The organism is Frigoribacterium sp. 2355 (assembly GCF_054060695.1).
This window is the reverse complement of record NZ_JBSSDL010000002.1, coordinates 1-355,298: the sequence shown is the minus strand read 5'-3', so window position 1 is coordinate 355,298 and position 355,298 is coordinate 1. Positions and strand designations below refer to the sequence as shown.

The 355,298-nt window shown below is 72.7% G+C and carries 347 protein-coding genes, 4 tRNA genes, 2 pseudogenes and 1 riboswitch; of the genes and pseudogenes, 157 read left to right on the top strand and 196 right to left on the bottom strand.

The features are described from left to right. Positions 1 to 90 precede the first annotated feature (90 nt). Both ACVJ1F_RS04560 and ACVJ1F_RS04555 read right to left on the bottom strand, forming a co-directional pair. Positions 91 to 1,239, bottom strand: a complete 1,149-nt coding sequence (locus tag ACVJ1F_RS04560; protein ID WP_056046529.1) for a Gfo/Idh/MocA family protein — start codon at positions 1,237 to 1,239, stop codon at positions 91 to 93. Then, on the bottom strand, positions 1,236 to 1,979 hold the full coding sequence (locus ACVJ1F_RS04555) for a sugar phosphate isomerase/epimerase family protein (RefSeq protein ID WP_456884931.1): 744 nt from the start codon (positions 1,977 to 1,979) through the stop codon (positions 1,236 to 1,238). Before ACVJ1F_RS04555 ends, ACVJ1F_RS04560 begins: the two co-directional genes overlap by 4 nt. A gap of 217 nt (positions 1,980 to 2,196) precedes the next feature. On the opposite strand from ACVJ1F_RS04555, the gene ACVJ1F_RS04550 reads away from it, so the two are divergent. Together ACVJ1F_RS04550 and ACVJ1F_RS04545 are read left to right on the top strand one after the other, a co-directional pair. Continuing rightward, positions 2,197 to 3,387 carry an ROK family transcriptional regulator gene (locus ACVJ1F_RS04550; RefSeq protein WP_056046530.1) on the top strand — a complete coding sequence of 397 codons (1,191 nt, stop codon included), beginning with the start codon at positions 2,197 to 2,199 and terminating at the stop codon, positions 3,385 to 3,387. A gap of 88 nt (positions 3,388 to 3,475) precedes the next feature. After that, positions 3,476 to 4,210 carry a YqaJ viral recombinase family protein gene (locus ACVJ1F_RS04545; RefSeq protein WP_285062999.1) on the top strand — a complete coding sequence of 245 codons (735 nt, stop codon included), beginning with the start codon at positions 3,476 to 3,478 and terminating at the stop codon, positions 4,208 to 4,210. Here the strand turns inward: ACVJ1F_RS04545 and ACVJ1F_RS04540 are convergent. Next, positions 4,192 to 4,833, bottom strand: coding sequence for a Pr6Pr family membrane protein (locus ACVJ1F_RS04540; RefSeq protein WP_456884928.1), 642 nt, complete (start codon positions 4,831 to 4,833; stop codon positions 4,192 to 4,194). The genes ACVJ1F_RS04545 and ACVJ1F_RS04540 overlap by 19 nt on opposite strands. A gap of 129 nt (positions 4,834 to 4,962) precedes the next feature. Here ACVJ1F_RS04540 and ACVJ1F_RS04535 point away from each other — a divergent pair, with 129 nt between their 5' ends. After that, on the top strand, positions 4,963 to 5,949 hold the full coding sequence (locus tag ACVJ1F_RS04535; protein WP_456884926.1) for an NADP-dependent oxidoreductase: 987 nt from the start codon (positions 4,963 to 4,965) through the stop codon (positions 5,947 to 5,949). 55 nt (positions 5,950 to 6,004) lie between these two features. On the opposite strand, the gene ACVJ1F_RS04530 is transcribed toward ACVJ1F_RS04535, so the two are convergent. The 6 genes from ACVJ1F_RS04530 to ACVJ1F_RS04505 all read right to left on the bottom strand — a co-directional run bounded on the left by ACVJ1F_RS04530 (position 6,005) and on the right by ACVJ1F_RS04505 (position 9,624). Beyond that, complete coding sequence (locus tag ACVJ1F_RS04530; RefSeq protein ID WP_056046534.1) at positions 6,005 to 6,541, bottom strand: GNAT family N-acetyltransferase; 537 nt, start codon at positions 6,539 to 6,541, stop codon at positions 6,005 to 6,007. 122 nt (positions 6,542 to 6,663) lie between these two features. Continuing rightward, complete coding sequence (gene rplA / locus ACVJ1F_RS04525) at positions 6,664 to 7,353, bottom strand: 50S ribosomal protein L1 (RefSeq protein WP_043592944.1); 690 nt, start codon at positions 7,351 to 7,353, stop codon at positions 6,664 to 6,666. Positions 7,354 to 7,453: 100 nt separating this feature from the next. Next, positions 7,454 to 7,885 carry a 50S ribosomal protein L11 gene (rplK, locus tag ACVJ1F_RS04520; protein ID WP_043592945.1) on the bottom strand — a complete coding sequence of 144 codons (432 nt, stop codon included), beginning with the start codon at positions 7,883 to 7,885 and terminating at the stop codon, positions 7,454 to 7,456. A gap of 110 nt (positions 7,886 to 7,995) precedes the next feature. Then, the gene (nusG, locus tag ACVJ1F_RS04515; RefSeq protein WP_456884924.1) at positions 7,996 to 9,090 is read right to left on the bottom strand and encodes a transcription termination/antitermination protein NusG; all 1,095 of its coding nucleotides are present in this window, start codon (positions 9,088 to 9,090) and stop codon (positions 7,996 to 7,998) included. Between the two features lie 95 nt (positions 9,091 to 9,185). Beyond that, complete coding sequence (secE, locus tag ACVJ1F_RS04510) at positions 9,186 to 9,467, bottom strand: preprotein translocase subunit SecE (protein WP_043592949.1); 282 nt, start codon at positions 9,465 to 9,467, stop codon at positions 9,186 to 9,188. Positions 9,468 to 9,551: 84 nt separating this feature from the next. After that, positions 9,552 to 9,624: transfer RNA gene (locus ACVJ1F_RS04505), tRNA-Trp, on the bottom strand. A 233-nt stretch (positions 9,625 to 9,857) separates the two neighbouring features. Between ACVJ1F_RS04505 and ACVJ1F_RS04500 the strand changes: the two genes are divergently transcribed. From ACVJ1F_RS04500 to ACVJ1F_RS04480, 5 genes are all read left to right on the top strand, one after another. Beyond that, on the top strand, positions 9,858 to 11,060 hold the full coding sequence (locus ACVJ1F_RS04500) for a pyridoxal phosphate-dependent aminotransferase (protein ID WP_056046539.1): 1,203 nt from the start codon (positions 9,858 to 9,860) through the stop codon (positions 11,058 to 11,060). Between the two features lie 100 nt (positions 11,061 to 11,160). After that, the gene (locus tag ACVJ1F_RS04495; protein WP_456884921.1) at positions 11,161 to 12,081 is read left to right on the top strand and encodes an ABC transporter ATP-binding protein; all 921 of its coding nucleotides are present in this window, start codon (positions 11,161 to 11,163) and stop codon (positions 12,079 to 12,081) included. Then, positions 12,078 to 12,887 (top strand): ABC transporter permease, encoded by an 810-nt coding sequence (locus ACVJ1F_RS04490; protein ID WP_056046543.1) that lies wholly within the window; start codon positions 12,078 to 12,080, stop codon positions 12,885 to 12,887. Before ACVJ1F_RS04495 ends, ACVJ1F_RS04490 begins: the two co-directional genes overlap by 4 nt. 84 nt (positions 12,888 to 12,971) lie before the next feature. Next, a complete protein-coding gene (locus ACVJ1F_RS04485; protein WP_456884919.1) occupies positions 12,972 to 14,189 on the top strand; it encodes a sensor histidine kinase in 1,218 nt (405 codons plus the stop codon). Between the two features lie 65 nt (positions 14,190 to 14,254). Further along, positions 14,255 to 14,896 (top strand): response regulator, encoded by a 642-nt coding sequence (locus tag ACVJ1F_RS04480; protein WP_159826098.1) that lies wholly within the window; start codon positions 14,255 to 14,257, stop codon positions 14,894 to 14,896. Positions 14,897 to 14,991: 95 nt separating this feature from the next. Here the strand turns inward: ACVJ1F_RS04480 and ACVJ1F_RS04475 are convergent, their stop codons facing one another. Genes ACVJ1F_RS04475 through ACVJ1F_RS04465 form a run of 3 tightly spaced genes read right to left on the bottom strand, consistent with a single transcriptional unit; the run spans position 14,992 to position 16,966 of the window. Next, a complete protein-coding gene (locus tag ACVJ1F_RS04475; protein ID WP_456884917.1) occupies positions 14,992 to 16,083 on the bottom strand; it encodes a UDP-N-acetylmuramate dehydrogenase in 1,092 nt (363 codons plus the stop codon). Beyond that, positions 16,080 to 16,511 (bottom strand): MaoC family dehydratase, encoded by a 432-nt coding sequence (locus tag ACVJ1F_RS04470; RefSeq protein WP_056046546.1) that lies wholly within the window; start codon positions 16,509 to 16,511, stop codon positions 16,080 to 16,082. The genes ACVJ1F_RS04475 and ACVJ1F_RS04470 overlap by 4 nt, the downstream gene beginning before the upstream one ends. Then, positions 16,508 to 16,966, bottom strand: coding sequence for an FAS1-like dehydratase domain-containing protein (locus tag ACVJ1F_RS04465; protein WP_173151341.1), 459 nt, complete (start codon positions 16,964 to 16,966; stop codon positions 16,508 to 16,510). Before ACVJ1F_RS04465 ends, ACVJ1F_RS04470 begins: the two co-directional genes overlap by 4 nt. 215 nt (positions 16,967 to 17,181) lie before the next feature. Here ACVJ1F_RS04465 and ACVJ1F_RS04460 point away from each other — a divergent pair. Further along, positions 17,182 to 17,400: pseudogene (locus ACVJ1F_RS04460) on the top strand (DUF3072 domain-containing protein); the annotation flags it as partial. Between the two features lie 298 nt (positions 17,401 to 17,698). Continuing rightward, positions 17,699 to 18,601 (top strand): UbiA family prenyltransferase, encoded by a 903-nt coding sequence (locus tag ACVJ1F_RS04455; protein WP_456884915.1) that lies wholly within the window; start codon positions 17,699 to 17,701, stop codon positions 18,599 to 18,601. 54 nt (positions 18,602 to 18,655) lie between these two features. Here ACVJ1F_RS04455 and ACVJ1F_RS04450 read toward each other — a convergent pair whose 3' ends face one another. The 5 genes from ACVJ1F_RS04450 to ACVJ1F_RS04430 form a co-directional block, all read right to left on the bottom strand. After that, entirely contained in the window at positions 18,656 to 19,819 is a 1,164-nt protein-coding gene (locus ACVJ1F_RS04450; RefSeq protein ID WP_456884913.1) for an FAD-dependent oxidoreductase, read from the bottom strand. After that, positions 19,806 to 20,588, bottom strand: a complete 783-nt coding sequence (locus ACVJ1F_RS04445) for a class I SAM-dependent methyltransferase (RefSeq protein WP_456884911.1) — start codon at positions 20,586 to 20,588, stop codon at positions 19,806 to 19,808. Before ACVJ1F_RS04445 ends, ACVJ1F_RS04450 begins: the two co-directional genes overlap by 14 nt. After that, positions 20,585 to 21,703: a type III polyketide synthase gene (locus tag ACVJ1F_RS04440; RefSeq protein ID WP_456884909.1), complete on the bottom strand. Its 1,119-nt coding sequence runs from the start codon at positions 21,701 to 21,703 to the stop codon at positions 20,585 to 20,587. Before ACVJ1F_RS04440 ends, ACVJ1F_RS04445 begins: the two co-directional genes overlap by 4 nt. A gap of 129 nt (positions 21,704 to 21,832) precedes the next feature. Continuing rightward, positions 21,833 to 21,906: transfer RNA gene (locus tag ACVJ1F_RS04435), tRNA-Met, on the bottom strand. A gap of 52 nt (positions 21,907 to 21,958) precedes the next feature. Next, positions 21,959 to 22,030 (bottom strand) — tRNA-Thr (locus ACVJ1F_RS04430). 126 nt (positions 22,031 to 22,156) lie between these two features. Here ACVJ1F_RS04430 and ACVJ1F_RS04425 point away from each other — a divergent pair. Continuing rightward, positions 22,157 to 22,729, top strand: coding sequence for a 2'-5' RNA ligase family protein (locus ACVJ1F_RS04425; RefSeq protein WP_456884907.1), 573 nt, complete (start codon positions 22,157 to 22,159; stop codon positions 22,727 to 22,729). A gap of 9 nt (positions 22,730 to 22,738) precedes the next feature. Here ACVJ1F_RS04425 and ACVJ1F_RS04420 read toward each other — a convergent pair whose 3' ends face one another. Further along, the gene (locus ACVJ1F_RS04420) at positions 22,739 to 23,683 is read right to left on the bottom strand and encodes an aldo/keto reductase (protein ID WP_456884906.1); all 945 of its coding nucleotides are present in this window, start codon (positions 23,681 to 23,683) and stop codon (positions 22,739 to 22,741) included. Positions 23,684 to 23,812: 129 nt separating this feature from the next. Between ACVJ1F_RS04420 and ACVJ1F_RS04415 the strand changes: the two genes are divergently transcribed. Then, a complete protein-coding gene (locus ACVJ1F_RS04415) occupies positions 23,813 to 25,537 on the top strand; it encodes a glycoside hydrolase family 13 protein (protein WP_456884904.1) in 1,725 nt (574 codons plus the stop codon). 80 nt (positions 25,538 to 25,617) lie between these two features. Here the strand turns inward: ACVJ1F_RS04415 and ACVJ1F_RS04410 are convergent, their stop codons facing one another. From ACVJ1F_RS04410 to ubiE, 8 genes are all read right to left on the bottom strand, one after another. Beyond that, a complete protein-coding gene (locus tag ACVJ1F_RS04410) occupies positions 25,618 to 26,784 on the bottom strand; it encodes a M23 family metallopeptidase (RefSeq protein WP_456884902.1) in 1,167 nt (388 codons plus the stop codon). Between the two features lie 280 nt (positions 26,785 to 27,064). Further along, positions 27,065 to 27,877, bottom strand: a complete 813-nt coding sequence (locus tag ACVJ1F_RS04405) for an inositol monophosphatase (protein ID WP_192124576.1) — start codon at positions 27,875 to 27,877, stop codon at positions 27,065 to 27,067. A 77-nt stretch (positions 27,878 to 27,954) separates the two neighbouring features. Continuing rightward, positions 27,955 to 28,036 (bottom strand) — tRNA-Tyr (locus ACVJ1F_RS04400). 138 nt (positions 28,037 to 28,174) lie between these two features. After that, the gene (gene cls / locus ACVJ1F_RS04395; RefSeq protein ID WP_456884900.1) at positions 28,175 to 29,641 is read right to left on the bottom strand and encodes a cardiolipin synthase; all 1,467 of its coding nucleotides are present in this window, start codon (positions 29,639 to 29,641) and stop codon (positions 28,175 to 28,177) included. Between the two features lie 33 nt (positions 29,642 to 29,674). Then, a complete protein-coding gene (locus ACVJ1F_RS04390; protein ID WP_056047782.1) occupies positions 29,675 to 30,163 on the bottom strand; it encodes a YajQ family cyclic di-GMP-binding protein in 489 nt (162 codons plus the stop codon). A gap of 105 nt (positions 30,164 to 30,268) precedes the next feature. Beyond that, the gene (locus ACVJ1F_RS04385; protein WP_123570526.1) at positions 30,269 to 31,651 is read right to left on the bottom strand and encodes an FAD-dependent oxidoreductase; all 1,383 of its coding nucleotides are present in this window, start codon (positions 31,649 to 31,651) and stop codon (positions 30,269 to 30,271) included. 91 nt (positions 31,652 to 31,742) lie between these two features. Further along, positions 31,743 to 32,882, bottom strand: coding sequence for a polyprenyl synthetase family protein (locus tag ACVJ1F_RS04380; RefSeq protein WP_402751947.1), 1,140 nt, complete (start codon positions 32,880 to 32,882; stop codon positions 31,743 to 31,745). Next, positions 32,879 to 33,619 carry a bifunctional demethylmenaquinone methyltransferase/2-methoxy-6-polyprenyl-1,4-benzoquinol methylase UbiE gene (ubiE, locus tag ACVJ1F_RS04375; RefSeq protein ID WP_233568365.1) on the bottom strand — a complete coding sequence of 247 codons (741 nt, stop codon included), beginning with the start codon at positions 33,617 to 33,619 and terminating at the stop codon, positions 32,879 to 32,881. Before ubiE ends, ACVJ1F_RS04380 begins: the two co-directional genes overlap by 4 nt. A gap of 52 nt (positions 33,620 to 33,671) precedes the next feature. On the opposite strand from ubiE, the gene ACVJ1F_RS04370 reads away from it, so the two are divergent. Together ACVJ1F_RS04370 and ACVJ1F_RS04365 are read left to right on the top strand one after the other, a co-directional pair. Further along, complete coding sequence (locus tag ACVJ1F_RS04370; RefSeq protein ID WP_402751948.1) at positions 33,672 to 34,904, top strand: isochorismate synthase; 1,233 nt, start codon at positions 33,672 to 33,674, stop codon at positions 34,902 to 34,904. After that, positions 34,901 to 36,310 carry an MFS transporter gene (locus ACVJ1F_RS04365; RefSeq protein ID WP_456884896.1) on the top strand — a complete coding sequence of 470 codons (1,410 nt, stop codon included), beginning with the start codon at positions 34,901 to 34,903 and terminating at the stop codon, positions 36,308 to 36,310. The genes ACVJ1F_RS04370 and ACVJ1F_RS04365 overlap by 4 nt, the downstream gene beginning before the upstream one ends. 7 nt (positions 36,311 to 36,317) lie before the next feature. Here ACVJ1F_RS04365 and ACVJ1F_RS04360 read toward each other — a convergent pair whose 3' ends face one another. From ACVJ1F_RS04360 to ACVJ1F_RS04345, 4 genes are all read right to left on the bottom strand, one after another. Beyond that, on the bottom strand, positions 36,318 to 38,015 hold the full coding sequence (locus ACVJ1F_RS04360; protein WP_456884894.1) for a cell wall-binding repeat-containing protein: 1,698 nt from the start codon (positions 38,013 to 38,015) through the stop codon (positions 36,318 to 36,320). Between the two features lie 124 nt (positions 38,016 to 38,139). Beyond that, entirely contained in the window at positions 38,140 to 38,991 is an 852-nt protein-coding gene (locus ACVJ1F_RS04355; RefSeq protein ID WP_056046567.1) for a PPK2 family polyphosphate kinase, read from the bottom strand. 53 nt (positions 38,992 to 39,044) lie between these two features. Next, the gene (gene menD, locus ACVJ1F_RS04350; RefSeq protein ID WP_456884892.1) at positions 39,045 to 40,793 is read right to left on the bottom strand and encodes a 2-succinyl-5-enolpyruvyl-6-hydroxy-3-cyclohexene-1-carboxylic-acid synthase; all 1,749 of its coding nucleotides are present in this window, start codon (positions 40,791 to 40,793) and stop codon (positions 39,045 to 39,047) included. Beyond that, the gene (locus tag ACVJ1F_RS04345) at positions 40,794 to 41,153 is read right to left on the bottom strand and encodes a PLD nuclease N-terminal domain-containing protein (RefSeq protein WP_056046571.1); all 360 of its coding nucleotides are present in this window, start codon (positions 41,151 to 41,153) and stop codon (positions 40,794 to 40,796) included. Positions 41,154 to 41,330: 177 nt separating this feature from the next. Between ACVJ1F_RS04345 and ACVJ1F_RS04340 the strand changes: the two genes are divergently transcribed. Then, positions 41,331 to 41,618 (top strand): DUF4229 domain-containing protein, encoded by a 288-nt coding sequence (locus ACVJ1F_RS04340; protein WP_402751951.1) that lies wholly within the window; start codon positions 41,331 to 41,333, stop codon positions 41,616 to 41,618. Between the two features lie 31 nt (positions 41,619 to 41,649). Here ACVJ1F_RS04340 and ACVJ1F_RS04335 read toward each other — a convergent pair whose 3' ends face one another. The 4 genes from ACVJ1F_RS04335 to ACVJ1F_RS04320 are packed head-to-tail and all read right to left on the bottom strand — an operon-like array spanning position 41,650 to position 45,179. Beyond that, the gene (locus tag ACVJ1F_RS04335; RefSeq protein WP_192124566.1) at positions 41,650 to 42,606 is read right to left on the bottom strand and encodes a 1,4-dihydroxy-2-naphthoate polyprenyltransferase; all 957 of its coding nucleotides are present in this window, start codon (positions 42,604 to 42,606) and stop codon (positions 41,650 to 41,652) included. Between the two features lie 28 nt (positions 42,607 to 42,634). After that, the gene (locus tag ACVJ1F_RS04330; protein WP_456884889.1) at positions 42,635 to 43,795 is read right to left on the bottom strand and encodes an AMP-binding protein; all 1,161 of its coding nucleotides are present in this window, start codon (positions 43,793 to 43,795) and stop codon (positions 42,635 to 42,637) included. Beyond that, positions 43,795 to 44,703: a 1,4-dihydroxy-2-naphthoyl-CoA synthase gene (locus ACVJ1F_RS04325; RefSeq protein WP_056046577.1), complete on the bottom strand. Its 909-nt coding sequence runs from the start codon at positions 44,701 to 44,703 to the stop codon at positions 43,795 to 43,797. The genes ACVJ1F_RS04330 and ACVJ1F_RS04325 overlap by 1 nt, the downstream gene beginning before the upstream one ends. A gap of 44 nt (positions 44,704 to 44,747) precedes the next feature. Next, complete coding sequence (locus tag ACVJ1F_RS04320) at positions 44,748 to 45,179, bottom strand: hypothetical protein (RefSeq protein ID WP_456884887.1); 432 nt, start codon at positions 45,177 to 45,179, stop codon at positions 44,748 to 44,750. Between the two features lie 42 nt (positions 45,180 to 45,221). Between ACVJ1F_RS04320 and ACVJ1F_RS04315 the strand changes: the two genes are divergently transcribed. Continuing rightward, entirely contained in the window at positions 45,222 to 46,238 is a 1,017-nt protein-coding gene (locus tag ACVJ1F_RS04315; protein WP_456884885.1) for an o-succinylbenzoate synthase, read from the top strand. 45 nt (positions 46,239 to 46,283) lie between these two features. Here the strand turns inward: ACVJ1F_RS04315 and ccsB are convergent, their stop codons facing one another. Genes ccsB through ACVJ1F_RS04290 form a run of 5 tightly spaced genes read right to left on the bottom strand, consistent with a single transcriptional unit; the run spans position 46,284 to position 51,154 of the window. Further along, positions 46,284 to 47,294, bottom strand: coding sequence for a c-type cytochrome biogenesis protein CcsB (ccsB, locus tag ACVJ1F_RS04310; protein WP_159826062.1), 1,011 nt, complete (start codon positions 47,292 to 47,294; stop codon positions 46,284 to 46,286). Further along, a complete protein-coding gene (gene resB / locus ACVJ1F_RS04305; RefSeq protein WP_456884883.1) occupies positions 47,294 to 49,132 on the bottom strand; it encodes a cytochrome c biogenesis protein ResB in 1,839 nt (612 codons plus the stop codon). The genes ccsB and resB overlap by 1 nt, the downstream gene beginning before the upstream one ends. Further along, positions 49,116 to 49,880 (bottom strand): cytochrome c biogenesis CcdA family protein, encoded by a 765-nt coding sequence (locus tag ACVJ1F_RS04300; RefSeq protein ID WP_056046586.1) that lies wholly within the window; start codon positions 49,878 to 49,880, stop codon positions 49,116 to 49,118. The genes resB and ACVJ1F_RS04300 overlap by 17 nt, the downstream gene beginning before the upstream one ends. Beyond that, positions 49,881 to 50,510, bottom strand: coding sequence for a TlpA disulfide reductase family protein (locus ACVJ1F_RS04295; RefSeq protein ID WP_456884880.1), 630 nt, complete (start codon positions 50,508 to 50,510; stop codon positions 49,881 to 49,883). Continuing rightward, positions 50,507 to 51,154, bottom strand: a complete 648-nt coding sequence (locus ACVJ1F_RS04290; protein WP_056046592.1) for a histidine phosphatase family protein — start codon at positions 51,152 to 51,154, stop codon at positions 50,507 to 50,509. Before ACVJ1F_RS04290 ends, ACVJ1F_RS04295 begins: the two co-directional genes overlap by 4 nt. Positions 51,155 to 51,274: 120 nt before the next feature. Between ACVJ1F_RS04290 and aspS the strand changes: the two genes are divergently transcribed. Beyond that, entirely contained in the window at positions 51,275 to 52,609 is a 1,335-nt protein-coding gene (gene aspS / locus ACVJ1F_RS04285; RefSeq protein WP_056046595.1) for an aspartate--tRNA(Asn) ligase, read from the top strand. Between the two features lie 78 nt (positions 52,610 to 52,687). Here aspS and ACVJ1F_RS04280 read toward each other — a convergent pair whose 3' ends face one another. From ACVJ1F_RS04280 to ACVJ1F_RS04265, 4 genes are all read right to left on the bottom strand, one after another. Next, positions 52,688 to 52,954, bottom strand: a complete 267-nt coding sequence (locus ACVJ1F_RS04280) for a glutaredoxin family protein (RefSeq protein ID WP_456884879.1) — start codon at positions 52,952 to 52,954, stop codon at positions 52,688 to 52,690. A 90-nt stretch (positions 52,955 to 53,044) separates the two neighbouring features. Further along, on the bottom strand, positions 53,045 to 53,143 hold the full coding sequence (locus ACVJ1F_RS04275) for a 30S ribosomal protein bS22 (RefSeq protein ID WP_003792170.1): 99 nt from the start codon (positions 53,141 to 53,143) through the stop codon (positions 53,045 to 53,047). 107 nt (positions 53,144 to 53,250) lie between these two features. Then, a complete protein-coding gene (locus tag ACVJ1F_RS04270) occupies positions 53,251 to 53,445 on the bottom strand; it encodes a helix-turn-helix domain-containing protein (RefSeq protein ID WP_043593002.1) in 195 nt (64 codons plus the stop codon). A 113-nt stretch (positions 53,446 to 53,558) separates the two neighbouring features. Then, positions 53,559 to 54,095: an ArsR/SmtB family transcription factor gene (locus ACVJ1F_RS04265; RefSeq protein WP_082460318.1), complete on the bottom strand. Its 537-nt coding sequence runs from the start codon at positions 54,093 to 54,095 to the stop codon at positions 53,559 to 53,561. Between the two features lie 36 nt (positions 54,096 to 54,131). Between ACVJ1F_RS04265 and ACVJ1F_RS04260 the strand changes: the two genes are divergently transcribed. Next, the gene (locus tag ACVJ1F_RS04260; RefSeq protein ID WP_370516184.1) at positions 54,132 to 55,580 is read left to right on the top strand and encodes a TrkH family potassium uptake protein; all 1,449 of its coding nucleotides are present in this window, start codon (positions 54,132 to 54,134) and stop codon (positions 55,578 to 55,580) included. Further along, complete coding sequence (locus tag ACVJ1F_RS04255; protein WP_043593005.1) at positions 55,573 to 56,244, top strand: potassium channel family protein; 672 nt, start codon at positions 55,573 to 55,575, stop codon at positions 56,242 to 56,244. The genes ACVJ1F_RS04260 and ACVJ1F_RS04255 overlap by 8 nt, the downstream gene beginning before the upstream one ends. A gap of 4 nt (positions 56,245 to 56,248) precedes the next feature. Here ACVJ1F_RS04255 and proC read toward each other — a convergent pair whose 3' ends face one another. Continuing rightward, positions 56,249 to 57,100 carry a pyrroline-5-carboxylate reductase gene (gene proC, locus ACVJ1F_RS04250; RefSeq protein ID WP_056046601.1) on the bottom strand — a complete coding sequence of 284 codons (852 nt, stop codon included), beginning with the start codon at positions 57,098 to 57,100 and terminating at the stop codon, positions 56,249 to 56,251. Between the two features lie 46 nt (positions 57,101 to 57,146). Here proC and ACVJ1F_RS04245 point away from each other — a divergent pair, with 46 nt between their 5' ends. Then, positions 57,147 to 58,109 carry a cation diffusion facilitator family transporter gene (locus tag ACVJ1F_RS04245; RefSeq protein ID WP_159826054.1) on the top strand — a complete coding sequence of 321 codons (963 nt, stop codon included), beginning with the start codon at positions 57,147 to 57,149 and terminating at the stop codon, positions 58,107 to 58,109. Between the two features lie 39 nt (positions 58,110 to 58,148). Here ACVJ1F_RS04245 and ACVJ1F_RS04240 read toward each other — a convergent pair whose 3' ends face one another. Beyond that, on the bottom strand, positions 58,149 to 58,595 hold the full coding sequence (locus ACVJ1F_RS04240; RefSeq protein WP_456884937.1) for a nucleoside deaminase: 447 nt from the start codon (positions 58,593 to 58,595) through the stop codon (positions 58,149 to 58,151). A gap of 93 nt (positions 58,596 to 58,688) precedes the next feature. Between ACVJ1F_RS04240 and upp the strand changes: the two genes are divergently transcribed. From upp to ACVJ1F_RS04215, 5 genes are all read left to right on the top strand, one after another. Continuing rightward, positions 58,689 to 59,321 carry a uracil phosphoribosyltransferase gene (upp, locus tag ACVJ1F_RS04235; protein WP_043593011.1) on the top strand — a complete coding sequence of 211 codons (633 nt, stop codon included), beginning with the start codon at positions 58,689 to 58,691 and terminating at the stop codon, positions 59,319 to 59,321. A 499-nt stretch (positions 59,322 to 59,820) separates the two neighbouring features. Further along, the gene (locus ACVJ1F_RS04230; protein ID WP_456884874.1) at positions 59,821 to 60,597 is read left to right on the top strand and encodes a winged helix-turn-helix domain-containing protein; all 777 of its coding nucleotides are present in this window, start codon (positions 59,821 to 59,823) and stop codon (positions 60,595 to 60,597) included. A gap of 312 nt (positions 60,598 to 60,909) precedes the next feature. Then, complete coding sequence (locus tag ACVJ1F_RS04225; RefSeq protein ID WP_056046607.1) at positions 60,910 to 61,362, top strand: MarR family winged helix-turn-helix transcriptional regulator; 453 nt, start codon at positions 60,910 to 60,912, stop codon at positions 61,360 to 61,362. Further along, complete coding sequence (locus ACVJ1F_RS04220; RefSeq protein WP_456884873.1) at positions 61,359 to 62,732, top strand: cryptochrome/photolyase family protein; 1,374 nt, start codon at positions 61,359 to 61,361, stop codon at positions 62,730 to 62,732. Before ACVJ1F_RS04225 ends, ACVJ1F_RS04220 begins: the two co-directional genes overlap by 4 nt. A gap of 26 nt (positions 62,733 to 62,758) precedes the next feature. Then, on the top strand, positions 62,759 to 64,183 hold the full coding sequence (locus ACVJ1F_RS04215) for a serine hydrolase domain-containing protein (protein WP_456884871.1): 1,425 nt from the start codon (positions 62,759 to 62,761) through the stop codon (positions 64,181 to 64,183). 83 nt (positions 64,184 to 64,266) lie between these two features. Here ACVJ1F_RS04215 and ACVJ1F_RS04210 read toward each other — a convergent pair whose 3' ends face one another. Together ACVJ1F_RS04210 and ACVJ1F_RS04205 are read right to left on the bottom strand one after the other, a co-directional pair. Next, the gene (locus tag ACVJ1F_RS04210) at positions 64,267 to 65,199 is read right to left on the bottom strand and encodes a carbohydrate kinase family protein (protein WP_456884869.1); all 933 of its coding nucleotides are present in this window, start codon (positions 65,197 to 65,199) and stop codon (positions 64,267 to 64,269) included. A 117-nt stretch (positions 65,200 to 65,316) separates the two neighbouring features. Continuing rightward, entirely contained in the window at positions 65,317 to 65,766 is a 450-nt protein-coding gene (locus ACVJ1F_RS04205) for a DoxX family protein (RefSeq protein WP_456884867.1), read from the bottom strand. Between the two features lie 278 nt (positions 65,767 to 66,044). Here ACVJ1F_RS04205 and ACVJ1F_RS04200 point away from each other — a divergent pair, with 278 nt between their 5' ends. Together ACVJ1F_RS04200 and ACVJ1F_RS04195 are read left to right on the top strand one after the other, a co-directional pair. Next, positions 66,045 to 66,830 carry an NAD-dependent epimerase/dehydratase family protein gene (locus tag ACVJ1F_RS04200; RefSeq protein WP_456884866.1) on the top strand — a complete coding sequence of 262 codons (786 nt, stop codon included), beginning with the start codon at positions 66,045 to 66,047 and terminating at the stop codon, positions 66,828 to 66,830. A 52-nt stretch (positions 66,831 to 66,882) separates the two neighbouring features. After that, positions 66,883 to 67,326, top strand: a complete 444-nt coding sequence (locus ACVJ1F_RS04195; RefSeq protein ID WP_192124541.1) for a GNAT family N-acetyltransferase — start codon at positions 66,883 to 66,885, stop codon at positions 67,324 to 67,326. A 42-nt stretch (positions 67,327 to 67,368) separates the two neighbouring features. On the opposite strand, the gene ACVJ1F_RS04190 is transcribed toward ACVJ1F_RS04195, so the two are convergent. Beyond that, the gene (locus tag ACVJ1F_RS04190) at positions 67,369 to 67,839 is read right to left on the bottom strand and encodes an Lrp/AsnC family transcriptional regulator (protein WP_056046623.1); all 471 of its coding nucleotides are present in this window, start codon (positions 67,837 to 67,839) and stop codon (positions 67,369 to 67,371) included. Between the two features lie 170 nt (positions 67,840 to 68,009). On the opposite strand from ACVJ1F_RS04190, the gene ald reads away from it, so the two are divergent. From ald to ACVJ1F_RS04175, 3 genes are all read left to right on the top strand, one after another. Then, a complete protein-coding gene (gene ald / locus ACVJ1F_RS04185) occupies positions 68,010 to 69,119 on the top strand; it encodes an alanine dehydrogenase (RefSeq protein ID WP_123570549.1) in 1,110 nt (369 codons plus the stop codon). 133 nt (positions 69,120 to 69,252) lie between these two features. Beyond that, complete coding sequence (locus tag ACVJ1F_RS04180; RefSeq protein WP_056046627.1) at positions 69,253 to 69,816, top strand: TetR family transcriptional regulator; 564 nt, start codon at positions 69,253 to 69,255, stop codon at positions 69,814 to 69,816. A gap of 44 nt (positions 69,817 to 69,860) precedes the next feature. Continuing rightward, positions 69,861 to 70,658, top strand: a complete 798-nt coding sequence (locus ACVJ1F_RS04175; RefSeq protein ID WP_123570551.1) for a dienelactone hydrolase family protein — start codon at positions 69,861 to 69,863, stop codon at positions 70,656 to 70,658. A gap of 102 nt (positions 70,659 to 70,760) precedes the next feature. Here the strand turns inward: ACVJ1F_RS04175 and ribH are convergent, their stop codons facing one another. The 6 genes and pseudogenes from ribH to ACVJ1F_RS04145 form a co-directional block, all read right to left on the bottom strand. Further along, positions 70,761 to 71,261: a 6,7-dimethyl-8-ribityllumazine synthase gene (ribH, locus tag ACVJ1F_RS04170; protein ID WP_456884865.1), complete on the bottom strand. Its 501-nt coding sequence runs from the start codon at positions 71,259 to 71,261 to the stop codon at positions 70,761 to 70,763. 65 nt (positions 71,262 to 71,326) lie between these two features. Next, positions 71,327 to 71,932, bottom strand: a pseudogene (ribB, locus tag ACVJ1F_RS04165) (3,4-dihydroxy-2-butanone-4-phosphate synthase); the annotation flags it as partial. Between the two features lie 50 nt (positions 71,933 to 71,982). Continuing rightward, the gene (locus ACVJ1F_RS04160) at positions 71,983 to 72,672 is read right to left on the bottom strand and encodes a riboflavin synthase (RefSeq protein WP_456884863.1); all 690 of its coding nucleotides are present in this window, start codon (positions 72,670 to 72,672) and stop codon (positions 71,983 to 71,985) included. A gap of 179 nt (positions 72,673 to 72,851) precedes the next feature. Beyond that, positions 72,852 to 72,988: riboswitch (FMN riboswitch) on the bottom strand. Positions 72,989 to 73,099: 111 nt separating this feature from the next. After that, complete coding sequence (locus ACVJ1F_RS04155; protein WP_456884862.1) at positions 73,100 to 73,792, bottom strand: pentapeptide repeat-containing protein; 693 nt, start codon at positions 73,790 to 73,792, stop codon at positions 73,100 to 73,102. Between the two features lie 70 nt (positions 73,793 to 73,862). Next, positions 73,863 to 75,287, bottom strand: coding sequence for an L-serine ammonia-lyase (locus ACVJ1F_RS04150; RefSeq protein WP_456884861.1), 1,425 nt, complete (start codon positions 75,285 to 75,287; stop codon positions 73,863 to 73,865). A gap of 97 nt (positions 75,288 to 75,384) precedes the next feature. Continuing rightward, complete coding sequence (locus ACVJ1F_RS04145; protein WP_456884860.1) at positions 75,385 to 75,900, bottom strand: MarR family winged helix-turn-helix transcriptional regulator; 516 nt, start codon at positions 75,898 to 75,900, stop codon at positions 75,385 to 75,387. 88 nt (positions 75,901 to 75,988) lie between these two features. On the opposite strand from ACVJ1F_RS04145, the gene ACVJ1F_RS04140 reads away from it, so the two are divergent. After that, positions 75,989 to 78,184: an MMPL family transporter gene (locus tag ACVJ1F_RS04140; RefSeq protein WP_456884859.1), complete on the top strand. Its 2,196-nt coding sequence runs from the start codon at positions 75,989 to 75,991 to the stop codon at positions 78,182 to 78,184. On the opposite strand, the gene ACVJ1F_RS04135 is transcribed toward ACVJ1F_RS04140, so the two are convergent. Together ACVJ1F_RS04135 and ACVJ1F_RS04130 are read right to left on the bottom strand one after the other, a co-directional pair. Then, positions 78,109 to 78,705 (bottom strand): thermonuclease family protein, encoded by a 597-nt coding sequence (locus ACVJ1F_RS04135; RefSeq protein WP_456884857.1) that lies wholly within the window; start codon positions 78,703 to 78,705, stop codon positions 78,109 to 78,111. The genes ACVJ1F_RS04140 and ACVJ1F_RS04135 overlap by 76 nt on opposite strands. Beyond that, entirely contained in the window at positions 78,702 to 80,060 is a 1,359-nt protein-coding gene (locus ACVJ1F_RS04130; RefSeq protein WP_456884856.1) for an MFS transporter, read from the bottom strand. Before ACVJ1F_RS04130 ends, ACVJ1F_RS04135 begins: the two co-directional genes overlap by 4 nt. Before the next feature lie 521 nt (positions 80,061 to 80,581). Here ACVJ1F_RS04130 and ACVJ1F_RS04125 point away from each other — a divergent pair. The 10 genes from ACVJ1F_RS04125 (at position 80,582) to ACVJ1F_RS04080 (ending at position 89,683) form a co-directional block, all read left to right on the top strand. Then, on the top strand, positions 80,582 to 82,600 hold the full coding sequence (locus tag ACVJ1F_RS04125; protein WP_456884855.1) for a hypothetical protein: 2,019 nt from the start codon (positions 80,582 to 80,584) through the stop codon (positions 82,598 to 82,600). Between the two features lie 140 nt (positions 82,601 to 82,740). After that, entirely contained in the window at positions 82,741 to 83,727 is a 987-nt protein-coding gene (locus ACVJ1F_RS04120) for an aldo/keto reductase (protein ID WP_456884854.1), read from the top strand. A gap of 192 nt (positions 83,728 to 83,919) precedes the next feature. Continuing rightward, positions 83,920 to 84,198, top strand: a complete 279-nt coding sequence (locus tag ACVJ1F_RS04115) for an acylphosphatase (protein ID WP_402751967.1) — start codon at positions 83,920 to 83,922, stop codon at positions 84,196 to 84,198. 265 nt (positions 84,199 to 84,463) lie between these two features. Continuing rightward, positions 84,464 to 84,982, top strand: coding sequence for a methylated-DNA--[protein]-cysteine S-methyltransferase (locus ACVJ1F_RS04110; protein ID WP_056046652.1), 519 nt, complete (start codon positions 84,464 to 84,466; stop codon positions 84,980 to 84,982). A 1-nt stretch (position 84,983) separates the two neighbouring features. Continuing rightward, on the top strand, positions 84,984 to 85,544 hold the full coding sequence (locus ACVJ1F_RS04105) for an RNA polymerase sigma factor (protein ID WP_456884853.1): 561 nt from the start codon (positions 84,984 to 84,986) through the stop codon (positions 85,542 to 85,544). Next, complete coding sequence (locus ACVJ1F_RS04100) at positions 85,541 to 86,167, top strand: methylated-DNA--[protein]-cysteine S-methyltransferase (protein ID WP_456884852.1); 627 nt, start codon at positions 85,541 to 85,543, stop codon at positions 86,165 to 86,167. The genes ACVJ1F_RS04105 and ACVJ1F_RS04100 overlap by 4 nt, the downstream gene beginning before the upstream one ends. A 44-nt stretch (positions 86,168 to 86,211) precedes the next feature. Continuing rightward, complete coding sequence (locus ACVJ1F_RS04095; protein ID WP_456884935.1) at positions 86,212 to 86,868, top strand: DNA-3-methyladenine glycosylase I; 657 nt, start codon at positions 86,212 to 86,214, stop codon at positions 86,866 to 86,868. Further along, a complete protein-coding gene (locus tag ACVJ1F_RS04090; protein ID WP_456884851.1) occupies positions 86,865 to 87,827 on the top strand; it encodes a DNA-3-methyladenine glycosylase family protein in 963 nt (320 codons plus the stop codon). The genes ACVJ1F_RS04095 and ACVJ1F_RS04090 overlap by 4 nt, the downstream gene beginning before the upstream one ends. Positions 87,828 to 87,916: 89 nt before the next feature. Further along, positions 87,917 to 88,291: a hypothetical protein gene (locus tag ACVJ1F_RS04085; protein ID WP_456884850.1), complete on the top strand. Its 375-nt coding sequence runs from the start codon at positions 87,917 to 87,919 to the stop codon at positions 88,289 to 88,291. A gap of 105 nt (positions 88,292 to 88,396) precedes the next feature. Next, positions 88,397 to 89,683: a M18 family aminopeptidase gene (locus ACVJ1F_RS04080; RefSeq protein ID WP_056047805.1), complete on the top strand. Its 1,287-nt coding sequence runs from the start codon at positions 88,397 to 88,399 to the stop codon at positions 89,681 to 89,683. Between the two features lie 109 nt (positions 89,684 to 89,792). Here the strand turns inward: ACVJ1F_RS04080 and ACVJ1F_RS04075 are convergent, their stop codons facing one another. Beyond that, a complete protein-coding gene (locus tag ACVJ1F_RS04075; protein ID WP_456884849.1) occupies positions 89,793 to 90,410 on the bottom strand; it encodes an RBBP9/YdeN family alpha/beta hydrolase in 618 nt (205 codons plus the stop codon). Positions 90,411 to 90,458: 48 nt separating this feature from the next. Here ACVJ1F_RS04075 and ACVJ1F_RS04070 point away from each other — a divergent pair, with 48 nt between their 5' ends. Continuing rightward, on the top strand, positions 90,459 to 90,995 hold the full coding sequence (locus ACVJ1F_RS04070; protein ID WP_456884848.1) for a DUF1990 family protein: 537 nt from the start codon (positions 90,459 to 90,461) through the stop codon (positions 90,993 to 90,995). A 60-nt stretch (positions 90,996 to 91,055) separates the two neighbouring features. Here the strand turns inward: ACVJ1F_RS04070 and ACVJ1F_RS04065 are convergent, their stop codons facing one another. Beyond that, on the bottom strand, positions 91,056 to 91,766 hold the full coding sequence (locus ACVJ1F_RS04065; RefSeq protein ID WP_456884847.1) for an SRPBCC family protein: 711 nt from the start codon (positions 91,764 to 91,766) through the stop codon (positions 91,056 to 91,058). A 150-nt stretch (positions 91,767 to 91,916) separates the two neighbouring features. Here ACVJ1F_RS04065 and ACVJ1F_RS04060 point away from each other — a divergent pair, with 150 nt between their 5' ends. Next, the gene (locus ACVJ1F_RS04060; protein ID WP_456884845.1) at positions 91,917 to 93,026 is read left to right on the top strand and encodes an alpha/beta fold hydrolase; all 1,110 of its coding nucleotides are present in this window, start codon (positions 91,917 to 91,919) and stop codon (positions 93,024 to 93,026) included. 93 nt (positions 93,027 to 93,119) lie between these two features. Here ACVJ1F_RS04060 and ACVJ1F_RS04055 read toward each other — a convergent pair whose 3' ends face one another. From ACVJ1F_RS04055 to ACVJ1F_RS04045, 3 genes are all read right to left on the bottom strand, one after another. Then, entirely contained in the window at positions 93,120 to 94,400 is a 1,281-nt protein-coding gene (locus tag ACVJ1F_RS04055; RefSeq protein WP_056046670.1) for an Nramp family divalent metal transporter, read from the bottom strand. A 255-nt stretch (positions 94,401 to 94,655) separates the two neighbouring features. Continuing rightward, positions 94,656 to 95,375: a hypothetical protein gene (locus tag ACVJ1F_RS04050; RefSeq protein ID WP_456884843.1), complete on the bottom strand. Its 720-nt coding sequence runs from the start codon at positions 95,373 to 95,375 to the stop codon at positions 94,656 to 94,658. Between the two features lie 107 nt (positions 95,376 to 95,482). After that, a complete protein-coding gene (locus ACVJ1F_RS04045; protein ID WP_456884842.1) occupies positions 95,483 to 96,979 on the bottom strand; it encodes a hypothetical protein in 1,497 nt (498 codons plus the stop codon). A gap of 167 nt (positions 96,980 to 97,146) precedes the next feature. On the opposite strand from ACVJ1F_RS04045, the gene ACVJ1F_RS04040 reads away from it, so the two are divergent. The 4 genes from ACVJ1F_RS04040 (at position 97,147) to ACVJ1F_RS04025 (ending at position 100,972) form a co-directional block, all read left to right on the top strand. Continuing rightward, positions 97,147 to 98,070, top strand: a complete 924-nt coding sequence (locus ACVJ1F_RS04040; RefSeq protein ID WP_082460322.1) for an HpcH/HpaI aldolase/citrate lyase family protein — start codon at positions 97,147 to 97,149, stop codon at positions 98,068 to 98,070. Positions 98,071 to 98,236: 166 nt separating this feature from the next. Further along, on the top strand, positions 98,237 to 98,911 hold the full coding sequence (locus tag ACVJ1F_RS04035) for a PadR family transcriptional regulator (RefSeq protein ID WP_456884841.1): 675 nt from the start codon (positions 98,237 to 98,239) through the stop codon (positions 98,909 to 98,911). 125 nt (positions 98,912 to 99,036) lie between these two features. Beyond that, on the top strand, positions 99,037 to 99,918 hold the full coding sequence (locus ACVJ1F_RS04030; protein ID WP_456884839.1) for a DNA/RNA non-specific endonuclease: 882 nt from the start codon (positions 99,037 to 99,039) through the stop codon (positions 99,916 to 99,918). A gap of 67 nt (positions 99,919 to 99,985) precedes the next feature. After that, positions 99,986 to 100,972: a hypothetical protein gene (locus ACVJ1F_RS04025; protein ID WP_456884838.1), complete on the top strand. Its 987-nt coding sequence runs from the start codon at positions 99,986 to 99,988 to the stop codon at positions 100,970 to 100,972. A gap of 36 nt (positions 100,973 to 101,008) precedes the next feature. Here ACVJ1F_RS04025 and ACVJ1F_RS04020 read toward each other — a convergent pair whose 3' ends face one another. Then, on the bottom strand, positions 101,009 to 101,368 hold the full coding sequence (locus ACVJ1F_RS04020; RefSeq protein ID WP_056046678.1) for a hypothetical protein: 360 nt from the start codon (positions 101,366 to 101,368) through the stop codon (positions 101,009 to 101,011). 221 nt (positions 101,369 to 101,589) lie between these two features. On the opposite strand from ACVJ1F_RS04020, the gene ACVJ1F_RS04015 reads away from it, so the two are divergent. Next, positions 101,590 to 102,327 carry a S1 family peptidase gene (locus ACVJ1F_RS04015; protein ID WP_456884837.1) on the top strand — a complete coding sequence of 246 codons (738 nt, stop codon included), beginning with the start codon at positions 101,590 to 101,592 and terminating at the stop codon, positions 102,325 to 102,327. Between the two features lie 167 nt (positions 102,328 to 102,494). On the opposite strand, the gene ACVJ1F_RS04010 is transcribed toward ACVJ1F_RS04015, so the two are convergent. The 3 genes from ACVJ1F_RS04010 to ACVJ1F_RS04000 all read right to left on the bottom strand — a co-directional run bounded on the left by ACVJ1F_RS04010 (position 102,495) and on the right by ACVJ1F_RS04000 (position 105,196). Beyond that, positions 102,495 to 103,019 (bottom strand): GNAT family N-acetyltransferase, encoded by a 525-nt coding sequence (locus ACVJ1F_RS04010; RefSeq protein ID WP_456884836.1) that lies wholly within the window; start codon positions 103,017 to 103,019, stop codon positions 102,495 to 102,497. A 28-nt stretch (positions 103,020 to 103,047) separates the two neighbouring features. Continuing rightward, positions 103,048 to 104,412, bottom strand: a complete 1,365-nt coding sequence (locus ACVJ1F_RS04005; RefSeq protein ID WP_148053639.1) for a peptidoglycan DD-metalloendopeptidase family protein — start codon at positions 104,410 to 104,412, stop codon at positions 103,048 to 103,050. Positions 104,413 to 104,755: 343 nt separating this feature from the next. Beyond that, positions 104,756 to 105,196, bottom strand: a complete 441-nt coding sequence (locus ACVJ1F_RS04000) for a MarR family winged helix-turn-helix transcriptional regulator (RefSeq protein WP_123570572.1) — start codon at positions 105,194 to 105,196, stop codon at positions 104,756 to 104,758. 107 nt (positions 105,197 to 105,303) lie between these two features. Here ACVJ1F_RS04000 and ACVJ1F_RS03995 point away from each other — a divergent pair, with 107 nt between their 5' ends. Then, a complete protein-coding gene (locus ACVJ1F_RS03995; RefSeq protein WP_285063059.1) occupies positions 105,304 to 106,479 on the top strand; it encodes an ABC transporter permease in 1,176 nt (391 codons plus the stop codon). Positions 106,480 to 106,568: 89 nt separating this feature from the next. Next, a complete protein-coding gene (locus tag ACVJ1F_RS03990; RefSeq protein ID WP_456884835.1) occupies positions 106,569 to 107,846 on the top strand; it encodes an FAD-binding protein in 1,278 nt (425 codons plus the stop codon). Between the two features lie 107 nt (positions 107,847 to 107,953). On the opposite strand, the gene ACVJ1F_RS03985 is transcribed toward ACVJ1F_RS03990, so the two are convergent. The 3 genes from ACVJ1F_RS03985 to ACVJ1F_RS03975 are packed head-to-tail and all read right to left on the bottom strand — an operon-like array spanning position 107,954 to position 110,114. Beyond that, the gene (locus ACVJ1F_RS03985) at positions 107,954 to 108,622 is read right to left on the bottom strand and encodes a histidine phosphatase family protein (RefSeq protein ID WP_456884834.1); all 669 of its coding nucleotides are present in this window, start codon (positions 108,620 to 108,622) and stop codon (positions 107,954 to 107,956) included. A gap of 41 nt (positions 108,623 to 108,663) precedes the next feature. After that, the gene (locus ACVJ1F_RS03980; protein ID WP_456884833.1) at positions 108,664 to 109,383 is read right to left on the bottom strand and encodes a nucleoside/nucleotide kinase family protein; all 720 of its coding nucleotides are present in this window, start codon (positions 109,381 to 109,383) and stop codon (positions 108,664 to 108,666) included. After that, positions 109,380 to 110,114 carry a DedA family protein gene (locus ACVJ1F_RS03975; protein ID WP_236556936.1) on the bottom strand — a complete coding sequence of 245 codons (735 nt, stop codon included), beginning with the start codon at positions 110,112 to 110,114 and terminating at the stop codon, positions 109,380 to 109,382. Before ACVJ1F_RS03975 ends, ACVJ1F_RS03980 begins: the two co-directional genes overlap by 4 nt. 164 nt (positions 110,115 to 110,278) lie before the next feature. Here ACVJ1F_RS03975 and ACVJ1F_RS03970 point away from each other — a divergent pair, with 164 nt between their 5' ends. The 4 genes from ACVJ1F_RS03970 (at position 110,279) to ACVJ1F_RS03955 (ending at position 115,911) form a co-directional block, all read left to right on the top strand. Further along, positions 110,279 to 111,241, top strand: a complete 963-nt coding sequence (locus ACVJ1F_RS03970) for an ABC transporter ATP-binding protein (protein ID WP_043593111.1) — start codon at positions 110,279 to 110,281, stop codon at positions 111,239 to 111,241. Then, positions 111,238 to 112,116, top strand: coding sequence for an ABC transporter permease subunit (locus ACVJ1F_RS03965; RefSeq protein ID WP_456884830.1), 879 nt, complete (start codon positions 111,238 to 111,240; stop codon positions 112,114 to 112,116). Before ACVJ1F_RS03970 ends, ACVJ1F_RS03965 begins: the two co-directional genes overlap by 4 nt. Before the next feature lie 120 nt (positions 112,117 to 112,236). Then, positions 112,237 to 113,760: a DHA2 family efflux MFS transporter permease subunit gene (locus ACVJ1F_RS03960; RefSeq protein ID WP_207114414.1), complete on the top strand. Its 1,524-nt coding sequence runs from the start codon at positions 112,237 to 112,239 to the stop codon at positions 113,758 to 113,760. Positions 113,761 to 114,498: 738 nt separating this feature from the next. Continuing rightward, the gene (locus ACVJ1F_RS03955; RefSeq protein WP_456884828.1) at positions 114,499 to 115,911 is read left to right on the top strand and encodes an MFS transporter; all 1,413 of its coding nucleotides are present in this window, start codon (positions 114,499 to 114,501) and stop codon (positions 115,909 to 115,911) included. A gap of 211 nt (positions 115,912 to 116,122) precedes the next feature. On the opposite strand, the gene ACVJ1F_RS03950 is transcribed toward ACVJ1F_RS03955, so the two are convergent. Beyond that, on the bottom strand, positions 116,123 to 117,094 hold the full coding sequence (locus tag ACVJ1F_RS03950; protein WP_456884827.1) for a hypothetical protein: 972 nt from the start codon (positions 117,092 to 117,094) through the stop codon (positions 116,123 to 116,125). Positions 117,095 to 117,602: 508 nt separating this feature from the next. Further along, a complete protein-coding gene (locus ACVJ1F_RS03945) occupies positions 117,603 to 118,448 on the bottom strand; it encodes an NAD(P)H-hydrate epimerase (RefSeq protein WP_456884825.1) in 846 nt (281 codons plus the stop codon). 693 nt (positions 118,449 to 119,141) lie between these two features. On the opposite strand from ACVJ1F_RS03945, the gene ACVJ1F_RS03940 reads away from it, so the two are divergent. Beyond that, positions 119,142 to 119,939 (top strand): alpha/beta fold hydrolase, encoded by a 798-nt coding sequence (locus ACVJ1F_RS03940; RefSeq protein ID WP_456884823.1) that lies wholly within the window; start codon positions 119,142 to 119,144, stop codon positions 119,937 to 119,939. Positions 119,940 to 120,114: 175 nt separating this feature from the next. Beyond that, the gene (locus ACVJ1F_RS03935; RefSeq protein ID WP_456884822.1) at positions 120,115 to 121,629 is read left to right on the top strand and encodes an FAD-dependent oxidoreductase; all 1,515 of its coding nucleotides are present in this window, start codon (positions 120,115 to 120,117) and stop codon (positions 121,627 to 121,629) included. Here ACVJ1F_RS03935 and ACVJ1F_RS03930 read toward each other — a convergent pair. Both ACVJ1F_RS03930 and ACVJ1F_RS03925 read right to left on the bottom strand, forming a co-directional pair. Next, on the bottom strand, positions 121,560 to 122,324 hold the full coding sequence (locus tag ACVJ1F_RS03930) for a Pr6Pr family membrane protein (protein WP_056046700.1): 765 nt from the start codon (positions 122,322 to 122,324) through the stop codon (positions 121,560 to 121,562). The two genes, ACVJ1F_RS03935 and ACVJ1F_RS03930, sit on opposite strands and share 70 nt — an antisense overlap. A gap of 174 nt (positions 122,325 to 122,498) precedes the next feature. Further along, positions 122,499 to 123,338 carry an aldo/keto reductase gene (locus tag ACVJ1F_RS03925; RefSeq protein ID WP_159825978.1) on the bottom strand — a complete coding sequence of 280 codons (840 nt, stop codon included), beginning with the start codon at positions 123,336 to 123,338 and terminating at the stop codon, positions 122,499 to 122,501. A 332-nt stretch (positions 123,339 to 123,670) separates the two neighbouring features. On the opposite strand from ACVJ1F_RS03925, the gene ACVJ1F_RS03920 reads away from it, so the two are divergent. Next, positions 123,671 to 123,949 (top strand): hypothetical protein, encoded by a 279-nt coding sequence (locus ACVJ1F_RS03920; RefSeq protein ID WP_056046704.1) that lies wholly within the window; start codon positions 123,671 to 123,673, stop codon positions 123,947 to 123,949. A 205-nt stretch (positions 123,950 to 124,154) separates the two neighbouring features. Here ACVJ1F_RS03920 and ACVJ1F_RS03915 read toward each other — a convergent pair whose 3' ends face one another. The 5 genes from ACVJ1F_RS03915 to ACVJ1F_RS03895 all read right to left on the bottom strand — a co-directional run bounded on the left by ACVJ1F_RS03915 (position 124,155) and on the right by ACVJ1F_RS03895 (position 133,417). Next, a complete protein-coding gene (locus tag ACVJ1F_RS03915) occupies positions 124,155 to 124,847 on the bottom strand; it encodes an endonuclease/exonuclease/phosphatase family protein (RefSeq protein ID WP_456884819.1) in 693 nt (230 codons plus the stop codon). Between the two features lie 113 nt (positions 124,848 to 124,960). Beyond that, positions 124,961 to 126,667 (bottom strand): Ig-like domain-containing protein, encoded by a 1,707-nt coding sequence (locus ACVJ1F_RS03910; RefSeq protein ID WP_456884818.1) that lies wholly within the window; start codon positions 126,665 to 126,667, stop codon positions 124,961 to 124,963. A gap of 802 nt (positions 126,668 to 127,469) precedes the next feature. After that, a complete protein-coding gene (locus ACVJ1F_RS03905; RefSeq protein ID WP_456884816.1) occupies positions 127,470 to 130,667 on the bottom strand; it encodes a S8 family serine peptidase in 3,198 nt (1,065 codons plus the stop codon). A gap of 229 nt (positions 130,668 to 130,896) precedes the next feature. Beyond that, positions 130,897 to 132,204, bottom strand: a complete 1,308-nt coding sequence (locus ACVJ1F_RS03900; RefSeq protein WP_456884814.1) for an alpha/beta hydrolase — start codon at positions 132,202 to 132,204, stop codon at positions 130,897 to 130,899. 109 nt (positions 132,205 to 132,313) lie between these two features. Then, positions 132,314 to 133,417, bottom strand: coding sequence for a helix-turn-helix transcriptional regulator (locus ACVJ1F_RS03895; protein ID WP_402751994.1), 1,104 nt, complete (start codon positions 133,415 to 133,417; stop codon positions 132,314 to 132,316). A gap of 70 nt (positions 133,418 to 133,487) precedes the next feature. Between ACVJ1F_RS03895 and ACVJ1F_RS03890 the strand changes: the two genes are divergently transcribed. Then, entirely contained in the window at positions 133,488 to 134,972 is a 1,485-nt protein-coding gene (locus tag ACVJ1F_RS03890; protein WP_456884812.1) for a mannosyltransferase family protein, read from the top strand. Positions 134,973 to 135,089: 117 nt separating this feature from the next. Here the strand turns inward: ACVJ1F_RS03890 and ACVJ1F_RS03885 are convergent, their stop codons facing one another. The 8 genes from ACVJ1F_RS03885 to chvE form a co-directional block, all read right to left on the bottom strand. After that, on the bottom strand, positions 135,090 to 136,103 hold the full coding sequence (locus ACVJ1F_RS03885; RefSeq protein ID WP_056047824.1) for an LLM class flavin-dependent oxidoreductase: 1,014 nt from the start codon (positions 136,101 to 136,103) through the stop codon (positions 135,090 to 135,092). A gap of 152 nt (positions 136,104 to 136,255) precedes the next feature. Then, complete coding sequence (gene araA, locus ACVJ1F_RS03880) at positions 136,256 to 137,785, bottom strand: L-arabinose isomerase (RefSeq protein WP_056046727.1); 1,530 nt, start codon at positions 137,783 to 137,785, stop codon at positions 136,256 to 136,258. Continuing rightward, on the bottom strand, positions 137,782 to 138,495 hold the full coding sequence (locus tag ACVJ1F_RS03875; RefSeq protein ID WP_043595113.1) for an L-ribulose-5-phosphate 4-epimerase: 714 nt from the start codon (positions 138,493 to 138,495) through the stop codon (positions 137,782 to 137,784). Before ACVJ1F_RS03875 ends, araA begins: the two co-directional genes overlap by 4 nt. Continuing rightward, complete coding sequence (gene araB / locus ACVJ1F_RS03870; protein ID WP_456884809.1) at positions 138,492 to 140,309, bottom strand: ribulokinase; 1,818 nt, start codon at positions 140,307 to 140,309, stop codon at positions 138,492 to 138,494. Before araB ends, ACVJ1F_RS03875 begins: the two co-directional genes overlap by 4 nt. 92 nt (positions 140,310 to 140,401) lie before the next feature. Further along, positions 140,402 to 141,391: a LacI family DNA-binding transcriptional regulator gene (locus tag ACVJ1F_RS03865; protein WP_056046729.1), complete on the bottom strand. Its 990-nt coding sequence runs from the start codon at positions 141,389 to 141,391 to the stop codon at positions 140,402 to 140,404. A gap of 158 nt (positions 141,392 to 141,549) precedes the next feature. Then, positions 141,550 to 142,818, bottom strand: coding sequence for a multiple monosaccharide ABC transporter permease (mmsB, locus tag ACVJ1F_RS03860; RefSeq protein WP_082460334.1), 1,269 nt, complete (start codon positions 142,816 to 142,818; stop codon positions 141,550 to 141,552). Then, positions 142,805 to 144,355 (bottom strand): multiple monosaccharide ABC transporter ATP-binding protein, encoded by a 1,551-nt coding sequence (gene mmsA, locus ACVJ1F_RS03855; protein ID WP_056046732.1) that lies wholly within the window; start codon positions 144,353 to 144,355, stop codon positions 142,805 to 142,807. Before mmsA ends, mmsB begins: the two co-directional genes overlap by 14 nt. A 103-nt stretch (positions 144,356 to 144,458) precedes the next feature. After that, entirely contained in the window at positions 144,459 to 145,613 is a 1,155-nt protein-coding gene (chvE, locus tag ACVJ1F_RS03850; RefSeq protein WP_056046734.1) for a multiple monosaccharide ABC transporter substrate-binding protein, read from the bottom strand. A 468-nt stretch (positions 145,614 to 146,081) separates the two neighbouring features. Here chvE and ACVJ1F_RS03845 point away from each other — a divergent pair, with 468 nt between their 5' ends. Then, on the top strand, positions 146,082 to 146,384 hold the full coding sequence (locus tag ACVJ1F_RS03845) for a hypothetical protein (protein WP_456884806.1): 303 nt from the start codon (positions 146,082 to 146,084) through the stop codon (positions 146,382 to 146,384). An 84-nt stretch (positions 146,385 to 146,468) separates the two neighbouring features. Here the strand turns inward: ACVJ1F_RS03845 and ACVJ1F_RS03840 are convergent, their stop codons facing one another. From ACVJ1F_RS03840 to ACVJ1F_RS03830, 3 genes are all read right to left on the bottom strand, one after another. Then, positions 146,469 to 147,521 (bottom strand): aldose 1-epimerase family protein, encoded by a 1,053-nt coding sequence (locus tag ACVJ1F_RS03840; RefSeq protein WP_456884805.1) that lies wholly within the window; start codon positions 147,519 to 147,521, stop codon positions 146,469 to 146,471. After that, entirely contained in the window at positions 147,514 to 148,770 is a 1,257-nt protein-coding gene (locus tag ACVJ1F_RS03835) for an FAD-binding protein (protein WP_456884803.1), read from the bottom strand. The genes ACVJ1F_RS03840 and ACVJ1F_RS03835 overlap by 8 nt, the downstream gene beginning before the upstream one ends. 65 nt (positions 148,771 to 148,835) lie before the next feature. Next, positions 148,836 to 149,906 (bottom strand): LLM class flavin-dependent oxidoreductase, encoded by a 1,071-nt coding sequence (locus ACVJ1F_RS03830; protein WP_456884801.1) that lies wholly within the window; start codon positions 149,904 to 149,906, stop codon positions 148,836 to 148,838. 252 nt (positions 149,907 to 150,158) lie between these two features. Between ACVJ1F_RS03830 and ACVJ1F_RS03825 the strand changes: the two genes are divergently transcribed. After that, positions 150,159 to 150,638: a hypothetical protein gene (locus tag ACVJ1F_RS03825; RefSeq protein ID WP_159827480.1), complete on the top strand. Its 480-nt coding sequence runs from the start codon at positions 150,159 to 150,161 to the stop codon at positions 150,636 to 150,638. 83 nt (positions 150,639 to 150,721) lie between these two features. On the opposite strand, the gene ACVJ1F_RS03820 is transcribed toward ACVJ1F_RS03825, so the two are convergent. The 4 genes from ACVJ1F_RS03820 to ACVJ1F_RS03805 form a co-directional block, all read right to left on the bottom strand. Continuing rightward, entirely contained in the window at positions 150,722 to 152,167 is a 1,446-nt protein-coding gene (locus tag ACVJ1F_RS03820) for an NtaA/DmoA family FMN-dependent monooxygenase (RefSeq protein WP_456884799.1), read from the bottom strand. 177 nt (positions 152,168 to 152,344) lie between these two features. Next, a complete protein-coding gene (locus ACVJ1F_RS03815) occupies positions 152,345 to 152,980 on the bottom strand; it encodes a hypothetical protein (protein ID WP_456884797.1) in 636 nt (211 codons plus the stop codon). A gap of 114 nt (positions 152,981 to 153,094) precedes the next feature. Continuing rightward, complete coding sequence (locus tag ACVJ1F_RS03810; protein ID WP_456884795.1) at positions 153,095 to 154,042, bottom strand: aldo/keto reductase; 948 nt, start codon at positions 154,040 to 154,042, stop codon at positions 153,095 to 153,097. Between the two features lie 159 nt (positions 154,043 to 154,201). Further along, positions 154,202 to 155,176, bottom strand: a complete 975-nt coding sequence (locus ACVJ1F_RS03805; RefSeq protein ID WP_456884793.1) for a D-isomer specific 2-hydroxyacid dehydrogenase family protein — start codon at positions 155,174 to 155,176, stop codon at positions 154,202 to 154,204. A 580-nt stretch (positions 155,177 to 155,756) separates the two neighbouring features. Between ACVJ1F_RS03805 and ACVJ1F_RS03800 the strand changes: the two genes are divergently transcribed. Beyond that, positions 155,757 to 156,815 (top strand): magnesium and cobalt transport protein CorA, encoded by a 1,059-nt coding sequence (locus tag ACVJ1F_RS03800; RefSeq protein WP_056046751.1) that lies wholly within the window; start codon positions 155,757 to 155,759, stop codon positions 156,813 to 156,815. A 113-nt stretch (positions 156,816 to 156,928) separates the two neighbouring features. On the opposite strand, the gene ACVJ1F_RS03795 is transcribed toward ACVJ1F_RS03800, so the two are convergent. The 3 genes from ACVJ1F_RS03795 to ACVJ1F_RS03785 form a co-directional block, all read right to left on the bottom strand. Next, positions 156,929 to 157,369, bottom strand: a complete 441-nt coding sequence (locus tag ACVJ1F_RS03795; protein WP_056046752.1) for an OsmC family peroxiredoxin — start codon at positions 157,367 to 157,369, stop codon at positions 156,929 to 156,931. A gap of 87 nt (positions 157,370 to 157,456) precedes the next feature. Further along, positions 157,457 to 157,942 (bottom strand): MarR family winged helix-turn-helix transcriptional regulator, encoded by a 486-nt coding sequence (locus ACVJ1F_RS03790; RefSeq protein ID WP_285063091.1) that lies wholly within the window; start codon positions 157,940 to 157,942, stop codon positions 157,457 to 157,459. A gap of 90 nt (positions 157,943 to 158,032) precedes the next feature. Further along, entirely contained in the window at positions 158,033 to 158,608 is a 576-nt protein-coding gene (locus ACVJ1F_RS03785) for a CGNR zinc finger domain-containing protein (protein ID WP_456884791.1), read from the bottom strand. A 92-nt stretch (positions 158,609 to 158,700) separates the two neighbouring features. Here ACVJ1F_RS03785 and ACVJ1F_RS03780 point away from each other — a divergent pair, with 92 nt between their 5' ends. Beyond that, on the top strand, positions 158,701 to 159,750 hold the full coding sequence (locus tag ACVJ1F_RS03780) for an EamA family transporter (RefSeq protein WP_456884789.1): 1,050 nt from the start codon (positions 158,701 to 158,703) through the stop codon (positions 159,748 to 159,750). 48 nt (positions 159,751 to 159,798) lie between these two features. Beyond that, positions 159,799 to 161,304 carry a serine hydrolase domain-containing protein gene (locus ACVJ1F_RS03775; RefSeq protein ID WP_456884787.1) on the top strand — a complete coding sequence of 502 codons (1,506 nt, stop codon included), beginning with the start codon at positions 159,799 to 159,801 and terminating at the stop codon, positions 161,302 to 161,304. 108 nt (positions 161,305 to 161,412) lie between these two features. Here ACVJ1F_RS03775 and ACVJ1F_RS03770 read toward each other — a convergent pair whose 3' ends face one another. Next, positions 161,413 to 161,982, bottom strand: coding sequence for a manganese efflux pump MntP (locus ACVJ1F_RS03770; protein WP_056046758.1), 570 nt, complete (start codon positions 161,980 to 161,982; stop codon positions 161,413 to 161,415). A gap of 206 nt (positions 161,983 to 162,188) precedes the next feature. Continuing rightward, positions 162,189 to 163,118, bottom strand: coding sequence for an acetamidase/formamidase family protein (locus ACVJ1F_RS03765; protein ID WP_056047845.1), 930 nt, complete (start codon positions 163,116 to 163,118; stop codon positions 162,189 to 162,191). Positions 163,119 to 163,466: 348 nt separating this feature from the next. Here ACVJ1F_RS03765 and ACVJ1F_RS03760 point away from each other — a divergent pair, with 348 nt between their 5' ends. Together ACVJ1F_RS03760 and ACVJ1F_RS03755 are read left to right on the top strand one after the other, a co-directional pair. Continuing rightward, positions 163,467 to 164,000 (top strand): ArsR/SmtB family transcription factor, encoded by a 534-nt coding sequence (locus tag ACVJ1F_RS03760; RefSeq protein WP_056047848.1) that lies wholly within the window; start codon positions 163,467 to 163,469, stop codon positions 163,998 to 164,000. Then, positions 163,997 to 165,352, top strand: a complete 1,356-nt coding sequence (locus ACVJ1F_RS03755) for an MFS transporter (protein ID WP_456884784.1) — start codon at positions 163,997 to 163,999, stop codon at positions 165,350 to 165,352. The genes ACVJ1F_RS03760 and ACVJ1F_RS03755 overlap by 4 nt, the downstream gene beginning before the upstream one ends. Here the strand turns inward: ACVJ1F_RS03755 and ACVJ1F_RS03750 are convergent. From ACVJ1F_RS03750 to ACVJ1F_RS03735, 4 genes are all read right to left on the bottom strand, one after another. Then, positions 165,339 to 166,658: a Y-family DNA polymerase gene (locus ACVJ1F_RS03750; RefSeq protein ID WP_056046762.1), complete on the bottom strand. Its 1,320-nt coding sequence runs from the start codon at positions 166,656 to 166,658 to the stop codon at positions 165,339 to 165,341. The genes ACVJ1F_RS03755 and ACVJ1F_RS03750 overlap by 14 nt on opposite strands. Next, positions 166,651 to 167,082, bottom strand: coding sequence for a LexA family protein (locus tag ACVJ1F_RS03745; RefSeq protein WP_148076764.1), 432 nt, complete (start codon positions 167,080 to 167,082; stop codon positions 166,651 to 166,653). The genes ACVJ1F_RS03750 and ACVJ1F_RS03745 overlap by 8 nt, the downstream gene beginning before the upstream one ends. Positions 167,083 to 167,857: 775 nt before the next feature. After that, positions 167,858 to 169,090, bottom strand: a complete 1,233-nt coding sequence (locus tag ACVJ1F_RS03740; RefSeq protein ID WP_456884783.1) for a DUF2254 domain-containing protein — start codon at positions 169,088 to 169,090, stop codon at positions 167,858 to 167,860. Positions 169,091 to 169,165: 75 nt separating this feature from the next. Beyond that, a complete protein-coding gene (locus tag ACVJ1F_RS03735; protein WP_456884781.1) occupies positions 169,166 to 169,768 on the bottom strand; it encodes a TetR/AcrR family transcriptional regulator in 603 nt (200 codons plus the stop codon). 62 nt (positions 169,769 to 169,830) lie between these two features. On the opposite strand from ACVJ1F_RS03735, the gene ACVJ1F_RS03730 reads away from it, so the two are divergent. After that, entirely contained in the window at positions 169,831 to 170,481 is a 651-nt protein-coding gene (locus tag ACVJ1F_RS03730) for an NAD(P)-dependent oxidoreductase (protein WP_456884779.1), read from the top strand. Between the two features lie 24 nt (positions 170,482 to 170,505). Here ACVJ1F_RS03730 and ACVJ1F_RS03725 read toward each other — a convergent pair whose 3' ends face one another. After that, positions 170,506 to 171,102 (bottom strand): TetR/AcrR family transcriptional regulator, encoded by a 597-nt coding sequence (locus tag ACVJ1F_RS03725; protein WP_456884778.1) that lies wholly within the window; start codon positions 171,100 to 171,102, stop codon positions 170,506 to 170,508. A 51-nt stretch (positions 171,103 to 171,153) separates the two neighbouring features. Here ACVJ1F_RS03725 and ACVJ1F_RS03720 point away from each other — a divergent pair, with 51 nt between their 5' ends. From ACVJ1F_RS03720 to ACVJ1F_RS03705, 4 genes are all read left to right on the top strand, one after another. After that, the gene (locus ACVJ1F_RS03720; protein ID WP_456884776.1) at positions 171,154 to 171,624 is read left to right on the top strand and encodes a GNAT family N-acetyltransferase; all 471 of its coding nucleotides are present in this window, start codon (positions 171,154 to 171,156) and stop codon (positions 171,622 to 171,624) included. 253 nt (positions 171,625 to 171,877) lie between these two features. Beyond that, positions 171,878 to 172,888: a helix-turn-helix domain-containing protein gene (locus tag ACVJ1F_RS03715; protein WP_456884773.1), complete on the top strand. Its 1,011-nt coding sequence runs from the start codon at positions 171,878 to 171,880 to the stop codon at positions 172,886 to 172,888. Between the two features lie 142 nt (positions 172,889 to 173,030). Then, entirely contained in the window at positions 173,031 to 174,608 is a 1,578-nt protein-coding gene (locus ACVJ1F_RS03710) for an MFS transporter (protein WP_456884771.1), read from the top strand. After that, positions 174,601 to 175,584, top strand: coding sequence for an alpha/beta hydrolase (locus ACVJ1F_RS03705; RefSeq protein WP_456884769.1), 984 nt, complete (start codon positions 174,601 to 174,603; stop codon positions 175,582 to 175,584). Before ACVJ1F_RS03710 ends, ACVJ1F_RS03705 begins: the two co-directional genes overlap by 8 nt. A 60-nt stretch (positions 175,585 to 175,644) precedes the next feature. Here the strand turns inward: ACVJ1F_RS03705 and ACVJ1F_RS03700 are convergent, their stop codons facing one another. From ACVJ1F_RS03700 to ACVJ1F_RS03690, 3 genes are all read right to left on the bottom strand, one after another. After that, positions 175,645 to 179,109 carry an SdrD B-like domain-containing protein gene (locus tag ACVJ1F_RS03700; RefSeq protein ID WP_456884767.1) on the bottom strand — a complete coding sequence of 1,155 codons (3,465 nt, stop codon included), beginning with the start codon at positions 179,107 to 179,109 and terminating at the stop codon, positions 175,645 to 175,647. A gap of 130 nt (positions 179,110 to 179,239) precedes the next feature. Continuing rightward, positions 179,240 to 180,622 carry an LCP family protein gene (locus tag ACVJ1F_RS03695; protein WP_456884765.1) on the bottom strand — a complete coding sequence of 461 codons (1,383 nt, stop codon included), beginning with the start codon at positions 180,620 to 180,622 and terminating at the stop codon, positions 179,240 to 179,242. 112 nt (positions 180,623 to 180,734) lie between these two features. Next, a complete protein-coding gene (locus ACVJ1F_RS03690) occupies positions 180,735 to 181,070 on the bottom strand; it encodes a hypothetical protein (RefSeq protein ID WP_123570612.1) in 336 nt (111 codons plus the stop codon). Between the two features lie 155 nt (positions 181,071 to 181,225). Between ACVJ1F_RS03690 and ACVJ1F_RS03685 the strand changes: the two genes are divergently transcribed. Continuing rightward, positions 181,226 to 181,510 carry a hypothetical protein gene (locus ACVJ1F_RS03685; protein WP_043595140.1) on the top strand — a complete coding sequence of 95 codons (285 nt, stop codon included), beginning with the start codon at positions 181,226 to 181,228 and terminating at the stop codon, positions 181,508 to 181,510. A gap of 160 nt (positions 181,511 to 181,670) precedes the next feature. Here ACVJ1F_RS03685 and ACVJ1F_RS03680 read toward each other — a convergent pair whose 3' ends face one another. The 4 genes from ACVJ1F_RS03680 to ACVJ1F_RS03665 are packed head-to-tail and all read right to left on the bottom strand — an operon-like array spanning position 181,671 to position 186,128. After that, positions 181,671 to 182,507 (bottom strand): glycosyltransferase family 2 protein, encoded by an 837-nt coding sequence (locus ACVJ1F_RS03680; protein ID WP_456884763.1) that lies wholly within the window; start codon positions 182,505 to 182,507, stop codon positions 181,671 to 181,673. Further along, entirely contained in the window at positions 182,504 to 183,670 is a 1,167-nt protein-coding gene (locus ACVJ1F_RS03675; RefSeq protein ID WP_456884761.1) for a glycosyltransferase, read from the bottom strand. The genes ACVJ1F_RS03680 and ACVJ1F_RS03675 overlap by 4 nt, the downstream gene beginning before the upstream one ends. Next, on the bottom strand, positions 183,667 to 184,914 hold the full coding sequence (locus ACVJ1F_RS03670; protein ID WP_456884759.1) for a glycosyltransferase: 1,248 nt from the start codon (positions 184,912 to 184,914) through the stop codon (positions 183,667 to 183,669). The genes ACVJ1F_RS03675 and ACVJ1F_RS03670 overlap by 4 nt, the downstream gene beginning before the upstream one ends. Next, positions 184,911 to 186,128 (bottom strand): glycosyltransferase, encoded by a 1,218-nt coding sequence (locus ACVJ1F_RS03665; RefSeq protein WP_456884757.1) that lies wholly within the window; start codon positions 186,126 to 186,128, stop codon positions 184,911 to 184,913. Before ACVJ1F_RS03665 ends, ACVJ1F_RS03670 begins: the two co-directional genes overlap by 4 nt. 208 nt (positions 186,129 to 186,336) lie before the next feature. On the opposite strand from ACVJ1F_RS03665, the gene ACVJ1F_RS03660 reads away from it, so the two are divergent. From ACVJ1F_RS03660 to ACVJ1F_RS03650, 3 genes are read left to right on the top strand one after another with little or no spacing between them, the layout of a single operon-like run. Next, positions 186,337 to 187,284: a WcbI family polysaccharide biosynthesis putative acetyltransferase gene (locus ACVJ1F_RS03660; protein WP_456884755.1), complete on the top strand. Its 948-nt coding sequence runs from the start codon at positions 186,337 to 186,339 to the stop codon at positions 187,282 to 187,284. Beyond that, complete coding sequence (locus ACVJ1F_RS03655) at positions 187,281 to 188,519, top strand: hypothetical protein (RefSeq protein WP_456884753.1); 1,239 nt, start codon at positions 187,281 to 187,283, stop codon at positions 188,517 to 188,519. The genes ACVJ1F_RS03660 and ACVJ1F_RS03655 overlap by 4 nt, the downstream gene beginning before the upstream one ends. Next, positions 188,516 to 190,081, top strand: a complete 1,566-nt coding sequence (locus ACVJ1F_RS03650) for a glycosyltransferase family 2 protein (RefSeq protein ID WP_456884751.1) — start codon at positions 188,516 to 188,518, stop codon at positions 190,079 to 190,081. Before ACVJ1F_RS03655 ends, ACVJ1F_RS03650 begins: the two co-directional genes overlap by 4 nt. Before the next feature lie 130 nt (positions 190,082 to 190,211). Here the strand turns inward: ACVJ1F_RS03650 and ACVJ1F_RS03645 are convergent, their stop codons facing one another. Continuing rightward, positions 190,212 to 190,799, bottom strand: a complete 588-nt coding sequence (locus tag ACVJ1F_RS03645) for a GNAT family N-acetyltransferase (RefSeq protein ID WP_456884750.1) — start codon at positions 190,797 to 190,799, stop codon at positions 190,212 to 190,214. A gap of 73 nt (positions 190,800 to 190,872) precedes the next feature. On the opposite strand from ACVJ1F_RS03645, the gene ACVJ1F_RS03640 reads away from it, so the two are divergent. From ACVJ1F_RS03640 to ACVJ1F_RS03630, 3 genes are all read left to right on the top strand, one after another. Then, complete coding sequence (locus tag ACVJ1F_RS03640; RefSeq protein WP_456884748.1) at positions 190,873 to 191,571, top strand: DUF805 domain-containing protein; 699 nt, start codon at positions 190,873 to 190,875, stop codon at positions 191,569 to 191,571. 58 nt (positions 191,572 to 191,629) lie between these two features. Further along, on the top strand, positions 191,630 to 192,226 hold the full coding sequence (locus ACVJ1F_RS03635) for a hypothetical protein (protein WP_056225147.1): 597 nt from the start codon (positions 191,630 to 191,632) through the stop codon (positions 192,224 to 192,226). Positions 192,227 to 192,463: 237 nt separating this feature from the next. Beyond that, on the top strand, positions 192,464 to 192,985 hold the full coding sequence (locus ACVJ1F_RS03630; RefSeq protein ID WP_456884746.1) for a GNAT family N-acetyltransferase: 522 nt from the start codon (positions 192,464 to 192,466) through the stop codon (positions 192,983 to 192,985). A gap of 11 nt (positions 192,986 to 192,996) precedes the next feature. Here the strand turns inward: ACVJ1F_RS03630 and ACVJ1F_RS03625 are convergent, their stop codons facing one another. From ACVJ1F_RS03625 to ACVJ1F_RS03615, 3 genes are all read right to left on the bottom strand, one after another. Beyond that, positions 192,997 to 193,716 (bottom strand): acyl-CoA thioester hydrolase/BAAT C-terminal domain-containing protein, encoded by a 720-nt coding sequence (locus ACVJ1F_RS03625; protein ID WP_456884744.1) that lies wholly within the window; start codon positions 193,714 to 193,716, stop codon positions 192,997 to 192,999. A gap of 131 nt (positions 193,717 to 193,847) precedes the next feature. Further along, on the bottom strand, positions 193,848 to 194,798 hold the full coding sequence (locus tag ACVJ1F_RS03620) for an alpha/beta fold hydrolase (protein ID WP_456884742.1): 951 nt from the start codon (positions 194,796 to 194,798) through the stop codon (positions 193,848 to 193,850). Positions 194,799 to 195,026: 228 nt separating this feature from the next. Beyond that, positions 195,027 to 195,329 carry a hypothetical protein gene (locus tag ACVJ1F_RS03615; RefSeq protein ID WP_456884741.1) on the bottom strand — a complete coding sequence of 101 codons (303 nt, stop codon included), beginning with the start codon at positions 195,327 to 195,329 and terminating at the stop codon, positions 195,027 to 195,029. A gap of 31 nt (positions 195,330 to 195,360) precedes the next feature. Between ACVJ1F_RS03615 and ACVJ1F_RS03610 the strand changes: the two genes are divergently transcribed. Further along, positions 195,361 to 195,996 carry an SRPBCC family protein gene (locus ACVJ1F_RS03610; RefSeq protein ID WP_456884739.1) on the top strand — a complete coding sequence of 212 codons (636 nt, stop codon included), beginning with the start codon at positions 195,361 to 195,363 and terminating at the stop codon, positions 195,994 to 195,996. Further along, positions 195,993 to 196,676 carry a DUF4166 domain-containing protein gene (locus ACVJ1F_RS03605; RefSeq protein ID WP_456884737.1) on the top strand — a complete coding sequence of 228 codons (684 nt, stop codon included), beginning with the start codon at positions 195,993 to 195,995 and terminating at the stop codon, positions 196,674 to 196,676. Before ACVJ1F_RS03610 ends, ACVJ1F_RS03605 begins: the two co-directional genes overlap by 4 nt. A gap of 686 nt (positions 196,677 to 197,362) precedes the next feature. Here ACVJ1F_RS03605 and ACVJ1F_RS03600 read toward each other — a convergent pair. The 3 genes from ACVJ1F_RS03600 to ACVJ1F_RS03590 form a co-directional block, all read right to left on the bottom strand. After that, on the bottom strand, positions 197,363 to 198,049 hold the full coding sequence (locus tag ACVJ1F_RS03600) for a DUF6518 family protein (protein ID WP_456884735.1): 687 nt from the start codon (positions 198,047 to 198,049) through the stop codon (positions 197,363 to 197,365). Positions 198,050 to 198,260: 211 nt separating this feature from the next. Beyond that, the gene (locus ACVJ1F_RS03595; RefSeq protein WP_456884734.1) at positions 198,261 to 198,950 is read right to left on the bottom strand and encodes a DUF4232 domain-containing protein; all 690 of its coding nucleotides are present in this window, start codon (positions 198,948 to 198,950) and stop codon (positions 198,261 to 198,263) included. Between the two features lie 144 nt (positions 198,951 to 199,094). Then, complete coding sequence (locus tag ACVJ1F_RS03590) at positions 199,095 to 199,271, bottom strand: CsbD family protein (protein WP_157485369.1); 177 nt, start codon at positions 199,269 to 199,271, stop codon at positions 199,095 to 199,097. A 179-nt stretch (positions 199,272 to 199,450) separates the two neighbouring features. Here ACVJ1F_RS03590 and ACVJ1F_RS03585 point away from each other — a divergent pair, with 179 nt between their 5' ends. Together ACVJ1F_RS03585 and ACVJ1F_RS03580 are read left to right on the top strand one after the other, a co-directional pair. After that, on the top strand, positions 199,451 to 200,626 hold the full coding sequence (locus ACVJ1F_RS03585; RefSeq protein ID WP_456884732.1) for a LysM peptidoglycan-binding domain-containing protein: 1,176 nt from the start codon (positions 199,451 to 199,453) through the stop codon (positions 200,624 to 200,626). Between the two features lie 39 nt (positions 200,627 to 200,665). Then, positions 200,666 to 201,370 carry an alpha/beta fold hydrolase gene (locus ACVJ1F_RS03580; protein WP_456884730.1) on the top strand — a complete coding sequence of 235 codons (705 nt, stop codon included), beginning with the start codon at positions 200,666 to 200,668 and terminating at the stop codon, positions 201,368 to 201,370. Here the strand turns inward: ACVJ1F_RS03580 and ACVJ1F_RS03575 are convergent. Further along, the gene (locus ACVJ1F_RS03575; protein ID WP_456884728.1) at positions 201,357 to 203,075 is read right to left on the bottom strand and encodes a RecQ family ATP-dependent DNA helicase; all 1,719 of its coding nucleotides are present in this window, start codon (positions 203,073 to 203,075) and stop codon (positions 201,357 to 201,359) included. The genes ACVJ1F_RS03580 and ACVJ1F_RS03575 overlap by 14 nt on opposite strands. A gap of 262 nt (positions 203,076 to 203,337) precedes the next feature. On the opposite strand from ACVJ1F_RS03575, the gene ACVJ1F_RS03570 reads away from it, so the two are divergent. Then, the gene (locus ACVJ1F_RS03570) at positions 203,338 to 203,535 is read left to right on the top strand and encodes a hypothetical protein (protein ID WP_054146271.1); all 198 of its coding nucleotides are present in this window, start codon (positions 203,338 to 203,340) and stop codon (positions 203,533 to 203,535) included. 61 nt (positions 203,536 to 203,596) lie between these two features. After that, the gene (locus ACVJ1F_RS03565; protein ID WP_159828029.1) at positions 203,597 to 203,821 is read left to right on the top strand and encodes a hypothetical protein; all 225 of its coding nucleotides are present in this window, start codon (positions 203,597 to 203,599) and stop codon (positions 203,819 to 203,821) included. A gap of 18 nt (positions 203,822 to 203,839) precedes the next feature. Here ACVJ1F_RS03565 and ACVJ1F_RS03560 read toward each other — a convergent pair whose 3' ends face one another. From ACVJ1F_RS03560 to ACVJ1F_RS03520, 9 genes are all read right to left on the bottom strand, one after another. After that, positions 203,840 to 204,691, bottom strand: coding sequence for an alpha/beta fold hydrolase (locus tag ACVJ1F_RS03560; RefSeq protein ID WP_456884726.1), 852 nt, complete (start codon positions 204,689 to 204,691; stop codon positions 203,840 to 203,842). A gap of 95 nt (positions 204,692 to 204,786) precedes the next feature. Then, the gene (locus ACVJ1F_RS03555) at positions 204,787 to 205,911 is read right to left on the bottom strand and encodes an AI-2E family transporter (RefSeq protein WP_123570632.1); all 1,125 of its coding nucleotides are present in this window, start codon (positions 205,909 to 205,911) and stop codon (positions 204,787 to 204,789) included. A gap of 179 nt (positions 205,912 to 206,090) precedes the next feature. After that, on the bottom strand, positions 206,091 to 206,690 hold the full coding sequence (locus tag ACVJ1F_RS03550; protein ID WP_123570633.1) for a DUF3618 domain-containing protein: 600 nt from the start codon (positions 206,688 to 206,690) through the stop codon (positions 206,091 to 206,093). Next, positions 206,687 to 207,121 (bottom strand): phage holin family protein, encoded by a 435-nt coding sequence (locus ACVJ1F_RS03545; protein WP_456884724.1) that lies wholly within the window; start codon positions 207,119 to 207,121, stop codon positions 206,687 to 206,689. Before ACVJ1F_RS03545 ends, ACVJ1F_RS03550 begins: the two co-directional genes overlap by 4 nt. Continuing rightward, positions 207,118 to 208,080 carry a hypothetical protein gene (locus ACVJ1F_RS03540; RefSeq protein ID WP_456884723.1) on the bottom strand — a complete coding sequence of 321 codons (963 nt, stop codon included), beginning with the start codon at positions 208,078 to 208,080 and terminating at the stop codon, positions 207,118 to 207,120. The genes ACVJ1F_RS03545 and ACVJ1F_RS03540 overlap by 4 nt, the downstream gene beginning before the upstream one ends. Before the next feature lie 240 nt (positions 208,081 to 208,320). Continuing rightward, positions 208,321 to 208,476: a hypothetical protein gene (locus tag ACVJ1F_RS03535; RefSeq protein WP_157485374.1), complete on the bottom strand. Its 156-nt coding sequence runs from the start codon at positions 208,474 to 208,476 to the stop codon at positions 208,321 to 208,323. Between the two features lie 36 nt (positions 208,477 to 208,512). Beyond that, complete coding sequence (locus tag ACVJ1F_RS03530) at positions 208,513 to 208,785, bottom strand: hypothetical protein (protein WP_123570635.1); 273 nt, start codon at positions 208,783 to 208,785, stop codon at positions 208,513 to 208,515. A gap of 2 nt (positions 208,786 to 208,787) precedes the next feature. Next, complete coding sequence (locus tag ACVJ1F_RS03525; protein WP_456884721.1) at positions 208,788 to 209,948, bottom strand: anion permease; 1,161 nt, start codon at positions 209,946 to 209,948, stop codon at positions 208,788 to 208,790. A 436-nt stretch (positions 209,949 to 210,384) separates the two neighbouring features. Then, a complete protein-coding gene (locus tag ACVJ1F_RS03520; protein ID WP_456884720.1) occupies positions 210,385 to 211,974 on the bottom strand; it encodes an exonuclease domain-containing protein in 1,590 nt (529 codons plus the stop codon). A 154-nt stretch (positions 211,975 to 212,128) separates the two neighbouring features. Here ACVJ1F_RS03520 and ACVJ1F_RS03515 point away from each other — a divergent pair, with 154 nt between their 5' ends. The 4 genes from ACVJ1F_RS03515 to ACVJ1F_RS03500 all read left to right on the top strand — a co-directional run bounded on the left by ACVJ1F_RS03515 (position 212,129) and on the right by ACVJ1F_RS03500 (position 216,312). Further along, positions 212,129 to 212,836 (top strand): MOSC domain-containing protein, encoded by a 708-nt coding sequence (locus tag ACVJ1F_RS03515; RefSeq protein WP_173151598.1) that lies wholly within the window; start codon positions 212,129 to 212,131, stop codon positions 212,834 to 212,836. Between the two features lie 71 nt (positions 212,837 to 212,907). Continuing rightward, positions 212,908 to 213,264 (top strand): PRC-barrel domain-containing protein, encoded by a 357-nt coding sequence (locus ACVJ1F_RS03510; protein WP_043596802.1) that lies wholly within the window; start codon positions 212,908 to 212,910, stop codon positions 213,262 to 213,264. A 274-nt stretch (positions 213,265 to 213,538) separates the two neighbouring features. Beyond that, on the top strand, positions 213,539 to 215,047 hold the full coding sequence (locus ACVJ1F_RS03505) for an MFS transporter (protein ID WP_123570639.1): 1,509 nt from the start codon (positions 213,539 to 213,541) through the stop codon (positions 215,045 to 215,047). Positions 215,048 to 215,142: 95 nt separating this feature from the next. Then, positions 215,143 to 216,312, top strand: coding sequence for an acyltransferase family protein (locus tag ACVJ1F_RS03500; RefSeq protein ID WP_456884718.1), 1,170 nt, complete (start codon positions 215,143 to 215,145; stop codon positions 216,310 to 216,312). A gap of 66 nt (positions 216,313 to 216,378) precedes the next feature. On the opposite strand, the gene ACVJ1F_RS03495 is transcribed toward ACVJ1F_RS03500, so the two are convergent. Together ACVJ1F_RS03495 and ACVJ1F_RS03490 are read right to left on the bottom strand one after the other, a co-directional pair. Next, on the bottom strand, positions 216,379 to 216,981 hold the full coding sequence (locus tag ACVJ1F_RS03495) for a response regulator transcription factor (RefSeq protein ID WP_173151602.1): 603 nt from the start codon (positions 216,979 to 216,981) through the stop codon (positions 216,379 to 216,381). Further along, positions 216,978 to 218,192, bottom strand: a complete 1,215-nt coding sequence (locus ACVJ1F_RS03490) for a sensor histidine kinase (protein WP_456884717.1) — start codon at positions 218,190 to 218,192, stop codon at positions 216,978 to 216,980. Before ACVJ1F_RS03490 ends, ACVJ1F_RS03495 begins: the two co-directional genes overlap by 4 nt. A 131-nt stretch (positions 218,193 to 218,323) precedes the next feature. Here ACVJ1F_RS03490 and ACVJ1F_RS03485 point away from each other — a divergent pair, with 131 nt between their 5' ends. Then, entirely contained in the window at positions 218,324 to 219,265 is a 942-nt protein-coding gene (locus tag ACVJ1F_RS03485) for an ABC transporter ATP-binding protein (protein WP_456884716.1), read from the top strand. A gap of 54 nt (positions 219,266 to 219,319) precedes the next feature. Beyond that, positions 219,320 to 220,081, top strand: coding sequence for an ABC transporter permease (locus ACVJ1F_RS03480; protein ID WP_456884714.1), 762 nt, complete (start codon positions 219,320 to 219,322; stop codon positions 220,079 to 220,081). 64 nt (positions 220,082 to 220,145) lie between these two features. Here ACVJ1F_RS03480 and epsC read toward each other — a convergent pair whose 3' ends face one another. The 6 genes from epsC to ACVJ1F_RS03450 form a co-directional block, all read right to left on the bottom strand. After that, on the bottom strand, positions 220,146 to 220,697 hold the full coding sequence (epsC, locus tag ACVJ1F_RS03475; RefSeq protein WP_456884713.1) for a serine O-acetyltransferase EpsC: 552 nt from the start codon (positions 220,695 to 220,697) through the stop codon (positions 220,146 to 220,148). A gap of 1 nt (position 220,698) precedes the next feature. Next, a complete protein-coding gene (gene cysK, locus ACVJ1F_RS03470) occupies positions 220,699 to 221,637 on the bottom strand; it encodes a cysteine synthase A (protein ID WP_056046838.1) in 939 nt (312 codons plus the stop codon). Between the two features lie 303 nt (positions 221,638 to 221,940). Beyond that, complete coding sequence (locus tag ACVJ1F_RS03465) at positions 221,941 to 222,963, bottom strand: hypothetical protein (protein ID WP_456884711.1); 1,023 nt, start codon at positions 222,961 to 222,963, stop codon at positions 221,941 to 221,943. Between the two features lie 233 nt (positions 222,964 to 223,196). Beyond that, positions 223,197 to 224,894: an FAD-binding oxidoreductase gene (locus ACVJ1F_RS03460; protein WP_324289756.1), complete on the bottom strand. Its 1,698-nt coding sequence runs from the start codon at positions 224,892 to 224,894 to the stop codon at positions 223,197 to 223,199. Beyond that, the gene (locus ACVJ1F_RS03455) at positions 224,891 to 225,865 is read right to left on the bottom strand and encodes a lysophospholipid acyltransferase family protein (protein ID WP_192124373.1); all 975 of its coding nucleotides are present in this window, start codon (positions 225,863 to 225,865) and stop codon (positions 224,891 to 224,893) included. Before ACVJ1F_RS03455 ends, ACVJ1F_RS03460 begins: the two co-directional genes overlap by 4 nt. Before the next feature lie 2 nt (positions 225,866 to 225,867). Continuing rightward, complete coding sequence (locus ACVJ1F_RS03450; protein ID WP_056046842.1) at positions 225,868 to 226,647, bottom strand: SDR family NAD(P)-dependent oxidoreductase; 780 nt, start codon at positions 226,645 to 226,647, stop codon at positions 225,868 to 225,870. 98 nt (positions 226,648 to 226,745) lie between these two features. Between ACVJ1F_RS03450 and ACVJ1F_RS03445 the strand changes: the two genes are divergently transcribed. From ACVJ1F_RS03445 to ACVJ1F_RS03430, 4 genes are read left to right on the top strand one after another with little or no spacing between them, the layout of a single operon-like run. Next, complete coding sequence (locus tag ACVJ1F_RS03445; protein ID WP_173151616.1) at positions 226,746 to 227,567, top strand: hypothetical protein; 822 nt, start codon at positions 226,746 to 226,748, stop codon at positions 227,565 to 227,567. Beyond that, the gene (locus ACVJ1F_RS03440; protein WP_456884709.1) at positions 227,564 to 229,915 is read left to right on the top strand and encodes an SDR family oxidoreductase; all 2,352 of its coding nucleotides are present in this window, start codon (positions 227,564 to 227,566) and stop codon (positions 229,913 to 229,915) included. The genes ACVJ1F_RS03445 and ACVJ1F_RS03440 overlap by 4 nt, the downstream gene beginning before the upstream one ends. A 21-nt stretch (positions 229,916 to 229,936) precedes the next feature. After that, entirely contained in the window at positions 229,937 to 230,773 is an 837-nt protein-coding gene (locus ACVJ1F_RS03435) for a ferritin family protein (protein ID WP_055970915.1), read from the top strand. Next, a complete protein-coding gene (locus ACVJ1F_RS03430; protein WP_043595703.1) occupies positions 230,770 to 231,117 on the top strand; it encodes a helix-turn-helix domain-containing protein in 348 nt (115 codons plus the stop codon). The genes ACVJ1F_RS03435 and ACVJ1F_RS03430 overlap by 4 nt, the downstream gene beginning before the upstream one ends. A gap of 124 nt (positions 231,118 to 231,241) precedes the next feature. Here ACVJ1F_RS03430 and ACVJ1F_RS03425 read toward each other — a convergent pair whose 3' ends face one another. The 5 genes from ACVJ1F_RS03425 to ACVJ1F_RS03405 form a co-directional block, all read right to left on the bottom strand. After that, complete coding sequence (locus tag ACVJ1F_RS03425) at positions 231,242 to 231,580, bottom strand: biopolymer transporter Tol (RefSeq protein ID WP_456884707.1); 339 nt, start codon at positions 231,578 to 231,580, stop codon at positions 231,242 to 231,244. 91 nt (positions 231,581 to 231,671) lie between these two features. Continuing rightward, positions 231,672 to 232,880 carry a GAF domain-containing protein gene (locus ACVJ1F_RS03420; RefSeq protein WP_456884705.1) on the bottom strand — a complete coding sequence of 403 codons (1,209 nt, stop codon included), beginning with the start codon at positions 232,878 to 232,880 and terminating at the stop codon, positions 231,672 to 231,674. Positions 232,881 to 233,015: 135 nt separating this feature from the next. Continuing rightward, entirely contained in the window at positions 233,016 to 233,618 is a 603-nt protein-coding gene (locus tag ACVJ1F_RS03415) for a hypothetical protein (protein WP_456884703.1), read from the bottom strand. Between the two features lie 139 nt (positions 233,619 to 233,757). Further along, a complete protein-coding gene (locus ACVJ1F_RS03410) occupies positions 233,758 to 234,324 on the bottom strand; it encodes a type 1 glutamine amidotransferase domain-containing protein (RefSeq protein WP_456884701.1) in 567 nt (188 codons plus the stop codon). 123 nt (positions 234,325 to 234,447) lie between these two features. Further along, entirely contained in the window at positions 234,448 to 235,347 is a 900-nt protein-coding gene (locus tag ACVJ1F_RS03405; protein ID WP_233568409.1) for a sugar-binding transcriptional regulator, read from the bottom strand. Between the two features lie 192 nt (positions 235,348 to 235,539). On the opposite strand from ACVJ1F_RS03405, the gene ACVJ1F_RS03400 reads away from it, so the two are divergent. Both ACVJ1F_RS03400 and ACVJ1F_RS03395 read left to right on the top strand, forming a co-directional pair. Beyond that, positions 235,540 to 237,285, top strand: a complete 1,746-nt coding sequence (locus tag ACVJ1F_RS03400; protein ID WP_456884699.1) for an FAD-dependent oxidoreductase — start codon at positions 235,540 to 235,542, stop codon at positions 237,283 to 237,285. 180 nt (positions 237,286 to 237,465) lie between these two features. Then, the gene (locus ACVJ1F_RS03395) at positions 237,466 to 238,125 is read left to right on the top strand and encodes a GntR family transcriptional regulator (RefSeq protein ID WP_456884697.1); all 660 of its coding nucleotides are present in this window, start codon (positions 237,466 to 237,468) and stop codon (positions 238,123 to 238,125) included. A 51-nt stretch (positions 238,126 to 238,176) separates the two neighbouring features. On the opposite strand, the gene ACVJ1F_RS03390 is transcribed toward ACVJ1F_RS03395, so the two are convergent. The 10 genes from ACVJ1F_RS03390 to hxlB all read right to left on the bottom strand — a co-directional run bounded on the left by ACVJ1F_RS03390 (position 238,177) and on the right by hxlB (position 250,656). Continuing rightward, entirely contained in the window at positions 238,177 to 239,217 is a 1,041-nt protein-coding gene (locus ACVJ1F_RS03390; protein WP_456884696.1) for a hemolysin family protein, read from the bottom strand. After that, the gene (locus ACVJ1F_RS03385; protein WP_456884695.1) at positions 239,214 to 240,593 is read right to left on the bottom strand and encodes a hemolysin family protein; all 1,380 of its coding nucleotides are present in this window, start codon (positions 240,591 to 240,593) and stop codon (positions 239,214 to 239,216) included. Before ACVJ1F_RS03385 ends, ACVJ1F_RS03390 begins: the two co-directional genes overlap by 4 nt. Before the next feature lie 171 nt (positions 240,594 to 240,764). Beyond that, complete coding sequence (locus ACVJ1F_RS03380; protein WP_456884693.1) at positions 240,765 to 241,574, bottom strand: GntR family transcriptional regulator; 810 nt, start codon at positions 241,572 to 241,574, stop codon at positions 240,765 to 240,767. Beyond that, a complete protein-coding gene (locus ACVJ1F_RS03375; protein WP_456884692.1) occupies positions 241,555 to 243,219 on the bottom strand; it encodes a dipeptide ABC transporter ATP-binding protein in 1,665 nt (554 codons plus the stop codon). Before ACVJ1F_RS03375 ends, ACVJ1F_RS03380 begins: the two co-directional genes overlap by 20 nt. Further along, positions 243,203 to 245,146: a gamma-glutamyltransferase family protein gene (locus ACVJ1F_RS03370; RefSeq protein ID WP_456884691.1), complete on the bottom strand. Its 1,944-nt coding sequence runs from the start codon at positions 245,144 to 245,146 to the stop codon at positions 243,203 to 243,205. The genes ACVJ1F_RS03375 and ACVJ1F_RS03370 overlap by 17 nt, the downstream gene beginning before the upstream one ends. A gap of 7 nt (positions 245,147 to 245,153) precedes the next feature. Then, positions 245,154 to 246,041 (bottom strand): ABC transporter permease, encoded by an 888-nt coding sequence (locus ACVJ1F_RS03365; protein ID WP_236556928.1) that lies wholly within the window; start codon positions 246,039 to 246,041, stop codon positions 245,154 to 245,156. Continuing rightward, positions 246,038 to 246,991: an ABC transporter permease gene (locus tag ACVJ1F_RS03360; protein ID WP_056046871.1), complete on the bottom strand. Its 954-nt coding sequence runs from the start codon at positions 246,989 to 246,991 to the stop codon at positions 246,038 to 246,040. Before ACVJ1F_RS03360 ends, ACVJ1F_RS03365 begins: the two co-directional genes overlap by 4 nt. Positions 246,992 to 246,995: 4 nt before the next feature. Next, on the bottom strand, positions 246,996 to 248,759 hold the full coding sequence (locus ACVJ1F_RS03355) for an ABC transporter substrate-binding protein (RefSeq protein ID WP_456884690.1): 1,764 nt from the start codon (positions 248,757 to 248,759) through the stop codon (positions 246,996 to 246,998). A 182-nt stretch (positions 248,760 to 248,941) separates the two neighbouring features. Beyond that, on the bottom strand, positions 248,942 to 249,880 hold the full coding sequence (locus ACVJ1F_RS03350) for a hypothetical protein (protein WP_456884688.1): 939 nt from the start codon (positions 249,878 to 249,880) through the stop codon (positions 248,942 to 248,944). A gap of 146 nt (positions 249,881 to 250,026) precedes the next feature. Further along, the gene (gene hxlB, locus ACVJ1F_RS03345; protein ID WP_056046874.1) at positions 250,027 to 250,656 is read right to left on the bottom strand and encodes a 6-phospho-3-hexuloisomerase; all 630 of its coding nucleotides are present in this window, start codon (positions 250,654 to 250,656) and stop codon (positions 250,027 to 250,029) included. 192 nt (positions 250,657 to 250,848) lie between these two features. On the opposite strand from hxlB, the gene ACVJ1F_RS03340 reads away from it, so the two are divergent. Continuing rightward, on the top strand, positions 250,849 to 252,726 hold the full coding sequence (locus ACVJ1F_RS03340; RefSeq protein ID WP_456884687.1) for a GAF domain-containing protein: 1,878 nt from the start codon (positions 250,849 to 250,851) through the stop codon (positions 252,724 to 252,726). Positions 252,727 to 252,852: 126 nt separating this feature from the next. Here the strand turns inward: ACVJ1F_RS03340 and ACVJ1F_RS03335 are convergent, their stop codons facing one another. Both ACVJ1F_RS03335 and ACVJ1F_RS03330 read right to left on the bottom strand, forming a co-directional pair. Then, positions 252,853 to 253,677 carry a DUF817 domain-containing protein gene (locus tag ACVJ1F_RS03335; RefSeq protein ID WP_456884685.1) on the bottom strand — a complete coding sequence of 275 codons (825 nt, stop codon included), beginning with the start codon at positions 253,675 to 253,677 and terminating at the stop codon, positions 252,853 to 252,855. Positions 253,678 to 254,196: 519 nt separating this feature from the next. Next, on the bottom strand, positions 254,197 to 254,511 hold the full coding sequence (locus ACVJ1F_RS03330; RefSeq protein ID WP_043596001.1) for a hypothetical protein: 315 nt from the start codon (positions 254,509 to 254,511) through the stop codon (positions 254,197 to 254,199). A gap of 396 nt (positions 254,512 to 254,907) precedes the next feature. Here ACVJ1F_RS03330 and ACVJ1F_RS03325 point away from each other — a divergent pair, with 396 nt between their 5' ends. From ACVJ1F_RS03325 to ACVJ1F_RS03305, 5 genes are all read left to right on the top strand, one after another. Further along, positions 254,908 to 255,696 carry a DeoR/GlpR family DNA-binding transcription regulator gene (locus ACVJ1F_RS03325; RefSeq protein WP_056046880.1) on the top strand — a complete coding sequence of 263 codons (789 nt, stop codon included), beginning with the start codon at positions 254,908 to 254,910 and terminating at the stop codon, positions 255,694 to 255,696. A gap of 71 nt (positions 255,697 to 255,767) precedes the next feature. Then, the gene (locus tag ACVJ1F_RS03320) at positions 255,768 to 256,736 is read left to right on the top strand and encodes a 1-phosphofructokinase family hexose kinase (RefSeq protein ID WP_159825498.1); all 969 of its coding nucleotides are present in this window, start codon (positions 255,768 to 255,770) and stop codon (positions 256,734 to 256,736) included. Positions 256,737 to 256,769: 33 nt separating this feature from the next. Then, positions 256,770 to 258,857 carry a PTS fructose transporter subunit IIABC gene (locus ACVJ1F_RS03315; protein WP_173151645.1) on the top strand — a complete coding sequence of 696 codons (2,088 nt, stop codon included), beginning with the start codon at positions 256,770 to 256,772 and terminating at the stop codon, positions 258,855 to 258,857. Between the two features lie 154 nt (positions 258,858 to 259,011). Further along, positions 259,012 to 259,788, top strand: coding sequence for a hypothetical protein (locus ACVJ1F_RS03310; RefSeq protein ID WP_056046885.1), 777 nt, complete (start codon positions 259,012 to 259,014; stop codon positions 259,786 to 259,788). Positions 259,789 to 259,924: 136 nt separating this feature from the next. Next, positions 259,925 to 260,692 carry a gamma-glutamyl-gamma-aminobutyrate hydrolase family protein gene (locus tag ACVJ1F_RS03305; RefSeq protein ID WP_456884682.1) on the top strand — a complete coding sequence of 256 codons (768 nt, stop codon included), beginning with the start codon at positions 259,925 to 259,927 and terminating at the stop codon, positions 260,690 to 260,692. Positions 260,693 to 260,837: 145 nt separating this feature from the next. Here ACVJ1F_RS03305 and ACVJ1F_RS03300 read toward each other — a convergent pair whose 3' ends face one another. After that, positions 260,838 to 261,617 (bottom strand): SDR family NAD(P)-dependent oxidoreductase, encoded by a 780-nt coding sequence (locus ACVJ1F_RS03300; RefSeq protein ID WP_456884680.1) that lies wholly within the window; start codon positions 261,615 to 261,617, stop codon positions 260,838 to 260,840. Positions 261,618 to 261,923: 306 nt separating this feature from the next. Here ACVJ1F_RS03300 and ACVJ1F_RS03295 point away from each other — a divergent pair, with 306 nt between their 5' ends. From ACVJ1F_RS03295 to ACVJ1F_RS03285, 3 genes are all read left to right on the top strand, one after another. Continuing rightward, positions 261,924 to 262,961 (top strand): methionine ABC transporter ATP-binding protein, encoded by a 1,038-nt coding sequence (locus ACVJ1F_RS03295; protein ID WP_456884678.1) that lies wholly within the window; start codon positions 261,924 to 261,926, stop codon positions 262,959 to 262,961. Beyond that, a complete protein-coding gene (locus ACVJ1F_RS03290; RefSeq protein ID WP_456884677.1) occupies positions 262,958 to 263,764 on the top strand; it encodes a methionine ABC transporter permease in 807 nt (268 codons plus the stop codon). The genes ACVJ1F_RS03295 and ACVJ1F_RS03290 overlap by 4 nt, the downstream gene beginning before the upstream one ends. 124 nt (positions 263,765 to 263,888) lie before the next feature. Further along, the gene (locus ACVJ1F_RS03285) at positions 263,889 to 264,818 is read left to right on the top strand and encodes a MetQ/NlpA family ABC transporter substrate-binding protein (RefSeq protein WP_456884676.1); all 930 of its coding nucleotides are present in this window, start codon (positions 263,889 to 263,891) and stop codon (positions 264,816 to 264,818) included. Positions 264,819 to 264,971: 153 nt separating this feature from the next. On the opposite strand, the gene ACVJ1F_RS03280 is transcribed toward ACVJ1F_RS03285, so the two are convergent. From ACVJ1F_RS03280 to ACVJ1F_RS03270, 3 genes are read right to left on the bottom strand one after another with little or no spacing between them, the layout of a single operon-like run. Beyond that, positions 264,972 to 265,748, bottom strand: a complete 777-nt coding sequence (locus ACVJ1F_RS03280; RefSeq protein ID WP_456884674.1) for a DeoR/GlpR family DNA-binding transcription regulator — start codon at positions 265,746 to 265,748, stop codon at positions 264,972 to 264,974. Between the two features lie 48 nt (positions 265,749 to 265,796). Further along, complete coding sequence (gene pdxA / locus ACVJ1F_RS03275; protein WP_056046908.1) at positions 265,797 to 266,840, bottom strand: 4-hydroxythreonine-4-phosphate dehydrogenase PdxA; 1,044 nt, start codon at positions 266,838 to 266,840, stop codon at positions 265,797 to 265,799. Then, positions 266,837 to 268,168: a four-carbon acid sugar kinase family protein gene (locus ACVJ1F_RS03270; protein WP_456884673.1), complete on the bottom strand. Its 1,332-nt coding sequence runs from the start codon at positions 268,166 to 268,168 to the stop codon at positions 266,837 to 266,839. The genes pdxA and ACVJ1F_RS03270 overlap by 4 nt, the downstream gene beginning before the upstream one ends. Before the next feature lie 71 nt (positions 268,169 to 268,239). Between ACVJ1F_RS03270 and ACVJ1F_RS03265 the strand changes: the two genes are divergently transcribed. The 10 genes from ACVJ1F_RS03265 (at position 268,240) to ACVJ1F_RS03220 (ending at position 278,169) form a co-directional block, all read left to right on the top strand. Then, positions 268,240 to 269,901: an ABC transporter substrate-binding protein gene (locus ACVJ1F_RS03265; protein ID WP_236557111.1), complete on the top strand. Its 1,662-nt coding sequence runs from the start codon at positions 268,240 to 268,242 to the stop codon at positions 269,899 to 269,901. A 2-nt stretch (positions 269,902 to 269,903) separates the two neighbouring features. Next, positions 269,904 to 270,839: an ABC transporter permease gene (locus ACVJ1F_RS03260; protein WP_043594466.1), complete on the top strand. Its 936-nt coding sequence runs from the start codon at positions 269,904 to 269,906 to the stop codon at positions 270,837 to 270,839. Beyond that, entirely contained in the window at positions 270,836 to 271,888 is a 1,053-nt protein-coding gene (locus tag ACVJ1F_RS03255; protein ID WP_456884672.1) for an ABC transporter permease, read from the top strand. Before ACVJ1F_RS03260 ends, ACVJ1F_RS03255 begins: the two co-directional genes overlap by 4 nt. Next, positions 271,885 to 272,769 (top strand): ABC transporter ATP-binding protein, encoded by an 885-nt coding sequence (locus ACVJ1F_RS03250; RefSeq protein ID WP_456884670.1) that lies wholly within the window; start codon positions 271,885 to 271,887, stop codon positions 272,767 to 272,769. The genes ACVJ1F_RS03255 and ACVJ1F_RS03250 overlap by 4 nt, the downstream gene beginning before the upstream one ends. Next, the gene (locus ACVJ1F_RS03245; RefSeq protein ID WP_056046914.1) at positions 272,762 to 273,592 is read left to right on the top strand and encodes an ABC transporter ATP-binding protein; all 831 of its coding nucleotides are present in this window, start codon (positions 272,762 to 272,764) and stop codon (positions 273,590 to 273,592) included. Before ACVJ1F_RS03250 ends, ACVJ1F_RS03245 begins: the two co-directional genes overlap by 8 nt. Then, positions 273,589 to 274,644 (top strand): aldo/keto reductase, encoded by a 1,056-nt coding sequence (locus ACVJ1F_RS03240; protein WP_456884669.1) that lies wholly within the window; start codon positions 273,589 to 273,591, stop codon positions 274,642 to 274,644. Before ACVJ1F_RS03245 ends, ACVJ1F_RS03240 begins: the two co-directional genes overlap by 4 nt. A gap of 94 nt (positions 274,645 to 274,738) precedes the next feature. Then, a complete protein-coding gene (locus tag ACVJ1F_RS03235) occupies positions 274,739 to 275,539 on the top strand; it encodes an HpcH/HpaI aldolase family protein (RefSeq protein WP_456884667.1) in 801 nt (266 codons plus the stop codon). Further along, positions 275,536 to 276,837 (top strand): sialidase family protein, encoded by a 1,302-nt coding sequence (locus ACVJ1F_RS03230; protein ID WP_456884665.1) that lies wholly within the window; start codon positions 275,536 to 275,538, stop codon positions 276,835 to 276,837. Before ACVJ1F_RS03235 ends, ACVJ1F_RS03230 begins: the two co-directional genes overlap by 4 nt. A 3-nt stretch (positions 276,838 to 276,840) precedes the next feature. Continuing rightward, positions 276,841 to 277,566, top strand: coding sequence for an SDR family NAD(P)-dependent oxidoreductase (locus tag ACVJ1F_RS03225; RefSeq protein ID WP_456884663.1), 726 nt, complete (start codon positions 276,841 to 276,843; stop codon positions 277,564 to 277,566). Positions 277,567 to 277,896: 330 nt separating this feature from the next. Further along, on the top strand, positions 277,897 to 278,169 hold the full coding sequence (locus ACVJ1F_RS03220; RefSeq protein ID WP_267658831.1) for a hypothetical protein: 273 nt from the start codon (positions 277,897 to 277,899) through the stop codon (positions 278,167 to 278,169). Positions 278,170 to 278,398: 229 nt separating this feature from the next. Here ACVJ1F_RS03220 and ACVJ1F_RS03215 read toward each other — a convergent pair whose 3' ends face one another. Both ACVJ1F_RS03215 and ACVJ1F_RS03210 read right to left on the bottom strand, forming a co-directional pair. Beyond that, positions 278,399 to 279,526 (bottom strand): Gfo/Idh/MocA family protein, encoded by a 1,128-nt coding sequence (locus ACVJ1F_RS03215; RefSeq protein WP_056046921.1) that lies wholly within the window; start codon positions 279,524 to 279,526, stop codon positions 278,399 to 278,401. After that, the gene (locus tag ACVJ1F_RS03210; protein WP_456884661.1) at positions 279,523 to 280,326 is read right to left on the bottom strand and encodes a sugar phosphate isomerase/epimerase family protein; all 804 of its coding nucleotides are present in this window, start codon (positions 280,324 to 280,326) and stop codon (positions 279,523 to 279,525) included. The genes ACVJ1F_RS03215 and ACVJ1F_RS03210 overlap by 4 nt, the downstream gene beginning before the upstream one ends. Before the next feature lie 171 nt (positions 280,327 to 280,497). Here ACVJ1F_RS03210 and ACVJ1F_RS03205 point away from each other — a divergent pair, with 171 nt between their 5' ends. Then, a complete protein-coding gene (locus ACVJ1F_RS03205; protein WP_123570675.1) occupies positions 280,498 to 281,778 on the top strand; it encodes an MFS transporter in 1,281 nt (426 codons plus the stop codon). Positions 281,779 to 281,847: 69 nt separating this feature from the next. On the opposite strand, the gene ACVJ1F_RS03200 is transcribed toward ACVJ1F_RS03205, so the two are convergent. The 5 genes from ACVJ1F_RS03200 to tcuA form a co-directional block, all read right to left on the bottom strand. Then, complete coding sequence (locus ACVJ1F_RS03200) at positions 281,848 to 283,404, bottom strand: tripartite tricarboxylate transporter permease (protein ID WP_173151671.1); 1,557 nt, start codon at positions 283,402 to 283,404, stop codon at positions 281,848 to 281,850. A 3-nt stretch (positions 283,405 to 283,407) separates the two neighbouring features. Beyond that, the gene (locus ACVJ1F_RS03195) at positions 283,408 to 283,998 is read right to left on the bottom strand and encodes a tripartite tricarboxylate transporter TctB family protein (protein WP_456884658.1); all 591 of its coding nucleotides are present in this window, start codon (positions 283,996 to 283,998) and stop codon (positions 283,408 to 283,410) included. Next, the gene (locus tag ACVJ1F_RS03190; RefSeq protein WP_456884656.1) at positions 283,995 to 285,038 is read right to left on the bottom strand and encodes a Bug family tripartite tricarboxylate transporter substrate binding protein; all 1,044 of its coding nucleotides are present in this window, start codon (positions 285,036 to 285,038) and stop codon (positions 283,995 to 283,997) included. The genes ACVJ1F_RS03195 and ACVJ1F_RS03190 overlap by 4 nt, the downstream gene beginning before the upstream one ends. Before the next feature lie 92 nt (positions 285,039 to 285,130). Further along, positions 285,131 to 285,826, bottom strand: a complete 696-nt coding sequence (locus tag ACVJ1F_RS03185; protein WP_173151677.1) for a GntR family transcriptional regulator — start codon at positions 285,824 to 285,826, stop codon at positions 285,131 to 285,133. 3 nt (positions 285,827 to 285,829) lie between these two features. Continuing rightward, a complete protein-coding gene (gene tcuA, locus ACVJ1F_RS03180; protein WP_456884654.1) occupies positions 285,830 to 287,365 on the bottom strand; it encodes an FAD-dependent tricarballylate dehydrogenase TcuA in 1,536 nt (511 codons plus the stop codon). A gap of 132 nt (positions 287,366 to 287,497) precedes the next feature. Here tcuA and ACVJ1F_RS03175 point away from each other — a divergent pair, with 132 nt between their 5' ends. After that, positions 287,498 to 288,460 (top strand): endonuclease/exonuclease/phosphatase family protein, encoded by a 963-nt coding sequence (locus ACVJ1F_RS03175; protein ID WP_456884652.1) that lies wholly within the window; start codon positions 287,498 to 287,500, stop codon positions 288,458 to 288,460. A 409-nt stretch (positions 288,461 to 288,869) separates the two neighbouring features. Here the strand turns inward: ACVJ1F_RS03175 and ACVJ1F_RS03170 are convergent, their stop codons facing one another. Further along, a complete protein-coding gene (locus ACVJ1F_RS03170) occupies positions 288,870 to 289,982 on the bottom strand; it encodes a glycosyltransferase family A protein (RefSeq protein WP_456884650.1) in 1,113 nt (370 codons plus the stop codon). A gap of 141 nt (positions 289,983 to 290,123) precedes the next feature. On the opposite strand from ACVJ1F_RS03170, the gene ACVJ1F_RS03165 reads away from it, so the two are divergent. Then, entirely contained in the window at positions 290,124 to 291,263 is a 1,140-nt protein-coding gene (locus tag ACVJ1F_RS03165) for an ATP-dependent DNA ligase (RefSeq protein WP_456884648.1), read from the top strand. Positions 291,264 to 291,357: 94 nt separating this feature from the next. On the opposite strand, the gene ligD is transcribed toward ACVJ1F_RS03165, so the two are convergent. Further along, entirely contained in the window at positions 291,358 to 292,374 is a 1,017-nt protein-coding gene (gene ligD / locus ACVJ1F_RS03160; RefSeq protein ID WP_456884646.1) for a non-homologous end-joining DNA ligase, read from the bottom strand. Positions 292,375 to 292,496: 122 nt separating this feature from the next. Between ligD and ACVJ1F_RS03155 the strand changes: the two genes are divergently transcribed. Beyond that, positions 292,497 to 295,076 (top strand): lamin tail domain-containing protein, encoded by a 2,580-nt coding sequence (locus ACVJ1F_RS03155; RefSeq protein WP_456884644.1) that lies wholly within the window; start codon positions 292,497 to 292,499, stop codon positions 295,074 to 295,076. A 125-nt stretch (positions 295,077 to 295,201) separates the two neighbouring features. Here ACVJ1F_RS03155 and ACVJ1F_RS03150 read toward each other — a convergent pair whose 3' ends face one another. Continuing rightward, on the bottom strand, positions 295,202 to 296,143 hold the full coding sequence (locus ACVJ1F_RS03150; protein ID WP_456884642.1) for a PhzF family phenazine biosynthesis protein: 942 nt from the start codon (positions 296,141 to 296,143) through the stop codon (positions 295,202 to 295,204). A gap of 107 nt (positions 296,144 to 296,250) precedes the next feature. Continuing rightward, positions 296,251 to 296,898 carry a zinc ABC transporter ATP-binding protein AztA gene (gene aztA, locus ACVJ1F_RS03145; RefSeq protein WP_285063181.1) on the bottom strand — a complete coding sequence of 216 codons (648 nt, stop codon included), beginning with the start codon at positions 296,896 to 296,898 and terminating at the stop codon, positions 296,251 to 296,253. Positions 296,899 to 296,949: 51 nt separating this feature from the next. Here aztA and aztB point away from each other — a divergent pair, with 51 nt between their 5' ends. The 5 genes from aztB (at position 296,950) to ACVJ1F_RS03120 (ending at position 302,784) form a co-directional block, all read left to right on the top strand. Then, complete coding sequence (gene aztB / locus ACVJ1F_RS03140) at positions 296,950 to 297,849, top strand: zinc ABC transporter permease AztB (RefSeq protein ID WP_456884640.1); 900 nt, start codon at positions 296,950 to 296,952, stop codon at positions 297,847 to 297,849. A 76-nt stretch (positions 297,850 to 297,925) separates the two neighbouring features. Further along, positions 297,926 to 299,191 (top strand): ABC transporter, encoded by a 1,266-nt coding sequence (locus tag ACVJ1F_RS03135; protein ID WP_456884639.1) that lies wholly within the window; start codon positions 297,926 to 297,928, stop codon positions 299,189 to 299,191. Beyond that, entirely contained in the window at positions 299,188 to 300,150 is a 963-nt protein-coding gene (gene aztC / locus ACVJ1F_RS03130; RefSeq protein WP_456884637.1) for a zinc ABC transporter substrate-binding protein AztC, read from the top strand. Before ACVJ1F_RS03135 ends, aztC begins: the two co-directional genes overlap by 4 nt. Positions 300,151 to 300,179: 29 nt before the next feature. Next, positions 300,180 to 301,409 (top strand): zinc metallochaperone AztD, encoded by a 1,230-nt coding sequence (aztD, locus tag ACVJ1F_RS03125; RefSeq protein ID WP_456884635.1) that lies wholly within the window; start codon positions 300,180 to 300,182, stop codon positions 301,407 to 301,409. A gap of 307 nt (positions 301,410 to 301,716) precedes the next feature. Further along, entirely contained in the window at positions 301,717 to 302,784 is a 1,068-nt protein-coding gene (locus ACVJ1F_RS03120) for a helix-turn-helix transcriptional regulator (RefSeq protein ID WP_456884633.1), read from the top strand. 123 nt (positions 302,785 to 302,907) lie between these two features. Here the strand turns inward: ACVJ1F_RS03120 and ACVJ1F_RS03115 are convergent, their stop codons facing one another. The 3 genes from ACVJ1F_RS03115 to ACVJ1F_RS03105 all read right to left on the bottom strand — a co-directional run bounded on the left by ACVJ1F_RS03115 (position 302,908) and on the right by ACVJ1F_RS03105 (position 304,814). Then, positions 302,908 to 303,345 carry a VOC family protein gene (locus ACVJ1F_RS03115; protein ID WP_456884631.1) on the bottom strand — a complete coding sequence of 146 codons (438 nt, stop codon included), beginning with the start codon at positions 303,343 to 303,345 and terminating at the stop codon, positions 302,908 to 302,910. An 82-nt stretch (positions 303,346 to 303,427) separates the two neighbouring features. Continuing rightward, the gene (locus tag ACVJ1F_RS03110; protein WP_123570686.1) at positions 303,428 to 303,727 is read right to left on the bottom strand and encodes a DUF1905 domain-containing protein; all 300 of its coding nucleotides are present in this window, start codon (positions 303,725 to 303,727) and stop codon (positions 303,428 to 303,430) included. 37 nt (positions 303,728 to 303,764) lie between these two features. After that, entirely contained in the window at positions 303,765 to 304,814 is a 1,050-nt protein-coding gene (locus tag ACVJ1F_RS03105; RefSeq protein ID WP_456884628.1) for a GTP-binding protein, read from the bottom strand. A 69-nt stretch (positions 304,815 to 304,883) separates the two neighbouring features. Here ACVJ1F_RS03105 and ykgO point away from each other — a divergent pair, with 69 nt between their 5' ends. Beyond that, positions 304,884 to 305,006 carry a type B 50S ribosomal protein L36 gene (ykgO, locus tag ACVJ1F_RS03100; protein WP_056224971.1) on the top strand — a complete coding sequence of 41 codons (123 nt, stop codon included), beginning with the start codon at positions 304,884 to 304,886 and terminating at the stop codon, positions 305,004 to 305,006. A gap of 22 nt (positions 305,007 to 305,028) precedes the next feature. Beyond that, positions 305,029 to 305,625, top strand: a complete 597-nt coding sequence (locus tag ACVJ1F_RS03095) for a GrpB family protein (RefSeq protein WP_456884626.1) — start codon at positions 305,029 to 305,031, stop codon at positions 305,623 to 305,625. Positions 305,626 to 305,642: 17 nt separating this feature from the next. Here ACVJ1F_RS03095 and ACVJ1F_RS03090 read toward each other — a convergent pair whose 3' ends face one another. Then, the gene (locus tag ACVJ1F_RS03090) at positions 305,643 to 306,485 is read right to left on the bottom strand and encodes a helix-turn-helix transcriptional regulator (RefSeq protein ID WP_056046959.1); all 843 of its coding nucleotides are present in this window, start codon (positions 306,483 to 306,485) and stop codon (positions 305,643 to 305,645) included. A 102-nt stretch (positions 306,486 to 306,587) separates the two neighbouring features. On the opposite strand from ACVJ1F_RS03090, the gene ACVJ1F_RS03085 reads away from it, so the two are divergent. The 4 genes from ACVJ1F_RS03085 to ACVJ1F_RS03070 all read left to right on the top strand — a co-directional run bounded on the left by ACVJ1F_RS03085 (position 306,588) and on the right by ACVJ1F_RS03070 (position 309,821). Continuing rightward, the gene (locus ACVJ1F_RS03085) at positions 306,588 to 307,268 is read left to right on the top strand and encodes an SDR family NAD(P)-dependent oxidoreductase (protein ID WP_285063192.1); all 681 of its coding nucleotides are present in this window, start codon (positions 306,588 to 306,590) and stop codon (positions 307,266 to 307,268) included. An 81-nt stretch (positions 307,269 to 307,349) separates the two neighbouring features. Beyond that, entirely contained in the window at positions 307,350 to 308,090 is a 741-nt protein-coding gene (locus ACVJ1F_RS03080; RefSeq protein WP_123570692.1) for a ZIP family metal transporter, read from the top strand. Positions 308,091 to 308,185: 95 nt separating this feature from the next. Continuing rightward, positions 308,186 to 308,656: a MarR family transcriptional regulator gene (locus tag ACVJ1F_RS03075; RefSeq protein ID WP_285063194.1), complete on the top strand. Its 471-nt coding sequence runs from the start codon at positions 308,186 to 308,188 to the stop codon at positions 308,654 to 308,656. Positions 308,657 to 309,215: 559 nt separating this feature from the next. Then, positions 309,216 to 309,821, top strand: coding sequence for a class I SAM-dependent methyltransferase (locus tag ACVJ1F_RS03070; RefSeq protein ID WP_456884623.1), 606 nt, complete (start codon positions 309,216 to 309,218; stop codon positions 309,819 to 309,821). A 305-nt stretch (positions 309,822 to 310,126) separates the two neighbouring features. Here ACVJ1F_RS03070 and ACVJ1F_RS03065 read toward each other — a convergent pair whose 3' ends face one another. After that, positions 310,127 to 310,867 (bottom strand): helix-turn-helix transcriptional regulator, encoded by a 741-nt coding sequence (locus tag ACVJ1F_RS03065; protein ID WP_456884621.1) that lies wholly within the window; start codon positions 310,865 to 310,867, stop codon positions 310,127 to 310,129. A 113-nt stretch (positions 310,868 to 310,980) separates the two neighbouring features. Here ACVJ1F_RS03065 and ACVJ1F_RS03060 point away from each other — a divergent pair, with 113 nt between their 5' ends. The 6 genes from ACVJ1F_RS03060 to ACVJ1F_RS03035 are packed head-to-tail and all read left to right on the top strand — an operon-like array spanning position 310,981 to position 316,182. Further along, positions 310,981 to 311,961, top strand: coding sequence for an ABC transporter substrate-binding protein (locus ACVJ1F_RS03060; protein WP_456884619.1), 981 nt, complete (start codon positions 310,981 to 310,983; stop codon positions 311,959 to 311,961). Beyond that, complete coding sequence (locus ACVJ1F_RS03055; protein WP_456884617.1) at positions 311,962 to 312,960, top strand: amino acid ABC transporter permease; 999 nt, start codon at positions 311,962 to 311,964, stop codon at positions 312,958 to 312,960. It abuts the gene before it with no gap. Continuing rightward, entirely contained in the window at positions 312,957 to 313,772 is an 816-nt protein-coding gene (locus ACVJ1F_RS03050) for an amino acid ABC transporter ATP-binding protein (protein ID WP_456884615.1), read from the top strand. Before ACVJ1F_RS03055 ends, ACVJ1F_RS03050 begins: the two co-directional genes overlap by 4 nt. Beyond that, positions 313,769 to 314,959: an aminotransferase class V-fold PLP-dependent enzyme gene (locus tag ACVJ1F_RS03045; RefSeq protein ID WP_456884613.1), complete on the top strand. Its 1,191-nt coding sequence runs from the start codon at positions 313,769 to 313,771 to the stop codon at positions 314,957 to 314,959. Before ACVJ1F_RS03050 ends, ACVJ1F_RS03045 begins: the two co-directional genes overlap by 4 nt. Continuing rightward, on the top strand, positions 314,956 to 315,372 hold the full coding sequence (locus ACVJ1F_RS03040; RefSeq protein WP_123570699.1) for a Rid family detoxifying hydrolase: 417 nt from the start codon (positions 314,956 to 314,958) through the stop codon (positions 315,370 to 315,372). The genes ACVJ1F_RS03045 and ACVJ1F_RS03040 overlap by 4 nt, the downstream gene beginning before the upstream one ends. 9 nt (positions 315,373 to 315,381) lie before the next feature. Continuing rightward, a complete protein-coding gene (locus tag ACVJ1F_RS03035; protein WP_456884612.1) occupies positions 315,382 to 316,182 on the top strand; it encodes an Fpg/Nei family DNA glycosylase in 801 nt (266 codons plus the stop codon). A 49-nt stretch (positions 316,183 to 316,231) separates the two neighbouring features. On the opposite strand, the gene ACVJ1F_RS03030 is transcribed toward ACVJ1F_RS03035, so the two are convergent. Next, on the bottom strand, positions 316,232 to 317,926 hold the full coding sequence (locus ACVJ1F_RS03030) for a PHP domain-containing protein (RefSeq protein ID WP_456884610.1): 1,695 nt from the start codon (positions 317,924 to 317,926) through the stop codon (positions 316,232 to 316,234). A gap of 177 nt (positions 317,927 to 318,103) precedes the next feature. Here ACVJ1F_RS03030 and ACVJ1F_RS03025 point away from each other — a divergent pair, with 177 nt between their 5' ends. Then, positions 318,104 to 318,907, top strand: a complete 804-nt coding sequence (locus tag ACVJ1F_RS03025) for a hypothetical protein (RefSeq protein ID WP_456884609.1) — start codon at positions 318,104 to 318,106, stop codon at positions 318,905 to 318,907. A gap of 2 nt (positions 318,908 to 318,909) precedes the next feature. On the opposite strand, the gene ACVJ1F_RS03020 is transcribed toward ACVJ1F_RS03025, so the two are convergent. The 3 genes from ACVJ1F_RS03020 to ACVJ1F_RS03010 all read right to left on the bottom strand — a co-directional run bounded on the left by ACVJ1F_RS03020 (position 318,910) and on the right by ACVJ1F_RS03010 (position 322,615). After that, the gene (locus ACVJ1F_RS03020; protein WP_402752092.1) at positions 318,910 to 320,811 is read right to left on the bottom strand and encodes an ABC transporter ATP-binding protein; all 1,902 of its coding nucleotides are present in this window, start codon (positions 320,809 to 320,811) and stop codon (positions 318,910 to 318,912) included. Positions 320,812 to 320,923: 112 nt separating this feature from the next. After that, positions 320,924 to 321,976, bottom strand: coding sequence for a zinc-binding dehydrogenase (locus ACVJ1F_RS03015; protein WP_456884607.1), 1,053 nt, complete (start codon positions 321,974 to 321,976; stop codon positions 320,924 to 320,926). Between the two features lie 75 nt (positions 321,977 to 322,051). Further along, positions 322,052 to 322,615 carry a TetR/AcrR family transcriptional regulator gene (locus tag ACVJ1F_RS03010; RefSeq protein WP_456884605.1) on the bottom strand — a complete coding sequence of 188 codons (564 nt, stop codon included), beginning with the start codon at positions 322,613 to 322,615 and terminating at the stop codon, positions 322,052 to 322,054. Between the two features lie 97 nt (positions 322,616 to 322,712). Between ACVJ1F_RS03010 and ACVJ1F_RS03005 the strand changes: the two genes are divergently transcribed. The 5 genes from ACVJ1F_RS03005 (at position 322,713) to ACVJ1F_RS02985 (ending at position 325,505) form a co-directional block, all read left to right on the top strand. After that, positions 322,713 to 323,258: a GNAT family N-acetyltransferase gene (locus ACVJ1F_RS03005; RefSeq protein WP_456884603.1), complete on the top strand. Its 546-nt coding sequence runs from the start codon at positions 322,713 to 322,715 to the stop codon at positions 323,256 to 323,258. A gap of 73 nt (positions 323,259 to 323,331) precedes the next feature. Continuing rightward, positions 323,332 to 323,553, top strand: coding sequence for a hypothetical protein (locus ACVJ1F_RS03000; protein WP_456884602.1), 222 nt, complete (start codon positions 323,332 to 323,334; stop codon positions 323,551 to 323,553). A gap of 111 nt (positions 323,554 to 323,664) precedes the next feature. Beyond that, positions 323,665 to 324,576, top strand: coding sequence for a MerR family transcriptional regulator (locus ACVJ1F_RS02995; RefSeq protein WP_456884600.1), 912 nt, complete (start codon positions 323,665 to 323,667; stop codon positions 324,574 to 324,576). Positions 324,577 to 324,628: 52 nt separating this feature from the next. Continuing rightward, positions 324,629 to 324,964 (top strand): PadR family transcriptional regulator, encoded by a 336-nt coding sequence (locus ACVJ1F_RS02990; protein WP_056047026.1) that lies wholly within the window; start codon positions 324,629 to 324,631, stop codon positions 324,962 to 324,964. Beyond that, positions 324,957 to 325,505: an HAAS signaling domain-containing protein gene (locus ACVJ1F_RS02985; RefSeq protein ID WP_456884598.1), complete on the top strand. Its 549-nt coding sequence runs from the start codon at positions 324,957 to 324,959 to the stop codon at positions 325,503 to 325,505. The genes ACVJ1F_RS02990 and ACVJ1F_RS02985 overlap by 8 nt, the downstream gene beginning before the upstream one ends. Before the next feature lie 58 nt (positions 325,506 to 325,563). Here ACVJ1F_RS02985 and ACVJ1F_RS02980 read toward each other — a convergent pair whose 3' ends face one another. Next, positions 325,564 to 325,977: an SRPBCC family protein gene (locus tag ACVJ1F_RS02980; RefSeq protein WP_200413257.1), complete on the bottom strand. Its 414-nt coding sequence runs from the start codon at positions 325,975 to 325,977 to the stop codon at positions 325,564 to 325,566. Between the two features lie 51 nt (positions 325,978 to 326,028). Next, positions 326,029 to 326,301 carry a hypothetical protein gene (locus tag ACVJ1F_RS02975; RefSeq protein ID WP_456884596.1) on the bottom strand — a complete coding sequence of 91 codons (273 nt, stop codon included), beginning with the start codon at positions 326,299 to 326,301 and terminating at the stop codon, positions 326,029 to 326,031. Between the two features lie 64 nt (positions 326,302 to 326,365). Here ACVJ1F_RS02975 and ACVJ1F_RS02970 point away from each other — a divergent pair, with 64 nt between their 5' ends. Beyond that, a complete protein-coding gene (locus tag ACVJ1F_RS02970) occupies positions 326,366 to 326,797 on the top strand; it encodes a VOC family protein (RefSeq protein ID WP_456884594.1) in 432 nt (143 codons plus the stop codon). Between the two features lie 78 nt (positions 326,798 to 326,875). Here ACVJ1F_RS02970 and ACVJ1F_RS02965 read toward each other — a convergent pair whose 3' ends face one another. Beyond that, positions 326,876 to 327,283 (bottom strand): DUF7882 family protein, encoded by a 408-nt coding sequence (locus ACVJ1F_RS02965; protein WP_192124281.1) that lies wholly within the window; start codon positions 327,281 to 327,283, stop codon positions 326,876 to 326,878. A 544-nt stretch (positions 327,284 to 327,827) separates the two neighbouring features. On the opposite strand from ACVJ1F_RS02965, the gene ACVJ1F_RS02960 reads away from it, so the two are divergent. Together ACVJ1F_RS02960 and ACVJ1F_RS02955 are read left to right on the top strand one after the other, a co-directional pair. Continuing rightward, positions 327,828 to 328,637 carry a formate/nitrite transporter family protein gene (locus ACVJ1F_RS02960; RefSeq protein ID WP_056047038.1) on the top strand — a complete coding sequence of 270 codons (810 nt, stop codon included), beginning with the start codon at positions 327,828 to 327,830 and terminating at the stop codon, positions 328,635 to 328,637. Positions 328,638 to 328,780: 143 nt separating this feature from the next. Next, complete coding sequence (locus ACVJ1F_RS02955; RefSeq protein WP_200413255.1) at positions 328,781 to 329,047, top strand: hypothetical protein; 267 nt, start codon at positions 328,781 to 328,783, stop codon at positions 329,045 to 329,047. A 154-nt stretch (positions 329,048 to 329,201) separates the two neighbouring features. Here ACVJ1F_RS02955 and ACVJ1F_RS02950 read toward each other — a convergent pair whose 3' ends face one another. Genes ACVJ1F_RS02950 through ACVJ1F_RS02940 form a run of 3 tightly spaced genes read right to left on the bottom strand, consistent with a single transcriptional unit; the run spans position 329,202 to position 332,002 of the window. Next, a complete protein-coding gene (locus ACVJ1F_RS02950; RefSeq protein ID WP_456884591.1) occupies positions 329,202 to 330,599 on the bottom strand; it encodes an FtsX-like permease family protein in 1,398 nt (465 codons plus the stop codon). Further along, positions 330,596 to 331,402 (bottom strand): ABC transporter ATP-binding protein, encoded by an 807-nt coding sequence (locus ACVJ1F_RS02945; RefSeq protein ID WP_456884590.1) that lies wholly within the window; start codon positions 331,400 to 331,402, stop codon positions 330,596 to 330,598. The genes ACVJ1F_RS02950 and ACVJ1F_RS02945 overlap by 4 nt, the downstream gene beginning before the upstream one ends. 54 nt (positions 331,403 to 331,456) lie before the next feature. Continuing rightward, on the bottom strand, positions 331,457 to 332,002 hold the full coding sequence (locus ACVJ1F_RS02940) for a hypothetical protein (RefSeq protein WP_456884588.1): 546 nt from the start codon (positions 332,000 to 332,002) through the stop codon (positions 331,457 to 331,459). Positions 332,003 to 332,210: 208 nt separating this feature from the next. Here ACVJ1F_RS02940 and ACVJ1F_RS02935 point away from each other — a divergent pair, with 208 nt between their 5' ends. Together ACVJ1F_RS02935 and ACVJ1F_RS02930 are read left to right on the top strand one after the other, a co-directional pair. Next, positions 332,211 to 332,690: a hypothetical protein gene (locus ACVJ1F_RS02935; protein ID WP_456884586.1), complete on the top strand. Its 480-nt coding sequence runs from the start codon at positions 332,211 to 332,213 to the stop codon at positions 332,688 to 332,690. After that, on the top strand, positions 332,687 to 332,923 hold the full coding sequence (locus tag ACVJ1F_RS02930; protein WP_456884585.1) for a hypothetical protein: 237 nt from the start codon (positions 332,687 to 332,689) through the stop codon (positions 332,921 to 332,923). The genes ACVJ1F_RS02935 and ACVJ1F_RS02930 overlap by 4 nt, the downstream gene beginning before the upstream one ends. 259 nt (positions 332,924 to 333,182) lie before the next feature. Here ACVJ1F_RS02930 and ACVJ1F_RS02925 read toward each other — a convergent pair whose 3' ends face one another. From ACVJ1F_RS02925 to solA, 6 genes are all read right to left on the bottom strand, one after another. Further along, positions 333,183 to 334,052, bottom strand: a complete 870-nt coding sequence (locus tag ACVJ1F_RS02925; protein WP_456884583.1) for a glycoside hydrolase family 16 protein — start codon at positions 334,050 to 334,052, stop codon at positions 333,183 to 333,185. Between the two features lie 86 nt (positions 334,053 to 334,138). Further along, positions 334,139 to 335,914, bottom strand: coding sequence for a hypothetical protein (locus ACVJ1F_RS02920; RefSeq protein WP_456884581.1), 1,776 nt, complete (start codon positions 335,912 to 335,914; stop codon positions 334,139 to 334,141). 185 nt (positions 335,915 to 336,099) lie between these two features. Continuing rightward, positions 336,100 to 336,867: an amino acid ABC transporter ATP-binding protein gene (locus tag ACVJ1F_RS02915; protein WP_456884579.1), complete on the bottom strand. Its 768-nt coding sequence runs from the start codon at positions 336,865 to 336,867 to the stop codon at positions 336,100 to 336,102. Further along, the gene (locus ACVJ1F_RS02910; RefSeq protein ID WP_456884933.1) at positions 336,864 to 337,667 is read right to left on the bottom strand and encodes an amino acid ABC transporter permease; all 804 of its coding nucleotides are present in this window, start codon (positions 337,665 to 337,667) and stop codon (positions 336,864 to 336,866) included. Before ACVJ1F_RS02910 ends, ACVJ1F_RS02915 begins: the two co-directional genes overlap by 4 nt. A 70-nt stretch (positions 337,668 to 337,737) precedes the next feature. Continuing rightward, positions 337,738 to 338,568 carry an ABC transporter substrate-binding protein gene (locus ACVJ1F_RS02905; RefSeq protein ID WP_456884578.1) on the bottom strand — a complete coding sequence of 277 codons (831 nt, stop codon included), beginning with the start codon at positions 338,566 to 338,568 and terminating at the stop codon, positions 337,738 to 337,740. A gap of 43 nt (positions 338,569 to 338,611) precedes the next feature. Continuing rightward, entirely contained in the window at positions 338,612 to 339,901 is a 1,290-nt protein-coding gene (solA, locus tag ACVJ1F_RS02900) for an N-methyl-L-tryptophan oxidase (protein ID WP_456884576.1), read from the bottom strand. Positions 339,902 to 339,997: 96 nt separating this feature from the next. On the opposite strand from solA, the gene ACVJ1F_RS02895 reads away from it, so the two are divergent. Both ACVJ1F_RS02895 and ACVJ1F_RS02890 read left to right on the top strand, forming a co-directional pair. Continuing rightward, positions 339,998 to 340,936 carry a LysR family transcriptional regulator gene (locus ACVJ1F_RS02895; RefSeq protein WP_456884575.1) on the top strand — a complete coding sequence of 313 codons (939 nt, stop codon included), beginning with the start codon at positions 339,998 to 340,000 and terminating at the stop codon, positions 340,934 to 340,936. A gap of 322 nt (positions 340,937 to 341,258) precedes the next feature. Beyond that, on the top strand, positions 341,259 to 341,528 hold the full coding sequence (locus ACVJ1F_RS02890; RefSeq protein ID WP_402752106.1) for a hypothetical protein: 270 nt from the start codon (positions 341,259 to 341,261) through the stop codon (positions 341,526 to 341,528). Here ACVJ1F_RS02890 and ACVJ1F_RS02885 read toward each other — a convergent pair. Together ACVJ1F_RS02885 and ACVJ1F_RS02880 are read right to left on the bottom strand one after the other, a co-directional pair. Then, a complete protein-coding gene (locus ACVJ1F_RS02885) occupies positions 341,507 to 341,743 on the bottom strand; it encodes a hypothetical protein (protein ID WP_456884573.1) in 237 nt (78 codons plus the stop codon). The genes ACVJ1F_RS02890 and ACVJ1F_RS02885 overlap by 22 nt on opposite strands. After that, a complete protein-coding gene (locus tag ACVJ1F_RS02880) occupies positions 341,743 to 342,060 on the bottom strand; it encodes a DUF7882 family protein (protein ID WP_173151765.1) in 318 nt (105 codons plus the stop codon). Before ACVJ1F_RS02880 ends, ACVJ1F_RS02885 begins: the two co-directional genes overlap by 1 nt. 250 nt (positions 342,061 to 342,310) lie before the next feature. Here ACVJ1F_RS02880 and ACVJ1F_RS02875 point away from each other — a divergent pair, with 250 nt between their 5' ends. From ACVJ1F_RS02875 to ACVJ1F_RS02860, 4 genes are all read left to right on the top strand, one after another. Then, complete coding sequence (locus tag ACVJ1F_RS02875; protein ID WP_402752108.1) at positions 342,311 to 342,517, top strand: hypothetical protein; 207 nt, start codon at positions 342,311 to 342,313, stop codon at positions 342,515 to 342,517. Then, a complete protein-coding gene (locus ACVJ1F_RS02870) occupies positions 342,514 to 342,864 on the top strand; it encodes a hypothetical protein (RefSeq protein ID WP_456884571.1) in 351 nt (116 codons plus the stop codon). The genes ACVJ1F_RS02875 and ACVJ1F_RS02870 overlap by 4 nt, the downstream gene beginning before the upstream one ends. Positions 342,865 to 342,959: 95 nt before the next feature. Then, the gene (locus tag ACVJ1F_RS02865; RefSeq protein WP_456884569.1) at positions 342,960 to 343,676 is read left to right on the top strand and encodes a GAF and ANTAR domain-containing protein; all 717 of its coding nucleotides are present in this window, start codon (positions 342,960 to 342,962) and stop codon (positions 343,674 to 343,676) included. Continuing rightward, positions 343,669 to 344,382 carry a GAF and ANTAR domain-containing protein gene (locus ACVJ1F_RS02860; protein WP_402752110.1) on the top strand — a complete coding sequence of 238 codons (714 nt, stop codon included), beginning with the start codon at positions 343,669 to 343,671 and terminating at the stop codon, positions 344,380 to 344,382. The genes ACVJ1F_RS02865 and ACVJ1F_RS02860 overlap by 8 nt, the downstream gene beginning before the upstream one ends. Positions 344,383 to 344,604: 222 nt before the next feature. On the opposite strand, the gene ACVJ1F_RS02855 is transcribed toward ACVJ1F_RS02860, so the two are convergent. Then, entirely contained in the window at positions 344,605 to 345,708 is a 1,104-nt protein-coding gene (locus ACVJ1F_RS02855; RefSeq protein ID WP_456884567.1) for a hypothetical protein, read from the bottom strand. Between the two features lie 209 nt (positions 345,709 to 345,917). Here ACVJ1F_RS02855 and ACVJ1F_RS02850 point away from each other — a divergent pair, with 209 nt between their 5' ends. Beyond that, on the top strand, positions 345,918 to 347,273 hold the full coding sequence (locus ACVJ1F_RS02850; RefSeq protein WP_456884565.1) for a hypothetical protein: 1,356 nt from the start codon (positions 345,918 to 345,920) through the stop codon (positions 347,271 to 347,273). 124 nt (positions 347,274 to 347,397) lie between these two features. Here the strand turns inward: ACVJ1F_RS02850 and ACVJ1F_RS02845 are convergent, their stop codons facing one another. Further along, positions 347,398 to 348,000 (bottom strand): hypothetical protein, encoded by a 603-nt coding sequence (locus ACVJ1F_RS02845; RefSeq protein ID WP_456884563.1) that lies wholly within the window; start codon positions 347,998 to 348,000, stop codon positions 347,398 to 347,400. Between the two features lie 75 nt (positions 348,001 to 348,075). On the opposite strand from ACVJ1F_RS02845, the gene ACVJ1F_RS02840 reads away from it, so the two are divergent. Continuing rightward, entirely contained in the window at positions 348,076 to 348,672 is a 597-nt protein-coding gene (locus tag ACVJ1F_RS02840; protein ID WP_456884561.1) for a hypothetical protein, read from the top strand. Here ACVJ1F_RS02840 and ACVJ1F_RS02835 read toward each other — a convergent pair. Further along, positions 348,669 to 349,238 carry a GNAT family N-acetyltransferase gene (locus ACVJ1F_RS02835; protein ID WP_456884559.1) on the bottom strand — a complete coding sequence of 190 codons (570 nt, stop codon included), beginning with the start codon at positions 349,236 to 349,238 and terminating at the stop codon, positions 348,669 to 348,671. The genes ACVJ1F_RS02840 and ACVJ1F_RS02835 overlap by 4 nt on opposite strands. Before the next feature lie 210 nt (positions 349,239 to 349,448). Between ACVJ1F_RS02835 and ACVJ1F_RS02830 the strand changes: the two genes are divergently transcribed. Beyond that, positions 349,449 to 349,601, top strand: coding sequence for a hypothetical protein (locus tag ACVJ1F_RS02830; RefSeq protein WP_157485397.1), 153 nt, complete (start codon positions 349,449 to 349,451; stop codon positions 349,599 to 349,601). Between the two features lie 25 nt (positions 349,602 to 349,626). Here the strand turns inward: ACVJ1F_RS02830 and ACVJ1F_RS02825 are convergent, their stop codons facing one another. Both ACVJ1F_RS02825 and ACVJ1F_RS02820 read right to left on the bottom strand, forming a co-directional pair. Next, positions 349,627 to 351,414 (bottom strand): MDR family MFS transporter, encoded by a 1,788-nt coding sequence (locus ACVJ1F_RS02825; protein WP_456884557.1) that lies wholly within the window; start codon positions 351,412 to 351,414, stop codon positions 349,627 to 349,629. 7 nt (positions 351,415 to 351,421) lie between these two features. Next, positions 351,422 to 352,108: a TetR/AcrR family transcriptional regulator gene (locus ACVJ1F_RS02820; protein ID WP_456884555.1), complete on the bottom strand. Its 687-nt coding sequence runs from the start codon at positions 352,106 to 352,108 to the stop codon at positions 351,422 to 351,424. Between the two features lie 212 nt (positions 352,109 to 352,320). Here ACVJ1F_RS02820 and ACVJ1F_RS02815 point away from each other — a divergent pair, with 212 nt between their 5' ends. After that, the gene (locus ACVJ1F_RS02815) at positions 352,321 to 352,584 is read left to right on the top strand and encodes a hypothetical protein (protein ID WP_173151788.1); all 264 of its coding nucleotides are present in this window, start codon (positions 352,321 to 352,323) and stop codon (positions 352,582 to 352,584) included. A 9-nt stretch (positions 352,585 to 352,593) separates the two neighbouring features. Here the strand turns inward: ACVJ1F_RS02815 and ACVJ1F_RS02810 are convergent, their stop codons facing one another. Beyond that, on the bottom strand, positions 352,594 to 352,863 hold the full coding sequence (locus tag ACVJ1F_RS02810; protein ID WP_456884553.1) for a hypothetical protein: 270 nt from the start codon (positions 352,861 to 352,863) through the stop codon (positions 352,594 to 352,596). A 97-nt stretch (positions 352,864 to 352,960) separates the two neighbouring features. Further along, complete coding sequence (locus tag ACVJ1F_RS02805; protein WP_173151792.1) at positions 352,961 to 353,461, bottom strand: MarR family winged helix-turn-helix transcriptional regulator; 501 nt, start codon at positions 353,459 to 353,461, stop codon at positions 352,961 to 352,963. A gap of 304 nt (positions 353,462 to 353,765) precedes the next feature. On the opposite strand from ACVJ1F_RS02805, the gene ACVJ1F_RS02800 reads away from it, so the two are divergent. Then, positions 353,766 to 355,064, top strand: coding sequence for an NAD(P)/FAD-dependent oxidoreductase (locus ACVJ1F_RS02800; protein ID WP_456884551.1), 1,299 nt, complete (start codon positions 353,766 to 353,768; stop codon positions 355,062 to 355,064). The last annotated feature ends 234 nt before the right edge of the window (positions 355,065 to 355,298 follow it).

Genomic DNA, 355,298 nt, shown 5'->3' with positions numbered 1-355,298 from the left:
GGGGGGGGGGGGGGGGGGGGGGGGGGGGGGGGGGGGCCGGCCCCCCCGGGGGGGGGCCGGGGGGGGGGGCGCCCCCGCCACCGCACCGGATCAGCCGAGGGTCGGGACGGAGGGGTCCCAGCTCTCGGGCAGCTCGGGCGTCGGCTCGAGGGTCGAGTCGACGCGGACGCTCTCGTCGCGTTCGGCGGACTCGGCCAGCGAGACCATGACGTCGAGGACGTGAAAGGCGAGTTCGCCGGGCACGCGCTCACGGCGACCCTCGCGGATGGCCTGGGCGAGCTCGGCGACGCCGGTGCCGCGGGTGAAGGTCGAACCCGTGGCCGCGACGACCGCCGGCTCGTCGGTGCCCGTGTGGACCGTCGTGTCGCCCTCGAACTCGTTCGGGTCGGGGAACACGGCCGTGCCCTCGGTCCCGGCGATCTCGACGAAGCCGGCACGGGCCAGCTTCGAGTCGAAGCTGAAGACGGCCTGCGCGCTGGCGCCGCTCTCGAACTGCAGCAGGGCGCTCACGTGCGTCGGCACCTCGACGGGGAAGACCGTTCCGGCCTTCGGCCCCGAGCCGATGACCCGGCTGTCCCGGGCCTTCGACGCCGTGGCCGTGACCTTCGCGACGGGTCCGAAGACCTGCACGAGCGTGGTCAGGTAGTACGGGCCGACGTCGAACATCGGTCCCGCGCCGTAGGCGAAGAGGAACTCGGGGCTGGGGTGCCACGACTCGGGGCCGGGCACCTGGAAGAGCGCGAGGCCGGTCAGGGGCGTGCCGATGTCGCCTCGCTTCACGACCCGCAGTCCGGTCTGCAGACCGGCGCCGAGGAACGTGTCCGGGGCGACGGCCACGCGGACGCCCGCCTCCTTCGCGGCGGCCAGCAGCCGGGCACCGCTCTCGCGGTCGAGGGCGTAGGGCTTCTCACCCCAGACGTGCTTGCCCGCGGCGACGGCCTGCAGCGCCACGTCGACGTGGGCCGCCGGGATCGTCAGGTTGACCACGATCTCGACGTCGTCGAGGGCGAGCAACTCGTCGACCGTGCCGCTGGCAGGCACGCCCCACTTCTCGGCCTGGGCCGCCGCGCGGGCCTGGTCGATGTCGGCGATGAAGAGCACCTCGAGGTCGGGGAACTGCGTGAGGTTGCCGAGGTACTGGTCGCTGATCACGCCGGCGCCGATGACCCCGACGCCCACCGGGCCGGTCTTGCCGTCGGAGGCGACGGCGGGCCGCGAGGCAGTCGTCACGTCGGTCATGCGCGGACCCCCTGCAGGAACTCGAGGCTGTCGGCGAGCGCGGTGAACACGTCACCGGCGTGGTCGTCGAGTTCGACGACGGGGGTGGCCTGACGGGCCGCCTGCAGGATGTCGCGGACGGGCATCGACCCGCGCCCGACGGCGACCTGCTCGACGTCGTTCTTGTTCTTCGGGCCGTCCTTCACGTGGAGGAACTGAACCTTGTCGCCCAGGCGGGCGAGCAGCTCGGCGGCGTCGACGCCGCCGACCTCGACCCAGTAGGTGTCGATCTCGAGCACGACGTTCGCGGGCAGGGCCGCGGCGAACACCTCGAGGGCGGGGGTGCCGTCGATCAGGTTCTCCAGCTCGAAGGCGTGGTTGTGGTAGCCGATGGTGAGGTCGTGGGCGGCGGCCGCGTCGGCGATCTCGCCCAGCTCCTTCGCGATCGCCTCGACGTCCTCACGGGTGACCCAGCGGGTCTCGTCGATGTGCGGGTCGATGATCGTGCCGACGCCGAGACGGGTGGCGGCGGCGAAGATCGGCTCGAGGTCCTTGCCGATCAGGCCGACGTGCGCGCTGGGCGCGGTGAGTCCGGCGGCGGGCAGGGCCTCGGCGTACTCGTCGACGCGGTCGACGAAGGCGTACGGCTCGACCTGGGTGTAGCCGAGGTCGGCGATGCGCTGCAGGGTGCCGGGCAGGTCGGCGGCGATGGCGTCTCTGACCGTGTAGAGCTGGACCGAGATCGGGCTTGCGGTGGTCACCAGGGGTGTCTCCTCTTCCGAGTGGATGTGCGACGGCGACGGGCACCGTCGGGGACTCTCAGCGGTCGAGCCGTCGACCGGTCACCCCCGGAAGAGTGGCGGTCGGCGTCGACCGAGACTCACCATAGGACCGCTTCTGTCGACCCGCAAGCAAAAGTCGACCTTTTCTCGGCGGGGTTCTCTCGGGCGTCGCCGAGGGCTGTGGTTTACTGCTGCCATGTCCGACACGACGAGGTCGTCTGCCCTCGGCAGCACCGGAGCCAGCGAGATCTTCCAGCTGCTCCGCGACGGCGTGCCGCGCACCCGGGCCGAACTCGCGGCGATGACGGGCCTCGCCCGGTCGACGATCGGCCTGCGCCTGGACGTCCTGGCCGAGCTCGGTCTGGTCGGCCCCTCCGCCGACGCCGTCTCGACGGGTGGCCGCCCTCCCTCGCGCGTGGCGCTCATCCCCTCGGCCCGCGTCGTCCTGGCCGCGGACTTCGGAGCGGGCCACGTCAACCTCGCCCTGACCGACCTGATGGGCGTCGAGCTGATCAGCGACCGTCGCCTGATCGACATCGCCGACGGTCCCGAGACGACCCTCGCCGGCATGGTGACCGGAGCGGACGCCCTGCTCGACCGCCTCGGTCGCACCCGGGACGACCTCATCGGGGTCGGGATCGGCCTGCCGGGCCCCGTGCAGTTCAGCACGGGTCGACCGGTGAACCCGCCGATCATGCCCGGCTGGGACGGCGTCGACGTGCCGGGCTGGGTGAGGCGCCACCTCGACGTGCCCGTCCTCGTCGACAACGACGTCAACATCATGGCCCTCGGCGAGCGCAGCCACGCCTGGCCGGGCACCGACCACTTCCTGTTCGTCAAGGTCGCCACCGGCATCGGCTCGGGCATCATCTCGGGCGGTCGCCTGCAGCGCGGCGCCCAGGGCATCGCGGGCGACATCGGCCACGTGCAGATCCCCCGCGGCGCCGGCGTCGTCTGCCACTGCGGCAACGTCGGGTGCCTCGAGGCCGTCGCCTCCGGGCCGGCCCTCGCCCGCTCGCTGCGGGCCCTCGGCCACGACTGCGAGGGTGGCCGCCAGGTCGTCGAGCTCGTCCGGGCCGGCAACGTCGACGCGGTGCAGGCCGTCCGCCAGGCGGGTCGCGACCTCGGCGAGGTGCTGACCGCCTGCGTCAACATGATCAACCCCTCGGTCATCGCGATCGGCGGCTCGATGGCGCAGGCCGGCGAGCACCTGCTGGCCGGCGTGCGCGAGGTCGTCTACCAGCGCTCGATGCCGCTCGCGACCGAGCACCTGAGCATCGTGCCGTCCCGGGCGGGCGACCGGGCGGGGCTGATGGGGGCGAGCATGCTCGCGATCCACCACGCCCTCTCCCCCGCGGCGATCGACGAGCTCGCCGCCGCCGTCTGACCGCGGGCTCCCGGTGCCCGCCGCTCCGCCGCGACACGAGGAGGCGCGGGTGTCGTCCTCGTGCCCCCGGCGAGGGAGAATGGTCACCATGACCGTCGTCCAGCCCATGCTCGCCCTGTGGGACGACGACGAGCCGACGACCCCCGCCGCGCCTCCTGCGCACCTGACGCGCGTGCTGGCCGACTCGTCGGACCGCATCGCGTGGCTGCGGGCTCGCAGCCAGGGCATCACGGCCACCGACGTCGCCCGACTCTCGAGCCCGCGCGCCGTGCAGGCCGTCGTGCTCGACAAGTTGTACGGCAACGGTTTCGGCGGCAACGCCTACACCGACCACGGGCGGGCGCGTGAGCCCGAGATCGCCCGGTGGGTGCTGCAGCGGCACGGCATCGAGTCCAGCCAGAAGCTCTTCCACGCCGCGGGTCAGCGGCGACACCTGGCCACCCCGGACGGCGTGACCGTCCGCACCGACGGCACCGTCGAGCTGTGCGAGATCAAGACGACGAAGAAGGCCTGGTCGTCGATCCCCCGTTCGTACCTGCGTCAGGTGGCCTGGCAGCAGTACGTGCTCGGCGCCGAGCGCACCCTCGTGGTGTGGGAGCAGCACACCGACTTCGTGCCCCTGCACGGTGACCCGCAGTGCCGCTGGGTCGAGCGCGACGAGGACGAGATCCACCGTCTCGTGGCCCTCGCCGACCAGGTGCTCGACACCCTCGCACGACAGGCGCCGGTCGACCCGTTCGCGCCGGGCGGCCGGGCGTCGGCGCCCCCACCGCCCGACGACTACGAGGCCTACGAACCCCCGCCCTACGATCCGTTGCGCTGAGGCACGCGCCGATCCGGGTCGACGAGGCGCAGGCGCGACGCCGCCACGACGAGTGCCCCGATCAGGGCGACCGCGACGGCGATGCCCACGCACCAGAGCGCCACGACGCCCCCGCCGATGGTCGCCACGTCGAGGAAGGGGTACGGCACGAAGTCGGCGCCCCGGGCCAGGACGACGACCACCCAGACCAACGGGAAGGCCAGGAACTGCCACAACCGCCGCCAGGGCTGACGGTCGCGGTCGGCGAAGAGCACCCAGTCGAGCACGACGTAGAGGGGGATCACCCGGTGGAACACGTTGCTCGCCCACCCCACGGTGTACGGGTCGTTCGAGGGCAGTCCCGCCAGCAGCAGGTTGAAGACCAGCCCGGTCAGCGCGATGTACGTGGTCGCCGCCGCCCGCACCGCGACCGTCCACCGGGGCGGCGTCGTCCGGCGCAGCACCGTGAGCGCGCCGATCGCCAGGGCCAGCAGCACGATCAGGTTGCTCTGGATGGTGAAGTACCCGAAGAAGTCCACGAACCGGTACCCCGGGTCGCGCAGGCTGTTCTCCCACTGGGCCACGACGGCGACGAGGACCGCGACCGCAGCCGCGACGCGCAGGACGGCGACCGATGCTCTCATGTCCACACCGTACCCATCATCGTTTCCCTCTCGGTGACACCCGCGAAACACGGGTGACTCATCCGTCCCGTTGACTGACCTGACCACCGCGCCGGAGCCACGGCGCACACGAGCCGACAGGGGCCGCCGATGGACACGACGATGCAGACGACGATGCGGGCGATGGTGATCGAGCGGACCGGCGGGCCCGAACAGCTCGTCGCCGCCGACGTGCCCTACCCGCGACGGGTCAACGCCGAGGTGCTCGTGCGCGTCGTCGCCGCCGGCGTCAACCGCTTCGACCTGGAGACCCGAGCCGGTCGCGGCGACAGCGACGCCATCCCGGCGTTCCCGGCCGTGCTGGGCCACGACTTCAGCGGCGTCGTCGTCGAGACGCCCTACGCGGCGCATCCGCTGAGTCCGGGCGACGCCGTCTACGGCATGGCCCCGTGCCCGCGCTCCGGTGGCAGCTACGCCGAGTACATCAGCGTCCCGTCGCTGTCGGTGGCCCGGAAGCCCACCACCCTGTCGCACCTCGAAGCCGCCGCGGTGCCCCTCGCGGCGCTCACGGCCTGGGGGATGGTCGTCGACGTCGCCAAGGCCCACGAGGGCCAGCGCCTCCTCATCAACGCCGGCGCGGGCGGGGTGGGGCACTTCGCGGTGCAGTTCGCCTCGTACTTCGGCGCCCACGTCGTCGCGACCGGCTCGCAGGCCGACTCGGCCTGGCTGCGGGAGCTCGGTGCCGCCGAGGTCGTCGACTACGGCGCGGCCGACGTCGACCGCAGCGTCCGTCAGGTCGACGTCGTGCTCAACCTGGTCGACGACGACGTCGAGGCCGACCGGTCGCTGAGGTTGCTGCGACCCGGAGGGCTCGCCGTCCACGCACCGCTCGCCTCGGGGGCCGCCTTCGCCGAGAAGGCCGCGCAGGCAGGCGTCCGGTCGACCGGGTTCGCCGTCTCCCCCGACGGCGCCACGCTGGCGGTCATCTCGCGACTGCTCGACTCGGGAGACGTCCGGGTCTACGTCGACGAGGTCTACGACCTGGTCGACGCCCGTGACGCCCATGCCCGCCTCGAGCGGTCGCACACCCGCGGCAAGCTCGTGCTGCGCGTCACCGACGACACCGAGGCCGCCTGACCCGGCCTCCCGACCCGGCCTCCGGACCGGCCGCCGTGGCCCGAAGCGACCCCGCCTAGATCCGACGCTCGAGGACGAAGTCCTGCTGCAGGTCGTCGCCGAGGGCGAAGGTCTTCGTCCCGACCTTCACGAGTCCGTGCTTGGCGTAGAAGCGAAGCGCCCGTTCGTTCTGCTGGTTGACCCCGAGCCACACCGAGGAGGCGCCGGTCGCGCGGGCTGCCTCGAGGGTCGCGGCCATCAGGGTCGAGGCCGCCCCCGTGCCGTGCCCCTGCGGCATGACGTAGAACTTGCTCAGCTCGACGGTCGGCCGGGACGAGACGGCTGCGGCGACGTCCGCGTCCTCGGGATCTCCCGCGATCATCATGCTGTAGCCGAGGGCCCCCCGGGCCGTGGGGTCGACGGCCAGCAGGACGGTCCGGGTGTCGTCGGCGAGGTAGCGCGAGAAGGCCTCCTCGGACAGCACCGTGGTGACGACCCGGGCGATGTCCGCGAGGTCCGACCCGGGCGGGCAGGCGAGCGGGAAGGTCACCGCGGCGACCTCGGCGAGCAGGGGGGCGTCGGTCGGGAGGGCGGGGCGCACGGTGACGGTCATCTGCCCATGGTGCCCCACCCACGCCTCCCCGCCCGACCACGGACGGGCGCCGACGACGAAGGCCGCCCCACTCGAGAGTGGGACGGCCTTCGGGCGACGCAGTGCCTGGGAGGTCGGAGGACCTAGAAGACGTTGATGTCGAGGGGGATGCCGGGACCGAAGGTCGTCGACAGCGTGCCCTTGGTGATGTAGCGGCCCTTGGACGAGGACGGCTTGAGGCGGACGACCTCTTCGAGGGCGGCGTCGAGGTTGGTGTTCAGCTGCTCTTCCGAGAAGCCGGCCTTACCGATGACGAAGTGCACGTTGCTGTGCTTGTCGACACGGAACTCGATCTTTCCGCCCTTGATGTCGTTGACGGCCTGCGCGACGTTGGGGGTCACGGTGCCGGTCTTCGGGTTGGGCATGAGGCCGCGGGGGCCGAGCACCTTTCCGAGACGACCGACCTTGCCCATGAGCTCGGGGGTCGAGACGGCCGAGTCGAACGACGTGTAGCCGCCCGCGACCTTCTCGATGAGCTCGTCGCCACCGACCTCGTCGGCACCGGCGGCGATGGCCGCCTCGGCGGCGGCACCCGTCGCGAACACGATGACGCGGGCGGTCTTGCCCGTGCCGTGCGGCAGGATGACGGTGCCGCGCACCATCTGGTCGGCCTTGCGGGGGTCGACGCCGAGCTTGAGCGCGACCTCGACGGTCGAGTCGAACTTCTTCGAGCCGGTCTCGCGAGCGACGGCCACGGCCTCGCTGGTGCTGTAGAACTTGCCTGCCTCGATCTTCTCGGCAGCGGCGCGGTACGCCTTGGACTTCTGAGCCATGTTGGACCTCTTCGTACTGGGGACGTGGTTGCGAGCCTGGCCGGCTCTCCCACTGATGTCAGGGTCGTGCAGGCGGGTCGCCTGCACGGAGGGGTGCTGCTTAGGCGTCGACCGTGATGCCCATGGAACGGGCGGTGCCGGCGATGATCTTCGCCGCGGCGTCGATGTCGTTGGCGTTCAGGTCGGCCTGCTTGGTCGTCGCGATCTCGCGCACCTGGTCCATGGTCAGCTTGCCGACCTTGGTGGTGTGCGGGGTTCCCGAACCCTTGGCGACGCCGGCGGCCTTCTTGATGAGCTCGGCGGCGGGCGGGGTCTTGAGGATGAACGTGAACGAGCGGTCTTCGTAGACCGTGATCTCGACGGGGACGACGTTGCCGCGCTGCGACTCGGTCGCCGCGTTGTACGCCTTGCAGAACTCCATGATGTTCACGCCGTGCTGACCCAGGGCCGGGCCGATGGGCGGGGCGGGGTTCGCGGCGCCGGCGTTGATCTGAAGCTTGATCAGACCCGTGACCTTCTTTTTCGGTGCCATTGTTCTTTTCCTTCTTGTGGGGTTCGAACCGATCGCGGTCGCGACCTGCTCTCCCGGTGGCCCGCGGCGCGGACTCCGGTGATCTGTAGACCTGGGGGGGTGGGTGCCTGCTAGAGCTTCGTGACCTGGTCGAAGCTGAGCTCGACCGGCGTCTCGCGCTCGAACAGCGAGACCAGCACGGTGAGCTTGCCGCTCTCGGGCTTGATCTCGTTGATCGTACCGGGAAGTCCGGCGAACGACCCCTCTTTGATCGTGATCGTCTCGCCGATCTCGAAGTCGACCTCGGCGGGGATGACCCGCTGGGCCTGCTTGCCACCCTTGGCGCCGCCCTTGGCGGGCGCCGGGGTCGTGTCGACCTGGACGAGGCTCTTCAACATGTTGAAGGCCTCTTCGAAACGCAGCGGCGTCGGGTTGTGGGCGTTGCCCACGAAGCCCGTGACGCCGGGGGTGTGGCGGACGACGGACCAGCTGTCCTCGTTGAGGTCGAGACGCACGAGCACGTAGCCGGGGATGCGGACGCGGGTGACGAGCTTGCGCTGCCCGTTCTTGATCTCGACCACGTCCTCCATGGGGACCTCTACCTGGTAGATGTAGTCCTCCATGGTCATCGAGACCATGCGGTTCTCGATGTTCTGCTTCACGCGGCGCTCGAAGCCGGCGTACGAGTGGATGACGTACCACTTGCCGGGCTTGCCCCGCAGCTCGTAACGGAAGGCCTCGTAGGGGTCGACCTCGGCGGGCTCGTCGTCCTCGACCTCGGTGGCGGACACGTCGACGTCGACGTCGTCGTGCGCGATCTCGGCGTCGGCGTCCTGGACGGACTGCTCGGCCTCGGCGACGACGGCGTTCGCGGCGGGGGCGTCGCCCTCGTCGGCCGCCTGCTCGGCCTCGGAGTCGGCCTCGTCGTCGGTGGCCTCGACCGCGGCCTCGGCCTCGAACTCGTCGTCGATGTCGAGGGCGTCGTCGACGATCGCGTCGGCCTCGGGGTCGCGTGCCTCGGCCAGCGTGTCGAGCAGGCCGTCGAGGTCGCTCGTGTCGGTCGAACCGGAGTCGCCTTCGTCGACGACCGAGAGGGCCTCGGACTCGGCGGGCTCGACGGCGTCCTCGTCGGCGGCCAGCGTGCCGCCCTCTTGGGCCTCTTCGACCTCGGAGGACTGCTCGGCAGCGGTGGCGAGGTCGATGTCGTCGCGCTCGTTGTCAGGCAAGGGTTCTTCTTTCGATCGGGGTTGTCGGGTGCTCGTGCTTGGTGGCACGGGACCCGCTCACGTGGTGCTCGGGGAGTCGGCCGGTGGGTGACGCGTCAGCTGCCGGTCGGGCCGTTGCCGAAGACGTAGCCGACGCCGGTGCCGAACACCAGGTCGAGCAGGGAGACGAGGGCCATCATGATGACCACGAAGACCAGGACGACGCCGGTGTAGCTGAGCAGCTCTTTGCGGGTCGGCGTGACGACCTTCTTGAGCTCGGCGATCACCTGGCGGATGAACAACGCGATGCGGGCGAAGGGACTGCGGCGCGTCGCACCGTCGCTCTTCGCCTTCTCGACGACGTCTTCACTGGGGACGTCAACGTCTTTTCTCGCCACTGTTCCGACCTTCCGAGCTCGGCCCGTGGGCCTGTGTCCGTATCTGTGTGTGATCACCGTGTCATGAAGAACACAGCCGGGCTGCAGGGCGGACAGGACTCGAACCTGCAACCTGCGGTTTTGGAGACCGCTGCTCTACCAATTGAGCCACCGCCCTATGGGATCGACGCCCTTCAGATGACCTCTCGGTCGGACCCGGAGGCCCTGCCTCTCTCAGTCGGCTGTTGGTAAACCGGACTGCAGAGGCGCGCTGAAGCTTGGCGCATTCGATCGCCTCGTCAAGTGTAGGCGAAGCGGCGGGCGCGTGCAAAGCCGGGCGCCACGGGGTCCGACGGACCGCCGGCGGGCGCACCCGTCCGGGCCGGTCACACCCCCGCTAGGCTGACCCGCGTGACCCCGACCGCGCGCCGTCTCTCGTCCCGTATCTCGTCGATCGCCGAATCGGCCACGCTGGCCGTCGACGCGAAGGCCAAGGCCCTGCTGGCACAGGGCCGACCGATCATCAGCTACGGCCCGGGCGAGCCCAACTTCCCCACGCCCGACCACATCGTCGACGCGGCCGTCGTCGCCGCCCGCGACCCGCGCAACCACCGCTACTCGGCCGCGGCCGGCCTGCTCGAACTGCGCGAGGCGATCGTCGAGAAGACCCTGCGCGACAGCGGCACCACGGTGTCGACGTCGCAGGTGATCGTCACGAACGGTGGCAAGCAGGCCGTCTACCAGGCCTTCCAGGCGCTGCTCGACGACGGCGACGAAGCCCTCCTGCCGTCGCCCTACTGGACGACCTACCCCGAGGCCATCGCCCTCGCCGGCGGAGTCACCGTCGAGGTCTTCGCCGGTGCCGACCAGGGCTACAAGGTCACGGTCGACCAGCTCGAGGCCGCCCGCACCGAGCGCACGAAGGTTTTGCTGTTCTGCTCGCCGTCGAACCCGACGGGCGCGGTCTACTCACCCGACGAGGTCGAGGCGATCGGTCGTTGGGCCCTCGAGGCCGGCGTCTGGGTGATCACCGACGAGATCTACCAGAACCTCACCTACGACGGGGTGACGGCCGTCTCGATCACCGAGGCCGTGCCCGAGCTGGCCGACCAGGCGATCCTGGTCAACGGCGTGGCCAAGACCTACGCGATGACCGGGTGGCGGGTCGGCTGGATGATCGGCCCGACCGACGTGGTCAAGGGTGCCGCGAACCTCCAGTCGCACCTCACCTCGAACGTCTCGAACGTGTCGCAGCGGGCGGCCCTCGCGGCCCTCACCGGGCCGCAGGACGAGGTCGAGGCCATGCGGGTCGCCTTCGACGCCCGACGCAGCACCATCGTCCGCGAGCTCAACCGGATCGACGGCGTCGTCACCCCCACCCCCGAGGGTGCCTTCTACGTCTACCCCGACGTGCAGGGCCTGCTCGGTCGCGAGTGGGGAGGCGTCACGCCCACCACGTCGCTCGAACTCGCCGACCTCATCCTCGAACAGGCCGACGTCGCCACCGTGCCCGGTGAGGCCTTCGGGCCCAGCGGGTACCTCCGGCTGTCCTACGCCCTCGGCGACGACGAGCTGCTCGAGGGTGTCCGCCGCCTCCAGCGCCTGTTCGCCTGAGGCCGCGACCCCCGTCCCGAGGCCGGGTCCACCGATCGGTGGACCCGGCCTCGGCCGGTCGGGCCTGGTGCGCGGAGCCGCCACGGCGCACGCTGGAGCCATGACCCCCGAACCCGTCGTGCGAGTGCACGACCTCACCAAGACCTACGGCACCGCCACGGCTCTGCACGGCCTCTCGTTCGAGGTGGCCGCGGGCGAGACCCTCGGCCTGCTCGGCCCCAACGGCGCCGGCAAGTCGACCACCATCGAGATCCTCGAGGGCTACCGGGACCGGTCGGGCGGCGACGTGTCGGTGCTCGGCGCCGACCCGCAGCACGCCGGACTCGACTGGAAGGCGCGCCTCGGCATCGTCCTGCAGACCTCCGGCGAACAGGGGACGGCCACGGTGCGCGAGCAGATCGCCCACTTCGCCGGCTTCTACCCGAACCCGCGCGACGTCGACCAGGTGATCGCCGCGGTCGGCCTCGAGGCGAAGGCCGGGGCACGCATCCGGTCGCTGTCCGGCGGGCAGCGACGACGCGTCGACGTCGCGCTCGGTGTGGTCGGCGGCCCCGAGCTGTTGTTCCTCGACGAACCGACCACGGGCTTCGACCCCGAGGCCCGCCGACAGTTCTGGCAGTTGATCCGGTCGCTGTCGGACGACGGGACGAGCATCGTCCTCACCACGCACTACCTCGACGAGGCGGCGCAGCTGAGCGACCGCGTCGCGGTGATCGCGCAGGGCCGGCTCGTCGCCCAGGGGCGACCCGACGAGCTCGGGGACGAGGAGGCGCGCACCCCTCGCGTGACCTGGCTCGACGAGCACGGACGGCACGACGTCCGCACCTCCGCACCGGGCGCCCTGGTCGCCGACCTGCACGCCCGCGGCGGCGAACCGCGCTCGCTCGAGGTGATCCGGCCGTCGCTGGAGGACGTGTACCTCGGGTTGGTCGCGACCGCCGAGCACGTCGCGGACGGAACACGGGGCGCGACGGACGCCGGGGACGCGCCGCGCGCCTCCTCGTCCGGGGTGACCTCGTGAGGACGCTCTCGCTCGGCCTGAGCCGCACCCGGTACGAGGTGCGGGGGTACTTCCGGGCCGGCGACACCGTCTTCTTCACGTTCCTGTTCCCGGTCGTGATGCTCGCGATCTTCTCCACGGCTTTCAGCGCCTCGGGCTCGTTCGGCACGCGGCCGGACGGTTCCGAGGTGGGGGCCGCCGCGTTCTACCTGCCGGGCATGATCGCGGCCGGCATCCTGCTCTCGGGCGTGCAGAACCTCGCCGTCGACATCGCCCTCGAGCGTGGCGACGGCACCCTCAAGCGACTCTCGGGGACGCCCCTGCCGGTCGGGTCGTACTTCGTCGGCAAGTTCGGCCAGGTGCTCGTCACGAGCCTGCTGCAGGTGGCGCTGCTCGTGCTGGTGGCCCGGGTGCTCTTCGGCGTGCCCTTGCCGACCGACGCCGGGTCGTGGCTGACGCTCGCCTGGGTCTACCTGCTCGGCATCGCGACGTCGGCACTGGTCGGCATCGCCCTCTCGCGCGTGCCCCGCAGCGGGAAGAGCGCCACGGCCGTGATCGTCCCGATCACGCTCGTGCTGCAGTTCATCTCGGGGGTCTACCTGCCGTTCACCCAGCTGCCCGACTGGCTGCAGTCGGTGGCCTCGGTGTTCCCGTTGAAGTGGCTGGCGCAGGGCATGCGCAGCGTGTTCCTGCCCGACACGTTCTCGGCCGCCGAGGCCGGCGGATCGTGGGACCTGCCCGGCGTCGCGCTCTGGCTGGCGGTCTGGCTCGTCGCCGGCGCCGTCGCCTCGCTGCTGACCTTCCGGTGGATCAGGAAGGACACCTGACCGGTGGACGGCCACCGTCCCCCGCCCGATCGACGACGACCTCGTCGGCCTCGACGGCCCGCGGCTGCCACTAGCGTGATCGACATGGACGACACCGGCGACCGGGCGGAGGCCGCGGCCTCCGCCCGGTCGGGCACCGCCATCTCGATGCGCTGGTGGGACGCCGGCCTCGCGATCACGGTCGTGGTGATGGTCGTCCTGGCCACGACCTCGTCGAGCGGCCGGGTCACGGCCTCGTTCGTCGCCGTCGGGCTGCTGCTGCTCGCGTGGTTCGCCCTCGCACGGCCCGTGGTGCGTCGCGCCGACGCGCTGCTGTCGCTGCCGACCGTGACGGCCGTCGCCGCGCTCGTGGTGGTGGGCGGCGTCGCCGTGGCCGCCACTCCCGAACTCGCGGTCGTGCAGGCCTTCCTCATGCCGCTGATCTGGACGCTGCTGCCCGGCACCCGGTCCGCGATCGTCGCCAACGTCTGCCTGTGCGTCGCCATCTCGATCGGGTTCGTCGTCAGCCTCGGCTGGTCGGCCGAGGCCCTCGCGACGGCCGCCACCAGCGAAGGCCTCTCGCTCGTCTTCAGCATCGCGCTGGGGATGTGGATCACCACGATCGCCCGGGTCGGGGTCGAACGCGGCCGGCTGCTCGACGAGCTGCGCGAGGCCCAGGCCGAACTGGCCGCCCGCCACCGCGACGCGGGCACGAGCACCGAACGCGAGCGGCTGGCCCGGGAGATCCACGATACGATCGCCCAGAGCCTGACCGGAGTCGTCATGCTCGCCCAGCAGACCCGCGGAGCCCTCGCGGCCGGCGACCTGACGACGACCCGTGAACGGCTCGACGTCATCGAGGCCGCCGCCCGCGAGGCCCTCACCGAGGCGCGCACCCTCGTCGCGGCGACCGCGTCCACCGGACCGGCGGGCACCGACGTGGCGGCCGCCCTCCACCGCCTCGGCGAGCGCTTCGAGCGGGAGAGCGGCATCGGGGTCACGGTCGACGCCGTCGAGGTCGACCTGCCCCGCGACCTGCAGGTCGTGCTGGTGCGGTGCACCCAGGAGGCGCTGGCCAACGTCCGCAAGCACAGTGCGTCGACGTCGGCGCGGGTCACGCTCACGGCGACGGACGGGACGGCCGTGCTCGTCGTGTCCGACGACGGCACCGGGTTCGACACGGCGGTCGCATCGACCGGGTTCGGCCTCGACGGTCTCCGCGAGCGGCTCGAACTGTCGGGCGGCCGCCTCGACGTCTCGTCGGATCGTGACGGGACGGTCGTCACCGCGCAGGTCCCCCGCGCCGCGGTGGTGACCCCGTGACCGCGGGGCCCGCGCACGAGGGTGCGACGTCGACCGGGCCCGGAGCCTCGTCGGCGGGATCGCCCGTGCACCGCACCCTCGTGGCCGACGACCATCCGATCGTGCGGCAGGGCATCGCCGCCCTGCTCGCGACGACGGACGACTTCGTCGTGGTGGGGCAGGCGAGCGACGGCTCCGAGGCCGTCGCCCTGGCGGACTCGCTCGAGCCCGACCTGATCGTGATGGACCTCCGCATGCCCGGCCTCGACGGTGTCGAGGCGACCGAGGCCGTCCTGGCACGTCACCCGACGACCAAGGTCGTCGTGCTCACCACCTACGAGTCCGACGACAGCATCCTGCGGGCGATCGAGGTGGGGGCGAGCGGCTACCTCCTGAAGGCCTCCCCGGAGGACGAGCTCGTGGCGGGCCTCCGAGCCGTGGTCGCGGGACAGGTGGCCCTCGCCCCCGCCATGGCGGCCCGTCTCGTCGGCCGCGCACGCAGCGGCGCCGAGCCCGTGCCGCGCCCGACCCCGTTGAGTCCTCGCGAGACCGACGTGCTCGCCCTCGTGGCGGAGGGTTGCTCGAACCGCGAGATCGGACGCCGGCTGTTCGTCGGCGAGGCGACGGTCAAGACGCACCTGCTGCACGTCTTCGAGAAACTCGGCGTCAACGACCGGACGCGCGCCGTCACGCTGGCGCTCGAACTCGGCCACCTGCCGCGCCGCTGAGGATCTCTGCACCGCGGCGTCGGACGGCCACCGCCGCGTCGGACGGCCATCGCCGCGTCGGACGGCCGCCGCGTGGGACGCACGCGGCCGCGTCCCTACAGCGCGAGGCCGAGGAGGACGGGCTCGGGGTGCAGCAGCACGCCGAACTCGGACTGGACCCGCTGCTGGACGTAGCGCGCGAGCTCGGCGACCTCGCCGCCCGTGGCACCGCCACGGTTGGTCAGGGCCAGGGTGTGCTTGGACGAGACGGCGGCCTGCGAGCCCGGCAGGCGGAAACCCCTCGCGATGCCGGCGTGCTCGATCAGCCAGGCGGCGCTGAGCTTGACCTCGGCGGGCGCACGGGGCGCCGGGGCGGCCGGCTCCTCACCGAGTGGCACGACCTGGCGCTCGGGCTCGGGGCCGGTCGGCCACCGTGGCGCGTCGGCCGGCAGGGTCGACGCATCGGCCCGCGACACGATCGGGTTGGTGAAGAACGACCCGCTCGACGCCGTGTCACGGTCGGCCGGGTCGAGCACCATGCCCTTCGCGGCCCGCAGGGCGAGCACGCTGGAGCGCACGTCGGCGACCGAGACCCGGGCCCCGAGCTCGACGCCGAGGGCCTTCGCGAGCTGCGGGTACGCGACCTGCTCGCTCGCGCCTCCGTGGTCCGTGAGGGCGAACTCCACGGCCGTGACGACGCCCCGACGGCCCTGCTTGAAGACGCTCGTGCGGTACCCGAGGTCGAGGTTGGCCGCGGGGATGCGGACGAACTCGCCCGAGTCGTCGTCGAGGAAGTCGACGGCCACGAGCGTCGAGGCGACCTCCTGGCCGTAGGCACCGATGTTCTGGATCGGCGACGCGCCCGTCGAGCCGGGGATGCCGCTGAGCGCCTCGAGCCCCGACCAGCCCTGCTCGACCGTCGAGGCGACGAGGTCGTCCCAGGGCTCACCGGCGGCGACGCGGAGGTGGACGCGGTGGTCGTCGGAGTCGACGCGCTCGACACCCCGGGTGGCCACGTGGACGACCGTGCCGTCGAACGGCTCGTCGGAGGCGACCGTGTTCGACCCGCCGCCCAGGACGTACCAGGGGTCGTCACCGACCGACGCCTCACGGACCGCGGCCAGCAGCTCGTCGGTCGTCGTCGCCTCGACCAGGCGGGCGGGCTCGCCGCCCACCTGCATCGTCGTGAGCTCGGCGAAGGTCGTCACGCCAGCGTCACCACGACCTGGGCCTTGCCCAGCACGGTCTGGCCGCCGGCGGTCACGGTCAGGTCGATGCGCGCCGTGCCGGCCTCGGCGTCGAGCTTGCCCACCTTCGCGACGACGGCGATCTCGGCCCCGGCGGTGGGGTCGACCACGACGGGACGCGTGAAGCGCACCTGGTAGTCCGACACCCGACCGAGCACGCCGGCGTCGTCGCCCGCCCCCTCGAGCCATTCGACGACCGGCTGGACGGCGGTGCCCATCGTGAGCATGCCGTGGGCCAGGACACCGGGGAGACCGACCGCGGCCGCCACGTCGTCGCGGTAGTGGATGGGGTTGAAGTCGCCCGAGGCACCGGCGTAGCGCACCAACGAGTCGCGTGTCAGGGGGTAGGTCTTCTCGGCGACGACCTGGCCGACCTCGAGGGCGCTCACGCGGCGGCCTCGTCGTCGGCGCGGACGACGAGCGTCGACACGGCGGTGACCACGTGCCGCCCGTCGACGTCGCGCATGTCGGAGGACGCCGTGACCATGGCGTTGCCGCCCAGCGTCTTGACGCTCGTCACGGTCAGGGTGGCCGTGAGCTCGTCCCCCGCGACGATCGGACGCGAGAGCGAGAAGCGCTGCTCGCCGTGGACGACGCGGGAGAAGTCGATGCCCGCGTCGGGTTCGGCGAGCAACTGGGCGAGGGTGGCCTCTTGGACGACGACGGCGAAGGTCGGCGGGGCGACGAGGTCGCCGTGCCCGGCCGCGTGGGCCGCCTCGACGTCGAACGAGAGCGGGCTCGTCGAGCCGGTCGCGCGGGCGAACTCGCGCACCTTCTCGCGGCCCACGAGGTAGGGCGGGGCCGGCGGGAAGACCCGCCCTTGCAGATCAGGGTTCACGGACACGCGGTCGAGTCTAACCAGCGGGGTACGTCGCCCGGCCCGGTGTCGGGGGCACGGCGTACGTTCACGTCATGAGCGACGCGAACATCGACCCCGACATCACCCCCGTCGACCCGGCAGCGGCCGAGTCCGACGAGACGACGACCACCGACACGACGACCACCGACGAGACCGACCAGGCCGCCACGGCCCGCGAGGAGAACGCGGCTCCCGCACACGGCGAGACGCTCGGCGGCGCCCGCCCCGACGGCGGCAGCACGGCGTCGAAGGACCCCGACGACTGGGTCACCGGCGACGAGCCCATCACCGGCCCGCAGAAGAGCTACCTCGACACCCTCGCCCGCGAGGCCGGCGAAGAGCTGCCCGCCGACATGACGAAGGCCGAGGCGAGCGAGCACATCGACCGCCTCCAGCAGAAGACCGGCCGCGGGGCCTGACCCCTCGTACCCCGGGGCCCGGGCCGATCCGCGAAAGACGGCCCGGTGCCCCTTCCGATACACCCGTGGCAGTCGTACACTCCAGTCACGTCTGGGATGGTAACTCGACGTGGGCACCCTCCTCTGGCGCGTGCCGGTACTGATCCACCTGCACCTCGAGCGCCGAGGGTGCGACGGGGTGCATCCGAGTCCTCCCCCGACTCGGGTGCACCTCTTCACGTCGCCCACCGCATCGCGTCCCGTCGTCCGGGGCCGACCGACCCGGGGCCGTGCGGCTCCGTCCGTCTAGGGTGAACGGATGACCTCCCCCGAGCCCCCGGTCTCCACCGCCGGCTCAGGTCGCCGCGACGGCCCCGCCTCGTGGACCGCCGCCCTGCTGGGTTCGACGCACCCGGGGCCGACGGTGGTGGTGACCGTCCTCGCCGTCGTGCTGGGCGCCTCCTCGGGGTTGCCCCTCGGCCGACTCGTGCTGCTCGCCCTCGCGGTGCTGCTCGGACAGGCCTCCATCGGGTTCGCGAACGATTGGCTCGACGCCGGGCGCGACCGCGCCGTGGGCCGGACCGACAAGCCGGTGGCCCAGGGCCTCGTGAGCGTGTCGGCCGTTCGCCGTGCCGCGGTGGTCTGCGGCGTGCTGATGCTCGTGCCTTCCTACGCGCTCGGGCCTGCTGCCGGGACGGCCCACCTCGTGCTCGTGGCCTCGGGGTGGGCGTACGACCTCGGGCTCAAGCGGACCCCGGTCTCGGTGGCGCCCTTCGTCGTCAGCTTCGGCCTGCTGCCCGCCGTCGCCACCCTCGCCGCGGCACCACCGTCGCCTCCGGCCGGCTGGGCCGTGGCGGTCGGAGCCGTGTTCGGCATCGCGATCCACTTCACGAACGTCCTGCCCGACCTCGACGACGACGCGCGCACCGGCATCGTCGGGCTCCCCCACCGCCTCGGGCGGACCGTCTCGGGAGTCGTCGCGTTCGCGGCGCTGGCCGTCGCGGCCGTCCTGCTGTTCTCGGGCCGGCTGGGCGGCGACTCGTCGGCTCCGGGCCTCGTCGCTGCCGCCGTCGGCACCGCCGTGACCCTCGGCATCGCCGTCGTCGGCGTGCGCCTCGTGCTCGCGGGACGCGTCGACCGGACCCTCTTCCGGTTGATCATGGTGGCGGCCGTGCTGCTCGTGGTGCAGCTCGCCCTCAGCGGCGGCACCGTCGTCGCCTGAGCACGCGGGTCGGCGGAGGGAGCCGAGCCGGCGCGGCCGCGGGGACCGGACCGCTCAGGCCCAACGCATGGCGTAGACCGACGCGAGCAGGTGCCTGCTCGGAGCCCTCAGCACGGCTCCGAGCGCCAGGTCCCGGGCCCGAGCCGCTCCCCCGCCGACGGGCCGACCGAGGGCGGTGTTCCACTCGGCCTGCCGGGCGGCGCGCAGGGCGGCGCGGGCACGGTCGGCGTCGAAACGGCCGAACGTCGTCGGATCGAGCACCCGGCCACCCCTCCGCTTCACCGCCGCAGCGATGACGGCCTCGAGCGCGTGCCCGTCGAGCCAGCCGAGGTTCATGCCCTGGCCGCCGATGGGACTGATCTCGTGGGCGGCGTCGCCGATCAGCGTGACCCGGCCGACGACCCTCCGGACGGCCAGCCGGCGCCGGACGCCGAACCCGCTCGTCATGGTCGAGGTCGTCGGGTCGACGGGCGACCCGGTGCGGTCCGACACGAGCCGCGCGACGTCGTCCGGTGCGACCGACGCGGTCGCTCCGTGAGCCGACCCGACGTGCACCACGAACCGTCGTCGACCCGCGGGCAACGGGAACGACTCGACCACCCCGGAGCGCTCGAGATGGATCACGGCGTCGGGGCCGTGGCCGGTGGCGTCGGCGAAGTCGCCCATCACGTAGCGGTCGGGCAGGTCCCGGGCCCTGGTGTCGACGCCCAGCGCGGCGCGGACGGCGCTGCGCGTGCCGTCGGCCCCGACGACGAAGCGGGCGGCGACGACCACCGGCCCCTCGTCGTCGACCCCCTCGACGACCACGTCCTCGTCGCGTTGTGCGAGCCCGACGAACCGCACGCCCCGACGGAGCGCGTCGTCCCGCCGCGCGGCCAACCCCGTCCGCAGCACCGCCTCGGTGCGGTCCTGCGGCACCGCCGCGACGAACGGCCACCGCGACGACGCCCGGTCGAACGGCACCACGCCGACCGTCCGCTCGCCGCTCCGGGCGATCCCCCGCCGGATGCGGACGGCGTCGGCGAGCAGGTCGTCCGCGAGGCCGAGCCGGTCGAAGAGGTCGATCGAGGGCGGATGCACGCCGAGGGCGCGCGAGTGCGCCGGATCGTCGACCCGCGCCTCCCAGACGACGGCATCGAGGCCGCGATCCGCCAGGGCGGCGGCGAGCATCACCCCGACGGGCCCCCCACCGACGATCAGGACGTCATGCGTCCGCACGGCCGGCACCCCCGGGGGCGTCGACGCCGATCTCGCGGACGAGCAGCAGACGGAAGGGCCACTGCCGGACGACGCGCCACCCCGGCGGAGCCACGTCGACCAGCTCGTCGGCGGTGAAGCTGCGGCGGATCGACAGGAGCCCGTCGACGTGGACGAACGAGCGGGTCCGCCACGGCCAGGTCGCGGCCCGGTAGGCGAGGTACGCCCCGCGGGCCCGCTCGATGTCGGCGTGCAGCACGAGACGGGACGCCAGGCGGGCGCTGTCGTCCAGCACGGCCGCCCGGGCCTCGTCGTCGAGGTGGTGCAGGACGTGGTTCGACACGACCACGTCGAAGGTCTCGCCCGCCGCCACGAGGTCGGCGCTCGAGGCCCGCCGGAACTCGACGCCGGGCGGGACGGGGCGGGACGCCGCGAAGGCGTGGGCCCGTTCGTCGGGATCGACGGCCACGACCTCGAGGGCGAGCCCGTCGCGACGGGCCCAGCCGGCCAGGGCGCGCGCGAGGTCGCCGCCGCCGGACCCGAGGTCGAGCAGCCTGGTCGTCACGTCGGCCGACAACAGCGGGTGGAGGCGGCGGAGGTACGCCCGGCGCCACCCCGCCACGAGACCGTTCACGACCGGGAAGGCCCGGTAGGTGGCGTTCAGCAGGCCGAGGTCGCAGCCCGGGTCGTCCATCAGCTCGACGAGTCCGACGCCTCGTCGCGACAGGTCCGGCCACCAGGGCGGCCGCACCGCGACCGACGGAGCCGAGGAGGTGCGGGTCGCGCTCACGAGACCGCGCGACGCGTCATCAGCGCGGTCTCGACGGTCAGCCCGGGGCCGAAGGCCATGGCACCCACGCGCTGCGACGGGGCGGGGGGCCCGGCCAGGAGGTCGGCGAGGATGAACAGGACGGTCGCGCTCGACATGTTGCCGTAGTCGCGCAGGACGTCGCGTGAGGGCGCCAGGTGGGCGTCGGTGAGCCCGAGCTGCTGTTGCACGCGGTCGAGGATGCTGCGCCCGCCCGGATGGACGGCCCACAGGTCGACGTCGCCGACGCCGACGCCGCCGGCCTCGAAGAGCGGTGCCAGGGCCGAGTCGATGTGCAGCTCGATGATCTGCGGGACGTAGCTGCTCAGCACCATGTCGAAGCCCAGGTCGCCGATCGTCCACGCCATGTCGGTCTCGCCGACCGGCGTGAGCACCGTCTCGAGGACGTCGAGGTCGAGCACGACGGAGCCCGACAGCGCCGGGCGGGCGGTCACCACGGCGGCGGCCGCCCCGTCGGCGAACACGGACGAGGCGACGATCGAGTCGGGGTCGTCGGAGCTCCGCAGGTGCAGCGTGCAGAGCTCGGCGCAGACGACGAGCACGACCGCCTCCGGATCGGCGAGGCAGAAGTCGCGTGCGGCGGCGAGGGCGGGGAAGGCCCCGTAGCAGCCCATGAAGCCCAGGTGGTGGCGACGGGTCGACGGCGACAACCCGAGGCCCCGGACGAGCAGGTAGTCGGGCCCGGGGGCGAAGAAGCCGGTGCACGACACGCTGATCACGTGCGTGACGTCGTCGGGCCCGAGGTCGGGCGCCGCCGCGAGCGCGGCACGAGCGGCGTCGAGGAACAGCTGGGGCGACCGGTCCGTGTAGACCTGGTTGCGCGCACCCGTGCCGGGTCGGAGGATCTCGTTCGACGCGGCGTCGTAGAACGTGGGCTCGCCCTCGCGCGGTCGCCGGTCGAGCTCGTCGACGACGGTGTGCCGGGTCTCGATGGCCGAGGCACCGAACGCGGCGCCGACGATGCGCTGACCGAGGCGGCCGAGGCCGGCCTGGGTCGCGAAGATCTCTCGGACGTCGTCCTGTCGGATGATGGTCGGGGGCACCGCGGTGCCGATGCTGCGGATGCTCACGGCCATGCTTCATCGTATGCCCGACGCCCGGGCACGGCGCACCGGTCACGTCTCGGTGCACGGAGACGACCCGGCGGTGACCACCGAGCGTACGGACGACGAAGGCCCGAACTCGTGAGAGATCCGGGCCTGCGGTAGCGAGGGCGGGACTTGAACCCGCGACACCACGATTATGAGCCGTGTGCTCTAACCAACTGAGCTACCCCGCCGCAGGCTGCAGGCCCTGCCGGCATCACACCGGGACGGGACCGAGACAGCCAGAGCCCCGAGTCAGGATTGAACTGACGACCCCTTCCTTACCATGGAAGTGCTCTACCACTGAGCTATCGGGGCGTGACCACCAGGCGAGCGACCGGGGCCGCTGCCGATTGGCACCAGACAAGGGTAGCAGAGCGAACGGGCTGCTGACGCCACGTGCCGACCCGGGCCGCCGAAGGCCCCGCGGGGCAGGATCGACGGGTGCACAGCCTCGAACTCCTGCTCGACCCGGCCTCCGACGGAGCCGTCCGTGACGAATGGCGCGTGCTGTCCGCGGCGGGCCTCCCGTCGCAGGGCGACCACGCCGGGGCGTCGAACGCGCCGCACGTCACCCTGGTGGCACGACCCGACCTCGACCCGGCCGCCGACCCGCGCCTCCTGCCCCTCTCGGAGGCGCTGCCGATGCCCGCCGAGCTCGGCGGGCTGCTGCTCTTCGGGTCGCCCCCGCGCGGGCTCGTGCTCGTGCGACCCGTGGTCGTGACGGGAGAACTGCTGGACCTCCATGCCCGGGTGCACGAGAGCCTGGGAGGCGCGGGGGACGTCCCGCACACCACGCCCGGTCGGTGGACCCCCCACGTCACCCTCGCGTCACGCCTGACACCCGACCAGGTGGCCCGGGCCCTCGACGCCCTCTCCGAGGCCGGCGTCCCGTCGACCCGGCCGGTCGTGCTGTCCCGGCTGCGGCGCTGGGACCCGGGCGCACGGACGATCGTCCCGCTGGGTCCCGTCGCCGCGGACACGGAGGCGGATGAGAGGGGCGGCGCCGGGCGCTGACCCCGGACGTCAGGCGAGCGGACGCGAGGCCGCCTCGAGCGACGCCAGGTCGCCCTCGGTCAACTCGACCCGGGCGGCGTCGAGCAGACCCTCGAGCTGGCGGGGGGTCCGGGCGCTGCCGAGTGCGCCGATGACGTTGTCGCGCGAGGCGAGCCACGCGACGGCCACGGCGCCCGGCTCGACGTCGAGACGCTCGGCGATCTCGACGACGACCTCGAGGGTGCCCTGGTTCTGCGGCGTGACGTAGCTGAGGGCCCGGCTGCCCCGGGGAGAGTCCCCGCGGCCGGCCTCGTGACGGTACTTGCCCGTCAGGAACCCGCTCGCCAGGGACGAGTGCGGCAACACGGCGAGGTCGTAGTGGTCCACGATGGCGGCGACGTCGTGCTCGTACTCGCCCCGTCGCACCAGGTTGTACGCGACCTGGACCAACCGGAACGGGTGGAGTCCGTCGCGGTCCGCGATCGCGAGGGCCTGCCGGAGGCGCGCGCCGGTGTAGTTGGACGCCCCGGCGCAGAGGATCTTGCCCTCGTCGACGAGCTCGCTGAGCGCGCCCACCGTCTCGTCCAGCGGTGTCTCGTCGTCGTCGAAGTGCGTGAAGTAGAAGTCGACGTGGTCGGTGCGCAGACGGCGCAGCGACGCCTCGACCGCCGCACGGATGCTGGCACGCGACAGGCCGGGGGCGTCGGGGTGCTGCCCGCACTTGGTGCTCAGCAGCACCCGGTCGCGGTTGCCCGGTCGGGCGAGCCACCGGCCGATGATCGCCTCGGACTCGCCCCCGGAGTTGCCGGGCAGCCACGCCGAGTAGACGTCGGCCGTGTCGACGACGCGGCCGCCGTCGTCTGCGAAGAGGTCGAGCACCTCGAGGGCGGTGGGGGCGCCGACCGTCCAGCCGAAGACGTTGGTTCCGAGCGCGAGCGGGAACGGCCGGGTGCCGGCGGGCAGGTCGGCCGTCACGAGATCGGTCGCAGGGTTCAGGATCGTGCCAATCGTGTCGCGGGTGTTCGTCCCGGAGGTCCCCCTCCGGGCTGTCCTGACCACGACCGTAGCCGATGCCGCGTCGGGGGCCTGCCGTATCGTGGCCTCATGTCCACACGAGATCCGGCCGAGACCGACACGCTGACCCCGACCGCCCCCCTCGAGGGCACCGCGACGACCGCCGACCAGGGCCACGAGTGGTGGCGCACCGCCGTCATCTACCAGGTCTACCCGCGGTCGTTCGCCGACGGCGACGGCGACGGCGTCGGCGATCTCCCCGGCATCACGACGCGACTCGACGCCCTCGGCGAGCTCGGCGTCGACGCCGTCTGGCTGTCGCCCTTCTACACCTCGCCCCAGCGCGACGCGGGCTACGACGTGGCCGACTACCGGGACGTCGACCCGCTGTTCGGCACCTTGGACGACTTCGACGCCCTCCGCGCCCGGGCCACCGAGCTGGGCCTGCGGGTCATCGTCGACGTCGTGCCGAACCACACCTCGAGCGACCACGCGTGGTTCCGCGAGGCCCTCGCCTCGCCGGCCGGTTCGGCCGCCCGCGGTCGCTACCTGTTCCGTGACGGCCGCGGCCCCGACGGCGACCTGCCGCCGAACAACTGGCAGTCGGTCTTCGGCGGCCCGGCGTGGTCCCGCGTGACCGAGGCCGACGGCCGACCGGGTCAGTGGTACCTGCACCTGTTCGACTCGTCGCAACCCGACCTCGACTGGACGAACCGCCGCGTGCGCGACGAGTTCGTCGACGTGCTGCGCTTCTGGCTCGACCGCGGCGTCGACGGGTTCCGGGTCGACGTCGCACACGGCATGGTCAAGGCCGAGGGCCTGCCCGACTACACGCCCCCCGCCGAGTCCGGCAGCATGGGCGGTGGCCAGGGCGAGTCCGCTCCCCCGCCCTACTGGGGCCAGGAGGGCGTCCACGAGATCTACCGCGAGTGGCACACCGTCCTCGCCGAGTACCCGGGCGACCGGGTGCTCGTCGCCGAGGCCTGGGTCGAACCGCTCTCGCGTCTGGCCGACTGGGTGCGCCCCGACGAGATGCACCAGGCGTTCAACTTCGCCTACCTCGAGACCGGGTGGTCCGCCCCGGCCGTCCGCGAGGTCGTCGACGCGTCCCTCCAGACCTTCTCGAGCGTCGGAGCCCCCAGCACCTGGGTCATGAGCAACCACGACGTCGTCCGGCACGCCAGTCGGCTCGCCCTGACGGCCGAGAACCCGCAGGGGTACGGCATCGGGCCGAAGAGCGAGGGGCTGCCCGTCCCCGAGCTCGGGTTGGCCAGGGCGCGAGCCGCATCGGCGCTCATGTTGGCCCTCCCCGGCAGCGCGTACCTCTACCAGGGCGAAGAACTCGGCCTGCCCGAGGCCATCGACCTGCCCGACGACTCCCGGCAGGACCCCACGTGGTTCCGCACGGACGGGGAGCGCTACGGCCGGGACGGCTGCCGTGTGCCGTTGCCGTGGTCCGCGACCGAGCCGGCCTTCGGGTTCAACGCGACGGGCGCCTCCTGGTTGCCCCAACCCGCGGACTGGTCGACGTACGCCCGGGACGAGCAGCGGGGCGTCGCCGGGTCGACGCTCGAGCTCTACACGCGGGCGCTGCGCCTCCGTGCGGAGCACGAACTGGGTGCGGGAACGCTGACCTGGCTCGACGGCTTCGGGCCCGAGGTGGTCGCGTTCCGCAGCCAGGGGGTCACCGTCGTGGCCAACATGGGCGACGTCCCCGTCGAGCTCCCCGTGGGCGACGTCCTGCTGGCCACCATGGTCGTCGACGGGCCGGCCCTGCCGGCGAACGCGACGGTCTGGCTCGCCACCACGTCGTAGGCGCGGCGACGACGGAAGAGCCCCACCTGGCGACAGGTGGGGCTCTTCTCGTGCGTGCCGCGCGGACGCGGGACCACGGCTCAGTTCGTGTTGGCCTGGAGCCAGGGATACGGGTCGACGGGCACGCCGCCGATCACGATCTCGAAGTGCAGGTGCGCCCCGGTGCTGTTGCCCGTGCTGCCGACCTTGCCGATGATGGTACCGACCGTGACGGTGTCGCCCTCGCGGACCTCGACCGAACCGGTCTGCATGTGCGCGTAGACGCTGGTGACCTTCTGGCCGTTGACGACGTGGTCGATCCAGACGTTGTTGCCCAGGGCACCGGAGGGGCCGTCGACCTTGCTGACGACGCCGTCGGCGATCGCCTGGATCGGCGAGCCGGCACCGGGGACGAAGTCGAGACCCTGGTGGAACGTCGAGCAGAAGCCGCAGTTGGCGACCTGGCGGGCGCCGAAGCCGCTGCTGATCGGCACGCCCGTCTGGAACGGCCACTGGACCGTGCCGTCGACGTCGTTCGAGAACGTGCTGGCACTCGTCGAGGCGTACTCGGAGACGGCCTTCATCTCGGTGACCGAGTAGCCGTCGCGGGAGACGCCGGCCGTGCCGTCGGCCGAGGGTGCGGTCGCCGTGTAGCTCTGGGAGTCGGCGGCCTTCTTGGCGGCCGTCTGCGTGGGGGTGTCGACGAAGAAGGCGTTGGCGGGCACCGAGGTGGCCACGAGCATGGACGCGGCGAAGAGCATGGCTCCGACGACCGTGACGCGCTTGGTGGTGCGCCGGAAGGTCGCCCCGGCGGTGCGGGGCGCGCGAACGGGCGCCTCGAGGCGAGCCGCGGGGCGCTGTGCGCGGGCCTTCGCTGTGCGTCCGGCAGCTGCGGGACGGGTGCCGGAGTCCGCACCGAGACGAGCGGCTCGTCGCGGCGAGACGTGCTCGGTCGCCGCGGACGGGCCAGTCGCGGGCCGGGCCTCGGCGGCGGGCTCGGCGACCACGCGGGCCGCAGTGCTCGTAGCGGCGGCAGCCGTCGTGGGGGCGGAGGTCGTGGTGGCGGCGGAGGCCGTCGCGGTCACGGGCCGGGCCGCGCGGCGTTCGGCCTCACGGGCTTCGCGACGGGTGAGGTAGACGGGCGCGTCGGCCACGACGGGGACGGTCGGAGCGACACTCGGCGAACCGGTGCCCGTGAGGTCGTCGGTGGCGCGACGCGACGGGGTTCCGTCGCCGTCGGGCTCGGCGATCTGCTGGTACTTCGTCACGTGTGATGGGTCCTCGGGGTGATCGGGATCGGACGGTGGGCGCACCGTCGTCTTCACGGCCGTCACTGGTGATCGTGGCGCGAGCTGCGCAGGACCTTCGGAAAGAGCCCTGGCGGAGTGCGTCACGCGATGATCACGGATCAATAACGACCTCACCAGGGTAGCCGGTCGATGAACGAATGGCTACCCGCATTCGGGTGTCGTCGCCGATATTCACCGTTGATCTACGATATGACAACGCACAACGACGCATGTTGACGTCTTGCTCTGGGTGCTCCGGTCAGATCCCTGCCTCGACGACCAGGGCGGCGAGGTCCTGGGCGATGGCAGGGGCCGCGACGAAGGTCAGCGACTCGCTGGGGGCCTGACCGAGCTCCCCGCGGACGACGGCGCCTGCTTCGGCGGCCACGAGTGCGCCCGCCGCGTGGTCCCACGGCTTGAGTCCTCGCTCGACGTAGGCGTCGACCCGTCCCGCGGCGACGGCGCAGAGGTCGAGCGAGGCCGCCCCCAGGCGCCTCAGGTCGCGAACGCGCCCCACCACCCGGACCAGCGCCTCCGCGTGCTCGACCCGACGTGCGGCGTCGTACGAGAACCCGGTGGCCAGCAGGGACGTCTCGAGGGAGGCCGGAGCGTTCACCTCGAGGCGACGCCCGTCCAGCCACGCGCCGCCGCCGACCGACGCGGTGAAGGTCTCGCCCGACGTCGGGTTGACGACCGCTGCGGCGAGGGTGCGCCAGGTGAGCGGGTCGGGACCGCCCTCGACGACGGCGATGCTCACGGCCCACTGCGGGATGCCGTAGAGGAAGTTGACGGTCCCGTCGATGGGGTCCACGACCCAGGTGAGTCCCGTGGTCGAGTCGTCGGGTTCGCCCTCTTCTCCGAAGAAGCCGTCCCCAGGACGCAGCTCGGCCAGACGGCCTCGGACGTACGTCTCGACCTCTCGGTCGGTGTGCGTCACGACGTCGACGGCGCTGCTCTTGGTGTCGGCGACGACGACCCCCTCGGAGCGGCGGAGGGCCGCGAGCTCGGCGGCCTCACCCGCGACGGCGACGGCGATCTCGAGCAGCTCGGCGGGGGTCGGGGTGACGGACACGGGTCCTCCTGGGGGGTGGGTGGCCCGGTAACGCAAGAACGGACTCGACGAGCGAGTCCGTTCTTGAGGGGCAACCGTGGCAAGTGAGGGATTCGAACCCCCGAAGGCTACGCCGGCTGATTTACAGTCAGATCCCTTTGGCCGCTTGGGTAACTTGCCATGCACGCCCAGCCCGTGTGATCACCGACCGGAGGCGCCAGACAAATATACAGCCTCGGGAGCCCCCTCACGACCACTCGCCCTCAGCGCCCCGCCGCGCGGACCGCCGGCCGGCGATGGACCTCGCGGACAGGTGGACTACTGGACGGCGGAGGTGAGGCGGGCGACGTTGTCGAGGACCTTCGAGCGGAAGGGCCGCACGAGCCAGTCGTCGAGGAACAGTTCGCGGCTCGAGGCGCGGTAGGTCTGCTCGACCTCGCGCAGCCGTTCGACGAACTCGCGTCCGCGCACCATGACCGAGATCTCGAGGTTGAGGCTGAACGACCGCATGTCCATGTTGCTGGAGCCGATGACCGCGACCTCGTCGTCGATCGAGAAGTGCTTGGCGTGCAAGACGGTCGGCGAGCGGTACAGGAAGATGCGGACCCCCGACCGCAGCAGGGCCTCGTAGTACGAGCGCTGCGCGTGGTAGACCACCGGCTGGTCGCCGATCTCGCTGACGAAGAGCTGCACCTCGAGCCCGCGCTGGGCCGCGGTCGTCACGGCGTAGAGCATCGACTCGTCGGGCACGAAGTAGGGGCTCGTGATGATGATGCGCTCCTGCGCGCTGTAGAGCAGCGAGTTGAACAACCGCAGGTTGTTCTCACCGTCGAAGCCCGGCCCGCTCGGCACCACCTGACAGTCGATCGTCTCGAGCCGGTCGGCCGTGTGCACGGGGTCGGTCTCGCGGAGCAGCAACTCGTCGGTCTCGCTGTACCAGTCGGTGACGAACAGGGCGTTGATGCCGGCCACGATGGGGCCCTCGAAGCGGACCATGAAGTCTTTCCACTCGAGGCCGCGGCGCTTGTTCTTGCGTTTCTGGTAGCTCTTGTCGACCATGTTCTGCGAGCCCGTGAAGGCCACCCGGCCGTCGATCACGAGGAGCTTGCGGTGGTTGCGCAGATCGGGCCGCTGGTACCTGCCCCGCAGCGGCAGCACGGGCAGCATGAGCTGCCACTCCACGCCCATGGCGTCCAACCGCCGTCGGGCCTTGCGGTACCCCGGGTATCCGCGGCTGGCGATGTGGTCCATGAGCAGACGGACCGTGACGCCCCGTCGACGGGCGTTCTCGAGCGCCAGGAAGAACGGCTCGGTCGTGCGGTCGAGGCTCGTGATGTAGAACTCGGCGTGGACGTAGCGGTGGGCCCCGTCGACCGCCTCGACCATCGCCGCCATGGATTCGTCGTAGTCGGTGTGCATCTCACCGGTGTTGCCTCCGACGAGCGGCATCGCACCGAGCGTGCGGTTGAGTTCGACCACCGAGTCGAGCCAGGCCGGCCACGGGTGGTCGCGCTTGACGCGCTCCATGCCCTCGGTCGTCTCGATGATGTACTTGTTGATCTCGGTCTGCTTCTCACGACGACGCGCGGGCAGCTTGGTGCTGCCGATCAACAAGAAGAGGACGAACCCGACGTAGGGGATCAAGAAGATCGCGAGCAACCACGCGGTGGCCGTCTGGGGCCGCCGGTTGATCGGGACGTAGACGATCGCGAACACCCGGATGGCGATGTCGAGCACGATGCCGAGAACGGCGATCGTCGGCGCCACCCAGGCGGGTTCGACCATGGACGGGACCTCGGAGCCGTGAGCCGCGGGTGACTAGCGGAAGTTGACGAACTGCAGGTCGACGTCGAGGTCGGCCTTCTTCAACAGCGCCATGGTCGCCTGCAGATCGTCACGACTCTTGGACTGCACGCGCAGTTCGTCGCCCTGGATCTGGCTCTTCACGCTCTTCGGGCCCTCGTCGCGGATGATCTTGCCGATCTTCTTCGCCGCGTCCTGCTCGATGCCCTGCTTGAGGGACGCCTCGATGCGGTACTCCTTGCCGCTGGCGAAGGGCTCGCCGACGTCGAGGTGCTTGAGGCTGATGCTGCGCTTGATGAACTTCGACTCGAGCACGTCGAGCACGGCCTTGACGCGTTCTTCGGTGGCGGCCTTGAGCAGCAGCTTCTCGCCGCTCCAGTCGACCGAGGCACCGACACCCTTGAAGTCGTAGCGCTGCTCGATCTCTTTCTGCGCCTGGTGGAGGGCGTTGTCGGCCTCCATCTTGTCGACCTTGCTGACCACGTCGAAGGAACTGTCTGCCATGGGGACCACCATACCGACGACCGACGAGGTCGGTGACGACCGCGCGCCTCCTCGGTTCCGCCGTCGAGGGGAGCCGAGGAGGCGCGCTACGGGCGACCGAGGACGTCAGGCGGGCGTCGACTCCGTCTCGACGGCGCGCGAGACGCGCACCATCTCGTCACGCTCCACGACCTTGACCCGGGCACGCTCGTGCTCGTGGGCCCCGCCGAGGGCGATCTCGTGCCCGTCGAGACGGTGCCAGCCCTCGAGGTCGGTGTACTCGACGCCGCGCTGCTCGAGCAGGGCCGGGATGGCCTCGTCGGACGGGTCCACTGGCTGCCACCAGCTGGCCTGGTCGTTGATGAGGTGCTTGACGGTCTCCATCGCGTCGCTCTTGGTGTGCCCGATGAGGCCGACGGGGCCGCGCTTGATCCAGCCGGTGGCGTAGACGCCGGGGACGATCTGGTTGTCGTCGTCCATCACCTGGCCCTCGTGGTTCGGGATCACGCCACGACGCTCGTCGAACGGGATGCCGTCGAGCGGAGAGCCGAAGTAGCCGACCGCGCGGTAGATGGCCTGGATCGGCACGTCGCGGAGCTCGCCCGTGCCCTCGACGCCGCCCTGCCCGTCGGGCCGGGTGCGCTCGTACCGGAAGGCCGCGACGCGACCGTCGGCGTCGCCGACGACCTCGACGGGCTTGGCGTAGAAGTGCAGGTGCAGGCGACGCGACGCCGTCCCGACCTCGCGCTGGCGCCACTGGTTCAGCACCTTGTCGATGACGAACACCTGCTTGTTGGTGGCGATGGCCGTCTTGGACGCCTCGTCGTGATCGAAGTCCTCGTCGTAGACGATCATGTCGACGTCACGCACCTCGCCCAGCTCGCGCAGCTCGAGCGGCGTGAACTTGACCTGCGCCGGGCCCCGGCGTCCGAAGACGTGCACGTCGGTGATCGAGGACTGCTTGAGGCCCGCGTAGACGTTGTCGGGGATCTCGGTGGGCAGCAGGTCGTCGGCGTGCTTGGCCAGGATGCGGGACACGTCGAGGGCGACGTTGCCGACGCCGACGACGGCGACCGACGTCGCGTCGAGCGGCCAGGTGCGGGGGAAGTCGGGGTGACCGTCGAACCAGCTGACGAAGTCGGCCGCGCCGTAGCTGCCCTCGAGGTCGATGCCGGGGATGTCGAGGTCGGCGTCCTTGATGGCACCGGTCGAGAAGATGACGGCGTTGTAGTGCTTTCGCAGGTCGTCGAGCCCGATGTCGACGCCGTAGCGGACGTTGCCGAAGACCCTGATGTCGCCGCTGTCGAGCACGTCGCGCAGCGCGTTGACGATGCCCTTGATGCGGGGGTGGTCGGGGGCGACGCCGTAGCGCACGAGACCGTAGGGGGCCGGCAGCTGCTCGAAGAGGTCGATCGAGACGTCGAAGGCCTTCTCGGCCTTCGCGAGGATGTCGGCGGCGTAGATGCCGGCCGGTCCGGCGCCGACGATGGCCAGTCGCAAGGTGGTCACGGGTTCTCCCTAGATCTGGGGTGGCTCGGCGGGGCCGGCCGGTTGGACGATGGTGCTCGAGGACGAGACGGACGAGGAGGCGCGGCGCCGGTCAGGCGGACCGCTCGACCACGCGGTCGGCGAAGCGGGTGAGCGCCTTCTTCACGGGCCCGTCGGGCAGCGGGGACAGGGCGTCGAGGGCTTCGCGGGCCCACCGGTGAGCCTCGACCCGGGTGCGTTCGGTGACCTCGTGCTCACGGACGCGTCGGACCAGGTCGGCGAACTCGTCGTCGAGGTGGGCCGTCGCGTCGGCGAGCGACGCCGACGTGCCGCCCTCGAGGGTCGGTTCACCGCTCGACCCGTGGGCCGCGGCACGCGTGGCGTCGACGATGCGGTCGATCTCGGACAACAGCGACGACGCCTCGAGGTCGGCCTGCGCCAGCTGCCGCAGGTACAGCACCGGGAGCGTGACGACGCCGGCCCGCAGGTCGGTGCCGGCCTTCTTGCCGGTCTCGGCGGGCTGGTCGGACAGGTCGATGACGTCGTCGATCAGCTGGAAGGCGATGCCGATCTTCTCACCGAACTCGGCGACGGGGGCGAGGTACTCACGCGGTGCCCCGCTGAACATGACGCCGGCGCGGGCGGCGGTCGAGATGAGCGACCCCGTCTTGTCGGCGAGCACGTCAATGTAGTGGGCGATCGGGTCGTCGCCCTCTCGTGGGCCGACCGTCTCGTGGAGCTGACCGAGGCAGAGCCGTTCGAAGGTCTCGGCCTGGAGCAGGATGGCCTCTTGGCCGAGCCCCGACACGATGGTGCTGGCCCGGGCGAACAGCAGGTCGCCGGCGAGGATCGCGACGTTGTTGCCCCATACCGTCTGGGCGCTGGGGACGCCGCGACGCATCTGCGCCTCGTCCATGACGTCGTCGTGGTAGAGCGAGGCGAGGTGGGTGATCTCGGTGGCCTGCGCCGAGGCGACGATCCCGGGGGTCGCGCCGTCACCCAGCTGGGCGATGAGCAGCGTCAGCGTCGGCCGGACGCGCTTGCCGCCGGCCGCGAGGAGGTAGCGCGTCGTGGCGTCGGCGATGTCGTCGGCGAAGGCGATCTCGCGCAGCAACCCCTCTTCGACGAGTTCGAGCCCGTCGTCGACCGCGGCCACGAAACGACGCTCGGTCGGCGTGGCGAACAGCTTCTCGCCGAGGCCGAGCGAACGACCCAGCGAGTTCCGCTGCGCAGGAGGGGCGCCGGCGTTCACGACGTGGCCCGCTTCGACCGCGAGGAGGAGCGCGCGGCACCCGACGCCGGCTTGCGACCCCGGTGCAGGGCGACGATGCCGAAGCTGAGGTCGCGGTGGGCGACGCGGGTGAACCCGGCGCCGCGGATCCACTGGCTGAGGACCTGCTGCTCCGGCCACTGCTCGATGGACTCGGCCAGGTACGAGTAGGCCGGGCCGTTGCTGCTGGTGACCTTGGCGACGAGGGGCATGCCGTACTTGAGGTAGGCCCGGTAGGCGGCGCGCAGGAGACCGAACGGCGGAGTGGAGAACTCGCAGACGACGAGGCGGCCACCGGGCTTGAGCACGCGGTTCATCTCGGCCAGCGCGACCTTGGGCCGGTTCACGTTGCGCAGCCCGAACGAGATGGTGACGGCGTCGAACGTGTCGTCGTCGAAGGGCAGCGACTCGGCGTTGCCCTCGACGAACTCGAGCTCGGGGTGGCGTTCGCGGCCGACCTCGACCATGCCCTTCGAGAAGTCGAGGGCGACGACCTCGGCACCCCGCTGCGCGATGGCCGCCGAGCTGGTGCCCGTGCCGGCTGCGATGTCGAGGACCTTGTCGGCCGGACCGGCACCGATCGCCTTCACGGTGGCGATGCGCCACAGGACGGCGTTGCCCGCCGAGAGCACGTCGTTCGTGCGGTCGTAATGGCGCGCGACGCCGTCGAACATCGAGGCGACCTCGTCGGGTTGCTTGTTCATGTCGGCCTTGGTCACGATGGTGGATACTACCGTCAAGCACTGGGGGTGTCCCGAGTAGGGTCGACGAGTGAAGTCCCCCGCGTCCCGCGCTCCGTCACTCGCCGTCCGCACCACGCGAATCGACCACGTCAGCCCGTTGCTCGACGTCGTCGACCGGGCGCGTCCGCTGGTCTTCGTCCGCGGCGGGGCGGGCATGGCGGGCGTCGGCGAGGCCCTCCGTCTCGAGTTCTCCGGGCCCGACCGCATGACCGAGGCCGCCGACGCCTGGCGTGCCGTGGCGGCCGCCGCCACGGTGCACGACGAGGTCGGCGTGCCCGGTACCGGGTTGGTCGCGTTCGGCTCGTTCGCGTTCGACGACGAGTCCGCCGAGACGAGCGTGCTGATCGTCCCGAGCATCGTCATCGGACGGCGCGACGGGGTCGCCTGGATCACGAGGGTGGACGACGCCGAGCTGCCCGCGGGGAAGCCGGTCGGCGCCTCCGTCCGCCTCTCGCTGGCCGACGGCGCCCTCGACGCCGACGGCTACGCGACGGCCGTGGCCCGGGCCGTCGACGCCATCGGCGCCGGTCGGGTCAGCAAGGTCGTGCTCGCACGCGACCTCGTGGGCACGTTGCCCCCCGAGGCCGACCTGCGCCTCGTCGCCGCCACCCTGCTCACCGCGTACCCCGACTGCTACGCCTTCGCCGTCGACGGACTGATCGGGGCCAGCCCCGAGACGCTCGTCAAGTCCGAACGGGGAGAGGTGTCGGCCCGGGTGCTCGCCGGCAGCGCGGCCCGTGGCGTCGACGCGGCCACCGACGAGCAGGCCGCCCTCGCCCTGGCGACGTCTCCGAAGGACCTCGACGAACACGCCTTCGCCCTGCGCAGCCTGTTGCTGTCGCTCGGACCGCACGCCCGAGACGTCGTGACGGGCGAGCAGCCCTTCACCCTGCGCCTCCCCAACCTCTGGCACCTGGCCAGCGACGTGCGGGGCCGCCTGACCGACGGGTCGAGCTCGCTCGACCTCATCGCCTCGCTGCACCCGACGGCGGCCGTCGCCGGCACCCCGACGCAGGAGGCGCTGGCCCTGATCCGAGAACTCGAACCGTTCGACCGTGGTCGCTACGCGGGGCCCGTCGGCTGGGTCGGCGCCGACGGCGACGGCGAGTGGGCCATCGCCCTCCGGTGTGCCCAGGTCGACCGGGACGGCTCGGTGCGGGCGTTCGCGGGGGCCGGCGTCGTCGCCGAGTCCGTGCCCGAGAGGGAGGTGGCCGAGACGGCCATGAAGTTCCGCCCCGTGGTCGACGCCTTCAGCCGATGACCGCGCCCGCCCCCGCGACGACGTGGTCGCGTCCGGTCGCCCTCGTCGTGGCGGCCGCGTTCTTCATGGAGAACCTCGACGCCACCATCCTGTCGACGGCGACCGCCACGATCGCGACCGACTTCGGCGTCCAGCCCGCGCAACTCGGACTCGCCGTGACCGGCTACCTCGTCGCCGTGGCGGCGTTCATCCCGCTGGGCGCCTGGCTCGCCGAACGCTGGGGCGCCCGCCGCGTGTTCCTCGCGGCCGTCGTGCTCTTCGTCCTCGCCTCGGTCGCCTGTGCCGCGAGCACCGACCTGGTCGCCCTCACGACCTCCCGGGTCGTGCAGGGCTTCGCGGGCAGCATGATGGTGCCGATCGGCCGACTGATCGTCCTCCGCAGCACCGAGAAGTCCGAGCTGATCCGAGCGATCGCCTACCTCACCTGGCCCGCACTCGTGGCTCCGGTCGTCGCGCCGCTGCTCGGAGGACTGCTCACCGAGCACCTCGGCTGGCAGTGGGTGTTCCTGGTCAACGTCCCGGTCGGCCTCGCGCTGCTCGCGGTCGCCTGGAGGGTCGTCCCCTCCCCCGAGGTCGGTGACCGTCAGCCTCTCGACCTGGTCGGTCTGGTGCTCGTGGCGGGATCGATCGTGGCACTGGTGCTGGCGTTCGAACTGCTCGGCGAGCCCACGACGCTCGTGCCGGGCGTGCTGCTGGCCGTCCTGGCGGTGGTGCTCGGCCTCGTGGCCGTGCGGTGGTTCCGTCGGGCGGCGCACCCGTTGCTCGACCTCACGGCCTTCCGCATCGGGTCGTTCCGCGTGACGAACCTCAGTGGATCGCTCTACCGGGCCGTCGTGAACGGCATCCCCTTCGTCGTCCCGCTGCTGCTGCAGGACGGTTTCGGCTGGTCGCCGGTCGAGGCGGGACTCATGCTCATGTGGGTGTTCGTCGGCAACCTGGCCGTCAAACCGTTCACGACGCCGCTGCTGAAGCGCTTCCGCGTGGTGCCGATCATCGTCGTCGCGACGGTGGCCCTCGCGGCGACCTTCGTCGGGGCCGCGCTGGTCGGCCCCGACACCTCGCCGGTCGTCGTGGCGGGGGTGCTGCTGCTCAGCGGCGTCTTCCGGTCCGTCGGCTTCACGGCCTACAACACGCTGCAGTTCGCCGACGTCCCGGCCGAGATGATCGGGCCCGCCAACGCCATCGCGTCCATCACGAGCCAACTCGCCGTGGGGCTCGGCGTCGCCGCGACGGCGCTGGCCGTCCGCGTGGCCGACCTCGCGATCTCGACCGACGGCCCGGCATCCGCGGCGTCCGGGTACCAGGCCGCGTTGATCGTGCTGGCCGTGCTGGCCCTGCTCAGCCTGATCGAGGGGCTGCGGCTGCCCAAGGGGACCGGCGACGCGTTGCGGAGCCGCGCCTCCTGACGTCCGGTCAGCGACCGCAGACGGCCAGCGGGACCTCGTTGGCGGCCCCCAGCACCGCCGGTCCCCCGACGAGGACGACCTCGAAGACGCGGGCGTCGAGCACGGCTCGCTCCGTCGCCGGCGGGACACAGTCTCGCTCGCTCAGGACGAGCGAGGCACCTTCGCGGGCGGCGACCGCACCCGCGACCAGCGCATCGGCGAATCCCCGACCGCTCGCCACGAAGATCGTCTCGGAGTCACCACCGACGAGTGCGGCGGCCGTCTCGTAGCGATCGGCTCCGGCGCGACGCTCGGTGACGAGAGACGGCTCCTGTTCGACGAGACTGGCTTCGTACGCCCGGGAGATGCTCGCCGTCCCGCCGACGAGGATGGCCCGGGCCTTGCCCAGCTCGACCATCAAGGCCCTCGTCGGAGCGTCGGCGGCCGACTGAGCACCTCGGACGAGGACGACCGGGGCGTCGTCCCGATGAGCGGCAGGACCTGCGGCCAGGGCATCCGGGAACGCCTCACCCGTGGCGAGGTAGATCCTCTCGCCGGTCGACGAGCCGAGGAACGAGTGACGCGCCACCAGGCGCGAGGTCTCGTAGCGGTCCGCTCCACCGAGCCTCGTGATCGCCGGTTGCCACGAGGCCAGCTGCTCGTAGACCTGGGCGGAGACCGCGGCCGGCCCACCCACGACCACGATGCGCTCGGGGGCGAGGCGCTCGATGACCGCCACGGTGGCTGCGGGGAGGGCATCCCGGTCGGTCATCGCGAGGGCCCCGCCCTCGTGGGCTGCCGCAGGGCCCGCGCTGAGCGCGTCCGGGAAGTTCAGCCCGTTCGCGACGTAGAGGACGGGGACCCGAGGCGTGGCACCGTTCGTGGAAGGAAAGCCCCAGGGCGACGACAGGACCGCCGCTCCGGTGCCGAACCGGTCGTCCCCGGCCACTCGTGTCGACGTGAAGGTCCGTTCGGTGAGGACGACGTCGAGACCGGTGATCTTTTGTCCGGGGCCGATGACGATGTCCTCGGCGTCGGCGAACCGCCGACCCGCCGGCCAGTACAGGTCGTCGTGGACCCTCGATGACTGCGAGGACCCGTCTCCGAAGCTCAGGCGATAGGTGCCCGGGCGCAGGAGGGGGAACTCCCAGCGACCGTCCTCGCTCGCCGTGGACTCGTAGCCCTCGTCCGCGTACGCGCCGGTGGCCGGGTTCTTCCACCAGATCGTCACGTCGGCGTACGGCAGCGGCACCGTCCTCCCGTCGACGACCGCCGACACCTGGCCCGACAGGAGCTGGGACAGGAGAAGCGGGAGATCGCCGACCGAGGCCGCCGACCCGTCGGCGGGAACGTCCACCCAGAATCGCGGGGACCCATAACGGTACGGACCGGGATACGGCGCTTCGAGCGTGACGTACCACCGACCCGGCGTGACTCCGGTGAACGTGAAGGTCCCGTCGGGCCGACGCTCGAGCGAGGGGACCGGGACCTCTTCCGGGGCGGTCCCGGGTGAGACGGCCGTCAACCGACCGGCGGACGACGGCACCATCGAACCGTCGGCCGTCTGGGCCGTGACCCGACCGGTGATGCTCCCGATCGGCGTCGTGCCGAGCGGGGCGGCGCCGGCCGGGGCGACGACGAGCCAGGACGCGACGACGGCGACGACGAGAGCGAGGGAGAAGACCACCGCGGTAGGACCGCCACGGAGGGGCGAGATGACGAGCATGAGGCATTGTCAGGGACCGGGGGACCCGTGAGCAACACGCGTACCCCGAACAGTACCGTTCGACGACCGGCGATCGCCGGAGGCACCTGAGCGGACGCGTCCGACCCGAGCGGACTGTCCCCCGCTACGACGTCGCGAGCTTCGTCTTCTCGAGCTCGACGTCGAACTGCGCGACGGGCCAGTCGAGCCCTCGCGACGCGAGGGCGTCGATCAGCAGCTTCTGGACGGCGACCCGGGCGTACCACTTGCGATCGGCCGGCACGACGAACCACGGGGCGGTCCCGGTCGACGTGCGACGGATCGCCGTCTCGTAGGCGTCTTGGTAGTCGTTCCAGACGAGACGCTCCTCGAGGTCGCCGGGGTTGTACTTCCAGTGCTTGTCGGGGCGGTCGAGTCGGTCCGCGAGGCGTTCCTTCTGCTCGTCGGACGAGATGTGCAGCATCACCTTGACCAGCGTGGTGCCGTTCGCGACGAGCTCGTCCTCGAACTCGACGATGTCGGCGTACCGCTGTTCGATGTCCTCGGGCGGCGCGAGGCGGCGCACCTTGCCGATCAGCACGTCCTCGTAGTGCGAGCGGTCGAAGACCCCGATCATGCCGGGGCCGGGCAGCTCGCGCCGCACCCGCCACAGGAAGTCGTGCGCGAGCTCGTCGGGCGTCGGCGACTTGAAGGCATGGTGCGCGACGCCCTGGGGGTCGACGGCGCCCACGACGTGCCGGACGATGCCGCCCTTGCCGGCGGTGTCCATCGCCTGCAGGACCAACAGCACGTTGCCGGTGCTGCCCCCGCTCCGGCTCTGCGCGAACATCTTCTCCTGGAGCTCGCTCAGGGTCTCGCGACCCGACTCGAGCGCCTGCTGTGCATACGCCTTGTCACCCGCGAAGCCCGGGGTGGACGAGGTGTCGACGTCGGCGAGCACGAAGCCCTCACCGGCTCGGAGGGACTGGGAGGGCGGGGTCGTCCACGTCTTGGCCATGCCCTCGACCCTACGACCGAGCGACCCGATCCGCCCTGGCGTGGCGCGGACGCTCAGCGGGAGAGGGGCACCTCGATCAGAACCGGCCCGTCGTACCGGGCGACGAGGGCCTGGTCGAGCTCCGCCCGCGTGGCGGCCTCGACGTACTGCCAGCCGTAGGCCACGGCGAGTGCCGAGAGGTCGACCTCGTGAGGGGTGAACTGCACACGGGTCATCGCCTCGGGCGACGCGGTGGCCGCGACCTCGAGCCCGTCGAAGATGGTGCCGCCGCCGTCGTTGCCGACGACCACCTGCAACCGGGGCCTGGTCTCGCCGAGGCCGAGGAGCATCGAACCGACGTCGTGCAACAAGGTCAGGTCGCCGACGAGCACCCGGGTGGTGCCGGCTGCGGGGTCGTCACGCTGGCTGGCGAGGGCGATGCCGGTGGCCGTGGCGATCGTGCCGTCGATGCCGGCCAGCCCACGGTTGGCGTGCACGGGGATCTTCTTGCCCGGCACGATCTGGTCGAGTTCGCGGATGAGCCTCGACGCACCCAACACGAGGCGGTCGTGTGGCCAGCTGACGCGCCACAGGGCCTCGGCGAGGGCGCGGCGCGTCACCGGCCGCCGCAGCAGCTGCACCTCGCGACGCAGGAACTCGGCCTGTTCGGCCGCCTCGGTGCGACCGGCCGAGCCCTCGGCCGTCCCGTCGGCCCCGGGACCGTCGGTCGCGTCCTCGGCCTCGGCCTCGACCTCGAGCAGGCGACGACCCGTGTGGACCCAACGCCCGACCCACGCGCGATGGGCGGCGTCGTCGGTCGAACCGACCCCCGAGGAGGCGCGGTCCACCTCGACGGCCTCGACCACGCGCGCGGAGCGACCCGGGTCGTAGGCCTCGGCCCCCGCCGCGCGGACGACCACGACCTCGACCCCGTCACGGGTGAGCAGCGAGGGGATCTGACGGCTGAGGGTCGGGTGCCCGAAGACCACCACCCGACGGACGTGGCCGCCGAAGTCGGCGTCGTCGAGCAGGGCACGGTACGACGAGACGAGGTGCGGCCCGAAACGGGCCCCGCTCGAGACCTCGGCCACGAGCGGGGCACCCAGTGCCCGGGCAGCGGCCTCGGCCTCGGGGCCGGCGGCGTGCCCGGCGACGACGAGGGTCGCGGGGTCGACGTCGACCCCGAGCGCGGATGGTGCCACGGGCGGCGCGACCTCGACCGGCGCGGGGTGGGCGGCGGGCAGCGATTGCTCGCCCGACGACAGGGGCTCGCGGAACGCGACGTTGAGCTGGACCGGGCCGCGCGAACGCCCGAGGGCACCGTGGGAGTCGCCGCCGAGGGCCTCGGCGACGGCCTCGCGCGCGAGCGTGCGGACGGCCTCGTGGTCGACCGGACCGGAGCGGGGAGCCTCGACGTCGCGCACCCACCCGACGGCGCTCGCGAAGAGACCTGGTTGCACCGTCGTCTGGTTCGAGCCGATCCCGCGCATCTCGGAGGGACGGTCGGCGCTCACGACGATCATGGGCACACCCGAGTGGTGCGCCTCGAGCACGGCGGGGTGGAGGTTCGCCACGGCGGTGCCCGACGTGGTGATCACGACGCTCGGGACGCCCGTCTCGGCGGCGAGACCCAACGCCAGGAATCCGCCCGAACGCTCGTCGATGCGCACGTGGACCGACAACCGACCGGCGGTCTCGAACTCGGCGGCCGCGAGGGCCAGGGCCTGGCTTCGGGACCCGGGGCTGAGCACCACGTCGCGGACACCCGCGTCGGCGAGGGACGCGAGCAGCGACAGGGCGTACTCGGTCGACGGACTGGACACCTACTGCTTGCCGGTCTTGTCGTCGTTGTCGAGGTCGAGCAGCTCTTGCTCGAGGCGACGGATGCGCTCGTCGGTCGTCTCGCGGTCGAGGTCGCTCGTCGTGCGCCAGGACGTCCCCGAGAACTCGGGGTCGTCGTCGGGTGCGATGGTGCGCGTCGCGGCGGGGCGGCCGCTCTTGCGCGCCCGCCCGAGCACGAACCACAGCACCGCGCCGATGACGGGGAGGAGGACGATGATGACGGCCCAGAGGGGCTTGTTGAGGGCTCGGAACCGTGAGGCGTCGGCGAACAGGCAGTCGATGAGCGCGAAGATGACGAATGCCGCCGCGGCGACGATGCCCACGATGAAGAGCCTGACCATGGACCGAGCCTAGTTCTCGATCCGGTGCAACGCCTGATGGTCGGTCGGCCGTTGCGGAGCTGTGACGTACGGCGCGAGGCGGTGCCGCACCGCGCCTCCTCGGCCCGTCGGATCGCGGCCGCACGGCCCGTCCGCCGCGGGGCGGGCGCACACCTCACGGACCGTAGACTCCTCGTCGTGAAACCCTGGCTCAAGTACTCGATCGTCCGCCTCGGCCTGTTCGCGGTCGTGCTGGGCCTGCTGCTGGTGCTGAGGTTCGACCCCTTCTGGGCCACGCTGATCGCGGCGGTCGTCGGCTTCTGCGTCTCGTACCTGTTCTTCGCGCCGCTGCGCCGGAAGGTCGCGCTCGACCTCGCCGACCGCCGGTCGCGCCCGGCCAAGCTCGACGACGACTCCGTCGCCGAGGACGAGGCCATCGCCGACGACGACGGCGAGCGCGCACGCCGCAGCGACGGCCAGGCCTGACCTCCCCCGGGCCGCGAGCCCGGGCCGGACCCTAGAAGAAGAGCGCGGCCGACAAGGCGAGAGCCCAGACCAGGGCCGTCAACGACGACAGCTGCAGGGCGAGGATCAGCTCACGGGGCGTCTTGCCCGTGACGCCGATCACCGCGGCGGGCACCGCGACGATGAGCGTGAAGTAGACGTAGGGCGCGTGCAGGTACAGGAACGCGAAGTACACGAGGATGAAGAACGGCAACAGCAGGAACAGCGCGTAGAGCGCGCGCGCCACCGGGTCGCCGACGACGACCGCGAGGGTGCGTTTGCCGGCGGCGGTGTCTTGCGGGATGTCGCGCACGTTGTTGATCATCAGGACCGCGCAGGCGAACAGCCCGGCGGCGACCCCCGCCACCCAGGCGTCGAACGGGAACTCCCGCAGCTGTACGAAGGTCGTGCCCACGGTCGCGACGAGCCCGAAGAACACGAAGACGAAGAGCTCGCCCAGGGCGTTGTAGCCGTAGGGCCGTTTGCCGCCGGTGTAGAACCAGGCGGCCACGACCGCGGCGGCGCCGACCGCGAGCAGCCACCAGATCTGGGTGATGACGACGACGACGACACCGGCGACGGCCGCGAGGGCGAAGAACGCCAGCGCCACCTTCAGCACGGTCTTCGGACGGACGCTGCCCGAGCCGGTCAGTCGCGAGGGCCCCACCCGGAAGTCGTCGGTGCCGCGGATGCCGTCCGAGTAGTCGTTCGAGTAGTTGACGCCGATCTGCAGGAACACCGCGACGGCGAGGCAGAGAAGCGCCAGGGTGAGGTCCCAGCCACCGTTCGCCCGGGCGACGCCCGTGCCCAGGGCGACCGGGGCGATGCCCAGCGGCAGGGTGCGCAGGCGGGCACCGCCGATCCAGTCGCCGGCCGTCACGCGACGGACCGGCTGCTTGCCGGGCCGCCCGCCCGGTCGGCCACCGGGGCGGCCGCTGCGCTTGGGGGTCGAGGTCTTCGTCTTCGCCACGTGGTCGAGTCTAGTTCGCAGCCGGCCATCAGCTTGCCGCGAGGCCGGCGACCAGGCGGGTCAGCGCCACCCGGTCCGGCTTGCCGCTCGCGAGCACCGGCACCGCGTCGACCCTGACGATGCGATCGGGTGCCGCGGCTCGACCGGCGGCGGCGGCCACCGCGGATCGCAGGGCCGCCAGGTCGTCGGCGGCCGACGGCGCAGGAGGCGCGGTGTCGGTGACCACGACGGGCACCTCGCCCCACCGGGCGTGCGCCGCGCGGACGACCACGGCGTCGGCGAGCCCCGGCTGCTCGCGCACGACCCGCTCGACGACGCCGAGCGACACCTTCTCGCCACCCGAGACGATCACGTCGTCGAGCCTGCCGCTCACGGTCAGCACCCCGCCGGGCGACGCCGTTCCCGCGTCGCCCGTGCGGTACCAGCGCAGGCCGTCGCGCGTGACGAAGGCCGCAGCCGTGCGCTCGGGGTCGTCGAGGTACCCCTCGGCCAGCGACGGCCCGCTCAGCTCGACCTGGCCGTCGACGACCTCGACGCGGGTGCGGCCCACGGGCACGCCGTCGTACACGCACCCGCCACTGGTCTCGCTCGACCCGTAGGTGCGCACGACGGTCACCCCGAGCCGACGGGCCCGTTCGACGAGGGGGCCGGGAGTCGCCTGCCCGCCCACCAGGAGGGCGTCGAAGCGGCGCAGCACGTCGGCCACGTCGGCGTCCTCGTCGGCGGCGTCGAGCGCCGTCGAGAGCTGTGCGGGGACGAGCGACGAGTACCGCACAGGGTGCTCGAGCCGACCGGCGGCGGCGACGAAGTCGGCGACGTCGAAGTGGCCGGGCGTCAGCAGGGCCGGCTCGGTGCCCGAGGCGATCGAGCGGACGAGCACGTTCAGCCCCGCGACGTAGTGCGCCGGCAGGGCGAGCACCCACTGCCCGGGCCCGGCCAGGGCACCGTCGGCCGCGGCGGCACCGGCGAGCACCGCGTCGGAGGACAGGGCCACGCGCTTCGGGCGTCCGCTCGAGCCGCTGGTCTCGACGACCAGCGACACCGCCTGCGGCACGAGCCCCGGGAGGCCGGCGGGCACACGGTCGTCCGTCCGGGGCGCCACCGCGGGACCCCCCTCGAGCGCGACCCGGAGGGCGTCGAGCACCGCACCGGGCTCACGTGCGTCGACCGCCCGCAGGGTGCGCGTCATCAGTACTGCCAGGGGAAGGGCGACCAGTCGGGAGCACGCTTCTCGAGGAACGAGTCGCGTCCTTCGACGGCCTCGTCGGTGCCGTAGGCGAGGCGGGTCGCCTCGCCCGCGAAGACCTGCTGACCGACGATGCCGTCGTCGGTCGCGTTGAAGGCGAACTTGAGCATGCGGATGGCGGTCGGCGACTTCGTCAGGATGGTGCGCGCCATGGCGAGCGCCTCGCGTTCGAGGTCGACGTGTGGCACGACCCGGTTGACGGCACCCATCTCGTGGGCACGGTCGGCGCTGTACTCCTCTGCCAGGAAGAACACCTCGCGAGCGAACTTCTGCCCGATCTGCTTGGCGAAGTAGGCGCTGCCGTAGCCCGCGTCGAACGACCCCACGTCGGCGTCCGTCTGCTTGAACCGACCGTGTTCGCGACTGGCGATCGTCAGGTCGCAGACGACGTGCAACGAATGGCCGCCACCGGCCGCCCAACCGGGCACCACGGCGATGACGACCTTGGGCATGAACCGGATGAGCCGTTGCACCTCGAGGATGTGCAGCCGCCCCGCGGACGCCGGGTCGGGCACGTTCGCCTGGTCGCCCTCTGCTTTGTAGCCGTCACGACCGCGGATGCGCTGGTCGCCACCGCTGCAGAACGCCCAGCCCCCGTCCTTCGCGCTGGGACCGTTGCCGGTCAGCAGGACGACCCCGATGCGGCTGTTCATGCGGGCGTCGTCGAGCACCCGGTAGAGCTCGTCGACCGTGTGCGGCCGGAACGCGTTGCGCACCTCGGGGCGGTCGAAGGCCACGCGGGCCACCCGCCCGTCGAGGCTGTGGTGGTAGGTGACGTCGGTCAGGGCGTCGAACCCCTCGACCCCCCGCCACTCGGTCGGATCGAACAGGTCGGACACCTCGGAAGCCATGTCGCCAGCCTAGCGACGGGGTCCGACCTCGCCGCCTGGCGGGGTCAGACCGTCGAGACGAACCTCGAGATCAGCCAGACGAGGACGAACGGGTTCGACAACGAGCTGAGGACGACCGCGGCCACCCCCCACCACCGGCCGCGGCGCAGGACGGCGGCCATCAGACCGATCACCCCGACGACGACGGAGGCCAACAGGGTGACCAACGCGAGGACGGCGGCCGGGCTCACGGCGTCCACGGCCAGGAGTCCCAGGGCCACACCGTCGAGCGCGAGCAGCACGACGGCCAGGACGAACGTGACGACGCCGAGGCGTCGGCTGCGCGGAGGGTCGGCCACGTCGTGACCGGGACCGTCGAAGACCCGGAGGCCGTCGGCCTCGGACGAGGCGCGGCCGAGGCCGTCGCGCCCCGGGTCGGAGGGATCGTCGGGTGAGGGCTCCGGTCGTCGGACGGGTTCGGGTTCGCGGTCGACCATGACGCACGACCTTACCGGGGTCCCCGGTGCGACACTGGGCGGATGCCGACCGTCGACCGCGCACCGTCCACGACTCCCCCGCTGCCTCCCCTGGCCGACCTGGTCGAGGGTGCCCACGTCGTCCGTCTCCCCCTCCGCACCCGGTTCCGGGGACTCGACGCACGCGAGGCCCTGCTGGTCGAGGGCCCGTCGGGCTGGACCGAGTTCAGCCCCTTCGTCGAGTACGGACCGGCCGAGGCGGCCGCCTGGCTCGCGGCCACGATCGACTTCGGCTGGGGTCGGCTCCCCGAGGGGGGCGCCCGCCGGGTGGCGGTCAACGCGACCCTGCCGGCCGTCGCCGCCGACCGGGTGCCCGACGTGCTCGCCCGCTACCGCGGCTGCCGGACGGTTAAGGTCAAGGTCGCCGAGCGCGGTCAGACCCTCGCAGACGACATCTCCCGCGTCGCCGCGGCCCGCGACTGGGTCGGCCCCGAGGGGCGCGTGCGCGTCGACGCCAACGGAGGGTGGTCCGTCGAGTCGGCCGAGGAGGCGCTGGTCGGGATGGCACCGTACGCCCTGGAGTACGCCGAACAGCCCTGCGCCACGGTGCCCGAGCTCGTCGAGCTGCGGCGCCGCGTCTCGGGGACGGGCGCGCTCGTCGCCGCCGACGAGAGCGTCCGCAAGGCCGACGACCCGCTGGCCGTGGCCCGGGCCGGAGCCGCGGACCTGCTCGTGGTCAAGGCCCAACCGCTCGGCGGCGTCACCGCCGCACTGCGCATCGTCGCGGCGGCCGGGCTGCCCGTCGTCGTCTCGAGCGCCCTCGACACGTCGGTCGGGCTCAGCATGGGTGCGTACCTCGCCGCCGCCGTGCCCGGGCTCCGCCACGACTGCGGGCTCGGCACGGCCGCCCTGCTCGGCGCCGACGTGACGCGTGATCCCCTGCTGCCCGTCGACGGCGAGATCGACGTGCGACGGGTCGAGGTCGACGTCGACCTGCTCCGCCGCCACGCGGTGGACGACGACCGACGCGAGGTGTGGCTGGAGCGGCTGCGCGCCTCCTACGCCGTGCTCGCGGGCTGACGGCCCGTCGCACGCGGCGCCGGGCGACGCCACGGCGTCGGTGCGTCAGAGACCCGAGTACGCGTGCAGGCCCTTGAAGAAGACGTTGACGACCGAGAAGTTGAACATGACCGCGGCGAAGCCGATGATCGACAACCACGACGACCGGGCCCCGCGCCACCCGCGGGTCGCCCGCGCGTGGATGTACCCGGCGTAGAGCACCCAGATGATGAAGGTCCAGACCTCTTTGGTGTCCCAGCCCCAGTAGCGACCCCACGCCCGCTCGGCCCAGATGGCGCCGGCGATGAGGGTGAAGGTCCAGAGGACGAAGCCGACGAGGGCGATGCGGTAGGCCAGGTCTTCGAGGCGCTCGGCGCCCGGGAGGGTGTCGAGGAAGCGCAGGCCGGCGAGCTTGGACTGCTCACGCTTCGTCTGCACGAGCTGGGCGGCCGAGAGCCCGGCGGCGATGGCGAAGAACGCCGTGCCGAGGATGGCCACGAAGACGTGGATCACCAGCCAGGCGGACTGGAGCGCCGGCGGCAGCGGCGAGACCGCCACGTAGTAGTTGACGGTGCCGATCGCGAGCAGCACCAGGTTGAGGCCCATGACGTACGCGCCGAGGAACCGCAGGTTGACCACCAGCTGGACGGCCAGGTAGACCCCGACGATGATCGCGGTGCCGGTCAGCGAGAACTCGAACATGTTCGCCCACGGCACGCGACCGGCGGCCAGTCCACGCAGGACGACCGAGGAGACGTGGACGACGAACCCCAGGAGCATCATGGCGATGGCGACGCGCTCGAAGCTCGAGGCCTTGGCGGACCCACCGGCGGCGGGGACCGCCCCGCCCGCTCCGCCCGACGGCCGGTCGAGGACGACGGTGCTGCCGCCCGACGACGAGCGCGAGACGGTGGTGGTCGCGAGGGCCTCGGCCTTGGCCGCACGGGCCGCCGCCTGCTGGGCGTCACCGGACCGCTTCGCCAGGTCGAGGGCGAAGGCCACGAACGAGATCGTGTAGATGGCCATCGCCGAGTACACGGCGACGAGCGAGTAGTAGGCGAGGTCGGCGGTCACCATCAGATCTTACGTCCGCGTCCCCCGGCGGCGGGGCCGGGTTTCTCGACGTCGTGACGGGCCGGGTCGTCGGCGACCTCGCGCGCGACGTCGGCCGGGACGCCCAGGCCGCCCAGGTGCGCCTTGGCGATGTCGCCGACGGCGCGTCCGAGCGTGGGGTCCTCGCCGCGGGCGAGCCCGGCGTACTCGAGCCGGACGCCGTCGCCGGTCTCGGTGGCCTTGACCCAGACCCGACGGCGCGGCACGAACAACGCGGTCAGCAGACCGGCGAACGAGAGCCCCGCGAACAACAGCACCCAGACCTGCGAGGGGTCGTGGTGGATGTCGAACGAGGCGAACCGCTTCACCCCGTCGAAGGTGATCGTGCCGAGACCGTCGGGGATCGTCGCCGTCTCGCCCGGGGTCAGCTGGACAGCTTTCTCTTGCGCGTCGTCGTCGGTGCCGGCCAGCGGGGTCAGACCATCCGTGTCGAGCGTGTAGACGGACGTCGGCACCCCGGCGTCCAGCCCGAGGTCGCCCGAGTAGACGTTCAGGCTGAGCACGGGGTTCGTGGTGTCCGGGTCGGTGGACGTCAGGGCCCCCGTGCCGTTGTCCGCCGCCGTGGGGTAGAAGAACCCGATCATGCCGAGCTGCCGGGGCAGGGCGTCGGGCACCTTGACGACGCCGAGCGAGGTGAGGTTGGTGTCCTGCGGCAGGAACGGGACCGTGTCCCGGAACGCGACGTTGCCCTCGCCGTCGCGCACCGTCACGTCGACCGCGTAGCCGTTGCCCAGCAGGTAGACGTTCGAACCGCCGATCGACAGGGGCGAGTTGACCTTGATCTGCGTCTTCTCGGCGTCGCCACCCCGCGCCTGCGCGGTGACGTCGGCGGTGAAGTCGGTGGCCATGCCGGCCGCGCCCGCGGTGTCGGGCGCGTACTCGGTCGAGAACCGGTCGAGCGCGATCGAGAAGGGCGACAGCTGTGCCTCGTCGAACCAGCGGCCCGGGTTGAACGAGTCGTACGAGCCGAGCACGTTCGAGAAGGTCTGACCCTCGACGACCACGCGCTGGCCCGAGTAACCGAAGCCGCCGCCGACGCCGACGGTCAGGAGCACCCCGACGAGCGCCGAGTGGAACACCAGGTTGCCGGTCTCGCGCAGGTAGCCGCGTTCGGCGCTGACCGAGTCGCCGAAGGCCTGTGTGCGGTAGCCGGAGCGCTTCAGCTGGGCCCGGGCCGCGTCGACGGCACGGGCGGCCGTGATCGAGGCCTCACCCGCGCCTCCTGCGGTCTCGAGCGTGATCGACCGGTACCCGGCCAGGCGCGACAACCGCGCGGGGGTCTTCGGGGGTCGAGCTCGCAACGCCTCGAAGTGGTGCCGGGTGCGCGGGATGATGCAGCCGATCAGCGAGATGAAGAGCAGCAGGTAGACGGCCGAGAACCAGGGCGACGAGTAGGTGTCGAAGACGCCGAGCTTGTCGAGCACCGGGAACAGGTCGGGATGGTCGGTGCGGTACTGGACCACGCCGTTGGGGTCGGAGGTGCGCTGCGGCACGAGCGAACCGGGGATCGCCGCGACGGCGAGCAGCATGAGCAGGAAGAGCGCGGTCTTCATGCTGGTCAGCTGTCGCCAGAAGAAGCGCAGGTAGCCGACGGGGCCGAGCTTCGGCTGCGTGATGCCCGCACCGTCGGAGGCCGCCGGTCGGACCGAGTCGATGTGGTCGCTCGGGCGCAACGGGTCGCCGCCGACGTCGGTGGCGTCCGCGTCGGTCAACCCGGTGTCGCTCCGCCCGGTGTCGGTCCCGGCGGCCACCGAGGAGGCGCGGGTCGCGTCGCCCCCGTCGCGGTCAGACGATCGTGCCATAGGTCGCGATCACCGCCCCGACGTGTGACATGAGGCTGGACCAGAGGCCCGTGACCATGAGCAGACCGATGAGCACGAGCAGTGACCCTCCGACGATGTTGACGACGCGGATGTGCCGCTTGACGAACGAGATGGATCGTGACGCCCAGCCGAAGCCGAGCGCGACGAGCAGGAACGGGACCCCGAGGCCGATGCAGTAGAAGGCCCCGAGCAGGACTCCCTGCCAGGCCGAGCCCGAGCCCAGGGCGAGCACCTGCACGGCGGCCAGGGTGGGTCCGATGCAGGGGGTCCACCCGATGCCGAAGACGATGCCGAGCAGGGGCGCCCCGGCGAGACCCGTCTTCGGGAGGAACCCGGGCTTGAGGGTGCGTTGCAAGAACGTGAACTGCCCGATGAAGACGAGACCGAGCAGGATCACCACGACGCCCATGACCCGGGTGACGACGTCGCGCCACTGGATCAACCAGAACCCCGCCGAGGCGAAGGCGAGCGAGGTGCCGACGAAGACGACCGAGAAGCCGAGGATGAACAGGACGACGCCGAGGACGAGCCGGCGGCGGTCGCGGCGCCGGGCCCTCGCCTCGGTCGCCCCCGTCGTCAGACCGCCGACGTAACCGAGGTACCCCGGCACGAGCGGCAGCACGCACGGCGACAGGAACGAGATGAGCCCCGCCAGCAGGGCCACCGGCAGGCCGACCGCGAGCTGACCGCCCACGACCGCGTCGAAGAAGGGATTGCCCTGGTACACCTAGGACGTCTCGGCGAGGGTGTCGGAGATCAGGGTGTCGAGGATGCCGGGCCCGTCGAGACCGCCCAGGATGCGCGCCGCGATGCGGCCCTGCTTGTCGAGGACGATCGTGGTCGGCACGGCGTTGGGCGCGATCGTGCCGGCGAGGGCGAGCTGGACCGCCCCGTCGTTGGCGTCGACGACCGACGGGTAGGTGACGTCGAAGGTGCGGGCGAAGGCCAGGGAGGTGTCGGCCTGGTCGCGCACGTTGACGCCCAGGAACTCGACGCCCTTGTCGGCGTAGGACTGGTTGAGCTTCTCCAGCTCCGGTGCTTCGAGACGGCAGGGCGGGCACGCCGCGTACCAGAAGTTGAGGACGACGACCTCGCCCTCGTGGTCGCTCATCGAGACGGTCTCGCCGGCGTCCGTCTCGGCCGTGAACGCGACCGGGTCGGTGCGGTCCTCGGGCGCGATCTCGGTCACGGTGCCGTTGCCCGAGATGTAGTTCTCGGTGGTGCCGTTGCCGTACTGCTTCGCGAGGTCGTCGGCGGTGGACGAGCACCCCGTGGCGACGACGCCCAGGACGGCGGCGAGCGCGAGGCCCCGGACCACGAGTCGGGCTCGGGTCGGGCGGATGGTCTTCTGGCTCACACTGCTCCCAGGTCGACGGCGGACTGGTTCAAGTGTGCAGCGGGTTCCTGGTAGCCGACCTCGACGAAGCCCCCCTCGCGGCGTTCGAGCGTCGTGATGCTCGAGAGGGTGCAGCGGCGGCGGCGCGGGTCGTGGAACAGGCGGGCGCCCGTCACGCTCCGGTGGACCATCCAGATGGGCAGCTGGTGGCTGACGAGCACGACGTCGCCCTCGTCGACGCTCGACCAGGCCTCGTCGACCGCCGAGAGCATGCGGGCGGCGATGCTCACGTAGGCCTCGCCCCAGCTCGGCTTCAGGGGGTTGACGATCCAGGGCCACTCGGCCGGCACCTTGAGCTGCTTGGCGATGGTGAAGTCGCTGCGACGACCCTCGTACTTGTTGCTCGGCTCGATCAGCCGCTCGTCGACCTGCGTCTCGAGGCCGAAGGCCGACGACCACGGCGCCGCGCTCTCGCGGGTGCGCTGGAGCGGTGAGGCCACGACGGCACGGACCGGGACGCCCTGCTCGTGGAAGGCGTCGGCCGAGGCGGCCGCCATCCGGTGGCCGAGGTCACTCAGGCCGAACCCGTCGAGGCGGCCGTAGAGCACGTGCTCGGGGTTGTGCACCTCACCGTGCCGGACGAGGTGGATCTGCTGCGCGGGCATGCGGACGAGTCTAGGTCGGGACCGCCTGCACACCTCCCACACGGGAAGCCCCAAGCTCGCCGCGGTCCGCCGGGGCCGTCCGGCGGGTCGCGCGAGGCGGTGACTGTAAACTCGGGCCTCGTGATCGAACGCACCCTCATCAAAGACCTGTCCGCGCTGCCCGACGGACCCGTGACCGTGACCGGCTGGGTCGAGACGGTGCGCGACCAGAAGAAGGTGCAGTTCGTCGTCCTCCGCGACGAGACGGGCGCCCTTCAGCTGGTCCGCCCCCGTACCGCGGCCGACGTGCTCGAGGCCGCTGGCGAGACCGACGACGTCGCCGACGCGATCTCGTCGCTGTCGCAGGGCAGCTTCGTCACCGTCACGGGCGAGCTCAAGCACGACGAGCGCGTCAAGCTCGGCGGCATCGAGGTCAAGGTCGAGACGCTCGTCATCGACTCGCTGGCCGACCCCGAGACCCCCATCGCCGCCGACAGCGGCATCGACAAGCGCCTCGACTGGCGCTTCCTCGACCTGCGCGTCCCCCGCAACGCCCTGATCTTCCGCGTGCAGACGACCTTCGAGCACGCCCTGCGCACCTGGTGGATCGAGCGTGACTACGTCGAGATCCACACCCCGAAGCTCATGGCGACCCCGAGCGAGTCGAACGCCGAGCTGTTCAAGGTCGACTACTTCGACGGTGTCGCCTACCTGGCGCAGAGCCCCCAGTTCTTCAAGCAGATGGCCCAGTCGGCCGGCTTCGGCAAGATCTTCGAGATCGCTCCGGTGTTCCGGGCCGACCCGTCGTTCACGTCGCGTCACGCGACCGAGTTCACGGGGGTCGACGCCGAGATCAGCTACGTCGAGAGCCACGAGGACGTCATGCAGATGCAGGAGCAGCTGCTGGCCTTCGCGTTCCAGGCCGTGGCCGACAAGCACGGCGCCGAGATCAAGGAGCTCTTCGACGTCGACGTCGTGGTGCCGACCGTGCCGTTCCCCCGCATCCCCTTGGCCGAGGCCAAGCGCATCGTGGCCGAGCGCGGCTACGAGGTGCCCCGGGCGGACGCCGACATGGACCCCGAGGGCGAGCGCCGCATCGCCGAGTACGTCGCGGAGGAGTTCGGACACGACTTCGTGTACCTGACGGACTACGACGCCTCGATCCGCCCGTTCTATCACATGCGTCATGACGACGACCCGCAGCTCACCAAGAGCTACGACCTCATCTACCGCGGCACCGAGATCACCACGGGTGCGCAGCGCGAGCACCGCATCGAGGTGCTCGAGCAGCAGATCCGCGAGAAGGGCATGAAGCCCGAAGAGCTCTCGAGCTACCTCGACTTCTTCCGCTACGGCGCCCCGTCGCACGGCGGCTTCGGCATGGGCCTCGCCCGGGTGCTGATGCTCATGCTGAACCAGGCCAACCTGCGTGAGGTGACCTTCCTCTTCCGCGGCCCCACGCGCCTCCAGCCGTAGCTCCTCGCCACGGATCACAGAAGCCCCGACGCGAGTGTCTCGTCGGGGCTTCTCGTCGTCGTGCGCCGTCGGCCGTCCTCAGAGGACGGCCGCGCGGAGCGCCGTCCGGAGCCGCTCGGGCTCGACCCGCCAGATGGTGTGTACGCGGCCGTCGATCAGGACGACCGGGATCTCTTCGGCGTACTCGGCGGTGAGCTCGGCGTCGTCGAGGATGTTCTTCTCGTCGACGACCATGCCGGCATCGACGAACTCGGCTTCGGCCAGCACGCCGTGCACCGCGGAACGGGCGTCGTCGCACAGGTGGCAGCCCGGCTTGGTCAGGAGGGTGATTCGCGGTTCGGCCATGCCCTCAAGGGTAGCGAGGGCCGGATGGCGCCCGGGCACGACGAAGGCCCCCGGCGACCGGTGGTCGGCGGGGGCCTTCGCGTCGAGCGACTACTTCTTGTTGCGACGCTGGTGACGAGTCTTGCGAAGCAGCTTGCGGTGCTTCTTCTTCGCCATGCGCTTGCGACGCTTCTTGATGACAGAACCCATAGAGGACCTCACTGATTTCTGGATTGGACCGACCGGGTCCGAAACAGAACCGCGGAAAAATGCCTCGGGTCAGTCTACTAGGACGGCCCGAGAAAGTCGAAGTGGGCCTACCCGACGTCGGCGATGCCGATTCGCAGCACGGCCGCGACGGCCGATTCCGGCACGCGGAAGGACCGCCCGAAGCGGATCGCCGGCAGCTCGCCCGAGTGGACCATGCGGTAGACCGTCATCTTCGACACGCGCATCATGTCGGCCACCTCGGCGACCGTGAGGAACCGCACATCCGACAGATCCTGCGACATGACCCTGCCTCGTCTCGGGCCCCGGGCGGGGCTGTGGAGCAGACGGGTGTTCCCCATGTGCCTGGGGGCAACTCTAGGGGCGCGTGTGACTCGGTGTAAAGGCGCCCGGGCCGCTACTGGCCGGTGCGTCCCCACCGCTTGCGGACGGGGTCGATGACGCGCTCGTCCAGGGCCCCGAGCGCGCTCTGGGCGTCGTGCAGGGCCGAGGAGGCGCGGTGCTGGGCCCCGGCCGCGTAGCGACCCAGCGTGCTCCCGACGTCCTCGGCGTCGGGCAGGTTCTCGGCCGCCCGCCGGAGCGGGGCGGGGACCGAGGCCCCGGCCCAGGCGGCGAAGGGCGTGCTGGCCAACGCCTCGGAGGTCAGCGAGTCGGCACTGACGAACGGGATCAACCAGTCCTCGACGACCTCGAGCGGCCCCGACTCGAGCGAGTAGTACCGGTGCTGCCCTTCTTCGCGGACGCGCACCAGACCGGCCTCGCGCAGCACCCGGAGGTGCTTCGAGACGGTCGGCTGGCTGACGCCGAGGGACGTGACCATCTCACCCACGCTGATGTCGGCATTGGCGGAGTCGGTCGACAGCGAGGCGTCGAGCAGCACCTTCAAGAGGTCTCGGCGGGTGGCGTCGGCGATCACGGCGAAGATGTCCGGCATGCGACCAGCGTAGTGACCCGGGATAGCATGACCGTCGTGACTCGCGCCCCCGTCGCCGGTCGACGCCGCCCCTCGGACCCCGGCCGCTCGCCCTGGCGCAGACTCAGCGACGCGATCGACGACATCGGTCGCAAGTCGCCCGCGCGCTTCGCCATCCTGATCTTCACCGGCCTCATCGTCGTCTTCACCCTGCTGTTCTCGCTGCCGATCGCCTCGGCCGACCGGACGATCACCCCGCTGGCCGACTCCGTGTTCACGGCCGTCTCGGTCATCTGCGTGACCGGCCTCGCGACGGTCGACATGGCCACCCACTGGTCCCTGTTCGGCCACGTCGTCATCTTCGTCGGCGTGCAGATCGGGGCGATCGGCGTGCTCACTCTCGCGTCGATCATGGGCCTCGTCGTCTCGCGCAAGCTCGGCCTCCGCGCCCGGCTCATGGCCGCCGGCGACCAGAACCCGCTGCGGGTGCACGCCGGCCCGGTGCCCGAGGGTCAGGCCGTGCGGCTCGGCGAGATCGGTGGCCTGCTGACGACGGTGGCCCTCAGCTCGTTCGTGATCCAGCTCGTCATCGCGGTGCTGATGATCCCCCGCATGCTGATCGACGGCATCCCCGTCGGCGACGCGGTGCTCGACAGCTTCTACTACTCGGCGATGGCCTTCACGAACACCGGGTTCACGCCCAACGCCGAAGGTCTGGCCGCGTTCGAGAACGACTACTGGTTCCTCAGCCTGATCATGGTCGGGGTCTTCCTCGGCAGCATCGGGTTCCCGGTCATCTACGCCCTGGCCCGGAACCCCCGCAACCCCCGGCGCTGGTCCGTCCACGTCAAGCTGACCCTGCTGACGACGGCGATCCTCATCGTGTTCGGCATGGTGCTCTACATCGTCCTCGAGTTCGACAACCCGAAGACGTTCGGCGGCATCGAGGCCGGCCCGACGGTGTTCCAGTCCCTGTTCCTCAGCATGATGACGAGGTCGGGCGGTTTCTCGACCATCCAGATCTCCGACCTGAACGGATCGTCGCTCCTCGTCACCGACATGCTCATGTTCATCGGCGGCGGCTCGGCGTCGACCGCCGGAGGCATCAAGGTCACGACGCTCGCGGTGCTGTTCCTGGCGGCCTTCGCGGAGGCGCGCGGCCAGCGGTCGATGGAGGCGTTCGGCCGCCGCATCCCCAGCGACGTCCTGCGCCTGGCCGTCAGCGTCGTCCTCTGGGGCGCCACGATCGTCGCCGTGTCGAGCATCCTGATCATGCACATCACGAAGGAGCCCCTCGACCACGTGCTGTTCGAGTCCATCTCGGCGTTCGCCACCTCGGGGCTCAGCACCGGCCTGACCGACCGCCTGCCGGACTCGGCGAAGTACATCCTGGCGGTCACGATGTGGATGGGCCGCGTTGGTACAGTGACACTCTCCGTCGCCCTGGCCGCCAGCCAACGACGCCAGCTGTTCACCCGAGCCGAGGAGCGACCGATCGTTGGTTGACAAGATCAAGCACGACGCCCCGGTGCTCGTCATCGGCCTCGGACGCTTCGGCGCCGCGACCGCCGGACAGCTCGAACGGCAGGACCGTGACGTGCTCGCGGTCGACACCGACGCCGGGCTCGTGCAGAAGTGGGCCGACCGCGTGACGCACGCGGTGCAGGCCGACGCCCGGAGCATCGACGCCCTCAAGCAGATCGGCGCGCAGGACTTCTCGATCGCGGTCGTCGCCGTCGGCTCGTCCATCGAGGCCAGCGTGCTCATCACGGCCAACCTGGTCGACCTGAAGGTGCCCCAGATCTGGGCGAAGGCGATCAGCCAGTCGCACGGCAAGATCCTCGCCCGCATCGGTGCCAACCACGTCATCTACCCCGAGCGCGAGGCCGGCGAGCGCGTCGCGCACCTCGTCTCGGGCCGGATGCTCGACTACATCGAGTTCGACGACGCCTTCGCGATCGTCAAGATGTATCCGCCGAAGCCCGTCCGCGGTGCCTCGTTGGCCGCGTCGAACATCCGCAAGAAGTACGGCATCACGATCGTCGGCGTCAAGAGCCCCGGTGGCGCGTTCGTCGAGGCGACCCCCGAGACGGTCATCAGCAACCACGACCTGATCATCGTGTCGGGCGACAGCCGCGCCATCGAGCGCTTCGCCGCCCTCGAGGGCTGATCGCCTAGCGCCCTTCGGCGATCTCGCGGTTGCGGGCCAGGGCGGCCTGGGTCGCCCGCTCGAACAGCTCGAGCAGACCACCGTCGGCGAGTTCGGCCACGGCGCGCTCGGTCGTTCCGCCAGGGCTCGTGACACGGCGACGGAGTTCGGCCGGTGCGGCGTCGGCCGGCAGGACGTCGCTCGTCGCGAGCAGCTCGCTCGCGCCACGGAACGTGCCCTGCACCAGGGTGGCGGCCTGCGCGCGGGTGAAGCCCAACGCGACCGCCGCCTCCTGCAGTTGCTCGACGAGGTAGAAGACGTACGCGGGGCCCGAACCCGAGATCGTGCTGAGCGCGTCGATCTGCGCCTCGGGGACGACCACGACGTCGCCGACGACGGCGAAGAGCGACCGGGCCAGGGCCAGGTCGGCATCGGTCGAGCGTGACCCGGCGCTCAGGCCGGTCACCCCCAGACCGACGTGCGACGGCGTGTTCGGCATGGAGCGCAGCACCGACACGGACTCGGGCAGCGCCGCCTCCATCGTGGCCGTCGTCACGCCGGCGGCCAGGCTCACGACGACGGCGCCCGCGTCGAGCACGGGACCGATCTCGTGCAGCAGGTCGACCACCATGTGCGGCTTCACGCCGATCAGCACCAGCCGCGCACCGACGACCGCGGAGGAGTTGGCACTCGGGTCGGTCTCGGTGGCGAAGGAGGTGACCCCGCCGTGCCGCAGCGCGCGGGCCTTGACCTCGGTGCGGTTCGTCACCCGCACGCCGCCGTCGACGGACACCTCGGGGCGCAGCAGGCCCTGCAGGATCGCGCCGCCCATCGAGCCGGCTCCGAGAATCGCTGTGGTGGGGAGGGTGGTGACCATCCGGCCATCCTAGGATCGACCAGGACCACACGAGGGGATCGAACCGATGAGCAGTCACGGCGGCAACAAGGCGATCATCGCCGCACTCAGCGCGAACCTGGGCATCGCGGTGACGAAGTTCATCGCCTGGGCGTTCTCGGGGTCGTCGTCCATGCTCGCCGAGGGCGTCCACTCCCTGGCGGACTCGGGCAACCAGCTCCTGCTGCTGCTCGGTGGCCGCAAGGCGAAGAAGGCCGCCGACGCCGACCACCCCTTCGGCCACGGGCGCGAACGCTACGTCTACGCGTTCGTCGTCTCGATCATCCTGTTCAGCGTCGGTGGCGTGTTCTCTCTGTACGAGGGCGTCGAGAAGCTGCGCGAGCCGCACCCCCTCGAGGTGCCCTGGCTGCCCGTCCTCGTGCTCGCCATCTCGCTCGCCCTCGAGGGGTTCTCGCTGCGCACCGCGATCCGCGAGTCCCGCCCGAGCAAGGGTCAGCAGAGCTGGGTCGCGTTCGTGCGCCGGGCCAAGGCCCCCGAGCTGCCGGTCGTGCTGCTCGAGGACGCCGCCGCGCTGCTCGGCCTGTCGTTCGCCATGATCGGCGTCGTGCTCACCTGGATCACCGGTGACGGCGTCTTCGACGCGATCGGCACCCTGGCGATCGGCGTGCTGCTCGTCGCGGTGGCCGTGATCCTCGGCATCGAGACGAAGAGCCTGCTCGTCGGCGAGGGCGCCTCGGCCGACGACGTCCAGAAGATCCGCGCCGCGATCACGGGCGGGCCCGAGGTCGAGTCGATCATCCACATGAAGACCCTCTACCTCGGTCCCGACGAGCTGCTCGTCGGCGTCAAGGTCGCGATGCCCGGCCGCACGGTGCTGGCCGACGTCGCGAGCGCCATCAACGCCGTCGAGTCGCGCATCCGCGAGGCCGTGCCGATCGCGCGCGTCATCTACGTCGAACCCGACGTCTGGGTCAAGCCGGGCCAGGTCGACCCGCCGACCGACGCGATCGTCATCCGCGCGGCCGACTGACCCGAGGAGGCGCGGATCGGCCCTCGGGGTCGGCCCGCCTCAGTGCCCCTCGACGACGCGCCGCGCGGCGAAGAAGGCGTCGAGTCGAGCCCGGCATTCGGCCTCGCGCACGCCGGCGTACACCTCGGCGCGGTGCGGGAGCCTGCGGTCGCGGACGATGTCGTAGACGCTGCCCGCGCCTCCTGCCTTGTCGTCCCAGGCCCCGTAGACGAGCCGCGGGACCCGGGCGGCGAGCAGGGCCCCGGCGCACATGGGGCACGGTTCGAGGGTGACCACGAGCGTCGTGCCGGTGAGGTGCCAGTCGCCGGTGTGCGCCGCGGCGGCCCGCAGCGCGATCACCTCGGCGTGGGCGGTCGGGTCCTGCCGCAGCTCGCGTTCGTTCCGACCCGTCGCGATGACCAGGCCGTCGGCGTCGACCACCACGGCACCGACCGGCACGTCGGCCGAGACGTGGCACGCGTCGGCCTCGGCGAGGGCGAGCGACATCCAGTCGTCGAACTCGGGCGGGACGGCGATCACGGGGCCTCTGCTGGGTCGGGACGGCTCACGGAACCGGTCGACTCCGCTACCGTTGAGCCTATGCGAGTGCACGTAGCGGACCACCCCCTGATCACCCACAAGCTGACCGTGCTCCGCGACAAGAGCACACCCTCCCCCACCTTCCGGGCGCTGACCGAAGAACTCGTCACGCTGCTGGCCTACGAGGCCACGCGCGACGTCCGCACCAGCCCCGTCGACATCGAGACCCCGGTCGGTCCGACCACGGGTCTCGAGATCAGCCAGCCGCGTCCGCTCGTCGTGCCGATCCTGCGCGCCGGCCTCGGCATGCTCGAGGGCATGACCAAGCTCGTCCCCACGGCCGAGGTCGGATTCCTCGGCATGGTGCGCGACGAAGAGACCCTCCAGCCCACGACCTACGCCGAGCGTCTGCCCGACGACCTCTCGAACCGTCAGTGCTTCGTGCTCGACCCGATGCTCGCCACCGGCGGTTCGCTCATCGCGGCGATCGACTACCTGCTCGACCGCGGCGCCGTCGACGTCACGGCGGTCTGCATCCTGGCCGCGCCCGAGGGCCTCGCCGCCGTCGAGAAGGCGATGGAGGGCCGCGACGTCCACGTGGTGCTGGGCGCCGTCGACGAGAAGCTCAACGAGCAGGGCTACATCGTGCCGGGCCTCGGCGACGCGGGCGACCGCCTCTACGGGCTCGCCTGAGCCCCGTCGCCCCGACGCCCCGGACCGCGCCTCCTCGACCGCAGGAGGCGCGGTCCGGCGTTTCCGGGCCGCTCGCGGTGCCGGAACGCGAACGTCGCTTGACATCGCGACGCGGGGTGTAACAAGATCGACCCCATGACTAACAGTGTGCTCACCCCGACCTCTCGTGAGGCCCTCGGGAGCACCGGCATGATGATGCCGATGCACGCTGTCATGTGTCGAATGTGTGCCTGATCCGGTCATACACCTCGCCGAGTCGAAGCTGCTGACACCGCCAGCTGAGCTCGTGACCCCACCCGGTCACTGAGCCACCGACTCCAGGATGCCCCGCGTCGCCACCCTCGACGCGCATCCCGAACGGTGCATCGCACCGACTGCTCGTGACGTACGGCACCATCGCCGGCGGGATCGAGCACCGACACACATCGAGCAGCCCCTCCGCACCCGGCGACCCGTCGGCCCGAGGGACCGCCGCCGTCACGCAAGGACCCCGCCTGTCATGTCCCTCATCCTCGACCGCCCCGTCACCGCCACCCGAACCGTCTCGCCCGCCCGTTCCGCCGCCCCGACGCCCCTCCGCGAGGTCGCGCCCGCCCTCTCGGCCGCCCCCAGCGACGCGTCCGTCATCGCGAGTCCCGCTGCTCCCGCGGCACCTCGACCCCGCGTCGTGCCCGAGGGCACCGAGGCCCGCGGCTTCGTCCTCTACGTCGGGCTCGACGAACTCAAGGCCGCCGCCGACGGCACCTCGCTCGGCGACGTCGTCTCGCAGATCAAGGAGCTCGTCGGACGGATCGCCCCGTCGGCCGAGACGCACGCCGCCGTCGCCCTCGCCCCCGAGGGGGCCGGCGGCCGTGACGTCGAGGTCGTCCGCCTGGCCCTTCAGGACCCGGCCGCCCTGGCGAAGCGCCGACAGGTCACCGAGGACGACGAGCCCGGTGCCCGTGGCGGCGTCGTCGTCGACATCTCGCGCAAGCGCCTGCTGCTGGACGGCGACGTGGCTCCCCTGACCTACAAGGAGTTCGAGCTGCTGCAGTACCTCGTCCTGCGCGAGGGCCGCACCATCGAACGAGCAGAGCTGATCTCGAGCCTCTGGGCCGACGGCGACGACGAGGTGCCGAACGAACGCACCATCGACGTGCACGTCCGTCGACTGCGGTCGAAACTCGGCGCCTTCGAGGACATCGTCCGCACCGTCCGCGGGGTCGGCTACCGCTTCGACCGACACGCGGACGTCTCGATCCGTCACGCGTCGACCCCGTCGCCCGACGTGTTCTGAACCCCGTCCGGCACACGCGCCGGCCGCGGCGTCGGCTCGGTGCGAGTTCCCAGGAATTCCTCGGGTCCACACCTGGACCACCGTTACCGATCCGTTATAGATTGTGTCTCGCCGACGTCGTTTGCTGTGGCGGCCGAGGCGGAATGTGATTGCAGGACACTCCTGGTGCAAGGGAAGAGGGCCGGTCGCCATCGGGCGACCGGCCCTCTGTCGTGTACCCCCGGGTACACGCTCGCTCGTCGCCGCCCCCGCGCGTCGGCCCGAGGTCGGTGGCCTTTCGTAGACTCGACCTCGACGAACGTGAGGGACGACATGAGCGAGACATCGATGGCCGTGGGGGCCTGGGAAGCCCTGTTCCGGGCCCAGGTCAGCGTCATGCGTGAACTGACCGAGTGCTTCCCGACCCACGAGATCTCGTTCAACGAGTACGACGTGTTGTTCAACCTGTCCAACCAGCCCGATCGGCGGGCCCGCATCCGCGACCTGACCCGCCACCTGTTGCTGACGCAGCCGAGCATCAGCCGTCTCGTCGACCGACTGGCGTCGAAGGGCATCGTCGAGAAGGCCTCCGACCCCGGCGACGGCCGGGGCATCATCGTGACCATGACGGACGAGGGCTACGACCTCTACCGGCGCACGGCGGTCAGCCACGCCGAGGCCATCCGTCGTCGCGTGGGCGGAGCACTCGACGACGACGAACTGGCCTCGCTCGCCGATCTGTGCACCAAGCTGCGGCTCGGCACGCCGGTCGGGACGAACGCATGACCTCCCCTTCCATCGTCTGGTTGCGCGACGACCTGCGCCTCGCCGACAACCCCGCCCTCGTGGCCGCCGTCGAGCGCGGCGAACCGGTCGTCGTCCTCTTCCTGCTCGACGACGAGACCGACGGCCTGCGCCCCCTCGGCGGGGCCTCACGCTGGTGGCTGCACCACAGCCTCGCCGCCCTCGCCGAATCGCTGCAGGCCGTCGGTGGGCGACTCACGCTGCGCCGGGGCCCCCAGGCACGCGAACTCCCCCGTCTCGTCGACGAGGTGGGCGCAGGCGCCGTCTTCTGGAACCGCCGGTACGGCCTGGCCGCCCGCGACGCCGACGCCGGGCTCAAGTCGTCGCTGCGCGAGCGTGGGCTCGACGTTCGCAGCTTCCAGGCGAACCTCATGTTCGAACCGTGGACCATCCAGACCGGGCAGGGCCAGCCGTTCAAGGTCTTCACGCCGTTCTGGCGCGCCTGCCTCGACCGGCCCGAACCCCGCCACCCCGAGGCGGCACCCGACGAGCTGCACGTCCCCCACGCGACGCCCGACAGCGACGACCTCGACTCGTGGGCGCTGCTGCCCACGACCCCCGACTGGTCGGCCGGCCTGCGCGACGCCTGGACCCCGGGCGAGGCGTCGGCCCTCGACACCCTCGAACGTTTCGCCACCGGCCACCTGGCCGACTACGGCCTGCGCGACGAGCCGGCCCAAGAGGCGACGAGCCACCTCTCGCCGCACCTCCGCTTCGGCGAGGTCAGCCCGTTCCAGGTCTGGCACCGCATGCGCGGCGACCTGGCACCCGACGCCCGAGAACAGGCCTCGGGCTTCCTGCGCGAACTCGTGTGGCGCGAGTTCAACCACACCGTCCTCTTCGCGAACCCGCACCTCGCCACGAAGAACTACCGGCCGGAGTTCGACGAGTTCCCGTGGCACGAACTCGAACCCGGCGAACTCGAGGCGTGGCAGCAGGGCACGACCGGCATCCCGCTGGTCGACGCGGGCATGCGAGAGCTGTGGACGACCGGGTACATGCACAACCGGGTTCGCATGGTCACGGCGAGCTTCCTGGTCAAGAACCTGCTGGCCGACTGGCGGGTGGGCGAGCAGTGGTTCTGGGACACCCTGGTCGACGCGGACGAGGCGAACAACCCCGCGAACTGGCAGTGGACGGCCGGCTCGGGCGCGGACGCGGCCCCGTACTTCCGCGTGTTCAACCCCGTCCTGCAGGCCGACAAGTTCGACAAGCACCGCGACTACGTGCGGCGCTGGGTCCCCGAGGTCGACACCGACTCGTACCCCGAGCCCATGGTCGACCTCAAGGCCTCCCGCCGGGCCGCGCTCGACGCCTACGAAGCCATGCGCCGCACCACGCGCACCGAATGACCCCGCCCCTCGAGAGGATCGCCTCCGTGACGACGTCATCACGACCCGACCACACCGAACCACCCACGGGGATCGACGCCGTGTTCGCCGCACGCGCTCCCGAGCGGCGCGGCCCGAGCGCCGTGTGGGCGACCTTCGACCGTTCGGGCGTCACGCACGACGGCTCCTACGGCCAGGTCGTCCCCGGCACCGCGCCCGGCGTCGACACGGCGTACCGCATCGCCTCGTGCACGAAGAGCTTCACCGCCACCGCCCTGCTCGCCCAGCGCGACGCCGGGCTCGTGTCCCTCGACGCACCGATCACCGACTTCGTGCCCGCCTTCGCCGACGTGGCCCTGCCCACCGCCGACTCCCCCGTGCCGACCCTGCGCATGCTCCTGACCATGTCGGCCGGCTTCCCCACGGACGATCCGTGGGGCGACCGGCAAGAATCCCTCACCGACGACGGACTCGACGCCCTGCTGCGGGCCGGGCTCAGTTTCGACAGCGTGCCGGGCACCACCTTCGCCTACTCCAACCTCGGCTTCGCCCTCGTGGGCCGGGCGATCGCGGCCGTCGCCGGCAAGCCCTACCGTGAGGTCGTCGAGTCGACGATCCTCGAACCGCTCGGCCTGACGGCCACCGGCTTCGAGGCGACCGTGCGGGCGACGGGCGGCGTCGCGATCGGCCATCGCCGCACCTCCGACGGGGGTGACCCCCTGCCGTTCTCAGGCCCGGGCGCGTTCTCACCGATCGGCGGCTTGTTCAGCACCGTGACCGACCTGGCGCGCTGGGCGCGCTGGCTGGGTTCCGCCTTCGACCCCGAGGGCCGCGGCGACCTCGACGGCATCCTCTCGCGCGCCTCCCGACGCGAGATGCAACAGGTGCAGCGTCTCGTCCCCGCCCGGGTCGGGCACCCCGGCGGCTACGGGTTCGGTCTGTTCGTCGAGCACTACCCCGACCACGGCCCCGTCGTGTCGCACAGCGGGGGCTACCCCGGGTTCTCGGCCCACATGCGCTGGCAGACCTCGACCGGCCTCGGCGCGATCGGGTTCGAGAACGCGACCTACTCGAAGGTCTCCGAGCCGATCGGGCTCGCGCTCGACGGCCTGATGGCCGAGCGCCCCGACGCCCGCGTCGTCGTGCAGCCGTGGCCCGAGACGTCGGCGGCACGCGAAGCGATCGAGGCCGTCGTCCTCGGCGGCGCCGTCCCCGACGGGTTGTTCAGCGAGAACGTCGAGGCGGACCTGCCGCTCGACCGACGCCGCGCCTCCTGGGCCGCCGCCGTCGAGTCCGTGGGCGGCTGGGACGACGACGGCGAGGCATCGCCGCCCGACGAGTCGTCCGCGCCCTCGCACCTGGTCTGGCGACGACGGGGAGTCCGGGGCGTCGTCCGGTTCGAGATCCGGCTCACCCCCGAGCGTCCGCCCCGGGTCCAGACCGTGCTGGTGAGCGCCGAGAGCGCACGGTAGCCGAGGGCTCGTCGAGCCAGGCGTCGTCAGCCGGGCCAGGCGTCGTCACGCGGTCCACGCGTCGTCAGGCGAGCCCGACGCGGTCAGGCGGGCGGCCGTCCTCCGGCGACCCCGGCGGCACGGGCGGCGGCACGGGCCCCACTCCGACCCGCGACCCCCAGGCTGCCCGTCGTCGCCCACGCGGCGATGAACCCGGCCGAGAACGCGTCCACGAGACCCACCGAGTCGACCCAGCGCGAGACGACCCCGTCGACCACGACCTGTTGCTGCCCCCGCGAGACCACGACGGCACCCCCGTCGTCGGCGACGATCGCGACCACGCCGACCTGCTCCGCGAGCGCCGTCGCCGACGCGACCGGGTCGTCCAGCCCGGTGAGCTCGCGAGCGGTCTCGTCCGACGGGAAGAACAGGTCGGCTCCGTGGACGGCCGCGAGGAACGCCGACGCCCCGAAGCGGCGGACGATCGAGGCGCTGCCCGGGGCGACCGAGACGAGCGCCCCCGCCTCCCGGGCCCGTCCCACGAGGCGTCGGAGGGCGACCGGGCTGCGGGACTGGGCGACGGTGTAGCCCGTGAAGTGCACGAGACCGGCCCCGGCGACCAGGTCGTCGGGGACGTCGTCGGGGCTCAGCGAGGCACCGGCCCCCCGATCGGTGAACATGATGCGCGACGAGCCGTCGACGGTGATGACGACCGTGCCCGTCGGGTCGTGGGCGTCGTACGACAGACGGGCCACGACCCCCGCGTTGGCTAGCAGTTGCGCGTGGCGTTGCAGGTCGGCCGTGCCGACCCGACCGACGAACGAGACCTCGACCCCCAACGACCCGAGCCACGCCGCCGTGTTCGCCGCCGAACCCCCGGCCCGGTGCCGGATGGTGGCGGCCGTCTCGGTCCCGGTGCCGTCCTCCGCCCGGGGGGTGACGATGATGTCGTCGAGGACGTCCCCGAAGACGAGGACGGGCGACCCGGTGCGGGGTCGGCCGCCGGAGCGGCGGAAGCGGTCGCTGGCGGGGATCATCGGCATCCAGCCGACCACGGATCGGGGGCCGGGACGGGACGAGGAGGCGCAAATCACCCTCGCGGGTGCGTCACGTTCACCCGTCCCGGCCTCGCGCCCGGCCCGCTCGGCCCCGACTCAGACGGTGGCGGGCAGCGCGGCCGAGGCCTCGCGACGGGCGCGCCGGCCCCGGACGACCAGGGCGTCGAGGGCGAAGCGGCCCGGCCCCGTGAGCACGACCGCGACGGAGACGACCGCCAGGACGAGGACGTACTCGAACCCACCCGTCGTCGAGTAGAAGCCGTTCGGCAGGTGGACGGCGACCAGGGCGACGACCGCCGTCACCGCCAGGAGCGCGGCGGCGACACGGGTGGCGACGCCGACCACGAGCGAGACGCCACCGGCGAGCTCGGTGACGGCCGCGACCGGGGCGGCGACCTCGGCGAGCGGGATGCCCATGCCCCCGAAGGCGCCCTGCGTCGCGGCGAGGCCGTCGACGGCGAGCTTCTGCCAGCCATGGGCGACGAACACGACCCCGAGGACGACGCGGACGAGGAGGAGGCCGAGGGACGAGAGAGCTGACGACACGAGGTGCCTTTCGGTCGGGGACGGGGTCGTGGCACGTCGTCGGGCCCCTCGCCACGGTAGGAGGTGACGCGTCACCGACCGGGGTCGTGGAGATCCCTGCCAGGCCTTCGCCAGAGCCTTGTCAGGCTCGGGTGGGGCATCCGGGGGACGCGGGGACGCGTCGCGAGGGCGCTTCGGCGGACGCGTGGCGTGCCCCGCGAGCGCTGTCGGTGGTCCGGGGCAGGATCGGGGCAGGACCACGGGCGGGCCGACGAGCCCCCGGACGAGAGGCGGCACGCATGGCGACCATCGCGATCACGGGAGGCTCGGGCCGCATCGCGACCTGGGTCCGCCCTCTTCTGATCGAGGCCGGCCACGACCTGCGGCTGCTCGACGTGGTCACGCCACCCGGCGACCTCCGACGACGAGAGACCTTCGAGCACGTCGGCGTGACCGATCTCGACTCCCTCACCGTGGCGTTCGCCGGGGCCGACCTGGTCGTCCACCTCGCGTCGCACGCCAGCGAGCGCACGTGGCACGAGATCCGCGACCTCAACGTCGAGAGCGCCTACGTGGCACACGAGGCCGCCCGTCGGGCCGGCGTGACCCGGCTGCTCGCGGCCAGCTCGGTGCACGCCGTCGGGTTCGAACCGGGCTCGAGCGCCGCCGACCACGACGTGGCGGCCCCCCGACCCGACACCTTCTACGGCGTCAGCAAGGTGCTGCTCGAGGCGGTGGGCAGCCTGTACGCCGACCGCTTCGGCTCGACCGTCGTGTCGGCGCGCATCATGACGGCCGAGGTCGAGCCGCACGACGTCCGCAGCCTCGGCACCTGGCTCTCCCCGGCCGACGCGACCCGGCTGATCCTGGCCACCCTGACGACGGCACCGGCCGGGCACCACGTCGTCTGGGGCGTCAGTCGCAACACCCGTCGCGTCGTGTCGCTCGCGGCGGGCGAGGCCATCGGCTACCACCCCGAGGACGACGCCGAGGCGTTCGCCGACCGCTTCGCCGGTCAGGTCCTGCCCCCCGGCGCACCCGTCGGCGGGGACTTCACGACCATGCCGTTGGGCGAGACCCGGTGACCCGCCCGAAGGCGGCATCCGGTCACGCGCGCGAGGCCGATAGCGTGGCCGTGTGACCCCCACCCAGCACTCGTCGTCCGTCGCCGAGATCGACCCCGTCGTCCTCTACGAGATCCTCCGCCTCCGGGTCGACGTCTTCGTCGTCGAACAGGAGTGCCCCTACCCCGAGCTCGACGGGCGCGACCTCGAGCCGACCGCGCGCCTCCTCTGGTTCGCCGACGACGACGCCCGGGTCCTGGCGACGCTCCGGGTGCTGCACGACGGCGACGACCGTCGCATCGGCCGGGTGGCGACGGCGTCGTCGGCTCGCGGTCGCGGGCTCGCGGCCGACCTCATGCGGTCGGCCGTCGACGAGTGCGACGGTCGACTGGTCCGGCTCGACGCCCAGGCCCACCTCTCGGGCTGGTACGCCCGGTTCGGCTTCGTGGTCGACGGCGACGAGTTCCTCGAGGACGGCATCCCCCACCTGCCGATGACGCTCGCCGCCACGCGCTGACGCCGGCCCCTGGCTCGGCACGGCACGGCACCGGCTGGTCGGTCAGACGGTCGGGCCGGGGTGGTGGTGCTCGAAGACCAGGCTGGTCCGGGTCGAGGCGACGGCCGGGTGCGCCGAGAGGTGGTCGAGGACGAACTCGCGGACGTCGTTCGTGTCGCGGACGGCCAGGTGGATGATGAAGTCCTCGGACCCGCCCAGGAAGAACAGCTGCACCACCTGCGGCAGGGCCCGGATCTCGGCCGAGAACGCGGCGATCCGCTGCCGGGCCGACGCGAGGATCGTCACGCTGATCAGCGCCTGCAGGTCGAGTCCGAGCGCCGACAGGTCGACGTCGGCTCCGAAGCCGGCGACGACCCCGCGCTCGACGAGGGACCGGAGGCGCGCGAGACAGGTCGACGGAGCGATCCCGACCTGCGCGGCCAACGTGGCGTTGGGGGTGCGACTGTTCGCGAGCAGCAGGCGCACGAGCTGCCGGTCGATCTCGTCGAGCCGAACGTCCTTCGTCGCAGCCATGCCTCGTCCCGTCCCTCACCGTCGATCGTGCGGCCAGACAGGGCCTGCACAGAATCTCGTGCGGAGAGCTTGGCACGCATCGGCACGAAACAGCACACTGACCTCAGTTCGGCGAACAGAGGCGTGCACCGGCCGCCCGTCGTCGAGGCCACTCCCCGAGAGGACGATCCATGCGCGTCGGCATCCCCACCGAGATCAAGAACAACGAGAACCGTGTCGCCGCGACCCCGGCCGGAGTCCACGAGTTCTCCCGCCGTGGACACGACGTCATCGTGCAGGCCGGCGCCGGACGGGGGTCGGGGTTCACGGACGCCGAGTTCGTCGCCGCTGGTGCGACGGTGGTGGACGACGCGGCCGACGTCTGGGGCGAGGCCGATCTGCTGATGAAGGTCAAGGAGCCGATCGCGGCCGAGTACCCGCTCATGCGGGCGGACCAGACCCTCTTCACCTACCTGCACCTCGCGGCCTCACCCGAGTGCACCGAGGCCGTCCTCGCGTCCGGCACGACCGCGATCGCCTACGAGACGGTCCAGCGGGACGATCGCAGCCTGCCGCTGCTCTCGCCCATGAGCGAGGTCGCCGGCCGCCTCTCCACGATGGTCGGCGCCTACCACCTCATGAAGCCGATCGGGGGCACGGGCGTGCTGCTCGGCGGCGTCCCCGGCACCCCGAAGGCGAAGGTGGTGGTGATCGGCGGCGGCGTCGCCGGTGAACACGCCGCGGCGAACGCCCTCGGCCTCGGCGCCGACGTGACCGTCATCGACGTGTCGCTTCCGCGCCTCCGCGCCCTCGAGGTGCAGTTCGGCGGCAGGGTGCAGACCCGCGCCTCGACGGCCTACGAGATCGGCGCCCAGGTCGCGGCCGCCGACCTGGTGATCGGTTCGGTGCTGATCCCCGGCGCACAGGCCCCCAAGCTCGTCACCGACGAGATGGTGGCGTCGATGCGTCCCGGGTCGGTGCTCGTCGACATCGCCATCGACCAGGGCGGCTGCTTCGAGGGCTCGCGCGCGACCACGCACGACGACCCGACCTTCGCCGTCCACGACAGCGTCTACTACTGCGTCGCCAACATGCCCGGCGCGGTCCCCCAGACCTCGACCCGGGCCCTGACCAACGCGACCATGCCCTACGCACTCGCCCTCGCCGACCGGGGGTGGCGTGACGCCATCGCGGCGGATGCGTCGTTGGCCCGCGGCGTCAACGCCGTCGCGGGGCAGATCACCAACGCGGGCGTCGCGGCGGCGGCCGGCGTCGACCTGGTGGACGCCCGCGCGCTCTGACCCGTCCGACGACGCGACGGTCCACCTCCGCGACGGCGCCCTCCCGGACGCGGGGCGAACCGGTCCGTCCGGTAAGCGAAGACCTCTCTCCGAACCAGGTGGTCCGGAGAGGTGCAGCCCCTATGCTCTGGGCATGGCACGACGACCCACCCCTCCGCGGGAGCGGCTGCTCGAGGCGGCGCGGACGGAGTTCGCGGCCCGCGGCCTCGCCGGAGCCCGCGTCGACACGATCGCGCGCGACGCCGAGGCGAGCAAAGAACGGCTCTACGCCCACTTCTCGACCAAGCGCGACCTGTTCGACGCCGCCCTCGGTGAGAGCATCGGCCGCTGGGTCGCGGTCGTCCCCTTCGACGCCCACGACCTGCCGGGCTGGGCCAGCGCGCTCTACGACCACCTGGCCTCGAACCCCGACGACGCGCGCCTCCTGCTCTGGGGCCAGATCGAGGGCGTCGCGTTGCCGAGCCCCGGCGTGCTCGACCACGGTCAGCTCGAGGCGCGCCGTGACTCGGTGCGTGCGGCCCAGGACGCGGGTGACATCTCGTCCGGCTGGGACGCCGACGAGTTGCTGACCATGGTCTTCGGCGTCGTGCTGGCCTGGTTCGTCACGCCCGAGGCCACCAACCTGCACACCGGCCCGCAGCAGCGTCGGTGCGACGTCGTCCGCCAGGCCGTCGCCCGCATCGTCGACCCCGGCTGAACCGCCCCAGGCACCGTCCGACCCGCCGGGAGTAGCGTCCCCGTGTGACCACGACCGAACCCACTCCCGCCCTCTCGCCCGACCTGCAGCGCGTCCTCGACAGCGTGCCCGACCCGGGCGGCGTCACGACGTCGGACGAGGTCTACGCGGCGACCGACGTCGATCTCGAGGGGTTCCTCGCGACGCCGGCCGGCGCCTCCTCGTCCGGGCTCGTGCCCGGCGTGCTCGTGCTGCACGACTGGTTCGGCGTCGTCGACCACGTCAAGGTGCGCGCGCAGATGCTCGCGCGGCTCGGCTACGTGGCGCTGGCCGGCGACGTCTACGGGCAGGGGGTCCGCCCGTCGCCCGAGGAGGCCGCCGGCGAGGCGGGCAAGTACTACGGCGACGTAGCGCTGTTCCGGTCGCGCCTGCTCGCGAACCTCGAGCGCCTGCGCGCCGAGCCGGGCGTCGACCCGTCGCGGATCGCGGTGATGGGCTACTGCTTCGGCGGCTCGGGTGCCCTCGAGCTGGCCCGCGCGGGTGCCGACGTCGCCGGCGTCGTGTCGTTCCACGGAGGGCTCGGGACGGGGATGCCCGCCGAGAAGGGCGCCGTGACGGCCCCGCTGCTCGTGATGACGGGTGCCGCCGACCCGGTGGTGCCCGACGAGGCGGTGGTCGGCTTCGAGGACGAGATGCGCGCCGCCGAGGCACCAGACTGGCAGGTGCTGAGCTACAGCGGCGTCATGCACGCCTTCGCCGTCCCCGGCACGGACGCACCCGATCACGGGGCCCAGTACGACGCCCGCGCGGATCGTCGCTCGTGGCAGCAGCTCGAGACGTTCCTGTCCGAGGTCTTCGCCTAGGCCCGACGGGCCCGACCGGCCCGAGGGGCCCGACGGGCAGGACGCCAGACCGTCAGGAGGCGCGGTGCCGGGACGCTCGTCGCCCCGGCACCGCCTCCGTCGTCAGAAGCCGGCCACGCGGGCCGTGCCGGCCCGGGCAAGGTCGCGCAGCTGGACGGCCGTCGCGACGGCGGCGTGGGCGGCCTCGGCACCTTTGTCCTCCTTCGAGCCGGGGAGGCCTGCCCGGTCGAGGCCCTGCTGCTCGTCGTCGAGGGTGAGCACGCCGAACCCGACGGGCTTGCCCGTGTCGAGCGTCACCCGCAGCAGGCCCGAGGTCGCGGCGTCGGACACGTACTCGAAGTGCGGCGTGCCGCCGCGGATGATGACACCGAGGGCCACGACCGCGTCGGCCCCGGCCTCGAGCGCGGCCTTCGCGACGACGGGCAGTTCGAAGCTGCCGGGCACGCGCACGACCGTGGCCGTGGCGCCGAGGCGCTCGGCCGTCGACAGCGCGCCGGCCAGCAGGCCGTCGGTGATCGTCTCGTGCCAGGTGCCGGCGACGATCGTGACACGGATTCCCGTGCCGTCGACGTCGAGTTCGGTGGGGGCGCCTTCTCCGCTCATGCGCGGTCTCCTTCGGTCGTGCGGGTGGTGGTGGTATCGGTGGCCCGGGAGTCGGACGCGAGGGATGGCGCGTCGAGGTCGCGGTCGCCCAGCCAGGAGACGAGATCGGCGATCGTCACGACCGGCACGCCCTCGCGGGCCCCGAAGTCGAGCAGGGCCCGCAGTCGCATCATCTCGCCGTCGTCGCCCACGATCTCGCTGATGACGGCCACGGGTCGCAGCCCCGCGGCCTTCATCAGGTCGACCGAGGCCTCGGTGTGGCCGTCGCGCTCACGCACTCCGCCGTCACGGGCGCGCAGCGGCAGGACGTGCCCGGGGCGGTGCAGGTCGTCGCGAACGCTGGTCGGCGACGCGAGCGTGCGGAGGGTCGTCGCCCGGTCGGAGGCGCTGATCCCCGTGGTCACGCCGGCCGCCGCGTCGACGCTGACCGTGTAGGCCGTGCCCCGGGCGTCCTCGTTGTGGGCGACCATGGGCGGCAGGTCGAGTCGGTCGGCGATCTCGTTCGTCATCGGTGCGCAGACGAAACCGGAGGACACCCGGACCGTCCAGGCGATCCACTCGGCCGAGGCCAACTCGGCCGACAGGACGACGTCGCCCTCGTTCTCGCGGGACTCGTCGTCGACCACCACGACCGGGCGACCACGGCGCAGGTGCTCGAGGGCGAGCTCGATCGGGGCGAGGCGCGAGTCGACCCGCCCCTCCTCCCGGGGCGTCGACACGGTCACGGGCGCCCCGTCACGGCGGCGTCCCGCGGGTCCGCCGCGTCGGCCGGGTCGGCCGCACCGCGCGGGCCGTCGGCGTCGAGCGCGTCCAGTCGCAGCATGCGGCGCACGTGACGGGCGAGCACGTCGGTCTCGACGTTGACGCGGTCGCCGACGGCCTTGCCGCCCAGGGTCGTCACGGCGAGCGTCTCGGGGATGAGGCTGACCTCGAACCAGCCCGGCAGCTCGCCGGGTTCGCTGATCGCGCTCACCGTGAGGCTGACGCCGTCGAGCGTCACCGACCCCTTGTCGACGAGCAGGGGCGCGAGGTCGTCGGCGAGGTCGAACCGGACCCGACGCCAGGCCTCGCCCTCTTCGATCTCGACGACCGTGGCCGTGCCGTCGACGTGGCCCTGGACGATGTGACCGCCCAGGCGGTCGCCGACGCGGGCGGCTCGTTCGAGGTTGACGGGCGTCCCGGGGCCGAACGTCCCCACGGTGCTCATGGCCAGTGTCTGCCGCATGACGTCGGCCGTGAAGGTGTCCCCCTGCTGCTCGACCACCGTCAGGCAGACGCCGCTGACCGAGATGGAGTCACCGTGCGCGGCATCGGTCAGCACGGCGGGGCCACGGACCGTCAGGCGGACGCTGTCCCCCTGGTCGGCGACGCGCTCGACGCGTCCGAGTTCTTCGACGAGGCCGGTGAACATCAGCGCACCACCGGGCCCGTCGGGTCGGTGGGTCGGTGCGTGCGTGCATCGGGCCCGGGCGTGGTCGCCTGCGTCGTCATGTCGTCCTCCGGTCTGCCTGGCTGTGTGCCGAGGGCTCTCCGGGGGTGCGCGACGCGAGGGTCGGCATCGGCCCGGGGGTCCGCTGACGGACGACCGGGCCCGCGCCACCTCTCATCCGGACTATGACCGTCGGTACCGGGGTTCCACCGGTTCAACCGGCCGCCACCTCTCGGGGACGACGCGGGTCGCGGACTGTGACCGCCGGCTCAGATTTTCACTGACCCCGGAGCGCGTTGCTCTGTCGGCGACGATAGCACCGCAGCCTCGTGCGGCCCCGACGTGTTCGGCCAGGGCGTAGCCGGGCGTCGCACGGGTGGCCCGGGCTCAGCCGACGACGAACACGGGCTCAGTCGACGACGAGCCCGAGGTGAGCCGCCATCGTCGGGGCGAAGGTCGCCAGCTGCAGGTCGTCGATGGTGGCGCCACGAAGCCCTTCGAAACCGTCGATGCGGGAGAAGTCGCTGGTGCGCAGATCGGTGTGCGACAAGGAGGCGCGGGTCACGTCGAGCGTGCCGATGCGGCAGTCGACCAGCGCGACCCGCAGGGCCTGCACACCCCCGAGGTCGAGTTCGCCGATCGTGCAGCCCTCGATCACGACGTCGGTGAGGCGCGCCCCGCGCAGGTTGAGGAAGTCGATCTTGCCGCCGACCAGGTGCACCGACCGCAGTTCGGCGTCGAACAGCTCTGCCGACCCCCACCGAGGCCGCTCGACGCGGACGTCACGCCAGGTGCTGCGCGAGGCGGCGAGCTCGGGGGCGAACGAGTCGGCCAGCACCGACTCGACCAGGCGGGCGCCCCGCAGTCGGGCCGATCCGAGCCGCGGCGACTCGAAGACGCACTCGGTGAACTCGGACCCCTCGAGGTCGCGACCGGTCAGGTCGGCGTCGACGTACCGTTCGAGCTCACGGCTGTCGCGCGGACCCAGCAGGTCGGTGCCGAGATCGACGAGCCCCCGGGGGTCGACGGGGTCGAGCCGCGGGGCGTCGGTGCCCCCCGGGGTCGCGGGGCGGGACGGCGTGGGGCGGCGCGACGGGGTCATGCGACGAGGCTAGCGGCGGGGTGCGACACGACCCGAGGAACGTCCGGGCGGGCCTCCGACGCGGACGTTCTCAGCACTCGATGACGTTGACCGCGAGCCCGGCGCGGCTGGTCTCCTTGTAGCTGTCCTTCATGTCGCGGCCGGTCTGGCGCATCGTCTCGATGACGGTGTCGAGGCTGACGACGTGGCTGCCGTCGCCGAGCAGGGCCATGCGGGTGGCGGCGACCGCCGTGCCCGCCGCGATCGCGTTGCGCTCGATGCAGGGCACCTGCACGAAGCCGCCCACGGGGTCGCAGGTGAGGCCGAGGTGGTGCTCCATGGCGATCTCGGCCGCGTTCTCGACCTGGCGGGGCGTCCCGCCGAGAAGGGCGGTCAGGGCGCCGGCGGCCATCGACGCGGCCGAGCCGACCTCGCCCTGACAGCCGGCCTCGGCCCCCGAGATCGACGCGTTGCGCTTGTAGAGCGACCCGATCGCCGCCGCCGTCAGCAGGAAGGTGCGGGACAGCTCGTGATCGGTCGCGCCGTGGAACCTCATGGCGTAGTAGGCGACCGCCGGGATGATGCCGGCCGCGCCGTTGGTCGGGGCGGTGACGACGCGCCCGCCTCCCGCGTTCTCTTCGTTGACGGCCATCGCGTAGGCCTGCAGCCACTGGGCCGGCAGGTCGGAGGCCAACAGCGAGGAGGCGCGGCCCTGGTCGATCGCCGAGCCGCCGAGGGCGAAGGCGGTCGCCCTCTCGTCCTGCTGGCGCAGCATGGTCGCGAACTGCCGGGCGCGCCGGGGCACCTTCATCCAGCCGGGCAGGACGCCCGTGGCCTCGAGACCCGCGTCGACGCAGGCCCGCATGGCCGCCCAGCGCGAGTCGAGCCCCGCCGCGGCATCGGCCTCGCCGTGCAGCGCGACCTCGTTGCGCCAGGCGAGGTCGGCGATCGACGCGCCTTCGGAGTCGCAGAGGCGCAGCAGGTCGTCCGCGTCGGTGAAGGCGAACGGCGCCTCGGCGGTGGGCACGGCCCGCTCGTCGTCACCGTCGCGCACGACGAAGCCCCCGCCGACCGAGAAGTAGACCTCGCGGGCGAGGCTCTCGCCGTGAGCGTCGAAGGCCTCGACGCTCATCGCGTTGGGGTGCCGGGGCATGCGCGTCAGCGGCGCCATGCGCAGGTCGTTGGGGGCGAAGGCGATCTGGTGCCGGCCGAGCAGCCGCAGGCCGCCGCCCTGCTCGACCGCCTGCTGCATGCCCGAGACGACCTCGGGGTCACAGGTCTCGGGTTGCATGCCCGCGAGGCCGGCGAGGACGGCCGACGGCGTGCCGTGGCCGAGGCCGGTGGCGGCGAGCGAGCCGTAGAGCACGGCCTCGACCCGCACGACGTCGGTCAGCCGGCCGTCGACGTCGAGACCGAGCAGGAACTCGCGGGCGGCCCTCATGGGGCCGACGGTGTGCGAACTCGAGGGACCGATGCCGATCGAGAAGAGATCGAGGGCCGAGACGTGGTCGGTCACGGAGAACCTGCCTTCCGGGGTCACCACGACGTTACCCGCTCCCGCCGACGCCCAGGAGGTCGGGGCAGTTCGCCACCCCGAGGAGGCGCGGGTCGCCTCAGGCGGGTCGCCCCACCTCGCGGGCCCGCTCCGCCATCGCGCCCGACATGCCCTCGAGGAACCGTCGGACGGTCTCGAGCTCGGCCTCGTCGAACTCGGCCATGACCCGGTCGCTCATCACGCCGAGCGGCCCGAAGAACGCGCCCGCGACCTCGCGGGCGCGATCCGAGTAGCGGACGAGCACCCGGCGCCGATCGGCGTCGTCGCGGCTGCGGTGCACGTGCCCGACCTTCTCGAGGCGGTCGATGACTCCGGTCGCCGCCCCCGACGTGACGCCCAGGAGCTCGCCGAGACCGCCGGCGGTGACGGGGTCGCCGTCACGCTCGGCCTGCATGACGTGCAGCAGCGCCTCGAGGTCGATGTGGCCGAGACCGTGTCGCGAGGCGAAGGCCTGGGCGACCTTCTGGGACTCGGTGGTCAGCCGTTGCATGTGGGTGACGATCTCGTCGGCCTGCGGCGAGCGCGACGGACGGGTCGTCGGGGCCTTGGGGCCCGGGTCTCTCGGGGTGGGCATGGAACCTCCTGCGTGACGAGTCTGGTCGATGCTCCTGTGATCTGCAATACTCTTAGCTCCTAAGACATTCAGCGACTGAAGGATAACCATGCGCACCCTCGCCCGCATCGTCAGCGGCCACCGCACCGCCTGGGCCGTGCTCGCCGCGACGGCCGTCGCCGTCGCCCTGCTCTTCACGGTCCTGCCGCAGAGCGAGGGCGACGCGGCCCCGCCGTCGGGCGTCCCCGACACGAGCCAGTCGGCCGAGGTGGCCGAGTTGCTGACGACCTTCCCGAGTGCCGAGACGACGGTGGGCATCCTGGTCTTCAGCCACGACGGCGACCGGCTCGACGCCGCCGACCTGACCGCCGTCGACGAGCGGGCCGCCGCCCTCGCCGAACTCGCCACGACCCCGCAGGCCGTCCGGCCGCAGATCAGCGACGACGGCACCGCGGCGATCGTGGCCGTCCCGCTCGACGCCACGACGGTCGACGCCGACGTCGCGGGCACGGCGACGAGCCTGCGGGACGCGGCCTCGGCCGACCTGCCCGCCGGGCTGGACGCCCTGCTCACCGGGCCGATCGGGTTCCAGGACGACATCGCGAACGCCTTCGCCGGGGCCGACTTCCGGCTCCTGCTGGTCACGGTGGTCGTCGTGGCCGTGTTGCTGATCGTCACCTACCGCAGCCCGGTGCTGTGGATCGTGCCGCTGGCCGTCGTCGGTGCCGCGGACGCCCTGGCCGGCCGGGTCGCGGCCGCCGCCGCCGAACCCCTGGGCATCCCGCTCGACGCCTCGATCTCGGGCATCCTCTCGGTGCTCGTCTTCGGCGCGGGCACCAACTACGCCCTGCTGCTCGTCGCGCGCTACCGCGAAGAACTGCTGCTCGAGCCCGACCGCCACCGCGCGATGCGCACGGCCGTGACGAGTGCCGGGCCCGCCATCGCGGCCAGCGGCGGCACGGTCGCCCTGAGCCTCCTCACGCTGCTCCTCGCGTCGCTCACGGGCAACCGGGCCCTCGGCCTCGCCTGTGCGATCGGCGTCGGCGTCGCGATCGTGTTCGCCCTCGTCGCCCTGCCGGCGGCCCTGGTGGTCTGCGGTCGCGGGCTGTTCTGGCCCTTCGTGCCCCGCGCCTCCTCGTCCGGGCGCGACAGCGTGTCCGACGGGGCCGACGCGGCGCGGACGGCCGACGCCACCGCAGGAGGCGCGGCGCACCACGCGGCACCGCGACGCGGCTTCTGGGACCGTCTCGGGCGCGGCGTCCGACGCCGTCCGGCCGTCGTGGCCGTGGCGTCCGTCGCGGGCATCGGCGTCCTCTGCCTCGGCCTGAGCGGCTACGCCGTCGGCCTCTCGCAGACCGACCAGCTGCTCGGCGACCCCGATTCGGTCACCGCGCAACAGGTGATCGACGACTCGTTCTCGGCGGGGCTGACCAGCCGCACCACCGTGATCGTCCCCTCGACGGTCGCCGACGAGGCCACCGCGCTCGCGTCCGGCACGGACGGCGTCGACACGGCCACGACCGGTGAGACCGAGGGCGGACTGACGCGCGTCGACCTGCAGCTGTCCGCCGAACCCGAGAGCGACGCCGCGTTCGCCACCGTCGAGCGTCTGCGTGCCGGGTACGCCGACGCCGGCGGCGGCCTCGCCGACGCGCTCGTCGGGGGCAGCGACGCCACCGCCTACGACACGAAGGTGGCGGCGCAGGCCGACATCGACCTGATCGCGCCGATCATCCTGGCCATCGTGTTCGCCGTCCTGGCCCTGTTGCTGCGCTCGCTCGTGGCCCCTGTCCTGCTCATCGCCTCGGTGCTCGCCACGTTCTTCGCGAGCCTCGGGGCCTCGACCTGGCTGTTCCAGAACGTGCTGGGGTTCCCCGCCCTCGACACGGCGGTGACGCTGTACGCGTTCCTGTTCCTCGTCGCCCTCGGGGTGGACTACAACATCTTCCTCACCACCCGGGCCCGCGAGGAGGGTCTCGTGCACGGCACCCGCGAGGGCATGGTGCGGGCCCTGGCCTCGACCGGCGCCGTCATCACGAGTGCGGGCATCCTGCTGGCGGCCGTGTTCGCCGTCCTCGGCGTGCTGCCGGTCGTCGCCCTGACCCAGGTCGGCGTGATCGTCTGCCTCGGCGTGCTGCTCGACACCCTGGTCGTGCGCACCGTGCTGGTGCCCGCGCTCGTGTTCCTCACCGGTGACGCGTTCTGGTGGCCGAGCCGGCGTCCGTCGGTTCAGCCGCAGGCGCCCCAGAGCCCGACCCGCGACGCCTCGGCCGACGCCTCGGCCGCGACGAACCGGTCGCGGTAGCGGTACGCGTCGTCGTAGGTGTCCTCGCGCCCGTAGCCCTCGGCGACGAGCCGCTCGTTGAGCATCGTGCCGTCCGGCGACCAGACGTAGCGCAGCAGCCGGTCGTAGCGGTCGGCGTCACCCTGCGAGGCGTCGTCCTCGAGCCAGACCGTGGCCCCCTCGGGCAGGGCGGCCGTCGTGAAGGCGCTCGCCTCGGGTCCGAAGCAGTCGACCGGCGCGTCGGGCTTCACGGTCTCGGGGGTGTCGACGCCGATCAGGCGGATGCGCTCGCGCTCCCCCGCCACGAGGACGACGACGGTGTCCCCGTCGACGACCCGGTCGACCACGGCCTCGACCGCCGCGGCCGGGACGCTCGTGGGCACGGGGACCGCACCCGCGCCTCCCGGGTCGCCACCCGCCGACCCGTCGCCGAGGAGGCGCGGGAAGGCCACGAGGACGGCCCCCGCCACGAGCACCACGAGGACTCCGAGCAGCCGGCGCGGCGTGAGGCGACGACGCGACGGACGGCGACGCGCGCTCACTCGGCGAGCCGCGTGCCGCGGAGCTCGGGCAGCCTCGTGGCGGCGACGGCCCCCACGACGAAGACCGCGCCGAAGACGACGAACAGGGTGGGCGGCCCCCCGAGGGCGATCAGCGGGGGCACCGACAGCGGCGCGGCGATCGAGGCGATGCGCCCGACGCCCGCGGCCCACCCCGCGCCCGTGCCCCGCAGCGGGGTCGGGTAGAGCTCGGGCGTCACGGCGTAGAGCGCCCCCCACGCGCCGAGGTTGAAGAACGACAGGGCCATGCCCGCGACGAGGATCTGCGCGACGCTGCCGCTGACCGCCCCGAAGCCGAAGAAGACGGCCGCGACGGCCGACCCGAGCAGGAAGGTCGCGAGCGCCCCCCGGCGCCCCCACTTCTCGATCAACCAGGCCGAGGCCGCGTAGCCCGGCAGCTGCGCCAGGGTGATGATCAGCACGTACCCGAACGAGCGCACGAGCGGGAACCCGGCCGCGACGAGCAACGACGGCAGCCAGACGAAGGCGCCGTAGTACGAGAAGTTGGTCATGAACCAGACCACCCAGATCGCGACCGTGCGGCGAGCCATGCCGGCACCGAAGAGCCGGCCGACGGAGGCGCGGGCCGGCTTCTCGACGACCCGCGCCTCCTCGGTGACCACGGTCGGGGCGGCGACGCCGGCCGCCTGCTCGAAGCCGCGGACGGTGCGCTCGGCCTCGTCGTGACGCCCCTTCGACTCGAGGAAGCGCACCGACTCGGGCATCCTGAGGCGGACGAACACGGCGTAGAGCGCGGGAGCGGCACCGATCAGCAGGGCCCAGCGCCAGCCGTCGTCGCTCGTCGGGATCACGAGGTAGCCGACGAGGGCGGCCCCGATCGATCCGACGGCCCAGAACGCCTCGAGCAGGACGACCACCCGGCCCCGGATGCGCCGGGGTGAGAACTCGCTGACGAGGGTCGACGCGACCGGCAGTTCGGAGCCCAGGCCGAGTCCGACGACGAAGCGCAGGACGAGCAGCACGCCGACCGACCAGGACAGGGCCGAGAGCCCGGTGGCGAGGCCGTAGAGCAACAGGGTCAGGGCGAAGACGGTCTTGCGGCCCAGGCGGTCGGCCAGCGAACCGCCGACGGCCGCACCGATGGCCATGCCCGCGAACCCGGCCGACGCGACCCAGGCCAGTTGTCCGGCCTGGTCGCTCCACACGGTCATCAGTTGGGCGATGACGAACGAGAGCAGGCCGACGTCGAGCGCGTCCAGGGCCCATCCGATGCCCGAGCCGGCCAACAGGCGACGGTGCTTCGAGGTGAACGGCAGCTCGTCGAGGCGCTCGCTGCGCGTCGGGGCGACCGGGGTCGAGGTGGGGACGGGGGTCATCGGGGCCTGTCGTCTCAGGGTGTCGTCGGGTCGGGCGGGTGGTCGGACACGGACTCCTCGCGTGAGGCGGACCGGGCCACTGGGCAGTGTAGGAGCCGTGAAGATGGCCGCGGCTACAGACACCGGGGCCGCGGCACCGTAGCCTCGGGCGGACCGGATCATCTCGGTCCGCGACGGAGGCACCACCATGGCAGAGAAATCAGCGAAAAAAGGCACCGCGAAGGTTGCCGTGCGCTCCTTGAAGGAGAAGCGCGCCGACAAGAAGGCCAAGGGCGCGACGGGTGGCCACTCGGAGGACATCGTCTCCAACGCCAAGAAGCGCTGACGCACGACGTCCCCGAAGGGGCGCCGACCTCCGCACCGGGTGACCGGTCGCGAGGCGGCGCCCCTTCGTCGTCCCCGGCACGCGGCGACGCCCGCGACGAGGCCTCGGGCCTCCACGGGTGTGACACGAGATCCACACCTGACATAACCTCGACCTCGTGGCCCGCGATCAGGGGTGGGCCCGGAGGGACGACGACATGATCGACAGGCGCATCAGGGCATGGGCGGCGACGGGGGTGACGGTCGTCGTGGCCGGCGCGCTGGCCCTCGGGGGCGCGACCAGTGCCTCCGCCGCCGGACCGGGAGCGGTCGGCTGGGCCGACTTCACCGTCGACGGGACGGCTCGTGCCTACACGGGCACGATGACGCTCCCCGGGGACTTCCCGCAGGCGACGGTCACGTCGACCTCGCGCCAGGCGACGATCCCCAGCGGATCGAGCACGTGGCAGGGCACGGGCACGCCGGTCGGCGCCGAGTACGACTCGAGCCGCGGCCGCCCCTACCTCAACCTCCGTCCCGCCCAGGATTCGCCGACCGCGGCCGCCGCGTCGGTCACGACGTACACCTTCGACCGGGCCACCCCCGCGAGCGACTGGTCGTTCGTGCTGGGCGACGTCGACGCCGACCAGGTCACCGTGTCGGCCACCGGCGCCGACGGTGTGGCCGTGCCCGTCGACGCCCTCGGCTTCGGGAGCACGTACAACTACTGCCGCACCGCGGCCGGCGGCCCGTCGCCGTCGTGCGACGCCGCGGGACTGCGCGACGTGCCGACCTGGAACGCCGCCACGGGCGTGCTGACCGGCAACGCCGCCGCGGCCGACACCGAGGGCGCCGCCGCCTGGTTCAGCCCGACCGTGCCGCTCTCGACGCTGACCTTCACGTACCAGCAGCGTTCCGGGTTCCCCGTCTACCAGACGTGGTTCGTGACCAAGACCTTCACCGCGAGCGGGGCGGTGACCAACGACGGCGCGGCCTACCCCGGAGCGATCGTGACGGTCGTCGACCCGGCGACCGGTGAGGTCGTCGGGACCACCACGACGGTCGGCCCCGACGGCACCTGGTCGGTCCCCGGCCTCGTCTCGGGCACGCCCTACGAGGTCGACGTCACGACACCGGAGGACGCGGCAGATCTGCCCGCCGTGCCCTTCACGATCGCAGGCGACGACTCCCCCGGACTCGACTTCGCCTTCGTCGGCGCCGTGCCCCCGGTGGCCACCGCACCCCTGACCGTGACGGTCGAAGAGGCCGACGGCACGCCCGTCCCCGATCGCCCGGTGAGCATCGTCGTGCCCGGCCAGATCGACCCGGTCGCCTCCGGGACGACCGGCGCCGACGGCTCGGTCACCTTCGAAGGGCTCGACCCGGCGGCCGAGTACAACGTGGTCGACGAGGTCACGGGCATCGCCCGGGGGCCGGTCTCGACCGATTCCGGCGCGTCGATCACGCTCGACCCGACCGTCGAGATCACGACGAGCATCGTGAACCCCGACGGCTCGGCCCCTGCGACGGGTTCGACCGTCGACATCGTGCCGGTCGGCGAGACCGCGCCGGTGGCGAGCGTCGAGACCGGCGCGGGCGGCTCGTTCACGGCGGACGGCCTCACCCCTGGCGAACAGTACGAGGTGGTCCTGAACGAGGACGTCGACTCGGCCGTCACGATCACCGCACCCGCGACGAGCGGGACGATCCCGCCCGTGCAGATCGCGGCCCCTGCGACCGTGTCGGTCGAGGGCACCGTCGTGAACTCCGACGGCACGCCCGCCGCCGACCTCGAGCTGTCGCTGATCGAGGCGGACGCCACCGACCCCGAGCCCGTCGCCACCCCGACCACCGACGCCGCGGGCGTCTACCGGGCCGACGACCTCGTCCCCGGCACGACCTACGACGTCGTGGCCGACGGCGAGACCCTCGGGTCGTTCACGGCACCGACCGCCGACGGGACCGTCCCGACCATCACCCTCGCCGCGCCTCCCGTGGTGACCCCGGTGCCCGACCCCGAGCCGACCCCCGACCCGACCGTCACGCCGGCTCCCGTCGTGCCGGCAGCCGGAGGCCAGGGCACGGGCGGCACGGGCACCGGCGGCACGGGCCGGCCGCTCGCCTACACGGGTGGCGACCCGGGCCTGCCGCTCGGCCTCGGCGCCGCGGCGCTGGCCCTTGGTCTCGCGCTCGTCGCCGGCTCGGCCGCCGTCCGACGCCGGTCGGAGCGCCGCTAACAGCGGTGACGGCGGGCTCCCGAGCCCGGCAGGCCGAGGAGGCGCGGTGTCCGTCCGACGGGCACCGCGCCTCCTGCGGTCCGTCGGCCCGTGGGCCGGGCATGTGCCCGCACCGGGTGCGAGGGAGTTGGCTCGGGACCATGCAGAACACCACACTCGGCCAGGTCGACGGCGGACTCGACGTCGGACGCCTCGGCCTCGGCCTCATGGGCATGTCCGCCTTCTACACCGGCAACAGCACCGACGACGACGAGTCGGTGCGCGTCATCCACCGCGCGCTCGACGTGGGCGTCACCCTGCTCGACACCGCCGACATGTACGGCCCGCACACGAACGAGCAGCTGCTCGGCCGCGCCCTCAAGGGCCGCCGCGACCAGGCCGTCGTCGCGACGAAGTTCGGCAACGTGACCGACCCCGAGGCCCGCGCCGAACGCACGGTCGACGGTCGCCCCGAGTACGTCCGCCGGTCGGTCGACGGCTCGCTGAAGCGCCTCGGCATCGACCACATCGACCTCTACTACCAGCACCGCGTCGACCCGCTCGTGCCCATCGAGGAGACCGTGGGCGCCATGGGCGAGCTCGTCACGGCCGGCAAGGTGAGGTTCCTCGGGCTGTCCGAGGCGGCGCCCGAGACCATCCGCCGTGCCCACGCGACGCACCCGATCACCGCCCTGCAGACCGAGTGGTCGCTGTGGAGCCGTGAGCCCGAGGCCGAGATCCTGCCGACCGTCCGCGAGCTCGGCATCGGCTTCGTGCCCTACTCGCCGCTCGGTCGGGGGTTCCTCACGGGCACCATCCGCTCGGTGGACGAGCTCGCCGAGGACGACTTCCGCCGGTTCGCTCCCCGCTTCTCGGGCGACAACCTGCAGGCCAACGTCCGCATCGTGCAGCAGGTCGACGAGGTCGCCCGGGCCGTCGGCGCCACACCGGGTCAGGTCGCGCTCGCCTGGCTGCTCGCCCAGGGTGAGGGCATCGTGCCGATCCCGGGCACGAAGCGCCGCGCCTACCTCGACGAGAACGTCGCGGCCGACGACGTGGTGCTCGACGCCGAGCAGGTGCACCAGCTCGACGACGTGGCCGCGCCGAAGGGCGCCCGCTACGCCGACATGTCGACGGTCGACAAGTAGCGAGGCGACCGGCGTCGGCTCGGCCGTCGGCCTGCGTGAGCCGTCGCTCCGCCAACCCGCCACCCCGCCACTCCGCCACGAAATGAACATCCCGCCATCTTTTCTCGTGGCGGGATGTTCATTTCGTGGCGGGGTGAGACGTCCGGGCGCGGAACGAGGGCGAGCCCGAGGAGGCGCGGGTACGGTCGAGCGATGGACGACGTGATCAGACGCCGGGCCCTCGTGCACGGTTCGGTGCAGGGCGTGGGTTTCCGTTTCTCGACCGAGGGCGAGGCGGACCGACTGGACGTCGGCGGCTTCGTCCGCAACCTGCCCGACGGGACCGTCGAGGTCGAGGTCGAGGGACGGCCCGACCGGGTGGCGCTGCTGCTCGAGTGGCTGGACGAGGGACCTCGAGGGGCCCGGGTCGATCGGGTCGAGGTGAGCGAGATCACCCCCGTGGGCGAGAGCGACTTCAGCACGCGCCACTAGCCCGAGCGACGATCAGAACGGGGCCCGGCGGCCGGAGACGAGAGACCCGGCCCGGACGCTCGCACACACCCGACAGTGTGGAGTGCCCGGACCGGGCGTTCAAGGGTACCTGCTCGACGGCCCGGCCCGATCACCCGGACCGGTTCGGTCGGACCGTCCGGCCCGGTCGACCCGGGGCGTCCGATCTCGTCGACCGGCGACCTCACATCCGGTGCCGCTGCCGCGTCTACGGGGTGGATACCATCGCCGAGAGCCAGGAGGCACCGTGAGCGTCCACACCAGCGTCGACACCCCCGTCGGCCCGTTGACCGTCGTCGGGGGCGAGACGGGCCTCGTCGGCCTCTACTTCGACGAGCACCGCCACCTGCCCGATCCGACCGGCTTCGGCCCGGTCTCGCGGGACGGCGTCGGCCTGAGCGACTTCGCCGAGGTCGGGCGCCAGCTCGGCGAGTACTTCGGCGGCGAGCGGCGCTCCTTCGACCTCCCGCTGGCACCGCGCGGCAACGACTTCCAGGTGCGGGTGTGGACGCTCCTCCGCGACATCCCCTTCGGCGAGACCCGCAGCTACGGTCAGCTCGCGACCGCACTCGGCGGCGTCGGCCTGGCCCGCGCGGTCGGCGCCGCCAACGGGCTCAACCCGTTGAGCATCGTCGTGCCGTGCCACCGCGTGGTCGGCTCGGGCGGGGCCCTGGTCGGCTACGCCGGCGGGCTCGACCGCAAACGGTTCCTGCTCGGGCTGGAGGCCGACCAGCCGTCGGGCCCCGACTCCGGTCGGCTGTTCTGACGTGGAACCCTTCGAGCGCGTGGTCGCCCGGCACGGTCGCACGGTCTGGCGCGTCTGCCGGGCCGTGCTCGACGAGCACGACACCGACGACGCCTGGAGCGAGACGTTCGTGGCGGCCCTCGTCGCGTATCCGTCGCTGCCCTCGTCGACGAACCTCGAGGCGTGGCTGGTGACCATCGCGCACCGCAAGGCGATCGACGTGCTGCGGGCACGCGAGCGTCGCCCCCGGCCGGTCGAGACGGTGCCCGAACCGCCGCCCGCGCCTCCTCACGACGAGACCGTCGCGCGCGCGGACGAGCTCGACGGGGCGCTGCGCACCCTGCCGCCGGGCCAGCGGCGTGCCGTGGTCTACCACCACCTCGTCGGGCTCTCGCACCGCGAGGTCGCCGAGCTGACCGGCATCAGCGCGGACGCGGCCCGGCGTGCGTCCGCCGACGGGATCGCGGCGCTGCGGCGGCTGCTGGCCGTCCCCGCGACGCCTCGTGCGACCGGCGCCTCCGACCGGGTCGCCGGCCGCGCCTCCGTCCCGTCCGCCTCCCCCGAGCCGAAGGGCACCCGATGACCGCCTCCCCCATCGACGCGTCGACCGACCCCGGCGACCTGCTGACCGGCCTCGACCCGACCGACGAGCGACTCGCCGCGCTGCACGCCCGCTTCGCCGAGGCCGCCCTCGACGCCGGGGCGGTCGACGTGGCGTACCGCACCCTCGACTCCCCCGTCGGCCTCCTGCTCGTCTGCGCCACCGACGTGGGCGTGCTGCGGGTGGCCTTCGAGATCGAGGGACACGACACGGTGCTCGACCGCCTCGCCACGACGGTCAGCCCGCGCATCGTCGAGGCGCCGTCACGGCTCGACACCGTGGCACGCGAGCTCGACGAGTACTTCCGCGGCGAGCGCCGCGCGTTCGACCTGCCGCTCGACCGGCGCCTGTCGACGGGGTTCCAGCGGACGGTGCTCGAGCACCTGCCCGACATCGGCTACGGGTCGACGGCGAGCTACGCCGCGGTGGCGCTGGCCTCGGGCAGTCCTCGCGCGGTGCGGGCCGTCGGTACGGCCTGCGCCACCAACCCCCTGCCGCTCGTCGTCCCCTGCCACCGGGTGGTGCGGAGCGACGGGACCTCGGGCAACTACCGTGGGGGCATGGCGGCCAAGCAGATCCTGATCGACCTCGAGGCGGGGGCGTGAGCGACGCGGTGACCTCCGGTGTGACGGCGGCCGGCCCGGGAGCGGTGCCGTCGGACCTGGCGGGCGCGGGCGTCGTGGTCGGTGACGACGGGCTGGCCCGGCCGGTCTGGGCGTCGACCGATCCGCTGTTGCGCGAGTACTACGACACCGAGTGGGGGCTGCCGGTCCGGGACGAGCGGGGCCTGTTCGAGCGGCTGAGCCTCGAGGCGTTCCAGTCGGGGCTGTCGTGGGCGACGATCCTGCGCAAGCGTCCGGCGTTCCGGAGCGCGTTCTCCGACTTCGACCCCGAGGTCGTCGCGCGCTTCGACGACGAGGACCGGGCACGGCTGATGGCCGACGCGGGCATCGTCCGCAACCGACTCAAGGTCGATGCGACCATCCGCAACGCGCGGGCGACGCTCGACCTGAGGGCCGACGGCGGACTCGTCGACTTCGTCTGGTCGTTCCGGCCGGCCGAGACTCCCCGGCCCCGCACGATGGCCGAGGTGCCGACGACGTCGCCGGAGTCGCTCGCCCTCTCGCGGGCACTCAAGGCGAAGGGGTTCACCTTCGTGGGGCCGATCACCATGCACGCGCTGATGGAGGCCGCGGGCATCGTCGACACGCACCTCGTCGACAGCCACCGCCGCGGGTCGTCCGGGGTGTGGGCCGACGACGGCCGGCCGGTGCCAGACGGCGGCCCCCGGGCGGCCGGGTCGTGACCGCGGACTCGCCCGACGGGGCGGCACCGGTCGGGGCGGTACCGCACGGGGCGATACCGCACGGGGCGGCCGCGCGCTTCGTCGTCGAACCCGTCGGCGCCTGGGACCACGCGCACGCCGTGGGATTGCTGGCGGCGCACAGCGTGCCGGGGGCCGAAGCCACCGACGTCGCCGCGGCCACGCACGCGCGACTGGTCGAGCTGGGCACGGGAGCCGAGCGCGCCTCCCACCGTCTCGACCTGTCGTTCGGGGCCACCGGGGTCGACGTGACGGTGACCGGGCCCGACGGCGTGCTGCCGACGGAGGCGACGGTCGACGAGGCACGACGCGTCGTGCGGACGTGGCTCGACCTCGACACCGACCTCGACGACGTCGAACGGGGCTTCGCCGACGACCCCGTGCTCGGGCCGCTCGTCGCGGCGCGTCCGGGCATCCGCGTGACGGGCAACCCCGACGGGTTCGAGACGGCGGTGATGACGGTGCTCGGGCAGCAGGTCTCGCTCGCCGCGGCGCGCACCTTCACCGGGCGGCTCGTCGCGGCCCACGGCGAACCCGTCGCGGGGACGGGCCTGACGCGGTTCCCCCGCGCCGACCGCCTGGCGGCCGCCGACGTCGACGAGCTGCGGGCCGCGGTCGGGGTGACGAACAGTCGCGCGCGGACGATCCACGCCCTGGCCGAGGTCGTCGCCGACGGACTCGTCATCGCCCCCGACGTCGACCACGCCGACGCCCGCCGACGCCTGCTCGCCGTGCCCGGCATCGGCCCGTGGACCGTCGAGTACCTGGCCGTGCGCGCCCTCGGCGACCGCGACGCCTGGCCCGCGGGCGACCTCGTACTGCGGCGCGTGATGGGCGGCCTGACGACGAAGGAGGCCGAGGTCGCCGGGGCACCGTGGTCGCCCTGGCGCGCCTACGCCCTGTTCCACCTCTGGGCCGCGGTGCTGCCGACCGCGCCGTGAGGCGTTCGGCGCCACCTGCCGAGGACGACGACCGGACGAGGAGGCGCGGTGCGCCTAGCCTCGGAGGCCCACCACGAGAGGACCCCCCGATGAGCGACGCCCGCACGAACCCGGACCCGCACGAGCCGGACGACGAACTCGGCCACGGCGACGCGCTCGACCAGGCTGCCGTCGAGGCCGCCGCGATCGAGACGCACCGGGCCGCCCACGGCACGGGCCCGACCGACACGCAGGGCGAACCCGCCGCATCGGGCGACGCGACGCCGGACGGCGACGCCACGCAACCGCTCGGCGGCAGCCACTCGGGCGAGGACGGCTACGTCGCCGTGAGCCCCGGCGGCGTCTCGGGCGAGCAGGACGCCGCCTTGACCGTCGACGACGAGGACCCGCACTCGGCCGACCCCGAGGCCAACGCCCACCGTGGCGACATCGGCGCGAACCGCGGCGGCAGCGGCGGCCGCTGACCCCGTGTGAGACCCCGGGAGGGCGCCGAGACCCGCGTGCGCGAGCCGGGGCCTCGGGCACTTCGTGGGGTCTCGGCGGCGACCGGGTGGTGCATGCTGGTGGGGATGACTGACACGCGCCCCCACCTCGACGACTTCGCCCGCTTCATCCAGGCCTCGCCCTCGTCCTTCCACGCCGCGGCCGAGGCCGCCCGCCGGCTCGACGACGCCGGGTTCACCGCCCTCGACGAGACCGCCGAGTGGCCCTCGGGCCCGGGCCGTCGTTACGTCGTGCGCGACGGCGCGGTCATCGCCTGGATCGAGCCGGCCACCGCGACGGCCACGACGCCGTTCCGCGTCGTCGGAGCGCACACCGACTCCCCCGGCTTCAAGCTGAAGCCCAAGCCGACGACCGGCACCCGCGGCTGGCTGCAGGCCGGCGTCGAGGTCTACGGCGGTCCGCTGTTCAACTCGTGGCTCGACCGCGACCTCGAGTTCGCCGGCCGACTGGTCACCCGCAGCGGCGAGACGCACCTGGTGCGCACCGGGCCGCTGCTGCGCTTCCCGCAGCTCGCCGTCCACCTCGACCGGGGCGTCAACGCCGAGGGCCTGAAGCTCGACCCCCAGCGCCACCTGAACCCCGTGGTCGGGGCGGGACCGCTCGACGAGGCCGACGTCCTCGGCCACCTCGCCGGATTGGCCGGGCTGACCGGAGCCGACGTGACCGGGTACGACGTGGTCGTGGCCGACACCGCGCCTCCTGCGGTCCTGGGGATGTCGGGCGAGCTCTTCGCCGCCGGGCGCATGGACAACCTGTCGTCGACCCACGCCGGTCTCGTCGCTCTGGTCGAGACGGCGACCTCGGGCGTCGAACTCGACCACGTCGCCGTGTTCGCGGCGTTCGACCACGAAGAGGTCGGTTCGGCCACCCCGTCGGGTGCGGCCGGGCCGCTACTCGAGGACGTCCTGGCCCGGGTCTCGGCCGGTCTCGGGGCGACGACGACCGATCACCGCCGGGCCCTCGCCGGGTCGTGGTGCCTGAGCGCGGACGCCGGGCACGCGGTGCACCCGAACTACCCCGAGCGGCACGACCCGGTCAACCAGCCGGTCGTCAACCGCGGGCCACTGCTCAAGATCAACGCGAACCAGCGCTACGCCACCGACGGGCTCGGGGCAGCCGAGTGGTCACGGGCGTGCGAGCAGGCGGGTGTGCCGTTCCAGGAGTTCGTCTCGAACAACTCGGTGCCCTGCGGCTCGACCATCGGACCGATCACCGCGACGCGACTCGGCATCCGGACGATCGACGTCGGCATCCCGTTGCTCGGCATGCACTCGGCCCGCGAGTTGTGCGGCGCCGACGACCCGGCCTACCTGTCACGAGCCGCCGCCGCCTTCCTCGCGCCGGACGCGTAGGCCCGGCGCGGGCCCGACCCGCGGGCCCGATTCGAAGGCCCGGCGCGGACGCGATCCGCAGGCCCGACGCGCAGGCGCGGCGCGACCGTCGGGCACCGCGCACGGCGGATCAGCCGAAGGCCTCCGCCGCAGGCGCCCCGAGCGCCCAGGCCAGGACCGCCGGCCACTCGCCGTAGCCCGAGTCGGGGGTGAGGTGACCGCCTCGGGGCACGACGACGACCGGGGCGTCGACCCGCGCCTCCCAGGTGTCGACCGGGCCGAGCGGCAGCCACTCGTCGTCGTCCCCGGCGACGACGACCGACTCGTCGTCGCCCCCGAGCGCGAGGCGCCGCCCGTCGAACAGCTCCCCGGCCACGAACGCGTGGATCGGCTGGCCGGCGATCAGCTCGGGCGACGGAGGCGCGACCAGCGCCACCCGGTCGGCGGACGGAGGCGCGACGCCGGCCTGCAGCCTCAACCAGAGCAGGCACGAGAGGCTGTGGCACAGCACCGTCACCGGACGGCCCGCGGGCAGGGCGGCCCGTTCGTGTCGCACCGCGGCGTCCCAGGCGGCGGGCGTGGGCTCGTCGGCGTCGGGCAGCTGCGGGTAGCGCACCACGTGTCCGCGGGCCTCGAGCTCGCCGGCGAGCCAGCGCTGCCAGTGCCCCTCGGGACGATGGTTCTGCCAGCCGTGCAGGATCAGGAAGGCCGTCGGAGGGGTCGGCGTCGGGGCGGTCGCGTCGGTCACCGTCCGATCATGCCCCGACCCGGCGTCCTCACGTGGCAGGGTCGACCCATGACGTCACACCCGTACCGCGCCCGGTTCGGCGACGGCTACGCCTTCGAGGGCGAGCCCACCCTCGACGGTCCGCCGCCGACCGGATTCCACGTGACGACGCGCAGTCGGGTGATCGGCCACGGCCAGTCAGCCTTCGAGGCCGCAGGGGACGCCGTGCTGCACTGGCAGGTGCACCGCGGCTCGGGCTTCGTGCCCCTCGAGGTGCCCGTCCGCGTGGCCGTCGGTGCGACGAGCGTCTGGGGCGTGACCCTCGGCCCCGTGCGCCCACCGGTCGCCTGCCGGGTGTTCGCCGTCGTCCGGTCCGCCACCGAGATCGGCTTCGGACACGCCGCCCTGGTCGGATACCCCCAGCGCGGCTGGGAGAGCTACCGCGTGCACCACCACGACGACGACCGCGTCACCCTCGACATCCGCGTCGTCTGGCTCCCCGCCGCGTGGTGGATGCGGGCCGCCGGGCCGGCGTCCGCACTCGCCCTCTCGCTGATCCTGCGGCGCAACCTCCGCGCCCTCGACGTCGTCGTGGCCTCCGCCTGACCGCACCGCGCCCTCACCGGACGGCCCGGTCCCCCCTCCGTGGGGACGAGGAGGCGCGGCTCACGAGAACAGGTCGTCGAGCCACCTCTGCCAGGCCGATCCGGTCGCGGCGGCGTCGGTCCCGTCGGCGAAGTCGTGGACGCTGACGCTCACCCCGGCCCCCCAGGCCTCCCGCCCGAAGATGCGGACGAGCGCGCTCGCGGTCCGCAGCCCCACGAACGACGCCGTGCGGTACGAGAGTCCCGCGGCGACCGGACCGACGCCGGGCAGGTCGACGACGACGGCGTCACCGACCTCGACGTCGTCGGCCAGGTCGAGGGCCTGCAGCACCCGGGCGGCCGATCCCGCCGCCCGCGACGACTCCGGGGCGTCGACGCTCGTGAACGTGGCCTCCCGGCCCGTGAACCACGCGACGTACTCGGCGAGGGTGTGCAGGTAGAAGTCGGTGTGCTCCTCGACGCCGGGCACCTGCCCCTCGTCGAAGACGCTCGAGTGCCGGTAGGTCAGCCGGGTCGCCTCCTCGGTGTCGTCGCCTGCCGCGAGGGCGAAGTCGAGCTCGTTGAACCAGCCGCCCTCGCCCTCCATGCGGTTGGCGTAGTGGCGACCCGGTCGCCAGGCCGTGACCACCGCACCCGGCCCGGCCGCGCCTCCCACCCGGGGTTCGACCTCACCGGGCCAGAGCCACCCGCCGGTGCCCGTGGTGACGGCGTCGAAGACCACGGCGGGAGGCGCGGCGAGGGTGACGGTCCGGACGATGTCGGCAGCGGGCACGATGACTCTTCTCTCGTCGAGGCGGGTGGGTCGAGGCGGGTGGGCCGCGGACGGTGCGCCGGGGCGGGACCCGGCGGGGTCAGCCTGCCACCGGGGACCCCGCCCGCGCCACCGTCCCGGGCTCCGAGCCCACCGTGCCACACTGATCCGATGACCCCTCGACGTCGCCACGCCGGTTCGCCACGGCGTGCGGCCGCCCGCGACGCCTGGCGAGCGGGGGACGTCGACACGACCGTCACCGTGCGTCGCGTCGAGCGGGGCGACCTCTACGTGCGGGTCAACACGATCGGCGACACCGGCGAGCGTCCGTTCGTCCTCGTGCCGGGCATCGGAGTCTCGTCCGACTACTTCGAGCGCCTCGCGCCGAACCTCAACGAGTTCGGCCCCGTGCACGCCCTCGACCTGCCGGGCTTCGCCGGGGTGCCGCACCCGGGTCACGCCCTGAGCATCCGCGAGTACGCCGACCTCGTCGGCACCGCCATCGACGAACTGGGACTCCACGACCCGGTCGTCGTCGGGCACTCGATGGGCACGCAGATCGTCGTCGACCTCGCCGCGCGCCGACCCGACCTGTCGACCGTCGTGCTGATCGGGCCGGTGATCGATCCGGCCCATCGTCACGTGCTCGAGCAGGCGGTGCGGTTCGCCCGGGCCGCCTGGCACGAGCCCGGCCGGGTGAAGTTCCTGGCCCTGAGCGCCTACGTGCTCTGCGGGGTGCGTTGGTTCTCCCGCATCCTGCCGAAGATGATGACCTACCCGATCGAGCGGCACCTGCCGCAGATCGCCGCCGACACCCTGGTCATCCGGGGCGAGCACGACGCCGTCGCCCCGCGCGAGTGGGTGCGCCGCGTCGGCGAACTGCTGCCCGCGTCCCGCCTGTGGGAGATGCCCGGGGCCGCCCACTCCGTCATGCACGCCCACGCCGAAGAGGTCGCCAAGCTCTGCGTCGAGCACGCCCAGCAGCCGATCCGACACGACGAGGGCGTCGAGCTGCACCACTACGTCGACGCGGGGGACGGCGACGAGAGCGACGACTTCAGCCCCAGCCCGGCCGACTTCGTGAAGGCCGTGGGGGCGCGCCTGCGTTCGACCGCGGCGACCATGCGCGGCGACGACGAGGCCCTCGCGAAGGCCAAGACGGACCACGCCGAGTCGATGCAGGCGGCGTTCGACCGTCGCCAGGCCGAGAAGGCCGCGGCCGGCGCCGACCCCGACGACGGCCCGCACATCGAACCCACCACCGGCGGCGCCGACCGCTGACGGTGCGGCTCGTCTCGGCCGCGCCGGGCAGGGCCGCGGCGGGTCGGGTCGGGTCGGGAACGCAGGAGGCGCGGGTCGCCTCGCCGCCGCCCCTCACGCCCCCGAGACGGTCAGCCCGATCAGCACGAGGTTGAGGGCCACGACGACGACCACGGCCACCCAACCGGCGATCCGCGTCCCGACGGCGTTGACGCCCGTGCCCATGAGCGACCGGTCGCTCGTCGCGACGACGAGGGGCACGAGGGCGAAGGCGATGCCGAAGCTCAGCACGACCTGGCTGAGCACGAGCAACCACGTCGGGCTGATGCCCGTCGCGAGCAGCACGAGGGCCGGGATCAACGTGACGACTCGGCGCACCATGAGCGGCACCTGCACGTGCAGCAGGCCCTTCATGATCTCGGCGCCCGCCATCGCCCCGATCGACGTGGACGCGAGACCCGACGCGAGGAGGCCGACGGCGAACAGGACGCCGATCACCGGCCCGAGCGCCGCCGCGATGGCCCGCTGGGCCCCGGGGATCGTGTCGGTGCCGTCCTGACCCGACAGGGTCGAGGCCGCGAGCACGAGCATGGCGATGTTGACGCCGCCGGCGACGAGCAACGCCAGCACGACGTCCCACCGGGTGGCCTTCAGCACGCGGGCACGGTCCGCCCCCTCGGCCACGACGCCGTGGTGGTCGCGGGTGAGCGCGGAGTGCAGGTAGACCGCGTGCGGCATGACCGTCGCGCCGAGCATCGACGCGGCGAGCAGCACCGCCGTGCTGTCCTCGAAGCGGGGCACGAGACCGGCGAGCATGCCTCCGGCCGACGGCGGGGCGAAGAGCAGCCCCGCGCAGAAGCCGAGCGTGAGGACGGCGAGCAGGGCGATGACGACGGTCTGGAACACCCGCCCGCTGCGGTACCTCGTGAGCAGCAGCAGGCCGAGCGAGACGAGGCCGGTGATCAGACCCCCGACGACCAGCGGCACCCCGAAGAGCAGCTGGAGCGCGAGGGCTCCCCCGATGATCTCGGCGACGTCGGTCGCGGCCGCCACCAGCTCGGCCTGACCCCAGTACGCCAGCCGGAGGGGCCGACGACGGAGGCGCGTGCCCATCACCTCGGGCAGCGACCGACCCGTGACGATGCCGAGCTTCGCCGACAGGTACTGGACGAGCACCGCGATGGCGTTCGCGAGGACGAGCACCCAGAGGAGCGTGTACTGGTACGCCGCCCCGGCCGTGAGGTTGGCGGCGACGTTGCCGGGGTCGACGTACGCGATCGCGGCGACGAACGCCGGGCCGAGCAGGGTGCCGCGCGGTCGGGCGTGCACGACCTGCGGGGCACGGCCGTCACGGGGTCGGTCGGCGTCGGCACGGCGGGTGTCGGACGAGCTCATGCCTCGACCCTAGCAAGGTTTCGGGGTCCCGAAACCTTGGTGTGAGGCCTCCGTAACTCGCCCGCAAGCCGCACGCCGCGCCCGCACACCGAACGCCGCGCCCGCACACCGAACGCCGCGCCCGCACACCGAACGCCGCGCCCGGACGCCGAGAACCCCGTTCACGAAGACGAACCACGATTGATCGGGGTTCTTCTTCGCGAACGGGGTTCTTCTCGGTGATCGGCTACGTGCCCGATCGGTCGAGCGGGGGTGTCACTCGGTGGCGGCGGTGATCTTCGCGATGCCGACGAGCATCTCGTCCTGGACGGCATCGGTCCCGAAGGTCTCGTTCAGCAGCGACGCGGCGGCAGGGCTGACGTGGACCGTCGTGCCCTCGAGCACGGCGTTGCCGTCGACGACCTCGAGGGGCTTGAGCGTGCCACCCCAGAGGTTGAAGAGGTAGGCGTCTTCGGCGGCGACGGTGCCGTTGGCGGTCACGGTGCCGTAGAGCTTGCTCTCACCCGGGTCGATGCGGAAGTCGGTGAGTTCGACGACGGTGCCGTCGGCGGCGGTCAGCGACAGGCCGGAGCCGTCGTGGTCGATCTCGCCCTGGACGTAGGGCCGCACGTCGCTGTCGGGACCGTAGTAGTCGACGTTGCCGCCCGTGATCGGGAACGCGAACGTGCCGTCGGTGAAGGTCGCGGTGCCCACGACGCCGGGGGTCAGGCCCAGGCTCGTGAGGGCCTCGACGAAGAACGCGTCCACGGCGACCTGCGTGTCGACGCCGTTCGACAGATCCGGGATGGACGCCTCGGGCAGCATGCTCTCGCCGGGGCCGGGTTCACGGGTCTGGTTGACGGGGTGCGTCGGGGCCGTGTTGTTGCTCTCGGAGTCCGAGGTCGAGGCGCAGGCCGCGAGCGAGAACACGAGGGCTCCGGTGGCGACGACGCCGAGGACGCCTCGACCGAGGGAGGAACGGAAGGGGGTGCGCATGAATGGTCCTTGTCTGTGCTGCCCGGTGGGGTTGATCGGTGTTCGACGCCCGGGCCGCGTCGGATGGGGCGAGGGGGCGACCCGGCCGGGACGCCCCCTCGCGGCGCTCAGTCCTCTTCGGAGAAAAAGCGGTCGACCTTGCGGTGGTACCGCTGACCCAGCAGGCCACCGAGGACGGCACCGGCGAAGCTCAGGACGACGACGAGGCCGAGGCCGATGAGACCGGCGAGGGACGACGACTGCAGGTCGTCCATCGACGGCACGAACGGGTTCGGCGACGACGAGTCTCCGGTCTGGGTGCCGACGACGCCGACGACGATCGCCAGGACGATCGTGATGACCAGACCCCAGAGCCAGGTCGCGAGCCCTTGCTTGAAGCCGCTGAAGCGGGCGATGCGCGACGCCGTGTAGCCACCGATGAGGTACCCGAAGAAGATGATCGCGAGCACCACGATGCCCGAGGTCAGCGCGAGCACGTCGGCGTTGTCGGTCGTGAAGCTGCGCAGGTCGGTCATGGCGGTCGAACCGGAGGCGACCCCGCCCCAGGCCGCGAGGACGCCGCCGAAGATCGTGATCATGACGAGGCCGAAGCCCGTCGCGGCGAACCAGCCGAGCAGGCCGGCGCCGAAGCGGATGCCGCCGAACTCCTCTTTCTGCTGGGCGAGCAGCTCACGGCGCACCGACACGTGGTCGATTCCCGAGTCCTTGACGAGGGGGTAGGCGTGGGAGCCGGTGTCGCGACCCGCGGCGGCTCCTGCGGCCGCGCCTCCGGCTGCCGCCGCGGTGGGCGCGACGGCGGTGGGGGCGTCCTGACCGAACGAGGGCTGACGCTCGGCCGCGGCGCGGTCGGTGGCGTCGCGTTCAGCGTCCGAGCGGTCGTCGACCCACCCGTCGTGCGAGGCCGAGGAGGCGCCGGTCGCCGCGGTCGCGGACGCCGCGGTGGCCGTGTCGTCCCCTCGGTCGCCGGTGGCGGGCTCGCCGGCGCGGGCGGCCTCGGCCGCACGGAGGGCCTCGTCGTCGTGCAACGGACGGCGCGTGCCGTCCGAGGAGGCGGACCAGGCCCGCTGGGCGGGCTCGGTCGGCGCCACCATGGGCACCGCCTCGGTGGGACGGCCGGTCGAGGCCGCGTCGCGGTCGGACTCCGAGAGGACCTCCGTGTCGCGGCGGTCGGCGTCGGTCGACGCGTCGGCGTCGGCGCGCTGGTCGGACGCCGTGTCGCCGGGGACGTACTCCGCGGGCACCGAATCGGGCAGCGCCTCCTCGTCGGACGACGCGGGAGCCTCGTGGGCCTCCGGGCCGGACGCGTCGGTGGTCGCGGGGGCCTCGGCGACGACCGGGCGGTCCTCGGCGTCGGCGACGGGGGCCTGCTGCGTCGGGGCGTCGGACCCGAAGTCGACGGCGGGCTGCTGCTGCGTCGGGGCGTCGCCGCCGAAGTCGACGGCCGGGGGCTGCTGGGTCGGGACCTCGGAGCCGTACGGCACCTCGGTCGGCTCGACCGTCTCGCCGGTCTCGTCGGACCGCGGGGCGTCGTTCGTGTCGCCGTACTGGGGATCGCGTCCCTCGTGGTCGGGGCGGTCGCGCCGCGGATCGTTCGCGTCGGTCATGGCTCACTCCTGTCGGTGGGGTCGTTCCCTGGATCTGTGATCCGCCTGAACGTTACGCCCGAACGGCACCCCGGGCCGGGAGCCCCCGCCCGCGCCCGCGGGACTCACGGGCGCGGACGAGCCGGTAGCGTGGACCGGACCGCCGAGCGACGAAGGACGACGACGTCATGACCGACACCAGCCAGACCCCCTCCGACCCGACCGCGACGGCCTCCGGCGCGACCGACTCCGCGGCGACGGGCCGCCGGGCCGCGGCGGCCGCCCGTACGCGACCGAAGGCCGACATCGCCCGTTCGTGGCTGCTCGTGCCGGGCACCGCCCCCGACCGTTTCGACTCGGCCCAGGCGTCCCGCGCCGACCAGATCGTCCTCGACATCGAGGACGCGGTCGACCCGGCCCGCAAGCCCGCCGCACGCGACGACGTCGTCGCCTGGCTCACGGGCGGCGGCGAGGCCTGGGTGCGCATCAACGACCGCTCGACGGACTTCTGGTCCGACGACGTCGACGCCCTGATGGGCCTGCCCGGACTGCACGGCGTCATGCTCGCCAAGACCGAGGCGCCCGAACACGTCACCGAGACCTTCGACCGACTCGGAGGCGCGGTGCCGGTGCTCGCGCTCGTCGAGTCGGCCCTCGGCATCGAGGAGAGCCCCGCCATCGCCAAGGCCCGCGGGGCGTTCCGCCTCGCGTTCGGAAGCGGCGACTACCGCCGCGACACCGGCACGAGCGCCGACGACCTGGCCATGGCCTACCCCCGCTCACGCCTCGTCGTGGCGAGCCGCATCGGCGGGCTGCCCGGCCCGATCGACGGCCCGACGGTGGGCAGCAGCCACCCCGTCCTGCGCGAGCAGTCCGGGGTCGCGGTCGCCCTCGGCCTCACCGGCAAGCTCTGCCTCGACGTCGAGCAGCTACCCGTGATCAACGAGGTCATCAGCCCCACGCCGTCCGACGTCGCCTGGGCCCAGGACTTCCTCGCCGACTTCGAGGGACGCGGCCGGGTCATCCGCGACGGCAGCGACCTGCCCCGCCTGGGCCGGGCCCAGAAGATCGAGAAGCTCGCCTCGGCGTTCGGGGTGCAAGCCGCGAACTGACGGCTCGACGGAAGGAGGCGCGTCCCACTCGGGACGCGCCTCCTTTCTTTCTGCCCGGATGTCTGCCGGACCGTTGACAGACGATAGTCAACGACATATCTTTGACACATCGCGACAGGACGTCGCGACTTAGATCTCTTCCCCCCCGACCCGAGAGGAGTACCCCATGGGTACCGACTTCACCACCGAGAACCACGGCGACCCCCGTCGCCGGCACCACGACTCCCCCGACGCCCGGCACGACCCGATGGGCCGCGGCGAGGGTCACGGCCGCTTCGGCCGTCCGTTCGGCCGCGGGTTCCGCCCCGGTCCGGGCTTCGGCGGCTTCGGCCCCGGCTTCGGCCCCGGCGGCCCGGGCTTCGGTCCCGGCGGCTTCGGACCGGGCCGCGGAGGACGCGGCCGGGCACGACGCGGCGACGTGCGCCTCGCGATCCTCTCGCTGCTGTCCGACGCCCCGTCGAACGGCTACGGCCTGATCAAGGCGATCGCCGAGCGCACCGACGGCACGTGGAAGCCCAGCCCCGGCTCGGTCTACCCCACGCTGCAGCAACTCGTCGACGAAGAGCTCATCTCGTCCGACGAGGCCGCGACCAAGAGCGTCTTCACGCTGACCGACGCGGGCCGGGCCTACGTGGCCGAACACGCCGACGAGATCGAGAAGGCCTGGGCCGCCACGGCGGACGACGCGAGCGACACCGACCGCGAGTTCCAGACCAGCCTCATGAAGCTCATGGGCGTCGTCAAGCAGTTCCACCACGACGGCAGCGACGCCCAGCGGGCCGCCGCCACCGCCAAGCTCGACGAGGCACGCCGCGCGCTCTACACGATCCTGGCCGACTGAGCCCTGGCCGACCGAGGCTCGGCCGACCGAGCCCCGGCGGGCCGTCCTCCGGTGGCGGCCGGACCGATGTCGGGGGCCGTCGGCATGATGGGGCCACGAGCACGACGACCCCGCCGGAGGCGCACATGAGCACCGCAGACGACCCCACCACCGCGAGCACCGCCGACCTCGCGCAGGCGGGGTACGACCCGTCCTTCCTCACGGTCGGCGTGCCCCTGCCGGCCGTCCACGCCACCGTCCGCGAGCTGCCCTACGTCCACTTCACGGTGCTGCTCGACCCCGTCCGGCGGTTGGCCGCCCTGACGGCCGTCAACATCGACGGGTCGTCGCTGGTCGACCTCGGCCGGGGCGACGACTGGCACCTCGACGAGCGCGTGCCCGACGACGAACAGACGGGTCCCGAGGTGTACGCCTCGAACGACCTCGACCGGGGGCACCTCGTGCGTCGGCGCGACCCGGTCTGGGGCGAGCGGGCCGTCGCGGCCTCGGCGAACGTCGACACCTTCAGCTTCACCAACGCCGCACCCCAGGCCGCCGAGTTCAACCAGTCGAAAGAACTGTGGCTCGGCCTCGAGGACCAGGTGCTGCAGTACGCCTCCACGCATCGGCAGCGGCTGACGGTCTTCACGGCGCCCGTGCTGCTCGACGACGACGCGCCCTACCGCGGCATCCGCCTGCCCCGTCGGTTCTTCAAGGTCGCGGCCTGGACGACCTCCGACGGTGGTTCGCTGCGCAGCGCGGCGTACCTGCTCGACCAGTCCCCCGAACTCGACGGCGTCGACCTCGAGGCGGCCTTCGCCCGCGCGCACGAGCAGGGCGACCCGCCGCCCCTCGGGCCGTACCGCACCTACCAGGTGCCCGTCCGCGACATCGCCGAGATGACCGGTTTCGACCTCGCCCAACTCGCCGAGGCCGACACGCTCCGGCCCGTGCCCACGATCGAGCCGCCGGACGGCATCCGCGCGGGGTGGGTGCCGCTCACGTCGGTCGATCAGCTGTCGTTCTGACCGCCAGGCGACGCGACCCCGGCTCGTCCAGGCGGCTCGCATCGGGCCGTGCCAGCATTCTCGGGCCATGGCACCGAACGACCGAGATCCCGTCGACCCCACAGACGCCCCGTCACCCCTGCCGCCCGAGATGCCGCGCAGCCTGACGGTGCTGCGTGACGAGGACGCCCCGCCGGTCCGGGCCACACCCTGGCGAGAGGTCCGGGTGGACTTCCTGGTGCCGACCACCTCGACCGGTGCGGCCCGCGGCGTCCGGCACCTGCTCGACGAACCCGAACTGCACTTCTCACCCGGGCTGCGCCAGGGGACGCTCGCCCTGATGCCCCAACGGTCGGCACTCCTCCGCGTCGTGCTCGCGTGGGAGTGGTCGGTCGAGGCGGCGTCCTTCGCCGTGCACTCTTTCGAGCCCGAGCCCTTCTCGTCCGACGAACGAGACGCCCTCGAGGCCTGGTTGCGGGCGACGGCGCGACGGTTGCAGCTGTTCGACGGCGCCCTCGCGCGTGCCGTCGCCCGGGTCGACCACGACGTGGTCCGAGGCGTCGACACGAGCTCTCCCGAGGCGTCGCTGGCCGGCGCCTCCGCTGCGGCCCGGGCGGCAGCCCCTGCGGCCGCGGGTTCGCCCGACTCGGGCCCGGTCAGGGGCCGTCCGGTGCCCGACGACTCCGACCCGGTCGACCTCGCGGCGGCCGGGCCCGCCGCCACGACGATGCGGACGGCCACCCTCGGGACGAGACTCGCCTCCCCCGCCGTCGGCGCCGCCCACCCCGTGGTCGACGTCACCCTGCCGGACGCGAGCGACCCCGGCTGGGAGGTCTTCGTCGACACCCTGAGCCGTCAGACCCTCGGTTACCGTCGCACCCTCGACGACGGCGGCAGCGCCTACGCGTTCACCTACCTCGTGGCCGACGACGTCGACGACGTCACGCCCGACGACCTGGTCGTCTGGCACGACCAACACATCCAGCGGCAACTGCTCGTCGAGGACGCCCGCCAGGCGTACGTGCACCTGCTCGCCGGGCTCGAGCCGCCCGTCTCGGTGCAGTACACGGTCTGACCGACGCGGCGCGCGCCTCCCGGGCAGGCAGTCGGGTCAGGGGGCGACGTCGACGATGGCGACGAAGCGGGTGCCGACGCCGTCGACCTCGGCGCGCACGACGCCCGGCTCGGGCTCGGGCAACTCGTCCGCACCGTGGTCGTCGCAGCTGAGGTAGGTGTACTCGGGCCACCACTTCTTGGGGCGGGCCGCCTCGTGGTAGCCGCAGACGACGCACTCCAGTTCGACCCAGACCGGCTTGCCCGTGCGGTTCGCCCGGGACTGCACCAGCCAGGCCGGCGGCGTCCGCTCGATCGCGACGAGTTCGTCGACCGTCATCTTCGGCGGCAGGCCGTGGCGCTTGGCCATCTCGAGCGGGATGTCCAGTCGCAGGGCGGCGTCTCGTCGCGTGATCACCCGCACACGCTACCCGTCCGCCCCCATCCCTCGCGAGCACCGGCGCTGTTGCCACGCGCAACACACGCCGTCAAGTCGGCCAGAGTGCCGACTTGCCCCCGAACGAGGGCCAGGCGGAAGCTCGACCCAGGCGGCACGTGTCCGATCCACCCGGTCGGTCGATCACCGGACCGCCCGGCAGGCACCATCCGACACGCACCACACGAAGCAAGGGGAACCACATGAAGACCTCCGTCGCCGCCGCCCTCACCGCCGCAGCCCTCGTCGTCGGATCGCTCGGGGTCTCGACCTCGGCCGCCGCCGCCGGGCCCGTCGACACCATCCGGTCGACGGACGTCGTCGGCGGCGAGAAGGCTCCCACGACGCCGTGGGCCGTGCAGCTGGTCTTCCGGACCGGCGGCACCGCCAGCTACGCCTGCACCGGCGAGCAGATCAACGCCAGCTGGGTGCTGACCGCCCGCCACTGCATCGACGGCGTCACCTCGATGCAGGTGTACCACTCGAACAGCACGACGAACCCGGGCACCGCGATCGCCGTCGACCGCGTCGCCGCCGCCCCCGCGGGCGACATCGCGCTCGTGCACCTCGGCCAGCCGAAGGCGCTCGGCAGCTACCCGACGCTGAACCTCGGGTTCCAGGCGACGTCGTCGGGCAGCGGCACGATCATGGGCTACGGCCTGCGCGCGAACTCGGTGCAGTCCGACGGCCTGTACCAGGCGACGGTGGGCCTGACCGGCCGCAGCACCGACGCCTACGGCGGGGCCGCACAGCACCTGACCGGCACCACCGGCGCGGCGAACCACGGCGACTCGGGTGGCCCGCTGATCGTGGGCGGCCAGATCGTGGCCGTCTGCTCCACCGGCGACGAGGCCGACCCGGGCGCGAACACCCGCGCCGGCTCGAACTACGCCGTGCTGTCGCAGAGCGCGACCTGGATCCGCTCGACCGCCGGCCTCTAGTCCGCGACCTCGGGCGGCTCCGCCGGCGACGGGCGGCCTCGGACGGAAGGCCCGTACGGACGCGCCCGCCCACGGAACGCAGGAGGCGCGCCCCGGTCACGCGACCGGGGCGCGCCTCCGTCGTCGTGTCGACCCGCGCCTCCTCGGGGGGCGTCGGCCGCCGGACGTCAGACGATCGGCTTCTCGAAGCAGATCGACTGCGGGATGGTCGTGACGTAGGGCTCGTAGGTCGGGATGCGGGTGAAGCCGATCTTCTCGTAGAGGGCGACGGCGTCGGGCTGACGGTCCCCGGTCTGCAGGATGAGTCGGCGGGCACCGCCCTCTCGGGCGACCGCCTCGAGCTCGGCCATCAGCAGCCGGCCGATGCCGCGGCCACGCTGACCGTCCGCGACGACCACCCGCTTGACCTCCCATTCGCCGTCCCGGCTCTGCACGAGGGCGTGGCCGACGGGCGTGCCGCCGTCGGCACCGTCGTCGACGACCACCAGCACGGTGGCCAGCACGTTCGACGGGTGCACCGTGAGGGCGGCGTTCCGGGCCTCGACGACGTCGACGGGTTCGACGACGTCTCGGTGGTAGCGGACGGTCATCTCGGCGTCCATGGCGTCGCGCAGGGCGACGGCACGGGGATCGTCGAAGGCGACGCGTTCGAGATGCAGCGGGGGCAGGGCGGAGGGAGCGGTGTTCGTCACCAGACGATTCTGCCCCCTCGTGGGGTGCCTAGAGTCGCACGCCCCGCGCGGCCATGAACGGCACGGGGTTGGTCGAGGCGCCGCCGACGCGGGTCTCGAAGTGGAGGTGGCAGCCGGTCGAGTTGCCGGTCGAACCGACGAGCGCGATCAACTGGCCCGCGACGACGCTCTGCCCGCGGGACACCTTGATGCCCCCGTTGACGATGTGGCCGTACGCGGTCGAGACGCCGCCGCCGTGACTGACCTGGATGTAGTTGCCGTAGCCGCCGGTCAGGCCCGCGAAGGTGACCGTCCCGGAGGTCGCCGCGTAGATCGGGCTGTTGCAGCCGGGGGCCAGGTCGATGCCGTCGTGCATGCGGTACACGCCGGTCACGGGGTTCACGCGCATGCCGTAGCCGCTCGACATGTACCCGGCGCTGGGGCGCACCCAGCCCGAGCCGCTCGAGGCACCGCCACCGCCGGACGAACCGCCGCCGGCGGACGGGGCGGGCGCGGGTGCGGAGGGCGTCGAGGGTCGGGCAGCGGCGGCCGCGGCAGCCGCGGCGCGCTGCTGACGGAGCGCCTCGGCCTGGCGGGCGGCCTCGGCGGCAGCGGCGGCCTTGCGGGCCTCTTCGGCCTGACGCGCGACCTCGACGCCGGTGGCGTAGTCGGCCTCGGTCTGCAGGCTCTGGTCTTGCAGCACGGCGAGCTGGCCCTGGAGGCGCGACTCGTTCTCCTGCTGGGCGGCGACGGCGGCCGCGGCGGCGTCGGACGCGGCCTGGGCCTCGTCCATCGAGACCTGGGCGGCTCCCTGCAACTTCACGAGCGCGTCCGAGGCGACCTTGGCCTGGTCGGACAGCGACTGGGCCACGTTGCGGTCGTTCACGGCCTGCTGACGGATGCCGTCGGTCTGCTCGGTGAGCTTGCTCATCGCGCCGAGTCGGTACAGCAGGTCGTCGGCCTGCTCGGTGTCGCCCACGAGCTGCGACGAGACGTCACCGCCACCGGTGCGGGCGAGCTGGGCCGAGACCTGACCGGCGCGCTGTTCGCTGGCGTCGGCCACCGCAGCCTTCTCGTCGGCCTGCGACTGCAGTTCGGCGAGCTTGGCGGCACCGGCGTCGGCGTCGGCCTGGGCCTGCTCGAACTCGGCACCGAGACGTTCGGCCTCGGCCTGGGCGGTGGTGGCGTCGCTCGCGAGCTGGTCGAGCAGCCCCTGGATGCGGCTGACCTCGGATGCCTTCGCCGACTCGCTCGACCGGGCCGCCTGGACGTCGTCCCACGTCGGGTACGAGGCGGCCTGTGCGGGCGAGCCCCCGAGCACCGCGCCCGACGCGACGAGCGTGAGGCTGAGCAGCACCGTCGCCACGGCGGCGGCGACGCCCTGACGGCGGGGCAGGGACACGGGCGAAGTCACGGAGGAGCACCTATCTGTGGTCGGTCCTGAGCCCGCTGGACGCGCCGGATCGACGGTCGTCGGGGGTGGGGAACCCGCTCAGCCTACGGGCGGAACCGGGAAGGGTAAACCCGCACCTCAGGGTTTCTCGTCATCGGCATGTCCCCAGTCAGGGGTTCACAGGGGGTTTCACGACATGACTCCAGTCACATCCGTCACACGATCTGTACCCCGATCGACGAGGAGACGCGGGTCGGCGACACCCGTCGCCCACGGCGACGGGCATCGCCGGGCCGGGCCGGGCCGGGCCGGGCCGGCCATCGGGCACCCGGCACCGGGCACGGGCGCCGAGCCGCCAGGCGGGTCAGTCGACGAAGGCCGAGTTCAGACGGTGGAGCGCCGCGGCGAGCGCGTCGACCTCGGCGGCCGTCCATCCCTCGAGCCGGTCGGCCAGTGCGGACCGGTTGGCGTCGACCGATCGGGCGAGCAGGTCACGACCACGGGCGGTCAGCGTGAGCGCCTGGCCGCGGCGGCCCTCGACCGCGGCCCCTGCGCCGGGCTCGACCAGGCCCAGCTCGACGAGTCCGCCGAGCTGGCGCGAGACGGTCGAGCGGTTCAGCCCGAAGTCGGCGGCGATGTCGGTGGCGCGGCAGCCGGGGTGGGTGGCGATGAAGGTGACGAGCGAGTGCTCGACGAACGACAGCGGGGCACTCTTGTGCCGGGCACGGGCGACGGCCCGTCGGGACACGGTCTCGAGCTCCGAGTAGACCGTGTCGATTCCTCGCTGCCCCCGCTGGTCCGTCACGGGGTCAGCCTAACGGCGGGTGGTCGGGAACACCGAGGGGGTCGCTTGTGTTGCATAATGCAACTGTAGACCGACGGGCAACGGCGCCCCCGACCACGAGGAGCCCCGTGACGACCACCGACCTGACCCTGCACCGCCCGGACGACGGCGCGCGCCCCGACCACGACCCGTTCCGCGCCGACGCGCTCCGGGGGCGGGACGACCGACCCGACCCGCGCCTCCACCGGGCTCACCAGCACGCCGGGCCCACGACCGCGCGCCGCCCGCGTCCCGACGCCGCGGCCTGGCGGTCCCTCGGCCTGCACGTGCTCATCCCGCTCTTCCTGGCCACCGGCATGGCCCTCGCCTACCTCGGCGCCTTCGGCCACCCGACCCCGCACCACGTGCCCGTCGCCGTCGTGGGCAGCTCGGCCCAGAGCGAGGTCTTCGCCCAGCAGCTCAACGACGCCGACCCGGACGCCCTCGACGTGCGCACCGTCGCCGACGCCGACGCGGCACGCAGGCTCATCACCGACCGCGAGATCTCGGGTGCGTTCGAGGTGGGCGCCACCGACGCGACGCTGTACGTCTCGTCCGCGGCGTCGGACACGACCGCGAGCGTCCTGCAGAAGGTGTTCGGTCCGGTCGCCTACCGACTCGGGCTGCCCTTGAAGGTCGACGACGTCGTCCCGAGCGGCGAGGGCGACCCGACCGGACAGGGCCTGTTCTTCCTGCTCGTCGCCCTGAGCGTCGGCGCGTACGCGAGTGCCGCAGCCATCTCGGCGGCGAGCGCCCGGCTGGGACTCGGCTCGCGCCTCCTCGCCGGGGTCGTCACGGCGGCCGTGATCGCGGCGATCGGCACCGTCGTGGTCGGCCCCGTCTACGGCATCGTCACGACCGGCCTCTGGGGCGTCGCCCTCGTCAGCTGGTTGTACGTGACCGCCGTCGTCGTGATCGGCATCGGCCTGCACCCCCTGCTCCGCCACTGGACGACGCCGGCCCTGACCATGCTCTTCGTCATGCTGAACTTCACCAGCTCGGGCGGAGTCTTCTCGTCGCAGCTCGTACCGCCCTTCTTCGGCGCGTTGGGTGCCTTCTGGAACGGCTCGGCCTGGCTGCACGCCACGCAGTCGATCGTGTACTTCCCCGGCCAGGGATGGGGCCGGGCCGGTCTGACGCTCGCACTCTGGCTGGCCGCGGGGCTCGCCCTCGCCGGACTCACCCACCTCTGGAGCGTGCGCCGCACCCGGCTCGCGAACGAGCGCGTGGCCGTCCGCGAGGACGAGGAGGGCATCGCCGCCTGAGCCGCAGGGCGTCGGGGACGCCGGGCGCGGCGGTGACGCGTGCGACACCGGGCGCCGGGCCCGCCGGGGACGCGTGCGAGACTCGACCGGTGACGACGACGCACGAGACCCTCCGGCCACCCCGACGCGACGAGCGCAACTGGGCCGACAGCTTCAGCTACGGGGCGACCCGGGTCGTGCAGCCGACCACGATCGACGAGCTGAGCGAGCTGGTCGCCGGGGCCCCGCGCATCCGGGCCCTGGGCACGCGCCACTCCTTCAGCGACGTGGCCGACGGACCGGGGCTGTTGGTCTCGACCACGGCGTTGCCCGCCGACCCGGTGATCTCGGACGACGGCCACGGCGTCACCGTCGGGGCCGGCACGAACTACGCCGTCGTCGCGCAGCACCTCGACCGACACGGACTCGCCCTGCTGAACATGGGCTCGCTGCCGCACATCTCGGTGGGTGGAGCGATCGCGACCGGCACCCACGGCTCAGGACTCGGCCTCGGGAGCCTGTCCAGCGCGGTGTCGGCCCTCGAGATCGTCGGGCCCGACGGGTCGCTCCGGACCGTGCGTCGTGGGCAGCCGGGCTTCGACGGCAGCGTCGTGGCCCTGGGCGCCCTCGGCGTGGTGGTCAGGGTGACCCTCGACGTCCAGCCCGGGTTCCGCATGCGACAGGACACCTACGTCGACCTGCCCTGGTCGAGCGTCGACGACCACCTCATGGACGTCATGGGAGCCGGGTACAGCGTCAGCTTCTTCCACGAGTTCGACCACCGCATCCGCGAGGTGCTGGTCAAGTCGCGCGTGCCCGAGGGCCTCGCCGACGTGTCGATGCCCCGTGACCTGTGGGGCGCCCGCCCCGCCCCCGTCGACGAGCACGCGGAGGTCACCGGCACGAAGTCGACGCCGATGGACGGCAGCGTGGGGTCGTGGGCCGACCGGTTGCCGCATTTCCGCATCGACGCCACCCCGTCGGTGGGTTCCGAACTGCAGAGCGAACACTTCGTCGCCCTCGAGGACGGTGCGGCCGCCCTCCGCGCCGTACGACGCCTCGGCGACGAGCTGCGCCCGCACCTGCACACCTGCGAGACCCGCACCGTCGCGGGCGACCCGCTCTGGTTGAGCCCGACACCACAGGACAGCCTGGGCATCGCCTTCACCTGGAAGAAGCACCCCGCCGAGGTCGCGGCCTCGATCCCCCGGGTCGAGGAGGCGCTGGCCCCGTTCACCCCGCGCCCCCACTGGGGCAAGCTGTCGGCCCTGCCGCACGCGGCGATCGTCGCGGCCTACCCGAGACTGGCGGATTTCGCCGACCTCGTGCGCGAGATCGACCCCGAGGGCAAGTTCGGCGGCCCGGCCGTGGAGCGCCTGCTCGCCTAGCCGCGACGGCGTGGAGCGCCTGCGCGCCTAGGCGCGACAGGTGGTCGACGGGTCGGGCCTGGAATCCGGCCTCGGGTCGGGCACCGGATCGGGCCTGGGGTCGGGCTTCAGTAGGACTCGCCGGTGGGGTCCGCCGCCTCGAGGTCGAGCAGCTCGGCCCCGCCGACGGGCAGGCCCTGCCAGGTCTGCAGGCGCCAGCCGGCCTCGATGCTGCCCTCGAGGGTGACGACCCCCGTGTTCTCGAGCAGGTGCTGACGGATGAACTCGTCGTCGGCGTTGACCGCCCGCGAGCCGACCCAGGCCCGGATGGCCGCACCGTGACTGACGGCCGCGACCGTCTCGTGCCCGTCGCCCTCGGCCCCGGCGATCAGGTCGGCCAACCCGGCGTCGTACCGCGCGTAGAACTCGTGCCCGTCCTCGGAACCGGGCACCCGGACGTCGAGGTCGCCCGACGCCCAGGAGAAGACGCAGCCGATGTAGGCCGTGACCGCCTCGGTGTCGTGTCGGCCTTCGAGGTCGCCCGCCTTCACCTCGCGCAACCCGTCGAGCGCCGTCGGCGCGAGGCCCCGGGCGGCGGCCAGAGGAGCCACGGTGAGCTGCGTCCGCACGAGCGTGCTGACGGCGAGGGCACCGATCGTCTCGTCGGCGAGGGCGGCGGGCAGAGCCTCGGCCTGCCGTCGACCGAGGTCGGTGAGCCCGACGCCGGGCGCGACGGTGCCGAGGACGCCCTCGACGTTGTCGGGGGTCTGACCGTGGCGGATCAACAACAGGCGCATGATCGTCAACCCTACGGTGGACCCCCGACACCGGCGGTCGGTCAGGCGTCGGGCCAGAGGCGACCGGCGTCCACGACGACGTCGGCCCGGGCGCGGGTGGCCCGCACGAGCCGGGCGTTCGCCTCGTCGGGACCCGCGGCCCAGGCCTCGGCGGCTCCGGGCGTCATGCCGAAGCGGACGTGACGGGCGACGAGCCAGCGCCGTCGCCGCTCGGCCGGGGTGTCGACGAACCACACCTCGTCGAACGTCGAGCGCACCGCGGGCCAGGGCGTGAGCTCGGCCAGCAGGTAGTTCCCCTCGCTGACCACGACCTCGACGGACGGATCGACCTCGACCGCGCCGCCGATCGACTCCTCGACGCCCCGGACGTACTCGGGTGCCCACACCGTCCTCGACCGGGACCGCAGCCGCTCGAGCAGGGCGAGGTAGCCGTCGGCGTCGAAGGTGTCGATCGCGCCCTTGCGGTCGAGGCGGCCGAGCCGGGCCAGGGTGGCGCCCGCGAGGTGGAACCCGTCCATCGGCACGACCACGGCCCTCACCCCGACCCGCGTGAGCCCCTCGACGACGGCCGCGGCGACGGTGCTCTTGCCGCCGCCGGGCTCGCCGGCGACGCCGATCAGGGTGCGGACGGACGTCGGGGCGGGACCGCCGGGGGACGCGAGGCCCGCGGAGGAGCCGCGCCGCGCCTCCTGCGTCCGGGCGTGGACCGCCAGGGCTCGGGCGACGAGGTCCTCGACCGAACCGAGCGGCGTACCGGTCACTCGGGACGGCCGGCCGAGCCCGGACCGGTGCCCGCGTCGTCGCCGACGTCCGCGGTCCGCAGCTCGGTGAGGGCCGCCTCACGCCGCGACCGGCGCCAGGCGAGCAGGGCGTGCAGGGCGATGGGCACGACCGACAGCACGACGAGCACGACCGCCAGCACGTCGATGTGGTCGCGGATGAACGGGATGCCGCCGAGCAGCGAGCCGAGCACCGTCATGCCCACGGCCCAGAGGAAGGCGCCGGTCACGTTGAAGAGCAGGAACCTGCGGTACCGGTAGCCCGCGGTCCCCGCGGCCAGCGGGACGTAGGTGCGGACGATCGGGACGAACCGACCGAGGATCAGGCTCGTGCCGCCGTACTTCGCGAAGAAGGCCTCCGCACGCTCGAGGTAGGCCGTCTTCAGGATGCGTGCGTCGTCCTTGAACAGGCGTCGGCCGAAGCGGTTGCCGAGGAAGTAGCCCACCTGGTCGCCGAGGACCGCGGCGACGAAGGCGCAGAGGGCGATCACCCAGACCTGCAGCCCCAGCGCCTCGTGCAGCACGCCGGCGGTGAAGAGCAGGGAGTCGCCGGGCAGGAACGGGAACAGCACGCCCGACTCGATGAAGACCATCAGCGAGATGCCGGCGAGGGCCCAGGGCCCCAGGGCGGGCAGCAGCTCGTCCGGGTTGAACAGGACGAACCCCCCGCCGGTGGAGGCGGGCAGGGCGGCGAGCAGGGTGTCGGCGATCACGAGGGACGACTGTAACGGGTCGACCCCGGGACGTGGCGTCCACCGAGCGGACCACTCGCGCATCCACCGGTCTCGGCCGGGCGGGGGATGCCCCCGGGCGCACCGCGCCCCTAGCCTGGGGCGATGCGGACACCCCTCAGCATGCCGACGACAGGACGCACGCGATGATCGAAGCCCGGAACCTCACCAAGATCTACGGAGACAAGCGCGCGCTCGACGACGCCACCTTCACGGTCCGACCCGGTCTCGTCACCGGGTTCCTCGGCCCGAACGGCGCCGGCAAGTCCACCACCATGCGCATGATCGTCGGGCTCGACCGCCCCACCAGCGGCAGCGTCACGGTCAACGGCAAGCGGTTCGCCGACCACGCGGCCCCCCTGCACGAGGTCGGCGTCCTGCTCGACGCCAAGGCCGTGCACACCGGTCGCAGCGCCCACGACCACCTGCTCGCCATGGGCGCCACGCACGGCATCGGCAAGAAGCGCGTCGACGAGGTGATCGCCCTGACCGGCCTCGAGTCGGTCGCGAAGAAGCGCGTCGGCGGGTTCTCGCTCGGCATGGGCCAGCGCCTCGGCATCGCCGCCGCGCTGCTCGGCGACCCGGCCACCGTCATCCTCGACGAGCCCGTCAACGGCCTCGACCCCGAGGGCGTCGTCTGGGTGCGCACCCTGGCCCGCTTCCTCGCGAGCGAGGGTCGCACCGTGTTCCTCTCGTCGCACCTGATGAGCGAGATGGCCCAGACCGCCGACCACCTCATCGTGCTCGGGCGCGGCAAGGTGCTCGCCGACTCCCCCATCTCGGACGTCATCTCGCAGGCGTCGGGCGACGCCGTGCGCGTCCGCAGCCCGCACGCGGACCACCTCGTCTCGCTGCTGCAGGGGCCGGACGTCGCCGTCACGGCCGTCGAACCCGGCGTGGTCGAGTTGCGCGGCATCACCGCCGAGCGGGTCGGCGACCTCGCCGCCTCGTCCGGCGTCGTGCTGCACGAGCTCACCCCGCTGGTCCGCTCGCTCGAGGACGCGTACATGACCCTCACGCAGGACTCCGTCGAATACCACGCAGGAGGCGCGGCGCGAGGCAGCCACGTCGCCCCCGACACGCAGACCCCCCAGGGAGCGACCCGATGACCACCACGACCCCCACCCGTCACCGCGATCGACCCGTGCGCCCGACCTCGAAGCTCACCTTCGGCGGCGTGCTGCGCAGCGAGGTCATCAAACTGCGCACGCTGCGCTCGACCTGGTGGTGCCTGGCGATCATGGTCGTCATCATCGTCGGCTTCGGTGCCCTCTTCGCCTTGAGCGCGGGCCTGTTCCAGGCCGGCGAGGCCAGCACCGAGCAACAACAGCAGATCGTCGCGCAGTCCGTCTCGGTCGGCGTGGTGTTCGGCCAGCTCGTCGCGTCGATCCTGGGCGCTCTCGTCATCACCGGTGAATTCGGCACGGGCATGATCCGGTCGACCTTCTCCACGGTGCCCAAACGCCTGCCCGCGGTCGTCGCCAAGCTCGTCGTCGTCGCGCTCACGCTCTTCGTGGTGTCGCTGGTCGCCCTCGTCCTGACCCTGCTGATCAACAGCGCGATCCTGCCGTCGAACGACATCACGGTCGACTTCGGCGACGGTGCCCTCTGGCGCAGCGTGGTCGGAGCCGCGGCCTCGATCGCCTTCATCGGCATGATCGCCTTCTCGCTCGGGGCGATCATCCGCAACGGCGCCGGCGCCATCGCGGCCTCGGTCGGCCTGGTCTTCGTGCTGCCGATCATCGTGCAGATCTTCACGGCGTTCGTCGACGCCGCCTGGGTCTACACACTGGCCGAGATCATCCCGCCGAACGCCGCCGCCCGGCTCTACGACTACGTCGTCTCCGGCCAGTCGGCCATGGCCCTGCCGAGCCCCGACGGGGCCCTCGTCCTCGAGCCGTGGAGCGCCCTGCTGGTGCTCGTCGGCTGGGTCGTCGTGCTCTTCGGTCTGGCGCTCGCGCTCGTGAAGCGACGCGACGTCTGACCGACGGGCACCGCGCCTTGTCGGGGTGACGGCGACGCGATCGGACGGATCGGGAAGAACCGGACCGTCTCGTACGTTCGGTCGCACAGGCACACCGCCGTCACCTCCGAGGAGCCCCATTTGAGCATCGACCCCTCTCCCCCGACGACCGTCGGCGACAGCCGAGCCGGCGAGAGCCGAACCGGCGACACCGCGACGACGGGCGCCGACGGCGACCAGGCCGGCACCGAGGCGCGCAACAAGCTCGTCATCGGGCTGCTGCTCGTGTCGGCCTTCGTCGTGATCCTCAACGAGACGATCATGGGCGTCGCCCTGCCGAGCCTCACCCGCGACCTCGACATCACCGTCACGGCGGGCCAGTGGCTGACCACGGGCTTCATGCTCACCATGGCCGTCGTCATCCCGATCACGGGCTTCCTGCTGCAGCGCTTCAACACCCGCCCGGTGTTCATCACCGCGATGAGCCTCTTCAGCCTCGGGACGGCCATCTCGGCGATCGCTCCCGGCTTCGGCGTGCTGCTGCTCGGCCGCGTCGTGCAGGCCTCGGGCACGGCGATCATGATGCCGCTGCTGATGACCACCGTGCTCACCCTCGTGCCGCCGGCCACGCGCGGCCGCACGATGGGCAACATCTCGATCGTCATCTCTGTCGCACCGGCCATCGGCCCGACGATCTCGGGCGTCATCCTGAGCGTGCTCGAGTGGCGCTTCATGTTCATCCTCGTGCTGCCGATCGCCCTCGTGGCGCTCGCGCTCGGTGCCGCCCGCGTCAAGAACGTCACCACGCCGAAGAAGGTGCCCCTCGACGTCACCTCGGTGATCCTGTCTGCCTTCGCCTTCGGTGGCATCGTCTTCGGGCTCAGCTCGATCGGCGAAGGGGCCGAGGCCGCCGTCCCCGCCTGGGTGCCGCTGGCCGTCGGCGTCGTCGCGCTCGTCGCGTTCGTGCTGCGTCAGCGCTCGCTGCAGCGTCGCGACCGCGCCCTGCTCGACCTGCGCACGTTCTCGTCGCGCACCTTCACGATCTCGGCGTCGGTGCTCGGCGTCGGCATGATCGCCCTCTTCGGCACCCTGATCGTCCTGCCGATCTACCTGCAGAACGTGCACGGCCTCGACCCGCTCGCCACCGGGCTGCTGCTGCTGCCCGGCGGCCTCGTCCAGGGCCTGCTGTCGCCCGTCGTGGGACGCCTGTTCGACAAGTACGGTCCGACCGTGCTGCTCGTGCCCGGCACCACCCTGGTCAGCGCGGTGCTGTGGTTCATGTCCACGGTGTCCGAGTCCACCCCGATCCCGATGGTCCTCGCCGCCCACGTCGCCCTCAGCATCGGCCTGGCCTTCATGTTCACGCCGCTGTTCACCTCGGGCCTCGGGTCGCTGCCGTCGAACCTGTACTCGCACGGCAGCGCGATCGTCGGCACGGTGCAGCAGCTGGCGGGCGCCGCCGGCACCGCCGTGTTCGTCACCGTGATGACCCTGGCCGCCACCGCGGCGGCCAGCCAGTCCGGTGCCGGAGCCGCCGCCACGGGAGCCGGCGTGCGCGCCGCATTCCTGGTCGGCGCGATCATCTCGGTGTTCGCCGTCGTGGGGTCGTTCTTCGTCCGGCGCCCGCCGGTCGTCGAGGGCGCCGAGCCGGTCGTCGCGCACTAACCTGCGCGCGTCGCGCGCGGCGCGCGTCGCGCGCGTCGCGTGGCGCGCGTGGGCGCCGACGAGCTGCCGAGCTCCGAGCTGCCGATGGTCACGGCCTCACCCTCGGGGAAGCGCCGGCCGTCGGCAGCTCGTCGTCGCATCAGCCGTCCGTGAGGTCGTGAACCGTCGCGCAACCGACGGCCCGCGCCGTGTGATGCCGTTCCCGCGACGGCCCCATGGCGCCGGCGGTGCGACCTGCACCACCCGCGCCTCCTCAGCCCCTGCGAATTCGGTGCGGGTGCGGGTGCGGGTGCGGGTGCGGGTGCGGGCAACTCCTGTCTCGGGGTGCGCCCCGCCTCCGGGTCCCTGTCTTCTCCGCCCACGCCTCTTCAGGAGTCCTGCGTTGCCGACACGCGCCTCCTCTTCCCCTGCAGGTGCGGGTGTGGGGCTGCAGGGGCGGGCAACTCCTGTCTCGGGGTGCGCCCCGCCTCGAGGTCCCTGTCTTCTCGGCCTGCGCCTCTTCAGGAGTCCTGCGTTGCCGACACGCGCCTCCTCGGGCACCTGCTTCCTCGACGTGCGGGCCGACGCGGACACGGGCTCCGAGCGCGAGTAACGTCCGGGCACGTGCAGATGATGCAGACTTGCAGGCTGCGCACCCGACGTCACGCATCCCCGGGAGGCCGACCCATGACAAGCTCACCCACCACTGCGTCGAACGGCGGCCCAGGCGGAGGCACGCGCAGCCTCGTCCCGGCCCGGATGGACCGTCTGCCGTGGACGAGGTTCCACTGGTCGATCGTCGTGGGCCTGGGGTTCTCTTGGGTGCTCGACGGGCTCGAGATCCAGATCGTGGCTTCGGCCGGGTTCCAGGCGGACCTCGGGCTCACCGCCGCCGAGGTCGGGCTGCTGGGCACGATCTACCTCGTCGGCCAGGTCTTCGGGGCCCTCATCTTCGGGCGGATGGCCGACAGCCTCGGACGCAAGAAGCTGTTCATCCTGACCCTGGCGATCTACCTCGTGGCGAGCGCCATCGCGGGACTGTCGCCGAACTTCGTCTTCCTGGTCGTGTTCCGGTTCTTCGCCGGTGCAGGGATCGGCGGGGAGTACGCCGCCATCAACTCGGCGATCGACGAACTCATCCCGTCGAAGTACCGCGGACGCGTCGACATCGCGATCAACGGGACGTACTGGGGCGGCGCGGCCCTGGGCGCGACGGCCAACATCTTCTTGCTCGACCCCGACCTGTTCGCCGAGAACGTCGGCTGGCGCATCGGGTTCTTCATCGGCCCCGTGCTCGGCCTCGCGATCATCTACCTGCGCCGCCACATCCCGGAGAGCCCGCGGTGGCTGATGACCCACGGACGCGAGAAGGAGGCCGAGGCGACGGTCGACGACATCGAGGCCCGCGTCGAGAAGGACAAGGGCACCGACCACCTCACCCCCGTGTCGGACGACCAGGCAATCGAGGTGGTCGCGGCGGGGCGGATCGGGTTCGGCACCATCATCCGCACCCTGGTACACGACTACCCGAAGCGAACCTTCGTCGGCGCCGCGATGATGATCACGCAGTCGTTCCTCTACAACGCCATCTTCTTCACCTACGCACTCGTGCTGCAGAACTTCTACGGCACGAGCCCCAGCAGCACGCAGTACTTCTTCCTGATCTTCGCCGTGGGAAATCTTCTCGGGCCGCTGGTGCTGGGGCCGCTGTTCGACAGCTGGGGTCGACGTCAGATGATCTTCCTGACGTACGCCGTGTCGGCGGCGGTGCTCGCCGTGTCGGCGATCCTGTTCCAGGCGGACGTGCTGAACGCCGCGACACAGACCGCGTTCTGGAGCGTCTCGTTCTTCTTCGCCTCGGCAGGCGCGTCGTCGGCCTACCTGACGGTGAGCGAGATCTTCCCGCTCGAGCTACGGAGTCAGGTCATCGGCTACTTCTTCGCCCTCGGACAGATCGTCGGCGCCGTCGCTCCGAGCCTCTACGGCGCCCTCATCGGCGACGGGAGCGACCGGGGCCCCCTCACGGGCGGGTACTTCCTGGGCGCCGGCGTCATGCTGGTCGGCGGTGTCATCGCGCTCATCTTCGGAGTCGACGCGGCTCGCAAGTCGCTCGAGACGATCACCACTCCGCTGTCGGTCGTCCCCTCGTCGAAGCAGTCGCCGCGGAGCTGAGGTGGGCTGGGCTGGGCCGGGCAGGGCTGGGCTGGGCTTGGCTTGGCTTGGCTTGGCTTGGCTGGGCCCGCGGGCGGGGTGGCTTCACCAAGCCGGCGGGCGGCTTGGCCAGGCCGGACGGCGGGCCGTGCCGCGGGCCGTGCCTCGCGATCGGCTTGGCCGGGCCGTGCGGCGCGATGAAGGCCAGCGGCACGGGCCCCGAGCTCCACCGTTAGGTCCCCCCGATCGGGAACTCTCGACCGGCGCGCCGTCGGGGAATCGCCAGCCGCCACGATCGGCGACCCCGGGGTCCGAGCACTCGCGGCAACGAGGAGTTGCCGACGTCCTCGGCGCGACGGGGGCCACCCGCCGTGAAGATCAGCGCATCGATCGCCTCAGCCGTCGACCGCCACCTGTTCTTCACCATCATGGCGCTCGCCCGGAACGGCACCCGCCCCTCACGGGCGATGTCGGCGTCCTTGACCCGGTCCTCGTCGAAACGCCGTTCGTGGTGTGCTCGTCCATCGGTCTCGAAGCCGATGATGCCGTCGAACACCATGTCGATGATCTTGTTCGTCCCCGAGACGGGGATCTGACGCACGACGTGGCGTCCCGCGCGTCGGAGTCTCGTTCCGGCGGCGCTCTCGAGGATGCTCTCCGCGCCTCCTTCACTCCATGCGACGAGGCCGGCAGCGTCCATCCTCTTGCGGGACAACACCTCTGCGGCGTCGTCATCGTCCTGGACGATGCCTGCCTCCCTCGCCCAGTCGACGAGGATCACCGCGTCCTCGAAGGATCGCGCCTCCACGACCGCCCGGGCCAGGGCGTCGCGAGGATCGACCGCCCAGGTCGATCCTCGGCTGCTCAAGTCGACGGGGTCCCAGACGACACGGGCCCCTCGGCGCCTCCGGAGGCGCGAGGCCGTCATCGGAACCGACACGGTGACGGGCGGTCGGCGCGACGACCACGACCACGCCCCGAGCAGGTGGAGGGCGGACGCTCCCGTGAGTCGGCCACCGACCGCCACCGCGACGTACCGGGGGTCATGGGGCGACCACGTGGAGTACCACCCCCGCCGGGGCCGGACGACGCTGCGGGAACGCACGGCGACGGTGAGGTGTCGGTCGGTCGCGCCGTGGGCGACGAGGTCGCGTTTGTGGAGCAGGCCTCCGGCGGACGAGACCAGTTCGGCGATCGTGGTCATGTCCACGAGCGTGTCGGAATCGCTGTGGCCGGCACCTCCGCGCCACTCGGATCGGGGACGCACGGCGGCGACGGGCCCCTGGGGACGAGACGACGCCGGACCGGTGTGACCTTTTCCGCGGTCGGGACCGGCCTGCCGTCGGCAACTCCTGTCTCCTGCCCAGACCCGATGTCGTGCGAGAGTTCCGGCCCGGTGGCGATGCCCTGGGGGCAGGAGTTGCCGATCGTGCTGGTGCGGTGTCGGGAACTCCTGCCTCGGGCGTCGGCGTCGCGAGGGAGGCGCGAGGGCTCCGCCTCGGGAAGCCGACAGCCAGGAGTTGCCGACCGGGACAGACGCTTGGCGGTGACGGCAGGCGGAACGGACAGGACGAGACCTGACGGAACAGGGCAGTAGACGGACGGGACAGGGGCGGCACGAGGCGAGGCGGGGGCTGGGCGAGACGAGGCGAGGCGAGGCGGGGCGAGGCGGGGGCGGGACGAGGCGAGCAGAGCCGGGGGCGGGGCGGCGATCAGGGAGTCGTGACCGCCGGGGGCATGCGCGCGAGGTCCGGACCGATGCCGATGTCGACGAGCACGACGCGCCCGGCCCGCTCCGCCCCCGGGCCCAGGACGAGCCCGACCTTGTGGCCACCGAACGTGACGGTGACGTCCGCGGGCAGCACGTGGGGCGGATCGGGGAGGGCCCCGTCGTCCACCCCGATGCCGCTCGGAACGTCGACCGCGATCACTCGTGGTGCGGGTTCCGTGGCGCCACCGTCCGCGGCCGCACCTCCGGCCGGGGAAGTCCCTGCGTCCCTCCCCGTCCCCGATGCCGCAGCCGCTTCCGCACCCGTACCCGCACCCGCACCCGCACCCGTACTCCATGTCGCACCAGCGACCACCGGCAGCACCGCCCGCACCACGCGCAGCGAATCCCCTCGGAGCCCCGCTCCGTTCGAGCCCGTCCCGACCAGTCCGTCGAGCAGCACGTCGTACGAGGGCAGAACCTGCGCCACGACCGCAGCATCGCACCAGGCTTCGACGTCGTCGAGCACGGCCCCTGCCGCGAGCGCCGCGGCCAGGGCGGCCTCGTGTACCGGTGACCCCACGGGCACGACCGTCACCGCGCCGCCCTGTGGCACGAGCTCGCGGGCGAGCGACTCCCCGGCGTAGAGCGCGTCACCGCCGTTGTTGCCGCTTCCGACGAGCAGCAGGATGCGGCCCGCACGACCGTCCCGGGAGGACGGGGAGGCGCGCAACACGTCGCGCACGACGTCCGCGAGACCGTCGGCCGCCCGCCTCATCAAGGGTTCGCCCGCCTCCAGGTGTGGGCGCTCCGCCTCACGGATCTGTGCCGCCGTCCAAGCCTCGACCATGCGTCCACCCTCCTCCCCTCGACCGCCGGAAGACCGGGCCGCCCACCCCGGTCCGCCACGGCGCCGGGCCCTGCCGTGCCGCACCGTGCCGAGGGAGGACCTGCTCGTGCGGCACCGGCCGAGTCGGTAACTCCGGGCCTGTGACGCGCAGGCGGCCGAGGGCGCCGCCCACGGGAGGCACGGGCGGCACGAGGAAGGAGTTGCCGACATCGCGCGCCACTCGGCACCTCGGACGACCCGACCGCGAGCAGACCCGAGTCGACCGTCACCTGACGAGAACGGCACGACGAGCGGGACGTGCAGCGGGCACGACGCTCGAGACGCGCGCAGTGAGCGGGACGCGCAACGGGCACGACGAGCGGCACGCGCGCAGCGAGCAGAACGAGCACAGCGAGCGCAGCAAGCAGAACGAGCACAGCGAGCGCAGCAAGCAGAACGAGCACAGCGAGCGCAGCAAGCAGAACGAGCACAGCGAGCGCAGCGAGCAGAACGCGCCCAGCGAGCGGAACGCGCGCAGCGAGCGGGACGCGCAGCGGGCACGACGAGTGGGACGCGCGCAGCGAGCGGGACGCGCAGCGGGCACGACGAGCGGGACGCGCGCAGCGAGCGGGAAGGGCGCAGCGAGCAGAACGAGCACAGCGAGCACTACGACCACAACCGTCACGAGCTGTGCGGCGCTGCCAGACTGTCGGGATGCGTGCGACCACCCCGAACCCCGTCGACGGCACCGAGATCGCCTACGAGGTCGACGGGGACGGGCCGCCGCTCCTGCTCGTGCACGGTTCGGGCCTCTCGCGCGGCACCTGGCGGGGGCTCGGCTACCTCCGGGACCTGCAGCGCGACTTCACGGTGGTCGCCCTCGACATGCGCGGCCACGGCAAGAGCGGCAAGCCCCACGACCCCGAGTCGTACGCGATGGACCTGCACCGTGGTGACGTCGGCGCCGTGCTCGACGCCACGGGCCTCGAGCCCGCGCACTACGTCGGTTACTCGTTCGGCGCCCGCATCGGGCTGTCCGTCGCGGCGCACGAGCCCCGGCGCCTCCGGACGCTGACCACGATCGGTGGCAGCTGGGCCCCGATGAACGGCAACATCGGCGCGACCTTCACTCCCGACTGGCACGACGCCCTGACGACGGGTGGCATGGCCCGCTTCGTCGACCGCTGGGGCGAGACGATCGGCCGTCCGATCGATCCCGAGACCCGTCTGGCCTTCATGCAGGACGATCCGACCGCCCTGGCCGCCTTCTTCACCGCAGCCGAGACCGGTGGCGGCCTGACGGTCCCCCAGCTCGACTCGGTCGAGGTCCCCACCCTCCTGCTGGCCGGCACGCGGGACGTCGACCGCCACCGCGAGTCCCAGGAGGCCGCCCGCCGGATGCCGGCAGCCGTCTTCTACTCGCTCGTCGGCCAGGACCACGCCTCGTCGCTGCTCCCCGTCGACCAGGTGACCGACCTGCTGCGCACCTTCCTCGAGACCGTCGACGCCTGAGGCCCGCCCCGACGGGTCGTCGACCCGGAGGCGCGGCCCCCTAACGCAGGACGCGACCGGGAGGCGCGGCGCCCGAACGCAGGACGCGACCCGGAGGCGCGGTGCCGGTGCGCAGGACGCCACGGGACGATCCCGGCGCGCGCCGGTGCGCGCCGACTGCGAGAATGGACGCACCATGGGCATCAGTCGGCGAGCGTTCTTGACGGGATCGGTCTCGGGGGCCGCGATCCTCGTGCTGTCGGCCTGCACGACGGACTCCCCCGCGCCGACGGCCAGCCCCACCCCGTCCGCGACCACGCCGACCCCCACGCCGACGCCGACCCCGTCGGGCACGGTCGCCCCCGCCGCCTTCCGCCGCAGCTCGTGGGCCGACGACCCCTACTCCCTCGGGGCGACGAGCCACCTCACCCCCGGCACCTCCGACGCCGACCGCCGGTTGCTCGGCACCCCGCTCGACGACCGCCTCTTCTTCGCCGGAGAAGCCGTCGCCTCGACGATGGGCGGCACGGTCTACGGTGCGCGCCAGTCGGGCTTCGACGTCGCGGCGCAGGTCGCCGGGGTCGCCGCGGCCGACGAACGCATCGCCGTGATCGGCGCCGGCATCGCGGGGGCGACCGCGGCGCGGTCCCTCGTCGACCGGGGCTACGACGTCGTGGTCGTCGAGGCCCGCGGCCGGGTCGGCGGCCGGGTGCACAGCGTGCACGACGACGACTGGCCCTACCCGGTCGAACTCGGCGTCGGCCTGCTCGAGGGCCCCGGGTCGGTGGCTCTCCAGGCTGCCCTCGCCCTCGCCCGCGTCCGCACCCGGCCGCTCGACGACACCGTCGAGGTCCGGACGTCCGACGGTGCGGTCGACTCCCTCGGCGACGCCGCCGACCGTCTCGACCGGGCCGCGTCCTGGGCCGCGGGGCGCTCCACCACGACCGACGCCGACTCCGGCACGAGCGTCGCCGACGCCCTCTCCGGCTCGGGGGCCGACGAGGTCTCGGCCCTGCCCGGTCCGGACGGGGTCTCGGACGCCGACCGTCTCGCGCTCGTGCTCGACGACCTCCTCCCGGCCCGCTGGGGGGCCGGGGCCGACGACCTCGCCGCCTCGGCCCTCGGCGACGACCCCGCACGCGACCTGCTGCCCACCGGCGCCTCCGTGGTGACGGGTGGCCTGTCGGGCTTCGTCGCGGGCCTGCTCGACGGCCTCGACGTGCTCCGCGACAGCAACGTCGTCCGCGTGCAGTACGGCGACCAGGGCGTGGGGCTGAGGCTCGCGACCGGCGAGTCGCTCTCGGTCGACCGCGCGGTGTCGACGATCCCCCTGGGCGTGCTGAAGACCGGCGTGCCCGAGTTCTCACCCGACCTGCCGTCCACCCACACGGACGCGATCGAGGCCCTCGGCGTCGGCACGCGTGAGGTGCTCTGGCTGCGCTTCGACGAGGCCTTCTGGTCCACCCAGGCCACGGTCTGGGCCGTGCTCGACGACGACGCCCCCTACCGGCTCTTCGTCAACCTCATGCCCGCGACCGGCGCACCCGTGCTGGTGGCGCTGACCGGTGGCGACGCGGCGGCCGAGGTCTCCGGCCTCGACGACGACGCGGCGGTGGCCGCGGCGATGCAGAGCCTGGCGCCCTACCTCGACCTCGTGGCCGCCGGGTCCCCCGCGCCCACCGACGAGCCGACGGCCGACCCGACGTCCTGACCCGCGCCTCCTCGTCCGTCGACCGCAGGAGGCGCGGTGCCCGTCGCCGACGCCGGCCCGCCACCCTGCCGTGCCCGCGCGTGCGGCCGCACGTGGCTCAGCGCGACGAGCCCCACGAGCACCCCGACGATCGTGCCCAGGGCGATGCCGTTGTACAACAGGAACTCGCCCGGCCAGGTGACCTGCGCCGGGTCGAGGAAGAAGTACGGGTACCAGCCGACGTCGGCGCCGCGGACGATCGTGAACACGCCCCACACGAGCGGGAAGACCAGCACCACCGAGAGCACCCGCCACCGCACCCGCGGCCGGTCGGGGCCGAACACCCAGTCCACGAGCACGAACGTCGGGATCACGAAGTGCAGCAGCTGGCTCGACCAGGGCACCTCGATGCGGTAGTCGTGACTCGCCGACTCGGCGACGATGATGCCGAACACGATGCCCGACACGATCACGTAGGTGCTGACCAGGGCGTGGACTCCCGCGAACCAGCCGGGCTCCTGTCGCCCGCGCAACGACACGACGCCCGCGAAGGCGAGCACCACGACGTTCGCCATGTTGCTCTGCTGCGTGAAGTAGCTGAAGTAGTTGATCGAGCTGAAGGTGCTGAAACCGAGCACGTAGACGAAGTCGGCGACGAGGGCGACCACGCCGACGGCGGCCGCGAGCAGGCGTAGGACGCCGACGATCCGTCGCACCGTGTCACGCCCTCCGGATCTGGTCGGCTGTGGTCGGGGGAAACGTCGATCGTACTAGGCGCCCGCGCGACGCCCCGACGTGCGGAGGCCGGGCCCGCTCGTCGTGACGACGTGCGGACCCGGCCTCGGTGCCTCGGCGTCGCGACCCGGCGCGACGTCATGCCGATCAGGCGATCAGCTGGGGATGTAGTTGAACTCGTCCGGGTTCGGACCGGTGCGCTCGTCCTTGTTCAGGGCGGTGATGGCGGCCACGTCGGCGTCGGTCAGCTCGAAGTCGAAGAGATCGAAGTTCTCTTCCACGCGAGAGCGCGTGACCGACTTCGGGAAGACGATGTCGCCACGCTGGATGTGCCAGCGCAGCGTCACCTGCGCGGTCGTCTTGCCGACGCGCTCGGCGATCTCGGTGATGGTCTCGTCCTTGAGAACGCCGCCCTGGGCGATGGGCGACCAGGCCTCGGTGTGGATGCCCTTCGAGACGCCGAACTCGCGCAGCGCGTCCTGGGTCAGGTAGGGATGCACCTCGATCTGGTTGACGACCGGGACGACCGAGCCCTCGTCGAGGACGCGCTCGAGGTGGGGCTGCTGGAAGTTCGAGACGCCGATGGACTTCGCGCGGCCGCTGGCGTGGATCTCTTCGAGGGCCTTCCAGGTCTCGACGTAGTCGACGTCGATGCCGGGCAGCGGCCAGTGGATGAGGAACAGGTCGACGTAGTCCTGCTTCAGCGCGTCGAGCGTGCCGTCGAACGCCTTCAGCGCGTCGTCACGCTTGTGGAAGCCGTTGTTGAGCTTCGAGGTGACGAAGATCTCGCTGCGGTCGATGCCGCTCTCGGCGATCGCCTCGCCGACGCCCGCCTCGTTGCCGTACATCTCGGCGGTGTCGATGTGGCGGTAACCGACCTCGAACGCGGTGAGGGTGGCGTCCTTGGTCTCGGCCGGGTCGACCTGGTAGACGCCGAACCCGAGCTGAGGGATCTGGATTCCGTTGTTCAGGGTGATGGTGGGGATCGTGGTCATGTGTAGAGCCAACCACTCACCCCCGTCGAACCTTCCGAGGAAACACTGGTGGACGTACCCCGGGCGTGTTACTGTGGTGAGTCGCTTGGGCCCCTCTTCTCAGAAGTGCCCCGTGCGGTGACGACCGAGTCCACACCGGTGCACCGCCCGAACAGCCTCGCGAGACGACCTCGCCGGATGCGCACGATGACCACCGATCATCGTTGCCCTACTTCTCCGGCCGCCGTCACCGCGGGCCCGACCACCGCCGTCAGGCGGACCACGAGCGCCCATCCGGCATCTCGTGCCACGGATTCTGTCGCAACACAGAGCACACATCGAAATCGAGCATCATGAACGACATCATCAGCATCACCGGCACGGTCACGACCGCGCCCACCCTCACCACCGCCCGCCTCGTCGAGTTCGTCGTCGTCGACGACCGCGGCACCCAGTTCGCCGTCCGCGCCTGGCGCGACGACGTCACCGCCGCCGTGCGCGTCGGTGCGTCGGTCGTCGTCGACGGTGCGGCCGGCTGGGTCATCCCCGGTCGCAGCTGGCGCCACGAGCCCAGCCGCACCATCGTGCAGGCCTCGTCGGTCGAGACCCGCGAGCTCGCCCTGGCCGCCTAGGCCCCGGCGGCGCCCGCGGGCGCGACGACCCGAGGAGGCGCGGTGAGGCTGACGGCCGCACCGCGCCTCCTGCGGTTCCCGGCCCCGAGGAGGCGCGGTGAGGCTGACGGCCGCACCGCGCCTCCTGCGGTTCCCGGCACCACGACGACGGGCCCGGCCACCGAGGAGGTGACCGGGCCCGTCGTCGTGTGCGGAACCCGCGAGGTCAGAGCCCCCGCGCGCGGACCATGATCGGACGGTGGTCGCTGATGCCGGCCGGCAGGGTGACGACGTCCTCGATCTTGAGGTCGTAGCTCGTCGCGAAGTCGAAGTGGCCCTTGACGTACTTGTAGCCGAGGTAGGTCGGGGTCGAACTGCGGGTCAGCACGAAGCCGTCGCGCTCGATGTGCTTGCGGAGACCGCCGTGGAACCACGGGTAGTTGAAGTCGCCCACCATGAGCATCGGCACGCCGGGCGCCAGCGCTCGCATGAGGCGGTGCGCCGACTCGACCTGCTTCTTCCGCAGGGCGTTCGTGGCGGTGAGCGGGGCGGCGTGGAACGAGCCGATCAGCACGTCGCGTCCGCTCTGCCGGTCAGCAAGGTGCATGGCCAGGAGACGCTCGTGCGCCGGCGACATCACCCGGTCGTGCATCGACTTCTTCAGCGCGTAGACGTTCGTCCCCAGCAACTCGAAGCGCGAACGGCGGTAGTAGGCCGCCAGCCCGAGACGGTTGTTGTGCGTCGACGCCGCGAGGGCGAACTCGCCGAACTCGTCGGGGATGTCCTTCGTGTCGGCCTCTTGCAGGCAGAGCACGTCGGCGTCGTTGTCCTCGGCGAGCGACCGGATCTCGCCCTTGGCCGTGTGCTCGCGAAGGTTGTAGCTGACGACGCGCATCGTGTGTCCGTTGTCTTCTGTCACGAGTAGCGAACCTAGTCCACGTCTGTTTCGGGGAGGTGCAGGTTGGACGAAAGGGGGGTGCCGGGTGAGGCGGACGTCGTGTCCGCCGCACCCGGCACCCCCTGACGGGTCGACTACTCGCCGCGGTGGCCGCGATCGGCGTCGCCGGTCAGCGCCGCGCGGGCCGCACGGCGACGGGCCGAGACGACGAGCGCTGCACCGAGCAGGGTCAGCAGTGCGGCCAACGTGACCGGACCGGCCAGCTCGGCCCCGGTGAAGGCGAGACCGGTGGTCGCTGCCGCGGCGGCCGGTCGAGGCGTCGACGCGGCCGGGGCGGTCGGGCCCGCCGCGGGGGCGGCGATCGCGGCCGGCGTCGTCGTCGGGGCGGACGTCGGCGTGGTGGTCGTGCCGGTCGCGCCGGAGACGCGGGCGAACCAGGCGTTCGAGGACGTCACGGCCTGGCCCGACTCGACGCCCCGCGCCGTCACGGTGCCGACGTCGTGGTGGTCCGCGGTGCCGGCCGTGACACCCGCGAGGGCGGCGGTGCAGTCGAACGAGGCACCGACCGCGAGCGGGCCGGCCCAGGTGACACCGGTGGACGGTCCGCCCAGGACACTGAAGTCGCAGCTCAGGCCCGTGACGGTGCCGTTGGCGACGACCGCGTCCGAGACCGAGACGTCGGCGAGCGCGTCGGCACCCGTGTTGGTGACCCGGTAGGCCAGCGAGGCGGTCCCATCGGAGAGCACGACGGCGGCGTCGGCGGTGTCGGCCGCGTGGCCCGCGGCGTCGCCCTTGGTGATGCTCACGGCGGAGACGGGGACGTCACCGCTGCCCACTCCCCCGGCGGAGGCCTGGACCTTCGAGGCCGTGACCCGGCTGCCGGCGGCGACACCGGCCCGGACGGTCGACGCCGTCGCGGCGTTGGTGAAGGTCTGCGGGGCGGTCGCGGTGCCGGTGGGGGCGGCGAGGCTCACGGCGACGGCGGCACGGTACTGCGCGGTCCGCGTCTGCGCGCCCCACGAGACCGTGTACCCGGAGTCGGTGCAGTCGAACGAGGCCGGGGTCACGGCGACCGGGGCGGCCAGCGAACCGTCGGCCTTGGTGCGGATCTCGGTGAAGACGGCGGTGTCGCAGTCGAACGACCACGCCTCGCCGGCGGGGACCGAGTCACCGACGGTGGCCGAGTCGAACGGCCCCATCGGCGTGTTCACGCTCCAGACGAGGAAGTCGTCGGCCACGAGTCGACCCTGGTCGGCACGGGTGTAGGTGCCGAACTTCGTCACGACGTCCGATCCGCGCAACACACCGGTCGGAGTGACGACGGTCGTGAAGTCGCGACCGTCGTTCGTGGTCGACGTGAAGGGGGTCGGCACGCCCGACGGGGTGGTGCGTCCCTCGAAGTCGGACGTGACGAAGGCCTGGCCGCTGACGTTGAGGTGGTCCTCGGCGTAGGCGGTCATCGTGAAGGTGACCACGGACGGGCGCGTCCCGACGACGGCGGCGTCGGCCACGACCGCACCGGTGGCGGGGTCGCGGAGCGCGAAGTCGGTGGGCAGGTTCTTCAGGTGCTCGCTGAGCGTCAGCGTGAAGGTGTCACCGGCGAGGGTGTCGTCGGGCACCTGCCACGCGATCGTCGTCGTGAGCTGGGAACCCTGCTTCGGCGTGGTCGGGGTGACCGTCACGTTCGTGATGGCACCGTCGATCTCGGCGGCCCGGGCCGGAGCCGCGGTGCCGGTGAGGGCGGCGGTGCCGGCCAGGGCGAGGGTGGCGAGCAGCGCGGCGGACAGGCGCAGGGCCCTCCGCCCGCGACGGGGAGACCCCGCGAGGGTGAGCGAATGCATGGTGGTGCCTTTTTCGGGTAGGGCAGACGCGCGCCTCGACCTGTTCCCCCGGTGCCGTGTTCGGGTACGGCGCCGGGGTCGGGTGAACGGGGATCGTCACGTCTCGGGTGACACCCAAACTAGGGCCGGCGTGCCGACCGTGTCCACCATCGGGGGGACAGATCACCCGGACGAGGAACGGGCGACGAGGGTGGAGCCCGGGCGACGGACGTTCCGCGGTGCGCGGTGCGCCGTGCGCGGTGCGCCGTGCGCGGTGCGCCGTGCGCCGTGCTCGGTGGGCGGTGCTCGGTTCGTCGGCAACTCCTGCACCCTGTCCGACACCCGCCCCGACTCCCCCGCAGGCGACCCCCACCGCAGCACACGCCAGGAGTTGCCGACACGGACGGCCCCCGGTCGACAACTCCTGCGCCCTGACCCACACCGGCCCCGACTCCCCGGCATGCGAACCCCACCGCAGCACGAGCCAGGAGTTGCCGACACGGACGGCCCCCGGTCGGCAACTCCTGCACCCTGACCGACACCGGCCCCGACTCCCCCGCTGGCGAGCGACGCCGCAGCAGGGACCAGGAGTTGCCGACACGGACCACCCCCGGTCGGCAACTCCTGCACGCTGACCGACACCCGCCCCGACTCCCCCGCTGGCGACCGCCGCCGCAGCAGGGGCCAGGAGTTGCCGACACCACGGGGCGGGGCAGGCGGGCGGGAGGGGGCGGGGACGCGAGGAGGCGGTGGTCGCCCTGCCGGGGGAAGGTGACCACCGCCTCCGGGTGGCTCAGGCCGTCAGGCCGTCAGGCCGCGGGTGCTACCCGCGCCAGGGGAACCAGCCGTGGAAGAGGTCGCCGAGGGCGTTCCAGATCCACTGCAGGATGTCACCGAGGCTCCAGCCGCCGGGGTGTCCGGGCTGACCGGGGTGGCCGGGCTGGCCCGGGCCGGGACCCGGATCGGTGGGCGTCTCGGGCTCTTCTCCCGAGGCGACCGTGAGATAGGTGACCTGTCCGGTGTCGCCGTACACGACGCGGCCGAGGAAGGTCTGCTCGTAGGGCAGGCCCGTCCAGGACGCGGTCAGCGTCTCCGTCTCGCCCAGCCCTGCGGAGAGGGTAGCCGGGTCGACCGTGAAGCCTCCGACGGCCGTCGCCGGGTCGAGCAGGTACGACGTCAGCGTGTAGTCGAGCTGCCCGGCACCGCTGTAGAAGTCGACCAGCAGCACGTACTCTCCTGCCGCGGGGGCGTCGAGGTCGATCTGCTCGTCCGCCGAACCGGTGGCCGAGGACGCCGCGAGCCGGTCGGGCGCACCGTCGGCGCCGGCCGTGTAGAGGAGCAGGTCGAGGTCCGCGGTGTCGTCGGCGCTGTCGAGCACGAAGCGCGCGTGGCTGGTGCCCTCGGCGATCGTGACCGGCGTCTCGGCCGCCGCGGTGCCTGCCGCACCCGAGCCGGTCGTGACCTGCCCGGCGGCGAGGCCCTCGGTGGTGAGCGGCAGCTCGAGGGCGTCGCCCGCCGTGACGTCGAACGCCTTCTCGCCCGTGGCGCCCTCGCCGACCACCTCGGCCGGGGCCTGCAGCTGGACGGGGCGCACGGCGAGCGGGCTGCGCACGTCGCGGGTCCCGTCGGACCAGGTGAGGTAGCCGGTGGCGAACTGGTCGAGCTCCGCCGTCGTCCGGGTGAAGGTGACCGTGTAGTCCTGCTCCTCGCCCGCGGCGCCGAAGGTCAACGTCGAGGGTTCGACCGTCGCCGTCACGCCGTCCATCTCGATCGGGGCGACCGTGTAGGTCCCCGCCCCGGTCGAGGTGACGGTGCGCGTGACCTGGGCGGTGCCGGCCAGCGAGCCGACGCTGATCGACGGCAGGTTGAGCGACGAGTCCGTGCCCTCGACGGTGTCGATCGAGTCGACGTAGGCCTGCCAGTCGGCCGGACCGTTCTCGTAGAGCAGCCCGGGTTCGAGGAACGCGGTCGGGTCGACGTGGCCGGCGCCCTGGGCGAAGACGTCCCGGCTCGGAGCACCGTCCTCACCGACGAGGTCGTAGGCGGTCGTCATCATGGCCGACTTGACCTCGTCCGGGGTCCAGTCGGGGTGGACGTCCTTCGAGAGGTAGAGCGCGGCCAGACCGGCGATGTGGGGGGACGACATCGACGTGCCCGAGAGGAACTCGTACGTGCCGGGCTCGCCCTGCGCGTTGGCACCGTCGGCGAGGATCGCCACGCCGGGGGCCGAGATGTCGGGCTTCAGCAGGTTGCCACCGTCGGCCGTCACCGGGCCGCGCGACGAGAAGCCGGCGATCTGGGGGGTGGCGGGCTCGGGCAGTGCGCCCGGGTTGCCGTCGAGCAGGGTGACGGTGGCACCTTCGGTGTCGGCGTACGCGTGGACCGCGTCGTAGTCGTCGGCGTTGAGGTGGACCGTGGGGACGGCGTGTTCGTCGAGGTCGACCGAGCTGCTCGTCGGGTTGACCAGCACCATGCCGATGCCGCCGGCGCGCTCGACCTCGGCCGACTTGGCCGTGCGGTCGTAGACGCCGCGGTCGCAGAGCACGATCGTGCCGGCGGCCTTGGTCGGGTCGAGCGTGTCCGGTGCGCAGAGGGTCACCGCGGTGGCGTCGGCGCCGGCGGCCGCGACGGCGGTCGACGAGACGAAGTCGCCCGTCAGGCCGTCGGTGCCGGTCGGCACGGTGATCGAGCCGCCCAAGTAGTCGGTGCCGTCGGCGGTCCGAACCGTCGCGCTGTAGCTGGGGATGGTCGACGCCGCGACCGTGGTGATCCACGGTGCCGCGTTGTCGGCGGTGGTAGCGGTCGGGCCGTCGTTGCCGGCCGAGGCCGCCACGAAGACGCCGGCCGAGGCCGCGCCGAGGAACGCCTGGTCGGTGGCCGAGAAGGTGCTCGTGGCCCCGCCTCCGCCGATCGAGTAGTTGATGACGTCGACGCCGTCGGTGACCGCGGCCTCGATGGCGGCGATCAGGTCGAGCGTGGCGCAGCCGTCGTCGTCGGTGGCGACGCGGTCGGGGCCGTCCCAGCAGACCTTGTAGGCCGCGATCTTGGCGGCCGGGGCGACGCCCGAGACGGTGCCGAACGAACGGTCGCCGATGGTGGCCTCGACGTCGGCGTTGCCCGCGGCGGTCGACGCCGTGTGCGAGCCGTGGCCGTTGCCGTCGCGGGGAGAGAGGTACTCGCCCTGCTCCTCGGTGCCGATGTTGCCGACGCCGAAGCCGTCGACGAAGTAGCGCGCACCGATCAGCTTCGTGTTGCAGTCGCCGGCGTCGAACTGCACGCCGGTCTGGCACACGCCGGTGAAGGTGCCACCGTCGCCCTTGGCGAAGACGGTCCGGTCGCCGTCGAGGTGGGGTTCGGCGTCGCTGGCCGACCCCAGGGGGTCACCGGCGAACGAGGCGTTGCCCGCCGCGATGCCCGAGTCGATGATGCCGACGACGACGCCTTCGCCGGCCTTCTCGCGTCCGCCGACGGCGTCCCAGACGCCGCCGTTCCCCTCGGCGTCGCCCAGGCCGAGGAACTCGGTCGACGGCGTCGCCTGCAGCTTGAGCAGCTCGTTCTTCGAGACGGCGGCGACCGAGGGGTCGCTCGCGAGCTCGGCGGCCTGGGCGGCCGTGAGGTCGGCCGCGAAGGCGTTGGTCGTGATGGCGTAGCTCGCCTGGACGGTGGCGCCGGCCGCCGCCGCGACGTCCTGCTGGACGCCCTTCAGGTGCTCGGCGTAGTCCTGCACGGGAGCGCTCTGCGCGTCGAGGTCGCTGCCCTCGGGCACGGCCGTGCGGGCGAGGCCCGGCTGCCCGCCCTCGTAGGTCGCGGCCGCCGGCTCGCGCAACGTGACGATGTACTTGCCGTCGGAGAACTGGCTGTCGCCCACGACGGCCGGGCCGTCCGCGGCGAAGGAGGCGGTGGCCGGCACCGCGACGAGGCCCGCGGCGACGACGCCGGTGGCGAGGAGGGTGGCGAAGCCGCCACGGAGTCGGGTGCGGGGCGGAGCGGTCGGCCTGCGTCGGCCGGATGGTGTGATCACGGATCGCCTTTCGATGCACGTCGTTCGGGACGTGCTGTCGGTGGTGCGCCGCAGCCCCGGGCCGCGGTCGATCCATAAGAACTACCTGTGAATGTCGGTGACCCTCTAGTGGGGGCCATGGCCGAAACCGGCCACTGACCGGCTTCGGCCAGAGAGTTCACACGAGGAGGCGCGGGCGGGGCACCGACGTCGTCCCCCCTTCGGCGGACGGTCGCCTCGCCGCGCCTCCCTACCGCGTCGTCAGCCCGAGCCGCGCCGCCGCCCAGGCCGTCCCCGCGCCGAGCCCGCGCGACGCCGTCGACCAGTCGTGGCCGCTGCCGGGCACGACGTGGCGGGTGACGTCCATGCCTGCGGCCCGGGCGGCCGCCGCGACGACGGGCATCACGGGTCCGTAGCGCGAGTCGGTCCCGCCGACCGCGAAGAACCCGGCACTGTCGGCGTAGGGGGCCCGGGCGGCCAGCACGGCGAGCGGCTGGGCGGCGTCGTAGGCCGCCCGGTCGCCGGCGAAGCCGCGCTCGACCGTCGCCCGGGCTCCCCCGTCCAGCAGTGGTCCCCGCTGCCCCGAGACGTCGACGAACGAGGCGAAGAGCTCGGGGTGGCCCGCCGCCAGCTGGAGCGAACAGGTGCCGCCCTCCGAGAAGCCCGACACGGCCCACGCCCGACCGGGCGCCTGGACCGAGAGATGGCTCGTGATCCACCGGGGCACGTCGACCGTCAGGTAGGTCTCGCTGTGACCGAGGGGTCCGTCGACGCACATCGGGTTGTTGGTCGGCCGCTCGAGCTGGTCGGGCATCACGACGATCGGCGCGAGGCCGTGATGCGTGCGGGCGAGGGCGTCGAGGGTCTCGACCATCCGTCCGGCGTCGACGAGGTTCTCCGGCGCGGCGCCGGGACCCTGTCCGGACAGGACGACGTCGACGGGCAGGGGCGGCGGATCGGTCACGAGGGCGGCGGGCGGCAGGTACACCAGGGCGTCCCGCGCGTCGAAGTGGGACGCCGCGCCCGGGATGGCGACGCTGCCGAGCCGTCCGCGGGACGGCAGGTCGGCGGGTGCCCGCCAGGTGCGACCCAGGTCCGGTGCCGCCGGGGTCGACGTCCGGCCGGCCCGCACGGCCGCCCCCTGCGCGTCCGGGACGACGAGCGGCGAGACGTCCGACACGCCGAGCAGGGCCCCCACGGTCGGGAAGAGCCCGCTGTCGCGATCGATCGCGAGGCCCGTGGCGAGGGCCGTCACGACGATCGTCGAGGCGGCGAGGACCCGCCGCCCCGCGCCTCCGCGCACCACGGCGACCACGGCCCCGCCGACCACCGCCAGCAAGGCCCCGACCCAGAGACGGTCGACCCAGGTGGGCGGGACGTCGAGGACGTCCTCGACGTCTCCGAGCCACCAGGTGACCAGCGCGCCGAGGCAGGCCCCCAGCGCGGCGGCTGCGGCGACCCAGCGCCACCAGGTGCGGGCCCCGCGCGGACGGCGCACCGTCGAGACCACGAGTGCTCCGGCCACGGCGTACACGGCGGCGAGGGTGCCCGCGGACATCAGGGAGAGCCTCAGCACGAGGGCTCCGCACGGGGAGGATCGATCACGTCCGGGACGCTATCGAGGCGACTCGATGGGTGAGCCGTGAGAGGCCTGGGCGTCGGCTGACTCAGACCCAGCCGCGGCGCGCGGCCTCGACTCCGGCGTGGAACCGGTTGCTCGCGCCGAGCTCGTCGAAGAGGGCGTGCAGGCGCCGCCGGAGCGTGCGGGACGAGATGCCGAGCTGACCCGCGATCACCTCGTCGGTCGCCCCCGCCGCCACGAGGGCGAGCAGGTCGCGCTCGGCGGGGGTGGGGGGTCGCATCGCGAGTCGCGCCTCCTGGTCCCGCGACGGCACGGTGGCTCCCGACGTCGCCGGCACGGTCGACGACGACGCCAGTCGCGCGGCCACCGCGGCCCAGTCGACCGCGGCCCCACCGGCCCCCGGGGTGCCCGGCACGGGCAACGCGCTGCGCCACCGGGCCTCGAACAGGTCGTGGAGGGCGGCGACGAGCGGCTCGGACTCGGTCACGAGGGCCTCGGGCCGGTCGGGGTCGTGCCCGATCGAGACGAGGGCGACCCGGCGGTCGGCGACGGCGAGCTTGACCGGCAGGTCGTGCGTGATGCGGGCCTCCTCCCCGTCGGCGCCGAGGCGGTGGACGCCCTGCCAGCTGCCGTCGGCCGAGATGCTGGCGACCGTGTACACCGCCCGCCACCGCACGCCGCGCCCGAGGGCGACCCGCTGGGTGGACTCGTTCGACGCGACCACGTAGGGCGGACGGTCGAAGGCGACGAAGTCGGTGGTCGCCCGGTGCTCCAGCCTCGAGTACCAGTCCCCCACGGCCGCGTGACCGACGACCACCCGCGTGAGCTCGTCGGCGTCGTGCGGGCGGCGGCCCTCGTCGAACAGCGCTCCCAGCTCGGGCACGGCCGCGCGCACCTCGACGAGCGCGTCGGCACGCGCGGCGACGACGGCCGGCACGGCCACGCGCGGGTCCACCGCGCCGTAGCCCTCGCCCCCCGCCGAGCGCTGGACGAGCCCGAGCGAACGGAGGCGCTCCAGGGCGGCCAGGGCCGTCGCCTCGTCGAGGTGCACGGCCCGTGCCACGGCCTGGGGCGTCGGCCCGGCCGCCGCTCCCGCGGCGTCCGCCAGCCCGGCCCCGGCGACGACGTGACGGTAGACCGCGACGGCCACGTCGTCGATCCCGAGGGCGGCGAAGGACGGAAGGGGCACGGGACGATCTTGCCCCGTCACAGCCGACTCTTGGTAGCGTCGTCCAGATGACCGGACACGGGGCGGGGCGGTGAGCCGCGAGACGATCGCGTCGCCGTCGGCGGCGAGGCTGCGCCGACCCGGTTTCTCGGTCGGTCTCGCCGATCGGTTCTCGGGCAGCTGGCGCAGCGTGCTGGTCGTCTACCTCGCGTCGCGGCTGTTCTCGACGAGCGTCCTCTTCGCCGTCTACGAGGTCGCGAAACTCGCCGGTGCGACCTTCATCACCCCCGGCAGCGACCGCAGCTTCCTCGACTTCACCTCGTCGTGGGACGCCGACCGGTACCGCACCATCGCGCTGCACGGCTATCCCTCGACCCTGCCGACCGACGCGGCCGGCGAGGTGCTGCCGAACGAGTGGGCGTTCCTGCCGGTCTTCCCGTACCTCTGCCACTTGCTGATGGTCGCCACGGGCATGGACTTCGTCGTCGCCGCCCCTCTGCTCGCCACCGTCTTCGGTGCGGCCGCGGCGGTCGTCCTCCATCGCCTGCTGGTGACGAAGGTCGGACGCACCGGCGCCCTCTGGGCCGTGCTGCTGTTCTGCTTCGGACCGATGGCCTTCGTCATGTCGGTCGGCTACGCCGAGAGCCTCTTCCTCCTGCTGATGTTCGGCGGTCTGCTCGCCATGCAGCGGCGGAACTACCCGCTCGTGGCGGCGGCGGGCATCGTCGCCTCGTTCGTCCGACCCGGGGCGCTCGCCCTGGCGTTGGCGCTCGGCATCCACCTGATCGTGCGGTGGCACACCGAGCGGGAGCGGCCCGGGGCCCGCACGGCCGCTGCCGCTGCCTCGACCACGTCCTCCGCTTCGACCTCCGCTTCGACCTCGGCCTCGGCCACGGGGCACGGCGCGGCGGGTGCCGGCACGCCGTCCGCGTCGACGCCGCGGTCTCCCGGAGGCGCCGGGACGCGACGGATCGCGGGGATCGGCAGCGCGCCTCCTGCACTCGTCCTCGCCGCCCGCACGACGTTCCGTCGTGCCTGGGCCGGGCTGCGCGAATTCGTCGTCGGTGGCCGGATGCCGAAGCGTGAGTTGACGACGATCGTCGTGGCGGGGCTCTGGATGGCCGCGGCGGGACTCGCCTGGCCGGTGGTCGCCCACGTGGTCACGGGCCAGTCCGACGCCTACCTCGAGACCGAGATGGCCTGGTGGGTGGACTACGTCGGCCGCCCGGCGTTCGTGCCGTTGACCCCGTGGTTCCTCCTCGCCGGGCGGTGGCTGGGCATCGGGGGCATCGTGCTCGTGCTGGCCATCATCGCGTCGTTCACGTTCTGGGTGAGCCGACGCTCGACGCTGCGGCTCGGTCACGAGGTCGTCGCGTTCACCGCGGGGTTCTTCGCCTACCTCGTCGCGGTGTTCCTGCCCCAGCAGAGCCTGTTCCGCCTTCTCATGCCCCTCAGCCCCCTGCTCGGCACGCCCGCGATCTCGTCGCGACCGTGGGTGCGGCGCACGATGCTGCTCGGCGGGGCCGCGCTGCAGCCCGTCGCCGTCGTGTTCGTCTTCCTGTTCACCGCGCCGTAGCCGCCGGCGCGATCCCGGCCCCGACGGGCCGTGCGACGGCGGGCCGTGCGGGGGCGGGTCGGCAACAGCGGGCTATGCCGGGGCGGGGCCGTGCGGCGGCGGGCTGGCGCCGACGCGCTACGCGGCGGCGGGGGCCAGCTGCATCGCGTCGGCGAGGAGCGCGACCGACCGGAGGCGCGCCTCCGTCGACGACGCCGAGTGCGCGACGATCAGCTCGTCGGCCTGGGCGGTGCGGGCGAACTGCTCCATGTACTCGCGTGCGTCGCCGGGCGTGCCGACGGCGGTGTAGGTCGTCATGGTCTGGACGTGCTGCCCCACCGGGGTGCGCAGCAGGTGGTCGAGCTCGTCGTCGCCGAACTCGCGGGTGGGGTCGATCTGCCCGCTCTGGCGCAGCAGCATCATGAGGCGCTGACGCTTGACGGCGGCGAACTGCGTGTCGGCGTCGTCCGCGTCGTCGGAGACGATCGCGTTGACGGCGGCGAGCACGTACGGCTCGCTCAGCTGGGTCGACGGCTGGAACTCGCGACGGTAGGCCGAGACGGCGTCCACCAGGTCACCGGGGGCGAAGTGCGAGGCGAAGGCGTAGGGCAGACCGAGGGCGGCGGCGAGCTTGGCACCGAACAGCGACGAACCGAGGATGTACAGCGGCACGTTCGTGCCCGCCCCGGGGACGGCCTGGACGCCGGCGACGCGCGACTCCCCCGCGAGGAACGCCTGCAGTTCGACGACGTCCTGCGGGAATCGCTCGGACGACGAGGGGTCGCGGCGCATGGCACGGAACGTGGCCTGGTCGCTGCCGGGGGCTCGGCCGAGGCCGAGGTCGATGCGCCCCGGGTGCAGGGTCTCGAGGGTGCCGAACTGCTCGGCGATGGCGAGCGGCGAGTGGTTCGGGAGCATGACGCCGCCCGAGCCGAGGCGGATGGTCGAGGTCTGGCTCGCGATGTGGGCGATCAACACCGACGTCGCGCTCGAGGCGATGGAGGCCATGTTGTGGTGCTCGGCGTACCAGACCCGCCGGTACCCGCTCGCCTCGGCCTGCTGCGCCAGGGCCACGGAGGCCGCGAAGCTCTCGCGCACGGTCTGGCCGGGTGCGACGGGGGCGAGGTCGAGGATCGAGAGGGGAATGCTCATGCGGGGGTGAACAACGACGGGCGTCGTCGTATGCCCCGCGAGGCAAAACGAGTGGTCCCGGACCGTCGTCCGCCGTGGGGCGGAGGACGATCCGGGACCACTCGATGCGCGGACGGCACGGAGGGGCGCGGAGGGCGCGAGTCGGGTGCGGCCTACAGGCCGCGGGCGAGGCGGTGGTACGCGGCGTTCCAGGCGACCTCGTGACGGAAGTCGCGGATGCGGGTGTCCTCGTCGATCACGAGCAGCTCGGTCTCGACGATGCGGGCGAGGTCCTCGAAGGCCTCGAGCCCGACCGCGGTCGACATGACCGTGTGGTGGGCGGCGCCGGCCGTCAGCCACGCCTCGGCCGACACGGCGAACGACGGACGGGGCTTCCACACCGCGCGCCCCACCGGGAGGTTCGGCAGGTCCTCGTCGGGGTCGACCACGTCGACGACGTTGACCGTCAGGCGGAAGCGGTCGCGCACGTCGCTCATCGCGACGACGACGGCCGGGCCGGGGTCGGCGGAGAAGACCAGGCGCACCGGGTCGTCCTTGCCGCCGATGCCGAGCGCGTGCACCTCGAGGGAGGCGCGGCCCGACGTCAGCGCCGGGCTGACCTCGAGCATGTGCGCCCCGAGGATCTTCTCCTCGCCGGGCACCAGGTGGTACGTGTAGTCCTCCATCAAGGAGGCGCCACCCGGCAGCCCGGCGCCCATCACGTTGGCCGCACGCACCAGCACCGAGGTCTTCCAGTCGCCCTCGGCACCGAAGCCGTAGCCCTCGGCCATCAGGCGCTGGACCGCGAGGCCGGGCAGCTGCTTGAGTGCACCCAGGTCTTCGAAGTTCGTCGTGAAGGCACTGAACCCGCCCTCTTCGAGGAACGAGCGCAGACCGATCTCGATCGCCGCACCGTCTCGGAGCGACTGGTGACGCTCGCCGCCCGCCCGCAGCGCGGGGACCACGTCGTACTCGGCCTCGTACACCGCGACGAGCGCGTCGATCGCCGTCTCGGACGCCGCGGCGACGGCCTCGGCCAGTTCGTTGACGCCCCAGGTGTTGACCTGGACGCCGAAGGCCAGCTCGGCCTCGGTCTTGTCGCCCTCGGTCACGCCGACGAAGCGCATGTTGTCGCCGAAGCGTGCCAGCTTGAGCGAGCGCATGGCCGAGGCGCCCGCGGCGGCGCGCATCCAGGTGCCGACCTGCTGCTGCACGCGCGGGTCGCTGACGTGGCCGACGACGGTCTTGCGGGGCACCCCGAGACGGGTCTGCATGTAGCCGAACTCGCGGTCGCCGTGGGCGGCCTGGTTGAGGTTCATGAAGTCGAAGTCGATGTCGGCCCAGGGCAGCGCGACGTTGGCCTGCGTGTGCAGGTGCAGCAGCGGCTTGCGCAGGGCGTCGAGGCCGCCGATCCACATCTTGGCCGGGCTGAAGGTGTGCATCCAGGCCGTGACGCCGATGACCGAGTCGTCGAGGTTCGCCTCGAGCATGGTGCGACGGATCGCGTCGGCGTCGGTCAGGACGGGCTTCCAGACGAGGCGCACGGGCACGTCGGAGGCGGCGGCGAGTTCGTCGGCGATGGCACGCGACTGGTCGGCGACCTGTTGGAGCGTCTCTTCGCCGTAGAGGCCCTGGCTGCCGGTGAGGAACCAGACCTCGCGCGAGGCGAGGAAGGCGGTGGGGTCGAGGGTGTCGTTCGTCACTTCAGTTCTCCTGCGGGTGCTTGTCCGTAGACGTTCTGGTACCGGTCGAAGAGGGCGTCGATGCTCTCTGCCGGGATGGGGATGGGTTCGCCGAGCTGGCGGGTGATGTGGACGGTGCGGGCCACGTCCTCGGTCATGACGGCGGCCTTGACCGCGTCGCGGGCGTCCTTGCCGATCGTGAAGACGCCGTGGTTCTGCATCAGCACGGCCCGGCTGCGGTGCCCCTCGAGCGTCGCGACGATGCCGCGGCCGATCGAGTCGTCGCCGATGATCGCGAACGGCCCCACGGGGATCTCGCCGCCGAACTCGTCGGCCATCGCCGTGATCACGCACGGGATCGCCTCGCCGCGCGCGGCCCAGGCCGTGGCGTAGGTCGAGTGCGTGTGCACGACTCCCCCGACGTGCGGCATGGTGCGGTAGACGTAGGCGTGGGCGGCGGTGTCGCTGGACGGACTGCGGTCGCTGCCCGGCGTGCCCTCGACCACGGTGCCGTCGAGGCGGCAGAGGATCTGGTTCTCGGCCGTGAGGTCGTCGTAGAGCACCCCGCTGGGCTTGATCACGAAGAGGTCGGTGCCGGGCACGCGACCCGACACGTTGCCGCCCGTCCAGACGACGAGCCCGTAGCGCACCAGCTCGGCGTGCAGGGTGGCGACGTCTTCTCGGGTGGCGTCGATGGCCGCCTGCGTCGAGCGGTCGATCCAGCCGGTCATGCGGTCACCTGCGCGTCGCTCGTGGCGGAGGCCGTGGCGTCCTGCTCGACGGCATCCGTGCCTCCACCGCCCTCGGTCGTCGCCGAGGGAGCCGAGGAGGCGCGGGTCGCCTCGCGACGCATCGCCCGCAGGCGGTGCATCACGTCGTTGCCGCCCCGACCGAACCAGTCGTGCAGCAGCAGGTACTCGGCGTACAACGCGTCGTAGGCGTCGGCGGCCGCCTCGTCGGGGACGTAGGTCGCCCGGTCGACGCTGCCCATGGCCTCGGCCGCGGCGCGGATGTCGGCGTAGGCGCCCGCGGCGACGGCGGCGTGGATGGCCGACCCGAGGGCCGGGCCCTGCTCGCTCGTGATGGTCGAGATCGGCAGGCGCAGCACGTCGCTGTAGGTCTGCATGAGGTGGGCGTTCTTGAGCAGGCCGCCCGCGGCGATGAACTCGGTGACCGGCACGCCCGACTCCTCGAAGGCCTGGACGATGCGGCGCGTGCCGAACGCCGTGGCCTCGAGCAAGGCCCGGTAGCCCTCTTCGGGCGTCGTGCTGAGCGTCTGGCCGACGATGACGCCGCTCAGCTCGTGGTCGACGAGCACCGAGCGGTTGCCGCTGTGCCAGTCGAGGGCCACGAGGCCATGGGCCCCGACGGGCTGCTCGTAGGCGAGGTCGGTGAGGTGCTGGTGCACGCTCTTGCCGGCCGCCGCGGCGTCGTCGACCGACGACTGCGGCACCTGGTTCTTCACGTACCAGGCGAAGATGTCGCCGACGCCGGACTGACCGGCCTCGTAGCCGTAGAGGCCGTCGACGATGCCACCGTCGACGACGCCGCACATGCCGGGCACCTCGGCGAGCTTGTCGCCGTTCATGACGTGGCAGGTGCTCGTGCCCATGATGGCGACCATCTGGCCGGGCTGCGTGGCCTTGGCGGCCGGGGCCGTGACGTGCGCGTCGACGTTGCCGACGGCCACGGCGATGCCCTCGGGCAGTCCGGTCCAGCCGGCGGCCTCGGCCGTCAGCGTGCCCGCGACGTCGCCCAGGGCGCCGATCTCGTGCACGACCTTGGTCTCGGCGAAGTCGGCGAAGTCGGGGTTGAGGGCGGCGAGGAACTCGCGGCTGGGGTACTCGCCGTCCTGGTAGATGCCCTTGTACCCGGCGGTGCAGGCGTTGCGGACGTAGCGCCCGCTGAGCTGCCAGACGATCCAGTCGGCGGCCTCGACCCAGTGCTCGGTCGCGGCGTAGACCTCGGGGTCCTCTTCGAGCAGCTGCAGGCCCTTGGCGAACTCCCACTCGCTCGAGATGAGCCCGCCGTACCGGGGCAGCCACGACTCGCCACGCGACGCGGCCAGCTCGTTGATGCGGTCGGCCTGGCCCTGCGCGGCGTGGTGACGCCACAGCTTGACGAACGCGTGCGGGCGGTCGGCGAAGCGGTCGAGCTCGTTGAGCGGGGTGCCGTCGGCGGTGGTCGGGACCATGGTGCAGGCCGTGAAGTCGGTGCCGATGCCGACGACCGCGGCGGGGTCGACGCCCGACGCGCGGAGGGCCTCGGGAACGGCGTTCTTCAGCACGTCGACGTAGTCGGACGGCACCTGCAGGGCCCAGTCGGCGGGCAGGCGCTCGCCCGTTCCGGGCAGCGTGCGGTCGACCACCGCGTGCGGGTACTCGAACGTGGCGCTGGCCAGTTCGGCGCCGTCGCGCACGCGCACGACGACCGCGCGGCCACTGAGCGTGCCGTAGTCGACGCCGACGACGTACGTCTCGGCCGAGGCGCCGGTGGGGTCGGGGGCCGCGGGCGACGGGTCGGAGGGGATGGCGGTCTCAGCCATGGAACGTCCTTGTCCTGATGCGAAAGTGAGCGCTCACATTCTCACATGAGCGAGTGGGACCGTGCAATCTCGCACGGGCGGTTCGGGGTCGGTCAGCGGGCCGGGGCGGCCGTCGAGCGGCGGACGACGAGCTCGGGGTCGAGCGCCGCCACGGGCGCCTCGTCACCGGCGAGGACGGCCTCGACGGTCGTCATGAGTCGGCGCCCGAGCGCCTCGAAGTCCTGCCGCACGGTGGTCAGCGGCGGGACGAAGTGTTCGGCCTCGGGGATGTCGTCGAAGCCGACGATGCTCACGTCACGCGGCACGACCCGACCGGCGTCGACGTACGCGTGCACGACGCCGAGCGCCATCTGGTCGTTGCCGCAGAACACGGCCGTGACGTCGTCGCGTCCGGCCAGCTCTCGGCCGATGCGATGACCGGAGCCCGGGGTCCAGTCGCCGCGCAGCAGCACCGTCGAGTCGACGCCGAGCCGTTCGCAGGCCTCGCGCCAGCCCCGCTCGCGGTCGCGGCCGTCCATCCACCCGTCGGGCCCGGCGACGTGGGCGATGCGGCGGTGACCGAGCGAGACGAGGTGCTCGACGGCCGCCTCGGCCCCGGCGGCCTGGTCGAACGAGACCGTGTGGTGGCCGTCCTCGGCCTCGCTGTCGGCGGTGACCAGCGGCACCGACACCCCGGAACGCCGCAGCACCTCGAGGGCCTCGGCGTCGGGCGCGATGAGCACGATGGCCGCCACGTTCTGGCCCACCAAGGAGTCGAGGGCCTGCCGCATGCCCTGCCGGTCGTCGACGTCGAGGGTGGCCATCGACACCTGGTACCCGGCTCGTCGGGCGGCACCGTTGAAGCCGTGCATCGTGCTCGACGGCCCGTAGAACGGGAACCCCGTGCTGATCACGCCGAGCGACCTCGTCTTGCGGCTGGCCAGCGCCCGGGCGGTGAGGCTCGGCCGGTAGTGGAGCTCGTCGATGGCGACGTCGACCTTGGCCTTGGTGGCGGGACGGACCGTCGGGTCGCCGTTGACGACCCGCGAGACGGTCTGGTGCGAGACGCCGGCTGCGGCCGCGACGTCGAAGAGGGTTGCCACGAGGTGATCCTAGTTCGGTTCGGTTTTCGGGACGGTGGCGTCGTGTGCGGCCGGCCCGCGCCTCCTGCGGTCTGGTCGGTGCCCGCCGGGGGCGGGGAGACGAGGAGGCGCGGCTCCCGTGACCGGGAACCGCGCCTCTCGCGGATGGTGGCCGCTCGTTACTTGCCGGACGAGGCGGCGCGACGCTTGTTGAAGACGTCGAACGCGACCGCGGCGAGCAGCACGAGGCCCTTGATCAGGGACTGGTACTCGGTGCCGACGCCGAGGATCGACATGCCGTTGTTCAGGATGCCGATGATGAGACCACCGACGATGGCGCCGGTGACCGTGCCGATGCCGCCGGTGACGGCGGCGCCACCGATGAACACGGCCGCGATGGCGTCGAGCTCGAACCCGTTGCCGGCGCTGGGGCTGGCGAGGTTCAGCTGACCGGTGAAGACGACGCCGGCCAGGGCGGCGATGACGCCCATGTTGACGAAGAGCAGGAACGTGACGCGCTTCGTCTTGACGCCGGACAGCTCGGCGGCGTGCAGGTTGCCACCGATCGCGTAGACGTGACGACCGAACACCGAGTTCTTCATGATCATCGAGTACGCGACGACGAGCACCGCGAGCACGACCAGGACGATCGGGGTGCCCGAGTAGCTGGCGAGCAGGAACCCGACGTACATGACCAGGGCGACCGTGAAGACCATCTTGGTGATGAACCACAGGAAGGGCTCGTCCTCGAGCTGGTACTTGCGACGCGTGGCACGGCCGCGGAGGCCGGTGCCGATGAGGGCCAACGAGGCGACGGCGCCGAGGACGAGCGTCAGCGGCTCGTACCCGGTGGTGCCGAAGGCGGGCAGGAAGCCCGACCCGATGTCGCGGAACCCCTGGGGGAAGGGCGAGATCTGCTGGCTCTGGAGGGCGATCTGGGCGGCACCGCGGAACGCGAGCATGCCGGCCAGGGTGACGATGAACGCCGGGATGCCGAAGTAGGCGATCCAGAAGCCCTGCCAGGCCCCGACCAGGGCGCCGAGCACGAGGCAGAGCACGACGGCGAGCGGCCAGGGCAGGCCCCACTGGGTGATCATGACGCCGGCCATGGCGCCGGTGAAGGCGACGATGGAGCCGACCGAGAGGTCGATGTGGCCGGCGATGATGACCATCACCATGCCGATGGCCAGGATCAGGATGTAGCTGTTCTGGACCACCAGGTTCGACACGTTGATCGGTGCCAGCGTGATGCCGTTCGTGGTGACCTGGAAGAACAGCACGATGACGATCAGCGCGATGAACAGGCCGATCTGGCGCAGCTGCCCGCCGAGGTACGAGACGGCACCCGTGATCGGGTTGCCACCCGAACCGGACTGCGGCTGACGGGAGGTGGGCGACCCGCCCGTGGGCTTCGGGTCGGTGGCCTGGGTGGGGCTAGGCGCGCTCATTGACGGGGCTCTCTCGTTCGAGGGTCATGTACTTCAGGAGGAATTCGGGGGTCGCCTCGGCGATCGGAACGTCGGCCGTGATGCGCCCCTCCGAGAGGGTGTAGATGCGGTCGCAGATGCCGAGCAGTTCGGGCAGCTCGGACGAGATGACGATGACGCCCTTGCCCGCGTCGGCGAGCTGGTTGATGATCGTGTAGATCTCGTACTTGGCGCCGACGTCGATGCCACGGGTGGGCTCGTCGAGGATGAGCACGTCGGGGTCGGCGTACATCCACTTCGACAGCACGACCTTCTGCTGGTTGCCGCCCGAGAGCTTTCCCGTCACCGACGCCACGGTGGGCGCCTTGATGTTCATGCTCTTGCGGAAGCGCTCGGCGACGGTGCTCTCTTCGGACCGGTTGACGAAGCCCCAGTTGGCGAGCTTGCCGAGGGCCGAACCGGACACGTTGCGCGTGATGTCGTCGATCAGGTTGAGGCCGTACTTCTTGCGGTCCTCGGTGGCGTAGGCGAGACCCGCGGCGATGGCCTTGCTGACCGTCGACGTGTCGATCTTCTCGCCGCGCTTGTAGACGGTGCCCGAGATGCCGGTGCCGTAGCTCTTGCCGAAGACGCTCATCGCGAGTTCGGTGCGTCCGGCGCCCATCAGCCCGGCGATGCCGACGATCTCGCCGGCCTTCACGGCGAGGTTGGCCTGGTGGATGATCTCGCGCGTCGAGTCGAGGGGGTGGTGGACGGTCCAGTCCTCGATGCGCAGCAGCTCGTCGCCGACCTTCGACTCGTGGGCCGGGTAACGGCTCTCGAGGTCGCGGCCGACCATGCCCTTGATGATGCGGTCCTCGGACACCTCGTCGGCGTGCATGTCGAGGGTCTCGATCGTCTTGCCGTCGCGGATGATCGTCACCTTGTCGGCGATCGCCTTGATCTCGTTGAGCTTGTGGCTGATGATGATCGACGTGATGCCCTGCCCCTGCAGGCTCTTGATCAGGTCGAGCAGGTGGGCCGAGTCGTCGTCGTTCAGGGCGGCGGTGGGCTCGTCGAGGATGAGGATCTTCACGCGCTTCGAGAGCGCCTTGGCGATCTCGACCAGCTGCTGCTTGCCGACTCCGATGTCGACCACCTTGGTGACCGGGTTGTCGCGCAGGCCGACGCGGGCCAGCAGGCCGGCGGCGTCGAGGTTGGTCTTGTTCCAGTCGATGAAGCCGTTCTTGGACTGCTCGTTGCCGAGGAAGATGTTCTCGGCGATCGAGAGGAACGGGCTGAGCGCCAGCTCTTGGTGGATGATGACGACGCCCGCGGCCTCGGAGTCGTTGATGTTCTTGAAGTCGACGGGCTGGCCGTCGAGCAGGATCTGACCGTCGAACGAGCCGCTCGGGTAGACGCCCGAGAGCACCTTCATGAGCGTCGACTTGCCGGCGCCGTTCTCGCCGCAGATCGCGTGGACCTGGCCGCGCTCGACCTCGAGCGTGACGTCCTGCAGGGCCTTGACGCCGGGGAACGTCTTGGTGATCTCCCGCATCTCGAGGATCGTGTTCGCCACGTGTTCCTTCTTCCGTGTGTCGGGTGGGTGCCGCTGGGGAGCAGAGAAACGAGGAGGCGCTGGTCGGCGACCGGCGCCTCCTCGGTTCTCGCAGGGGAGGGACCTACTTGAGGTCGGCCTCGGTGTAGTAGCCGCTGTCGATCAGGACCTCTTTGTAGTTGTCCTTCGTGACGATGGTCGGCTGGAAGAGGTACGTCGGGACGACCTTCACCCCGTTGTCGTACGTCTTGTCGTCGTTCGTCTCGGGCGTCTTGCCGGTGAGCAGGTCGTCGGCCATCACCACGGACTGGTCGGCGAGCTGACGCGTGTCCTTGTAGATGGTCGAGTACTGCTGACCCTCGATGATCGACTTGACCGAGGCGGCCTCGGCGTCCTGGCCGGTGATGACCGGGAGGGCGTCGCTGGTGTAGCCGGCACCCTCGAGCGCCGAGATGATGCCGATCGAGATGCCGTCGTAGGGCGAGAGCACGCCGTCGAGCTTGGTGCCGCCCGAGTAGGTCGAGGCGATCAGGTTCTGCATGCGGGCCTTGGCGGTGGCCGGGTCCCATGCCGCGGTGGCGGCCTGCGTGAACTGGTCCTGACCGGAGCCGATGGTCAGCGAACCGTCTTCGATGTAGGGCTTGAGGGTGTCCATCGCGCCGTTGAAGAAGAAGGTGGCGTTGTTGTCGTCCGAGCTGCCGGCGAAGACCTCGATGGTCTTGGGCGAGGCGCCGTCGACCTTCTTGCCGTCGGCGTCGGCGAGGCCGAGACCGGTCAGGAGGCTGGTGCCCTGGTCGACGCCGACCTTGTAGTTGTCGAACGAGACGTAGTAGTCGACGTTCTCGTTGCCCGTCAGCAGGCGGTCGTACGAGATGACCTTGATGCCGGCCTTGGCGGCCGAGTCGAGCTGGTCGCTGAGCGAGCCACCGTCGATCGAGGCGACGATGAGGACCTTCGCGCCCTTGGTGATCATGTTGCTGATCTGCTGGACCTGCTGGGGGATCTTGTTGTCGGCGTACTCGAGGTCGACCTTGTAGCCCTTGTCCTCGAGGGCGCTCTTGACGGCGTCGCCGTCCTTGATCCAGCGCTCGGACACCTTGGTGGGCATCGCGACGCCGACCAGCGCACCGGCGTTGTCGCCGCTGCTGCTGCCGCCGGCGTCACCGCCGCGTCCGCCGCCGCCGCCGGAGCAGGCGGCCAGGGAGAATGCCATGCCGACGGCGACGATGCCGACGAGGAGCTTTTTCTTCACGGTTGTTCCATTCGTGTCAGGTGTCATCTCGACGGCGTCGTCGATGACGGGTGATGGTGCTGTGAGGGGATCTCTGTGGTGCGGGCGCTCGACGGCTCGGGTGGCCGGGGACGCGCCGGGCCGACGGGTGCGCGAGGCCTGCCCGTCGGGGCTGAGGGGACGTCAGGCCGGGGCGACCGCGAGGAGGCGCGGGGCGGGCGACGTGCGGACGGCCCGGTGGGCGGCCGGGCGGCGGTGGGAGGAGCTGTTCACGGTTGACCTCTTCGTCAGGAAACGTGTGGCTGGGGTGTCGCGGAGTGGAGCGGGATGGCCCGTCGCGGGGACGGTCGAGCGCTGACCTGAGAATGTGAGCGCTCACATCGGTGGTGCTGGGCAATACTGAACGAGGTCCAGGTGCTTGTCAAGTCGGTCGGCGCCCGGCGTGTCGCGACAGGATTTACACGTTCGCCACACGCCGTTCACGCGCGTGAGCGGTCGTCACGTCACAGTGTGCCCATGATCACCGCGACCGCGACCGTCCACACGGCGCACGACGCCGCCGGCCTGTTCTGGTTGTCGCGCCGCCTGCTCGCCGAGCACCGAACCGCGAAGGTCGAGGTGGGCCAGTACCTCGTGCAGCTCGCCGACGCCGGGACCGTGCTGCTCACCGAGCTGCCCGAGGCCCTGCGGTTCGACGTCGTCGTCCGGGACGAGCTGACGGCACGCCGCACGCGCCGGGCGCTCGAGGCCGCCCTCGAACGCTGCCTGCCCGGCACGGTGTCGGCCATGACCTGGCAGACCGAACCCGTCGCCGTCTGAGGGCGGCCCGGCGCGACACCTCCGAACCAGCGCGACACCCCGGGTTCGTGGGGTGTCGTGCTGGTTCGGAGGTGTCGGGCCGCGCTAGAACGCGGTGATCGTCCAGCTCGCCGTGTGGGCCTCGCCCGGGGCGAGCAGCACGAGGTCGTCACCCGAGTTGAAGGCGTCCGGCGGGCAGGTCATGGGCTCGACGGCCAGCCCGACGCGGTCGTTCTCGGGTTCGGGGCGGTCGGCGGTGTGCACCTGCACCCAGGGCAGCTCGCTCCCCCACGACATGGTGACGCCGTGGCCGTCGCGTGCGGTCACCGTGGCGGTGACCCGCGCCTCCTGACCGGGGCCCCCACCGGCGTCGCCCTCAGGGGTGCCGAACGCGAGGTCGGTGAAGGCGTGGTCGACGAACAGGTCGCCGACCGGGTGCCCGTCGCGGAAGTCGAAGCCGTCACGGTCACCGACGGGCCGCGTGCCGACGGGGACGAGGCGGTCGTCGGTCACCTCGAGGTAGCTTGCGGCGGGCAGCGTGAACGACCAGTCGTCGACGCGGCCCTCGCCGGCGACGAGGTAGGGGTGCGGCGCCGTGCCGTAGGGGGCGACGCCCGTGCCCGCGTTGCGGGCCGTGACCGTCGTCGTGAGCCCGTCGTCGGTCAGCTCGTAGACGACCGACAGCGCCAGCCGCCACGGGTAGCCGTCGCTCGGCACGAGCACGAACGAGGCCGAGGCCCGCGCGGCCTGGGCCTGGTCGATGGTCCAGTCGGCCCAGTGGGCCAGGCCGTGCAGGGCGTGCCCGCGCTCGACCTCGTTCAGGGGCAGCTGGTGTTCGACCCCGTCGCGCTCGTAGCGTCCGTCGGTCACGCGGTTGGGCCACGGGGCGAGCAGGGCCCCGCGGAAGCCCGGCCGCACCTCGTCGGCGGCGAACGGCACGACCAGGTCGCGGCCCTCGAACGTGAGCGTGCGCAGCGTGGCCCCGACCCCGGCGATCTCGGCCCGGTAGCCGTCCCGCTCGAGCACGACCTGCGCGCCGGAGACCGGCACCGGCGACGTGACGAGGCGAGCGGTCGGCGGCGCCCCCGGTGCGGGCTCGACGACGGGAGGCACGGTGCCGTGCGGCGGAACGGGGGCGACGGGGGTGGGCTCAGACATGCGCGGGCTCTCCGAGGACGGACGCGGACAGGAACGGGTTGCGGAAGCGGCCCTCGGGGTCGACCGACGCGACGTGGGCGGCGAAGTCGCCGAGACGCGGGAACACCCGGCGCAGCTCGGCGTGCGTGGCGGTCGAGACCTTGCCCCAGTGCGGGCGGGCGTCGAACGCGCCGAGCACCCGCTCGATCTCGGGCAGGACGGCGAGCACCTCGTCCGGGCGGCGGTGCCAGGTGAAGTGGAAGGCCACGCTCTGACGTCCGCTGCTCGGGCTGATCCAGGCGTCGTCCGGGGCGATCGTGCGGATCTCGCTGACCATGAGCACGTCGGCGAAGGTGTGCGCGATGCCACGGAGCCCCTCGATCGCGGCCGCGGCGTGCTCGGCGGGGATCAGGAACTCGCTCTGGATCTCTTCGCCGGCGCTCGGCGTGAAGTCGAAGCGGAAGTGCGGGAGGCGTTCGAGCCACGGGCCGGCCACGCCGCCCTGCTGCGTGACGGCAGCGGTCTCGGCCCCGGGGATCATGTGCGTGGTCGCGACGGCCCGCACGGCGCCGAGGTCGCGGAGGTCGAGACCGACGGCGTCGCCGACCCGGTGCTTCGACCAGACCTGGTCCACCCCCGCGCCGTCGTACCGCGTGAAGAAGCTCAGGCTGTACGCGCCGGCGAGTACGGCGTCGAGGTGCTCGAGAGCGGCCGCCCACGGGAGGTCCTCGTGGATGGTCTGCTCGACGTCGAAGGTCGGCACGGTGTCGAGTTCGAGGCTCGTGACGACGCCGACGGCGCCCAGCGAGACGACGGAGGCGCCGAACGCGTCGTCACCGCGGCGCACGGTCTCGAGGCTGCCGTCCGCGCGGACGAGCTCGACGGCGCGGACGGCAGCCGAGAGGGCGGGATTGCGCACGCCGGAACCGTGCGTGCCGGTCTGGACCGCTCCGGCGACCGAGATGTGGGGCAGCGAGGCGAGGTTGTGCAGGGCGAGGCCGCGACGCTGCAGCTCGCCCGCGAGGGCGGCGTGCGTCGTGCCCGCGCCGACGCGGACGGTGCCGGCGGCCGAGTCGACCTCGACCGGGGTGTCGAGCGCGTCGAGCGAGACGAGGACGCCGTCGGTGTCGGCGACCCGGTTGAACGAGTGGCGCGAGCCCAGGGCCTTGACCCGACGGCTGCCGGTGACGACGTCACGCAGCTCGTCGATGCTCGTGGGGCGACGCAGGTCGGTCGTCGAGTACTCGACGTTGGCGGCCCAGTTCTGCATGGAGACTCCTTCGGCTCGGGGTGCTGCGTCGAGTCTAGGCGAGCCCCACCGCCGGGAGTGAGCGCTCACTCGCCTCGGGCGGCGGCCTGCCAGCCGAGCAGCGGGCCGAGGCGCTCGGCGGCGTCGGTCAGCACCTGCGTGTACTCGGCGAGTCCGAAGTCGAACGGCAGCTCGACGATCAGGTCGTCGACCTCGCGCATCGCGGCGTTCTCGTGCAGCTGCTCGGCGATCCACTCGGACGGGCCGACGAGGTCGCGGTCGAACATCATGCCGCGGGGTCCGTGGGCCACGGTGGTGCGGTCGCGACGGGAGGACGCGTAGGCCTCGTACGCCGCACGCTGCTCGGCGGTGGCCGTGTCGGTGGGCAGGACGACCGCGCCCTTGGCGACCCGCGCCTCCGGACCCGAGGGGTGGACCGCGCGGAAGGCCCGGATCTGCTCGAGTTGCGACGCCGCGAAGAGGGTGGGCTCGATCGGCCCGGGCGCGCCCGCGAAGCTGACGTTGCTGATCAACATGCCGAGGCCCTGGCGACCCGCCCACTCGGCCGACCGGGGGCTGCCCGCGCCGTACCAGACACGGTCGGCGAGGCCGGGGCTCTGCGGCTGCACCCGCCCGGTGAAGACCTCGATGCCCTCGGTGCCCTCGAACGCGCTGACCTGCTCGCCCCGGACGAGCGAGAGGAACTTCTCGACCCGGCCGTACGAGAAGTCCTGGTGGTCGGCGGCGTCCCCGTAGAGGTGCGGCCCGACCTCGTCGTAGGCGCGGGGCTCGCCGACGCTGACGCCGAGCTGCAGCCGGCCGCGCGAGAGCACGTCGACCGTGCCCCAGTCCTCGGCGAGACGGAACGGGTTCTCCCAGCCGAGCGGCATCACGGCCGTGCCGAGGGTCAGGCGCGAGGTGCGCTGCGCCGCGGCCGAGAGGAACGCGACGGGCGACGAGATGCCGAACTGCAGGTGCCGCGTGCGGGTCCAGCCGCCGTCGAGCCCCAGCGCCTCGGCCCGCTCGAACAACTCGAGCCCCTGCTCGAGTCCGACGGTCGGGTCGTCGCCCTCGAAGGCGCCGATGGTGAGGAAGCCGAGACGACGCAACGGCCTCGCGGCGGCGGACGGAGCGGGCGACGAGGAGGCGGTGGTCACCCGTCGAGCCTAGCCAGACGACCCGGGGCCGCCGGGCCGGGCCCCCGGCCCTCGTCCCCCTGGGCGACATCCCCGGACGACGTCCTCCGGGGCGCGTCCCCCGCATTGGGGACCGGCCCACCCCCGTACTGGGTGCCTGTGCCCCGTTGTCCCCCACCCCGGAGTGCGGTTCGCTGGACGGAGCCGTTCGAGGGTCACGTCGACGACGACACGACCGCGCACGCCACCACGACTCCAGGGGAACAGAACACGATGGACACCGCAGAGCCCGACACCGGACGCCCGGGCACGAACGACCCCTCGGACGCGGCGCTCGTCCTCGACCCCACCGCGACCGTGGGCACCGTCCCGACCACGCCGGCGCGCCCGGCCCGCATCCGCCGCGAACGCGCCACCCGTCTGCGTCGCCCCGCCACCTTCGTGCTGTCCTGGCTCGACCTGCCCAACGACGGCAGCGACCCCACCCTGCCCCTCGGCACGTGCCTCGTGCTGCGCACGGTCGGCCGGCCGGCGCGGGACGTGCTCGTCGACCTGCCCGGCGGGCCGGTCCGGGGTCGCGACAAGCTGCGCCCCGGGGCCCCCCTCGGCATCGCGACCCCCGTCGAGCTCGACGCTCTGGTCGCCCTCGGCACCGTCTTCGTCGAGTGGTCGGACGCTCGCGGTGTCAGCCGGACCACGTGGCTCCGCGTCCCGCCGGTCCCGGCTCGGTACCGCAGCCCCGCCGCCCACTGACCACGTCGACGCGTCCGCCCCGGACCGGGACGTCCCCGGGAGGGACGTGAGCGACGCGCCGACGCGCGCCGCCCCTCCCGGGCTCAGCGCCGGTAGGCCGCCGCCGGGTGCGTCTCGGGGAGCCGGGGTCCGCCGCCGGTCAAGCGCTCGCGAAGGGTCTCGCCGGGCACGTACGCCTCGCGCAGTCGACCACGACGACGCAGCTCGGGCACGACCAGCTCGACGAAGTCGGTCAGCGTGTCGAACGAGTGGTATTGGCGCAGGTTGATGCCGTCGATGCCCTCGTCGTCGAGCCAGCGCTCGACGGCGTCCGCGACGACGGTCGGGGTGCCGGCGACGAAGAACGTGCCGCCCCAGGCCTCGTCGACCGAGTCGATCAGCTGCCCCACCGTGATGTCGAGCGGAAGCGCGGCGGCTCCCGGGTGGTCGAGCCGGCCCTCGGCTTCGAGCGCCTCGCGCACGGTCCGCTCGCGGGGGTGCGCCGGGGCGTCGAAGGGGATGCTGCGGTGGATCAGCTTGCCCTGCTCGCTGGCGAACGAGCGGTAGAGCGCCAGCTTCTCGGCGACGACCTCGTCGGTCTCGCCCGTGATGACGCCGGCCTGCACGATGAACGACACGTCGTCGGCGGAACGTCCGGCCGCGACCGCCGCCTCGCGCGTGGCCGCGCCGACCGCCCTGACGGCGGGGCCGCCGGTGAAGACGACCTCGGCGTTGCGGGCCGCCTGCTCGACGCCCTTCGGCGACGCCGTCGCGAGGAAGAGCACGGGCGTGCGCTGCGGCGACGGCTCGCTGAGGTGCGGGCCGGCGACGCGGAAGTGCTCGCCGACGTGGTCGATCGCGTGCACCTTGGCGGGGTCGGTGTAGACGCCGGAGCCGGGCTCGAGCCCGTCGGCGGTGGGGTCGGCGACGACGGCGTCGTCCTCCCACGAGCCCTCCCACAGCTTGTAGAGCACGTCGAGGTACTCGGCGGCGCGGGCGTAGCGCTCGGCCTTGGGGATCTCGGCGTCGAGGCCGAAGTTGCGGGCGGCGTTCGGCAGGTACGACGTCACGACGTTCCAGCCGACGCGCCCCTTCGTGAGGTGGTCGAGGGTCGACATCCTCCGCGCGAACGCGAAGGGCGGCTCGTAGCTCGTCGAGAAGGTGATGCCGAAGCCGAGGTGCTCGGTCACCGCGGCCATGGCCGGCACGACCATCATCGGGTCGTTGTTGGGCGCCTGGATGCCCTCGAGCAGGGCCGGTGCCGGGCTGTCACCGAACACGTCGTAGGCACCGAGCACGTCGGCGATGAAGATCGCGTCGAAGCCGCCACGCTCGGCCAGGCGGGCCAGCTCGAGCCAGTACGCCAGGTCTTTGTACTCGCTGCGGTGGTTGTGCGGCAGTCGCCAGAGACCGTGCGTGATGTGCCCGACGCAGTTCATCTCGAAGAGGTTGAGGATCAGCTTCTTCTTCGGGGCGGGGGTCCCGGCGTCGACGGTGGTGGAGGGGACGGTGGCGGACGGCTCGGGCGCGGGGGTGTCTGCGGTGCTCACGCGTCCTACTGTGCCGCACCGCGCCTCCTCGTCCACCGGGCGGTGACGCCGTGTCGCCCGAGGGGAGAACCGGGCGGCACCACACCGCACCGCGTCCCGTGCACGACACCGCGACGAGACGAGGTGTGGTGCACGGAACGCGGTGCGGCGCGGTGCGGTGCGGTGCGGCGCGGCGGGTCAGCGCTCGCGGATCGTGGTGGTCACGTCGACGAGGCTGGGATCGGCGGGCGCCGAGCCGAAACCGAACCGCACGGGCGGGTCGAGCGGGGCCAGCGCCCCGAGGGCGCGGCCGTCGAGACGGGCGTCAGCCGCGACGATGCGGCGGGCCAGCGTCACGCCGTAGTACTCGCGACGACCTCCACCGGCCGTGCCCGCCGTGCGGGCACCCCGGACGATCAGTCGGGCCACCGGGTCGATCAGCATGAGCCAGCCGGGGCGGGTCGCGAACGCCCGGGGCACGAGCCGCAGCAGCCAGCCGAGCGCGGACACGGGCCCGATCTCGAGCGACAGGTCGAGGACGTCGCCGCCCGCGTCGTCGGGGCCGGCCGAGACCCGGAGCGTCCGGTCGACGCCGCGCCACGACACGGGCTGCACGCGCACCTCGTCGAACGTGTAGGTCGACGAGACGTAGTCGGCCACGGCCTGCGACGGCGCCAGCAACGTGCGGTGGCCGTCCGCACCCTCGACCATCACGTCGACGAAGCGGCCGAGCGGCGAACGGTCCCACAACCCGACGACGACGCGCGTGCCGGACTCCGTGCCGAAGCCGGCGATGCGTCCGTGGAACCGCTGGTCGGGGGTCGCTCTGCTCATCGCTCGACCGTACGCCGACGGTGCTGCACGCACCGCGCCTCCGGGGTCCGTCGCTCCCCCGCTCGTCGCGGGCCGAGGCGGACCCGGAGGCGCGGGTCGTCGGTTCGGGAGGCGCTACTCGGCCACGCGGGCCGAGACGGTCTCGAGGGCGGCGAGCTCGTCGGCGCTGAGGGCCACGCTCGCGCTGGCCAGCAACGCGGGCAGCTGCTCGAGGGTGCGGGCGCTGGCGATCGGGGCGACGACGCGGGGCTGCGCCTGCAGCCAGGCGAGGGCGATCGTGGCGATCTCGACCTGGTGGGCGCTCGCGATGTCGCGCAGGGCGGCCACGACGTCGAGCCCCTCGTCGCTGAAGTAGCCCTCGACGTTGCCGCTGCGGGCCCCGGCGATGTCGTCACGGCTCTGGTACTTGCCGGTGAGGAAGCCCGCCGCGAGCGAGAAGTAGGGCGTCACGCCGAGCTGGTTCAGGGCGGCGAGCGGAGCCAGGTCGCGCTCGTAGGACTTGCGGGTCACGAGGTTGTAGTGCGGCTGCAGGGCGACCGGGGCCGCGAATCCCTCGCGGCGCGCGATCTCGACCCACTCGGTGATGCGCTCGGGCGAGAAGTTCGAGATGCCGACGTGCCGCACCTTGCCGGCCTTCTGCAGCGCGTCGAAGGCGCCGAGGGTCTCGGCGAGGTCGTCGCCGGTGTCGAAGTGCGCCCAGTACAGGTCGATGTGGTCGGTCTGCAGGCGGGTCAACGAGGCGTCGGCCGCGGCGGCGACGTTGGCGGCGCCGAGCCCGGGGAACTCGGGGTGCTGGCTGACCTTGGTGCCGAGCACGATCTGGTCGCGACGCGAGGCACCACCCTGGGCGAGCCAGGTGCCGATGACCGTCTCGGACTCGCCGCCCGAGTTGCCGTCGGCCCAGGCCGAGTAGACGTCGGCCGTGTCGACGAAGTTGGCGCCGCCGGCGACGAAGGCGTCGAGCACCGAGTGCGACTCGGCCTCGTCGCTGGTCCAGCCGAAGGTGTTGCCGCCGAGGGCGAGGGGGAAGACGTCGAGGTCGGATGTTCCGATGAGGGGCATGCGGGGGTTCCTTTCGCGAACGTCGCGTCGGGTCGGCGCGGCGACTACCCAGGTCTAACGCGTGCGGCGCGGGTTCGTTCCCAGGTCCGCGGCGTCGCCGTGTGTGCGGCGTCCTCGGGTTCGCTGGCTCCCAGGTGCGCGGTGTCCTCGGGTGCGGGCTCAGTACCCCTGCTCGACGTCGACGACGCCCTCGGGGTCCCCGCCCTCGGCGAGCGCCCGGATGTTCGCCTCGACCCGGGCCTGGAACAGCGGCTCGGTCATGTCGTTCGTGTTCGCCTGGTGCGGGGTGATGAGCGCACGGGGCTCGGCCCACAGGGGGTGACCGTCGGGCAGCGGCTCGGGGTCGACCACGTCGAGGCCCGCGGCTCCGATCCGCCCCTCGGCGAGCGCCGTCACGAGCGCGTCCGTGTCGACGAGCGGGCCGCGGGCGATGTTGACGAGCACGGCCGTGTCCTTCATGGCGGCGAACTCGGCGGCACCGAGCAGGCTGCGGGTGCCGCCGGTGAGGGCCGCCGCGACCACGACGACGTCGCTCGTCGGCAGGACCTCCACCAGGCGGTCGACCGTGATCGTCCGGGCGGCACCCGGCACGGCCTCGTCGGTGCGGCGCACCATCGTCACCTCGACGTCGAACGGCTGCAGCAGCCGCAGCAGCTCCGTGCCGATGCCGCCGGCCCCGACGATGGTGACGGACGCTCCGTTCAGCGAGATGCCGCGCTGCTCGCGCTCCCACGAGGAGGCGCGGGCCCTGATCTGCAGGGAGCGCAGCGTCGCCAGCGTCAGCGCCAGGGCGTGCTCGGCCACGGGTGCGCTGTACGCGCCCTTGGCACTGGTGAAGACGAGGCCGTCACGGGCGGTGGCCTGCATGGTCTCGACGTAGGCGTCGACCCCGGCGCTCGGCAGCTGGACGACGCGGACGCGGGGGTGCTCCTCGATCGCCGCGCGCAGGGCGTCCTGGTCGACGCGGCCACCGAGGACGATCATGTCGGTCTCGTCGCCGAGCTCGATGAGGCGGGCGTCGGTCGCGTCCACCGCCCTCGTCGCGGGGGCGACGCCCCAGGCGTCACCGGACGACGCCTCGGAGTCGGCGGTGGCGGAGGCGGAGGGCAGGACGGTGACGGCGACGGTGCTCATCGCTCCACCGTATCGATCCGGTCACGAAAGCGACTCAGGCTCGTGTCTGCGTCGAGCCGGTGGCAGAGTGACGCCGTCTGCAGGTCGCGAAACCCGATCGTGGACGCGGGAGGCACGGGTCAACGGCGACACGCGCCTCCTTCCCCTCACCCCGACCCGTCGCTCCCGTCGCTCCTGTCGCACGACGGTCGACGGTCGCGGCCCCCGGGGGTACGCTGTCCCACGGCCCAGGCGGGCCCACGGCCCCACCGGGCCCGGCGGCAGCACGACGGAAGGCAGGTGAGCGGCGATGGCTGGTGACAGTACTGGCGCCCCGCGGCATCGCTCCGTGATCGCGCCGTCCGCCCCGCTCGTCTGAGCACCGGGCCCGACCGACCACGAGCGAGGCCCACGGGCACCGACGTCTCCTGTCGACGCACGTCGTCGACGACCCGACACCCCGGTGTCGTCTCGTCGCCCGTGTGCGTCGCCCCGGCCCCCACCGCACACCCGTCGTCCGTACGGCTGTCGTGACCACCACCGGTACGACATCGTCCCTCGACAGACGGTCGTCGCACCCCGAACGGCAGGAGCGCAGACCATGGCACTCATCGACAACGGCATCTACGTCGCGGGACACCGCACCGACAGCCCGGCGAACCTCGACGAGACGTTCGAGTTGCTGCACGAACACCAGGGCATGGCCTGGATCGGGCTGTACCGCGCCGATCCCGACGAGGTGCGCTCGATCGCGCAGGAGTTCGAGCTGCACCCGCTCGCCGTCGAGGACGCGCTCAAGGGCCACCAGCGAGCCAAGCTCGAGCGCTTCGGCGAGACCCTCTTCGTCGTGCTGCGGTCGGCCCGCTACCTGGACGCCGAGGAGACGGTCGAGTTCGGCGAGGTGCACGTGTTCGTCGGCCCGGGCTTCGTCATCACGATCCGGCACGCCGAGAACCCCGACCTGGGTCGGGTGCGGCGCCGCCTCGAGTCGAACCCCGAGCTGCTCGCCCTCGGACCCGAGGCCGTCCTCTACGCCGTGCTCGACCAGGTGGTCGACGGCTACGGCCCGGTCGTCGCCGGCATCGAGAAGGACATCGACGAGATCGAGGACGAACTCTTCGGCGGCGACCCCGAGGTCTCACGGCGCATCTACGAACTGCTGCGCGAGGTGATCAGCTTCCAGCGCGCGACGAGCCCGCTGCGGGGGATGCTCGAGAACCTGTTGCGCGGGTCGGACAAGTACGGCGTCGACGTCGAGTTGCAGCGCTCGCTGCGCGACGTGCTCGACCACGTGCTGCGCATCGGCGAGCGTGCCGACACGTTCCGCGCCCTGCTCGAGAACGCGCTGACCGTGCACTCGACGCTCGTCACCCAGGCGCAGAACGACGAGATGCGGCGCCTGTCCGAGGCCGGGCTCGCCCAGAACGAGGAGACCCGGCGCCTGTCGGAGGTCGGCCTGCAGCAGAACGACGAGGTCAAGAAGATCTCGGGCTGGGCGGCCATCCTGTTCGCCCCGACCCTGGTCGGCGGCGTCTACGGCATGAACTTCGACCACATGCCCGAGTTGCACTGGCAGTTCGGCTACCCGATGGCGGTCGCCGCCATGGTCGCGGTCGGCGCGAGCATCTGGGGCGTCTTCAAGTGGAAGAAGTGGCTCTGACGCCGTCGCACCGGTGACGCCGTCGGGCGGGTGACGCAGAGAACGCAGGAGGCGCGGGTCGGGTGACCCGCGCCTCCTGCGTCCACGAGGCGGTGCGGTGCTGCGGTCGGGGCCTAGGCCTCGAGCGCGGCGTCGAGCGTGATCTCGACGCCGGTGAGGGCCTTCGAGACGGGGCACGTCTCCTTGGCGTTCTGGGCGGCCTCGAGGAAGCCGGCCTCGTCGATGCCGGAGACCTCGCCGCGGACGGTGAGGGCGATGCCGGTGAGCTTGAAGCCGCCGGCCGAGTCCGGGCCGAGCGAGACGTCGGCCTTGACGTCGAGGGCCTCGACGGTGCCCCCGGCCTGGCCGAGGACGGCCGAGAACTGCATGGCGTAGCAGGCCGAGTGGGCCGCGGCGAGCAGCTCTTCGGGGCTGGTGGAGCCGTTGGCGTCGTCGGCGGCACGCTTGGGGAACGAGACGTCGTAGGTGCCGAGCTTCGAGCTCGAGAGCTCGACCTGGCCTTCGCCGGTCTCGAGGCTGCCGTTCCAGGCGGTGCGTGAGGTGCGAGTGGGCATGTGGCGCCTTCTTTCGTTGAGGGGCCGACGTCGGGGTCGGCCCGGGGTGGGGTGTTCTGGGGTGTTCTGGTCGGTCGGTGAGACGGGTCAGAGGTGCTGGTCGGTGAGGGCGGCCGTGTTCGCCCGGACGGCGGCGGCGAGCGCGGCGATGTCGGCTCGCAGCGTCTGCAGGTCGGTCAGCTCGAGACCGGTGGCGCCGCAGATCTGGTCGGCGAAGCCGGCGGCCTGCTCGCGGAGCGCGACCCCGGCGTCGGTCAGCGCGACGTCGACGGTGCGCTCGTCGGAGGCCGAGCGCGTGCGCGTGACCAGGCCGTGGGCCTCGAGCCGCTTGAGCAGGGGCGACAACGTGCCCGACTCGAGCTGCAGCTGGTGGCCGAGCTCGGAGACCGTCGTCGGGCCGCCCTGCCAGAGGACCAGCAGCACGAGGTACTGCGGGTAGGTGAGGCCGAGCGGCGCGAGCAGGTCGCGGTAGCGCGCCGTGACGGCACGCGAGGCGTTGTAGAGCGCGAAGCAGATCTGCTCGTCGAGCACGGGCGCCGGGCCCGGGGTCGTCGTGTCGGCTGCTGTCGTCATGTCGGCGACTGTAGCACGTCGCGCACGATTTGGTTGTGCCCAACCGAATGGCATCCCGCGTGACGCGAGACGGGCGGCGACGAACCCGCCTCAGTCGACGTCGAACCCGCCGCGGTCGACGTCGGCCCGGCGTTCCCGGAAGGCGATCATGTTGACGCGGTTGCCGCAGCGGACGCTGCAGAACCGCTTGGACCCGTTGCGCGACAGGTCGACGAAGACCCCGTCGCAGTCCTCCGCGGCACAGGCCCGCAGCCGGCCGGTCTCGTCGGTGCGGATGACGTCGACCAGCGCCAGGGCCGACTCGACGCGGATGCGGTCGGCGAGGGGCGCGTCGTCGCTCGTCGCGTGCAGGTGCCAGTCGAGGGCGTCGTGTCGTACGAGCCGGGGCGACGAGACGCTGTCGGCCAGCATGCGGCTGACCTCGGCGGCGAGCAGGTCGCGCTCGAGCGTCCAGATGCGTCGCAGTTCGGCCCGGACGCCCTGCACCGAGGCCAGTTCGGCGTCGTCCCGGTCGAAGCGGCCCGAGAAGGCGAACGAGTCGAGCAGGGCCGTCAGCTCGGCACGGGTCGAGAGCTCGTCGCCACCGGACCGACTCGCGCCGGCACCGGTGTTGACCAGGGCGACGTTGAACTCGAGGACGTCTTCGGTGTCAGGGGCGAAATGCAAGTTGACTCCTTGTCAGAGGCGGTCCTACGCTCGCCACAGAGACGGCGCGTCAGCACCCATTGTGCACGACGGCCCTGACACAAGGAGTCCTCGTGAGCACCGGTGCGACCACGACCACGATCGCGACGACGCCCCTCGCCGCGGGGCGCCCCGCCTCGACCACCGCCGGCCTGCTCGTCGCCCTGCTGGCCGCCGCCTCCTTCGGATTCTCGGGCCCGTTCGTCAAGCCGTTGCTCGAGTCGGGCTGGAGTCCCGTGGCCGCCGTCACGGTCCGCGCCCTGATCGGCGGGGTCGTGCTCGCCCCCGTCGCCCTCTTCGCCCTCCGGGGCCGCCTGGGTCCGATCTGGCGGGCCCGGTGGCGCGTGCTCGGCATGGCGGTGGTCGGCGTCGCCGGCACCCAGGTCTTCTACTTCGCCGCGGTGGTGCGCATCCCGGTCGGCACCGCGATCCTGGTCGAGTACCTCGCTCCGCTGCTGCTCGTCGGCGTGGCCTGGGCGACCTCGCGACGCGTCCCGCAGGCCGTCGTGCTCGTGGGCTCCGTGATCGCCTTCGCGGGCCTCCTGCTGGTCGTCGCCCCGAGCGGAGGCGTGGCCCTCGACCCCGTCGGGCTCGCCCTGGCGGGGGCGGCGATGGTCTGCTGCGCCGCCTACTTCGTGCTCGCCGCCCGGCCGAGCGGCGACCTGCCCCCGGTCGCCCTGGCGGCGTCGGGCCTGCTCGTCGGCGCCGGGCTGCTGGGACTGCTGGGACTGACCGGGCTCGTGCCGTTCACGACCTCCGCGGCCGACGTGCCCCTGTTCGACGCGATCGTGCCGTGGTGGGTGCCGATGCTCGTGGTCGGCGTCGTCGCCACCGCGGTCGCGTACGCCACGAGCATCACGGCGAGCAGCATGCTCGGCTCCCGCCTGGCGTCGTTCGTCGGCCTGCTCGAGGTCGCGGCCGCCGCGCTCTACGCCTGGCTGCTGCTCGGCGAGGCCCTGACCCCGCTGCAACTCGGCGGCGGCCTGCTGATCGTGGTCGGCATCGGCTTCGTCCGGGCCGAACGCACCCGCGAGGCCGTGGTCGTGGCCGACGCCGTGGCCGAGACGCCCCTCGGCGACGTGCTGGCCGAGCCGCCCGTCGCCGACAGGACCCGCGCCTCCTGACCCTCGTGACCTGACCCGCGCCTCCGGGGCCGGGCATAGGGTCGGGGGGTGACTCCGACGACGCTGCCACGCAGCACGCCCTCCGCCCAGAACGTCGACGCGGCGGGCATCGCCGCGTTCGTCGACGCCCTCGAGACCACGGCCGGCGTCGAGCCGCACAGCATCATGCTGCTGCGCCACGGGCAGGTCGTCGCCGAGGGCTGGTGGGCTCCGTACTCGGCCGACCGCGCCCACCTGCTCTACTCGCTGAGCAAGAGCTTCACGTCGTCGGCCGTCGGGTTCGCCGTGGCCGAGGGCCTGATGGGGCTCGACGACACCGTGCTCGGCCACTTCCCCGAACTCGACGACGAGGTCACCGACCCGCGCAGCCGCTCGATGCTCGTGCGCCACGTGCTCGCGATGGCCAGCGGGCACCGCGCCGAGACCCTCGACCGTGCGCTCGCCCTCGACCCGGTCGACGTGGTCCGGGGCTTCCTGCTCACGCCGCCCGACGACGAGCCCGGCACCGTCTTCGCCTACAACCAGCCCTGCACCTTCGCCGCCGGCGCGATCGTGCAGCGCGTCACGGGCCAGCCGCTGAGCGAGTACCTGCGACCACGCCTGCTCGATCCGCTCGGCATCGGCGAGGTCGGGTGGCAGCGCGACGCGTCCGGCCGCGAGCTCGGCTTCAGCGGACTGCACGCCACCACCCACGCGATCGCCGCCCTCGGCCAGCTCCACCTGCAGCAGGGCGAGTGGGACGGCGTGCAGCTGCTGCCGCGCGAGTGGGTCGCCGAGGCCACGCGCTCGCACGTCTCGAACGCGGGCGAGTCGAACCCCGACTGGGCGCAGGGCTACGGGTTCCAGTTCTGGATGGCCCGCCACGGCTATCGCGGCGACGGCGCCTACGGGCAGTTCGCCGTCGTGTTGCCCGAGCACGACGTCGTGCTCGCCCTGACCGGCCAGTCGCTCGACATGCAGGCCGTGCTCGACGCGGCGTGGGCGCACCTGCTGCCCGCCTTCGGGACGGACGCGGCGCGCGTCGGCGACGCCCCGGCCGACGCCGCCCTGGCGTCCCGCCTCGCCGACCTGGCACTGCCCGGGGTCGCCGGTCCCACCGAGCACGACGCCGCACCCGTCCGACCGGCGGACGAGGAGGCGCGGGACGGCGACCAGGACTCCCCCGGCACCGACCGGCTCGTGTCGTTCACCGCGGCCGACGGCAACGACCAGCCCGACCTCACCCTGGTCGACCTGCGCGCCTCGGCCGACGCCGCGACGACGCTCACCCTCGTCGAGGGCGACGCCCGTCTCGTGGTCCGGGTCGAGGCCGAGGACTGGGTCGTCACCGACGACTCGGTCGGCGGGGGCGGCTCAGGCGCCGGCTCCGCCGCGCCGGTCGCCGCGAGTGCCACCCGGTCGGCCGACCTGCTGCACGTCGACCTCGTCTTCCTCGAGACGCCGCACCGCCTGCACCTCACGCTCGACGAGTCGGACGGGACCTTCACGGCCCTGTGGGAGACCCAGCCGCTGCACGCACCCGCGCTGGCGCAGCTGCGCATGCCGCGCGACTGACGCGACCCGCGCCTCCTGGGCACTACGCCAGCTGCGCCGTCGCGGGGTCGGCGGGTTCTCGTCACCCCCGGCGGGCACGCCACACCGGTCGGAGGGCCGGCGCAGGACTCAGCCGAGGACGCCCGTGTGCTCGAGCACGATGTTCACGCCGATGAGGATGAGGATCACGCCACCGGCGATCTCGGCCGGCTTGCCGAACCTCGCACCCACCCGGCGCCCGACCAGCACTCCGACGAAGGTCAGGACGGTGGTGGTCACACCGATCAGCAGGATCGCCCAGCCGATCGAGACCGGCAGGAACGCCAGGGTCACCCCGACCGCGAGGGCGTCGATGCTCGTGGCGATCGCGAGCACGGCGAGTTCGCGGAGGTTCAGCCGGTCGGTGTCCTTCTCGTCGTCCTCGCCCGACGAGAACGCCTCGTAGAGCATCTTGCCGCCGATCAGGGCGAGCAGTCCGAAGGCGACCCAGTGGTCGAACGGTGCGATGTACTGCGCGAACGTCGAGCCGAGCAGCCAGCCCAGCAGCGGCATCAGCGCCTGGAACGCGCCGAACGTCACGGCGATGACGACGGCATGACGAGCGTTGAACCGCGTCATGTGCAGGCCCTTGCCGAGGGCGACGGCGAAGGCGTCGGCGGACACGCCCAGCGCGATGAGGAAGAGAGCCCAGAACGACATGGGGGCAGCGCCTTTCGAGACGGTCGGGTGGAGACACCGCTGTCTCGGAACCTGACGATCCTGCCATGCCCGACGCGCCTCCTCGGCCGGAAAAGCCCTGATCAGAGGTATTCGGCGCGCCGAATCCGTGGTGTCGGCGAACCGTCGCGCGGGGCGTCGCGCGCCGAACGCCTCCCCCGGCCGACGGTCAGGAGGCGCGGCGCGGCTCAGGCGGGGACGAGCACGTCGCGGGGCAGCACGGCGTGCACGCCCCAGGTGCGGTTGGCGACCTGGGTGACGCGCAGGTCGACGACCGTGCTGGCGAAGGCCAGCGCCGTGGCGGCGTCGAGCGAGTAGAGCTGACGCATCCACTCGACCATCGCGGCGAGCGCGTCCCCGCTGGCGACGTTGAGGTCGGCGTCGAAGCCGAAGGTGATGCGCGCCTCGGGGGTCTCGGCGTGGATCGTCGAGAGCGGGCGGTCCGTGGCGAGGCCGACCCGCGCCTCCGTCGTCATGCCGGTCTCGATCGCGGTGCCACCGACCTCGCCGTCGCCCTGGGCCGCGTGCCCGTCGCCGAGGTAGAGCAGGGCGTCGTCGACCGCCACCGGCAACCAGAGGGTCGTGCCCGCGACGAGGTCACGGCAGTCGATGTTGCCGCCCACGGAGGTGCGGGGCGGGATGGTCGAGTGTTCTCCGGCCTCGGCGGGGGCGAGTCCCATGACGCCGAGGAAGGGCGCGATCGGTCGACGCAGGCCCCGGCTCTCGGTGGCCGTGCCGGCGTCGCGGTCGATGCTCCAGAGCAGCCAGGCGGCCTCGGCGTCGACCAGACCGAGGTGGCGGGTGATCGGGGTGTCGGCGGCCGCGGCCACCGTGAAACCCCAGTCGTCGGGGGTGAGCGCGAGCAGGTCGAGCTGGAGCATGTCGCCCGGCCGTGCCCCGCGGACGGCGATCGGACCGGTCAGGGCGTGACCCCGCCGCGTCGGGAACAGGTACGGGGTGACCTCGCCGGGCACGGTCTGCGGCTCGAGGTGGCCCGAGGCGTCGAGCGAGCGCACGACGACCGTGTCACCGGGGTCGATCGTCAGCACGGGGGCGTGGTCGCGCGAGAAGACCTCGTGGGCGGTGTCGGTGCGGGGGTCGAGGCGGTGGGTCGTCATCGTCCGAGCGTAGGCCGCGACACCGACACCGACGCCCCGCCGGACGTGCCGCGCCCAGGGGCCGTCGATACGATGGACCCCTGTTCCGCCCAGACCCCGCCCCACCTGCTCACAGAGAGACCGACGCCCCCATGGTCCTGTTCTTCCACGTCCTCATCATCGCCATCTCGGTCGTCGGCGCCGGCCTCATCTCGGCCGCCCTCGTGGGGCTCGCGACCTCGAAGTAGCCCGCACGCCCTCGGCGTCGCTCGCCCGGATGGAGGTCGTCGACCATCCGGCACGAGGTGGCGTAGCCGACCCCCAAAGACCCGTTTGACGGTCGGACGCGTCGGCCTGCACGATGGCCACATGTCCGCACTCGACGAACTCCGCGCCACGGCCCACCCGATCCGCCTGCGCCTCCTGTCGCTCCTGACCGGCGTCGCGATGAGCGCGGCCGAGGCCGGTCGCGAGCTCGGGCTGTCGCAGGCGACGGCGAGCTACCACTTGCGCGTGCTCGAGCGCGTGGGTCTCGTCGAGGTCGTCGAGGTGGTCACGATCCGCGGCGGCGAGGCCAAGCGCTACCGGCACCTGTCGTCGGCGCAGCCGTTCCCCGTCGTCCCGCCCTCCGTCGACGGGACCGACGACGACACCGACGCCGAACGCGCCCGCTACGTCGACGCCCTGGCCGACGAGCTGCGTCGCCGCTCCCCGCGGCGGGCGGACGGCCCCCAGATCTCGACCGACGCCGAGCTCTGGGTCGACCCCGAGACCTGGCAGCGGGTCGTGCGCCACGTGGGTCACGCCTCCGCCCTCCTGCACGCGGCCGCGCAGCGCCCCCGGACGCCGGGCACGAACCCGGTGTCGATGACGGCCGCCCTGTTCCCGATGAGGCGACCGTGACCGGGGACGCAGGAGGCGCCTCCTCGGCCCCCCGGGCCCCTCACGACCGCCGGGGTCCCCTCGCCCACGGCCCGTTCCGCTGGCTGCTCGCGGCTCGGACGACGGGCGTGCTCGGCAACGCCGTCGCCCCGATCGCCCTCGCGTTCGCCGTGCTCGACCTGACCGGGTCGGCGGCCGACCTCGGCCTGGTCGTCGCGGCCCGGTCGATCGCCAACGTCGCGGTGCTGCTCTTCGGCGGCGTGATCGCCGACCGGCTGCGGCGCGACGTCGTGCTCGTCGGGACGTCGCTCGCCGCCGCCGGGACCCAGGCCGTCGTCGCCTCGCTCGTCGTCACGGGGTCGGCGACGATCCCGCTGCTCGTCGTGCTGAGCGTGCTGAACGGGGCGGTCGCGGCCGTGAGCCTGCCCGCGGCGGCGGCCCTCGTGCCCGAGACGGTGCCCGACGCCCTGCTGCGGCCCGCCAACGCACTGCTGCGCCTCGGCCTCAACGGCGGCAGCGTCGTCGGGGCGTCGGCGGGGGCGGGGATCGTGGCGGTGGTCGGTCCGGGCTGGGGCCTCGCCGTCGACGCGGCGGGCTTCGCCCTCGCGGGCGTGCTGTACTCCCGGCTTCGGCTGCCCGTCCGGCCCGGCACCCCGTCGAGTGGCGGGGTCGGCTCCGGCGCGGGCGCGGGGGCGGGCTCGGGGGCGGGGGCGGGCGCTGGCTCGGGCCCGGGCTCGGGCCCGTCGGTGATCGCCGACCTGCGCGAGGGGTGGCAGGAGTTCACCCGGCGCTCGTGGGTCTGGATCGTGGTGGCGCAGTTCGCGGTGCTGAACGCCGCGTTCGTGGGGGCGACGACGGTGCTGGGCCCCGTCGTGGCGGACGGGTCGTTCGGGCGGGCGGCCTGGGGGTTGGTCGTCGCGGCCCAGACGGTCGGCCTCGGCCTCGGAGCCGTCGTCGCCCTGCGCTGGCGGCCCCGGCACGGCCTCGCCGTGGGCGTGGGGCTGATGGCCGTCACGGCGCTGCCGGTGGCGACGCTCGGACTGGCTCCGGTGGTGCCCGCGCTGGTGGTGGCCTTCCTGTTGGGTGGCGTCGCACTGGAGATCTTCGCCATCTCGTGGGACCAGTCGTTGCAGAGCCACGTGCCCCGCGCCTCCCTGGCCCGGGTCTACTCGTACGACATGGTCGGCTCGTTCGTGGCCGTGCCGCTCGGCGAGGTGTTCGCGGGGCCGGCGGCACAGTACGTCGGCACGCGACCGACGCTGATCGTCTGCGCCGCGATCATCGTGGCGGCGACCCTCGCGGCCGTCTCGACGCCGGGCGTCCGCCGACTGACGACCGACGAGGTGCGCCCACGGATCGTCACCGAGCCCTGACGGTCGCCAATTCGTCCCAGTGGGTGGTGGCGCGGGGCGAGACCATGTCGCGCTTCATCGACCATCCGCGACGGTGGCGGAGACCCGCGATGCCGAGCCCCAGGGTGTCCTCGCCGAACTTGCCGGCGATGCGGTCGATGACGGCGCCGTAGGCGGGCGGTGCCGCGTCGGCCTCGCCGAAGACGTCGAGGCTCGCGTGTTCGTCACGGGGGGTGAGCTCCATCAGGGTGACGCCCGCCCGGACGTAGCGCTTGCCGGGTTCGAGCTGCGGCCCGAGGGCGGCGATGGCCGAGCGGTACAGCAGGGCGGCGTCGTCGGTGGGCTCGGGGAACGCCACCGACACCGAGTGGTTCGTGTGGGCGGCGCTGTCGGAGAACGGCGAGGTCGCGGTGAAGCACCGCATCATGCGCGTCAACGACCCCTGCCCGCGCAACCGGGCCGCGGCCCGCTGCGTGTAGACCGACAGGACCTCTTCGAGCTCGGTGACCGTCGTGATGGGCACCGCGAACGACCGCGAGTGGTAGATCTGCTCGCGGTCGGGCTGCACCTGCTCGATCGGCAGGCAGTCGACGCCTCGTAGCTCGTGGACCACCCGGGCCTGCACGACGCCGAAGCGCGTGCGGATGCGGGCGGCGTCGGCGTCGCGGAGGTCGGCCGCGGTGTGGATGCCGAGCGGCGCGAGCTTCTTCGCGGTGCGGCGACCGATGCCCCAGACGTCGCCGACGTCGACGCTCGCCAGGATCGCCGTCTGCTGCTCGGGGGCGTAGCTGCCCAGATGACAGACGCCGGCGAGGGCGGCGTTCTGTTTGGACCCCCGGTTGGCGAGTTTGGCCAGGGTCTTGGTCGGCGCGATGCCGATGCTGACGGGCAGCCCGATGAGCTTGCGCAGGGCGCGGCGGATCTCGCGGGCCTGGGCGATCGTGTCGTCGAGCGAACCGGTCAGCTCGATGAACGACTCGTCGATCGAGTACACCTCTTGGTCGCTGGTGTACCGACTCAGGATCTCGGCCGACCGCGCCGACATGTCGCCGTAGAGCTCGTAGTTGCTCGACACCGCGACCACTCCCTGCATCGCCGCGATCGGGGCGATGCTGTGCCACGGTGCCGCCATGTCGACGTTCAGCGCCTTCGCCTCTTGGGAACGGGCGATGACGCAGCCGTCGTTGTTCGACAGCACGACCACCGGCCGCCCCTCGAGGGCCGGGTTGAACACGCGCTCGCACGACACGTAGAAGTTGTTGGCGTCGACGATGGCGACGCTGCGCTCGGACGCGGTCGACCGGGATGTCGTAGCGGACTCAGACACGGTGCAGGCACCTCGTCACGACGCCCCAGATCGTCGCCTCGTCGAGTTCGGACAGCACGATCTCGGGGTACGCCGGGTTCTCGGGGCTGAGCACCATCTGCCCCTGCCGGTACGAGAGGCGCTTGACGGTGAGCTCGGCGTTGACGACCGCGACGACCACGTGGCCGTCGTGGGCGTCGAGCCCCCGGTCGACGACGAGCTCGTCACCGTCGAAGATGCCGGCGCCGGTCATGCTGTCGCCGCTGACCCGCACCAGGAACGTCGCGGTGGGGTCGCGCATCAGGTGCCGGTTGAGGTCGACCGGCCCGTTGTAGTAGCCCTGCGCCGGAGAGGGGAAACCGGCGTGGACGGCTTCGGCGGCCTGCTGCGGCAACAGGTGGTCGGGACGTTCGTCGCCCCCGACGGGGCCGATGACGGCGGTCACCGTGCGCCCTCGCACCCGACACGGGGGTCGCCGAGGAGGCGCACGCCGGTTCGCACGGACGACTGCCGGTGGTCTCTCATCACGCCTCCCACCGAGGACGCTACGTCAGACCACCGACACCGCGCTCCGCGCCGGGGCGGCCGCCCCGCCGCGACCGCCGACCCCGAGCGTGCCGCCCCACCGCGACCGCCGACCCCGAGCGTGCCGCCCCACCGCGACCGCCGACCCCGCGGGTGCCGCGCCACCGGCACGACGTCCCGCCCCGATTCCTTCGGCCACCCCGTCGCCCGACCGCCCACCCCGCCGCGTGGTCGGCAATTCCTGCCTCGTGCTTCGACGTTCCGCGGCGGCCCCGAGCCTCCGGGCCCGGGGACTCGCGCTGCGGCACCATCCCGGAGTTGCCGACGGGAATCGTGGTGACGCGCGGTCCCGACCGGAGCCGAGCCCGCCCGCACCCCTGGCACGCCCCGCCGCCACCCCGGCACTCCGCCACCCCGGCACCCCGGCACCCCGCTCAACCCGCCCTGCGCGTCGCCTCGCGGTGCGGGCAATTCCTGCCTGGTGTCGCACCGAGCTGCGCGAGCCCCGGGACTCCGGGCCCGGGATCAGGCGCTGCGGCACCAGCCCGGAGTTGCCGACACGAGTGCGCGACGACACGAGCGCATGGCGCATGGCGCACGAGCGCACGGCACGGTCCCGACGCGACGTGCACGTCCGCACTGCCGAGCCCCGCCCCCCTGCACGCAGGCGCGTGCGGTCGTCGGCGGCGGGAGCCTCAGCCGGCCAGGGCGTCCCGGAGGGCGGTCCCGTGATCGACCAGTCGACCGGCGCGGGCCGGCGGGGCCACCTCGTCCAGCCGCTCGACGAGGCGCAGCGCGGCCGCCAGCACGGCCGGTTGGTCGAGGGCGTAGGTGCGGACGGTGTGGAACAGCGAGTCGACGAGCGCCTCCACGGACGGCCACGTGACGAGGACGACGGGTGCACCCCGGTCGTCCAGCAGCGCCGTGACGGGCTCGCCCCGACGCCACAGCGGGACGAGCACTCCGGCCGACATGTCGAGCGCGCTCACCGCGGTGTACGGGTCGTTGCTCCCCGAGGCGAGACCGCGCACCGCGATCTCGACGAGTTGCTGCAGGGCGAACCCGACGTCCTGGTGAGGCGTCCGGGCGGGCCCCAGGGTGGTCGCCCGTCGCAGTTCACGGACCGTGTCGGACCCCGGGGAGGCGCTGGTCACCGCGAGCGGGTCCCCCACGATCACGTACCGGCCGGGCATCGCGACGACCTCCACGACGAGGCCTTCACGCACGGCGACGCGTCGGAGCGCCTCGAACGCGACGGTCTGCACGTAGCCGTCGGCGTCGGCACGGACGACGGCCGCGTCGGCCGGGAGCGGATCGTCCGCCGAGGACCGGACCCGCGCCTCCTGGCTGACGTCGTCGGCCGGGCTCGTGGGGTAGACGACGTCGGTCACGGCCCGGAGGTCGTCGAGCACGCGCGCCTGCAGCGAGGTGATCTGCACCGAACCGGCGATGTGGTGGATGAAGAAGACCAGCACCCCGACGTCGAACACGCTGAGCAGGACCGCGACGTGGACGGCGATCACCGGGACGAACGCGCTGGTGTCGTCGACCTCGGTGTGGACGGTGCGCATCACGACGATGCAGTAGAGGAAGGTCGAGGTGAAGGTCGCCAGCACGAACTGGTTGGCACGGTCGGCCATGAAGTTGCGGACGAGTCGCGGGCCGTAGGTCGACGACGTCGTGGCGAGCACCGAGATCGTGATCGAGAACGACGTCCCGGCCACGGTCAGCATCGACGTCCCGATGCCCGAGAGCAACGACCGTCCCCCGGAGGCGCTGAGGGCACCCAGCAGCGGCAGCCCCTCGGTCACCGTCGTCGGCAGGGACCGGTCGACCGTCACCAGCACCTCGGCGAGGACGACGGCGACGAGCCCGAACACGGCGGGCAGGAACCAGAACGACTCCCGCACGCGGGTCAACGACAGCATGCCGCCGAGCGTAGACGGTACCTCCCGCCGGGCACCGCCCGAGGAGGAGGACGCCGCCACCGACGCCCCCGCCGATCAGCGGGTCGTGACCACGCGCCGTCCGAGGTCGGAGTCGAGCATCGTGTCCATGGCCGTGCCCACCAGGCGGTCCCCGAGGGGGCGCTCGATGCGGCCGGAGGCGACCAGCGAGGCGATCCCCTGCATCGTCGCCGCGAAGAGCATCTTGAAGTGGTCGCGCGACTCGTCACCGGACGCCTCGGACTCCGTCGGCCCCAGGGCTCCGTCGAGGACGGCGAAGAGGGTGCCCGCCGCCTCGTGCACGGCCTCGGGCTTCGTCGTCACCTTGGTCTGGAACATGAGCTCCATCAGCGCGGCATCGTCGACGGCGAAGTCGACGTAGGCCCGGGCGACGCGATGGAGGCGTTCCGTCCGACCTCCCTCGCCGTCGAGCGCGCGTCGGACCGCGGTGGTGAGCCGCTCGAACCCGGCTCCGGCGAGCGCGTCGAGCAGCGCCTGCCGATCGACGAAGTGGCTCCGGGGGGCACCGTGACTGACCCCGGCCCGACGGGCGAGGTCGCGGAGCGAGAGGCCGTCGACGCCGGACTCGCGCACGACCTCGACCGCCTCGTCCAGCAGCACCGCGCGGAGGTTCCCGTGGTGGAAGGGCCGCTGCGTCATGCCTCGATCCTAATCCCCGGCTAGTCATTGACTAGATACTAGACACCGCCTAGATTGAGGCCATGACGACTCCACGCACCCTCCTCGTGCTCGGCGCCACGGGGCAGACCGGGCAGCACTTCACGCGACTGGCACTCGACGCCGGGCATCGACTCCGCGCTCTCGCGCGGACGCCCGGCAAGCTCGCGATCGAGCACGACGACCTCGAGGTGGTCCAGGGCTCCCTCGACGACGAACTCGACCTCGACGCCCTGCTCGGCGGCGTCGACGCCGTGGTGATGATGGTCGGGGACGCGGCCGCCCAGCGCGAGCGGCAGGTGAACGCGACCTTCGTCCGAGCGCTCGTCCCCGCCATGCGCCGCAGCGGCACGCGGCGACTCCTGTACCAGGCCGGGGGCCTGAGCGCGGCACCGGGCAAGCCCCTCGCACCGGTGCTGCGGATCGTCCGCAGCACGATCGCCCGCGCGTACATCGGCCAGCACGAGGACAACGAGGCGGTCATGCGCTACCTCGACCAGGACGCCCGTGACGTCGAGTGGATGGTCCACCGGGCCGGCATCGGCTCCGACGGCCCGTCCAAGGGCGAACTGCACCGCTCCTCCTCGTTCATCAGCATCGGCACCTTCGCCGACTGCGCCGCCTACGACCTGCGGCTGCTCTTCGACGATTCGGCCGTCCACACCTGCGACGGCAGCCGCTACCGGCGGGGCTGATCGACCACCGGCGCGGCTGATCGACTACCGCGGGGCGCTGGTCCGCAGGGCGGCGGCGAGGACGACCTCGAGAGCCTGCACCTGGCGCGCCGCGGTCCAGCGGCCGGGGTCGCCGGTCGCCAGGCTCGAGACCCCCTCCACCGCCGCGACGAGGGCCGCCGCCCGGGTGCCCGCCTCGTCGTGGCCCCCGGGATCACCGACCTCGAGCAGTCGCGTCAGACGGTCGGCGAAGGCGCGGCTGGCGAGGGCGTGCCGCTCGGCCAGGACGGGATCGTCGAGCGCCGCGGCCAGGAAGCCGACCCACACGCGGGCCTCGGCGAGACGCTCGTCGTCGGTCGGCAGGGTGCCCAGGACGACGGCGCGTACGGCGGCCACCGCGTCGCCGGCATCGCCCTCGAGCGCGTCCGAGCGCTCGCGGGTGCGCTCGTGGAGCACGTCCCGGGCGTGGAGCAGCAGGGCCTGCTTGTCCCGGAAGGTGTGCAGGACGAGGCCCGTGGTGCAGCCCGCCCGTTCGGCGACCGCGCGGAGGGTGAGCCCCGTCGGCCCGCGCTCGGCGAGGGTCGTGAACACGGCGTCCGAGAGACGCCTCCGGGTGTCGTCCACGTCACGCGTCCTGCTCATCCCGTGATCGTAACGCATGTTACCGTAACGGTTGTCACGAAAGGACGACCCATGCGCTGGACGATCACCCGGACCCCCTTCGACCACCCCGACGCCGACGGCCTCCGCCGCGCACAGCGGGTCGAACTCGACGCCCGGTACGGCAGCGACGACCACGAGCCGGGCACGCCACCGTCGGCGGCCGACGTCCCGGTGTTCCTCGTCGCCCGCGCGGACGACGACCGGCCGATCGCCTGCGGGGGCCTGCGCCCTCTCGCCGACACGGTGGTCGGCCCGGCCACGGTCGAGGTCAAACGCATGTACGTCTCGCCCGAGGCGCGGGGATCGGGGGTCGCGACCGCCGTCCTCCGAGCCCTCGAGGACGCCGCTCGCGACCTGGGCTCCCGCCGGATCGTGCTCGAGACGGGCATCCTCCAGCCGGACGCCATCCGCTTCTACGAACGAGAGGGCTACGAGAGCATCCCGCTCTTCGGCTCGTACGCCGGGTCGGCCGAGTCGGTCTGCTTCGCCCGCGACGTCTGAGCCGCGGCCGCGGCACCCCGTCGACACGCAGGCGCCCTGCCGACCCGCGGGCGCCCTCCCGACCCGCAGGCGGGGCATCCCCCTCGGGGCGGGGCACGTCTTCTGGGGTAGGGACAGCCGCCGGTGGATGCGGCATCGTGTCCGTCAGACCTCCCGTCGGCGATTCGTGACGAAACCTGCTCGACCCTCGTCCCCATTGCTGAGGCCATGTCCCACCAGCGTGCGACCCGGAGGGGAGGACCAGGAGATCACCGTGCCCAGCACCTACATGCCCGCGACCGGACCGGCGCCCGACGAGCGCGCACCGGACGAGCGCGCACCCGACGAATTCCGCCGGGACGCCTGGTCGAGCGACGACGTCGAGGAGGCGCGCGACAGTCTGCAGACGGTCCTCGCCGGCCGGGACTTCCGCGCCCGCGTCGACTCGGAGCCGTTCGCGTTCCGCTTCGCCTCCGCCGGCGACGCCCGTCTGGCCCTGCAGACCGGCACCTTCACCGGTCACCTGCAGGGCACGATCCCGTGGTCGCGGGACTACGTCGTGTCCTGGTTCCCACAGGGCTCCGTGACCATCGACCACCCCACCGGGCAACTCACCAGCGTGGGCACCCGGCCGTTCCTGACCCCGACCGAGACGTCGTTCTCGTTCGTCATGACGCCCCACCGGCACGGCATCGTCTACATCGACGGCGCCTTCTTCGAGGAGGTCGCCACCGAACGCCACGCCGGGCCGGCGCAACGGATCGTCTTCGACTACGCCGCCGTGCCGAGCGACGTCGCCCTCGCCGCCTGGCAGCGCACCCTCGGCGCCGCCACCCCGACGATCGTCGACCCGCGGACCCCTCCCCTCGCCCGCCACGGCGCCCAGACGGCGATCGTCAGGACGCTGCTGGACGTGTTCCCGTGGCGAGCGGTCGACGTCCCCGACACCCTGCGCACCGAGCGGACGAAACGCCTGCGACTCGCCGCCGAGTACGTCCACGCCTACGCCGATCAGGCGATCTCGTCGGCGGACATCGCCACGGCCGCCGGCATGCACACCCGGACCCTGCAGCAACTGATGAACGAGCACCTGGGCGCCAGTCCGTCGAAGTACCTCAGACACGTCCGCCTCGACCGGGTGCGCCAGGACCTCGTCGCGGGCGACCCGGGGACGACCCTCGTCTCGGAGGTCGCCGGCCGCTGGGGCTTCGGGAACATGGGCCGGTTCTCGGCCGCGTACCTGGCCCGCTTCGGCGAGCACCCGAAGGACACCCTCGCGCGCTGAGCGGTCGGAGGCGCGGGTTCCGTCATCGCCGGCGGTCCGTGTATCGTCTCCCTCACTGAGGTAAAAGGCGTCGCGATCCGCGACGCACCCGCACGCGGCATCGGACGATCCGCCACTTCTTCCCTCGAAGGAGTGCGCCCTCGTGTCGCCCAGCCCCCACCTCATCCGCCGCGCCGGCCTCCGCACCGGCGACGCGCCTCCTCGCCTCTCGGACGCCTGGATCGCCCTCGCCGGGTTGTCCGCGGTGTTCCTGTTCGAGATGCTCGACAACTCGGTGCTGAACGTCGCGCTGCCGACGATCGGCCGCGAGTTGGACGCCTCGACGACGGGCCTGCAGTGGGTGTCCGCCGCCTACTCGATCGCCTTCGGCGGGCTCATGCTGCTGTCCGGCGCCGTCGCCGACCGCGTCGGCCGCCGCCGCGTGATGATGACGGGACTCGTCCTGCTGGCCGCGGCGAGCCTCGCCACCGCGGCGGTCACGACGACCGGGGAACTCGTCGCCGTCCGCGTGCTCATGGGGGTCGCGGCCGCGATGACCACACCGGGGTCGATGGCGCTGGCGTTCCGCCTCTTCGACGACGAGGGCCTGCGCGTCCGCGCGCTGACCGTCATCTCGACCGCGGGGCTCGTCGGCCTCGCCGTCGGACCGACGGTCGGCGGGTTCGTGCTGGCCGTCGCCCCGTGGCAGGTGCTGCTGCTCGCCGACGCGCCGATCGCCGTCCTGGCCCTGGTCGGCATCGGGCTCGGTGTCGCCCGGGACGACCCCGCGGGGCTCCGACGCGACCCGGTCGACGTCGCCGGAGCGCTGCTCGGCACGGCGACCGTGTCCACCGCCCTCGTGACGCCGACCGTCCTCGTGGAGTCGGGTGGCACCTCCGGGTGGGGGTGGCTCGGCGTCGCCGTGACCGTCGTCGGCGCCGTCGGGTTCGTGGCCCGGGAGCGGTCCGCCCGGCACCCGGTGGTCGACCTCTCGCTGCTCGCCCGTCCGTTGGTGTCGAGCGGCCTCGCGTTCAAGGCGGCGTCGGGCCTCGCCGTCGCCGGGCTCTCGTACCTGGTGACGCTCCAGCTGCAGTTCGCCTGGGGCTGGCCGCCGGCCCTGGCCGCCGTGGGGACGCTTCCGCAGGTCGTCGTGCTGCTCGCCGGCGGTCGCCTCGTCGGGCCGTTCGTCCGGCGGGTCGGTCTGGCCCGGGCGGCGGGGATCAGCGCGGCGTCGGTCGTCGCGGGCCTCGCGGTCTTCGGCGCCCTGGGTCGCCACGCGTACGTGTGGGTGCTCGTCGCGCTCGTGCTGGTCGCGGCGGGGATGCGCGTGGTCGGGGTCGTCGCGGGCGCCTCGGTGCTCACCGGCCTGCCCGCCGACCGCACCTCGGTCGGTGCCGCCCTGGTCGACACGTCGAGCGAGCTCGCGAGCGGTGCCGCCGTCACCATGGCCGGGACGGTCGTCGCCGTGCTCGTCGGCGGCAGCATCACCACGACCACCTGGACGGCCGCACGTCTGGCCACGTTCCAGGACGCCCTGACGGTCGCGGGCCTCGGGCTCGCCGTCGTCGCCGCCGCGCTCGTCGTGGTCGGGACGACCCGTGCCCGGACCGCCGACGGCAGGGCCGACCGCGGCCGCACCGACCCCGGCCGCGGCGACCCCGGCCGCACCGAACCCGCCCCCGAACCGCTCTCGACCCCGACCCGTTCGACCGCCACCACCGAGGAGACCTCCCGTGCCTGACACCACCGCCCTGCCCCGTCCGCCGTTCGACCCCGAGTTCGCGCCCTTCCTGGAGGCGATGGACGCCCGCGGCCGCTTCCGCCTCGAGACCGGGATGCTGCCCCGGATGCGACAGCTCGAGACGACGGAGGCGCAGCTCGACGAAGGACTGCGCGCCCGCGGTCTCGAGAGGCGCAGCATCACCGCCCCCGGGCACCTCGGCGACCCGATCGACCTCGCGGTCGTCCAGCGGATCGGCCGCACCGGGCCGGCGGCCTGCGCCTACGCGATCCACGGGGGCGGCATGATGTTCGGCCACCACCTCGGCAACCTCGACTCGTACGACGACTGGCTGCTCGTGCACGACGTCGTCCTCGTCAGCCCGGACTACCGCCTCGCGCCCGAGCACCCCGACCCCTACCCGGTCGAGGACTGCTACGCCGGTCTCGTCTGGGTCGCCGAGCACGCCGACGAGCTCGGCGTCGACCCCGACCGCGTGGTCGTCGTCGGTCAGAGCGCCGGGGGCGGGCTCGCCGCGGGCACCGCGCTCCTGGCCCGTGATCGACGCGGCCCGGCCCTTCTCGGGCAGGTGCTCGTCAGCCCCATGCTCGACGACCGCGACGCGACCGTCTCCGCCCGGCAGTTCGACGGGGTGGGCGTCGCCGACCGGGAGATGACCCGGTTCGGCTGGGACGCCTACCTCGGCGACCGTCGTGGTGACGACGACGACGTGTCGATCTACGCCGCTCCCGGCCGCGCGACCGACCTCACGGACCTGCCACCGGCCTACGTCGACTGCGGCAGCGCGGAGGTGTTCCGCGACGAAGCCGTCGCCTACGCGGGGGCGCTCTGGGCGGCCGGGGTGCAGGCCGAGCTCCACGTGTGGCCGGGGGCCTTCCACGGCTCCGCGAGCATGCTGCCGCAGGCGACCCTGTCGCGCCGAGCCGTCGCGGCCCTGCGGGACTGGACCGGGCGCCTCCTCGGCCCTGCCGCCTGAACGAGGCCGAGATGGAGCCCGGTCACGATCAGGGGGCGCCGCGGCGGCGACGGGACACGCTCAGGAGTCCCGCCGCCGCGCGGCGAGGGCGAGGAGCGCACCGAGACCGAGGAGGCCGAGCGCCGCGATGCCGAGGACGGCCGGTTCGCTGCCCGTGAAGGCGAGCAGACGGTCACCCCGTGGCGTTCGGGGCCCGGTCGACGGGTCCGATGTCGTGCCCGCGGCACCGACGGCATCGACGGGTGCCCCCGGGTCGACGGGGGCGCCCGGGTCGACCGGGGCACCCGGGTCGTCCGGCACACCGGGATCGACCGGCTCCCCCGGGTCGACGGGCTCCCCCGGGTCGACGGCCGGCAGGAGGCCCGCATCGATGCCGAGGTCCCGGTCGACCCCGACGAGCTCGTCCCCCTCGAGGACGGTCGAGAGCGCCACCGTCGCGGTTCCGTCGAGCCCGGCGTCGGAGTCGACGGTGTCGTCGTCTCCCTGGTGGCGTGCGGTCCAGACCCGGTCGGGCAGCGAGGAGAAGGCGACGGTGTACGCCCCCGGGCGGAGCCCGTCGACGACGTACGTGCCCGCGAGGTCGGTCGTGGTGCGCCGCTCGACCCGACGGCCCCGGTCGTCGGTGCCGGTGAGGGTCACCGGGAGGAACGGGATGCCGGCCTCGGCAGGCCCCTGGAGCCCGTCGGCGTCCGCGTCGTCCCACACGCGGTCGCCGACGGCTCCGGCGACGACGGTGATGGCGGCCCGGTTCGAGAACGCGGCGAGCGCGAGGTTCGTCGCGCGCAGGCCGAACCGGTTGGTGACGACGTCCCCGTCACGTGCCTCCGTCGCCGCCGCGGTGAGGTCGTGCGTGACGACCTCGCCGACCTCGACGGCCGTGGTCCGCTGGATGCGGACGGCGGTGACGTCCTCGAGCGCCACCTGGTCGCCGCCCGTCCCGATGCGGGACGCGTCGAACCAGGCGGTGTCGCCCCCGGGGGCGTTGCTCGGGTCGTCGCCGTCCAAGGAGATGCCGCCCGGGGCGGCGGTCGTGTAGCGGACGCGTTCACCGGCGTCGGGGTCGACCTCGACCGGGGCGGCGAGGTCGACCTGCCCACCGCTGGCCCCGACGGTGGGCAGGACGTCGATCAGGTCGACGGCCGCGATGGGGACGGAGTCGGTGTTGCGGTACTCGAGCGTCCAGACGAGGTCGTCGCCGACGACGACGGTGGGCTCCTCCGCGGTCTTCTGGACGCCGATGCCGCTCGAGGACTCGACGCGGACGCCTCGGAGTGCCGTGCGGAGCCCTTCGGGCGACAGGTCGTCGTCGGCGGCGACGTGGGCGGTGTTGTTCACGGACCCCGGCGGGGCCGTCCCGGACACGTCGAGCCGGTACGTGAGGGGCGCGATCGGACGGTTGGGGACGACCTCCTCGAGGGTCCAGACGATCGTCTCGTGGAGCTCACCGTCGATCGTCGTGGTCTCGACGCTCGTCGGTTCGAGGGAGCTCGAGCCACGCTGGTACGTCGTGTGCGCGGGCAGGACGTCCGTCACGGTGAGGACCTGGGGGCGGCCCCCCTCCGTCGCGTTCGTCAGCGTCGGGTAGAGGGCGTAGTCCATGCTCGTGCCGGCGACGACGAACGCGGTCTCGTCGGGGGTGGTCTCGGCGGTGGTGCCGGGGTTGACGACCTTATTCACGACCCGGGCCCTGACCTGCGTGACGATGACGCTGTCGGCCAGCGGCCCGACACCGTTGGCCGCGGGCGCCGTGTCGTGGACCCAGGCGCTCGTGCCGTCGAAGAACGAGCCGAAGTCGTGGACGCGGGTGTCGTTCGGGGCGGCCTGCACCTCGAAGTAGCTGAAGAGGTTGCCGGCCCGCCCACCGGCGACCGTCCCGACGGCGCGGATCTTCCCGATCGCCTCGACACCGCCGGGGACGTCGTCGGGGCTGTCGTACCAGGGACCGTCGGAGTCGTCGCACGTGGCGTCCCGACCGACGGTGGGGTCGGAGAAGGAGAACGCCGCGTACTCGATGCGGACGCCCTCGTTCCAGCCGTTGGTGGTGGCGTGCTCGCCGAACAGCGTCGTCAGCTGCTGGAAGCGGTTGTCGTAGACGTCGCAGGCGATCGCCCCGACGTAGTCCGAGACGCCCCTGTTCGCGAGGGAGACCTGGGAACGGAGGCGCGTCCCGGGGGTGACGTAGGGGTCTCCCGACTTCGCGGAGCCGACGGCGGTGGAGCCGTCCGCCCGGGTCTGGCCGAGGTGCTTGAAGCCCCCTCCCGGGACGAAGAACGACAGGTTGCGGTCGACCGAGTTGTTCGCCAGCGGTTCGGTCGAGCCCGGGAAGTTGGACGCACCGCTGATGCCCGTGGTCTGCAGCGGGGTGAAGGTGTTGGTCGCGATGAGGGACTGGCCCGCGTCGAGGGCGGGAACCCAGATGCTGATGTACCCGCTGATCACGTAGGGCTTGACGCCCCCCTGGATCGGCTGGCCGGTGGCGCTCTGCGAGGGGATGCCCCTCGACGGCGTGATGTCGGTGTCGGTGCCCGTGATGGTCACCTCGACGGGCTGCCCCGGAGCGGACTGCGTGCACTCGAAGCGGCCGGAGTGCAGCACCGTCGTGGACCTCCCCCCGCTGCCGCCGGGGAGGACCGGGAAGGTGCGCCCGTCGTTGAGCCCGCAGGCGGCCCGCCCGTCGTGACCGAAGAGGACCGCGGGGGACGGGAGGTCGCCGAACATCCGGGAGACGTCGTCCCGGAAGGTGAAGGTGCCGCTCGAGCGTTCGTAGCCGAGGAGCCCCTGCCCGGGGACCACGGGCTCCCACGCGACGGTCACGGGGTACTGGAGGACCGTCCCCTCCGTCCCGTCGGGGCCGACGACACCGGGGTGGAAGGTGGAGTTCGCGACGGATTTCGCGAGGTCGAAGCGCGGTGCCGCGGAGACCGTCGTCGCCACGGATGTGACGGGCCCTGCCGGTTCGGCGACGCCGTCACCGGTCACGGTGCCCGTGATGGCGACCGTGCCGCCTCCGGCCCGGGAGTCGATGGTCAGGACGACCGGGGTGGCGAGGACCTGCCCCTCGCCGACGGTGCCGACGTTGCAGGTGAGCTCGGGGCCGACGATCGCGGAGCCGTCGACCTCGCAGGTGTTCGGCAGACCGGCCCACGTGGTGCCGTCGGGTGCGGTGACGGTGAACCGCTCGTTCGTCACCGAGCCGCCATTGGCGCTGACGGTGACGCGGTACGTGATGGCGTCGAAGGTGCGGACGATGCCGTTCGAGGCGCCGGCGTCGGCACCGGGGCCCTCGGCGGGCGTGAAGGGGCCGCTGCCGTCGGCGCGGCGCTCGATGTCGAGGTCGACGGTCGCGGTCGAGGCGGCGGCAGCCGGGGCCGACGTCGGAGCAGCCGGCTCCGTGGCGGTGGGCGTCGCCGCGGCCGGTGCCGCGGCAGCCGGTGTCGCCGCGGCCGGTGTCGCCGCGAAGGCCGCGGTGACCATGGCCAGGGCCACCGTCGCACCGACCCCTCGGATCGATGTGATCGTCTTCATCGTGTGGCCCCTTCGTCGATCGTCGACACGCCACCCGGAAGGTGACATGTCCGAGTTCACATGTCGGTTGCCATGTTAGGGCGCGTCGAAGGCAGGGGGAACCCCCGGAAGAAGGTGACTCGACCCCTCGTCAGTCGCGCTTGGCGCAGGTGACCTGGTCGGCGGACTGGCCCGAGACGTTCCCGGGCAGGGCCGCCGAGGTCGGTGCGGGTGTCGGCGCCGGGGTCGCTCCGGCGCCCGGGACGACGTCGACCGCCCCGTCGGTCGCCTCGCCCGACGCCTCGCCCCCGGCACCCGTGGACGGAGACGCCGACACACCCGGCGTGGCCGGGTCGAGCACCGCCGACCGTCCGAGGCTGTCCGCCGAGAGGGTCAGCGGCAGGTTGCGCTGCAGGGCGTCGTCCAGCACCGCGGCCGCCGACTCGTCGACCAGCACGCGATTGCGGTCGGCGGGATCGTCCACCGCCGGGTACTGCACGAAGACCATGTTCGACAGCCCGACCGTGTTCACGGCGAGGGCGAGCTTGGCGAGGGTCGACGCGTCGGCCAGCGTGTCGCTCAGCGTCATGTTCGCGAAAGCCACCCTCGCGATCGCCAACACCTTGGTCGGGTCGGTCAGCGTCCCCGCCGACACCGTCTGCCGGGCGAGCGCCGAGAGGAACGTCTGTTGGTTGCTGATCCGCCCGAGGTCGCTCGAGTCGCCGACCCCGTAGCGCGAGCGGAGGAAGGCTCCGGCCTCGGCCCCCGACAACGTCCGCGTGCCGGCCGGGAGGTCGAGTGCGGGCTGGACCTCGGTGTCGCGGATCGGCGTCGCCAGGCACACCTCGACGCCGCCGATGGCGTCGGCCATCGACACGACCCCCTCGAACGTGATCGATCCCGCGTAGTCGATCTGCAGTCCGGTCAGCTGTCCGATCGTCTGGGCCACGCACGACAGTCCGTTCTTCGGCCCGCCACGTCCCAGCGCGGTGTTCAGCATCGCGCCCGAGGTCGCCGGGCTCACCGTGCCGTCGTCGTTCGGGCAGGCCGGCATCGGCACGATGAGGTCGCGCGGGAAGCTCACGACCGCCATGTTCGTGTGGTCCTCGGAGATGTGCACGAGCACCGTGGAGTCGTTCTTGCCCGCCCCCGAGCTGGCCTGCTGGTTGGCGGCGTCGTCAAACCCGGTGCCCAGCCCCTCGCGGGTGTCGGTGCCGATCAGCAGCAGGTTCACCTCACCGGTCTGCGCCGTCAGCTGCGGCACCGGCGAGGCGGACGACCCGTCGGGTCCGGCGAGCTGCACCGTGGGCCTCGCGCCCTGCAGCACCTGCCACGTGGCGATGGCCGCGATCGAGGTCGTGCTGACGAGGACCACGGCCAGCGCGGCCGCCGTCACCTTCGCCGCGAACGCCACGGGGTGCCCACGGCGGAGGCGACCGTGGCGGGCGATCCCGCCCTGCCGCACCGCGCCTCCTCGATCGGCGGGGTCGTCGTGGCCGTCGAGGGCCCGCTCGGTGCGTCCGTCGTCGGTCATGCGCGCCCCCTCGGCGAGAGAGGGCTCGGGAGACCCTCGTCGGGACGAAGCATAGGAGGCGCGGGCCGGGAAAGCCCGGAGGTCGCCCCGTCGTCGTCCCCGGCCGTCGCGGTCAGGCGGTCTCGCCGAGCGTGGCCGGCGCGACGGCGGGGAGGACGTCCTCGGTCCAGTCGACCCTCAGGGAGCCGGACCCCGACCCCGACCAGCCACGCAACTCGGCGCCGACCGTGTCGCGGAACGTGGCCGCCTCGTCCTGGTCGCCCACGACGACGTCGAGCCGCAGCCGCGCCAACTGCTCGGTGACGCGGACCGGCAGGCCCCAGGCCTGCAGCACGAGCACCTCGGACGCGGCGCTCAACGCCGGGAAGTGCCGCCGGAGCTTCTGCTCGACGACGTGCAGCACGGCCACCTCGTCGGTGGGGCGGATCACTCCGGTCAGCGAGATCATGCCTGATGGTCCGCCCGGGAGGTTACGGCAGTGTGGCCGCCCGCTGTGAAAGCACCCGGGCCTCGCTTCCTCCCCCGCGGCGGCTTGTCCCCCGGCCGGTCCCCCGCGGCCACGACCGTGTTGGCAGATCGGCCCCGGGTGGGCATGATCGTCACATGGCGAAAAAGCTCAAGACGGCCCACCGCGACCTCGTCGAGGCGCTCGACCACCACCGCAAGGTCATGCAAGAGAAACCGCTGTCGAGCAAGCGTGCCGGTCGGGCGACCGCCAAGCTGCGACTCGCCGTCTCGGCCTACTCGGCGGTCGTCGCCGACAAGACGGGCCAGCCCGACCCGTTCGTCGACTACGACGCCCTCGACCCGGCCACCGTCGCGTCCCTCGCCGCCGAACGCGACGCCATCGCCCACAAGAAGTCGTCCGACCAGGGCACGCTCGACTGACCCGGCCGCGCCGCGCCTCCTCGGGTGGCGTCGCACCGCCGACTGGACGTCGCACCGCCCACTTCGACGGTGCGATGCTCAGTCGGCGGTGCGATCCCGGCCCGTGACTCGGGGCGGGCTACTCGGCCCGGCGACCCGGGGCGGGTCAGCCCGGGGCGGGTCAGCTCGGGACGGCCGCGCCCTCGACGAGGGTCCAGCCGCCGTCGGCCGCCCGGCGCACCGCGCCGGCCCGCTCGAACGCGTCGAGCCAGCCACCCATCGGCCACTCGCCCCACCGCGCGGCGAAGAGGCCGCCGTTGCGCACGACGTCGGCCAGGTGGCGCCACGGCGGTGACGACGTCGGGTGGTACTGGTGGTACGCGTGGGCGCCGCCGACCCAGACGAGCGGGACGTCGAGCGAGCGAGCGGTGAAGGCGAAGTCGGTGTCCTCGCCGCCGTAGCCCTCGTATCGCTCGTCGAAGCCGCCGAGCCGCGCCCAGGCGTCCGGCGTCACCGCGAACGACAGCGACCAGAACAGCGGATAGTCCGCGGCGCCCGCGACGAGCGTCGTCCCCGCAGGAGGCGCGGGTCGCGCCGCGTGCGGAGCGGTCGCCCCCTCGAGCCCCTCGCCGGTGCCGAGCACGAACCCCTCGGGCAGGTAGGTGACGGGTCCGCTCAGGAGAGCCCCCGGGTGGTCGAGCGCCGCCTGCTCGTAGTGGCGGAAGAGGTCGGGGCCGGGGACGCAGTCGGCGTCGAGGAACACGATGAGCGTGGCACCGTGACCGACGGCCGCGTCGGCTCCGCGGTTGCGTCCGGCGGCGAGGCGCAGGCCGTCGGGACCCGGCGGGACGTGCAGGGTCGTGGCCCCGGCCAGGGCGGGCACGTCGGGGGCGGGGGTCTCGTCGAGCCAGACGACCACGTGGCCGGCGTCGGGTGCCACCTGCCGGACGAACCGCAGCTGGTTGGCGACGTGCTTCATCCGGGTGGCGGACGCGAGGGTCACCACGACGACGGTCACGAGGCGACCCCCGCGGGGTCGGTGCCGACGGCGAGGTCGGAACCGACGGCGGGATCGGTGCCGACGGCGGGCTCGGCGCGCGCGGGGCCGACGCCGTGCGCGCCCCGACCGGCCACCTCGGCGACCACCGCGGCGGCGCGGGCGGCAGCCCCCTCGACCTGCCACGCCGACCAGCCGGGCCGCAGCCCACGGGCGCGCTCGACCACCGACGGCCACTCGTCGTCGACGGGCCAGGACGGCGCCACGACGGCGAGGCCGGCCCGATCGAGCGCCCGGGCGGTCGTGAGCTGCTCGTCGAAGGGTCGGGTCTGCGGCACGACCACGGCACGTGCGCCGAGGGCGGCGAGGTCGGCGACGGTGTTCTGGCCGGCCCAGGTCACGATCACCTCGGCCGAGGTCATGGCCTCCCACGGATCGTCGACCCACGTGTCGAGCCCGAGGGCCGACCAGGTCGTGCCGGGCGTGGCCCGAGCCGCGCGGGCGACCGCGGCCGAGAGGTCCCCGTGGTCGCTGCCGCCGGCACCGCCCACGAAGAGGACGCTGCCGGGCACGACGGCCGACCCGCGGTCCGAGGCCCCGCGCCCGTCCTGCCGCGAGATCCCGCCGACCCAGCGCACCTTCTCGGCGACCCGGTCGAGCGCCGACGAGTCGTGCGTCCCGGCGGGCCAGGGCGCGATCACGCGCGACGCCGCGTCATAGGCGAGTCGGTGGGGTTCGTCGGTCCGGTCGCCGGGTTGCGAGACCACGACGACCTCGACGCCCAGCAGCCGCACGAAGAGCGTCACCTCGACCGAGACGTCGACGACCATCGCGGCGAAGGGGCGCCCGCCGTCCGCCGCCCCGGCGATCTCCCCGGCGATGCGGCCCAGGCGGGAGGCGTGCCCGGGGTGCCCCACGGGAGCCCAGTGCAGCAGGCCTCCCACGGTCGGCGAGGCGTCGGCGGGGTGACGGACCACGCCGTCCGGGCCCGTGGTCGGGGCGTCGTCGCGCTCGAGTTCGATCCAGGTGGTGTCGTCCGGCAGGTCGACGGGGGCGCTCAGCGAACTGAAGACGACGACGTCGGCGTCGAGGTGCGGCCGGACGGCCGAGAAGCGGGTGCGGTGCCCGGCACCGTGGTGGTGCACGTACCAGCCGACGAGGGGGCGGGCGACCGTCGAGGTCACGCCGTCACGACCCGTCGGCCCGTGCCGGCCGGGCGCACGGCCGACAGGCCGCCGGCGAGGGACGAGGAGGCACGGTGCCGGCCACCCACGCCGGTCGCCTCCGTCGCGGCGACGACGGACGTGCCCGGCACGCGCTCGTCCGAGGCCACGACGTCGGCGTACAGCCGCTCGAGGACGGCGGCCCGGGCTCGCAGCGAGAACCGGTCGACGGCGTCCTGCCGCACGGTGCGGCGGGCGTCGGCGTCCGTCCCGACCCGGCGCAGCAGGTCGTCGGCGGCACGCGCCATGCCGTCGAGGTCGCCGGCGGGGACGAGGGCGGCCCCGACCGAACCCGCCACGACCTCGGGGACTCCCCCGACGGCGAACGAGACGACCGGCGTGCCGGTGACCAGCGCCTCCGCGATGACGAGGCCGAAGGGCTCCTCCCACACGGGCGTGACGAGGGCGCAGCCGCTGTGCCCGACGAGGGCCGCGAGCTCGGGCTGGCGCAGTTCGCCGACGTAGTGGGCGGTGGCTCCGAGGTGTGGGGCGACCTCGGTCTCGAAGTAGTCGACGTCTCCGATGCGACCGGCGATGACGAGGCGGCGCCCGGCGCGACGGGCGACCTCGAGGGCGAGGTGCAACCCCTTCTCGGGGACGATGCGTCCCGACCAGACGAGGTCGTCGCCCCCGGGTCCGAAGCCCCAGCGCTCGGTGTCGACGCCGTTCGGCAGGACGCTCGCCTCGACGCCCTCCCTCGCCCAGGCGGCGGCGGTGTGGCCACTGACGGCGACGAAGCGGCTGCGCGGCCCGGTGGACGAGCGGTGCGCGGCGAGCATGTCGGGCAGGGTCGGCGTGTGCAGGGTGCTGACCATCGGCACGCCGATGCGGTCGGCCCGGGCGAGCGGGACGCCGTGCAGGCTGTGGTTGTCGACGAGGTCGTAGTCGTCGGCGTGGTCGGCGACGAACTGCAGGGCGCGTTCGAGCGCCGGCAGCGCGCGCTCGAGGTAGCCGTCGGGATAGGTCGTGTCGGTCGCCTCGGCCGGGTCGTCGAAGACCACGGCGGGCAGGACGAACTCGGGCGGGCTCTGGTCGAGGTGGTCGGACCCCTCGGTGGCGATCAGCGAGACGCGGTGGCCGCGCTCGCGCAGGGTGCGCACCTGGTGGTGGACCGACGACTCGAGTCCGCCGGCGAACGGCTCGCGGATCGGGTAGCGCAGGGGCGCCACGACGACGATGCGCAGGGGCCGGGAGGCGCGGGTCACGCCGTCACCGCCGCGACCGTCGCGAGGGCGCGCTCGTACACCGCGAGGTGGGCGGCCGCCACGTCGTGGCGTTGTCGTCGCCGCACGGACCGACGCTGCTGCTGCAGGGCCGCGCGGTGCGGGGTGCCGCGGCGCGAGGCCGGCACCCGGGCCGGGGCGTCGTGTGCGTCGGCGGTCTCGTCGACGGCGTGCGGGCTGACCAGGGCGATGACGGCCGCGGCCAGCGACGCCGGGTCGTCGAGGTCGAAGGAGGCGGTGGTCCCCCGGTCGGGGTGCTGCGCCGCGGCGTGGCCGACGCGGGGCGCGGCGACCGGGACGGCGAGGTCCCAGCACAGCTCGACCCAGCCGGAGTGCGTGCCGTGGCGGTAGGGCAGCACCGAGACGTCCAGGTCGGCGAGCGACCGCTCGAGCCGGGCGTCGGTGAGGCGCGGGTGCTCGGCGAGGGTCGCCGACGGTCCGGCGGCCCGGACGAGCTCGCGGATGCGCTCGGCCTGCTCGGGGTCGCGCACGCGCTCGTTCAGGTCGACCCGCGCCTCCACGGCGGCACCGGTGGCGCGCAGGGCGTCGACCGCCGCGAGCAGGGTGCGGACGGTCTCGACGCCCGCGACGTTGGGGCGCAGGTCGCGGAGGTGGACCCCGACGACGACCGTGTCACCAGGTGTGCCGACCGGCAGCTCGACCTCGGGGTCGACGATGGCCTGATGCGCGATGACGGTCGGGCGACGACCCCACCGGGCCTCGACCTCGTCGGCGGCCGCGTCGGTGAGGGTGATCAACTCGTCGGCGGCCGGGATCAGCACGTCGAGGTGCTCGACGTGGGGCGCCTGGTCGACGAGCTGCGGGTTCGTCAGGTCGTGCACCGTGTACACGAGTGGCAGGCGCAGGTCGCGCAGGGCCTCCACGACGGCGACGAGGTGGGCGGTGGGGTACGACTCGGTGCCGAAGTGCACGTGCAGCAGGTCGATCTCGTCGGCGTGGGCGCGGAGCCAGTCGGCGTCCAGCACCACCGGGGGCCACCAGCGGTCCGGCTCGGCGGGGTCGGGCAGCGGGTCGGCGAGGTGGACGACGCGGCCGGAGGCGTCGTCGGGGTCGAGCAACGAGCGGACGTACGGGTGGCCGGCCGGGACGGAGGCCACGCGGAGGGGCGCGACGACGACGGTCTCGTCGGACGCGGGGGCCGTGGTCGACGGCGACGTCGGGGCGTGATGGGTCATCGGGGCCTCCTCGGCGTGATCAGGTCGCTCGCCGTGGCGGACCGGCGCGAGGCCTGTCTCGCGGGACGACGAGCACCCGCGACGATGCGGGTGAGGTGTGCCGGGGCTGGCGGCGGGAAAGGATGACGCGACCGGGGAAGTCGCTGTTGACTCAACATAGGCCCGCGCGACCCCCTTTGTCCGTTCCGAGCGCGGGCCGGAGGGAAGCATGTCCGAACAGCGAACCGAACCCGACGGCCGCACCCGTCACTACGGCGACTTCTACGGTCTGAGCGAGCCGGAGGGCGACGGGGCGATCGCCCTCGTGGTGGGCAACTGCCAGGCCGAGTCGCTGCGGATCTTCCTCGACGGCGCGGGCCTCACGACCGTCCGGATGCCGCCCGTGCACGAGCTCACGGCCGCCGACCTGCCGCAGCTCGGCCGGTGGCTCGGCCGGGCCGGGCTGCTGGTCTCGCAACCGGTGCGCGACGACTACCACGACCTCCCGCTCGGCACGGCGCAGCTGGCCGCGATGCTGCCCCGGGAGGCGCGGGTCGTCCGGGTGCCCGTCGTCCGGTTCGCGGGCCTCTACCCCGCGCACGTCATCGTGCGCCCGCCGAGCGACGTCTCGCTCGTGCCGCCCCTGGTCGAGTACCACGACGTCCGGCTGATCGCCGAGGCCGCCGGGCGGCCCCTCCCGGGAGGCGCCCTGACGCCCGCCGTCGTCCGGTCGGTCGCCGAGCAGTCGCTGGCCGAGCTGCGGAAGCGCGAGGTCGCCCACGACAGCGTCGTCGCGTCGGACCTGTTCGAGGTCGGCGCGGGCGACGACGGGGCCGGCACGCCGCGCTTCGACCAGATGCGCACCCTGAACCACCCCGGCAACCCGGTCTGGACGGCCCTCGCCTCGCGCGTCCGCGAGCGCCTCGGCCTGCCCGAGCACGTCGTCGACCCGGGCCGACCCGTGCTGGCGAGCGTGCACGCCCCGCGCGAGCAGGCGGTGATCGACGCCTGGGGCCTCGACGACGAGGCGACCGACCACTGGGTCGTCGGCGGTGAGCGCGTCGACGCCGACGAGGTCCGTCGGGCACACCTCGCCTGGTACGCCGAGCACCCGGACGCGGTCGAGGCCGCCCTGGCCCGGCACGCCGACACGTTCGCGTTGTGGGGTGCGGCGTGAGCGGCGGGGCGGTCGATCCCTCGACCCGCGAGGCGACCGCGCGCGACTCGGCCCGGTCGACCGCGCGGGACGGTGCGGCGGCCACGATCGACCTCGTCGAGCTGCCCGTGGTGGTCACGCACCACGATCCGCAGCACGGCGTCGCGACCTACGCGGCCCAGATCGCCGCGACGGTCGAGGCCCGCACCGGTCGGCACCTCGCCCTGGACGTCGCCGACCTGCTCGACGTGCCGGACGTCGAGGGGGGCGTCGATGCGGGCCCGGACGACGCCGTCGACGTCGGCGTCCCGCGGGCCCACCTGCAGTTCACCGACCGGCTCTGGGGCCCCTCGCCGTCCGCGGCGGCCGACGTCGTCGAGCACCTGGCCGACACGACGGCGCTCACGGTCACCCTGCACGACCTGCCGCAGCCGTCGGACGGCGAGCGCAACCTGAGGAGGCGCGGTGAGGCCTACGGTCGCGTGGTGGCCGCCGCGCGAGGCGTCGTGGTCAACAGCGACCACGAGCGCTCCCTGTTGCGCGAGTGGGTCGGCTTCGACGGCCCGGTCGAGGTGATCCCCTTGCCGGTCGACCGGCACCCCCTGCCGCCGGAGCGGACCGGGCCGGCCGGGCTCCCCGAGCCCGCCGGGCCGGCCTGGCTCCCCGAGCCGGACGGCGACGTCGCGGTCATCGGTTTCTTCTACCCGGGCAAGGGGCACGCCGAGGTCGTGGCGGCCGTGGCCGGACTCGCGGCCGCGCGGCACGACGCCGCCGGCGACCGGGGCGGGTGCGGGGCGACGCGACCGGACGCGCGGGCGACCGGCGTCGTGGCGCTCGGCCGCGCCTCCTCGGGGCACGAGGCCGAGCTGCAGCAGCTGGTCGACGAGGCGGCGGCGCTCGGCGTGCCGTTCGGCGCGACGGGCTACCTCGACGACGCGACGCTGCTCGACCGCGCCCGGCGCGCGTCGGTGCCCGTGGCGGCGCACCAGCACGTGTCGGCCTCCGGATCGATCGCGACCTGGATCGCGGCCGGGCGACGACCGCTCGTGCCCGACACGAGGTACTCGCGCGAGATGGCCGCCCTCCGGCCGGGCACGCTCACGCTCTACCCCGACGGCGGTCTGGCGACGGCGATCGCGACCGCCCTGGCCGACCCGGCGTCGACCTGGCTCGACGACGACGCCCGGACCCTGCCCGGCCTCGACGAGGTGGCCGACGCCTACGCGGCGTGGTGGGCCGAGGGGGTGCGCTGGTGAGCCGCGACGCCGGGTCGCCGGTGTCCGACGCGACCGACACCGCGCCTCCTGCGGGTGGGCGGTTCGTCGTCGGCAACGCGTGGGACGCCCTCGACGGGGTGTGGCCCGACCTGCCGCCGCTCGTGTCGGTGGTCGTCGTGCACTACCGCCAGCAGGCCGAGCTCGACCGGACGCTGGCGGCGCTCGCGCGTCAGAGCTACCCGGCCGAACGGCTCGAGGTGATCGTCGTCGACGACGGATCGCCGACGCCACCCACCGTGCCCGAGGGGGTGCGGCTGATCGTGCAGGAGGACCTCGGGTTCCGGCTCTCGGCCGCCCGCAACGTCGGCGTCGCCGCGTCGTCGGGGTCGGTGCTGTGCTTCGTCGACGCCGACACGTCACCCGAGCCGGACTACGTGCTGCGGCTGACCCGGCTGCCGGCGCTCGCCCCCGAGGCGGTGACGGTCGGCCAGCGGAAGCACGCGGACTTCGCGGGGGTGCTGGGTGGCGACGGCGGCGCCGGTGACGGCGTGGCCGTGCCGGTGTCGGAGCCGGTCGAGGTGGCCGGGCCGGCCCACGAGCTGGAGCAGCCGCGCTGGTTGCAGCAGGCGTACGGCTGGTCGGCCGACCTGCTGCACGCCGACGACCGGTCGTACCGTCACCTGATCGGGGCGGTCACCTGCTGCACCCGCTGGTTCTTCGACCAGGTCGGCGGCTTCGACGAGTCGTTCACGAGCTACGGCGGCGAGGACTGGGAGTGGGCCCACCGCGCGTGGCTCGCCGGCGGCGTGTTCGCGCACGTGCCGGGCGCCGTGGCGTGGCACGACGGGCCGGACTGGGCGGGACGGGCGACGGGTGCCGGCGGCGGGTCGGCGGGGTCGGCGGGGTCGGGGTCGGGGTCGGCGGCGTCGGCGGTCGCTCGCGAGGACGAGGAGGCGCGGCGTCAGGCCGAGAAGAACGGCGAGACCCTGCGCCTCGCCGACCTGATCGCCGTGCGCGGCTCGCGTGGGTTCGGCGTGCGGAGTCGCGCGGTGGACGTCTGCGTCGACCTGGTCACCTCGGTCGGGACGTCGATCTCGGCCGGTGCGGCGTTCGTGGCGGTCGACAGCGTGCTGGCGGCGATGCCGGACGTGACGGTCGTGGTGCCGGACGACGTGGCCCCGGTCTTCGAGGCGGACCAGCGGGTGCGGGGCCGCTCGTCGGACGCTGCCGCCGCGGCGCTGGCCGGTGCCCGGGTGGTCGTGACGCTCGACGGGCCCGTGCGGGTGCTGCCCGCGGTGGAGGCCGGCGGCTCGGACGACGCCCGGGTGCAGGCCCTGGCCGCTGCGGTCGGCCTCGGGGACGACGTCGCGCGCGACCTTCGGACGGCGACGGACGCGGTGGGCGTCGGGTCGCTCGGAACGCTCGAGTTGGCGGACCCGTCGGGCCGCGTGCTCGTGACGGTCGAGTCGCGTCGCGCCGCCCTGCGCGCCCGCCGCTGGGGGGCGGGCGTCGCGTTCGTCTCGCACCGCGCCTCCGTGGACTGGCTGACGCCCGTCACGGGCGAGCCGAGCGTCGCCGCCTACCTCGGCGGCTGGGGCTGATCCCGGGCTCGCCCCCGTCCGCGTGCCGAGTGCCGCGTGCTGCGTGCTGCGTGCTGCGGGCTGCGTCGAATGGTCCCGTTCCGTCATCCGTCGACCGACGAGGGACGGTTCGGGACCACTCGACCGTCGCTCAGGGGGCGGGTGCGACCAGGGTGAGCCAGCCCTCGTCGACGACGTAGCCGAGGGAGGCGTTCGTGGCGACGATCGCGGGGTTGTCGGCGGAACCTCCCGTGCGGAAGCGGAGGACGCCGGCGTCGAGGAGGGCCAGCACCGACGCCGCCTTGACCGCTGCGGCGAGACCTCGACCGCGGTGATCAGGGTGGACGACGGTGACGTCCGTCTCGGCGGCGGGACCGTCCAGGTCGACGACGGTCAGGCCGACGAGGCGACCCGTCGGGGTGAAGGCACCCCAGGCCCTGCGAGTCGGTCCGGGCGTCGCCGACGACCGGTCGAAGGGCTCGTGCCGTGTGGCCACGCTGCCCGGGTAGTCGTCGATAGTCTGCGCGTCGAGGGCGAGCACGGCGTCGACGTCGTGCGGACCGAGCTCGCAGATCGTGACGTCGGCGGCCTTGCCGGTGGCGAGGGCGCGAAGGTGGTCGCGGTCGACTCGGTCCCCGTCGAGTCGGGCACCGAACGACCGGGCGGCGACGGTCCACCCCTCACCGAGGAGCGCGGCGGCCTCGGGCGAGTGGTCTCGGAGGACGGCCGGGGTCTGCACGGTCCGATGGTACGACGCCCCCGCTCGGTAGGGTGGTCGGGTCGCGGTGGGCGGCACGGACGAGGGGGATCTCATGAGCGACCAGAACGACGGAGCGGACCAGCGGGGCGGGCAGCCGCAGCAGCCGCAGCAGCCGCCCTACGGGCAGCCCTCCTACGGGCAGCCGACGCCTCCGCCCTACGGGCAGCAGCCGCCTCCGCCGTACGGGCAGCAGCCGCCCTACGGGCAGCCGACGCCTCCGCCGTACGGGCAGCAGCCCGAGTACGGGCAGCCCTCGTACGCACAGCCCTCGTACGGACAGTCGCCGCAGGGGTCGCCCTCCGGCCCGGGTGGTGCGGTCCCCCTCTGGGCGCCGCTGTACGGGGCGGGCCCGGTCGTCGCGGTGAAGCGGTTCTTCCTCAAGTACGCCGACTTCACGGGGCGCGCGAGCCGCAGCGAGTACTGGTGGGTGGTCCTCGCGAACACGGTCCTCTACTTCGTCCTCGGCATCGTCGGGTTCCTCGCGGGCCTCCCGGGGAGCACGACCGACTACGACGGCACCCTCGAACCCGGACCCGGTTTCATCCCCTTCGGCTTCGTCTTCGCGATCCTCCTCTTCGGGACGATCGTGCCGTTCCTCTCCCTCGGAGCGCGGCGACTCCACGACATCGACCTCAGCGGGTGGTTGCTGCTCATCAACCTCGTCCCGTACCTCGGCGGATTCGTCATCTTCATCCTGTCGCTGCTCGGCCCGAAGCCCGGCGGCGCCCGGTTCGACCGGCCCCGGGCCTGACGGCACCCCAGCCCGGGCGCGGTGACGGCGACGGACGCGTCACGGTAGTTTCTCGATCATGAGCGCTCCCGACGCCCGCGTGCCCGACGATCGACGTGCCCTCGTCCAGCCGGAGCTGCGCCCCGGCGAGCGCCTGCTCTGGTCGGGCGGCCCGGACGAGAGCGTGACCTTCGGTCGCAACGACCTGTTCCTCGTGCCGTTCAGCCTGCTGTGGTGCGGGTTCGCGATCTTCTGGGAGGTCTCCGCGCTGCGCGACGGGGCATCGTGGTTCTTCGTCGCCTTCGGTGGGGTCTTCGTGGCGATCGGCCTCTTCTTCGTGGTCGGCAGGTTCCTGCTCAAGCGGGCCCGGAAGGCGAAGACGGGTTACGCGGTCACCGACCAGCGGTCGTTCCTGGTCGTCGGGTCGACGGTCCATCAGGCACCGGCGAAGCAGCAGAACCAGGAGGTCTCGTGGTCCCGGGACCGCACCCACGTCAGCGTCGACTGGACCGACTCGATCACGGGGAACACCCCGTTCGGCGCACGGCAGCGTGGCCTGACCAACACGGGCCTCGACGGGGTCATGGCCCCGCTGCCGATGACCTTCGTGGACGTGCGCGACGGCGAGGCGCTGCTGCGCGCGCTCGACGAGGCCGGGCGTCCGGAGGCGCGGTGAGGGCCGTCCGCGGATTCCTCCGTCGACGAGAGCCGGACGTCGACGAACCCCGCCGCAGTCAGGCCTGGCGTGACCTCGTCGACCGGGTGCTCGTCGAGCTCGACGCACTCGATCCCTACGGACTGGGCCGGGCGTCGAGGACGGCGCCCCGTGGGACGAGCACGAACCCGAGGCCGTCCCGATGACGACGGCGACGACGAGGACTTCGGGCCGCGTCTCCGGCTGTACCGTGAACCCGTGGCCTCCCACCTCCGCCTGATCGAGCCGCGAGACGCCCCCGAGTTGGCCCGGGCGTTGACGCGCAACCGTGAGTTCCTGGCGCCCTGGGACCCCGTGCGCGGTGACGCCTACTTCACGCCCGAGGGGCAGCTGTCGGTGATCTCGTCGCTGCTGGCGCAACGATCCCGGGGTGAGGCGCAGCCGTTCGTCATCGTCGACGAGGGTGCCGTGGTGGGCCGGCTGACGCTCAGCGGGATCGCCCGTGGCCCCTTCCGGTCCTGTGACCTGGGCTACTGGCTGTCGGAGGACCGCAACGGGCGCGGCATCATGACCTCGGCCGTCGGCGAGGCCGTCGACTGGGCGTTCGGCGACGCCGGCCTCCACCGTGTCCAGGCGGGGACGCTCCGTCACAACGTCGCCTCACAGCGGGTCCTGCAGAAGGCGGGTTTCGAGCAGTACGGCATCGCGCCGTCCTACCTCGAGATCGCGGGCCGCTGGCAGGACCACGTCCTCTTCCAGCGGGTCGACGACTCGACGTGAAGCCGAGCACGTCAGCGCGATGCCGCGAGCATCGCGGTGATCGCACGCCACGCGCGTGTCCCCAGCTCCTTGTCCGCGACCTCCGTGCCCCCACGTCGCATGGCCATACCGCCCTGCACCAACGACTCCCCGGGCAGGATCGCTCGGTGCCCGGCGAGGGCACCAGCCACCACGACGGTGTCGGCGCCGTGGTCTGCGCGGCGACACCGGATGTTCTCCGCGTACAGCGAGCTCGACCACACCTGGTCGTCGCCCCCTGCGACGACGACGACCTCGGCAATGCGCTCCACCTCGATCGCCGCCGCCGCCACCTGGTCTGCGAACGCCTTTCGGGACCGCTCGTACACGGGGGAGAACCGAGGAGGTTCCTCCGTCCCCCGATACTCCTGGTCGATCGGTACGAACGGTATGGGCGCCCCACCCCATGTCCAGTGCGAGTGTTCGGCACCGGCCGGGTCGTACCCCGCCCACACGACGTCCGACGGGGCGAACGCGAACACACCGGACACCCCGGGCGCGCGGGCGGCCGTCGCCAGGGCGGCCTCCGCCCCGAACGACGTCCCGACGATCCAGACCCGGTCGCATTCCCTGGCGAGGGCGTCCAAACGGTCCACGAAGGTCTCCAGCGGGACGTCCCACGGCCCGGCGCTCTGCCCCTCGCCTCCGAACCACCGGATCGACTCGGCCAATGCGCCGTGCGCCGCAAAGAGCCTGGCGCGCTCGCCGTCCACCCGTCCACTCGACCCCGCGAGCACGAGGACGCCGTCGCCCGACGGTTGGGCCGGTAACCAACGCACCCCTTCGGGCCGCGCGAGGTCGGCCCGACGCATGCCGGGCACGGCGGGCAGAGCAGACGAAGTCGTCACCGCCGGGCGTACCCGTCGAGTGCGGCACTGAGCACTTCGACCTGACGCGGGCCGCCGTGCCCCTCGTCCTCGACCACGGTGAGGGTGCTCGCCGGCCAGGCACGGTGCAGGAGCCACGGCGTGATCGCCGGCCCGCTGACGTCACGACGACCGTGCACCAACGCGGCGGGGACCTGGGCGATCCGTGGCAGCCGCGCCATGATCGACCGTTCGCCCGGGAGGAAGCCGTCGTTGCTCCAGTAGTGGGTGACGAGCGTGGCGAACGCCTCTCGCCGGCCGGGTCCCAGATGCCCCCGCCCGCGGGACCCGGGATCGTCGAGGCTGACATGGACGCTCTCCCACCGGTCCCAACTCGCCGCGGCCGCCGCACGATCGGCCTCGTCGTCGGAGGCCAGCCGTCTCGCGTAGGCGTCGACCGGTCTCTCGTCGTGGCGCCTCCTGCTCTCGCGCTCGAACACGGCCCAGTCCTCAGGGAAGAGCCGCCCGACCCCCTCGGTGATCCAGTCGACCTCGTCGCGACTCGTGGTCGTGACCGCCATGAGCGCCAGGGCTCGGACGCGGTCCGGGTGCTCCTCGGCGTAGGCCAGCGCGAGCGTCGTGCCCCACGACACCCCGCCGACGACCCAGCTGTCGATGCCGAGACCTTCACGGACCTCCTCGAGGTCGGCGACGAGTCGCGGCGTCGTGTGCCGTGCGAGGTGGGCCAGGTCGTCGACGACGTTCGGGGTGCTGCGCCCGGAACCGCGCTGGTCGATGCCGACGAGCCGATAGGCCCGGGGATCGAACGACCGTCGGTAGCCGCCCTGACCGAGCGACCCGCCGGGCCCGCCGTGCAACCAGAGGGCGGGGACGCCGTCGGGACGCCCCGACTCCTCGACGTAGAGCGAGGCGCCGTCGGTCGTCTCGAGGAAGGCCGTCCGGTAGGGGTCGTGGGGCGGGTGGCTCATGCGGCCACCGTAGTCACCAGCTCACCGCGAGCGCGACAGCCCCCCGCGTGGCCCAGGCCGTCGCCCCGTCGGCAACTCCGGGTCGCTGTCGCAGCCGCTCCCTTCCCGCGCGGAAGCCGGCACCCCGCCGCAGCACCAGCCCGGTATTGCCGACACCGGAGTCGGAGCCGGAGGCCCCGGGGGCGTTGTCGAGGGATGGGAGGCACCCGCGGCAGACCGGTAGCCCAGTCAGAGCACCGTGTACCCGGCGGCGAGCGCCGAGCGACCCGTCAGGGCCGTCAGGAGACGCGGCGCGTCAGCCCACGGAGCATCGGCCACGAGGGCACCGAGCACGACCAGCGCCTGACGACCCGCGATCTCGGGCGCCTGCCCGTCGAGCCCGGCGGCCGCCCTGAGGTCGCCCGTGTGCACCACGAGCTCGACGACGCGCGTCGGGAGGTACGCCTCGAGCCGCCATTCGCCGACCGGCGTCTCCACCCGCGCGTCCGCGGTCCGTGCGGCCACCACGCCGGTCACCCGCGGGGTGTCCACCCGGTCGTCACCATGCCCTAGCCTCGCCATCGTGGGGAAACGTCAGATCTACGTCGAGACCGTGATCGACGCCGACCTCGACCGGGTCTGGGCCGCCACCCAGGACCCCGCCCAGCACGTCCGCTGGGACGTCCGCTTCTCGAGCATCACCCCCGGGCCGCCGGACGCCGACGGGTCGACCCCGTTCCGCTACGTCCGCCGCACGCCCGTCCACACCGTCCGGGGCACGGGCGTCAGCATCGGCGAGCGCCACGGCCGGGACGGTTCGCGCACGTCCGCCCTGCGCTTCGCGACCGACGACGTCCTCTCGCCGATCCGGGCCGGTCGCGGGTACTGGCGCTACGTCCCCACCGCCGACGGACGGACGCGCTTCGTGACCGGCTACGACTACGACCCGGGTTGGGGCCCGCTCGACCTGGTCGTGCGTCCGCTGCTCGGTTGGACGACGGCGTACAGCTTCGACCGCCTGCGCCTCTGGCTCGAGACCGGCCGCGAACCCGAGCGGTGGCCGCTCGCCTGCGCTCTCGCGTTCTGGCGTCCGGACCGCCCCCGCGCCTCCCGCACCCTGCGTGCGCCCGTCGGCGGCACGCGCGCGGGCGACCACCTGAAGGAGGCGCCGGTCACCCTGGCCGCGCTGCCCGACCCCGCGAGGCGGTCACCCCGATGACGTCGATCTTCGAGCAGGCCCTCGGCGAGGACTTCACGCGTCTGCACCCGATGATGCAGCGACGTTTCGGCGTCGGTCTCGACTCGGGCGAGGCCTGCGTGGGCCGGGGGGTCATGTCGTCCATCCGGCGGGGCCCGTGGTGGACGGTGCCGTTCTTGCAGATCGGGCGGTTGCGCAACATCCTGGTGCCCGACGTCGGCCACGACGTGCCCTTCGTCATCGAGAACTACCCGTACCGCGACGCACTCGGACGCGAGACGGTCACCTTCGTCCGCTCGTACTCGGTGCCGCGCCGCCGCGCGGGACGTCGGCCGGTCCGATTCGACGCGACGGTGGTGCTCGACCGGGGGCGGGTGCTCGACTACCTCGGCACGCACCAGCACCTCGCGGTCGACCTCGACCTGTCGGTCGACGACCGTGGCGGCCTCGTGCTGCGATCCGGGGCGCAGCGCTTCCACGAGGGCCCCGTCTCGTTCCGCTTCCCGATGCTGTTCAGCGGTCGGGCCGAGTTGCACGAGTGGTGGTCCGACGACGACGAGTCGTTCCACGTCGACCTCGAGGTGCACAACCACCGCCTCGGGTTCCTCTTCGGCTACCGCGGCGCCTTCACCTGCGAGTGGGTCGCCGCCTCCGATGCGCCCGCCCGGCTCAAGCCGCGACGCACCGAGGCGCGCCTCTAGGCCCCGAAGCGGAGCGTGCGTCCCTTGCCCCCCTGTCGGCAAGTCCTGGCTCCCGTCACGCCCGCACCCGTCCCACACCGATCCCGACACCCCACCGCAGCACCGGCCAGGAATTGCCGACACCGCCACCGCCAGCACCACGGACCCAGGCACCGGCACCGGCACCGGCGTCAGACCCCGTCGGCAAGTCCTGGCTCCCGTCACAGCCGCACCCGTCCCACACCGATCCCGACACCCCGCCGCAGCACCAGCCAGGAATCGCCGACACCGCGACCGCCACCGCCACCGCCACCGGCACCAGACCTCGTCGGCAAGTCCTGACTCCCGTCACGCCCGCACCCGTCCCACGCCGATCCACGCACCCCACCGCAGCACCAGCCAGGAATTGCCGACACCGCGACGCCGCGACACCGGCACCGGCACCGGCACCGGCACCGGCGTCAGACCCCGTCGGCAAGTCCTGGCTCCCGTCACGGCCGCACCCGTCCCACGCCGATCCACGCACCCCATCGCAGCACCAGCCAGGAATTGCCGACACCGCGACACAGGCACGGCGTCGGCGTCGGCACCGGCACCGGCACCGGCACCGGCGTCGGCGTCGGTCGCGGGCGTCGGTCGCGGGCGTCGGCGTCGTCGGCCACCGGGGAGGGGCGGGTCGAGTCCCGGCGGAGGAACGACCCGGCCGGTCACATCAGCAGGCGAGGGAGGGCCGTGTACGCGACGACGAACAGGATCGACAGGGCCACCACCGACCCCGCCGTGACGACGGGCACCCACGTCGGGACGGACGACCGGGTCCGCATGGTGCCCCAGGCGAGGAAGCCCGCGCCGAGGACCAGTTGGAGCACCCAGTAGATCGCGCCCGGTCCCTGGTCGAGGACGACGAGCCCGTAGAGCCCCTCCCCCACGAGCACCGTCGAGAGCGGCACGACCGCAAGGGTGCGCCGGGTCGGCGACGACGCGCGGAGGAGTGCGGCGCTGACGCCGATCACCGGGCCCACGAGCAGCCCGAGGATCGTGAAGACGTTCTGGAACGGCTCGTCATAAGGGAAGCCGCGCCATCCCGACATGATCCGGTAGCCCTCGACCAGCAGCACGAACGCCACGGCGCCCAGGACGGCCGACAGGGCGGGACGGGCCTGCACGGTCAGGACCAGCGCGAAGACGAGGATCGACCAGCCACCGGACGAGTTCGCGAAACCGCCGAGCCATTCGGGCAGGACGCCCTGTGCCGGGCTCGTCAGTCCGCCGAGCACCAGTGCTCCGGCTGCCACCGCGGCGACCCGACCGATGCCGTGGACGATCGTCGCAGGCCGGGCCCCCTGCCGTCGGGCGGTCGGCGAGGCGGGGCGGTCGAGTCGGGTCTCGGGCATGGCAGCTCTCCTTCGAGGAGGTGCCAGCGTACGAACGCCCGGCGTCGGGACGCGTCCTCCGCGGGTCGCAGGCCGTGCGGCTCGAGGATGACCCCGCCCGTCGAGACGTCCCTGGACGTCGGGCCGTCGGATCGCTGGCCACGGAAGGACGATTCGCATCCTTCCGGCCGCGATGCCGCTCGGACCCGCGTGCCACCGAGCCCGCGTGCCGTCAGAAGGTGGCCAGGGCGCTCACCCTCATCTGCTGCACCCGGGCGTTCGCACACGCCTCGAAGCTCGACCCCGAGGCGGGGACGAAGATCGACTCGAGCGAGCCGGGCGGGTAGACGCGGAACCCGTCGGTCGCCTGCGGGCGGCACTCGGACGCGTCGTAGTTCCCCGTCTGGGTGATCTGCACGATCGTCTGCACCTCGGCACCGGGGGCGAGCGTGTGGGCCTCGTGCGGCGTCGAGCGGTCGAGCGCGGCCGAGGCGCCGATCTGGGTGCCGTTCCCGTCCCCGACGAACGAGACGCCGGGCCAGCCCTGGAGGGTGCAGGAGCGCTGACCGCCGTTGGTCAGGATGATCGCGACGCCGTAGCTGCCGGCCGCACCCCCGCCTCCGTCGGCGATCTCGGCGGTGAGCTCGCCCACCGTGCACCGCGAGGACGCGTCGCCCGGGGCGCCGTCGCCCAGGTCGCCACCGCCGCCGGACGCCCCGTCGGGACCCGGCGTCGCCGTGGGAGAGGAGGCGCTGGTCGGCAAGTCGGTCGCCGACGAGCCGGTCGTCGGTGAGGCCGTGACGGTCACGGTGGGGGCCGCCGTCGTCTCGGGGCCACCCGGGGCCGAACAGCCCGAGAGCACGACGGCGAAGGACGCCACGACGACCGCGGCGGGGACGAGGGAACGGAACGGACGCGTCATGCCCCCACCGAAGCACGCTCGGCCAGGTTCTTGCACACTCTGCACCTTTACCTGCTCGTTCCCCCGTCTCCGCCGGGACGACGAAGGGCCCGACATCCGCAGATGCCGGGCCCTTCGTGGCGCCGACCGGGGTCGGCGGGACGATCAGTTCTTGCCGAGGTCGTCCTTGGCCTTCTCGGTCTCGAGACGCTCGTCGCTCATGTGCTGGTCCTTGTGACCCTGCTTCGTGAGCTCTTCGTCGTCCGTGCGCTTGCCGACGGCCTCTTCGGCCTTGCCGGCGGCCTTCTGGACGAAATCTTTTGCCTTGTCACCAACGGACATGACGTACCTCCTGGTTGTCGGTCGACCGGACTGACCCGGTACACCCGTGACGGTAGGCCGGGTGTCCGCGGGCCGCCGGGGTTCACAGGCTGTTCCAGGTTCGTACCCGGACCGGGACCCGACCGACCGGTCTCGACCCGGTCCCCGCCGTCGCCTAGGATCGTCGCCGAGGGGGCACCATGGCACGACACACACCGGGGGCGGGCGACGACGAGGGAGTCACGCCCGGTCACGAACCCTTCGCGCCCCCCGCGTCCGACACCGACGACGACGCCGTCACGGTCGACGCGACGGACGCTGCCGGACCTCGACTCGTCGCCTGGTCGCACCCCGGCACCTCGGGTTCGGCCACCACCGTCGGCGCCGCGAGCGCGGCCTCGGCCGACCCGGTCGGCGCGACCGACGACGACGAGGACGACGAACCCGCCCCCCGGTCCGGCCGCCGCCGCCTCGCCGTCATCGGCGGCGTCGTCGCCGCCGCGGCCCTCGTCGCCGTGGTCGTGAGCGCGGTCCTGTCCACGAACGGCTCCGCCCCACTCGCGGCCGGGGCACCGACCGGGTCCGCGAGCCCGACCACGATCGCCCGCACCTCGACACCCACCCCGAGTGCCTCCCCGTCGCCGATGCCGACCGCCCCCGCCACGCCCTCGCCCCGGGCGGCCACCCCGCCGCCCGAGGACGCTGCAGTGCCGGCGCCGTTCATCACCCCGGTGCCCGCGGGCACGGTCGTCGCCGAGTCCGACGTGGCGTCCCCCAAGGGCAGCATCCACTTCCACTACCGGGTGGTCGCCACCGGCGACGGCACCTACACGACCGACGTGACCGACTTCACCTCGAGCCTGCCCGTCCCGGTGGGGGTGTCGTTCTACCAGGTCGCTCCGTCCGTCGGCGACGGCATCACCTTCGGAGGCGACGGGGGTTCCGAGATCGGGGGGCCCACCGCGACCCCGGCATCGGCGTCCTGGAGCTTCGGAGCGGTCACCCAGCCGTCGTACCTCTCGACCCTCGTCGTCCACTCGACCAGCACCTCCCCGGACGTCCCCGTCGAGATCTCGGCCGGGAAGGTGCTCGCCGTCGCCCCGGTCGCCTGGTCGGTGCCGCCGCGTGGGACGAACATCGCCCCGGTCGACTCGGGTGCGGTGGCCTTCGCCACGGGAGCGCTCGAGGCGACCACGGCGTCCGGTTCGCCCAAGCGGTACACCGTGGCGCCCGACGACCTCATCGACGCCGTCGCCCGGCGCTTCGGCATCTCGGTCTCGGCGCTCCTCTACATGAACCAGGGCCTCCAGGTCATCGACGACGCGCAGCACCTGTTCGCGGGCACGACGCTCGTCCTCGACCCCGACAGCGTCTGAGCCGGGACGTCCCGCACGACGACGCCTAGGGTCGGGGTGGTGCCCCGCCTCCCCGTGCTCGTCCGTCACGCCGTGTGGTGGGTGCAGGACTACGCCTACGCCGCCGTCTGGCAGGTGAGGGCCGTCACGAGTCCTCGCGACCCGGAGCGCTACCTCGGCGGCACCGGTCGGCCCGTGCTCGTCGTCCCCGGCGTGTGGGAGACCTGGGCCTTCCTCCGACCGATGATCGAACGCCTGCACGCCGAGGGCCACCCCGTGCACGTGCTGGACGACCTGCGATGGAACAGCCGTCCGGTCGAGGCCACCGCCCGCGACGTCGCCGCCTACCTGCTCGCTCACGGACTCACCGACGTCGTGATCGTCGCCCACAGCAAGGGCGGCCTGATCGGCAAGTACGTCATGGCGCTGCTCGACGAGACCCGCCGCGTGCGGTCGATGGTCGCCGTCTGCTCGCCGTTCTCGGGGTCGCGCTACGCCACCTGGTTGGTGCTGCCCGCCCTCCGGGCCTTCTCACCCCGCGACGCGACGACGATGCGGCTCGCACGGGACGAGTCGGTCAACGGCCGCATCACCTCGGTCTTCGGCGAGTTCGACCCCCACATCCCCGAGGGCAGCGACCTGCCCGGCGCCGTCAACGTGCGCCTCCACGCGGGCGGGCACTTCCGGGTGCTGGCCCACCCCCGGACGATCGCCACCGTCCTCGCCGCCGCCGGCGAGCCCGTCGAGCGGGTCAGGCCGGAGTGAGCAGGTCGTGCGCGAGCACGTCGGCGACGGCCAGCACCTTGTAGCCCTCGCTCTCGAAGAACACCGTCATGCGGTCGGCGTCCGTGCTCATCACGGTGCCCTCGCCCCAGGTCGCGTGCACGACGCGCGCGTCGGGCGCGAACGCAGGAGGCGCGGTGTCGGTGACGTCGTCCTGCTCGCCTCCGCGCGCCTCCCGGGGGTCGCCTGCCCTCTCGGCGGCCCGGCAGCCGTCGCAGTTGCCGCACCGCTCGGGCGAGTCCTCGCCGAAGTAGCCGAGCAGGAAGTGCCGACGGCAGCCGGGCGCCTCGGCGAAGGTGCGCATCATCTCGATGCGCGAGCGCTCGACCCGGTCGCGGGTCTCGGCGACCCCGCGCGCCGCCTCGGCGGCACTCCGGGCGTCGAAGCCGTCGACCGGCTCGAACCCCTTCGTCGACTCGGACAGGGCACCGCCCTCGAGCAGCAGGTCGATGAGGCGCGAGACCGTGCGTGCGCCGAGGGCCAGCTGGTCCGACACCTCCGATCGCCGGACGGGCCGACCCGCCGCCGAGAGCGCGGTGAAGACGCCCCGCAGGTCCGCGCGCCCGGGGAGGCCGGAGGCGAAGAACGAGCGCAGCGAGAGGTCTTCGGGCCGGTAGTGCAGGGTCGCGGTGGCGGGGTCGCCGTCGCGCCCGGCCCGGCCGATCTCCTGGTAGTACGAGTCGAGCGAGTCGGGCACGTCGGCGTGCACGACGAACCGGACGTCGGGCTTGTCGATGCCCATGCCGAACGCACTCGTCGCCACGACCACATCGACCTCGCCCACGTGGAACCGCTCGTGCAGTTCGCCCCGCTCGGCCGAGCGCTGGCCGCCGTGGTAGCCGACGACGGTGCGGTCGGGGCAGCGCTCGGCGATCGCGGCGGCGTAGTGCTCGGTCGCCTTGCGGGTGGCGACGTAGACGATGCCCGGCGTCGTCGAGGCGGCCACCTGCTCGACCACGGCGCGGGCCTTCTCGTCGTCGTCCTCGTGCCGCACGACCTCGAGGGAGAGGGTGGGCCGGTCGAAGCCGTGGCTCAGTACGAGCGGCTCGTCGAGGCGGAGGCGTTCGACGATCTCGTCCCGCACCGGGCCCGACCCGGTCGCCGTGAGGGCCAGCACGGTGGGTCCTCCGAGACGCTCGACGACCTCGCCGAGGTGCAGGTAGTCGGGACGGAAGTCGTGCCCCCACGACGACACGCAGTGCGCCTCGTCGACGACGAAGAGGGCGACCCCGGCGTCGCTCAGGCGGTCGACGGTCTCGTCCCGGGCGAGCTGCTCGGGGGCGAGGAAGACGTACGTGACCTCTCCGGCGGCGAGGCGCTCCCAGCCCTCGTCGTTCTCGGCGTCGGTGTGGCCCGAGTTGATCGCGACGGCGGGCGGGGCGTCGGGGCGTCCGACGAGTCCCGCGACCTGGTCCGCCTGCAACGCGATCAACGGCGAGACGACGACCGTGGGCCCGTCGAGCACGGCTCCGGCCACCTGGTAGATCGCCGACTTGCCGAATCCCGTGGGCATGACCGCGAGGGTGTCCCGGCCGGCGACCACCGCCTCCAGGGCCTCGAGCTGGGCGGGGTGCAGGTCGGTCCAACCGAAGAGGTCGGCGGCGGCACGGGTGATGTCGTCGGTGCGGTGGGTGCTCGTGCGGGCGGTGCTCGTGCGGGTGCGTGCGGGGCGCGTCGTCGTGCTCATGTGGTCCTCGTTCCGGTGGGGCAGAGGTCCATCCCAGGCACGTGCGCGGCGACACGCGCGGGGCTGCCAGGCGATGCCCGGCCCTGCGTACCCCACCCGCCGCGGGTCGCGCATGGTACCCCTCGGTGGGCCCGCCGCGCCGTCCGTCGCGCCTCCCGTCGCGCCGCCGGTCGCACCTCCCGCGCGCCGCCCCCTCGCCGCACGTCACGAGCGGAGGCGCGGGTCCAGCCGTCGCGGACCCCGTGGGCGTAGCGTCCGGTGCATGAGCGACGAGAAGCAGACCGAACCCGTCATGGACGGGGCCACCGAGGCGACCGACCACGAGAAGCTGAGCGGCCTGATCGAACAGGTCGAGGCCGACCACGGCGACGAGGGCGCGGCCTCGATGGCCGACCACCTCCGCGACCGCATGGACGAGACCGCGCAGGCCGACGAGAGCCCGGCGGACGCCGAGGAGTGAGTCCCGGGGCTCCACCGCGAGGTGGAGCCCTCCGGCCCCGGTCGTGACCTAGCGTCGAGGGATGTACTCCAACGGCTTCTCCCTCGTCGGTGTCCTCTACCCCGTCTTCTTCGTGGTGGTGTTCGCCTTGGCCGTCACGCTGGCCGTGCTCCTGATCAGGACCCTGCTCTGGGTGATCCGAGCACTGACGGCCTACACGCGAGAACGAGAACTCCGCATCGACCTGCTGCTCGCCGGTGACGACGACCCGGCCGGCCCGCCGGCACCCGGCGGTCCCGCGATCTGACGACCAGGAGGCGCGGGTTCAGTTCCCGACGCCCGCGACGACCTCGCGGACGAGGTCGGCCACCAGCCCGGGCCGTTCGAGACCCGGCAGGTGGGCGACGTCGGGCAGCACCCGACCCGGTCCCTGCCCGAGACGTCGAGCCGTCTCGGCGTAGAACGGCTCGTCGGCGGGGATGTCGAGCTCGCCCCAGGTCGCCAGGACCGGCGTCGCGACCTCGCCGAGGCGGCTCCACGTGTCGAGCCCGGCGTCTCCGGCCCCGTCCGGTGCGGCGACCTCGAGGATGCGGGCGTTCATCCGCTCGAAGAGTTCGCGGGGGGCACCCGTGACGCGGCCGCTCCGCGCCGCGGGACCGTCGAGCCAGAGGTGGGCCAGCAGACGGACCTGCGCCTCGACGTCGCCGCTGCCGGACGCCTCGTCGAGGGCCTCCATCAGCGGGCCCGACGCCGGGTCGGGGGTCCAGTCGAACGGCGTGTCGTCGTCCGTCATGCCGCTGACCGCGGCACCGATCAGCAGCACGCCCGCCACGCGCTCGGGTGCGGTCACGGCCAGGTCGAGGGCGAGCGCACCGCCCATCGAGTTCCCGACGACGAACGCCCGCCCGACGCCCAGCCGGTCGAGCAGCTCGACGAGGTCGGCCAGGTGCGTGGCGTCGCCGTCGGCCGCGGAGACCGGGCTCTCGCCGAACCCGCGGCGGTCGTGGGCCACCAGGTCGAGACCGTCGGCCGCGAGTTCGTCGGCGACGTCCGTCCAGCTCCGGCGGTCGGCGACGCCGGCGTGCAACAGCACCACGGTCGGGCCCTCGCCCCGCCACCGGGTGGCCGCCAGGGCGGTGCCGTCCGACAGGGTCACGTCCGCGCGTTCGCCGCTCATGTCGGCCACGGTAGCGCTCCGACATGCCGTTGCCCAGACCCGCGTGCCGCCGCTCGGACGACCTGACGGCCCGACGGCCTTACTACCCCGACGGTCTAGACCCGCTGCTGGCGCGGCACGACGACCCGCTCGAAGACGACCACTCCGGCCGTCGCGATCGGGATCGCCACGAGGGCACCGAGGACGCCGCCGAGGGCCCCTCCCCCGAAGGCCGCCACGATGACGAGGGCGCCGGGCACCGCCACCGCTTTGGACATCACCCGTGGGGTCAGCACGTAGGCCTCGACCTGGGCGTAGACGAGCAGCACGATGCCGACGACGATGGCGGTGACCGGCGAGACGGTGATCGTGGCGGCGATGATGATCGCGTAGGCCACGACCGTGCCGACCACGGGGATCAGTGCGCCCAGGAACGCGAGGGTCGCGAAGAGCACCGGCACCGGTCCGCCGGCGATCGTCAGCACGATGAAGACGAACACGGCGTTGACGGCGGCGAGCGCCACCTGCCCGGCGACGTAGCGGCCGACCGACAGGAAGATCTCGTCCGAGATGCTCATGACGTTCTCGCGGTGGCTGCGGGGCACGGCGCGGCTGAGCGAGCGCAGCATCTGCGGGAGGGTGATCGCGAAGTAGAGGGTGAGGATCGCGACCACGATCACCGCGGTGATGGCGTTGGTGATCCCCTGGCCGACGGCGAGCAGGCCTCCGCCGAGGGCGAGCAACTGGTCGGGGTCGAGCAGGTACGAGGTGACGGCGCCGACCGCGTCGTCGACGTCGACGTCGAACCCGACGGTCTCGACGGCCTGCTGCACCCAGGGCTGGCGCGAGAGCTCCTGCAGGGCGGCGGGGGCCGTCTGCACGACGTGCCCGATCTGCTCGATCAGCGCGGGCACGACGGCCGCGACGATGCCCACGACGACCCCGACGACCAGCACGACGGCGACGACGACGCCGACCCAGCGCGGGGCGCCGGCGCGCGCGAGGCGTCGGACGACCGGTTCGAAGGCGAGCGCGAGGAAGAACGCGAGGCCGATGTAGACGAGGATCGTCGACAGGGCCATGAGGGCGACGATGATGCCGACGCCGAGCCCTCCGCCGAGGGTCGCGATGAGGCCGAACCGGAAGGCGCCGGGGCGCTGCATCGGGCTGGGGGGTGTGGCGGTCTGCGTGGCCGTACCGGCCGATCGACGCACGAGACGGGCGCGGGGTGACGAGGGCATCCGACCATCCTGACCTGCTCGAGCCGATCGAGGCCACGCCGACCCCGGTCGGCCGCGGTCCGAGTCGCACGATCACTCCATCGGCAGGGAGCTCCTCCGCCCGGTCACGTGCGAAGGCCCGCCCCGACTCTCGTCGGGACGGGCCTGTCTGCGTCCGTCGGGACGCGGGCCGCGAAGGGTCAGGCTCCTTGCACGTTCTCCTTCGACTGCTGGGCGCTGTCCTTCACGTCGCCCGCGGCGCTCGAGGCGTCGTCCTTCACGGTCGAGGCGGCGTCCTGCGCCGTGCCCTTGACCGAGGCGAACGCCTCCTGGGCGGGCTCCTTCAGGTTCGACGCCACGTCCTGCGCCGCACCCTTGACCGAGTCGATCGCCGGACCCGCTGCGTCCTTGGCGTCGGAGACGAGCTCCTTCTCCTTGTCCGAGGCGGGGATCAGGGACGACACGAGCCAGCCGGCTCCGAATGCGATGAGGCCGACGGCGAGCGGGTTGCCCTTCGCCTTGCGCACGGCCGCCGACGAGGCGTCCGAGACGCTGCCCGCGGCGTCGTGACCGGCACCCGAGGTCGTCGAGGCCGCATCGTGCGCCGCACCCATGACCGACTCCTTGACGCCCGAGAAGCGGCTCTTCACCTTCTCGGTCTGACGATGCGCGATGCTCGACGGGTTCACCTTGTCGGCGAGGGCGTCGACGTCGTTGCCGAGTCCGGCGCGCGTGCGCTCGATCTCGGCGCGGATCTCGTCGGGCGTGCGGCTGCTGCCGTTCTGGTCGGTGGTGCTCATGCGGTGCCTCCAGGCGTGACGGTCTCGGGGATCTTCTTGAGGGAGTCGACCGTCTTCGGTGCCCCCTTGATGCTCTTCAGTTCTTTCCTCCCGCGCATGAACAGCACGAGGGCGACGATCGCGTAGACGACCGCGATGATCAGCGACGACCAGCCGAGGCCGATCAGCACGCCGAGGCCCCACATGGCGGCCAGCGAGACGAACAGCAGGGCGAAGAGGGCGGTGAGACCCGCTCCGCCGAACATGCCCGCACCCTTGCCGGCTTTCTTGGCCGACTCGGTGAGCTCGGCCTTGGCCAGCTCGACCTCTTGGCGGAAGAGGGTCGAGATGTCACCGGTCACGCCGGAGAGCAGGTCGCCGAGCGACGTGGTCGCGGCCTTCTCCTCCGGGGCGGGAGGCGTCGCCACGGGCTCGCGGAACGGGTCGCTCACGCGCGCGTCCCCGAGGTGCCGGGCCACGTCGTGGGCACGCTGGAGTCGGGCGTCGACGTGCCGACGCCGGGGACGTCGCCCTCGGTGACGACGTCGTACTCACCGGCCACGGGGCCGACGTCACCGACGAGACGGCTCGGCGCGGTGGCGGACGCAGGAGGCGCGGGCCGGCTCGCCGCACCTCCGGCGTCTCCGGTCGTGGCGGCGTGCTCGTCCCCGGCCTCGGCCGTCAGCGACTTGACGACGCGTCCGGCGAGCAGGCCGGAGACCGCGGCGATGGCGATGAACGTGCCGGGCTTGCGCGCCGCGTACGACTTCACGTCGTCGAGCAGGCTGCCCGGGTCGCGACCCTCGAGCCAGCCGGCGACGCCGTGGGCGCGACCGGACAGGTTGCGGACCAGCTCGCCCGCGATGCCGCTGTCGGCGGAGTCGGCCATCGAGCCGAGCTGGTCGCCGACCTGGCGGAGGCCGGCCGCGGCCTTCTCCTGCTGGGCGCCGGCCTGCTCCTTGAGCTCGCCCGTCGCCTGGCCGAAGAGCTGCTTGGCCTGGCCGCCGGCCTCGGAAGCGACCTTGGAGACCTGCTCCTTGGCACTGCCGGCGACGTCGGAGGCCGCGGACTTCGCGTCGTCCGCGACCCCGGCCGCCTCGTCCTTCGCGGCGCCTGCCTTGGCCTTCGCGGTGTCGGCGGCGCCGGTGCCGGTGCCGGCGTCGGTGCCGGTGTGGTCGCGCCCGAGGTGCTCCTCGACGACCGGGGCCGCGGTCGCGCTGAAGTCGCTCGCCGTCGCGTCGGGGTCGGTGATGTCGGCGTACGCGCCGACCTGGTCGCCCAGGTCGGTCACGGCGTCGTCGCGGCGCAGGTGGTCGTGCCCGGAGGCGGCGCCGCGAAGCGGCTGCCCCTCGGAGGTGGTGTCGTAGACCGGGGTGGACGGGTCTCCGTCGTAGCGTTCGTCGTCGCTCATGTCGTGCCTCTCGGATCGTCGGCGACCGTCCGGGTGACGGTCGTGATCGGGGTAGGACCTGTCACTCTGTCCCTCTCCCGGGGGGCGGTGACCGCACATGGTGAAAACGCGACGGGGGGTTGACACGGGCCGGCCGGAAGGGTCGTTTTCGGGACGGATCGTGTCGGGGAAACGCGACATGCCGCCCACGTTCGCACGTGAGCGGCATGTCGTGACCTGTCGGGGCCGGAGCCCGGGCGACTAGCTGTCCTTGCCGTCCGAGACCTCGCTGTCGTCGCTCTGCTCGGAGTCGTCGACGAGGCCCTGCTTCGACCCGTCGGCCAGGTCTTCGGTGTACTTCTTGTCGTCTTCGGTCATGTCGGTCGAACCGTCGGGGATGCCGTTGTCGTTGGTCATGCCCGCACCATACTCGCCGGCCCGCCGACCGGGCCGTCAGTGGAACTGGGGGACGATCAGCCACAGTCCGACGAGCACGGCAGCGATCCCCACGGCGAAGCACAGCCCGCCGGCGACCGTGGCGCCCAGCGGTCTCGACCGCGACGGTCCCCCACTCGGGACCGCGGCACCGGCCCCGCCGTCGGACTCGACGGCGCCGTCCGCGAACAGACGGACCCCCGTCGCGAACGCGGTGACGATGACGGCGGTGGCGGCGAGCGCGGTCGCGAAGACCACGACGAAGGCGCCCCAGTCGACTCCCAAGAACATGGTCACTCCCCTCGTCCGCGGCTCGCGCCGACCCGTTCGGCGGCCGGGGCCTCGTCGCTGTCGTTGACGGTCTCGTGGGTCACCGGGTGCCGTCGGGCGAGGAGGGCGAAGGCGAGCCCACCGGCCAGGGCGAGCACCGCGACCACCACCAGGCCCGCCGTGCTCGAACTGGCCAGCCAGGCCGAGAGCCCTCCGACCAGCGCGGCGGCCGGCAGGGTCACCACCCAGGCCGAGGCGATCCTGCCGACGACGCCCCAGTGCACCGTGGCGAGCTTCTTGCCCAGCCCTGCCCCGACGATCGACCCCGACGTCACCTGGGTCGTCGACAGGGCGAACCCGAGGTGGGACGAGATCAGGATGGTCGCGGCCGAGCTCGTCTCGGCCGCGAACCCCTGCGGGGCCTGGACGTCGGTGATGCGCTTGCCCACGGTGCGCATGATGCGCCAGCCCCCGAGGTAGGTGCCGAGCGCGATGGCGAGGCCACAGGCGAGGACCACCCAGAGCTGCGGGGCGCTGCCGGTGCCCTGGTAGCCGGCGGCGATCAGGGTCAGCGTGATGACGCCCATCGTCTTCTGGGCGTCGTTCGTGCCGTGGGCGAGCGAGACCAGGGAGGCGCTGATCGTCTGCCCGTGCCGGAAGCCGGCGGTGGACCCCCGCAGGGTGGCCTGCCGCGTGATCCGGTAGGCCAAGTAGGTGGCGACGAGGGCGACCACGCCCGCCACGACGGGCGAGATCAGGGCCGGCAGCACGACCTTCGACAGGACCACGCCGAAGTCGACGGCCCCCACGCCGGCACCGATGACCGCGGCCCCGATCAGGCCGCCGAAGAGGGCGTGCGACGAGCTGGACGGCAGCCCGAGGTACCAGGTGGCGAGGTTCCAGATGACGGCTCCCACGAGACCGGCGAAGATCATGACCGGTGTCACCTGGACCCCGCCGTCTCCCTCGCGGATGATGCCGTTCGAGACGGTGCTCGCGACCTCGGTCGAGAGGAAGGCACCCACCAGGTTGAGGACGGCCGAGACGAGGACGGCGACCTTCGGCTTGAGGGCGCCGGTGGCGACCGAGGTCGCCATGGCGTTGGCCGTGTCGTGGAAGCCGTTCGTGAAGTCGAAGACCAGCGCGATCACGACCACGAGCACCACGGTGACGAACACGTCCATCGGTACCGCCCTCCGGGACCCTCGCCGGTCACCGACCGATGACCGCGGCACGATGGCCCCGTGCGACGCTAGGCCTCGTGGACGCGCTCGAAGATGAACGCCGAAGGAATCTTGCACATCATGCAAATGGACCGGAGGGCTCGGTGCCCACCACCGTCGGGACCGGCCGTTCCGCTAGGCGCAGCCCCGCGAGGCGCGTACGGTGGGCGCAGGCAGCCCCAGCTCCCGGTCGCCGTCCTCCCGCACCTCGGGAGGTGGTCCGACCGGAGGCACCGAGCACCCCGACCCGACGGACCCCATGGCACGCACCACCCTCCCCGAGACCGCACCCGAGCAACTGACCGAGTGGCCGTCGCTCGACAGCGACGACCACTTCACGGACGATCCCGCCCTCTAAGGAGCGATCCCCCACGGGGCGTCCCGCGCCTCCTCGGCGTCAGGCCGCCGTGCGTGACCGACGCGAGCGGGCCAGGACGAACGGCAACTGCGTCTCGTCGACGACGGGCACCCCGTAACGGAGGGCCTTGCGGACCTTGCCCGATGCGCAGGCGACGTCCGCGGCGACGACCAGCGACGTCTCGGTCGTGACGGCCGGCCAGACGACCAACCCGGCACGTTCGAGCGTCCGCACGAGGGCGTCCCTCTCCTGGCTGAGCGATCCGGTCAGCGCGACGTGTGCGCCGGGTGCCAGCGGACCGACGTCGGGCCGGGCCAGGGACGGCGTGCGGGGCTCCGGTGCCGCTCCGAGGGACTCGTCGAGCCCCTCGATGACCTCGAACTCGTCGAGCTCGTCGTCCTCCGCCGGACGGGGCGCGCGCTCGAGCACCGACGGCACGAGAGCCGCGTCGCGCCGGTGCGGGGCGATGCCGAGCATCTCGGCGACCGCGTCCACCTGCCGCCGTTCGTCGTCCGAGAGCACGTCGTGCGCCCAGACGGTCGAGACGAGGGAGGCGAAGTAGCGGTCGTGCACGAGCGCACGGGACAGGTCGTCGAGGTCGAGCTCGGCGGCGAGGGTCGCGAGGTTCCCGGCCTCGTCCCTCGAGAGGTAGCCGTCGGACAGTGCCTTGTCGAGCATCGCCGCGTACTGGTCCTGACGACGGTCGAGGCCGAGCTGGGGCAGCAGCTCGGTCGCCCGCTCGAGGAAGCGCGGCTCGGTGGGCGCCGGCTCGACGGACAGGCCGTAGACGTCGCGATCGAGGTCGAGGTCGACGGGACCCGCGAGGTGCGTGCCGCCCGCGGGGCTCGCCGGGGGCACCGCCGCCGGCGCCGTGGGCCCCACGGCGCCGGACGCCGAGAGGACGGCGGAGGGGGCGGGCGCGAGGTCGCGCACCCGGGCGACACGGCGCCGGGCCCGCCAGGCCGCGCGGCCGGGGTCGTGGCCTCCGTCGTCGGCGCCACCCGCGCCTCCTGCGTACCGGGGGTGAGGCGTGGACCGCGGGGTCTCGGCCGTCGGCCACTGCTGCAGGGCGGCGTAGCGGCCCCAGTCCTGCCACCAGGCAGACTGGGCGTCACCCATGCGCAGGTAGGCGGACAGCAGCTGGGCGGTCGCCGCCGCGTCACCGAGCGACTCGTGGGCGACGGAGAGGTCGACGTCGATGGCCGCGCAGCAGTCGGCGAGCGTGCGGCCGGCGCCGGGAAGGTACGTGGGGGCGAGCTTCATCGTGCAGAGTGCGCCCGACCCGTCGGTCCCGAGCGGCGACACCAGCCCGAGGCGCGCGAACTCGGCGGCCAGGAACTGCGCCTCGAAGCGGGCGTTGTGCGCGACGACGACGCGCCCGCGCAGGCGGTCGCAGAGGTCGTCGACGACGTGCTCGAACCGGGGTGCCCCGCGGACGTCCGCGCTGCGGAGCCCGTGGACGTGGATGGGCCCGAGGTCCCGCGAGGGGTCGACGACGGTCTCGAACGACGCCTCGACCTCACCGTGGACGTCGAGGTGCACGATGCCGATCTCGATCACCCGATGGTGTCGCCCGGGCCAGAGACCCGTCGTCTCGACGTCGATGACCGCGTAGCCGCCGTGAACCATGTCATCCCTTTCGTCGGGGCGAGCCTGGCAGGTTGCCCGATGGGCATCCAGCCCGCAATCGGGTGACACCCGTCGTGGGGCGGTGGGGGGACGCGGGGTCAGGAGGCGCGGCTCGGTGCTTCCCGTCGGTCCCGTCGTCCGCCACGATGGGGGCATGACCGCCGCCCCCGCCTCCGTCACCGCCGCGACCGCCTCCGTCACGGCCCCGACCGCGTCCGTCACGGCCGTCTGCCGGGTGTCGGCCCTGCTGCCCGACTCGGGCACGATCGGCGTGACCGCCATCGACAAGCGCCCCGTGGACGGGCCCGTCCACGTGCGCCCCCTCGGCCTCCGTGCCGACGTGCAGGCCGACCGCAAGCACCACGGCGGGATCGACCAGGCGGTGTACGCCTTCGCCGACGAGGACGCCGCCCACTTCGCCGAGCTGCTCGGCCGCGAGGTGGTGCCGGGACTGTTCGGCGAGAACCTGCGGACGTCCGGGGTCGACGTCACGGGCGCGGTGATCGGCGAACGCTGGGCCGTGGGCGGCACCCTCGTGCTCGAGGTCACGAAGCCTCGCGTCCCGTGCGGCACGTTCGCCCGCCGACTCGGCGAGGCCATGTGGGTCAAGCGGTTCTACGCCGAGGGTCGCCCCGGCACCTACCTGCGGGTGGTGAAGGCGGGGCCCGTCCAGGCGGGTGACGGCGTCACGGTGCTGTCACGACCGTCACACGGGGTGACGATCGGCGAGGCCTTCACGGGGCTCGGGCCCGACCGGGCCGAGGCCCTCCTCGCGGCGGTCGACGGACCGGACCGCCTGCGGCTCACCGACGAGGTCCGGGGCTTCGCCGAGAAGGCCCTGCGAGGGCGCGTCCCCGCCTGAGCGCCGGGGTGCGCGCTCCACTAGCCTCGACCGAGAGGGCCCGGACGGGGCCCGCGCCAGAGGAGGCACCCATGTTCGAAGCCGAGAACATCCGCGACTGGATCGGCATGCCGGTCGTCGACCCCGACGGCGACAAGGTCGGCTCGCTCGAGAGCATCTACTTCGACACCGCCGCCGACCAGCCCGCCTTCGCCACCGTGACCGCCGGACTGCTCGGCCGCTCGCGCCTGGTCTTCGTGCCGCTGCAGGGTGCCGTCGTCGCCCCCAAGCACCTCAAGGTGCAGTTCGCGAAGAAGCTCGTCAAGGACGCCCCGTCGATCGAGACCGACGGCGAGCTCGAGGCAGCCCGCGAGCCCGCCGTGTTCGAGCACTACGGCCTCGTGTACCAGACCGGTGCGGCCGGCGAACGCCGCCTCGGCCGCCGCTGACCGCCGCCGCTCCTGACCGCGAAGGGCCCCGCCGCATCGGCGGGGCCCTTCGGCGTCCGCTCCGGCGATGGTGCGCGGACGAGTGCAGAACGTGCAAAAATCAGGAGGCGCGGGTCGGTGACCCGCGCCTCCTGCGTCGTGTGCCCGCCCCGACGCCGCCGCCACGTGCTGCGGCCTCGTGCCGCCCCTCCCCCCTCGCCTCGCTCCCGTCGCCTCGCCCCACGCCCCCTTCGCCTCGCCTCACGGCCCGTGCCGCTGCCCGAAAGGCCACCCCATGACCCACGCCCCCGCCCCGACCGGCGCCTCGTCGCCGTCCTCCCCGGGAGCGGGCCCCGGCCAGCCCGCCGGGGTGCCGCGTCACGCCTGGTACGCCCTCGTCGCCCTGCTCCTCGGCATGTTCATCGCCTTGCTCGACACGACGATCGTCAACGTCGCCCTGCCGACGATCCGCACGACGCTCGACGCCTCGGAGTCGACCCTGTCGTGGATCATCTCGGGGTACGCCCTCGCCTTCGGCCTCGCGTTGATCCCCGCCGGGCGCATCGGCGACCGCATCGGCCACAAGTGGGTCTACTTCACGGGAGTCCTGCTCTTCACGCTGGCGTCGCTCGCCTGTGGCCTCGCCCAGGACGACACCCAGCTCGTGGTGTTCCGCGTCGTGCAGGGCCTCGCCGGCGGCATCTTCGTGCCGGCCGTCACGGCGTTCATCCAGTTGCTGTTCCCCGGTCGCTCGCGGGGCAAGGCCTTCGCCATCATGGGCGCCGTCATCGGCGTCTCGTCGGCGCTCGGTCCGATCATCGGCGGCCTGATCATCCAGGCCTTCGGCGACGAGAACGGGTGGCGTCTCGTCTTCTACGTCAACCTGCCGTTCGGCATCATCACCCTCGTCGCCGCCGCCGTCCTGCTGCCCAAGCGCGACGAGTCGGTGCCCCGTCCCGACCGCGGGCTCGACTGGATCGGCCTCGTGCTGGTCTCGGGCGCCTTCGTCGCCCTGCTCGTCCCGCTGATCCAGGGGCAGGACGAGGGCTGGCCGCTCTGGACCTACCTGACCATCGCCGCCGGCGTCGTGCTGCTCGCCCTGTTCGGCCTGTGGGAGGTCGCGTACACGAAGCGCGGCAAGACCCCCCTCGTCCCGCCGAAGCTGTTCGCGCACCCGTCGTTCACCGGTGGCGTCGTGCTCGCGCTCGTCTACTTCGCGGCCTTCACCAGCATCTTCTTCACGATCTCGCTGCTCTGGCAGTCGGGGCTCGGCCACAGCGCGTTGGCCTCGGGCGCCGTGGCGATCCCGTTCGCGGTGGGCAGCATCATCAGCTCGTCGCAGAGCAACCGCATCGCCGCCCGGCTCGGTCGCGGCGTGCTGATCCTCGGCACGGCCCTCGTCACCATCGGCCTCACCTGGATGTGGCTCGTGCTCGTCACGGTCGACGCCTCCGACCTGACCAACTGGATGCTGCTGGTCCCGCTGCTGCTCGCCGGCCTCGGCAACGGCTTCTTCATCGCGCCGAACGTCCAGTTCATCGTCGCGACGGTCGACCGGCAGGACGCCGGCTCGGCCAGCGCCGTCATCTCGGCGATCCAGCGCATCGGCTCGGCCGTGGGCATCGCGATCATCGGCAGCGTGCTCTTCGGCACGCTGACCATCTCGGGCCGCACGCCGGCCGACGTCGCCACCGGCTTCACCGACGCGGCGGCCCACGCCATGCTCGTCAGCGCGATCTTCGCCCTGGCCTCGTTCGTGCTCGTGTTCGCCCTGCCGCGTCGCGTCCCGCAGCAGCGCGGATAGCGCCGTCCGGGTGCCGCCACGCGCGGGTGGGGCCGGGATGCGAACCCGGCCCCCTCGTTCGGGCGGCACCAAGGAAGGTGAGGCACACTGCAACGATGCCCTCAGCCCTGCCGACCACAGAGCCGACCGTCCGCCCCGTCTCGACGACCCGTCGAGACCGGGTGCTGCCGCTCGACGGCCTGCGCACGCTGGCCATAGCCCTCGTCGTGCTCTACCACCTGCACGTGCCGGGCTTCGGCAGCGGTTTCGTGGGCGTCAACGTCTTCTTCGTGCTGTCGGGCTACCTGATCACCACGTTGCTGCTGCGCGAGCACGCGTCGACGGGACGCATCCGGCTCGGCCGGTTCTGGGTCCGCCGCCTGCTGCGGCTCTACCCGACGCTGCTCGCCGTCGTCGTGGTGGGCGTCTCGCTGTGGTGGCTCGTGGGTGACTACCAGGGCTCGACCCTCGGCCCGGTCGGTGCCGCCCTGATCGCCCTCACCTACACCGGCAACGTCGCCCGGGCGTTCTTCGACACCTCGCAGGGCGTCTTCGCGCCGATGTGGAGCCTGTCGATGGAAGAGCAGTTCTACCTCGTCTGGCCGCCGGTGCTGGTGCTGCTGCTCGCCGTCGCGGTCAGGCGCAAGGCCCTGGTCGCCGGCCTCTCGGTGGTCGTGGTCGCCTCGGCCGTCGCCACCTGGTTCCTCTACGACCGCCCCTCGGGCGGTGCGACCCCCGACATCTACTTCAGCCCCGTCCTCAACGTGGCCCCCCTGCTGATGGGCTGCGTGCTCGCGGTCGTCCTGCGGTCCGACCGCGTGCGGGCAGCCCTCGCCGGCCTCTGGGGAGCCCTCGCCACCTGGCTCGGGTTCGCCGGGGTCGTGGGGTCGCTCTTCGTCATCGGATCGGGGTGGCAGCAGAGCGTCCTCACCTTCGCGGTCGCGTTGCCCGCCGTGGGCCTGGCCTCGATGCTCCTGATCGGTGGTCTCGTCACGGCGTCGTCCCCCGTCGCCTGGGTGCTGTCCCTGGCACCGGTCGCCTGGTTCGGACGGGCCGTCTCGTACCCGCTCTACCTCTGGCACGTCGTCTTCATCGCGCTCGTCGAACCGTACGTGCAGGGTGCGCTCGGCATCGTCCTCGTGCTCGCGGCGGCGATCGGCACGTCCGTTCTCTCGCACCACTTCGTGGAGAAGCCGGCCCTCGCGCTGAAGGGCCGTTTCGAGCCCCGGGAGCCTCGCCGCGCCTCCTCGACCGTCTCACGCGACCGCGAGCTCACGAACGCCTGACGCCTGATTTCGGGCGCCTGACGCCAGGTGCCGGGCGCCTGACGCCTGACGCCGGACGGGCCGGGGTCAGAGCCAGCCGCGCTCGCGCGCGACCCGGGCGGCGGTGTGCCGCGACGAACTGCCGGTCTTCTGCATCGCCGACGACAGGTAGTTGCGCACCGTGCCGGACGCGAGGTGCAGCCGGGCGCTGATCTCACGCACCGAGAAGCCGTCGGTCGTCAGTCGCAACGTGTCGAGCTCGCGCTCGGTCAGCGGGCAGTCGTCCATCATCGCCGAGGCCGAGATGTCGGCGTCGATGTAGCGGCGGCCGTCGTGCACCTGCACGATCACCCGTTCGAGCTCGTCGGGGTCGACCGACTTCGGCAGGAACCCCCGCACCCCGGCACGGAGGGCACGACGGAGCACGCCGGGGCGGCCGTGACGGGTCAGCAGCACGACCGCCTGCTCGGGTCGTCGACCCAGGATCGCGATCGCCGCGTCGATGCCGTCCATGCCGGGCATCTCGAGGTCGAGCAGCACGACGTCGGGCTCGTGGAGCGCGGCGAGGGCCACGGCCTCGGCACCGTCGGCGGCCTGGGCGACGACGGTGATCGTGTCGCTCAGGTCGAGCAGGGCGGCGATCGATCGACGCAGCAGGGTCTCGTCGTCGGCGAGCAGCACGCGGATCATGCGGACCTCGTGCCGGTCGACGCCCCGGGGGCCGCCGCGGAGGCCGCCCCGGCCCGTGTCGCCGTCGTCCGGGGCGCTCCGCCGGCTCCCGTCGCCGTCGCCCTCGCCTCGACCCGGAACCGGCCGTTCTCGAGCCGGGTGGTCACCGTGCCTCCGACCGCGGCGAACCTCTCGCCGAGACGGGCGAGGCCGCTGAGTCCGCGCAGGGGCCCGGGGGCACCGTCGTTGACGACCTCGACCGACTCGGGGCCGAGCACGATGGAGACCCGCTCCGCCTGGGCGTGACGCAGCACGTTCGTCGTGGCCTCACGCACGACGTGGCCGAAGAGGTCGTCGGCCGGGTGACCGACGGGAGGGACGCCCGTGATCTCGAGCTCGATGCCCGCCGCCCGGATCAGTTCGGCCGAGTTGGCCAGTTCGCCGGCGAGCGTGAGCGTGCGTTCGCCGTAGGCCAGCCGACGGGTCTCGGCGATGGTCTGCACGATCAGCTGCTCGGCCTCGCGGAGGTGCCGTCGCGCGGCGGCGGGGTCGCGGTCCAGGGTCTTGTCGGCCAACTGCAGCTGCAGGCGACCGACGTGCAGGGCCTGCCCCTGGATGTCGTGCAGGTCGACCGAGAACCGGTACCGCTCGCGCATCACGGCGAGCTCGGACTGGGTCTCGCGGGCCGCGTCGATCTCGAGGTACAGGTCGAACCCGTACCGGTTCAGCCGACAGATCCCGTAGAGCGACAGCAGGCCGATCACGACCACCGCCGACAGCCCCACGAGCGGTGCGGCCGCGTCGACCTCGACGACCACCACGGGCACGAGCGCCGCGACCACGGCGGCGACGACCCATCGCCAGGAGGCGGACGGGGGCGTCGTCGCCAGGTACCCGACCGTGAGGCCGAAGGGGAAGAGCAGCAGGGCGCTGTGCCCGCCGAGCGGGACCGCCAGCCAGACGAGGTACGAGACGACGAGACCGGCGACGGCCAACGGCACGGGTGGGCGGCGTTCCCAGAAGAACGAGTGGGCCGTGACGAGCGCCCCCGCGGCGCCGGCGGCCACCACCAGCCACCAGGAGGCGCCCTCGGCCACCAGCGTCACGACCAGGACGAGGGTGGTGAAGAGCGCGAGCGCCACGAACGACCACGTGACGTACCGCCGCATGCGCGCGAGCGGGGGCAGGTGGCCGCCCGGTCGAGGACGCACGGCCAGCGGGAGGTGGGGCATGCGACCACGCTAACGGAGGCCGCCGACGCACGGAGGTGCCCGATGTCACGGCCGAGCATGACCGATGTCACACGGCACGGGTGGCACACCGGCACTACCCGTCGTCCGCCCGGCACGAGATCGTCGAGGTCATGACGAACTCCACCGACACCACGCCCCGACCGGCCGTCGCGCCCGGCTCCGCCGAGCGCGGCGACGCCGTCATCTCGACGCACGGCCTCCGCTGTTCGTACGGCTCGTTCACCGCCGTCGACGGCCTCGACCTGACCGTCCACCGCGGCGAGCTGTACGCGCTCCTCGGCACGAACGGTGCCGGCAAGACCACCACGCTCGAGGTGCTCGAAGGGCATCGCACGGCCGACGCGGGCCGGGTCGAGGTGCTCGGCGGCGATCCGACCGACCGGGGGCGCATCCGACCGCGCATCGGCACGATGTTGCAGGACTCGGGCCTCGCCCCCGAGCTCACCGTGCGCGAGAGCGTCCAGCTGTCGGGCGCCGTCTCGGGTCGCGACGACGACGTCGACCGCGTGCTCGGCCTCGTCGGCGTCGACCACAAGGCCTCGGCCCGGGTCGCCCGGCTCTCGGGCGGCGAGCGGCGGCGGGTCGACTTCGCGGCGGCCGTCTGGGGCACGCCCGAGCTGGTCTTCCTCGACGAACCCACCACGGGGCTCGACCCCGCGGCACGGGACGCGCTCTGGGCCGTGGTCGCCGGACTCCGGGAGGCGGGGGTCACCTTCGTCCTGACCACCCACTACCTCGAGGAAGCCGCCGAGAACGCGGACCGCATCGGTCTGATGCACCGCGGGCGCATCCGCCGCGAAGGGACCGTCGCCGATCTCACCGCCGGCAGCACGACCTCCATCCGCTTCGTCGCCCCCGGCCCGCTGGACACCCTCCCGCTGGAGGTCGCCCGGACCGAGAACGACCTCGTCGTGATCGAGACCGACGACGCCCAGCGCGACCTCGGGGCGTTGCTCGGCTGGGCGGCCGACGCCGATCGCCCGTTGGCCCGTCTCACGGTGCACGAGTCGGGACTCGACGACGTGTTCCGCGACCTCGGCCGCGCCTCCTGACCGTCGACCGTCACCGGTCTCCGCTCCCCACGCCCCTCTCCGAAAGGACATCCCATGACCACCGTGACCCGTCCCTCCCCCACCCGGTCGGCAGGCTCGCGACGTCGTTCCGGCCCGCTCGCCATCGCCCTCGCCGAACTGCGCATGCTCGTGCGCAACCGCACCGTCGCCCTCTGCGCCCTGCTGCTGCCCCTCGGCTTCGGGGCCCTCACCTACGCCTTCGACTCGTACGGCACCGCCGGCATGCTCGCCGGCGTGCAGATCATCGGCATGGTGGGCCTCGGCGTCTACGTCACCGCGACGACCACCCTCGCGGCCCGTCGTCAGTCCCTGTACCTGAAGCGGTTGCGCAGCGGGTCCGTCGGCGACGCGGGGATCATCGCCGGGCTCGTGCTGCCCGTCGTGGCGGTCAGCGTCGCGCAACTCGTCATCGTGCTCGGTGTGCTCGCGCTCCGCGAGCCCCCGGTGCACCCCGGGCTGCTGATCGTGGCCGTCCTGGTCGCCGAGGCCATGTTCGCCGGCTTCGCCCTGGCCACGGCCGGATTCAGCACCTCGCCCGAGCACGCCCAGTACACGACCATGCCGCTCTACCTGATCACGCTCGGGGTGGCGATCTGGTGGACCGTCACGGGTGCCGACGACCTGCTCTGGCTCAAGCGCATCCTGCCCGGGGGCGGACTGATGGAACTGATCACCCTCGCCTGGAACGGCGGCGACCTGTCGCTCGTGTCCGTGCTGCTGGCACCGACGCTGGTCTGGGCCGCCCTCGGAGCCCTCGCGGCCACGAAGGCCTTCCGATGGGAACCCCGGCGCTGATCGGCCATCGGCCCCGACCAAGTCCCCGGGCCGACGCGGCCGGGCCAGGGCCGACGTGGCCTCGTCAGGGCCGACGCGGCCGGGCGACGGCGGGCACGCCCACCGCGACCGACCCGGCCGGGACGTCCTTGGTCACGACCGCGTTGGCCCCGACGACGCTACCGCTGCCCACGGTGACGCCACCGAGCACGGCGGCCCCGGCACCGATCATCACGCCGTCACCGACGGTGGGGTGCCGGCGGCCGAGCGCGCCTCCTCGTCCCTTGCCCCCGAGGGTCACTCCGTGGAAGATCGTGCAGTCGTCACCGACGACCGCGGTCTCGCCGATCACGACGCCCATGCCGTGGTCGATGAACAGGCGGGCCCCGAGGTGGGCCCCGGGGTGGATCTCGACGCCCGTCAGCGATCGGACCGCCTGCGACAGCAGGCGGGCGGCGAAGCGCGATCCGAGGAGGCGCGGTGCCGGCCCCGCACGCCACAGTCTCGAGGTCACGCGGTGCGCCCACACCGCGTGCAGGCCCGAGTAGACGAGGGCGGTCTCGAGGCGTCCTCGGGCAGCCGGGTCGCGCCTCCGGACGGTGTCGAGGTCCTCGCGGAGGCGTGCGACCAACCGCACCCTAGGCGTCCGCGAGGTCCTGGAACAGCACGGTCGACAGGTAACGCTCTCCGGTGTCGCAGACGATGGCGACGATGCGCTTGCCGGCGTTCTCGGGTCGCTTCGCGATCTCGAGCGCGGCGTGGATGATCGCCCCCGACGAGATGCCCGAGAGGATGCCCTCCTTCGTGGCGAGGTCGCGCGCGACGCGCAGGGCGTCGTCGAGCTGCACGGGGAACACCTCGTCGATCTGCGAGCGGTCGAGCACCTCGGGCACGAAGTTCGCCCCGATGCCCTGGATCTTGTGCGGGCCGGCCTTGCCCTCGCTCAGCAGGGGCGAGTCGGCGGGCTCGACCGCGACGACCTTCACACCGGGGACCTTCTCGTGCAGCACCTGACCGACGCCCGTGATGGTGCCGCCGGTCCCGACGCCCGCCACGAAGAAGTCGATCTTCCCGTCGGTGTCGCGCAAGATCTCGGGCGCGGTCGTGCGGCGGTGGATCTCGGCGTTGGCCTGCGTCTCGAACTGCTGGGCCCAGATCGCGTTCTCGGTCTCGGCGGCGATCTGCTTGGCGCGTTCGACGGCGCCCTTCATGCCCTCGGGTCCGGGGGTCAGCACGATCGTCGCGCCGTAGGCCTTCATCACGGTGCGTCGTTCGACGCTCATCGTCTCGGGCATGGTGACGATCACCCGGTAGCCGCGGGCGGCGCCGACCAGGGCCAGCGAGATGCCCGTGTTGCCGCTCGAGCCCTCGACGATCGTGCCGCCGGGCTTCAGGTCGCCGGAGGCCTCGGCCGCGTCGACGATGGCGACGCCGAGACGGTCCTTCACGCTGGCACCCGGGTTGTAGAACTCGAGCTTGGCCAGCACCTCGGCCCCGCCCTCGGCGGGCAGCGAGTTGAGCTTGACGAGCGGGGTGTTGCCGAAGGCCGAGGTGATGTCGGCGTGGATTCCGGGCATGCGCGGGTCTCTTCCGTGAACGGGGGTCTGTGCGGACGGATCGATGCTCATCTTAGGCAGCCGTCCTGCACCGTCCCCCTGTGTGTCCCCGAGCGACGTGTGCGTCCCCCGCCGCCTGCCACCCCGTCGCGCCACCCCGCCACCCCGCCACCCCGCCACCCCGCCACCCCGCCACCCCGCCACGATGTAAAGATTCCGCCACACAATTCGATGGCGTTGTGTTTACTTCGTGGCGGCGTGCTTTGTTCCGGCGCTGCCCCGCCCCGGCCCCGTCCGGCCCAGCCCGGCCCCGCGCATCGCCCGTCACGACCGACGCCGCAACGGCACACCGAGGTCTCGCATGATCTGCGCGAGTGGCGCGCGCTCGCGGACGTCGTCGGCGTCGCCCTGGCCGATGCGCGTCACCTGGCCCGTGCGCATCAGCCGCCTCTCGCGTGCTTTCTCGGCCTTCACCACCGCCGACGGCGCCAGCCCGCCCCGGACCGCCTCGTGGTCGTACTTGACCTTGCCGTCGAACTCGAGCACCGAGCTGCCGAAGACGAAGTCGCACCGCCCCGCGAGTCCCTGCGCGTCGTGGAACTCGACCTGCAGTCCCGGGGGCGGGGCCCCGAGCTCGTGCAACGCGATGCGACAGAGCGATTCGCCTCCGTTCTCGGACCACGGCGAGGCGAAGGCGACCACGCGTCGAGCGGACTCCGCCCCCCGCGTTCCCGTCGTACTGCCGAGGCGCGCACCCAGCTCGTGCCGGGCGCCGTTCGCCGCGCGTTCGACCCGGGCTCGATGTTCTTCGTAGCCGTCCTGAGGATGCGGGTCCCGCCAGCCGAAGCACCCTGCCCCGACCGCCGCGCGCCGGAGGACCCCGTCGGTGCACAGCACCCCGTCGGCGAACGAACGACCTCGGGCGATGTCGATCGCCGTCCGCGCCTCGGACGTGGCCAGCACCCCGTCGACCTCGACGACGTCCCCGGCATCCGTCGAGCCCGGATGTCGGACCACGCGCTCGCTCGTCCGCACCCGATCCCGACGGGGGTCCAGGACGTGCACCCGTGTTCCCGCGCCCCGGACGGACGGCAGCCCGTGGACGGCGACGGCCGACTCGTGCGACACGACGGTGCCCGGCGGCAACCCGGCCAGGACGGCGCGCACCCTGACCAGCTGCCGGTGCCGCGCCGAGAGACGCGTCCAGTCCTCGCTGGGCACGTACGCACCGGGATGCACCCGGACTACGAGGCCCCGTCTGGTGTCACGTCTGAGCGCTTCGGCCTCGCGACTGTGGGTGCCGTGGGTCGACACGAAGGTGATGGCGGGCAGCGGTTCCGACGACATGCCCCGAGCGTCGCGCACCCATTCTTGGCCCGCTCGTGCGCGCTCGTGGCCTGTGGAGGCATCACGCCGTCCGACGTCTGTGCCCGAGGTGTCACCGACACCGCCGCGTGCATCACCCCGCCACGAACTAAACAACCCGCCACACGTTCGCGTGGCGGGTTGTTTACTTCGTGGCGGGGTGCCGCGGCGCGGCGGCCGCGGCGCGGCGGCAGCGCGGGAGGCGCGGTGCGGGACTACGCGCCCGTCACCTTCCCGGGGTTGAACACGCGCCCCGGGTCGGCCGAGTCGAACAGCCCCTGCATGACGGCCACGCCCTCGGGCGAGACGTCCTGCGCGAGCCACGGCTGGTGCTCGAGCCCGACGCCGTGGTGGTGCGAGACGGTCGCCCCGGTGTCGATGAACGCCTGCTGGATGGCGTGCTTGACCACGTCGTACTCGGCCTCGGCGTCGTCACCGTGCTCGAAGGCGAAGGTGAAGTACAGGCACGCGCCCGAGTGGTACGAGTGCGACAGGTGGCCCATGATCCAGCCCTGCTTGCCGATGCTGTCGAAGGCCTGGTTCGCCGCGGCGTAGACGCGCGACGACACGAGGCGCAGCTTCGACCAGGGGGCGGCGGTCTCGGAGACGTCCGCCGCGCCTCCGTGGTCCATGAAGAAGTCGCGCAGGTAGGGCGTGTCGAACTTCTTCTGGTCGTAGAGCTTGCCCGGCCCCTTGCCGACGCTCATGCCCTTGTTCGCCTTGACGATCTTGGCGACGGCCTTCTGGGTGTGGGCGACGTGCTCGGGGCTGCCCTCGTAGCCGATGAACGACAGGCACATCGCGTCGACGTCCCAGCCCTTGGCCTTCAGGATGGTCGGCAGCAGGTCGGTGACCTTCTGCGAGATGCCCTTGCCCGGCTTCGACGTGGCGAACGAGAAGGCGGTCTCGTGTGCGTCGCTGACGCGGGTGACCGACGGGCTCACGTCGCTCTCGGCGATGGCCTGCATGGCGGCGAGGCCGTCGTGCCACGACGGGAACAGGTAGGCGAGGATCTCGCGCTTCTCGGGCAGGCGGTGCACCTGGGCGGTGACCTCGGTGATGACGCCGAGACGTCCCTCGCTGCCGATGATCATCTCGCGCAGCGACGGACCCGTCGACGCGCTCGGCACGGCGCGGATCGACAGCACGCCGCCGGGGCGCACGACCCGCAGCCCCTTGGTGATGTCGGCGATGTCGCCGTACTTGTCGCTCTGCATGCCCGACGAGCGGGTGGCGACCCAGCCGCCCATGGTCGAGTGGGTGAAGCTGTCCGGGAAGTGTCCGAGGGTCCACCCGCGGGCGTTGAGCTGCTCCTCGAGGTCGGGGCCCTGACCGCCGGCCTGGATGCGCGCCAGTCCGCCGTCCTCGTCGATGTCGAGCACCTTGTCGAGGCGGCCCATGTCGAGCGAGACGATCGTGCGCTCCTCCGCGGGCAGGGGTTCGAGGCTGCCGACGATGTTGCTGCCGCCGCCGAAGGGGATGAGGACGAGGTCGCTCGCGACGGCCAGGTCGACGATCCGCTGGATCTCGTCCTCGTCGGCCGGGTACACGACGACGTCGGGCACCCGGTCGAGACGTCCGGCGCGGATGCGGATCAGGTCGCGGATGCTCTTGCCGTACGTGTGGACGACCCGGTCGTGGTCGTCGGTGACGACCTGGCCGTCGCCCACGATCTGCACGAGCGAGTCGAGCACCTCGGTGCCGACCCGGGACGAGGGGACGTCGAGGTCGTCGAACGAGAGGCCGGTGTCGTGCCCCTGGGACAGCTCGACGCCCACGATCTTCTTGACGAAGGGGGCGAAGGCGGGCTTGTCGTCGTGGTGGAAGGCGACGCCCTCGACGCCCCAGCCCCACCACTTCATGTGCTTGACGCCGTCGACGGCAGGACTCTTCTTCTGTTGGACGTCGGTCACGGGCGTTCTCCTTCGAGCGGGTCTGACGGGCCCAGGATGCGGGCGGTGTTGGCGTCCTTCAGACGCAGGATCTCGGTGCGCACGCGCGTCGAGAAGTCGGTGACGGACTCGCCGTCGTGGGGCCGCATCGGGTCGCCGAACGCGACTCCGACGGGCAGTCGGCCGGGCCGGGGCCAGCTGCGGCCGCGCGGTTGGGCGATGTTGGCCCCGATCAGGGCGAGCGGCACGACCGGCACGCCGCAGGCCGAGGCGAGGGCGGCGGCGCCGGGCTTGAAGGCGGCGACGGTGCCGTCCTTCGAGCGGGTGCCCTCGGGGAACACCAGCACGGGGTAGCCGCGCTGCAGCAGCGATCGAGCACTGACGGTGGGCTGCCCCTGGCGCCCGCGGGCGGCCGCCTTGGCCGCGGCACGTCGGCGGGCCGAGCTCTGCGGAGTCGATCCCGCCGACGCACCGGACGAGGAGGCGCGGGTCGCGTCGACCGCGGAGGCCGGGGTCCCCGAGCCCCGCTGCACCGGGAACGCGTTGAAGAACAGTTCGGTCAGCTGACGCCGCCAGGGCACGTCGAAGAAGTAGTCGGCCGCGGCACCCGTCGCCAGGTAGCGCGCGAGCTTGCGGGGCAGGGCACCGAGGATGAGCGGGGCGTCCAGGTGGCTCGAGTGGTTCGCGACGACGATGAAGCCCCCGGTGAGGCCCTCGACCCGGTCGCGGTCGATGACCGTCACGTCGGTGATCGACCAGATCGTCGGCTTGAGCACCATGCGCTGCGCGACGTAGCGGGCCATCGCGTGTCGCCGGGAGCTGAAGCGGTCGCGGACGTCGCTCGCGACGTCACCGGCACGCTGGGCCACGCCACCGGCCCGCTGGGCGACATCGCCGGCTCGCTGGGCGACGTCGGCCCGGACGTCGTCGACCCGCTGGGCCACGGCGTCGAGGCGGGCGTGTTCGCGGCGTCGTTCTCCGTCGTCCTTCACGCTCACTGCCCCACCGGCTTGCGGCGGCTCGACGAGATCGCGCCGGACGCGGCCCGGACGGCGCCCTTGGGGGCGTGCCGGACCAATCCCATCAGCACCTTGTACCGAAGCGTGGGCATGGAGATCACCTTGCCTTTGTCGACGTCGCGCAGACAGGCGACCACGAGTTGTTCGGTGCTGAGCCACAGGGCGTTGGGTATGGACGACGACTTTATGCCGGCACGCTGATGGAACTCCGTCCGCACCCAGCCCGGCAGGAGGGCCGTGACGCCCACGCCGGTGCCCTTGAGCTCGACCGAGAGACCCTCGCTGTACGAGGTCACCCACGCCTTGATCGCCGAGTAGCTGCCCATGGCCATCAGCCCCGCGGTGCTCGACACGTTGACGATGCGACCGCGGCCGCGCTCGCGCATGGACCTCGCCGCCGCACCCGAGAGCACGAGCACGGCCCGGCACATGACCTCGAACGCGAGGTCGTGCGCGGCGACGTCGGTGGAGGTCAGCGGGGTGTGCATGCCGAAACCGGCATTGTTCACCAGCAGGTCGACGGGGCGGGTCGGGTCGGCCAGCCGTTCGGCCACCCGGTCGACGTCGCGACGGTCGCCGAGGTCGGCCGCGAGCACCTCGACGTCACGGCCGAGCGCGCGCAGGGCGGTCGCCGTCTCGTCGAGTCGGGTGAGGTCACGAGCGACCAGGACGATGTCCCAGCCGCGCATGGAGAGTTGGCGGGCGAATTCGGCTCCGATGCCGGACGTGCCCCCGGTGACGAGCGCTACAGCCATGCCGCTTACGATACGGTGCTGAGAGCAGACTGCGCGCATCGAGACACGTTCGAGGCCCTTCTCGCCTCGTCCACTTCTGCCCCGGAGGACCCCCTGTCATGACGACCAGAGATGCCCCGCGCGCCGACCCCGACTTCGACATCCGCGAGTTCACCAAGACGGCCCAGGGCAACTGGCGCCCCGACCTCGACCTGTCCGGCTTCGCCGACCGCCCCCTGGGCCCCGACGCCCTGCGCCTCGTCCGCCATCTCGGACGTCTCGAGAGCGCCACGATGGAGAACCTGCGCAACCTCCTGGTGACGGCCACCCACAAGGACACGAGGGTCACCGCGTTCCTCGTGACGTGGGCGTTCGAGAAGTTCTGGCTGGCCGACGCCCTCGACGCCGTCCTCGAGGCCCACGGCGAGCCCCGCAACCGCGACGTGACCGAGGGGCCCAAGCGTCACGCCGCCTCCGAGGCCGTCGAGCGCCGTGGCCCGATCACCCGGGCCCTCCAGGCCATCACCGTCGGGTCCCCCATCGTCGCCGTGCACACGACGACGGGGGCCGTCGACGAATGGGTGCTCCGAGAGGCATACGACCGCCTCGACGAGCTCGCGGCACACCCCACGCTGACCACCGTGATCGACCGTGCGAGGGTCGTGAAGGGTCGTCACGAGCAGTTCTTCGCGAGCGAGGCCGACTGGCGCCTGCGCGACTCGCGCCGGTCGGTGAAGATGACCCGCGCCTCCTTGCTGACGGCCGTCTGGCCGATCGGCGCCGTCGAGCGCGCCGACTCCGAGCGCACCTTCTTCGACGCCACCGTGTTCGGCGGGGCCGAGGGCCACCTGCGCGCCGACCGCGTGGGCGCGCAGGTCGCCGACCTGCCGGGCCTGGACGCCTCCGTCGGGGCGGCCGTGACCAGAAAGCTGACCGCATGAGCTCCACCCCCGGCCTCGCGCTGCCCGACCAGACCCCGGGCGCCACCCGAGTCGACCTCGGCGGCTCGCACGTCCTGCTCACCGGCGGCACCGGCTTCGTCGGTCAGGCGATCCTCGAGCGCCTGCTCTCGTCGCACCCCGGCACGACGGTCACCCTCCTCATCCGGCCGAAGGCCGGCACCTCGGCCGAGGGGCGTCTGCGGCACCTGCTGAAGAAGCCGGTCTTCGCCTCGTGGCGCGAGACCGTCGGGGCCGCGGGCGTCGAGAAGGCCCTCGCCGAGCGGCTCCGGGTGATCGAGAGCGGCCTGGGCGACCTGCCCGACCTGCCCGACGACCTCGACGTCGTCATCCACAGCGCGTCCACGGTGTCGTTCGACCCGCCGATCGACCAGGCCTTCGAGACCAACGTCGGCGGGGCGGTCGGGCTCTACGAGGCCCTGCGGAAGACGGGCACCGACCCGCACGTCGTGCACGTGTCGACCGCCTACGTCGGCGGCATCCGCAAGGGCGTGTTCCCCGAGGCGTCGCTCGGCCACACCGTCGACTGGCGTGTCGAGCGCGCCGCCGCCGCCGACGCCCGCGCCCGGGTCGAGGCCGCCTCCCGCCAGCCCGAGACGCTTCGCACCTTCCTCGCCCAGGGTCGTGCGGCGCACGGCAAGACCGGTCCGCAGGCGGTCGCCACGGCCGCGGAGGAGGCCCGCGTCGCCTGGGTCAAGGCCCGTCTCGTCGACTACGGACGCACCCGGGCCGAGACGCTCGGCTGGACCGACGTCTACACGCTGACCAAGGCCTTCGCCGAGCGCGCCGCCGAAGAGCTCTGGGCCGAGGCCGGGCACCGCCTGTCGGTCGTCCGACCGGCGATCGTCGAGAGCGCCCACCGGCACCCCTACCCCGGCTGGATCGACGGCTTCAAGGTCGCCGACCCGCTGATCATGTCGTACGCCCGCGGGCTGCTGCCCGAGTTCCCCGGCGTGCCCGACAGCGTGCTCGACGTGATCCCGGTCGACTACGTCGTCAACGTCATCCTCACCGTCGCGGCGAACCCGGTCGAGGCCGGCAGCCCCCAGTACTTCCACGCCAGCTCGGGCGGCAGCAACCCGTTCTCGATCCTGCGCATGTTCGAGAACCTCAAGGCGTTCTTCACGGCCAACCCGCTGCCCCGCGACGAGCACTCCTCGATCGAGGCGCCGCACTGGAACTTCCCGGGCGTGCGCAAGGTCGAGGGCGCCATCCGCACCGCGAACCGCGTCAACGACGTCCGCGAGGCCGTGCTCACGCGACTGCCGAGCACGCTGCGCACCCGGACGGCGCTGGCCGCGGTCCAGACGCGGCGGGCCGACCTCGAGTCGTTGCAGAGCCTCACCGACCTCTACCGCCACTACGTGCAGTCCGAGATCATCTTCGACGACCGACGCACCCGGGCCCTGCACGCCGGACTCCCCGCGGGCTCGCCCGCCGACATCGGCTTCGACGTGACCGACGTCGACTGGGAGGCCTACTTCCAAGAAGTGCACTTCCCCTCCATCACCTCGATGACCCGGGCGTTCTCGGTGCGACCCGCCGCGTCGGCCGCCGTCGCCGACACGCGGGCCCTGCCGCCGCGCGACGACGTCGTGGCCGTGTTCGACCTCGAGGGCACGGTGCTCGACAGCAACATCGTCGAGCAGTACCTCTGGGTGCGCTCGGCCGGGTTCCGCAAGGCCGCCTGGCCCGGCGAGGTCGCCAGCCTGCTCACCTCGCTGCCGCGCTACCTCCGGGCCGAGGGTCGCGACCGCGGCGAGTTCATCCGTACGTTCTCCCGACGGTACGAGGGCATGCCCGTCGCGCGGCTCTCGGGCGTGGTCCGGTCACGCGGCTACGCCGACACGGTCCTGCGCCACACCCTCCCCGACGCGCTCGCCCGACTGGCCGAGCACCGTGCCGCCGGGCACCGCACGGTCCTGGTCACAGGCTCGATCGACACCCTGACGACTCCCCTGGCACACCTCTTCGACGACGTCGTCGCCAGCACGATGCACCAGCGCAGCGGCGTCTACACGGGTTACCTCGCACAGCCTCCGCTGGTCGACGAGGCCCGCGCCGCCTGGCTGCGCCAGTACGCCCAGGCGAACGACATCGATCTCTCGGGGTCGTACGGTTATGGTGACTCGTTCGCCGACCTCGCCTGGCTGGAGATGGTCGGCCACCCGAACGCGGTCAACCCCGACAGCAATCTGGCACGCGAGGCGCTCCGAAGAAGATGGAGCATCCGCGATTGGACTCGCAGCGGCCCCCACGGCAGAAGCGGCACCAGCACCACGAGCGGCACAAACAGCACCACAGCGAAAGGAGACGGAGGCAGGGCCTGAGCCCGCGCCTCCTGACATCACATGGCCTTCGACATCGACAAGTTCGCCGCGACCTCCGAACGCCTGAGCTGGGACGACCTCGACCTCGACCACTTCCGGAAGAACCCGCTCTCGGCCGACTCGCTGCGGACGCTGCGCTACATGGCCGACGTCGAGTACCACACGGTCTGCTACACCCGTGACCTGCTCACGACTCCTTCTCACAAAGAGAACGAGATGACCACGTTCATGACGATGTGGAACCGCGAAGAGTTCTGGCACGGCGAGGCCCTCGCCGCGATCCTCGAGGTCCACGGCATCACGGTCGACTACGACCAGCTCCGCGCGAACCGGCTCAAGCTCGGCTGGCGTGAACGCCTCGACCCGGTCAAGCAGGGACTGCTCGGCAAGATCGTCGGCTCCGACTTCGTCGCCGTCCACATGTCGTGGGGCGCCGCCAACGAGTACTCGGCCGTGTCGGCGTACAAGCGCATGGCCGAGCTCGAGCAGGACCCGGTCCTCGCCGAGTTGCTGAAGCGCATCGCCAAGCAAGAGGCCCGCCACGTCGCGTTCTACGTCTCGCAGGCCCGTGAGCGTCTGCTCGCGAGCAAGAAGGCGCAGAAGCTGACGCGGTTCCTGTTGTCGAAGGTCTGGGCCCCGGTCGGCTCGTCCATCATGGAGGTCGACGACGTCAAGTTCGTCTTCGGCCAGCTGATGAGCGGCGAAGAGGGCCGCAAGGCCGCCGTCAAGCTCGACCAGAACATCTCGAACCTGCCGGGCATGAGCGGTCTGACGATCTTCCAGAAGGCCCTCGACGGCCTGGGCATCCGCGCGGACTCGGTCGGCGGCTCCTCCGCCGGTTCGGTCGCCACGGCGTGAAGACCAGCCACCTGAGGCACTTCCTGGTCGCGGCCGACGTGCTGCACTTCCCGGTGGCGGCCGACAAGCTCGGCATCTCGCGGCAGAAGCTCGAGTCGTCGATCGAGGCCCTCGAGCTCGAGTTCGGTGCGAAGCTGTTCGACCGCGACGTCACGCCCTACCGGTTGACCAAGGCCGGCAAGGCGGCGGTGGTCGTCGCCGAGGACGAACTGGCGAGTCCTTCCACCCCGACCCCGCCGCCACCCCCGCCGGCCGGCGGCAAGGCCAAGGCGTCGAAGGGCAAGGGCCGTACGCCCGCCGTCAAGGGCCAGCCCAAGCCGTTCAAGAAGCGCCAGGGCCGCTAGCAGTGCCTCCGGCGGGCCGCCCGCCCGCCACCGCATGACACCGCACCACGAAGTGGACACGGCACCGCGTTTTCTCCTGGTGCGGTGTCCACTTCGTGGCGGAGTGCGCCTCATGGCGAGGTGGTCACGTCGTGGCGGCGTCGGACCCGACCGTGGCGAACCAGTCCGCGTACCGCGTGTTCCGTGCCATGCGGCGGGTCTCGTCGGGGGCGTGGTCGTCCCACCACACCGGGCCGCGTTCGCCCAGCGACGTCTTCGCGGCGTCGACCCGGGCCCGCGCGTCCTCGACGGCGGCGGCGTCGTCGGCGGCCAGCGCCGTCTTCTTCGCGCGCCGCGCCTCCATCAGGTCGTGGACCAAGGAGGCGCGGGTCGCCTCGTCGAGGCGAGGATCGGTCCGGCGCCACAGCCGGCCGCGGACCACGAGGTACCGGCCGTCGGGCGTGACCAGGGGTTCGGCGCTCATCCGTCGATTCTGCACCGAGGGCGCACGGCTCGTCGGTGCATCGACGGCGGCCGACCGGTGAGGGCGAGACGGGACGACGACGGACGAGACGTCACGCCCGCGCGACGGCCTGCCTCGCGAGCTCGCGCTGCACGCTGAGGGCGAGCTCGCGCAGCATGACGAGGTCGACGCTCTCGACCGTGCGGGGCTCGGGGTCGGCGACGCAGAGCGCTCCGATGCGGACGCCCTCGGGGCTCTCGACCGGGTAGCCGGCGTAGAACCGCGCCGGCGCCTCGACGCCGAACCGTTCGTCGGCCCAGGCGTCCTCGACGATGAACGGCTGGCCGCCGGCGACCGTGTGGGCGCAGAACGAGAGCGCCATCGGCATCTCGCGGTCGCCGCCCCCGGCGAGGGCCTTGTTCCAGTGTCGGTCGGCGGTGACGAGGGAGAACGCGGCTCCGCTCGCGCCGAGCAGGGTCCGCGCCCGTTCGACGATGTCGTCGAAGCGTTCTTCGGGGTCGGTGTCGAGGAGGCCCAGGGCCCTGATCGCCTCCACGCGGTCGACCTCGGCCTGAGGGGCGTGCCGGCGCGCCCGGGCCACGCCGCCGCCGGCGGACATCTGCGCGTCGAGCATGGGCGCGAGCATCTCGGCCTGCGCCTCGCCCCAGCGGGCGTACTTGGCGATCAGCTTGTCCCGGTCGTCGTGGCCCGAGAGCGGCGACGGGGGCATGAGCACGTGCACGCGGGGGTGGGTCGAGCAGACGTCCCGGATGGTCTCGTTCAGCTCGGCCGCGTGTCGGTCGACGAGGCCCCCGCCGGCGATGCGGAACACCGTCACCTCGCTGGGCGACTGGACGCCCGTGACGAGCACGGGACTGCTCGCGCCCCCGGTCTCGGTCTCGATGTGCACGAGCAGGTCGACGAACGCGCGCCGCCACTTCGTGACGTCGGTCATGGCGAGGGCGTCGTTGATGCCCGTCACCACGACCACGGCGTCGTAGCGCGTGAGGTCACGGTGTCCGAGCACCCGCCGGGCGGACACCGTCCCCATCGAGGGGTCGGCCACGACGTCGACGTCGACCCCGCGACCCGTGGCCTGCGAGACCGCCCGCGCGAGGTGACCCGCGAGCCCCAGGTCGTGACTGCGGACGCCCCACCCGACGGCGGGCCCGCTGCCGAACAGCAGCACGCGATCGGGGCTGACGCCGGGAGCGTGCGTCCGGGCGACGCTCTCGGGCCTGGGCAGCCCCAGGCGTCGGTCGAACCAGCGGTTGCGCTGGCGGATCATCCCGCGCACGAGCGGGCTGACGAAACGGTTCATGCCGGGTTCCTCCCACAGCGGTGGCCTGATCGACGAGGGCTCCGCGTGGTGAGGGCCGAGCGGTGTCCCTCCATGCTCTCGCCCGGGTACCGGGCGGGACAGCCCCAGGTCGGGGGCCGCCGGACGGTGCGTCCGTCAGACCGCGCGGGGGGCGTCCGACCCCGGCGGCGGCTGGGCGAGCAACCGCGCGAGGTCCACCTCGACGAGATCACGGAGGCGCTGGTCGCGTTCGTCGGGATACGCCGGGTCGACCGCTTCGACGGCCGACACCTTCGTGACGATCGCGGCCCCGACGTCGCCCCAGGCCCGGTCGACCGCCGCCGCGACGATGTCGCGCACGAAGTCGTCGTCGGACTGCAGCTCGTCCAGCCGGTCGGCCACGGCCGTGTAGGTCTTCTCACGGAACCAGAGGGTGTCGTCGTCCCCGCGCCGGTAGTCGTGCTGGTGTCGCGACCGTCCCTTGGCCTTGAGGGCTTTCGCCCGTTCGCCGCCGATCCGTTCGTTCTGCTCGCGTTGTTCCGCCGCGAGGCGACCGAGGATGGTGCGCACGGCCTCGCGGGTGCGCTCGTGGTCGAAGTGCTCGTCGTCGCGGAGGGCACGGATGACGATCGAGTTGGCCACCGAGACGACGGCGGCCGCCCGCGAGATGAGCACCCCCTCGGCGACGGCGCGCTCGAGGGCGGCGGGATCGGGCGTCGCCGGCTCGGAGGGGGCCCCGCGCGTCTTGCCGAACTTCATCGCGCCTCTCTCTCGACCGGGTGGGCGCCGAAGCGCCGGGTGACGGACCGACGATGGCCCGACGTCCCATTAAAGACCCACGGCGGGGTCCGTCGCCCCGGAGCGGGACGACGGACCCCGCCGCGACGGAGACGACGGATCAGGCCGTGGCGGCCAGCGCCGACGAGGTCTCACGGACGAAGTCGTCGAGGTCGCCGGGGTCGCGTGACGTGACGAGCGTGAAGCCCTGCTCGACGTCGGTCACCACCGAACGGTCGACCCAGCTGCCGCCGGCGTTGCGGACGTCGGTCTGCAGCGACGCATAGGCGGTGAGCTCCTTGCCCGTCACGAGGCCGGCCTCGATGAGCGCCCACGGGCCGTGGCAGATCGCCGCGATCGGCTTGCCCGCCGTGGCGAAGGCCTTCACCAGGTCGACGGCGTCGCTCTCGGTGCGGAGGGTGTCCGCGTTGATGGTGCCGCCGGGAACGAGCAGGAGGTCGTGGTCGGCGGCGTCGACCTCGGCGATGGTCGTGTCGGGGCGGACGGTCTGCCCCGGGTCCTTGTCGCCGACGAGCGTCTGGATCGGCTCGGTGGAGACGCCGGCGACGACGACGGTGGCGCCCTGCTCGCGCAGCTTCGCGACGGGGACGACGAGCTCGTCCTGCTCGACGCCGTAGTTGGTGACGATCGCGAGAACGCGGCGTCCGGTGAGTTCGGTGCTTGCCATGGTGATGCTCCTCTCGGGGCCGGTCGGGGCCCGGTGTGCGACGCCTCCCGTCTACGCGGGCGGGCTGGGTCGTGGCTGGCTCGGTGTACCCCACCCGCGCCTCCGGACCGCGGCCTCGCCCGATCAGCTGGCCAGGAGCGCCCTGGCGGTCCCCTCGTCGAGGATGAGGTCGGTGACCAGGCCCGCGGCGAGCGCACCGCGGACGCTGACCACCTTGGCCTCCCCCGCGACGACGCAGACGCGACGCGGCGTGCGTCGGATGGTCGCCAGGTCGGGCCCGGTCGCGCGCCGGTTGAGCTCGATGTCGGCCGACGAGCCGTCCTCGCGGAAGAACACGGTCGCGACGTCGCCCACCACGTGGTCGTGGGCCAGGCTGTCGTGGTCGCTCTGCTCGAGGTAGCCACCCGAGTAGACGTGGCTCGGCACGTGTGCCTCGCGCGAGCCGACGCCGAAGACGACGAGGTCCATGGCGCCCTGCAGCGAGAGGACGCGTCGGGTGCTGCGCTCCCGCCACAGGGCGCTCTTGGTGGCCGGGTCGTCGAAGAACGCGGGCACGGGGAACTGCTGGATCAGAGCGCCGTACGCGTGGCCGAACCGACGCAGGATCTCGCTGGCGTACTCGATGCCGGTCGTGCGGGTGTTCGCCGCACCGTTGAGCTGGACGAAGACGGTGTTGTGAGTGGTCTTGGGCACCAGGTACCGGCTGACCGCACTGACGGTGGAGCCCCAGGCGACGCCGACGACCATGTTCGAGTCGACGTACTGGGTGAGCGTTCGTGCAGCCGACAGCGCGACCCGGTCGAGCCGGTCGACGTCGCTCGTCTGGTCGGGCACCGGGACCACGTGCGCGACCACGCCGAACCGCCGGTGCAGCCCGTCGCCCACGGCCGTCGGCTGGTCGAGCGGGGACTTGATCTGGATGTCGACGAGGCCCGTCTCGCGTGCCGCCTTCAGGAGGCGCGACACCGACGAGCGGGACGTCTGCAGTTCGTGCGCGATCGCCTCCATCGTGAGGTCCTGCATGTAGTAGAGGTGCGCGGCGCGCAGGGCCTCCTGCGTGCGTTCGGACGTGTCGCCAGCGACCAACGGGACCTCCTTGCACGTTCGTGCAGATACGTTGCACCTTGTGTGCATCGGGACGACGATGAATCTACCGGCCCGCAGGACGAGTCGGTCACCACCACCTGACATCGCATCTCGAAAGAAGCAGTGACCATGTCGAAGAAGACAGACTCGATCCGTCCCAACGTGCAGCGCATCGTCGACCGCCCGACGGCACAGGTGCTCGTCGTCGGCGGTGGCATCAACGGCATCGCGACCTTCCGCGACCTCGCCCTCCAGGGCGTCGACGTCGTGCTCGTCGAACGGGCCGACTACGCGTCCGGCGCGTCCGCCGCGTCGTCCCACATGATCCACGGCGGCATCCGTTACCTCGAGAACGGCGAGTTCCGCCTCGTCCGCGAGAGCGTCGAAGAGCGCAACGGCCTGCTGAAGATCGCCCCGCACTACGTCAAGCCGCTGCAGACCACGATGCCGATCTTCTCGACGTTCAGCGGCATCATGAACGCCCCCTTGCGCATGCTGACGCACAAGCAGCGCTCCACGAAGGAGCGCGGCGCACTGCTGATCAAGGTCGGCATGACCATGTACGACTCGTTCTCGCGTGACGGCGGCTCGGTGCCCCGTCACAAGTTCCTCGGGCGCAAGAAGGCGCTGGCCGAGATGCCGCACCTCAACAAGGCCCTCAAGTACACGGGCACCTACTACGACGCGTCGGTGCACGAGCCCGAGCGCCTCGCGCTCGACGTGCTGAAGGACGGTCTGGCCGCCGGCGACGACGCCCGCAGCGCCAACTACCTCGAGGCCGTCGGGACCGCCGACGGCGGCGTGACCCTGCGCGACGTCGTCAGCGGGACCGAGTTCACGGTGAAGGCCGACGTCGTCATCAACGCGTCGGGCCCCTGGACCGACCTCACCAACAAGGCCTTCGGTGCCGAGTCGCAGTACATGGGCGGCACCAAGGGGTCGCACATCGTCGTCGACAGCCCCGAGTTGCTCGAGGCCACGAACGGTCGCGAGATCTTCTTCGAGAACAACGACGGCCGCATCGTCCTGATCTACCCGCTCAAGGGTCGCGTGCTCATCGGCACGACCGACCTCGAGGCCGACATGGCCGAGCCGGCCGTCTGCACCGAAGAAGAGGTCGACTACTTCTTCGACCTGGTGAAGCACGTCTACCCCGACATCGAGCTCACCCGCGAGCACATCGTCTACCGCTACTCGGGCGTCCGCCCCCTGCCCAAGCACGACGACCTCGCCGCGGGCTTCGTGTCGCGCGACTACCGCATCGTCGAGACCGAGGTCGCCGAGCTGCCCGGCACGGCCGTCCTCAGCCTGGTCGGCGGCAAGTGGACCACCTTCCGTGCCCTGTCGGCGCACCTCTCGACCGAGGCGACGACGAAGCTCGGCGTGAAGCGCACGGTCGACACCACCGGCATGGCGATCGGCGGCGGCAAGGGCTTCCCCACCACCGAGGGCGCCCGCACCACCTGGGTCGCGGCCCACGCCGACGGGCTCGACCGTGACCAGGTCGACCGTCTGCTCACCCGCTACGGCACCCGCGCCTCCGACGTCATCGAGGTGCTGCTCGACCAGCCGTCGCAGGCCCTCGAGACCGACTCGACGCTGACCACGGCCGAGATCGCCTACTTCGCCGAGCACGAGGACGCCGTCCACCTGGCCGACGTCGTCCTGCGCCGCACGAACCTCGCGTTCGTCGGGGGCGTCACCATCGAGTTGCTCACCGAGATCGCGGACGTCATGGCCCGCTCGCTCGGATGGACGACCGAGCAGCGCGACGACGAGATCGAGCAGACCCTGACGACCCTGCGCGACTCGCACGGCGTCGAGGTCCACTCGCAGCACGTGCCGGCGGCGACCCCCGCCGCGGCGACGAACTGACGACACCGACCCGATCGAGAAGCCCCGCCCCTCCCTCCGAGGGGCGGGGCTTCGTCGTCGTCGCCGGGGATCTCGTGACCTGACATTGACATGTCGACTTCGCTGCCCATCGGGCAAAATGTGACGTTTCCGTATTAGGATGCTGGCCGGGCAGACGCCCGTGAGGATCTAGGAGGCCGCATGCCGATTCCCGTCACTCCCCCTGCCGCCGAACGACAGCTGCTGCGCGACACGGTCCGCAGCCGCATCCGTGACGCGATCATCGACGGCACGCTCGAACCGGGCGAACGCCTGCACGACGACGAGCTGATCGCCTGGCTGCAGGTGTCGCGCACCCCGATCCGCGAGGCACTCGGCGACCTCGTGCGCGCCGGCCTCGTCGAGATGGCGCCGAACCGCTACACGAAGGTCGCGACGCCGAAGGCCGAAGAGGCCGTCCAGGCGGTCCAGACCCTGGGCGTGCTCTTCGGCGGCGCCGTCCGGCTGGCCGTCCCGAACCTGCCCGACGCCGTCAAGCGAGAGATCGTGCGGGCCATCGACGTCTGCCTCGGCGACCTCGACCGTGAAGACGCCCCGGCGTTGAACGCCCACGCCATCGCGCTCTTCTCGACCTACGTCGACCACTGCGGCAATCCGTCACTGGTCAAGGTCTGCACCGACGTCACCGACGGCCTCGCCTACAAACTGCGCGTGCCGAACATCGTGCAGGTGCTGCAGTGGGACTCGATGGCCGACTCGTTCGCCGCCCTGCGCGAGGCGACCGAGGCCGGTGACCCCATCGCCGCCGAACTCGCCGCCGAGGACCTGCACGCCCTGCCCGGCCAGTGCCCCGTCGCCTGAGCGGGCGGGCGCGGCCGACCGGGCGCGCACGGCCGACCGTCCCTCGACCCGTCAGACCGCCGTGACGTCGTCGACCTCGCCGACGAGTTCTTCGATGATGTCCTCCAGGAACAGCACGCCGGTGGTGACGCCCTCGGGCGAGACGGAACGGGCGACGTGCGCGCCGACCCGGCGCATCGAGGCCAGGGCGTCCTCGAGGTCGGTGTCGCGGCCCACGGCGCCCAGGCGGCGGATGCGCTTCTCGGGCACGGGTGCCTCGAAGGCCCCGTCGCCGGTGAGGTCCATGACGTCCTTGAGGTGCAGGTAACCCGTGGGCTGGCCGTCTCCGTCGGTGAGCACGTACCGCGAGTACCCCCGGACCGCCACGGCGCGCTGCACGTCGGCCGGAGTCGACCCCGGCGCCAGGTGCACCATCTCGTCGAGGGGCACCTCGACGTCGCGCACCTTGCGGGTGGTGAACTCGAACGCCGCCGACAGGGTGCCCGACGAGTCCGTCAGCGTGCCCTCGCGGGTCGACTGCTGGACGATCGTGGCGACCTCGTCGAGCGTGTACGAGCTCGTCGCCTCGTCCTTCGGCTCGACCCGGAAGAGCCTCAGCACGCCGTTGGCGATCGCGTTGAGCGACCAGATGACCGGCTTGAACACCGTCGCCACGAAGACGAGCGGGGGCGCCAGGATGAGCGCCGCCCGGTCGGGCACCGAGAACGACAGGTTCTTCGGGATCATCTCGCCGACGACCACGTGCAAGAACGTGACGAGCACGAGCGCCACGACGAACGCGACGACGCCGATCGCCTCGGCCGAGAGGCTGGTGAGACCGAGCGGGATCTCGAGCAGGTGGTGGATCGCCGGCTCCGAGACGTTCAAGATGACCAGCGAGCAGACGGTGATGCCCAACTGGCTGGTGGCCAGCATGAGCGTCGCGTGTTCCATCGCCCACAGGGTCGTCTTCGCGGCCTTGCTGCCGGCCTCGGCACGCGGCTCGATCTGCGATCGGCGTGCCGAGATGACGGCGAACTCGGCGCCGACGAAGAACCCGTTGACGATCAGCAGCACGACCAGCCAGACGATTCCGGGCAGGTACTCGTTCATCGGTCGACCCCTTCGGTCAGCGAGGCGACCACGCGGTCGTGCTCGGTCGTGGGTGCGGCGGCGTCGAGGCCGCCGTCAGGTGGGGCCGGCACGAAACGCAGGCGTTCGAGGCGTCCGTTCGCGACGCGTTCGACCCGCAGGCTGCCGCTGCCGCTCTCGAGGGCGACCTCGTCGCCCACCTCGGGCAGACGGTCGAGCCGGTCGATGACGAACCCGGCCACCGTCTCGTAGTCGCCGTCGTCGGGCACGCGGATGCCCGCCCGGTCGGCCAGCTCGTCGGGCCGGAGGGCACCGTCGAAGAGCACGGTGCCGGCCTGGCGCACGATGCCCACGCGGGCTCGGTCGTGCTCGTCCTCGAGCTCGCCGACGAGCTCTTCGACGACGTCCTCGAGCGTGACGAGGCCGGCGGTGCCGCCGAACTCGTCACGCACCACGGCCATCTGCAGGCCGCCGTGGCGCAGCAGGCCGAGCAGCGAGTCGGTGCCCATGCTCTCGGGCACGAAGCGCGCCTCCTGCATGAGGGCGGTCGCGACGACGGAGGCGCGCTCGGCGAGCGGGACCGCGAACGCGTGCTTCACGTGCACCACCCCGACGATGTCGTCGCTGTCGTCACCGATCACGGGGAACCGCGAGAAGCCCGAGGCCAGGGCGGCCTCGACGACGTCGGCGGCCGAGCCGGTCGACGCGATGGTCGTCATGCGGACGCGCGGCGTCATCACCTCGGAGGCGTCGTGCTGCGAGAAGCGCAGGGTACGGCCCAGCAGGGTCGCGTGGTCCTGGTCGAGCTGGCCCTCGAGGGCCGACCGGCGCACGAGCGAACTCAGCTCTTCGGCCGAGCGCGCACCCGACAGCTCTTCCTTGGGCTCGATGCCCATGGCGCGGATGGCCGCGTTGGCGGTGTTGTTGAAGAGCAGGATGAGCGGCTTGAACACCGTGGTGAACGCGGCCTGGAACGGCACGACGAACTTCGCGGTGGCGAGCGGCAGCGCGAGGGCGAAGTTCTTCGGCACGAGCTCGCCGACGACCATCGAGAAGAGGGTCGCGAGCACGATCCCCGCGACGCTGCCGACGACCGGGACGGCCGCGGCGGGCACGCCGAGTGAGCCGAGCGGACCGCTCAGCATCGAACTGATGGCGGGCTCGAAGGTGTACCCGGTCAGCAGGGTCGTCAGCGTGATGCCGAGCTGCGCACCGGAGAGGTGCGTCGAGGTGATGCGCAACGCCTTGATCGTGGGACCGAGGCGTTTCTCGCCCCGGTCGCGCCGCGCCTCCAGCTCGTTCCGGTCGAGGTTGACCAGCGAGAACTCGGACGCGACGAAGAAGCCGGTGCCGACGGTGAGCACGAGGCCGATGCCGACCATGACCCAGTCATTCATGTCGCCCCTCCCCGTCTGTGACGACCGCGCGGGCGGTCAGGCGTGGGAGAGGCCAGGGCATGTGAGAGGGAGGTTCGTCCATGACCGAGAACAGTAAGCAGATCCCCCGACCGATGCCTGAGAACGTGCAGTCGATGCAGTCGACCCGCGGTCGAGCCGAGGAGGCACGGGTCAGGCCGGAGGGGCCGCCGCCGTCATCGAGGTGGTCGGCGTGGAGGCCTCCGGCGTCGAGATCGTGGGCGTCGGGATGGTCGGCGGCAGGGCGGGCGGCGTGGCCCGCAGGTCGGCCACGCGGTCGGCCGGCTCGGTGCGGGCGAGGAACCCGATGCGCGACTCGCGCACGTGCCAGCCCATCAGCTCGGCGGCCCCGGCCTCGTCGCCGGCGTCGATCGCCGCGAGGATGCGTCGGTGGTCGGGCCAGAGCCGTTTGCCTCGCGAGAAGGTGTCGAGGGCGTACAGCCACTCGATCTTGTTCGACAGCTGGCGCAGCAGGGTGGCCAGGGTGGCGCTCCCGCTCAGCTGCGCCACGCCCACGTGGAACCGGTCGTTGAGTTCGACCAGACGGTCGAGGTCGCCGGCCTCGACGGCGGCGTCCCCGTCGTCGAGCAGCTGGCCGAGCACACGCCGCGTGCGCCACCAGTCCTCGGGCGGGCGCGGCTCGCCGAACAGCTCGCGCGCCCGCAGGGCGGCGCGTCGCGCGGTCGAGATCTCGAGGGCCTCGCGGACGGCGAAGAGGTCGTCGGCCTCGTCGACCGGGATCGCCGCGACCCGGCTGCCCACGTGAGGCGTCGACTCGACGAACCCCTCGGCCTCGAGCGCACGCAGCGCCTCACGCACCGGGACGCGCGAGACCCCGTGGCGGCGGGCGACCGACGCCTCGGTGATGCGCGTCCCCGGCACGAGGGCGCCCTCGACGATCTCGCGACGCAGGGCGTCGACGAGGACGACGGGCGTCGGGCCCTCAGAGGGCGAGGCTGGCACCGGGGATGGCTCCCAACAGTTCGGTCGTGTACTCGGCACGGGGCGACAAGAAGATGTCGTCGACGCTACCGCGCTCGGCCACGGCGCCCTTGCGCATCACCACCACGTCGTGGGCGATCTGCCTCACGACCGCCAGGTCGTGCGTGATGAACAGGTAGCTGAGGCCGAGCCGACGCTGCAGGTCGCCGAGCAGCTCGAGGATCTGCTCCTGGACGAGCACGTCGAGCGCCGAGACGGCCTCGTCGCAGATGAGCAGCTCGGGCTCGAGCGCCAGTGCCCGGGCGATGGCCACGCGCTGACGCTGCCCGCCGGACAGCTCGTTCGGACGGCTCTGCGCGACCGACCGCGGCAGGGCGACCTGGTCGAGCAGCTCGGCGACCCGGTGCCGGCGCGAGGCACGGTCGCCGACGCCGAAGATGCGCAACGGCTCGTCGATCAGCCGCTCGACGCTGGAGGTCGGGTCGAGCGAACCGTAGGGGTCCTGGAAGACGGGCTGCACCCGGCGACGCAGCGCGCGACGGGACGCACCGCGGCTCGTCGTGATGCTCTCGCCGTCGATCAGGGCCGACCCGCTCGTCGCCGACTCGAGGCCGAGCACGATGCGGGCCACGGTCGTCTTGCCCGAGCCGGACTCCCCCACGATCGCCGTCGTGGTGCCGCGCGGCACCTCGAACGAGACGTGGTCGACGGCCCGCACCTGCTCGCCACGGCGACCACGGAGGCGGAACTCCTTGACCAGGTCGGTGACGGTCAGGATCGGGTCGACCCGCGCCTCCTTAGCGTCCGTCGCATCGTCGAGGACGGTCTCGCCGCGACGGAGGGCGGTGGCCGAGGCCAGCGTCGGCGCCGCCGCGACGAGGCGCTTCGTGTACTCGTGCTGCGGGCGACGCAGGATCTGCTCGGGCGTGCCCTGCTCGACGACGCGTCCCTCGAGCATCACGACGATGCGGTCGGTGCGGTCGGCGGCGAGCCCCAGGTCGTGGGTGATGAAGAGCAGGGAGGTGCCACGGCTCTCGACCAGCGTCTGCAGGTGGTTCAGGATCTGCCGCTGCACCGTCACGTCGAGCGCGCTGGTCGGCTCGTCGGCGATGAGCAGCTGCGGCTCCCGGGCCAGGGCGATCGCGATGAGCACGCGCTGGCGCATGCCGCCCGAGAACTCGTGGGGGAACTGCCCCGCCCGGCGCTCGGCCTCGGGGATGCCCGCCTCGCTCATCAGCGCGACGACGCGGCGCTGGACCTCGTCGTGGCCTCGGAGGCCGTGGGTGCGCAGCGCGTCGGCGATCTGCGCGCCGACCTTCATCGACGGGTTCAGGTTGGTCGACGGGTCCTGCGGCACGAGGCCGATCCGGGCGCCGCGCACCTGACGCATGGGGGCCTCGGTCGCCTGCGCGAGGTCGAGGGTGCCGCCGTCGGGCCCCGCCAGCTCGATCGTGCCGCCCGTGATGTGGCCGGCCCCGGGCAGCAGGCGCAGGATGGCGGCGACCACCGTCGACTTGCCCGAGCCGGACTGGCCGACGATCGCCACCCGCTCGCCCGGCAGGACGTCGAGGTCGACGCCGTGGACGGCGGGGGTGTCGCCGAACGAGACGCGGAGGTCGCGCACGCTCAGCAGGGGGGAGGTCGGGTTCTCAGCGTCCTGCGGCATAGGCCTGGGCTCCTCGGGGGTTGGCGGCGGCGGAGAGCACACCGGTCTCGGGGTCTCGCGACACGCTGGACAGCCGGCCCAGGGACCAACCGCCGGCGCGGGTGACGACATGGCCGCGGGCGACCAGCGCGTCGATGACGTCGTCGCCCAGGCGGTCCTCGACCACGACGCCACCGGGCTCCCAGGTGCGCGGCCAGAAGCTGCCCGGGAACGACGTGGTGTGCAGGGCCGGGGCGTCGATCGCCTGCTGCGGGGTGTAGCCGCCGACGATCGTGCGCAGCAGGTAGAGCAGCTGCCACTGGTCCTGCTGGTCGCCGCCGGGCGAACCGAGCGCGACGACGGGCTCGCCGTCCTTCAGCACGAGCGTGGGCGTCAGCGTGGTGCGCGGGCGGGTGCCGGGTGCGAGCGTCGACGCCGTGCCCTTGTCGAGCCACGACATCTGCAGCCGGCTGCCGAGGCAGAAGCCGAGCTCGGGGATCGTCGGCGACGACTGCAACCAGCCGCCCGACGGGGTCGCCGACACGACGTTGCCCCAGCGGTCGACGACGTCGAGGTGGCAGGTGTCGCCGCGCGTCTCGCCGGTGGGCTCGGTGAACGGCTCGGCCAGACGGTCGGCAGGAGGCGCGGTGGCGGTCGCCGGGGCGTCCTCGGTCGGTGCGACGGGTGCGTCGGCTGCGTCGGCTGCGTCGGCGCGAACCGGTGCCCGACCGGGGGCGGCGACGGTGGGCTCGCCGACGCCGGCGGGTGCCTCGCTGAGCGCGGGTGGCAGGTACTCGGTGCGCATCGTGGGCAGGGCGAACGGTTCGCGCCCCGGGACGTCGCCCGGTCGCAGCTCGTGCGACGCCCGCTCGCCGATCAACGCGCGGCGCCGGTCGGCGTAGTCGGCGGACAACAGCACGTCGAGGGGCACGTCCCCGGGGCCGTACCAGGCCTCGCGATCGGCCATCGCGAGCTTCTGCGCCTCGACGATGGTGTGGGCGCCGTCGGCGGTCGACGGGTCGAGCAGGGCGTCGTCGAGCGGCTCGAGCAGCGCCAGCACCTGTAGCAGGGCAGGACCCTGACCCCAGGCGCCGGTCTTGGCGACGGTGTGGCCGCGGAACTCGATCGTGGTCGCCGGCTCGGTCGTGGCCCGGAAGGCGGCGAGGTCGGCGGCCGTGACCACGCCCGCGTGGTCGGTGCCCGACGAGTGACGGTGCGGAGTGCGGACGAACGCGTCGATCGCCTGCGCGACGTGTCCGCTGCCCCACTCGACCCGCGCCTCCTCGATCTTCGCCTCGCGGGACGCGTCGGGGCCGAGGGCCTCGCCCGCCGCGACCAACTCGTCGAGCACGGCCGCGTAGGCGGGGTTCGTCAGCAGGTCGCCCTCACGCGGCACCTCGCCACCCGGCATCCACTGGGCGGCGGAGGTGGGCCAGTGCTCGGTGAACAGGTCGGCGACGGTCTCGATGGTCGACGCCACGCGCGCCACGATCGGGTGGCCGTCACGCGCGTAGCCGATCGCGTAGGCCAGGACGTCGGCCAGGGACCAGGTGCCGTGCTCGGCCAGCAGCTTCAGCCAGGCGTCGACCGCACCGGGGACGGCGGCCGCGAGGGCTCCCGACCCGGGGACGAGCTCGAGGCCCTCGGCCAGGTAGTGCTCGCGGGTGGCCCCGGCCGGGGCGGGGCCCTGGCCGACGAGCACGGTCGGGGCGTCGGGGGCCTCGGCCGTCGCGTAGATCGCCGTGAGGTCGCCGCCCGGACCGTTGAGGTGCGGCTCGACGACGTGCAGGACGAAGGCGCCCGCGACGGCCGCGTCGAAGGCGTTGCCGCCGCGCTCGAGGACCGACTGGGCCGAGGCCGTCGCCAGCCAGTGCGTCGACGACGTCATGCCGAAGGTGCCGCGCAGGTCGGGGCGGGTGACGAACTCGTCAGGGGTGGTGTAGGTCACGAGGGGGTCACTTCCGGTCGCTGGCGGTGGGGTCGAGGGCGTCGCGCAGGGCGTCGCCGAACAGGTTGAAGCCGAGGCAGATCACGGCGATCGCGAGACCCGGCACGACGGCCGCGAAGGGCGCCTTGGCCAGGTACTGCTGCGCGTCGCTGAGCATGATGCCGAGACTGGCCGTCGGCGGCTGGATGCCCAGACCGAGGAACGACAGGAGGGCCTCGCCGATCACGGCGACCGGCATGATGACCGTCGCCTGGACGATGATCGCCGAGACGCAGTTCGGCAGGACGTGCTGGAAGATCACCCGCAGCCCCGAGGCGTCCATGGTCGTCGCGGCGAGGACGAAGTCGGTCGACTTGATGCGGAGCGTCTCGCCGCGCACCACGCGGATCATCGTCGGCACCTGCGCGATGCCGAGGGCGACCACCGCGTTCGTCAGGCTCGGACCGCTGATCGCGGCGAGCGCGACCGCGATGATCAGGAACGGGAACGCCAGCATGACGTCGGTGAGGCGCGAGATCACGCCGTCCAGCCACCGCCAGTAGCCGGCCAGCAACCCGAGCGGCGTGCCGACCACCACGGCCAGCAGCACCGACAGCACGCCGACCTGCAGCGAGACGCGGATGCCGTAGACGGTGCGCGAGAGGATGTCGCGGCCGAGGTCGTCCGTGCCGAGCACGTAGCCGACCGTGCCCGGCACCTGGAACGGCAGCTCGAAGTTCACCCGGGTCGGGTCGTACGGGGCGATGAGGGGCGCGGCGAGGCCGGCCACGAGGACGACGAGCAGCATGACCCCGCCCGTGACGCCGAGCTTGTTGCGGACGAGGCCGCGCCAGACGCGTCCCCGCCCCGACCCGAGGCCCGCCCCTGCGGCGGTGGGTGTCTCGATGACGGTCACGATGCGCCTCCTACCCTGATGCGCGGGTTGATGACGGAGTACAGGACGTCCACCGCCAGGTTGATCAAGATGTAGCCGACCGTGATGATCAGCACGACGGCCTGGATCACGGGGTAGTCACGGGTGAACACCGAGTCGAGCGTGAGCTTGCCGAAGCCCGGCAGCGCGAAGATGCGCTCCGTCACCACGGCGCCCGAGATCAGACCGCCGAGTTGCAGGCCGACGATCGTGACGACCACGATCATCGAGTTGCGCAGGCCGTAGCGCATCAGCACCCGCCCGCGCCCGAGCCCCTTGGCCCGCGCGGTGCGCACGTAGTCGGTCTTCATCGTCTCGATCATCGAGGCCCGGGTCTGCCGCATGATGACCGCGGCGAGGCTCGTGCCGAGGATCAGCGCCGGCAGGGTCAGGTGGTAGAACGCGCTCGCCGGGTTCTCGGCCACCGGCACGTAGCCCGACGCCGGGAACAGGCCGAGGCCCGCCGCGAGCCAGAGGATCGCGAGGATGCCGAGCCAGAAGTTCGGCACCGACAGACCGACCAGGGCAGCGGCGTTGGCCATCCACTCGGGCCAGCGTCCGCGGTAGCGCTCGGCGACGACGCCGAGGGCGACGCCCACGACGACGGCGACCACGATCGCGTAGAGGGCGAGCCACAGCGTCACCGGCAGGGTGGCCCCGATCAACTCGGTGACCGGGGTGCCGGTGCGGGTGGACTCACCGAAGTCGCCGCGGACGAAGTTGCCGACGAACCGGCCGTACTGCACCAGCAGCGAGTCGTCGAGGCCGAGGTCGGCCCGGATCGCGGCGACGCGCTCGGGCGTCGCCTCTTCTCCGGCGAGGGCCAGTGCCGGGTCGCCGGGCAGCTGGCGCACGCCCCAGAACACGACGATCGAAGCGATCACGAGCGTGACGGCCGACTGCCACAGCCGGGTGAACAGGTAACGGGTCATCAGGTCACTCCCCCTCGACGAACGCGGCGTTGCTGAGCCGCACGACGCCGTCGGCGTAGGTGGACACCCCGGCGACCTCGTTCGTCAGCGCGGTCAGGCTGCGGGTGCGGTACAGGTAGATCAGCGGTTCGTCCTCCTGCACCTGCGTCACGGCCTCGCCGTAGAGCGCCGCACGCTCGTCGACGTCGATGGACGCGGCGGCGTCGGCCAGCAGCTCGTCGACCCGGGGGTTGCTGTAGCCCGAGTAGTTGTTGCCGCCACCGGTGCGCAGGAAGTTCACCATGTTGCCGTTCGGGTCGACGCGGCCCGACCAGCCGAGCTGCAGCGCGTCGAAGTCGCCGCGCGACTGGACGTCGAGCAGGGTCGAGTACTCGACCGGGGTGATCGACAGGCGGAACCCGCCGTCGGCGACCTGGGCCTGCAACGCCTGGGCGAGGCGCAGCGTGTCGGCGTTGTTGCTGGCCTGGATCTCGATCTCGTAGGGCGTCGTCACACCCGCCTCGGCGAGGAGGCGCTTCGCCCCCTCGGGGTCGTAGCCCGGGCAGGCGTCGCTGGCATCGGTGGCGAACGGACTCGTCGGCGGGATCGGCGAGCAGGCGGTGTCGTTCCACCCGCCGAACACGCTCTGCACCAGCGCGTCCCGGTCGATCGACATGGCCAGCGCCTGACGGACGCGCACGTCGCTCGCCAAGGGGGTGTCGATCTGGACGGGGTCCGTCCCGACGCCGTCCTGGTTGCCGATGTTCACGGTGATGCCCTGGTAGCCGAACGAACCGACCTGCAGCACCGTGAGGCCGTCGTCCGCCATGAGGGAGTCGACGTCCATCGTTGACATCGAGTCGGCGACCTGCACGTCACCCGCACGGACGTTCGCCGCACGGATGCTGGCGTCGGTGATGATGCGGTACGTGATCGAGTCGAGGTGCACGTCCTCGGCGTCGTAGTAGAGCGGGTCGCGCTCGACCGAGATCGAGGTCTGCGGCACGCGGTCGACGAACTTGAAGGGGCCCACGCAGACCGGGGCGTCGCCGAAGTCGTCACCCTCGGCCTCGAGCGCCGTCGGGGACATGATCATCCCCGCGCGGTCGGCGAGGGCCGCGGTGAGCGGGGCGAAGGGGCGCTCGTAGGTCAGGCGCACCGTGTCGTCGTCGAGGGCCTCGACCCCGGTCACCGGGCCGAGCTCGCTGGCCCGCGACGAGTCGGGCTTGTCGAGGTGACGACGCAGCGTCGTGACGACGGCCTGGGCGTCCAACGGGGTGCCGTCCGCGAACACGGCGTCGGTGCGCACGGGGATGTCGACCGTCAACCCGCCGTCCGACAGCGTCGGCAGCTCGGTCGCCAGCAGCGGCACGAGGTCGCCCTCGGCGTCGATGTCGTACAGCTTCTGGCACACGGTCTCCATGACGTAGCGCGTGTAGAGCGACGACGACGTGGTGGGGTCGAGGGCGTCCGGCTCGGCGGACAGCGCCATGACCAGGTCGCCCCCCTCGACGATGGTCCGGTCGCCGATCGGCGCGGTGGTCACGTCGGTCTTGTCGGGCGGGTTCGTCCCGGCGGGTTGCTGCGGGACGCAGGCCGTCAAGGCGAGCGTCGCGGCGGCGGCGAGGGCCGGCAGCGCGAGGGCCCGGCGCAGGCGGCGACGCCCGGCCGGGGAGCTCGCGGCGCGGGTCGCGCTCGCGGCGCGCGCCGTGCTCGCGGCGCGGGCCGTGCTCGCGTCGCGGGTCGCGCCGGCGCTCGCGGCGCGGGTCGGGCGGGGTGGGCGGGCCATCGGGCCTCCGATGCTCGGGTGGTATCGGTCTGTGCGGAGTGGATTGCATACAATCCAGCCGCACGCCCCAGTTTTGTATACGAATTGTTTCGCGCGGGTAAAACGTGGCCCGGCCGGTCCGGCTCCGGCCCGGGTCGCACCGCGAACTGAACGTCGCACCGCCTGTTTGCGCGGTGCGACGCTCAGTAGGCGGCGCGAAGCGGGACGCCGACGCGAAGGAGCTCGGCCCGGAGCTTGACCGGGTGCTCGAGTTCGTCCCAGACCGTCCGGCCGAACCCGCGGACCTCGGGCCGATCACGGATGCGGTCCTCCCGGATCTTCTCGTCGATCACGACCCGAGACGGGGTCCGCCCGTTCCGCCACCGTGCCCGCGTGTACTTCGACAGGCCGTCGAACTCGAGCACGATGCCGAACTCGGGCCACCAGAAGTCGACGACGTCGCGGCCTCCGGCCCACGGGAACGCCTGCTGCAGCACCGGTGGCGGGGCCCCCAGCTGGTGGAGGAGCACTCGACACCACGACTCGCCTGCCGACTCGGCTCCGGCGTCGGCGAAGGTCAGCGCTCGCCGGGCCCCGACTAGCCCGCGAGCCGTCGGCCGGGCGTCGAGGACGGCCGCCAACTCGTCACGGGTGCACGATCGAGCGTGCAGGACACCGTCGAGGGCCGCGACACCGTCACGGAAGGACGACGTCAGGGCGAGGTCGACGGCGGTGCGCGCCGGGGACGTGACCCGCAGGGAACGGACGACCCGAGCCTCCTCGGGTGTGAGCGGTGCCGCGTGACGGACGACTCCGCTCGACGTCTGGGTCGACCGCCGAGCCGGGTCGGTGACGTGCACCTGCTCGGGCCACTCGCCGATGACCGGCACGTCGTGCACGGCTGCCGCCGACCGGTGCGAGACGACGACACGTGCGTCGAGGCGAGCGACGACCGCCTGCACGCGGAGGACGTGACGGCGACGAGGTGTCGACGCCTGCCAGAGGTCGGCCGCGACGTACGTGCCGGTCGCCAGACGTCGGAGTTCTCCTCGCGCTGCGCGTCGACGCAGCGCGGCGGCCTCACGCGTCTGGTGGCCGACGGAGTCGACACGGAGCAGGGGAGGGAGAGGAGGATCGTCCACCCCGACACTGTGCCCGAGATCGTGCGCATGCCTCGAAAGTTGTCCACAGGCCGATGTGGCACCACGAACTGAACGTCGCACCGCCCATCTCGGCGGTGCGACGTTCAGCGGGCGGTGCCGCGAGGAGGCGAGGAGGCGCGGGGCGGCTACTCGAGGTTGGCGTGACGGGGCCAGAGCTCGTCGGCATCGGCACCCGAGCGCTTCCACAGCGCGTGGAAGACGGCGTCACCGAGCAGCACGACGGTCTGCTCGAACAGCCCGCCGGCGTACTGCGACGACGCGGCTCCCGAGCGGTCCTGCTTGTCGGCGGCAGGGACCACGAGCACGGCCTCGGCGAGGTCGGCCAGCGGCGAGTCGGCGGCGGTGGTGATGGCGGCCACCCGGGCGCCGGCGTCGACGGCCGTCCGGGCCGCGGCGACGATGCCGGACGTCGTGCCCGAGCCGCTCGCGGTGAGCAACACGTCCCCGTCGGCGATCGCCGGCGTCGTGACCTCGCCGACGACGTGGACCTCGAGCCCGAGGTGCATCAACCGCATCGCGGTCATGCGGAGGGCGAGACCCGAGCGACCCGCACCGTGGACGAAGACGCGCTCGGCGTCGTCGAGCAGGTCGGCGAAGGCGTCGAGCTGGCCGGACGTGTCGGACGAGTCGTCGCCTCCGGCATCCGCGTCGAGCACCGCCGAGACGGCGGCGTCGACCTCGTCGGCCACGAGCTCGAGGGCGGTGGCGACGGAACCGTGGTCGTCGTCGGGGGTCGTGCTGTCTGCGGGGGTCACGGGTACCAGCCTGCTCGCCCCGCGCCTCCGGCGTCCAGGTTCGGGCCGGCGGTCCGCGGCGACGGGCTCCGGGTGGGGGTGCGACCAGAAGAGGGGCCACCGTCGACCCGCACTGGGGGCAGCCCGGCTGCCGACCGCTGCCTAGCCTGGGACAGGGGGACGAGACACCGAGAGACACCCGAGGAGCACCACGTGACCAGGACGGTCGACACACCCGCGCACCCGACGCGCAGCTACGAGCGGCTGAGGCCTGCCATGCGCCTGTTCTACCTGTGGACGCTCTCGCGTTCCCGTCACGTGCCCTCCCCGCGCGGACGGCCGACCTACCGGGCGGACTCCCCCGACCCCGACACCGTGCTGCTGATCGGCACGGGCCCGACCCACGGCTTCGGCGTGACGAGCCACGAGCAGGCGCTCACGGGTCAGATCGCCAAAGAGACCTCGAAGAGCACCGGTCGCGCGTGCTCCGTCGACTACATCGGCGACGAGATGATGAACGCCGGTTCGGCCCGTTCGTGGATCGGCGACCACGACCTCAGCCTGTACGACACGGTCGTCGTGATGCTCGGCCTCAACGACGCCGTCATGCTCACCCCGCTCGAGGGATGGCAGCGTGACGTGACGACGCTCGTCACCGACCTGACCCGCCGCGTCCACCCGACCGCCCGCATCGTGCTGGTCGGCGTGCAGCCCGTGCGCTCGGTCACGCGGTTCGACAACCCGTTCGGATCGGTCGCCGACCGGCACGCCGCCCGCATGAACGAGATCACCGAACGGATCGCCGCGCAGCACCCGTCGGCCTCGTACTTCCGGCTGCCCCCGGGAGAGCTGCAGCCCGGTCGCCCGCACGGCTGCGAGACGATGTACCGGAAGTGGGGCTCCGTGGTCGCCGACCGGGTGGCCCCGACCCTCGACGTCGTGCGCCGCGGCGAGACCGTCGAGCACATCGGACGCACGTCCGTCGCACCCGTCGTGCCCGAGCGGGTCGCCGCCCAGCTCGAGGTGGCCCGACTGGCGGCGTCGGTGGCCGCACCGGCCCCGGTCGACCCGGTCGTCGCACGGCTCGAGGCCGCGCGGGCGGCCGTCGCCCGACTCGAGGCCGAGCAGGCCGTCGCCCGACTCGAGGCCGAGCAGGCCGTCGCGGCACGCCCGGCGGACGCACCCGCGTCGGCACGCCCGGCGGACGCAACCGCGTCGGCCCCGGCTGCCGCACCCGCACCCGCACCGACCCCGGTGAACGCACCCGCGACCGCCCTCGGAACCGGGGCCACCCCGACGGCCGACACCGCGCCTCCTGCCCGTCCGCGTCGGGCCCTGCCCGAGCCGACCTTCGAGTGGTCGGGAGCCGAGAAGCTGGTCGAGCTCGCGAGCAGCGGCGGGTCGGACACCCTGCAGGACCTCGCCCGCCGAGCCGAGAAGGAGTTCGGCGTCGACGTCGCGGTCGTCTCGCTGCTCGACGGCAAGAAGCTCTACTACGCGGTCAACACCGAGCTGCTGCCGGTCTCGATCCCCCGCGAGCTGACGTTCTGCGACGTGACCGTCGCGGCCGACGCGCCCGTGATCGTCGAGGACGCCCGCAAGGACGACCGGTTCAAGGACAACCCCTACCTCGACCTCAACCACGGGTACTTCTACGCCGGGCACCCGATCCACTCGTCGTCCGGGGAGGCGATCGGCACCTTCTGCCTGCACAACACGCGGCCCCGCAAGGCGAAGAGCGTGTCGTCCGAGAAGCTGGCCGAGTTCGCCCGGCTCGCCGAACTCGAGCTGCAGAGCTACGAGACGGCCGAGGGCGGTCACGACCTGCCGACGATGTACGAGACCCGGGAGGCGGCGGTCGCGGCGGCCGTGTCGGGTCGCGCCCCACAGGCGGCCGCGCTGGCACGGGGCGTGGCCGACGCCGCGGGCGTCGTCGCCGCGCCCCAGCCCGCGGCTACGCCCACGACTGCGCCCACGGCTACGGCTGCGGCTGCGGCTGCGGCTGCGGCTGCGGGCACGGTCCCCGTGGTCGCCGCTGCTGCCGCATCCACCCCGGCCCCCACGCGCGTCGGCCGCCACGCCGCTCCCTGACCGCGACCTGGGGGCGAGGACGCACCACGTCCGCGTCGTCGAACCACCCGAGAGCGTGGTTCGACGACGCGACGGTGGTGCGACCGGCACACCGGCACACCGGCACACCGGCACACCGGCACGCCGTCACGCCGTGGCGGTCGGTGCGGCGCCCTTCCGCTGCTTCAGCCACAACACGAGCATGAAGCTGAAGATCACGAGCACCATCCACGAGCCGATCTTGCTGGGGTGCACGAGGCTCCAGCCGTCGACCTGCGAGGCGTAGGTCCAGGCGCCGAGCAGGGTCGCGGCGTTCTCGGCGACCCAGATGAACAGCCCGATGAGGGCGAACGACACGAGCAAGGGCATGCGGCGGTCGACGCCCCGCACACGGAAGGTCACCGACCGCCGGGCGATCAGCAGCGCGGCGACGCCGAGCAGCACCCAGCGCAGGTCGGCGATCCAGTGGTTCGTGAAGAAGTTGACGTAGAAGCCGACCGCGACGGCCATGGTCGCCGCCATCGGCACGGGGTCGACGCGGAGGTCGAGCCGGCGCCACGCCTGGCAGATGTAGCTCGCGACGGCCGCGTACATGAAGCCGCTGTAGAGCGGCACGTCCCCCAGGCGCAGCAGGCCGGGCTCGGGGTACGACCACGAGCCGATCGCGACCTTGAAGACCTCGAGCCCGAGGCCCAGGACGTGGAAGACGCAGATGACGAGCAGCTCGTCCCGGGTCTCGAGCCGCGTCGCGACGAGGACGACCTGCACGAGCAGGCACCAGATCAGCATCGCGTCGCAGCGCGGCACGCCCACGTCGACCACGCGGGTCACGGCGAGCCCGGCGAAGATCGCGACGGCGAACGCGCACGAGAGGGCCTGGGCGCGGCCGAAGGCCAGCAGGTCGAGCAGGGACTCGCGCGCCCGGGCGACGCGACCCGGACCGTGACGCGGGACGACCTCGACTGCGGACACCGTGCCTCCTCGGGGTTCGTCGTCGGTGCGGGCCGGGTGGCCGCACCGTCGCGCCCCGCGGGTGCGACCTCGTCCACGCTACGAACCCCGAGGAGGCGCGGCGTCCGCCCCGAGGACCACCCGCCTCCCCCGCGGGTCGCGTCCCCGGACACGCGAGAGCCCCCTCGCCGTGCGGCGAGGGGGCTCTCGTGGGGTGCTCGTCGGCGTCCCGCGCTGCGGGTCGCTGGTACGCACCGTCGACGGGCCGGGCGTCAGCCCGTCCGAAGTCGTTCACCGGGCCGGGGCCCGGGACGGTCAGATCTGGTCGTCGTCCACCAGGCCCGCCACGAAGGGGTAGCGGTCGGCCACGTACTCGTGGAGGTCGGGGTGGACGAGGGTGTCGAGCGAGGGAAGTGAGGAGGTCATGGTCTGGCCGTTCAGTCGAGGTCGTCGGTGTCGTCTAGTGCCGTGTCGAAGTAGGACACGTGGTCGCCGAGCTGATCGGCGAGGATGCGCTGTGCGAACGTCATCGTGCCCGCCTCAGGCCGACATCGCGTGGGCCGGGGCGGCCACGAGGAAGTCGGCGTAGGTGGGCTCGTCGACCCGGGGGACGGCCGAGACGGCTGCCGAGATCGGTGCGGCGAGGGCGACGGCCGCGACACGCGCCCGACGGCGACGCGGGTAGGTCTCGATGCGGACGGCCGGCACGCGGGGGTCGCGGCGGTAGAGACCGGCGTCGACGCGACCGGTGGTCGGGCGGGTCGTCGCGGGGCGGGCCGAAGCGACCGTTCCGCGGACGAGGGAGACGAGTTGCTCGTGGCCGAGGCCCTGGAGCGAGGCGCTGCTGGTGTTCATGTTCTTCTCATTTCTGGCGACCCTGCGTCACCTGAGGAACTTGCTGGAACTTCGGGCACCGCCCGTGAAGTCGGTGCCCGTACCGCCGTGAACCGGTACGTCCATCACTGTGACAGGTGGATTGCTAGATGAACTAGCCAAATCGGCAAGAGTGCGCATTGCGGACATAGCTCGGTCGACTCCTGATCGATCTGCGTTCGTCTTCGTTTTTCTGCTTTTGTCTTGTTTTATCTGTGGAACCGACGTACAGTCGGCCCACACGGCACGGAACACCGCCGAACGGACACCAGCACCACCGGCACCGGCACCAGCAGCACCGGCACTAGCACTGGCACTGGCACTGGCACTGGCACTGGCACTGGCACCAGCAGCACCGCGAGACGACGAGGAGGTCGCATGTACGCCACCGAACGGCACGAGTCGATCGCCGAAGCCCTGCGCTCGGCCGGTCGGGTGTCGGTCAGCGATCTCGCCCTGCGTCTCGACGTCACGGCCGAGACGGTCCGCCGAGACCTCGACGCCCTCGAGCAGGCAGGCCTGCTCCAGCGCGTGCACGGCGGTGCCGTCGCCGCCGGCCGCTCCAGCGTGAGCGAACTCAGCCTGAGCGAACGCGAGACCCGGCACAGCCCCGAGAAGACGTCGGTGGCCCAGGCTGCCGCGCACCTCGTGCCGCCGACGTTCACGGGCTCGATCGCCCTCGACGCCGGCACCACCACCGCCGCCGTCGCCGCCGAACTCGCCCGCTGGACGCCGGCGACGCCCGGCACCGTCCTCACCGTCATCACCAACGCCGTCCCGATCGCCGCCTTGTTGCAGCACAGCCCCCACGTCGACCTGCACCTGCTCGGCGGACGCGTCCGCGGGCTGACCAGCGCCGCCGTCGGGACCAGCACGGTCGAGCAGATCCAGGCGCTCCGCCCCGACATCGTCTTCGTCGGCGCGAACGGCGTCAGCGCCGGCTTCGGGCTGTCGACCCCCGACGAGTTCGAAGGCGCCGTCAAGTCGGCGTACGTCCGTGCCGGACGCCGCGTCGTGGCCGTGGTCGACCAGACCAAACACGGCGAGGAGGCGCTGGTGCGGTTCGCGCGCCTGGCCGAGATCGACACCGTGGTCACCGACGCGCCCCCCGCGCCCGACCTGGGCGAGGCCCTCGAGCTCGCCGACGTCGAGGTGATCGTCGCATGAGCGCCCCGACCCCCACGCCCCGCCCCGTCGTGGCCCCGATCGACACCGCCCCGCAGCCAGGAGGCACCCGCATGATCCTCACCGTCACCGCGAACCCCTCGCTCGACCGCACGATCGAGCTGCCGGGCACCCTGCAGCGCGGGGCGGTCCAGCGCTCGGTCAGCACGACCGACGAGCCCGGCGGCAAGGGCGTCAACGTGTCCCGGGCCCTGGCGGCGTCGGGTGCCGAGACCGTGGCCCTGCTGCCCGGCGCCCTCGACGACCCGGTCCTCGTCGCCCTGCGCGAGCGGGGCGTGCCCACCGTCAACCTGCCGATCGGGCAGCGCCTCCGGGCCAACGTCACCCTGACCGAACCCGACGGAACGACCACCAAGATCAACGAGCTCGGCCCCGACCTCGGCTCTCACGTGGACGAACTCACGGCCCTCGTCGTCGAACACGCGGCCCTCGCCTCGTGGCTGGTGCTCGCCGGCTCGCTGCCGCCCGGCCTGCCGACGACCTGGCTGGCCGACGTCGTCCGGGCCGTGCGCGCCTCCTGCGGTGACGCCGCCCCGCGCATCGCGGTCGACTCGTCGGGCGAGCCGTTCGCCGCCCTGATCGCGTCGGGCGTCGGCATCGACCTCGTCAAGCCCAACGCCGACGAGCTCGCCGAGATCGTCGGCGGCGACCCCGAGGCGTACGAGGCCGACCCGGCCTCGGCCGTCGCCGGGGCCCGACGCCTGCGCGAGCTGGGCGTCGAGACCGTGCTGCTCACCCTCGGCAGCGCGGGCGCCCTGTTGATCGACGACGAGGGCTCGTGGTTCGCCGCCGCCCCCGTCATCACCGCCCTGAGCACGGTGGGCGCCGGCGACTCGTCGCTGTCGGGCTACCTGCTCGCCGAGACCGCCGGGGCCCCCGCCCCGGCCCGCCTCGCCCAGGCCGTCGCGTCCGGAGCCGCCGCCGCGGCCCTGCCCGGCAGCATCGTCCCCCGCCTCGACCAGACCTTCCCTGACGACATCGACGTCGTCCCGGTGGCCCCCGCGGCCGTCGGGCACCTCTGAGCAGCGTCGCCCAACCCCAAGGAGCAGAACAGCATGTCATCCCTCATCAGCACCGACCTCGTCGGTCTCGACGAAGACCTGGGCGGCACGTCGACCGACGTCATCCGCGCGCTGGCCGCGCGCGTCGCGGCCTCGGGCCGCGCCGGCTCGGCCGATTCGCTCGCCGACGACGCCATCAAGCGTGAAGCCTCGGTCGGCACCGGCGTCCCCGGCGGCATCGCGATCCCCCACGCGCGGTCGGCCTCGGTCACCGAGCCCACCCTCGCCTTCTCCCGGCTCGCGCGCACGGTCGGCTTCGGAGCCCCCGACGGCGACGCCGACATCGTCTTCATGATCGCGGTGCCCGAGGGCGCCGACGGCGACCACATGACGGTCCTCTCGACCCTCGCCCGCGCCCTCATCCGCGACGACTTCACCGCCGCCCTCCGCGCCGCGAAGACGCCCGCCGACATCGTGCAGCTCGTCGACGACGAGGTCAGCGGCGAGGTCGCCGAGACGCGCGGCGCCACCGCCGCCTCCGCGGCCGGGGCGACCAGCGCCTCCTCGTCCGCGGCCGACGCCACGGGCGACGGCGCGCGGCGCCCGAAGCTGGTCGGCGTCACCGCCTGCCCCACCGGCATCGCCCACACCTTCATGGCCGCCGACGCCCTCGTCGCCGCGGCGAAGCGCCTCGGCGCCGACCTGCAGATCGAGCCGCAGGGCTCGGGCACGGTCACCCCCCTCGACCCGGCCGTCATCGCCGAGGCCGACGCCGTGATCTTCGCCGTCGACGTCGACGTGCGCGACCAGGGCCGCTTCGCCGGCAAGCCCGTCGTCCGCGGACCGGTCAAGCGCGGCGTCGACGCTCCCGACGCCATGGTGAAGGAGGCGCTGGCCGCCGCCAAGGACCCGAACGCCGCCCGCGTGGGCGGCACGGCCGGTGCCGCCGGTGCCGCCGCGGGTTCCGCCACCGAGAAGCAGGGCTTCGGCTCGTCGCTCAAGCGCTGGTTGCTGACCGGCGTCTCGTACATGATCCCGTTCGTCGCCGGTGGCGGCCTGCTGCTCGCCCTGGGCTTCCTGCTCTCGGGTTACGAGATCGCCGGCAACGCCGCGACCGTGCTGACCGACTACTCGCTCGTGAACCTGCCGCCCGAGGGCCTGATCTACTTCCTCGGTGCCGCCGCGTTCCAGATCGGCAACCTGTCGATGGGCTTCCTCGTCGCCGCCCTGGCCGGTTACATCGCCTACGCCATCGCCGATCGACCCGGCATCGCCCCCGGTTTCGTCGCCGGTGCCGTCGCGGTCTTCATGGGGGCCGGCTTCATCGGCGGTCTCGTCGGTGGTCTGCTCGCCGGCTTCGCCGCCTACTGGATCGGCAAGCCCGACGTGCCCCGCTGGCTGCGCGGCCTGATGCCCGTCGTGATCATCCCGCTGCTCGCGTCGATCTTCGCCTCGGGCCTGCTCGTGCTCGTGCTCGGCGGCCCGATCGCCGCCCTGACCGTCGCCCTGACCGACTTCCTCAACGGCCTCAGCGGCACCGGGGCGATCGTCCTCGGCGTCATCCTCGGCCTCATGATGTGCATCGACCTCGGTGGTCCGGTCAACAAGGTCGCCTACTCGTTCGCCGTCGCCGGCCTGTCGGCGGGCTCCATCAGCGACAACCCCGCTCCGCTGATGATCATGGCCGCCGTGATGGGTGCCGGCATGGTGCCGCCGCTGGCCATGGCCCTCGCGTCGACCGTCCTCTACCGAAAGGGCTTCTCGCAGGTCGAGCGCTCCAACGGCACGGCCGCCTGGCTGCTGGGCGCCTCGTTCATCTCCGAGGGCGCGATCCCCTTCGCCGCGGCCGACCCGCTGCGCGTGATCCCCGCCAGCATGGTCGGAGGCGCGGTGACCGGAGCCATCTCGATGGCCGCCGGCGTCACGTCGCAGGCCCCCCACGGTGGCATCTTCGTGTTCTTCGCGATCGGCAACCTGGGCATGTGGGCGTTGGCGATCGTCGCCGGCACCGTCGTGAGCGCGTTCGTGCTCGTCCTCCTGAAGAAGTTCGTCCGCCGGGGTGCGGCCGCCGGGGCCGACGCGTCGGCCGAGGCCGCCGAGGCCGGTTCGGTCGTCGGCCAGCGCAGCCCCGTCGCCGCGTAGCAGCGACGCGGCCCCGCACCGACGCCGTCGAGGCGACCACACGAGGAGGCGCGTTCCGGGAAGTCCCGGAGCGCGCCTCCTCGGCTGTGGACGAGCCGCGGACGGGCGGCCGCGTCCTCTACCCTGGCGTGAGCAACCGATTGGACCCCACGCCGTGACCGACATGAGCCTGAGGCTCCCCACCACCCATTTCCGTGCCGTGTTCGACCTGGGCCAGCGCCCGGCCGCGCAGACGCCGCTGCCGACCGCGCTCGGCAAGCCCAACCTCTACGCCGAGTACGACGACGACGACCTGATCACCGCCCTGTACGTCGGCTACGAGACCGGACAGGTGCACCTCGAGACCACGCCCTCGGGCGACGTCGAGCACCACTTCCACCTCGCGAACGGTGACGACAGCGACCTCAGCCCCTTCGGCGTCGCCGACACGCGGGTGCTCGTCGAGTGGTCGACCCGGCTGATAGTCGACCTGCACCGCCGCATGCCCGACCTGCTCGACGAGGTCGACGAGGCGGCGGCCTGGCACGACGCCGGCTTCGACCTCTACGTCTGCGAGGTCGAAGAACCACGCAAGCTCGACCTGGTCGAGGTCGACATCGAGGGCGAGCTGCTGACCCTGCCCTGGCTCGGCTCGGGTGCCGTCGAACACGACCACATCGAGGGCGACGACCACCCGATCGCGCTGACCTGGACGCCCCAGGGCGCGTCCGAGGGCGTGCCGATCGCCGAGGCCTGGCTCGACCCCCGGACCGACCAGCCCCGGACGAAGGCCCTGCCCGGCGTCGACTGGGAGGCCGTGGGCTGGGGTCGCGACGAGGTGCTGCCCTGGCTCGAGGCGATCTACATGAACCACCACGTGCTGCCCGACGCGGCCGGCACGATCCTCACGGGCGTGCTCGAACGGCTGGGCGGGATCGACGGCACCGACTAGCCGGGGGCCTTCGGCCCTCGGCCCTCGGCACAGCGTTTCGTGCACGGCACCGCGTCTCGTCGCGGTGCGGTGCACGAAACGCGGTGCGAAGCGCTGCGGTGCGGTGCGGTGCGGCCGGGGCTGCCAGGATGGCGCGATGAGCGACTCGCCCGCACCGCGCCTCCTGAACCTGTTGCTCCTCGACGTCACCGACGAGGCCCGCGACGACCCCGCGTTCGAGCGCGAGCTCGACGCCCTGTCCACGTCGGTGGTCGCCGCCGCCGAGCAGGTCGGGTTCACGGTGCGCCGGGTGCCGGCCAACCGGCTCGGCGACGTGCGCGCCGCCCTCGCCGAGGCGGACGCGGTGCTCGTCACCGGTGGCGAGGACGTCGACCCGAGCCACTACGGCGGTCCCCTCGACCACCCGGGGCGGGGCCAGACCTTCGCCGACGCCGACCGGGTGCAGATCGAGGTGGTGCGCGGGTCCGTGGAGGCGCGGCTGCCGCTGGTCGGCATCTGTCGCGGCATGCAGGTGGTCGACGTGGCCCTCGGCGGCGACCTCGTGCAGCACCTCGAGCACCCCGGCCACGTGAACCCGGACGACGTCTCGGACAGCATGGTCGACCACCCGGTCCGCCTCGCCGACGACAGCACCCTCGCCTCGATGCTCGGCACGACGTCGCTGGTCGTGCGCAGCTCGCACCACCAGGCGGTGGGACGCCTGGGCGAGGGACTGCGCGCGGTGGCCTGGGCCGACGACGGCACGGTCGAGGCCGTCGAGCACGTCACGGCTCCGGTGTGGTGCGTCCAGTGGCACCCCGAGGACCGCGGGGCCACCGGCACGGTGCTGACCGACCTGCTCGTCGCGGCGCGCGACGCCGCCCTCGGTCGAGCCGGCGACCGGTCGCGTCGCACCGCCGACTGAGCGTCGCACCACCGATGTGGGCGGTGCGACGTCCAGTGGGCGGTGCGTTGCTCGACCGCGGTGGGCGGGCCGGTGGCCGGGCCCGGGGCCGGGCCCGCGGGCCGGGGCCGGGGCCGGGGCAGGACCCGGGGACCCGGCCCGGCTCCTAGCGCTCGCGCACGATCAGGGCCGAGGCCGCGGTCACGAGCCGCCGGGGCAGGAACCGGTGCGCCTGGGCACCGATCGCGTTGCCGAGCCCGCTGACCACGACGGCACGGCGACGACGCACGGCCCGCAGCGCCGCGGTGACGACCTGCTCGGGCGTCTGGCGGCCGCTCGTGAGGAAGTCGCTCCCGGTCGCGGCGAAGAAGCCGGTCTCGGTCGCGCCCGGGCAGAGGGCCGTGACGGTGACGCCCGACCCCCGCACCTCGGCGTGCACCGCCTCGCTGAACGAGAGCACGAACGACTTGGTCGCCCCGTAGACCGCCATCGTCGGGATCGGCTGGAAGGCCGCGGTCGAGGCGACGTTGACCACCGTGCCGCGGCGTCGCTCGACCATGCCCGGCAGCAGCGCGCGCGTGAGCGCGACCACCTGCGAGCAGTTGAGGTGCACCTGCGCCAGGACGGCAGCGGGGTCGGACTCGACGAACGCCCCGTGGGAGCCGACGCCGGCGTTGTTCACCAGCACGTCGATCGCGCGGTCGCCGACGGCGGCCAGCACGGTCTCGACCCCCTCGGGCGTCGACAGGTCGGCGACCACGGCCGTGAACGACCCGGAGGCGCGGGTCGCCACGAGCTCGGCCCTCACCTGCTCGAGACGGTCGCCGCTGCGCGCCACGATCACCACGTCGTGGTCGGGGGCGAGCCGCCGGGCGAACTCAGCGCCGATGCCGCCGGAGGCGCCGGTGACGAGTGCGGTGGGCAGGGACGTGGTGGGTGCGGGCATGTCGCCCATCCTGCCGCGCCCGCCGTCGGAGGAGGTCGCACCACGCTCGCGTGGTCGAACCACCCCGGGGGCTGGTTCGACCACGCGAGCGTGGTGCGACCGGCCCCCGCAGCCGGGCCCCGCAGCCGGCGCCCGCAGCCGGGCCCCGCAGCCGGGCCCCGCTGCCGGGCCCCGCGGCGGGGCGGTGCGACACACGGCGTCACGCGGCGACGCATGACGTGACACGTCCTCGCGAACGCGACCCGCGCCTCCTTATGCTCGGCGACACCCCGAACCCACCACCTCAGCCGACACCCTGGAGCCCCCATGATCAGCCTCGAGCAGCTGACGAAGGTCTACGAGACCGGATCGCACCGCACGACCGTCCTCGACCGCGTCGACTTCCGGGTCGACACCGGCGAGATCGCCGCGGTCGTCGGCCCGAGCGGCGCCGGCAAGAGCACCTTGGCCCAGTGCGTGACGCTGCTCGAACGACCGACCTCGGGCTCGGTCGTCGTCAACGGCGACGACCTGACCCGGCTCGGCGAGCGCGACCTGCGGGTCGCACGCCGTCGGATCGGCACGGTGTTCCAGTCGGACGGTCTCTTCGGCCGTCGGACCGCCGCACAGAACGTGGCCCTGCCGCTCGAGTACCTGGGCGTGACCAAGGCCGAGACGGGGCGACGAGTCGCCGAGCTGCTCGACCGTGTGGGGCTCGGCCACCGTGCCGACGCCCGGCCGCACGAGCTCTCGGGCGGCCAACGCCAGCGCGTCGGCATCGCCCGGGCCCTCGCCCTGCGGCCGACCGTGCTGCTCTCGGACGAGGCGACGTCGGGCCTCGACCCCGCCTCGACCACCTCGATCGTCGACCTGCTGCGCGAGTTGCGTGACGACCTCGGCCTGTCGATCCTGTTCGTCACCCACGAGATGGACACCGTGCTGCAGATCGCCGACACCGTCGCGCGCCTCGACCACGGACGCATCGTCGAACGGGGTCGCGTGCTCGACCTGCTGCGCGACCCCGCGTCGGCGCTCGGTGCGGCGCTGCGACCGACCCGACCGGCGGCCGGCGCCCCCGACGGCTCCCGCACCTGGCGCCTCGACTACGTCTCGGCCGACGTGCCGACCGACTGGCCGACCACGCTCGGATCGGCCCTGGGGTCGCCCGTGTCGCTGCTCGGAGCCTCGATCGAGACCCTGGGAGGCGCGACCGTCGGGCACGCGACCGTCGCCGTCCCCGAGGCGGTCGCCTCGCGCCTGCCCGGGGTCGCCGCCGCACTCGGGCTCACCGCCCGCTCCCTCGACCCGACCCCGGCGTCCACGCCGGCGCCCACGCCCACGCCCGAACAGGAGCTCGTCCGATGAGCGTCGCCAGCACCGTCGCGCCGATCGCGACGACCGTCCTCGCGTCGGGCACGAGCCCGTCGACCGCGTACGACAACTCGGTGCCGGGGGCGCAGATCCCCGCCCTGGTGCTCCCGGCACTCGGCGACACGTTCGTGATGGTGGGCATCGTGATGGCGATCGTCGTGCTGGTCGGGGTGCCGCTCGGAGCCCTGGTGCACAACCTCGGCCCCGCGGGCCTCGTGCCGAACGCGCCGGTGCACACGGTGCTCAGTGCCGTCATCAGCATCGGACGCTCGCTGCCGTTCTTGATCCTGATGGCGTCGATCGTCCCGTTCACCCGGTTCGTGACCGGCACCAACATCGGCATCGCGGCCGCGGTGGTGCCGATGTCGATCGCCGGCATCGCCTTCTTCACCCGCATCGTCGAGAACTCCCTGCGGAGCGTCCCGAGCGATCGGGTGCGCGTGGCGACCGCGAGCGGGGCGTCCCGCCTGCAGATCGTCCGCACCGCACAGCTGTCCGAGGCGCTGCCCGGCCTGATCGGGGGTCTCACGATCAACACGATCGCGATGATCGAGTACTCCGCCATCGCCGGCACCATCGGCGCCGGCGGCATCGGCTACGTCGCCGTCACCTACGGCTACCAGCGCTTCGACCACACCGTGATGATCGTCACGATCGTGTTGCTCGTCGCGACGGTCGCGGCCGTCCAACAGCTCGGCGACCTCGCCGTGCGGGTGACGAGCCCCGAACCGCTCCGCCGGCGCCGCTGGTGGCGGCGCCGCGCGACCGACCTGCCCCCGGTGGCCGCCGCGGTCTGAGCCGCACCGCGCCTCCCCGTTCCCCCCTGCGGTCCCGCACCGCGCCTCCCCGTTCCCCCCTGCGGTCCCGCACCGCGCCTCCCCCCACCCGCAGGCGCCGCCTGCCCCCTCCCGAAGGACAGCCATGCCCGAGAACACCCCCACCCCCGCACCCGGCACCCCGTCCGTCACGGACGACCACGGCTTCGAGCTGAGGCGTCGTCGCCGCTGGCCCTGGATCGCCGGAGGCGCGGTGGCGGTCGTCGCCGTCGCCGCCGCCGCGATCGTCGTGCCCCTGACCGCGCCCGCGGGGCCGGCCGTCGCCGAGGCCGGGGCGACGCTGACCGTCGCCACCGCCGAGGGCAACGCGTCCGAGCAGGCCCTCGTGCAGTTCGTCGCCGACGAGGTCGCCCCGAAGTACGGCATCACCGTCGCCTTCACGGGCCTGAGCGACAGCAACACGATCAACCGGGCCGTCAGCGAGGGCGAGATCGCCGGCACGGTGTACCAGCACGAACTCTGGCTGGACCAGGTGCTCGCCTCGAACCCGGACTTGCGGGAGGAAGCGGCGACGCCGGTGTTCCGCTGGGGCTTCGGCCTCTGGTCGTCGACGTACACCGATCCCGGCCAGCTGCCCGACGGTGCCACGGTGTCGCTGTACTCCGACCCGGCCAACGAGGCCCAGGGGCTCTGGGTGCTCGAGCGCGCCGGCCTCATCACGCTGAAGGACGGCGTCGACAAGGCACACGCCACCCAGGACGACATCGCCTCGAACCCGAAGGACCTGCAGTTCACCCTGCTCGACTTCGCCGCGCAGTCGCGGGCCCTGCCCGACCTCGACGCAGCCGTCGGCTACACCGAGTACTACCTCGCCGCCGGCGTGCCGATCGAGCAGCAGATCTTCGCCCCCGCCGCACCGGACGAGTTCGCCGGCCAGCTCACCATCGGCAGCGACTACGCCGACGAGGACGCCGTGAAGAAGCTCGTCGCCGCCTTCCAGGACCCGGCCGTGCAGGAGTTCCTCGCGACCGATCCCCGCGTGAAGGGCATCCTGCTGCCGCTCCACGCGGAGTAGGTCGCACCGCGGAACGAGTCGCACCGCCGAATGGACGTCGCACCGCCGAAACGGGCGGTGCGACATTCATCCGGCGGTGCGACACGGGCGCGCCGGCGTGCGGGCCGGGCGTGCAGGCCAGCGCACCGGCGGGCGGGCCCGCGGGCGTCCGGCTCAGCCGGCGGGCGCGACGACCACGTCGACGCCGGCGGCCGCGAACTCGGCCAGAGCCTCGGGCGTGGCGGTGGCGTCGGTCACGAGCGTCCAGCCCTCGGGCAGCGCCGCGCGGGCGTGGAACGTCGCGCGACCGAGCTTCGACCCGTCGGCCAGCACGTAGACGCGTTCGGACTGCCGGCACATCAGCTCTTTGAGCCGGGTCTGCACGAGGTCGGCCTCGACCACGTGGCCCGAGGCGAGCACGCCGTCGGCGCCGAGGAACACCCGGTCGAAGGTCAGGCGCTCGAGGGCGGCCTCGGCCAGCGGCCCGACGAAGCCCTGGCTGGCCGGGCGCAGCGTGCCGCCGAGGCACTCGAGGTGGATGCCGTCCGAGTCGGCGAGCTGCTGGATCACGGCGATCGAGGTGGTGGCGACGGTCGCGACGAGACCCGAGCGCGCCTCCCGGGCGAGGGCCGCGACCGACGAACCGGCGTCGAACAGCAGCGTCTCGCCGTCGTGGACCAGCGTGCGGGCGTGCCGCGCGATCTCGGCCTTGGCCACCCCGGCCTCGAGGTTGCGCTGACGGAAGGTCGGCTCGGCACCGGGGGCACCGAGCGGCATGGCACCGCCGTAGGTGCGGGCGATCTCGCCGCGCCGGGTGAGCTCGGCGAGGTCGCGGCGGATGGTCGACGGGGTCACCTCGAAGCGACGACTCAGCTCGTCGACGCTCGCCAGGCCGGTGGTGTGGGCCAGGTCGACGATGTCGCGGCGTCGCTCGCGTGCCGTGGTGCTCATGCGGTGGTGCTCATGCGATGGCCGTCCTGATCGGTGGGGCGGGCGGCGTCACGCCGACGACGCACCGACCCGGGCGGCGTCAGCCGGGCTGGGCGACATCTCGACCGCCTGGCGCAACGCCTCGATCATGCTACCGACGGCCACGACGCCGGTGCCGGCGATGTCGAACGCGGTGCCGTGGTCGACCGAGGTGCGGATCACGGGCAGTCCGACGGTGATGTTGACCCCCGCCTCGATGCCGAGCACCTTCACCGGGCCGTGGCCCTGGTCGTGGTACATCGCCACGATGAGGTCGTAGTCGCCGCGGCCGCCGAGGAAGAACGCGGTGTCGGCCGGCAGCGGCCCGACGGCGCGGATGCCGTCGGCCTGGAGCACCTCGAGGGCCGGGGTGATCTTCTCGGCCTCCTCGCCGTAGCCGAAGAGCCCGTTCTCGCCGGCGTGCGGGTTGATCGCGCAGACGCCGATCCTGGGGTCGTCGACGCCGGCCCGGCGCAGCGCCTCCCAGCCGCGGCGCACGGTGCGCTCGACGAGACCGGGCTCGATCTTCGCGATGGCGTCGATCAACCCGATGTGGGTCGTCACGTGGATCACCTTGATCTTGGGCGTCGAGAGCATCATCGACACCTCGCCGACGCCCATGAAGTGCGCCAGCAGCTCGGTGTGGCCGGGGAACACGTGGCCGGCCTCGTGCAGCGCCGCCTTGTTCAGCGGGGCGGTGCAGATGCCCTGCACGAGACCGGCCATGCCGAGCTCGCAAGCGATGCGGATGTACTCGTACGCCGCGTGGCCGGCCTCGGCCGAGACGGCGCCCCAGGGCAGGTCGGCCGAGAGCAGGTGCGGGTCGACGACGTTGATGCGGCCGGGGGTGAAGACGGCGTCGGCGGGCCCGTCGACCTCGACGATCTCGGCGTCGACCCCGAGCGCGGCGGCGCCGAGCCGCAGGCGGTGGGCGTCCCCGACGACGACCGGTCGCGCGTCGCGGTAGGCGGCCTCGTCGAGCAGTGCGCCGACGGTGACCTCGGGTCCGACGCCGGCGCCGTCGCCCATGGTGACGGCGATGAACGGCCGCGTGTCGGGGGTCGTCGTGGTCATGGGGTTCTCCGTTTCGTGGGGGCGCCGGACGCTGCCGACGCGGTGAGGTCCTGGGGGTCGGCGCCGGCGCGCGTGCGGCGCACCAGGTCGACGAGGTCGGCGAGCACGGTCGGGCCGCCGAAGCTGCCGGGCTTGGTGGCGACGAGCCGGTCGTCGCCCGCGGCCCCCCGCCCGTCGCCCGCGAGGCTGAGGACGGCGCCGTGCTCGAGTTGGGTGAGCGGCCGCAGGGTGGTCGTCGTGAGCCGGTCGAGCACCGCGCGGGCGGTCTCGCCACCGGTCAGCACGAGGTCGAGCTCGACGTCGGCGTCGATCCGGGCGACGACCTCGGCGAGGGCCGCCGATCCGACGAGCGGGTCGGGCAGGCGCCGGGCGGTGACCGTCAGCACGGCGACGGACGACCGGGACAAGGAGGCGCGGGCCGCGTCGACGAGGAGGCCGGCGTCGTCCGCCGGGTCGAGCACGTGCACGTCCGCACCGGTCGCGGCGAGCGCGTCGGCGTGGCCCCGGGCCACCTCGGCGGCCGAACCGACCACGACGAGGACGGGCCGCTCGGCCCCGGCCCCGTCGCGGGGCCCGGCCTCGTCGCGGGGCGCGGCCTCGTCGCGGGCCCCGGCCTCGTCCGACGCGTGAAAACCGGCCTCCGGGCTCGACTCCGGAGCGACCGCGTCGGCCAGGGCGGCGGCGAGCGCCGCGCTGCCCGCGAGGGCGACGGGCCGTCGGACTCCGGGAGCGGCGACCAGTCGGAGGACGGCGTCGACCACGGCGGCGAGGTCGTCGTCGGTCTCGGCGTCGACCAGGAGCACCGCTCCCCCGGCGAGGGCGGCGTCGAGGTGCACCGCGGACGCGTCCGGCCCCGACCGCACGACGTCGAGGCCGACGAGCACCGTCGGCCGGTCGACGAGTTCGGCCAGGGTCGAGGGGGCGCCGTGCGGTTCGAGATGCCAGAACGGCGTCTCGGCGAGCGGTCGCCCGTCCACCAGGGGCCGCCCGTGGACGACGGTGCGCCCGAGGGCGGGCAGCGCGCCGGCCACGACGAGGTCGTACCCGCGGGCGGCCAGGGCCTCGAGCTCGGGCCCGACGTGGCCACGCCACAGGGAGTCGGTCTTCTTGAGCACGAGGGCGCCGGCCGTCAGGGGCAGCGTGTCGATCGCGACCCGCGCCTCCTCGGCGGTGCCGGAGCGGGTGCCGACGTCGACGACCGTGACCGCCGCGGCGGGACCCGCCGACACGCCGAGCGAGACCACGGTCTCGTGACCGCGCAGCCGGAACTGCTCGGCGGTCTCGGCGGCGCCGGAGAGGTCGTCGGCGATGACGGTGATCGGGCTCATGATGCCGCCATCCTGACACGACTGCGCGTTATGCGCCACTGGTCTTGCGCGAAACGCGCAGCGGTGGCACAGTGTCATCCAGCCCGGACGAGGGCGTCGCAGCGCTGCGGGACCGGGCGCCGTCGACCTCGTCGAACCCCTGGATCGAGAGGTCGATGATGACCGTTCCGTTCGCGGACCACGAGATGTCTCGCCGCACCCTGCTCCGCTGGGGTGCCGCGGCCGGCCTCTTCGTGACCGCCACCAGCCTCGCCGGCTGCGCCGGACCGACCGGGTTGCCCGGACCCGGCACGCTGACCCTGGCCCTCAACCGCTCGCTGGTCAGCCTCGACAACAAGCTGAACCAGTTCGACGCGGCCGTCACGGTGCAGCGGGCCGTGCGCCAGGCCCTCACGCAGATCGGCCCCGACATCACGCCCGAGCTCGTGCTCGCCGAGAGCTTCGAGCCGACGAGCGACACGCAGTGGACGGTCCGACTGCGCGAGGGCGTGCGCTACTCGGACGGGACGCCCGTCACGGTGGCCGACGTCGCCACCGCGCTGCAGATGTACGAGCAGGTGCAGGGCTCGTTCGTCGCCAGCTTCTTCCCCGAGTTCCCGACCGTGACCGCGATCGACGAGCGCACCTTCACGCTCGACTCGTCGCAGCCGATCCCGGTGCTCGACGCGTTGATGAGCAACATCCTGATCACCCCGGCCGCGGCGAACAAGCCGGAAGAGCTGCAGGACGGCGTGGGCAGCGGCCCGTTCGTCGTCACCCGGTTCAACCGCGGCGCCGGCACCTACAGCCTGAGCCGCAACGAGCAGTACTGGGGCGAGGCGCCGGGCGTCGACCGGGTCGAGGTGCGGTTCCTGCCCGAGGAGTCCAGCCGCGTGATCGCCCTGCGCAGCGGAGAGGTCGACGTGATCGACTCGATCACGCCCGACTCGGCGACCCAGTTGCAGGGCCTGCCCGGCATCGTCCTCGACGAGGCCTCGAGCCTGCGCATCAACCAGATCTTCTACAACTTCCGCAAGCCCGAGGGGCACCCGCTGGCCGACGCCCGGGTGCGCGAGGCGCTCAGCCACGCGATCGACGGCCGGGCGCTCGTGCGCGACGTGCTGACCGACTCGGTCACGCAGGCCGACGGCGTCGTGCCGCCGAGCCTGCTCGGCTACGCCAAGACGGGCGAGTACACCTACGACCCCGACCTCGCCCGCCGCACGCTCGCCGAGCTCGGGGCGAGCGACCTCACGTTGCGCATCATCTGGGAGACCGGCGAGTTCGCCGGCGACACCTTCATCATGGAGGCGCTCGTCGAGATGTTCGGCGCGATCGGCGTGCGGACCACGCTGCAGCAGTTCGAGCCCGGCGGCGACATCCTCCAGTGGCGCCAGGGCAAGGCCGGCGACTGGGACCTGCTCGGCAACGGCTTCTCGGCCCCCACCGGCCTCGCGCTGACCATCCTGCAGGGCATGTACGCGGGCACCGCCGAGAAGGAACAGACCCGCGACACGTACCAGGGCTACGTGCAGCCCGACGTGGCCGAGGCGATCGCCCGGGCGTCGACCGAGCCGGACGCGACCCTGCGCCAGCAGCGGCTCGCCGAGGCGCAGCAGGCGGCCTGGGACACCTGGCCCTGCGCCTGGGCCTTCGTGCCCAAGTCGGTGCTCGCCCGTCGCGAGCGGGTCGAGCGCCTCGCCCTCGCGTCGTCCAACACGTATCCGCTCGCCGACGTCCGACTGGGGGCCTGACCATGGCGACCTACATCCTCAAGCGCCTCGGCCAGGGCCTGCTCACCGTGTTCCTCACGGTGTCGACGGTCTTCGTGCTGATCCGCCTCGCCCCCGGCGACCCGGCGGTGGCCTACGCCGGGCCGCTCGCGACCAACGAGCAACTCGCCGCCGTGCGCGAGCAGTTCGGCCTGGACGACCCGCTGCTGCAGCAGTACGGCGTGTTCCTGCAGCAGTTGTTCACGGGCAACCTGGGCACCTCGTACTCGTTCCAGGCACCGGCCGTACAGGTCGTGCTCGAACGGCTGCCGTACACGCTGACCCTGTCGTTCGCGGCGATCCTGTTGGCGGCGGTCGTGTCGATCCCGCTCGGCGTCTGGATGGCCCGTCGCACCGACACCCGCAGCGAGACCGGCGTCAACGTCGTCGCCATCGCGGGTCAGTCGATGCCCGACTTCTGGACCGGCATCCTGCTGCTCAGCGCCTTCGCCGTCGTGATCCCGATCTTCCCGGCCTCGGGCTTCGCCACCTGGGGCGGTCTCGTGCTGCCGACGGTGACGATCGCCATCCTGCAGGTGGCCCTGATCTCCCGGCTCGTGCGCCGCGAGATGGCGACCAACTTCTCGGCGCCCTACCTGACCGTGGCCCGGTCGCGCGGCGTCTCGGAGCGGGCCCTGACCTGGCGCTACGCCATGGGCAACTCGGCGATCCCCGTCTTCACGGCCCTCGGCACGCGCTTCGCGGCGATGCTCAACGGCGTCGTCGTGGTCGAGGTCGTGTTCGCCTGGCCCGGCGTCGGGTCGCTCATCGTGCGGGCGCTCGAGACCCGCGACTACCCCCTCATCCAGGCGACCGTGCTGGTCACGTCGCTGCTCGCCGTCGGCGTCCAGCTGCTGATCGACCTCGCCTACCCCCTGCTCGATCCGCGTGTGCGGCTCGGAAAGGCGAGTGCCGCATGACCCGCACCGAGACCACCGGACAGCCGTCCGGCACGTCGACCGCCGGCGCGGCCGGTCGCACCCCCGAGGAGGCGCGACGCACCGCGGTCACGCCTCGCCTGTTGAAGAGGTCCGAGGCGGCCCGGCGGACCTCCGCCGCACGGGTGAAGCTCTGGGTCGGCGCGATCTGCGCCCTCGTGGTGATCATCCCGATCGTGCTGGCCCAGGCCCTCCCGCTGCCCGACGCGAACGGCCAGGACCTCGGCAACCGCCTCGCGCCTCCGTTCACCGCCGGCCACCTGTTCGGCACGGACCAGCTCGGTCGAGACCTGCTCTCGCGGGTGCTGCACGGCGGTCAGGTCTCGCTCGCGATCGGCGTGCTGGCGGTCATCGTCTCGGGCGCCATCGGCGTCGTCCTCGGCTCGATCGCCGGGTTCTACGGGCGCTGGGCCGACACGCTGATCAGCCGCCTGCTCGAGGCCCAGATGTCGCTGCCGCTGCTGATGATGCTGCTGCTCGTCGTCGCCCTCTTCGGCCCGTCGATCCCGGTGATCACCTTCGTCATCGCGATCGCGCAATGGCCGGAGGTCGCCCGCCTGACCCGGTCGCTCGTGCTCGTCGAACGTGAGAAGCCGTACGTCTCGTCGGCCCGCACGCTCGGCCTGAACCGCTTCACGATCCTGCTGCGCCACGTCGTCCCGAACGTGATCAAGCAGGCGACCCTCGTCGTGCTGCTGCTGCTCGCGCAGGCCGTGCTGCTCGAGAGCGCCCTGAGCTTCCTCGGGGCCGGCCCGCAACGACCGTTCGCCACCTGGGGCCGCATCATCTCGGACGGCCAGGACTACGTCACGACCGCCTGGTGGATGGTGACGATCCCGGGTCTGTTCATCGTGCTGCTCGTCGTCGGGGTCAACCTGCTGGGCGACGCCCTGCGGGACCGGCCGCGCCGGTCGACGGCCTCGCGCCTCCGTCGGTTCGTCGGGCTGCGCCCGTCGACCCCGGCCTCGACCCCTGCATCGACCCCGGCGTCGACCCCGGCCCCGGCCCCGCAGAAGGGAACGATCGCATGACCTCCGTGACCGACGACACCGTCGACCCCGACCTGCTGCTCGAGGTGCGTGACCTGCAGATCGAGCTCATGACGACGAACGGGATCGTGCGCGCCGTCGACGGCGTCTCGTTCCACATCGCCCGGGGCGAGACCGTCACGATCATCGGCGAGTCGGGGTCGGGCAAGTCGACCACCGCCATGGGCGTGCTGCAGCTGCTGCCCGCCGACCTCGCCGTCGTCTCGGGCCACGTGCGCATCACCGGACTCGACGTGCTCGCCTCGGCCTCAGCCGTGCGCACGGTGCGCGGTCGGGCCGTCGCCCTGATCCCCCAGGACCCCATGACGGCGCTCAGCCCGGTGCGGTCGATCGGCTCGCAGCTCGGCGAGGCCATCCGCATCGCCGGGGCCGCCAGCGGTCGGGCCGCCGTCACCGCGCGGGCCGTGCGCCTCCTCGAACAGGTGCACATCCCCGACCCTGCGGCCCAGCTGGGGAAGTTCCCGCACCAACTCTCGGGTGGCATGCTGCAACGCGTGCTGATCGCCATCGCGTTGGCCTGCGAGCCGCAGCTGATCGTGGCCGACGAGCCCACCAGCGCCCTCGACGTCACGGTGCAGGCCGGCATCCTCGACCTGCTGCTCGAGCTGCAGGAGCAGCGTGGCATCGGCCTGCTGATGATCACCCACGACCTCGGCGTCGCCCGGCTCGTGTCGGACCGCATCCACGTCATGAAGGCCGGCGTGTTCGTCGAGTCCGGCGACGTGCGGCAGATCGTCGAGCACCCCGCCGAGCCCTACACGCAGGGGCTGCTCGCCGCGGTGCCCACCCTGGGCGCCTGGGACGAGACGCCGTCCACGCCCGCCACGACCAGCACCGACCGACCGGAGGCCACCCGTGTCTGACACCATCCTCGAGGTCGACGACCTGGTCGTCGACTACGGCAGCGGCTCGAGTGCCCACCGCGCCGTCGACCACGTGTCGTTCTCGGTGCGCCGCGGCAGCACCTTCGCCATCGTGGGCGAGTCGGGCTGCGGCAAGTCGACGATCGCCAAGGCGGTCATGCGGTTGCTGCAGCCGACCAGCGGGCGCATCGTGCTCGACGGCACCGACCTGGCGACCCTGTCGGAGGCGCGGTTGCGGCCCCTGAGGCACCGCTTCCAGATGGTGTTCCAGGACCCGTACGGCTCGCTCGACCCGCACCTGAGCGCCCGCGACATCGTCGCCGAGCCGCTCCGGCTGAAGGGCGTGCGGTCGGCCCAGGACCGGGCCACCGAGGCGGCGCGCCTGATCGACCGCGTCGGCCTGCCGTCGACGGCGCTCGACCGTCGCCCGCACGAGTTCTCGGGCGGCCAGCGCCAGCGCATCGGCATCGCCCGGGCGCTCGCCTCGAGCCCCGACCTGCTGATCTGCGACGAGGCGACGAGCGCGCTCGACGTGTCGGTGCAGGCGCAGGTGCTCGACCTGCTGCGCGAGATCCAGGTCGACACCGGCATCACCTACGTCGTCATCTCGCACAACCTCGGCGTCGTGCAGCAGATCAGCGAGAGCGTCCTCGTCATGAAGCAGGGTGCCGTCGTCGAGCAGGGCGCCACGGCGCAGGTGCTCACGTCGCCCGCCGAGGACTACACGCGGCGGCTGCGCCGGGCCGCCCTCGACCCCGCGACGATGACCGGCGTCAAGCCGCGCCACGTCGTCCGCAGCCTCTCGTTGGGAGCCACCACATGACCCGGACCGACACCGCCCGGACCGACGCCACCCCGCTCGACCCCACCCCGGTCGACACCGCCCCGCTCGACGCCGCGGACACGGTCGCCGAGGCGGCCACGCGCCCCGCGCCTCCTCGGCTCGTGCTCGGCACGATGACCTTCGGCGACACCGTCGACGAGGCCACCGCCGCCCGCATGCTCGACACCGCGCGCGACGCGGGCGTCACCTGGATCGACACGGCCAACGCCTACGTCGGCGGCACGACCGAGACGATGCTCGGCCGCCTGCTCGCCGGGCGGCGCGACGAGGTCGTGCTCGCCTCGAAGGCGGGCATGCCGCACGCCGACGCGGGCGGACTGCCGCCGCTCTCGGCCGTGGCCCTCCGCGCGAGCGTCGAGGCGAGCCTGCGCCGCCTCGGCACCGACCGTCTCGACCTGTTCTACCTGCACCAGCCCGACCGGGCGACCCCGCTCGACGAGACCCTCTCGACCGTCGCCGCCCTGGTCGCCGAGGGCAAGGTGCTCTCGCTCGGCGTCTCGAACTACGCCGCCTGGCAGATCGGCGACGTCGAGCGCGTCGCCGACGCCGTGGGCGCACCCCGGCCGGTCGTCGCCCAGCAGCTGTGCAACCTCGTGGCCCGCCGCCTCGACGACGAGTACCTCGAGTTCGCGAGCGTGCACGGGCTCGAGACGATGGTCTACAACCCGCTCGGCGGCGGCCTCCTGACCGGTCGGCACCGCTTCGACGAGACGCCGGCCGACGGGCGCTTCGGCGACTCGGCCCTCGCCGAGATGTACACGAAGCGCTACTGGGACGCCGACCTGTTCGCCGCGATCGACCGCCTGTCGGGCGTCGCCGCCGAGGCCGGCGTGACGCTCGTCGAGCTCGCCCTGCGCTGGGTGGCGTACCGACCCGAGGTCGGGTCGGTGCTGCTCGGAGGCTCCCGGCCCGAACAGCTGACGGCCAACGTCGCCGCCGTCGCCGCCGGGCCGCTGCCCGACGAGGTGGTGGCGGCCTGCGACGAGGTCGGGCGTCAGCTGCGGGGGCCGATGCCTCCGTACGCGCGCTGAGCCGCGCCTCCCGACCCTCCGCACCGCGCCGCACGCCCCCGAACCGCACCGCACCGCACCGCACCGACCGCACGCCCGCACGAGAGAGAGCACCATGAGCACCGCCAGCGACTTCGCCCGTACGATCCGCCGCCGCGAGAGGGCGGTCGGCTACTGGATCACCCTCGACGCCCCGCCGGCGACCGAGCGCATCGCGCGGCTCGGCTACGACTATGTCTGCCTCGACGCGCAGCACGGCCTCTTCGGCTACCAGGGCATGATGACCGGCCTGCTCGCCATCGACGCGGGGCAGACCTCGGCCGGCCTCGTGCGGGTCGAGGCGAACGACATCACGCCGATCGGCAAGGCCCTCGACGCCGGGGCGGCCGGCGTCATCGTGCCGCTCGTCGACACGGCCGAGGACGCCGCCTCCGCCGTGCGCAGCGCGAAGTACCCGCCCCACGGCCGCCGCTCGTACGGCCCCATGCGGTCGAGCCTGCGCATCGGCCCCGTGCCGGCGGACGCGAACGACACGACGATCGTGCTCGCCATGATCGAGACGCCCGACGGACTCGCGAACGTCGAGGCGATCGCCGCGACGCCGGGGCTCGACGGCCTCTACGTCGGGCCGAGCGACCTGTGCATCGCGGTCGGCGGGGCCTACCCGGGCGACCCGGCCGTGCAGGAGGCCTTCGACGCCGCCCTCGTCCGCGTCGCGGCGGCGGCCGAGGCCGCGGGCATCGCCGCGGGCATCCACACGCCGCACGGCGACGTCGCCCGACAGCGGCTCGCCGGGGGTTACACGTTCGCCACGGTCGCCGGCGACCTCAACCACCTCGAGGCCGCCGCCCGCGACCACCTGCAGCGGGCCACCGCGACGGACGACCCCGACACGACCGCCGGAGGCGCGGCGTGAGCAGGCAGGACGCGGTCGCGGACGACGCGGTCGCGGACGACGCGGTCGCCGACGGCGTGGGCGACGACGGCGTGGTCGCGGACGACGTGGTCGCCGACGGACGACTGCGGCCCGACGCGGCCGGTCGCGCCTGGGCGTACCTGCCGACGGCCACGGTGCAGTCGCACGCGGCGAACCTCGCCGAGCTGCCCGACGGGCGCCTGGCCTGCGTCTGGTTCGGCGGCACGCAGGAGGGCGTCTCGGACATCCACGTCTGGTGCTCGGTCCTCGACGGCGAGGTGTGGTCCGAACCGGTGCGCCTCAGCGACGACCCCGCACGCTCCGAGCAGAACCCGGTGCTCTTCACGGCCCCCTCGGGCGACGTCTGGTTGCTCTACACGGCGCAACGGGCCGGGAACCAGGACTCGGCCGAGGTGCGCCGCCGCATCTCCACCGACGGCGGCGCCACCTGGGCCGAGCCCGCGACCCTCTTCGCGGCCGACGAGACGGGTGGCGTCTTCGTCCGGCAACCGCCGGTCGTCACCCGCGCGGGCGACCTGCTCGTGCCGGTCTTCCGCTGCGTGACGACCCCCGGGCAGGCGTGGGTGGGCGACCACGACACGAGCTCGGTCATGATCTCCCGGGACGGCGGCTCCACGTGGGGTGAGGTCGCCGTCCCGGGGAGCACCGGAGCCGTGCACATGAACGTGCACGAGCTTCCCGACGGATCGCTCCTGGCCCTCTTCCGCAGCCGCTGGGCCGACGCCGTGCACGCGTCGCGCTCGACCGACGGCGGACTCCACTGGTCGGCACCGGTGCCGACCGAGCTGCCCAACAACAACTCCTCGGTGCAGTGGGTTCCGCTCGCCGACGGGCGCCTCGCGATCGTCTACAACCACCGCCGCGCCGACGCGACCACCCCGCGCCGCCTCGGGCTCTACGACGAGATCGACGAATCCGGCATCGTCGAGCAGGCCGTGCTGCCCGGCGCGGACGCGGACCTCGACCAGGAGGCGCGGGCCGGGTCGCCTGCGGAGGGGGGCCGGACGGCGTTCTGGGGCACGCCCCGGGCTCCGATGTCGCTGGCGGTGTCGACGGACGGCGGGCGCAGCTGGCCGCACCGCGTCGACCTCGAGGACGGCGACGGGTGGTGCCTCTCGAACAACTCCCGCGACGGGCTGAACCGCGAGCTGTCGTACCCGAGCATCACGCAGACCGGCGACGGGACCGTGCACGTGGCGTACACCTGGCACCGCCGGGCCATCCGCCACGTGCGACTGTCGGCCGCCGATCTGCCCGGACCCGACGTCGAGGGCTGAGCCGTGTCGGACGACGGGACGCCTGACGCCGACCGAGCAGGTCGCGGTGCCGGGACCGACCGGCACGCCGTGGTGACGGGCTGCAGCTCGGGCATCGGACGGGCGATCGCCGAGTTCCTGCTGGCCGACGGGTGGCGGGTGACCGGTCTCAGCCGACGCGCGGTCGACCTGGGCGACGGGTTCTCGTGGCTCGGCTGCGACCTCTCCGTGACCGCCGACGTCGCGCGAGCGGTCGCCGACGTCGGGTCGGTCGACGCGATCGTCCACGCGGCCGGCTACCAGGTGGCCGCCCCGCTCGGGCGGCTCGACCCCGCCGCCCTCGAGGGCATGTTCGCCGTGCACGTCGGGGCCGCGGCCGCGCTCGTCGACGCACTCGTCGACCGGCTGTCCGACGGCGGTCGCATCGTGCTGATCGGCAGCCGCACCGCCGTCGGCGTCGCGGGCAAGAGCCAGTACGCGGCGACGAAGGCGGCCCAGGTCGCACTGGCCCGGAGCTGGGCGGCGGAACTGGCGCCGCGCGGCGTCACCGCCAACGTCGTGGCGCCGGGGCCCACCGACACGCCGATGCTCGCCGACCCGGCCCGCGCCTCCTCGGCTCCGGTCGTGCCGCCGCTGGGCGCGCTCGTCGACCCGGTCGACGTGGCGGCCCTCGTCGCGTTCGTGCTCGGGCCGCACGGACGGAGCATCACCGGGCAGGCGCTCGTCGTGTGCGGCGGCGCCTCGCTCTGACGTCGCACCGGGTCGAGGTCGCGGCGGGTCGAGGTCTCAGCGGGTCGAGGTCTCAGCAGCTGCGAGGCCGCACCACGCCCGCGTCGTCGAACCATCCGCGGGCCTGGTTCGACGACGCGGGCGTGGTGCGTCCTGTCCCGAAAACGACGATCGGGCCCCCATTGTTTTGATTCGTTCAAAAGAAGGCGTATGGTGGTGTCAACGCCGACGGAGGCCAGGGCCACCGTCGAACACCTCGGTGTCGCCCTCCTCACCTCCGCTGGCCGCCCGCTCGATCGCCCTATCGCGGGCCCCCGACCAGCACGACCCGCCCAGCCCCGAGGAGTCACCGTGAACACCACCGCCACGACCGCCCGCACCGCCACCACCCCGCTCGGCGGCCGCTACGTCGGCACCACCACCGCCCCGACGGTCGGCAGCTACGTCGGTTCGCTCGCCGCCGACGTCGCGCCCGGCTCGTACGTGAGCACCTCGGCACGCCGCGACCTGTCGATCGGTCGCTACACCGCCAGCGCACGGCGTCGCCTCTCGGCCGCCACGGCGTCCGTCCGGACGGCCACGGGCTCGATCCACACCGCCACCGGCTCGATCCGCACCGCGTAGTCGGTGCCGGTCGGGGTCACCCCTCCCCGACCGACCCGGACGGGCCGCCCCACCAGACCCGGGCCCGCCGCGCGACCTGAATCCGCGCGGCGGACCCGCTCCTCTGGGCGATGTCACGACCTACCCGGTCCGCCCACCTCGCCCAGGAGACACGACGTGCCGCTCACCCCCGAAGGTGAGCGGCACGTCGTGTCTCCGGGACGACCGGGCCCGAGCCCGGCACGCCGGACTAGAGGGTCGCGGCGGAAGGGTCCCAGCTCTCGTCGAGCGGCACCGGCTGCTGCACGGCGGACTCGACGGAGACCGGCGCACCCTGCTCGGCGGCCGACGAGATCGCCAGCAGGACGTCGAGCACGTGCGAGGCCACGGCCCCGCTGGCGCGCTCGGCGTCGCCACCGCGGATGGCCCGCGCCAGGTCGAGCACGCCCGAACCGCGTCCGTAGGTCGAGCCCGCGGCGGTGAGCGTCTCGGGCTCGTCCCGGCCGAACCGCCAGAGGCTCGAGTCGCCCTCGAAGGTGTTGGGGTCGGGCAGCACGAGGGTGCCCTCGGTGCCGCTGATCTCGACGAAGCCCATGCGGGGCAGCGCGTTCTGGAACGAGAACGTCGACTGGGCCGACTGCCCGCCCGCGAACTCGATGAGCGCCGCGTGGTGCGTCGGCACCTCGACCGGGAAGGTCTCGCCGGCCCGGGGACCGCTGCCGATGGTGCGGGTGTCGAACGACTTCGACGAGACCGCGCTGACGCGGCTGGCCGAGCCGAACGCGTGCACGAGGGTCGTCACGTAGTAAGGCCCCATGTCGAAGAGCGGACCGGCCCCGAGCGCGAACAGGAAGTCGGGGTTCGGGTGCCACGACTCGGGCCCGGGCACGTGGAACATCGTGGTCGCCGTGAGGGGCTGACCGATGTCGCCGCGGGCGATGGCGCGCATCGCGGTCTGGATGCCGGCACCGAGCACGGTGTCGGGGGCACACGCGACGCGGACGCCGGCCGCCTCGGCGGCGGCGAGCAGGTCGCGGGCCGACTCGTGGTCGAGCGCGAGGGGCTTCTCGCTCCAGACGTTCTTGCCGGCGGCGATGATCTGACGGCCGACCTCGGCGTGCACGGCAGGGATCGTGAGGTTGACGACGATCTCGATCTCGTCGATCGCGAGCAGCTCGTCGACCGTGCCGTGACCCGGGACGCCGTACGCCTCGGCCTGCGCCTGGGCGCGGTCGAGGTCGAGGTCGGCGACGAAGAGCACCTCGAGGTCGGCGAACTGCGTCATGTTCTCGAGGTAGGTGCCGCTGATGACGCCCGCGCCGATGACGCCGACGCCCACGCGTCCCGTGCGGCCGGCGGTCGTGTCGACGCCGCTCACTTGTCGTTCTCCTGCAGCCAGGCGAAGGACTCGGCGACGCCGTCGAAGACGTCCTTCGCGTAGTCGTCGAACTCGACGACGCGCAGCGCGTGCGGCGCGGCGGCGAGGACGGCGGCGACGTCCACGTCGCCCTGACCGGCCGGGGTCTGGTTCTTGAAGGCGGCGGCCAGCGCGTCGGGCACCTCGAGGGCGCTCTCGCTGCTGGGCAGGGCGGTCGCGATGTCGCCGGAGATCTTGCCGTCCTTGACGTGCAGGAACTGCACGCGGTCACCCAGCGAGCGCAGCAGCGCCGGGGTGTCCATGCCGCCGACGGTCGACCAGAAGGTGTCGATCTCGAGGACGACTTCGTCGTTCAGTCGCTCGAGGAAGAAGTCGTAGACGGGGCGGCCGTCGACCTTGTTCGCGAACTCCCACTGGTGGTTGTGGTAGCCGAACTTCAGGCCCGACGCGGCGGCCAGCACCTGCAGCTCGTTGACGCGGTCGGCGATCTTCGCGGCGTCGTCGGCGGTCTGCCAGCGGTCGCTCGGGATGAACGGGTCGATCACGGTGCCGATGCCGAGCTGGGCCGCGGCGGCGAAGGCGCGCTCGGGCTCGTCGGAGTCGATGACGGGGGCGTGGCCCGAGGGCGCGGTGACGCCGGAGGCGGCGAAGGCCTTCTCGAACTCGTCGGCACGCTCGACGAACGAGTAGGGCTCGACCTTGGTGAAGCCGATCTCGGCGATGCGGGCGACGGCGCCCTGCAGGTCGGCCGAGACGGCGTCTCGGACCGTGTAGAGCTGCACTGAGGGTGACGAGGTCATGGGAGTGACTCCTTTGTCGTGTGGGGTTCAGGTGGTCTGGCCCAACTCTGCCACTTATGTCGACCGATGACAAAAGTTCGTTCCGAATCGACGCATTCTCTTGCCCGGACGACACCCGCTGTGTATTCTGCGAACACCTAGCGCGACTAGGTTTTGACTCGAGGAGGCGTCATGGCCAACCCAGGCCCCATCGGCACGCAGGGCGTGCTCACCCAACCCATCAGCACCGTGCGGGTGTCGCGGGGCTACATGATCGCGCTGGGGCTCGCCCAGTTCGGTCTGTTCGCGGCCCTGCTCTCGCCGGTCTACGTGAGCATGCAGCTCAAGGCGCAGCAGTTGAACCCCGACGACCCGGCGAGCATCATCGGGCTGGTCCTGCCCTTCGGTGCGTTCGGCGCGCTCCTCGCCAACCCGCTCGTCGGCGCGCTGAGCGACCGGACCCGCACGCGGTGGGGCCGTCGTCGGCCCTACCTGGTGGGCGGCATCGTCGTGTTCACCCTCGCCCTCGCCTGGCTCGCCTTCGCCCCCACCGTGCTGCAGCTCGGCATCGCCTGGGTCGTCGCGCAGATCGCGGCCAACGCCGTGCTCGCCGCCCTGACCGCGAGCTTCGCCGACAACGTCCCGCAGTTCCAACGCGGCAAGGCCTCGAGCGTCATCGCCCTGGCCCAGAACGTCGCCGTCCTCGCCGGCACCTACCTGGCCGTCCTGTTCGTCGCGAACCTGCCGGTTCTCTTCATCGCGCCGGGCGTCCTCGCCGTCGTGCTCATCCTCGTCTACGCGGTCGTCGCCCGCGACGACCTGCCCGAGTACGAACTCAAGCCCTTCACGTTCGTCAACCTGGTCAGCTCGTTCTGGACGAACCCCCTGAAGCACCGCGACTTCGCCTTCGCCTGGTGGTCGCGGTTCCTGATCATCCTCGCGACGTTCATGTTCACGACCTACCGGCTGCTCTACATGCAGGAGCACCTCGGCATCGCGGACGTCGCCGACGCCACGGCCGCGGTCGCCTTCGGCGTCCTGCTCTACACGATCGCGTTGATGGCGAGTGCCGCGCTCTCGGGCTGGCTGAGCGACAAGCTGAAGATGCGCAAGGTCTTCGTCGGGGGCTCCACCGCCCTCTTCGCGGTCGGTCTGATCCTGCTGGCCCACGCCGAGACGGTCACCGGCTTCTACGTCGCCGAGGTCGTCATGGGCTTCGCCTACGGCATCTACGCGGCCGTCGACACGGCGCTCGTCGTCGACGTCCTGCCGAACGCCGACCGCCCCGGCAAGGACCTCGGCGTCATCAACATCGCCAACGCCCTGCCCCAGTCGCTCGCCCCGGCGATCGCCCTGTTCTTCCTCGGCGTCGGCAACGCCGGTTCGGGCAACTACACGCTGATGCTCTGGGCGGCCGGCGTCGCGGCGATCCTCGGCGCCCTGGCCGTCATCCCCATCAAGCGCGTGCGCTGAGTCGGACGCATCGATCAGGAGGCGCGGGTCGGGAGGCGCGAGCGCTCACCGACCCGCGCCTCCCGCACGTCACCGTCGGTCGGCCGTCTCGCGGTCGTCGACCGTGCGGACGGCGCCGGTCTCGATCCGGTCGGCCAGGATTCGACGTCGACGTCGACCCAGGGACAGCGCCCCCGGCACGACCAGGACGACCGCGATGGCGATCCACAGTCCGATGGTGAGCGGGCTCGACACCAGGATGCCCGGGTCGCCCTCGGACAGGATCATCGCCCGGCGCAGCTGCTGTTCGAGCAGCGGCCCGAGGATCAGCCCCACGACCGCGGGGGCCACGGGGATGTCGCCGATCCGCAGCAACAGGCCGAGGGCGCCGATGCCCGCCAGCAGGAACAGGTCGGTGGTCGACCCGCCCGCCGAGTAGGCGCCCAGGCAGGCGAACACGACGACCGCCGCGTAGATGGCCCAGGCCGGGATGGTCAGCACCCGGGCCCACACCTTGACCAGCGGCAGGTTGAGCACCAGCAGCATCACGTTGCCGATGTACAGCGACGCGATGAGTGCCCAGACGAGGTCGCCCGACTCGGCGAACAGGGTCGGTCCGGGCTGCAGCCCGTAGGACTGGAAGGCCGTGAGGATCACGGCCGCGGTGGCCGAGGTCGGCAGTCCGATCGTCAGCAGCGGCACGAGCACGCCGGCGGCGGCGGCGTTGTTCGCCGCCTCGGGCCCGGCGACGCCCTCGATGGCGCCGTGGCCGAACTCGTCCTTGTGCTTCGACAGGCGCTTCTCGGTGGCGTACGACAAGAAGGTCGGGATCTCGGCGCCCCCGGCCGGCAGCGACCCGATCGGGAAGCCGAGCGCCGTGCCGCGCAACCACGCGGGCCACGACCGCTTGAACTCGTCGCGGGTCAGCAACGCCCGCCCCTTGACGGGTTGCACGGTCGTGCGGCCCGTCTTGGCCAGGACGTGACCGAGGGCCTCGCTGATGGCGAAGAGACCCACCACCACGAGCACGACGTCGATGCCGTCGAAGAGGCCGCCGGCGCCGAAGGCGAGCCGGGCCTGGCCGGACTGCGCGTCGATCCCGACGAGTCCGATCGTCAGGCCGATGAGCAGGCTCGCCGCCCCCTTCAGGAGGCTCGGGCCGAGCAGGGCGGACACGGTCACGAACGCGATCACCATGAGGGCGACGTACTCGGGTGGCCCGAGTTGGACGGCGAAGTCCGCCACCCAAGGGGCGACGAACGTGATGGCGACGGTGCCGACCGTGCCGGCGACGAACGACCCGAGGGCTGCCGTGGCCAGGGCCGACGCAGCACGACCGGCCTTCGCCATCTTGTTGCCCTCGATCGCCGAGACGATCGAGGCGGACTCCCCCGGGGTGTTCAGCAGGATGGACGTCGTCGACCCGCCGTACATGCCGCCGTAGTAGATGCCCGCGAACAGGATCAGTGCCGCCGCGGGGTCGAGGCGGAAGGTGATGGGCAGCAACAACGCCACCGTCAGGGCCGGGCCGATGCCGGGCAGCACGCCCACCGCGGTGCCGATGGTGACGCCGAGCAGCGCCCAGAGCAGGTTCTCGGGCGTCAGCGCCGCCTCGAAGCCCTGCATCAACAGGTTCAGCTGGTCCATGGTCTAGAACCCCCAGGGCCCGGCGGGCAGCGCCAGGCCGATCACGCGGTCGAACAACAGGACGATGACGCCGGCCACCACGAGGCCGTAGAGCGCCAGGCGCCACCACGGCCGCGGCGAACCCAGCACGAGGGCGCCGGCGACGAACAGGGCCACCGAGACGACGGTGAAGCCGACGAACGGCAGCAGGACGCCGTAGACGACGATGCCGGCCAGGAGGCCGAGGACGCTCCACAACCGCGGGCTCACGGGGCCCACTCCTCGCCGCAGGACGACCAGGACGAAGCGCAGGTTCACCGCGACGAGGGCGACGCCGACCACGGCGAGCAGCACCCCGATGATGGTCGGGAACGCCGCGGGCCCCAACGGTTCGCTGGTCGGACGCAACGACGCGGCGTCGGCGAGCACGACGATCGCGGCGACGACGAGGAGGAGGCCGACGACGGCCGTGACCGCACCGCTGACCACCGCAGGGTGGTCGACGGCTCGGGAGGCGACGGACGACGGAGGCGCGGCCCGGCGGTCGCGGACCGTGCGCACCTCGGTGGTGTCGAGGCCGGGAGGGGCCTGCTTCTCGCGACGGCGGGCGCTCATCGGTCGCCCCCCAGTCCGATGTCGTCGAGGACGGTGCCGATCGTGGCCTCCTGGTCGGCGACGAACTCGTCGAACTCGGGCCCGGTGAGGAACTCGTCGCCCCACCCGCGGGTCTCGACGATGTCGGCCCAGGCCTCGGTGTCGTGCATCTCGGTGAGCATGGTGACCAGCGCCTCCTCGTCCTCGGCGCTGATGCCGGGGGGTGCCGCGACGCCGCGCCAGTTCTGCAGCTCGACGTCGAGGCCCTGCTCGTGGAACGTCGCGACCTCGGGCAGGTTGTCGACCCGCTCGGGGCTCGACACCGCGAGGGCCCGGACCGAACCGTCGGCGATGTACGGCGCGATCTCGCTGATGCCCGAGATGCCCGCGGTCGACCGCCCCGAGAGCAGCGTGGTGAGTGCCTCGCCACCGCCCGAGTGCGCGACATAGGACACCTCGGCCGGATCGGCACCGGCCGCCTGGGCGAACAACCCGGCGAGGATCTGCTCGACCCCGCCCGCCGAACCGCCCGAGATGGACTGGGCCCCGACGTCGTCGCGCATGAGCCCGGCGAACTGCTCGAGGCTCTCGATCTCGGATTCGGCCGGCACGACGAGCACGAGGTACTCGGTGCTCAGCCGCGCGAGCATGGTGACGTCCTGCAGCGAGTAGGGCGACTCGTTCGTGATGACGGCGCCGATCATGATCGCCCCGGTGGCCATCAGCTGGCTGGCGTCGCCCCGGTGCTGGACGAACTGGGCGAGCCCCGGGGTGCCTCCCGCGCCTCCGACGTTGTAGACCTCGCTGCGGCCGATGACGTCGGCGAGCGAGGACTGCATGGCACGGGCGGTCTGGTCCCACCCTCCACCAGGGTTGGCAGGGGCCATGATGCGCAGCTGTTGCCCGCCGAGAGCGGCCTGGATGGCCGTCGCCGGGCTGGCGCTGCGGGCCACGTTCGTGGCCACGAGGGCGACCACGACGGCGATCGCGAGGGCCACGACCACCCCCAGGCCGACGCGGTCTCGAAGGCCTCCGCCGGGGGCACGTTCGTCTGCGGGCATCGTTGCTCCTCATCGATCGTCGACGTCTTCGTCACTCTCTGTATACAGTGACGGACGGTCGGCGTCAACGAGGAGGCGCGTGGCCGGGTCGGTCAGGCGAGCTCGGCGTCGACCTCCGAGCGCAGCAGGTCGAGCCGGATCTCGCGGGCCCGCTGCATGTGCCGCCGCGCGACGGCGCCCGCGCGCACGGCGTCGCGGTCGCGGATCGCCGCCACGACGAGCGCGTGCTCGTCGAGGGCCTCGCCCCACCGGTCGCCGACCGACAGGGTCGAACTCGGGGTGTGGATCAGGTGGACCGACAGCCGCTCGAGCAGGTCGAGCAGGACGGGGTTGTGCGCGGCGTCCCAGAGGGCGGCGTGGAACTCGAGGTTGGTGGTCATCCGGAGGCGGTCGGACGGGTCGACGAGTGCCCGGTCCCGGGCCACGAGCCCGTCGAGGCGCTCGAGGTCGTGGTCGTCGCGGGTGTTCGCCGCCTGCGCGGCCACCTCGGCCTCGAGCATGATCCGCACGTCGTAGACCTGCACGACCTCACGGGCGTCGACGCGTTTGACGAAGAGGCCTCGCGCGCCGCGTTCGAGCAGTCGTTCGTGCTCCAGACGTCCCAGTGCGGCACGGACGGGGGTGCGCGACACCCCGAAGCGCTCGGCCAGCACGACCTCGCGCAACGCCGTTCCGGGAGGGAGGACGCCCGAGAGGATCTGCGTGCGCAGCTCGTCGTGGATGGAGTCGCCGTCGTGACGCGTCGGCCGTGCCGCGACGTCGACGCGGGCGTCACCGGGCGAGGTCATGCCCTACGCGGCCAGACCGGCCCGCCGGCCGAACACCGCCCCCGCCGCGAGACCCGAACCGCCGGGGTAGTTGCCCGAGAACAGACCACCGAGCGCTTCACCGACGGCGAAGAGCCCGGGCACGGTGGTCCCGTCGTCGCGTCGCACCCGCCCGTCGACGTCGCCGGCGAGGCCGCCGAAGGTGAAGGTGATGCCACAGGTCACAGGGTAGGCGAAGAACGGACCCGTCTCGAGGGGCGTCGCCCAGTTGCTCTTCGGCGGGGTGACGTCGGCCCTGCGGCCGTCCTTGACCGTCGGGTCCCACGGCACCGAGCGGTCGATCGAGGCGTTGTACTCGCGGATGGTGGCGACGAACGCGGCGGCGTCGACGTCGAGAGAGGCCGCGAGCTGCTCGAGCGTGTCCGCCTCGACGACGCTGATGCCGGGCATGTCGTACTCCTCGGTGCGCAGCATCGGACGGAGCGACGCGTCGAAGACCTGGTAGGCGATGCCGCCCGGTTGTTCGAGGATGCGACCGCCGAACTTCGCGTACGTGTAGTTGCGGAAGTCCTCGCCCTCGTCGACGAAGCGTCGACCCTCACGGTTCACGATGACCCCGAGCGGGTAGCTCTGCCTCGTGAAGCGGTTGGTCAGCTCGCGGTTGCCCTCGTTGTCGGGGTGGAAGGCGTCCCACTGCACGCTGTGGGCGGTCGACCAGTCGCCCCCGCGGGCGGCGCCGAGGTCGAGGGCGGCCTCGATCAGCTCGCCCGTGTTGAGGGGCGTGCCGCGGACGACCGCCGATCCCCAGCCCGGGCCGAGGTGTCGCTCGCGCAGCTCGGGGCTCGACTCGAAGCCGCCCGACGCGACGACCACCGACTCGGCGCGCACCTCGTGCTCGCGGCCCTCGGCGTCGACGCAGGTCACGCCCGTGACCGAGACGGGCACCGTCGCCCCCGCCCCTTCCCCTGGCCCTGCCCCCGCCGCCGCCTCGGTGGGGGTGGTGAGGAACCCCGTGACGCGGACGCCGTACGCGACGCGGTAGCCCAGGCGTTCGGCGACCGCACGGTGGTCGGCGACGAGGCCCTTGCCCCCGTCGACATTGCCGAGGTGGAGACCGCCCCAGAACAGGTAGCCACCACCGTCGCGCTCGTACGCCTGACGCTCGTACATGAGGCGGTAGCGCAGGCCCAGGTCGTGCAACCAGGCGACCGCGTCGCGCGACTCCTCGACGAGGACGGCGGTCATGTCGGGGTCGTTGCGACCCGAGGTGACCTTCCGCAGGTCGGCCGCGTACTCGCCGGCGGGATAGGGCGGCACCTCGGTGACGGCATGCCGATCATCCGGCTCGACGATGTCGACCAGGTCGGCGAGGCCGCCGTGCGCGATGCGGGTCGCCCCCGCCGTGTAGTAGCTGTTGCCACCCGACTCGGCCTCGTCACCGCGCTCGAGCAGCAGCACCCGACGACCACGGGAGGCCGCCGCGTGGGCCGCGGTGAAACCGGCGTTGCCGCCGCCCACCACCACGACGTCGACGGACTCGGGCAGGGGTGTGGCGGTCATGGTTCTCCTCTTCGAGATGGAGCATTAGTGTATACACTAATCACGCTCATTGTCGAGCCCAGGCCGACCTCTGCGGCGAGGCTTCCGCGAGCCGGGCGGAGGCGTGTGCGACGGCCTACCGTCGCACACGTCATGACGCCCCCGACCGACCCCGCACCCGCACCCGCCGCCACCACCGGTCCGGGTGCGGACCGGGTCGTACCCACGGTCGGGCCGGTCGCTGCACCCGATCTGCACCTCATGACCTACAACGTCCGTCGCCGCATGCCGCAGGTGCTGACCACCCGTCACGCGCTGGCCGACCGGTGGTCGACCCGGTTGCCGGCGCTGCGCCTCCTGCTCGAGGCCGAGCGCCCCTCGGTGCTCGGACTCCAGGAGGCGCTGCCCGACCAGTCCGCGCAGCTCGCGGACGCCCTCGGTGCCGACTACGCCTCGGTCGGCACGGGTCGCGACCGTGACCGCGGCGGCGAACGCGTCGAACTGCACGTCGACACCGCCCGCCTGCGGATCGTCCGCCACGAGGCGCTCTGGCTCTCGGCCACCCCCACGGTGCCGGGGTCGCGCTCGTACGGCAACATGATCCCCCGCACGGCCGTCCACGCCGAGCTCGACGACCTCGTGACCGGGGCCCGGCTGCACGTCGTCGTCACGCACTTCGACCACCTCTCGGCCCGCTCGCGGCGTCACTCCGCCGTGCAGCTGCGCACCTTCACCGACGCCCTCGACGGACCCGTCGTCGTGATGGGCGACTTCAACGCCGTGGTCGACTCCCCCGCGCACCGCGAGCTGACCCGCGGCAGGCTGGTCGACAGCCGCATGGTGGCCGCCGCGCGGCTCGACCCGGGCTGGGGCTCGTTCTCGAACTACGGCCCGCCCCGCACCGGCGGCCGCCGCCTGGACTGGCTGCTCGTCGACGCCGGGGCCCACGTCGAGCGGGCCGGCGTCGGCGGGGTCCGTCCCGGCGGCGTCGCCCCCTCCGACCACGACCCCGTGCACGCCGTCGTGCGCTGGCCGTCCGGGCACCCCGCCCCGCGTCCGCCCGACGAGCCCACCGCCGAGCACCGCACCACCGAACACCGCCCCGAGGAGTCCTGAGATGTCCACCGTCGCCGAGACCTTCCTCCGCCGCCCGCACGGGGTCCTCGAGTACGTCGCCGACGCGGTGCGCGTGGTCGCGGCCCTGAGCGTCGTCGTCGCGGGCATCGGCTGGGGCGTGGTCGAGATCGCCGTGCTGATGCTGGCGCTGCTCGGCACCCTCGTGCCCCGCATGCTCGGCCTCCGGGCGAGCGTCGACCTGATGGTCGGCGTCGCCGCCCTGGGCGCCGCCTGGAGCAGCGTCTTCGAGCTCTACACCCGGGTCACGGGCTACGACACGGTCGTGCACTTCCTGCTCAACGGCCTGCTGGCCGCGGTGTTCGTCGTCCTCGCCCGCCGGGCCGGCTGGATCGCCTCGTCGGGCGACACCGGTGGACGAGGAGGCGCGGGTCGCTCGGCCCGCGTCGGCTCAGTCCTGACGACGGTCGCGTTCGGCCTGGCGGCCGGCACCCTGTGGGAGATGGGCGAGTGGGCGGGCCACACCCTCGTCGACTCGGCGATCTTCGTCGGTTACGACGACACGATCGGCGACCTCGCCGCGGGAGGCCTCGGCTCGCTGCTGGCCGGGCTGGCGCTGCCGTTCCTCGTGGGGGGCGACGTCCGCGGTGGAGCCGCCCGCGCCTCCTCGTCCGGAGCCGATGCCGGTGCCGGTGCCGGTGCCGGTGCCGACGGACCCGGGGTCGACGCCGTCGGCCACGGCCGCCCGCGCGTCCACCACCGCTGACGGCGTCCAGCCGAGCCGCGTGAAGACGCCGGCCGGGTCGGCGCGCAACCAGCGCGACCACGGCAGGCCGTCGGTGCCGTGGACCGTGAACGAGTGCAGCGCCCGGTACGTCCGCAACCAGGGGGCGTTGCCCGGGTCGAGCGGCCGGGCCGAGATGCCCGTGACGACGTCCCGGCGATAGGCGATGCGGCCCCGCCCGGCGAGTTGGCGATCGCCGAGGTGCAGGGCGAGGTCCATGTCGTCGTGCAGCAGGGTCTCGTGCCGGTGCACCTCGTCGCGCACGTCGAGCCAGGCGGTGCGGCGCATCATCATCGTCGAGCCGAACAGCGGCCAGTGCGCCAGGGCGGCCCCGATCACGAGGTGGTACGCGCCCACGTAGAGGGCGGAGAGCAGGCGCTCGACGCCGACGGGTGCGTCGTAGAAACGGGCGTTCGTGCTGACGGCGAGCACGTCCGGATCGTCGACGAGGGTGCCGACGAGGTCGGCGACCCAGGTGCGGGGCAGGACGCTGTCGGCGTCGACCCGACCGATGAGGTCGACGGGTGCGGCGGCGCCCGGTCCGGCACCCACGCCGGCGGCGGCGTCGTACCCCGTGCTCGCGGCCGCGGCGATGCCGACCTCGGCCTCGGTCACCACCCGGGCACCGTGTCGCAGGGCCACCTCGACGGTGTCGTCGGTGCTGCCGTTGTCGACGACGATCACCTCGTCGGGCACCCGGGTCTGCCGCGCGAGCGAGCGGAGGCAGGCGTCGAGCAGGGCTCCGTCGTCGCGGACGGGGACGACGACACAGACACGCACTCGCCCATCCAACCCGGTCGGGGCGGGTCACGTCGAGCGTTCACACCCCAGGACGTCGCCGAGACCCGTCGGCGCGCACGGGGTCTCGGCGGTTTCGTGGGGTCTGGCCGCACGCCCGCCCGGCGAGAGCAGACTCGGCGCATGATCCCGACCGCCGCCGAACCGATCGTCCCCATGCTCGCGAAGGCCGTGGCCGACGTGCCCGAGCCCGACTCCGTCGAGGGCGGGCTCGTCTACGAACCCAAGTGGGACGGGTTCCGCGGCATCGTCTACGCGGAACGCGCCGACTCCGACGCCGAGGACCCCGCCGCCCCGCTCACCGTCGAGATCGGCAGCCGCGGGTCGAAGATGCTGACGCGCTACTTCCCCGAGCTGGTCGAGGCCCTCGGCCGCCTCCTGCCGGGGCCCTGCGTGCTCGACGGCGAGATCGTCGTGCGGACCGGCGACCCCGGCCACGAACGCCTGGACTGGGACGCACTCGGCCAGCGCATCCACCCGGCCGCCTCGCGCGTCGCGAAGCTCAGCGCCGAGACCCCCGCGATGTTCGTCGCGTTCGACCTGCTCGCCCTCGGCGGGCGCGACCTGCTCGACACCCCGTTCGCCGAACGCCGCGCGCTGCTGCTCGAGACGCTCGGCCCCGAGGGAGGCGTCGAGGGAGGCCCCGACGGAGGCGCCGACGACACGGCAGGAGGCGCGGACCACCCCCTGCACGTCAGCCGGGCCACCGACGACGTCGCGACCGCCCGTCGGTGGCTGACCGAGTTCGAGGGCGCAGGGCTCGACGGGGTCGTGGCCAAGCCGGCCCGCGCCTCCTACGCTCCGGGCAAGCGCACCATGCTCAAGGTCAAGCACCACCGCACCGCGGACGTGGTGGTGCTCGGCTACCGCGTCCACAAGAGCGGTTCGGGCGTGGGGTCGCTGTTGCTCGGGCTGTACGACGCCGACGGCGAGCTGACGAACGTCGGAGGCGCGTCCGCGTTCTCGGACGCCCGTCGCCTCGAGCTCGTCGACGAGTTGGCGCCGTTCGTCGACCGCGACGACGACGGCGAGGTGCGGCACGCCGAGACCGAGCGCAGCCGCTTCTCGTCGGGCAAGGACGTGTCGTTCGTCCCGCTGCGCCCCGAGCGCGTGGTCGAGGTGCGGTACGACCAGATGGAGGGCTCCCGCTTCCGCCACACCGTGCAGGTCGAACGGTGGCGCGACGACCGCGAGGCGCGCTCGTGCGGTTTCGACCAGCTCGAGGTCCCGGCGGCGTACGACCTGGGCGAGGTGCTCGCCTAGGCGACCCGCGCTTCGTCGGGCACAGGGCACCGCGTTTCAGGCATCGCACACCGACGAGACGCGGTGCCGTGCACGAGGCGGGGTGTGGTGCGGGTCAGTCGGCGGCGGGCTTCCGCGCCCGGCTGGGCTGCACGCGGGGCGGCTCGCCGGGCATCTTCGGGAAGTCCGGCGGGAACGGCAGTTCGCCGAGGCCGTCGGCGACGTCGCGTTCCCACCAGGCGAGCAACGTGTCGATGCGCCCCGGCGACTCGTGCATCGAGGCCCACGGGTCGCCGTGGGTCTGCAGCCGCTCGGGCACCGTCAGCACGGTGTGCTCGCCCGGGTCGATGCCGGGCAGGTCGTCCCACGTGACCGGCAGCGACACGGAGGCGCGGGGCAGCGCCCGGGGAGACCAGGCCCCCGCCATGGTGCGGTCGCGATTGGCCTGGTTGTAGTCGACGAAGAGGCGGTCGCCGCGTTCCTCCTTCCACCACGCGGTGGTGACTCGGTCGGGGGTGCGGCGTTCGAGTTCGCGGGCGGCGGCGATCACGGCGTGCCGCACCTCCAGGAACTCGTGCGTCGGCTCGATCGGCGCGAAGACGTGCAGACCCCGGTTGCCGCTCGTCTTGACGAACGCGGTGAGACCGGCCTCGTCGAGCACGGCCCGGAGGTCGAGCGCGGCCGTCACGGCGTCGGCGAAGCTCGTGCCCGGCTGCGGGTCGAGGTCGATGCGCAGCTGGTCGGGCAGGTCGGGCTGCTCGGCGCGCGAGGCCCACGGGTGGAAGACCAGGGTGTTCATCTGGGACGCCCAGACCGCGGCGGCGGGCTCGTCGATCACGAGCTGCGGGTGCACGCGGCCGCTCGGGTAGGTGACGTCGACGGCTCGCACGTAGTCGGGCGTGCCGCGGGGCGGGTTCTTCGAGAAGTACTGGTCGCCGTCGACGTCGCCGCCGAACCGCTGCAGCGAGATCGGACGGTCGCCGTTCGCCGCGACGAAGGGCGTGCCGACCTCGACCAGGTAGCGCGCCAGGTCGAGCTTGGTCACGCCGAGGTCGGGCCAGAGCACGCGGGACGGACTGCTGATGCGGACGTCGCGGTCGCCCACCCGCAGGGTCGTCGCCTCGGATGCCATGTGCGTGACGCTAGTCCCGTCGCGCCGCCGGGGCACGAGGTGCCGGCGTTCACGGGGCGTTCACCCGGGCGTCGCTTCCGTCCGAGATGGTTCGGTCCACACCCGACGAAACGGACACCCGAATGCGCACGCCCCTGCTCCGCCTCGGCGCCCTGACCCTGGCCGGCTCGATCGCCGCCGCCGGGCTCGTGGCCACGAGCGCCCTGCCCGCCCTCGCGGCCGACGCCGACGTCGTCGTCAACGAGATCGACACGACCGACGACTGGGTCGAACTGCTCAACACCGGCCAGACCGCGACCGACGTGTCGGGCTTCGTGCTGCGGGACGACAAGGACACGCGGACGCTCGCGCTGCCCGCGGGCACGGTCCTCGCCGCCGGCGAGCGCCTGGTCGTCGACGTCGCCGACGACGCCGTGTGGGGCGCCGCCGCCTACGGACTCGGACGCGCCGACGCCGTCCGGCTCTACGCCGCCGACGGCACGACCCTGCTCGACTCGTACGCCTGGACGCAGTTCCCGACGACGACCTACGGCCGCTGCGCCGACGGCACCGGCGAGTTCGCGACGACGGCCGCCGGGACGCGAGGCACCGCCAACGAGTGCGCGACGACACCGGCTCCGACCGACCCGACGGACCCCGCCCCGACCGACCCGACGACCCCCGCCGTGCCCGCCACGACCGACGTCGTGATCAACGAGGTCGAGTCGAACGGCGACGACACCGACTGGGTAGAACTGACGAACGTCGGCACGGTGCCCGTCGACGTCTCGGGCTACACCTTCCGGGACGAGGACGACGTGCGCACGCCCTTCACCCTGCCCACCGGTTCGGTCGTGCAGCCCGGCGCCTTCTTCGTGATCGACCAGGCCTCGGGCTCGAACCCGGTCGGCTTCGACTTCGGACTCGGCCAGCCCGACTCGGCACGCCTGTTCGACACCGCGGGCACGCTCGTCGCGTCGTACGCCTGGAGCGTCCACAGCACCGTCAGCTACGGCCGCTGCCCCGACGGCACCGGTGAGCTGACGACGACGACCGCGACCACGAAGGGCGCGGCGAACGACTGCTCGTCGCCCGTGCGCATCAACGAGGTCGAGAGCCAGGGAGGCGCGCCCGGCGACTGGGTCGAGCTCACGACCGTGGGCACCTCGTCGGTCGACCTCGGCGGCTACGTGCTGACCGACTCCGACCCGACGCACCGCTACGTCGTCCCCGCCGGGACCGTCGTCGCCCCCGGCGGCTTCGTCGTCCTCGACGAGCAGACCCCGACCTCGGCCGGCTTCGACTTCGGACTGGGCGGTGCCGACTCGGTGCGCCTGCTGCTGCCGGACGGCACGACGGCGGCCGACGGTTCGACCCTCGCCGACGAGTACTCGTGGGCCTCGCACGCCGCCACCACCTACGGCCGCGGCCCCGACGGCACGGGCGACTTCGCCGTCACGTCGGCCCCGACCAAGGGCTCCGCCAACACCTTCGCCGGCGTCTCCGTGCCGACGGCCTGGCCCGGCGGACCCGACGAGGTCCCCCTGGACGACGAGGGCACCTTCACCGGTGACCTGAGCGGTCTCGACTACGAGCCGACCGGCACCGCGACCCCCGGCACCCTGTGGGCGGTGCAGAACGGCGACGGCCTGCTCTACCGCATCGTCCCGGACGGCGCCGGCGGGTGGGCCCCGCAGACGACCGACGGCTGGGCTGCCGGCAAGAAGCTGCTGTACCCGAGCGGGGTCGCGACCGACATCGTGGACGCCGAGGGCGTCACGGTCGCCGACGACTCGTCCGCGGGCGGCGTCTACGTGTCGACCGAGCGCAACAACGCCTCGGGCTCGGTCAGCCGCCCCTCGGTGCTGCGCTACGACGCCGCGACCACGAGCCCGGCCACGACCCTGGTCGCCACCGACGAGTGGGACCTCGCCGCGGACTTCCCCGACCTGGGAGCCAACGCGGGCCTCGAGGGCATCACCTGGGTGCCGGACGCCTGGCTGACCGAGGCGGGGTTCGTCGACGAGGCGACCGGCGCCTCCTACGACCCCGCGACGTACGCCGGCCACGGTGACGGGCTCTTCTTCGTCGGCGTCGAGGGCACCGCGAGCGTCTACGCCTACGCCCTGATGGACGACGGTTCGTTCGAGCGCGTCGCCACCATCGCGACGTCGTTCGCCCTGGTCGCCGACCTGCAGTTCGACGCCGACCTCGACGCGCTCTGGGTCGTCTGCGACGAGGCCTGCTCGGGCCGCACGGCGCTGTTCTCGGTCGACGAGTCGGGGGCGTTCGCCGAGGACGTCGTCCACGAGGCACCGGCGAACGCCGACCGCGGGCTCGCCAACGAAGGCTTCGCGATCGCCCCGGCGGCGACGAGCGTCGACGGGTTCCGCCAGACGTTCTACGCGGACGACAACGACACCGACGGGTTCTCGCTGCGCGCCGGGACGTTCCCCGGCGTGGCGGCCGAGCCCGGGACGCCCGGCGACCCCGGCACCCCCGGGACGCCCGGGACTCCCGGCACGCCCGGCGACCCCGCCGCCCCCGCCGATCCCGGCACGGGCGTGACGCCGATCGGTCAGGGCTCGGGCCCGGCGACGGTCGACGGGCAGCTCGCCTTCACCGGTTCGGACGCCCGGTGGGCAGCGGCCGCGGCCCTGCTGCTCGTGTTCGCCGGGGCGGGCACCCTGATCGCCCGCCGCCGTCGACTCACCCGCGACTGAGTCACGACGCCCCACGACCCCGTGTCGAGCGATGCACCCGGAAGCGTCCGGGCGCGTCGCTCGACACGGGGTCCGTCGTCGTGGGGCGCGCGGCGTGCGGCCGCGGAGGCCGACCGGCCAGCGGGTCAGCGGGTCAGCGGCGTCGCCGTGCCGGTGACCGTGACGCCGCCGACGACCGGGACGTCGACCACGAGGCGGCTCGGACGCCCGACGTGCCGCCCCTGCCTCACCACGACGCGGGCAGGAGGCGCGATCAGGTCGAGCGCGCGGAGGTAGCCGCCCAGCGACGCGGCCGCCGACCCCGTCGCCGGGTCCTCGGTGAGGGAGCCGACGGGGAACAGGTTGCGTGCCTCGACCACGGTCGCCCCGGACGCGTCGACACCCTGGGCGTGGATCACCGTGATCGTGCCCGCCCAGCCCTGTTCGTCCATGAAGGCCCGCACGGCGACCGGGTCGAACCCGAAGGCGTCGAAGACCCGCTGGTCGCGGACGGCCACCACGGGGTGCCGGTTGCCCGCGAAGGACTCCCGCAGCGGACGACGCTCGTCGAGGTCGGCGTGCGTGAGGCCGAGCACCGCCAGCAACCGGTCGGCGACGGTCGGGTCCAGGTCGCGCACGACGGGGTCGACGCTCGTGAACGACGCCGTCACCGGGCCCGCGACGACGTCGGCACCCCCACGCGAGGTCTCGATCACGACCGGCCCGACCGCCGTCTCGAGCGTGAACGCTCCGACCCCGCGACGCTCGGCCAGTGCGACGGCGGTGGCGATCGTCGCGTGCCCGCAGAACGGGACCTCGGCCCCGGGCGAGAAGTAGCGCACGGCCACGTGCCGGTCGTCACCGGCGCGGGACGGATCGACCACGAACGCCGTCTCGGCGTACCCCACCTCGGCGGCGATCCGCCGCATGTCGGCGGCCGAGAGGGCCGACGCGTCCAGCACGACGCCGGCCGGGTTGCCGCCGCCCGGTCCGTCGGCGAAGGCCGTGAGGTGCAGCACCTCGACGGTCGGGGCGGACGGCGACGGAGCGGCGGGGCCGGCGGGCGGCGAGGGTCTGCGGTCGGTCACGACGCCACTGTGCCGCACCGCGCCTCCTCGTCGCCAGCGCCACCTCGGGCCGGGTGGCCCGCCCGGACCTCGAGACCGTGCCGGACCGTGTCGGACCCCAAGCCGCCTCACACGACCCGACCGGCCTCGAGCCGCACCACGCGGTGCGCGGCGTCGAGCAGCAGCGGATCGTGCGAGACCGCGAGCACCCCCGTGCCCCGGGCCGCCTCGTCGAGCAGCGTGGCCCGGATGCGGTCGGCGCTGTCGGCGTCGAGCCCGGTCGTGGGCTCGTCGAGCAGCAGCAGGTCGGCCCCGCGCGCGAGTCCGTGGGCCAGGAGCGCACGCTGCCGCTGGCCACCCGAGAGCGCGGCGAAGGGTCGGGGCGCCAGGTCGGCGACGTGCAGGCGCTCGAGCGCCTCGTCGACGGCGGCGCGGGCTCGACGGTCGAGGGGACGCCACCGGCCCACGCGACCCCAGGCACCGACCGTCACGACGTCGCGCACGGTGACCGGGAGCCCGTCCGGGATCGACGTGCGCTGCGGGACGAAGGCGATCGTCGACGTCGTCGAGCGCGTGCCCGACGACGGTTCGCGGACGCCCGCGACGACCTCGAGCAGCGTCGACTTGCCGGCGCCGTTGGGGCCCGCGACCACCGTCAGGGCACCGCTGCACACCTCGAGGTCGACGTCGGCCAGGGCCACCCGGTCACCGAACGTGCACCCCACCCCGAGGAGGCGCGCCAGGGACGAGGGAGCGGCGGCGGTGGTCGTCGTCATGCCGTCAGCCTAGTTGATAAGCGTTCTCATTCTCAGCTACGGTCGTGTCTCGTGCCCTTCCTCTCCACCGCCGTCCTCGAGCCGTTCTCGCTCGACTTCGTCCAGCGCGCCCTCGTCGGCGGCGGCCTCGTCGCGATCCTCTGCGGCGTCGTCGGCACCTGGGTCGTGGTCCGCGGCATGGCCTTCCTCGGCGAGGCGCTCGCGCACGGCATGCTGCCCGGCGTCGCCCTCGCGACCGTGATCGGTGCGCCCGTCCTCGTCGGCGGGGCGCTCAGCGCCGTCGTGATGAGCCTCGGCGTGGCGGCGCTGCAACGACGCGGTCGCCTGTCGTACGACACGAGCATCGGCCTCCTCTTCGTCGCGATGCTCGCCCTCGGCGTCGTCGTCATCTCGCACTCGGGCAGCTTCGCCACCGACGCCACGTCGATCCTGTTCGGCGACGTCCTCGCGATCACGACGGCGGACCTCGGCCTGCTCGCCGGCGCGACGATCGTCGGCGTCGGCCTCGCGGCCGCCTTCCACCGCCCCCTGCTGGCCCTCGCCCTCGACCCGCGACTGGCCGCCGTGCTGGGGCTCGGTCCGCGCTCGGCCCAGGCCGTGCTCGTGGGCCTGGTCACGCTCGCCGTCGTCGCCTCGTACCAGGCCGTCGGGTCGTTGCTCGTCGTCGGACTGCTGCTCGCACCGGCCGTCGCCGCGGGCCACTGGACGACGCGCCTGCCCACGCGGATGGTCCTCGCCTCGGTCGTCGGCGTGCTCGCCGTCGCCGTCGGCCTGCTCGTCTCGTGGCACGCCGCGACGGCCGCCGGCGCCTCGATCGCGGCGACGGCCATCGCGTTCGCCGGCCTCTCGGGGGCCGGCCACGCCGCCCTCGGCCGTCGGCGGACACGACGGGTCGACACCGCCGCCCCGGGTCGCACGGGCACGGCGCCCGTCGCGACCCCCGCCTCCTGACCCGCCCGCACTCCCCCACGTCCACACTCCCCCGCCCGTCTCCCCGACCCACCCCACGCCCACCCGGAAGGACCGCATGCGATCCCCCCTCCTCACGACCTGCCTGCTCGGCACGCTCGCCCTCGGGCTGACCGCCTGCTCGCCCGACGCCTCGCCGGGCGGCGACCCCGCCGCCGGGACGACGGCCGACGAGACCGGCACCAGCGGCGAGGGCCACGGCGCCGTCGCCGGTGCCGAGGAACTCGCCGAGCCCCGTCTCGGCCTCACCACGATCGACCCGTCGGGCACGGTCGCCCACCTCGACCTGCTCGACGAGGGCGTCGTCGAGCTCGGGTCGGTCGACGCCCCCACCGCCGTGGAGACCGACGGGCGGTACCTGTTCGCCGAGACCACCGGCGGCCTCGAGGTCGTCGACAGCGGGGTCTGGACGTGGGACCACGGGGACCACTTCCACTACTACCGGGCCGACCCGCGCCTCCTCGGCACCGTCGAGGGCGACGGCGCGGCGACCGTCGCGACCACGAACCTGTCGACCTCGGGTTCGACCGGCGTGCACTTCGCCGGCTCGGGCGACGCCGTGCTGCTCGACACCGAGGCGCTGTCGCGGGGCGAGCTGCGGGAGCGGTTCCGCCTCGACGGCGAACCGGGCACCGGCATGGTCGTCCCCGTGGGCTCGTACGCCCTGGTGACCGAGGGTCGCGGCGAGGCGACGACGCTCGTCGGACGCACCGCCGACGGTGACGAGACGGGCCTGCGCGAGGCCTGCCCGGACGCCTCGGGCACGATCACGACCCGCGTCGGGGCGGTCGTCGGCTGTTCGGACGGCGCCCTGCTCGCGACCGTCGCCGACGACGAGCTCGTCGTCGAACGCATCCCCTACCCGGCCGGCTCGACCCCGTCGTCGGGCGGCACGGCGGCCCCGGCCACCGCGTTCGACAACCGGGAGGGGCGACCCACCGTGGCCGGGCTCGCCGGCTCCGAGGGCGTCTGGCTGCTCGACACCCGGGCCCGGGCCTGGACGCTGCTGCCGGCACCGACCCCGCTGGTCACGGTGACCGCCGTGGACGACGCCGACCAGCGCCTCCTCGCCCTCGCCCGGGACGGCCGCGTGCTCGTCCTCGACGGCGCCACCGGCCAGGTCGTCGCCGAGACCGCGCCGCTCGTCGCGGACTCGCTCGCCGCGGGCCGGACGCCGACGCTGATCGCCGACCAGCAGCGCGCGTACCTCTCGGCCCCGGTCGAGGGGCGGCTGTACGAGATCGACGCCGCCGACGGCGCGCGGATCGCCCGCAGCTTCGAGACGGCGGGCGAGCCGGCCTTCGTCGCGGAGACGGGTCGATGAGGGCGCCGTCGACGGCCCGCCGCCGGGCCGGGCTCGCCACCGCCAGCCGCAGCACCGCCGCCCGCGTCGCCGCTGTCGCCGTCGCGGCCGCGCTGGCCCTGACCGGCTGCGCACCCGCCGGCGACGACCGTCCGGTCGTGTTCGTGTCGACGAACATCCTCGGCGACGTCGTCGACGAACTGGTCGGCGACCAGGCCGAGGTCGTCACCCTGATGAAGCCGGACGCCGACCCGCACTCGTTCGAGATCTCGGCGCAGCAGGCGGCACGGATGCGGGCGGCCGACCTCGTCGTCTCGAACGGCCTCGGCCTCGAGGAGGGGCTGCAGCAGCACCTCGACGCGGCGGTCGACTCCGGCGTGGCCTCGTTCGTCGCCGCGGACGCGATCGACGTCCTCGACTACCGCGACGGCGACGCCGCCGGCACCCCCGACCCGCACTTCTGGACCGACCCGGGCCGCATGCTCGACGTCGTCGACGCCCTCGGGCCGGTGCTCGCCGAGGTCGACGGCGTCGACGCCGCGGGGCTCACCGCGCGCACCACCGACTACCGGGCCGAGCTCGAGCGACTCGACGCCGACATGGTCGACGCCTTCGCCGCGATCCCCGCCGAACGGCGCGCACTCGTGACGAACCACCACGTCTTCGGCTACCTCGCCGACCGGTTCGACTTCGACGTCGTCGGGGCCGTGATCCCCGGCGGCACGACGCTCGCGGCGCCGTCGGCGTCCGACCTCGCCGACCTGGTCGACGCCGTCGAGACGACGGGCGTCCCGACCGTGTTCGCCGAGTCGTCCTCGCCCGACCGACTCGTGCAGGCCCTGGCGAGCGAGGCGGACGTCCACGTCGACGTCGTCGAACTGTTCACCGAGTCGCTCACCGCGGCCGACGGGGACGCCCCCGACTACCTGACCATGATGCGCGTCGACACCGAGCGCATCGCCACCGGACTCTCCCCGTGAGCGTCCGACCACCAGAAAGAGGAACACCCATGCGCACCACCCACCTGCGACGGACCGGCGGCACGCTGCTCGCCCTCGGCGTCGCCGCGACCCTCGTCGCCTGCTCGACCGGCGGACCCGGCTCCGCGTCCGACGCGACGGGCGGCGCCGACGCGACCGGCGCCTCCTCGTCCGGCCCCCGCCTCGCCGTCTCGTCCGAGGGCCGCGTCACCGTGCTCGACGGCGAGACCCTCGAGACCGTCGGCGCGTTCGACTCCGAGGAGTTCACCCGCCTCAACCCGGCCGGCGACGGCCGACACGTCATGGTCACGACGAGCGGAGGGTTCCAGGTGCTCGACACGGCGGCCGGCAGCTCGTCCGAGCCCGCCCTGACCGACCTGGTGTTCGACGCCGACACCGCGGGCCACGTCGTCCGGCACGGCGGCAAGACGATCCTCTACGCCGACGGCACGAGCGACACCACGGTGTTCGAGTCCGCCGACCTGACCGACGCCGTCACCGACGGCGAGCTGCCCACGGTCGAGACGATCGAGGGCGTCGAGGCCCACCACGGCGTCTCGGTCGTGCTCGAGGACGGCACCTTCCTCACGACGGTCGGCGACTCCGACGGCCGCACGGGCATCGAGGTGCGCGACGCCGACGGTGCGGTCGTGGCGCAGAGCGACGAGTGCCCGGGCGTCCACGGCGAGGGCACCGCGGCCGACGAGGCCGTCGTCCTCGGTTGTGAGGACGGAGCGCTCGTCTACCACGACGGCACGATCACCAAGCTCGCCTCGCCCTCGCAGCCCTACGGCCGCATGGGCAACGCGTACGTCAGCGAGACCAGCCCGCTCGTCGTCGGCGACCACAAGGACGACCCCGACGCCGAGGGCTACCTGCTGCACGCGGTCACCCTGATCGACACGGCCGCCGACACCCTCGACGTCGTCGACCTGCCCGAGGGCGTCGAGTACACCTTCCGGGGCGTCGCCCGCGGCCCGGGCGACCTCGCGTACCTGATCGGCACCGACGGCGCCGTGCACGTGCTCGACCCCGCGACCGGCGAGCTCACGGCGTCGTGGCCCGTGATCGGCGCCTGGGAGGGCCCGGCCGAGTGGCAGGACGCCCACCCCGCGATCGTCGTCGCGGGTGACGTCGGCTACGTCACCGAGCCGGCGACGGACAGCGTGCACGCGGTCGACCTGACCACGGGCGAGGTGCTGTCGTCGCGCGAGCTCGACGTCACGCCCAACGAGGTCGCGGTGGCCACGGCCGACTGACGCGACCACCCCCGGGACGAGGAGGCGCGGTGCGAGGGCACCGCGCCTCCTTCGTGGTCGGGGGCTGCGCACGGCTCGTCCGGCCGGCCCGGCGCGCCCGGCCGACCCGGCCGGCCCCACCCCGCCGGCCCCGCCCGCCCGCCGGTCGCCGGCCCGTCCTCTGGGGGCACCTCGAGCCCCGTCCCCGCGTCCCGCGGCACCGAAGACCGGGAGAGTCCGACGAATTCGTGACGTTTCGCCCTCGGGCCACGTCTCCATCGTGTGCCGCCCACGGCGGCGCCGCAGGACCACGGATCGAGAGGACCCCATGCCGAGCTTCTACGTCAGCGCGCCCGACGGAGAACCGGAACCCACCGGCGGGGTCTCCGCGCACCCCGTCGACCTCGCGGGCGGCGGCGGCGACGACGGGGGCGGCGGCGACGACGGGGGCGGGTCGACCTACCGGCGCGTCCAGGACGGCGGCACCGACCTCCGCGAGGCGACCCGCCGCCTCGAGACGCACTACCGGGGCCGACGATTCCGGTCCCAGTCGGGAGGCAGCCCGTTCGAGTACTCGTACGTGCTCGCCGGCGACGACCGCCTCGTCATGCAGACCTCGTCGTTCAGTGCACCGATGCAGGGCGAGATCCCCTTCCCGGGGCAGTACATCGTCGCGTGGAACCGCAGCGGACGCACCACCCTGCACCAGCGCGGCCACACGTTCACGAGCGAGGGCTCCACGCCGTTCCTCATGCCGGCCGAGGAGGCCTTCTCGTTCGAGTCGACCCCGCGGAGGAACGGCATGGTGCAGGTCGGAAGCGACTTCCTCGAACGGACCGCCGCCGAACGCCACGGCGGACCGTCACAGCGCGTCGTGTTCGACTACGCGGTCACCCCTCGCCCCGAGGCGGTCGCGGCCTGGCGGACCGCCGTCGGGTCGAGCGCCGCGACCGTCGTGGCCGAGCAGGCGTCACCGCTCGTGCGGCTCGAGGCCCAGCTCACCCTCGCCCGGGCCATGCTCGACCTGTTCCCGTGGCGAGCCGTCGACGTGCCCGTCGGCCTGCGCACGCAGGAGGCGGCCCGCGTCCGGCACGCGGTCGAGTACATCCACGCCCACGCGGCCGAGCCGCTCACCCCGGCCGACATCGCCGAGGCATCGGGCATGCACACCCGCACCCTGCAGACGTCGATGAAGGAACACCTCGGCACGTCGCCAGCGGCGTACCTGCGCCAGGTGCGCCTCGACCGCGTCCACGACGAACTGCTCGCGGCGGCACCGAACGAGACCCGTGTCTCGGACGTCGCCCGACGCTGGGGCTTCGGCAACTTCGGCCGGTTCGCGGGGTCGTACGCCGCGCGCTTCGACGAGTACCCCCGCGACACGCTCGCCCGCTAGCGACGCCCTGCCCTGCGCAGCCCCGCGCTGCCCCGCCCCGCCCCGCCCCGAGGAGGCGGTGGTCGAGTGGGCAGAAATCGTCCTTCCCGCTCGCACGAAGGACATTTTCTGCCCACTCGATCGTCAGTCACCCTGCTGCTGGGCGTAGGCCTCGGGGCCCTGTTCAGCCGTTGACGGGTCCACCCAGCCGAACTCGAGGATGTTGCCGTCCGGGTCGGTCAGCTGGCGCTGGTACATGAAGCCGTAGTCCGACGCGGGGCGCGCCTCCGTGCCTCCGGCGCCGAGGCCGGCGGTGACCGTCGTGTCGACCTCGTCACGCGAGTCGAGCATGACGGCGGTGGCGACCGAGGGAGCCGTGGTGGGATCACCGATGGGCAGGTCGGTGAAGGTCTGGAAGTACTCACGCCGGAGGATCATGAACGCGCTGTGGTCCTCCTCCACGATCACGCACGCGGCGTTCTCGTCCGTGAAGAGCGGGTTGATGGTGAAGCCGAGGGACGTGTAGAACGACTTCGCCCGGTCGAGGTCGGTCACGGGCAGGTTGACGAACATCATGGCCACGGGGTTCTCCTTCGAACGGTCCACGGGTGGTGACGCACAGCGTGGCCCCGCCCGTGTCGGCCGTCAAGACCTCGGCGGCAGCTCAGAAGTCGAGCAGGCGCACCGTGACGCCCACGGTGTCGCCGACGCCGAGGCCCTCGGCGTCGCGCACGGCCCGCTTGACGGGCAGGGCGTAGGCGTTCTCGTCGCCGAGGGGGAAGACCGACGTGGTGAACGTCGACGAGCCGACCCGCGCCTCCACCCGGACGGAACCCCAGCCGCGCAGCAGGTCGCCGGCCACCATCAGGACGTGGTCCTCGACCTCGGGCGGCAGGCTGACGAACGTGTAGAAGGCTCGCCGACTCTCCCACCGCCACAGGTCGGCGTCGAACGTGAACTGCATCTCGACCCCTCCTCCCGCCGCGAGCCGTCCTCCGAACCTAGTGCCGGTGCCCCGGCCCGGCCCCCGGCCCGCTCCACACCGGAAACGGGTCGACGAAGTCGCGCCAGCCCGCCGGGTCGCCCAGCAGCTCGTCGTCGGCCAGGAGGCACGTGTCGAGCTCTCGACGGATCGTCGCGACGTCGAGGTCGAGACCGAAGAAGGCGATCTGCTGGCCGTGCGGCGAGTCGGGGTGCCACGACGGGCTCGAGGTCGGGTCGAGGCTCAGCATCTGCCCGACGCTCGACCACGAGCCGACGCGGTCGCTGCGGGTCGCGAACTGGGTGAAACCGCGCGAGCGCAGCACCGTGCCGACGGCGCCCGGGGCGAAGGTGTGCTCGACCGCGACGGCGAGGCGCCCCGGGTGGAACGGACGCTCGTCCCGGTAGGCGTACGTCGTGACCACGCCGTCGTGGTCGAGGTCGGGGGTGTGCTCCGAGAGGGCCTGCATCCAGCCGGCGGCGCCGCCGAGCTGCGCCGCGCCTCCCGGGCTCTCGAGGGTCTCGCGTCGCACGGCGTCGACGCCGGCGACGCGGCTCTCCGGCGCCAGTCGCGCGAGCAGCCGGCGGATCGTCCGCAGGTCGCGCGGGGACACCCCGGCCGTGTCGACCAGGACGATCACGGTCGCGTACTCGACGAGGTCGACGACGTGCTCGGCGGCGAGGAACCGGTCGTCGACCCCGCCGAGCACGAGGTCGACCAGCTCGACCGCGCTGACGACCGAGACGACGTGCTGCAGCAGCGACCGACCCGAGGGCCGCCCCAGGGACGAGTCGAGCAGCGAGCCGAGCAGCAGGCCGGTGGCCCGACTCGGGGTGCCGGCAGCGAGCGTGGCCACGACGTCGACCGGGTGCCCGTCGTGGGCGAGGTCGAGCGCGAGCCGGTGCACGGCGTCGGCGGCGTCGTGCGCGTCCGGACCCGCGACCAGCCGGTGGCTCGTCGATCCGAGCAGCCCGTCGGCCACCTGGTCCACCGCCGACGGGCTCTGGCCCGTCACGAGGACGACGCCCCGGTGGCGTGGGGACGAGGAGGCGCGGGTCGGTTCGGTCATGCCCCCACGCTAGGTGATAATGGTTCTCACTAACAACCGACACCACCCCATCGACTCCAGGAGGCAACCGTGAAGGTCCGCAACTCGCTCAAGGCGCTCAAGAAGATCCCCGGTTCGCAGGTCGTCCGCCGCCGCGGTCGGGTCTACGTCATCAACAAGAAGGACCCGCGGTGGAACACGCGTCAGGGGTGACGGCGTCTGGCAGGATCTCCTGATGCCTGCCGACCCAACGCCCCGCCGCCCCGCCGTCACGACCACCGAGATCGTGGGTGGCGCCGAGGCGGTCCGGGTCGCCCTGCACGACTACGACGAGCGCTGGCCGGCCGAGTTCGCCGAGCACCGACGCCGCATCGTCGAGGCCCTCGCGCCGTCGGGCATCGCGGTCGGCGTCGAGCACATCGGCTCCACGTCGGTGCCGGGCCTCGCGGCGAAGCCGATCGTCGACGTCGTGGTCGCGGTGCCCGACATCACCGCGGAAGAGGACTACCTCGACCCGTTGCTCGCCGCGGGCTACGAGCTGCGGGTGCGCGAGCCGGGGCACCGACTCGTGCGGACGCCGGAGCGCAGCGTCCACGTGCACGTCTACGAGCAGGGTGCCGACGCCATCGCCGGGTACCTGCTGCTGCGCGACCACCTGCGCACCGACGCCGCCGACCGCGAGCTGTACGCCGACGTCAAGCGGGCCCTGCTCGACCGCCGCTGGGACGACATGAACGACTACGCCGACGCCAAGACCGAGGTCGTCACGGCGATCACGGCGCGGGCTCGCGCCGCCCGGGACGCAGCCCGGGACTCAGCCCGCGAGGGCTGACCCGAGCGGGCACGGCCTCAGCCGGCCGAGGTCGCCGCCATCGACTGCAGCCCGGTGACGCGCAGCAGGTCGAGTCGCGCCTCGTCGTCGGACCCCGGCGCCACCGTGTAGACGACGATCCTCAGGTCGCCGGGCGCGGTCAGCACGTCGCAGTCGATCGCGATCGGGCCGACCGGGGTGCCCGTCACGGTCTTGCGACTGGCCCGGTGCTCGGCGACCTTGGCCTCGGCCCAGCGGCGTGCGAACTCGGGCGACGTCTCGAGCAGGCGCGACACGAGGTGGCCGAGCGAGGGGTCCGACGGATAGCGCCCCACCGCCGCCCGCAGGTCGGCGGCGAGGTCGCTCGCGAAGTCCTCCTCGTGCCGGGCGTCGAACTCGGTGCCCTCGTGGCCCGACGTGAAGTGACGCCAGACGAGGTTGCGCTCGAGCCCGACGAGGCGCGACGGGTCGCCGTTCACCGCGGCCCAGAGGGGGTTCCAGAGCAGGATGTCGTGGGTCGCCGAGAAGACGGCCAGCGGCACGTCCCCGAGCCGGTCGACGATGCGCTGCACGCCGGGCCCCACGTGGCGCGGGACGATCCCGGCCGACGGAGGCGCGGCGCCGGCCGAGCGGTAGAGGTGGTCGCGTTCGTCGTCGCTCAGGCGCAGGGCGACCGCCAGGGCGCGGAGCATCTGCGGAGACGGGTTGGTCGCCCGACCCTGCTCGAGGCGGACGACGTAGTCGACGCTCACCCCGGCGAGCGCCGCCAGCTCTTCGCGGCGGAGACCCGTCGTGCGGCGCCCCGCCCCCGCGGGCAGCCCCACGTCGGCCGGGCCGACCCGGTCACGCCACGACCGCAACACGTCCGCGAACTCGCTCATGCAGCCATCCTCCCCCGGCCCGGTCGCCCCAGGGTGGTACCGGCAGTCCTCCCGTCGTGCGGGGCCTGGGTGCCGAGGCGGGGCCGGGCGCAGCATGGACCCATGACCACCACACTCATCACCGGGGCCAACAAGAGCCTCGGACTCGAGACCGCCCGCCGCCTGCTCGAGGCGGGCCACACCGTGTACGCGGGCATGCGCGACCTCGACTCGGGCGACGCCGTCCGGGCCCTGGGCGCCCATGCCGTGCAGCTCGACGTCACCGACCAGGCCGGCGTCGACGCGGCGCTCGCCTCCCTGCCCGAGCTCGACGTCCTCGTCAACAACGCGGGCGTCCTCGGGTCGTCGTTCGGCGTCGACGACCTCACCCCCGAGACGATGCAGGAGGTTCTCGACGTCAACGTCGTCGGGCTCGTCCGCGTCACCCAGGCCGCGATGCCCCTGCTGCGCCGCTCCGACCGACCCGTGATCGTCAACGTCGCGTCGGGCGTCGGCTGGCCGCGCTGGCTGAGCACCGAGGGCCACGACGAGTACCCCGTCGCCGCGGTGCCCTACGCGTCCTCGAAGGCGGCCGTGATCGCCCTGACCGTGCAGTACGCCAAGAACCTGCCGACCTTCCGCGTGAACGTCAGCGACCCCGGCTACACCGCCACCGACTTCAACGGGCACGGCGGCCACCAGACGGTGACCGAGGGCACGGACGCCACCGTCGCCCTCGCCCTGCTCGGGCCCGACGGCCCGACCGGCGAGTTCCACGACCGCCGGGGCCGCATCGACTACTGAGCGGCGACCGCATGAGGCGCGGTGCGAGTCCTCGGGACCGGCACCGCGCCTCCTGCGCACGGAAGGACTAGACACGTCCTCGTGCCCTCACCGCTCCTCCTCGCCTCTCTCGCCGGCCTGCTCTCGGGCCTCTCCCTGGTCGTCGGGGCGGCGGTGTCGTGGTTCGTCAGGGTGCCCCGCGAGGTGGTCGCCCTGGTCATGGCGTTCGGTGCGGGCGTCCTGATCTCCGCGCTCTCGTTCGACCTCGTCGACGAGGCCACGAGCAGCGGCGGGCTGCTCCCGACCCTCGGCGGGTTCCTGGCGGGCGCCGTCGTCTACGTCGTCCTGGACCAGCTTCTCGAGCACGGCGGGTTCCGGCGCAAGCACCACCGTCGCGGGTCGGCCGGCTCGGGCACCGGCCTGGGCATCGCCCTCGGCGCCCTGCTCGACGGCGTCCCCGAGACCGCCGTCCAGGGCGTCAGCCTGACGGGCGGCGGGTCCCTCAGCATCGCCGTGCTGGTGGCCGTGGTGATCTCGAACTTCCCTGAGGGCATGTCGAGCACGGCCGACCTCAAGTCGTCGGGCCGGTCGGCCGGGTACGTCTTCGGCCTCTGGTCGGGCATCGCCGTGGTGTGCGCCCTGTCCGCGCTCGGCGGGTACGCCCTGCTCGGCGGGGTGCCCGAGGGCGGACAGTCGTTCGTCATGGCGTTCGCCGCCGGGGCGATCCTCGCGATGATCTGCGACACGATGATCCCCGAGGCCTTCCGCAAGACGCAGACGCTCACGGGACTCGTGACGGTGCTCGGCTTCGTCGCGAGCTACGTCGTGCACCAGGTCGCCTGAGCGGGTCGCCTGAGCGGGTCGCCGCGCCCCGAACTGGGTCATCCGTTCTGCGCAACGGTGCCGACACCGGGGGCGATGCTCGGTACCCTGCTGTCGTGAGCCCCGACCTTCCCGCCACTCCGGAGAACCACCCGGAGTCCGTCCGGCGCCTCGCCGCGACGCTGCAGACCCTGGACGAGGCCCACCGCCGCTACCGGCTCCACGCCGCGAAGGTCTTCGGGATGGGCCACACCGAGCTGGCGGCCCTGCTCGCCGTCGCCGACGCCCCGGGGCTCACCCCGGGAGCACTCGCCCAACAGCTGCTGCTGAGCACGGGGGCGACGACGGCCGTGGTCGACCGGCTCGAGAAGTCGGGGCAGGTCACGCGCAGCCGTCACCCGGGCGACCGCCGCAGCCTCTTCCTCCACCTGACCACGCAGGGCGAGGACACCACGACCACCCTGCGCGAGGCGTACCAGTACGTCCTCTCGACCACGGGCACGGACGAGACGATCGCCGAGGCCCTCCCCCAGCTCGACAGCATCGCCGCCGCGCTCGACGCCGCCGCCCGCGAATCCGCGACCTGACCCGGGCCGGCCGGTGCCGGACTCGGACGCCCGGTCGCACCGCGCCTCCTCGCCCGGTCTCGCCGCGCCTCCTCGCCCGCTCTCGCCGCGCCTCCTCGCCCGCTCTCGCCGCGCCTCCTCGCCCGCTCTCGCCGCGCCTCCTCGCCCGCCCGCACCGCGCCTCCTCGCCCGTGTCGCACCGCGCCTCCTCACACGGGTCGCACCGCGAACTGAGCGTCGCACCGCCCACTTCGGCGGTGCGACATCCAGTCGGCGGTGCCGCACCGCCCCTGTCGATGCGACGCCCCGCAGTCGAGGTCGAGGTGGCCCCCCCCGCGCCGGGGGGGGGGGGGCGCCCCCCGGGGGGGGGGGGGGGCGCCCCCGGGGGGGGGGCCCCCCGCCCCCCCCCCCCCCGCCCCCCGGCCCCCCCCCCCCGCCCCCCCCCCCCCCCCCGGGGGGCGGGGCCCCCCCCCCCCGGGGGGGGGCCCCACTCCGACTCCGACCCCGGCTCCGGCTCCGGCTCCGACTCAGGCCCCGGCCCCGGCCCCGGCCCCGAGCCACGACTCCTAGGCTGCGGGGCATGACATCCGACGTCGGGGAGCGCTACGCCGCGCGGGCCCGCGAGTACGTCGACCACCTCGGCTCGATGTCGTCGGTGCACCCCGCCGACGAGCACCTGGTCACGTCCTGGGCGACGACGGTCGAGGGCCCCGTGCTCGACGCGGGCTGCGGGCCGGGCCACTGGTCTGGGCACCTCGCCGCGCGGGGCGTCCGCGTGCGTGGTCTCGACCGGGTCCCGGCCTTCGTCGAGCACGCGCGCCGCACCCACCCGGACGTCTCGTTCAGCCTGGGCGACGTCGACGCCCTGCCCTACGAGCCGGGCGAGTTCGCAGGAGTCCTCGCCTGGTACTCGCTGATCCACCACGACCCGGGCAGCATCCGGCGCCCGCTCCGCGAGTTCGCCCGGGTGCTCCGGCCGGGCGGCGGGCTGCTCGTCGGGTTCTTCACGGGGTCGACCGTCGAACCGTTCGACCACGCGATCACGACCGCGTGGCGCTGGGCACCCGACCTCCTCTCGGACGAGCTGCGCGCCTCCGGGTTCGACGTGCTCGAGACCCACACCCGCACGGGACCACGGTCCGGGCCGAGGCCCCACGGCGCGATCATCGCCCGTGTCGCACCGTAGACCGAGCGTCGCCCCCCCCCGGTGGGGGGGGGGGCGGCCCCGCGGCGGGGGGGCGCCCCCCGGGCCCGCGCCCGGGGGCCCCCCCCCCCCCCGCCCCCCCCCGGCGGCCCCCCCCCCCCCCCCCGGGCCCCCCCCGGCGCCGGCGGGGGGGGGGGGGGGGGGGGCCCCGCCCCCCCCCCCCGGCCCGCCCCCCCGGCGGGGCCCCCCCCCCCCCCCCCCCCCCCCCCGCCGGGGGGGGGCGGCCCCACGTCCAGTCGGCGGTGCGACTCCCGCGTGACCGGAGCCGGGGGCACGCGCCGCGCCCGTCAGCCGCCCTGGCGCACCTGCCGCACGTACCGGTACACCGTCGGCTCGGACACGTGCAGCGCCTCGGCCACCTGGGCCACCGCGCCCTTGAGCAGGAAGACCCCCGCCCGTTCGATCTCGCGCACGGCCGCGACCTTCTCGTCGGGCGTCATGCGGTGCGGCTCGACGCCCTGGGCCGCCACGATGCGGGCGACGCCGTCGAGGGCGAGCTCGTCGACGTTCATGCTCAGCCGCTCGGCGACCGGCCCCGACGACGAGGTCGAGGCGGGGCACGCCTCGGACCCGGAGCCCAACGGCGCCCCCTTGACCAGCCCCGTCGTCGCCGTGATGGCCGCGAGCAGGTCACGAGCCCGGGTCAGCGGCTCGTCGTCGATGTTGAGGCAGAGCATGCCCACGACGTCGCCGCCCGTGTCGCGGATGAAGAAGGTCGACGAGCGGAACGTGCCGCCGGTGCGGGACTCGGCCAGGTAGTTGGCCAGGTAGTCGCGGTCGTCGTGCTCGTGGTTCTGCAGCACCTTGAGCACGAGGTCGGTCGCCGGCCCGCCGACGCTGCGCCCGCTGACGTGGCCGTTCGTCAGGGCGACGATCGACCGGCTCAGGTCGCTCGTGTCGTGCAGCACGACCTCGGTCCGCGGCCCGAGCAGCTCGGCGAAGAAGTCCATGAGCGGCAGGTAGGGCTCGAACTCGGCCCGCAGGACCCGGCTGGCGTCGACCACGGTGGCGCTGCTGGCTCTCGTCATGCCCCCAGGTTACCGGCATGTAACGAAATCGTCGCACTGTGATAATTTCTTCTCATCTCGCCGATCACTCGGCTAGCTTCCGATGACCGACGACGCTCACGAAAGGCTCGACCATGACCCGAACCCGCTCCCGCTCCGCCCTCTGGGGCACCGTCGCCACGGGCGCCGTCCTGGCCCTCGGCCTCACGGCGTGCGGCGGCCCGAGCGCCCCGCAGCCCGGCGACGCCTCCGGCGACGCGTCCGGCGGCGCCTCGTCGTCGTCCTCGACCATCCCCGACACGAGCGCACTGCTCGACGCCGTCCAGGTCGACGACGCCCTCGCCGCCCAGGTGCCCTCCGACATCAAGGACGCCGGCACGCTCGTGGTCGGCTCGAACGTCCAGTCCGCGCCGAACAACTTCTACGCGGCCGACGGCTCGACCGTCATCGGCTCGGACCACGACCTCATCACCGCGGTCGGCAAGAAGCTCGGCCTCGACGTCGAGTACGAGAACCAGGACTTCGGCTCGCTCATCACCAGCCTGCAGTCCGGCCGCGTCGACGTGACCATCGCTGCCATGAACGACACGGCCGAGCGCCAGCAGGCGATCGACTTCGTCGACTACCTCACCTCGGGCATCACGCTGATGGTGCAGAAGGGCAACCCCGACGACATCACCGGCCCCGACGCGCTCTGCGGCAAGGCCATCGCCGTCGTCACCGGCACCAGCCAGCAGGAGTTCGCCGAGGCCACCAGCACGCAGTGCGAGTCCGACGGCGAGGAGGCCCTCGACATCACGGTGACCGACAGCGACAGCCAGAACCAGACGCAGCTGCGCACCGGCCGCATCGACGCCATCGTCAACGACCTGCCCAGCGCGGTCTACATCTCGAAGACCGCCCAGGACGGCCAGGCCTTCGAGGTCGTCCCCGGCGACGTCATCGACGGCGCCCCCTACGGCATCGGCGTCAACAAGGACGACGCCGAGCTGCGCGACGCCATCGCCGCGGCCCTCGACTCGCTCATCGACGACGGCACCTACGGCGAGGTGCTCGACGCCTGGGGCATCACCTCGGGCAGCGTCACCGAGGCCACCGTCAACGGCGGCAAGTAGGTGGCGACCGCACGACCGACGGGCACCGACCCGGGCGACGCCACCCGCGCCTCCTCGGCCGGACGCGGCGGCGGGCCCGCCGGCGGCCGGGAGCTGTTGCCCCAGGTGCGACTGAAGCACTGGGGCCGCTGGGTCAGCGCCGTCATGATCGTGGTGCTGCTCGTCGCGCTCGTCTACGGGGCGTCGCAGGGCGACATCTCGTACCGCGACATCCCGTACTACCTGGTGTCGCCGATCATCCTGCAGGGCCTCGTCGGCACCATCGTGCTCGCCGTGGTCGCCCAGGTGAGCGCGGTGGTCATCGGCGTCGTCATCGCCCTGATGCGCATCTCGAAGAACCCGGTGGCGCAGGCCTTCGCGGCCGGGTACACCTGGCTGTTCCGTGGCCTGCCCGTGCTGCTGCAGATCCTGCTCTGGTACAACCTGGCGCTGATCTTCCCGCGCCTGACCCTCGGGGTGCCGTTCACCGACGTGGTGTTCCTCGACGTCAGCACGAACGACGTCATGACCACGTTCGTCGCGGCGTTCCTCGGTCTGGCCCTCAACGAGAGCGCCTACATGGCCGAGATCGTGCGCGCCGGCCTCAAGAGCGTCGACCGCGGCCAGATCGAGGCCGCCCAGTCGATCGGGCAGACCCCGATGCAGCGCATGGCCCGCATCGTGCTGCCCCAGGCGATGCGCATCATCATCCCCCCGACCGGCAACGACTTCATCAACATGCTCAAGGGCACGGCGATGGCGTCGGTCATCGGCTACCTCGAGTTGATCAAGGCGGCGAACAACATCGCCTCGTTCAACCTGCAGGTCATGGAGACCCTGATCGCCGCGGCGATCTGGTACATGGTCATCGTCAGCGTGGCGAGCGTCGGCCAGTTCTACCTCGAGCGCAGCTTCGACCGCCAGGACCGCCGCCCCGGCGGGCCGCCGAACGCCCGCGCCCTCCGCCGCAAAGTCGCCGCCGACCTCGGCCGCGCACCCCTCGTGAGGAGCACCCCGTGACCACGACCGACACGACGACCGCAGGAGGCGCGGTGCCCGCCGCCGAGGCGGCCCCCGTCCTCGAGGCCATCGGCATCGGCAAGTCGTACGGCAGCCACGAGGTGCTGCGCGACGTCTCGATGACCGTGCGCAGCGGCGAGGTGGTCTGCATCATCGGCCCGTCGGGAGCCGGCAAGTCGACGTTCCTCCGCACCCTGAACCGGCTCGAGGAACCCGACGCGGGCGAGGTCTGGGTGGGCGGCGAACCGATGGGGTTCGAGCTCCGCGACGGCGTGCTGCACGAGCTGACCGAGCGCCGCCTGTCGGCGCAGCGGGCCCGCACGGCCATGGTGTTCCAGCACTTCAACCTGTTCCCGCACCTGACCGTGCTGGGCAACGTGCTCGAGGGCCCCGTCCGCGTGCAGCGCCGGTCGGCCAAGGAGGCGCGGCGCGAGGCCGTCGAGATCCTCGAGCGGGTGGGCCTCGGCGACAAGGTGGACGCCTACCCCGGCCAGCTCTCGGGCGGGCAGCGGCAGCGCGTGGCCATCGCCCGGGCCGTCGCGATGAAGCCGCTCTTCCTGCTCTTCGACGAGCCGACCTCGGCCCTCGACCCCGAGCTGGTCGGCGAGGTGCTCAAGGTGATGGGCGACCTGGCGCGCGACGGCATGACGATGCTCGTCGTGACGCACGAGATCCAGTTCGCCCGCGAGGTCGCCGACCGCGTTGTCTTCATGGCCGACGGCGGCATCGTCGAGCAGGGGCCGGTCGAGCAGGTGCTCGGCGCCCCGCGCGAGACGCGCACCCGGCAGTTCCTGCAGCGGGTGCTGGCGTGACCTCGGGCTCTGCGACGGGCACGGCCACGGGCACGGGCACGGGCGCAGGCACGGGAGCGGCGGCCCCCGGCTCGGCGCTCGACGCCTACCTCGCGTCGTTCGCCGAGCCGGTCGGCTACCTGAACTTCGGCAGCTACGGGCCTCCGTCCAGGGACGTCGTCGAGACGATCGGACGCCTCGCCTCCGCGGCGAGCGCCGGCGTCCCCTCGTCGGGCCTGCACGCCGAGGACGAGCGTGCCCTCGCCGCGGTCGCCCGCCTCACCGGGTTCGACCGTGGAGGGGTCGCCCTCACCGGCAGCACGTCGCTCGGGCTGATGCAGATCGCGTTCGGACTGCCCCGGGGCGAGGTCGTGGTCAGCAGCGCCGAGTTCCCGTCGAACCTCTACGCGTGGTGGCGCTCGGAGGAGGCCGGGCTCACGACGGTGCGGCCGCTGCCCGCCGTCCCGGGGCAGCCGCTGGCGCCCGTCACGCCCGAGCGCGTGGCCGACGCGGTCGGGCCCGACACCGTGGCCGTCGCGGTGAGCGCGGTCGACTTCCGCACGGGCACCGTCGCCGACCTCGCCGGGCTGAGGGAGGCCGTGGGCGACCGCCTGCTCGTCGTCGACGGCATCCAGGGCTTCGGCGTCCTCGACGCCGACTGGACCCTCGCCGACGCGCTCGTCGTCGGCGGCCAGAAGTGGCTGCGGGCGGGCTGGGGAACCGGGTTCGTGGCGCTGTCCTCGCGGGCCCTCGCGCGCCTCCGTCCGGTCCTCGGCGGCTGGACCGGCGTCGAGGGCGCCTCACGCTACGACGGCGTGCCGCACGCCCCGCTGCCCGGGGCGCAGCGCTTGTCGGTGACCAACGGGTCGCCGTTCGCGTCGGGTGCCCTGGCCACGGCGCTCGAGCAGCTCGAGTCGGTCGGCGTCGGCGTCGTGGCGTCCCGCGTGGCGGACACGGCGGGCGACCTGATCGCCCGTCTCGAGGCCGCAGGGGTGCCCGTGCTCTCCCCCGTCGAGCGATCACGACGGGCGGGACTCGTCGTGGCCGGCGTGCCCGCGGGTGAGGCCGCGGCCGTCGGCGCACGGCTCGAGGCCGAGGGCGTCACGGCGACCGTCCACGGCGACGACCGCGTGCGCCTCTGCGTGCACGCCACCACCACCCCGGCTGCGGTCGACGCGGCCCTGACCGTCCTGGGAGGACGACGATGACCCTCGACCCGAACCCCCTCCGCGCCGTGCACACCGACGCCGCCCCGGCCGCGATCGGCCCGTACTCGCAGGCCGTCCGGGTGGGCGACCTCGTCTTCGTGTCGGGCCAGCTGCCGATCGACCCGGCCACGGGCGAGTTCGCCGGGCCGGACGTCCGCGACGAGGCGGCCCAGTCCCTGCGCAACGGGGTCGCCGTGCTCGAGGCCGCGGGGTCGGGCGTCGACCTCGTCGTCAAGACGACGGTGCTGCTGGCCGACATCGCCGACTTCGCGGTCGTGAACGAGGCCTACGCCGAGGTCTTCCACGGCGGGGTGCTGCCGGCGCGCGCCGCGTACCAGGTCGCCGCACTGCCCAAGGGCGCCCGGGTCGAGATCGAGTTCGTCGCGGCGGTCGCGCCGGGGCACGCCGGGTAGCATCGCGGCATGCCGGAGGGTGACAGCGTCCACCTGCTGGCCGCGCGCCTCCGTCCCTCGCTCGTCGGGCAGGTCGTCGTCGACGGCGAGCTGCGGTCGGGCGGCCGGGCGGGCGAGTCGCTCGCCGGTCGGCGCGTCGTCGAGGTCGACACCCACGGCAAGCACCTGCTGACCCGCTTCGACGACGCCACCACCCTGCACACGCACCTGCGCATGCAGGGGTCGTGGACGCTCACGCGCCCCGGCCGCGTCCTGCCGTCCCGGCTGCAGCGGCAGGTGCGGGTGCGTGCCCGGCTCGACGACGGCCACACCCTCTGGGGCGTCGACCTGCCGGTCGTCGACCTGGTGCCGACCCGGGACGAGCACGCGCTGGTCGGCCACCTGGGCCCCGACCCGCTGCGCCCCGACTGGGACCCCGAGGAGGCGCGACGTCGCCTGGCCGCACTCCCCGACGTCACGGTCCGTGCCGCGCTGCTCGACCAACGTCCGATGGCCGGCCTCGGCAACCTCTGGGTCAACGAGGTGGGGTACCTGCGTGGCGTGCACCCGGCCTCCCCGATCAGCGAGGTCGACCTGGTGAAGCTCGTCGACGTGGCCGCGCGCGCCCTGCGCTTCTCGGTCTCGACGCCCGGCGCCTACCAGGTCACGACGGGCCGGACGCGCCGCGGCGAGACGCACTGGGTCGTCGGCCGGGCCGGACGCCCGTGCCTGCGCTGCGGCACCCGCGTCGAGGCGCGCGACGACCCTCCGACGCCGGACGGCCGCACGCGGCGGGCCTGGTGGTGCCCGCGGTGCCAGCCCGCGGCGTGACGCGGGGACGGTCGCGACGACGTTCCCCCAGGAGTGGGCCGCGGCCGGCTCAGCGCACGCTGACGAAGATCGGGTTCGCGTAGAGCCAGGTGTCGGCCCACGGGTCGGCCGGGCTGATCGGGAACGGCTGGGGTGCCCGCGGGTCGACGTCGGCTCCGAGCGGGCCGACGCCGTGCACCTGGCCGTCGCTGCCGCGCAGGCGCACGTAGCCGTCCTCGGTGGCGGGCTCGAGCGGCACGACGACGCGGAACGGAGCGGCGGACCGGTCGGCGACGTCGAGCAGCTCGACGACCCGGGTGGCGGGCGCGCGCTGCTCGTCGCGGTCGGCCGCGGGTCCGGTGACGCGGCCACGGATCACGTCCAGGTGGGCGAGCCGCGGGATCGTGCCCCGTGAGGTGGGCGTCGCCGTGGGCACGACGTCGACCACGAGCTCGAGGGCGGTGCCGCGCGGGACGGTGAGGGTCCCGCCCAGGGTGGCCTGCGCCTCCTGCCCGCCGGTGGCCCGGAGCACGACGGACAGCCCGGCGACCAGGTGCCCGTGGTCGACCCAGAGCCGACCGGCGCGGATCGCGTCGAGCAGGGCGGCGGACGACCGGTCGACGGCGCCGACGTGGTTCCGGCTGAACTCGCCCGGCCAGAAGTCGGCGCCGTTCTGGGGCGTGGCCGTCGCGACCGGGTCGGGGCGGCGGCCGGCACGGTCGAAGTTGCCGAGCGTCGCGCCGGACTCCCAGCCGGGCCCGGTCGGGAAGTCGCCGACGCGCGTGGCGTCGGACTCCTTGAGGTGGAGGTCGCTGTTCGAGGTGATCCACCAGCGCCGGCCCTCGCTGAGCAGCGAGTCCCACACGCCGCCGACGACGGCCGTCGTCCAGTCGAAGCCGCCGTGGGTCAGGTAGGCCTCGGCGGGGTAGCCGGCGAACGAGAACTCGCTGGGGGCGTTCTCGTACTCGCCCCGCCGCGAGCGCGCCGACGCGTTCGCGGCGACGGCACCCGCCTGGGCACCGGGGGCGCCCTCCATGCCGACGAACACCTCGGGGTCGGCGTCCTGCCAGGCCCGCAGCTCGCCGGGCGAGTCGATGCCGAGGCGGCTCGGGTGGTTCGCCAGGACGATCACGTCGTCGACGACGCCCGCGCTCTTCTGGGCGCCGAGCCAGGCGATCGCGTCGGTGGCGTGCACGAGCCATTCGGCGGCGTCGTCGGTGCCGGGGCGCGGCTTCTCCCAGCCGTTCAGCTTGCCGTCGTGGTCGAGCTCGAAGCGGCGCAGCACACGGGTCGTGGCGGGACCGGGTGCGACGAGCACGGTGGCGTGCTCGGCGCCGGGGATGTACCACTCGAGCCCCTGCAGCACGAGCAGGTCGGGCCGGGCAGCCCGCGCGGTCTCGATCTCGCGGGCGGCGTTGAACACCCCGCCGACGTTGGCGTGGCCCTTGTTGCTGTGCTCGGTGAAGGCGATGGCGTCGACCCCGAACCTCTGCGCCTGGTCGAGGATCGTCGTCATGGGGTACTTCGCGTCGTGCGAGTAGACCGAGTGCACGTGGTGGTCGAAGACCAGCCACGAGAGGGCGACCGGATCGACGACGGCGGGCGCCGACGGCAGCGGCGCCGCCTGCGCGGGGTCCGCTCCCCGCAGCCCCTGGGCCGTCGTCCCCACGGCGACCGTCGCGGCGACGGAGGCCCCGAGGAAGGTCCGGCGCGAGAGGCCCGATCCGGTCGGCGCGGACTGCTCGGGGCGGGGGTCGAGGGACATGGCTTCACTTTCGTCGGGCGGGCGTCCCGACCGTAGGCAGCGGGCCTGAACCGCAGGCCAACGGTCGGGGACGCGGATGACACCGGGCGTTCACGATCCGTTCCCCCGGGTGCGCGACAGTCCCGGCGTCGCCGCGCGCTCCCCGCCGCGCAGTCCACGCACCCACCGAAGGTCCCGATGCCCCCCTCCGCCCCCGCCGTCCGTCGTCTCCCCTCGCGCGCCTCCGGACGGAGCCTGCTCGTCGCGGCGGCCCTCGCCGCCGGCGCGGTCGCCGGCCTGGCCGGCCCCGGTGCCGCCGTCGCCGCCCCGGCGCCCGCACCCGCCGACCCCGCGCCGCTCGTGCTGCGCGACGCCGCGGGGACCGCGATCGTGTCGGGCGACGCACGCGCCGATCCCTCGTTCGCCTCGGCGCTGCTCGCCGCGGGCTGCCCGGTCGACGCGGACGACGCCGCCCGGCTCTCGGTGACGTCGGGAGGCGCGACCGTCGTCACGTCCCCGAGCGTCGCGGTGACCGCGGGGCAGCCGGTCGAGGTGCCGATGGCCATCTCGTTCGAGGAGGTGGTCGCCGCCGGCGTCGAGGAGGGCGGAGCGACGCTCTCGCTGGAGTGCCTCGTCGTCGAGTCCGGCATCCCGTCGACGGTCGTCGTCGCGGCGACGCTGCCCGTGACCTTCGCCGCGGGGACCTGGTCGGTGCCCGGCGCCGAGGTCGACCCGGCTCCGCCGATGGACGACCCGACCGCGCTGCCGACCGCCCCCGGCCCGGCACCCTCCCCCGCACCCACGGACGGGGCCGCGGCCGGGACGGACTCGACGCCGCGACCCTCGGCCACGGCCCGGCCCTCCGCCGACGGAGCCCTCGCCTTCACGGGCGGTCAGGTCGCCGGGGTCGGCGCTCTCGCCGCGGGGCTGCTCGCGGCGGGCACCGCCCTCGTGCTGCGGCGACGCCGGACCGCTCCCGTCGACGGGCCGCCCGCGGAGTAGGGCTACGGCGCGCTCGGCGCCTGCTCGTCCGCGGCGACGTCCTTCTGCACGGCGAACTGCGTGCGGTGCAGTTCTTCGTAGCGGCCGGCCGCGGCCAGCAACTCCTCGTGGGTGCCGCGCTCCACGATCGAGCCGTCCTCGACCACGAGGATCTGGTCCGCGCTGCGGATGGTGGACAGGCGGTGCGCGATGACCAGCGCGGTCCGCCCCTCGAGCGCCTCGCTGAGGGCCGCCTGCACGGCGGCCTCGGACGTCGAGTCGAGAGCCGCGGTCGCCTCGTCGAGGATGACGACGCGGGGCTGCGCCAGCAGGAGGCGCGCGATGGTCATCCGCTGACGCTCGCCTCCCGAGAGCCGGTAGCCGCGCTCCCCCACCATCGTGTCGAGCTGGTCCGGCAGCGACCGGATGAGGGGCTCGAGCCGCGCGCGGCGGACGGCGTCCCACACCTCGTCGTCGGTCGCGTCCGGCCTCGCGAGACGCAGGTTGCTGAGGATCGTCTCGTGGAACAGGTGGCCGTCCTGGGTCACCATGCCCAGCGTGTGGCGCATCGAGGCGAAGGTCACGTCGCGGACGTCCGTCCCCGCGAGGCGCACGGCGCCGCCGTCGACGTCGTACAGACGCGACATCAGCTGCGCGATCGTGGACTTCCCGGCACCCGACGTGCCCACGAGCGCGACGGTCTGCCCGGGCTCGATCCGGAAGGACACGCCGTGCAGCACCTCCTCGCCACCGCGGGTGTCGAGGGTGGAGACCTCCTCGAGGGAGGCGAGGGACACCTTGTCGGCGGACGGGTACGCGAAGCGGACGTCGTCGAACTCGACGCTCACCGGGCCCTCGGGGACGGAGGCGGCGGTGGGCTTCTCCTGGATCAGCGGTTCGAGGTCCAACACCTCGAAGACGCGCTCGAAGCTCACCACCGCGCTCATGATCTCGACCCGCGCGTTCGCGAGGCCGGTCAGCGGCACGTACAGGCGCGTGAGGAGGAGGGCCAGCGTGACGACCTCGCCGGTGTCGAGCTGGCCGGCGAGCGCGAGGGCGCCGCCCAGCCCGTAGACGAGCGCGAGGGCGAGGGCGGAGACGAGCGTCAGGGCGGTGACGAAGACGAACTGCAGCAGCGCGGTCCGGACCCCGATGTCGCGGACCCGGGCGGCACGGACGCGGAACTCCTCCGCCTCCTCGTCGGGACGGCCGAACAGCTTGACGAGGGTGGCCCCGGGCGCGGAGAAGCGCTCGGTCATCTGCGTGCTCATCGCGGAGTTGTGGTCGGCGGCCTCGCGGCGCAGCGCGGCCAGGCGGCTGCCCATGCGCCGCGCGGGGACCAGGAAGATCGGCAGCATGACCACGGCGAGGACCGTCACGAGCCAGGACGTGCTGAGCATCACGATCAGCGTGAGGACCAGGGCCACGACGTTCGTGACGACGCCCGACAGGGTGCCGCTGAAGGCTTGCTGGGCGCCGATCACGTCGTTGTTGAGGCGGCTCACGAGGGCGCCCGTGCGGGTGCGGGTGAAGAACGCGATCGGCATCTTCTGCACGTGGTCGAAGACGGCGGTGCGGAGGTCGAGGATCACGCCCTCGCCGATCCGGGCCGAGAACCAGCGTGTCACGAGCGAGACGCCGGCGTCGGCCAGCGCCACGACGGCGATCAGGACGGCGAGCCGCACGATGGACGCGAGTTCGCCCCGCGCGACGATGACGTCGACCACCCGGCCGGCCAGCACGGGCGTCGCGACCGCGAGGACGGCACCCACCACGGACAGGGCGATGAAGACGACGAGCTTCGACCGGTAGGGCACCGCGAACGTCATGATCCGCCGGACGGACGCGCGCGAGATGCCGTGCCCGCCGTCCCGTGCGGACGAGATCTTGTAGAGCGAGCTCCAGGCCGCGCCTTCCATGCTCATGGTGCTTCCTTCCGTGGGGGCCTGGCCCAATGTAGACGGCGGATCGCCCCGGGCTCGCAGCAGCCGTGCCCGGGCCGGTGCGACGATGCCCGGGACGGTCGGCGGGCCGTCGTCAGGGAAGGAGGACGACCTTGCCGTCGAGGGTGCGGGACTCGGCGAGTTCGAGCGCGCTCGCGACGTCGGTGAGCGGGAACCGCGCCGCGACGTTCGCCGTGAGGACGCCGTCCCGGACGAGTTCCAGGACATGGGTGAGGTCCTCGTCGAGGCGTTCCCGGTACGCCTTCCCTCGGGTGCCGTGGCCTGCCCAGAGGTCGTAGAAGGTGGCGCGCCTGCCGTTCGGGAGGGCGTTCCAGGTCAGGATGCGGCCCAGGTGCCGCAGGAACGGCGGCCAGAGGCTCCCGGTGCCGCTGACGGCGGCGATGATCGCGTACGACACCAGGGTGCCACCGCGGCCGAGCAGGGACCACGAGGTCCGCGCCGTCTCCCCACCGACGTTGTCGAAGACCGCCGCCAGGCCCCCGGCGGGAGCCGACCGGCGCACGGTCGACGCGAGGTCCGGGTCGGCGTAGTCGACGGGGACCACCCCTCGCGCCCGCAGGGACTCGTGGTGGCGCGGGGACGCCGCCGCGATGACGTGGACGCCCGCGTGCTGGGCCATCTGGATCAGGAGCCCGCCCACGCCTCCGTTCGCCCCGAACACGAGGATCGTGTCCCCGGCCTGCACGCGGGCGGCTCGGTGCAGCATCTGCCACGCGGTCACGCCGTTGACGGTGACCGCCTCGGCGAGGTCGGCGGCGAGTCCGTCGGGGACCACGACGCTGTCCCGGGCGGCGACGATCGCGTGTCCGGTCCAGGCGCCGGTCTTCGTCAACGTCGCCACGCGTCGGCCCACGAGTCCGCGGTCGGCGTCGGTGCCCGCCGCCAGCACGGTGCCGACGAGGTCGTAACCGGGGGTGAAGGGGAAGGCCGGCTGAGCGAAGTACCGGCCGCGACGCATCGCCTGTTCGGCGTACGAGATCCCCGTGGCCTCGACGGCCACGAGGAGTTCGCCGGCGCCGGGCGTCCCGACGGGGGCGGCGAGGTCGACCACGAGTCCGTCGGGTTCGACGAGGCCGGGAAGGACGATCCGCGTCGTCGTGGTGGGGAGCGAGGTGATCGCGTTCATGGTGTTCCTCCTTGTTAGTGTTCAGTCAGTCACAACTGCGGGGATGCAGAAGGACGAGCGTGCGCGCCGCCAGGATCAGTCGCGGTGGCGGATGCCGGCGGTGAGGGTCGAGGCCCAGGACTGCGGCACGCGGGCGAGGTCCGCCTGGACGACGAGGTGGCAGAGCTGCCCGTAGGCGATGAACCGCTGCACGGCGTCGGGGGCGGCACCGGAACCCTCGGTGACGGCCTCGACGACGGCACCGAGTCCGTCGTGGACGGCCCGACGGACCGCGGCCACGTCCGTCGCCGCCTGTGCGTGCGACTGCATCAGGATGAGGTCGCGGTCGGCGATCAACTGGACGTAGGCCTCGGTCATCGCGTCGAGGACGCCTTCCGGCGTCGTCGCCGCGGCCGCTGCCCCGGCCTCGCGCATGGTCGCCTCGACGAGGGCGTAGGTGTGCCGGACGGCCGCGACGAAGAGCCCTTCCTTGCCGTCGAAGAGTCGGAAGACGTAGGCCGGCGAGACCCCGGCCGCGGCAGCGACGTCGGCGACCGGGGTCGCGTGGAGGCCCTTGCGGGCGAAGACGTGCACGGCGGCGGTCGTGATGAGCGCACGTTGCGCTTCCGCCGTCGATCGTGTCGAGGTGCCTGAGGTCATGTGACTGAGTGAACACTCACATGGGTGATCTGTCAACCGTGATCGTGCGGACAGCAGCCATTCGCCGGCGGCCGGGCGATGCACGAGGATCGACGTCATGGACAGGGACACCCTGGCGTCGACCCCCCGGCTGACCCTCCGCCTGCATCGCGACGACGATCTGGAGCGACTCCTCGCGATCCACTCACGACCGGACGTCTCGCGGTACCTCCTGGAGGAGCCCTGGACGATCGAGTCCGGACGGGCACAGCTCGATCGGCGCCTGGGTCGGACGGACCTCGCCGAGCCCGTCGGAGCACTCGCCCTCGTCGTCGAACGGGAGGGACGGCTCATCGGCACGGTGGCGCTGTGGCGCACCGAGTCCGAACCCCGCACGCTCGAGGTCGGATGGACGCTCGATCCCGACCACGGAGGCCAGGGTTTCGCGGGCGAGGCGGTCGCGGCCGCGCTGCGGCTCGCCTTCGCCCGGGACGACGTCCATCGCGTGACCGCGCAGATGGACGGCCGCAACACGGCCTCCGCCCGACTCGCGGCCCGGGTCGGCATGCGGCAGGAGGCGCACCACCGGCAGGACTTCTGGAGCAAGGGCGAATGGACCGACACCCTCGTCTTCGCGATGCTCGCCGACGAGTTCCCCGGGTGACGCGTCGGCCCCGGGGGGACGTCGACGGGCAGACTCGTGCCGAGGAGTCCACCGCGACGGAACGGAGACGGGCATGTTCATGAGGCGTGGCGGATCGACCGAGGGATGGGCGCTCATCGGGTTCGGAGTCGTCGCCTGCCTGTTCTCGGCGCTCGCCCTGTCCGGCGCGTTCGGCTCGGTGCCGGAGGGCGGTCGCGCGGGGACGTTGGCCTACCTGGGCATCCCCGTGGGCATCGCGGCGATCGTCGTCGGCATCGTCGGCCTCCGTCGTGACGACCATCGCGCCGGGGACTGACCCCGCGCCTTCGTCGGTGGGCGTTGCGGGACCGCCCGGGTTGCAGGTGCCGCAGCGTCATGTGGTCTGCTCGAAGCACGTCCCGTGTCGTCCCGCGTCGAAAGGCCCGCCATGCATGCCATCCCGGTTCCGCCCCGTCAGGTCCTGATCGGCGACGCCGCGGCGTTCGTCGGCGTGACTCCCCGGGCGATCCGCCACTACCACCAGATGGGCCTGCTCCCCGAGCGCGAGCGGGGCACCGACGGCCGACGGCGCTACGGCTACGCGGAGATCATCCGGCTGCTGTGGATCCGCCGGATGGCCGACGCCGGAATCGCCCTCGACGACATCCGTGACGCCTTCACCGGGGCCGCGCCGGGCGCGGACGCCGGCGTGACCGAGACCACGGACGAGGTCGCCGGCGTCCTCGCCCGGCTGGAGGACACCCTCGCCGCGCAGGAGGACGAGCTGCGCCGGAAGAGGGAATCGGTCCGGCGCATGCGGATGCTCGGCAGTCGCCTGGGGCTTCTCGACGAGATCGTCTCCACCCGGCTCGAGGCCGCGCCCGAGGGCTCGCTGCGGCAGGACGACCTCGACACGCTGCTGGTCACCGAGCGCATCTTCGGCCCGCTGGGTGCCGTCCTCCAGGCGAGCCGATTCCTCGTGCTGGCCCTGCACCCCGAGCTGCGTGCCGAGTCCGACCGCGTCGACGCCGCCGAGGAGGCGCTCGACGACTCGGTCGCCGTCGACGACCCCCGGGTGGCACGGGTGGCGGCCGAACGGCACGCCTTCGACATCAGGCTGCTGGGCCTGGTCGAGGAGTCGGGCCAGCGGGACGAGGACGACGCGATCTTCGACGCATGGGACGATCGACACCCCACCGAGGGTGCCGAGGCGGCGCCGGCGCCCGAGACGGCGGCGGGCTCCCGCGCCAGGAGCGCGGCGGACGTCATCCGGAGCATGCCGTACGACTTCTCCCCCGCCCGCCTGCGCTGCATGGAACTGGCCCTCCACCTGGCGGTGGCCGAGACGCCCACGCCCTGAGCGGTCTCGCGAGCCCTTGACCTGTCTTGCACCGCAAGGTAGCTTGTGACGCATGACAGCAGACGTGGGGGCGCAACTGCGCAAGGGGGTCGTCGAGTACTGCATCCTCGGACTGCTCGACCGTGAGCCCATGTACGGCTGGCAGCTCTCCGAGCAGCTCGTCGAGGCGGGTCTCGTCGCGAGCATCGGGACGCTCTACCCCATCCTCGGTCGCCTCCGGGCCCAAGGCCTGGCGACCGCCTTCGACCAGCCGTCCGCGACGGGGCCCGTCCGCAAGTACTACCGGCTCACACCCCTCGGGCGCGACCAGCTCGGTGCCTTCCGCCTCCAGTGGGCTCCGTTCACCGCCTCGGTACACCGACTCATCGGAGAAGACACCCGTGACTGACACCACACCCGAGATCACCACCGCCTACCTCGCGCAGCTCGACTCCGAGCTCGACCAACTCCCGGCAGACCTCCACCGGGACATCGTCACCGGCATCCGGGAGGAGCTCCAGGGTCTCGACGCCGAGGCCGCGGCCGCGCGCATCCGGCAACTCGGCGACCCGGCCTTCATCGCTGCCGGGGCGCGCGCCGAGACCGTCGGCGAGGCTCCTCTCACCAGCCCGGACGCGCCTCCTCCCGGTCGGACGTTCTCGATCGTCGCGGTCGTCGTCCTGATCGTCGGCTCGTTCCTGGTGCCGGTCGTCGGTGCACTCGCCGGCCTCCTCTTCGTCAGCCAGGCGAGGGCCTGGAGCCGACGGGAGAAGGCGGCCTCGTGGCTCGCCTCCGTGGGCGTGGTACTCCTCGCCCTCGCGGCCTCGACGGTGATGGCCTCGGCGGGTCTCAGCGGCACCCACCTCGTCGTCCTGGTCGCCTACCTCGTGTTCCCCGTCGTCGGCGTCGTGCTGGCCGTCCGCGCACAGCGCCGGGGCTGGCACGCCTGACGCGAGCTCCTGCTCGTCGCGGGACGACCTCCGAGCCGTGCGCCCGTCGGCCGTTCCCCTACCGGGCGCGCGGGAGACGCTCGTCGAGCAGCGTCGCCAGCCGGTCGAGGTCACCACGAACGAGGCGGGCATCGGACTCGACGTCCGCTTCCGACATCCCGTCCCGGCGGAAGAGGGTGAAGACGGCTTCGCTCCCCTGGTCGTTGGCCACGACGCGGAAGGGGTTGCTCACGACCGTCCCGTCCGGCAGGGTCACGTCGTGGTCGAGGATGCCGAGCTCCACCGGCCCGGTGAACGCGACCTCGACGACCCCCATGGGTGAGTCCGTGAACCACCGCCCCTCGTCGTGACGGATGCCGGCGCTCAGACCGGCCGCCCACGCGGGCAGGTTCTCCGGGTCGCCGGCGACGCTCGAGACGGCGGTGACGTCGTGGTCGAACGCACGTGAGATGTGGACGGCGGGCCAGGTCATGCCGGGAAGCTAGCAGCGTTCCGCCCGACGGGCGACCCTCGCGTCGCCGCGTCAGCCCCGGCGGCGCGCACCTCGTCGGTAGCCGAGCCATGCCGCCAGGACGAGCAGGCCGACGACGAGGACGACCGCGCCCACGAGACTCGCGGTCGAGAACACGTGCACGCCGTCGGCGGTGAAGGTCGTGTCCGACAAGGGGGCGTACGCGAACCACCCGAAGGACACGGGTCGCGCCGACGCGACGACGAGCACGACGACGCCCACGACGGACGCCGCCAGACCGCCACCCAGGACGACGCGGGAGACCAGGCCGGCACGTTGTGTCATGCCCGGACCATAGCGTGCGCGGTAGGCGGTCGCCAGCGCTCCGATCGAGGCGTAGCCTCCCCTCGTGGACCTCCAGCTGCGCCAGACCGTGCTCGACGCCGAGGACGCCCGCGGTCTCGCGTCCTTCTACTTCGCGCTGGTCGGTGGGACCTACCGCCCCGGGGACGAGCCACCCACGGACGGGTCGGACGATCGGGCCCAGTGGGTGACGTTCCGCACCTCCGAGGGCGTCCGCCTCGCCTTCCAGCGAGTCCCCGAGCTGCCCCGGGTGACCTGGCCCGACGGGCCGGTGCGCCAGCAACTCCACCTCGACTTCATGGTGGCCGACGCCGACGCGCTCGAGCGCCAACGGTCATTGGCCGTCTCGCTCGGCGCGACGGTCGTCGACGACCAGAGCGCCGACCCCGACGAGGCCCTCTACGTCTTCGCCGATCCGGCAGGGCACCCGTTCTGCATCTTCGTCGCGAGCGGAGTCGGAGACCCGACCGCCTGGTGAACGGCGTCGCGCCGGTCCCTGCAAGCACCCTCCGGACGTGGAGCCCCGCGGGCTAGGCCAGACGTGGCGCCCCGCGGGCTAGGCGCGACTCGGCGGTCTCGCCGCCCTCGTCCTCGACGGCTCGGGACGGTCGGTGGCCCAGTCGACGTGCGTGCCGGTCACGCCGGGCAGGTGGGTCGCCGGGTCGTGATCGGGCTCTGCTTCGGGGTAGAGGCCCCGGCCTGACGACGCACTGGCGTAGAGCGCCGCGAGCCACGTGGGGTTGATCTCGACCGTGCGGCTGCCGGCGAACTTGAACCGGAGGCTGATCTGGGGCGAGAGCCAGACGGTCGACCGGCCGTCGCCGGTCTCGATCGGTTCCTTCCACGAGAACATGAACGACTCGTTCTGGCGGAACTTGTTCACGATGACGATCTGGAGGTGGGCGAGGAGACGGTCCTCGACCTTGAACTCGAGGACGTCGCCGTCGTAGACGATGTATCCCATGGCTGCTCCTAGACGGAGAACGCCCGACGGTGCTGACAGCAGGGTCTGAGCTGTGGTGGTGTGCGGATCTCACTGCGCACTGCGCCGGCCGTCTTCGCGACGCCACACGTGGTGACGAGACCACATCGGTGATGCGTCCGCTCGGCTCTCCTCGAGACCTGACACTAGACCGCCGACGAGGAAGGGCGACAGGGTCCCGACCCGAACGGGACCCTGTCGCCGGCAGCTCGCACCGGACCCGGCCGGTGCCAACGCACGCCTTGAGGACCTGAACCACCCTCAAGACATGCCCAGCCTGCGCCTGCGCCCGGGATGCCCGACAGATCTGGACTTAAGCCGAACGCTTTGATAGTCACGGGCGCGGTGGGCGTTGCGGCAGCGTCGACGTCCCCGAGCACGACGCCGGGCACGAGGGATCTCCTCGAGAGCCTGGCCGCCCGCGCCTCCTGACCCCGGGTGATCCAGGAGCGGCGTCACACGGAGTCCGTTTCGTCTCTACTGTTCACCCCGAGGACGAGACTCGTTCCCGCGAAAGGAACGAGCGATGAGCGAACGACGTCGGCGAGAACTGGGCGAGTCGGACGAACCCCTCGAGGACGAACTCGACGAATCGTTCGACGCGACCGTGGAAGAAGGCGCCGAGCGACTGCACCGCACCCTCCGCACCACGCTCATCACGGGCTTCTTCGGAGGCCTCGAGGTCGGCCTGGGCATCATGGCGATGCTCGCCGTGCTGACCGAGACGGGCAGCCACCTGCTCGCGGGCCTGGCGTTCAGCATCGGGTTCCTCGCGCTGCTCCTGGCGCACTCGGAGCTCTTCACCGAGAACTTCCTCCTGCCGATCGCCGCACTCGCGGCGAAGGAGGGCACGTTCCTGCAACTCCTCAAGCTCTGGGGCGCCACGTTGGTCGCCAACCTGGCCGGCGGGTGGATCTTCATGTGGCTCGTCGTCCAGGCCTTCCCCGAATGGCACACGACCCTCGACGAGTCGGCCCACCACTTCGTGGACGCTCCGTTCTCCCTGCAGACCGTGATCCTGGCCGTCCTGGGTGGCAGCACGATCACGCTGATGACCCGCATGCAGCACGGAACCACCTCCGACCCTGCGAAGATCGCGGCTGCCGTCGCCGGGGCGTTCCTCCTGGCCGGCTTGCAGCTGTTCCACTCGATCCTCGACTCGCTCCTCATCTTCGGGGCCATCCAGGCGGGCAGCGACATCAGCTACGCCCAATGGGCGGGGTGGTTCGGCTACACGTTGCTCTTCAACATCCTCGGCGGGCTCGTCCTCGTCACCTCCCTGCGGCTGCTCCGCACGAAGGAGCTCTTTTCGAAGGCGCGGGACGAGAACGAGTGAGGAGGCGCGGGAGCGGTTTCCCCTCGGCCGGACCTGGCCGTCGCACCAGACCGTGACGGCACGCTCGACCGTCGCCGCACCTCCTTGAATGATCGCGGCACTCGACGTACGGTGAAAGTGCCGATGACGTCGAGGGAGTGGTCATGGACGAGGACGCGGAACAGCCGAGAGGTCGGCTCCGACTGCAACGGCCGACGTTTCGAGGGTCCTCCGTCGGCTGGGGCATCGGAGCGGTCTTCTGGCTCGTCTGCGCGGTCCAGGCTCTGGTCGGGGTGGTGCAGGACGGAGGCACGTCCGTCGTCGGCGCCCTGCTCCTGGTCGGACTGACCGCCCTGGCGGTGGTCTGCGTCATCGGCACGGTGGCGACGATCCGGCATCCCCGTCCGGCGCCTCCCGCCACGGACGCCTGACCGATTCCGCTCGTCGGCGGTGGACCGGCGGATGCCCCCTGGTCGGCCGAGGAACCCCGTTTGCGACGATGAACCCCGATCTTTCGGGGTTCATCGTCGTGAACGGGGTTCATCAGACCGCCGGCGAGTGGCGCACCGGGCGCCGCCGCTCCGGTCAGCGCGCGGCGAGCGCCTCGACCGGGGTGACCGACGTGGCACGGCGGGCCGGGACGAGGGCGGCGACCCCGGCCAGCACGGCGGCCGTCACGGCCAGGCCGAGCAGCAACGGGACGGGCAGCGTCGGCGCGATCAGCAGGCCCTGGTTCGCCGAACCGAGCAACGCCTGGGCTCCGGCCCAGCCGTAGACGACGCCGAGCACGACCCCGACGACGATCGCCGTCAGCGCCATCTGCGTCGCCTCGAGCAGGATCATGCGGCGCACCTGACCCGCGGTCGAGCCGATCGCGCGCAGCAGACCCAGCTCGCGCCTCCGTTGCAGGACGCTCAGTGACATGTCGTTGACCATGCCGACGGCGGCGATCACGGCCGAGAAGCCGACGAGGGCGGCGACGATCAGCAGCGTCGTGGTGAACACCTGGTCGAGCTCGGCGGCGTACGACGGGTCCTGTTCGATCGAGTAGATGAAGCTGCGCAGCGTCTCGAGCGCGACCGACAGGGTCGTGACCAGGGTCACGCCGATCACGATGCCGATCGTGGCGCGCGTGCTGCGCTCGGGCTGACGCACCGCGTTCTCGGCGGCGAGGCGGGCCACCTGGCTCGTGCCGAAGGTCCGACCGACGGCGCTCAGCACGGCGGGCATCAGCGCGTGGGCGCCGACGACGACCCCGGTGAACGACAGCACGCCACCGAAGAACGCGATCAGCACGCCCATCGCGTCGACCAGCCCGACCACGACCCCGGCGACGAGCAGCAGACCACCGCCGGCGACGAGGAGGGCGGCGACGACCGTCCGCACGAGGCGACGGCTCCGGCCCGCGACGGGGGCGTCCTGCGCGGCGTCGGTCGCCTGCAGCGGCGTCACCTGCAGCACGCGACGCGAGCCGACCCAGGCCGCGGCGACCGTGGTCAGCACGACGGCGACGGCCGGGACGAGACCGCCCACCGAGAAGTACGAGTACGCGAGGTCGGGCAGGCGACCGCGACCGACGAGCACCCGCACGGCGACGACGAAAAGGGCGAGCCCCACGAGTGTCCCGAGCACGGCCCCGGCGACCCCGACCACGAGACCCTCGCGGGCGACGGCCCGACGCTGGTCCCGTGCGGACGAGCCGAGCAGGCGCATCAGGGCGATCGTCGGCGTCCGGCCGGCGACCACGGTGGCGAAGGTGTTGGCCGTGACGATCGCCCCGACGTAGAGCGCGAGGCCGACGAAGACCGCGGCGACGAAGCCGAGCATCGTCGAGACCGTGCCGCTCGCGGCGACCGCGGCGTCCGAGGCGACGATCTGCTCCAGCACGTGGGTGACGCCGAGCAGGCCGACGCCGAAGGTCGTGCCGAGAGCGGCCACGAGGATGCTCGGACGGTGCTCGAGCAGCTGGTCGCGGGCGCTCACGCGACACGCTCCAGGTCGAGCATGACGCCCGAGATCTCGGCCGAACTGCTGCGGTCGATCTCGTGCACGATGCGGCCGTCGGCGAGGAACACCACGCGGTCGGCGTAGCTCGCCGCGACCGGGTCGTGGGTGACCATCGCGATGCTCTGGCCGTGGTCCGTCGACGCGGTGCGCAGCACGTCGAGCACGTCGCGGCCGGCCTTCGAGTCGAGGTTGCCGGTGGGCTCGTCGGCGAAGATCAGGTCGGGCCGGGTGGCGAGGGCGCGGGCGATCGCGACGCGCTGCTGCTGCCCGCCCGACAGCTGGTGGGGCCGGTGCGTCAGCCGGGCACCGAGGCCGAGCGTGGCGACGAGCCAGTCGATCCAGGCGCGCTCGTCGGCCGTGGCCCGACGCCCGTCGAGACGGAACGGCAACTCGATGTTGGCCGACACGTCGAGGGTGGGCACGAGGTTGAACGCCTGGAAGACGAAGCCGATGCGGCGACGACGCAGCAGCGTCAGCTCGGTGTCGTCGAGGCCGGTGATGTCGGTGTCGCCGAGCAGCACCCGGCCCGAGGTGGCCGAGTCGAGACCGGCGGTGATGTGCATCAGGGTCGACTTGCCCGAGCCGCTCGGGCCCATGACGGCCGTGAACCGGCCGGCCGGCAGGTCGAGCGAGACGTCGCGCAGCGCGTCGACGCGGCCGTCGCCCTGGCCGAAGGACTTCGTGACGTTCCGGACGCGGGCGACGGGGACCGCGCCTCCTCGGGTCGGGTCAGCCGGACGGGGAGACGGGACGGGCTGGGGCTGGGGAGTGGGGGTCATCGTGATCTTCCTGTGCGGGTCGTGGGGGCGTGGTGAAGTCGGAGCATGGTGAGGTCAGTGACGCAGCGTCGAGTTGACGTCGTCGCCGGGCACCGCGTCGACGGTGGTCCAGCTGGCCCAACGCCCGTCGACCTCGGCGACGACGCGGCCGTCGCCACAGCTGACGAGCCCCGAGGTCGGCAACGGCTCGGGCAGCGTCGCGGGGTCGAGGGCCGGGCCGCCGAGGTCGCCGTCGACGGGGGTGCAGGCGGCGAGGTCGGGCCCGGTCTCGGAGGTGAACGAGAGTTCGTAGCCGGGCTCCTGCGTGTCGAGGCGCACGTCGACGTCGCGGGCGTCGCTCGGCACCCAGGCCGGCAGGAACCAGGCGACGTCGGTCGAGTCGGCCGTGCTCGGGGCGTCGGCGGCGGTGTCGAAGTGGCGCTGCTGCACCTGCTCCGCACCGAGCGCGCTCTTCGCCGCGTCGACGACCCCCGAGCACCCCGTGAGCGTGACGACGGCGAGCGCCGCGACGCCGAGACCGGCCGCGAGGGCGGCGCGGCGGCGGGTGGTGGGGGACGAGGAGGCGCGGGTCGCGATGGTCGCGGAGGTCGTGTCGTTCATGTCTACGATCCTCGCCGCGGGGCCCGGTACCGGAACATCACGTGCACCCACGGACCCGCGCGGGGGTTATCCCCCGGTGGCCCCCACTCCGTCCACAGCGGGAGTCGGTCGTACCGGTCGGTGTCGTAGGGTCGAGAACAGGTCCGGCACGCAGACGTCCGGGCGGACGACGGACGGGGCACTCCCCTCCGGGAACGAGGGGGACATCGTGACCGACCACCGAGGCCTCGGCCAGGGCGACACCGGCGCGGGGGCGACCCCGGTCGAACCACGGATCGCCCTCACGGCGACACCGTTCGTCACCGCGATCGCCCTCTCGCCGATCATCGCGATGGGCCTCGTGGTCGTGACCATGCGTCGCGCCCTCGAACTGGCCGTCCCGGGCCGGACGGGCGTCGACGCCGGTGACCTGGGCGTCGTGCAGATCGCCTCGTTCGTGCTCTGGATCGGCATCGTGCTGCTCGCCTGGCTCGACCACCGCACGCTGCGCTCCCGCGGGCTGGAGCGACCCTTCTCCTGGGCGTGGGCCCTGCTCGGCCCGCTCGTCTACCTGATCGGCCGCAGCGTCGTCGTGCGCCGCCGGGTCGGTGGCAGCGCCGCGCCGCTCTGGCTCTACCTCGGGCTGACCGTGCTCGGGTCGATCATCGCCGTGATCGTCGTCGTCTCGTCGGGGGTGCCGACGCCGTGAGCGTCGTGGAGGTCAGCACCGTCGTCGTCGGCCTGATCGTCGCCGTCGGCGTCGTGGCCGCCGTCGGCGTCGTCCGGCGCGGACGACGTGACCGGGCGATCGCCGCCCGCCTCGACGCCACCGACCCCGGGGCCGGGGTCCGTGCCCAGGCCGAGGCGGAACGCCGACACGAGGCCCCTCGAGGCGAGGCGGGCGGCATGTCCCGTTCGGCCGGCGGCAAGAACTCGGCCTGACCCGCGTCGAGCTGGGAACACGATCGCCGACGGACGCGTACTGTCACACGGGTCGAAGGCGTTTTCTTGCGTCTTCATTGGCCGGTGTTGCTTGCATCCCTGCCCGTGAAGCTCATGCGACAACATCGGCATCTGGGGCACGGCTACGGACTCTTCCGCGGCCGTGCCCCTCTCTCGTGCCCGGGCGGGCCGCAGGCGCGGCCGACGCAAAGAGGCGCGGTGCGAGCCCCCTTCGCACCGCGCCTCCTCGGGTCGTCGCCTACCGGTACACGCGCACGTAGTCGACCTTCATCTGCTGCGGCAGCGGTGTGCTGCCGTCGGGATAGCCGGGCCAGGCACCTCCGACCGCGACGTTGAGGATGATGAAGAAGGGCTTGTCGAAGACCCACGGGTCGCCGCCCGTGCTGGCCGGCGTGACCTGGTGGTAGACCTGCCCGTCGACCGACCAGGTGATCGAGCCGGGCGCCCAGTCGACCGCGAAGGTGTGGAAGTCGTCGGCGATCGACCAGCCCTGCGGGTGCTGCCACGTGCTGGTCAGTCCTTCGCCACCCGAGTAGCCGGGGCCGTGGACGGTGCCGTGCACGCGGTGCGGCTCGAAGCCGACGTTCTCCATGATGTCGATCTCGCCCGCGCTCGGCCAGGCGTTCGTGGGCAGGTCGGCCCCGAGCATCCAGAAGGCCGGCCAGATGCCCTGGCCGCGCGGGATCTGGATGCGCGCCTCGACCCGGCCGTACTGCGCCGTGTACTTGTTCTGCGTGGTCAGCCGGGCCGAGGTGTACGACCCGTCGCCCTCGCGCTTCGCGGTGATCACGAGGTTGCCGTTGCCGTCCAGGGCCGAGTTCGACCGCGAGTTCGTGTAGTTCTGCAACTCGCCGTTGCCCCAGCCGCCCCCACCGGTCTCGAGGTTCCAGACCGAGGGGTCGGGGGCGCTGCCCGCGCCGCCGTCGAACTCCTGGGACCAGACGATCGCCTGCTCGGCGGAGGTCTCGGCCGAGGCCGGGGCGGGCGTGGCGGCGACCGTGGTCGCGGCGAGCGCCGCGGCGGCGGCCAGACCGACGCCGGTCAGGATGCGACGCGTCAGGGTGCGACGGGTCAGGGTGCGTGTCGTCAGGTGCTGGTCGGTCCTCATCGTGTCTCCGCTCGTCGTCGTGCGTCGGTTCGTGTCCGTGCGTCGGTTCGTGTCCGTGCGTCGGTTCGTGTCGTCAGGGCGTCCGGTCACGGGTACGTCACCACCCGGCTCGGGACGGTGTTGCCCGCGGCCGTCGGCACCGAGTCGCCGACGCCGTTGATGACGCTCGAGATCGTGCCGACGTCACCGAGCGAGACCGTGAAGACGCCGTGGGCCTTGACGCCCGGCACCCGCGGCACCTCGAAGGCCTGCGCCAGGCGCACCTGCGGGTTGGCGTTGAAGAACGAGTACACGCCGCCACCCCAGATCTCGTGGCTGGTCACGCCGTCGGCGACCTTGTACGCCGCCCAGCCCTCGCCGGTCGGGCTCTGCCACGAGGCGTTGTCGGGGACGTCGTACGGCAGCTCGTTCTGGAAGAAGACCGTACGGCCGCGCTCGCCGTTCCACACCACCTGGTACTGCTGGTAGTGCTCGACGAACAGGCCGGTGGCCAGGACGTCGTCGCCGTTCACCTCGACGCCGGTCGCGCCGCGGTTGACCGTCCAGCCCGTGGGGGCGCCGCCGTGGTCGGCACGCCAGGCCCAGATGTGGTCGATGATCGTGTCGTCCGAGTTCACCTGCAACGTGGTGGTCGCGTTGCCCTGGATGCTCGAGCCGACGCGGAAGTACACGTCCTGCACGCTCTGCGGGTTCGCCGCGTGGTCGACGTGCGAGCCCGTCGTGCCGAGTCGCATCAGCTGGTCGCTGTTCTGCGTGCCGGCGTCGACGACGAGCCCCGAGACGTTCACCCCGGCGACGTCGGCCGTGGTCAGCACCGCGTTGCCACTGGTCGGGACGAGCGTCGGGAACCCGATGCCCGTGACGACGGTGTCGGCCCGCGTGACCTTGACCGCCTGGTCAAGCGGGTACGTGCCCGGCGTGAAGAACAGGTTCAAGCCCTGGGCCAGGGCATCGTTGATCGTCGCGGCCGAGTCGCCCGGGTGCGCGACGAAGAAGTCGCGCATCGGCAGGTCGGTGCCGGGGGTGCCCGGCCAGGTGACCCCGGCCGAGTCCCGCTGCAGCGCGGGGACGAACACGTGGTAGTCCCCCGCGTCGTCGAGGTAAAGGTACGGCTTCTCGCGCGTCACCGGCGTCGTGGCGAGGGTCGTGTAGCTCTTCGAGAAGTCGTTCGCGGGCGCGCCCTGCACGCCCGAGAAGGTCATGTTCCAGTTGCCGCCCTGCCACGAGCCGAGGGTCGAGTCGCGCGTGTACCACTGCTGCTGCGACCCCGAGCTGACGGTGCCGTCGACCTTGCTGTCGGCGATGTAGCCGCCCGACGAGTAGCCCTGTCCGCCGTCCTGGTTCGACGGCCCCATCGTCAGGTCGCCCCTGATGTGGACGCGACGCATGGGTGCGGCCTGCGACACGGCCCAGCGGTCGACGCCCGACTCCGGCTCGACGGCGAGGTTCTCGACCGACCGCCAGAAGTTCTGGGTGGCGTTCTTCTCGTCGCCGGCGTTCCACCCGGAGTCGACGTTGACCGCGCCCCGGATCGTGACGTCGTCGGGGTCCTTGCCGAGCCCCTGCAGCGCCGTGTAGAAGCCCAGGTTCGCGAAGACCCGGCCGTAGGTGCCGGGCTCGAACAGGAAGGCGTGGCGCTGGCCGCCGAACTGCGCCGTCGGGTTGCGCAGCTGCGCGTCGAAGGCCGCGTCGATGTCGGCCTGGATCGTCGAGGCCGGCACGCTCGGGTCGTACACGGTCACGTTCGGGCCGAAGTCCGGCCGGTCGCTGGTGGTCACGGTCGGTGTCGACTGAGCGGCGAGCGCGGGCACCACCGCCCCCACGACGCTCGCGGCGACCCCCGCCGCGATCAGAGTCCTCATCCGTCTGTGCATGATCTTCTCGTCTCCGGTGGCGTCTTTGCCACCCGTTCGGAACGTACGCCCGCCTCGACGACGAAACAAGACCCCCCTGTCCAGTACGCGAACGGGGGGTGCGGGAAAAGTGCGGAGACTGCAGGAGGCGCGGTGCCGGTCACGCCGGCACGGCGCCTCCTCGGGTCCTGCGGTCAAAGCACCTGGTCGAGGAAGGTCTTCAGCCGGTCGGTGCGCGGGTGGTCGAAGAGCTGGCCCGGCGGCCCGGCCTCGACGACGACGCCACGGTCCATGAAGACGACCTGGTCGGCGGCCTCGCGGGCGAAGCCCATCTCGTGGGTGACGACGACCATGGTCATGCCCGCGCCGGCCAGCCCCTTCATCAGGGCGAGCACGCCCTTGACCAGCTCGGGGTCGAGGGCCGAGGTGGCCTCGTCGAAGAGCATGACCTCGGGTCCGAGCGCCAGGGCCCGGGCGATGGCGACGCGTTGCTTCTGGCCTCCCGAGAGGGACGCAGGCCGCACGTCGGCCTTCTCGGCGAGCCCGACCTCGGTGAGTCGCTCGAGCGCGACCCGTCGGGCCTCGGCCGCCGACACCCGACGGACCCGGCGCAGCGGCAGCACGATGTTGTCGAGCACCGTCCGGTGCGGGAACAGGTTGAAGTGCTGGAACACCATGCCGACCCGACGACGCAGCGCGTCCTCGGAGCCGTGCAGCACGTCCGTCCCGTCGAGCAGCACCTCGCCGCCCGAGGGCTCCTCGAGGCGGTTGATGCAGCGCAACACCGTCGACTTGCCCGACCCCGAGGGGCCGATGATGCAGGTCGTCGTGCCGGCGGGCACCACGAGGTCGATGCCGTGCAGCACCCGGGTGGCGCCGAAGTCCTTGGTCAGGCCCCGGATCTCGAGGTCGCCGGCGGTCTGGACCGCGGGCACGGCAGGAGGCGCGGTGAGGGCGGTCATCGAGGGGCTCCAGACGTGGCGGGGGCGAGGGGTTCGGCGGTGGGGGCGGCTGCGGCCGAGGGGGTGGGGGCGACCGTCGCGACCGCTCCCGCCGACGTCGGCGGGGCGGCCGGTGGGACCGTGCCCGACGGGCGCCGCCCGAACGAGCGGCCCTCGCGCAGTCGGCGGTCGATGACGTTGACCAGGTGCGTCAACGGCACCGTGATGATCAGGTAGAACACGCCCGCCAGCACGAGCGGCGAGAGGTTGCCGTTGGTGATGGCCGCGTCCTGGCCGATGCGGAACAGCTCGCGCTGCGACGTGATCAGGCCGAGGAAGTACACGAGCGACGAGTCCTTGACGATCGCGATGAACTGGTTCACCAGCGACGGGAGCACCTGGCGGATGCCCTGCGGGATCACGACGAGCCGCATCGAGTCGCCGTGGCTCATGCCGAGCGCCCGGGACGCCTCGAGCTGACCACGGTCGACGGCGAGGATGCCGGCCCGGAAGATCTCGCCGATGTAGGCGCTGGCGATCAGGCTGAGGGCCAGGATGCCCAGCGGGTACGGGTTCCCCCGCGTGAACAGGTTGAAGAGCGGTGACAGGCCCGTGCCGATCAGCAGGATCGTGAGGATGGCCGGGAGCCCGCGGAACACGTCGGTGTAGATGCGGCTGAGCACGCGCGGCAGGCGATGGCGGCTCGTGCCCATCACCGCGAGCAGCAGCCCGACCACGATGCCGATCGCCGTGGCGCAGAGGGCCAGCAGCAGCGTGTTCCACACCCCGTAGGCGAGCATGTCGGGCAGCGTGCGCAGCATCGCCTCGCCGTCGAAGAAGCTGCGGCCGATGTTGGCCAGCGCGTCGGAGAAGTTCACGGTCGCCCCCTGCTCACTCGCTCGGCTGGAACTCGTCGGGCACGGGCTGGTCCGGGAAGAACTCCTGGTCGATCTCGAGCCAGGTGCCGTCGGCGACGATGTCGGCGACGGCCCCGTCCACGGCCGTCTTCAGTGCGTCGTTGCCCTTCGCGATCGGGAAGCCCACCGGGAACTCGGGCACGGCGACGTTGATCGCGATGGTCTGCGAGCCGTTCGACGCCGCCGCGTACTCCTCGGCCACGGGGAAGTCGAGGAAGTGCGCGTCGATGGTGCCCGAGCCCAGCGCGGCGACGGCGCTGTTGTTGTCGGGGAAGCGCACGAGCTCGGCACCGGTGAAGTTCTCCTGCGCGTAGCTGTCCTGGATCGTGCCCTGGACGATGCCGAGGCGCTTGCCGTCGAGCGAGGACTCGTCGTCGGTGATGCCCGAGCCGTCGGCGGCCAGGACCGAGATGTACCCGATGAAGTAGTGGTCGCTGAAGTCGACCGTCTTCTCGCGTTCTTCGGTGTCGCTGATGGACGCGGCCGCCATGTCGAGTTGCCCGTTGGCGACGGCGGGCAGCAGGGCCGAGAACTCCTGCGTGACGAACTCGGTCTTCAGCCCGAGGCGCTTCGCGACCTCCTTCGCCATCTCGACGTCGAAGCCCTGCAGCTCGCCGTCCTCGGTGTACGCGTACGGCTTGGTGTCGCCGGTCGTGCCGATCCGCAACGTGCCGGCCGAGACGGTGCCCAGCTCGTTCGAGGCGCCGGCTTCGGAGCCGTCCGACGAGCAGGCGGTCAGGGCGAGGCCGAGGGCGGCGACCGCGGCGAGGGCGGCCGCGAGGCGGGTGGTCGTTCGTCTGGTCATGGTTCTCTCCTGTCAGGGCGGTGCGAGGGGAGTGCGGGGTGGATCAGGACGGCACGGTCAGGCGGTCGACCGTGTCGCTGGCCGCGGCCGTGTGGTCGTCCTCGTCGAGCCAGGACGTGCCGTCGTAGCCGCGGTCGGGGCTCATGAAGTCGATGTCGGTGAACGGTTCCTCGTCGACGGCCAGCTGCGCGAGCAACTCCCCGATCGCGGGGGCGTGCTTGAAGCCGTGGCCGCTGTCACCGCCGGCGACCACGACGCGGGGGTCGCCGCCGGGGTGGCCGATGACGAACTGGCGGTCGGGCGAGTTCGTCACCATGCAGGCGATCGCCTTGGCGGGGGTCGGGTCGAGCCCCGGGAAGGCCCGGGCCACGGCTGCCGAGAGCATGCCGTAGTCCGCCGCGGGGTGGATGTACCGGTCCACGGTGTCGGCCTCGGCGTCCTCGAAGGCACCGCCCGAGTCCTCGAGGCCGATCTTGACGGCGTAGCCGTCACCGTCGGCCTGGTCGGCGCCGTGGCCCCAGAGGGTGGTGCCGTCGGGCAGCTGGCGGATGAACACCGGGAAGGCCGCGAGGTCGAAGTCGCCGCCCGGTGCCGTCGCCTCGGGGGTCGTGCCCTCGAACCAGAAGAGCGGGGTGCGGCGGGCGACGAGGGGATGGTCGACGAACTGCGGGGTCCAGGCACCGAGCGTCACGACCACGCGGGCGGCCCGCAGCACGCGTCCCCCGGCCGTGACCTCGACTCCCCCGTCGACGGGGTCGATCGCCGTCACCCGGGTGTCGGTCAGCACGGTCGTGCCGAGCGACCGGGCCACCTCGACGGCGGCCCGCACGCCCTTCTCGGGGTAGCTGATGCCGGCGGCGGGGTCCCACACGCCGATGTCGTCGGGGCCGAAGCCGGCGTACTGCGGGAACCGCGCGACGAGTTCGTCGTGCTCGAAGACCGTCGACTCGAGCCCGGCCTCGTGGACTGCACGCAGGGTGCCGGCGACGACGTGGCCGTCGCGGGGGCCGACCATGACTCCGCCGGTCTGACGCAGGAGGGTCTGACCGGTGCGCTCGCCGAGGTCGTACCAGAGGTCGCGGGCGCGGGTCGCGATCGGGGCGAGCCCCGGGTGCTCCATGCAGGCGATCCGGAACAGCCGGGTCGCGCCGTGGGTCGAGCCCATCGGGTGGCCGATGCCGAAGCGCTCGACGCCGATCACGCGCCGTCCCCGCTCGGCGAGGCGCCAGAGCGCCTGTGCCCCCCAGGCGCCGAGCCCGACGACGATGACGTCGGCGTCGAGGGACGGGTCGGTGGGTCCTGGTACCGAGGAGGCGGTGGTGGCGTCGTTCATGGCCCCTGTCTATTGCGTCGGCACTTGCGCCCTCAAATACCAAAAAGGGATGATCTGATACGCGCTGCATATGAGGCGACCGACGAGAGGCCCGTCATGGAGATCCGAGAACTCACCTACTTCATGGCGGTCGCCGACGACCTGTCGTTCACGAAGGCCGCCGCGCGGTTGCAGATGAGCCAGCCGCCGCTCAGCCAGGCCATCACGCGACTCGAGGCGAAGCTCGGCACGCGGTTGTTCGAGCGGCAGGCGCGGACGGCCCCCCGGCTGACTCCGGCGGGCGAGCTGCTGAAGCGCGAAGGCAAGCGCATCCTGCACCAGATCGAGCAGACCGAGTCGCTGCTCGACTCGGTCGTCGCCGACGTCCAACCGCTGCGGGTGGGCAGCATCAGCTCGGTGCTCGCCGGCCTGCTGCCGACCGTGGTCCGGGCGTTCTCGGCGTCGCACCCGGGGGCTCGGGTGCTGGTCGAGGAGAGCGAGGAACAGGCGATCCTGTCCGACCTCGTCCGCGGGTCGGTCGACCTGGGCTTCACGCGCGTCCGGTCGATCGACGACGGGTTCGAGGTCGAGCAGTTGGCACTCGAGCCCCTGGTCGTGGCCCTGCCCGACACCCACCGCCTGGCCAGTGAGACCTCGGTGCCGCTCGGCGAACTGGCCGAAGACGACTTCATCATGTTCAACCGCGAGGACGCACCCCAGGCCTACGACCGCATCGTCATGTCCTGCGTGCGCGCCGGGTTCAACCCCCGCATCCCCATCCACGCGGTCAACGACCTCTCGATGCTGAGCACGGTCGCCTGCGGCCTCGGCGTCTCGCTCATGCCCTACCTCTCGTCGTACATCCCGATCCCCGGCGTCCGCTTCGTCACGATCGCCGAGGACTGGGCGCGGACGGCCCTGTCGATGCTCTGGCTCTCCGGCCGGCCGAACCCCATGACGACGGCCTTCACGGCGCAGATCCGGACCGAACTCACCGTCATGCGCGACCGCGACCTGCGGGCCGGGCGCATCACCCTCGAGTTGATCGGCGGTTGAACCGACGACGCGAGCACGACTTGGGGCACGTCGACGCTCGTGTCAAGCCCGGTGCGCATCCTCCCCGGGCCGGAGAGGATGGAGCATCTCCTGCCAGTGCTTCACGGGCGGCACGGTCTCGTCACACGGCCGTGTCGGCGGAGACCGATGCGACGATCGTCGCGTCGCGGGGCCGCGACCCGCCCTAGGGGTCGCGGCCCCTCACAGGCCTGCGGCCTAGTGTGACGACCAGTGCGTGCCCCGGCCGACCATCGTGTCTCCAGACCTCGGACACGACGAGACCGGGCGGACAACCCCCACCAAGAGATCAGAGGTCCATCCCATGCCCGTGACGACGCTGTACACACGTCAACAAGCCATCCGCCTGTCGCCCGAGAGCGACGTCGACGCCCTGAAGGGCCGGATCGTCGCCGCATCCGGCGGAGCGCCGGCATTCGTCGACGTCGAGACCGCGTCGGGCAGCCACGTGTCCGTCCTGGTCACCGGTCGGACCGAGATCTGGTTCGAGACGGACGACCGTGTCGACGATCCGTCGGCAGCCTCCGTCGCCGAGCTCCCCGACTTCGACTACTACGCCGCCGAGTCGGCGTAGTAGTCCGGCTCTCGCCGGATCTCGGCCAGGCTGAGCTGCGACGACGCGGTGATCAGCACCTCGACGGCCTTCAGCGTGCCGGCCCCCTCGTTGACGGTCAGCCAGAACGGCTCGCCGCCGGTCGCGGTCGCCAGGACGCGGGCCTTGAGGTCCTCGAGCGACGTGTTCGACAGGGTGTACGCATGGCCGTCGTAGGCGATGTCGATGCGGTTCATCAGGTGGCCTTACTGGTGGGCACGGAGGGCTCGGGCACGATCTGCAGACCCGCGTTCGTGTTGGCACTGACCTCGAGGGCGTGGATCCATGCAGGGTTGATGGCCGGGCTGCGCGAGCCATAGTACTTGTACACCAGCGGGATGGTCGGGTGCAGCCAGATGCTCGTGCGGCCGTCTCCGACCTGCTGATCGTCCTTCCACGAGAAGTAGAACGACTCACCGCGACGCATCTTCATGCCGATGACGATCTGGAGATGGGCGAGGGTGCGGTCGTCGAAATCGATGGTCAACGAGCGGTCGTAAGCGAGTTTTCCCATGTCTGGCCTTCTGCGAGAGCGGAGCGACCAGGGCCCAGACGGCCGCTCGACGCACGGGTCGATGGACGACCGATGCGACCAGACGCTACACGACATCTGTCCCCCGACACCGGCCCTTTCAACCCGATAATTCTCTCTCCCACGAAACTGACGACAGGTCAACCCTCTTCACCAGAACGGGGGGTCTTCATAGATTGGAGACCGATCCCCGGGCCAGCGGAGGTCGGTCACCCCGGGAGGAAGGTCGGTCATGAGCACCTACGAAACCAATCCGTTCGCTCGACCCGCGGTGATCCACACGTACCCCAAACCCGGCATCTCTCGAGCACACCGCGTGAGCATCGGTGTGACCGGCATCGACCGGAGCAGCAGTGCGTACCGACTGCCCGCCTACGAAGACTTCTTCCTGCCCCGTCGCGCCCACGACGGCAGGTCCTCGCGAGGGAGCACCCGGTGAAGCACATGACCTTCGCCGACAAGTCGTTCTTGCTCGGCGACGAGACCGCCGACACGGTCCTCGAGTACGCCGCCGCGTTGGCCCACCACCACGACGCGGACGACGTCGAACTCGCAGCGATCAGCTCGGACGGTGACGAGGTGCGAGCCATCCTGTTGCTCGGCGGGGGTGCACCGCTGATGGCCGAGAGTGCTCACACCGACTTGCCCGAGCCCGACAACGCCGATGCGCTCGCCTACATGAAGCGACGCCTCGACGCGTTGCGGCACGCACCGTCGGCCAACCCTCTCGACCCGGAGGCGCACGTCGACAGCGCGTACTCCGAACCCGACCTCACCCAGAGTTGATCGAGACGGGTCGACGCGCCTCCGCCCTGGTCGCCCGCGACGACCCGAGATTCCCTAAGCTCGACGAGACTCATCCAGCGAACCGGGCGGTGACCATGACGACATTCGACGACGCGGTCGAGGCGCTGAGTCGTGCGCCGATCGGTGATTCGTTGTCACGGCCCTTCCTCGACCTCTTCCCCGTCTCCGGGGTCTCGATCGCCACCGTGGGCCCCGTCCTCGGCAGCGAGACCCTGACGGCGACAGACGACACGGCCCTGCGGCTCGACGAGCTGCAGTTCGACCTCGGCGAGGGCCCGTGCTGGGACGCCATGCGCACCGGCAGCCCGGTGCTGGTGTCCGACGCGCGCGCGTCGTCCAGTGCCGTCTGGCCCACGTTCGGCCCCGCGATCGTCGACCTCGACGTCCAGGCGATGTTCGTGTTCCCCGTCCGGGTGGGCCCCCTGCAGCTGGGTGCCATCGACCTGTACAGCGACCGGCCGGACGAGATGCCGGGCGAGGCCGTGGTGCGGGCCAAGATTCTGGCCCGAGCCGTCAGTCGCGCCGTCCTGCGCCACACGCTCGAACGGGAGCGACGCGACAACAACCTCGAAGTCGAGCCCGTCGGGGCGCACTCGCGCCGCATCGTGCACCAGGCCACGGGACGAATCCTCGTCCAGGCCCGGGTGTCGGCCGACGATGCGCACCTCCTCTTGCAGGGCTACGCGTTCTCGACCGGGGCCCGCGTGATCGACGTGGCCACCGACATCCTCCGTGGGCGGTTGACGTTCTCGGCCTCAGAACACGGAATCGAGGAACACCGCAATGAGTAACACCGACCGGGAGACCCATCTCGTCGACGTCTTCACCACCCTGGCCGACACCCTCGTCGCCGACTACGACGTCGTCGAACTGCTGCAGACCCTGGTCGACACCACGGTCGACCTGTTCGACGTGAGCGCCGCGGGCATCCTGCTGGCCGAGGCCGACGGGGCGCTCGACGTCGTGGCCTCGACCAGCGAGGCGTCGTACCTGATCGAGGTCATGCAACTGGACTCCGAAGAGGGCCCCTGCTTCGACTGCTACGTCACCGGCGCCTCCGTCAGCGTGCCCGACCTCGGCACCGTGCCCGACCGGTGGCTGCCGTTCGCCCGGGCCGCGTCCGAGCACGGCTTCGCCTCGGTGTTCGCGATCCCCCTCCGACTCAGGGCCGAGACGATCGGCACGCTCAACCTCCTGCGTCGAGAGACCGGCGATCTGAACCCCCGTGACATCCGCGCCGCTCAGGCGCTGGCGGACGTCGCCACGATCGGCATCCTGCACGAGCGCACGGTGCGCGAGGGCGACGTCGTGCAGAAACAGTTGCAGTCCGCCCTCGGCACGCGCGTCGTCATCGAGCAGGCCAAGGGCGTCGTGTCCGAGACCCGCCGCGTCAGCACCGACGCCGCCTTCGACGTCCTCCGGCGCCATGCTCGTGCCCACAACGCCCGCCTGGCCGACGTCGCCCGGGACGTCGTCGAGCGCCGCCTCGAACTCTGACCTCCAGCGCGAACCGCGCCATGGCCGCCGGACCTGCGTAAACGATGACGACCAACTTTGTCCAGCCCCTTTTCAGGGTGCCACGCGACTGCGAGTCTGTTCACCGAACCCTTCGCGGGCCGGCCTGAACCCGGCTCGCGAGGGGTGGCCGATCGGTTCCCGAAGACCATCGGCAGTGAGTGCCCTCCAACGATCACCCGTTTCGACGGAGGGCACTCACCATCAGACCGAGGCCGCCGCCCGCGCGACGTAGCCCTCGACGAGCCGCTCGCTGGCGGCCTCCGTGTCGGGCACCGTGGCGCGCTCGACCGTGAGCCGGGCCCAGTCGTCGCCCAGCACGAGGTCGGTGACGCACTCCGTCGCCGAGCAGGACCGGTACGCCCGGTCACCGTCCGCGAGCCCGGGAACGGTCACGGCCGTGTCGGGGTCGAGCAGGCCGAACTCGATGCGCTGCTCGAGGGCCCAGGCACCTCCGGCCAGGACGCTCTCGCTGCTGTAGGGCGTCGTGTCGTCGAGGATCGAGCACGACGTGGCGACCGCCCGACTCCAGGCCGCGGCGTAGACCGACCAGCCACCGCCCGGGGTCAGCACGAACAGGTCGTCACCCGCGCCGAGGGCCTCGCGCTCGAGCGCGGCGTCGGCCACGCAGGACCAGGGCCGGGCCGGGCCGCCGAGCGGCCAGGGGTCGTCCACCACGTCGGCCGACGAGACGACCTCGGTCACCTCGGCGACGACCGGCGCGAAGCGCTGCTCGGAGGTGGCCTCGACGGACGGCGCGAATTCCGTCGCGATGATCGACACCCAGCTGTCGCCGACCAGCTGGTCGAAGGTGCAGCCCCGGAAGGTCTCGTCGCCGAAGCACCGGCCGTCGGGGTCGTCGCCGTAGATCTCGACGAACCGCGGCCACGTGTCACCGGCGTGCGGGAGAACCTGCACGAGCAGGCCGCTGTAGCCGCCGCCCCCGGTCGGGTTGTTCTTGCCGTCCGACGACCCTCCGTCGTTCCACGTGCACGAGAGCCCTCCTTCTTGGGCGATCGCGTAGTCCGAGGGTCTGACGGAGTCGCGGTCGTAGTAGTCCCGCGGAGTCCATGACGCGTCGAAGGCACCGGCGGTCTCGGCCGACAGGAGGCCCGCGCAGTCCACCCCGAGTTCGGTGACCGGCGAGTCGGCGACCGGTGTCGGCTTCGCCGTCGGCCCGGAGGCCACCGGCGTCGACGGCTCCGGGTCGTCACCGCCCGCACCGCCACTCGTGCACGCCACCAACAGCATCGTCGTCGCGAGCGTCGACGCGAACGCCGCCCCGACCCGTTTCGTCGTCGTCCCCATGCCCCGACGCTACCGAGCAGAGGAGGCGCGGGCCGTCTCGATCGCGCAACGGTCGTACCCGATCGCCGCGGGACGGGGGACAACGGCATCACGGTCTCGTCACGACGAGGCCCGCAGCCGACTCCGCCCGTCGACCGGCCCGACCGTGCTGTCTACAGTCGACCGACCGCGCTCACCCGACGCGCGGCACCACTCGTCCCGGGGGAACCATGACCACATCACGCCGCCTCGGCGCCGCCACCGCCCTGCCCGCCGTCGCCTTGGCCGCGGCCCTCGTCCTCACGCCCGCCACGGCCTTCGCCGCCGAGGGCGACCCCGTGTCGACCGACGCCCCGACCGGCACCTCGACGCCGACCGACTCGACGTCGGCCGACTCGACGAGCGCCACCGCCGTGACCGTCCCGGGCGAGGCCGCACCGGCGGTGCCCGACCAGGCCGGACCCGACGCCCCGGCCGTCGCCCCCGCGACGCCCGCGAGCGGCGCCACCGACACCAGCGGATCGTCGGAGGGAACGACCCACGCGGCCTCACCGGAGGCCGACGCCCCGGTCGAGACCCCGGCCTCGACCCAGGAGGTCGCTCCGGCAGAAGCCGCGGCCGACGTGGTCGTCGACGACCTCTTCGTCCTCATCCCCGTCACCGCCGCGCACCCGGGCCAGGCCTTCCCGGTCGTCGCCCAGGGCTTCACGCCCGGTGACGTCGTGGACGTCACGGTGTCGGGCGACGGCGTGCCCGCCGATGCCGACTACGTCTCGTTCGACGACTCCCCCGTCTTCGACGAGGACGGATCGACGGTGTTCTGGGTGGAGCTGCCGGCGACCTTCGCCGTCGGGGGCGTCGTCACGGTCACGGTCACGGACGGCAGCGGCCTCTCGACCTCGTCCGACGTGCCGGTGACGGCCTCCGTCCCGGCCCCCGCGCTCGTCGCACCGGTCGGCGCGACGGCCGGTGTCGTCACCGTGAACGGCCAGAACGGCATCCCCGGCGGCTACGCCCTCGTCGAGGTCTACGACGCCGACGAGCTGGTCACCGATCTGCCCGACCCGTCGACCGATGCGCCGTCGCCGGATGCCGGCCCGACGACTGAGCCCGACCCGTCGGCTGACCCCGACCCGACGTCCGACGCCGAGCCCACGGGCGACGAGATCGCCTTCGAGATCTCGGTCGACGTCGACCCCGTCCCCTACGAGGTCTCGGGCTCCGCGACGGCCGTGGTGCCCGTGGACGCGGACGGACGCTTCGCGGCCCGCTTCGTCCTGCCCGCCGGCGACTTCGCGACGGACGCCTACACCTTCGACGCCGACTTCACGACGGAGAGCGACTTCTCGGAGGCCGTCGTCTTCTCGGTCGCCGCAGCCGTCGTCGTGCCCGCCGTCACGACCCCGGGCACCGTCGCCCCGACCGCACTGCCGCTTCGTCGCGTCGCCGCCGTGACGCCGACCCGCGCGACGTCGCTCGCCTACACGGGATCGGAGCCGTCGGCCGCGCTGACCTGGGCCCTCGGTGCCGTCCTCGCCGGGGCCGGTGCGCTCGTCGCCGGCCGCCTGCGCCTGCGTCGCCGCTGAGTCGAACCCGGCGGGCCCCTCAAGCCGCCACGATGTCCACAGCCCGCCACGAGATCTCGTGGCGGGCTGTGTACATCGTGGCGGCGCGCGGCGGGGCGCAGCGCGGCGCGGCGGCGGTCACCCGTCAGGGCGCGGGCTCACCCGGGGCCGGCGGGTCGCGGACGACCTGCTCGGCCCCGGCCTTGTCCAGCGTCCCCGGGAAGGTGAACCGCCCGAACTTCCCGGTGGGGTCGTGCGGGCTCACCGGGCGGGCGATCGAGGAGGCGCGGATCACCTCGATCAGCAGGTCGCGTCGGGCGTCGTCGAGCGCGGGCGTCGACCGCTCCCTGAGCAGCACGGACGCCGTCGGCCCCCGACGTCGGCCGATCTTCAGCAGCAGACCGGCCTGGTCGCCGTCGCTCAGCCCCACGAGCTCGGCCCGTTCGACCTGGTCGAACGGCACCACCCGATGGCGGATGCGCAGTCGACGCCCCTCGAGGTCGATCGCGAAGGGGGCGTTGAGCCACAGCACGACGTTCCACCCGACCGCGGCGGCGGTCGCCCAGAACACGAACGAGATCGGCACGGCGATCGGGCCGAACAGATCGACCAGCGACTCGCCGCCTCGAGAGAAGAAGGCACCGGCCGTCCCGAGGATCACGGTCGCCGGCAGGAAGACCCGCATCGCCCGCACCAGCACCCGCTGCTTCGGCTCGTCGTCGAACACGACCCAGGTCTCGTCGGACATGCCGTCACCGTACCGGGCCGTGCCCCCGAGGCGTCGGCGACGATCCCGCCACTCCCCTGGTGTAGACAATCCTTCATGGACAAGGCCGTGCCCGACCCGCCTCGCCACCGTTCCGAGCAGAAGCTGCGGGCCGCTCAGGCTTGGATGATCAGCCTGTACGCGTTCCTGACCCTCCTGTTCGTCGCCCAGCTCACCTGGCGGGCGCAGTCCGAGGGCCGGGACGGCTCGTGGTTCGTCATGCTCGTCGGCACCGTCCTCTTCGCCGCCGCCGTCGTGGTGCTCGCCCTGCGCACCCTCGCCCTCTCGTCGTGGCGACGCCTCCCCGTGGACCCCGGCGAGCGCCTCCTCTGGGGCACCTTCGCCGAGCGCGTCCTGCCCACGGGAGGCGCGGCCTACCCCGGTCGCTTCGCCCTGTCGACGACGCGGTTGCGCTACATGCCCGACCCGGTCTCGCGCCTCCGGGGGGTGACGGCCGAGGAGTGGCCCGTCGCCGCGCTGCACGACGTCCGTGTCACTCCGGTGGACGAACGCCGTCGGCGCCGTGGCGGCCGCTGGGTGATGGTCGACGCCGAGGGCGGGGCCTCGATCACCCTCATGTCGAACGAGTCCCACCTGGTCGCCGACGAGCTCTTCGAGGCGTTGGAGGTCGCCGCGCCGGCGACCCGCGACTAGGCGAGCCGCGCCTCCAGGCCGGCCCGTACGTCGGGCCACTCGGCGCGGACGATCGAGAAGTAGGCCGTGTCGCCCAGGGTGCCGTCGGCGGCGACGCGGTGCGAACGCAGCACCCCCTCGGGGACGGCGCCCAGCCGACGGATCGCTGCCGCGCTCCGCAGGTTGCGGGCGTCGCAGCGCAGCGCGACCCGGTTCAGGCCGAGGGCGTCGAACGCGTGCGTGAGCAGCAGCAGCTTGGTGGCGGGGTTCGTCCGTCCTCCCCAGAAGGCGCGGCCGTACCAGGTGCTGCCGATCTCGACCCGGCCCTGCGCCGGCACGAGATCGTAGAGGGTCGTGGTGCCCCGCACCTCGCCGTCGACCGCGCCGCGCACCGTGAACGCGAGGGTCGTCGGGTTCGCGAGTTGCGCCTCCACGTGCTCGGCGTAGGCCGCGACGCTCGCCGGACGCGGCGTCACCATGCCCGCCCACAGCCCGTCGTCGGTCAGCGGCCAGAGCGCGGCCGCGTCCTCGACGGCGAGCGGATCGAGCCGCACGCCGTGTCCCACCAGCGCGACGTCGTGGATCATCGGTCCTCACCTGGCGTGCTCATGCGCACGATCCTAGGGACCGTGGACCAGGAGGCGCGGCGCCGGCCGCGGACACCGGTCACGACGCCCCGCGCGCATCCGCTACGGTGATCGATCACAGCCCACGAACTGGGGGCCGCGGCACGACCCCACCGTGCCGCACCATCGTCTGACGCGTCCGACCCGACGGGCCCGCCCGAGGAGACACCCATGAGCACCCACAGCACCCCCACACGCCTGCGCGAGGACGACGTCGACGGCGTCGTCTGGGACGCCGCCCAGGAGGCGCGACTCGCGTCCGCCCCCGCCCGCACCTCGGCCGCGGCCGCGGCCCTGCCCGCCCAGGGCCCCGCCGCCGTCTGACCCGGCGCCCCCGCGATCCGACCGGCTACGGGCGGTCGGCGTCGTCCCGCTCGTCGGCCCCGTCGGCGACACGCTCGTCGGCGTCGTCCCGCTCGTCGGCCCCGTCGAGCGGCGCGACCGGAGCCCCGGTCGCCACCGCACCGGCGGTCGCCACCTCGGACGCCGTCCCGGCACCGCGCCTCCCGGCCCGCCCGGCGCCACGACCGTGCGCGGCGCGCTCGGCGGCCTCGAGCTGCTCGGCCTCGTCGCCCGACAGCGCCTCGCCGCGGGACACCATGCCGGCCACGTCGGAGAGTCTGATCTGCGGCAGGAAGAGCGACAGCACGAACGCCACCGCGATGAACGGGATCAGGTAGGCGAAGACCGGCGCCAGCGAATCGGCGTAGGCCTCGACGACGAGACGACGGATCTGCTCGGGCAGCTGGTTCAGCGTCGCGGGGTCGAGGGTCGCCGTGGCCTGCGAGGCGTCACCGGCCGACGCCCCGGCGCCCGTGAAGACGTCCGTCAGGTTCGAGGTGAGCCGGCTCGTGAACAACGCACCGAAGATCGCGACGCCGAGCGCGGCGCCCACCTCGCGGAAGTAGTTGTTCGTGCTGGTCGCCGTGCCCACGTTCTGGGCGTCGACCGAGTTCTGCACCACGAGCACGACGACCTGCATGATCAGGCCGAGGCCCGCACCGAACAGGAAGAAGAACACGCAGATCAGCCAGAGCGGGGTGTCGGCGGTCAGGGTCGTGAACAGCGCCATGGCGATGCCGGTCAGGATCGTGCCGACCACCGGGAACACCTTGTACTTGCCGGTGCGGGTGATCAGGTTGCCCGACAGGATCGACGTGCCGATCAGGCCGACCATCATCGGCAGCAGCAGCAGGCCCGAGACGGCCGCGGACGCGCCCGACGACATCTGCAGGAAGGTCGGCACGAACGCGATGGCCGAGAACATGCCGATGCCGAGCACGAAGCCGACGGCGGTCGCCAGCACGAACACCTTGTTGCGGAAGAACGACAGCGGGATGATCGGGTCGTCGGCACGCGACTCGACGAGCACGAACAGCGACGCCGCCACCACGACTCCGGCGCCCCAGAGCCAGGTCTCGGGCGCACCCCAGCCGTGGTCGTCCTGACCGCCGAACTCGGTGAAGAAGATCAGGCAGGTGGTCGCCGCCGACAGCAGCACCACGCCGAGCACGTCGATGCGCTTGGTGGCCTTCTTGCTCGGCAGCGTCAGGGCGGCCCAGGTGATGGCGAACGCCGCGATGCCGACGGGGATGTTGATGTAGAACGCCCACTGCCAGGTGAGGTGGTCGACGAAGAAGCCGCCGAGCAGGGGCCCGCCGATGGCCGACAGGCCGAAGACCGCGCCGAGCGGTCCGAGGTACTTGCCGCGCTCGGAGGCGGGCACGATGTCGGCGATGATCGCCTGCGAGAGGATCATCAGACCGCCGCCGCCGAGGCCCTGGATCGCGCGGAACACCACGAACATCCAGAAGTCGGTGGCGAAGGCGCAGCCGATGCTCGCGAGGGTGAAGATCGCGATCGCGACGAGGAACAGGTTGCGGCGGCCGAGGACGTCGCCGAACTTGCCGTAGATCGGCATGACGATCGTCGTGGCGAGCAGGTACGCGGTGGTGATCCAGGCCTGGTGCTCGACGCCGCCGAGCTCGCCGACGATGGTCGGCATGGCCGTCGACACGATCGTCTGGTCGAGGCTCGACAGCAGCATGCCCGAGATGAGGGCGCCGAAGATGATCCAGATGCGTCTCTTCGTCAAGAGGAAGGGCGCGTCGGCCTTCGCTGCGGTGGTGGTCGTCATGGCTGGGTCACAGCGCCTTTCGGTCGTGGTCGGCAGGGTGGGTCGGGGCGGGCGAGGAGGCGGGGCCACGAGGCGCCGCGGCGGCGAAGAGCTCCCGGGCGATCACGAGCTGGTCGGCGAGGACGGCGTCGAAGCGCTCGTCGTCCCGCCCCTCGGCGGAGAAGAACCGTTCGAAGGCCCGCTGGACGAGCCCGGTGAGCAGGGTCACCGCGACGTCGATGCGGGGATCGCCCCCGTCGAGCCCCTCGTGTGCGGCCACGGCCGAGACGACGCGTCGCCGCTGCTCGTCGCCCTGCCGCATCATGGCGCCGAACAGGCGGGGCTCGCGGTCGAGTGCGGCCTTGAAGTGCGCGGCCTGCCCGCGGGTGAGGCCGACGTTCTCGACACGCTCGACGACGAGCGCGCCCAGGTCGTCGAAGACGGTCGACAAGGGCGGGAGGCGCGGGTCGCGTCGCGAGGACGAGTACCCGTCGAGCGCCTCGTCGTCGTCGTCGAGCGCGACGCCGACGACGACGTCGTCCTTCGACGCGAAGTGGTTGAAGAACGTCCGACGCGAGATGCCGACCGAGGCGCAGAGCTCCTCGATGGTGAAGCCGGCGAGTCCGTGCTCGGCGGTCAGGCGCCGGGCGGCAGCGGTCAACTCGACGCGGGTGCGCAGCCGACGCTGGGCCGTCTTGCCGGCGGTCGTGGCCATCGCGCGCCTCCTGGTCTCGTCGCTCTCGTGATCGGCGACGTCGCCGGGGGCCTCGCGGCCGAAGACGATGATTGCACTTTCATGCCGGGAGTGCAATCACGCATCCTGTGGACCCGCCCGCCCACCGGGTCGGCTGGGGGCTACGCGGCAGAACCATCCGCGTCCCCTGAGAACGCCGTCACCGGACGTCAGGTGTTGCCTACGCTGAACCGATGAGTGCACCGAGAGCCCGCCGCGTCTGCCTGTCGGTCGCCGGTTTCGCCCTCGTGGCGATCGGCCTGGCCGTCCTGGCGTTCACCTTCGACTGGGACGCCCCCACGATGTTCGGCCTGCCCACCGGGCTCGCCGGCTTCTCACTGATGATCGCCGGCGCGATCGTCGCCGAGGTCGGCTTCCGCGGGGCGGTCAAGGCGCGGAGGCGAGAGGTCGCGGTCCGTCGGCGCTCGCACGTCACCGACCTCGAGCGCACCTCGTAGCGGTCGCCGTCAGACGGTGAGCCACTTGATCGCGGGGTAGAGCACCCGGGCGATCTTGCGGGGGCACGGGAACGACGTCTGCGTGCCGTCCCGTTCGTTGAGCGTGATGACCGGTCGATCCGCGACCGTCGAGTAGTCGACGGTCTCGAGGGAACCGGCGGGGATCTCGTGCGTGGTGGGGCGGCCGGCGGTGTCACGGAGGACGTAGACGAGATGATCGTCGTGCACCTGCATGCCGTGCTGCGCACCGCCTGCCGTCCACGTCACCGAGAGTCTCACGAGCCGACCCTAGCGGGTCGCCGGGCCTCGGGGGCCCGGGCGTCGTCCCCTGCCTGCCGCCCGACCTCCCGACCAGGAGGCGCGGCGTCGGTCGTCCTCACGGAGTCGCGACCCCGAGGGCGTCGCCCAGGTCGCGGAAGACCGCCTCGGCGACGGGACGACGGGACGCGGACAGCGCCTCCTGCACGACTCGTCCGTAGAGGATGCCGGCCTCGTCCACGCCGCTCGACCCCTCGGCAGTGAGCGCCAGGACGAAGCTGCGTCGATCGGTCGGGTGCTGGAGCCGGACGACGAGACCGGCGGCCTCGAGCCGGTCGGCGAGGGCCGTCATGGCACCTGACGAGAGCCCCAGGGCTTCGCCGACCTTCTTGGGCGGGGTGTCGCCGTGCACCGAGAGGTGGACCAGGGCGAGGTAGTCCGTGGCGCCGACGCCCATGCCCTTGGCCAACCGGTCGTTGACGGAGGCGATCCGGGACTGCAGGCGTTGCAGCGCCACGAGCACGGCCGTGACGTCGTCGGTCCGCGGCTCGGGGCGGGTGTCGGCACGGGTCTCGGCACGGGGCGCGACGGTCGTCTGCGCGTCGGGGGCGGGGGTCATCGGGTCTCCGGGAGGAATCGGATCGGGTACGGCGTCCACCTCGGCCCGGGGTTCGGGTCCCGTCCGACGACTGCGCGACACATGTCGCTTATTGAACGAGCAACTCGATCACCAAGTAGTTAGATGATCGTACCATCGGTGGACGGGGCCCGTAAGTCCCCCGGTCACGGGTCGTCCGTCGATGCATCCGGTGCACGATCCGACTCGTGAGGCGAGTAAACTCGCGGCGGACTCGGCGCCAGGGTCCGGCCAACCGGGGTCGACGACGATCCGACGACACGATCGACACCGCAGGAGCAACCCCATGACCGCAGACCCCCGCCCCCACGTCGTCATCGTCGGCGGCGGCTTCGCCGGCATCGCGGCGATGAGGTCCCTCCGAGACGCCGACGTCCGCATCACCCTGATCGACCGCCACGTCTACAACATGTTCCAGCCGCTCATGTACCAGGTCGCCACCGGCGGCCTCAACGCGGGCGACGTCACCTACTTCCTGCGCAGCCTGCGGTCCAAGCAGTCGAACGCCGAGTTCCGCCACGGGCTGCTCACGACGATCCGCGCCGACGAGCGCATCATCACCCTGCGCGACGGCGAAGAGATCGCCTACGACGCCCTGGTCCTCGCCAACGGCGTCAACACCAGCTACTTCGGCACCAAGGGCGCCTACGAGTACGCCTACTCGATGTACTCCCGCTCGCAGGCGCTGCGCATCCGCGACGAGCTCTTCACGCAGCTCGAGAACGCCGCGGCCTCGGTGGGCAGCGGCGAGGTGCGCGTCGTCATCGTCGGTGGCGGTGCCACGGGCGTCGAGATGGCCGGCGCGCTGGCCGAACTGCGCGACCAGGCGTTGAAGGACGCCTACCCCGAGATCGACGCGTCGAGCATCACGATCACCCTCGTGCACCGCAGCGGCGAGTTGCTCAAGCCCTTCTCCCCCCGTCTGCGCAAGTACGCCGCCAAGGTGCTGCGCAAGCGCGGCGTCGACCTGCGGCTCGACACGGGTGTCGAAGAGGTCCGTCCCGACGGCGTCGTCGCCGCGGACGGCGAGTTCATCCCGGCCGAGCTCGTCATCTGGGCCACCGGCGTCGCGGCCCACGCCGAGGTCGCCTCGTGGGGTGTGCCGCAGACCCATGGTGGACGCATCCAGGTGAACGACGACCTCACGGTCAAGGGCTTCGACTGCATCTTCGCCGCGGGTGACATCGCCGCCACCGACGACGCCCTCGCTCAGCTCGCCCAGCCGGCGATCCAGGGCGGCGAGCACATCGGCGAACAGATCGTCCGCCTGCTCGCCGGCAAGAAGCTCGTGCCGTTCAAGTACCACGACAAGGGCACCATGGCCACGGTGGGCACGAACGCCGCCGTGGTGCAGTTGCCCAACGGCTTCACGCTGACCGGCCCCGTCGCCTGGCTGCTGTGGGTGTTCGTCCACATCACGAGCCTCCTCGGGAACGGCAACCGTCTCTCGACCCTCACGCACTTCTTCGTGCGCTACCTCTGGGCGCTCCGCAAGAGGGCCATCCCCATCGTGGGCGACGTCCGGCCGGTGCGCCCGAACGGTGACCGGGCGCCCGAGAAGTGGCAGACCGAGAAGGCCGAGTAGCGGTCGGCGCCTCCTGACCCGGACGCCGAGAACCCCGTTCACGAAGACGAACCACGATTGATCGGGGTTCTTCTTCGCGAACGGGGTTCTTCTCGGTGATCGGCTACGTGCCCGATCGGTCGAGCGGGGGTGTTACTCGGTGGCGGCGGTGATCTTCGCGACGCCGACGAGCATCTCGTCCTGGACGGCGTCGGTCTTGAAGGTCTGGTTCAGCAGCGACGCGGCGTCGGGGCT

Bases quoted from the DNA above. Each gene is read 5' to 3' on its own strand.
- ACVJ1F_RS03565 (WP_159828029.1), top strand. From the start codon at position 203,597: ATGTACTCCAACGGCTTCTCCCTCGTCGGTGTCCTCTACCCCGTCTTC.
- ACVJ1F_RS03395 (WP_456884697.1), top strand. From the start codon at position 237,466: ATGCCGATTCCCGTCACTCCCCCTGCCGCCGAACGACAGCTGCTGCGC.
- ACVJ1F_RS04025 (WP_456884838.1), top strand. From the start codon at position 99,986: ATGGCACCGAACGACCGAGATCCCGTCGACCCCACAGACGCCCCGTCA.
- ACVJ1F_RS03730 (WP_456884779.1), top strand. From the start codon at position 169,831: ATGACGACTCCACGCACCCTCCTCGTGCTCGGCGCCACGGGGCAGACC.
- ACVJ1F_RS02940 (WP_456884588.1), bottom strand. From the start codon at position 332,002: ATGAACGACACGACCTCCGCGACCATCGCGACCCGCGCCTCCTCGTCC.
- ACVJ1F_RS03155 (WP_456884644.1), top strand. From the start codon at position 292,497: ATGCGCACGCCCCTGCTCCGCCTCGGCGCCCTGACCCTGGCCGGCTCG.
- ACVJ1F_RS04485 (WP_456884919.1), top strand. From the start codon at position 12,972: ATGGACGACACCGGCGACCGGGCGGAGGCCGCGGCCTCCGCCCGGTCG.
- ACVJ1F_RS03810 (WP_456884795.1), bottom strand. From the start codon at position 154,042: ATGCCCCTCATCGGAACATCCGACCTCGACGTCTTCCCCCTCGCCCTC.
- ACVJ1F_RS04080 (WP_056047805.1), top strand. From the start codon at position 88,397: ATGACTGACACGCGCCCCCACCTCGACGACTTCGCCCGCTTCATCCAG.
- upp (WP_043593011.1), top strand. From the start codon at position 58,689: ATGCGAGTGCACGTAGCGGACCACCCCCTGATCACCCACAAGCTGACC.
- ACVJ1F_RS03190 (WP_456884656.1), bottom strand. From the start codon at position 285,038: ATGCCCGCAGACGAACGTGCCCCCGGCGGAGGCCTTCGAGACCGCGTC.
- ACVJ1F_RS02875 (WP_402752108.1), top strand. From the start codon at position 342,311: ATGAGCACCTACGAAACCAATCCGTTCGCTCGACCCGCGGTGATCCAC.
- ACVJ1F_RS03720 (WP_456884776.1), top strand. From the start codon at position 171,154: ATGCGCTGGACGATCACCCGGACCCCCTTCGACCACCCCGACGCCGAC.
- ACVJ1F_RS03875 (WP_043595113.1), bottom strand. From the start codon at position 138,495: ATGACCGGCTGGATCGACCGCTCGACGCAGGCGGCCATCGACGCCACC.
- ACVJ1F_RS04545 (WP_285062999.1), top strand. From the start codon at position 3,476: ATGACCGTCGTCCAGCCCATGCTCGCCCTGTGGGACGACGACGAGCCG.
- ACVJ1F_RS02860 (WP_402752110.1), top strand. From the start codon at position 343,669: ATGAGTAACACCGACCGGGAGACCCATCTCGTCGACGTCTTCACCACC.
- ACVJ1F_RS03035 (WP_456884612.1), top strand. From the start codon at position 315,382: ATGCCGGAGGGTGACAGCGTCCACCTGCTGGCCGCGCGCCTCCGTCCC.
- ACVJ1F_RS02815 (WP_173151788.1), top strand. From the start codon at position 352,321: ATGAGTGCACCGAGAGCCCGCCGCGTCTGCCTGTCGGTCGCCGGTTTC.
- ACVJ1F_RS03360 (WP_056046871.1), bottom strand. From the start codon at position 246,991: ATGACCCGTTACCTGTTCACCCGGCTGTGGCAGTCGGCCGTCACGCTC.
- ACVJ1F_RS02850 (WP_456884565.1), top strand. From the start codon at position 345,918: ATGACCACATCACGCCGCCTCGGCGCCGCCACCGCCCTGCCCGCCGTC.
- ACVJ1F_RS04355 (WP_056046567.1), bottom strand. From the start codon at position 38,991: ATGGCCAAGACGTGGACGACCCCGCCCTCCCAGTCCCTCCGAGCCGGT.
- ACVJ1F_RS04345 (WP_056046571.1), bottom strand. From the start codon at position 41,153: ATGGTCAGGCTCTTCATCGTGGGCATCGTCGCCGCGGCGGCATTCGTC.
- ACVJ1F_RS03740 (WP_456884783.1), bottom strand. From the start codon at position 169,090: ATGCTGTCGTTGACCCGCGTGCGGGAGTCGTTCTGGTTCCTGCCCGCC.
- araB (WP_456884809.1), bottom strand. From the start codon at position 140,309: ATGGCTGAGACCGCCATCCCCTCCGACCCGTCGCCCGCGGCCCCCGAC.
- ACVJ1F_RS02825 (WP_456884557.1), bottom strand. From the start codon at position 351,414: ATGACGACCACCACCGCAGCGAAGGCCGACGCGCCCTTCCTCTTGACG.
- ACVJ1F_RS04240 (WP_456884937.1), bottom strand. From the start codon at position 58,595: ATGTCGCTCGCCCTCGCCGAGGCCGACGCGTGCCACGTCTCGGCCGAC.
- ACVJ1F_RS03015 (WP_456884607.1), bottom strand. From the start codon at position 321,976: ATGAACGCGATCACCTCGCTCCCCACCACGACGACGCGGATCGTCCTT.
- ACVJ1F_RS03900 (WP_456884814.1), bottom strand. From the start codon at position 132,204: ATGTCCGCGGGCACCCTCGCCGCCGTGTACGCCGTGGCCGGAGCACTC.
- ACVJ1F_RS03420 (WP_456884705.1), bottom strand. From the start codon at position 232,880: ATGAACCGTTTCGTCAGCCCGCTCGTGCGCGGGATGATCCGCCAGCGC.
- ACVJ1F_RS03955 (WP_456884828.1), top strand. From the start codon at position 114,499: ATGGACCGTCTGCCGTGGACGAGGTTCCACTGGTCGATCGTCGTGGGC.
- ACVJ1F_RS02990 (WP_056047026.1), top strand. From the start codon at position 324,629: ATGACAGCAGACGTGGGGGCGCAACTGCGCAAGGGGGTCGTCGAGTAC.
- ACVJ1F_RS04320 (WP_456884887.1), bottom strand. From the start codon at position 45,179: ATGGTCGACCGCGAACCCGAACCCGTCCGACGACCGGAGCCCTCACCC.
- ACVJ1F_RS04100 (WP_456884852.1), top strand. From the start codon at position 85,541: ATGACCGCCTCCCCCATCGACGCGTCGACCGACCCCGGCGACCTGCTG.
- rplK (WP_043592945.1), bottom strand. From the start codon at position 7,885: ATGGCACCGAAAAAGAAGGTCACGGGTCTGATCAAGCTTCAGATCAAC.
- ACVJ1F_RS03260 (WP_043594466.1), top strand. From the start codon at position 269,904: ATGGCGACCTACATCCTCAAGCGCCTCGGCCAGGGCCTGCTCACCGTG.
- ACVJ1F_RS04330 (WP_456884889.1), bottom strand. From the start codon at position 43,795: ATGACGCGCACCCTGCGGGCGGTCGACGCACGTGAGCCCGGTGCGGTG.
- ACVJ1F_RS03025 (WP_456884609.1), top strand. From the start codon at position 318,104: ATGCCCCCCTCCGCCCCCGCCGTCCGTCGTCTCCCCTCGCGCGCCTCC.
- ACVJ1F_RS04280 (WP_456884879.1), bottom strand. From the start codon at position 52,954: ATGGCCGAACCGCGAATCACCCTCCTGACCAAGCCGGGCTGCCACCTG.
- ACVJ1F_RS04045 (WP_456884842.1), bottom strand. From the start codon at position 96,979: ATGACCGACGCGAACGATCCGCGGCGCGACCGCCCCGACCACGAGGGA.
- ligD (WP_456884646.1), bottom strand. From the start codon at position 292,374: ATGGCATCCGAGGCGACGACCCTGCGGGTGGGCGACCGCGACGTCCGC.
- ACVJ1F_RS03400 (WP_456884699.1), top strand. From the start codon at position 235,540: ATGTCGAAGAAGACAGACTCGATCCGTCCCAACGTGCAGCGCATCGTC.
- ACVJ1F_RS04530 (WP_056046534.1), bottom strand. From the start codon at position 6,541: ATGACCGTCACCGTGCGCCCCGCCCTCCCGACCGACGCCCCCCTGCTC.
- ACVJ1F_RS03320 (WP_159825498.1), top strand. From the start codon at position 255,768: ATGATCCTCACCGTCACCGCGAACCCCTCGCTCGACCGCACGATCGAG.
- ACVJ1F_RS03070 (WP_456884623.1), top strand. From the start codon at position 309,216: ATGACATCCGACGTCGGGGAGCGCTACGCCGCGCGGGCCCGCGAGTAC.
- ACVJ1F_RS02910 (WP_456884933.1), bottom strand. From the start codon at position 337,667: ATGCTGCGCACGCTGCCCGACATGCTCGCCTACGGGGTGTGGAACACG.
- ACVJ1F_RS03110 (WP_123570686.1), bottom strand. From the start codon at position 303,727: ATGCAGTTCACGTTCGACGCCGACCTGTGGCGGTGGGAGAGTCGGCGA.
- ACVJ1F_RS02960 (WP_056047038.1), top strand. From the start codon at position 327,828: ATGAGCGAACGACGTCGGCGAGAACTGGGCGAGTCGGACGAACCCCTC.
- ACVJ1F_RS03295 (WP_456884678.1), top strand. From the start codon at position 261,924: ATGATCAGCCTCGAGCAGCTGACGAAGGTCTACGAGACCGGATCGCAC.
- ACVJ1F_RS03085 (WP_285063192.1), top strand. From the start codon at position 306,588: ATGACCACCACACTCATCACCGGGGCCAACAAGAGCCTCGGACTCGAG.
- ACVJ1F_RS03695 (WP_456884765.1), bottom strand. From the start codon at position 180,622: ATGACCGACGACGGACGCACCGAGCGGGCCCTCGACGGCCACGACGAC.
- pdxA (WP_056046908.1), bottom strand. From the start codon at position 266,840: ATGACCACGACGACCCCCGACACGCGGCCGTTCATCGCCGTCACCATG.
- ACVJ1F_RS04230 (WP_456884874.1), top strand. From the start codon at position 59,821: ATGTCCCTCATCCTCGACCGCCCCGTCACCGCCACCCGAACCGTCTCG.
- ACVJ1F_RS03450 (WP_056046842.1), bottom strand. From the start codon at position 226,647: ATGGCTGTAGCGCTCGTCACCGGGGGCACGTCCGGCATCGGAGCCGAA.
- rplA (WP_043592944.1), bottom strand. From the start codon at position 7,353: ATGGCTCAGAAGTCCAAGGCGTACCGCGCCGCTGCCGAGAAGATCGAG.
- ACVJ1F_RS04160 (WP_456884863.1), bottom strand. From the start codon at position 72,672: ATGTTCACCGGCCTCGTCGAAGAACTCGGACGCGTCGAGCGCGTCGCC.
- ACVJ1F_RS04055 (WP_056046670.1), bottom strand. From the start codon at position 94,400: ATGAGCTCGTCCGACACCCGCCGTGCCGACGCCGACCGACCCCGTGAC.
- ACVJ1F_RS04495 (WP_456884921.1), top strand. From the start codon at position 11,161: ATGACCCCCGAACCCGTCGTGCGAGTGCACGACCTCACCAAGACCTAC.
- ACVJ1F_RS03735 (WP_456884781.1), bottom strand. From the start codon at position 169,768: ATGACGCAGCGGCCCTTCCACCACGGGAACCTCCGCGCGGTGCTGCTG.
- ACVJ1F_RS03790 (WP_285063091.1), bottom strand. From the start codon at position 157,942: ATGACGACAGCAGCCGACACGACGACCCCGGGCCCGGCGCCCGTGCTC.
- ACVJ1F_RS02915 (WP_456884579.1), bottom strand. From the start codon at position 336,867: ATGACCGCCCTCACCGCGCCTCCTGCCGTGCCCGCGGTCCAGACCGCC.
- ACVJ1F_RS03935 (WP_456884822.1), top strand. From the start codon at position 120,115: ATGGGCATCAGTCGGCGAGCGTTCTTGACGGGATCGGTCTCGGGGGCC.
- ACVJ1F_RS03355 (WP_456884690.1), bottom strand. From the start codon at position 248,759: ATGGCCCGCCCACCCCGCCCGACCCGCGCCGCGAGCGCCGGCGCGACC.
- ACVJ1F_RS03940 (WP_456884823.1), top strand. From the start codon at position 119,142: ATGCGTGCGACCACCCCGAACCCCGTCGACGGCACCGAGATCGCCTAC.
- ACVJ1F_RS03135 (WP_456884639.1), top strand. From the start codon at position 297,926: ATGCGATCCCCCCTCCTCACGACCTGCCTGCTCGGCACGCTCGCCCTC.
- ACVJ1F_RS03200 (WP_173151671.1), bottom strand. From the start codon at position 283,404: ATGGACCAGCTGAACCTGTTGATGCAGGGCTTCGAGGCGGCGCTGACG.
- ACVJ1F_RS03095 (WP_456884626.1), top strand. From the start codon at position 305,029: ATGCCTGCCGACCCAACGCCCCGCCGCCCCGCCGTCACGACCACCGAG.
- ACVJ1F_RS03240 (WP_456884669.1), top strand. From the start codon at position 273,589: ATGACCCGGACCGACACCGCCCGGACCGACGCCACCCCGCTCGACCCC.
- ACVJ1F_RS02945 (WP_456884590.1), bottom strand. From the start codon at position 331,402: ATGACCCCCACTCCCCAGCCCCAGCCCGTCCCGTCTCCCCGTCCGGCT.
- ACVJ1F_RS04290 (WP_056046592.1), bottom strand. From the start codon at position 51,154: ATGCCCGCGCAGCAGATCCACCTCGTCCGGCACGGTGAGGTGCACAAC.
- ACVJ1F_RS03040 (WP_123570699.1), top strand. From the start codon at position 314,956: ATGACCCTCGACCCGAACCCCCTCCGCGCCGTGCACACCGACGCCGCC.
- ACVJ1F_RS02865 (WP_456884569.1), top strand. From the start codon at position 342,960: ATGACGACATTCGACGACGCGGTCGAGGCGCTGAGTCGTGCGCCGATC.
- ACVJ1F_RS02885 (WP_456884573.1), bottom strand. From the start codon at position 341,743: ATGAACCGCATCGACATCGCCTACGACGGCCATGCGTACACCCTGTCG.
- ACVJ1F_RS03560 (WP_456884726.1), bottom strand. From the start codon at position 204,691: ATGAGCGGCGAACGCGCGGACGTGACCCTGTCGGACGGCACCGCCCTG.
- ACVJ1F_RS03510 (WP_043596802.1), top strand. From the start codon at position 212,908: ATGTTCGAAGCCGAGAACATCCGCGACTGGATCGGCATGCCGGTCGTC.
- ACVJ1F_RS04155 (WP_456884862.1), bottom strand. From the start codon at position 73,792: ATGACCCCGTCGCGCCGCCCCACGCCGTCCCGCCCCGCGACCCCGGGG.
- ACVJ1F_RS03965 (WP_456884830.1), top strand. From the start codon at position 111,238: ATGACCACCACGACCCCCACCCGTCACCGCGATCGACCCGTGCGCCCG.
- ACVJ1F_RS03065 (WP_456884621.1), bottom strand. From the start codon at position 310,867: ATGACGAGAGCCAGCAGCGCCACCGTGGTCGACGCCAGCCGGGTCCTG.
- ACVJ1F_RS03600 (WP_456884735.1), bottom strand. From the start codon at position 198,049: ATGCCCGAGACCCGACTCGACCGCCCCGCCTCGCCGACCGCCCGACGG.
- ACVJ1F_RS03570 (WP_054146271.1), top strand. From the start codon at position 203,338: ATGAGCGACGAGAAGCAGACCGAACCCGTCATGGACGGGGCCACCGAG.
- ACVJ1F_RS04225 (WP_056046607.1), top strand. From the start codon at position 60,910: ATGAGCGAGACATCGATGGCCGTGGGGGCCTGGGAAGCCCTGTTCCGG.
- ACVJ1F_RS02975 (WP_456884596.1), bottom strand. From the start codon at position 326,301: ATGACACAACGTGCCGGCCTGGTCTCCCGCGTCGTCCTGGGTGGCGGT.
- ACVJ1F_RS03945 (WP_456884825.1), bottom strand. From the start codon at position 118,448: ATGGTCGAGGCTTGGACGGCGGCACAGATCCGTGAGGCGGAGCGCCCA.
- ACVJ1F_RS04060 (WP_456884845.1), top strand. From the start codon at position 91,917: ATGACCCCTCGACGTCGCCACGCCGGTTCGCCACGGCGTGCGGCCGCC.
- ACVJ1F_RS02800 (WP_456884551.1), top strand. From the start codon at position 353,766: ATGACCGCAGACCCCCGCCCCCACGTCGTCATCGTCGGCGGCGGCTTC.
- ACVJ1F_RS03815 (WP_456884797.1), bottom strand. From the start codon at position 152,980: ATGAGCAGAGCGACCCCCGACCAGCGGTTCCACGGACGCATCGCCGGC.
- ACVJ1F_RS04275 (WP_003792170.1), bottom strand. From the start codon at position 53,143: ATGGGTTCTGTCATCAAGAAGCGTCGCAAGCGCATGGCGAAGAAGAAG.
- ACVJ1F_RS03480 (WP_456884714.1), top strand. From the start codon at position 219,320: ATGACCACCGTGACCCGTCCCTCCCCCACCCGGTCGGCAGGCTCGCGA.
- solA (WP_456884576.1), bottom strand. From the start codon at position 339,901: ATGAACGACGCCACCACCGCCTCCTCGGTACCAGGACCCACCGACCCG.
- ccsB (WP_159826062.1), bottom strand. From the start codon at position 47,294: ATGGTGACCGCCGACCTCGCCTACTACTCGCTCGTCGCCGTGTACTCG.
- ACVJ1F_RS03760 (WP_056047848.1), top strand. From the start codon at position 163,467: ATGTCCGCACTCGACGAACTCCGCGCCACGGCCCACCCGATCCGCCTG.
- ACVJ1F_RS03835 (WP_456884803.1), bottom strand. From the start codon at position 148,770: ATGCAGAACTGGGCCGCCAACGTCGAGTACTCGACGACCGACCTGCGT.
- ACVJ1F_RS03530 (WP_123570635.1), bottom strand. From the start codon at position 208,785: ATGTTCTTGGGAGTCGACTGGGGCGCCTTCGTCGTGGTCTTCGCGACC.
- ACVJ1F_RS03700 (WP_456884767.1), bottom strand. From the start codon at position 179,109: ATGAAGACGATCACATCGATCCGAGGGGTCGGTGCGACGGTGGCCCTG.
- ACVJ1F_RS03515 (WP_173151598.1), top strand. From the start codon at position 212,129: ATGACCGCCGCCCCCGCCTCCGTCACCGCCGCGACCGCCTCCGTCACG.
- ACVJ1F_RS03390 (WP_456884696.1), bottom strand. From the start codon at position 239,217: ATGAACGAGTACCTGCCCGGAATCGTCTGGCTGGTCGTGCTGCTGATC.
- ACVJ1F_RS04035 (WP_456884841.1), top strand. From the start codon at position 98,237: ATGGGTACCGACTTCACCACCGAGAACCACGGCGACCCCCGTCGCCGG.
- ACVJ1F_RS03540 (WP_456884723.1), bottom strand. From the start codon at position 208,080: ATGAGCGACGACGAACGCTACGACGGAGACCCGTCCACCCCGGTCTAC.
- ACVJ1F_RS03505 (WP_123570639.1), top strand. From the start codon at position 213,539: ATGACCCACGCCCCCGCCCCGACCGGCGCCTCGTCGCCGTCCTCCCCG.
- ACVJ1F_RS03605 (WP_456884737.1), top strand. From the start codon at position 195,993: ATGACGTCGATCTTCGAGCAGGCCCTCGGCGAGGACTTCACGCGTCTG.
- ACVJ1F_RS03970 (WP_043593111.1), top strand. From the start codon at position 110,279: ATGATCGAAGCCCGGAACCTCACCAAGATCTACGGAGACAAGCGCGCG.
- ACVJ1F_RS03410 (WP_456884701.1), bottom strand. From the start codon at position 234,324: ATGGCAAGCACCGAACTCACCGGACGCCGCGTTCTCGCGATCGTCACC.
- ACVJ1F_RS02895 (WP_456884575.1), top strand. From the start codon at position 339,998: ATGGAGATCCGAGAACTCACCTACTTCATGGCGGTCGCCGACGACCTG.
- ACVJ1F_RS03520 (WP_456884720.1), bottom strand. From the start codon at position 211,974: ATGGTTCACGGCGGCTACGCGGTCATCGACGTCGAGACGACGGGTCTC.
- ACVJ1F_RS03090 (WP_056046959.1), bottom strand. From the start codon at position 306,485: ATGAGCGAGTTCGCGGACGTGTTGCGGTCGTGGCGTGACCGGGTCGGC.
- mmsB (WP_082460334.1), bottom strand. From the start codon at position 142,818: ATGAGCGCGCCTAGCCCCACCCAGGCCACCGACCCGAAGCCCACGGGC.
- ACVJ1F_RS03385 (WP_456884695.1), bottom strand. From the start codon at position 240,593: ATGAATGACTGGGTCATGGTCGGCATCGGCCTCGTGCTCACCGTCGGC.
- ACVJ1F_RS04560 (WP_056046529.1), bottom strand. From the start codon at position 1,239: ATGACCGACGTGACGACTGCCTCGCGGCCCGCCGTCGCCTCCGACGGC.
- ACVJ1F_RS03030 (WP_456884610.1), bottom strand. From the start codon at position 317,926: ATGTCCCTCGACCCCCGCCCCGAGCAGTCCGCGCCGACCGGATCGGGC.
- ACVJ1F_RS03910 (WP_456884818.1), bottom strand. From the start codon at position 126,667: ATGCATTCGCTCACCCTCGCGGGGTCTCCCCGTCGCGGGCGGAGGGCC.
- ACVJ1F_RS04390 (WP_056047782.1), bottom strand. From the start codon at position 30,163: ATGGCAGACAGTTCCTTCGACGTGGTCAGCAAGGTCGACAAGATGGAG.
- ACVJ1F_RS03205 (WP_123570675.1), top strand. From the start codon at position 280,498: ATGGCCAACCCAGGCCCCATCGGCACGCAGGGCGTGCTCACCCAACCC.
- ACVJ1F_RS04180 (WP_056046627.1), top strand. From the start codon at position 69,253: ATGGCACGACGACCCACCCCTCCGCGGGAGCGGCTGCTCGAGGCGGCG.
- ACVJ1F_RS03765 (WP_056047845.1), bottom strand. From the start codon at position 163,118: ATGACGACCCACCGCCTCGACCCCCGCACCGACACCGCCCACGAGGTC.
- aztA (WP_285063181.1), bottom strand. From the start codon at position 296,898: ATGACGACGACCACCGCCGCCGCTCCCTCGTCCCTGGCGCGCCTCCTC.
- ACVJ1F_RS04270 (WP_043593002.1), bottom strand. From the start codon at position 53,445: ATGTCGCAGGATCTGTCGGATGTGCGGTTCCTCACGGTCGCCGAGGTG.
- ACVJ1F_RS02845 (WP_456884563.1), bottom strand. From the start codon at position 348,000: ATGTCCGACGAGACCTGGGTCGTGTTCGACGACGAGCCGAAGCAGCGG.
- ACVJ1F_RS04325 (WP_056046577.1), bottom strand. From the start codon at position 44,703: ATGGCTTCCGAGGTGTCCGACCTGTTCGATCCGACCGAGTGGCGGGGG.
- ACVJ1F_RS03495 (WP_173151602.1), bottom strand. From the start codon at position 216,981: ATGATCCGCGTGCTGCTCGCCGACGACGAGACCCTGCTGCGTCGATCG.
- ACVJ1F_RS04535 (WP_456884926.1), top strand. From the start codon at position 4,963: ATGGACACGACGATGCAGACGACGATGCGGGCGATGGTGATCGAGCGG.
- ACVJ1F_RS02920 (WP_456884581.1), bottom strand. From the start codon at position 335,914: ATGAGGACTCTGATCGCGGCGGGGGTCGCCGCGAGCGTCGTGGGGGCG.
- ACVJ1F_RS02820 (WP_456884555.1), bottom strand. From the start codon at position 352,108: ATGGCCACGACCGCCGGCAAGACGGCCCAGCGTCGGCTGCGCACCCGC.
- ACVJ1F_RS03330 (WP_043596001.1), bottom strand. From the start codon at position 254,511: ATGAACACCAGCAGCGCCTCGCTCCAGGGCCTCGGCCACGAGCAACTC.
- ACVJ1F_RS03315 (WP_173151645.1), top strand. From the start codon at position 256,770: ATGTCATCCCTCATCAGCACCGACCTCGTCGGTCTCGACGAAGACCTG.
- ACVJ1F_RS03250 (WP_456884670.1), top strand. From the start codon at position 271,885: ATGACCTCCGTGACCGACGACACCGTCGACCCCGACCTGCTGCTCGAG.
- ACVJ1F_RS03060 (WP_456884619.1), top strand. From the start codon at position 310,981: ATGACCCGAACCCGCTCCCGCTCCGCCCTCTGGGGCACCGTCGCCACG.
- ACVJ1F_RS04190 (WP_056046623.1), bottom strand. From the start codon at position 67,839: ATGGCTGCGACGAAGGACGTTCGGCTCGACGAGATCGACCGGCAGCTC.
- ACVJ1F_RS02880 (WP_173151765.1), bottom strand. From the start codon at position 342,060: ATGGGAAAACTCGCTTACGACCGCTCGTTGACCATCGATTTCGACGAC.
- ACVJ1F_RS03795 (WP_056046752.1), bottom strand. From the start codon at position 157,369: ATGCCCACTCGCACCTCACGCACCGCCTGGAACGGCAGCCTCGAGACC.
- ACVJ1F_RS04040 (WP_082460322.1), top strand. From the start codon at position 97,147: ATGACCGACACCAGCCAGACCCCCTCCGACCCGACCGCGACGGCCTCC.
- ACVJ1F_RS04085 (WP_456884850.1), top strand. From the start codon at position 87,917: ATGAGCGACGCCCGCACGAACCCGGACCCGCACGAGCCGGACGACGAA.
- ACVJ1F_RS02830 (WP_157485397.1), top strand. From the start codon at position 349,449: ATGAGCACCCACAGCACCCCCACACGCCTGCGCGAGGACGACGTCGAC.
- ACVJ1F_RS03120 (WP_456884633.1), top strand. From the start codon at position 301,717: ATGCCGAGCTTCTACGTCAGCGCGCCCGACGGAGAACCGGAACCCACC.
- ACVJ1F_RS04455 (WP_456884915.1), top strand. From the start codon at position 17,699: ATGACCTCCCCCGAGCCCCCGGTCTCCACCGCCGGCTCAGGTCGCCGC.
- ACVJ1F_RS03010 (WP_456884605.1), bottom strand. From the start codon at position 322,615: ATGACCTCAGGCACCTCGACACGATCGACGGCGGAAGCGCAACGTGCG.
- ACVJ1F_RS03665 (WP_456884757.1), bottom strand. From the start codon at position 186,128: ATGACCCATCACGCCCCGACGTCGCCGTCGACCACGGCCCCCGCGTCC.
- ACVJ1F_RS04130 (WP_456884856.1), bottom strand. From the start codon at position 80,060: ATGACCCCCGTCCCCACCTCGACCCCGGTCGCCCCGACGCGCAGCGAG.
- aztD (WP_456884635.1), top strand. From the start codon at position 300,180: ATGCGCACCACCCACCTGCGACGGACCGGCGGCACGCTGCTCGCCCTC.
- ACVJ1F_RS03280 (WP_456884674.1), bottom strand. From the start codon at position 265,748: ATGAGCACCACGGCACGCGAGCGACGCCGCGACATCGTCGACCTGGCC.
- ACVJ1F_RS03585 (WP_456884732.1), top strand. From the start codon at position 199,451: ATGGCACGACACACACCGGGGGCGGGCGACGACGAGGGAGTCACGCCC.
- ald (WP_123570549.1), top strand. From the start codon at position 68,010: ATGCGCGTCGGCATCCCCACCGAGATCAAGAACAACGAGAACCGTGTC.
- ACVJ1F_RS03185 (WP_173151677.1), bottom strand. From the start codon at position 285,826: ATGACCTCGCCCGGTGACGCCCGCGTCGACGTCGCGGCACGGCCGACG.
- ACVJ1F_RS04220 (WP_456884873.1), top strand. From the start codon at position 61,359: ATGACCTCCCCTTCCATCGTCTGGTTGCGCGACGACCTGCGCCTCGCC.
- ACVJ1F_RS02855 (WP_456884567.1), bottom strand. From the start codon at position 345,708: ATGGGGACGACGACGAAACGGGTCGGGGCGGCGTTCGCGTCGACGCTC.
- ACVJ1F_RS03920 (WP_056046704.1), top strand. From the start codon at position 123,671: ATGAACGACATCATCAGCATCACCGGCACGGTCACGACCGCGCCCACC.
- ACVJ1F_RS03725 (WP_456884778.1), bottom strand. From the start codon at position 171,102: ATGAGCAGGACGCGTGACGTGGACGACACCCGGAGGCGTCTCTCGGAC.
- ACVJ1F_RS02890 (WP_402752106.1), top strand. From the start codon at position 341,259: ATGCCCGTGACGACGCTGTACACACGTCAACAAGCCATCCGCCTGTCG.
- ACVJ1F_RS02905 (WP_456884578.1), bottom strand. From the start codon at position 338,568: ATGACCAGACGAACGACCACCCGCCTCGCGGCCGCCCTCGCCGCGGTC.
- ACVJ1F_RS02955 (WP_200413255.1), top strand. From the start codon at position 328,781: ATGGACGAGGACGCGGAACAGCCGAGAGGTCGGCTCCGACTGCAACGG.
- cls (WP_456884900.1), bottom strand. From the start codon at position 29,641: ATGGTCGAACCCGCCTGGGTGGCGCCGACGATCGCCGTTCTCGGCATC.
- ACVJ1F_RS03175 (WP_456884652.1), top strand. From the start codon at position 287,498: ATGACGCCCCCGACCGACCCCGCACCCGCACCCGCCGCCACCACCGGT.
- ACVJ1F_RS03000 (WP_456884602.1), top strand. From the start codon at position 323,332: ATGTTCATGAGGCGTGGCGGATCGACCGAGGGATGGGCGCTCATCGGG.
- ACVJ1F_RS04440 (WP_456884909.1), bottom strand. From the start codon at position 21,703: ATGGCCGTGAGCATCCGCAGCATCGGCACCGCGGTGCCCCCGACCATC.
- ACVJ1F_RS03660 (WP_456884755.1), top strand. From the start codon at position 186,337: ATGTCCGAACAGCGAACCGAACCCGACGGCCGCACCCGTCACTACGGC.
- ACVJ1F_RS03415 (WP_456884703.1), bottom strand. From the start codon at position 233,618: ATGAAGTTCGGCAAGACGCGCGGGGCCCCCTCCGAGCCGGCGACGCCC.
- ACVJ1F_RS03590 (WP_157485369.1), bottom strand. From the start codon at position 199,271: ATGTCCGTTGGTGACAAGGCAAAAGATTTCGTCCAGAAGGCCGCCGGC.
- ACVJ1F_RS02925 (WP_456884583.1), bottom strand. From the start codon at position 334,052: ATGAGGACCGACCAGCACCTGACGACACGCACCCTGACCCGTCGCACC.
- ACVJ1F_RS03425 (WP_456884707.1), bottom strand. From the start codon at position 231,580: ATGAGCGCCGAACCCCTGGTCACGCCCGACGGCCGGTACCTCGTGGTC.
- ACVJ1F_RS03770 (WP_056046758.1), bottom strand. From the start codon at position 161,982: ATGTCGTTCTGGGCTCTCTTCCTCATCGCGCTGGGCGTGTCCGCCGAC.
- ribH (WP_456884865.1), bottom strand. From the start codon at position 71,261: ATGAGCGGAGAAGGCGCCCCCACCGAACTCGACGTCGACGGCACGGGA.
- ACVJ1F_RS04070 (WP_456884848.1), top strand. From the start codon at position 90,459: ATGACGTCACACCCGTACCGCGCCCGGTTCGGCGACGGCTACGCCTTC.
- ACVJ1F_RS03640 (WP_456884748.1), top strand. From the start codon at position 190,873: ATGAGCGACCAGAACGACGGAGCGGACCAGCGGGGCGGGCAGCCGCAG.
- ACVJ1F_RS03550 (WP_123570633.1), bottom strand. From the start codon at position 206,690: ATGAGCACCACCGACCAGAACGGCAGCAGCCGCACGCCCGACGAGATC.
- ACVJ1F_RS03255 (WP_456884672.1), top strand. From the start codon at position 270,836: ATGACCCGCACCGAGACCACCGGACAGCCGTCCGGCACGTCGACCGCC.
- ACVJ1F_RS03535 (WP_157485374.1), bottom strand. From the start codon at position 208,476: ATGACCAACGACAACGGCATCCCCGACGGTTCGACCGACATGACCGAA.
- ACVJ1F_RS03885 (WP_056047824.1), bottom strand. From the start codon at position 136,103: ATGAGCATTCCCCTCTCGATCCTCGACCTCGCCCCCGTCGCACCCGGC.
- ACVJ1F_RS03685 (WP_043595140.1), top strand. From the start codon at position 181,226: ATGGCGAAAAAGCTCAAGACGGCCCACCGCGACCTCGTCGAGGCGCTC.
- ACVJ1F_RS02980 (WP_200413257.1), bottom strand. From the start codon at position 325,977: ATGACCTGGCCCGCCGTCCACATCTCACGTGCGTTCGACCACGACGTC.
- aztC (WP_456884637.1), top strand. From the start codon at position 299,188: ATGAGGGCGCCGTCGACGGCCCGCCGCCGGGCCGGGCTCGCCACCGCC.
- ACVJ1F_RS04015 (WP_456884837.1), top strand. From the start codon at position 101,590: ATGAAGACCTCCGTCGCCGCCGCCCTCACCGCCGCAGCCCTCGTCGTC.
- ACVJ1F_RS03800 (WP_056046751.1), top strand. From the start codon at position 155,757: ATGGCACTCATCGACAACGGCATCTACGTCGCGGGACACCGCACCGAC.
- tcuA (WP_456884654.1), bottom strand. From the start codon at position 287,365: ATGACCGCCACACCCCTGCCCGAGTCCGTCGACGTCGTGGTGGTGGGC.
- ACVJ1F_RS03525 (WP_456884721.1), bottom strand. From the start codon at position 209,948: ATGGACGTGTTCGTCACCGTGGTGCTCGTGGTCGTGATCGCGCTGGTC.
- ACVJ1F_RS02835 (WP_456884559.1), bottom strand. From the start codon at position 349,238: ATGATCCACGACGTCGCGCTGGTGGGACACGGCGTGCGGCTCGATCCG.
- ACVJ1F_RS04200 (WP_456884866.1), top strand. From the start codon at position 66,045: ATGGCGACCATCGCGATCACGGGAGGCTCGGGCCGCATCGCGACCTGG.
- ACVJ1F_RS03235 (WP_456884667.1), top strand. From the start codon at position 274,739: ATGAGCACCGCCAGCGACTTCGCCCGTACGATCCGCCGCCGCGAGAGG.
- ACVJ1F_RS04315 (WP_456884885.1), top strand. From the start codon at position 45,222: ATGCCGACCGTCGACCGCGCACCGTCCACGACTCCCCCGCTGCCTCCC.
- ACVJ1F_RS03325 (WP_056046880.1), top strand. From the start codon at position 254,908: ATGTACGCCACCGAACGGCACGAGTCGATCGCCGAAGCCCTGCGCTCG.
- ACVJ1F_RS03465 (WP_456884711.1), bottom strand. From the start codon at position 222,963: ATGTCGTCGGAACCGCTGCCCGCCATCACCTTCGTGTCGACCCACGGC.
- cysK (WP_056046838.1), bottom strand. From the start codon at position 221,637: ATGCCCGGAATCCACGCCGACATCACCTCGGCCTTCGGCAACACCCCG.
- chvE (WP_056046734.1), bottom strand. From the start codon at position 145,613: ATGACACCTGACACGAATGGAACAACCGTGAAGAAAAAGCTCCTCGTC.
- ACVJ1F_RS03105 (WP_456884628.1), bottom strand. From the start codon at position 304,814: ATGACCGAACCGACCCGCGCCTCCTCGTCCCCACGCCACCGGGGCGTC.
- proC (WP_056046601.1), bottom strand. From the start codon at position 57,100: ATGGTCACCACCCTCCCCACCACAGCGATTCTCGGAGCCGGCTCGATG.
- ACVJ1F_RS03300 (WP_456884680.1), bottom strand. From the start codon at position 261,617: ATGCCCGCACCCACCACGTCCCTGCCCACCGCACTCGTCACCGGCGCC.
- ACVJ1F_RS03305 (WP_456884682.1), top strand. From the start codon at position 259,925: ATGAGCGACTCGCCCGCACCGCGCCTCCTGAACCTGTTGCTCCTCGAC.
- ACVJ1F_RS03405 (WP_233568409.1), bottom strand. From the start codon at position 235,347: ATGCAGGACCTCACGATGGAGGCGATCGCGCACGAACTGCAGACGTCC.
- ACVJ1F_RS02840 (WP_456884561.1), top strand. From the start codon at position 348,076: ATGGACAAGGCCGTGCCCGACCCGCCTCGCCACCGTTCCGAGCAGAAG.
- ACVJ1F_RS03435 (WP_055970915.1), top strand. From the start codon at position 229,937: ATGGCCTTCGACATCGACAAGTTCGCCGCGACCTCCGAACGCCTGAGC.
- ACVJ1F_RS03575 (WP_456884728.1), bottom strand. From the start codon at position 203,075: ATGAGCACGACGACGCGCCCCGCACGCACCCGCACGAGCACCGCCCGC.
- ACVJ1F_RS04360 (WP_456884894.1), bottom strand. From the start codon at position 38,015: ATGCTCGTCATCTCGCCCCTCCGTGGCGGTCCTACCGCGGTGGTCTTC.
- ACVJ1F_RS03490 (WP_456884717.1), bottom strand. From the start codon at position 218,192: ATGCCCCACCTCCCGCTGGCCGTGCGTCCTCGACCGGGCGGCCACCTG.
- ACVJ1F_RS04245 (WP_159826054.1), top strand. From the start codon at position 57,147: ATGAGCAGTCACGGCGGCAACAAGGCGATCATCGCCGCACTCAGCGCG.
- ACVJ1F_RS04115 (WP_402751967.1), top strand. From the start codon at position 83,920: ATGGACGACGTGATCAGACGCCGGGCCCTCGTGCACGGTTCGGTGCAG.
- resB (WP_456884883.1), bottom strand. From the start codon at position 49,132: ATGGCACGATCGTCTGACCGCGACGGGGGCGACGCGACCCGCGCCTCC.
- ACVJ1F_RS04265 (WP_082460318.1), bottom strand. From the start codon at position 54,095: ATGCCGGACATCTTCGCCGTGATCGCCGACGCCACCCGCCGAGACCTC.
- ACVJ1F_RS02995 (WP_456884600.1), top strand. From the start codon at position 323,665: ATGCATGCCATCCCGGTTCCGCCCCGTCAGGTCCTGATCGGCGACGCC.
- ACVJ1F_RS03825 (WP_159827480.1), top strand. From the start codon at position 150,159: ATGGACACCGCAGAGCCCGACACCGGACGCCCGGGCACGAACGACCCC.
- ACVJ1F_RS03445 (WP_173151616.1), top strand. From the start codon at position 226,746: ATGACGACCAGAGATGCCCCGCGCGCCGACCCCGACTTCGACATCCGC.
- ACVJ1F_RS03950 (WP_456884827.1), bottom strand. From the start codon at position 117,094: ATGACCACGATCGCCGAACTGGTCTCGTCCGCCGGAGGCCTGCTCCAC.
- ACVJ1F_RS04210 (WP_456884869.1), bottom strand. From the start codon at position 65,199: ATGATCCCCGCCAGCGACCGCTTCCGCCGCTCCGGCGGCCGACCCCGC.
- ACVJ1F_RS03840 (WP_456884805.1), bottom strand. From the start codon at position 147,521: ATGTCTGAGCCCACCCCCGTCGCCCCCGTTCCGCCGCACGGCACCGTG.
- ACVJ1F_RS04550 (WP_056046530.1), top strand. From the start codon at position 2,197: ATGTCCGACACGACGAGGTCGTCTGCCCTCGGCAGCACCGGAGCCAGC.
- ACVJ1F_RS04365 (WP_456884896.1), top strand. From the start codon at position 34,901: ATGACCGCGCCCGCCCCCGCGACGACGTGGTCGCGTCCGGTCGCCCTC.
- ACVJ1F_RS04120 (WP_456884854.1), top strand. From the start codon at position 82,741: ATGCAGAACACCACACTCGGCCAGGTCGACGGCGGACTCGACGTCGGA.
- ACVJ1F_RS03270 (WP_456884673.1), bottom strand. From the start codon at position 268,168: ATGAGCCCGATCACCGTCATCGCCGACGACCTCTCCGGCGCCGCCGAG.
- ACVJ1F_RS03440 (WP_456884709.1), top strand. From the start codon at position 227,564: ATGAGCTCCACCCCCGGCCTCGCGCTGCCCGACCAGACCCCGGGCGCC.
- ACVJ1F_RS03290 (WP_456884677.1), top strand. From the start codon at position 262,958: ATGAGCGTCGCCAGCACCGTCGCGCCGATCGCGACGACCGTCCTCGCG.
- ACVJ1F_RS03485 (WP_456884716.1), top strand. From the start codon at position 218,324: ATGACGAACTCCACCGACACCACGCCCCGACCGGCCGTCGCGCCCGGC.
- ACVJ1F_RS03925 (WP_159825978.1), bottom strand. From the start codon at position 123,338: ATGACCACGATCCCCACCATCACCCTGAACAACGGAATCCAGATCCCT.
- ACVJ1F_RS03020 (WP_402752092.1), bottom strand. From the start codon at position 320,811: ATGAGCATGGAAGGCGCGGCCTGGAGCTCGCTCTACAAGATCTCGTCC.
- ACVJ1F_RS03195 (WP_456884658.1), bottom strand. From the start codon at position 283,998: ATGAGCGCCCGCCGTCGCGAGAAGCAGGCCCCTCCCGGCCTCGACACC.
- ACVJ1F_RS02965 (WP_192124281.1), bottom strand. From the start codon at position 327,283: ATGGGATACATCGTCTACGACGGCGACGTCCTCGAGTTCAAGGTCGAG.
- ACVJ1F_RS04145 (WP_456884860.1), bottom strand. From the start codon at position 75,900: ATGCCCACCCCGAGAGACCCGGGCCCCAAGGCCCCGACGACCCGTCCG.
- ACVJ1F_RS03690 (WP_123570612.1), bottom strand. From the start codon at position 181,070: ATGATCTCGCTGACCGGAGTGATCCGCCCCACCGACGAGGTGGCCGTG.
- ACVJ1F_RS04140 (WP_456884859.1), top strand. From the start codon at position 75,989: ATGCGCACCCTCGCCCGCATCGTCAGCGGCCACCGCACCGCCTGGGCC.
- ACVJ1F_RS03805 (WP_456884793.1), bottom strand. From the start codon at position 155,176: ATGAGCACCGTCGCCGTCACCGTCCTGCCCTCCGCCTCCGCCACCGCC.
- ACVJ1F_RS04125 (WP_456884855.1), top strand. From the start codon at position 80,582: ATGATCGACAGGCGCATCAGGGCATGGGCGGCGACGGGGGTGACGGTC.
- ACVJ1F_RS03595 (WP_456884734.1), bottom strand. From the start codon at position 198,950: ATGACGCGTCCGTTCCGTTCCCTCGTCCCCGCCGCGGTCGTCGTGGCG.
- ACVJ1F_RS03165 (WP_456884648.1), top strand. From the start codon at position 290,124: ATGATCCCGACCGCCGCCGAACCGATCGTCCCCATGCTCGCGAAGGCC.
- ACVJ1F_RS03375 (WP_456884692.1), bottom strand. From the start codon at position 243,219: ATGCCGCAGGACGCTGAGAACCCGACCTCCCCCCTGCTGAGCGTGCGC.
- ACVJ1F_RS03210 (WP_456884661.1), bottom strand. From the start codon at position 280,326: ATGACCTCGTCACCCTCAGTGCAGCTCTACACGGTCCGAGACGCCGTC.
- ACVJ1F_RS04050 (WP_456884843.1), bottom strand. From the start codon at position 95,375: ATGCGCACCCCCTTCCGTTCCTCCCTCGGTCGAGGCGTCCTCGGCGTC.
- ACVJ1F_RS03620 (WP_456884742.1), bottom strand. From the start codon at position 194,798: ATGAGCCACCCGCCCCACGACCCCTACCGGACGGCCTTCCTCGAGACG.
- ACVJ1F_RS03285 (WP_456884676.1), top strand. From the start codon at position 263,889: ATGCCCGAGAACACCCCCACCCCCGCACCCGGCACCCCGTCCGTCACG.
- ACVJ1F_RS03635 (WP_056225147.1), top strand. From the start codon at position 191,630: ATGAGCGCTCCCGACGCCCGCGTGCCCGACGATCGACGTGCCCTCGTC.
- ACVJ1F_RS03845 (WP_456884806.1), top strand. From the start codon at position 146,082: ATGATCACCGCGACCGCGACCGTCCACACGGCGCACGACGCCGCCGGC.
- ACVJ1F_RS02805 (WP_173151792.1), bottom strand. From the start codon at position 353,461: ATGACCCCCGCCCCCGACGCGCAGACGACCGTCGCGCCCCGTGCCGAG.
- ACVJ1F_RS04415 (WP_456884904.1), top strand. From the start codon at position 23,813: ATGTCCACACGAGATCCGGCCGAGACCGACACGCTGACCCCGACCGCC.
- ACVJ1F_RS03500 (WP_456884718.1), top strand. From the start codon at position 215,143: ATGCCCTCAGCCCTGCCGACCACAGAGCCGACCGTCCGCCCCGTCTCG.
- ACVJ1F_RS04540 (WP_456884928.1), bottom strand. From the start codon at position 4,833: ATGAGAGCATCGGTCGCCGTCCTGCGCGTCGCGGCTGCGGTCGCGGTC.
- ACVJ1F_RS03985 (WP_456884834.1), bottom strand. From the start codon at position 108,622: ATGCGCCTGTTGTTGATCCGCCACGGTCAGACCCCCGACAACGTCGAG.
- ACVJ1F_RS03555 (WP_123570632.1), bottom strand. From the start codon at position 205,911: ATGCCCTCGTCACCCCGCGCCCGTCTCGTGCGTCGATCGGCCGGTACG.
- ACVJ1F_RS03005 (WP_456884603.1), top strand. From the start codon at position 322,713: ATGGACAGGGACACCCTGGCGTCGACCCCCCGGCTGACCCTCCGCCTG.
- ACVJ1F_RS04030 (WP_456884839.1), top strand. From the start codon at position 99,037: ATGAGCACCGCAGACGACCCCACCACCGCGAGCACCGCCGACCTCGCG.